Origin of the sequence: Mycobacterium montefiorense, assembly GCF_003112775.1 — a bacterium.
Classification (GTDB): domain Bacteria; phylum Actinomycetota; class Actinomycetes; order Mycobacteriales; family Mycobacteriaceae; genus Mycobacterium; species Mycobacterium montefiorense.
Window position 1 is genome coordinate 668,033 of sequence record NZ_BFCH01000018.1, and the last position, 461,373, is coordinate 1,129,405.

Annotated in this window: 431 protein-coding genes, 15 pseudogenes and 4 riboswitches (2 of these 450 only partly in view); of the genes and pseudogenes, 237 read left to right on the top strand and 209 right to left on the bottom strand. The window is 64.4% G+C overall.

What is annotated here, in order from left to right; translation table 11 throughout:
* Positions 1 to 391, top strand: the 3' portion of a protein-coding gene (locus DB708_RS15570) for an FHA domain-containing protein (protein WP_165839828.1). Its footprint begins 2,321 nt before the window's first position; the window shows 391 of its 2,712 coding nt (coding positions 2,322-2,712); the start codon falls outside the window, past its left edge; the stop codon is at positions 389 to 391.
* A 38-nt stretch (positions 392 to 429) separates the two neighbouring features.
* Here DB708_RS15570 and DB708_RS27290 read toward each other — a convergent pair whose 3' ends face one another.
* From DB708_RS27290 to DB708_RS15580, 3 genes are all read right to left on the bottom strand, one after another.
* Complete coding sequence (locus tag DB708_RS27290; protein ID WP_165839829.1) at positions 430 to 594, bottom strand: hypothetical protein; 165 nt, start codon at positions 592 to 594, stop codon at positions 430 to 432.
* Between the two features lie 129 nt (positions 595 to 723).
* Complete coding sequence (locus tag DB708_RS15575; protein WP_108923219.1) at positions 724 to 1,548, bottom strand: hypothetical protein; 825 nt, start codon at positions 1,546 to 1,548, stop codon at positions 724 to 726.
* Positions 1,545 to 2,165, bottom strand: a complete 621-nt coding sequence (locus DB708_RS15580; protein ID WP_108923221.1) for a TetR/AcrR family transcriptional regulator — start codon at positions 2,163 to 2,165, stop codon at positions 1,545 to 1,547. The genes DB708_RS15575 and DB708_RS15580 overlap by 4 nt, the downstream gene beginning before the upstream one ends.
* Positions 2,166 to 2,361: 196 nt before the next feature.
* Between DB708_RS15580 and DB708_RS15585 the strand changes: the two genes are divergently transcribed.
* Genes DB708_RS15585 through fadD1 form a run of 9 tightly spaced genes read left to right on the top strand, consistent with a single transcriptional unit; the run spans position 2,362 to position 11,450 of the window.
* Positions 2,362 to 3,540 (top strand): acyl-CoA dehydrogenase family protein, encoded by a 1,179-nt coding sequence (locus tag DB708_RS15585; RefSeq protein WP_108923223.1) that lies wholly within the window; start codon positions 2,362 to 2,364, stop codon positions 3,538 to 3,540.
* Between the two features lie 3 nt (positions 3,541 to 3,543).
* On the top strand, positions 3,544 to 4,659 hold the full coding sequence (locus tag DB708_RS15590) for an acyl-CoA dehydrogenase family protein (RefSeq protein ID WP_108923225.1): 1,116 nt from the start codon (positions 3,544 to 3,546) through the stop codon (positions 4,657 to 4,659).
* The gene (locus DB708_RS15595; protein WP_108923227.1) at positions 4,652 to 5,152 is read left to right on the top strand and encodes a MaoC family dehydratase; all 501 of its coding nucleotides are present in this window, start codon (positions 4,652 to 4,654) and stop codon (positions 5,150 to 5,152) included. The genes DB708_RS15590 and DB708_RS15595 overlap by 8 nt, the downstream gene beginning before the upstream one ends.
* 7 nt (positions 5,153 to 5,159) lie before the next feature.
* Complete coding sequence (locus DB708_RS15600; protein ID WP_108923229.1) at positions 5,160 to 5,615, top strand: hotdog family protein; 456 nt, start codon at positions 5,160 to 5,162, stop codon at positions 5,613 to 5,615.
* The gene (locus DB708_RS15605; protein WP_108923231.1) at positions 5,612 to 6,814 is read left to right on the top strand and encodes a thiolase family protein; all 1,203 of its coding nucleotides are present in this window, start codon (positions 5,612 to 5,614) and stop codon (positions 6,812 to 6,814) included. The genes DB708_RS15600 and DB708_RS15605 overlap by 4 nt, the downstream gene beginning before the upstream one ends.
* A gap of 4 nt (positions 6,815 to 6,818) precedes the next feature.
* Positions 6,819 to 7,220 (top strand): Zn-ribbon domain-containing OB-fold protein, encoded by a 402-nt coding sequence (locus DB708_RS15610; RefSeq protein ID WP_108923233.1) that lies wholly within the window; start codon positions 6,819 to 6,821, stop codon positions 7,218 to 7,220.
* A 27-nt stretch (positions 7,221 to 7,247) separates the two neighbouring features.
* On the top strand, positions 7,248 to 8,210 hold the full coding sequence (locus DB708_RS15615; RefSeq protein ID WP_108924310.1) for an alpha/beta hydrolase: 963 nt from the start codon (positions 7,248 to 7,250) through the stop codon (positions 8,208 to 8,210).
* Positions 8,207 to 9,820 carry a flavin-containing monooxygenase gene (locus tag DB708_RS15620; RefSeq protein ID WP_108923235.1) on the top strand — a complete coding sequence of 538 codons (1,614 nt, stop codon included), beginning with the start codon at positions 8,207 to 8,209 and terminating at the stop codon, positions 9,818 to 9,820. The genes DB708_RS15615 and DB708_RS15620 overlap by 4 nt, the downstream gene beginning before the upstream one ends.
* Positions 9,821 to 9,824: 4 nt before the next feature.
* Entirely contained in the window at positions 9,825 to 11,450 is a 1,626-nt protein-coding gene (gene fadD1, locus DB708_RS15625; protein ID WP_108923237.1) for a fatty-acid--CoA ligase FadD1, read from the top strand.
* A 2-nt stretch (positions 11,451 to 11,452) separates the two neighbouring features.
* Here fadD1 and DB708_RS15630 read toward each other — a convergent pair whose 3' ends face one another.
* The 3 genes from DB708_RS15630 to DB708_RS15640 all read right to left on the bottom strand — a co-directional run bounded on the left by DB708_RS15630 (position 11,453) and on the right by DB708_RS15640 (position 13,948).
* The gene (locus tag DB708_RS15630; RefSeq protein ID WP_108924312.1) at positions 11,453 to 12,316 is read right to left on the bottom strand and encodes a DMT family transporter; all 864 of its coding nucleotides are present in this window, start codon (positions 12,314 to 12,316) and stop codon (positions 11,453 to 11,455) included.
* A 101-nt stretch (positions 12,317 to 12,417) separates the two neighbouring features.
* Positions 12,418 to 13,293, bottom strand: a complete 876-nt coding sequence (locus DB708_RS15635) for an alpha/beta fold hydrolase (RefSeq protein WP_108923239.1) — start codon at positions 13,291 to 13,293, stop codon at positions 12,418 to 12,420.
* Positions 13,294 to 13,423: 130 nt separating this feature from the next.
* Positions 13,424 to 13,948, bottom strand: coding sequence for a hypothetical protein (locus DB708_RS15640; protein ID WP_235616782.1), 525 nt, complete (start codon positions 13,946 to 13,948; stop codon positions 13,424 to 13,426).
* 778 nt (positions 13,949 to 14,726) lie between these two features.
* Between DB708_RS15640 and DB708_RS15645 the strand changes: the two are divergent.
* From DB708_RS15645 to DB708_RS15655, 3 genes and pseudogenes are all read left to right on the top strand, one after another.
* A pseudogene (locus DB708_RS15645) lies at positions 14,727 to 16,354 on the top strand (class I adenylate-forming enzyme family protein).
* Entirely contained in the window at positions 16,341 to 17,114 is a 774-nt protein-coding gene (locus DB708_RS15650; RefSeq protein WP_108923241.1) for a class II aldolase/adducin family protein, read from the top strand. Before DB708_RS15645 ends, DB708_RS15650 begins: the two are co-directional and overlap by 14 nt.
* A gap of 58 nt (positions 17,115 to 17,172) precedes the next feature.
* Positions 17,173 to 18,441 carry an amidohydrolase family protein gene (locus tag DB708_RS15655; RefSeq protein ID WP_108923243.1) on the top strand — a complete coding sequence of 423 codons (1,269 nt, stop codon included), beginning with the start codon at positions 17,173 to 17,175 and terminating at the stop codon, positions 18,439 to 18,441.
* Positions 18,442 to 18,460: 19 nt separating this feature from the next.
* Here DB708_RS15655 and DB708_RS15660 read toward each other — a convergent pair whose 3' ends face one another.
* The gene (locus tag DB708_RS15660; RefSeq protein WP_108923245.1) at positions 18,461 to 18,856 is read right to left on the bottom strand and encodes a hypothetical protein; all 396 of its coding nucleotides are present in this window, start codon (positions 18,854 to 18,856) and stop codon (positions 18,461 to 18,463) included.
* A 220-nt stretch (positions 18,857 to 19,076) separates the two neighbouring features.
* Here DB708_RS15660 and DB708_RS15665 point away from each other — a divergent pair, with 220 nt between their 5' ends.
* Both DB708_RS15665 and DB708_RS15670 read left to right on the top strand, forming a co-directional pair.
* Positions 19,077 to 19,895, top strand: coding sequence for a class I SAM-dependent methyltransferase (locus tag DB708_RS15665; protein WP_108923247.1), 819 nt, complete (start codon positions 19,077 to 19,079; stop codon positions 19,893 to 19,895).
* 146 nt (positions 19,896 to 20,041) lie between these two features.
* A complete protein-coding gene (locus DB708_RS15670) occupies positions 20,042 to 20,266 on the top strand; it encodes a hypothetical protein (RefSeq protein ID WP_108923249.1) in 225 nt (74 codons plus the stop codon).
* 24 nt (positions 20,267 to 20,290) lie between these two features.
* Here the strand turns inward: DB708_RS15670 and DB708_RS15675 are convergent, their stop codons facing one another.
* Positions 20,291 to 21,310, bottom strand: coding sequence for an NAD(P)H-dependent flavin oxidoreductase (locus DB708_RS15675; RefSeq protein ID WP_108923251.1), 1,020 nt, complete (start codon positions 21,308 to 21,310; stop codon positions 20,291 to 20,293).
* Between the two features lie 105 nt (positions 21,311 to 21,415).
* Between DB708_RS15675 and DB708_RS15680 the strand changes: the two genes are divergently transcribed.
* Genes DB708_RS15680 through DB708_RS15690 form a run of 3 tightly spaced genes read left to right on the top strand, consistent with a single transcriptional unit; the run spans position 21,416 to position 25,271 of the window.
* Entirely contained in the window at positions 21,416 to 23,026 is a 1,611-nt protein-coding gene (locus tag DB708_RS15680; protein WP_108923253.1) for an arylsulfatase, read from the top strand.
* A 33-nt stretch (positions 23,027 to 23,059) separates the two neighbouring features.
* The gene (locus tag DB708_RS15685) at positions 23,060 to 24,271 is read left to right on the top strand and encodes an FAD-dependent oxidoreductase (protein WP_108923255.1); all 1,212 of its coding nucleotides are present in this window, start codon (positions 23,060 to 23,062) and stop codon (positions 24,269 to 24,271) included.
* A 10-nt stretch (positions 24,272 to 24,281) separates the two neighbouring features.
* The gene (locus DB708_RS15690) at positions 24,282 to 25,271 is read left to right on the top strand and encodes a Gfo/Idh/MocA family protein (protein ID WP_108923257.1); all 990 of its coding nucleotides are present in this window, start codon (positions 24,282 to 24,284) and stop codon (positions 25,269 to 25,271) included.
* A gap of 3 nt (positions 25,272 to 25,274) precedes the next feature.
* Here DB708_RS15690 and DB708_RS15695 read toward each other — a convergent pair whose 3' ends face one another.
* Positions 25,275 to 26,093, bottom strand: a complete 819-nt coding sequence (locus DB708_RS15695; protein ID WP_108923259.1) for a sugar phosphate isomerase/epimerase family protein — start codon at positions 26,091 to 26,093, stop codon at positions 25,275 to 25,277.
* Positions 26,090 to 26,338 (bottom strand): SecDF P1 head subdomain-containing protein, encoded by a 249-nt coding sequence (locus tag DB708_RS27720; RefSeq protein ID WP_235616783.1) that lies wholly within the window; start codon positions 26,336 to 26,338, stop codon positions 26,090 to 26,092. Before DB708_RS27720 ends, DB708_RS15695 begins: the two co-directional genes overlap by 4 nt.
* Before the next feature lie 67 nt (positions 26,339 to 26,405).
* On the opposite strand from DB708_RS27720, the gene DB708_RS27295 reads away from it, so the two are divergent.
* From DB708_RS27295 to DB708_RS15735, 8 genes and pseudogenes are all read left to right on the top strand, one after another.
* Positions 26,406 to 26,732 (top strand): hypothetical protein, encoded by a 327-nt coding sequence (locus tag DB708_RS27295; RefSeq protein WP_165839813.1) that lies wholly within the window; start codon positions 26,406 to 26,408, stop codon positions 26,730 to 26,732.
* Positions 26,733 to 26,850: 118 nt separating this feature from the next.
* Complete coding sequence (locus tag DB708_RS15705) at positions 26,851 to 27,558, top strand: TetR/AcrR family transcriptional regulator (protein ID WP_108923261.1); 708 nt, start codon at positions 26,851 to 26,853, stop codon at positions 27,556 to 27,558.
* A gap of 262 nt (positions 27,559 to 27,820) precedes the next feature.
* A complete protein-coding gene (locus tag DB708_RS15710; RefSeq protein WP_108923263.1) occupies positions 27,821 to 29,023 on the top strand; it encodes a cytochrome P450 in 1,203 nt (400 codons plus the stop codon).
* Positions 29,023 to 29,859, top strand: coding sequence for a mycofactocin-coupled SDR family oxidoreductase (locus DB708_RS15715; protein ID WP_108923265.1), 837 nt, complete (start codon positions 29,023 to 29,025; stop codon positions 29,857 to 29,859). The genes DB708_RS15710 and DB708_RS15715 overlap by 1 nt, the downstream gene beginning before the upstream one ends.
* A gap of 38 nt (positions 29,860 to 29,897) precedes the next feature.
* Complete coding sequence (locus DB708_RS15720; RefSeq protein WP_108923267.1) at positions 29,898 to 30,869, top strand: enoyl-CoA hydratase/isomerase family protein; 972 nt, start codon at positions 29,898 to 29,900, stop codon at positions 30,867 to 30,869.
* Positions 30,866 to 33,231, top strand: a pseudogene (locus DB708_RS15725) (CaiB/BaiF CoA transferase family protein). Before DB708_RS15720 ends, DB708_RS15725 begins: the two are co-directional and overlap by 4 nt.
* Complete coding sequence (locus tag DB708_RS15730; RefSeq protein WP_108923271.1) at positions 33,228 to 33,992, top strand: SDR family NAD(P)-dependent oxidoreductase; 765 nt, start codon at positions 33,228 to 33,230, stop codon at positions 33,990 to 33,992. The pseudogene DB708_RS15725 and the gene DB708_RS15730 overlap by 4 nt, the downstream one beginning before the upstream one ends.
* 4 nt (positions 33,993 to 33,996) lie before the next feature.
* The gene (locus tag DB708_RS15735) at positions 33,997 to 35,286 is read left to right on the top strand and encodes a hypothetical protein (RefSeq protein ID WP_108923273.1); all 1,290 of its coding nucleotides are present in this window, start codon (positions 33,997 to 33,999) and stop codon (positions 35,284 to 35,286) included.
* 1 nt (position 35,287) lies between these two features.
* Here DB708_RS15735 and DB708_RS15740 read toward each other — a convergent pair.
* From DB708_RS15740 to DB708_RS15790, 11 genes and pseudogenes are all read right to left on the bottom strand, one after another.
* Positions 35,288 to 36,646 (bottom strand): annotated as a pseudogene (locus tag DB708_RS15740) (HNH endonuclease signature motif containing protein).
* Positions 36,647 to 36,736: 90 nt separating this feature from the next.
* Positions 36,737 to 37,861 carry a M24 family metallopeptidase gene (locus tag DB708_RS15745; RefSeq protein ID WP_108923274.1) on the bottom strand — a complete coding sequence of 375 codons (1,125 nt, stop codon included), beginning with the start codon at positions 37,859 to 37,861 and terminating at the stop codon, positions 36,737 to 36,739.
* Complete coding sequence (locus DB708_RS15750; protein ID WP_108923276.1) at positions 37,851 to 39,086, bottom strand: M24 family metallopeptidase; 1,236 nt, start codon at positions 39,084 to 39,086, stop codon at positions 37,851 to 37,853. Before DB708_RS15750 ends, DB708_RS15745 begins: the two co-directional genes overlap by 11 nt.
* Position 39,087: 1 nt before the next feature.
* Complete coding sequence (locus DB708_RS15755; protein WP_108924318.1) at positions 39,088 to 40,254, bottom strand: amidohydrolase family protein; 1,167 nt, start codon at positions 40,252 to 40,254, stop codon at positions 39,088 to 39,090.
* 19 nt (positions 40,255 to 40,273) lie between these two features.
* A complete protein-coding gene (car, locus tag DB708_RS15760) occupies positions 40,274 to 43,777 on the bottom strand; it encodes a carboxylic acid reductase (RefSeq protein WP_108923278.1) in 3,504 nt (1,167 codons plus the stop codon).
* Between the two features lie 36 nt (positions 43,778 to 43,813).
* Positions 43,814 to 44,761 carry an SDR family oxidoreductase gene (locus DB708_RS15765; protein WP_108923280.1) on the bottom strand — a complete coding sequence of 316 codons (948 nt, stop codon included), beginning with the start codon at positions 44,759 to 44,761 and terminating at the stop codon, positions 43,814 to 43,816.
* The gene (locus tag DB708_RS15770) at positions 44,755 to 45,984 is read right to left on the bottom strand and encodes a cytochrome P450 (protein ID WP_108923282.1); all 1,230 of its coding nucleotides are present in this window, start codon (positions 45,982 to 45,984) and stop codon (positions 44,755 to 44,757) included. The genes DB708_RS15765 and DB708_RS15770 overlap by 7 nt, the downstream gene beginning before the upstream one ends.
* A 25-nt stretch (positions 45,985 to 46,009) precedes the next feature.
* The gene (locus tag DB708_RS15775; RefSeq protein ID WP_108923284.1) at positions 46,010 to 46,687 is read right to left on the bottom strand and encodes a TetR/AcrR family transcriptional regulator; all 678 of its coding nucleotides are present in this window, start codon (positions 46,685 to 46,687) and stop codon (positions 46,010 to 46,012) included.
* Positions 46,688 to 46,812: 125 nt separating this feature from the next.
* Positions 46,813 to 47,706 (bottom strand): DUF4344 domain-containing metallopeptidase, encoded by an 894-nt coding sequence (locus DB708_RS15780; RefSeq protein ID WP_235616784.1) that lies wholly within the window; start codon positions 47,704 to 47,706, stop codon positions 46,813 to 46,815.
* Between the two features lie 81 nt (positions 47,707 to 47,787).
* Complete coding sequence (locus tag DB708_RS15785; protein ID WP_108923286.1) at positions 47,788 to 48,417, bottom strand: hypothetical protein; 630 nt, start codon at positions 48,415 to 48,417, stop codon at positions 47,788 to 47,790.
* Between the two features lie 105 nt (positions 48,418 to 48,522).
* Complete coding sequence (locus DB708_RS15790) at positions 48,523 to 49,332, bottom strand: SigB/SigF/SigG family RNA polymerase sigma factor (RefSeq protein WP_108923289.1); 810 nt, start codon at positions 49,330 to 49,332, stop codon at positions 48,523 to 48,525.
* A gap of 508 nt (positions 49,333 to 49,840) precedes the next feature.
* Here DB708_RS15790 and DB708_RS15795 point away from each other — a divergent pair.
* Positions 49,841 to 50,722 carry an SDR family NAD(P)-dependent oxidoreductase gene (locus DB708_RS15795; protein WP_108923291.1) on the top strand — a complete coding sequence of 294 codons (882 nt, stop codon included), beginning with the start codon at positions 49,841 to 49,843 and terminating at the stop codon, positions 50,720 to 50,722.
* Here the strand turns inward: DB708_RS15795 and DB708_RS15800 are convergent.
* Positions 50,719 to 51,648 (bottom strand): antibiotic biosynthesis monooxygenase, encoded by a 930-nt coding sequence (locus DB708_RS15800; RefSeq protein ID WP_108923293.1) that lies wholly within the window; start codon positions 51,646 to 51,648, stop codon positions 50,719 to 50,721. The genes DB708_RS15795 and DB708_RS15800 overlap by 4 nt on opposite strands.
* A gap of 39 nt (positions 51,649 to 51,687) precedes the next feature.
* Between DB708_RS15800 and DB708_RS15805 the strand changes: the two genes are divergently transcribed.
* From DB708_RS15805 to DB708_RS15815, 3 genes are read left to right on the top strand one after another with little or no spacing between them, the layout of a single operon-like run.
* The gene (locus DB708_RS15805; protein WP_235616785.1) at positions 51,688 to 52,806 is read left to right on the top strand and encodes an FAD-dependent oxidoreductase; all 1,119 of its coding nucleotides are present in this window, start codon (positions 51,688 to 51,690) and stop codon (positions 52,804 to 52,806) included.
* Between the two features lie 29 nt (positions 52,807 to 52,835).
* Positions 52,836 to 53,432: a DUF4389 domain-containing protein gene (locus DB708_RS15810; protein ID WP_108924322.1), complete on the top strand. Its 597-nt coding sequence runs from the start codon at positions 52,836 to 52,838 to the stop codon at positions 53,430 to 53,432.
* Positions 53,429 to 54,049, top strand: coding sequence for a class I SAM-dependent methyltransferase (locus DB708_RS15815; RefSeq protein ID WP_108923298.1), 621 nt, complete (start codon positions 53,429 to 53,431; stop codon positions 54,047 to 54,049). Before DB708_RS15810 ends, DB708_RS15815 begins: the two co-directional genes overlap by 4 nt.
* A 3-nt stretch (positions 54,050 to 54,052) precedes the next feature.
* Here DB708_RS15815 and DB708_RS15820 read toward each other — a convergent pair whose 3' ends face one another.
* Positions 54,053 to 56,500, bottom strand: a complete 2,448-nt coding sequence (locus DB708_RS15820) for an FtsX-like permease family protein (protein ID WP_108924325.1) — start codon at positions 56,498 to 56,500, stop codon at positions 54,053 to 54,055.
* 65 nt (positions 56,501 to 56,565) lie between these two features.
* Positions 56,566 to 57,264 (bottom strand): ABC transporter ATP-binding protein, encoded by a 699-nt coding sequence (locus tag DB708_RS15825; protein ID WP_108924327.1) that lies wholly within the window; start codon positions 57,262 to 57,264, stop codon positions 56,566 to 56,568.
* A gap of 331 nt (positions 57,265 to 57,595) precedes the next feature.
* On the opposite strand from DB708_RS15825, the gene DB708_RS15830 reads away from it, so the two are divergent.
* From DB708_RS15830 to DB708_RS15840, 3 genes are all read left to right on the top strand, one after another.
* Complete coding sequence (locus DB708_RS15830) at positions 57,596 to 58,999, top strand: WS/DGAT/MGAT family O-acyltransferase (protein ID WP_108923300.1); 1,404 nt, start codon at positions 57,596 to 57,598, stop codon at positions 58,997 to 58,999.
* Positions 59,000 to 59,185: 186 nt separating this feature from the next.
* A complete protein-coding gene (locus DB708_RS15835; RefSeq protein ID WP_108923302.1) occupies positions 59,186 to 59,974 on the top strand; it encodes a heavy metal-binding domain-containing protein in 789 nt (262 codons plus the stop codon).
* The gene (locus tag DB708_RS15840; protein ID WP_108923304.1) at positions 59,971 to 60,348 is read left to right on the top strand and encodes a DUF5073 family protein; all 378 of its coding nucleotides are present in this window, start codon (positions 59,971 to 59,973) and stop codon (positions 60,346 to 60,348) included. The genes DB708_RS15835 and DB708_RS15840 overlap by 4 nt, the downstream gene beginning before the upstream one ends.
* A 26-nt stretch (positions 60,349 to 60,374) precedes the next feature.
* Here DB708_RS15840 and DB708_RS27300 read toward each other — a convergent pair whose 3' ends face one another.
* From DB708_RS27300 to DB708_RS15860, 4 genes and pseudogenes are all read right to left on the bottom strand, one after another.
* On the bottom strand, positions 60,375 to 60,848 hold the full coding sequence (locus DB708_RS27300) for a nuclear transport factor 2 family protein (RefSeq protein WP_165839830.1): 474 nt from the start codon (positions 60,846 to 60,848) through the stop codon (positions 60,375 to 60,377).
* Between the two features lie 152 nt (positions 60,849 to 61,000).
* A pseudogene (locus DB708_RS15850) lies at positions 61,001 to 61,666 on the bottom strand (cutinase family protein); the annotation flags it as partial.
* 85 nt (positions 61,667 to 61,751) lie between these two features.
* Complete coding sequence (locus DB708_RS15855) at positions 61,752 to 62,171, bottom strand: hypothetical protein (RefSeq protein ID WP_201263551.1); 420 nt, start codon at positions 62,169 to 62,171, stop codon at positions 61,752 to 61,754.
* A gap of 85 nt (positions 62,172 to 62,256) precedes the next feature.
* Positions 62,257 to 62,925 (bottom strand): TetR/AcrR family transcriptional regulator, encoded by a 669-nt coding sequence (locus DB708_RS15860; protein ID WP_108923310.1) that lies wholly within the window; start codon positions 62,923 to 62,925, stop codon positions 62,257 to 62,259.
* Between the two features lie 179 nt (positions 62,926 to 63,104).
* Between DB708_RS15860 and DB708_RS15865 the strand changes: the two genes are divergently transcribed.
* Positions 63,105 to 64,871, top strand: a complete 1,767-nt coding sequence (locus DB708_RS15865; protein WP_108924331.1) for an N-acyl-D-amino-acid deacylase family protein — start codon at positions 63,105 to 63,107, stop codon at positions 64,869 to 64,871.
* Here DB708_RS15865 and DB708_RS15870 read toward each other — a convergent pair.
* A complete protein-coding gene (locus DB708_RS15870) occupies positions 64,868 to 66,541 on the bottom strand; it encodes an acyl-CoA synthetase (RefSeq protein WP_108923313.1) in 1,674 nt (557 codons plus the stop codon). The genes DB708_RS15865 and DB708_RS15870 overlap by 4 nt on opposite strands.
* 75 nt (positions 66,542 to 66,616) lie before the next feature.
* Complete coding sequence (locus DB708_RS15875) at positions 66,617 to 67,216, bottom strand: TetR/AcrR family transcriptional regulator (protein WP_108924332.1); 600 nt, start codon at positions 67,214 to 67,216, stop codon at positions 66,617 to 66,619.
* Between the two features lie 207 nt (positions 67,217 to 67,423).
* Here DB708_RS15875 and DB708_RS15880 point away from each other — a divergent pair, with 207 nt between their 5' ends.
* Positions 67,424 to 67,969 (top strand): class I SAM-dependent methyltransferase, encoded by a 546-nt coding sequence (locus tag DB708_RS15880; RefSeq protein WP_108923315.1) that lies wholly within the window; start codon positions 67,424 to 67,426, stop codon positions 67,967 to 67,969.
* An 11-nt stretch (positions 67,970 to 67,980) separates the two neighbouring features.
* Here the strand turns inward: DB708_RS15880 and DB708_RS15885 are convergent, their stop codons facing one another.
* The 4 genes from DB708_RS15885 to DB708_RS15900 form a co-directional block, all read right to left on the bottom strand.
* A complete protein-coding gene (locus tag DB708_RS15885) occupies positions 67,981 to 69,360 on the bottom strand; it encodes a DEAD/DEAH box helicase (RefSeq protein ID WP_108923316.1) in 1,380 nt (459 codons plus the stop codon).
* Positions 69,361 to 69,682: 322 nt separating this feature from the next.
* Positions 69,683 to 69,964, bottom strand: coding sequence for a nitrile hydratase subunit beta (locus DB708_RS15890; protein ID WP_235616831.1), 282 nt, complete (start codon positions 69,962 to 69,964; stop codon positions 69,683 to 69,685).
* Positions 69,965 to 70,052: 88 nt separating this feature from the next.
* On the bottom strand, positions 70,053 to 70,757 hold the full coding sequence (scnC, locus tag DB708_RS15895) for a thiocyanate hydrolase subunit gamma (RefSeq protein ID WP_108923320.1): 705 nt from the start codon (positions 70,755 to 70,757) through the stop codon (positions 70,053 to 70,055).
* Positions 70,754 to 71,614 carry an SH3-like domain-containing protein gene (locus DB708_RS15900; protein ID WP_108923322.1) on the bottom strand — a complete coding sequence of 287 codons (861 nt, stop codon included), beginning with the start codon at positions 71,612 to 71,614 and terminating at the stop codon, positions 70,754 to 70,756. The genes scnC and DB708_RS15900 overlap by 4 nt, the downstream gene beginning before the upstream one ends.
* Before the next feature lie 125 nt (positions 71,615 to 71,739).
* On the opposite strand from DB708_RS15900, the gene DB708_RS15905 reads away from it, so the two are divergent.
* From DB708_RS15905 to DB708_RS27725, 3 genes and pseudogenes are all read left to right on the top strand, one after another.
* Positions 71,740 to 72,588, top strand: a complete 849-nt coding sequence (locus DB708_RS15905; RefSeq protein WP_108923323.1) for an enoyl-CoA hydratase-related protein — start codon at positions 71,740 to 71,742, stop codon at positions 72,586 to 72,588.
* Positions 72,589 to 72,836: 248 nt separating this feature from the next.
* Positions 72,837 to 73,076 (top strand): annotated as a pseudogene (locus tag DB708_RS28220) (hypothetical protein); the annotation flags it as partial.
* 119 nt (positions 73,077 to 73,195) lie between these two features.
* Positions 73,196 to 74,182: a PPE domain-containing protein gene (locus tag DB708_RS27725; protein WP_108923325.1), complete on the top strand. Its 987-nt coding sequence runs from the start codon at positions 73,196 to 73,198 to the stop codon at positions 74,180 to 74,182.
* On the opposite strand, the gene DB708_RS15915 is transcribed toward DB708_RS27725, so the two are convergent.
* The 8 genes from DB708_RS15915 to DB708_RS15950 are packed head-to-tail and all read right to left on the bottom strand — an operon-like array spanning position 74,179 to position 82,881.
* Positions 74,179 to 75,897 carry an FAD-binding protein gene (locus tag DB708_RS15915; RefSeq protein WP_108923328.1) on the bottom strand — a complete coding sequence of 573 codons (1,719 nt, stop codon included), beginning with the start codon at positions 75,895 to 75,897 and terminating at the stop codon, positions 74,179 to 74,181. The genes DB708_RS27725 and DB708_RS15915 overlap by 4 nt on opposite strands.
* Positions 75,894 to 77,300 (bottom strand): aromatic ring-hydroxylating oxygenase subunit alpha, encoded by a 1,407-nt coding sequence (locus DB708_RS15920; protein WP_108923330.1) that lies wholly within the window; start codon positions 77,298 to 77,300, stop codon positions 75,894 to 75,896. Before DB708_RS15920 ends, DB708_RS15915 begins: the two co-directional genes overlap by 4 nt.
* Positions 77,301 to 77,322: 22 nt before the next feature.
* The gene (locus tag DB708_RS15925; RefSeq protein ID WP_108923332.1) at positions 77,323 to 78,855 is read right to left on the bottom strand and encodes an acyl-CoA synthetase; all 1,533 of its coding nucleotides are present in this window, start codon (positions 78,853 to 78,855) and stop codon (positions 77,323 to 77,325) included.
* Positions 78,856 to 78,863: 8 nt separating this feature from the next.
* Positions 78,864 to 79,736: an enoyl-CoA hydratase/isomerase family protein gene (locus DB708_RS15930; protein WP_108923334.1), complete on the bottom strand. Its 873-nt coding sequence runs from the start codon at positions 79,734 to 79,736 to the stop codon at positions 78,864 to 78,866.
* Positions 79,737 to 79,755: 19 nt separating this feature from the next.
* Complete coding sequence (locus DB708_RS15935) at positions 79,756 to 79,992, bottom strand: lipoyl domain-containing protein (RefSeq protein ID WP_108924334.1); 237 nt, start codon at positions 79,990 to 79,992, stop codon at positions 79,756 to 79,758.
* Positions 79,985 to 80,983, bottom strand: coding sequence for an alpha-ketoacid dehydrogenase subunit beta (locus DB708_RS15940; protein WP_108923336.1), 999 nt, complete (start codon positions 80,981 to 80,983; stop codon positions 79,985 to 79,987). Before DB708_RS15940 ends, DB708_RS15935 begins: the two co-directional genes overlap by 8 nt.
* A 4-nt stretch (positions 80,984 to 80,987) precedes the next feature.
* Positions 80,988 to 81,974, bottom strand: coding sequence for a thiamine pyrophosphate-dependent dehydrogenase E1 component subunit alpha (locus DB708_RS15945; protein WP_108923338.1), 987 nt, complete (start codon positions 81,972 to 81,974; stop codon positions 80,988 to 80,990).
* A 43-nt stretch (positions 81,975 to 82,017) separates the two neighbouring features.
* Positions 82,018 to 82,881, bottom strand: coding sequence for a mycofactocin-coupled SDR family oxidoreductase (locus DB708_RS15950; RefSeq protein ID WP_108923340.1), 864 nt, complete (start codon positions 82,879 to 82,881; stop codon positions 82,018 to 82,020).
* A gap of 249 nt (positions 82,882 to 83,130) precedes the next feature.
* On the opposite strand from DB708_RS15950, the gene DB708_RS15955 reads away from it, so the two are divergent.
* Together DB708_RS15955 and DB708_RS27730 are read left to right on the top strand one after the other, a co-directional pair.
* Positions 83,131 to 84,363 carry a CaiB/BaiF CoA transferase family protein gene (locus DB708_RS15955; protein ID WP_108923342.1) on the top strand — a complete coding sequence of 411 codons (1,233 nt, stop codon included), beginning with the start codon at positions 83,131 to 83,133 and terminating at the stop codon, positions 84,361 to 84,363.
* Between the two features lie 304 nt (positions 84,364 to 84,667).
* A complete protein-coding gene (locus DB708_RS27730) occupies positions 84,668 to 84,955 on the top strand; it encodes an ANTAR domain-containing protein (protein WP_108924336.1) in 288 nt (95 codons plus the stop codon).
* Positions 84,956 to 85,200: 245 nt separating this feature from the next.
* Here DB708_RS27730 and DB708_RS15965 read toward each other — a convergent pair whose 3' ends face one another.
* Entirely contained in the window at positions 85,201 to 85,947 is a 747-nt protein-coding gene (locus tag DB708_RS15965) for an IclR family transcriptional regulator (RefSeq protein WP_108923344.1), read from the bottom strand.
* 66 nt (positions 85,948 to 86,013) lie between these two features.
* Between DB708_RS15965 and DB708_RS15970 the strand changes: the two genes are divergently transcribed.
* Together DB708_RS15970 and DB708_RS15975 are read left to right on the top strand one after the other, a co-directional pair.
* Positions 86,014 to 87,354 carry an FAD-binding oxidoreductase gene (locus DB708_RS15970; RefSeq protein WP_108923346.1) on the top strand — a complete coding sequence of 447 codons (1,341 nt, stop codon included), beginning with the start codon at positions 86,014 to 86,016 and terminating at the stop codon, positions 87,352 to 87,354.
* Positions 87,354 to 88,166 carry a DAPG hydrolase family protein gene (locus tag DB708_RS15975; protein WP_108923348.1) on the top strand — a complete coding sequence of 271 codons (813 nt, stop codon included), beginning with the start codon at positions 87,354 to 87,356 and terminating at the stop codon, positions 88,164 to 88,166. The genes DB708_RS15970 and DB708_RS15975 overlap by 1 nt, the downstream gene beginning before the upstream one ends.
* Positions 88,167 to 88,173: 7 nt before the next feature.
* Here the strand turns inward: DB708_RS15975 and DB708_RS15980 are convergent, their stop codons facing one another.
* Positions 88,174 to 88,728 (bottom strand): TetR/AcrR family transcriptional regulator, encoded by a 555-nt coding sequence (locus DB708_RS15980; protein ID WP_108923350.1) that lies wholly within the window; start codon positions 88,726 to 88,728, stop codon positions 88,174 to 88,176.
* 193 nt (positions 88,729 to 88,921) lie between these two features.
* Between DB708_RS15980 and DB708_RS15985 the strand changes: the two genes are divergently transcribed.
* The gene (locus tag DB708_RS15985; protein ID WP_235616786.1) at positions 88,922 to 90,136 is read left to right on the top strand and encodes a cytochrome P450; all 1,215 of its coding nucleotides are present in this window, start codon (positions 88,922 to 88,924) and stop codon (positions 90,134 to 90,136) included.
* Between the two features lie 7 nt (positions 90,137 to 90,143).
* On the opposite strand, the gene DB708_RS15990 is transcribed toward DB708_RS15985, so the two are convergent.
* Positions 90,144 to 91,964: a DUF4407 domain-containing protein gene (locus tag DB708_RS15990; protein ID WP_108923352.1), complete on the bottom strand. Its 1,821-nt coding sequence runs from the start codon at positions 91,962 to 91,964 to the stop codon at positions 90,144 to 90,146.
* A 212-nt stretch (positions 91,965 to 92,176) separates the two neighbouring features.
* Here DB708_RS15990 and DB708_RS15995 point away from each other — a divergent pair, with 212 nt between their 5' ends.
* Positions 92,177 to 92,734: a hypothetical protein gene (locus DB708_RS15995; protein WP_108923354.1), complete on the top strand. Its 558-nt coding sequence runs from the start codon at positions 92,177 to 92,179 to the stop codon at positions 92,732 to 92,734.
* Positions 92,735 to 92,869: 135 nt separating this feature from the next.
* Here DB708_RS15995 and DB708_RS16000 read toward each other — a convergent pair whose 3' ends face one another.
* Positions 92,870 to 93,214 (bottom strand): hypothetical protein, encoded by a 345-nt coding sequence (locus DB708_RS16000; protein WP_108923356.1) that lies wholly within the window; start codon positions 93,212 to 93,214, stop codon positions 92,870 to 92,872.
* A 275-nt stretch (positions 93,215 to 93,489) separates the two neighbouring features.
* On the opposite strand from DB708_RS16000, the gene DB708_RS16005 reads away from it, so the two are divergent.
* Entirely contained in the window at positions 93,490 to 93,918 is a 429-nt protein-coding gene (locus DB708_RS16005) for a type II toxin-antitoxin system Rv0910 family toxin (protein ID WP_108923358.1), read from the top strand.
* An 87-nt stretch (positions 93,919 to 94,005) separates the two neighbouring features.
* Here the strand turns inward: DB708_RS16005 and DB708_RS16010 are convergent, their stop codons facing one another.
* Together DB708_RS16010 and malQ are read right to left on the bottom strand one after the other, a co-directional pair.
* Positions 94,006 to 94,476, bottom strand: a complete 471-nt coding sequence (locus tag DB708_RS16010) for a nuclear transport factor 2 family protein (protein WP_108923362.1) — start codon at positions 94,474 to 94,476, stop codon at positions 94,006 to 94,008.
* Between the two features lie 79 nt (positions 94,477 to 94,555).
* Positions 94,556 to 96,697 carry a 4-alpha-glucanotransferase gene (gene malQ, locus DB708_RS16015; protein WP_108924339.1) on the bottom strand — a complete coding sequence of 714 codons (2,142 nt, stop codon included), beginning with the start codon at positions 96,695 to 96,697 and terminating at the stop codon, positions 94,556 to 94,558.
* A gap of 408 nt (positions 96,698 to 97,105) precedes the next feature.
* On the opposite strand from malQ, the gene eccB reads away from it, so the two are divergent.
* Both eccB and eccCa read left to right on the top strand, forming a co-directional pair.
* A complete protein-coding gene (eccB, locus tag DB708_RS16020; protein ID WP_108923364.1) occupies positions 97,106 to 98,626 on the top strand; it encodes a type VII secretion protein EccB in 1,521 nt (506 codons plus the stop codon).
* Complete coding sequence (gene eccCa / locus DB708_RS16025; protein WP_108923366.1) at positions 98,623 to 102,789, top strand: type VII secretion protein EccCa; 4,167 nt, start codon at positions 98,623 to 98,625, stop codon at positions 102,787 to 102,789. The genes eccB and eccCa overlap by 4 nt, the downstream gene beginning before the upstream one ends.
* A gap of 42 nt (positions 102,790 to 102,831) precedes the next feature.
* Here eccCa and DB708_RS16030 read toward each other — a convergent pair whose 3' ends face one another.
* Complete coding sequence (locus DB708_RS16030) at positions 102,832 to 104,007, bottom strand: cytochrome P450 (RefSeq protein WP_108923368.1); 1,176 nt, start codon at positions 104,005 to 104,007, stop codon at positions 102,832 to 102,834.
* Positions 104,008 to 104,273: 266 nt separating this feature from the next.
* On the opposite strand from DB708_RS16030, the gene DB708_RS16035 reads away from it, so the two are divergent.
* The 19 genes from DB708_RS16035 to DB708_RS16125 all read left to right on the top strand — a co-directional run bounded on the left by DB708_RS16035 (position 104,274) and on the right by DB708_RS16125 (position 125,184).
* The gene (locus DB708_RS16035) at positions 104,274 to 104,468 is read left to right on the top strand and encodes a ferredoxin (protein ID WP_108923370.1); all 195 of its coding nucleotides are present in this window, start codon (positions 104,274 to 104,276) and stop codon (positions 104,466 to 104,468) included.
* A 482-nt stretch (positions 104,469 to 104,950) separates the two neighbouring features.
* Positions 104,951 to 106,174, top strand: a complete 1,224-nt coding sequence (locus DB708_RS16040; RefSeq protein ID WP_108923377.1) for a PPE family protein — start codon at positions 104,951 to 104,953, stop codon at positions 106,172 to 106,174.
* A gap of 89 nt (positions 106,175 to 106,263) precedes the next feature.
* A complete protein-coding gene (locus tag DB708_RS16045) occupies positions 106,264 to 107,487 on the top strand; it encodes a PPE family protein (RefSeq protein ID WP_108923379.1) in 1,224 nt (407 codons plus the stop codon).
* A 414-nt stretch (positions 107,488 to 107,901) separates the two neighbouring features.
* Positions 107,902 to 108,201 (top strand): PE family protein, encoded by a 300-nt coding sequence (locus DB708_RS16050; RefSeq protein WP_108923381.1) that lies wholly within the window; start codon positions 107,902 to 107,904, stop codon positions 108,199 to 108,201.
* Positions 108,202 to 108,439: 238 nt separating this feature from the next.
* A complete protein-coding gene (locus DB708_RS16055; protein WP_108923383.1) occupies positions 108,440 to 108,736 on the top strand; it encodes a WXG100 family type VII secretion target in 297 nt (98 codons plus the stop codon).
* A gap of 48 nt (positions 108,737 to 108,784) precedes the next feature.
* The gene (locus DB708_RS16060; RefSeq protein WP_108923433.1) at positions 108,785 to 109,069 is read left to right on the top strand and encodes a WXG100 family type VII secretion target; all 285 of its coding nucleotides are present in this window, start codon (positions 108,785 to 108,787) and stop codon (positions 109,067 to 109,069) included.
* 91 nt (positions 109,070 to 109,160) lie between these two features.
* Positions 109,161 to 110,063 (top strand): ESX secretion-associated protein EspG, encoded by a 903-nt coding sequence (locus DB708_RS16065; RefSeq protein ID WP_108923434.1) that lies wholly within the window; start codon positions 109,161 to 109,163, stop codon positions 110,061 to 110,063.
* A gap of 257 nt (positions 110,064 to 110,320) precedes the next feature.
* Positions 110,321 to 111,832 carry a type VII secretion integral membrane protein EccD gene (gene eccD, locus DB708_RS16070; protein ID WP_108923435.1) on the top strand — a complete coding sequence of 504 codons (1,512 nt, stop codon included), beginning with the start codon at positions 110,321 to 110,323 and terminating at the stop codon, positions 111,830 to 111,832.
* Complete coding sequence (locus DB708_RS16075; RefSeq protein WP_108923436.1) at positions 111,810 to 113,693, top strand: type VII secretion-associated serine protease mycosin; 1,884 nt, start codon at positions 111,810 to 111,812, stop codon at positions 113,691 to 113,693. The genes eccD and DB708_RS16075 overlap by 23 nt, the downstream gene beginning before the upstream one ends.
* Positions 113,694 to 113,712: 19 nt before the next feature.
* Positions 113,713 to 114,909: a type VII secretion protein EccE gene (gene eccE / locus DB708_RS16080; protein ID WP_108923437.1), complete on the top strand. Its 1,197-nt coding sequence runs from the start codon at positions 113,713 to 113,715 to the stop codon at positions 114,907 to 114,909.
* On the top strand, positions 114,906 to 116,738 hold the full coding sequence (gene eccA, locus DB708_RS16085) for a type VII secretion AAA-ATPase EccA (RefSeq protein WP_108923438.1): 1,833 nt from the start codon (positions 114,906 to 114,908) through the stop codon (positions 116,736 to 116,738). The genes eccE and eccA overlap by 4 nt, the downstream gene beginning before the upstream one ends.
* 120 nt (positions 116,739 to 116,858) lie before the next feature.
* Positions 116,859 to 117,036: riboswitch (M-box (ykoK) riboswitch) on the top strand.
* A 353-nt stretch (positions 117,037 to 117,389) separates the two neighbouring features.
* Positions 117,390 to 118,586 (top strand): PPE family protein, encoded by a 1,197-nt coding sequence (locus tag DB708_RS16090; protein WP_272889502.1) that lies wholly within the window; start codon positions 117,390 to 117,392, stop codon positions 118,584 to 118,586.
* A gap of 21 nt (positions 118,587 to 118,607) precedes the next feature.
* Positions 118,608 to 119,801 carry a PPE family protein gene (locus tag DB708_RS16095; protein ID WP_272889503.1) on the top strand — a complete coding sequence of 398 codons (1,194 nt, stop codon included), beginning with the start codon at positions 118,608 to 118,610 and terminating at the stop codon, positions 119,799 to 119,801.
* A gap of 6 nt (positions 119,802 to 119,807) precedes the next feature.
* Complete coding sequence (locus DB708_RS16100; protein ID WP_108923439.1) at positions 119,808 to 120,134, top strand: DUF732 domain-containing protein; 327 nt, start codon at positions 119,808 to 119,810, stop codon at positions 120,132 to 120,134.
* Between the two features lie 960 nt (positions 120,135 to 121,094).
* Positions 121,095 to 122,342 carry a PPE family protein gene (locus tag DB708_RS16105; RefSeq protein ID WP_108923440.1) on the top strand — a complete coding sequence of 416 codons (1,248 nt, stop codon included), beginning with the start codon at positions 121,095 to 121,097 and terminating at the stop codon, positions 122,340 to 122,342.
* A gap of 58 nt (positions 122,343 to 122,400) precedes the next feature.
* The gene (locus DB708_RS16110; RefSeq protein ID WP_108923441.1) at positions 122,401 to 122,700 is read left to right on the top strand and encodes a PE family protein; all 300 of its coding nucleotides are present in this window, start codon (positions 122,401 to 122,403) and stop codon (positions 122,698 to 122,700) included.
* 22 nt (positions 122,701 to 122,722) lie between these two features.
* Positions 122,723 to 124,120, top strand: a complete 1,398-nt coding sequence (locus tag DB708_RS16115) for a PPE family protein (RefSeq protein ID WP_108923442.1) — start codon at positions 122,723 to 122,725, stop codon at positions 124,118 to 124,120.
* Positions 124,117 to 124,434 carry a DUF732 domain-containing protein gene (locus DB708_RS16120; protein ID WP_108923444.1) on the top strand — a complete coding sequence of 106 codons (318 nt, stop codon included), beginning with the start codon at positions 124,117 to 124,119 and terminating at the stop codon, positions 124,432 to 124,434. The genes DB708_RS16115 and DB708_RS16120 overlap by 4 nt, the downstream gene beginning before the upstream one ends.
* Positions 124,435 to 124,473: 39 nt before the next feature.
* Complete coding sequence (locus DB708_RS16125) at positions 124,474 to 125,184, top strand: MgtC/SapB family protein (protein ID WP_108923446.1); 711 nt, start codon at positions 124,474 to 124,476, stop codon at positions 125,182 to 125,184.
* Between the two features lie 10 nt (positions 125,185 to 125,194).
* On the opposite strand, the gene DB708_RS16130 is transcribed toward DB708_RS16125, so the two are convergent.
* Positions 125,195 to 126,406, bottom strand: coding sequence for an NAD(P)/FAD-dependent oxidoreductase (locus DB708_RS16130; RefSeq protein WP_108923448.1), 1,212 nt, complete (start codon positions 126,404 to 126,406; stop codon positions 125,195 to 125,197).
* A gap of 81 nt (positions 126,407 to 126,487) precedes the next feature.
* On the opposite strand from DB708_RS16130, the gene DB708_RS16135 reads away from it, so the two are divergent.
* Together DB708_RS16135 and DB708_RS16140 are read left to right on the top strand one after the other, a co-directional pair.
* Positions 126,488 to 127,426 (top strand): sterol desaturase family protein, encoded by a 939-nt coding sequence (locus tag DB708_RS16135; RefSeq protein WP_201263533.1) that lies wholly within the window; start codon positions 126,488 to 126,490, stop codon positions 127,424 to 127,426.
* Between the two features lie 107 nt (positions 127,427 to 127,533).
* Positions 127,534 to 128,211 carry an Rv1815 family serine proteinase gene (locus DB708_RS16140; RefSeq protein WP_108923452.1) on the top strand — a complete coding sequence of 226 codons (678 nt, stop codon included), beginning with the start codon at positions 127,534 to 127,536 and terminating at the stop codon, positions 128,209 to 128,211.
* Here the strand turns inward: DB708_RS16140 and DB708_RS16145 are convergent.
* Positions 128,208 to 128,651 (bottom strand): nitroreductase/quinone reductase family protein, encoded by a 444-nt coding sequence (locus DB708_RS16145; RefSeq protein ID WP_108923454.1) that lies wholly within the window; start codon positions 128,649 to 128,651, stop codon positions 128,208 to 128,210. The two genes, DB708_RS16140 and DB708_RS16145, sit on opposite strands and share 4 nt — an antisense overlap.
* Before the next feature lie 121 nt (positions 128,652 to 128,772).
* Here DB708_RS16145 and DB708_RS16150 point away from each other — a divergent pair, with 121 nt between their 5' ends.
* From DB708_RS16150 to DB708_RS16160, 3 genes are all read left to right on the top strand, one after another.
* A complete protein-coding gene (locus tag DB708_RS16150) occupies positions 128,773 to 129,456 on the top strand; it encodes a TetR/AcrR family transcriptional regulator (protein WP_201263534.1) in 684 nt (227 codons plus the stop codon).
* 128 nt (positions 129,457 to 129,584) lie between these two features.
* Positions 129,585 to 130,085, top strand: coding sequence for a VOC family protein (locus tag DB708_RS16155; RefSeq protein ID WP_108923456.1), 501 nt, complete (start codon positions 129,585 to 129,587; stop codon positions 130,083 to 130,085).
* A gap of 76 nt (positions 130,086 to 130,161) precedes the next feature.
* Positions 130,162 to 131,625 carry an FAD-binding protein gene (locus DB708_RS16160; RefSeq protein WP_108923458.1) on the top strand — a complete coding sequence of 488 codons (1,464 nt, stop codon included), beginning with the start codon at positions 130,162 to 130,164 and terminating at the stop codon, positions 131,623 to 131,625.
* A 47-nt stretch (positions 131,626 to 131,672) separates the two neighbouring features.
* On the opposite strand, the gene DB708_RS16165 is transcribed toward DB708_RS16160, so the two are convergent.
* On the bottom strand, positions 131,673 to 133,592 hold the full coding sequence (locus tag DB708_RS16165; RefSeq protein ID WP_108923460.1) for an ABC transporter ATP-binding protein/permease: 1,920 nt from the start codon (positions 133,590 to 133,592) through the stop codon (positions 131,673 to 131,675).
* 94 nt (positions 133,593 to 133,686) lie between these two features.
* Here DB708_RS16165 and DB708_RS16170 point away from each other — a divergent pair, with 94 nt between their 5' ends.
* From DB708_RS16170 to gcvP, 12 genes are all read left to right on the top strand, one after another.
* Entirely contained in the window at positions 133,687 to 135,330 is a 1,644-nt protein-coding gene (locus DB708_RS16170; protein ID WP_108923462.1) for an acetolactate synthase, read from the top strand.
* 34 nt (positions 135,331 to 135,364) lie between these two features.
* Positions 135,365 to 137,695 (top strand): accessory Sec system translocase SecA2, encoded by a 2,331-nt coding sequence (gene secA2, locus DB708_RS16175; RefSeq protein ID WP_108923464.1) that lies wholly within the window; start codon positions 135,365 to 135,367, stop codon positions 137,693 to 137,695.
* Positions 137,696 to 137,748: 53 nt separating this feature from the next.
* Positions 137,749 to 138,366 (top strand): CDP-alcohol phosphatidyltransferase family protein, encoded by a 618-nt coding sequence (locus DB708_RS16180; protein WP_108923466.1) that lies wholly within the window; start codon positions 137,749 to 137,751, stop codon positions 138,364 to 138,366.
* Positions 138,359 to 139,282 carry a DUF881 domain-containing protein gene (locus tag DB708_RS16185; protein WP_108923468.1) on the top strand — a complete coding sequence of 308 codons (924 nt, stop codon included), beginning with the start codon at positions 138,359 to 138,361 and terminating at the stop codon, positions 139,280 to 139,282. The genes DB708_RS16180 and DB708_RS16185 overlap by 8 nt, the downstream gene beginning before the upstream one ends.
* A 49-nt stretch (positions 139,283 to 139,331) precedes the next feature.
* Positions 139,332 to 139,664 (top strand): small basic family protein, encoded by a 333-nt coding sequence (locus tag DB708_RS16190; RefSeq protein ID WP_036469126.1) that lies wholly within the window; start codon positions 139,332 to 139,334, stop codon positions 139,662 to 139,664.
* A 68-nt stretch (positions 139,665 to 139,732) separates the two neighbouring features.
* Positions 139,733 to 140,599: a DUF881 domain-containing protein gene (locus DB708_RS16195; protein WP_108923470.1), complete on the top strand. Its 867-nt coding sequence runs from the start codon at positions 139,733 to 139,735 to the stop codon at positions 140,597 to 140,599.
* Between the two features lie 24 nt (positions 140,600 to 140,623).
* On the top strand, positions 140,624 to 141,022 hold the full coding sequence (gcvH, locus tag DB708_RS16200) for a glycine cleavage system protein GcvH (RefSeq protein WP_108923472.1): 399 nt from the start codon (positions 140,624 to 140,626) through the stop codon (positions 141,020 to 141,022).
* A gap of 262 nt (positions 141,023 to 141,284) precedes the next feature.
* Complete coding sequence (gene garA, locus DB708_RS16205) at positions 141,285 to 141,746, top strand: glycogen accumulation regulator GarA (RefSeq protein WP_276059284.1); 462 nt, start codon at positions 141,285 to 141,287, stop codon at positions 141,744 to 141,746.
* Positions 141,746 to 142,492 carry a transcriptional regulator FtsR gene (gene ftsR, locus DB708_RS16210; protein WP_108923476.1) on the top strand — a complete coding sequence of 249 codons (747 nt, stop codon included), beginning with the start codon at positions 141,746 to 141,748 and terminating at the stop codon, positions 142,490 to 142,492. Before garA ends, ftsR begins: the two co-directional genes overlap by 1 nt.
* Positions 142,493 to 142,609: 117 nt before the next feature.
* The gene (locus tag DB708_RS16215; protein ID WP_108923478.1) at positions 142,610 to 143,104 is read left to right on the top strand and encodes a bifunctional nuclease family protein; all 495 of its coding nucleotides are present in this window, start codon (positions 142,610 to 142,612) and stop codon (positions 143,102 to 143,104) included.
* A gap of 303 nt (positions 143,105 to 143,407) precedes the next feature.
* On the top strand, positions 143,408 to 144,040 hold the full coding sequence (locus DB708_RS16220; RefSeq protein WP_108923480.1) for a MerR family transcriptional regulator: 633 nt from the start codon (positions 143,408 to 143,410) through the stop codon (positions 144,038 to 144,040).
* A 63-nt stretch (positions 144,041 to 144,103) separates the two neighbouring features.
* A riboswitch (glycine riboswitch) is annotated at positions 144,104 to 144,202 on the top strand.
* Positions 144,203 to 144,324: riboswitch (glycine riboswitch) on the top strand.
* Between the two features lie 36 nt (positions 144,325 to 144,360).
* Entirely contained in the window at positions 144,361 to 147,186 is a 2,826-nt protein-coding gene (gcvP, locus tag DB708_RS16225) for an aminomethyl-transferring glycine dehydrogenase (RefSeq protein WP_108923482.1), read from the top strand.
* Here the strand turns inward: gcvP and DB708_RS16230 are convergent.
* The 14 genes from DB708_RS16230 to DB708_RS16295 all read right to left on the bottom strand — a co-directional run bounded on the left by DB708_RS16230 (position 147,132) and on the right by DB708_RS16295 (position 165,178).
* On the bottom strand, positions 147,132 to 148,745 hold the full coding sequence (locus tag DB708_RS16230) for a flavin-containing monooxygenase (RefSeq protein WP_201263535.1): 1,614 nt from the start codon (positions 148,743 to 148,745) through the stop codon (positions 147,132 to 147,134). The genes gcvP and DB708_RS16230 overlap by 55 nt on opposite strands.
* Positions 148,738 to 149,451, bottom strand: a complete 714-nt coding sequence (locus tag DB708_RS16235) for an SDR family oxidoreductase (RefSeq protein ID WP_108923484.1) — start codon at positions 149,449 to 149,451, stop codon at positions 148,738 to 148,740. The genes DB708_RS16230 and DB708_RS16235 overlap by 8 nt, the downstream gene beginning before the upstream one ends.
* 34 nt (positions 149,452 to 149,485) lie before the next feature.
* Complete coding sequence (locus DB708_RS16240) at positions 149,486 to 150,307, bottom strand: mycofactocin-coupled SDR family oxidoreductase (RefSeq protein WP_108923486.1); 822 nt, start codon at positions 150,305 to 150,307, stop codon at positions 149,486 to 149,488.
* Between the two features lie 36 nt (positions 150,308 to 150,343).
* Positions 150,344 to 151,231 carry an alpha/beta fold hydrolase gene (locus tag DB708_RS16245; protein WP_235616787.1) on the bottom strand — a complete coding sequence of 296 codons (888 nt, stop codon included), beginning with the start codon at positions 151,229 to 151,231 and terminating at the stop codon, positions 150,344 to 150,346.
* Positions 151,232 to 151,682: 451 nt separating this feature from the next.
* A complete protein-coding gene (locus DB708_RS16250) occupies positions 151,683 to 152,540 on the bottom strand; it encodes a helix-turn-helix transcriptional regulator (protein ID WP_338103959.1) in 858 nt (285 codons plus the stop codon).
* A 313-nt stretch (positions 152,541 to 152,853) separates the two neighbouring features.
* Complete coding sequence (locus tag DB708_RS16255; protein WP_108923490.1) at positions 152,854 to 153,327, bottom strand: MarR family winged helix-turn-helix transcriptional regulator; 474 nt, start codon at positions 153,325 to 153,327, stop codon at positions 152,854 to 152,856.
* 109 nt (positions 153,328 to 153,436) lie between these two features.
* Positions 153,437 to 155,518 carry a substrate-binding domain-containing protein gene (locus DB708_RS16260; RefSeq protein WP_108923492.1) on the bottom strand — a complete coding sequence of 694 codons (2,082 nt, stop codon included), beginning with the start codon at positions 155,516 to 155,518 and terminating at the stop codon, positions 153,437 to 153,439.
* Between the two features lie 99 nt (positions 155,519 to 155,617).
* A complete protein-coding gene (locus DB708_RS16265) occupies positions 155,618 to 157,813 on the bottom strand; it encodes a malate synthase G (RefSeq protein ID WP_108923494.1) in 2,196 nt (731 codons plus the stop codon).
* Positions 157,814 to 158,104: 291 nt separating this feature from the next.
* Positions 158,105 to 159,145: a hemolysin family protein gene (locus DB708_RS16270; protein ID WP_108923496.1), complete on the bottom strand. Its 1,041-nt coding sequence runs from the start codon at positions 159,143 to 159,145 to the stop codon at positions 158,105 to 158,107.
* Positions 159,142 to 160,512: a hemolysin family protein gene (locus DB708_RS16275; RefSeq protein WP_108923498.1), complete on the bottom strand. Its 1,371-nt coding sequence runs from the start codon at positions 160,510 to 160,512 to the stop codon at positions 159,142 to 159,144. The genes DB708_RS16270 and DB708_RS16275 overlap by 4 nt, the downstream gene beginning before the upstream one ends.
* A 229-nt stretch (positions 160,513 to 160,741) precedes the next feature.
* Positions 160,742 to 162,178 carry a GuaB1 family IMP dehydrogenase-related protein gene (locus tag DB708_RS16280; RefSeq protein WP_108923500.1) on the bottom strand — a complete coding sequence of 479 codons (1,437 nt, stop codon included), beginning with the start codon at positions 162,176 to 162,178 and terminating at the stop codon, positions 160,742 to 160,744.
* Between the two features lie 48 nt (positions 162,179 to 162,226).
* The gene (gene gndA / locus DB708_RS16285) at positions 162,227 to 163,696 is read right to left on the bottom strand and encodes an NADP-dependent phosphogluconate dehydrogenase (protein WP_108923502.1); all 1,470 of its coding nucleotides are present in this window, start codon (positions 163,694 to 163,696) and stop codon (positions 162,227 to 162,229) included.
* Positions 163,697 to 163,796: 100 nt separating this feature from the next.
* Positions 163,797 to 164,747, bottom strand: a complete 951-nt coding sequence (locus DB708_RS16290; protein WP_108923504.1) for a M56 family metallopeptidase — start codon at positions 164,745 to 164,747, stop codon at positions 163,797 to 163,799.
* 14 nt (positions 164,748 to 164,761) lie between these two features.
* Positions 164,762 to 165,178, bottom strand: coding sequence for a BlaI/MecI/CopY family transcriptional regulator (locus DB708_RS16295; RefSeq protein ID WP_108923506.1), 417 nt, complete (start codon positions 165,176 to 165,178; stop codon positions 164,762 to 164,764).
* Positions 165,179 to 165,508: 330 nt separating this feature from the next.
* On the opposite strand from DB708_RS16295, the gene DB708_RS16300 reads away from it, so the two are divergent.
* The 5 genes from DB708_RS16300 to DB708_RS16320 are packed head-to-tail and all read left to right on the top strand — an operon-like array spanning position 165,509 to position 168,961.
* On the top strand, positions 165,509 to 165,928 hold the full coding sequence (locus tag DB708_RS16300; protein WP_108923508.1) for a PaaI family thioesterase: 420 nt from the start codon (positions 165,509 to 165,511) through the stop codon (positions 165,926 to 165,928).
* Positions 165,929 to 165,976: 48 nt separating this feature from the next.
* A complete protein-coding gene (locus DB708_RS16305; protein ID WP_108923510.1) occupies positions 165,977 to 166,279 on the top strand; it encodes an urease subunit gamma in 303 nt (100 codons plus the stop codon).
* Complete coding sequence (locus DB708_RS16310) at positions 166,276 to 166,587, top strand: urease subunit beta (RefSeq protein ID WP_108923512.1); 312 nt, start codon at positions 166,276 to 166,278, stop codon at positions 166,585 to 166,587. The genes DB708_RS16305 and DB708_RS16310 overlap by 4 nt, the downstream gene beginning before the upstream one ends.
* Positions 166,587 to 168,320 (top strand): urease subunit alpha, encoded by a 1,734-nt coding sequence (locus DB708_RS16315; protein ID WP_108923514.1) that lies wholly within the window; start codon positions 166,587 to 166,589, stop codon positions 168,318 to 168,320. Before DB708_RS16310 ends, DB708_RS16315 begins: the two co-directional genes overlap by 1 nt.
* Positions 168,321 to 168,325: 5 nt before the next feature.
* Complete coding sequence (locus tag DB708_RS16320; RefSeq protein ID WP_108923516.1) at positions 168,326 to 168,961, top strand: urease accessory protein UreF; 636 nt, start codon at positions 168,326 to 168,328, stop codon at positions 168,959 to 168,961.
* Positions 168,962 to 168,995: 34 nt separating this feature from the next.
* Here the strand turns inward: DB708_RS16320 and DB708_RS16325 are convergent, their stop codons facing one another.
* From DB708_RS16325 to DB708_RS16340, 4 genes are all read right to left on the bottom strand, one after another.
* On the bottom strand, positions 168,996 to 170,480 hold the full coding sequence (locus DB708_RS16325) for an APC family permease (protein ID WP_165839834.1): 1,485 nt from the start codon (positions 170,478 to 170,480) through the stop codon (positions 168,996 to 168,998).
* Positions 170,481 to 170,670: 190 nt separating this feature from the next.
* Positions 170,671 to 172,065: a PPE family protein gene (locus DB708_RS16330; protein WP_235616789.1), complete on the bottom strand. Its 1,395-nt coding sequence runs from the start codon at positions 172,063 to 172,065 to the stop codon at positions 170,671 to 170,673.
* Positions 172,062 to 173,435, bottom strand: coding sequence for a PPE family protein (locus DB708_RS28090; RefSeq protein WP_108923520.1), 1,374 nt, complete (start codon positions 173,433 to 173,435; stop codon positions 172,062 to 172,064). The genes DB708_RS16330 and DB708_RS28090 overlap by 4 nt, the downstream gene beginning before the upstream one ends.
* Positions 173,436 to 174,111: 676 nt before the next feature.
* Positions 174,112 to 175,275, bottom strand: coding sequence for an agmatinase family protein (locus tag DB708_RS16340; protein ID WP_108923521.1), 1,164 nt, complete (start codon positions 175,273 to 175,275; stop codon positions 174,112 to 174,114).
* A gap of 113 nt (positions 175,276 to 175,388) precedes the next feature.
* A riboswitch (guanidine-III (ykkC-III) riboswitch) is annotated at positions 175,389 to 175,451 on the bottom strand.
* Positions 175,452 to 175,637: 186 nt separating this feature from the next.
* Here DB708_RS16340 and ureG point away from each other — a divergent pair.
* Positions 175,638 to 176,312, top strand: a complete 675-nt coding sequence (gene ureG / locus DB708_RS16345; protein WP_108923523.1) for an urease accessory protein UreG — start codon at positions 175,638 to 175,640, stop codon at positions 176,310 to 176,312.
* Positions 176,302 to 176,943, top strand: a complete 642-nt coding sequence (locus tag DB708_RS16350; protein WP_201263536.1) for an urease accessory protein UreD — start codon at positions 176,302 to 176,304, stop codon at positions 176,941 to 176,943. Before ureG ends, DB708_RS16350 begins: the two co-directional genes overlap by 11 nt.
* Here DB708_RS16350 and DB708_RS16355 read toward each other — a convergent pair.
* The 3 genes from DB708_RS16355 to DB708_RS16365 form a co-directional block, all read right to left on the bottom strand.
* Complete coding sequence (locus DB708_RS16355; protein ID WP_108923525.1) at positions 176,940 to 178,328, bottom strand: NAD(P)/FAD-dependent oxidoreductase; 1,389 nt, start codon at positions 178,326 to 178,328, stop codon at positions 176,940 to 176,942. The genes DB708_RS16350 and DB708_RS16355 overlap by 4 nt on opposite strands.
* Before the next feature lie 176 nt (positions 178,329 to 178,504).
* Positions 178,505 to 179,425: an LLM class F420-dependent oxidoreductase gene (locus DB708_RS16360; RefSeq protein WP_108923527.1), complete on the bottom strand. Its 921-nt coding sequence runs from the start codon at positions 179,423 to 179,425 to the stop codon at positions 178,505 to 178,507.
* A 46-nt stretch (positions 179,426 to 179,471) separates the two neighbouring features.
* Complete coding sequence (locus DB708_RS16365; protein WP_108923529.1) at positions 179,472 to 180,149, bottom strand: SDR family oxidoreductase; 678 nt, start codon at positions 180,147 to 180,149, stop codon at positions 179,472 to 179,474.
* Positions 180,150 to 180,352: 203 nt separating this feature from the next.
* On the opposite strand from DB708_RS16365, the gene modA reads away from it, so the two are divergent.
* The 7 genes from modA (at position 180,353) to DB708_RS16400 (ending at position 185,966) form a co-directional block, all read left to right on the top strand.
* Positions 180,353 to 181,138, top strand: coding sequence for a molybdate ABC transporter substrate-binding protein (modA, locus tag DB708_RS16370; RefSeq protein ID WP_108923531.1), 786 nt, complete (start codon positions 180,353 to 180,355; stop codon positions 181,136 to 181,138).
* A gap of 4 nt (positions 181,139 to 181,142) precedes the next feature.
* On the top strand, positions 181,143 to 181,937 hold the full coding sequence (locus tag DB708_RS16375; protein ID WP_108923533.1) for an ABC transporter permease: 795 nt from the start codon (positions 181,143 to 181,145) through the stop codon (positions 181,935 to 181,937).
* A gap of 7 nt (positions 181,938 to 181,944) precedes the next feature.
* Positions 181,945 to 183,069, top strand: a complete 1,125-nt coding sequence (locus tag DB708_RS16380; RefSeq protein ID WP_108923535.1) for a sulfate/molybdate ABC transporter ATP-binding protein — start codon at positions 181,945 to 181,947, stop codon at positions 183,067 to 183,069.
* Between the two features lie 97 nt (positions 183,070 to 183,166).
* Positions 183,167 to 184,192 (top strand): alanine and proline-rich secreted protein Apa, encoded by a 1,026-nt coding sequence (locus DB708_RS16385; protein WP_108923537.1) that lies wholly within the window; start codon positions 183,167 to 183,169, stop codon positions 184,190 to 184,192.
* 9 nt (positions 184,193 to 184,201) lie between these two features.
* Positions 184,202 to 184,504 (top strand): GlsB/YeaQ/YmgE family stress response membrane protein, encoded by a 303-nt coding sequence (locus DB708_RS16390; RefSeq protein ID WP_108923539.1) that lies wholly within the window; start codon positions 184,202 to 184,204, stop codon positions 184,502 to 184,504.
* 107 nt (positions 184,505 to 184,611) lie between these two features.
* Positions 184,612 to 184,890 (top strand): GlsB/YeaQ/YmgE family stress response membrane protein, encoded by a 279-nt coding sequence (locus DB708_RS16395; protein WP_108923541.1) that lies wholly within the window; start codon positions 184,612 to 184,614, stop codon positions 184,888 to 184,890.
* 44 nt (positions 184,891 to 184,934) lie between these two features.
* The gene (locus tag DB708_RS16400) at positions 184,935 to 185,966 is read left to right on the top strand and encodes a zinc-binding alcohol dehydrogenase family protein (protein WP_409347601.1); all 1,032 of its coding nucleotides are present in this window, start codon (positions 184,935 to 184,937) and stop codon (positions 185,964 to 185,966) included.
* A gap of 6 nt (positions 185,967 to 185,972) precedes the next feature.
* Here DB708_RS16400 and DB708_RS16405 read toward each other — a convergent pair whose 3' ends face one another.
* Genes DB708_RS16405 through DB708_RS16415 form a run of 3 tightly spaced genes read right to left on the bottom strand, consistent with a single transcriptional unit; the run spans position 185,973 to position 190,057 of the window.
* On the bottom strand, positions 185,973 to 186,746 hold the full coding sequence (locus DB708_RS16405) for a CPBP family intramembrane glutamic endopeptidase (RefSeq protein WP_108924347.1): 774 nt from the start codon (positions 186,744 to 186,746) through the stop codon (positions 185,973 to 185,975).
* A 37-nt stretch (positions 186,747 to 186,783) separates the two neighbouring features.
* Positions 186,784 to 189,162, bottom strand: a complete 2,379-nt coding sequence (locus DB708_RS16410; RefSeq protein ID WP_108923545.1) for a phosphoketolase family protein — start codon at positions 189,160 to 189,162, stop codon at positions 186,784 to 186,786.
* Positions 189,163 to 189,208: 46 nt separating this feature from the next.
* Entirely contained in the window at positions 189,209 to 190,057 is an 849-nt protein-coding gene (locus tag DB708_RS16415; RefSeq protein WP_108923547.1) for an SDR family oxidoreductase, read from the bottom strand.
* Positions 190,058 to 190,091: 34 nt separating this feature from the next.
* On the opposite strand from DB708_RS16415, the gene DB708_RS16420 reads away from it, so the two are divergent.
* A complete protein-coding gene (locus DB708_RS16420; RefSeq protein ID WP_235616790.1) occupies positions 190,092 to 190,670 on the top strand; it encodes a GNAT family N-acetyltransferase in 579 nt (192 codons plus the stop codon).
* 4 nt (positions 190,671 to 190,674) lie between these two features.
* On the opposite strand, the gene DB708_RS16425 is transcribed toward DB708_RS16420, so the two are convergent.
* A complete protein-coding gene (locus tag DB708_RS16425; protein ID WP_165839835.1) occupies positions 190,675 to 191,589 on the bottom strand; it encodes an undecaprenyl-diphosphate phosphatase in 915 nt (304 codons plus the stop codon).
* Positions 191,590 to 191,714: 125 nt separating this feature from the next.
* Here DB708_RS16425 and DB708_RS16430 point away from each other — a divergent pair, with 125 nt between their 5' ends.
* From DB708_RS16430 to DB708_RS16440, 3 genes are all read left to right on the top strand, one after another.
* A complete protein-coding gene (locus DB708_RS16430) occupies positions 191,715 to 194,117 on the top strand; it encodes a CaiB/BaiF CoA transferase family protein (protein ID WP_108924349.1) in 2,403 nt (800 codons plus the stop codon).
* A gap of 68 nt (positions 194,118 to 194,185) precedes the next feature.
* Positions 194,186 to 195,670: an acetyl-CoA acetyltransferase gene (locus DB708_RS16435; protein ID WP_108923550.1), complete on the top strand. Its 1,485-nt coding sequence runs from the start codon at positions 194,186 to 194,188 to the stop codon at positions 195,668 to 195,670.
* 109 nt (positions 195,671 to 195,779) lie between these two features.
* On the top strand, positions 195,780 to 197,903 hold the full coding sequence (locus tag DB708_RS16440) for an NAD-dependent epimerase/dehydratase family protein (RefSeq protein ID WP_108923552.1): 2,124 nt from the start codon (positions 195,780 to 195,782) through the stop codon (positions 197,901 to 197,903).
* Here the strand turns inward: DB708_RS16440 and DB708_RS16445 are convergent.
* The 7 genes from DB708_RS16445 to DB708_RS16475 form a co-directional block, all read right to left on the bottom strand.
* Positions 197,877 to 199,109: an NAD(P)/FAD-dependent oxidoreductase gene (locus DB708_RS16445; RefSeq protein WP_108923554.1), complete on the bottom strand. Its 1,233-nt coding sequence runs from the start codon at positions 199,107 to 199,109 to the stop codon at positions 197,877 to 197,879. The two genes, DB708_RS16440 and DB708_RS16445, sit on opposite strands and share 27 nt — an antisense overlap.
* 142 nt (positions 199,110 to 199,251) lie before the next feature.
* Positions 199,252 to 199,584, bottom strand: a complete 333-nt coding sequence (locus tag DB708_RS16450) for a TfoX/Sxy family protein (RefSeq protein WP_108923556.1) — start codon at positions 199,582 to 199,584, stop codon at positions 199,252 to 199,254.
* A 38-nt stretch (positions 199,585 to 199,622) separates the two neighbouring features.
* Positions 199,623 to 200,012, bottom strand: coding sequence for a nitroreductase family deazaflavin-dependent oxidoreductase (locus DB708_RS16455; RefSeq protein ID WP_108923558.1), 390 nt, complete (start codon positions 200,010 to 200,012; stop codon positions 199,623 to 199,625).
* A gap of 42 nt (positions 200,013 to 200,054) precedes the next feature.
* The gene (locus tag DB708_RS16460; RefSeq protein ID WP_108923560.1) at positions 200,055 to 200,543 is read right to left on the bottom strand and encodes a hypothetical protein; all 489 of its coding nucleotides are present in this window, start codon (positions 200,541 to 200,543) and stop codon (positions 200,055 to 200,057) included.
* A gap of 67 nt (positions 200,544 to 200,610) precedes the next feature.
* Complete coding sequence (gene lon, locus DB708_RS16465) at positions 200,611 to 202,935, bottom strand: endopeptidase La (protein ID WP_108923562.1); 2,325 nt, start codon at positions 202,933 to 202,935, stop codon at positions 200,611 to 200,613.
* 101 nt (positions 202,936 to 203,036) lie between these two features.
* Positions 203,037 to 203,585, bottom strand: a complete 549-nt coding sequence (locus DB708_RS16470) for a CGNR zinc finger domain-containing protein (RefSeq protein ID WP_133251019.1) — start codon at positions 203,583 to 203,585, stop codon at positions 203,037 to 203,039.
* Between the two features lie 127 nt (positions 203,586 to 203,712).
* Positions 203,713 to 204,948 carry an alpha-hydroxy acid oxidase gene (locus DB708_RS16475; protein ID WP_108924350.1) on the bottom strand — a complete coding sequence of 412 codons (1,236 nt, stop codon included), beginning with the start codon at positions 204,946 to 204,948 and terminating at the stop codon, positions 203,713 to 203,715.
* Between the two features lie 18 nt (positions 204,949 to 204,966).
* Here DB708_RS16475 and DB708_RS16480 point away from each other — a divergent pair, with 18 nt between their 5' ends.
* Positions 204,967 to 205,401 (top strand): DUF1810 domain-containing protein, encoded by a 435-nt coding sequence (locus DB708_RS16480; protein WP_108923566.1) that lies wholly within the window; start codon positions 204,967 to 204,969, stop codon positions 205,399 to 205,401.
* On the opposite strand, the pseudogene DB708_RS16485 reads toward DB708_RS16480, so the two are convergent.
* The 3 genes and pseudogenes from DB708_RS16485 to DB708_RS16495 form a co-directional block, all read right to left on the bottom strand.
* Positions 205,398 to 206,709: pseudogene (locus tag DB708_RS16485) on the bottom strand (alpha-amylase family glycosyl hydrolase). The gene DB708_RS16480 and the pseudogene DB708_RS16485 sit on opposite strands and share 4 nt — an antisense overlap.
* A 10-nt stretch (positions 206,710 to 206,719) precedes the next feature.
* Positions 206,720 to 207,256, bottom strand: a complete 537-nt coding sequence (locus tag DB708_RS16490) for an alkyl hydroperoxide reductase (RefSeq protein WP_108923568.1) — start codon at positions 207,254 to 207,256, stop codon at positions 206,720 to 206,722.
* 14 nt (positions 207,257 to 207,270) lie between these two features.
* Positions 207,271 to 207,858, bottom strand: coding sequence for a peroxiredoxin (locus DB708_RS16495; protein ID WP_108923570.1), 588 nt, complete (start codon positions 207,856 to 207,858; stop codon positions 207,271 to 207,273).
* A gap of 102 nt (positions 207,859 to 207,960) precedes the next feature.
* Between DB708_RS16495 and DB708_RS16500 the strand changes: the two genes are divergently transcribed.
* Positions 207,961 to 208,896 carry a hydrogen peroxide-inducible genes activator gene (locus tag DB708_RS16500; RefSeq protein ID WP_108923572.1) on the top strand — a complete coding sequence of 312 codons (936 nt, stop codon included), beginning with the start codon at positions 207,961 to 207,963 and terminating at the stop codon, positions 208,894 to 208,896.
* Between the two features lie 3 nt (positions 208,897 to 208,899).
* Here DB708_RS16500 and DB708_RS28095 read toward each other — a convergent pair whose 3' ends face one another.
* Entirely contained in the window at positions 208,900 to 210,108 is a 1,209-nt protein-coding gene (locus DB708_RS28095; RefSeq protein ID WP_108923574.1) for a PPE family protein, read from the bottom strand.
* Positions 210,109 to 210,286: 178 nt separating this feature from the next.
* Here DB708_RS28095 and DB708_RS16510 point away from each other — a divergent pair, with 178 nt between their 5' ends.
* From DB708_RS16510 to DB708_RS16520, 3 genes are read left to right on the top strand one after another with little or no spacing between them, the layout of a single operon-like run.
* Positions 210,287 to 210,988 carry a hypothetical protein gene (locus DB708_RS16510; RefSeq protein WP_108923576.1) on the top strand — a complete coding sequence of 234 codons (702 nt, stop codon included), beginning with the start codon at positions 210,287 to 210,289 and terminating at the stop codon, positions 210,986 to 210,988.
* A 10-nt stretch (positions 210,989 to 210,998) separates the two neighbouring features.
* Positions 210,999 to 211,442: a TIGR03618 family F420-dependent PPOX class oxidoreductase gene (locus DB708_RS16515; RefSeq protein WP_108923578.1), complete on the top strand. Its 444-nt coding sequence runs from the start codon at positions 210,999 to 211,001 to the stop codon at positions 211,440 to 211,442.
* A gap of 37 nt (positions 211,443 to 211,479) precedes the next feature.
* Complete coding sequence (locus DB708_RS16520) at positions 211,480 to 212,238, top strand: enoyl-CoA hydratase/isomerase family protein (RefSeq protein ID WP_108923580.1); 759 nt, start codon at positions 211,480 to 211,482, stop codon at positions 212,236 to 212,238.
* Positions 212,239 to 212,287: 49 nt separating this feature from the next.
* Here the strand turns inward: DB708_RS16520 and DB708_RS16525 are convergent, their stop codons facing one another.
* Positions 212,288 to 212,485 carry a (2Fe-2S)-binding protein gene (locus tag DB708_RS16525; protein WP_108924351.1) on the bottom strand — a complete coding sequence of 66 codons (198 nt, stop codon included), beginning with the start codon at positions 212,483 to 212,485 and terminating at the stop codon, positions 212,288 to 212,290.
* A 244-nt stretch (positions 212,486 to 212,729) separates the two neighbouring features.
* Here DB708_RS16525 and bfr point away from each other — a divergent pair, with 244 nt between their 5' ends.
* The 8 genes and pseudogenes from bfr to DB708_RS16565 all read left to right on the top strand — a co-directional run bounded on the left by bfr (position 212,730) and on the right by DB708_RS16565 (position 221,538).
* Complete coding sequence (bfr, locus tag DB708_RS16530; RefSeq protein ID WP_108924352.1) at positions 212,730 to 213,218, top strand: bacterioferritin; 489 nt, start codon at positions 212,730 to 212,732, stop codon at positions 213,216 to 213,218.
* Positions 213,219 to 213,307: 89 nt separating this feature from the next.
* Positions 213,308 to 215,403: pseudogene (locus tag DB708_RS16535) on the top strand (MDR family MFS transporter).
* A gap of 42 nt (positions 215,404 to 215,445) precedes the next feature.
* A complete protein-coding gene (locus DB708_RS16540) occupies positions 215,446 to 215,940 on the top strand; it encodes a carboxymuconolactone decarboxylase family protein (RefSeq protein WP_108923582.1) in 495 nt (164 codons plus the stop codon).
* A 30-nt stretch (positions 215,941 to 215,970) separates the two neighbouring features.
* Entirely contained in the window at positions 215,971 to 217,323 is a 1,353-nt protein-coding gene (locus tag DB708_RS16545; RefSeq protein ID WP_108923584.1) for a type I glutamate--ammonia ligase, read from the top strand.
* Between the two features lie 2 nt (positions 217,324 to 217,325).
* The gene (locus DB708_RS16550; RefSeq protein ID WP_108923586.1) at positions 217,326 to 218,447 is read left to right on the top strand and encodes an amidohydrolase family protein; all 1,122 of its coding nucleotides are present in this window, start codon (positions 217,326 to 217,328) and stop codon (positions 218,445 to 218,447) included.
* 68 nt (positions 218,448 to 218,515) lie between these two features.
* The gene (locus DB708_RS16555) at positions 218,516 to 218,848 is read left to right on the top strand and encodes an ArsR/SmtB family transcription factor (protein ID WP_108923588.1); all 333 of its coding nucleotides are present in this window, start codon (positions 218,516 to 218,518) and stop codon (positions 218,846 to 218,848) included.
* Between the two features lie 14 nt (positions 218,849 to 218,862).
* Positions 218,863 to 219,279 carry an ArsI/CadI family heavy metal resistance metalloenzyme gene (locus DB708_RS16560; protein WP_108923590.1) on the top strand — a complete coding sequence of 139 codons (417 nt, stop codon included), beginning with the start codon at positions 218,863 to 218,865 and terminating at the stop codon, positions 219,277 to 219,279.
* 327 nt (positions 219,280 to 219,606) lie between these two features.
* Complete coding sequence (locus tag DB708_RS16565) at positions 219,607 to 221,538, top strand: adenylate/guanylate cyclase domain-containing protein (protein WP_201263537.1); 1,932 nt, start codon at positions 219,607 to 219,609, stop codon at positions 221,536 to 221,538.
* 818 nt (positions 221,539 to 222,356) lie between these two features.
* Here the strand turns inward: DB708_RS16565 and DB708_RS27995 are convergent.
* From DB708_RS27995 to DB708_RS16580, 3 genes are all read right to left on the bottom strand, one after another.
* Positions 222,357 to 222,482, bottom strand: coding sequence for a hypothetical protein (locus DB708_RS27995; RefSeq protein ID WP_261861114.1), 126 nt, complete (start codon positions 222,480 to 222,482; stop codon positions 222,357 to 222,359).
* Between the two features lie 421 nt (positions 222,483 to 222,903).
* On the bottom strand, positions 222,904 to 223,077 hold the full coding sequence (locus DB708_RS16575; protein ID WP_235616791.1) for a 5'-phosphate oxidase: 174 nt from the start codon (positions 223,075 to 223,077) through the stop codon (positions 222,904 to 222,906).
* A gap of 1,634 nt (positions 223,078 to 224,711) precedes the next feature.
* Positions 224,712 to 225,155, bottom strand: coding sequence for a limonene-1,2-epoxide hydrolase family protein (locus tag DB708_RS16580; RefSeq protein WP_108923595.1), 444 nt, complete (start codon positions 225,153 to 225,155; stop codon positions 224,712 to 224,714).
* 81 nt (positions 225,156 to 225,236) lie between these two features.
* On the opposite strand from DB708_RS16580, the gene DB708_RS16585 reads away from it, so the two are divergent.
* Positions 225,237 to 226,154, top strand: a complete 918-nt coding sequence (locus DB708_RS16585) for a dienelactone hydrolase family protein (RefSeq protein WP_108923597.1) — start codon at positions 225,237 to 225,239, stop codon at positions 226,152 to 226,154.
* 7 nt (positions 226,155 to 226,161) lie between these two features.
* Here DB708_RS16585 and DB708_RS16590 read toward each other — a convergent pair whose 3' ends face one another.
* From DB708_RS16590 to ag85B, 7 genes are all read right to left on the bottom strand, one after another.
* A complete protein-coding gene (locus tag DB708_RS16590; RefSeq protein WP_108923599.1) occupies positions 226,162 to 227,484 on the bottom strand; it encodes a cytochrome P450 in 1,323 nt (440 codons plus the stop codon).
* Between the two features lie 82 nt (positions 227,485 to 227,566).
* Positions 227,567 to 227,980: a lipoprotein LpqH gene (locus DB708_RS16595; protein WP_108923601.1), complete on the bottom strand. Its 414-nt coding sequence runs from the start codon at positions 227,978 to 227,980 to the stop codon at positions 227,567 to 227,569.
* Between the two features lie 13 nt (positions 227,981 to 227,993).
* The gene (locus tag DB708_RS16600; protein WP_108923603.1) at positions 227,994 to 228,839 is read right to left on the bottom strand and encodes an SDR family oxidoreductase; all 846 of its coding nucleotides are present in this window, start codon (positions 228,837 to 228,839) and stop codon (positions 227,994 to 227,996) included.
* Between the two features lie 14 nt (positions 228,840 to 228,853).
* Positions 228,854 to 229,327: an SRPBCC family protein gene (locus DB708_RS16605; protein ID WP_165839836.1), complete on the bottom strand. Its 474-nt coding sequence runs from the start codon at positions 229,325 to 229,327 to the stop codon at positions 228,854 to 228,856.
* 37 nt (positions 229,328 to 229,364) lie between these two features.
* Positions 229,365 to 229,775, bottom strand: a complete 411-nt coding sequence (gene rpfC / locus DB708_RS16610; protein WP_165839837.1) for a resuscitation-promoting factor RpfC — start codon at positions 229,773 to 229,775, stop codon at positions 229,365 to 229,367.
* Positions 229,776 to 229,907: 132 nt separating this feature from the next.
* Positions 229,908 to 230,447 carry a chorismate mutase gene (locus DB708_RS16615; protein ID WP_261859458.1) on the bottom strand — a complete coding sequence of 180 codons (540 nt, stop codon included), beginning with the start codon at positions 230,445 to 230,447 and terminating at the stop codon, positions 229,908 to 229,910.
* Positions 230,448 to 230,523: 76 nt separating this feature from the next.
* Positions 230,524 to 231,513, bottom strand: coding sequence for a diacylglycerol acyltransferase/mycolyltransferase Ag85B (gene ag85B / locus DB708_RS16620; protein ID WP_108923609.1), 990 nt, complete (start codon positions 231,511 to 231,513; stop codon positions 230,524 to 230,526).
* A 639-nt stretch (positions 231,514 to 232,152) separates the two neighbouring features.
* On the opposite strand from ag85B, the gene DB708_RS16625 reads away from it, so the two are divergent.
* Positions 232,153 to 233,268: a DUF7159 family protein gene (locus DB708_RS16625; protein ID WP_108924355.1), complete on the top strand. Its 1,116-nt coding sequence runs from the start codon at positions 232,153 to 232,155 to the stop codon at positions 233,266 to 233,268.
* A gap of 15 nt (positions 233,269 to 233,283) precedes the next feature.
* Here DB708_RS16625 and DB708_RS16630 read toward each other — a convergent pair whose 3' ends face one another.
* The 3 genes from DB708_RS16630 to DB708_RS16640 all read right to left on the bottom strand — a co-directional run bounded on the left by DB708_RS16630 (position 233,284) and on the right by DB708_RS16640 (position 236,294).
* The gene (locus DB708_RS16630) at positions 233,284 to 234,213 is read right to left on the bottom strand and encodes a class I SAM-dependent methyltransferase (protein ID WP_108923611.1); all 930 of its coding nucleotides are present in this window, start codon (positions 234,211 to 234,213) and stop codon (positions 233,284 to 233,286) included.
* Positions 234,214 to 234,310: 97 nt separating this feature from the next.
* Positions 234,311 to 234,841, bottom strand: coding sequence for a YceI family protein (locus tag DB708_RS16635; protein WP_108923613.1), 531 nt, complete (start codon positions 234,839 to 234,841; stop codon positions 234,311 to 234,313).
* A 178-nt stretch (positions 234,842 to 235,019) separates the two neighbouring features.
* Positions 235,020 to 236,294 (bottom strand): cytochrome P450, encoded by a 1,275-nt coding sequence (locus tag DB708_RS16640; protein WP_108923615.1) that lies wholly within the window; start codon positions 236,292 to 236,294, stop codon positions 235,020 to 235,022.
* Positions 236,295 to 236,627: 333 nt separating this feature from the next.
* Here DB708_RS16640 and DB708_RS16645 point away from each other — a divergent pair, with 333 nt between their 5' ends.
* The 3 genes from DB708_RS16645 to DB708_RS16655 are packed head-to-tail and all read left to right on the top strand — an operon-like array spanning position 236,628 to position 237,601.
* On the top strand, positions 236,628 to 237,026 hold the full coding sequence (locus DB708_RS16645; RefSeq protein ID WP_108923617.1) for a hypothetical protein: 399 nt from the start codon (positions 236,628 to 236,630) through the stop codon (positions 237,024 to 237,026).
* A gap of 5 nt (positions 237,027 to 237,031) precedes the next feature.
* Positions 237,032 to 237,322 carry a hypothetical protein gene (locus tag DB708_RS16650; protein ID WP_108923619.1) on the top strand — a complete coding sequence of 97 codons (291 nt, stop codon included), beginning with the start codon at positions 237,032 to 237,034 and terminating at the stop codon, positions 237,320 to 237,322.
* A gap of 54 nt (positions 237,323 to 237,376) precedes the next feature.
* Positions 237,377 to 237,601, top strand: coding sequence for an Rv1893 family protein (locus tag DB708_RS16655; protein ID WP_108923621.1), 225 nt, complete (start codon positions 237,377 to 237,379; stop codon positions 237,599 to 237,601).
* Between the two features lie 6 nt (positions 237,602 to 237,607).
* Here DB708_RS16655 and DB708_RS16660 read toward each other — a convergent pair whose 3' ends face one another.
* The 5 genes from DB708_RS16660 to DB708_RS16680 form a co-directional block, all read right to left on the bottom strand.
* A complete protein-coding gene (locus tag DB708_RS16660) occupies positions 237,608 to 238,738 on the bottom strand; it encodes a nitronate monooxygenase (protein ID WP_108923623.1) in 1,131 nt (376 codons plus the stop codon).
* Between the two features lie 117 nt (positions 238,739 to 238,855).
* Positions 238,856 to 239,320 carry a hypothetical protein gene (locus DB708_RS16665; RefSeq protein ID WP_108923625.1) on the bottom strand — a complete coding sequence of 155 codons (465 nt, stop codon included), beginning with the start codon at positions 239,318 to 239,320 and terminating at the stop codon, positions 238,856 to 238,858.
* 202 nt (positions 239,321 to 239,522) lie between these two features.
* The gene (locus DB708_RS16670) at positions 239,523 to 240,539 is read right to left on the bottom strand and encodes an agmatine deiminase family protein (protein WP_201263538.1); all 1,017 of its coding nucleotides are present in this window, start codon (positions 240,537 to 240,539) and stop codon (positions 239,523 to 239,525) included.
* 11 nt (positions 240,540 to 240,550) lie between these two features.
* Positions 240,551 to 242,305 (bottom strand): amidase, encoded by a 1,755-nt coding sequence (locus tag DB708_RS16675; RefSeq protein WP_108923629.1) that lies wholly within the window; start codon positions 242,303 to 242,305, stop codon positions 240,551 to 240,553.
* A gap of 117 nt (positions 242,306 to 242,422) precedes the next feature.
* Positions 242,423 to 243,037, bottom strand: coding sequence for a TetR/AcrR family transcriptional regulator (locus DB708_RS16680; protein ID WP_133251020.1), 615 nt, complete (start codon positions 243,035 to 243,037; stop codon positions 242,423 to 242,425).
* Positions 243,038 to 243,120: 83 nt separating this feature from the next.
* Between DB708_RS16680 and DB708_RS16685 the strand changes: the two genes are divergently transcribed.
* The 3 genes from DB708_RS16685 to DB708_RS16695 all read left to right on the top strand — a co-directional run bounded on the left by DB708_RS16685 (position 243,121) and on the right by DB708_RS16695 (position 247,694).
* The gene (locus tag DB708_RS16685; protein ID WP_108923634.1) at positions 243,121 to 244,575 is read left to right on the top strand and encodes a purine-cytosine permease family protein; all 1,455 of its coding nucleotides are present in this window, start codon (positions 243,121 to 243,123) and stop codon (positions 244,573 to 244,575) included.
* A gap of 151 nt (positions 244,576 to 244,726) precedes the next feature.
* On the top strand, positions 244,727 to 246,658 hold the full coding sequence (locus DB708_RS16690; protein WP_108923636.1) for a flavin-containing monooxygenase: 1,932 nt from the start codon (positions 244,727 to 244,729) through the stop codon (positions 246,656 to 246,658).
* Positions 246,659 to 246,668: 10 nt separating this feature from the next.
* Positions 246,669 to 247,694, top strand: coding sequence for an alcohol dehydrogenase catalytic domain-containing protein (locus DB708_RS16695; RefSeq protein WP_108923639.1), 1,026 nt, complete (start codon positions 246,669 to 246,671; stop codon positions 247,692 to 247,694).
* On the opposite strand, the gene DB708_RS16700 is transcribed toward DB708_RS16695, so the two are convergent.
* From DB708_RS16700 to dtd, 3 genes are all read right to left on the bottom strand, one after another.
* Entirely contained in the window at positions 247,691 to 248,482 is a 792-nt protein-coding gene (locus tag DB708_RS16700) for an HAD-IB family hydrolase (protein WP_108924356.1), read from the bottom strand. The two genes, DB708_RS16695 and DB708_RS16700, sit on opposite strands and share 4 nt — an antisense overlap.
* Before the next feature lie 23 nt (positions 248,483 to 248,505).
* Positions 248,506 to 249,429, bottom strand: coding sequence for a class I SAM-dependent methyltransferase (locus DB708_RS16705; protein ID WP_108923641.1), 924 nt, complete (start codon positions 249,427 to 249,429; stop codon positions 248,506 to 248,508).
* Between the two features lie 65 nt (positions 249,430 to 249,494).
* Positions 249,495 to 249,926: a D-aminoacyl-tRNA deacylase gene (dtd, locus tag DB708_RS16710; RefSeq protein WP_108923643.1), complete on the bottom strand. Its 432-nt coding sequence runs from the start codon at positions 249,924 to 249,926 to the stop codon at positions 249,495 to 249,497.
* Positions 249,927 to 249,965: 39 nt separating this feature from the next.
* On the opposite strand from dtd, the gene DB708_RS16715 reads away from it, so the two are divergent.
* Entirely contained in the window at positions 249,966 to 250,271 is a 306-nt protein-coding gene (locus tag DB708_RS16715) for an MTH1187 family thiamine-binding protein (protein ID WP_108924357.1), read from the top strand.
* A gap of 118 nt (positions 250,272 to 250,389) precedes the next feature.
* Positions 250,390 to 251,664, top strand: coding sequence for a competence/damage-inducible protein A (locus tag DB708_RS16720; protein ID WP_108923645.1), 1,275 nt, complete (start codon positions 250,390 to 250,392; stop codon positions 251,662 to 251,664).
* Between the two features lies 1 nt (position 251,665).
* Here the strand turns inward: DB708_RS16720 and DB708_RS16725 are convergent, their stop codons facing one another.
* Positions 251,666 to 252,877: an MFS transporter gene (locus DB708_RS16725; protein WP_409347613.1), complete on the bottom strand. Its 1,212-nt coding sequence runs from the start codon at positions 252,875 to 252,877 to the stop codon at positions 251,666 to 251,668.
* Positions 252,878 to 253,004: 127 nt separating this feature from the next.
* On the opposite strand from DB708_RS16725, the gene DB708_RS16730 reads away from it, so the two are divergent.
* Positions 253,005 to 254,072, top strand: a complete 1,068-nt coding sequence (locus tag DB708_RS16730; protein WP_108923647.1) for an amidohydrolase family protein — start codon at positions 253,005 to 253,007, stop codon at positions 254,070 to 254,072.
* Positions 254,073 to 254,098: 26 nt separating this feature from the next.
* Positions 254,099 to 254,500 carry a phage holin family protein gene (locus tag DB708_RS16735; RefSeq protein WP_165839839.1) on the top strand — a complete coding sequence of 134 codons (402 nt, stop codon included), beginning with the start codon at positions 254,099 to 254,101 and terminating at the stop codon, positions 254,498 to 254,500.
* Positions 254,501 to 254,504: 4 nt separating this feature from the next.
* Here the strand turns inward: DB708_RS16735 and DB708_RS16740 are convergent, their stop codons facing one another.
* The gene (locus tag DB708_RS16740; protein WP_235616792.1) at positions 254,505 to 255,518 is read right to left on the bottom strand and encodes an enoyl-CoA hydratase/isomerase family protein; all 1,014 of its coding nucleotides are present in this window, start codon (positions 255,516 to 255,518) and stop codon (positions 254,505 to 254,507) included.
* 20 nt (positions 255,519 to 255,538) lie between these two features.
* Between DB708_RS16740 and DB708_RS16745 the strand changes: the two genes are divergently transcribed.
* Positions 255,539 to 255,958, top strand: coding sequence for an anti-sigma factor antagonist (locus DB708_RS16745; protein WP_108923653.1), 420 nt, complete (start codon positions 255,539 to 255,541; stop codon positions 255,956 to 255,958).
* On the opposite strand, the gene DB708_RS16750 is transcribed toward DB708_RS16745, so the two are convergent.
* From DB708_RS16750 to DB708_RS16770, 5 genes are all read right to left on the bottom strand, one after another.
* On the bottom strand, positions 255,942 to 256,907 hold the full coding sequence (locus DB708_RS16750) for an FAD-dependent oxidoreductase (protein ID WP_108924359.1): 966 nt from the start codon (positions 256,905 to 256,907) through the stop codon (positions 255,942 to 255,944). The two genes, DB708_RS16745 and DB708_RS16750, sit on opposite strands and share 17 nt — an antisense overlap.
* A 62-nt stretch (positions 256,908 to 256,969) precedes the next feature.
* A complete protein-coding gene (locus DB708_RS16755; protein ID WP_108923654.1) occupies positions 256,970 to 257,527 on the bottom strand; it encodes a hypothetical protein in 558 nt (185 codons plus the stop codon).
* Between the two features lie 73 nt (positions 257,528 to 257,600).
* Positions 257,601 to 258,095, bottom strand: a complete 495-nt coding sequence (locus DB708_RS16760) for an SRPBCC family protein (RefSeq protein ID WP_108923656.1) — start codon at positions 258,093 to 258,095, stop codon at positions 257,601 to 257,603.
* Entirely contained in the window at positions 258,095 to 258,736 is a 642-nt protein-coding gene (locus DB708_RS16765; RefSeq protein WP_108923658.1) for a nitroreductase family protein, read from the bottom strand. Before DB708_RS16765 ends, DB708_RS16760 begins: the two co-directional genes overlap by 1 nt.
* A 21-nt stretch (positions 258,737 to 258,757) precedes the next feature.
* A complete protein-coding gene (locus tag DB708_RS16770) occupies positions 258,758 to 259,240 on the bottom strand; it encodes a carboxymuconolactone decarboxylase family protein (protein ID WP_108923660.1) in 483 nt (160 codons plus the stop codon).
* A gap of 193 nt (positions 259,241 to 259,433) precedes the next feature.
* On the opposite strand from DB708_RS16770, the gene DB708_RS16775 reads away from it, so the two are divergent.
* The 4 genes from DB708_RS16775 to DB708_RS16785 are packed head-to-tail and all read left to right on the top strand — an operon-like array spanning position 259,434 to position 262,323.
* Positions 259,434 to 260,123 carry a hypothetical protein gene (locus tag DB708_RS16775; protein WP_235616834.1) on the top strand — a complete coding sequence of 230 codons (690 nt, stop codon included), beginning with the start codon at positions 259,434 to 259,436 and terminating at the stop codon, positions 260,121 to 260,123.
* A gap of 17 nt (positions 260,124 to 260,140) precedes the next feature.
* Positions 260,141 to 261,436 carry a class I adenylate-forming enzyme family protein gene (locus tag DB708_RS16780; protein ID WP_235616793.1) on the top strand — a complete coding sequence of 432 codons (1,296 nt, stop codon included), beginning with the start codon at positions 260,141 to 260,143 and terminating at the stop codon, positions 261,434 to 261,436.
* A gap of 6 nt (positions 261,437 to 261,442) precedes the next feature.
* On the top strand, positions 261,443 to 261,595 hold the full coding sequence (locus tag DB708_RS27745) for a hypothetical protein (RefSeq protein ID WP_235616794.1): 153 nt from the start codon (positions 261,443 to 261,445) through the stop codon (positions 261,593 to 261,595).
* A gap of 14 nt (positions 261,596 to 261,609) precedes the next feature.
* Positions 261,610 to 262,323: a hypothetical protein gene (locus DB708_RS16785; RefSeq protein WP_108923662.1), complete on the top strand. Its 714-nt coding sequence runs from the start codon at positions 261,610 to 261,612 to the stop codon at positions 262,321 to 262,323.
* Positions 262,324 to 262,326: 3 nt separating this feature from the next.
* Here the strand turns inward: DB708_RS16785 and DB708_RS16790 are convergent, their stop codons facing one another.
* From DB708_RS16790 to DB708_RS16800, 3 genes are all read right to left on the bottom strand, one after another.
* Positions 262,327 to 263,295: an NAD(P)H-dependent flavin oxidoreductase gene (locus tag DB708_RS16790; RefSeq protein ID WP_261859459.1), complete on the bottom strand. Its 969-nt coding sequence runs from the start codon at positions 263,293 to 263,295 to the stop codon at positions 262,327 to 262,329.
* Entirely contained in the window at positions 263,292 to 263,684 is a 393-nt protein-coding gene (locus DB708_RS16795) for a tautomerase family protein (RefSeq protein WP_108923664.1), read from the bottom strand. Before DB708_RS16795 ends, DB708_RS16790 begins: the two co-directional genes overlap by 4 nt.
* Before the next feature lie 211 nt (positions 263,685 to 263,895).
* Positions 263,896 to 264,507 carry a TetR/AcrR family transcriptional regulator gene (locus DB708_RS16800; protein ID WP_108924361.1) on the bottom strand — a complete coding sequence of 204 codons (612 nt, stop codon included), beginning with the start codon at positions 264,505 to 264,507 and terminating at the stop codon, positions 263,896 to 263,898.
* Between the two features lie 112 nt (positions 264,508 to 264,619).
* Between DB708_RS16800 and DB708_RS16805 the strand changes: the two genes are divergently transcribed.
* A complete protein-coding gene (locus DB708_RS16805) occupies positions 264,620 to 266,185 on the top strand; it encodes a phytoene desaturase family protein (RefSeq protein WP_108923666.1) in 1,566 nt (521 codons plus the stop codon).
* 19 nt (positions 266,186 to 266,204) lie between these two features.
* Here the strand turns inward: DB708_RS16805 and DB708_RS16810 are convergent, their stop codons facing one another.
* Genes DB708_RS16810 through DB708_RS16820 form a run of 3 tightly spaced genes read right to left on the bottom strand, consistent with a single transcriptional unit; the run spans position 266,205 to position 267,944 of the window.
* Positions 266,205 to 267,209 (bottom strand): zinc-binding dehydrogenase, encoded by a 1,005-nt coding sequence (locus DB708_RS16810; protein ID WP_108923668.1) that lies wholly within the window; start codon positions 267,207 to 267,209, stop codon positions 266,205 to 266,207.
* Positions 267,210 to 267,222: 13 nt separating this feature from the next.
* Positions 267,223 to 267,633, bottom strand: a complete 411-nt coding sequence (locus DB708_RS16815) for an SRPBCC family protein (RefSeq protein ID WP_108923670.1) — start codon at positions 267,631 to 267,633, stop codon at positions 267,223 to 267,225.
* Positions 267,630 to 267,944, bottom strand: coding sequence for an ArsR/SmtB family transcription factor (locus tag DB708_RS16820; RefSeq protein WP_108923672.1), 315 nt, complete (start codon positions 267,942 to 267,944; stop codon positions 267,630 to 267,632). Before DB708_RS16820 ends, DB708_RS16815 begins: the two co-directional genes overlap by 4 nt.
* 76 nt (positions 267,945 to 268,020) lie before the next feature.
* Here DB708_RS16820 and DB708_RS16825 point away from each other — a divergent pair, with 76 nt between their 5' ends.
* Positions 268,021 to 268,731, top strand: a complete 711-nt coding sequence (locus DB708_RS16825) for an MBL fold metallo-hydrolase (RefSeq protein WP_108923674.1) — start codon at positions 268,021 to 268,023, stop codon at positions 268,729 to 268,731.
* Here DB708_RS16825 and DB708_RS16830 read toward each other — a convergent pair.
* The gene (locus DB708_RS16830; protein WP_108923675.1) at positions 268,728 to 269,102 is read right to left on the bottom strand and encodes a hypothetical protein; all 375 of its coding nucleotides are present in this window, start codon (positions 269,100 to 269,102) and stop codon (positions 268,728 to 268,730) included. The two genes, DB708_RS16825 and DB708_RS16830, sit on opposite strands and share 4 nt — an antisense overlap.
* A 343-nt stretch (positions 269,103 to 269,445) precedes the next feature.
* Between DB708_RS16830 and aceA the strand changes: the two genes are divergently transcribed.
* From aceA to DB708_RS16850, 4 genes are all read left to right on the top strand, one after another.
* Positions 269,446 to 271,746, top strand: a complete 2,301-nt coding sequence (aceA, locus tag DB708_RS16835) for an isocitrate lyase ICL2 (RefSeq protein ID WP_108923677.1) — start codon at positions 269,446 to 269,448, stop codon at positions 271,744 to 271,746.
* 368 nt (positions 271,747 to 272,114) lie between these two features.
* Complete coding sequence (locus tag DB708_RS16840; RefSeq protein ID WP_108923679.1) at positions 272,115 to 272,330, top strand: hypothetical protein; 216 nt, start codon at positions 272,115 to 272,117, stop codon at positions 272,328 to 272,330.
* Positions 272,331 to 272,480: 150 nt separating this feature from the next.
* Positions 272,481 to 272,873, top strand: coding sequence for a hypothetical protein (locus tag DB708_RS27315; RefSeq protein WP_165839840.1), 393 nt, complete (start codon positions 272,481 to 272,483; stop codon positions 272,871 to 272,873).
* 195 nt (positions 272,874 to 273,068) lie between these two features.
* Positions 273,069 to 274,235, top strand: coding sequence for an LLM class flavin-dependent oxidoreductase (locus DB708_RS16850; RefSeq protein WP_108923681.1), 1,167 nt, complete (start codon positions 273,069 to 273,071; stop codon positions 274,233 to 274,235).
* Between the two features lie 3 nt (positions 274,236 to 274,238).
* Here the strand turns inward: DB708_RS16850 and DB708_RS16855 are convergent, their stop codons facing one another.
* Complete coding sequence (locus tag DB708_RS16855) at positions 274,239 to 275,804, bottom strand: FAD-dependent monooxygenase (protein ID WP_108923682.1); 1,566 nt, start codon at positions 275,802 to 275,804, stop codon at positions 274,239 to 274,241.
* A gap of 124 nt (positions 275,805 to 275,928) precedes the next feature.
* Between DB708_RS16855 and DB708_RS16860 the strand changes: the two genes are divergently transcribed.
* Positions 275,929 to 276,285 carry a hypothetical protein gene (locus DB708_RS16860; protein ID WP_108923684.1) on the top strand — a complete coding sequence of 119 codons (357 nt, stop codon included), beginning with the start codon at positions 275,929 to 275,931 and terminating at the stop codon, positions 276,283 to 276,285.
* Positions 276,286 to 276,364: 79 nt separating this feature from the next.
* On the opposite strand, the gene DB708_RS16865 is transcribed toward DB708_RS16860, so the two are convergent.
* Positions 276,365 to 276,832 (bottom strand): SRPBCC family protein, encoded by a 468-nt coding sequence (locus tag DB708_RS16865; protein WP_108923686.1) that lies wholly within the window; start codon positions 276,830 to 276,832, stop codon positions 276,365 to 276,367.
* A 317-nt stretch (positions 276,833 to 277,149) separates the two neighbouring features.
* Here DB708_RS16865 and DB708_RS16870 point away from each other — a divergent pair, with 317 nt between their 5' ends.
* Both DB708_RS16870 and DB708_RS16875 read left to right on the top strand, forming a co-directional pair.
* Positions 277,150 to 278,199, top strand: a complete 1,050-nt coding sequence (locus DB708_RS16870; RefSeq protein ID WP_108924362.1) for a serine hydrolase domain-containing protein — start codon at positions 277,150 to 277,152, stop codon at positions 278,197 to 278,199.
* 33 nt (positions 278,200 to 278,232) lie between these two features.
* The gene (locus DB708_RS16875; RefSeq protein ID WP_235616796.1) at positions 278,233 to 279,327 is read left to right on the top strand and encodes a serine hydrolase domain-containing protein; all 1,095 of its coding nucleotides are present in this window, start codon (positions 278,233 to 278,235) and stop codon (positions 279,325 to 279,327) included.
* A 26-nt stretch (positions 279,328 to 279,353) separates the two neighbouring features.
* On the opposite strand, the gene DB708_RS16880 is transcribed toward DB708_RS16875, so the two are convergent.
* From DB708_RS16880 to DB708_RS16890, 3 genes are all read right to left on the bottom strand, one after another.
* On the bottom strand, positions 279,354 to 280,910 hold the full coding sequence (locus DB708_RS16880; protein ID WP_108923688.1) for an allophanate hydrolase: 1,557 nt from the start codon (positions 280,908 to 280,910) through the stop codon (positions 279,354 to 279,356).
* Entirely contained in the window at positions 280,907 to 282,313 is a 1,407-nt protein-coding gene (locus DB708_RS16885; protein ID WP_235616797.1) for a TIGR00366 family protein, read from the bottom strand. Before DB708_RS16885 ends, DB708_RS16880 begins: the two co-directional genes overlap by 4 nt.
* Before the next feature lie 95 nt (positions 282,314 to 282,408).
* Complete coding sequence (locus tag DB708_RS16890) at positions 282,409 to 282,786, bottom strand: hypothetical protein (RefSeq protein WP_108923690.1); 378 nt, start codon at positions 282,784 to 282,786, stop codon at positions 282,409 to 282,411.
* 94 nt (positions 282,787 to 282,880) lie between these two features.
* Between DB708_RS16890 and DB708_RS16895 the strand changes: the two genes are divergently transcribed.
* The 3 genes from DB708_RS16895 to DB708_RS16905 are packed head-to-tail and all read left to right on the top strand — an operon-like array spanning position 282,881 to position 286,202.
* On the top strand, positions 282,881 to 284,728 hold the full coding sequence (locus DB708_RS16895; protein WP_108923692.1) for a fatty acyl-AMP ligase: 1,848 nt from the start codon (positions 282,881 to 282,883) through the stop codon (positions 284,726 to 284,728).
* A 28-nt stretch (positions 284,729 to 284,756) separates the two neighbouring features.
* On the top strand, positions 284,757 to 285,413 hold the full coding sequence (locus DB708_RS16900; RefSeq protein ID WP_108923694.1) for a hypothetical protein: 657 nt from the start codon (positions 284,757 to 284,759) through the stop codon (positions 285,411 to 285,413).
* Positions 285,414 to 285,440: 27 nt separating this feature from the next.
* On the top strand, positions 285,441 to 286,202 hold the full coding sequence (locus tag DB708_RS16905) for a YqjF family protein (RefSeq protein WP_108923696.1): 762 nt from the start codon (positions 285,441 to 285,443) through the stop codon (positions 286,200 to 286,202).
* 13 nt (positions 286,203 to 286,215) lie between these two features.
* Here DB708_RS16905 and DB708_RS16910 read toward each other — a convergent pair whose 3' ends face one another.
* The gene (locus DB708_RS16910; RefSeq protein ID WP_108923698.1) at positions 286,216 to 286,983 is read right to left on the bottom strand and encodes an SDR family oxidoreductase; all 768 of its coding nucleotides are present in this window, start codon (positions 286,981 to 286,983) and stop codon (positions 286,216 to 286,218) included.
* 59 nt (positions 286,984 to 287,042) lie between these two features.
* Between DB708_RS16910 and DB708_RS16915 the strand changes: the two genes are divergently transcribed.
* On the top strand, positions 287,043 to 287,522 hold the full coding sequence (locus DB708_RS16915; protein ID WP_108923700.1) for a nuclear transport factor 2 family protein: 480 nt from the start codon (positions 287,043 to 287,045) through the stop codon (positions 287,520 to 287,522).
* Here DB708_RS16915 and DB708_RS16920 read toward each other — a convergent pair.
* Together DB708_RS16920 and DB708_RS16925 are read right to left on the bottom strand one after the other, a co-directional pair.
* Complete coding sequence (locus tag DB708_RS16920; protein WP_108923702.1) at positions 287,519 to 288,274, bottom strand: DJ-1/PfpI family protein; 756 nt, start codon at positions 288,272 to 288,274, stop codon at positions 287,519 to 287,521. The two genes, DB708_RS16915 and DB708_RS16920, sit on opposite strands and share 4 nt — an antisense overlap.
* Before the next feature lie 29 nt (positions 288,275 to 288,303).
* Positions 288,304 to 289,254, bottom strand: a complete 951-nt coding sequence (locus DB708_RS16925) for a GlxA family transcriptional regulator (protein ID WP_108923704.1) — start codon at positions 289,252 to 289,254, stop codon at positions 288,304 to 288,306.
* A 110-nt stretch (positions 289,255 to 289,364) separates the two neighbouring features.
* Between DB708_RS16925 and tpx the strand changes: the two genes are divergently transcribed.
* Positions 289,365 to 289,859, top strand: coding sequence for a thiol peroxidase (tpx, locus tag DB708_RS16930; RefSeq protein ID WP_108923706.1), 495 nt, complete (start codon positions 289,365 to 289,367; stop codon positions 289,857 to 289,859).
* Between the two features lie 7 nt (positions 289,860 to 289,866).
* On the opposite strand, the gene DB708_RS28320 is transcribed toward tpx, so the two are convergent.
* The 4 genes from DB708_RS28320 to DB708_RS16950 are packed head-to-tail and all read right to left on the bottom strand — an operon-like array spanning position 289,867 to position 296,298.
* Positions 289,867 to 293,001, bottom strand: coding sequence for a long-chain-fatty-acid--CoA ligase (locus DB708_RS28320; protein ID WP_108923708.1), 3,135 nt, complete (start codon positions 292,999 to 293,001; stop codon positions 289,867 to 289,869).
* Between the two features lie 7 nt (positions 293,002 to 293,008).
* Positions 293,009 to 294,100, bottom strand: coding sequence for an acyl-CoA dehydrogenase family protein (locus DB708_RS16940; RefSeq protein WP_108923710.1), 1,092 nt, complete (start codon positions 294,098 to 294,100; stop codon positions 293,009 to 293,011).
* A gap of 8 nt (positions 294,101 to 294,108) precedes the next feature.
* Entirely contained in the window at positions 294,109 to 295,341 is a 1,233-nt protein-coding gene (locus DB708_RS16945; RefSeq protein WP_108923713.1) for an acyl-CoA dehydrogenase, read from the bottom strand.
* Between the two features lie 15 nt (positions 295,342 to 295,356).
* Entirely contained in the window at positions 295,357 to 296,298 is a 942-nt protein-coding gene (locus tag DB708_RS16950; protein WP_108923715.1) for an enoyl-CoA hydratase, read from the bottom strand.
* A 221-nt stretch (positions 296,299 to 296,519) separates the two neighbouring features.
* Between DB708_RS16950 and DB708_RS16955 the strand changes: the two genes are divergently transcribed.
* The 7 genes and pseudogenes from DB708_RS16955 to DB708_RS16985 all read left to right on the top strand — a co-directional run.
* Positions 296,520 to 297,629 (top strand): LLM class flavin-dependent oxidoreductase, encoded by a 1,110-nt coding sequence (locus DB708_RS16955; protein WP_108923717.1) that lies wholly within the window; start codon positions 296,520 to 296,522, stop codon positions 297,627 to 297,629.
* A gap of 28 nt (positions 297,630 to 297,657) precedes the next feature.
* On the top strand, positions 297,658 to 300,192 hold the full coding sequence (locus DB708_RS16960) for an FAD-binding oxidoreductase (protein WP_108923719.1): 2,535 nt from the start codon (positions 297,658 to 297,660) through the stop codon (positions 300,190 to 300,192).
* A 22-nt stretch (positions 300,193 to 300,214) separates the two neighbouring features.
* Positions 300,215 to 301,270 (top strand): alpha/beta fold hydrolase, encoded by a 1,056-nt coding sequence (locus DB708_RS16965; protein WP_108923721.1) that lies wholly within the window; start codon positions 300,215 to 300,217, stop codon positions 301,268 to 301,270.
* A gap of 19 nt (positions 301,271 to 301,289) precedes the next feature.
* On the top strand, positions 301,290 to 302,363 hold the full coding sequence (locus DB708_RS16970) for a 3,4-dihydroxy-2-butanone-4-phosphate synthase (protein ID WP_108923723.1): 1,074 nt from the start codon (positions 301,290 to 301,292) through the stop codon (positions 302,361 to 302,363).
* Complete coding sequence (locus DB708_RS16975) at positions 302,360 to 303,130, top strand: SDR family oxidoreductase (protein ID WP_108923725.1); 771 nt, start codon at positions 302,360 to 302,362, stop codon at positions 303,128 to 303,130. The genes DB708_RS16970 and DB708_RS16975 overlap by 4 nt, the downstream gene beginning before the upstream one ends.
* 33 nt (positions 303,131 to 303,163) lie before the next feature.
* Complete coding sequence (locus tag DB708_RS16980) at positions 303,164 to 303,655, top strand: pyridoxamine 5'-phosphate oxidase family protein (RefSeq protein WP_108924365.1); 492 nt, start codon at positions 303,164 to 303,166, stop codon at positions 303,653 to 303,655.
* Positions 303,656 to 303,752: 97 nt separating this feature from the next.
* A pseudogene (locus tag DB708_RS16985) lies at positions 303,753 to 304,823 on the top strand (13E12 repeat family protein); the annotation flags it as partial.
* Between the two features lie 340 nt (positions 304,824 to 305,163).
* On the opposite strand, the gene DB708_RS16995 reads toward DB708_RS16985, so the two are convergent.
* Complete coding sequence (locus DB708_RS16995) at positions 305,164 to 305,922, bottom strand: alpha/beta fold hydrolase (RefSeq protein WP_108923727.1); 759 nt, start codon at positions 305,920 to 305,922, stop codon at positions 305,164 to 305,166.
* Positions 305,923 to 306,426: 504 nt separating this feature from the next.
* Here DB708_RS16995 and DB708_RS17000 point away from each other — a divergent pair.
* Complete coding sequence (locus tag DB708_RS17000) at positions 306,427 to 306,606, top strand: hypothetical protein (protein ID WP_108923729.1); 180 nt, start codon at positions 306,427 to 306,429, stop codon at positions 306,604 to 306,606.
* 177 nt (positions 306,607 to 306,783) lie between these two features.
* On the opposite strand, the gene DB708_RS17005 is transcribed toward DB708_RS17000, so the two are convergent.
* Entirely contained in the window at positions 306,784 to 307,998 is a 1,215-nt protein-coding gene (locus DB708_RS17005) for a TetR/AcrR family transcriptional regulator (protein WP_108923731.1), read from the bottom strand.
* 55 nt (positions 307,999 to 308,053) lie between these two features.
* Complete coding sequence (locus tag DB708_RS17010) at positions 308,054 to 308,446, bottom strand: limonene-1,2-epoxide hydrolase family protein (protein ID WP_108923733.1); 393 nt, start codon at positions 308,444 to 308,446, stop codon at positions 308,054 to 308,056.
* Between the two features lie 261 nt (positions 308,447 to 308,707).
* Here DB708_RS17010 and DB708_RS17015 point away from each other — a divergent pair, with 261 nt between their 5' ends.
* The gene (locus DB708_RS17015) at positions 308,708 to 309,109 is read left to right on the top strand and encodes an SCP2 sterol-binding domain-containing protein (RefSeq protein ID WP_108923735.1); all 402 of its coding nucleotides are present in this window, start codon (positions 308,708 to 308,710) and stop codon (positions 309,107 to 309,109) included.
* Between the two features lie 4 nt (positions 309,110 to 309,113).
* On the top strand, positions 309,114 to 310,628 hold the full coding sequence (locus DB708_RS17020; protein ID WP_108923737.1) for an aldehyde dehydrogenase family protein: 1,515 nt from the start codon (positions 309,114 to 309,116) through the stop codon (positions 310,626 to 310,628).
* Between the two features lie 3 nt (positions 310,629 to 310,631).
* Here the strand turns inward: DB708_RS17020 and DB708_RS17025 are convergent, their stop codons facing one another.
* Positions 310,632 to 311,801: a LuxR C-terminal-related transcriptional regulator gene (locus tag DB708_RS17025; protein WP_108924367.1), complete on the bottom strand. Its 1,170-nt coding sequence runs from the start codon at positions 311,799 to 311,801 to the stop codon at positions 310,632 to 310,634.
* Between the two features lie 160 nt (positions 311,802 to 311,961).
* On the opposite strand from DB708_RS17025, the pseudogene DB708_RS17030 reads away from it, so the two are divergent.
* The 15 genes and pseudogenes from DB708_RS17030 to DB708_RS17105 all read left to right on the top strand — a co-directional run bounded on the left by DB708_RS17030 (position 311,962) and on the right by DB708_RS17105 (position 325,693).
* Positions 311,962 to 313,226 (top strand): annotated as a pseudogene (locus DB708_RS17030) (cytochrome P450).
* Between the two features lie 14 nt (positions 313,227 to 313,240).
* Entirely contained in the window at positions 313,241 to 313,648 is a 408-nt protein-coding gene (locus tag DB708_RS17035; RefSeq protein ID WP_108923739.1) for a nuclear transport factor 2 family protein, read from the top strand.
* Positions 313,645 to 313,839, top strand: a complete 195-nt coding sequence (locus DB708_RS17040; RefSeq protein ID WP_108923741.1) for a ferredoxin — start codon at positions 313,645 to 313,647, stop codon at positions 313,837 to 313,839. Before DB708_RS17035 ends, DB708_RS17040 begins: the two co-directional genes overlap by 4 nt.
* 291 nt (positions 313,840 to 314,130) lie before the next feature.
* Positions 314,131 to 314,904: an MlaE family ABC transporter permease gene (locus tag DB708_RS17050; RefSeq protein ID WP_108924368.1), complete on the top strand. Its 774-nt coding sequence runs from the start codon at positions 314,131 to 314,133 to the stop codon at positions 314,902 to 314,904.
* A gap of 9 nt (positions 314,905 to 314,913) precedes the next feature.
* Positions 314,914 to 315,765: an ABC transporter permease gene (locus DB708_RS17055; protein WP_108923743.1), complete on the top strand. Its 852-nt coding sequence runs from the start codon at positions 314,914 to 314,916 to the stop codon at positions 315,763 to 315,765.
* Between the two features lie 4 nt (positions 315,766 to 315,769).
* A complete protein-coding gene (locus DB708_RS17060) occupies positions 315,770 to 317,149 on the top strand; it encodes an MCE family protein (RefSeq protein WP_108923745.1) in 1,380 nt (459 codons plus the stop codon).
* A gap of 40 nt (positions 317,150 to 317,189) precedes the next feature.
* Positions 317,190 to 318,218: a virulence factor Mce family protein gene (locus DB708_RS17065; RefSeq protein ID WP_108923747.1), complete on the top strand. Its 1,029-nt coding sequence runs from the start codon at positions 317,190 to 317,192 to the stop codon at positions 318,216 to 318,218.
* Positions 318,215 to 319,486 carry a virulence factor Mce family protein gene (locus DB708_RS17070; RefSeq protein WP_108924369.1) on the top strand — a complete coding sequence of 424 codons (1,272 nt, stop codon included), beginning with the start codon at positions 318,215 to 318,217 and terminating at the stop codon, positions 319,484 to 319,486. The genes DB708_RS17065 and DB708_RS17070 overlap by 4 nt, the downstream gene beginning before the upstream one ends.
* Positions 319,483 to 320,772: a virulence factor Mce family protein gene (locus DB708_RS17075; protein WP_108923749.1), complete on the top strand. Its 1,290-nt coding sequence runs from the start codon at positions 319,483 to 319,485 to the stop codon at positions 320,770 to 320,772. The genes DB708_RS17070 and DB708_RS17075 overlap by 4 nt, the downstream gene beginning before the upstream one ends.
* Positions 320,773 to 320,804: 32 nt before the next feature.
* Entirely contained in the window at positions 320,805 to 321,926 is a 1,122-nt protein-coding gene (locus DB708_RS17080) for a virulence factor Mce family protein (protein WP_201263555.1), read from the top strand.
* Entirely contained in the window at positions 321,927 to 323,393 is a 1,467-nt protein-coding gene (locus DB708_RS17085) for an MCE family protein (RefSeq protein WP_108923753.1), read from the top strand.
* Between the two features lie 45 nt (positions 323,394 to 323,438).
* Positions 323,439 to 324,038, top strand: a complete 600-nt coding sequence (locus tag DB708_RS17090; protein WP_108923755.1) for a mammalian cell entry protein — start codon at positions 323,439 to 323,441, stop codon at positions 324,036 to 324,038.
* A gap of 113 nt (positions 324,039 to 324,151) precedes the next feature.
* Positions 324,152 to 324,634, top strand: coding sequence for a hypothetical protein (locus tag DB708_RS17095; RefSeq protein WP_108924370.1), 483 nt, complete (start codon positions 324,152 to 324,154; stop codon positions 324,632 to 324,634).
* A gap of 10 nt (positions 324,635 to 324,644) precedes the next feature.
* On the top strand, positions 324,645 to 325,019 hold the full coding sequence (locus DB708_RS17100; protein WP_108923757.1) for a DUF732 domain-containing protein: 375 nt from the start codon (positions 324,645 to 324,647) through the stop codon (positions 325,017 to 325,019).
* A gap of 17 nt (positions 325,020 to 325,036) precedes the next feature.
* Positions 325,037 to 325,693: a CAP domain-containing protein gene (locus DB708_RS17105; protein WP_108924371.1), complete on the top strand. Its 657-nt coding sequence runs from the start codon at positions 325,037 to 325,039 to the stop codon at positions 325,691 to 325,693.
* Positions 325,694 to 325,702: 9 nt separating this feature from the next.
* On the opposite strand, the gene DB708_RS17110 is transcribed toward DB708_RS17105, so the two are convergent.
* Positions 325,703 to 326,200, bottom strand: a complete 498-nt coding sequence (locus DB708_RS17110) for an MBOE_33420 family protein (protein ID WP_108923759.1) — start codon at positions 326,198 to 326,200, stop codon at positions 325,703 to 325,705.
* Positions 326,201 to 326,369: 169 nt separating this feature from the next.
* Between DB708_RS17110 and DB708_RS17115 the strand changes: the two genes are divergently transcribed.
* Positions 326,370 to 326,681: a DUF4333 domain-containing protein gene (locus DB708_RS17115; protein WP_235616799.1), complete on the top strand. Its 312-nt coding sequence runs from the start codon at positions 326,370 to 326,372 to the stop codon at positions 326,679 to 326,681.
* On the opposite strand, the gene DB708_RS17120 is transcribed toward DB708_RS17115, so the two are convergent.
* Positions 326,678 to 327,637, bottom strand: a complete 960-nt coding sequence (locus DB708_RS17120; protein WP_108923761.1) for an NAD(P)H-dependent flavin oxidoreductase — start codon at positions 327,635 to 327,637, stop codon at positions 326,678 to 326,680. The genes DB708_RS17115 and DB708_RS17120 overlap by 4 nt on opposite strands.
* Positions 327,634 to 328,014 carry an NYN domain-containing protein gene (locus DB708_RS17125; RefSeq protein WP_201263539.1) on the bottom strand — a complete coding sequence of 127 codons (381 nt, stop codon included), beginning with the start codon at positions 328,012 to 328,014 and terminating at the stop codon, positions 327,634 to 327,636. The genes DB708_RS17120 and DB708_RS17125 overlap by 4 nt, the downstream gene beginning before the upstream one ends.
* Before the next feature lie 262 nt (positions 328,015 to 328,276).
* On the opposite strand from DB708_RS17125, the gene DB708_RS17130 reads away from it, so the two are divergent.
* Entirely contained in the window at positions 328,277 to 329,461 is a 1,185-nt protein-coding gene (locus DB708_RS17130; protein ID WP_108923763.1) for an acyl-CoA dehydrogenase family protein, read from the top strand.
* Positions 329,462 to 329,482: 21 nt separating this feature from the next.
* Here the strand turns inward: DB708_RS17130 and DB708_RS17135 are convergent, their stop codons facing one another.
* Together DB708_RS17135 and DB708_RS17140 are read right to left on the bottom strand one after the other, a co-directional pair.
* Positions 329,483 to 330,202 carry a PE family protein gene (locus DB708_RS17135; RefSeq protein ID WP_165839841.1) on the bottom strand — a complete coding sequence of 240 codons (720 nt, stop codon included), beginning with the start codon at positions 330,200 to 330,202 and terminating at the stop codon, positions 329,483 to 329,485.
* A gap of 114 nt (positions 330,203 to 330,316) precedes the next feature.
* Positions 330,317 to 331,189, bottom strand: a complete 873-nt coding sequence (locus DB708_RS17140) for an alpha/beta fold hydrolase (RefSeq protein WP_165839842.1) — start codon at positions 331,187 to 331,189, stop codon at positions 330,317 to 330,319.
* Between the two features lie 66 nt (positions 331,190 to 331,255).
* On the opposite strand from DB708_RS17140, the gene DB708_RS17145 reads away from it, so the two are divergent.
* Positions 331,256 to 332,158, top strand: a complete 903-nt coding sequence (locus tag DB708_RS17145) for an NAD-dependent epimerase/dehydratase family protein (protein WP_108923769.1) — start codon at positions 331,256 to 331,258, stop codon at positions 332,156 to 332,158.
* A 5-nt stretch (positions 332,159 to 332,163) separates the two neighbouring features.
* Here DB708_RS17145 and DB708_RS17150 read toward each other — a convergent pair whose 3' ends face one another.
* Positions 332,164 to 333,543: a hydroxyacid-oxoacid transhydrogenase gene (locus DB708_RS17150; protein ID WP_235616800.1), complete on the bottom strand. Its 1,380-nt coding sequence runs from the start codon at positions 333,541 to 333,543 to the stop codon at positions 332,164 to 332,166.
* Between DB708_RS17150 and DB708_RS17155 the strand changes: the two genes are divergently transcribed.
* A complete protein-coding gene (locus DB708_RS17155) occupies positions 333,542 to 334,012 on the top strand; it encodes a hypothetical protein (protein WP_108924374.1) in 471 nt (156 codons plus the stop codon). The genes DB708_RS17150 and DB708_RS17155 overlap by 2 nt on opposite strands.
* A 124-nt stretch (positions 334,013 to 334,136) precedes the next feature.
* Positions 334,137 to 335,591, top strand: a complete 1,455-nt coding sequence (locus DB708_RS17160) for an aldehyde dehydrogenase family protein (RefSeq protein WP_108923773.1) — start codon at positions 334,137 to 334,139, stop codon at positions 335,589 to 335,591.
* Between the two features lie 73 nt (positions 335,592 to 335,664).
* Here the strand turns inward: DB708_RS17160 and DB708_RS17165 are convergent, their stop codons facing one another.
* Both DB708_RS17165 and DB708_RS17170 read right to left on the bottom strand, forming a co-directional pair.
* Positions 335,665 to 335,919 (bottom strand): hypothetical protein, encoded by a 255-nt coding sequence (locus DB708_RS17165; RefSeq protein ID WP_108923775.1) that lies wholly within the window; start codon positions 335,917 to 335,919, stop codon positions 335,665 to 335,667.
* A 131-nt stretch (positions 335,920 to 336,050) separates the two neighbouring features.
* Entirely contained in the window at positions 336,051 to 337,517 is a 1,467-nt protein-coding gene (locus tag DB708_RS17170; RefSeq protein ID WP_108923777.1) for an amino acid permease, read from the bottom strand.
* 130 nt (positions 337,518 to 337,647) lie between these two features.
* On the opposite strand from DB708_RS17170, the gene DB708_RS17175 reads away from it, so the two are divergent.
* Positions 337,648 to 338,016: a hypothetical protein gene (locus DB708_RS17175; RefSeq protein ID WP_108923779.1), complete on the top strand. Its 369-nt coding sequence runs from the start codon at positions 337,648 to 337,650 to the stop codon at positions 338,014 to 338,016.
* 3 nt (positions 338,017 to 338,019) lie between these two features.
* On the opposite strand, the gene DB708_RS17180 is transcribed toward DB708_RS17175, so the two are convergent.
* Entirely contained in the window at positions 338,020 to 339,033 is a 1,014-nt protein-coding gene (locus tag DB708_RS17180; RefSeq protein ID WP_108923781.1) for an NADP-dependent oxidoreductase, read from the bottom strand.
* A gap of 34 nt (positions 339,034 to 339,067) precedes the next feature.
* Between DB708_RS17180 and DB708_RS17185 the strand changes: the two are divergent.
* From DB708_RS17185 to DB708_RS17195, 3 genes and pseudogenes are all read left to right on the top strand, one after another.
* Positions 339,068 to 339,187, top strand: a pseudogene (locus tag DB708_RS17185) (class I SAM-dependent methyltransferase); the annotation flags it as partial.
* 107 nt (positions 339,188 to 339,294) lie between these two features.
* Positions 339,295 to 340,146 (top strand): LLM class flavin-dependent oxidoreductase, encoded by an 852-nt coding sequence (locus DB708_RS17190; RefSeq protein ID WP_108923783.1) that lies wholly within the window; start codon positions 339,295 to 339,297, stop codon positions 340,144 to 340,146.
* A 59-nt stretch (positions 340,147 to 340,205) separates the two neighbouring features.
* Entirely contained in the window at positions 340,206 to 340,862 is a 657-nt protein-coding gene (locus DB708_RS17195; protein ID WP_108923785.1) for a hypothetical protein, read from the top strand.
* Between the two features lie 9 nt (positions 340,863 to 340,871).
* On the opposite strand, the gene DB708_RS17200 is transcribed toward DB708_RS17195, so the two are convergent.
* The 4 genes from DB708_RS17200 to DB708_RS17215 form a co-directional block, all read right to left on the bottom strand.
* On the bottom strand, positions 340,872 to 341,699 hold the full coding sequence (locus DB708_RS17200; protein WP_108923787.1) for a glycoside hydrolase family 16 protein: 828 nt from the start codon (positions 341,697 to 341,699) through the stop codon (positions 340,872 to 340,874).
* A gap of 1,121 nt (positions 341,700 to 342,820) precedes the next feature.
* Positions 342,821 to 343,012: a hypothetical protein gene (locus tag DB708_RS17205; protein WP_108923789.1), complete on the bottom strand. Its 192-nt coding sequence runs from the start codon at positions 343,010 to 343,012 to the stop codon at positions 342,821 to 342,823.
* Entirely contained in the window at positions 342,987 to 343,505 is a 519-nt protein-coding gene (locus DB708_RS17210; protein ID WP_165839843.1) for a GntR family transcriptional regulator, read from the bottom strand. Before DB708_RS17210 ends, DB708_RS17205 begins: the two co-directional genes overlap by 26 nt.
* A gap of 1 nt (position 343,506) precedes the next feature.
* Complete coding sequence (locus DB708_RS17215; RefSeq protein WP_108923793.1) at positions 343,507 to 344,148, bottom strand: carboxymuconolactone decarboxylase family protein; 642 nt, start codon at positions 344,146 to 344,148, stop codon at positions 343,507 to 343,509.
* 288 nt (positions 344,149 to 344,436) lie between these two features.
* Between DB708_RS17215 and DB708_RS17220 the strand changes: the two genes are divergently transcribed.
* On the top strand, positions 344,437 to 345,225 hold the full coding sequence (locus DB708_RS17220) for a glycerophosphodiester phosphodiesterase family protein (RefSeq protein ID WP_108923795.1): 789 nt from the start codon (positions 344,437 to 344,439) through the stop codon (positions 345,223 to 345,225).
* Here the strand turns inward: DB708_RS17220 and DB708_RS17225 are convergent, their stop codons facing one another.
* The gene (locus DB708_RS17225) at positions 345,226 to 345,903 is read right to left on the bottom strand and encodes a cutinase family protein (RefSeq protein WP_108923797.1); all 678 of its coding nucleotides are present in this window, start codon (positions 345,901 to 345,903) and stop codon (positions 345,226 to 345,228) included.
* A gap of 125 nt (positions 345,904 to 346,028) precedes the next feature.
* Between DB708_RS17225 and DB708_RS17230 the strand changes: the two genes are divergently transcribed.
* Positions 346,029 to 346,712: a class I SAM-dependent methyltransferase gene (locus DB708_RS17230; RefSeq protein ID WP_108923799.1), complete on the top strand. Its 684-nt coding sequence runs from the start codon at positions 346,029 to 346,031 to the stop codon at positions 346,710 to 346,712.
* Here DB708_RS17230 and DB708_RS17235 read toward each other — a convergent pair.
* From DB708_RS17235 to DB708_RS17250, 4 genes are all read right to left on the bottom strand, one after another.
* Positions 346,693 to 347,769 (bottom strand): prenyltransferase, encoded by a 1,077-nt coding sequence (locus DB708_RS17235; RefSeq protein WP_108923801.1) that lies wholly within the window; start codon positions 347,767 to 347,769, stop codon positions 346,693 to 346,695. The two genes, DB708_RS17230 and DB708_RS17235, sit on opposite strands and share 20 nt — an antisense overlap.
* Entirely contained in the window at positions 347,756 to 348,514 is a 759-nt protein-coding gene (locus tag DB708_RS17240; RefSeq protein WP_108923803.1) for a class I SAM-dependent methyltransferase, read from the bottom strand. The genes DB708_RS17235 and DB708_RS17240 overlap by 14 nt, the downstream gene beginning before the upstream one ends.
* The gene (locus DB708_RS17245) at positions 348,508 to 349,764 is read right to left on the bottom strand and encodes a glycosyltransferase family 4 protein (RefSeq protein ID WP_108923805.1); all 1,257 of its coding nucleotides are present in this window, start codon (positions 349,762 to 349,764) and stop codon (positions 348,508 to 348,510) included. Before DB708_RS17245 ends, DB708_RS17240 begins: the two co-directional genes overlap by 7 nt.
* Before the next feature lie 328 nt (positions 349,765 to 350,092).
* A complete protein-coding gene (locus DB708_RS17250; protein ID WP_108923807.1) occupies positions 350,093 to 350,716 on the bottom strand; it encodes a TetR/AcrR family transcriptional regulator in 624 nt (207 codons plus the stop codon).
* A gap of 61 nt (positions 350,717 to 350,777) precedes the next feature.
* Here DB708_RS17250 and DB708_RS17255 point away from each other — a divergent pair, with 61 nt between their 5' ends.
* The 4 genes from DB708_RS17255 to DB708_RS17270 all read left to right on the top strand — a co-directional run bounded on the left by DB708_RS17255 (position 350,778) and on the right by DB708_RS17270 (position 355,030).
* A complete protein-coding gene (locus tag DB708_RS17255; protein WP_108924375.1) occupies positions 350,778 to 351,602 on the top strand; it encodes an SDR family NAD(P)-dependent oxidoreductase in 825 nt (274 codons plus the stop codon).
* A gap of 179 nt (positions 351,603 to 351,781) precedes the next feature.
* Positions 351,782 to 353,338 carry a GMC family oxidoreductase gene (locus DB708_RS17260; RefSeq protein ID WP_165839863.1) on the top strand — a complete coding sequence of 519 codons (1,557 nt, stop codon included), beginning with the start codon at positions 351,782 to 351,784 and terminating at the stop codon, positions 353,336 to 353,338.
* A 95-nt stretch (positions 353,339 to 353,433) separates the two neighbouring features.
* Complete coding sequence (locus DB708_RS17265; protein WP_108923811.1) at positions 353,434 to 354,225, top strand: alpha/beta hydrolase; 792 nt, start codon at positions 353,434 to 353,436, stop codon at positions 354,223 to 354,225.
* Positions 354,226 to 354,247: 22 nt separating this feature from the next.
* Positions 354,248 to 355,030 (top strand): DUF1906 domain-containing protein, encoded by a 783-nt coding sequence (locus DB708_RS17270; RefSeq protein WP_108923813.1) that lies wholly within the window; start codon positions 354,248 to 354,250, stop codon positions 355,028 to 355,030.
* 5 nt (positions 355,031 to 355,035) lie between these two features.
* Here DB708_RS17270 and DB708_RS17275 read toward each other — a convergent pair whose 3' ends face one another.
* From DB708_RS17275 to DB708_RS17295, 5 genes are all read right to left on the bottom strand, one after another.
* Complete coding sequence (locus tag DB708_RS17275; RefSeq protein ID WP_108923815.1) at positions 355,036 to 355,911, bottom strand: alpha/beta fold hydrolase; 876 nt, start codon at positions 355,909 to 355,911, stop codon at positions 355,036 to 355,038.
* A 187-nt stretch (positions 355,912 to 356,098) separates the two neighbouring features.
* Entirely contained in the window at positions 356,099 to 358,303 is a 2,205-nt protein-coding gene (katG, locus tag DB708_RS17280; RefSeq protein ID WP_108923817.1) for a catalase/peroxidase HPI, read from the bottom strand.
* Between the two features lie 49 nt (positions 358,304 to 358,352).
* Positions 358,353 to 358,793 carry a Fur family transcriptional regulator gene (locus DB708_RS17285; protein ID WP_108923819.1) on the bottom strand — a complete coding sequence of 147 codons (441 nt, stop codon included), beginning with the start codon at positions 358,791 to 358,793 and terminating at the stop codon, positions 358,353 to 358,355.
* A 75-nt stretch (positions 358,794 to 358,868) separates the two neighbouring features.
* A complete protein-coding gene (locus DB708_RS17290) occupies positions 358,869 to 360,155 on the bottom strand; it encodes a L,D-transpeptidase (RefSeq protein WP_108923821.1) in 1,287 nt (428 codons plus the stop codon).
* A gap of 202 nt (positions 360,156 to 360,357) precedes the next feature.
* A complete protein-coding gene (locus DB708_RS17295; protein ID WP_108923823.1) occupies positions 360,358 to 361,401 on the bottom strand; it encodes a class I SAM-dependent methyltransferase in 1,044 nt (347 codons plus the stop codon).
* Between the two features lie 93 nt (positions 361,402 to 361,494).
* On the opposite strand from DB708_RS17295, the gene DB708_RS17300 reads away from it, so the two are divergent.
* Positions 361,495 to 361,899 (top strand): PPOX class F420-dependent oxidoreductase, encoded by a 405-nt coding sequence (locus DB708_RS17300; protein ID WP_108923825.1) that lies wholly within the window; start codon positions 361,495 to 361,497, stop codon positions 361,897 to 361,899.
* A 45-nt stretch (positions 361,900 to 361,944) separates the two neighbouring features.
* On the top strand, positions 361,945 to 362,751 hold the full coding sequence (locus DB708_RS17305; RefSeq protein WP_108923827.1) for an MOSC domain-containing protein: 807 nt from the start codon (positions 361,945 to 361,947) through the stop codon (positions 362,749 to 362,751).
* A gap of 3 nt (positions 362,752 to 362,754) precedes the next feature.
* Here DB708_RS17305 and DB708_RS17310 read toward each other — a convergent pair whose 3' ends face one another.
* Both DB708_RS17310 and DB708_RS17315 read right to left on the bottom strand, forming a co-directional pair.
* Entirely contained in the window at positions 362,755 to 363,492 is a 738-nt protein-coding gene (locus DB708_RS17310) for a cutinase family protein (RefSeq protein ID WP_108923829.1), read from the bottom strand.
* Positions 363,493 to 363,720: 228 nt separating this feature from the next.
* Entirely contained in the window at positions 363,721 to 364,269 is a 549-nt protein-coding gene (locus DB708_RS17315) for a thioredoxin family protein (RefSeq protein ID WP_108923831.1), read from the bottom strand.
* Here DB708_RS17315 and DB708_RS17320 point away from each other — a divergent pair.
* The gene (locus DB708_RS17320; RefSeq protein ID WP_235616802.1) at positions 364,268 to 365,314 is read left to right on the top strand and encodes a DMT family transporter; all 1,047 of its coding nucleotides are present in this window, start codon (positions 364,268 to 364,270) and stop codon (positions 365,312 to 365,314) included. The two genes, DB708_RS17315 and DB708_RS17320, sit on opposite strands and share 2 nt — an antisense overlap.
* 17 nt (positions 365,315 to 365,331) lie before the next feature.
* On the opposite strand, the gene DB708_RS17325 is transcribed toward DB708_RS17320, so the two are convergent.
* Complete coding sequence (locus DB708_RS17325; RefSeq protein ID WP_108924376.1) at positions 365,332 to 366,507, bottom strand: glycosyltransferase; 1,176 nt, start codon at positions 366,505 to 366,507, stop codon at positions 365,332 to 365,334.
* Between the two features lie 91 nt (positions 366,508 to 366,598).
* Positions 366,599 to 367,240, bottom strand: a complete 642-nt coding sequence (locus DB708_RS17330; protein WP_165839844.1) for a cutinase family protein — start codon at positions 367,238 to 367,240, stop codon at positions 366,599 to 366,601.
* A 194-nt stretch (positions 367,241 to 367,434) separates the two neighbouring features.
* On the opposite strand from DB708_RS17330, the gene DB708_RS17335 reads away from it, so the two are divergent.
* Both DB708_RS17335 and zwf read left to right on the top strand, forming a co-directional pair.
* A complete protein-coding gene (locus tag DB708_RS17335; protein WP_235616803.1) occupies positions 367,435 to 368,292 on the top strand; it encodes an LLM class F420-dependent oxidoreductase in 858 nt (285 codons plus the stop codon).
* 73 nt (positions 368,293 to 368,365) lie between these two features.
* Entirely contained in the window at positions 368,366 to 369,871 is a 1,506-nt protein-coding gene (zwf, locus tag DB708_RS17340) for a glucose-6-phosphate dehydrogenase (RefSeq protein WP_108923835.1), read from the top strand.
* Here the strand turns inward: zwf and DB708_RS17345 are convergent, their stop codons facing one another.
* The gene (locus DB708_RS17345; RefSeq protein WP_108924378.1) at positions 369,872 to 371,506 is read right to left on the bottom strand and encodes an L-lactate permease; all 1,635 of its coding nucleotides are present in this window, start codon (positions 371,504 to 371,506) and stop codon (positions 369,872 to 369,874) included. It abuts the gene before it with no gap.
* 191 nt (positions 371,507 to 371,697) lie between these two features.
* Here DB708_RS17345 and DB708_RS17350 point away from each other — a divergent pair, with 191 nt between their 5' ends.
* Positions 371,698 to 372,141: a limonene-1,2-epoxide hydrolase family protein gene (locus tag DB708_RS17350; RefSeq protein ID WP_108923837.1), complete on the top strand. Its 444-nt coding sequence runs from the start codon at positions 371,698 to 371,700 to the stop codon at positions 372,139 to 372,141.
* A 48-nt stretch (positions 372,142 to 372,189) separates the two neighbouring features.
* Here the strand turns inward: DB708_RS17350 and DB708_RS17355 are convergent, their stop codons facing one another.
* From DB708_RS17355 to DB708_RS17365, 3 genes are all read right to left on the bottom strand, one after another.
* Positions 372,190 to 372,387 (bottom strand): GGDEF domain-containing protein, encoded by a 198-nt coding sequence (locus DB708_RS17355; protein WP_272889496.1) that lies wholly within the window; start codon positions 372,385 to 372,387, stop codon positions 372,190 to 372,192.
* A 62-nt stretch (positions 372,388 to 372,449) separates the two neighbouring features.
* Positions 372,450 to 372,722 (bottom strand): carboxymuconolactone decarboxylase family protein, encoded by a 273-nt coding sequence (locus tag DB708_RS27320; RefSeq protein ID WP_165839845.1) that lies wholly within the window; start codon positions 372,720 to 372,722, stop codon positions 372,450 to 372,452.
* A 323-nt stretch (positions 372,723 to 373,045) separates the two neighbouring features.
* Positions 373,046 to 374,095, bottom strand: coding sequence for an MBL fold metallo-hydrolase (locus DB708_RS17365; RefSeq protein WP_108923843.1), 1,050 nt, complete (start codon positions 374,093 to 374,095; stop codon positions 373,046 to 373,048).
* 186 nt (positions 374,096 to 374,281) lie between these two features.
* Here DB708_RS17365 and DB708_RS17370 point away from each other — a divergent pair, with 186 nt between their 5' ends.
* Entirely contained in the window at positions 374,282 to 375,112 is an 831-nt protein-coding gene (locus DB708_RS17370) for a class I SAM-dependent methyltransferase (protein ID WP_108923845.1), read from the top strand.
* 41 nt (positions 375,113 to 375,153) lie between these two features.
* Here DB708_RS17370 and DB708_RS17375 read toward each other — a convergent pair whose 3' ends face one another.
* Complete coding sequence (locus DB708_RS17375) at positions 375,154 to 376,023, bottom strand: alpha/beta fold hydrolase (RefSeq protein WP_165839846.1); 870 nt, start codon at positions 376,021 to 376,023, stop codon at positions 375,154 to 375,156.
* A gap of 238 nt (positions 376,024 to 376,261) precedes the next feature.
* Between DB708_RS17375 and DB708_RS17380 the strand changes: the two genes are divergently transcribed.
* The 5 genes and pseudogenes from DB708_RS17380 (at position 376,262) to DB708_RS17400 (ending at position 380,489) form a co-directional block, all read left to right on the top strand.
* Positions 376,262 to 376,966, top strand: a complete 705-nt coding sequence (locus DB708_RS17380) for a hypothetical protein (protein WP_108923849.1) — start codon at positions 376,262 to 376,264, stop codon at positions 376,964 to 376,966.
* Positions 376,967 to 377,212: 246 nt separating this feature from the next.
* Entirely contained in the window at positions 377,213 to 377,533 is a 321-nt protein-coding gene (locus DB708_RS17385) for a hypothetical protein (RefSeq protein WP_108923851.1), read from the top strand.
* A gap of 151 nt (positions 377,534 to 377,684) precedes the next feature.
* Positions 377,685 to 378,529, top strand: a pseudogene (locus tag DB708_RS17390) (serine/threonine-protein kinase); the annotation flags it as partial.
* Between the two features lie 293 nt (positions 378,530 to 378,822).
* Positions 378,823 to 379,716: a cytochrome D1 domain-containing protein gene (locus DB708_RS17395; protein WP_133251022.1), complete on the top strand. Its 894-nt coding sequence runs from the start codon at positions 378,823 to 378,825 to the stop codon at positions 379,714 to 379,716.
* Positions 379,717 to 379,880: 164 nt separating this feature from the next.
* A complete protein-coding gene (locus DB708_RS17400; RefSeq protein ID WP_108924379.1) occupies positions 379,881 to 380,489 on the top strand; it encodes an LGFP repeat-containing protein in 609 nt (202 codons plus the stop codon).
* Positions 380,490 to 380,651: 162 nt separating this feature from the next.
* Here DB708_RS17400 and DB708_RS17405 read toward each other — a convergent pair.
* From DB708_RS17405 to DB708_RS17420, 4 genes and pseudogenes are all read right to left on the bottom strand, one after another.
* Positions 380,652 to 384,014 (bottom strand): annotated as a pseudogene (locus DB708_RS17405) (ATP-binding protein).
* Entirely contained in the window at positions 384,007 to 384,717 is a 711-nt protein-coding gene (locus tag DB708_RS17410) for a DUF4194 domain-containing protein (RefSeq protein ID WP_108923855.1), read from the bottom strand. Before DB708_RS17410 ends, DB708_RS17405 begins: the two are co-directional and overlap by 8 nt.
* Positions 384,714 to 386,189 (bottom strand): DUF3375 domain-containing protein, encoded by a 1,476-nt coding sequence (locus tag DB708_RS17415; protein ID WP_235616840.1) that lies wholly within the window; start codon positions 386,187 to 386,189, stop codon positions 384,714 to 384,716. Before DB708_RS17415 ends, DB708_RS17410 begins: the two co-directional genes overlap by 4 nt.
* A gap of 112 nt (positions 386,190 to 386,301) precedes the next feature.
* Complete coding sequence (locus DB708_RS17420; protein WP_108923859.1) at positions 386,302 to 386,940, bottom strand: TetR/AcrR family transcriptional regulator; 639 nt, start codon at positions 386,938 to 386,940, stop codon at positions 386,302 to 386,304.
* Between the two features lie 95 nt (positions 386,941 to 387,035).
* On the opposite strand from DB708_RS17420, the gene DB708_RS17425 reads away from it, so the two are divergent.
* From DB708_RS17425 to DB708_RS17440, 4 genes are all read left to right on the top strand, one after another.
* Positions 387,036 to 387,881, top strand: a complete 846-nt coding sequence (locus DB708_RS17425) for an SDR family oxidoreductase (protein WP_108923861.1) — start codon at positions 387,036 to 387,038, stop codon at positions 387,879 to 387,881.
* A complete protein-coding gene (locus tag DB708_RS17430) occupies positions 387,878 to 388,804 on the top strand; it encodes a patatin-like phospholipase family protein (protein WP_108923863.1) in 927 nt (308 codons plus the stop codon). Before DB708_RS17425 ends, DB708_RS17430 begins: the two co-directional genes overlap by 4 nt.
* Positions 388,804 to 390,252, top strand: coding sequence for a flavin-containing monooxygenase (locus DB708_RS17435; protein WP_108923865.1), 1,449 nt, complete (start codon positions 388,804 to 388,806; stop codon positions 390,250 to 390,252). Before DB708_RS17430 ends, DB708_RS17435 begins: the two co-directional genes overlap by 1 nt.
* Before the next feature lie 211 nt (positions 390,253 to 390,463).
* Complete coding sequence (locus DB708_RS17440) at positions 390,464 to 391,405, top strand: LysR family transcriptional regulator (RefSeq protein ID WP_108923867.1); 942 nt, start codon at positions 390,464 to 390,466, stop codon at positions 391,403 to 391,405.
* 29 nt (positions 391,406 to 391,434) lie between these two features.
* Here the strand turns inward: DB708_RS17440 and DB708_RS17445 are convergent, their stop codons facing one another.
* Positions 391,435 to 392,472, bottom strand: coding sequence for an FAD-dependent oxidoreductase (locus DB708_RS17445; RefSeq protein WP_108923869.1), 1,038 nt, complete (start codon positions 392,470 to 392,472; stop codon positions 391,435 to 391,437).
* Between the two features lie 530 nt (positions 392,473 to 393,002).
* On the opposite strand from DB708_RS17445, the gene DB708_RS17450 reads away from it, so the two are divergent.
* The 3 genes and pseudogenes from DB708_RS17450 to DB708_RS17460 all read left to right on the top strand — a co-directional run bounded on the left by DB708_RS17450 (position 393,003) and on the right by DB708_RS17460 (position 393,876).
* Positions 393,003 to 393,239, top strand: a complete 237-nt coding sequence (locus tag DB708_RS17450; protein WP_108923871.1) for a hypothetical protein — start codon at positions 393,003 to 393,005, stop codon at positions 393,237 to 393,239.
* Positions 393,236 to 393,421 (top strand): annotated as a pseudogene (locus tag DB708_RS27760) (antibiotic biosynthesis monooxygenase); the annotation flags it as partial. The gene DB708_RS17450 and the pseudogene DB708_RS27760, both read left to right, overlap by 4 nt.
* 161 nt (positions 393,422 to 393,582) lie before the next feature.
* Positions 393,583 to 393,876 (top strand): chorismate mutase, encoded by a 294-nt coding sequence (locus DB708_RS17460; protein WP_108923873.1) that lies wholly within the window; start codon positions 393,583 to 393,585, stop codon positions 393,874 to 393,876.
* 589 nt (positions 393,877 to 394,465) lie between these two features.
* Here DB708_RS17460 and DB708_RS17465 read toward each other — a convergent pair.
* Entirely contained in the window at positions 394,466 to 395,119 is a 654-nt protein-coding gene (locus DB708_RS17465; protein WP_108923875.1) for a TetR/AcrR family transcriptional regulator, read from the bottom strand.
* Between the two features lie 152 nt (positions 395,120 to 395,271).
* On the opposite strand from DB708_RS17465, the pseudogene DB708_RS17475 reads away from it, so the two are divergent.
* From DB708_RS17475 to DB708_RS28230, 6 genes and pseudogenes are all read left to right on the top strand, one after another.
* Positions 395,272 to 396,654 (top strand): annotated as a pseudogene (locus tag DB708_RS17475) (flavin-containing monooxygenase).
* 36 nt (positions 396,655 to 396,690) lie between these two features.
* Positions 396,691 to 397,917 (top strand): NADH:flavin oxidoreductase/NADH oxidase family protein, encoded by a 1,227-nt coding sequence (locus tag DB708_RS17480; protein ID WP_108923879.1) that lies wholly within the window; start codon positions 396,691 to 396,693, stop codon positions 397,915 to 397,917.
* A gap of 22 nt (positions 397,918 to 397,939) precedes the next feature.
* Positions 397,940 to 398,740 (top strand): SDR family NAD(P)-dependent oxidoreductase, encoded by an 801-nt coding sequence (locus tag DB708_RS17485; RefSeq protein ID WP_108923881.1) that lies wholly within the window; start codon positions 397,940 to 397,942, stop codon positions 398,738 to 398,740.
* A gap of 2 nt (positions 398,741 to 398,742) precedes the next feature.
* Positions 398,743 to 399,519 carry an acetoacetate decarboxylase family protein gene (locus tag DB708_RS17490; RefSeq protein WP_108923883.1) on the top strand — a complete coding sequence of 259 codons (777 nt, stop codon included), beginning with the start codon at positions 398,743 to 398,745 and terminating at the stop codon, positions 399,517 to 399,519.
* Positions 399,520 to 400,236: 717 nt separating this feature from the next.
* Positions 400,237 to 400,380 (top strand): annotated as a pseudogene (locus DB708_RS17500) (FAD-dependent monooxygenase); the annotation flags it as partial.
* Between the two features lie 477 nt (positions 400,381 to 400,857).
* Positions 400,858 to 402,348, top strand: coding sequence for a tryptophan halogenase family protein (locus tag DB708_RS28230; protein WP_369692932.1), 1,491 nt, complete (start codon positions 400,858 to 400,860; stop codon positions 402,346 to 402,348).
* A 78-nt stretch (positions 402,349 to 402,426) separates the two neighbouring features.
* Here the strand turns inward: DB708_RS28230 and DB708_RS17510 are convergent, their stop codons facing one another.
* Positions 402,427 to 405,027 carry a helix-turn-helix transcriptional regulator gene (locus tag DB708_RS17510; RefSeq protein WP_165839848.1) on the bottom strand — a complete coding sequence of 867 codons (2,601 nt, stop codon included), beginning with the start codon at positions 405,025 to 405,027 and terminating at the stop codon, positions 402,427 to 402,429.
* Positions 405,028 to 406,202: 1,175 nt separating this feature from the next.
* Here DB708_RS17510 and DB708_RS17520 point away from each other — a divergent pair.
* Positions 406,203 to 407,237, top strand: coding sequence for a CobW family GTP-binding protein (locus DB708_RS17520; protein ID WP_108923893.1), 1,035 nt, complete (start codon positions 406,203 to 406,205; stop codon positions 407,235 to 407,237).
* 106 nt (positions 407,238 to 407,343) lie between these two features.
* Here the strand turns inward: DB708_RS17520 and DB708_RS17525 are convergent, their stop codons facing one another.
* Entirely contained in the window at positions 407,344 to 407,922 is a 579-nt protein-coding gene (locus tag DB708_RS17525; protein ID WP_108924381.1) for a carboxymuconolactone decarboxylase family protein, read from the bottom strand.
* A 220-nt stretch (positions 407,923 to 408,142) separates the two neighbouring features.
* Here DB708_RS17525 and DB708_RS17530 point away from each other — a divergent pair, with 220 nt between their 5' ends.
* From DB708_RS17530 to DB708_RS17540, 3 genes are all read left to right on the top strand, one after another.
* Positions 408,143 to 409,090 (top strand): LysR family transcriptional regulator, encoded by a 948-nt coding sequence (locus DB708_RS17530; RefSeq protein WP_108924382.1) that lies wholly within the window; start codon positions 408,143 to 408,145, stop codon positions 409,088 to 409,090.
* A gap of 152 nt (positions 409,091 to 409,242) precedes the next feature.
* Complete coding sequence (locus tag DB708_RS17535; RefSeq protein WP_108923895.1) at positions 409,243 to 409,875, top strand: sigma-70 family RNA polymerase sigma factor; 633 nt, start codon at positions 409,243 to 409,245, stop codon at positions 409,873 to 409,875.
* A gap of 36 nt (positions 409,876 to 409,911) precedes the next feature.
* Positions 409,912 to 410,343: a cupin domain-containing protein gene (locus tag DB708_RS17540; RefSeq protein WP_108924383.1), complete on the top strand. Its 432-nt coding sequence runs from the start codon at positions 409,912 to 409,914 to the stop codon at positions 410,341 to 410,343.
* Between the two features lie 25 nt (positions 410,344 to 410,368).
* Here the strand turns inward: DB708_RS17540 and DB708_RS17545 are convergent, their stop codons facing one another.
* The 4 genes from DB708_RS17545 to DB708_RS17560 form a co-directional block, all read right to left on the bottom strand.
* Positions 410,369 to 411,034: a nitroreductase family protein gene (locus DB708_RS17545; protein WP_108923897.1), complete on the bottom strand. Its 666-nt coding sequence runs from the start codon at positions 411,032 to 411,034 to the stop codon at positions 410,369 to 410,371.
* A gap of 34 nt (positions 411,035 to 411,068) precedes the next feature.
* The gene (locus tag DB708_RS17550; protein ID WP_108923899.1) at positions 411,069 to 411,782 is read right to left on the bottom strand and encodes a 2OG-Fe(II) oxygenase; all 714 of its coding nucleotides are present in this window, start codon (positions 411,780 to 411,782) and stop codon (positions 411,069 to 411,071) included.
* Entirely contained in the window at positions 411,782 to 412,294 is a 513-nt protein-coding gene (locus DB708_RS17555) for a methylated-DNA--[protein]-cysteine S-methyltransferase (protein WP_108923901.1), read from the bottom strand. Before DB708_RS17555 ends, DB708_RS17550 begins: the two co-directional genes overlap by 1 nt.
* A 109-nt stretch (positions 412,295 to 412,403) precedes the next feature.
* Positions 412,404 to 414,026 carry an FAD-binding protein gene (locus tag DB708_RS17560; protein ID WP_108923903.1) on the bottom strand — a complete coding sequence of 541 codons (1,623 nt, stop codon included), beginning with the start codon at positions 414,024 to 414,026 and terminating at the stop codon, positions 412,404 to 412,406.
* Between the two features lie 399 nt (positions 414,027 to 414,425).
* Here DB708_RS17560 and DB708_RS17565 point away from each other — a divergent pair, with 399 nt between their 5' ends.
* The 7 genes from DB708_RS17565 to DB708_RS17595 all read left to right on the top strand — a co-directional run bounded on the left by DB708_RS17565 (position 414,426) and on the right by DB708_RS17595 (position 421,365).
* Positions 414,426 to 414,869 (top strand): RNA polymerase sigma factor, encoded by a 444-nt coding sequence (locus DB708_RS17565; protein ID WP_235616805.1) that lies wholly within the window; start codon positions 414,426 to 414,428, stop codon positions 414,867 to 414,869.
* Positions 414,866 to 415,468 carry a methylated-DNA--[protein]-cysteine S-methyltransferase gene (locus tag DB708_RS17570; RefSeq protein ID WP_108923907.1) on the top strand — a complete coding sequence of 201 codons (603 nt, stop codon included), beginning with the start codon at positions 414,866 to 414,868 and terminating at the stop codon, positions 415,466 to 415,468. The genes DB708_RS17565 and DB708_RS17570 overlap by 4 nt, the downstream gene beginning before the upstream one ends.
* Complete coding sequence (locus DB708_RS17575) at positions 415,465 to 416,085, top strand: hypothetical protein (protein ID WP_108923909.1); 621 nt, start codon at positions 415,465 to 415,467, stop codon at positions 416,083 to 416,085. Before DB708_RS17570 ends, DB708_RS17575 begins: the two co-directional genes overlap by 4 nt.
* A 71-nt stretch (positions 416,086 to 416,156) precedes the next feature.
* Positions 416,157 to 417,098 carry an alpha/beta hydrolase gene (locus tag DB708_RS17580; protein WP_108923911.1) on the top strand — a complete coding sequence of 314 codons (942 nt, stop codon included), beginning with the start codon at positions 416,157 to 416,159 and terminating at the stop codon, positions 417,096 to 417,098.
* A gap of 60 nt (positions 417,099 to 417,158) precedes the next feature.
* Positions 417,159 to 417,767 (top strand): TetR family transcriptional regulator, encoded by a 609-nt coding sequence (locus DB708_RS17585; protein ID WP_108923912.1) that lies wholly within the window; start codon positions 417,159 to 417,161, stop codon positions 417,765 to 417,767.
* A 272-nt stretch (positions 417,768 to 418,039) separates the two neighbouring features.
* Positions 418,040 to 418,456: an MmpS family transport accessory protein gene (locus tag DB708_RS17590; protein ID WP_108924384.1), complete on the top strand. Its 417-nt coding sequence runs from the start codon at positions 418,040 to 418,042 to the stop codon at positions 418,454 to 418,456.
* Positions 418,453 to 421,365, top strand: a complete 2,913-nt coding sequence (locus DB708_RS17595) for an MMPL/RND family transporter (protein WP_108923914.1) — start codon at positions 418,453 to 418,455, stop codon at positions 421,363 to 421,365. Before DB708_RS17590 ends, DB708_RS17595 begins: the two co-directional genes overlap by 4 nt.
* Here the strand turns inward: DB708_RS17595 and DB708_RS17600 are convergent.
* From DB708_RS17600 to DB708_RS17625, 6 genes are all read right to left on the bottom strand, one after another.
* Positions 421,358 to 422,140 (bottom strand): SDR family oxidoreductase, encoded by a 783-nt coding sequence (locus DB708_RS17600; protein WP_108923916.1) that lies wholly within the window; start codon positions 422,138 to 422,140, stop codon positions 421,358 to 421,360. The two genes, DB708_RS17595 and DB708_RS17600, sit on opposite strands and share 8 nt — an antisense overlap.
* An 83-nt stretch (positions 422,141 to 422,223) precedes the next feature.
* Positions 422,224 to 422,568, bottom strand: coding sequence for a ferredoxin (fdxA, locus tag DB708_RS17605; RefSeq protein ID WP_108923918.1), 345 nt, complete (start codon positions 422,566 to 422,568; stop codon positions 422,224 to 422,226).
* Positions 422,569 to 422,669: 101 nt separating this feature from the next.
* Positions 422,670 to 424,319, bottom strand: a complete 1,650-nt coding sequence (locus DB708_RS17610; protein WP_235616842.1) for a sensor histidine kinase — start codon at positions 424,317 to 424,319, stop codon at positions 422,670 to 422,672.
* A 193-nt stretch (positions 424,320 to 424,512) separates the two neighbouring features.
* Entirely contained in the window at positions 424,513 to 425,166 is a 654-nt protein-coding gene (locus tag DB708_RS17615) for a response regulator (RefSeq protein WP_108924386.1), read from the bottom strand.
* A 60-nt stretch (positions 425,167 to 425,226) separates the two neighbouring features.
* A complete protein-coding gene (locus DB708_RS17620) occupies positions 425,227 to 426,066 on the bottom strand; it encodes a universal stress protein (RefSeq protein WP_108923920.1) in 840 nt (279 codons plus the stop codon).
* A 19-nt stretch (positions 426,067 to 426,085) separates the two neighbouring features.
* On the bottom strand, positions 426,086 to 426,850 hold the full coding sequence (locus tag DB708_RS17625) for a universal stress protein (RefSeq protein WP_108923922.1): 765 nt from the start codon (positions 426,848 to 426,850) through the stop codon (positions 426,086 to 426,088).
* A 143-nt stretch (positions 426,851 to 426,993) separates the two neighbouring features.
* On the opposite strand from DB708_RS17625, the gene DB708_RS17630 reads away from it, so the two are divergent.
* On the top strand, positions 426,994 to 427,971 hold the full coding sequence (locus DB708_RS17630; RefSeq protein WP_108923923.1) for an Acg family FMN-binding oxidoreductase: 978 nt from the start codon (positions 426,994 to 426,996) through the stop codon (positions 427,969 to 427,971).
* Here DB708_RS17630 and DB708_RS17635 read toward each other — a convergent pair.
* The 4 genes from DB708_RS17635 to DB708_RS17650 form a co-directional block, all read right to left on the bottom strand.
* Positions 427,968 to 428,963: an Acg family FMN-binding oxidoreductase gene (locus tag DB708_RS17635; protein ID WP_108924387.1), complete on the bottom strand. Its 996-nt coding sequence runs from the start codon at positions 428,961 to 428,963 to the stop codon at positions 427,968 to 427,970. The two genes, DB708_RS17630 and DB708_RS17635, sit on opposite strands and share 4 nt — an antisense overlap.
* A gap of 100 nt (positions 428,964 to 429,063) precedes the next feature.
* Positions 429,064 to 430,203 carry a cation:proton antiporter gene (locus DB708_RS17640; protein WP_108923925.1) on the bottom strand — a complete coding sequence of 380 codons (1,140 nt, stop codon included), beginning with the start codon at positions 430,201 to 430,203 and terminating at the stop codon, positions 429,064 to 429,066.
* 22 nt (positions 430,204 to 430,225) lie between these two features.
* Positions 430,226 to 431,092 carry a hypothetical protein gene (locus tag DB708_RS17645; RefSeq protein ID WP_108923927.1) on the bottom strand — a complete coding sequence of 289 codons (867 nt, stop codon included), beginning with the start codon at positions 431,090 to 431,092 and terminating at the stop codon, positions 430,226 to 430,228.
* Positions 431,093 to 431,119: 27 nt separating this feature from the next.
* Positions 431,120 to 432,436 carry an acyl-CoA dehydrogenase family protein gene (locus DB708_RS17650; protein ID WP_108923929.1) on the bottom strand — a complete coding sequence of 439 codons (1,317 nt, stop codon included), beginning with the start codon at positions 432,434 to 432,436 and terminating at the stop codon, positions 431,120 to 431,122.
* Between the two features lie 243 nt (positions 432,437 to 432,679).
* Here DB708_RS17650 and DB708_RS17655 point away from each other — a divergent pair, with 243 nt between their 5' ends.
* Together DB708_RS17655 and DB708_RS17660 are read left to right on the top strand one after the other, a co-directional pair.
* On the top strand, positions 432,680 to 433,711 hold the full coding sequence (locus DB708_RS17655; protein WP_108923931.1) for a phosphotransferase family protein: 1,032 nt from the start codon (positions 432,680 to 432,682) through the stop codon (positions 433,709 to 433,711).
* Positions 433,708 to 434,472: an SDR family NAD(P)-dependent oxidoreductase gene (locus tag DB708_RS17660; protein ID WP_108923933.1), complete on the top strand. Its 765-nt coding sequence runs from the start codon at positions 433,708 to 433,710 to the stop codon at positions 434,470 to 434,472. Before DB708_RS17655 ends, DB708_RS17660 begins: the two co-directional genes overlap by 4 nt.
* Here the strand turns inward: DB708_RS17660 and DB708_RS17665 are convergent, their stop codons facing one another.
* From DB708_RS17665 to DB708_RS17685, 5 genes are all read right to left on the bottom strand, one after another.
* On the bottom strand, positions 434,473 to 435,066 hold the full coding sequence (locus tag DB708_RS17665; RefSeq protein WP_165839850.1) for a TetR/AcrR family transcriptional regulator: 594 nt from the start codon (positions 435,064 to 435,066) through the stop codon (positions 434,473 to 434,475).
* A 40-nt stretch (positions 435,067 to 435,106) separates the two neighbouring features.
* A complete protein-coding gene (locus tag DB708_RS17670) occupies positions 435,107 to 435,691 on the bottom strand; it encodes a TetR family transcriptional regulator (protein WP_108923937.1) in 585 nt (194 codons plus the stop codon).
* Positions 435,692 to 435,713: 22 nt separating this feature from the next.
* The gene (locus DB708_RS17675; protein ID WP_165839851.1) at positions 435,714 to 436,733 is read right to left on the bottom strand and encodes a zinc-dependent alcohol dehydrogenase family protein; all 1,020 of its coding nucleotides are present in this window, start codon (positions 436,731 to 436,733) and stop codon (positions 435,714 to 435,716) included.
* Positions 436,730 to 438,058: an acyl-CoA dehydrogenase family protein gene (locus tag DB708_RS17680; RefSeq protein WP_338103940.1), complete on the bottom strand. Its 1,329-nt coding sequence runs from the start codon at positions 438,056 to 438,058 to the stop codon at positions 436,730 to 436,732. The genes DB708_RS17675 and DB708_RS17680 overlap by 4 nt, the downstream gene beginning before the upstream one ends.
* Positions 438,059 to 438,180: 122 nt before the next feature.
* Entirely contained in the window at positions 438,181 to 438,579 is a 399-nt protein-coding gene (locus DB708_RS17685; protein ID WP_108923943.1) for a nuclear transport factor 2 family protein, read from the bottom strand.
* A gap of 129 nt (positions 438,580 to 438,708) precedes the next feature.
* On the opposite strand from DB708_RS17685, the gene DB708_RS17690 reads away from it, so the two are divergent.
* The 3 genes from DB708_RS17690 to DB708_RS17700 all read left to right on the top strand — a co-directional run bounded on the left by DB708_RS17690 (position 438,709) and on the right by DB708_RS17700 (position 441,259).
* Entirely contained in the window at positions 438,709 to 439,518 is an 810-nt protein-coding gene (locus tag DB708_RS17690; protein ID WP_108923945.1) for an acyl-CoA thioesterase, read from the top strand.
* Between the two features lie 86 nt (positions 439,519 to 439,604).
* Positions 439,605 to 440,135 (top strand): nuclear transport factor 2 family protein, encoded by a 531-nt coding sequence (locus DB708_RS17695; RefSeq protein WP_108923947.1) that lies wholly within the window; start codon positions 439,605 to 439,607, stop codon positions 440,133 to 440,135.
* 8 nt (positions 440,136 to 440,143) lie between these two features.
* Positions 440,144 to 441,259, top strand: coding sequence for an NAD-dependent epimerase/dehydratase family protein (locus DB708_RS17700; RefSeq protein ID WP_108923949.1), 1,116 nt, complete (start codon positions 440,144 to 440,146; stop codon positions 441,257 to 441,259).
* 103 nt (positions 441,260 to 441,362) lie between these two features.
* Here DB708_RS17700 and DB708_RS17705 read toward each other — a convergent pair whose 3' ends face one another.
* Genes DB708_RS17705 through DB708_RS17715 form a run of 3 tightly spaced genes read right to left on the bottom strand, consistent with a single transcriptional unit; the run spans position 441,363 to position 444,180 of the window.
* Positions 441,363 to 441,953, bottom strand: coding sequence for an NAD-dependent epimerase/dehydratase family protein (locus DB708_RS17705; protein WP_235616844.1), 591 nt, complete (start codon positions 441,951 to 441,953; stop codon positions 441,363 to 441,365).
* 26 nt (positions 441,954 to 441,979) lie between these two features.
* Positions 441,980 to 443,053, bottom strand: a complete 1,074-nt coding sequence (locus tag DB708_RS17710; protein ID WP_108923951.1) for a phosphotransferase family protein — start codon at positions 443,051 to 443,053, stop codon at positions 441,980 to 441,982.
* Complete coding sequence (locus DB708_RS17715) at positions 443,050 to 444,180, bottom strand: DUF7064 domain-containing protein (RefSeq protein ID WP_108923953.1); 1,131 nt, start codon at positions 444,178 to 444,180, stop codon at positions 443,050 to 443,052. Before DB708_RS17715 ends, DB708_RS17710 begins: the two co-directional genes overlap by 4 nt.
* 136 nt (positions 444,181 to 444,316) lie before the next feature.
* Between DB708_RS17715 and DB708_RS17720 the strand changes: the two genes are divergently transcribed.
* Entirely contained in the window at positions 444,317 to 444,937 is a 621-nt protein-coding gene (locus DB708_RS17720) for a TetR/AcrR family transcriptional regulator (RefSeq protein WP_108923955.1), read from the top strand.
* Positions 444,938 to 445,043: 106 nt separating this feature from the next.
* Complete coding sequence (locus DB708_RS17725; RefSeq protein ID WP_108923957.1) at positions 445,044 to 446,177, top strand: phosphotransferase; 1,134 nt, start codon at positions 445,044 to 445,046, stop codon at positions 446,175 to 446,177.
* A gap of 6 nt (positions 446,178 to 446,183) precedes the next feature.
* On the opposite strand, the gene DB708_RS17730 is transcribed toward DB708_RS17725, so the two are convergent.
* Positions 446,184 to 447,155 carry an aldo/keto reductase gene (locus DB708_RS17730; protein WP_108923958.1) on the bottom strand — a complete coding sequence of 324 codons (972 nt, stop codon included), beginning with the start codon at positions 447,153 to 447,155 and terminating at the stop codon, positions 446,184 to 446,186.
* Positions 447,156 to 447,253: 98 nt separating this feature from the next.
* On the opposite strand from DB708_RS17730, the gene DB708_RS17735 reads away from it, so the two are divergent.
* Together DB708_RS17735 and DB708_RS17740 are read left to right on the top strand one after the other, a co-directional pair.
* Positions 447,254 to 448,582, top strand: coding sequence for an acyltransferase family protein (locus tag DB708_RS17735; RefSeq protein WP_108923960.1), 1,329 nt, complete (start codon positions 447,254 to 447,256; stop codon positions 448,580 to 448,582).
* 311 nt (positions 448,583 to 448,893) lie between these two features.
* Positions 448,894 to 449,262, top strand: a complete 369-nt coding sequence (locus tag DB708_RS17740; RefSeq protein WP_108923962.1) for a nuclear transport factor 2 family protein — start codon at positions 448,894 to 448,896, stop codon at positions 449,260 to 449,262.
* A 10-nt stretch (positions 449,263 to 449,272) separates the two neighbouring features.
* Here DB708_RS17740 and DB708_RS17745 read toward each other — a convergent pair whose 3' ends face one another.
* Positions 449,273 to 449,917 carry a TetR/AcrR family transcriptional regulator gene (locus DB708_RS17745; protein ID WP_108924388.1) on the bottom strand — a complete coding sequence of 215 codons (645 nt, stop codon included), beginning with the start codon at positions 449,915 to 449,917 and terminating at the stop codon, positions 449,273 to 449,275.
* A gap of 90 nt (positions 449,918 to 450,007) precedes the next feature.
* On the opposite strand from DB708_RS17745, the gene DB708_RS17750 reads away from it, so the two are divergent.
* The 3 genes from DB708_RS17750 to mhpA are packed head-to-tail and all read left to right on the top strand — an operon-like array spanning position 450,008 to position 453,626.
* Positions 450,008 to 451,138 (top strand): VOC family protein, encoded by a 1,131-nt coding sequence (locus tag DB708_RS17750; RefSeq protein WP_108923963.1) that lies wholly within the window; start codon positions 450,008 to 450,010, stop codon positions 451,136 to 451,138.
* Positions 451,135 to 452,070 (top strand): fumarylacetoacetate hydrolase family protein, encoded by a 936-nt coding sequence (locus DB708_RS17755; protein WP_108923965.1) that lies wholly within the window; start codon positions 451,135 to 451,137, stop codon positions 452,068 to 452,070. Before DB708_RS17750 ends, DB708_RS17755 begins: the two co-directional genes overlap by 4 nt.
* Positions 452,067 to 453,626, top strand: coding sequence for a bifunctional 3-(3-hydroxy-phenyl)propionate/3-hydroxycinnamic acid hydroxylase MhpA (gene mhpA, locus DB708_RS17760; protein WP_108923967.1), 1,560 nt, complete (start codon positions 452,067 to 452,069; stop codon positions 453,624 to 453,626). Before DB708_RS17755 ends, mhpA begins: the two co-directional genes overlap by 4 nt.
* Here the strand turns inward: mhpA and DB708_RS17765 are convergent.
* From DB708_RS17765 to efeU, 4 genes are all read right to left on the bottom strand, one after another.
* Positions 453,604 to 454,491, bottom strand: coding sequence for a universal stress protein (locus tag DB708_RS17765; RefSeq protein WP_108923969.1), 888 nt, complete (start codon positions 454,489 to 454,491; stop codon positions 453,604 to 453,606). The two genes, mhpA and DB708_RS17765, sit on opposite strands and share 23 nt — an antisense overlap.
* Positions 454,492 to 454,645: 154 nt before the next feature.
* Positions 454,646 to 455,947, bottom strand: coding sequence for an iron uptake transporter deferrochelatase/peroxidase subunit (gene efeB, locus DB708_RS17770; protein WP_108923971.1), 1,302 nt, complete (start codon positions 455,945 to 455,947; stop codon positions 454,646 to 454,648).
* 2 nt (positions 455,948 to 455,949) lie between these two features.
* On the bottom strand, positions 455,950 to 457,134 hold the full coding sequence (gene efeO, locus DB708_RS17775; protein ID WP_409347614.1) for an iron uptake system protein EfeO: 1,185 nt from the start codon (positions 457,132 to 457,134) through the stop codon (positions 455,950 to 455,952).
* 37 nt (positions 457,135 to 457,171) lie between these two features.
* Complete coding sequence (gene efeU, locus DB708_RS17780) at positions 457,172 to 458,782, bottom strand: iron uptake transporter permease EfeU (RefSeq protein WP_108924390.1); 1,611 nt, start codon at positions 458,780 to 458,782, stop codon at positions 457,172 to 457,174.
* A 141-nt stretch (positions 458,783 to 458,923) separates the two neighbouring features.
* Here efeU and DB708_RS17785 point away from each other — a divergent pair, with 141 nt between their 5' ends.
* Together DB708_RS17785 and DB708_RS17790 are read left to right on the top strand one after the other, a co-directional pair.
* Positions 458,924 to 459,667 carry an SDR family oxidoreductase gene (locus DB708_RS17785; RefSeq protein ID WP_108924391.1) on the top strand — a complete coding sequence of 248 codons (744 nt, stop codon included), beginning with the start codon at positions 458,924 to 458,926 and terminating at the stop codon, positions 459,665 to 459,667.
* An 89-nt stretch (positions 459,668 to 459,756) separates the two neighbouring features.
* Positions 459,757 to 460,173 carry a hypothetical protein gene (locus DB708_RS17790; RefSeq protein WP_108923973.1) on the top strand — a complete coding sequence of 139 codons (417 nt, stop codon included), beginning with the start codon at positions 459,757 to 459,759 and terminating at the stop codon, positions 460,171 to 460,173.
* A 54-nt stretch (positions 460,174 to 460,227) separates the two neighbouring features.
* Here DB708_RS17790 and DB708_RS17795 read toward each other — a convergent pair whose 3' ends face one another.
* On the bottom strand, positions 460,228 to 461,061 hold the full coding sequence (locus DB708_RS17795; RefSeq protein ID WP_108923975.1) for a DUF3097 domain-containing protein: 834 nt from the start codon (positions 461,059 to 461,061) through the stop codon (positions 460,228 to 460,230).
* 181 nt (positions 461,062 to 461,242) lie between these two features.
* Here DB708_RS17795 and DB708_RS17800 point away from each other — a divergent pair, with 181 nt between their 5' ends.
* Positions 461,243 to 461,373 carry the 5' portion of a DUF3349 domain-containing protein gene (locus DB708_RS17800; protein WP_108923977.1) on the top strand. It continues 157 nt past the right edge of the window, so only the first 131 of its 288 coding nucleotides appear in the window; it begins with the start codon at positions 461,243 to 461,245; the stop codon falls past the right edge of the window.

Below are 461,373 nucleotides of genomic sequence, written 5' to 3' on the forward strand. Positions count from 1 at the left end.
AGAGCTGTTCATCGATGTCGCGGCGACCACCGTCGCCTCGGCGATGCTCGGCTTGTTGTTGTCGTCGATCGCGAAGTCCAACGATCAGATCATGCCGCTGCTGGTGGTTGCCGTCATGTCGCAGCTGGTGTTTTCCGGCGGCATGATTCCGGTCACGGGCCGCATCGGGTTGGACCAAATGTCTTGGGCGACACCGGCACGATGGGGTTTTGCGGCATCGGCGTCCACCATCGACCTGATCAAGTTGGAACCTGGCCCTCAGGTTCCAAAGGACTCACTGTGGCATCACAATGCCGCCACGTGGTGGTTCGACTTCGGCATGCTGATCGCAATCAGCGTTTTCTACCTGGGCTTCGTGCGCTGGAAGATTCGCCTCAAAGGCGGGCGCTGACCACTCGACGATGGGCGTCAGCGATCCTCTTCGAGTGGTCAGGCCCCCTTGCGGACCACCTGCTCGGCCGCGGCGCGCATCCGGTCTGATAGTTGAAGCAGACCATGCTCGCCCACCCCATCGGGCAGGGTGTATGCGAGCCGGCGCAATTCGACGGCATAGTTTTGCAACTCCTGGCGCAGCCGCGTCTCAGTAGTGGGCATGACGTCTCCCGATTTTCGTCGAGTCAATTTCAAGATCATCCCAGCTGTGCCCCGTTGCAGCGATGGGGCGGCTGTGTTTTAACGCGAGTTTGACAGCGTATTTACATAGAGCAGCGCGGCAGCCGGCCATCAAGGATGCGCGGCAATAAACGTGTCGTTCGGGACGCCCGCGGCCAGTCCCGCGGCATCGAACGGTGCGTCGAGACGGGCGTGCAGCCCATCGGAATCGATGAGGAGGCTGATCTCCGCGGTCTGGCGGGCGAACAGGCGCCCGAAACGCGGGTAAAGCCAGCGCATTACCGTTCTTTCCGCACCGCTACAGCGCGCTGCGCAATAGCCGACATGGCCCAGCTCGTCGGTCAGGATTTCGGAGTAGAGGCGGTCGATGCGTGCGGCGACGGCCGGCTCGTCGGCGAACAATTCGACGCCGACGCGGCGTAGCTCGTCGAACATGATGCAGCCCGCCATTTCCGCGGCACCCACGAACGGGTATCCGAACCGCTCGGGGAGAAACACTTCCATCTTGACGAATTGACGCATCACGAACGGCGGCACAACCACCTGGAACGGCAGCCCGAATATGTCGAGCACGTAGGCCAGCAGCCGGGTGTGATAGTGCTCCTCGAGCGCTAGGTAGATGCGTTCGCGAGGCTGGTCCTCACCGCCGATGCGCCCGTAGGTGTCGCCCAGGTCCACATCGAATCGCTCCGCCTGATTCAGCTTGGCGGTGGCCAGCAGGAACAGCATCTCGGGCGACAGCCCTGGCTCGGGACGGCGGCGACGCAGGTTCCGCAGAAACATATTCCGATCCATCGGACGAGCAGACTCCACCGGATCGGTCTGCAACGACGTGAAGAAGTCTTCTCGGTTGGCAAGCCGGCGATGCAGCAGATCGGCGTCGCCGTCGCGCTGCGCCAGGTAGGCCCGGTAGCCGTCGATTCCAGTGCCGGTCATGGAGCCTCCATGCCTTTGATGATGGTTTTGACATATCGGTCCAATAGCGCGGCGCGCGATTTGGATGCTCCGCTGGTAGCGAGCAAGGCGAACAGCCCGGTCATGAAGATCACGCCGAGCTGGCCGGCGTCGGCATCCCGCGATATCCCTTGCGCGGCCTGCGCTTCGCCGATTGCGGCGATAACGAATTCGGCGAGCGGATGTTCGGCGGTCTCGTCCTCAATGGGACGTGTTGGGGAGAAGTGCAATCCCAGCATGTCCCTGAAGACCACTGGGCCCAGCCGCTCCTCGGCGGCGAGCACCTGGCGTACCAGCTGAGTGAGCATCGATGTCAGATCGCGTGGCCGGCTTGCCTTGGCGAGTTTTGCCACGATCCTGGCCTCTTCGGTCCGCTCCAGTTCGGCCAGCACATGCTCTTTGGTCGGGAAGTGGAAATAGAAGGTTCCACGTGCGACCCCGGTGGCCGCGGCGATTGTCGCCACATCTGTGCCCGCCAAGCCGGACCGTCCGATCTCGGCGACCGCAGCGTCGAAAAGGCGTGCACGCGTTAGGAGTCGCTGCGCCTGCCTGGCGTTGACGATCGGCGAAACCTCGGCTTCCGGTGCCGTCGATGGCATGTCGGCAAACCTACACATTTCGTTGTCACCCGTCAATGACGGATGTCAGTGAGAACTGGATGACGTGAAGCTGAGCGGCGAACGGGGCGCGCGGGGTGCGGGGCGGGCCGAGCGTAGCGTCAGGGCGAAATAGCGGGCGAAATCTCGCAGCGGCGTTACGCTGACGCGGCCGGATGGAAGGGCTAGGTGGGCCGTAATGGATTTCGAACTCGACACCGCGCAACGCGCGTGGCTGAACGAGGTTCGCGAATTCCTTTCCGAAAACGTCACCCCGGAATTGCGAGCCGAACTGGCTGAGCACGACCTCGAATTCCCCAACGGCGAGGTGACGCGATTTCGCCGCAGGATCGGCGCGAAGGGCTGGTTCGGACTGAACTGGCCGCGTGAGTACGGCGGTCTTGGACTCGGCGCCGTGTACCAGCATCTGCTGATGAGTGAGTTCGAGTATTGGGGCGTGCCCGGACCCGACCTCACGGTCACTTCGGTAGCGCCGATGATCATGCGACATGGCACCGAGCAGAACAAGAACGAATGGCTCCCACTGATCGCTAAGGGCGAAATGATTTGCGCCGTCGGCTATTCCGAGCCTGATGCTGGAACTGACCTAGCCAGCCTGCGGACCCGTGCGACGCGCGATGGCGAGTATTGGGTGATCAACGGCAGCAAGACCTGGAACAGCGGGGCGCAGCGCGCCACTCATGAGTGGCTGTGCGTGCGCACCGACCCGAATGGGGTGCGCCATCGCGGTATCTCGGTCATCATCGTGCCGGTTGACAGCGCAGGCATCCAGATCCGCCCGCTTTATGCGTGGTCGGGCTACCGCACCAACGAGGTGCACTTCGACGACGTGCGGGTCCCCGTCACGAATCTGGTCGGTGAGGTCAACCGCGGCTGGACCTACATCACTGGAGCGCTCGACCTGGAACGGGGCGCGCTGACCAACGCGGGCGATCTTCGTCGCGCCGTGGAGGAGTTGACCGAGCTTGCCCGCAGCCCGCGACGTGACGGCTCGCTGCCTGCTGACGATGCGGCTCTTCGCCGTCGCCTGGCGCAGGCCGAGGCCGATGTCGAGGTGGCCACGCTGATGGGCTACGAGGCCGCCTCGATCCTGGACAGCGACGCGATCCCCACCGTGGAGGTCAGCGTCGAGAAGGTCTTCACCAGTGAACTTCGCCAGCGCATCGCTGATCTAGCGCTCGACTTGCTCGGCCCGGACGGCCTGCTCGCCCATCGCAGCGAAAGTGCACCGCTGGCAGGCAAATTCGAACGGCTGTACCGGGCAGCTCCCTTGATGCGCTTTGGCGGCGGTACCAACGAAGTGTTGCGTGACGTGATCGCCCAGCGCGGCCATGGAATGCCTTCCTATGGGCGCTGACGGATGAAAGCGATACCGACGGCCGAGCATCGCCAGTTCGCCTCGTCGTTGCGGGCGGTGCTGGCCGCCCAGTGCCCAGTCGGTCTCGTGCGTGAGCTGAGTGAACCCGGCACCGACCGAAGCGCCCCAGCGCTGTGGAAGGCACTGGCCGATGCCGGCGTGTTCGGGCTTGCGGTCGCCGAGGAATATGGCGGTGCGGGCGGCACACTCGACGATCTCGCAGTGTTCTACACCGAGGCCGGTCGCGGGCTGTGTCCGACAACGGTACACAGCTCCATTGCCGCCGCGCTGGCGGTCGACCAGCTCGGCTCACCCAAGGCCAAGACCGCGTGGCTGCAGCCGCTGGTAAGCGGGAATGTTCGCGGCACCACCGCGTTGTGGAACGTCCGGGACGCCGCCGACGTCGCCGCCGTGCTGCGCGCCGATTCCGTCGCGACAGGGTGGCGGCTCAATGGAATTGCGGACTATGTCGCCGACGCCGACGTCGCCGACCTGATCGTGGTATCGGCCTGCGCGGAGCACCGCACACTGTTCTTTGCCGTTGACACCCGGGCGAGGGGGCTGACCATGGCGCCGCTTGCCATGGCGGGCGGGCACCGAGCGTTCGCGCTGCGCTTCGACGATGTGGCCGTCGGCACCGAAGCCCTAATCGACGACCCCGCCGGTGACGCCCGGATGGCGCTGCGCCGCTTGGCCAATGCGACGGTGGCTCTGGGGTCATGCGATCTGGTCGGGGTCGGGCAGGCGGTATTGGATCGCACCGTCGAATACACCAAGCTGCGCCATCAGTTCGGGCGCCCGATCGCATCCTTCCAGGCGGCACAACATCTGATCGCCAACATGCACATCGCCTTGGCCGCCGCGCGGTTGGCCGCGCATTCCGCGGTCTTCTGGATCGCACGAGGACAGACGGCGACCCGGCAGACGGCCATCGCACGCATGCATGCCGGCAAGGCTGCCCGGCTGATCACGCTGGATGCCCATCAATTGCACGGCGGGATCGGTTACGTGACCGAGACCGACCTGCACTTGTGGACCGAGCGGGCAAGGCTTGTTTCAACCCTCGGTGGCGCAGCCGAAGTCGCAGCGGCCTGGCTGGAGGAGGAAATCGGTGAGTGAAGACTCTCTGATCGATGCCGAGTCGGCGTCGCGCGTGGGTACCGTCGCCGCTTCCGCGACCGGCGAGGTGAACCGACGCGACTGGCAGCGCTGGGCGGCAGCGGTCGGCGACCGTAATCCGCTGTATTTCGATCCGGATCATGCCCGCGCCAACGGCTTTCGCGACATCATCTGCCCACCGCTTTTCCTGCAGTATGCGGTGCTCGGCGTCACGCATCTTGACGGGCTGCGGCCTGATGGTTCCTCGGGTGCGGCGTCGGGCAGTCTCGCGTTTCCGCGTGCTCCGAAGCGAATGGCCGGCGGCGAGAGCTTCACCTTTCACCTGCCGGCCTATCACCGCGACGAGATCGAAATGATTCGCACCATCGAGTCCATCGTCGAAAAGCAAGGCCGCTCCGGCAGGTTTGTACTGGTCACGTGGCATACGGTCTATCGGAACCAGCATCGCAAGCTGGTCGCCGAAGCGTCGACGTCGATGATCGCCCGACCCTAGGAATGTCATGACGCGCGAGCAGGTTTTTTACGACGACATCGACGTGGGCGAGCAGATTCCTCCGCTGGTCGTGACCACCGATGAAACCCAGCTGTTCTTTTTCAGCGCCGCGACCTACAACGGTCACCGGATTCACTACGACAAACAGTGGGCGCGCGGCGTCGAAGGCTACGACAACGTTTTGGTGCACGGCCCGCTACAGGCGGCATTACTGGCCCGCGCGATCGGTGACTGGATTGGTGGGCGCGGTCGGCTGGTGTCGTTCTCGGTGCAGAACCGGGCGACGGCATTGCCAGGCGAGTCGCTGACCTTCGGAGGTGTCGTCACCGGCAAGCGTCTGACGGACGGCGCCGGCCTGGTGGATATCGAGATTGCCGGTCGCCGCGACGACACCGTGCTGATGCCCGGAACCGCAACGGTCGAGCTGCCCCTTCGAGAAACCATCAGCGGGACGCCGTCGTGACGGGGCTGCGTGGCGAAGCGGCCATCGTCGGCATCGCGGAGTTGCCCGCGCAGCGCCGTCCGACCGGGCCGCCACAGTTCACCCTCGATCAGTACGCGCTGCTGGCGAAGATGGCCGTCGAGGACGCCGGTGTCGACCCGGCGCACATCAACGGCCTACTCACCCATGGCATTGCCGAATCGGCGATGTTCGCCCCGGCGACGCTGTGCGAATACCTTGGCCTGGCACTGGATTTCGGCGAGCGGGTGGATCTCGGCGGGGCGACGTCGGCCGGAATGATCTGGCGGGCCGCCGCGGCCATCGAACTCGGCATCTGCGACGCCGTGCTCGCGGTGGTGCCCGGATCAGCGGCGGTGCCGCAATCAGAGCGACACCCGCCCGTAGCCCCGAATTGGTATGGGGCGTCCTCGAATAACTACGGGTCGCCGCAGGCCGAGTTCGAGATCCCATACGGCAATTTGGGCCAGAACGCGCCGTACGCTCAGATCGCCCAGCGTTACGCCGCGGAATTCGGCTACGACCCTGCCGCCGTCGCCAAGATCGCGGTCGATCAACGTGTCAACGCCTGTGCGCATCCGGGTGCGGTTTTCCATGGCACTGCGATCACGGTCGATGAGGTGCTGGCCAGTCCGATGATCGCAGACCCGATCCACATGCTCGAAACGGTGATGCGGGTGCACGGGGGAGTAGGTGTTTTACTCGCCAACGCCGACATTGCACGCCGAAGTCGCCATCGCCCGGTGTGGATTAAAGGCTTCGGCGAACACATCGCCTTCAAGACCCCCACCTACGCCGACGACGTGCTGCACACCCCGATCGCGCGGGCCGCCGATAAGGCGTTCGCGATGTCCGGGCTGAACCGCTCCGATGTCGATATCGCGTCGATCTACGACTGCTACACGATCACGGTGCTGATGAGCCTGGAAGACGCCGGCTTCTGCGCGAAAGGCCAAGGCATGTCCTGGATTGTCGACCATGACCTGACGCATCGCGGCGATTTTCCGCTCAACACCGCCGGAGGTCAGCTGTCCTTCGGTCAGGCCGGCATGGCCGGCGGCATGCATCACGTCGTCGATGGGGCACGGCAGGTCATGGGACGAGCCCGCGACACCCAGGTACCGGACTGCCACACCGCGTTCGTCACCGGCAACGGCGGCATCATGAGCGAGCAGGTCGCGCTGCTGATGCAGGGGGACTGACGCCATGAACCTGCCGACCCCCGAGCCCACACCTGTCTCACAGCCCTTCTGGGACGGACTGGCTCAGCGCCGAATCCTGGTGCAGTACTCGCCCTCGTTGCAGCGCTATGTCTTCTATCCGCGCGTCCTGGCCCCCGGCACCCTGGCCGACGACCTGGAATGGCGCGAAATCGACGGCGCGGGAACGCTGTACACCTACACCGTCGCTCGCCGACCGACCGGCCCGCCGTGGGCAAACGCGGTGCCGCAGTTGCTCGCCGTGGTGCAGTGGGACGCCGGGCCGCGGCTCAGTACCGAATTGGTCGACGTCGACCCGAACGATATCCGGATCGGTATGCGGGTGGCACCGGTGTTCTACGATCTGCCCGAAGCAGGCATCACCCTTTTGAAGTACCGGCCGGTATGACCTCAACGGTGAGGTTCGGAGGTGTACATGGACGACCCCGTTAATGGCTCGGTGCAGGCGATGCTCGACCAGTTGAACACCGGATTCCCGCGCGTCGAGAACATGACCGGCTCGCAGGCTCGCGCTGCGGTGGCCGAACGGCGCATGCCGGTCAACAACCTCGACGATGTCCAGAGCGCCGCGGACCGGTCGGTGCCTGGCCCCAACGGCGCCATCCCCATACGCGTCTACCACCCGCACGGTGTGCGCGCGGACGACCGTGCGGCGATCGTGTTCTATCACGGGGGCGGGTTCGTGTTCTGCGGCATCGAATCTCACGACGGATTCTGCCGGGCCCTGGCGCGCGGTAGCCAAGCCGTGGTGGTGTCGGTCGACTACCGACTGGCTCCCGAACATCGCGCGCCGGCGGCCGCCCTGGACGCGTACACGGTGTTTCGCTGGGCGATCGAGCACGCCACCGAACTGGGCACCGATCCCATGCGCACCGCCGTCGCCGGCGACAGTGCCGGCGGCAACCTCGCCGCGGTGACCGCGATCCTGTGCCGCGACCGCGGCGTCACCCAACCTGTCGCACAGTTGCTGTGCTACCCGGCGATCGATCCGTCGTGCGATACGGACAGCTACCAGCGCTATGGCACCGGATACTTCAACACCCGCGCCGCGATGCAGTGGTACTGGCGTCAATACCTCGGCGATGGGCAGGTTTTCGATCCGCCTTATCTGGTGGCCCCTGCTGATGCGGACTCTCATGCGGGCCTGGCGCCCGCAGTGATCGTTACTGCCGGGCTGGACCCCCTGCACAGCGAAGGATGCGACTATGCCCACCGGTTGCGTGATGGGGGAGTGCCGGTGGTGCACCGGGACTTTCCCGGTTTGTTCCATGGCTTCATGACCATCCAATCCTTCGGGCCGGCGGCATCGGCGCTGCAACTGGTCTGCGCGGACCTGGGCCGGCTGCTGCGGCCGGCGTACCCAGACACCTCGACATGACCGAGGTAAGCGACGTCATCGTCATCGGCGCCGGGTTCGGCGGGCTCTACGCGGTGCATCGCGTCGCCTCCTCGGGCCTATCGGTGACCGCTGTCGAGGCGGCCCCCGACGTGGGTGGTACCTGGTACTGGAACCGCTATCCAGGCGCGCGATGCGACGTCGAAAGTGTGGACTATTCCTACTCTTTCGACGAAACGCTGCAGCAGAGCTGGCAGTGGAGCGAACGCTTCGCCGCCCAGCCCGAGATCCTGGCCTATCTGCGCCACGTAGCCGACCGCTTCGATCTGCGCCGTCACTATCGTTTCGGCGTTGACGTGGTCGGTGCCACCTTCGACCAGGGCGATGGTCGTTGGCAGGTCGACACCGCGACCGGGGACAGGTATTCCGCACAGTTTCTGTTGTGCGCGACCGGCTGCCTGTCGGCGTTGAACCGGCCGAATATCCCTGGCGTTGAGGACTTCTCGGGTGAGGTCTATTTCACGGCGGCGTGGCCGCGCGAGGATCCCGATCTACGCGGTAAGCGGGTAGGTCTCATCGGCACGGGATCATCCGGGATCCAGGTGGCACCGATCGTCGCGGCTCAGGCCGAAAAGCTCGTCGTATTCCAGCGATCCGCGAACTACACCATTCCGATGCCTAACCGGCCCTGGTCTACCGACGAACAGCAACAGATCCAGCAGCAGTATCCCGAGCGTCGCCGAGTCTCTGCCTACGCGCAGGCTGGTACGCCGCACGGCACCTACCACAAGAAAGCCCTCGACGCCGAACCCCGGGAGCGGGTCGATGCGCTGTGGAAGACCTGGCGCGAAGGCGGCGTACTGTTCGCCAAGACTTTCCCCGACCAGACCAGCGACCTGTCCGCCAACGACGTCGCCAGGCAGTTCGCCGAGGAGAGAATCCGGGAAATTGTCACCGATCCCGTCGTTGCAACCGACCTGATCCCGGTCGATCACCCGATCGGCACCAAACGGATCTGCACCGACAACGGCTACTATGCCACCTTCAACCGCGACAACGTGCGGCTGGTGAACCTACGCCGCGAACGCATCGACGTGATCACCGCCGACGCGGTACGCACCAGGGAAACGGAGTATCCCTGTGATGTGCTGACCTTTGCGACCGGCTTCGATGCCATGACCGGCGCATTGACCCGGATCAACCCGAGCGGGCCCGGGGCGCAGCGACTGCGGGACATCTGGGCCGACGGCCCGCTGACGTTCCTCGGCCTGATGGTGCCCGGCCTGCCGAACCTGTTCACGATCAGCGGCCCGGGTAGCCCCTCGGTGCTGGCGAATATGGTGCTGCACGCCGAGGTCCAGGTCGACTGGGTCATCGATCTGATCCGGGCGGCGCGACAACTGGGCGTGCACGAGGTCGAGCCCCGCCGCGATGCGGCCGTTGCCTGGACCCACCACGTTGCCCAAGCTGCCGAGCGGACGCTGTTCCCCAAGGCGGCGTCGTCGTGGTACCTGGGCGCCAATATCGAAGGCAAGAAGCGAACCTTCATGCCCTATATCGGCGGGTTCGGCACCTACCGGCGCCACTGCGACGATGTGGCCGCTCATGAGTACGCCGGTTTGGTCTTGACGACGAGATCAAAGGGGAAGTGAGACAGTGCCGGAGACGGTTCAGCAGCTCTTGCGACAGCGCAGGCATGACGACACGCCCGCGATCGCCCACGGTGAGCAGACCTGGACCTGGCGTGAGCACCTGGCCGAAGCCGAGACCGAGGCGGCGGCGCTGATCACCATTGCCGATCCGGCGCGTCCGTTGCATGTCGGTGCCGCGCTGGGCAATTCACCGGCAATGCTGCGCGCGATGGCCGCCGCAGCGTTGGGCGGGTACGTGCTGTGCGGCCTCAACACGACACGCCGCGGACCGGCTCTGCTGTCCGACATCCAGCGCTCCGATTGCCAGATCCTGCTCGTCGACGACGAGCACACGTCGTTGCTGGAGGGCCTGGATCTCAACGGGATTCAAGTTCTCGACGTGGACGGGACGCGTTACCGCGATGCGGTCGCCGCGGCGCCACCGTTGACTCCGCACCGCGAGGTCAGCGCCGCCGACACGTTCATGATGATCTTCACCTCCGGAACCAGCGGCAATCCCAAGGCCGTCCGGTTCGCGCATGGGATGGCGATCATGTGCGGCGCCAGCCTGATCTTTCAATACGACGTCACGGCGGCCGACGTGTGCTATCTGGCGATGCCGCTGTTTCATTCCAACGGTGTTGCCGCCGGCTGGGCCGGCGCTATCGGCAGCGGCGCGCTGATGGTCCCCGCCAAGTTTTCGCCGTCACGCTTCATCGACGACGTGCGCCGCTATCGCGTGACGTACCTGAACTACGTCGGCAAGCCGCTTGCCCTGATCCTTTCCACCCCGGAGCGGCCCGACGACGCCGACACGACCCTGCGCGTGGCGTTCGGCAACGAGGCAACCGATCGCGATATCGGCGAATTCGCACGGCGTTTCGGGTGCCGTGTGATCGACAGCTTCGGATCCAGCGAGTTTGCGGTAATCGTGGTGCGAGAAGACGGCACGCCGCCCGGTTCCATCGGTAAGCCCTATGCCGGGGTCAGCATCTACAACCCGACAACCCTCAAGGAATGCGCCGTCGCACAGTTCGACAAGCACGGCGCGCTGACGAACTTCGACGAGGCGGTCGGCGAACTGGTCAACACCGCGGGGGCGGGCCCGTTCGTCGGCTATTACAACGACCCGGCGGCCACCGCCGAGCGAATGCGACACGGCATGTACTGGGCTGGCGACTTGGCCTACCGCGACACCGACGGCTGGATCTACCTTGCCGGCCGCACGGCCGACTGGATGCGGGTGGACGGCGAAAACCTGGCGGCTGCACCGATTGAGCGGATCCTGGAACGGCTGCCGCAGATCAGCCAGGTCGCGGTGTATGCCGTTCCGGACGAACGGGTCGGCGATCAGGTGATGGCGGCGCTGGTGCTTCGCAGCGGCATGAATTTGCGCCCAACGGATCTAGAGCAGTTCCTGGCCGCACAAAACGACTTGTCCCCGAAGGCGTGGCCACGGTATGTCCGCATCAACGACGACCTTCCGGCGACGGCCACCAACAAGATCCTCAAGCGCGAGTTGATTGCCGCCGGCATCAGCGCCCAGGGCGGCGTGCTGCTGACCCGGGCACCGCGCGGCACGACGTATACCGTTGGTGATCAGGCTATCTCGGTTGCGGCACAAGCGGAGGCTGACGCCGCTCCCTGTTAACCTCAGCCAGTTTCGGCCGGAGTCGGCGCCTCGCCGAAGCGGGCCAAGACCAGGGTCCCGGCCACCGCGACGATGAATCCCGCGATCACCACCCAACCCCAGCCGGGCCGAGCGGTATCGCCGAGCCACACGACGCCGACGAGTGCCGGCGCGATTGTTTCACCGACCACCATCGCGGCGACTGTGGTGGTGACGGATCCGCGCTGTAGTGCGGAGGTGAACAACAGAAATCCCGCGGCACCACCACCGGCCGCGGCGTACAGCGCCGGGTTGGTGTAGAACGCGGCTTTGGTGGGGTCAATCTGATCGAGCAGGCGCACACCGATCTCGACGACACCGAACCCGCTTCCGGCCGCGAGACCCAGCGCAAGCGCGCGTTCGCGGTCGGGCAACCGGCCCGCAACGGCACCGCCCAGGAAGATGGCGACCACCACGACGATCAACGCCCAGCCGAGTCCCGGCGGACCGTGGCGGAAGTGCCCGGGCCCGGCGGCACAAGCGAGTGCGGCGAGGCTTACGCAGACCACGCCCACGGCCGTCCATTCGGCCTTCGAAAGTCGGGCCGAGAGCACCCAGGCGGACACGATCCCGGTCACCGCGATCGAGGCGGCCAATGCCGCCGCCACGACGTAGATCGGTACCAGGCGAAGTGCGGCGACCTGCAGCACAAAACCGAGCCCGTCGAGGCCGACGCCCGCGAGGTAGCGCCACTGCCGCAGGGCGCGCAACAGCAGCCTCGCGTCGACACCGGACTTACCGCCGGATTCCACCGACCGCGTTGCGACGGCCTGCAGCACCGACGCGGTGCCGTAGCACACCGAACAACCCAGAGCGAGTAGGAATCCGATCAGCACAGAGGAGACAATACGAGAATGACCGGGATCGAGGGCAAAGTCGTGGCGATCACTGGAGTCCCCGACCCCGACGTCGCCGGCGTCGATGTCACGATCCGCCCCACCGTTCAGGGCTAGCCCTGGGTAAACCGATACACGGCTTCGGCGATCTCTTGCGGATAGTCCTCTTGCAGAAAATGCTTGGCGGGCAGCTTGATTGCGCCTTGCACACCGGCGGCCCGCTGAGCCTGGACGCCCCAGCGTCGCCACGGCAGCATCCTGTCGTTCGCTCCCCAAACGACTTGCACCGGATATGGCGCGTTGCGGAGAGTGTCGAGGTAGAGCTGCTCCTTTGCCGCGGTCAACTCGAAGCCGCGCATGATCTTCAGGAAGGCCCGCCCGCCGTCGTCGCCGAACAACAACGGAAGCCAGCAAGCGATCTCAGCGGCCGGCACGCGGCGGCTCACCGCGACAAGGCGCATGAGCGACAGGAAGGCGCCCGGCACGCGCAGGGACGCCAGCCACACTTCGCCGATACCGCGATGCGCGAAAGGCGCCATCGGCCAGGGGCGATGGAACGAATGCACTTCTATGATGGTGTTCAGCAACGTCATCGACAGCACCCGCTCGGGAACTGCGTTGGCCACCTCGAATCCGATGGGTCCGCCGATGTCGTGCAGTACGAGGTGGAAGCGGTCGAGTTGCAACTCGACGATCGCCGACATCAACCAGCGGCCCAGACCCGTCCAGGTGTAATCGGCGTAATGGGGCCGTTCGGCAAGCCCAAGCCCGGGCAGGTCGATCGCGATCGCGCGCAATCCCGCTCCGGCCAGTGCGGGAACCACCTTGCGGTACAGGTAGGCCGATGACGGAACACCGTGCACGCACACCACGGCGGGGGCATCTCGCGGACCCTCGTCCAGAACGAAGGACTTGATCCCCCCGACGGTGAAGAAACGCCCAGCCGACCGATACCGTTCGAGCAGGCTATTCGCCTGTGCAGTGACCACGACGACTCTCAACACCGCGGAGCGCGGAAACCTATCGTCTGCACGCTTTGGATTGTCCGAGCGCGGTGCGCGCCAGCCTGCGTCGAGGTTGACCGGCCGCAGCGCGAACAGCAGCGCGCGGCCGCGACCGCTATCCCGACGGGAGTGTCTCGTCCGGACGCTGGCGCAGCGGCGCGAGGTAGTGCAACACCAGGGCAGTGACGATGCCGTAACCGAGATGCGGAATCAGGTCGCTGATCCAGTCGGCGAGGCTCCAGCTGAGCGGATTGGTCACCCCGAGCACCGTCATCGGGCCGTTGGTGCCGACCAGGGCGATCGCTGAGGCGACCAGCGTGGCGGCCAGGAGCCCAGGTCTGTAGCCCAGGGCATAGGCCAATCCGAGAATGATGCCCATCCCGACGCCCGCGGCGTACCCGGTGAGCGCGCCGAGCCCGGAGATTCGGTTGGCGAGCACGTCACCGTTGCCGGGAACCGTGAGACCGAACAACCGCGCCATGGCGTCGACGATCCGCTCCGGGGTGCTGCTCGTCGGGCGGCCCCGCACCGCGATGTCGAGGTAGGTGATCACGTTCAGTGCCGTGGTACCTGCGGCGCCCGCGGCCGCGCCACTGAGCACTCCGGGCCACAGCGGTTTTCCTTGCAGTCCAGACCACACCCCGGCAATGATAGGCGCGCCGCCGCGACGTAATGCCCCGTTGGAGCTCTACACATTCCGCGCCGAGAAAACTAAAATTCGGGACGTGCTTCAACGCACGAGCAGAAGGGCTGCCGCGGCGTGTGGCGGTGCGGCTGTGCTCACCTTTGCGCTCGGCGGGGTCGGCGTTACTTGTGCCCCGCAGACCAACGCGGACCCGGCGCCCTCGCCGGGGCCCTGCTGCTGGGCGAGCGACGCGTCGCAGCCGATGGGTCTATCGGTCCGGCCCGAAGGAAGCGGCGCCAGCTGCATACCCGGCCTGAACTGTGGGCGCATCAATCCGCCCCGCCCGCCGCCCGCGACGAACCCTCCGCGTCGCGGGACTCCGCAATAGTTGCGCCAAGTAACTACAGTGGTCGCCGTGGGGAATCGCAAGGCCAGGACGGTAGCCGCGGCGTGCGGCGGTGCGGCCCTGCTTGCCTTGGCGCTCGGCGATATTGGCTCAGCTGATGAGTCGCCGATCAGCGCAACGGTTGCTTCGTCCAGTGTGGTCCCCGCACCCGGAGCGCCGGGGGATAGCGGCGGCGCCCTTCCGGTCAAACCCGCCGGAGGCGGCGGTGGCTGCATCCTCGGCCTGAACTGTGGGCCGATCAACCCACCGCGACCGCCGCCCGCACGCCGCCATCCGAGTGTCCCGCACGGTCCGCAACCGGGCGCTCCTGCGCCTCAGAATCCATAGCAGGACACGGCAGCGCCAGCCCGACAACCGAATCACGCGCGGTTTTCCTATCATTTCCTAATGAGCGCCGGTGAGCTGGATACCGTAGGCTCGCCGGCTTTCACCGACGAGGACCCGGCCCGGTTTCGTGCGGCCGGATGGTGGTCGGATTCGACGCTGTCGGATGCGGTGCGCTGCAACGCCGAACAGTCAGCCGACCGTCTCGCCTACTCCGACGAGCCCGGAATCTCCCTGACGTGGCGTGAATTCGATGCTGCGGCAACCAGTTTGGCCAATCAGCTGGCCGGTCTCGGCATTGGGCGTGGCGATCGAGTTGCGGTCTGGCACGGCGATTCCACCGCGATCCACGTGTTGTTCGTCGCTATCGAACGCTGCGGCGCCGTTGTCGTCGGCATCGGCGCTCGGGCCGGCACCCGTGAAGTGGGCGCGCTGCTGCGCAATGCGGAGCCAAAGATACTGATCAGCGACCCCATGCACCGTGATGTCGCGGCCCGCGCGGCAGCCGAATCGTCGGTTCGGATGCTGGCGCTGGGGCAGGGCGCGGGTCTGCCGCGCCTGGACTCCGACGTGCCGAGCAAGGCGGTCGCGGCCGAATCTCGACTCGGCGCCGACGACGTTTTTCTGATCAACTCCACCTCAGGGACCACCGGCCTGCCCAAGTGTGTTGTGCATACGCAGAACCGGTGGCACTACTTCCACCAGAAGGCGGTTGCCAACGCGCTGTTGACGTCCGACGACGTGTTCTTGCCGGTCATCCCCACGCCTTTCGGCTTCGGCATATGGACCAGCCACACTACCCCGATCTACCTCGGCGCCAGTTCGGTGATCCTGCAGCGCTTCACCACGCACGCTGCGTGTGAGGCGATAGCGCGCCACAAGGTAACTGTATTGTATTGTGTTGTGTTAGCTCGCAATTGACGATGCTGATGGCCGACCATGAGTCCCGGGATTATGATCTGAGCTCGCTGCGTGTCGTCTTCACCGGGGGCGAGGCGATACCGTACCGGCCCGCCGCCGAATTCGAACAGCTGACCGGCGCGAAGATCCTGCAATTTTACGGTTCGAATGAAACCGGTCTGCTCAGCGCGACGACTCTCGACGACTCCGTGGAACGTCGACTGCGCACTGGCGGCCGGATCGTTCCCGAAATGGCGGTCCGGCTGTTCGATGGGGATCGAGATGTCACCGCGACGGGCCGAGGCCAGCCGGCCTGCCGGGGCCCGGCGACCAGCCTCGGCTATCTCGGCGGTACCGACCACGACAAGCTGTTCACTCGCGACGGGTGGATGCTGATGGGCGATATCTGCGAACTCGACGCCGATGGCTACCTCACGGTCACAGGCCGAACATCCGATTTCATCCTGCGTGCCGGCAAGAACATCAGTGCATCGCAGGTCGAGGACGCGGTGATGACCCATCCGGCGATTGCGCTGGCGGCGGCGGTGGCGATGCCGGACCCGGTATTCGGGGAGAGGGTCTGTCTGTACGCCGAGCTCGCCGACTGCGCAACGATCGACCTGCCCACCCTCGTCGAGCACCTGCTGGCGCTGGGGGTTTCCAAAGAGCTTCTGCCCGAACGGCTCATCGTCGTCGACGAATTACCCCGGTCGTCGGGCGGAAAGGTCGCCAAAGGCGAGCTCCGCGGAGATATTCGAGCAAGGATGGAGGCCGATCATGAACACGCCTAATCCACGACGAGGCGGCCGGCAGGTGTGGGCGCCGTCGGTCGTGCCTGGAATCGGTGTGGACCTGTCCAACGAGCAGGCGCTCGCCGTGGCCTTCCGCCACCTGGCCGGCACCGGATTTTCCGAAAACATGGCCGGACACATCACCTGGCAGCTCGACGGGCAAACCGACATGCTGGTCAATCCGTGGGGCCTGTGGTGGCAGGAACTCACCGCGTCGGATATCTGCCAGGTCGACAGCGACGCCCGGGTGGTCAGTGGTCGTTGGGATGTCACGCCGGCGATCCACATTCACACCGAGCTGCACCAGGTCCGCGAGGACGCCCGGGTAGTCATTCACAATCATCCGTATTACGTCTGCGTGCTCGCCGCATTGGGCAGGCTGCCCGAACTCGTGCATCAGACCGGTTCGCTGTTCCTGGATGACCTGTGCCTCGTCAGCGAGTACAACGGTGAGATCGATAGCCCCAACCGCGCAGCCGATCTCGCGGCGCGCATCGGTGGCGCCAACTTGACGATTCTGGCCAACCATGGCGTCATCGCGACCGGTCGCAACTTGGCCGAGGCGGTATACCGGGCGGCGTCGATCGAGCGGGTATGCAAGCTGGCCTACGACGTCATGCTCACCGGCAAGGAGCCGATCGGGATGGACTGGTCCGACATGGCGGGCATGCAGCGATCGCTCATCGAGCGGGCCGCCGACGTGTATTGGGCTGGGGCAGCGCGTATGACGATCAAGGCGGATCCCGATGTGCTCAGCTGAGTCCGTCGTCGAGCCGTCGCCGCACACCAAATGCTCTGTCCAGCGAGGAGGTTGATTAGTGAAAGCGATTGACGAGCTGGCGACCAATCTGAATTTCACGACAGCTAAAACCGGCGACGAGCGGTCAGTTACGTTCCTGCCGGACCCGCCGCGGGCGCCACGCCGCTACACCGTGATCTCGGTCGACGATCACATCGTCGAACCTCCGGACACGTTCACCGGCCGGCTGCCGAGAAAATTCGCCGACCGGGCGCCTCGGGTCGTCGACACCGACAGTGGCGGACAGACCTGGGTTTACGACAATCGGGAACTGCCCAACGTCGGGTTCAACGCCGTCGTCGGGCGGCCGGTAGCGGAGTACGGCTTCGAACCGGTCCGATTCGACGAAATGCGCAGGGGCGCATGGGACATCCATGAACGCGTCAAGGATATGGACCTCAACGGCATCTACGCGTCGCTGAACTTTCCCTCGTTCCTGCCGGGGTTCGCCGGCCAGCGGCTGCAGCAGGTGACCAAAGATCGCGACCTGGCGCTGGCGTCGGTTCGCGCCTGGAACGACTGGCATCTCGAGGTGTGGGCTGGGTCGTATCCGGAACGGATCATTGCATGCCAGTTGCCCTGGCTGCTGGACCCCGACCTCGGCGCCCAGATGATCCGCGAGAACGCCGAGCGCGGCTTTCACGCCGTCACGTTCAGCGAGAACCCCGCGATGCTCGGACTGCCGACTATTCATTCAGGCCACTGGGATCCGATCATGGCCGCCTGCGCCGAAACCGAAACGGTGGTGAATCTGCATATCGGATCTTCGGGCTCCTCGCCATCGACCACCGAGGACGCACCGCCGGACGTACAGGGTGTGCTGTTCTTTGCTTACGCCATTTCGGCGGCCGTCGACTGGTTGTACTCCGGATTGCCCAGCAGATTCCCGGATCTCAAGATCTGCTTGTCCGAAGGCGGAATCGGCTGGGTGGCAGGGTTACTCGATCGTCTTGACCATATGCTCAGTTATCACGCGATGTACGGCACTTGGCAGGCGCTGGGAGAGAAGCTCACTCCTGCAGAGGTTTTCACCCGAAACTTCTGGTTCTGCGCGGTCGAGGACAAGTCGTCGTTCGTGCAACGCGACCGAATCGGTATGGACAACATCATGCTCGAAGCCGACTATCCGCACTGCGACTCGACCTGGCCACACACTCAACAAACGATCCACGAAGAGATCGGTGATCTGCCGCCGGACGCGATCCGCAAGTTTACCTGGGAGAACGCTTCGCGCCTGTACCGGCATCCGGTTCCGGCGGCCGTGCAGCAGGATCCCGAGGCGTTCTGACTGCGTCGCACCCCGCAGGTCACTTGCCGGTCTTCGGGCAGGGGCAGTCACCGGAGTCGGCCCTGAACCCGGCCACGGTCTCGGTCCGTGCCGCGTTGCGGTATGACGCGGGCCGCTCCGTCCACGTGCTGTTGGTGATACCGGGTTGACCAGGGCTGTTACGGATCTCTTCGGCCTTCATGGCGGTGCTCGATGCGACAGGTGCCGTGCTGACCGGAGTCTCCGTCGACACTGAGCTGGCCGCCAGGCACGACGGTGTCACGACCCAATCCATGAACTGCCACACCGCGGCAACCAGCGTGATCAGCAGCAAGACCGTCGCGACAGCGTGGGCCATCAGGTAGTAGCAGTATCCGGTCGAGGTTGGTGGTGAACCGTCGCCAGCAGCAACCATTTTGAACGTCACCTGTCGCATCGAGAGGCCCCTTTCTAGACCTAGCGGTGTCACCCGCCACAACCGTTGCTCGATAGTTCTTCGGAGCACAGGGGCGGCCGGATGGGCACACTTCGGCTCGGCGCGCCGGTACCGGGCGTGAACTGCGCGTTTGAGTCTCGACTGGACCAGGGGTGGCCATCTTGGCGTTGGATGCGCTTCGCTGTCCGTGTGGAGGGGTCGCACTAAGGCAGGAGGGACAGTGACTACGTCCAAGGTTGATTTCGGCTCGGTCGAGTGGGGTTCGGTGGAGTGGACGAACCTCGTGACGTTGTACTTGCGCGCCCATGAAAGCCGTTCTCGGCATCCGATTCTGGGTGACCACGCGGCCGCGGCGGCTGTCGACCGGATCGACTACGACTTCAAACGCATACATCGGAGCTCGTTGCCGGCGTCCAACCAGTATCTGGTCGCGTTGCGCGCAAAACAGCTCGACGACTGGTGCGCCGATTTCCTGGCCCGCCACTGCGACGCGGTGGTATTACACCTGGGCTGTGGCCTAGATGGCCGCGTCTTCCGCCTCGACGTACCACCGGCGGTGCAATGGTTTGACCTCGACCAGCCAGGCGTCATCGACCTGCGCCGCCAGCTGTATGACGAAACCGAGCGCTATCGGATGATCGGCTCCTCGGTGGCCGAACCGCAGTGGGTCGATCAGATTCCCACCGGCCACCCGACGCTTGTCGTCGCCGAGGGACTGCTGATGTATATCCAGGAGAGTGAAGTTCGCCAGCTGGTGGCACGTCTGATCGATCGATTCGACTGCGGTGAAATGCAATTCGACACGCTCTCAGCTCTGGCGCCGCGCATGTCGAAGGTGTTCACCAGGGGGATCATCAAGTGGGGCATCGGCAACGCGTGTGACATAGAAACGTGGAACCCGAAGCTGCGACTGGTCGAGCAGACGCCGGCACTGGCCGGCTACCAGAAGATCGACAGCACCGTCGTGCGGTGGATCTACCGCTTCTTCAGTGCTTCCCCGTTCGGGCCGTACGACATACTCAACCGCTTTACGTTCTAAAGCTTGCGCCTGGTGGCGCGAATGTTATGTCCGCGCAAATATTTCTCTTTTGCTCTGGGTGATCGGGTGCGGCTCAGCTAGCGTCGATATGCCGGCAACATGCTGGTATATCGGCCTCAAGGGCGGATGTGAACTGGAGGTGACTGGTGAGAAAGATTTTCGCCGCTAGCGTCCTGGCGTTTGCTGGGCTAATAACCACCGGGGTCGGAATTAGCACCGCCGACGAGATTCTGGTCGAGGGCAACTATGCGACTCAGGCAGGCTGCATGGCGGACGGCCCGCACGTCGAGGTCGTCCACCCTGGGACCTGGACGCATTTCTCGTGTGTCCAGCACTCGGATGGCCTGTGGTATCTCTACCTGAGCAACTGAGTCTTTCGGCTGATTGTTAGACGATCACAGACCGGAAGCAAGACGCCGCAGGATGTCCGCGGTGGGTTCCGCGGTGGCGTGCCGGTATCCCGTCCCCGCCCACAGGTGGACGTAGTCCGGTTTTCCTGCCGCGGCGGCGGCTTTGCGCAGCGGGCTGGTCAGGTAGTGAATTGCGGGATAACCGAACGGCGCCTGCGCCTCGTAATTATCGATGAACGTGTTGCGCAGTCCGCGGGCGGGACGTCCGGTGAAGGCATGCGTGCGCACCGTCTCGTTGCGGGCGGGATCGGTCAGGGCTGCCTGGTGTGTTGCCGACGCGCCGCTTTCGGTGGCGCGCAGCAGAACCGTGCCGACAATGGCCGCGGCGGCGCCCGCGCGGATCACGTCGGCCACCGCGTCTGGGGTAGCCAGCCCGCCGGCGGCCAGCACTGGGAGCGGTACGGTCGCCGTTACCTGTTTGACGAGGTCGACGATCGGAACCGGCGGCAACGGACGCTGCGGCGAGAACGTGCCGGAATGCCCGCCGGCGGCCGTGGCCTGCAGTGCCAGCATGTCGACGCCGGCGTCGTGCGCTTGTGCCGCCTCCTGCGGCGTCGTCACCGTTTGGACGACCACGGTGTTGGCTTGCTGCAGCGCGACGATCACGCTGCGCGGCGGGATGCCGAAGGTGAACGACACCATCGGCACCGGGTCGTCGAGCAACAGCGCTACCTTCTCGTCGAACCGGTCGTTGTCCTCGATCGGCTCAGCAGGCAGGGTCAGCCCGAACTGATCGGCATCTTTCTGGATGATCGCGGCATACGCCCGGTAACTGTCCGGATCGACCGGCACCGGGTTAGGCGCAAACAGGTTGATGCCGAACGGGATTCCCTCGGCGCGAACAGTCTTGAGCTCGGCTTCGACAGCCTGGATGGTCTTGTAGCCCGCGGCAAGCATGCCCAGACCGCCCGCCCCGGTCGCGGCTGAGACCATCGCCGGCGTGGTCGGGCCACCCGACATCGGAGCCGCGACCAGCGGGATGGACATCTCGAACGGTGCCAACATGGGGATGCCCCTTCGTCGATGTCCGGGCGCGGTGTTTCGCCGAATCGAGCCTAGTCATTTGTCGGTCGTTCCATTCGGGCGCCGGACCTGACAGGATGCTTCAGCGTGAAGCGGCCCAATTTCTTGGTGATCCTGGCAGACGACCTCGGGTTTTCCGACATAGGTGCCTTCGGGAGTGAGATCGAAACGCCCAACCTCGACCGGCTCGCCCACGCGGGGATCCGGCTCACCGATTTCCATTCCGCGCCGGCCTGTTCGCCCACCCGGGCGATGCTGCTGACCGGAACCGACCACCACGTAGCCGGAATCGGCACCATGCTGGAGGTCGCGGTCCCCGGATTTCAGGGTGCGCCCGGCTACGAGGGATATCTCAACGACCGGGTTGTCGCGCTGCCCGAGCTTCTCCGCGACGCGGGTTACCTGACGCTGATGTCCGGCAAATGGCATCTGGGCCACACGATCGAAAGGTCGCCGTGGGCCCGCGGATTCGAGCGATCGTTCGCGCTGCTACCAGCCGGTGCTAGCCACTACGGTGGTGCCGCGGGACGCGGATTCTCACCCGTGCCAACGCTTTACACCGAGGATGACCAGTTCGTAACGGTGGGCGAAGATTTCTACTCGTCGGATTCCTACACCGACACTCTGCTGGGTTACTTCCGCGACCGCGCCGAGGACGACCGGCCGTTCTTCGCCTACCTGCCGTTTCAGGCACCGCACTGGCCATTGCAGGCACCCGAGGAATCCGTCGCCAAATATCGCGGCCGTTACGACGCCGGCCCGGATGCGTTGCGTGAGGAGCGGCTGGCCGCGCTCAAGCGCCTCGGCCTGTGTGCACCCGATGTCGAGCCGCACCCGGTGGTAGCCGACGGCGCTCCGGAGTGGGCCGACATGACGGACGACGAACGCGCAATTTCGGCGCGCTCCATGGAGGTCTACGCCGGAATGGTGGACCGGATGGACTGGAACATCGGCCGGGTGATCGACTACTTGGCCGAGACCGGCGAACTGGACAACACGGTCGTGATGTTCATGTCCGACAACGGCGCCGAGGGTGCGATCGTCGAGGCGATGCCGCTGCGCGGCCCCCAGATCGTGGCGCAGATCCAGAAGAACTGCGACAACAGCCTCGACAATCTGGGTCGGCCCACCTCGTTCATCTGGTACGGCCCCCGCTGGGCCCAAGCCGCCACGGCACCGTCGCGGCTGCACAAGGCGTTCACCACCGAGGGCGGGATCCGGGTGGTCGGCTTCCTCACCTGGCCCGGGTTCACGCGTCAAAGCGAGATCGGCACCGCATTCGCAACCGTCATGGACATCGCTCCCACCGTGCTGGAGCTCGCCGGCGTGGAGCATCCCGGCACCTCCTACCGTGACCGCGACGTCGAACCGATGCTCGGTCGTTCGCTGGTGCCGTATTTGTCCGCCGACGCCGAGGCGGTGCACCCGGGCGAAACCGGCACCGGCTGGGAACTGTTCGGCCGCCGCGCGATCCGCCAAGGTGATTGGAAGGCCCTCTACCTGCCCCCGCCGTACGGTCCGGGCGCCTGGCAGCTCTACGACCTTTCCGAAGACCGCGGCGAGATCCACGACCTTGCCCAAGCGCATCCCGACAAGCTGGCTGAGCTTCTCCAGTTATGGGATCGCTACGTCGAGGACAACGGGGTGCTCACCGAGCCCGTGTCGGTTTACGACGTCGACCCGCAGCTGTTGAGCTAATCACGTTTTACAGCAACAGAATTCGAGGCAGCCATGGCTGAAAAGACGACCTGCGCGGTGATCGGTGGCGGCCCGGCCGGGATGGTTCTCGGGCTGCTGCTGGCTCGGGCGGGCGTCGAGGTCACGCTGCTGGAAAAGCACGGCGACTTTCTCCGCGACTTTCGCGGTGACACCGTGCATCCGACCACGCTGCGCCTCCTTGACGAGCTGGGCCTGTGGGAGCGTTTCGCGGCCTTACCGCACAGCGAGGTGCGCAGCGCGAAATTCGAATCGGGCGGCCGGTCGGTGACATACGTCGACTTCGGGCGACTGCGCCAGCCCCATCCCTTTGTCGCCATGGTGCCGCAGTGGGATCTGCTCAACCTGCTCGCCGATGCCGCCCAGCAGGAACCGACCTTCACGCTGCGGATGAAGAGCGAGGCCACCGGGCTACTGCGAGAGGGCGGCCGGGTAACCGGCGTGCGCTACCAAAGCCCCGATGGGCCACACGAGTTGGAGGCCGAGTTGACCGTCGCGTGCGACGGCCGGTGGTCGATGGCGCGCGCCGCGGCCGGCCTGCAGAGTCGCGAATTCCCGGTGAATTTCGACGTCTGGTGGTTCACGTTGCCGCGCGACGGCGATCAGGAGTTTTCGTTCCTGCCGCGGGTGGGTCCCGGCAAGGCCATGGGCGTGATCCCGCGTGAGGGTTACAACCAGATCGCCTACCTCGGCGCCAAGGGGACTGACGCCGAACTGCGCGCGAAAGGTATCGAAGCGTTTCGTCGCGACGTCGCCGCCCTGTTGCCGGAATCGGCCGCCGCGGTCGCGTCACTGACGTCGATGGACGACATCAAGCATCTCGATGTCCGTGTCGATCGGCTGCGCCGTTGGCACACAGACGGATTGCTGTGCATCGGAGATGCCGCACATGCGATGTCTCCGCTGGGCGGCGTCGGCATCAACCTGGCCGTCCAAGACGCCGTCGCGACCGCGACCATCTTGGCCGAGCCGCTACGGCAGCACCGGGTCACCGATCGGGATCTGGCGGCGGTGCGGCGGCGCCGGCTGTTTCCGACCGCGGTTACCCAGGGCGTGCAACGGGTGCTCCAGCGCGGACTCGGGCCGTTGCTGCGCGGCGCCGACCCCACTCCGCCGACGGCCTTCCTGGGCGTGATGCAGCGATTGCCGTGGCTGTCCTTCTTGCCGGCATACTTCATCGGTGTCGGGGTCAGGCCCGAGCGCGCCCCCGCATTCGCCCGTCGGTAGCGTCGGGCCCATGGCTGAACACCTGCGTATCGGTATCTTGGGCGCTGCCCGGATCGCGCCGACGGCACTCATCAATCCTGCCCGGGACAACGCTGAGGTGGTAGTTGCCGCGGTGGCCGCCCGCGACGGCTCGCGCGCCCGAGCCTTCGCCGCCAAACACGGCATCGCCCGGGTGCACGATGACTACGCATCGCTGATCGCGGATCCGGATCTCGAGGCGATCTACAACCCGCTGCCAAACGGCCTGCACGGCAAGTGGACCCGAGCCGCATTGGACGCCGGCAAACACGTGCTGTGCGAAAAACCCTTTACCGCCAACGCTGCCGAAGCTCGCGAGATCGCCGAGGTGGCCGCCAAGTCTGATCGAGTGGTGATGGAAGCCTTCCACTATCGCTATCACCCGCTGACATCGCGGGCCCTTGAGATCATCGCCTCGGGGGAGCTAGGCAGGCTCAAGCGGGTGGAAGCCTCGCTGTGCTTTCCACTGCCGAAGTTCTCCGACATCCGCTATAACTACCCGCTGGCCGGCGGCGCGACGATGGATGCGGGGTGCTACGCGGTCCACATGGTCCGCACGTATGGCGGCTCGACTCCGGAAGTCGTTTCGGCACAACCGAAATTGCGTGATTCGAAGGTCGATCGAGCCATGACGGCCGAGCTCCAGTTCGCCGCCGGACATACCGGCCGGGTGCGTTGCTCGATGTGGTCGCGGCGTCTTTTCGATATGAGCGCGAAGGTGGTCGGTGATCGGGGAGAGTTGAACATGCTCAATCCCGTGATGCCCCAGATGTTTCACCGAATCTCTGTGCGAACCGCGGATGAAAATCGGGTGGAAGGCTTTCCCCGCCGCGCCTCCTACGCCTATCAGCTCGACGCGTTTGCTGCGGCGGTGCTGCGCGGCGAGCCGGTGACAACGAACCCGCAGGACGCGATCGAGAACATGACCGTCATCGATGCCATCTATCGCGCGGCGGGCCTACCGCTTCGTGAGCCGAGCTGAAAGTTATTGCTGCCGTTGATTTAATAACTGGCGGGCTGCTTGGACACACGGGCGCAGCCGATCAATCGGGCTGACCCCGGCCAGCGCCAATGACCGCTGCGGCACTTCGATTTCGAGTACGATGTCGTCGGGCAGCGCGGCAAGGATATCGGCGAGCGGGAGTTCACCCTCGCCCGGAACCATGCGCTCGAACATTGCTTCTTCCATGTAGTTGTCCAAGCGCGGCTGCAAGGTCGTGTCGTTGAGTTGGGCGTAGCCGATGTAGGCGGGATCGACGGCGGCCAGCTGGACTGCGCTGGCGCCGGAGCGAATCAGATGCATGGTGTCGATCAGCAATCGAAAGTCATCCCGGCCGACGTGATCTCGTGCGGCCAGTGCTGTCGGCAGGTCGCCCACTGTCAGGCCGGGTACCGGTTCGACGAGGGTCTCGATGCTGCGCTGGGCGGCCAGCTCGGTCAGCGCGGCGAACTGGTCGAATGTGCGGGCCAGATCGGCGTCGAGGCTGACGACGTTGATCCGGGGCACGCCGAGCTCGGCCAACACATCGAGATCCGCGCCGAACGCCATGATTTCGCTGTCCGGCAGCACCAGGAACCCGTCGCCCAGCGAGGCGGACACACCGCGGTGCTGCATCGCGGCGAGCACCTCCTTACGAAGGGAGGGGTCATCCTTGAGTGAAAAGGGCGGATAGCCGAGCGGCACCAGCGGCGCGCCCTGTACCACCGCCGAGAAGTAGCGGCAACCAAGGTCCGCGGCAAGGTCGACGAATTCGACTGGCGGAAGCCCGAATCCGTTGAGGAAGCCGATGGCCAGCTCGGTCATGCCGGGCGGCTCGCCAATTGAGCCAATTGGGCGGCGGCCTGAGCCGTTTGGGTCGTCAGCGCGATCTGGCCGGACGTGACCTTTTCTTCGATCATCGGCGCTTCCACGACCAGATCGTCGCGGATGAAGGCGACATGAGCGTGCAGATGTGCGCCGGTGTAGGTCGCCCACGCGGTCGCCGAGGCCGGATCCATCGTCAGATTCACTTCGTAGAAATCGGACGTCAGCGGCTTGGGCGGGTCCACGTGTGTCAGCTCCAATCGCATCGTCTCAGGGCCCAAGGTATAGCGCGTGGTTCGGGCGAGGTCGCAGGTGACAAGGGGGTTAGCTGGCGGCGCCGGAACGGCCGGATTCGTCGCCGGGCACTTGTCGGGGGTAGTCGGCTGTGACTTCTCCACCGGCCGAACCGGCAGCGGTGCGATCTTCACGACCGGTGCCACCGGTGGTGGCGTCGGTGCCGTGGTGCTGGCCGAGGTGGCTGCAGGGGCCGGGTGCTGGCTTGTTTGGCAGCCACATGCCGCCACGCCGAGCAGAATGGCGCTGGTCAGCCTGGCAGTCGTCGTCGACATCATCGATCTCAAGCAAAGTAGGTCGAACGCCGGTTGTCGCCCAATAGGGCGCAGTCGGCGCCAATCGTGATGACACCGTTGCGCTAGCGACGCGCTAGCGGGTGCTTTACGGACACTACGAATATAGAGTATGGTCTTGCACGTCAGCGAATATTCAGTTGAGAACCTTGCCACGAAAGCCGCTGTTGATGGTTCAATACACGCCCGCCTCGGCGAAAAGGCGAAAGCCAAATCCCGCGGAGCGTCGCCGCGATCTCTGCGATGCGGCGATCGAGCTGTTGGCCGCTGACGGCGCGAAGGGATTGAGCCACCTCAAGGTGGACCGCAAGGCTGCCGTTCCCGACGGCACCACCTCGTTCTATTTCCGCACCCGCTCGGCGCTGCTTCGTGCGGTAGCCGAACGGTTGGCCGAACTGGATCTGGAACGCCTGCAGTCCATCGCCGACAGCGCCGGCAGCCAGAAAGACAACCCGACGCCGTCGCTCCTGTCGCAAGTAGTGATCCAGGCCGGCACCGAGCCGCAGTTGTCCTGGACTAAGGCGCGCTATGAGCTGACGATGCAGGCGGCACGCGATCCCGCGATGGCCGCGATCCTGCAGCAAGCGACGGACGCATTTACCAAGCTGCACCGCGAAATCCTCGTGCAACTGATGCCGCACGGGGCCGAACTGGAATCGGCGGTCGTCGAGGACCTGAGCAATGTCACGCTGACGTTCATCAACGGGCTGTTGATGCGAGCGGCTCATGGCGACCTCGTTGTCGGCAGCCCGGAGCAACTCGACGCCATCCTGACGGCGATCGCCACGGGCATCCTGAAGAGTCCGGACAAGGGCCGGCTGACCGTGGCCGGCGACGTGCATTCGGCGCGCGGCCGTCGGGCCGCGGCATCCGGCTGACCAAAGGGTGACGCGCCGTGTTTCGTGCCTTTGGGTCTTGCCAGAGCACCCGCTATATGGTTCTCTACGAGAATAGAGTAAGTCGACGTTCACGGGCCGTCGGCGAGCCCATTATCAGCCGAGTCTGTGCGTTTGTCAGAGCAAAGCCATTTAAGCGGAGTGTACAAATTGCCCGAACCGGGTCCGGCGCTGAGTCACTGGCAACTGCGGTGATGTCTCGAACGGGTCGGCCAGCGGAATCGGAAGCGCTAGGAGGGATTTCGTGACGGCGAGCACCGAAAGTCATGTCAGTTTCGATCCATACAATGTCGAGCTCATTGCCGACCCGTATCCGATGTTTGCGCGCCTGCGGGACGAGGCACCGCTTTACTACAACTCCGAATACGACTTTTACGCGCTGAGCCGCTTCGCCGATGTCAACAAGGGCATCATCGACCACGGCACCTACAGCTCGGCGCGCGGCGTGATCATGGAGTTGATCAAGGCCAACCTCGAGATCCCATCGGGCATGCTGATCTTCGAAGACCCCCCGATCCACGACGTGCACCGCAAGCTGCTGTCGCGAATGTTCACGCCGCGCAAGATCGCCGCCCTGGAGCCGATGATCCGCGACTTCTGCGCGCAATCGCTGGATCCGTTGGTGGGCTCTGGCCGGTTCGATTTCGTCACCGACCTGGGCGCGATCATGCCGATGAAGGTCATCAGCGCACTGCTTGGGATTCCCGAAGCCGATCAGGAGTACATCCGCGATCGCGGAAACGCCCAGTTGCGCACCGAGCCGGGCAAGCCGATGAGTGCCGCCGAGCATGGCTTGTCTGTGGGCGAGCAGTTCGAGGCTTACATCGACTGGCGTGCCGAGAACCCGTCCGACGACATCATGACCGAGTTGCTCAACGTCGAATTCGTCGACGAGACCGGAACCACGAGACGGCTGACGCGTCAAGAGATTCTCGTCTACCTCAATGTGGTGGCCGGCGCGGGCAACGAAACAACGACGCGGCTGATCGGTTGGGCGGGCAAGGTTCTCGCGGAGCACCCCGACCAGCGCCGCGAACTCGTCGAGAATCCCGCCCTGATCCCGCAGGCGATCGAGGAGCTGCTGCGCTTCGAGCCGCCCGCGCCGCACATGGCGCGGTATGTAACTCGCGATGTCAGTCTGTATGACCAGACGGTGCCGGAAGGCAGCGTGATGCTGATGCTGCTCGGCGCCGCCTGCCGCGACGAGCGGCAGTTCGGTCCTGACGCGGGCGAATTCAATATTCATCGCGCCGCCCGGCCCCACCTCACCTTCAGTGTGGGAGCCCACTTCTGCCTGGGCTCGGCGCTGGCCCGAATGGAAGGCCGTGTCGCCCTGGAAGAAATCCTCAAGCGCTTCCCGGAGTGGGAGCCCGATCTGGCCAACGCCACGCTCAGCCCGACCTCGTCGGTGCGCGGCTGGGAAACCCTGCCGACACTGGTGCCCTGATGACCGGCCGCGTCGAAGGCAAGGTCGCCTTCATCAGCGGGGCCGCTCGCGGCCAGGGCCGCAGTCATGCGGTGCGCCTGGCCCAGGAGGGCGCCGACATCATCGCGATCGATGTGTGCGGACCGATCGACAACTTGGCTTACCCACATGCCACCCCTGAGGATCTCGCCGAAACCACCGACCTGGTCAAGAACCTCGACCGTCGCATCGTGACCGCGCAGGTCGACGTACGCGACTTCGAGGGGCTCAAAGCCGCCGTGGACAGCGGTGTGGAACAACTGGGCCGCCTCGACATCATTGTCGCCAACGCGGGCGTGGGCACCGATGGCAGGAAGCTGCACAAGATTCGGGAGAACGTCTGGCAGGACATGATCGACATCAACCTGAGCGGCGTCTGGCACACGGTCAAAGCCGCTGTACCGCACATCCTTTCGGGTGGGTGCGGCGGATCGATCGTGCTCACCAGCTCGGTCGGCGGGCGGAAGGCCTACCAGAACACCGGCCACTATGTGGCGGCCAAGCACGGCGTCATTGGGCTGATGCGCGCCTTCGCCGTCGAATTGGGCCAGGACATGATCCGGGTCAACTCGGTGTTGCCCTCTCAGGTCAGCACCACGATGGTGATGAACGACAACACCTACCGGCTGTTTCGCCCGGACCTGGCCGAGCCCGGGCCCGAAGACTTCGCCCCGATCTCGCAGATGATGCATACCTTGCCGGTGCCCTGGGTGGAGCCGGTGGATATCAGCAACGCTGTTTTGTTCCTCGCCTCTGATGAATCACGTTATGTCACTGGCGTTTCGCTTCCCGTTGACGCGGGCAGCTTGCTCAAATAGGCACTAACCAATTAAGCACGACGAAGTGGAGACAGCTCATGCCTGAATTCGACTACGAAGAAATGAAGAAAGAAGCCGAGCAGTACATCAAGTTCGAGAAGGACAAGAAGAACCGAATCGCCTACATCACCTTCGATCGCCCCGAAGCGCAGAACGCCACCAGCCTTGGCATGCGGCAGAACTACGCCGATCTGATCCACAAGTGCAATGTCGACGACGACGTCAAGGTCGTCGTAATCCGCGGTGAGGGACAAGATTTCGGTAGTGGCGGGGACCTGCCCGAGCAGCGCCCGATGCTGGAGAACCCCGGCCTTCCGCTGCATCACGAGCTCGCGATCAACGACGACGACGTCAAGTACCCACCGGGTGGCTCGTACCGCTACCTGTCTACCGTCACGGACTTCTACGCCAAGGCGCGTGCGGGTAACCGGCCGCTGCAAGAGCTCCGCAAGATCAGCATCATCGAGGCCAAGGGCTACTGCTACGGCTGGCACTTCTACCAGGCTGGCGACGCCGACTTGGTGATCTCCTCCGATGACGCTCTGTTCGGCCACCCGGCGTTCCGCTACGTGGGCTGGGGACCGCGGCTGTGGTGGTGGGCCGAGACCATGGGTCTGCGGAAATTTTCCGAAATGTTGTTCACCGGACGGCCGTTCAGCGCCAAGGAGATGTACGACTGCGGCTTCGTCAACAGTGTCGTGCCCCGCGACAAGCTGGAAGCAGAGACCGAGAAGTACGCGCTGGCATGCTCTCGGTCTCGCCCCACCGACACGGTCGCGGTGCAGAAGACCTTCCTGGAGCTGTACAAGCAACACAAGGGTGAGTACTTCGGTAGCCTGCTGACCGGCATGGTCGAGGGCATGCTGCCGATGATCCAGAACGACGCGCGCAACGACGTCGACCTCACCGGTGGCACGTTCGAAAAGGGCCTCAACAACGTGGTGAAGGACAACGACCTGAACTTCCCGCCGGAGTGGCGCCTGAGCCGCTCGGGGCGCGCGAAGCCCTGACAGTTTTGAGAGAGTTCACATGTCGGCGCTGATGGGTTTCAGGGTCGTTGAGCTGGCAGGATCGGTCGCAGGGGAGTACTGCGGCAAACTGCTGGCCGACTTCGGCGCCGAGGTGATCAAGGTCGAGGCGGCGGGGCGCGGTAGCCCAACTCGGGCTATGGCGCCCGTCCTCGACGACGGCACCGGGTGTGACGGCAGTGCGCTATTCGCCTACCTCAATACGAATAAGCAGTCCGTCGTTCTCGAGGGTGAGCGGCTACACGAGCTCATCGGCTCCGCCGATGCCGTCATCGACGACGGCGCGACGAGTGGGGCGGACCGGCATCCGGGCGTGGTGTTCTGCTCGATCACGCCGTTCGGGCAGGACGCCCCAGCCGAGTACGCGAATGCGAAGAGCATCAACGTATTCCATGCCAGCGGCTGGGGATATCACACGCCTAGTCATCCCGATCCTGGCAAGCCGCCGCTGCAGGGGCCGGGCCGGTTCATGGCCGATTACGAAGCGGGACTGGATGCGGCCCTGTGCGTGGCCTCGGCGTTGTTCGCGCGTCTGCACACCGGCCGGGGCGAATCCATCGACGTCTCCCAGCATGCCGTGCTGGTATCCCGCGCGGATTGCATTCTGGGGCGGCTGATCACCGGCGAAGTCCCCGCCCTGGGCACCCGCGATGACTACGACCAGCAGGGGCCGGCGTCGTTTTTCGCCTGCGCCGATGGCTACGTCTACCTGTACATGACCAGCCGCGCGCATTGGCTCGGCGTCAAAAAGCTGATGGGTCAACCGGCTTGGCTCGACGAGTTCGACGATGACTGGCTGGAGTTCTCGGTCACGCCGGAAAAAGTCGCCGCGTTCCAGCAGGGCTTCGCGGCGTGGGTTGCCGGCTTGGACAAGGAGACGGCGGCCGACGAAGCCCAACGCCTGGGCGTGCCGCTGGTTCCGGTCAACGATGCCACGGATCTGCATCAGTCGCCGCAGTACCGTCACCGCGGATTCTTTTCCGACGTCAGCCACCCTGTGTTGGGCGACGCGGCATACCCCACGGTGCCGTACCTGCTCAGCGCATCGCCTGCCGAAATCACCGCGGCCGCGCCCACACTCGGTCGGCATACCGCGCCGATCCTGGACAGGCTTGCTACTGCGCATGAACCACCGGCAGTACGAGCGGCACAACTCAAGCCGCCGAAGAACCCACGCGGAGGCCCCCTGGAAGGCGTGCGCGTCGTCGAGTTGACCAAGGTGTGGGCGGGCCCGTATGCCGGCAAGCTGCTGGCACTGTTGGGCGCCGAGGTGATCAAGGTCGAAACGGCGGCCCTGCCCGAAGAGATGCGGGCCTACGGCGGCACCGACATCAATCACGCGCCGTTCTTTCTGAGCATCAATCCCGAGATCCTTAGCGTGGACATCGATATCAAGTCGGCCGAGGGCATGGCGCAACTGCGTGAGCTGATTGCCCGCAGCGACATCGTCATCTACAACCTGCGCCCGGGCGCGATGGAACGCCAGGGTCTGGGGTATCGGGAACTCGCCGAGATCAAATCCGACATCATCTCGGTGTCGATCAAAATGTGGGGCAACGACGGACCGCTCGGTCATCAGACCGGGTATGCCCCCTGCTTCGCCGCGCTGGCCGGACTTGCGCCGCTGGTCGGCTATCCGGGTGGGCCGCCGCTGGGAACCAGCATGCGTTACGGGGATTCCACGGTCGGAGCCGCGGCCGCCTATGCCGCCGTCGTCGCACTGCTGCACCGCGAGCTCAGTGGCACAGGGCAATTCGTCGACATCTCGGCCGTCGAAACGCTGTCCTCGATGATCGGGGACTGCCTGCTGGAACAAAGCCTCACGGGACGGCGCCTCGGGCCCGACGGCAACAACCACGCCGACATGTGCCCACACGGCTGCTACCCCTGCGCGGACGGTTCGTGGGTCAGCGTGGCCGTCGCCAACGACGCCGAATGGCGCCGCCTGTGCGACGTGCTCGATGCCCCCGCACTCGCCGACGATGCTCGCTACGCCGCATCGGCAGACCGACGAACGCACGTCGAAGCGCTCGACGCCGATCTCGCGGTGCTGACCCAGGACCTGGACGCCGAGGATCTCGCAAATCGGCTGCGCGCAGTGGGCGTGCCGGCCACCAAGAGCGCCACCGCGATCGATGTGATTGGCGATCAGCAACTCTGGGACCGCGAGTTGTACCGCTTCGTCTCCGATCACCGCGAAGGCCAGCGTCCGGTATTGGGTCCACCCTGGCGGCTGACGCGCGGGCCGGCCCGGATCGAGAAGGGCGCCCCCGACCTGGGCGAGGACACTGATTACGTTCTGCACGCAATACTGGCCGCATCACCGACGTTGGGCGGGTTATGACGGGAAAACTCACTCAGACCGCGGCCCTGGTGACCGGTGCCAGCAGCGGGATCGGCGCGGCAACAGCGAAAGCTCTCGCCGCCGAGGGCGCGGTGGTGGCCCTGCTGGCACGTCGGGCCGAACGGCTGGCCGAACTGAAAGCCGACATCGAGTCATCCGGCGGCACAGCACTGGTGGTGCCCGCCGACGTCACCGACGCCGAGCAGGTGGCCTCCGCCGTGCGGCAGACGGTCGCGGAGCTGGGTCGCCTGGACGTCCTGGTGAACAACGCCGGTCTGATGCAGTCGGCACCCGCCACCGAGGCACCATTGCAGGACTGGGACCAGATGGTGTCCGTCAATGTGCAGGGCGTCCTCTACGCCACCAAAGCGGCGCTGCCCCATTTGATCGAGGCGGCCGCCGACTCGGCACGCGGGGTGGCCGACCTGGTCACTATCAGTTCCACCGCCGGCTGGGTGGCCCGGCCGAACACCGCGGTCTACTCGTTGACCAAATTCGGTGTGAACGCCTTCAACGAGGGGCTGCGCCAAGAGGTGCTCGGCAAGCGAGTCCGGGTGGGCGTCGTGGGTCCCGGAACCGTCGACACCGAAATCTTCAGCCATCTGGCCGACAACTCGCGGGAGGCGTTCGAACGCCAAACCGCGGGCATGGTCAAGATGCGGCCCGAGGACATCGCCGACGCGGTGCTGTTCATGGTGACCCGCGACCGCCGGGTGGCCGTCAACCACATGCTGGTGCGCGCCGCCGAACAGACCTGGTAACCAGGTGACTTCGCGGTGGGTCACCGGCGACCAGTCCGGGTTGTCGTTTCCCGCTGACCCCGCGGCGCTGCGCGAAGGCGGGGCTGGGTTTCTCACCGACGCATTCCGGGCCTCCGGGGTGCTCACCGACGGCAATGCGGTCAACGGGATCTCGGAATTCGCCGAGATCCGCGGTGGCAGCACGGGGCGCAAGGTGATGCTGTCGGTCGAATACGACACGGCCGCAGCGGGTCTGCACACCGAGTTGTTCGTCAAGTTCTCCCGCGACCTCGACAACCCGATCCGCGATCGGGGCAAGACGCAGATGGAGCCCGAGGTGCGGTTCGCGTCGCTGTCGCGGACACCCGGTTTTCCCATCGCAGTGCCCAGCGCATTCTTCGGCGACTATCACCAGCCGAGCGAAACCGGGATTCTGATCACTGAACGAATCAAGTTCGGCGACAACGGAATCGAACGGCAATATCACAAGTGCCTCGACTACGAAATGCCCGAGCCTCTCGAGCATTACCGCGCCCTGGTCACCGCACTGGCCCGGCTGGCCGGAACGCATCGATCCGGGCGGCTTCCGGCAGAGGAGACCGCGCACTTCCCGCTGGACGTGCAGGCCGCAACGGTCGGAGAGCGGGCACCGCTGTCGGTGGACAAGCTGGAGCGACGGGTCAACCAGCTGGCCGAATTCACCGAAACCCATCCCGGGCTGCTGCCCACGAATGTCGGCTCGCCGGAATTCCTGGCACGGCTGCGCGGTGATGTGCCCCGCCTCGCACACCACGAACACACGGTCACCAACCAACTGGCCGAGGACGCCGACTATGTCGCGCTGTGCCATTGGAACGCCAACATCGACAACGCGTGGTTCTGGCGAGACACCGACGACGTTTTGCACTGCGGCCTGATGGATTGGGGCTGCGTCAGCCAGATGAACCTGGGCATGGCCATCTGGGGCGCCATGTCCGGCGCCGAAACCGAGCTGTGGGACGTCCATCTCGATGATCTGCTGCAGCTGTTCGTCACCGAAGTCCTTCGTCACGGCGGCCCACAGCTCGACCCATTCAGGTTGCGCCGGCACACCCTGCTGTACGCGGCCGCGATGGGAGTCGCCTGCCTGCTGGAAGTGCCGGCCTTGATACGCAAGCGATTCGACACCATCCCCAGTACGCGTAAGGATCCGCGCATCAGGGATGACGAGAGCGTGCGCGCGCCACTGCAGATGCTGTCGAATCTGCTGAACCTGTGGGAGCGGTATCGGGTGGGGGAGTTACTCGACGAGGTGCTGGCGGAAGGGTCCGCGTGAGCTACGGTGCGTCATCGTCTCGGTCTTGGAGCAGCTTTTCGGAGTGGTGGAATGCGTTGATGCGTGGTTGACCACCGTCCAAGTGCGGGGGCGGAAGCCATTCGGTGTCGCCCCTGGCGTTCTCGCGAGTGGTCCAGCCGCCGGGCCGCAGGAGGCGATGATGGGGCCGGCATGCGAAGGTCAACTCGTTGACGTCGGTGGTGTGGCACTCGGCCCAGTCGGTGACGTGATGCACTTCGCAGTAGTAACCAGGCGCAGTGCAGCCCGGAGCCGAACACCCGCGATCCTTGGCGTACAGGACGATTCGCTGTGCCGGTGACGCCAGGCGTTTGGTGCTGTACAGCGCCAGGGCTTTTCCCTTGTCAAAGATGGCCAGATAGTGACGCGCGTGCCGGGCCATCCGGATCACGTCGCTCATCGGCAGGATGGTGCCGCGGCCGGTAAGGCCGCGTCCGGCGGCCGCCTCCATCTCGGCCAGCGTGGTGGTGACGACGATCGAAGCGGGTAACCCGTTGTGGTTGCCCAGTTCGCCCGAGGCGAGCAATCCTCGCAGCGCCGCATTCAGCGCGTCATGATGGCGTTGAGCGCTGCTGCGGGAATCGCGCTCGATCGACTGCTCGGTCGGATTGCCTTCGACACATGGATTTTCGTCATCCGGATTGCATATCCCTGGAGCGCCCAATTTCGCCCAGACCGCTTCCACGGTTGCACGTGCCTCGGGGGTCAACCAGCCTCGCAATTCCGACATCCCGTCGCAGCCCTAATTACCCAGATTCAGTCCGCGACGGCGCGACCGGTCCTCGTCGCTATAGATCCCATCGGGGTTGAGGCAGTCAGCAAGGATAGCGGCCAGGTCGGTGATCTGTTCGGGACGAAACCGGGTGCCTTCGAAAGCCAGTTTGGCTTCGGCCTGCTCGCGGGTGCCGGCATCAATCCAGCCGGGCAATTGGTGGTAGAACTTGCGGATCGCGGCCACTTGTCCCGGCCCCAGTCTGCCCTGGCGTTGCCCAGCGGCGGTCGCCGCCAAGACCGGCGGCACCGGTTCCCCGGTTATTCCGCACCGCGTCCCCAAATCGGCGGCCTCGCGGATACGCCGCGAAGCCTCGGCGCGGCTGATCAGAGTCGATTCGGCAATGGCGTGCGACAGCTTGCCGCCGAGCTCTTCGGCGGTGGCTCGGCGGGCGAGCCCATTGATCAGCGGATGTTCAATGGCCGGCAGCCGACGGCGAACCTTTTCGCAGCGTCTCAACAGCGCCAACGGTTCGCGCGCGACCAACGCGTCGCAGTCTTGCCCGATCAGATCGTCGAAGGCAGCGTCGATGGTGTGGAAAGCCGCCGACCACCTCTCCCGATCTATCACACTTCGAAACTATCGATGCCCACCGACAGAAAACCCTCCTTTGTGACTACTGAAATCATAGTGACACAAGGGATTACGAAAGTGGGTCGCCTAGCTCCCGTCGCCCCACGCCGGGCTCCTGGTGAGCACTTCGGGACCGGCGTCGGTGATGTGAACGGTGTCACGGCGGAATACCGCACCGATGCCCTGCTGCCACACGTAGCCGGTGATCGCCAACACCATCCCGGCCTCAAGCGTATCGTGTTCGCCTGCAGCCAGCAGGGTTTCGGACACCACGGGCGGGTCGAACCCCAGCCCCAGCCCGTGCGCTATCGGCATCGGCGGTACCTGCTCGCCGGCCGCGTCATACGCGGCGAGCAGATCGCGGATAGACGCAGCGGGGCGACATGCGCCAAGCATGTTGTCGTACAGCGTCTTCGACCGTTCGAACAGCTTGCTGACCTCGCCGTCCGCCCCATCGCCGACCGGCCAGGTTCGGCCCACCTCGGCCACATAGCCATTAGCCAGGGCGCCGGCGGCGAAGGCGACCAGGTCGCCCGGCCGAGCCTGCGTGTGGCCGCGACGCCACGGGTGTTCCCGTGAGGTCACCCACGCGGCGTCCTGGGTGGCCGGCGTGCTTACTCCGCCCGCGGCCATCGCCTCCAGCATCACACCGGCCAGCGTCTGCTCCGATACGCCGGGCGCCAATTCGGCTCGGGCAGTAGCGAGTCCGTGTTCGACGATGCGAAGTGCGGCATCCATCGCCGCGATTTCTTCCGGCGTCTTGATCCGGCGCGCGGCGCGCATCGCCGGCTCGGCATCGACGAGTTCGGCATTCGGGAATGCGTCGGGCAGCAACGCGGCGAAAGTCGGTGTGATCGCGTCTGTTCCGACTCGTCGCGCTGCTTCGGCGCCGTCGACCTTCTTTAGGACGTCGATCAGCGTCATCGGGTTCCAGGCCAGTCCATACAGGTGATCGTGGTCGATCTCCTCCGGGACCCCCTCGTCGTCGGTGCTGTTCAGGTAGATGTCACCGGTGGCGCGCACCAGCACACACATCGGGCCGAACGGTCGGGTGCCGGCTATCCACAGCTGTGGCGCGCCGGTGACGTAGCGGATATTGGCTTGCCGGCCCAGCACCAGGATGTCGAGGCCGTGTTTGTCCATTTCGGCCAGCGCGCGTTCGCGCCGTCCGATCCGGAGTGCCCAAGTATCGGGCAGAACCTCAGTCGCCATAAGGCGTGTACGGGTAGTCGGTAATCGGCGCGTAGCCGTCTTCGGTGATCACCACGATCTCCTCACTGCGATAGCCTCCGGTTCCGTCCTCCCACATGACGGGTTCCAGGACCAGGACCATTCCTGGCGGAAAGACGAAGTTGTCGTCGAACTCCTCGCCGAGATCGGTTCCGATCATCGGAGCTTCGGCAGGGTAGGTGCCGATGCCGTGACCCAGATAGAAGTGCGGCAGCCACGGTTTGCGGCCACCGTTGGCGGCGATCGCCGTCCGCGCTAAATCACCTGATGTCACACCGGCTTTGGTCACCGCGAGCACGGCGTCCAGGACAGCTCGCCACTGACGGAATTGATCTTGCTGCGGTGCCGTCGGTTTCTCTCCGACCACCCAGGTCCGGCCGAAGTCGGAGCAGTATCCGTGGTAGGTGATGCTGATGTCGGTCCACAGCACATCTCCGGCGGCCAGTTCGCGATCGGTGGGCAGCAGCGGCAGCGCGAGGTCGCCATGTGTGGTCCACACGCCGGCTTCCCGTGAACACGGCATCACCTGCCAGATGGCCTCCAGCATGTTGGTGGTGGCACCCAACTCGAAGGCACGACGTACAAACGTGGCAGAAAGATCAATCTGCCGTACGCCCGGCACCAGCGCCTGCTGCACGTCGACAATGGCTTGCTCGGTGATGCGGGCCGCCTTGCGCAGGCAAGACAGTTCGTCACGGGTCTTCACCAGTTGTGCGGTGCCCAGCACGATTGCCGCGTCCGTCGGCGGGCCCGCGGGGAAAAGCTTGGGCGCCGCTCGCCGCATCGCCCCGGTGAGTTCGTCGACCGCGATACTGGCACCCGGCGGGATGAGATCGGCGAGCTGCCGCGCGAAATCCTCGACACCGTGGTCGAATTCGAGGTAGGCCGGGCCGTGCAGATGGTCGTCGGGCACCGGTGCTTCCGCGGAGGCTCCGCTGCGGAACGGCATGAACAGATGCGGATGCACGTCATCGGCCAGCACCACGGCGACCGGACGCTCCACGTGCGAGAGACCTGCGTCCAACAGCGGCCAGCTGGCGCCTGTCGCGTATCCGACGTAGCCGTTCATCAGCAGGATCAGCGCGTCGACGCCATGCTCGGTCATCGCGGACCGCAGCCGCGCCCCGACCTCGGTGCGCATGCGGGCCAAGTCCGGCTCATCCGGTGCGTCGAGCAGCGAGGCGCGCGCAGCCATGGTGTTGGTCATGCTAGATCCCCAGGAATTTCTTGATGTTGCCGCCGACCACCCGCACCGCGTCCTCGGGGCCTACGGCCTCGACCACCGCGGCCAGCGACCGCTCCGAATAGCCGAAAGTGCTTTCGTTGTGCGGATAGTCGGATGACCACATCACCCTGTCGATGCCGATCTCGTCGATCTGGCGCAGGCCCAGGCCGTCAACCATGAACGAGGCGCACATGTGCGTGTCCCAGTAGTAGCGGATGTCATGTTCGGGCTGGTGCGCCAGCATGTGTTGATAGGAAGCCAGCACATGCTCGGCGTCCTGCAGCGTCGTTGGTACCCAGGCTATTCCGCCCTCGAACCAGCCGATCCGAAGACATCGATGCCGGTCGAGAATGCCACCGAAGATGTACTTGGAGAACATCTCCCGAAACGAGTCGATGTTGACCATCATGGCGACGGCGACACTGTTGACCTCGCTGGGGAACTTCGGCTGGCTCTCCCCGATGTGGTGAGTGATGGGCAGACCGGCCTCTTCGATCTCGTCCCACACCGCGCTCATCGCCGTGCTGGAGTAATCGATTGGCTGACCGTTCTCATCGTTACCCGGGTTGATCGGCATCAGAAACGTTTTGAGCCCCAACGATTTCAGTTCGGTGAGTGTGCGACGGGCGCCGCGCGGATCCCACCAGTTGATCAATCCCACTCCGTAGCAACGGCTGTCGGATTGTTGCTGAACCGCGGCGATGTGCTCGTTGTAGACCCGGAAGATTCGCTCGCGGATGTTGTGGTCGGGGTGGTGGAATAGCGCGAGGACCGCGTTCGGGAAGGCCAGCTCCTTGTCGACGCCGTCTTCGGCGAGTTCACGGACTCGGGCTTCGACGTTGTTGGTGGCGGCGCCGGCCAGGTCGTCGTATTGCATCAGCACCGCACTGAAATCGCCGACCACCATCGACTGTCCCGGCCGGCCAAGCAAATACGCGCCATCCTCATACCAGATCCGCGGCGCTTGATCTTTGAGGTCGTCGGGAAAACCCTCATAGAAAATGTCGTCAGCCACCGAGATGTGGTTGTCGGCGGAGAACACCTCGGTGCCGGGCGGCAGACCGGTGTTGAACTCCGCCGCGTGACCCCGGCGGTGCTTTGGGGCGCCGATGACGCCGTCGGGATACAGGGTGTGGGCTGGGCTGGACATCATCGTCCCTTCGTTGCGATCACCTGCTGAGCACACCGATCCGTTGCAGGTCGGCGAGGTACTTCTCGATCAACTGCTGCGAGACGTGCGGGATGGCGCGACCGGAGTGTTCGACCGCGGACTGGAACTGCGCGCCAGGTACCGGTGATCCGGCGATAGCGAGCATGGGTTCACGGTAGACGTCCAGCACGGTCAGGACCGATTGGGCGCGCTCCCGCTCCGGCAGAGCGCGCATGGAGGTCTCGAACCTGGCCAGCCAGCTGGGGTAGTCGTCGATCTTCTCGACCGGGTAGCCCGCGGCGATGATCCAGTCGACGAAGGTGTCCATGGAGATGCCGTCGTCGTGCGGGTTGGTGGTGTTGTACGTGTCGAAGGTGCTGCCGTGCCGCGGTCCAATCGCGGCGACGGCTTCGGCGAGGAAGTCGACCGGCAGGCCCTCGTAGTGCGGGCTGGCACCACCGGCGTGGTAGAAGGACCGGGGAGCGACGCCGGTGGCCACCAGGCTGAACAACAGGCGCGTGAAGATGTCCGGTGCGTTGAGCTGTCCCGCATAGCGGCTGTCGGCGAGGATCATGCCCGGCCGGAACACCGCCACGGGCAGGCCACACAGATCATGTGCCTCACGCATCAACACCTCGCCGGCCCACTTGCTGATCCCATAACCGTTGGCGTAGCTGTCGCCGACGACACAGGCGGGAACGGAGCGGCGGATGTCGGTGTCTTCATCCACGAGCTGATGGGCCACGGCACTGACACCCATCGTGGAGATGTAGTGGATAGGTTTGAGCTTGGCCGTGATGGCCAGCCGGATCACTTCGGCGGTCCCAACCACGTTGGGGCCGAACAATTGTTGGTAGGGCAGCACGTGGTTGACGTGGGCCGCCGGGTGCACGATGAGGTCGACCGTCTCGGTCAGCCGCTGCCAGGTGGCGTCTTCGAGCCCGAAGTTGGGCTCGCCGATGTCTCCGGCCACGACCTCGAGATGGTCTTCGGCCAGGGTCCGGAAGCGGTCGAGCAGCTTGGGGTCGGAGTCCAAAGCTGCCTCGATGCGCCCGCGCGCGTGCGCGGCGTCGGCGCCGCGCGTCAGACACACCAGGGTGCCGCCCGAATCCGCCAGCCGTTGCAGCCATTCCAAGCCGAGGAACCGCCCCAGGAAGCCGGTCGAGCCGGTGAGCAGGACGGTGCGGATCTCACAGGTGGGAGCCGGCAACGACATCGCTGTCTTCAGGATGTCGTCGTCGATGAATTTGTCCAGGCGCAGATCCCCGGCCAACACCTCGTGGCTGGCGGTGTCGTGCACGGATGCGTAGCTGGGCCGTAGCGAGTCGGAATTACGATGGCGTTCAATATGATCGGCAATGCGCAGCAGATCCCCGGTCGGATCGATCACCACGCCGACTGGAACCTCGACACCGTAGATGTCGGCCAGCAGCGTCGAAAAGGTCAGCGCGGACAGCGAATCGCCGCCCAGATCGATGAATCTGGCCTCGGGGGAGACGTCGGCCGCCGGCACGCCAAGGGTGGCCTGCACGGCCTTGCTGACGGTGGCCAGCACCGGCTGGTCGGCGCCGCCGGTGCGTAATGAGCGCAACTGCTGCAGTTGGTCGTCGGCCATCTCCGCGTAGAGCTGCTCCAGGCGCTCGCCGTAGCGGGCTTTGAGCTTGGGCCGCAAGAATTTCCCAACGCCGGACAACAGCCCGTTGGCCAAGCTGAACGGGTCCGTCTCGATCAGGAAATCACGCGGGATCTCATATCCGTTGAGCGCGTTGTCGCGTGCGATGTGCCGGAGCGATTCGGCGATCGTCGAGGTGCCCACGCCGCCTTCGGTGGGCACGATCACGGCGAGCAGGAAAGATCGTTCGCTGTTGCCGTAGACATAGATCTGGTGAATCAACGGGCTGGTCGAGTACAACGCCTCCAGCCGTGAGACAGCGACGAACTCGCCCTGCGCAAGCTTGATGACGTTGTTGCGGCGGTCCACGTAGCGCAATCGGTCGGTGCCGACCTCTGCCATGATGTCGCCGGTCTTGTAGTAGCCGTCCTCATCGAACATCGTCGCGGTGAGGTCGGGGCGGTTGTAGTAACCCGCCATGAATCGGGCCGACTTGACCGCCAACTCACCACGGGGATAGGGCTTGTCGGTGTTGAAGTAGCCGAGTTCGGGGACGTCGAGCAGCTTGTAATCGATCACCGGCGGTCGCAGCACATGCTCGTCGGCCACGATCATCCCGCCCGCGATCTCGGTGGACGAATAGCCGATCAGCAGGTGCTGGTCGAGCACGGTCTCCATGAAATCCTTGATTTCCGGGGACAGGGCCGCCGACCCGCAACCCACGGCCAGCACGCGGCCACCCAGAATCTGCTCGCGGATGGCGGTGGTCAGTTCCTCGGCCGCATCAGGCGACCCGCCTCCGCCCGGGGCTCGCCGATCTAACTCGCGCTGATAGTGGTGGTAGAACATCTCGCAGACCCGCGGTACCAGGCTCATCGAAGTCGGTCGTACCAGGGCTAGATCTTCGAACAGCGTCGACAGGTCACTCTTGGCGGCGAAATAGCTAGTACCGCCGTTGGCCAAGGTCAAAATCACGTAGCCGTAGCCGATCAGGTGACTCATCGGCATGTAGCTCAATGTGATGACCGGCTGATCGGACTGTGCGAGCCAGGTCCCGATACACAGACTCTCGGTGAACATCGCGCCCTTGGGCGTGCCGGTGCTGCCGGACGTGTAGAACACCCATGCCAGCGGGTCCTCGTCACCCGGCGCTACGTGCAGCGGCGGAGCAGGGTGTGACATTCCCTGCGCGACAACGTCATCGAGTGTCTCGATGACCAATGCGCTGCCCGCGGCTTCCAACCGGGCGCGCGCCGACAGGTAACTGGCGCGCTGGTCGTCATCACGGGACTCGTAGTCGAAGACGACAAGACGCTGAGGCGCGGTGCCGGCCAGGGCCGCCTCGACGGCAATCTCGAGGTTGTCGATTCCCACCGCGAAAATTCGTGGTTGCGTCTCGACGAGGATCGGTGCGTGCTGAGCGGCCGGTGCGTTGGTTTGTAAGGGCACCACCACGGCGCCGAGGTGAATGCAGGCGCATTCGATCGCCGTGTAGTCGATGCTGGCGAACCCCAGCACGCACACGAAATCCCCGGTCCGGACCGGATACCGCTCGTGATGGTGCCAATCACCGGCCAGCGCTTGGACACGCGCCCACAGGTCCGCATAGCTGACGGTCTCAAAGCGCGGCAGGTATTTCAGCGTCGAACGGCCCGTCGCGGGATCCGTAATCACCTCGCGGACACGCTGTCCCAGCGCCGGCCGGTCGGCGTAGCCGCGCAACACCGTCGCCATGACCTCGCCGATCCGAAGCCTGGGTGCGCGGGCTGCGGCGGCGATTCGTTCGTCCGGCCGGGTAGCGCAAAACTGCATGTCGTCGGCGTAGAGTCGCTCGCGCCGGCGTGCCAGTCGTTCCCATTGGTCCTGCTGGGCGCCCGGATCCTTTACGTCACTGCGGCCGACGAACGCCATAGTTCACCACTTCCCTGTATCGGAGCCATCCGCGTGTCATTCCGGATAGGTGACGCCGGTGAGTTCTTCGGAGAGCTGCCACAGTTGCTGCATATCGATCTCGCTGCGCGCGAGCCGTGGCACGCCGGCGAATGTGACTCCGCCTCCGGCGGTTTCGTAAAAGCCCCGCGGTCCGTAGTAGCGTCCCCCTTCGGCGTCCGCCGAAACCGACGCGTACAGGGTCGGTTTGATGCCCTCGTCGATGTCAAGCCACATGAACGGCAGCAGCCGCCAGGTCAATCGGGTGAGGCGCGCCTGCAGCGTCGGTTTGTCCCGCCCATATGATGCGCCGCTGAGCAGGTTGGTCTTGCTCAGCCCAGGATGCGCGGCGTTGGAGATCACGCCCCAGCCGCTGCGGTTGCTGCGCCGGTCGAGTTCGGCGGCGAACATCAACTGCGCCAGCTTGGCGATGCCGTATGAGACCATCGGTTTGTAGCCGTTCCGGGCGTTGGGGTCGTCGAAGGTCAGCTTCGGTTGGGTCGCCTCGATGCTGCTCACGGTCACTACCCTCGACGCCTTCGCTGCGCGCAGCAGCGGCATCAGGTGCCCCGTCAGAGCAAAGTGGCCCAAATGGTTGGCGCCGAACTGCAACTCGAAGCCGTCGCTGGTCAGCTGGCGCTGTGGCGGAGTCATGACGCCGGCGTTGTTGATCAAGACGTCTATCGGCCGGCCCTCGGCCGCCAGTTCTTCCCCCAGTGCTGCAATGCTTTCCAACGAGGCCAAATCCAGCCGTTTGATGCTGAGCTTCGCGGCGGGCACCTCGCGGCGGATCTCGGCAATGGCGGCCTCACCCTTGGCCTTGCTCCGGATGGCCATCACGACATCGGCGCCGGCGGCCGCCAACCGCTTCGCCAGACCGAATCCCAGACCACTGTTAGCCCCGGTGACGACCGCGCACTTGCCGGACAGATCCGGCACGGCCAATGTGAGATTCGGCTTCACCATGTGACGGGAAGCTCGTAGACGCCGTAGGCCAACGTATCGTGCTTGAACGGAAGTTCCTCGACCGGTACCGCCAGCCGCAATGTCGGCACGCGACGCAGCAAGGTCGGCAGCACAATCTGTAATTCCATGCGGGCCAGCTGTTGTCCCACGCATTGGTGGCGGCCGTAGCCGAACCCGACGTGTGCGCCGTCGTCGCGGGCGAGGTCGAGCTGGTCGGCGTTGGGGAATTGACGGGTATCCCAGTTCGCCGGTGCGACATCGAGAATGATGCCGTCGCCGGCACGGATCGTCTCGCCGCCGACTTCTATGTCCTCGACGGCGATGCGACGCTGACCGGTTTGGATGATGCTCAGATAGCGCATCAGCTCCTCGACGGCATTGGCGATCGCCTTCGGTTCATCGGTGTCGCACAACAACTGCCGCTGATCAGGGTGTTCGAGCAGGGCCGCAATGCTGAGGCTGATCATGTTCGCGGTGGTCTCGTGACCGGCGATCAGCACGCCGAGGGCCAGCTGGGTCGCTTCTCGCACGCTGATCTCTTCGGCGTTGACCCGCTCTGCCAGATCGGATACCAAATCCTCTGAGGGACTCTGCATCCTGGTACGAATCAGCTTGGCGATGTACTTCGCCAACGAGGCGGCACCGGAAGCGGTGTCCTCTTCGGTCGCGTAGCGTCCGGTGCCCCGTTGGGCTTGCTCCTGGAAGAAATCTGCGTCCTCGTACGGCACACCCAACATCTCACTGATGACCAGGGAGGGGACCGGCAGCGCCAGCGTGCTGACGATGTCGCCGGGATTGGGGCCGGCCAACAGGGCGTCGATGCGTTCGTCGGCGATTTTGCGCACCGCCGGGCGCAGCCCTTCGACGCGCTTGAAAGTGAAGGGCTTGGACAACATTCGGCGGTAGCGAGTGTGCTCTTCGGCGTCCGAGGTGAACACCGAGCGCGGCCGCTTGTGCACGGTCGCCAGCATCCCCTCGTTCCAGTGTGGATAGCCCGGCAGCCGGTCGTCGACGCTGGTGCGCGAATCGGTGAACAGCGACCGTATCGCGTCGTAGCCATGGATCAACCACGGAGTGCTGCCATCCCAGATCCGCACTCGGCTCAACTGTTTGGTTATGTTGAGCGCCAGCGATTCCGGGGGAGGAACGAACGGGCAGCCGGCGGCGCGCGTCATCGGGAAATCCGGGATGTCGGTGGCAGCATCCGTTGAGATGTCGGTCATCGTGCTCCTTGCCTTTCGCCGGTGCTCAGTCGCCGGCTGCGCTCACATGAACCGGCGCGCGCCACAATCCGACAATCGCGTCGATCAAGCCCTCACCGGCGACCGGCCAACTCGAACGCGACCGCGCCCCGTGCTCGGCCAGTGCGCCTTCATGCTCGGCACAGGTGTGCATCAGCAGATTTCGGACCATGACGATCCGTTCGGATCGCACCCGCTTGGGCAGATCGGGAAGGCATCGGGTGATGCCCTCGATCGTCTGCACCAGCTTCGGGGACATCAGGGCGTCTTTGGTGACCACGTGGTGATAGGTGGGGTCGGCCATGGCCTGGGCCGCGAAACGCGCATACCAGCTGGGCGTGCCCAGGGCGGCCAGGTGGTCGGTGAGCGGCCGCACCAAAGTGCTGACCCAATCCCGCAACTCGGTCGAATGCCCGATTTCGCTCAACATCTGGGCACGGAGTTCTTCGATCGGCTCGCGGTGCTTGCTTTCAATCGCGCGCAGCAATTCGGTCCGTGTTCCGAAGTGATAGCAAGCGGCTGCGTTGTTGCCCTGCCCGGCGGCTTCACTGATCTGCCGGTTGGACACGGCATACATTCCGCGCTCGGCAAACAACTCTTCGGCGGCCGACAAGATCGCCTCCCGCGTATTCGTCGAGCGGTGGGAGCGTGCCGTCGGCTCAGCTTTCACCGCCTCAGTGAACACTGCTCGACGGATTAAATCAAGCCGTTTATTTAATCCGTCTCACTTGCACGCTAGCGTCGATCTCGGGATTCCAGGACGCGCAATGCTTTGGTGGCAATGCGCCCACGAACTAACGCCTCACGTCACTAACTGGGCTTGCGTAGATGCGGACCCAGCAGTGATTCCCAGCCGCGCTGCATGTTCTGAAACTCTTCCTCGCAGTTGCCGGCTCGATCGTCCGGCAGATCTCCGGAGGAGACGATGCTGGCGTTGGCGGCCGGATTAGAGCCGTAGATCCAGCACTCCCAGTTGTACATCCGGGTGATGTCCATGGAATGCCCATCCCAGAACGGTAATTCATTGGCGTCGCCTGACTCTTTCGCGCTGAGCTTCCATTCCGTCGCCGTGTTGGTTGCGATGCGAACACCGTCGGGATAGGACTTTCCGTCGGCGCCGGGGTTGAGAAGCATGAACGCGGAAAGTTGGTTAGCCACGTCCTCCTCGCGCCCGGTGAATGCCAGCTGGTAGATGGCGAGCGTGGCGTGGCCGAGCTCGTGATACGCCGCGGAGATCGTTTCGTCGACCGCAGGGGTTGCCGGGTCGGGTATGCCGCTGCCCGCCGCGAGCTTTTCGGCGTGTTCTCTGGCCTCGTAGCAGAGGTCTATCTCGTTGGCGTCGGGAAGGTAGAAGTCGTTGTTCGTGTCGCATTGCTTACCGACCACGGTCAAGTCGGACGGCAGCACCAAGGTGTCCTCGATGTGCTGTGCGAGGCCCTCCAGTACCTTCGCGTCCTGCATAAGCTGGCGGCCGCGCTGCGCCTCCGGTGTGGTGGCGTCTTCATAGCGAATTTTCACTGCCCCCAACCCGGGCAGCGTCGGCTCGCCGGGCTGCTTCGACTTCGGGGCCTGCGTCGAAGACTGGGCGGCAGGCGGATTGGAGGCGGCCGGGTGGCCAGTGGGCCCACCACAACCGGCGGCGAAGAGTCCCAGACACGCCCCGAGTACGACAATTGGTGTCGTTATCGCTGTCGTCGTTGTCACTCGCACCGCCTCGTTCGATCCGTGCTTAGCCAGCCGGCATCGTGAAGCTTCGAGGACCGTGCGACGGACGGCCGCACTGGTTCAGCCGCCGAGCCCCTTCTTCACGGCCGCATCCTGCTTCTGGCCGACGTCGTTGACGAAGTCCGGCGGCGGGAGCGTGTCGGGCGGGCCGTCGAATTCGAGCGTGACGAAGGCCTTGCCCTCGGTGAAGAGCACCACCGCGATGCCCTTGGAGTTGTCGGGGGAATTGCCGGACACCACCGTTCCGTCCGTGCCGATCTTGAGCGCCTGCGTCTCGGGATGTTTGATGGCGCCACCCTGTGACGATTTCGCGGCGTTCAATGCGCTGGTCGCCGCATCTGGGTCGGCCAGCACCTGGATGGTGTCTTTGATGACGTGACTCTTGTCTTCGGTGCTGAACGTCGTCGCCGCACCGGGCTGGCCGTTCGGGTTGTTCGTCGGCGGCGTGCCCGTGAAGGGCACCGGCGCGTCGATATCGGTCGCTTGGATCAACCAACCGGTGTAGTCGTTCCCCTGTGTCGGCCCCAACGACGGCGACGAGCTGGGCGCCGCGCTGCTCTTACTGGTCGACGACGTTGCCGATCCCGATGTTGTCGGAGATGGCTTCTCATTGCCGCCGCAGCCGGCCACGGACAGCGCCAGCACAGTTGCTGCGGCGACCCCCGCGAAAACCGGTTGTGAAAGCCTCATCGGCTCGTGCTCCTTCCAGGCTGGATCTGGCGACGGAGTCGATTTCACCCCAAACGCACAGTACAGTGCGCTTGTTCCAAGACGGCCCGGGCACCGATTCGAGGGCTAATCCAGCTGGTCACGCAGGGCTGTCAAGGTGTTGGCCAGAATGCGCGACACCTGCATCTGTGACACCCCGATTCGCTCCGCGATCTGGCTTTGCGTCATCGATTCGAAGAATCGCATGTGCAGAACCTCGCGCTCGCGCTGCGGGAGCGCGGTCACTAGGGAGCGCACCGCTTCACGGTCGGTGATGTGGTCGATCTGGGGGTCGACGGCACCCACCGCGTCGGCGATGCGGCGAGAGTTGCCGGAGTCGTCGGGACCAACCGGGGCATCCAGTGAGTCGAGTTGGTAGGCATCGCCTGCGACGAGGCATTCGACGATCTCGTCGTGCGGGACTCCCAGCTCCGCCGACAGCTCGCGCGCGGTCGGTGCCCTGCCCAGCTTCTGAACTAAATCGCCTGTGGCCCTGCCGATTTGCACATGGAGCTCACGCAGTCGCCGTGGCACCCGCATGCCCCAGCTGTAGTCGCGGAAATGCCGTCGGACCTCGCCCATCATGGTGGGGATCGCGAACCCGATGAAACTAGGTCCTTTGTCGGGGTCGAATCGGTTGATGGCGTTCATCAGTCCCAGGCGCGCCACCTGGGTTAAGTCGTCGAGACCTTCGCCCCGTCGTCCGAAGTGGCGGGCGACGTGGTCGGCGAGCGGGAGACACCGCGTCACGATGCATTCGCGCTGACGCTGGTATTCGTGCGATTCGGCAGGCATCGAGCGCAGCATCATGAACATTGCGATGACGTCGTCGTAGGAATCGTCGTTGCGAGTCTTAGCCGGCCGAGTGGGCCGGGGTGGAGCAAGGGCTTCGGGCATCTTCCTAAGCGCCCCCGCCCGGCTCGACGGTTTTGAAAATATCTGTGCACCAAAGGCTTTGCATTGCAAGCACACTTCCCAAAGTCGCGGGCAGCGAGGCATCGCAGGCGTGCGCACGGCACTCCACTGACCTATCCGTCGACACGGTTCAGCTGTTTTCAGCACGCAGGAACGGAAGGGCGGCCCAGGGAGGTAAATGCCGGAGCCAAGCCCAGCAGCCGTGCGGCTGGCTGACCGCTTTTAGCTAAACGGCGACGTGTCCAGATCGGGCTTAATTTCCGATCCTACGCCCCAAGCACCCGCTTCGGTGATTCTTTGTGTTTACTCGTCCGCCGGGCAACCCCGTCAAGATCGGCAGCCGCGTGTGGTTCCGCAGGTCGCCCCACCAAACGATCTCCCGCAGTCGGTTCCGGTGGAGAGTGGGTACTGTTCGGCAAATGTCGGTGACCAGCGCCGAGGGGCGCGCCTGCGAGCATCATCGCGACCACGATTCCCGAAGGCGGTGGCGATGACCGGTCGGGGACTATTGGCCGGGCGCGCCGCGGTGGTAACAGGGGGAAGCCGCGGTATCGGGCGTGCCGTCGTCGAACTGCTCTGCAACCTGGGCGCAAACGTCGTGGTCAACGGCCGGGACGATGCTGCCGTGTCCGAAACCGTGGCGGCGGTCACCGCATCGGGAGGACGAGCCACCGCGGTGGCCGGAGCCGCGGACGACGAGACAGTTGCCGCAGCGCTCGTCAACACCTGCCGCGACACCTTCGGGCGACTCGACATCCTGATTAACTGCGCCGGGATCGCCGAGCCGCCCGGCTCTTCGATCCTGGACATCACGCCCGACGAATTCAACGGCCTGATTAGCGCTCACGTCGGCACGGTGTTCCACACTTGCCGGGTCGCGGCCCCCGCCATGGTCGAGCAGGGACACGGGACGATCATCAACACCAGTTCCGTGGCCTTTCTGGGCGACTACGGCGGCACCGGCTATCCCGCGGGCAAGGGCGCCGTCAACGGCCTGACCGTTGCCATCGCCGCGGAGCTCAAAGCCAAAGGGATCCGGGCCAACGTGGTGTGTCCCGGCGCGCGAACACGACTGTCCACCGGAGCCGAATACGAGAAGCACATCGCGGATCTGCACGGCCGGGGATTGCTGGATGACGTAACAATGCAGGCCTCGCTGGACAGTGCGCCACCCTCCTTTGTGGCCCCGCTCTACGCATATCTCGCCAGCGACCTGGCACGGGACGTGACGGGTCAGATCCTGGTGGCGGCAGGCGGATTCGTCGGCCGCTTCGATCGGCCAACGCCGTCCCTGTTGGGCTATCGCGACCATCATGACGCGCAGCCGTGGTCGATCGAGCACTTACACAAGATGATTGGCGCTCGCAGCTAACCCCCGAGCAGGAAAGCCACCAGTAGCGCGGCGTAGCCGACCATAATCGCCGCCGCTCCGGCCACGCTGATCCGGACCGGCGCCCCGTCGATCGGGTCCAGCCAGCGCCGAAAGGGCCGCGAAACGGCTGGGACCAATAACCATTGCAGCGCAACGATACTGATGACATTTCCGGCGAATACCGACACCGACTGGCTGACTCCGAGATTGCCCAGAGCCGGGGACAGCGACTTCGACAGCAGCATCACGGTCGGGTAGAGGCAGAGCAGCACCAGCATTGCCGACTTCCACGCCGGCGTGATTCTGGTCTGCCCGTCGGCAACTCGGACCGTGGACCCGAACGGTGCGCTGCGCGCCAACTCGGCAAAGTCACGGGTCAATCCGCCGCGCAAGCCCGGTAGGGCTTCCTGGCGTTCTCGCGAGCGCATCCACTTCGTCAGTTGACCGGGGCTGCGAAATCGCAGCACCGACATCCACTGTTGTCCAGAGGAATCGGCAGGAAACACCGCGGTGCCTTCGTATCCGGGAAAGGCAGAGCTGCTGCGCGTGAGTTCACTTTGGGCGGCGATGAATTCGGCTTCCTTGCCGGGAGTCACGCTGTGCAGGAAGACGCCGACGTCGGCGGCCGGCGACTCGCCCGCGGTCAGAACCAAATCGGAGGCACACTGCCAGCAGCCCTGACTTTTACCATCGCGGAGTACGGCGTCACGGTCCGGGCTGTCCAGCCAGGCGTCGAGTGAATCCGCGTCGTGGAAGGCGACTTCGACCGCCCAATCGAGCGGTCTGCTTCCTTGAACCGATTCGCGCGCGCCTACGTGTCCAGGAGAGTGACGAGCCGAAGCAAGATAGCTGACCACCCACTGGCCGAATCGCGCAGGATCAGAGGGTGGATGGAACAGCGTGATCGCGCAGGCGTCAGCAGTCATATCAGCTGTCTACCACCGGAGGCGAGATCCAGGCGGCCGTTGCGGGTCCTGGTGATCGGTGCCGGGGTAAGCGGCATTTCGGTTGCCCGCGGATTGCTGCGGGACGGACACGACGTCACCGTCTTCGATCAGCGCGCCGATACCCGGGCCGGCGGTGGCGCCGTGACCATCTGGTCCAACGGCGAGACGGTGCTGCGCCAGCTCGGCGTCGACATGGATGGGGCAGGTCAACTGTTGTCCAGCGTCCGGGTGCTGACGTCCAAGGGGCACCGAGTCGCCACGTTGGACGTGACCACGATGGTGAAGCGCCGCTGCGACACCCGCGCGGCCCGGGTCATCACGATGCCCGACGGCGTGGCGGTTGGGTTCGAGGACGGCAGCGTGGTGGAAGGCGACCTTTTGATCGGTGCCGACGGTCTGCATTCGGTGATCCGGGATGTGGTCGGCGCACAGCCCGCCGAGCCGACCGGCTGGTGCAGCTGGCAGGGTCTCGTCAGCCTCCCGGAGATCGTTGACCGGGAGGTCGCTTACATCGTCATCGGCGAGCACGGAAACACCGGTCTTTGGCCGGCCGGTGGTTCACACGTGCAGTGGTGGTTCGACTTGCCGTGGTCGCACGATTTCATTAGGCCTCACCGCCCCGTCGAGGAGATCCGAGCCAACTTCGCGGGCTGGTCGGACTCGGTCGATCTGGTACTGGCGAAATTGACCGACGAAGATCTGGCCTCCTCGCCTTATCCCCACTTCCGTCATCCGATTCCCGCCACGCTGAACGCCGGGCCGGTGACCTTGCTCGGCGACGCCGCGCACACGATGCCACCCACCCTCGCGCAGGGAACCAACCAGGCCCTGCTCGACACGATGGTGTTGTGCGAGGCGATTTCGAGTCTTGGCGGCGATGAAACCCGTGCCGAACTTTCGCGGGCACTGCGCTGGTATGAAAAGACCCGGCGGCGGCAAGTCAGCGCCGTATCCAAAGTGGCGTCGCTGCAAGTCGCCCATGGCGAATCCGTGTTGAGGCCGGCGGCGCTGATGTCAGATCGACTGCACACCTGGACATTGACCAAATTCGTGCGAATGACCAGCCACCCCCGGATCGCCGCCCGAATCGATCGAGGTCTCGCGGCGGCAAGTCCTATTGCGTCGTGCCCACAGTGACCAGGCCCAGAGTCGTCGAGAGCGACGCGATCACCGCGCCAGTCGATACCGTACGCGTACGAGGCGCCGTCGATGCGCCGTCGCGCTGGCTATGGCTGGTCAAATGGTGTGTGCTGGCCGTACCGCACTATCCGATCCTGATCCTTCTATATCTGGTGTATCCGTTCATGACCCTCGCGGCCGGTGTCGCGATCCTGTTCACCGGCAGGTATCCGCGCCCGATCTTCGATTTCAATGTCGGCGTGCTGCGCTGGTCCTGGCGAGTCATGAACTACCGGTTTCCGATGAACAGCACCGACAAGTACCCGCCGTTCACGCTGGCCGCCCGCCCCGACTATCCGGGCGATCTGGAGGTCGAATATCCGGGGCGCCTTAAGAATTGGGCTGTACTGGTGAAGCCGTGGCTGTTGGCGGTGCCGCAGATACTCCTGTGCTGGGCGCTGGAGGCGCCGCTGCAGGTGCTCACGGTGATCGCGGCGGTGGCATTGTTGTGCACCGGAACGATCCCGCAGGGCATGTTCGATCTTCTGATGGGCATCGTGCGATGGCGCTACCGGGTGGCGGTGTATGTATCGTTGATGAGTGATGAATATCCGCCCTTCCGTATGGACCTAGGTAGCAGATAACGCCCGGAAATCCGTTATTTCCCTACATATATCGTCTCGGCCAGCCGTTCTTCGATCGCCTGTTCTACAACCGGTATCGCCGAGACGCCATCGCTCACGCGACCGGCCGGCTACTGATGGTGGGTCTCGGACCGGGAACCGACCTGAAGTTCGTCCCGCCCTCAGTGACTTCGATCTCCGCGGTGGAGCCGGTGCAAACATTCCGGCACATGGCGTCTCGTCTCGCGCTTCGCCACGGCATAGCAGCTGACATAGTCGAAGGAACCGGTGAGTCGATCCCGTTCGGCGACAATAGTTTCGACTCCGTCCACATCGGCCTGGTGCTGTGCTCGGTGGATGACGTCGCCGCGACGCTCGCCGAGATCCGGAGAGTCCTGGTGCCGGGCGGAAGGCTGGTCGTCCTCGAGCATGTACGCGGCGAGGGCGCCACGGGCTGGTTCCAGGATCTAATCGCCAAGCCGTGGTCCTGGTTGGCGGCGGGGTGTAAGCCCAACCGGCGGACGGTCGATTCCATTGCCGCCGCCGGATTCGACACCCGGGGACTGCGCAGCATCCGCACCCCGGTGCCGTTTCCGTGCAAACCCCATCTGCAGGGATTCGCGACCCTGGTGGAATAGCTCTTACTCGACCCCGACGGCTTCGATGATGTTCAGTCGTGCCGCGCGGCGAGCCGGCGGCACTGAGCCGAGCAGGCTGATCGCCAGCGCGCCGAGGGTGAAGGCAAGCGCCATCCAGCTGGGGTGGAAGCTGACGTGGAAATTCATCATGTCACCGCTGACCAGGCTGAACAGCCACTGGTCGACGCATCCGAACGCCAACCCCAAAACTCCGCCCACGAACCCGATTCCGGCCGCCTCGGCCAGCACCATCCGCAGGGTGAACCGGCGGCTGGAGCCCATCGCGCGCAGCACCCCTATTTCGCGACGCCGTTCCAGCACGGACAGTGTCAAGGTGTTGAGCAGCGCGACGGCGGCCACCAGGACGACGATGATCCAGACGGCGTTGGCGATGAACATGCTCTGGTGCATCGGAGCTTCGAGCCCGGCCAGCTCGGCGTTACCGTCATAGACGTAGTTCGGAGTGGGCACCGCCGCACGGACGTCGGTCAGCAACCGACGCGAATCCACGCCCGGGGCCGCGGCGATCTGCAGGGTCGTCGTCACCGGACGGTCGAACCACGCCCGCATCTGATCCAGACCCAGACCCAGCGTGCCGATGACCGTCGAGAAATAGGGCACCAGGGCCAGCACCGTCGCCTGCTGCACGCCGTGCGGTGTTTGCATGCGGAGTTGGTCACCGACCCGAACGTGCAGGGTCTTGCCGAGATTCTGCGAGAGCACGACCCCTCGCCCGGCCAGCACGTCGTCGCGCACCTGTTGGTCAAGGGCTCGGTACAGCGGGTCCGCGGTCCCGGCGGAGAACCCGTCGAGCATCACCCGCGTGCCCCCGACCTCGGCGAACCCGAACGCGCCCTCGGTGACATGCCCAACTCCTGGTACGTCGGCCAGCTTCTCGGAAAGCCTTTGCGGGAGAGCGTCAGTGGGGTAGGTGTCAGGCGGATTCGCGCTCACCCACACGGGGGTATCCACCACCGAAGTGAAGATGCCACGCGCGGATCGGATCATATCGTTGTTCGTGCCGGTAATCGTGACGGTCGTGATGACCGCGATGACCACCGTCATCACCGTCGCCCACACCCGTCGTGGCGCGCGCTCAATCGTCGCCGCGGCAAGGGCGCCGACGGTTCCGAATATTCGCGCGGTGGTGGCCGCGGCGTTGACGATGGGCATGGTGAGTGCGAAACCAAGTGCGATCTCCGCGGAGAAGACGGCCGACATCGCGATGAACGCCAGGACGCCGCGCTGGGTGATGACGACCGCGATCGATACCGCGAAGACCAGAATCGCCCCGAGCCCACACCCGACCCGCAGCCAGCGCGGAACGTGGTCCGCGGCTGACACTCCGACGGGTGCCAACGCCTCGATCGGAGCCACCTTGTATACCTGGCGCGCCGCCATCGCCGAGGCGACCACGCTGGTGAGTGCAGTCGTCACGATGGCGATCGGTATCGCGTAGCTGGGTAGCCAGAATTCGATGCGGGCTTCGAGGCCTTGCGTCATGGCCGGTGGCAATTGGCTAATTGCGCTGCGGCCCAGCAGAATTCCGAGTGCGGACCCGATGCCGCCGCCGATTACCCCGAGGATTGCCGCTTCCGCAAGCATGTCGCGGACAATGACCGCGCGCCGGCCGCCGAGCGCGCGCAGCAGCGAGATGACCGGCCGGCGCTGGGTGATCGCCATGGTCATCGTGGTGTAGATCAGGAAGGCGCCGACCATCAACGCCACCATCGCACCCATCAGGGCCATGTAGTTCATCAGCTTGACACCGTCGCCGGCCCGGGTAGCCCGCATGCTCGGGTCGGCGACGATGGCGCGGCCGTTCACCGCCGCACTGACCGCGGTGCGGACCTGGCTCAGATCCGCACCGGGTTTGATCGTGATCAGGATCGAGTCGAGCTGACCCTGTCGCCCGGTGCTGATCTGCGCCAACGCAAGTGGCGCAAGGACATAGTGCCCGCCGTTGAGAGCCGAAACCTCTTTTCCGGCGAGCACTTCGGTCACCGTGACCGAATCCGAGCCGAGCTGGAACGTCTCACCCTTGGCACGACCGATACCCGGGCCGATCCGGACCCCGTTCGCGGGTCCGGATGGATTCGCCAGTTGTTCTGGCGCACCGCTTTTCAACGCGTCCTTGAGCGCACCGCCGAGCGCCGCGAGGCGTTCGTCGGCGCCGAACAGCAGAACCGGGCCCGACGAGGTGGACACCGGTGTGCGGATCATTGGTGCGGCGGTCGCCACCCCGGGAACCGCGGCGACGTCGGCGGCGATGGTGTCGGGAAATCCTGCGTCGGTGATGCCGGAGACCTCCAGCGAGGCGATGCCGGCGATCCCATCGCTGAGGCGATTGACCGATCCGGTGATCGACCCGAAGATCCCGAATACCGCCACCAAATACATTGCGGAGACCGCCATTACCGCAATGGATGCGATCGTGCGCCGCCGGTGCATGGCGAGCTCACGCAGGCTGAACACACGCAGCCGGCTCGCGGTGGCTCCGATCGCGGAAGCCGGTCTCACACCAGGGCCGCCGATCGTTCGTTGGAAACAATCCGCCCGTCGGCCAGCATGACCACCCGGTCGGTTGCCTCCGCGGCTTCGGGGTTATGGGTCACCATTACCACTAGCCGGCCGCGTCCGGCTTCGTGCGCGACTTCGCCGAGCAGCGTCAATATCGAAGCGCCCGTACTGGAGTCGAGGTTTCCGGTGGGCTCGTCGGCCAGGATCAACGGTGGATCCATCATCAATGCGCGCGCTACGGCCACGCGCTGCATCTGACCGCCCGACAGTTCCGCGGGCCGGTGCTCGGTCCGGTGCCCGAGGCCGACTCGTTCCAGCAGCCGAATCGCATCTGGTTTGGCTTTGCCCAGCCGCACGCCGTCAAGTAGTTTCGGGACCGCGACGTTCTCCCACGCCGACAGGGTTGGCAACAGGTTGAAGAACTGAAAGATGAAGCCGACGCGATGATGGCGAAACTGCGACTGCTGTGCGTCGTTGAGGCGGCCGATTTCGTCGCCGTCGAATTCGATCGATCCGGAATCGGGGGAGTCCAGCGCACCGAGCAAATGCAGCAGGGTGCTCTTTCCCGCGCCGGAAGGCCCGACCATCGACACGAACTGTCCGCCCTCGAGCCGCAGACTGATCTGGTCGAGCGCGCGTACGGTTTGTCCGCCGATCTGGTATTCGCGGACCACATCACACAATTCGATCGTCAGCAGCTTGTGCTTGGGACCATCGGCGATTTCGGCTCGTCTGAACATGATCCTCCTGCGATTCCGCACGTGATCAGCGCTAGCCGGCCGCTTCCCGGATACGGCGGCCAGGATGCTGATATCTCGTAATACGAGACCCGGCAGTGCTCGGTTCAGCCAGCTGAGGCCGACGGTGCGGGGATCGAAGAAACATCCAACGATCGTTCAATACCGCGGCGGTATGTCTTCAAAATTTAACCGAGTTCGCCTTCTCGGGGTGTAGCTGACCATTGGTCAGCTACCTAGACTCCTAGGCGCCGGGGGGTTTAGGAAGTCACTAGTCGAGCGGGCGGCTATGGAACGACTGAGCGGGCTTGATGCGTTTTTCCTCTACTTGGAGACGCCGACGCAACCGTTGAACGTGTGCTGCGTGTTGGAGCTGGACACGTCGACGATGCCGGAGGGCTACACATACGGGGGGTTTCGCGCGGCGTTGGCGCGCAGCGTCGCCGCGGTGCCGGAATTCCGGATGAAGCTCGCCGACAACCAGCTGAACCTGGATCACCCGGTGTGGGTGGACGACGAGAACTTCCAGCTGGAACGTCATCTGCAGCATGTCGGCGTGCCGGCGCCCGGGGGTCGTCGCGAGCTGGCCGAGATCTGTGGATACGTCGCGGGGCTGCCACTCGACCGTGATCGACCGCTGTGGGAGATGTGGGTGCTGCAGGGCGGCGCGGACAGTGACTCGATTGTCGTGATGCTCAAGATCCATCACGCGCTGGTCGATGGCGTTGCGGGCGCCAACCTGCTGGCCCATCTGTGCAGCATGCAGGCCGACGCGCCGGCCCCGCGAGCCGTCGAGGGTGCGGGCGGCGCTAACCCTTTGCAGATCGTGGTGAGCGGACTGCTCGGATTTGCCCGCCGTCCGTTGCGATTGGCGACTGTGGTGCCCACGACGGCGCTGACGCTGGTGCAGACGGTGCTGCGAGCACGCGAGGGCCGCACCATGGCAGCACCGTTTTCGGCGCCATCGTCGGTGTTGAACGGCTCCGTTACCCGGTATCGCAACATCGCCTATACCCAGCTGGATATGCGCGACATCAAGCGAGTCAAGGAACGCTTCGGGGTCACCATCAACGACGTGGTGGTGGCGCTGTGCGCCGGCGTATTGCGGCGATTTCTGCTCGAGCGCGGCGAGCTGCCCGAAAACCCGCTGGTGGCCACCGTGCCGGTGTCGGTGCTCGGTAAGTCCGATCGTCCTGGCCGCAACCAGACGACGTGGATGTTCTGCCGGGTGGAAAGCCAAATCCGCGACCCCGCCGAACGTATCCGCGCGATCGCCGCGGGAAATAGCGCCGCCAAAGAACACACCGCGGCCCTGGGCCCCACGCTGCTGCACGACTGGACGCAGTTCGGTGGGCCGACGACGTTCGGCGCGGCGATGCGACTGCTGCCACGCATTCCGATCAACCGCAGCGCCTACAACCTGATCCTGTCGAACGTCCCGGGGCCGCGGGATCAGTTGTATTTCCTGGGCTGCCGGGTCGACGCGATGTACCCGCTCGGGCCGATCATCGGCGACGCCGGACTCAACATCACCGTGATGTCGCTCAACGGCGAACTCGGGATCGGGTTGATCGCCTGTCCCGACCTGTTGCCTGACCTGTGGAGCGTGGCCGACGCGTTTCCCGATGCCCTCAAGGAGCTGCTGGAATGCAGCAACACTAAGCCGGAAGGCAGCTACCCGCCGGATGCGTGACGGGGCTCGCTGTGGTGAGGTCACGGTTTTCACTATGCACCCAGGGTGGTGACACGCTGAGCCCCGGCGTCCAGAGCACACAGTCACGTACCTGCCGCTAACTTCAGGCCGCTCCTTGCACGTTATGCATGTGTTCCCAGGCCCCGCGGCCTACGCTGGCTGCGAACCGCAGGAGGGTCTTTGACAATGCAACCGAACTCGCTCGATCCCGTCGCCAGCGAACGTCTCTCGCACGCCGGGAAGATATTCACGTCCGACCTTTCGATCAATGAATTCGCACTGCTGCACGGGGCCGGATTCGAGCCGATAGAGCTTGTGATGGGGGTGTCGGTCTATCACGTCGGCTACCAGTTCACCGGGATCCGGCAGCAATCGGAGCTGCCCGTACTGACCGACGCGACCTACCGGGCGCGCTGGAACGCGATGTCGCGGATGCAGGCCGAGGCCGACGCGCTCGGTGCCGACGGAGTGGTCGGCGTCCGACTCGATTGGCGCCATCAGGGCGAAGGCGAGCACCTCGAGTTCATCGCGGTTGGAACCGCCGTGCGCTACACCGAGAAGCCGGGAGCCTTTCGACGCCCGAACGGGCAGGCTTTCTCGAGTCACCTGACCGGCCAGGATTTGACCACGCTGCTGCGCTCCGGGTTCGCCCCGGTCGCCTTCGTGATGGGCAACTGCGTGTTTCACATTGCCGTGCAAGGCTTTCTGCGGACCCTCAGTCAGGTGGGCCGCAACGCCGAGATGCCGCAGTGGACGCAGGGCAGCTACCAATCCCGGGAACTCGCGATGTCCCGCATGCAGGCCGAGGCCGAGCGGGATGGCGCAAACGGCATCGTCGGCGTGCATTTCGCCATCTCGAACTATGCATGGGGACATCACACCGTCGAGTTCTACGTGGCCGGCACCGCCGTGCGCCGCGTCGGCGAACCGCAAACCATCACACCATCGTTCGTGCTTCCGATGAGTGATGGATGACCAGCTTCGACCATCAACGAGCCAGTCTCGCCATCGGTGCTGCCTTGGCCGGGCCCGGGGGGGTTGGGCAAGTCGTCAGAGTGTTCTGCGGGGTCCCGGGCGTCATCCTGACCCCGGCGCGCCGCGGCCTTTTCCGGTCTGCGCCCGAGCGGGTGCAGATCGGCGACTGGCGCTACGAGGTCACTGCCGATGGCCGCTTGAGCACCGGCCACGTGGTCAATGGCATCGTCCTGGCGGAGGAGGTGCTCCCCGCGGGCGCTGTCGGCGCGCATATCGTCCGCGCGCTCGCGCAAGTGGTGGGTAGCTACGGTCCCACGATCATTCCCAACATCGACGCGGCCGTCGAGGTGCTCGAGGCGGCACCCCGCTACTGAGCGAATCATTCAGCGGCCGAGCGTATTTACTTGGCCAGTTGTGCCTGGTCCATCGCCACGACCCAGCGGCTGAATCGCCACACCCCGTGCTGCTTGACCGCGGTGAATTCGTATCGACCGGTGAGGTCGGGGATGGGAGGACCACCTTCCTTGATCGCGAAGACCTGCACATAGCAGTGCCCAGTCGCGTTGGTGGGGCCCTGGCTGGAAAACCAAAACGAGTTCAACGCATGACGGCGCTGGTTGTTCTCGGCCTTGAATTTCGCCTTCCTGACCGCGAGCAGACTAATGACCGTATCGATGTCCTGCGATAGCTCGGTACCCTCGTGCAGCAGGCCGAGCTGCGGCGCCTCGGTGAACAGCGCACGAAACTCGTCCAGCCGGTTTTGGTCGTAGCTGTGAGCGTAGGCGCCCAACAGATTGATGATCGCCAATCGATCTGCGACATCGAAGTCCGCGGACCCGACGTCCTCATCTGGTGAAGGTTGCCGATCTGCCACTCGACCACTTACCCTGCCGGCCCCGGGGGTGGTCCCGGCTGGTGCGACGCGATCGGTGCGGGCGTCGGTGACGGCGAGGGTGAATGCACCGACGCCGGTGGATGAGTCGGTCCCGACGTCGGAGATGTGCCGCCCGGTGGAGTTGTCTCGGCGATGCGATTGGCGGTGAAATCCGCAGCCTGATCGATCATTCCGGCCTGCTGGTACTGCCGATGCGCGGAGAAATCTCCCGAACCCGCACAGATCGGGTCGTTGGGCGCGCACAGCTCGATCGTCTTGGCCGCGTACAGGGGACCGACCGTGACGGAGGGCTGATTGATCAGGTTCATGAACTGGGTCGACGGTTTCCCGAACAGTACGACCGCGGCGACGTGGTTAGCAACGTCGACGGGCATCGGCTGCAGGCCCTGCCCCAGACTCGTCCCGTCCGGCACCTGGTTGGCGGTGACGAAGCCCATCACGGCCGCTCCCTGAGAGTAACCGCCAAGCACCATCATCGATTTGGGGCAGCTCGTTGCCATCTGTTGAATGTGAGCACTCGCGTCGGTGATCCCGTCGACGGCTCTGGGAAAGTCCATACTCGCCGGATAGTTCACCGGATACACCCCGACAGACTTTGCGCCGACATGTGCACGCAGCGAGTCGACGAAACTCGCACCGACATCGCCCACTCCGGGCGCCTCGTCGGTCCCTCGAGCGAACACAACTTCGACGTCGGGGCACGGTTCGGCAGCGCCGGAGGGAGCGGGGACGATCAGCAGCGTCCAGGCGAACGTTGCAGCAGCACAGAATAAAACAGGGAGGGCGTACGCCTTCACGTGTTGAATTTTGTCACATTTTCACCACGCGCGCTTGCTAGATATATCCGCGTTGACCACTACGCGCTATTTCGTTGTGGATCAACTACTTTGGTGCGTCTGGTCCACCAACGTGTCGCCTGCGCAGAAACGCGCTGCCGGCACGTAGCACGCCGCGGAATGCGTAGGCGGCGGTCACAACGCACAACACGACCAGCAAGATGGCCATCGCCAACCAGTTGCCTCTGCTGTGGTCGACGTCCCACCAGACGATCGTGAACAGCACCGCGCACAGCAACACCACCACATCGCGCCAGTTCCCCTGGTACGACAGCGCGGCCCTGCGCCATGCGCGGCTCCGGTCTGCGGAATCGACCAGGTCGTCGACACGGGCATCAATCGAGCGCCGCAGCGCGTCGCGCCGTTCGGTAGCCTCCGGTGGGAGGCGATCCAGCAGGTCCATGTCCTGCTGGATCAATTTCCGATAGTCGGTGCCTCGGAATTGCACGGCCGCAATCGCGAGCATGGCGGCACCGAAAACGGGCGCGCTGTCCAGGGCGATCTGTGCCAGTCCGACCACGTCTGCTCCTCCTTGCGCCGATGGTCCGGGATCAGGACGCCGCCGATGGTCGCCGACGGACCTGTGGCTCGGAAACGCGCAGCGGGTCCATTGCCTGCGCGATTCGGGGGTAGGCAATCGCGGGTCCGATCCAACGGATCAGGTAGCGCCGAAGATCCGTGCCGCTACGCGGGGGCCGGCCGGGGTCTGCCAGGAACGAGTGCAGCAGCCGAAGGGTGAACTCGTTCAACTCGTCCAGGCCCGCATCGTCGAAACCATGTTGTTCCCAATCGATATCGAAGCGGTGCAGCATTGAGCGGCCGAAGGTTAGCGCGGTGTCCGACACGATGGAGATCGTTTGACCGCCGCGGTGGCGCCGATTGAGCACCAACTCGAGCTGATTGTCGGAGGCCAGCTGTTCGAATGCGAACGCGAAGCTTTCGGTCACCGCCAGGACGGGGTCGGTTATGCCTTTGAGATGGGCCGCTAGATGGTCGAGGAAGCCGTCGGCCGACCGCATTGCGCTGGCCACCAGCAAAGCCTGGGTTCCGGGGAAATATCGGTACACGGTCTGCCGGGTCACGCCCAGCGCGCGGGCGACGTCGGCGATTCGCATGGCCGATCCGCGCTCGTCGATGATTTTGTCCGCCGCATCCAGGATCCGCTCGATCGCCTCCTCGTCGGAGGCGGGCGTGTTCCCTGCCCAACCGTGGCTGCGCATGCTTAGTGGGTGGCAGACGTGTCGTCGGTCGTCATCACGGCTAGATCATATCGTCGCAGCTAGACGATCGTTGCTGATGTGCGCGGCTGACCTGGAATCAGCGCCCCGATGTCGGTTCGACTCACGACGAGACACTATCTGACGTGTGTATGATCACTGCAAATCAGGAGGCCCGGGATATGCAGTACGACACCGTGATCATGAACGGACGCTGGTTCGACGGGACGGGCGCGCCATCGGCTGTTCGCAACATCGGGGTGTGCGACGGCCGGGTCGCCACCATCACCGACGGGCCGCTGGATACGACGGGCGCCGATGTCATCGACGCGTCCGGGCACTGGGTGATTCCCGGGATAATCGACATCCACACCCATTACGACATCGAAACACTCTGTGAGCCAGCGCTTTCCGAATTACTGCGACACGGCGTCACGACCGTGATGCTGGGCTCCTGTTCGCTGTCCACGGTGTACCTGGAAAACGTCGACGCAGGCGACATCTTCGGGCGGGTCGAGGCGATTCCGCGGCGCTATGTGATCGAGCAACTCGACGAAGCCCGTTCCTGGAACAACCCGAAGGAATATGTGGCCGCCCTCGAGGAGCTGAACCTGGGTCCCAACATTGCGGCCTTCATCGGGCACTCCGATATGCGGGCCGCCACCATGGGACTGGACCGGGCGACCCGCAAGGACATTCGCCCGTCGCCGACGGAACTCGCGCGGATGGAGTCGATGCTGGAGGAGGCCCTGGACGAGGGTTTCGTCGGGATGTCTTCGCAGCAACTGCTGTTCGACAAACTTGACGGCGAGATCTGCCGGTCGCGCACTCTGCCGTCGACCTACGCCACGCCACGCGAACTGCGCCGCTTGAATGCGATCTTGCGGCGGCGCAAGAAGATTCTGCAGTCCGGCCCCGACATCAAGAATCCGCTCTCCATCGTTTCCCAGCTGGCGGCGTCACTCGGGGTAGGACGTCGTCGCCTCAAGACCAGCCTGCTGTCGGCCGCTGATGTCAAGTCCTTACCGCCGGTCATCTACTTGATGGACGCGCTGGCGCGGATTGTCAACGCCCTCGGTGGTGACTTCCGTTGGCAGCATCTGCCGGTGCCGTTCGAGGTCTACGCCGACGGGATTTCGCTGGTAATCTTCGAGGAGTTCGGTTCCGGCGCCGCGGCCCTGCATCTACAGGATGAGATGGCCCGCAACGAGCTGATGCGCGACGAGGGATATCGGCGGCAGTTCCGCAAGGACTACGACCAGAAATACGGGCCACGGGTGTGGCACCGTGACTTCTTCGACGCCGACATCGTGGCCTGCCCCGATGAATCGGTCGTCGGTAAGTCGTTCGGGCAAGTAGGAGTCGACCGCGGCGGCCTGCACCCGGTCGACGCTTTCCTCGATCTGGTGCTCGAGCATGGCGAGGCGCTGCGGTGGCGGACCACGATCTCCAACCACCGGCCCGAGTTGCTCAAGAAGCTGGCGCAGAGCCCGAATGTTCAGATGGGGTTCTCCGACGCGGGCGCGCACCTGCGCAACATGGCGTTCTACAACTCGGGGCTGCGACTGCTGCGGCATGTGCACGATGCCGAGAAGCGAGGCATGGCGTTCCTGTCCATCGAGCGTGCGGTGCACCGGCTCACCGGCGAGCTCGGTGCCTGGTACGGAATCGATGCGGGCACACTGCGCGAGGGCGACCGCGCCGACATCGTGGTGATCAACCCCGACAAGCTCGACGAATCCCTCGACGCCTATGCCGAGAATCCGGTCGAATCCTATGGCGGGCTCTCGCGGATGGTGAATCGCAACGACGACACCGTCAGCAACGTGCTGGTGTCCGGGCAACTGGTATTCAGTGCGGGCCACGCCTCGCCGGTGCTGGGCAAGCAGAGGTTCGGCCGATTCTTGCGTGCCGACCAGTCGTCCCGGTCGCTGACGCCCGCGGTCTAACCGGGTCCCGTTGTGGTGGATGGATTTTCGGCTGCGACCTGCTTGGCCCACCGATAGTCAGCCTTGCCGGCGGGCGAGCGCTGGACCGTGGACGTGCGGATGATGGCCTTGGGCAATTTGTATCGAGCGATGTGCTGTTGGCACGTATCGAGCAGCTCCTCGTCGGAGGGATCCCGGCCCTCGACGAGTTGAACGATCGCGACTACCTCCTGGCCCCAGCGCTGCGAAGGCCGTCCGGTGACGACGACGTCGTAGATGCCGGGATGCTCGGCCATCGCGGCCTCTACTTCCTCGGCGAAGATCTTCTCGCCGCCGGAGTTGATCGTGACGGCGTCACGCCCGAGCAGCTCGATGCGCCCGTCGGCAAGCAATCGGGCTCGGTCGCCGGGAATCGACCAGCGCACGCCGTCGACGACGGGGAAGGTGCGGGCCGTCTTCTCCGCATCGCCGAGATAGCCGAGCGGGATCATGTTGCGGCGGGCCAGCCATCCTTCGCCACCACCAGGACCCAGCTGTCGGCTGAAATCCGCCGCCACAACCCCGGTCTCGGAGCCTGGTGTGAACGTGGCCACGGCGGCCGGTGCCGCCTGGGCCGGCATAGCGCTCATTTGCAGTCCCGTTTCCGAGGCCCCGGCGGTATCGATGATCAACAGGTTCGGTAGCGCGGTGGTAAAGCGTTTGCGGACACTGGGCGTCAGTGCGGCGCCCCCATTGCTGATCGACACCAGCCCGGACAGGTCGTAGTCGCCGCGCTCGATCTCGTCGATGAGTGGGCGCGCGATCGCGTCACCGACGACCGGGATGCTCATCACCCGTTCACGATCGACCAGTCGCAGAATCTCGTCGGCGCGAATGCTGTGGACGTCGTCGGGAAACGTGACCCAGCCGCCCATCGTCATGATCTGGAATGCACCCCACTGCGCCGCCCCGTGCATCAACGGAGGAATCAGCAGCACGGACGCGAAGCCGGGCGCCCCAGACGCGCGCGCCGCGACTTCATCGTAGGATGCCATCGCCTCGTCGGAGCCGAAAGGGCGTCCGCCCATTGAGGATACGAACACGTCGTTCTGCCGCCACAACACACCCTTGGGCATTCCGGTGGTGCCACCGGTGTAAAGCATGTACAGGTCGTCCCCGCTGGGGGTGGGCATGCCGGCGGGCGGGGCCGGCGTCTCGATAACTGATTCGTAGTCGACCGCGCCGGGTAGCAGCGGCCGGCCGGAATCGTCTGCCACCTGGATCAGAAATTCCAGCTGGGGGAGTTGATCGCGAATCGAAGAGACGCGGGGCGCGAATTCGGCGTTGTACACCAGGGCTCGGGCTTGCGCGTTGGCGAGCAGATAGACGAGCTCGGCATCCACATAGCGGTAGTTGACGTTAAAGGGTGCGACTCGCGCGCGGTAGGCGCCGATCATCGACTCCAGATACTGGTTACCGTTGCGCAGATACAGCCCGATGTGATCCTGACCAGACTCGTGGCCCTGCAGTCGATCCCGTTCCGTGTGACATCCCAGTCCCAGCGATGTCAAGTAGTGTGCGATGCCATCCACTCGTGCGTCCGTCTCCGCGTACGTCCACTGCCGGCCGCGCCAGAACAGCACACGGTGCTCGGGAAGCGCTTGCGCCAGAGTCGAAAACACCGTCGACAGGTTGAATCCGCTATCTCCCATGAATCTCCTCGAGGTTTGCCGTTGTCCGCCGGCGGGGTTGAATGAATGGTCCAATTCACTTGTGCGGTTGGACTATCAGGCAACCGAGGCCCCCAATATAAGGTTGACCGCCTCGTCGAGTTGCCCGGCGATCTCCTCGTAGCTGACGAACCGCGCCGTCATCAGCGCACCGGCGAACGTCATTTGCAGGGTGGACTTGACGGCACGCGGCCATCCCGGACCTAGCGCCGCCGCTATCCGCTTCGACACTTCTTCGCCGATCTGTTCGCGCAGCGGCTGGACGGCCGGATCGTCGGCCATCAACGCTGCTCCGCAGGCAGCGGTGAGCTCGGGCTCTTCGGCCACGGCCACCGCCATGTCCCGCAGCGTCGCGCTCACCCGGGTCTTGGTGGTGTCGTTGACATCGGTGTGCAGCGGCAATGCGCGCAGAAATCGCAGATACACCGCGGCCACCAGGGCACTTTTCGACGGAAAGTACGTGTAGGCGCTCGCGGGCGACACTGCAGCCCGGGCCGCAACCGCACGCATCGTCAGGTTCGCGAACGACGATTCGCGCAGTTCCTCCAGCCCGGCGTCGAGAACCTTGCGGATCGTTTGTCCCGGCCGGCGATCCGATCGGCGGGAACCTCCGGTGCCGGTCACCGCTTCGGCAGCACGAGCCACATCTCTAGACACCCGTCCAGTGTAGGAAACGAAACGCGCGCAGCCAACGACACCACCCGGTCCCCGCCAAACGGCCCGGTGCTGCAGCGACAGCATCCATAGTCAGGTCATCGGCAATGGCGGCGGAACCCGGACGCCAAACCTCTGGCGTCAAATACAGACAGATGTCCAGAAAATCCGGTTGATTATTCGCGTCCCGCGAGTCGTAGAGTGACGGCTGTGACCCGGGAGGACCAGCGCCGTTGGGACGAGCGGTACACAAGCAAGGCACCGGCATCCAGCGGTGCGGTTGGCGCACCCGGCGTCTTTGCCGACTATGCGGATGCCTTCCCGACCGCCGGGCGGGCTCTCGACGTCGCGTGCGGCCGCGGCTTCGCCGCGGTCTGGTTGGCCCAGCGCGGGCTGGACGTCATCGGATTGGACGTCTCCGCGGTGGCCGTCGGTCAAGCACGGGAACTGGCGCGGCACAGCGGCATCGAGCACCGATGCCGGTTTGACGTCGTGGATCTCGACGACGGACTGCCGGACGGGCCCCTCGTTGACGTGATCGTCTGCCACCGGTTCCGCGACCCGCGCCTGGACCACGCCTTCATCGAGCGCTTGGCACCGGGCGGGCTGCTGGCAGCTTCGGCACTCAGCGAAGTCGGCGCCGAACCCGGTCCGTTTCGCGCCGCCCCCGGCGAGCTCGCCGCGGCATTCGCCGGATTAACCGTGATAGCCGCCGGCGAAGGCCGGGGGCAGGCGTGGCTGCTGGCGCGAGCTTGACGCCCGCGAAGTTATCCGCCGCTTCCCTGCGCGCGGCTGGAGCGACGACGATCCAGCCGCCGGGTCGGCGTAGCGGAGCGGTGCGATATCACCGATTCGGTGGGGGCAGCCGAGGCCTTTCTCGGTGACCGATTGTTGTTCCGGCGGCGACGTTGCCCGCCCGCATTCGGTCGGTGCTGCGCGGGCGTGCGCGATGCGCCATTGGCGGGCGCCGGCGCCTGGTAGGGGGCGATCTCACCGACGAGCGCATGCACTGCCTCGGATGCGGCGGTCACCTGCTGAGGAGCGACCTTGATGCCAGCCTTGCGCATCAACGCCTGGGTGTCTTGACGCTGTTCGGGTAGCACGACGGTGACAACGTCACCGGCGCTGCCGGCCCGCGCCGTGCGCCCGGAGCGGTGCAGATAGGACTTGTGCTCGGCGGGCGGGTCGATGTGCACGACAAGTTCGACCTCGTCGACGTGCACGCCCCGCGCGGCGATATCGGTTGCCACCAGTACGCGAGCGCCGCCCGAGGCGAACATCGCCAGGTTGCGTTCGCGGGCGGGCTGAGACAGATTGCCGTGCAAGTCGACCGACGGAACTCCCGATTCGGTGAGCTGTTTAGCGAGTTTGCGCGCTTGATGCTTGGTGCGCATGAACAGAATTCGGCGGCCGGTGCCGGAAGCGAGTCGGTGCACAAGTTCCTTCTTGGCCTCCGCATTGGCGACGTGAAACACATGATGGGTCATCTCGGATACCGGTGAGTCCGCCCCGTCGACCGAGTGCAGCACCTCGTCGCGGAGGAACCGCGTGACGAGCTTGTCGACACCGTTGTCCAGCGTTGCCGAAAACAGTAGTCGCTGGCCACCATTCGGGGTAGCAGCCAGGATTCGGGTGACGCCGGGCAGAAAGCCGAGATCGGCCATGTGATCGGCTTCGTCGATGACAGTGATCTCCACTGCCTCGAGGCTGATCAGCCGTTGCTTCATCAGATCCTCGAGCCGGCCCGGACAAGCGACCACGATGTCGACGCCGGACTTGAGGGCAGCTACCTGCCGGGTTTGCGAAACGCCACCGAAGATCGTGGTAACGCGCAAACCGCAGGCCGCTGCTAACGGTTCGAGCGTCGCGGTGATCTGAGTCGCCAGCTCACGAGTCGGGGCGAGCACCAAACCCGATGGCCGCGAGGGGCGCCGGTTGCCTTCGGCGAGGCGGCTGACCAGTGGAATGGAAAAGGCAAGGGTCTTTCCGCTGCCTGTTTTCCCGCGGCCCAGCACGTCTCGGCCCGCGAGCGTATCCGGAAGCGTCTCGACCTGAATGGGAAACGGATGTGCGATCCCGCGCTCGGCGAGCGCGCTGACAATTGTTCTGCGCACGCCGAGGTCGGCAAAGGATTTGTCGGTAGTCACTTTTCGGTGCCTTTCAGGCATCGTTAGTGCCGGGGCCCAGACGAGACGTCGCGCAGGCATCGGCACAAGGTGGCGAGATTGCCGGTCGGCAATATCGATCGCCGCGAGACAAGCTAGTGCGGGTGCACGGATCATCTGGATTCGGTGTCAAGCGCTGGCTCTGGGCTGGCACCGGGGGATGAGGAAGCGTTCCACGACGTTGTTGGCATTCATGGTGAAGCGGCCAACGTTGGTGCAAGTCTAGCGTACCCAGAACCGAACGGCTAAACAGGCCGGGAAAACCCCTTCCAGCAGGGGAATCGGCGGTGGCCAAGCATCTCGGTCAGGATTGGAGCCTGGCCCTCACCACGGCCAGCCGTTCGGTTAATTCGGCCTCGTCGATGACGCCGCGCGCCACCAGCGAGTGCGCCAATGCCACCAGCCGGTTTTCTGGGTAAGGCAGGTCCGCATAGACCGTGGCGGACAGTTTGTCCTCGTCGTTTCGCCGGTCGACAAAGCCGAGTGCCTCTGGGCCGCAACTGCTTTGATCGAGCGCATCGCACATGCCGTCGAGGCTGGTCTGCCATGGCGGCACCGGATTGGCAACCCCGTACATCTGGGCCATCCGGCTCCAGACCTGATTGCGTTCAACGATTTTCGCCAGCGGCGCGATCGGGGACCATTCGGAGGTGCTCACCAGCCTGCCCCGACGATCAGTCGCCGACCGGATGATTGGCGGGCCGGGTCTCGGTGACAGCGTTCGTCGTCACCCCGACCTTGGGCAGCGCGACGCCGATCAAGCAATCGCGCGTGATGATTTCGACCAGCTGATCCTCGGTCCAGCCGTCAGTTCCTGCGGGACGCACGGGCATCACCATGAAGCGGTGTTTCTGGTTGGAGTCCTCCACCCGGATCTCGACGTCCTCGGGTAGGTAGAGCCCGAACTCGGCGAGCACCTGCCGCGGCCAGCGCACGATGCGTCGGCGGAAATTGGGTGTGCGGTACCACTCGGGCGAATTGCCCAGTATCGGACGCGGATAGCATGAGCAGAGCGTGCACACGATGACGTGATGCAACGTGGGTGTGTCCTCGAGAACGTGAAACGCGGTGAAATCGCTCGGCGTTCCGAACCCTGTCGGCTGCAGCCAATCCACGCCGACTTCCTTGCTGGCCGCGAGCGGATCGGACAGGGCCAATTTCTTGAATTGTGGATCGAGCCAGGCCCGTGCCACCAGCCGCGCAGCCGGTGTCGGGCCGATATGCTCGGCGAATTCGGTGAAATGCCGGTGATCCTCAGCGGTGAAAATTCCTTTCTCTATGCATAATTCGCGAAGTGCGATCTCGAGGACTTCGAAGTCGGTGATCTCATCCACCATTGGTGCGGCGGTGCGATCGTGATCGTGGTCGTGAGCGCTCATGCTGATTTCCCCTCGGAGTAGGCGGCCGCGTCAAGCCAACGCTCGGGGATCTCGGTCTGCAGCGTGTCATTGGCGGGACCGGTGTAGCCATGCCACAGCTGCGCGAGGTTGAAGCGAACGATGTAGAACCATTCGGCTTTTTGGTTAGGGCCGGCCCATGTCTCGTCTTCGGCTGCGGGACTTTCGTACGACACCTTCGCGACTTCGCCTGTCGCGCCGCGTACGTATTCCTGGGTGCGCGTGTAAAGCAGGACGGGAAGTTCGCGCACCACCACCTTGTCGCCTACCTTGAATTTCGGATCTCCGGCCTGCCCGGCGAACATCTGCGGGTCGCCCTTTCCAACCGCATGCAGGTGATGTTCATTGCGCTCGACCCCGGACGGATCGCCTTCGAACTTGGGCTTGGCCTCCAACGGCTTTCCCTGCAGTCCGCCCGCATACCGTGACTTCACCTCGGCCATGCGTTCGGCTAATTCGCTCACGCCGATGTGATGTTTCTCGACCAGCACGCGCACCACCGCCAGCAGCCAGCGCGCGTAATAGGGGAGTCCGAGATAGATCGTGCGGCCGAGATCGACATTGCCCATCCGGCGTCGTTCCTCCGACAACCAGATTCCGCGCATGCCAAGCACCTCGCACATCACGTAGGTGTTCTCTTCCCAGATTTCGTACTGCTTGTTCTCGAATTCAATCGGTGCATCCGGCTCGCCACCGACATCGTGCGGGGTTTTGACGTAGGCGGCAAAGCGCTCGTGATCGATCAGATCGGGGGTGGGCGCGTCTGGGAGTTCGGGGTAGGAGGACTTGAGCCTGGCCACCAGGTCGAGCTGGGTCGCCCGGTCCAGAGGAGTTGCCATATCAGCTCCAGTCGTCGTCGGAATCTAAGCGGTGGCACAGCCCACTGCTCACTCAATACAGCTCACTCCACACCTCAAGATCACGCAACCTCTAAATGAATTGCGGCCAGGGTAAGGTCCCGGTGATGGAGCGTCGCGTCCTCGAAGCGATCATCTATGAACGCGAACCGCCGATTGCGCGGATCATTCTGAATCGGGTCGACAAGGCCAATACCAAGGATTCCGTCCTCGTCACGGAAGTCGACAATTGCCTGCACGAGGCGGACCGCGACAGCGAGATCAAGGTCGTCATCCTCAAGGCGAATGGCAAGGGGTTCTGCGGCGGCCACGTGGCCCGCTGGGGTCCGGAGGAAAACCCTTACCCAGGCTTCGGAAATACCTTTGAGGATCTGTACAAAGGCACCGCCGACCTATTCCTGTGGCCAACGCTGTACTTGTGGGAGTTCCCTAAGCCGACCATCTCCCAGATCCATGGCTATTGCATGGGGGGCGGAATCTATCTCGGCTTGTTGACCGACTTCTGCGTGGCGTCCGACGACGCGTATTTCCAGATGCCGCTTGCCCAAAGTCTCGGAGAACCGGGCGGGCACACCATGATTGAGCCGTGGTTACTGATGAACTGGCATCGCACCATGGACTGGTTGTTGCTGGCGCCGACGCTGTCCGCCCAACAAGCCCTCGACTGGGGTCTGCTGAACAGGGTGGTGCCGCGCGACGATCTCGAGGCCACGGTCGAGGAGATGGCGCACAAGATTGCCCAGATCCCGTTGACCACGCTGATGGCGGTGAAGAACAACGTCAAGCGCGCCTGGGAATTGATGGGCATGCGGGTGCACCTTCAGGTCAGCCACATCCTGACCAACATGGTCGGTGCCGCGTCCGATGTCCAGGCGCGGCGAGCCGAACTCATGCAATCGGGCATGAAGCCGCGTGAATTCCTCGACCGCGACGAAAAAGACACTCCGCCGGCGTGACGCCGCGGTCACGCTGCCCAGGGTGGACGGACAGTTAGCGGCCCCGCACTCTGTGGGATGCGGCTGTCGATCAGGCTTAAGCCCCGGTGAGGGCGTGAAAATTGCCGCGTAACAGCCCCGCTCGATCAATTAGGATTGCGTGAGGTAACGGCGACGTGCCACTGCATTACCCGCGTGACCGGCGCGACGAGAGGGTTAGTTGGACTCGACCGGCGAGGATTGCTTCAGCATAAGGAGAACGAGCCGATATGACGCAGACGCTCAACGTGGAATATGAGGAACTCCTGACGCGGGCGGACGAACTCGAGCAACCGCTGCCGAATATTCCGTCCACCAACCCGCCAGGGCCCTGCAACCTTTCGTTCATCACCGATACCGCCGCACGACTCGTGCTTACCGCTGACACCTTGCGGTTGTACCTCAAAGGGTGCGAACGGGAATGGCGGAATCTCGCGAAATCCTTGCGGAATGCGGCCAAGGCCTATGAAGAGGTCGACACCGGAGCCGCGCAGGACATCGCCAAGATCATGACCGGCGACGCTGCCACGACGGGCGTATCGGCGGCGCCGGTGGTCGCCGATGACGAGCCCTGGACGGCGCCGGAGCCATGGCCGCCGCCGCGCCATTCGAATACCCGTACTACGAAGTCAGACAGGCAGCCGAGGACATTGAATCCGGCGATCAGGGCACGGCGTTCAGGGCCTTTGCGCAGGAATGGCGAGCGTTCCTGCAGGCATTTCAAGAACAGACCTATCGGTTCCGGCTGTTTACTCGCTGGGAGGGCGAGGCGACGGCACAAGTTGAACGCGACTTTCAGGCACACAAGCAGTGGATATATTCGATGGCGAAATTATGCGGTGACCTTGCTCAACAGGCTGACCGGGTTGTCGACGTGCACAAAAAGGCCACCGCCACCACTGGCTACGAACACCAGGACTCCCTGGGCGGCGCACATCCCACGACCTATGAGGTATCGCAATGCGATTATTGGTACAGGCGCTATGTCGAATACGGTAATTACGCATACATCCCCATGGCCATTGAATGGTATGAGAAACTGCAGGCCCAGTCGGAATCGGCGTTGAAGTATTACGTTCAGTACGCCAACATCCCGCTAAAGCCGCTCAATCCAGACGCTCCCCCCAAGTCCACGGTCATCAAACCGCCCGGAGAAACGCCAAAACCGGAGCCCAAGCCGGAGCCGGAGCCGAAGCCGGAGCCCGGTGCGACGCCAACGCCCGGTCCGACACCCGCCCAGCTCGGTCAGCTTGCGGGGAACATGTCGCAGGGTATGCAGGGCATGTCACAGGGTCTGCAGAGCGCGATGCAGGGCATCCAGGGCCTCACGCAGGGCGGCATGGGCGGCGGCTCGGCGCCTGCGCAGCTAGCTTCGGACACCACCAGCACGGATCTGCCGCCCGCTGACGAAGCGAAAAAGGACGACGAGGAAAAAGACGAAGAGCAGAAAAAGGCCGACGAGGAGGCGAGACTCGCCGAAGGTGCCGCGCCGGGAGGTCAGGGATCGGGCAGCGCTCCCACCGAGCCCCCGGTTGCCGGTAAACCCGGCGCGACGCCTTCAGGAGTGGTGCTCTAAGTAAGGTGACCGCGACTGCGGCTCATCTCGCCGGCAATTTTGCGTCCGGCGGCGTGCCGTGCGGCCACGTAGCCGAAGACCATCGAGCTGGCGATGCTCGCTCCGGCGCCGAGATACTTGCGGCCCATCACCGTCGCGGTGATGTTGCCGGTCGCGTAGAGGCCGTCGATCACCTGGTCCTGCTGGTCGAGCACTTGGGCGTACTCGTTGGTGATCACACCGCCGCATGTTCCGACGTCCGCCGGGAGAACCCGGGTCGCGTAATACGGCGCACGGTCCAGCGGGCCGATGGCGGCGTTCGGCCGATAACCCGGATCGCCGAGGCAGTCGTTGTAGGCCGACTGGCCGCGGCCGAAATCGGCATCCAGGCCCCTAGCCGAAAACCGGTTGAACCGTTCGACGGTGCGTGACAATTCGTCGGCGGGCAGATCGATTTGGCCGGCGAGATCCGCGATGGTGACGCCCCGCTTGACCGCCCCGTTTTCGATCAGCTCGGCCGGCAGGCGCTGGTTACGTTTCAGCGGATTGGCGCTGGTGACGTACCGGCGAACGTATCCCTCATCAAAAATCATCCAGCAGGGCACCGCCTTGTTGGCGTACATCGCCTTGCCGACCTCGACGTAGGAGTTCGACTCGTTGCAGAATCGCCGGCCGGTCGAGTCGACGTAGATGGCGCCGGGACGCTGTCGCCCAGAGCCAAGGGATGCGGCGACAGCGCCGCCGTTGGCGATGAAAACCGAAGGCAACCACCATGCTTCGTCCAGCAGATCGGTCTTGGCACCCAGCCGCATCGCCGTCTCGAGTACTTCGCCGGTATCACCGGCGTTGGCGATCGACCACTGGCCCTCATTCGGCTGGTCGCCGCTGAACCGGCGTCGCATCTCCTTGTTGTGACCGAAACCGCCGGCCGCCAGTAAAACTCCCTTGCGCGCTTCGACGTGCACGGGTACGCCGTCCCGATTTATGCGCGCACCCACGACGCGGCCGTCCTCGACGATCAGATCCTCCATCGCGGCACTCGTCCACAGCGGCGGCTGATTGCCGGCGAGGTCGATCAGCGCTTTGAGCATCTGAGCGATCAGTGAGGAGCCGTTTGTGAGGACCTGGGTACGACGCGCCCGAGCCGCCACGGTGCGCAGGAACACTCTTGTCGCCACCGCGAACGCGCGCGGCGCGCGATTGAAGTACTGCACCGAGCGTAGTTCGTTGGTGAGCACCACGTAGCCATAGTTCTTGGCCAGTGGCGGCTGCACTTTGTCGTGCCAACTGCCCAGCTCGGTGGCATCGAAAGGGATTCCCTCGACGGCTCGGCCGGACTCGTTGCCGCCCTTGTGATTCGGGTAGTAATCGCTCCAACCGGCGCAGCGGATTAACCGAACACCCTTGCGGATCAGGAAATTGATCATTTCGTAGCCCGCAGTCAGGAACATCTCGCGTCGGGCCGGCGAGGAAGCCGCACCGATATCGCCGACCACATCGGCAAAATAAGCAAGTCCGTCTTCGTGTGAGTCGGAGATACCATCCGTGCGCATCAACGGATTGTTCGGCAGCCAGACGATACCGCCGGAAAGCCCGGTCGATCCGCCGACGAGCGCCTGCTTCTCGACGATCAGAGGTTCCAGGCCACTGTCCAGTGCGGCCAGTCCCGCCACCATGCCGCCCCCGCCGCTACCCGCGATGAGCAGATCTACCGAACGATCCCACTGAATGGTCATCGGGCCCCCGAGCTGAATCCGAGATCCGCGATCGGAACGTCGATCGTGGTGTTGGTCTTCGTGATCGCGGGAACCAGTGCGTCGTAAGGTAAACCGGCGAGGAACCCGTCGATGACTCGTTCGAAGTTTGAGATCAATCCCTCGATCTGATCTGACAGGCGCATGTATTCGAAACCCTTGGAGTGCAGTCCTTTTTGCTGCCGCGGCAAGTTGGAGAAGTCCTGGGCGGGGATCGGCGGCCAGCGCGGATCGTTGGGCGCCATGGGTTCCGGTGGTGTGGGCCGGCCCGCGGAAAGGTCGGACGGCAAACGGGTAAGCGACCAGATCTCGAACAGGGTCTCCTCGGGACCAAGCGGGCGAATCCGGTACGAAGAGGCGCTGCTGTAGGTCGGCAGGATGAAGTGGTGGGGGAAGCAGAATCCGATCGCGTCGGTAATGCCCCGGCGGATCAGGTCGTTGAGATCGGGCATCACGCTGCCCCGCGCGCGATGCCAACTCACGACGGCATCGTTGAGGGCACTGCGCCATGCGGCCATCGCCGCTCCCGGGTCGGCCGGTAGTTCGATGGTCTGCAGGCCCTCGGCGATGCGGATGTCGTTCTCATGAGTCATGCCGCCCATACCGTCGCCGAGTGTGCGCATGAAGTACAGGCTGCTTTGCACCACCGGATGCACCGCGGCCGACGCACTGCCGCTCTGTGCCGACGGCAGCAGTTGCGGGTGTGTCTGCGGAACGTGGTAGCCCTCCATGAAGGCCGCCGTGGCGAGTTTCCAGTTCACCGGAAGCCGGCACGATTGCCACCACTCGGTGCGCAGCGTTTCCACGTGCCAGGCGTCGTAGATCGACGCGAACGGTTCCATGCAGTCCCGCAGCGGCGGCGCACCGTCGTCGAGGTTGATCCACGCACAACCACCCCAGCTATCACACCTGACCGAAACCAGTTCAAGGTCATCGGGTTGCATGTTGTCCTCGGCAAAGGCTTCGGGCCGCAAGACAAAGGTGTTGCGGCCGTCGATGCCCCAGCACCAGCCGTGGAACGGGCACACGAAGGCACGGCGGGCCCCAAGAAGAGAGCCATTGCCTTCCACCAGCTTTACCCCGCGATGGCGGCATGCGTTGTGATAAGCCCGCACAGTGTCGCTGTCGACCCGCACTACGATGATCGACTCGTCGAGGATCTCGTATTCGACGTAGTCGCCCGGCTTGGGTATCTCCTCGAGCCGGCAGGCCATCTGCCACACTCGCGGCCACAACATCTCGGCCTCGAGCGCGTAGAAGTCCGGGTCGTAGTAACGCTGCTTGGGAATTCGATCGGCGGCTTGGACCGCCCATGGCACCGGCAACGCCGTCCAGTTCGCTCCCGCGTTGTGCGAGGTTTGGACCCCGCCGGTCTCTACAGCCATCTCGTCATCCCTTGCATCTGCGTCACACGATTCGTGATGCCCGCCCCTGCCAGTAACGCTCGCGAATCCGCCTCTTGTAGAGCTTCCCGTTCGGATCGCGAGGCAGCTCCGGGTCGAATTCGACTGTGCGCGGGCACTTGTAGCCGGCCAGGTGGGCTCGGCAATACGCGATGAGCTCGGCTTCGAACTCGGGTCCGGGTGTAAGACCGTCGACGGGCTGTACGACGGCTTTGACCTCTTCACCGAACTCGTCGTTGGGAACGCCGAAGACCGCGGCGTCGACCAGTTGGGGATGCATGACCAAGAGGTTCTCCGCCTCTTGCGGGTAGATGTTGACCCCGCCGGAGACGATCATGAACGTCGACCGATCTGTCAGGTACATATACCCGTCCTTGTCGACGTAGCCCATATCGCCCAAGGAGCGCCAACCGCGTTCGTTGTATACCGACGCGGTCTTGGCGGGATCCTTGAAGTATTCGAAATCGGGCCCACCTTCGAAGTAAAGCTCTCCAGCCTGGCCGTTGGGAAGCTCTTGTCCATCATCGCCGACCACATGCACCGGGGCCATCGGAATCCCCACCGAGCCGGGGTGAGCTAGCCACTCCTGCGGTCCGATCACCGTTCCCGCGAATCCTTCAGTGCCGCCGTAGTATTCGTGAATGATCGGCCCGAACCACTCCATCATCGCGTGCTTGACGTCCACCGGACAGGGCGCGGCCGCGTGGATCACGCAGCGCAGGCTGGAGACGTCGTAGCTTTCCCGCACCGCCTCGGGCAGTTTGAGCATCCGGACGAACATCGTCGGGACGAACTGGGCGTGCGTCACGCGGTGGGTGTCGATCAGCCGCAGCACGGTCTCGGCGTCGAACTTGCGCATCATGATCGACGTGGCGCCGACGCGGTTGACCGCCATCGTGTAGTTCACACCGGCCGCGTGATACAGCGGCGCGGGGGACAAGTACACACTCGACGGGCTCATGCCGTAGCGATGGGTCAGTGCCATCTCCAGCACCGACTGGGCCCACGAGCCGTTACCGTCGGCCGGCAGCGGCCGGCGCACGGCCTTGGGTCGGCCGGTGGTGCCCGACGAGTAGAGCATCTCCGATCCATCCGACACCGGCGGGGCGTCACCCGCAGCCGCCAGCACGTCCTGGTATCCGCGCCATCCGGGCACCCCCCGGCCGACGCTGATATGGACGCGGACCGCGGTGCTGACATCGCGTATGTGGGCGGCGATTTCGGCCATGTCGCCGTCGATGAAGACCGCCTTCGCGTCCGAGTCGCCGATGACGTAGGCCACCTCGTCGGGCATGAAGTGGGTGTTGACGGTGGTGTAGTAGAGACCGGAAAGCTGGCAGCCCCAAGTTATTTCGAAGAATTCCGGTCGGTTCGGCAGCACTAGCGCCACGCCGTCGCCGTGCCGCAGTCCGGCGTCGTGCAGTGCCGCGGCGACCCGTTGACTCCTCTCGTACAGTTCGCCGAAGGAGATCGCGCCACCGTCGGCAATCAGTGCCGGCGCCGCAGCGACTGCGATCGCGTGATCGGCAATGTTCACCAGCAGGCCTAAGTGGCTGCGGCGCCGTCGGTCTGGGCGGCGGCCGCGGCCTGGCGCCGGGCCTGCTCGGACGGCAGCACCTTGTCCTTGAACACCGTCTGAATCAGCTCTTGAACGTCTTTACTGATAGATGCAAGCGCGACCAGATCATTGGAACTCTGCCAGTGCACCCGCATTCCCATCAGCTCCCAGGCTCGTTTCAGGTTGGCCTTGGTCGCCAGCAATGTGGTCATCGGGGCCTGTGCGATGTGGCGGGCGATGGCCTCGACACGGTCGTCGAGTTGGTCACGCGGAACAACCTCGTTGACCAGGCCGACGTCCAGCGCCTTCTTCGCGTCAATCACCTCGGCAAGATAGAGGTAGTACGCGGCGCGCCGCCAGTTCATGAACACCCAAGGCTCGATTGAACATTCGCCCGACGGCATGCCGAACCCCTGCAGGGGCGGGTAGGAGAAGTAAGCATCCTCCGACGCGATGACGATGTCAGTGGTCAGCCCGTAGTGCGTGCCACCGCCCACACAATATCCATGCACCTGCGCGATCGTCGGCTTGGAGAACTCCCAGAGGTTCAGGATCGGCTTGACGAACAGATCGGGCTGCGGTTTCCACGGTGTGCCCATCACCTGGGCGGCCTCGACGAAAGACGGGTAGTCGACCGCGTTGTTGCCGATGGCATGTCCAGAGCAGAAGCCTTTGCCGTTGGCCTTGATGATCAGCACTTTGATGTCGTAGTCGCGATCGGCGTCCAGCAGCGCGGCATCGACTTCTTCGGCCAGCTTCTGATCCTGGGCGTTAGCCTTCTCCGGCCAGTTCAGCGTGACGCGGGCGATCGGGCCCTCTTTTTCGTAGATGATTCTTTCACGGGTCTCGTTGAGATCCATAAGGGCTTACCTTTCTTCTTTATGACGTGATGACGCCGATTTCGGCGCCGATGTCGTAGGTGCTCCCGACCTGGCCCGTCCACTGGACGGTGCCGGATGCCCCGGCTTCGATTTCCTGTTCCACTTTCTCGGTGGCGATCACATAGATCGGCGTGCCCGCCTCGACGTGCTCACCGGCGTCGACGAGCAGCCCGGTGAGTTCGGCCTCGGATACCGCGACCGATACGCGTGGAATGCGAATAACGAAGTCAGCCAAGCGCATTCTCCTTCTTGCAGGTGCGCCGTGCCGCTTCGACAATGCGTGCCGGTGACGGGTACACCTGCGCTTCCAGCGCTGCCGCGGCCGGATTGGGCACGAACCGGGCACCCACCCGCTCGACGGGTGCGGCGAGCTCGCCGAACAGTTCGGATTGCAGGATCGCGGCGATCTCCGCGCCAGGGCCGGCGAATTGGACTGCATCGTGCACGATTACGGCTTTGTGCGTACGCCGGACGGACTCGACGATGGTTTCGACGTCGAGCGGCACCAGGGTGCGCAGATCGACGACTTCGGCGTTGACGCCTTGCTCGGCGAGAGTGCCCGCCGCCGCCAGCGCGTCGTGCACGGCGCGTCCGTAGCTGATCAGCGTCACGTCGGTGCCCGGCCGCTTGATATCAGCCAGCCCGAGTGGAATCGCGAAGCCGGGGTCGACGGGAACCGGCCCCTTCTTACTTTGCAGCCGGATTGTTTCGACGAACATGCACGGGTCTTCGTCAAAGATCGCCGAGGTCAGTAAGCCTTTGCCGTCGCGCGGCGTGGAAGGCACGATCACCTTCATCCCGGGGATGTGCATGAACCACGCCTCCAGGCTCTGCGAATGCGTGGCCCCGGTCGCCAGCCCGGCATATACCTGGGTGCGGATGGTGATCGGGGCCGTTGTCCGTCCGGCGGTCATGAATCGCAGCTTGGCGGCGTTGTTGATCAGCTGGTCGGCGGCGATGCCGATGAAGTCCATGATCATGATCTCGGCCACCGGTAGCAGTCCGTCGATCGCGGCGCCGATCGACGCCCCGACGATCGCGGCTTCCGAGATCGGGGTGTCCAGCACCCTGTCGTGACCGTATTTCGTCGACAGTCCCGCCGTTGGTCCGGAAGCACCGGGATCGGCGATGTCCTCGCCGAGCAGAAACACTCGCTCGTCGGCCTGCAGCGCCTGATCCAGCGCGAGGTTCAGCGCCTCGCGCATCGTCATCTCTTTTTCGTCCATGCCATTACACCGGGAACTTGATCGGGGTTGCGTACACGTCACGGTCGAGTTCGTCGGCCGTGGGGGACTCTGCACTCATCACCATCTGCAGTGCGGATTCCACCGCCGCCTGTGCTTCGTCGTCGATGCGCGCGAGTTCGTCGTCACCGCAGATGCCCGCGTCGCCAAGGTGCTGGCGAAAGCGCGGCACCGGGTCCGCTGCGATCGCCGCTTCGAGTTGCTCCTTGGGGATGTAGGGCATCCGGTCGCCGAAATAATGGCCGCGGAAGCGGAACGTCACGCACTCGATGAAGGTGGGGCCGGCGCCCTCGCGTGCGCGTTGCAGCGCCTGGTCGAGCTCGGCTTTCACCGCCAGCGGGTCGTTGCCGTCGACGCGAACGCCTGGCATGCCGTAGCCGGCTGCCCGATCAGCCACCGCCGCGAGCTTCATGGTGTCGCTGGTCGGCGTCATCTCGGCGTACAGGTTGTTCTGGCAGACGAACACCATCGGCAGATCCCAGAGCGCGGCCATGTTGGCCGCTTCGTGGAAGGAGCCGGTGTTGGTGGCACCATCGCCGAAGCTGACCACAGTGACACGATCGAGCCCCTTGCGCTTGGCGGCCATCGCCAGCCCTACGGCCACCGGCGGTCCGGCGCCGACGATGCCGGTCGAAAGCATCACACCCACATCAGGTTTGGCGATATGCATGGTGCCGCCCTTGCCGCGGCTGGCGCCGACGGTGCGCCCCATCATCTCGCCGTAGATCTCCTCGAGCGGGACGCCCTTGCCGATGAGATCGTGTAGTCCGCGATAGGTGGTCACCAGTTGGTCGTCGAGGCGCAGCGCGACACCCATCGCGGCGGCGATCGCCTCCTGGCCGCGCGACGGCCAATACACGCACATGAACTCGCCGGTGCCGATGCCCTTGGACAGCCGGTCGTCAGCCGCCTTCATCAGCACCATCAGCGCATAGAGGCGCCTTTGGGCTTCGGGGGATTCGATGCGGGTCATTGCGTAGTTCCGTTGTGGTGCAGTCTGGTTGATGCCTCTGCGGTCACGCGCCCGACCATGGCTTCACCTTGAGGAAGCCGCCACCGTCGACGCGCAACTGTTGCCCGGTGATATAGCGCGCGGCGTCGGAGGCGAGAAACAGCACCGCCTCGCTGATGTCCTCGGGTTCGACGTAGGGGATCGGCATCGCCTGCACGAACGGGAAAATCGGCTCGGCGTCCTCGCGGGTGGGCTCCTTCAAGTCGGGCCGGAACGCTCTATACATCGGTGGGCTGTGCAACATGTCGGTGTTGACGTTCGTCGGGTGCACCGCATTCATCCGGATGGAGAACGGCGCCAGTGCTCGAGCGAAGTCGTTAACATAATGCGCCGCAGCGAGTTTCGCGAAAGCATATCCGGCCCCGCCGGGACCTCCGTCGATGCCGGTGGTGTTCATCGAGGACATGAACGCGGCGTTGGATCCGATCACGATGATCGACGCGCCTGCTTGTAGGTGCTTGATGCTCGCATGTACGAGGTTGAGCACGCCGACCAGGTCCACGTCCACGGCGTCGGCGAACGCCTTCGGCGGTAGACCCGCGGTGAGCGGGCAGATGCCCGCATTGGCGATCACGATGTCGAGGCGTCCGAGTTCGGCGACGCCCTGATCGATCGCGGTGGACAGGGCCACCCGGTCGCGGACGTCGGCTATCGCAGTGAAGGCGCGCTGACCTTCCTTCTCGACCAGCCGCGCCATCTCGTCGAGATCCTCCGGCCTGGCCAATGGGTACTCGTTGGTGTCGATGTCCTCGCAGAGATCCACCGCAATGATGTCGGCACCCTCGGCGGCCAGCATCCGTGCGTGCGACCGCCCCTGACCCCGCGCGGCGCCGCTGATCACGGCTACCTTGCCTGTCACCCTTCCCATTGCTGATCCTTTGTCCCGGTGCCTATTGGTTTCGCGGGCCGGCGAAGTGCCTATGCCGCTGGGAGGAATCGCCCGGTTGTCGCAGGCTCCAGTGCCATCGCATCGGGGGTCGGGATCTGACCAACGATCGGCTCCATCGCATCTCTTCCACGAAAACCTTCGCGTGGCTGTAGCCGGGCTATCAATATCCCTTAGAGTAACTAGAATACCTAAAATAGCAAGGACAGAGTCCGGACGAGGGGGTTGGCGATGTCAGGCGCGCGCAGTGGCGTCCTTCAAGGGGTGCGGGTTGTCGAATTGGCGTCGTGGACCTATGTGCCGTCGGCCGGCGCGGCCCTTGCGGACTGGGGCGCTGACGTCATCAAAGTGGAGGGTGTCGCCTTCGGCGACCCGGGGCGAGCCCTGGTGGTCGGCGGGTTCACCCGTGCAGCGGCCCGCCCGGACGCCGACTTCATCCTCGAGTTGGGTAACCGCGGCAAGCGCAGCATCGCGATCGACATCAAGTCCGAGACGGGCCGCGAGTTGTTCGGCCGCCTGTTGGCGACTGCGGATGTCTTCTTGACCAACTGGCTGCCCGGCGCACTGGAACGGGCCCGACTGACCGTCGACGACATTCGCGCCTTCAATCCGAAGATCATCATTGCGCGCGGCACCGGCCTGGGGGTCCGCGGCCCGGATCGCGATCGCGGCGGCTTCGATGCCGCTACCTACCTGGCCCGGGGCGGCGTTGCCTACACACTCACGCCTTTCGGTACCGATACACCCGCAGTCCAGGGCCCCGGGTTCGGCGACCTGCAGGGTGGGGCCACGCTGGCCGGCGGCGTGTGCGCGGCGTTGTTTCACCGGGAACGCACCGGTGAGCCGACGATCGTCGACTCGTCGCTACTGGCGCAAGCGATGTGGTCCATCGCGCCATCGATTTCGGCCGCCGATTTCTTTGACATCGACGGCATTCCGGGGGCACCGCCCGGGTTGGCCATCAATCCGCTGGTGAACCGATACAAAACCAAAGACGGCAGATGGATCCAGCTGGTCTTCTTACAGCCCGACAAATTCTGGGTCGGTTTCTGCGAGCGTATCGGCTTGTCGGAGTTGGCTACCGACGAACGATTCGTACCGTCGAGCAACCTGATCGCGAACGCGGCCGCGGCGACCGAGATTGTGGCGAATGTGTTTGCCAGCCAAGACCTCGCGCACTGGCAGAAAGTGCTCGAGAGCGAGCCCGGAGTGTGGGGGCCGTTGGCGACGCCGCGAGAGACCCTCAATGACCCACAGGTCGAGCCGAATGGCTACGTCGTGACCAACGTCGACGACAATGGTGAGAAATACCGAATCGTCGCTGCGCCGGTCCAATTCAACGAAACTCCGCCACTTCCCGCGCGCGCTCCCGAACATGGTCAGCACACCGAGGAGATTTTGCTCGAACTCGGCGTCGAGTGGGATGACATCGCTAAGGCGAAGGACCTCAATTCCATCCTGTGATGACACCCTCATCGAGGCCCGCCAAATACCCGTTGCTCCCGGCGATTGCATAACCCGACCAATATCCATCGGTATGAATGAGTCTCGCGTTACATCTGACGCCGAATAGTGGCGGGTCCGGTATCGACACGGTCACAAGCAGATATCGATGTCCACGGCGGTATGGCATAACTGCGTCGTTCCACAAATCATGGCACAGTGCGCCTTTGAGAATCCCGATAGTGAGTTATGCGTTCTCGCAAGGATTCTTGTTCGCTATGTCGGGTAGTGGATTTCGTTGGGCGCAACAGGAGGTATGCACAGCATGGCGAACTGGGTTCCCGCACAGACTTCGTGTGGCCCGAACTCCAGCCGCATTCTCGATACCGCGCGGGGGATCATCATCGGACTACGTCGGTGCCGTTCGGAGACCGCCTTCGACGAACTGCACAACGCGGCAGTGCGTCACCGGGTCCCGGTATACGCAATGGCATGGGCGCTCGTACACCTCGCTGGCGAGGGCGAGAAGACGTCCAGCTTCACAGAGGCGCAGTCGGCTGCGCGCTATGAGTGGGGTCAATTGTTCACCGGAGCGGCAGCTCTGAGCTGTTGACAGGTGACCAAGAACTTGGCGCGGCCGGGGTCCCTGGGGGGTACCACGGCCGTGCCAACCATTGCGAAGAGCCCGCCGATCTAAAGCCGGTAGAGCACGCTATTTTTCCGCTCGAACTCCAGTGGCCGGGACGGTCACGGCGCCTACGGCGCCGTCGCAAGACAATCAAACCGGCGATCAAAGCGAGCCGCGACCGGTCATAGCGGCGGTCCGTCAGCGGATCTTCACCGCTCCTTCACGCCTCGTCAACGAGTCCACGCGGGTGAGTCGGCCGCCGTGCGCAATGCTGCGATGATGCGCTGTTCCTTTTCCAGGAAGCGCTCGGTGGGCGCCGGCACCGAGATCGCAACCACGTTCTCGCCCAAGGTTCGTCGCGCGATAGCGGCTGCCGAAATCCCCTGGGTGTGTTCCCCGCGATCGAAAGCAATCCCGGTCCGCCGGATCTCGGCCATCTCGCGGCGCAACCGGTCGGCGACGCCGGAATTGAACCGGGAGATCACTGCCTCCGCCTCGGCGTCGTCGAGGGTCGCCAGCGCCGCCTTGCCATTGGCGGTCACCTCCAGTGGGAACCGCACGCCAACGGCAGAGACCGCGCGGAGCCGGTGCGACGATTCGATCTGGTCGACAAACCACATCCGCTGTCCACGCAAGACGGACAGATCGACGGTTTCACCGTCGGTCGCACCCGCGACCCGTTCGATTGTCGGCCGGAACAGCGCCGAGACGTGCGCTCCGGCCGCGCTACCTAAACCCAGCAAGCGCTCACCCAACGAGAAATGGCCTCGCGCATCGACCTTGGCCAACCCGACTTCCACCAGCCCTACCAGCAGCCGGCGCGCCGTGGATTTGGCCAGCCCAAGTCGCTCACCGAGATCAACCAGCCGGAGCTGTCCGGGCTCGGCGGCGATCTCGTCCAAGGCGGCGGCGGCGCGGCGTAGCACCTGGATGCCTTCGTCGCGATTGGTGGGCGGAGTGGGTTCCGTGGGCGGCACAATTCCACTATAGTGTTCCGCATTCCGAACTACATTGAACCGGAATATGGATCAAAGGAGCTCCAGATGAGTGCGCTACCTGCAGGGCGGCACTTCTTTCGCAGCGACGAGGGATATGAAGCCGCCCGCCGCGGCACCGTGTGGAACCAGCGCGTGCCCGAGCGCTACCCCGACGTGATCGTTGCGGCCGTCGATACCGACGACGTCGTCGGAGCGCTGCGCTACGCAAAGGCCAACGGGCACAAGGTCAGCATCCGTTCCGGCGGCCATAGCTGGGCGGCAAACCACCTGCGCGACGGCGCGTTGCTGATCGACGTCAGCCGGATCGACCATGCGAACATCGACGCCGAAAAGGGCATCGCCGTCGTCGGTCCGGGCAAAGGCGGCAGCATCCTGATGAGTGAGCTGGAAGCCCAGAATCTCTTCTTTCCGGCCGGGCACTGTAAGGGCGTTTGCGTCGGCGGCTACCTCCTTCAGGGTGGCTATGGCTGGAACAGCCGAGTCTGGGGGTTGGCGTGTGAGTCCGTGATCGGCCTGGATGTCGTCACGGCCGAAGGCGAGCAAATTCACTGTGACGCAGACAATCACGCCGATTTGTACTGGGCCGCGCGCGGCGCCGGCCCCGGCTTCTTCGCGGTGGTGACGTCGTATTACCTCAAGTTGTACAAGCGGCCCGGCGCCTGCGGCACCAGCGTCTACGTCTATCCAATCGAGCTCGCCGACGAGATCTACACGTGGGCGCGCAACGTCAGCGCCGAGGTGGACCGTCGCGTCGAAATGCAAATCGTGGCAAGCCGAAGCGTCCCGAGTATGAACCTGGAGAGCCCGGCCATCACGTTCGCGTCACCCGCGTTCGCCGACACCGACAAAGAAGCCGAGGAGGCCCTGGCGATCTTCGGAACCGTGCCGGTGATTGACAAGGCACTGGTCAAGATCCCTTACATGCCAACCGATATGCCGACCTGGTACACCGCCGTAATGAGCAATTACCTCGCCGACCACCGCTACGCCGCCGACAACATGTGGACGTCGGCCCCGGCGGAGGATCTGCTGCCGGGGATTCGCAACATCATCGACACGATTCCGGACCACCCGTCGCACTTCCTGTGGCTGAACTGGGGGCCGTCACCTAATCGCCCGGACATGGCCTACAGCATCGAAGACGAGGTGTACCTGGCGCTCTACGGCGCCTGGAAGAACGAGTCCGACGACGCGAAGTACGGCGACTGGGCGCGCTCCAACATGGCCGCGATGTCGCATCTGGCGACCGGCATTCAGCTGGCCGACGAAAATCTCGGCCAGCGCCCGGCCCGGTTCGCCAGCGACGAGGCCATGGTCCGCCTCGACAAGATCCGAGCCGACTACGACCCAGATGGCCTGTTCAACCCTTGGATGGGGCGACTCTGATGGCCGGCGACCTCTACCTCGGCTACCGCAACGACGATGTGAACACACCGTTCGGCAAATTCTTCAATCCCGAAATGGCCGCGTTACCAAAACATGTCGTCGAAGCGCTGCAGCATGGCCCGCAAGGTGGGATGGCCTTGGTCGCGTTCGACGACGCCGCGACCGTCGCCGCCGCGGGATACCAGCAGACCGAGAACGGCTACGGGGTTCTCGATGATGGCGGCTATCACGTGTCGGTCCGCACCGACATGCCAGGCGTCACGCCGGGGATGTGGTCGTGGTGGTTCGGCTGGCATGGCAGTGACACCCGCCGTTACAAGCTGTGGCACCCGCGGGCACATCTGTCCGCCGCGTGGAAGGACGGCGACGACGACGCCGGCCGCCAAGGCGCCCAGCGCTACATCGGTCGGTGGTCGTTGATCAGCGAGTACATCGGCTCAACAATCCTCAATGGCGCAATTCAATTCGTCGATCCGGCGGCGATGGGCTGTCCACCCGACAGCGCGGATGCGGTGGCGATCTGTGCGCGGCTGGGCGCCAGTGATGCCCCGGTAGATGTCGGATGGTTCATCCACCACGTCCGGTCGACCTCGAGCGGATCCGAAATGCGTTCCCGATTTTGGATGGGCGGGCCTCACATCGCCGTACGCAACGCTCCCGGTGTTGCCTCAAAAGCATTGCGCCCCATCGCGTCTCGCATACTCGGCAACCCGGAGACCAACGCCCGAAATCTGCTGGTGCACTGTGCGCAGGAAATGAACCACCTGGCTGGCTTCCTGCCCGAGCTACACGCGGCTTTCGGTGACGATTAACGCCCGTTCAGCCCGCGCTGGTGAAGGCGGGCGTGACGAAACGCTCTACCAGCGCACGCTCGGTCTCCTCGTCGCCGACCGGCCAGTACATCAGTGACAACACGATGCGTACCACCCACTGAGCGGCCTGCTGGTCGCCGTTGGTGAGCCCGGTGAGATCCGTGGCGAATGCCGCCAACAGCGGCGATCCCGTGAGCCAGGCGATATCGTCGGCCCGGCCCGGACTGGACATCAGCTGATACAGGGGATCGGCCCGGATCAGCTTGAGCGCCACGATGATCGCGGTGACGACTCGCTGCGCGCCGCTCATCGCGTCGACGGTCTGACGCACCGATTCAACGATCCGTGCTGCGGCGCGGGTGGTGACTGCGTCGCGGATTTCCGCCTTGCCGCCGGCATGGCGGTAGATGGTGGCGCGCGAACAATGGACGCGCTTCGCCAATGCATCGATGTCGAAGCCCTCTGGCCCCTCGCGGGTGATCATCTCGGTGGCGGCCGCATAGATGCGTTCTGCGGCAATTGTGCGGCGATCGCCCCCGACCAACCAATCGTCACGCGACACCAGTCACCGCCCCTTTGCTGCGAGAAGTAAGAACGTCTGTATCTCAGGTTGAGACAATAGTAACTATTCATCTCACCATCGTCGCAGGTCGTTGATCCCTGTTGAGACGATCGGACGCGGCGCCCCCGACAGCGGCTTTCAACTTTCCGTACGCCCATTGACGTGGGGATATCCGGGTTCTCACGCTGGGGACGTGACCGTCATAGCCCACCCCGGCACGTTTTTCGGCGCCGAATCTCTGCAGGACCCCTACCCGCTGTACGAGCGCATGCGCGCTGACGGGGCGGTGCACCAAATCGGTGACTCCGAGTTCTATGCCGTGTGTGGCTGGGATGCCGTCAACGACGTGATCGCCCGACCCGACGACTTCTCGTCGAACCTCACCGCCACGATGACCTACACCACCGACGGTGGCGTGAAGGCGTTCGACATGGATGCGCTGGGCGGACCGACGCATGTGCTGGCCACTGCCGACGATCCGGCGCACGCCGTGCACCGCAAGCTGTTGGTGCGCCACCTGGCGGCCAGGCGGATTCGCGCAATCGAGCAATTCGCCGCGGACACCGCGGACCGGTTGTGGCGCCAGGCGCTGCGCGATGGGCGCATCGAATGGATGGATGCGATGGCCAACCGGCTACCCATGATGGTGGTGGCGGAACTGATCGGGGTGCCCGCCGCCGACACCGCGCAACTGATGAAATGGGGATACGCAGCGACCCAGACGGTCGAGGGACTCGTCAGCGAAGAACAGCTGACCGCCGCGGGTATCGCCGTGATGGAGCTCAGCGGCTATATCAACGAGCAGTTCGACCTCGCCGCGGCAGATCCCCAGGACAACCTGTTGGGTGAGCTCGCCGCTGCCTGCGCGTCGGGCGAGGTGGACACCGTCGCCGCCCAGGTGATGATGGTGATTTTGTTCGCCGCCGGGGGAGAGTCGACGGCATCGTTGTTGGGGAGCGCGGCCTGGATACTGGCAAACCGTCCCGATATCCAGCAGCAGCTGCGGGAAAACCCCGCGCTGCTCCCAGCATTCATCGAGGAGACGTTGCGCTACGAGCCCCCGTTCCGGGGCCACTACCGACACGTGCGTAACGGCACCGTGCTGGCCGGGGTCGAGTTGCCCGCCGACTCGCACCTGCTGCTGTTGTGGGGGGCTGCCAACCGCGATCCGGCTCATTTCAAGAAGCCCGGCGAGTTCCTGCTCGATCGCGCTGAGGTCAAGGGGCACATCAGTTTTGGTAAGGGCGCGCACTTTTGTGTCGGCGCTGCGCTGGCGCGCCTGGAAGCCACGATCGTATTGCGGCTCTTGCTCGACCGGACCTCGGCGATCGAGCAGGCCGACGTCGGGCGTTGGATGCCCAGTCTCCTGGTACGTCGTCTCGAACGACTGGAGCTAGCCGTCAGATGACCCGCAGCTATTTCCCGGGCGGAAGTTGGCGTGGGCCTTCGGGGGAACGCAGTTCGCGCGGCCCCTTGCGCTCGGTCAGTTCGCGCGTACGGCCGCTATCGGCCGGCCCCAGCTCCAAGCCGTCGGTGTCTTTGACCGAAAGCCGTAACGGATTGCTCCCTCGGTGCCTGCCTAGCTGCCGGGTGGGGTAATCGCGAGCCTCATGCTGTCCGTGCGACGAGGGGATCCGCCCGGGGTGCGCCGCATCCGTGGAGGACGGCCCCGACGACGGCTGGCCGGCGTCTGAGCTCTCGGAGTCCATCGTCACTTTGCGAGTGCGCCGCAGGGAAAACGTAATCTCCTCGACTTCTTCGAACACCTGACGCGCGGTGCGCAGCGGCGCGGTGCTGTTGTCGATCGCCCGCGCGACGAAGGGCGGCACCAGCGGGCGAATCCAGCGGGCCGCCGCCCGAGTTGCATCGGGAAGGGACGGGATTAGCGGCGTGACGCGCTCGTCCGGCACTTGCACCTCGGCGGCCTGCTCGACCTGTGCCGGTAGGTTCTCCACCTCCTGCGGCGCCTCAGCCTCGGAATCCTTTGCGCTGGCCGGTAATTCGGCGATAGCTCGGCTGGCTGCCTCTGCTTCGGCAGCGATCGGCAGGTAGATGTCTTCCTCCACCGGTTCGAAGGTCCGTTGCGATGACGCGGTCTGCGGCGCCTCGATGGCGTCGGCGACTCGCCGGCGTTGCTGCTCCCGGTCGATTTCGGTCTGCGCCTCGATGGCGAGTCGAGCCTGGGTGAGTTGATGTTCGGCCCACAGGATTTCGGCCTCGCGGCGAATCTCGGCCTGCTTGACCGCGACCGCGGTGTCCGCATTGAGTTCGGCGCGTTCACGGTCCGCGCGTGCTGTCGCATGACGATCCTGGGTCGTCTCGCCGCGCCACATCCGCAGGATCAGGGGCAGCAGGTAGACCAGCACGAAAAAGGCGATCGTCAACAGCCGCAACATCAACGCCCCGGCACTGGCGAAGGTGAGGTCGTTCATCGCCAGCCAGCGTGCGCCGAGTCCGCCCGGGCCCGCATCGGCGAGCAGGCTTTGCCGCGCCTCGGTGACGGCCTGCTCCTGGCGGCTAATTGTCGCGTCCAATTCGGGCGCCTGGCGGTCGCGGGCCGCCAATGCATTGTCGAGCTGACGCTGAGTATCGGCGAGAAGCTGGTTAGCCGTTCGGGTTTCGGGACCGGAGCCGGGAACACCGGTGATCCGAGTCTGTGGGCACGCCGGGCTGGGGTGGTATTCACAGCGCGCGATGACCAAGGCGTTGTCCTGGTTGTCGCGGGCCTGCGCGACAGCGTTGTCGAGCCCGGCGCGCGCATTCCGCGACTGTTCCAGCGTCTCCGAGGCCTGCACGACGGCCGGCGCCGAGTCGGCGGTACGTAGCGCCCGATCGTCGAGGCGGTGATCGATCGAGCGCGAAAACACGGCGAGCGCGGCCAGTTCGCCGACGACAACGCCGACTGCCACGGCAACAACCGCGCGGCCCGCGATGCCGGCCCAGCCACGGTGCGGGCCGCCCGCGATGCCGCGAGTCACCGCGCCAACCAGCAGACCGAAGACAAGCGTCAACGCGACGACCGCAAACAGCGACCAGCGGGCCGACCCGTTCACCGCCAACGCCGCGACCAGCCAGGCCAGCACGGCTCCGAGCAGCACCACCGCGCCCGCCACGGCGTGGGTGGACCTCTCGTGACGCTCACCTAATTCGCGCCAGTGTCCGCCGCCAAACCAGGTCAGAACCCCCTCGAGCCGGGAGACGGCTGAGTGCGGCTCAATCATTTCGTGGGTGCCCATCACACTCCAACACCTCCAGTCGTCAAGCCTCCCAGGCCAGCGGCCGACACACCGAATCGAAGCGCCGACGTGTGGCGTTGTTCACAACTCAATGGAATGGGGGTCGGACCTTCCCGCCGGCCGGTCTCAGCAGGTGGTATCCACCGCGAAATTCCTGCGACGCGGACGGATCAGCGAAGATTCCGGCAAGTACCGTGAGACGGTATAAGCCTATGCAAAACCACGAGTATGTCACCTACGAAGAGTTCGGACGCAGATTCTTCGAGGTCGCCGTCACGCCCGAGCGTGTCGCCGCGGCTTTCGCCGAAATTGCCGGCAGCGAGTTCGCCATGGAGCCGATTGCTCAGGGACCCGGTGGGATTGCCAAGGTCAGCGCAAACGTCAAGATCCAAGAGCCCCGCGTCACACGACGTTTGGGTGACAGCATCACCTTCGTCATTCACATTCCTCTGTCGATCGACCTACTCCTGGACTTGCGCCTCGACAAGCAGCAGTTTGTAGTCTCCGGAGACATTGCATTGCGTGCGACCGCACGTGCCGCCGACCCGTTGGTGCTGATTGTCGACGTCGCGAAGCCACGGCCGTCCGATATCACCGTCAATGTGTCGTCGAAGTCGTTCCGCGGCGAGATATTGCGCATTCTGGCCGGCGTCGACGGCGAGATTCGCCGATTCATCGCTCAGTACGTCGCCGACGAAATCGATGCACCCCAATCGCAAGCAGCCCAAATCATCGATGTCCAAGAGAAGTTGAACGAGGCCTGGCCCTAGGCTTAGCCGAGCCGAAATCCATTGAGCCACATGGTCGCAGCCGGAGCGGGATTCCCTTCTCGCCGCCAGTAAGGGTGGGTTAGTCTACCGCCGTGCGATAGCCGTTTCAGACTGATAGATCCAGCATGTAGAGGCTCACATGACCCATCGCTGGTTGGTCGCGGCAATGCTAGTCGCCGGATTGGCGATATCGGGCTGTTCTTCCGCTAGCAAAGCTACCAATTCGCCCGGATCCACAAGAAAGAGTTCCGCTTCCGCGCCTGTTACGACGGGGTCTCCGTCGAGCGAAACCACCGAGGCAGCACCGTCCACCACGCTAGACATCAGCCAATGCGTCGACGTCACCGGCGCGAACGCGGACCTGCTCACCGCGTCCGATAAAGATGGCGCCCGCAAAGCTGCCGACACCCTTGCGAAATACGACCCGCCGGCGCAGGTCAAGGAGCGATCGAACACTTCGTCACCACCGGCGGTGCTCACTTTGATGACCCGGACTACACGAAATACAACAAACTCGTCAGCGACTGGGTACAAGGCATTTGTCCGACGTAATCGTTGGCAGCAGTCGATCACGGGCAGATTGTTCAGGGTCCGGAGTTAGCTGAGTTGGCCGGGGACCAAGCGCGAAGTCATTGGGCGGGCGCGTTTACCGCCTCCCCATGCGGGGGTATGCGGTCCAAACAGTTTGGGGGCCCTAGGTGGTGTTGCCCGGTCCCCGTAATTTTCCGCCACGGTCTCATAAGGAGCGACAAACCTTGGCACAGGTAGATGTTTCGACGTCGTCGGATCTGGACCCTAGCGCCGCCTGGAAGCTGGCTTCCGATCTGGGTCGATTCGACGAGTGGATGACGATCTTCGGTGGTTGGCGCGGCGAGATCCCGTCGACGATCGAGCAAGGCACCAAGGTCTCGTCATGCATCAGGGTGAAGGGATTCCGCAACATCGTTCACTGGACGGTGACCCGCTACGACGAACCCAAATCGATTGAGCTGCAGGGCCGCGGCCGGGGCGGGATTCGCCTTACCGTGGCGATGAACGTTACTGATATACAGCCGGGTTCGACGTTTCAACTCCACGCAGACATCGGCGGAGGCGTACTCAGTGGGCCGGTGGGCTCGGTCGTGGCGCGAGTTCTGCGATCCGATGTGCGCAAGTCGGTGGAAAACCTCGCCGCTATGCAATAACCACCGGGGGATTACCCCGTCGGGTGACGCTATCCGAAACATGTTCTGGCTAACCGACTTCGAGGCGAAGACGCGCAATTTGCAGGCTCAGCGCGGATCGGGGGGCAACAGCCGGCGTACCGGGTGCGTTTCGATGGCATTGACCGTCAACGACCGTCGACTGATCCGCCATCCCGAGTCCGTCGACTCGTACTCGTCGTCATAGCGCAGATGCCAGGCCACATCGAGGACATCCTCGGCCCGCTGGGTCCAGTGATGTGCAACGCACGCGACCCGGCCTTGCGCCGTCCCGGGCCGCGACCCCGCGTCATACACCTCACCGACGATCGCGTGCTCGGTACGCGCCACCTCAGCAACCGATGCAACCGCGGTTGCGATGGCCTGTTGCCCGCGATGCGAATGAATCGGCTTCAGTTCGGCCGGCGGCGCAGGAACCGTCAACTCGGCCTCCGCTGTGAAAAGTGCTACCACAGCATCAAATTGGCGGTCATCGACTCCGGCCGCATATCGGTGTACCAGGTCGCTCAGCGCTGCTCGGTCGTTCGCTGAAAGAGTCATGACAGCCAAAGGCGTTGCGCGCCGGGGACCGGGGCAGGGGTGGATAACTTCATGGCACCTGAAGCTAACAGGCGATCGGCTAGATGGTTGGCGGCGCGAGTGCGGTACGTACCGCGTCGGCGAGCGCGGCGGCCCGACGATCGGTGAACACGTCTTCGAGCATGACCGGCCGGCCGTCGGGGCCGGTCAACGGGACCCGCCAGTTCGGATATTCGTCGGTGGTACCGGGTTGATTCTGGGTTCGCCGGTCGCCGACCGCGTCGGTCAGCGCCACTCCCAACAATCGGGACGGCGTTCGGCCTAGGTAGCGGTACAGGGCAAGGACGACCTGTTCGGGGTCGTCGTCGCTGCCGCCGAGCAGCCCCACCCGGCGAAGCTCGGCCATCCAGGCCGCCAACTCGGCTCGGTCGGATTCGAGCTCTTCGGAGGCGGGCCGGGTCAGCAATCCCAGCGACTCGCGCAACCGGACGTGCTCACCGGCCAGGTAACCGGCGGTCGGCGGCAGATCGTGGGTGGTGACCGACGACAGGCAGTACTCGCGCCAGCGCTCGGCGGGCAGCGGACCGCCACTGCCGTCCCGGTCCAGTTCGAACCACAGAATCGAGGTGCCCAACAGCCCCCTTAGGAGCAGATAGTCGCGGACCCACGGTTCGACCGTGCCGAGGTCCTCACCGACGATCAGCGCACCGGCGCGGTGTGCCTCCAGCGCAACGATCCCGATCATCGCCTCGTGGTCGTAACGCACGTAGGTGCCTTCGGTGGGCAGTGCGCTCTCGGGGATCCACCACAGCCGAAACAACCCGATGATGTGGTCGATGCGAACACCGCCGGCATTCCGCAGCACCGCCCGGATCAGTGCACGGAATGGCTGATACTCCTGCTCGTCCAGCCGGTCCGGCCGCCAGGGTGGCTGCGACCAGTCCTGGCCGAGTTGATTGAACTCGTCGGGTGGCGCGCCCGCGGTGACGCCCAGTGCCAGCACATCCTGCAGCGCCCAGGCATCGGCACCGTTTGGATGCACGCCGACCGCCAGGTCATGCATGATGCCCAGCGACATGCCGGCCCGTAGCGCCTGTGACTGCGCCGCGGCGAGTTGCTCATCGAGCTGCCATTGCAGCCAACGGTGGAAATCGACCGCATCCGCATGCTTTTCGGCAAATCGCGCCACTCCGATAGCGGAGGGGTGCTGCAAGAAGCCAGGCCAGGAATGCCAGTCGCCACCGTATTTCTCGGCCAGCGCGCACCAGACGGCGAAGGCGTCGAGCGCGCTACCTTCGCGCTCACGAAATGCCGCGTAGGCCAGCTCTCGGCCGGCCGAACGCGGGGCCCGGTAAACCAGCTTCAGCGCCTCCCGCTTGGCTGTCCAGGCGCTGTCGCGGTCGATGGCGTCGATCTGGCCGGCGTGCTGCTGGACGTCGTCCCGCAACCGGCGCAGCCGGCCACGTTTGGTCAGGTCGGCGTACTCGGGAATGGACTCAACGCGAAGATAAAGCGGGTTGAAGAAACGCCGCGACGTCGGAAGATACGGCGACGGTTCCATCGGAATCGTCGGTGTGGCCGCGTGCAGTGGATTGACGAGTAGGTAGTCGGCGCCGTGCCGGGAGGCGGACCACACCGCTAGGTCGGTCAGATCGGTGAGGTCGCCGACACCCCACGACTGCTCGGATCGCACGCTGTACAGCTGAGCGGCCAGGCCCCACGCCCGGCGCGCGCCTAGTTGCTCCGGCAGTCCGAGCCAGTCGGGCGTCACAATGAGCGCGGCGCTGGTTTCGGTGCCCCCAGAGCGCAGATGCAGGCGGTGATAACCCAACGGCAGGTCAGCCGGCAAGACAAAGCTGGCCTCGCCGACCCATCGCCCGTCCAGATTGAACGGGGACGTGAAGTTGTCGACTTGTTGCACGCCGCCGTGCACCGTGCCGTCCTCGAGCCGCAACAACACTTCGGCGGGATCACCGTGGGTCACGTGCACCCAGAACCGCGTCGGCGTGCCAGTGCGCGCGACGATGGTCGCCGGCAATCGACGTGCCCAATATGTGCGCAATTGATTGGTCAGCGCTTCGTTTCGGTCTTGCTCGGTGCCGGCCGCGATGCCGAGAGCCGCGAGCACAGCCACCAGCGTGCTCTCCGATACCTGCACCTGGCGGCGCGTCCAGTCCTCGTACCAAGTGGCAATGCCGAACCTGCCGGCAAGTTCGACCAACGACGGCGCGAGCTCAGTCATGCCGCCCATCTTGCTGCCAAAAGCCGTCCGGCACGATGCGGCCCGGGATCTGACCGCCGCGGCTTTTGCTGGCGGTCGATGACGTAGCAGGTCAGCTAAGTCGCCGAGAGCAGCACTGGTTGACAGGACGTGCTGGCCGTCCGTCGCTACGATCCCTTTGGAGACACGAATTATCCGGCCGGGGGATCCAGTGGGGAACTTGGAAACTGCCAGCTCAGTGGTGGTTGCTACCGCTGAGCCTGTCCCGGCCGCCGCTTTGCGGTCGGCTGCACGGGTGGACGCAGCAAGGCATGGCGGTAAACGCCACATTGCGCGGCGTGACGAGGTCATTGTGGGTGGCTTACGGTTATCGAGTGATTCGCGTGCTGGACGGTGTCCAGACGTTCTAGCAGACCGGATGGTGAATTAGTGGCGGAAGAGAGTCGCGGGCAGCGCGGCTCGGGGTACGGCCTCGGGCTATCGACGCGCACGCAGGTGACGGGTTATCAATTCCTTGCTCGCCGAACCTCGATGGCGCTGACCCGCTGGCGGGTCCGCATGGAGGTCGAGCCGGGGCGCCGCCAGACTTTGGCCATTGTGGCGTCCGTGTCCGCGGCCGTGGTGATCTGCCTGGGTGCGCTGCTGTACTCATTTATCAGCCCGGCCGGCCAGGTGGGTGATTCGGCGATCATCGCCGACCGTGACTCCGGCGCGCTATACGTCCGCGTGGGCGACAGGCTGTACCCGGCGCTGAACCTGGCATCGGCCCGGTTGATCACGGGGCGCCCGGACAACCCGCACCTCGTTCGGTCCAGTCAAATCGCCAACGTGCCGCGTGGTCCGATGGTGGGTATTCCCGGGGCGCCGTCGAACTTCGGAGCGAAGACGCCGACCTCGTCGTCGTGGCTGATCTGCGACACGGTCGCCGGTTCGACCGGGGTCGGCTCGCCGTCCGGCGTGACCGTCACGGTGATCGACGGGACACCCGATCTCAGCGGCCGCCGGCGAGTATTGAACGGCTCGGACGCCGTCGTCTTGAGCTACAGCGGGGATACCTGGGTCATCCGGGACGGGCGCCGGTCGCGGATCGACGCGGCGAACCGCTCCGTGTTGTTGCCACTCGGTCTGACACCGGAACAGATCAGCATGGCAAAGCCGATGAGCCGCGCTTTGTTTGACGCGTTGCCGGTCGGGCCCGAACTGACGGTCCCAGAGGTGCAGAACGCAGGCAGCCCGGCGACCTTCCCCGGCGCCCCCGGCCCGGTGGGGACGATCCTCATCACCCCACAAATCAGTGGGCCACAACAGTATTCACTGGTGCTGGCCGACGGTGTGCAGACCCTGCCGCCCCTGGTCGCGCAGATCATGCAGAACGCCGGCGGCGCGAACAACAGCAAGCCGATGACCGTCGAGCCGTCCGCGCTGGCCAAGATGCCGGTGGTCAACAAGCTCGATCTGTCGTCGTATCCCGACAACCCGTTGAATGTCATGGACCTTCGGGAGAACCCGGCGACCTGCTGGTGGTGGGAGAAGACTAGCGGCGAAAACCGGGCCCGGATCCAGGTGGTCTCCGGGCCAACCATCCCGGTGGCGCAGGCCGAGACGAAAAAGGTTGTATCGCTGGTGAAGTCGGACACCACAGGCCGTACCGCCGACCAGGTCTACTTCGGTCCTAGCTTCGCCAACTTCGTCGCCGTCACCGGCAACGATCCCGGTGCCAAGACGACGGAATCGCTATGGTGGGTAACGGATGCGGGCGCCCGCTTCGGAGTGGATGACACCCGCGACGTGCGCGAGGCGCTGGGTCTGCAGACCACACCGAGCCTTGCGCCGTGGGTGGCGCTTCGACTCCTTCCGCAGGGCCCGACGCTGTCGCGGGCTGATGCGCTGGTGGAGCACGACACCCTCCCGATGGATATGTCCCCTGCAGAGTTGGTGGTACCGAAGTGAAACGTGGATTCGCCCGGCCGACTCCGGAGAAGCCTCCGGTAATCAAGCCGGAAAACATCGTTCTACCAACACCGCTGAGCATTCCGCCACCGGAGGGCAAGCCCTGGTGGATGGTCGTGGTGGGGGTTCTGGTGGTCGGTCTGCTGATCGGCATGATCGCCATGACCTTTGCCAGCGGCTCGCACGTGTTCGGCGGCGCCGGCGCCATCTTCCCGATCTTCATGATCGGTGGTGTCGCGATGATGATGTTCGGCGGCCGGTTCGGTGGCCAGCAGCAGATGAGCCGCCCGAAACTCGACTCGATGCGCGCCCAGTTCATGCTGATGCTGGACATGCTGCGCGAGACCGCCCACGAGTCGGCCGACAGCATGGACGCCAACTACCGGTGGTTCCACCCGGCTCCCGACACCCTGAGCGCTGCGGTGGGATCGCCGCGGATGTGGGAGCGCAAACCCGACGGTAAAGACCTCAACTTCGGTGTCGTCCGCGTCGGTGTCGGTATGACACGTCCCGAAGTGACCTGGGGTGAGCCCCAGAACATGCCCACCGACATCGAGCTGGAGCCGGTCACCGGTAAGGCGCTTCAGGAATTCGGTCGCTATCAGAGCGTCGTCTACAACCTGCCCAAGATGGTTTCCCTGCTCGTGGAACCCTGGTATGCGCTGATCGGCGAGCGCCCACAGGTGCTGGCATTGATGCGGGCGATTGTCTGTCAGCTGGCGTTCTCTCACGGCCCCGACCACGTCCAGATGGTGGTGGTCAGTTCGGACTTGGACGAATGGGACTGGGTGAAGTGGCTGCCGCACTTCGGTGACTCCCGGCGCCACGACGCGGCGGGCAACGCCCGGATGGTCTACAGCTCGGTGCGTGAGTTCGCCGCCGAGCAAGCCGAATTGTTCGCCGGCCGTGGGTCGTTCACACCTCGCCACGCCAGTTCGTCGGCACAGACGCCGACGCCGCACACCGTGATCATCGCCGATGTCGTTGACCCACAATGGGAGTACGTGATCAGCGCCGAAGGTGTCGACGGCGTGACGTTCTTCGACCTGACCGGTTCTTCGATGTGGACCTCGGTCCCCGAGCGGACGTTGCGGTTCGACGACAAGGGCGTGATCGAGGCACTGCCTCGTGACCGCGACACCTGGATGGTGATCGACGACAAGCCGTGGTTCTTCGCTCTCACCGACCAGATCAGCGCCGCCGAGGCCGAGCAATTCGGGCAGAAGCTGGCGCACTGGCGCCTCGCCGAGGCGTACGAGGAAATCGGCCAGCGCGTCGCCCACATCGGTGCCCGAGACATCTTGGCCTACTACGGAGTTGACGATCCTGCCGAGATCGACTTCGACGCGCTGTGGGCTGCCCGCACCGACACGATGGGCCGCTCGAGATTGCGGGTGCCGTTCGGCAATCGCTCCGACAACGGCGAGCTGCTGTTCTTGGACATGAAGTCGCTGGACGAAGGCGGCGACGGCCCGCACGGAGTCATGTCCGGTACCACGGGTTCCGGTAAGTCGACGCTGGTGCGCACCGTGATCGAGTCGCTGATGCTCGCTCACCCACCCGAGGAACTGCAGTTCGTCCTGGCCGACCTCAAGGGTGGGTCAGCGGTCAAGCCGTTCAACGGGGTCCCGCACGTCTCGCGGATCATCACCGACCTCGAGGAAGACCAGGCGCTGATGGAGCGCTTCCTGGACGCGCTGTGGGGCGAAATCGCTCGCCGCAAGGCGGTGTGTGACAACGCCGGCGTCGACGACGCCAAGGAATACAACTCCGTGCGCTTGCGGATGCGCGCCCGCGGCCAGGACATGCCGCCGCTGCCGATGCTCGTGGTGGTCATCGACGAGTTCTACGAATGGTTCCGCATCATGCCGACCGCGGTCGACGTCCTCGACTCGATCGGCCGGCAGGGCCGTGCCTACTGGATCCACCTGATGATGGCCTCGCAGACCATCGAAAGCCGCGCCGAAAAGCTCATGGAGAACATGGGTTACCGCTTGGTGCTGAAGGCGCGTACCGCGGGGGCGGCGCAGGCCGCAGGTGTGCCCAACGCCGTAAACTTACCGGCCCAAGCCGGTCTGGGTTATTTCCGTAGGAGCCTCGAGGACATCGTCCGATTCCAGGCCGAGTTTCTCTGGCGCGACTACTACTCCCGCGGGATCACCATCGACGGTGACAATGCGCCGGTACTCGTGCACAGCATCGACTACATTCGCCCGCAGCTGTTTACCAACTCGTTCACCCCGCTCGAGGTCAGTGTCGGAGGGCCGGACATCGAGCCGCCGCCCTTCCTCGGCAATGGCGACTTGCTCGAGCCGGAGGGTGCCGAGGCCGAGGACGACGAAGGCATCAGGACGCCGAAAGTCGGCACCGAGATCATCAATCAGCTGCGCAAGATCGATTTCGAGCCCTACCGCTTGTGGCAACCGCCGCTGACACAACCGGTCGCCATCGACGATTTGGTCAACCGGTTCCTCGCCCGTCCGTGGAACCAGGACTACGGCACCGCACGGGATCTGGTGTTCCCGATCGGGATTATCGACCGGCCGTTCAAGCACGACCAGCCACCGTGGACGGTTGACACCTCCGGTCCGGGCGCCAACGTCCTGATTCTGGGCGCGGGCGGTGCGGGCAAGACCACGGCACTGCAGACGCTGATCTGCTCGGCCGCGCTGACCCACACGCCCGAGCAGATCCAGTTCTACTGCCTGGCTTACAGCGGTACCGCGTTGACCACGATCGCGCGTCTTCCGCACGTGGGCGAGGTGGCCGGGCCGACGGATCCCTACGGTGTCCGCCGGACGGTTGCCGAACTGCTGGCGCTGGTGCGCGACCGCAAGCGCAGCTTCCTCGAACACTCAATCGCCTCGATGGACGTGTTCCGGCGCCGCAAGTTCGGCGGCGAGCCGGGACCGGTGCCCAACGACGGCTTCGGTGATGTCTACCTGGTGATCGACAACTACCGGGCACTGGCCGAGGAGAACGAGGTGCTGATCGAGCAGGTGAATCAGATCATCAACCAGGGCCCCTCGTTCGGTGTGCACGTGGTGGTCACTGCCGATCGCGAATCGGAGCTGCGACCGCCGGTGCGTAGCGGGTTCGGCTCCCGGATCGAATTGCGCCTCGCCGCGGTGGAAGACGCCAAGCTGGTGCGGTCCCGGTTCGCCAAGGACGTTCCGGTCAAGCCGGGGCGCGGCATGGTTGCTGTCAACTACGTCCGACTCGACAGCGACCCACAGGCAGGCCTGCACACGCTGGTGGGCCGGCCGGCACTGGCCAACACTCCGGAAAAGATCTTCGAGTCCGACAGTGTGGTCGCGGCGGTCAGCCGGCTCGCGAGCGGCCAGGCACCTCCGGTGCGTCGCCTGCCGGCACGGTTCGGCGTGGAGCAGGTCCGGGAACTGGCTGCCCGAGACCACCGCCAAGGTGTTGGCGTAGGCGGAATCACTTGGGCCATTTCGGAATTGGACCTGGCGCCGGTCTACCTTAACTTCAATGAGAATGCGCACTTGATGGTGACGGGCCGACGCGAATGTGGGCGTACCACGACGCTTGCCACGATCATGTCCGAAATCGGCCGGCTGTATGCGCCAGGATCCAGCACCGCACCGCCGCCGCCGGCGGGGCAGCCCTCGGCGCAGGTCTGGCTGGTCGACCCGCGCCGTCAGCTGCTGACCGTCCTGGGCACCGAGTACGTGGAGAAGTTCGCCTACAACCTCGACGGCGTGCAGGCGCTGGTAGGTGAGCTGGCAGCGGTTCTGGCAGGTCGTCAGCCCCCGCCCGGGCTTTCCGCACAGGAGTTGCTGTCGCGGTCGTGGTGGAGCGGTCCGGAGATCTTCCTGATCGTCGACGACGTCCAGCAGCTGCCACCCGGGTTCGATTCGCCGCTGCACCAGATCGCCCCCTGGGTGACCCGGGCCGCGGACGTCGGGTTGCACGTGCTGGTCACCCGCACGTTCGGTGGTTGGTCGTCGTCGGGCAGCGACCCAATCCTGCGGGCATTGCACCAGGCGAACACGCCATTGCTGGTGATGGACGCCGATCCCGACGAGGGCTTCATCCGGGGCAAGATGAAGGGCGGCCCACTGCCCCGCGGTCGAGGCCTGCTGATGGCCGAGGACACCGGCGTGTTCGTCCAGGTGGCGGCGACCGAAGTCAGCAAGTAAGACGGCAGCTGCTGGGTTGGGAGTTCCGCGGGTCGGCCGCGGCTAATCCCAACTCAGCGGCAATGCCCTGAGTGCGAATGTTTTTGACGGAAAGAGGATTTCGGGCTTGTAGTCCGGCGGCACGTCGAAGTCGGGGATCTGCTTGAGCCATTCCATGACGATCACAGTCAGCTCTATCCGCGCCAGATGAGAACCCAGGCACCGGTGCGGGCCGCCGCCGAATCCCCAGTGCCGGTGCACCTTTCCGTCCATCACCAATTCGTCGGTCGACACTGAATCGGTGCCATCGCGATTGATCGCCGCCATGCACAACCGCACCGCAGTGCCTGGGGGCAACGTCATGCCACCGATTTCGACGTACTTGGTGGTCACCCGGGGCGCCACCGGCGCTGACGGTTCTAGTCGGACGATCTCTTCGATGAAAACCCTGGCCTGCCTGGGGTTGTCGCGAAGCATTGCGCGCAGTTGCGGCCTACGCGCCAATTCGAAGAGGGAGAACCCGATCGCCGCGGTCACGGTGTCCAACCCAGCCAGGATTAACAGGTGACTCATGCCCAGCAACTCGAGATCGGAAAAGTCGCCCTCGCCAGTCATCACTTTCGACAACATGTCATCGCCAGGGCATTCCCGACGCTCTTGGATTGCGGCGTTGAGGTATTCGTACAGCGCCTGCGCCTTCTCGATGTCGGACTGGTCGAAATGAGGGCCTTCCGCGTTCAGTGCGTTCTTCCAGTCGATCAGCCGGTCACGGTCCTCTAGCGGCAGACCATAAAGGTCTAGGAACACCTGAAACGGGTACAAGTTGGCGAAATCCGCTACCGCGTCGCACTCACCGTGAGCGGCAAGCTCAGCGATCATCTGGGCGGCATGGTGTTCAAGCACCGGCCGGGACCTGCTCAGCGCGTGCGGGCTGAAGTATGGCTGCAGTATCTTGCGGTAGCGGGTGTGCTCCGGCGGGTCGAACGCCAGTGGTACCACCGGCAGTGGGTAGCCGGGGGGCTGCAGCGCCAGTCGCGACGAGAAAACCTCGGTATTGCGCAGCGCGGCCAGCACGTCCTCGCGACGTGTCAGGTAGTACGCGCCGTTCATGAACACGACCGGGCCGGCGTCTCGAAGCACCTTCCATCCAACGCCGCGGTCGGCGCCCATCGGCATGGTCGAATATTCCAGCCGCGGTAGGTAGAAGTCGCCTGGCTTGTATTCGCCAGAGATGCTCATGCGCTCTATCTCCGCTTGTCGTCTGACATTTCGTTCCTAGTCCCCGACTCAGCCAGGCCCGCTTGGAACTGTGCTGTCACCGATTTTTTCAGGCACACCAATATCGCATGTGTTTCGCACACGCTCCAATCCGGCTGGTGGACCGTCGAACTGACCGCCCGCGATCGTTGGCTGATCTTCTAGAATTTAGCGGCCGACCGATTTACCCATCGATTGTCACGTCCGATCCGGCGCGATTCCGCGAAGGCGCCGGGGGAGGGAACCTTGTGAGGGTTCGTCTCGAGAAGTCGAAATGCGTGGGCCATGCCCAGTGCTACGCCGTCGATCCAGAGCTGTTCCCGATCGACGAGTCGGGGTATTCGATCCTCGAAGAACACGAAGTGCCACCCGAGGATGCGGAGTCGACTCGCGACGGTGTGGCCTCCTGTCCGGAGATGGCGCTCGTCCTCGAAGAGGACTAACAGCGCCGACGGCGACAGAACCGAAACACCGGTAAGCAAATCAAAGGTGAACAATCGGCCGCCGTAAATGAACACGAGTTAGCCGGGAATGAACAATGGTTGGCCTGGTGTGAATAATTGGCATTGCTGGTCGGCGGCGCCGGTATAAACCATTAATGTCTTCCACGAGCGGCAGTTCAGCCCAAGTGAGCTGTCGCTCGGTTGCTGACAGCGGGGGTAATCGAGGCAGGATGGGCATGTCGTTCCTGACCAGATACCGGGAAATATGGTGGTAGAGCACCAGACCGGGGATGGCGAACGGGTGCACCGGATCCTCCTGGATTGCCTACTTACTGGGTTTGCTGACCGACGGACGTTCGGCTCCCAGGAGTCAGCGGTCCGCGGGTAGCAATCGCTGCTGCGGCGGCCACCAATGGTTTGTAAAGGTTCTTACGCGATAGCCGAGATTGCCACCGCAATCCCGGCCAATTGAGGAGGACACGGTGTTTGACTTCGGAGCGCTACCGCCCGAAATCAATTCCGGACGCATGTACGCGGGTCCGGGATCGGGGCCGATGATGGCCGCGGCCGCGGGCTGGGACGGGCTGTCGACGGAATTGGCCACGGCGGCGAGTGGCTACAGCTCAGTGATTTCCGAGCTCACCGGTGCACCATGGATCGGGCCCGCATCACAGAAGATGCTTGCCGCGGTCGTGCCGTACGTGGGCTGGCTCTGGGCGGCGGCCGCTCAGACCGAGGAGACCGCCAGCCAGGCGCGGGCGGCAGCGGCCGCTTTCGAGGCGGCGTTCATGATGACGGTGCCCCCGCCAGAGATCGCAGCCAACCGCGTGCTGTTGATGAACCTGATCTTTACCAACTTCTTCGGGCAGAACTCCGCGGCGATCGCGGTCACCGAGGCCCAATACATGGACATGTGGGCCGAGGATACCGTCGCCATGATCGGCTACGCCGCGTCCTCGGCGGTAGCCACCGACGTGGACCCGTTCGAGTCACCACCCAACACCACCACCCCGGACGGCACCGCCGACCAGGCCGCCGCAGTGACCCAAGCGGCGTCGCAGCCCGCGTCCAATTCCGCGCAGGCCGTGACGTCAGGGACAACGCAGCTGGCCTCCAGTTCGGCTGCGCCGCAAGCGCTGCAGCAAGTCGCCGCGGCCGCGGCCGCCGATCCCGCTGCCGCAGATCCGCCGCCGTGGTGGGTCGGGTGGTTGACCATCCCGACTCCGACCAACCCGATGGGGCTCAACCCCGGCTTCTTCACGTTCTTCAAGAACATGGCCGGCTTCCCTTACTTCGGGGTGGGGCAGGGAAGCTTCGGCTACTCGATCCAGCAGCAGACGACGTTCGGTATCGGTAGCACCGCCGGCGCCCAAGGTGCGTGGTTCCCGACACCACAGTTCGCCGGCCTGGCAGCACTGGGCGGCGGCCACCCCGGCGGCGCCATAGCAGCCCACGCCGCCTCGTCAATCAAGGTCGGCGGACTGTCCGTCCCGTCAACCTGGAGCAGCGCCGCACCCGCACTCGAGGAACAGGCCCTACAAGCCACCACCGTCAACTACCTCGCCCAATCCGGCACCGGACCCGCCAACAACGGCGTCCTGCAAGGCATGCCAATGACCGGCGCAGGACGACGCGGCGCCGCAGGCTTCACCCACAAGTACGGCTTCAAACGAAACGTGCTCGTCCGACCACCATCCGCCGGATGAACCGCGATATGAATGCCTGGTCCACCGACGGGACCGTGCGAGCTCATTCCAGGATTATTCTGTTCTTCCAGCATTAAGGAGGCCACGGCATGTCGTTGGTTGATTTTGGGGCGTTGCCGCCAGAGGTTAACTCGGCACGTCTATACGCGGGCGCCGGCTCGACGTCATTGACGACAGCGGCCTCGGCATGGCGACACCTTGGCGCGGAACTGAATTCGGCCGCGTTGGGCTACGACAACGTGATCACTCAGTTGTCCAGCGAGGAGTGGCTGGGGCCTGCCTCGGCCGCGGCGGTCCAGGCGCTCACACCGTATGTGACGTGGATGAAGACCACCGCGGCTCAGGCCGAGCAGACCGCCCAGCAGCTGGCCTCGGCGGCGGCGGCGTTTGAGTCCGCGTTCGCCTCAGTGGTGCCCCCACCGCTGATCGCGCAAAATCGGGCCCTGTTGACCCAAGCGTTGCAAACCAACGTCTTGGGCCAGAACACCAACGTGATCGCCCAGCTGGAGTCGCAATACGGGCAGATGTGGGCCCAGGATGCGAGCACGTTGTACAACTACGCGGCCCAGTCCTCGACCGCGACCAAGCTGACCCCGTTCCAGTCGGCACCGGAGGTGTCTACCCAGGACGCTCAGGCCAAGCAGGACGCCGCGGTCTCGTCGGCGTCGGGGACTGCGGCGGGCAACGCCGGCAACACGACGGCGAGTGCGATCGAGCAGACGCCCAAGACGCTGGCGGCCGCGGCTACCCCTGCGGCGGCTACCGCCACGTCTGCCACCGACCCGTTCACCGAGCTGTGGTTCCTGTTGACTGGGCAGACCGTTTTGCCCAGCAGCTTCGCGACATTCGTCAACGGTCTGAGTCCGTTCGCCGGCTTCGCCTACAACGTCGAGGGTCTGCCGTACTTCAGCGTGGGTATGGGTAACAGCGGTGTGCAGATCGCCAAAAGTACCGGGCAACTCGGGGGTGCGGTGGCCAGTGCGGCTTCTGCTGCGCCGAAGGGTCTGGCCGGTTTGGGCGGAATGCTGGGCGGCGGCGCCCACGCGGCGTCGGTGGCAGCCGGTCTGGGCAACGCCGCCTCGGTCGGCCGGCTCTCGGTGCCGGCCGTCTGGTCCGGTGCGGCACCGGCGATCAGCCACGCCGCAGCCGTGCCCGTCAGCGCCATCAGCGCGGTCCCCGAAGCCGCCGGCTCGGGCAACCTGCTCGGCGGTATGCCACTGGCCGGCATGGGCGGCTCCCAGGGCTTCGGCGCCTCGGGTCCCCGCTACGGCTTCAAACCCACCGTCATGGCCCGCCCCCCCTTCGCCGGCTAACCACCCCCGATCGTCTGCACAGCACTTGAGCGGCGGCACTGTCTTCGCCCTGTCGAGCGGCTTGCCGGCCAGTAATCGCTGGCCAGCAGGCGCGGCGACGTTGGTCGCATCGCGGGGACCCGGGCAACTTATCGGCGGCGAGATTTTTACCGGCCAGCTACCGCCCCAACCCCCTGGCACCGCGCCTGCCAGCAGGCTTTCGACAACCACAGAGGTCAGACCTTGTCAGTACTATGATTTCGCTGCTCAGAGCCCCCAAAAGGGCCAAAACGCTGTTACTGTGTCGTTACTAAAAGTGAATTCGCCGTACCGTTCCGTGAACAATTGCGAACGGGCGGTCTTCGGAACAGGCTTTACGGAACACGGTCATCTACTCTCAGGCAGAGAGTTTGGGGATTATGGAGGAGGAACAATATGTCGTTCGTGACGACACAGCCGGAGGCTTTGGCCGCGGCAGCCGGAACCCTGACGGGAATCGGATCTGCTCTTAGCGCCCAAAACGCGGCTGCGGCGGCCCCGACGACCGGGGTGGTACCGGCCGCTGCCGACGAGGTCTCGGCGCTCACCGCAGCTCAGTTCGCTGCGCACGCGCACATGTACCAGGCCGTCAGCGCTCAGGCTACGGCGATTCACGAGCAGTTCGTGAACACGTTGTCGACCAGTTCCGGCTCGTACGCCGCGACTGAGGCCGCCAACGCCGCCGCCGCCGGCTAACCGGTTGGGTCATTTAAGGCTAGGGACGTCCCACACCGAAGTGGGCTCAACGCCAGTCACTCGGTGATCGGGCTAGCCGTCTGGAGCGGCTAGACGGTCCGGTGGGGGCGGGTTATGGGGAGGCAAACATCCTTAGGTATCCGGTCCGGCAGTCGCGTCAGCACTCGCAACTGGCCTGACCATCACTGTCCATCAGAACAAAAACTCGAGTAGCAAGTAATCGAAGGAGAAAGGCAATATGGCAACACGTTTTATGACCGACCCGCACGCGATGCGTGCGATGGCCGGCCGCTTTGAGATGCACGCGCAGACGGTGTCGGATGAGGCTCGCAGGATGTGGTCGTCGTCGATGAACATCGCCGGCGCGGGCTGGAGCGGTCAGGCTCAGGCCACTTCTTACGACACCATGGGTCAGATGAACCAGGCGTTCAACAACATTGTCAACATGCTGCACGGCGTGCGTGACGGGCTGATCCGTGACGCCAACAACTACGAGACGCAAGAGCAGGCCTCGCAGCAGGCCCTCGGCCACTAGCCGCGAAACTCGCTGCTACCCAAACACTTTCAAGGGAGGACGTAGATAATGTCGATCAATTATCAGTTCGGAGATGTGGACGCCCACGGCGCCCTGATCCGCGCGCAGGCTGCTTCGCTGGAAGCCGAGCACCAGGCCATCGTTCGCGATGTGCTGGCCGCCGGTGACTTTTGGGGTGGCGCCGGTTCGGTGTCTTGCCAGGAGTTCATCACCCAGTTGGGTCGCAACTTCCAGGTGATCTACGAGCAGGCCAACCAGCACGGCCAGAAGGTGCAGTCCGCGGGCAACAACATGGCCAGCACCGACAGCGCCGTCGGGTCCAGCTGGGCCTGACGCCCAAGACTTCAGGCGCGGCAGCACACCGGCAGTTCGGTGTGCTGCCGCGTCCTGCGGTTACCGTGCACTACGACCTTCTGAGGTACTGATGGACCAGCAGACCACCCGCACCGACATCACCGTGAACGTCGACGGCTTCTGGATGCTCCAGGCGTTACTGGACATTCGACACGTCGCTCCGGAGCTGCGGTGCCGGCCCTACGTATCTACCGACAGCAGTGACTGGCTGAACGAACACCCCGGCATGGCGGTGATGCGTGAGCAGGGCATTGTCGTCGGCGACGAGGTCAATGAAGAAGTTGCGGCGCGGATGCGGGTGCTCTCCGCGCCAGACCTGGAAGTCATCGCGCTGCTGTCGCGGGGCAAGCTCCTTTACGGCGTCGTCGATGACGAAAGCCAGCCCCCGGGTTCGCGGGATATCCCCGACAATGAGTTCCGGGTGGTGCTGGCCCGACGCGGTCAGCATTGGGTATCCGCGGTTCGGGTCGGCGCCGACATCACCGTCGACGACGTCGCCGTCGCGGACAGCGCGTCGATCGCGGCGCTCGTGCTCGATGGTCTCGAGTCGATCCACCACGCAGAGCCCGCGGCCATCAACGCGGTGAACGTGCCGCTCGACGACATGCTGGAAGCCACCAAGTCGTGGCAAGAGTCCGGCTTCAACGTGTTCTCCGGCGGAGACTTGCGACGGATGGGCATCAGCGCCGCAACGGTAGCCGCACTGGGACAGGCACTTTCGGACCCGGCCGCAGAGGTTGCTGTGTACGCGCGCCAGTACCGGGACGACGCGAAGGGCCCTAGCGCGTCGGTGCTTTCGCTAAAAGATGGCTCCGGTGGCCGGATTGCGCTTTACCAACAGGCACGGACGGCGGGTTCGGGGGAGGCCTGGTTGGCGATCTGTCCGGCGACCCCGCAGTTGGTGCAAGTCGGCGTCAAGACGGTGCTGGACACATTGCCTTATGGCGAGTGGAAGACCCACAGCAGGGTGTAACGAGAGTTCCAAACGTTAAGGCTTGTAAAGGTTTTGAACTCGGCGTGCGGCTAGGCCACGAAGGCGTCATACTTCTCTAATAAACAGTAAAAAATGAAACTAAGTGTCATCGGAATCATCTATCGCGAGGCAGGGTAAATGAAATTCGAAAACGTCGGACTGCCACTTTCCGGCGCACCGGAGACTAGATCGACCGAGCCCTCCACGCGACTGACGACCCGGAATGACACATTCACCATGACAGGGGGTGCGGCCCGATGACTGCGGTAGCTGACGCGCCACAGGCTGATCTTGAGGGAATTTCACAGCCGCGGGCAGTCGTAGTTGGCATCATGGCCGGCGAGGGTGTCCAGATTGGCGTTCTGTTGGACGCCAACGCCCCGGTGTCGGTGATGACCGACCCGCTACTGAAGGTGGTCAACAGCCGGCTGCGTGAGCTCGGCGAGACTCCGCTGGAGGCGACGGGTCGCGGTAAGTGGGCGTTGTGCCTGGTCGACGGGTCGCCGTTGCGGGCTACCCAATCGCTGACCGAGCAGGACGTCCTCGACGGTGACCGCTTATGGATCCGGTTCGTTGCCGACACCGAAAAGCGTTCGCAGGTGGTCGAGCACATTTCCACCGCGGTGTCGCAGAACCTCAGCAAGCGCTTCGCCGCGATCGACCCCGTCGTCGCAGTGCAGGTCGGCGCCTCGATGGTGGCCGCCGGCGTGGTCGTCGCATCGGTGTTGCTGGGCTGGTGGCGCTGGCATCACAACTCGTGGCTGACATCGATCTACGCGGCGGTCATCGCCACGATCGTGCTGGGCATTTCGACGATGCTGCTGATGCGTGCTCAAACGCAGGCCGATCGGCGCGTCGCCGATCTGATGCTGGTGAGCAGCCTTGCGCCGTTGGCGATCGCCGCCGCCGGGGCACCGCCCGGCGGTGTCGGGTCACCCCAAGCGGTGCTGGGCTTCGGTGTCCTCACCATTTCCTCGATACTTGCCCTTCGATTCACTGGACGCAGGTTAGCCCTGTACACCGCGCTGATCACTGTCGGTTCGGCGGCGACGATTGCGGCCCTGGCGCGGATGGTCGCGTTGACCAGCGCGGTGACGATGCTGACGACCGTCGTACTGGTCTGCGTGATGGGTTACCAGTGCGCGCCGGCCATGTCGCGTCGCTTGTCCGGCATCCGGTTGCCGGTCTTCCCGTCAGCCACCAGCCGCTGGGTGTTTGAGGCCCGGCCCGATCTGCCCACCACCGTGGTGCGCGGTGCCGGCGGGCCGCCGGTGCTGGAAGGCCCCGCTTCGGTGCGCGACGTGCTGTTGCAGGCCGAACGTGCCCGGTCGTTCCTATCGGGCCTGCTGGTCGGTTTCGGCGTGTTGATGGTGGTCTCGTTGGCGGGACTGTCAGATCCGCACACCGGGCAACGTTGGCTGCCGCTGCTACTGGCCGGCTTCAGCGCTGGGTTCCTGATGCTTCGCGGCCGCTCATACGTGGATCGCTTGCAAGCGATCACGTTGGCCGGCACGTCCGTGTTGATCGTCGGGACGGTAGTGGTGCGGTATGCGCTCGAGTTGCAGTCGCCACTCTCGGTGTCTGTCTGCGTGGGAATCTTGGTGCTGCTGCCGGCGGCGGGCCTGGTGTCCGCGGCCGTCGTGCCGAACAGCATCTACAGCCCGCTGTTCCGCAAGTTTGTGGAATGGATTGAGTACGTCTGCCTGATGCCCATCTTCCCGCTGGCATTGTGGTTGATGAATGTCTATGCAGCGATCCGGTACCGGTAACGGCAAGGTGTGGCGTAATCGCGCATCGAGTGCGGCTATCGCCGCACTCTTGCTGACGTCGGGTTCACTAGCCGGCTTACCGCCCGCCTACGCGATATCGCCGCCGACGATCGATCCGGCGGCGGTACCGCCGGACGGTCCGCCGGGGCCACCGGCACCGATGAAGCAGAACTCGTACTGCACCGAAGTCGGGGTGCTGCCCGGCACCGATTTCAAGCTGCAGCCGAAGTACATGGAAATGCTGAATCTGCAGGAGGCATGGCAGTTCGGCCGCGGCGCCGGGATCAAGGTCGCCGTCATCGACACCGGTGTGAGTCCGCACCCCAGGTTTCCGCATCTGATTCCCGGCGGGGACTACATCATGGGCGGCGACGGGCTGTCCGACTGCGACGCCCACGGCACCATCGTGGCATCGATGATCGGCGCGGCACCGGCGAACGGCGCGCCACCGCCACCGGTGGCGGGACCGCGCAAGCCGGTGACTATTCCCACCACCGAGCCACCGCCGAAAGCGCCGCCGCCCCAGACCGTGACCCTGTCACCGTTACCCCAGACCGTGACGATGGTTCCGGCCACGCCGCCATCCGAGGAAGGCCCGCCGCCGCCATGGGCACCGCAGCCACCACCACCGCCGCCACCGGCCGCACCGGCGCCGGCATCACCCTCACAGGCTCCGCCGGCTCAGGGACCACCACCGCCACCCGCGCCAGCTGCGCCGCCGGCCCCCGGAGCCGCTAACCACGGCGGCGGCACCGTGACGATCCCGAGCTACTCCGGTGGCGCACAGACGGTACAGGTCGGCAATCCGCGCCCGCTGGCGCCGACGCCGACACCCGCACCGCCTCCTGCACCACCAGCGCCGCCTGGGCGCACAGGGCCCGATGCCTACAGCGGCATTGCCCCCGACGTCGACATCATCGCGATTCGCCAGTCCAGCCAGGCCTTCGGCCTCAAGGACGCCTACACCGGCGATGAGGACCCGCAGACCTCGGCCAAGATCTCCGGCGTCGAGACGATGGCACGCGCAATCGTGCACGCCGCCAACATGGGCGCCTCGGTGATCAACATCTCCGACGTGACCTGCATGAGTGCACGCAACGTCATCGACCAGCGTGCACTGGGAGCGGCAGTCCGGTATGCGGCGGTCGACAGGAACGCCGTGATCGTGGCTGCGGCCGGCGACACCAGCAAGAAGGACTGCAAGCAGAACCCGATCTTCGATCCGTTGAAGCCCAAAGACCCGCGCGATTGGAACGCCGTCACCACGGTGGTGACGCCCTCCTGGTTCAGCGACTACGTCTTGACCGTCGGTGCGGTGGATTCGGAGGGGCACGCGCAGACCCAGGGCAGTCAAGGGCAGGGTCCGTCGAGCGTCGCCGGTCCGTGGGTCGGGATCGCCGCTCCTGGAAGCGACGTCATTGGGCTGTCGCCCCGCGACGACGGCCTGATCAACGCGATTGACGGGCCGGACAACTCGTTGCTGGTCCCCAGCGGCACCAGCTTCTCGGCCGCGATCGTGTCCGGGGTGGCGGCACTCGTTCGTGCCAAGTACCCACAGCTGTCCGCATACCAAGTGATCAACCGGTTGGAGCGCTCCGCACGGGCACCTGCCCGCGGCATCGACAACCAGCTCGGTTACGGCGTCGTCGACCCGGTAGCAGCACTGACCTGGGACATTCCCGACGGGCCGCTGAAGCCGCCACAGCAACTGTCGATACCGTTGAACGTGCCCAAACCGCCCGCGCACCGCGACATGCTGCCGGTGTGGGTGGCGGCCGGGGGATTGACCGGGGCACTCCTGATAGGCGGCGCAGTATTTGGTATCGCGACGTTGATGAAGCGCCGCAAGCAGCAACAATAAGGGCGGAGCAGCAAAAGCAATGAAGGCTCAGCGCAGGTTCGGATTGTCTTTGTCGTGGGCGCGAGTCACGGTGGTGTTCCTGGTCGTCGTCGCGATCCTGTTGGTCGCCAGTCACTGCCCCGACTCTTGGCAGGGCACCCACCACATCGCTTGGTGGGTGGGGGTCGGCATCTCGGCCATCATCACGCTGCTGTCGCTGGTCACCCATCACGGCCTCACCGTGACTTCCGGTTTGGCCGGATGGCTGTGGGACTGGTCCGCCGACCCAGGCACCACGCTGGCCGCAGGGTGCACCCCCGCGCTTGACTACCAGCGCCGATTCGGGCGCGACAAGGTCGGTGTGCGCGAGTATGACGGTCGCCTGGTCACCGTGATCGCGCTGGATGGCGATGACGACGCAGCAGCGCGGCACCGCCAGCGCAGTGCACCGCCGGCCAGCATCCTGGTCCGCTCAGTCGCCACCGGGCTACGCCAGTTCGACGTCCATCTCGACGGCATCGACATCGTTTCGGTGCAGATGCGCCGCGGCGGCAATGCCGCCGAGTTGTCCAAGCTCGACAAGTTGGGTCCCGAAGAGTGGGGGCTGGTCAGCGAGCAGCCCGCCTCCTACGTACGCCGCACCTGGCTGGTGCTGCGGATGAACCCGCAGTCCAACGTCGCCGCGGTCGCGGCTCGCGATTCGCTGGCTTCCACGCTGGTCGCGGCCACCGAGCGGCTGGTCCAGGATCTCGAAGCACCGGGGTGTGCGCCCCGGCCGTTGACCTCCGAGGAAATCGCCGAGGTGGACAGCGCTGTGCTCGCAGACCTGGAGCCGACCTGGAGCCGGCCGGGCTGGCGCTATCTCAAGCACTTCAACGGTTTCGCGACCAGCTTCTGGTTGACGCCGTCGGACATCACCACCGAGACGCTCGAGGAGCTGTGGCTGCCCGACGCCGAGGCGACGGTGGTGACTATCCAGCTCACCGCTGACGACGGTCGACCCGAGGTGTCAGGCTGGGTTCGCTATCACAGCGACAGCCGGTTGCCCAGGGGAGTGTCGTCCGGACTCAACCGGCTTACCGGCCGCCAGCTGGCCGCGGTGCGTGCCAGCCTGCCTGCTCCGACGACGCGTCCGTTGCTGGTCGTACCCACCCGGGGGCTGCTCGAGGACGATGATCTAGTGCTTCAGGTAGGCCAGGTGCGGGAGGACGCTGAGCGCTTGCTCGCGGATCAATGAGCCGCCCGCAATCAGTGGCGGAGGACGCCCGTAACGCGATGATCGCCGGTCTGTTGGCGTCGGGGATCTCCGTCAATGGACTGCAGCCCAGCCACAACCCGCAGGTGGCGCTGCGAATGTTCACCACGGCCAGCGCGCTCGACCCGGCGATGTGCGACGCGTGGCTGGCGCGATTGCTGGCGGGCGACCAAAGCGTCGAGGTGCTGGCCGGAGCCTGGACGGCGGTCGCCACGTTTGGGTGGGAAATCCGTCGGCTCGGCGTCACGGAATTGCAGTTTCACCCCGACGTCTCTGATGGTTTGTTTCTGAAGCTGGCAGTCATCAGCGTCGAGTCGCTCACGTGTGCCTACGCCGCGGTACTCGCCGAGGCGAAGCGCTACGAAGAAGCCGCCAAATTGCTCGATCGAGTCGAACCTCGCCAACCCATCGATGAAGAGCTCATCGCTTACGTGCGAGGCATTGTCTACTTTCGCACCGGACGATGGCCGGACGTGCTCACCCAATTCCCCGAGGGGAAGATCTGGCGCAACCCGGAGCTGAAGGCCGCCGGTGCGGCCATGGCAACCACGGCGCTGGCGTCGCTCGGGGTCTTCGAAGAGGCGGTACGGCGCAGCCAGGACGCGATCGAAGCAGATCGGGTGCCGGGCGCGGCCAATGTCGCCTTGTATACCCAGGGCATGTGCCTGCGGCACCTCGGTCGCGAAGAAGAGGCCATTGAGGTTCTGCGCCGGGTCTATTCGCGAGATCCGAAGTTCACTCCAGCTCGCGAAGCCCTGGACAATCCCAACTACCAGTTGGTGCTGACCGACCCGGAAACCATCGAGGCGCGAACGGACCCGTGGGATCCGAACAGCGCTCCGACTCGGGCCGAGACGGAGGCCGCTCGCCACGCTGAGGAGGCCGCAAGATACCTGGCCGAGGGCGATGCGGAGCTCAACGCGATGTTGGGCATGGAAAAGGCCAAACGGGAAATCAAACTCATCAAGTCCACGACAAAGGTGAATCTGGCCCGCGCCAAGATGGGATTGCCCGTGCCGGTGACCTCCCGTCACACCTTGCTGCTGGGCCCGCCTGGAACCGGAAAGACCTCGGTGGCACGCGCTTTCAGCAAGCAGCTGTGCGGACTAACGGTGCTGCGCAAGCCGCTCGTGGTGGAGACCAGCCGCACCAAGCTGCTGGGCCGCTACATGGCCGACGCGGAGAAGAACACCGAGGAGATGCTCGAGGGCGCCCTGGGTGCGGCGGTGTTCTTCGACGAGATGCACACCTTGCACGAAAAGGGATATCAAACGGGCGACCCGTACGGGAACGCGATCATCAACACCTTGCTGTTGTACATGGAGAATCATCGCGACGAGCTGGTGGTTTTCGGTGCCGGTTACGCCAAAGCCATGGATAAGATGCTCGAGGTGAATCAGGGTCTGCGACGGCGCTTTTCGACCGTGATCGAGTTCTTCAGCTACACGCCCGATGAGCTGGTCGCGCTGACCCGATTGATGGGCCAGGAGAACGAAGACGTCATCACCGAAGAATGCGCTCACGCCCTCTTGCCGTCTTACACCAAGTTCTACCTCGACGAGAACTATTCGGACGACGGGGATCTGATTCGCGGCATCGATACGCTCGGCAATGCCGGCTTCGTGCGAAATGTGGTGGAGAAAGCCCGCGACCATCGGAGTTTCCGTCTCGACGATGAGGACCTCGACGCGGTACTGGCCAGCGACATTACCGAATTCAGCGAGCTTCAACTGCTCCGATTCAAGGAGCTGAGCGGTGAAGACTTGCTTGAGGGTCTCAGTGCGGCAGTCGCCGAGAAGAAGTCGGACTAGCGTTCTCCCGCTCAGCAGTCGTAGTGCGGCCGACGGCATGCGCGTGGCTGCGGAGTGAATTGTTGCAAACGCCTCGCAGCTAACTTGACTCGTCCTGTGTTGAATACCACGATGGCCTGTGCAGCACCTCGTTAGGTGAGGCTTCCATTACGGATATAGGCCACTGACCTCAAACGTCGAAAGACGCCCAGGGTCAGGACAGCTCTTCCCGGATTAAGGGTTGAGCCCAAGTGGCTTCTGGCTTTGGGTCGGCCAGATACGCAGTGTGGTGCCGAAGCTCTGATGAGAGGGGTGCCGGATCCGGCGATTCAGCCGGATGTCCTCACCTCTTCGTGCAGAATGAAGGCATCTTGGTGTGCCCTGGCGTTGAGGAGGTGAGAGCGAAATTAGTCCCGGTGATAGTCCCAATTCTCGATCGATGATGTTTCGTTCGAGCCGATGCTGGCGCCGCTTTTGCCTAGCGGCCGCACCGAGCCAACCATACCCACGTTGCGGAATCGGTGTATGTCCTAGCTAATGTCGCGCCGCCGGCTCACCCTTTCCAAAAGGAGAACTCCGATGACCTTTGTCAACGTGGTGACCAATGCCGGTTCGCATGTGGCCACCGAGGCAGCCGACGCAGCCGTGACCTGTTAGCGCCGAGGGGGAATCATGCTGGATTTTGCGGCGTTACCGCCGGAAGTTAACTCGACCAGAATGTATTCTGGTCCGGGGTCTGCGCCGCTGTTGGCGGCGGCCACTGCGTGGAGCACGTTGGGCGCTGAAATGCGTTCTGCGGCAACTGCTTACGACGCGGTGCTGAGGGAGTTGATCAGTGCGGGCTGGTATGGTCCGTCGTCGGCGTCGATGCTGGCGGCGGCGGCTCCGTATCTTACGTGGCTGAATACCACTGCGGGGCAGGCCGAGCAGACCGGCATGCAGGCCAGTGCGGCGGCGACGGCTTTTGAAGCCGCATATGCGATGACGGTGCCCCCGCCGGTTGTTGCGGCCAACCGCACGCTGTTGCTGAATTTGGTGGCCTCCAACATTGTTGGGCAGAACTCCCCGGCGATCGCGGCGACTGACGCCGAGTACGCCGAGATGTGGGCTCAGGATGCTTCGGCGATGACCGGCTATAGCAGTGCCTCGAGCTCTGCGGCGCAGATAACGCCGTTCACCTCGCCGCAGTCCAACACCACACCTGACGGGGTAGCCGGACAAAACGAGGCAGTCAATCAGGCGGTGAATTCGGCGGCCGGCAACGCGCAGTCGCTGATGTCCGGTGACACGTTCTCTGCCCTCGATGTGGATCCTGCTGCCGCGCCCCAGGGGTCGATTATTGATTACTGGACGGGCTTCTTCGATGGGACCAACAACACGGCCTTGGGAAACTTCCTCAACAGTAACTTCTTCGCCAACTCGATCCTCAACGGCACGATTGCCGGCGGACCGTTCAACCCGCAAACCATCATTGGAACGGCAATCGGCGCTATGGGCACGCGTGCCACGGTGCTATCGGGCCTGGGGGACTTCGCCCTGAACGCGGACGGTCCCGGGTTCGCCGCCCTGGCATCCAGCACGGTCCCGTCGGCGGGTCTGACGTCGGCAACTGCTGGGGTGGGCAATGCGCATTTGGTGGGTTCGATGTCGGTGCCGCAGAGCTGGAGTAACGCGGCCAACATCAGTGCCGGTCAGGGGCCGGCCCCAGTCACTGGCCTCAGTGATATCGGGTCCTCCGGGGCACCGGCGGCGGGCGGGCCTGGCGGTGTGGCAGGGCCACTGGGTGGGACCGGTAAGAGGCTGCGCCGCGCGATTCCCCGGTATGGGTTTCGGCCGGTCGTTATGCCACGTCCGCCGGCTGCTGGATAACAGACTTCAGGAGGAGATGTCATGCTGAATTTTGGGGCGTTACCGCCAGAAGTCAACTCGGCCAAGATGTATATCGGTGCGGGATCGGGGTCGATGCTGGCCGCGGCTGCTGCCTGGAATGCGATAGCTACTGAGATGCGTTCGGCGGCAACTACTTACGAGTCAGTGATCAAGTCCTTGGTCAGTGAGGGCTGGCTGGGCCCGGCGTCGGCGAGGATGGCGGCCGCGCTCGAACCGTATCTGGCGTGGATGAGCACCACCGCCGCCCAGGCGGAGCAGGCCGGTGCTGGGGCTAACGCCGCCGCGGCCGCGTACGAGGCCGCGTTTGCTGCGACGGTGCCTCCGCCGCTCGTCACGGCCAATCGCACCCTGCTGGCGAATCTGGTGTCGAGCAACATCATTGGCCAAAATTCCGGCGCGATCGCGGCCACCGAGGCCCAATACGGCGAGATGTGGGCTCAAGATGCCTCGGCGATGACCACCTACACCGCCTCCTCGCGCGCAGCGACCCAAATGACGCCGTTTAGCCAACCGCAATCCGACACCACCCCGGACGGAGCGGAGCAGCAAGCCGACGCAGTTGCCCAGGCATTTGGCGGCGATCCGACCTCGCTTGCCGCCGCGGCAGGGGACAACATATTTACGCCCGGCTCGGGTTCCGACACCACCGGCCTCTCCGGGTTTCTGAACATGTTGAGCAATTCCAACCAGAATCTGCTGGGGGCCTTCCTCAACAACAACAGCGTGTCCGGCCTGTCAAACGCCTTCACCACCAACGGCATTCTGAACCCGACGACCTTCGTCGATTCACAGGTGGCGCTCAACGGCCTCAGTGCCATAGGTGCGACCACGTCAGGATTGGAGGATCTGGCTGCCGGCCTGGGTAGTGCCGGGCTGGCCTCATCGACGAGCCTGACCGGCGCGGCAGCCACCGCGGCAGTCGGACAGGCCAGCCTGGTGGGGGCCTTGTCGGTGCCGCCGACCTGGGCCGGTACCGGAGCAACCGTGTCCACCGTTGCGGCGACGACTCAGGTCGGCGCTGGGGCGTACCACAGCTTTGGTGCGGCCACCCCGATGGTGATGGAAGAGGCCGGAGCAGTGGGCATGCCCGGAGTGCCGCTGGCGGGCATTCCCGGTTCGCACGAGGACGAGTTCGCCGACCCGATCTACGGGTTCCGCCCCCGCGTCATCGGACGCCCGCCCGCCGCCGGTTAATCACAGATGAGAGTCCTATCGCTACTGACCGGCACCGTCGTCATGGTCGGCTTGGCCGCTCCTGCTCACGCCGATCCGGGTGACGACGCGTTCCTCGCTGCGCTTACGCAGGCAGGGATCAGCTATCAAAACCCGGACCGCGCGATCAAGGCGGGCCAAAAAGTGTGCGACCTGGCCAACTCCGGGACGTCACAGCTCGACATCATCCGGGACATTCGAGACCTCAACCCGGCATTCTCGATGGCCAAGGCCGCCAAGTTCGCCCAAGCCGCCGCCAACGCCTACTGCCCCGAACTCCTCGACACCAGTAGCGATACCGGGGGCGGCAACTAACAGCGGATGCCAGCCGATGGATGGTCGCTATAACCGGATAGCTAGCGGCGTTTGTTTCTCGATGTCACCGTACGGACAACGGGGCGGTCACACTACTCGACATGAGGGCGGCAGACTTACTTGACGACGCCATCTCACAGCAAACCTCAATAAACCTCGTAGCAGTTTTATATGTTTACGCTAGGTGAAATTTAGGGGAGCTCAGTGTGACCATTGACGATCAATTGGGTACCTGCGTTGTCGCGCCCGGGCGCCTCCGCGGCGGCCACGCACCCTCCCGATACCGGCGATGCGCTTGCCGCAGCGACCTTTTGGAGCGGCGGCAAGTCACGGCGGACGGGCCGAGAATTCGAACCGTGGGCCACGCGATTGCGTGGTAAATCGCGCCAACGCGGCGGCGGCGATGAACGAAAAATCCGTACTGGAAAATGCGGAAAATAATGGAAACATCGCCAATCATTGAGCCGAACAGTTTATGTCGTCGGGTGAAATTTGCACCCTTGCAATTCGATAGCAGGAAAAGTTGCAGATGCAATTGTGGATATTCGCCTGCATTGGCGGTTAACGCAATCAAGGCCCCGCGCTATAATACCGCGACATTCGTCAGTTGATAAATTCATCAGGAACTCTTAGAAGCGTCGCTGTGCTCCAGGATAATACCGATTCAACAGGTAGTATCGCCCCTATGATGTTAGCTGCAACGCCGTTCTGTGTCACACCCGGGCGTCGCATTAATACGAAATTATCCCACAATTATTGCCATATACATGATCCGATCTGAAACCCGGGGCCGGGTGGGAACCCTGAGAAATTCTTAACCCCGAGAGCCCGTGCTGACCGTCGTTAAACACGTGCCAAGCGGCCCGATTCGATGTATTTCATTAGAGCTGCGGCGAGTTTGCGGCCAGGGGTGCGAAACCGCGCCTACCATGGCGCCCAAAGGAGGGATCGGAGGTAGAAATGTTGGACTTCGGGGCGCTACCACCAGAGATCAACTCCGGTCGAATGTACGTCGGTGCGGGATCGGGGCCTTTGCTGGCCGCCGCTGCGGCCTGGGATTCGCTGGGAGCCGAACTGCATTCCTATGCGTCGGCCTACCTCTCGAGGATCCAGGGCCTGACCGTCGGATCATGGTCAGGTCCGGCGTCCATCTCGATGAGCGCCGCGGTCGCGCCGTTTGTGGCGTGGGCGACGGCATCCGGAGTGCAGGCGGAGCAGGCGGCCATGCAGGCCAGGCTCGCTGGGGCCGCCTACGAGACCGCGTTCGCTGCGACGGTGCCCCCGCCGGTGATCGCGGCCAACCGCAGCCTGGTGATGACGCTGATCGCCACCAACATTCTCGGACAGAACACCGCGGCGATCGCGGCCGCCGAAGCGGACTACGCCGAGATGTGGGCCCAGGACGCCGTAGCGATGTATGCGTACGCCGGCTCGTCGGCAGCAGCCACCGAGCTGACGCCGTTCACCGAGCCGCCGCAGACCACCGACCCGTCGGGGGTGGCCAGACAGGCCGCAACTGTTGCGGAAGCCGCTGCGACGTCAGATATCCAATCGGAGCTGTCTACGCTGATCAACGAGACGCCCGCATTGCTGCAATCCCTGGCAGCCGCGCCTTCGGCGACGGCAACACCGGCGTCGATCATCGACGATATCTACCCCCTCACGGTTAATCTCCGGTCCATTTTCAGCGCTATCACGGGCGCTTACAGCCCCATCGGGGCGATCATCCTGCCCGGTGGTTGGTGGCTGTTGTCCCTTCAGGCGCTTGGTCTGGCACAAAACGGGCCGGGCGTTGCGGAATTGCTCGGCGGCGGAAAGGACATCGTCGGAGGGCTGTCGCCGCTGGCGCCGCTGCGCGGCGGCTACATCTCCTGGGTGACACCGGACGTCGGCGGGGCGGTGTCGGGGTCGATGGGCCGCTCGACCCTGGTCGGATCGTTGTCGGTCCCGCAGGGCTGGGCGTCGGCCGCCCCCGTGATGAAGACGGTCGCATCGCTGCTGCCGGGAACAAGTTCGGTGGCGCTGCCGGCGATTCCCGCAACGACACAAGGCTCGTTGTTCGGCGAAATGGCCATGGCGAGTCTGGCCGGTCGCGCCCTGGCGGGCGCCGGTGTGCGCACGATCAGCAATGGCACCACGGGGGCCTCCGCCGCGGCGGCCGAGGGCGTCGCCACCACGGCCACCATCATCGTGGTCCCGGCGGATTGAGGGGTTTCGACGTGGCACCTGAGACGGGATTAATCCAACGGAACGCGGGGGACAAGCTATGTCTTTTGTGACTGCACAGCCGGAGATGTTGGCGGCTGTGGCCGGCGACTTGCAGGGCATCGGCGGGTCGATGAGCGCGGAGAACGCCGCCGCGGCCGCCCCGACGACGGGCGTAATCCCGGCCGCCGCGGATGAGGTTTCGGCCTTGACCGCTGCGCAGTTCGCGGCGCACGCCCAGATGTACCAAGCGGTCAGCGCCCAGGCGGCGGTGATTCACCAGATGTTCGTCAGCACTTTGGCGAGCAGTGCCGGGTCGTACGCGGCCACTGAAGCAGCCAACGCGGCAGCCACCGGCTAAGCCTGTATTGAGAGGTACGGCAATGAGTTTCGCGTTCCAACCACCAGAAATCACCTCGGGTGAGATGTACATGGGTCCGGGGGCAGGGCCGCTGCTGGCCGCCGCGGCCGCGTGGGATGCGTTGGCAGCTGAACTGCAGTCCACGGCGTCCTCCTACGGTGCGATCGTCGACGGGCTGGTCAACGATGCGTGGACCGGCCCGTCGTCAGTGGCCATGGCCGCCGCGGCCGCGCCCTTCGTGACGTGGATGACGGCTACCTCGGCGCAGGCCAAGACAGCGGCCGTTCAAGCCATGGCCGCGGTGAGCGCGTATGAGACCACTTTCGCGGCGGTGGTGCCACCGACGGAGATCGCGACCAACCGCGCCGAGCTCGCAATGTTGTTGGTAACCAATACTTTCGGGCAGAACACGGCCGCGATCGCGGCCACCGAGGGCGAGTACGGCGAGATGTGGGCGCAGGACGCCGCCGCGATGTTCAGCTACGCGAGCGCGTCGGCGGCCGCCACCCGACTGACGCCATTCACCGAGCCGCCGCAGACCACGGATGCCACTGGGCTGGCCCGCCAGGCAGCCGCGGCAGGCGAGGCCGACGCTGCCGCTGTGGCCGCGGACGCATTGCCGAGTGCTGCGGCGGCCAGCTCCCCGTACGACTTCATCTCGCAGCTACTGGAGGCGCTCGGCAACGGTGCCCGCAATTACATGAACTTCTGGGACCAGGTGCTCAATGGCCTGACCGGTTCACCAGTCGCCGGGGCAACATGGCAGAACACTTTCGGGATTCTTGCCGACATCGGCCGGTTCAGCACGGTCGCCAACGACAGCATGAGCCCAATCAACCTCGGCATGACCGAGTTCAAGCTGTTCTGGAAGCCTCCGGTTGAGGGGCTCGACATCCCGAAGTCTGCCTTGGGCGCCGGGCTCGGCATGCGGCCGGCCGCCGCCGTCGGATTCACCAGTCCGGTATCGGCGGGCGTCGGCGAGGCAAACGTGGTGGGCAGACTATCGGTGCCACCGACCTGGGCGTCGGCGACCCCGGCAATCCGGATGGTCAGCACGGCGCTGCCGGCCACCAGCCTGGCCGCGGCCCCCGCGTCCGGGATCCCGGGAAGCCTCCTTGGTCCGATGGCACTGGGCAGCCTGACCGGCGGGGCGCTAGGTGCGGCGTCGCCGCCAATCTTCGGCGGCGGCGCCCGCGTCAGAGCCAGCGGCGGGAAGTGTGGTGAGCCTGTCAAACTCGACGATGTCATCGCGAAGCTGCAGAAGGAACCGGAAGCCGTGCAGCACTGGAACGTCGACAAGGCGGGGCTCGACGCGCTGCTCGACCAATTGACCAAAAAACCCGGTATTCATACAGTGCACGTCTCCCGGGGAGAAACGCCGAAGGTGACCTTGCCCGACGTCCAGCTTCCCAGCACATGAAACTGCTGCCGACGCTGGTAGTCGTAATTGGCGCGATCGGTCTCGCGACGCCCGCGCACGCCGAGCCGGAGGGCGACGATTCGCTATTTCTGGCCAGGCTCGGCGATGCCGGCATCACCTACAGCAGTCCCAGCCAAGTCATCGCGTCCGCCAAAGCGGTGTGCGGGATGATGGGCAGGGGCGAGACGGGTCTGCAGGTTGTCAGTGACATCAAGGACCAGAACCCGGGGATGACGTTGGATGCCGCGGCCAAATTCGCGGCGCTCGCATCGGATGCGTACTGCCCCCACCACCTGACACCCAAAGCCGGTTAACCTGAGTCTCGCCAAACGTCCCCGGGGAAGGAGCGCGGTGTGACGCAGACGTTGAGCGTCGCCGATTTCGGGCTCCGGCTCGGCGTCGGGGTGGGGTGTGGCGCCCTGGTCGGCATAGAGCGGCAATGGCGAGCCCGCAGGGCCGGGCTACGGACGAACGCTCTGGTCGCCGCAGGTGCAACCCTGTTCGTGTTGTACGCGGTTGCCACCGCGGACAGCAGCCCCACCCGAGTCGCGTCCTATGTGGTGTCCGGTATCGGGTTTCTCGGTGGTGGCGTGATCCTGCGCGAGGGCGTCAACGTCCGGGGCCTCAACACCGCCGCCACCCTGTGGTGCTCGGCGGCGATCGGCGTCCTGGCCGCCTCCGGGCACCTGGTATTCACGTTGATCGCCACCCTGTCCGTCCTCACCATCCACTTGATCGGCCGCCCGCTGGGGCGGGTGATCGACCACGACAACGACGCTGAAGAGGACGAGGGCCGTCAACCCTTCCTGGTGCAGGCCATCTGTCGTCCGAAGTCCGAGAAATACGCCCGCGCCCAACTGATCCAGCACGCCAGCAGCAACGACATGACGCTGCGCGGCATCCATACCGGGCGGGTGACAGACGACGAGATCACCTTGACCGCACACCTTCTCGTGGACGGACATACCCCGGCCAAACTGGAGCGATTGGTCGCCGAGCTGTCCTTGCAATCCGGCGTTCGCGCGGTGCAGTGGTACGCCGGCGACGAGCGACAGCCGGAATGATCGCGCCCGGCTACGGGCGGTCCTGTAGCTCCGGCGCGGCCGACGCCAGCAGGTCGGCGCGGACGCCGGTCAGCGGGGGATAGATTCGCCTGCGATTGATGGTCTGCTTGGTGGCCTTGGCGTGCGCTCCCGTCGAGACCACTGCGCGATCCCATCCCTCGGTGTAAACCGCACCGGCCGGCCCGAGATCGAGAACCGTGACATACCAAGGGATTCGAAGGGCCAGCAGGGGCGCGTCAAACAAGTCGCTAATCACGTTGTAGCCAGCATAACGGCCCATCGGCCGCCCGTGCTGACACGACATCACCGACAGGTGTTCGTCATCCATGCGCGCCGCGGCCACGTCACCCGCGGCGAATATCGACTCGACTCCGATCACCCGCAGGTAGTCATCGACGAGCACCCGGCCCGACCGGTCGCGGGCCACCGGCAGCTGTTCGGCGAGCGAGCTCGCCCGCATGCCCGCGCACCACACCACGGTTGCCGCCGCCAGCTGCTCACCCGAGGACAAAGACACCGCGGTGGGGCCGACCTCGGTGACACTGGCTCCTGTTCTGGTCTCAATGCCATTGTCCGACAATGCCTTTTCGATCACCGGTCGTGCCGAGGGGCCCATATCGGAGCCGACCACCGGATTGTGGTCGACGAGAACCACCCGGGGAGTGATTCCGGAGAACAACGCGCGCAACCGGTTCGGCAGCTCGCATGCCGTCTCGATACCCGTCAGCCCGGCACCGACCACGACGACCGTCGCCGCTTCGGGCGCCGGCGGACCGCCGGCAAGTCCCTGCAGATGCCGCTGCAACGCGACGGCGCCGTCATAGGTGTCGACGTCGAAACCGAACTCCCGCAGCCCCGGTATGACCGGTTTGAGGACTCGGCTACCCGACGCCAGCACCAGCCGGTCGTAGCCGAATGTCTCACCGGCTGCGGTTCCGACGGTTCGGGTGTCCGCGTCGACGGTCGTCACCTCGGCGGCGATGTGCGCCACCCCGGCGGGATCGAGCAGCTCGGAGAGCGGAATCCGGCAGGCGCGCAGATCGGCCTCGTAGTTGCGGACCCGGATGTCGTGGCACCCCGTCGCGCTGAGCACGGTGATATCGACCGTTCCCGGCGGCACAGCAAGCTCGTCGAGTCGCCGGGCGGCGCCGAGCGCCGCCCATAACCCCGCGAACCCGGAGCCGACCACCAGCACAGCCGTCCCGCGATTGATCGCTGTCATCAGCCACAGTCTGGACCGTCGAGGCGCCCGAGCGACAGATCGGATTGATGACTGCCGCACCGCAGGCCTTACCCTGTCTGTGTGGGTGCCATCACAGGGTTCTTAGCCGTACTACCTCCGCAAATGCGGGACCCGGTGCTGCTCGCCATTCCGTTTTTCCTGCTGCTGCTGATTCTCGAGTGGACCGCGGCCCGCAAGCTGGAGCATCTGGAGGCGGCCGAGGATCCCCGCCCGGCGTCGGGTGCGTATCTGACCCGCGATTCCTGGGCGAGTATCTCGATGGGGCTGGTCTCGATTGCCACCACCGCCGGCTGGAAGACCCTGGCCCTGCTGGGTTACGCCGCGATCTATGCCTACCTGGCGCCGTGGCACCTGCGGGTGGACCAGTGGTACACCTGGGTCATCGCGATCGTCGGCGTCGACCTGCTGTACTACGCCTACCACCGCATCGCCCACCGGGTGCGACTGATCTGGGCCACGCACCAGGCTCACCACTCCAGCCAGTACTTCAACTTCGCCACCGCGCTTCGCCAGAAGTGGAACAACAGCGGCGAGATCTTGATGTGGGTTCCGTTGCCGCTGCTGGGAATTCCGCCCTGGATGGTGTTCTTCGCCTTCTCGCTGAACTTGATCTACCAGTACTGGGTGCACACCGAACGGATCGACAAGCTCCCGCGGCCGTTCGAATTCATCTTCAACACGCCGTCGCACCACCGGGTGCACCACGGCATGGACAAGGTGTACCTCGACAAGAACTACGGCGGCATCTTCATCATCTGGGATCGCTTGTTCGGCAGTTTCCAGGCCGAGCTGTTCCGTCCGCATTACGGCCTCACCAAGCAAGTGGACACCTTCAACATCTGGAACCTGCAGACCCGTGAATACGTCGCTATCGTGCGCGACTGTCGGTCGGCGAGCCGGTTTCGTGACCGGTTGGGCTATGTTTTCGGACCGCCGGGCTGGACTCCGCGCCTGGCCGGTCAACCCGATGACTCCGTTCGGCTGGCGACGTCGATGTAACGCCGGCCCCGGCTATCGCGATTAGGTCGATGTCGAAACAGTAACGACGTAATCTCGAGTTGTGGTCGGTGCCCGCGCCGGCCTTGACGGAACGGAGTCCGTCCGTGATGTATCGCATGGCACTTCGCGTATTGGCCGCAGGCGTTGCCGCCCTGGCATTCATTCCCGGTCTGCCGGCCGCAAAGGCCCACGCAGACCCGGTCGCGGTGTTCCCGGGCATGGAGATCCTGCAGGACAACCGTCTTTGCACGCTGGGCTATGTCGATCAGGCCGCCCGAATCGGATACACCGCGGGACACTGCCGCAGCACCGGAAACGTCGTGACCGACAAGAACCGCAACGTCATCGGCCATCTCGCAACCTTCCGAGACGACACGCCCAGCGGCTCGACGGTGGCAGTCGACCAGGCGATCAGCGACTACGAGGCGATCGTGCTCGACGGCAACGTGTCGATGAACGACGTGCTGCCGGGCGGACGGCCGCTGGTATCGAGCCCGAACATCGCGCTCGCGCCGGGGCAGCCGATCTGCCACTTCGGCGTGTCCACCGGAGAAACGTGCGGCACCGTCGAAGCCGTCAACAACGGCTGGTTCACCATGTCCCACGGTGTCCAGAGCCATCCGGGCGACTCCGGCGGTCCGGTATACCTGGCCCCTCCGGGAGGTCCCGGACAGGTCGTCGGGATCTTCAACAGCATGTGGGGCGACTTCCCCGCAGCGGTGTCGTGGCGGTCCACCTTCGAGCAGGTCCACCAGGACATGGCAGGGCAAGTTAACGCCGGCTAGGGCGACCCGAGCACAAACACCGGTATCGATGGGGCTGCAGCCCGCAATTGCTCGTCGGTGGATTCCGGCGTCAACCCGGCCACGTGACCCTTGACCTCCCAGTACCACCTGTCGAGGTAGCGCTTCACCAGTTCCGGTTTGCCCGCATCGTCGACCTCGGTCGCCACCACGCTTTGCCGGCGCCAGCGTGGCCCCAGTTCGACGACACCCGCGGCCCTGACGTTGCGTGCCCACTGGGTGTTGCCTCGGGGCGAAATGAGATAGTCGACGCCGTCGCTGGTCAAGACGTTGATCACCACCGCTCGCAGCTTCCCGGTCTTGCGCCCGCGGACGCGCAGCGCGCGGGTCCCGGCGATGCTGACCCCAAGATCGGCGAGCCAGCGGATGACGACATTGCTGGCCCGAGCGGTCCGGTTGGGTTGTTCATAGCGGGTGGACATCGTGGATCCTCTCGGCCGGCCCTGCGAAATTGTGAGAGCAGTGCTCTCTTGCTTGGTCACAATGGCACAACACTCAACGAAAAGCAAGAGCGGTGATCTCGAATTGTGTCAGACTGCCTACGTGGGCAAACGCCAGGAATCGCGCGAACAGATCGAGACGCGCATCGTGGAGCTGGGACGTCGCCACCTGGTCGATCGCGGCGCGTCCGGGTTGTCGCTACGTGCGATTGCGCGTGATCTGGGCATGGTCTCCTCAGCCGTGTACCGATACGTGTCCAGCCGCAACGAATTGCTCACCTTGCTGCTGGTCGACGCGTATTCCGACCTGGCCGAGTCAGTGGACCGGGCCCGCGAGACCGTGGGCGAACTGTGGAGTGACGATCTCGTCGCCATTGCGCAGGCGTCGCGACGCTGGGCCGTGCAGCATCCTGCGCAGTGGGCCCTGCTGTACGGCAGCCCGGTGCCGGGATACCACGCCCCTGCGGAGCGCACCGTCGGAGTCGGCACCCGCGTGGTTGGAGCCATCTTCGACGCCATTGCTGCGGGAATCACCACCGGTGATATCCGGCTAACGAGTACCGTTGTCCCACAACCGATGTCATCAGACTTCGATCGAATTCGGCAGGAATTCAGCTTCCCCGGTGATGACGCCGTCATCACCAAGTGCTTTTTGTTCTGGGCGGGGGTGCTCGGTGCCATCAGCCTCGAGGTGTTCGGGCAGTACGGCACCGACACCCTGACTGACCCGGAGACGGTCTTCAACACTCAGCTCGAGCTGCTGGTGGACGTGCTCGCTCGGCATTGACCGCCGGCGGCCGGAGACCCGGAATTAGAACGTGTTCACCTAACGATTCCGGGCACCGAACCCCGGATTACGGCAAAGATTTTCTAGGTCTTTCTGGCGGCCCTCGGACTGGGCTATCCTGCCAGACGATGACGCTTGAAGTTCGATCACCGACACAGATCGCCTGGGTTACCCAGAGTCTTGATGCCACCGAAACAGCTCTCACCGGCTTGTTAGGTGTCCGGAAGTGGGTTCGGATACCCGAGGTGCACTTTGCTCCGGACAGCTGCAGTTACCGCAGTAACCCCGCCGATTTCGTCGCCAGCATCTCGCTGAGCTATCTCGGCGACATGCAGCTGGAACTGATCAAACCGGTCAGTGGTGAGAACATCTATAGTGAGTTTTTGCGTGACTGCGGGCCGGGTTTGCACCATATCTGCGCGGAGGCCGACAGCCCCGAGCAATTCGCTGCGACGCTGGCCGACGTCGCGAACCATGGCGCCGCGGTAGTACAACAGGGCGTGATGCCCGGGGGAATCCAATTCGCTTACCTGGCAGCACCACAGGCGGGTGTGCCGTTTCTGGAGATCGCCTACGTCTCGCCCGAGATGAGGGCGTTTTACGACTACATCAAACAGGAGCAACGGTGAGCCGCGCCAGCAACGATGCAGCACAAGAAAGCAATGTGGGGGCAACTCCCGCTTGCGGGGGAGAGGAGTGGCGCCAATGAGCACCGAGATTCCAGCAACGGTCAACGAGAGCACAGTGACGTCCTGGTCGGACGAAGTCGACGTGCTCGTGATCGGTTTCGGCATCGGCGGTGGATGCGCGGCGGTGAGTGCGGCGGCGGCCGGCGCGCGGGTGCTCGTCCTCGAGCGAGCCGCCGTGGCGGGCGGGACCACATCGCTTGCCGGCGGCCACTTCTACTTGGGTGGCGGCACCGCGGTCCAGGAGGCGACCGGTCATTCCGACTCGTCTGAGGAGATGTACAAGTACTTGGTCGCGGTGTCCCGTGAGCCCGACCACGATAAAATTCGCGCGTACTGCGACGGCAGCGTCGAACATTTCGATTGGCTCGAAGAGTTGGGTTTTCAGTTCGAGCGCAGTTACTTTCCGGGCAAAGCGGTGATCCAGCCCAACACCGAGGGGCTGATGTTCACCGGCAACGAGAAGGTATGGCCATTCCTGGAGCAGGCGGCGCCGGCACCGCGCGGCCACAAGGTGCCGGTACCCGGCGACACCGGCGGAGCCAGCATGGTGATCGAGCTGCTGCTCAAGCGGGCCGCGAGCCTCGGCGTGCAGATCCGCTACGAGACCGGCGCCAGCGAACTGATCGTGGATGATTCAGGCGCGGTGACCGGGGTGGTGTGGAAGCAATTCACCGAAACCGGTGCGATCAAAGCAAAGTCGGTCATCATTGCCGCCGGCGGATTCGTGATGAACCCGGAGATGGTTGCCAAGTACACGCCGAAACTGGCCGAGAAGCCGTTCGTGCTCGGTAACACCTACGACGACGGCCTCGGCATCCGGATGGGTGTGTCGGCCGGCGGCGCCACCCAGCACATGGATCAGATCTTCATCACCGCTCCGCCGTACCCGCCCTCGATCCTGTTGACCGGGATCATCGTGAACAAGCTCGGGCAGCGGTTCGTCACCGAGGACTGCTACCACTCCCGGACGTCCGGGTTCATCATGGACCAGCCGGACAGCTCGGCGTTCCTGATCGTCGACGAGGCGCACCTCGAGCACCCATCGATGCCGTTGGTGCCACTCATCGACGGCTGGGAGACCGTCGCCGATATGGAAGCGGCCCTTGGCATTCCGGAGGGCAACCTGGTCGCAACGCTGGACCGCTACAACACCTACGCGGCCCGCGGCGAGGACCCCGACTTCCACAAGCAACCGGAATTCCTTGCGGCACAAGACAAGGGCCCCTGGGGCGCGTTCGACATGTCATTGGGCAAGGCGATGTACGCGGGCTTCACCGTCGGCGGACTGGCCACCTCCGTGGACGGTCAGGTGTTGCACGAAGACGGCACGGTGGTGCCCGGCCTGTACGCGGCGGGGGCGTGTGCGTCCAACATCGCGCAGGACGGCAAGGGCTATGCCAGCGGCACGCAACTCGGCGAGGGCTCGTTCTTCGGCCGCCGCGCCGGAACGCATGCGGCCCAGGAAGCCGGCGGCGCTTAGCCCCGTTAAGACGCAGCGCCGGAACGCACGTGGGCGGGAAAGCAGCGCTAGACCCTCGCGGGCTCCGGACCGACCGGGCCGAGCCGCCACTGGCCGCCACCAAGCAGCTGCAGCTGTTGTTCATGGTGCTGCTCCACGGTACGGCGATGGCTGACACTGACCACGACACAATCCGGCAGTTCACTGCGAAGCAGTTGATAGAGCGCGAATTCCAGACCCTCATCAAGGGCAGAGGTGGACTCGTCGAGGAACACGGCCCGTGGCTTGGTGAGCAGAATCCGGGCGAACGCAACACGCTGCTGCTCGCCGGGAGAGAGCACCTTGGCCCAGTCGTGTTCTTCGTCGAGCCGTTCGATCAGCGGGGCCAGCGCCACCTTGTTCAGCACGTCGTGCAGTTCGCCGTCGGTGATGGAGTCCGGCGAATTCGGGTAGCACACCACGCCGCGCAGATTGCCCAGCGGCACATACGGCAACTGCGACAAGAACATCGTCGCGTTGTCACCCTCGGGGCGGCACAGGGTTCCCGACGCATACGGCCACAATTCGGCCAAGCTGCGCAGCAGCGTGGTCTTGCCGGCGCCGGAACGTCCGGTGATCACCAGCGTGTCGCCCGTGTCGAGCTCTATGTTGAGCGCGTCGATCAGCTGGTCCCCGTCCGGCGTGCGGACCTCGATACCGGCCAACTCCACCGCCTTTTCCTGGCTCGGTTTCACCAGCACCGCGGGTAGCGCACGGCCCTGGGCGTTGGCGTCGACCAGCCCGTGCAACCGGATGATGGCGGCACGGAATGAGGCGAACGCGTCATAGTTGTTCCGGAAGAACGACAGCGAGTCATGAATATTGCTGAAAGCCGTTGCCGTCTGGCCGACATCGCCGAAGTTGATCTTGCCGGCGAACAAGCGCGGTGCCTGGATGATCCACGGCAACGGGACGATCGCCTGTGACACCAACCAATTCCAGCCGTTGAAGATGATGGTCCGCCGGACGAACTTGCGGTAGTTACCGATGATCGGCGTGAAGCGCCGCCACAGTTGCGCCCGCTCAACCCGCTCGCCGCGGTAGAAGCCGACCGCCTCCGCGGCGTCGCGCAGCCGCACCAGGGCATAGCGGAATGCAGCGTTGAGCTTCTCGTTGTTGAAGCTCAACCAAATCAGTGGGCGCCCAAGCCAAATCGCGACGACCGTCGCGATCAGCACATAGACCACAACCGTCCAGAACATGGCTCTTGGCAGCGTGATGCCAAAGAGGGTCAAGTCGCCGGACAGATTCCACAGAATGGCGGCGAACGAGATCACCGAAGCGACGGCGTTGACGGCCCCGAACAGCAACGTGCTGCCCGTACCGTTGGCTGGGTTGTTCGGCGTTCCGCCGGCGTTCGCGGTGAAGATGTCGACATCCTGCTGGATACGCTGGTCGGGGTTGTCAATGGTGTTGTCGATGAAAAGATCTCGGTAGTAAGCCTTGCCATCCAGCCAGTCGTCGCTGAGGTGGGCGGTCAACCAGACGCGCCAGGCGATGATGAACCGCTGGGTGATGTAGATGTCGAGCATGAATCGGACGACGTAGAGCGTCGCCAGCAGGCTGAAAATCAACAGCGACATGTAAAAGCCGTGAATACCAGACTGTTTGACGGCATCATCGCCGGCGGCCGTCCCCTGGACCGCGATCTGCACCGACGTGTACAAGTCGTTGCCCTGGTAACTGAGCAGCACGACGAGCCGCACTGCAAGCAGCACCGACAGCAGCAGCACCCCAAGTAACAGCCACACCTTGACACTGGCCGGGCCGACGAAATACCCGCGGGTGATCCGCCAGAACTGCCGCCCCCAGGGCGTGAAATATCTGAATGCGACCAACACGACGATCAGCGAAACCGCGCCGATCGCCCAGGCAATGGCGACCCACTGCAACGAGTCCGCTAGTGCCGACGACCAGTCGATGGATGGCTTGAATAGCGTGGGACCCAACTTCGACGTCTCCTTGCTATCGAGGCCTCTTGAGGAGCCTCGTGGCGAATGCTTCCCAGCGAAGGTACCCGAGACCGGCGGATAGGCTGCCAGGATGAGCATCGACGCTCCGTCCAGCCAGATCGTCCACGCCGGCCGACTCATCGCCCGACGCCTGCGAGCCAGCGGTGTCGACACCCTGTTCACGTTGTCCGGTGGCCATCTGTTCTCCATCTACGACGGCTGCCGCGACGAGGGCATTCGTCTCATCGATACCCGCCACGAGCAGACGGCGGCGTTCGCCGCGGAGGGCTGGTCGAAGGTGACCAGGGTGCCGGGCGTGGCCGCACTCACCGCGGGCCCCGGCGTCACCAACGGAATGAGCGCGATGGCGGCCGCGCAGCAAAACCAGTCACCGCTGGTCGTGCTGGGTGGCCGGGCACCCGCACAGCGATGGGGGATGGGATCGCTGCAGGAGATCGACCACGTGCCGTTTGTGGCGCCGCTGACTCGCTTCGCGGCCACCGCGCAGTCCGCCGAGGATGCGGGCCGCCTCGTCGACGAGGCATTGCGTGCCGCGGTAGGCGCCCCGTCGGGCGTGGGATTCGTCGACTTTCCGATGGATCACGTGTTCGCCGTCTCCGAGGACGACAGCCGTCCGGGCGCGCTGGACGAGCAGCCACCGACACTGGCTGCCGACGGCAACGCCCTGGACCGTGCCGCCAGCCTGCTAGCGACCGCACAGCGGCCGGTGATCATGGCCGGCACCAACGTGTGGTGGGGACACGCCGAGGCGGCGCTGCTGCGGCTCGCCGAGGAGCGGCGAATCCCGGTGCTGATGAACGGGATGGCCCGCGGCGTCGTACCCGCCGATCATCCGTTGGCGTTCTCGCGGGCGCGGGCCAAAGCGCTGGGCGAGGCGGATGTCGCCCTCGTCGTCGGCGTGCCGATGGATTTTCGGCTCGGCTTCGGCAAGGTGTTCGGGCCCCAGACTGAGCTCGTCGTGGCGGACCGGGCCGAACCAGACCGGGAGCACCCCCGGCCGATCGCGGCGGGCCTCTACGGCGACCTCACCGCCATTCTCTCGGCGCTGTCCGGGCCGAGCACGGCCGACCATCAGGACTGGATTGCTGCGCTGCGGACAGCTGAGACGGCCGCGCGAGATCAGGAAGCAGCCGATCTGGGTGACGACCGAATCCCGCTGCACCCGATGCGGGTCTACGCCGAACTGGCGCCGCTGCTGGACCGCGACGCGATCGTGGTGATCGACGCCGGCGATTTCGGTTCGTACGCGGGCCGGGTGATCGACAGCTACCAGCCGGGCTGCTGGCTGGACAGCGGCCCCTTCGGCTGCCTTGGCTCAGGTCCTGGCTACGCGCTGGCCGCCAAACTGGCCCACCCGAACCGTCAGGTCGTCCTGCTGCAGGGCGACGGCGCGTTCGGTTTCAGCGGCATGGAATGGGACACCCTGGTGCGCCATCAAGTACCGGTCGTGTCGGTGGTCGGTAATAACGGAATCTGGGCGCTGGAGAAGCATCCGATGGAGGCGATCTACGGCTATTCGGTGGTCGCGGAGCTGCGTCCGGGCACCCGCTACGACGAGGTAGTTCGCGCGCTGGGCGGCCACGGCGAACTGGTTTCGGCACCCGCCGAGCTTCGCCCCGCACTGGAGCGTTCCTTCGCCAGCGGCCTGCCCGCCGTCGTCAACGTGCTCACCGACCCGAGCATCGCCTATCCCCGCCGATCGAACCTGGCCTAACGGGTCGGCGCAGCTCACCGCGTACGGTTGACCTGTGTCAAAGACCACCCGCACTCAGCCGGGCCGCCTGAGCAGCAGATTTTGGCGACTGCTCGGCGCCAGTACGGAAAAGAACCGCACCCGCTCCCTCTCGCAGGTCACCGACTCGTCCGAGTACGACGAGAAAGCCGCCGATCTGTCCGACGAGCAGTTGCGCAAGGCCACCGGGTTGCTCAACCTCGACGACCTCGCGGACTCCGAGGACATCTCGCAGTTCCTGGCGATCGCCCGGGAAGCCGCGGAGAGGTCAACGGGGTTGCGACCGTTCGACGTTCAGTTGTTGGGCGCGCTGCGCATGCTCGACGGCGATGTGATCGAGATGGCGACCGGCGAGGGCAAAACCCTGGCCGGCGCGATCGCGGCGGCTGGGTACGCCATCGCCGGCCGGCACGTGCACGTGGTCACCATCAACGACTACCTGGCTCGCCGCGACGCGGAATGGATGGGCCCGCTGCTGGAAGCGATGGGGTTGACGGTCGGCTGGATCACCGGGGAGTCGACAAGCGCGGAGCGCCGCACGGCCTACGACTGCGACGTCACGTACGCCTCGGTCAACGAGATCGGCTTCGACGTGTTGCGGGACCAGCTGGTGACCAACGTCGACGACCTGGTATCGCCGAATCCCGATGTGGCCCTTATCGATGAGGCCGACTCGGTGCTGGTCGACGAGGCGCTGGTGCCGCTGGTGCTGGCCGGCACCACACACCGGGAGACGCCACGGCTGGAGATCATCAAACTCGTCGGCGAACTCGACGCCGACGCCGACTACGACACCGACTCCGACAGCCGCAACGTGCATCTCACCGATGCCGGCGCCCGCAAAGTCGAGAAGAGACTCGGAGGCATCGACCTGTACTCCGAGGAACACGTCGTCACCACGCTCACCGAGGTCAACGTCGCGTTGCATGCGCACGTGCTGCTGCAACGCGACGTGCACTACATCGTCCGCGACGATGCCGTGCACCTGATCAACTCCTCCCGCGGCCGCATCGCGCAACTGCAGCGCTGGCCGGATGGCCTGCAGGCCGCTGTCGAGGCTAAGGAAGGCATCGAGACCACCGAGACAGGCGAGGTGCTGGACACCATCACGGTGCAGGCGCTGATCAACCGCTACACGACGGTGTGCGGAATGACCGGCACCGCGCTGGCCGCCGGCGAGCAGCTACGCCAGTTCTACAAGCTCGGCGTCTCACCAATTCCACCGAATACTCCTAACATTCGCGAGGACGAGTCCGACCGGGTCTATATCACCGCCGCGGCCAAGAACGACGCGATCGTCGAGCACATCGCCGACGTGCACGAGACGGGACAGCCGGTGCTGGTGGGCACCCGGGACGTGGCCGAATCCGAGGAGCTGCACGAACGGCTGGTGCGCCGCGGGGTGGCCGCAGTCGTGCTGAATGCCAAGAACGACGCCGAGGAAGCCCAAGTGATTGCCGAGGCCGGCAAATACGGCATCGTCACGGTGTCCACCCAAATGGCGGGGCGAGGCACCGATATCCGCCTTGGCGGATCCGACGAAGCCGACCACGACAGGGTCGCCGAGCAAGGCGGGCTGCACGTGGTCGGCACCGGCCGCCATCACACTGAGCGGCTGGACAACCAGTTGCGTGGGCGGGCCGGCCGTCAGGGCGATCCCGGCTCGTCGGTCTTCTTTTCGAGCTGGGAGGACGACGTCGTCGCGGCCAACCTCGATCGCAACAAGCTGCCGGAGCAGACCGACGAGGACGGCAAGATCGTCAGCGGCAAGACCACCGAATTGCTCGATCACGCGCAGCGCGTCGCCGAGGGCCGGCTGTTGGATGTGCACGCAAACACCTGGCGCTACAACCAGTTGATCGCCCAGCAGCGCGCCATTATCGTTGATCGACGAAACACGTTGCTGCGCACAGTAACTGCGCGTGAGGAGCTTGCCGAGCTGGCGCCGAAACGTTACGAGGAACTGGCCGAAACTGAGGGCATCTCCGAGAAACGCCTCGAGACGATCTGCCGGCAGATCATGCTCTTTCACCTCGACCGCGGCTGGGCCGATCACCTGGCCTATCTCGCCGACATCCGCGAAAGCATCCACCTGCGCGCGCTGGGCCGGCAGAACCCGCTGGACGAGTTCCACCGGATGGCGGTCGACGCGTTCGCGTCGCTCGCCGCGGATGCGATCGAGGCGGCTCAGCAGACGTTCGAAACGGCCAACGTCCTCGAAGAGGAGCCGGGCCTGGATCTGTCCAAGCTGGCGCGGCCGACGTCGACGTGGACATACATGGTCAACGACAACCCGCTGTCCGACGACACGTTGTCCACCCTGAGCCTGCCCGGAGTGTTCCGCTAGCCTGCTCGTCCCGCGGTGCGCACCGCAACGTCACCGGGCTAGTGTCACGGCTCATGGAGCCGGATCCGCCAGACCGGGTACTGACAGTGCCCAATCTCTTGAGCGTCGTCCGCCTGCTGCTCATCCCGGTATTCATCTACGTTCTGATCTTCGCGCACGCCAACGGCTGGGCCGTGGCGATCTTGATGTTAAGCGGGGCCTCCGACTGGGCCGACGGCAAGATCGCCCGCACGCTGAACCAGTCATCGCGGCTGGGCGTCCTGCTGGACCCCGCGGTTGATCGCCTCTACATGGTGACCGTGCCCCTGGTGCTGGCGCTGAGCGGGATCGTGCCGTGGTGGTTCGTCATCACGCTGGTGGGCCGCGACATGCTGCTGGCCGCCACACTGCCGCTGCTGCGGAGCCGCGGCTTGTCGGCGTTGCCGGTGACCTACGTCGGCAAGGCCGCGACGTTCGCCTTGATGTCCGGGTTTCCACTCGTTCTGCTGGGCACCTGGGACGCGTTGTGGAGCCGGGTGATCGGCGCGTGCGGTTGGGGTTTTCTGATCTGGGGTATGTACGCCTACCTGTGGTCATTCGTCCTCTACGCGGTGCAGATGGTCCTGGTGCTGCGCCGGATGCCCAAGGTCACCCAGCATCCGCTCGCCCCCAAGGTGGGTGAGCATGGCTGAACTGGACCGCATGCTCGGCGGCTACGACCCCAACTCGGGCCGCAGCGCGCATACCGCGGTACGCCCAACGCTCATCCCGGTGCCGTCCCTGCTGCGTGCGCTGCTGTCGGAGCATCTGGATCCCGGTTACGCCGCGGCAGCGCAGCGACGCGGCGACACAACCGCCGCACCGACCGGGCGAACGCGCGTTTTCGGCTGGCTGTGGCAAGGTTTGGCGGCCATGCTGGTCGCCACCGTGTTCGCCGCCGCGGTCGCGCAGGCCCGCTCGGTCGAGCCCGGTGTGCGCACCGCCCAGCAGCTACTGGTGCGCAGCGTGCGGTCAACGGAAAACGCTGCCACCAAATTGGCTCAGCAGCGCAGCAAGCTGTCGAGCCAGGTCGACGACGTACAGCGACTCGCGCTGGCCGACGATGCGGAGGGTCAACGGTTGCTGACCCGTCTGGACGGACTCAGCCTGGCGGCGGCCAGCACAGCGATCATCGGCCCGGGCCTGACCGTGCAAGTGACCGATCCCGGTGCTAGCCCGAACCTGTCCGACGTGTCCAAGCAACGGGTGAACGGCAGCCGGCAAATCATCCTCGACCGCGATCTGCAGCTCGTGGTCAACTCGTTGTGGGCCAGCGGCGCCGAGGCCATTTCGGTGGGCGGAGTGCGGATAGGGCCGAACGTGACGATCCGTCAGGCCGGAGGAGCGATCCTGGTCGACAACAACCCCACCAGCAGCCCCTACACGGTCCTCGCGGTCGGGCCGCCGCGCGCGATGCGCGACGTTTTCGAGAACAGCCCCGGGTTGCAACGTCTTAGGCTGCTGGAGGTCTCCTACGGTGTCGGTATCGCGGTGAACGTCTCCGACGGTCTCTCGCTGCCGGCCGGATCGGTCCGGGAAGTCAAGTTCGCCAAACAGATTGGGCCCTAGTGAGAAAAGTCCTCGTGAGGCTGGGGGAAATGCGGACGGGAAACCGCCCATGATCGGTATCGCGGCGCTGGTGGTCGGCATCGTGCTGGGCCTGGTCTTCCACCCAGCGGTGCCCGAGGTCGTTCAGCCCTATCTGCCCATCGCGGTGGTCGCCGCACTTGACGCCGTCTTCGGCGGGCTGCGTGCCTATCTCGAGCGGATTTTCGACCCGAAGGTCTTTGTGATTTCGTTCGTGTTCAACGTGTTTGTGGCGGCACTGATCGTCTACGTCGGCGACCAGTTGGGCGTCGGCACGCAGCTGTCCACGGCCATCATCGTCGTGTTGGGTATCCGGATCTTCGGCAACGCCGCGGCACTGCGGCGCAGGCTCTTCGGGGCATAGCGCGCGCCGGCGACGATGCAGAGCGAAGCGATGAGGAGGAGCGGCGCCATGATCCGGATGGGGGCAGCGTGAGCCAGGACCAGCCACCGGGCGCGGCCGACGAAAGTCGTGACACGCCAACCGGGCACGGGGCTGACGCCGACGACGCTGCGCAGCATGGTCGCCATGAATTGCCCGCGAAGACTCCGCGCCCCGAGATCGGAGCGGTGCGCCGGACCGGCATATCCGGAATGCTGCGTGGCGGCCGGTCCCGGTTGATGTTCGGAACGCTTGCGGTGCTGCTCTGTCTGGTCCTCGGCGTCGCCATCGTCACCCAGGTACGCCAGACCCGGTCGGGGGACTCGTTGGACACGGCGCGCCCCGCGGATCTGCTGGTGCTGCTGGATTCGTTGCGACAGCGCGAGGGCACACTGAACGGCGAAGTCAACGAATTACAGAACACCCTGAATTCGTTGCAGGCGTCCGGCAACACCGATCAGGCTGCGATCCAAAGTGCACAGGCCAGACTGGCAGCGCTGTCCATCCTGGTTGGCGCGGTGGGTGCCACTGGGCCCGGCGTCACCATCACCATCGACGACCCCGGCCCCGGGGTTTCACCAGAGGTAATGCTCGACGTGATCAATGAACTGCGGGCCGCCGGAGCCGAGGCGATCGAGGTCGATGGCGCACATCAGTCCGTGCGGGTGGGTGTCGACACCTGGGTGGTCGGCACGCCCGGTTCGCTCACCGTCGACAACAAGGCGCTGTCGCCGCCGTATTCGATTCTGGCGATTGGCGATCCGCCCACACTGGCTGCCGCGATGAACATTCCCGGTGGTGCCGAGGACAGCATCAAGCGGGTCGGCGGAAAGATGTCCGTGCAGCAGAGCGACCGCATCGACGTGACCGCCTTGCGACAACCAAAACCACACCAATACGCTCAGCCCGTCAAGTGAGACACCAACCAGAACAGGATTACCGTGAGCGATATCCCACCCGATCTGCACTACACCGCCGAACATGAGTGGGTTCGCCGGAGCGGTGACGACACCGTGCGGATCGGAATCACCGACTTCGCGCAGTCAGCGCTGGGCGACGTTGTTTTCGTCCAGCTGCCCGACGTAGGCACCGACTTGACCGCGGGCGAATCTTTCGGCGAAGTGGAATCGACGAAATCCGTGTCGGATTTGTACGCACCGTTATCCGGCAAAGTGACTGCCGTCAACGGCGACCTGGAAGGCGACCCGCAGCTGGTCAACTCGGATCCGTATGGCGCTGGCTGGCTGCTGGATATCCAGGTCTCGGAAGCATCCGAGTTGGAGTCCGCCATTTCGGGGCTGCTTGAGGCCGAGGCCTACCGCGGCACACTCACCGAGTGAGGTGTTGCTAATGTCCCTGCCAGCCCAGCGCATGACAACGCCTGCAGTTGGGAGCGCGCCGGGGAGAGGGGGCCAGCCGGACGATCGCCTTGCGATCCTGCCGGTGGCTAGCACATTCCGAACCACCGCGCGGTACGGTCAACACAACAGCATTACAAGGCAAGTGATCGGCAATACAGGGTTAAGAACCTAGTGGGAAGCCGGCCGAACGGCCCGGTCAGACAACGCCACAGCGGCCAGTGAGGAGCAGCGGGTGACGGACATGGACAACGACCAGACTTCGGATGAAGTCACCGTGGAGACGACTTCGGTATTCCGCGCCGACTTCCTGAATGAACTGGACGCGCCCGCGCAGTCGGGTGCCGAGAGCACGGTGTCCGGGGTTGAAGGACTTCCGGCGGGCTCGGCGTTGCTCGTCGTCAAGCGCGGGCCCAACGCCGGATCGCGCTTCCTGCTCGACCAGGCCATTACCTCGGCCGGCCGGCACCCCGACAGCGACATCTTCCTCGATGACGTCACCGTGAGCCGCCGGCACGCCGAATTCAGGTTGGAAAACAACGAATTCCACGTGGTCGATGTGGGTAGCCTCAACGGGACGTACGTCAATCGCGAGCCGGTGGACTCGGCCGTGTTGGCAAACGGCGACGAAGTGCAGATCGGCAAGTTCCGTTTGGTGTTCCTCACGGGGCCCAAAGGTGACGACGATGGAGGATCTGGAGGCTAGTGAGCGCACCCGATAGCTCGGCCCTGGCCGGGATGTCGATTGGGGCGGTCTTGGACTTGCTGAGGCCGGATTTCCCCGATGTCACGATTTCCAAGATTCGCTTCCTGGAAGCCGAGGGACTGGTGACGCCGCAGCGCGCCGCGTCGGGATATCGCAGATTCACCGCTTACGACTGCGCGCGATTGCGCTTCATTCTCACCGCGCAGCGCGATCACTACTTGCCGCTGAAGGTGATCCGGGCGCAACTGGATGCCCAACCCGACGGTGAGCTACCAGCGTTCGGATCGCCTTACGGCGTACCGCGATTGGTTTCGGTGACCGACGACGATGCCGCCTCCGATAACGGATCCGACGCCGCCGCGGTGGCACCCACCCGGGTCCGGTTGAGTCGAGAAGACCTCCTGGAACGCGCGGGCGTGGGCGAAGATCTGCTTACCGCACTACTCAAAGCCGGGGTCATCGCGAGTGGCCCCGGCGGATTCTTCGACGAGCACACCGTCGTGATCTTGCAGTGTGCGCGAGCCCTGTCTGACTACGGCGTCGAGCCACGGCATCTGCGCGCCTTCCGCTCGGCCGCCGACCGGCAGTCCGACCTGATCGCCCAGATCGCCGGACCGCTAGTCAAGGCCGACAAGGCCGGTGCGCGCGACCGCGCCGACGACCTGGCGCGCGAGGTTGCCGCACTCGCAATTACTTTGCACACGTCGCTGATCAAGTCCGCCGTTCGCGACGTTCTGCGACGCTGAGGACTAGACTTCCCTCAACAGCTTGGTGTTGAGCGGTATGGAGAGAAATGGTGTTCCAGCGGGTCGTCGCGCCGAGCGTAAGTCGGACACGGCGGCATGTGCGGAGGGCAGACGCAAATGGGTGAAGTTCGTGTTGTCGGCATTCGCGTCGAGCAGCCGCAGAACCAGCCGGTGCTGTTGTTGCGCGAGGCCAACGGCGACCGCTACCTGCCGATTTGGATCGGCCAATCGGAGGCGGCAGCCATTGCGCTCGAACAGCAGGGCGTCGAGCCGCCCCGCCCGCTCACACACGACCTGATCCGGGATCTCATTGCAGCCCTTGGTCATTCACTAAAAGAAGTGCGGATCGTCGATCTGCAAGAAGGCACTTTCTACGCCGACCTGGTCTTCGACCGCAACATCACCGTGTCGGCGCGCCCCTCGGATTCGGTGGCGATCGCACTGCGGGTCGGCGTTCCGATCTATGTCGAAGAGGCCGTTCTCGCCCAAGCCGGTCTGCTGATCCCTGACGAGAGCGACGAGGAATCCAGCACCGTCGTTCGCGAGGACGAGGTGGAGAAATTCAAGGAGTTTCTCGACAGCGTGTCGCCCGATGACTTCAAGGCCACCTAAACCCGTGTCGCCGCGGCCCGGCCGCAATGAGTGTGACGAAACAGCGGGTTAGTAGGGGTGCCGGCGCCGGTTAAGCTTGGACGTCGATATCACGGATCCGTCTCAACTGACACTGTGATCTCGACACGCCTAATGGCTAGCACGCTCGTTGCCCTTACGGCAGCCATACTTTGCAAGACGAGTTAAGGCACGGCAGCGATCGAACAGCGTAAGCTCACTAGCACTCGGGCCTTAGCCAACGTGGCTGTCAAGGCAGCCAATGGACGCAGCTAGTGACGAGCGCGATCGGCGAGAGGAACCACTGTGAGCGACCAGCCACGTCAAGAACAGCTGGAACTTGCTGAACACGCGGATGCCGCAACCAATGGTGAACCGAGCGTCACCGTGGCCAGCGGGCCCGTCCAGCCTGGCCTGTTTCCTGACGATTCGGTGCCTGACGAGCTGGTCGGCTACCGCGGCCCGAGTGCCTGCCAGATCGCCGGAATCACCTACCGCCAGCTGGACTACTGGGCACGCACGTCGTTGGTAGTGCCATCGATTCGCAGTGCGGCGGGATCCGGCAGCCAGCGGCTGTACTCATTCAAGGACATCCTGGTTCTCAAGATCGTCAAGCGGCTGCTGGACACCGGCATTTCGCTGCACAACATCCGTGTCGCGGTCGACCATCTGCGCCAGCGCGGCGTTGAGGATCTGGCCAACATCACGTTGTTCTCGGACGGCACCACCGTCTACGAGTGCACGTCCGCCGAAGAGGTCGTCGACCTGCTGCAGGGTGGCCAAGGCGTGTTCGGCATCGCTGTATCGGGTGCGATGCGGGAGCTGACCGGCGTTATTGCCGACTTCCCAGGTGAGCGCGCTGACGGCGGCGAGTCGATTGCGGCACCGGAGGACGAGCTGGCCTCGCGGCGCAAGCACCGGGACCGCAAGATCGGCTAGTCGCCGACACTTTGGCAATTTCGTTCACCACGCTGCCACTCGCAGGTAAACTAGACTTCGTATCACGCCCGCGCGGGAGAGTTCTGTGGCAGCCAGCCATGGACGCCGAAGGAGCAATACCTCTCCGTCAACCTCTCAGGCACCAGGGACCGCGCGAAGGTGACGATACCTCTGGAAAGCGGTGCCACGTTGAGTGGTACACCCGCCGATGGGGAAAGGCGCTCGGGGGGACGTGCGCTGAATCTCTCAGGCGCCCGTGAATGGGTGAGGACAGAGGGGGAGGGCCGTTAGAAGTCCCTCCGTCTATGTCAGGGGTGCACGTGTCCGACCACTCAACTTTCGCCGACCGCCATATCGGACCCGATAGCCAGGCCGTCGCGGCCATGCTCGACGTGATCGGCGTCAGCTCGCTCGACCAGCTGGCGTCCAAGGCCGTCCCGGCCGGAATTCTCGACAAACTCTCTGACAGCGGCGTCGCGCCGGGTCTGAGCACACTGCCGCCGGCCGCTAGCGAGGCCGAGGCGTTGGCCGAACTGCGGACGCTGGCCGACACCAACACGGTCGCGGTGTCGATGATCGGACAGGGCTATTACGACACGCTCACCCCGCCGGTGTTGCTGCGCAACATCATGGAGAACCCCGCCTGGTACACCGCCTACACGCCGTACCAGCCGGAGATCAGCCAGGGCCGACTGGAAGCGCTGCTGAACTTCCAGACCATGGTCACCGGCCTGACCGGCCTCGAAATCGCCAATGCCTCGATGCTCGACGAGGGTACCGCGGCAGCGGAGGCCATGACGCTGATGCGACGCGCTGCCCGCGGCACTGCCAACCTGCTAGCGGTCGACACCGACGTGTTCACGCAGACCGCTGCCGTGCTGGCCACCCGCGCCCGGCCGTTGGGCATCGAGATCGTGACCGCTGATCTGCGGGACGGCCTTCCGGATGGCGACTTCTTCGGTGCCATCGTCCAACTGCCCGGTGCCAGCGGCCGGATCACGGATTGGTCCGCGTTGATCGCGCAAGCTCACGACCGGGGCGCCTTGGTCGCAATCGGCGCCGACCTGCTGGCCTGTACGTTGATCACCCCGCCCGGTGAGATCGGCGCCGACGCTGCCTTCGGCAGCACCCAAAGATTCGGTGTACCAATGGGATTCGGTGGCCCACACGCCGGGTATCTGGCCGTGCCGGCCAAGCACGCCCGTCAGCTGCCGGGTCGGCTGGTCGGCGTCTCGGTCGACAGCGACGGCTCACCGGCCTATCGCTTGGCGTTGCAGACCCGCGAGCAGCACATCCGCCGCGACAAGGCGACCAGCAACATCTGTACCGCGCAGGTTCTGCTGGCGGTGATGGCCGCGATGTACGCCAGCTATCACGGCGCCGACGGGCTGACCGCCATCGCCCGCCGGGTGCATGGCCGCGCCGACGCTATCGCCGCCGCACTGGGCGATGTGGCAGTGCATGACACGTACTTCGACACGGTGTTGGCGCGCGTGCCGGGGCGCGCGGATGAAGTGGTTGCCAAGGCCAAGGCCAGGGGTGTCAACCTCTGGCGCGTTGACACCGACCATGTTTCGGTCGCGTGCGACGAGGCCACCACCGACGCCCACGTGGCCTTGGTCCTGGACGCTTTCGGGGTGTCGCCTGCCGAATCTTCGCCGACCGATATCGCCACGCGCACATCGGAATTCCTGACCCACCCCGCCTTCACGCAGTATCACACCGAGACGGCAATGATGCGCTACCTACGCGCGCTGGCGGACAAGGATATCGCCTTGGACCGCAGCATGATTCCACTCGGCTCGTGCACGATGAAGCTCAATGCCGCCGCCGAGATGGAGTCCATCACCTGGCCGGAGTTTTCCCGGCTGCATCCGTTCGCTCCGGCGGCTGACACCCCGGGGCTGCGCCGCCTGATCAACGATCTGGAGACCTGGCTGGTGCAGATCACCGGCTATGACGCGGTATCGCTGCAACCGAACGCTGGATCGCAAGGCGAGTACGCCGGCCTGTTGGCGATTCACGAATATCACGCCAGCCGCGGCGAGCCGGACCGTGACGTCTGCCTGATTCCGTCCAGCGCACACGGCACCAACGCGGCGTCGGCCGCCCTGGCCGGGATGCGGGTCGTCGTGGTGGGCTGCCACCAGAACGGCGATGTCAATCTCGATGATCTGCGCGCCAAGATCGGCGAGCACGCCGATCGGCTTTCGGCGCTGATGATCACCTACCCGTCCACGCACGGGGTGTACGAACACGACATCGCCGATATTTGCGCGGCCGTGCACGACGCCGGCGGCCAGGTGTACGTCGACGGCGCCAACCTCAACGCGCTGGTGGGCCTGGCCCGGCCCGGCAAGTTCGGCGGCGATGTGAGTCACCTGAACCTGCACAAGACGTTCTGCATCCCGCACGGTGGCGGCGGCCCGGGTGTCGGTCCGGTCGCGGCGCGTTCGCATCTGGCGCCGTTCCTGCCGGGTCACCCGTACGCCCCCGAGCTGCCGGGGGGGCACCCGGTGTCCTCGGCGCCCTACGGCTCGGCGTCGATCCTGCCGATCAGCTGGGCCTACATCAGGATGATGGGCGCCGATGGGCTGCGGGCGGCATCGCTGACCGCGATCGCCTCGGCCAACTACATCGCCCGCCGGCTCGACGAGTACTTCCCCGTGCTGTACACCGGCGAGAACGGCATGGTCGCCCATGAATGCATCCTGGACCTGCGCGGCATCACCAAAACGACCGGCGTAACCGTCGACGATGTCGCGAAACGCTTGGCGGACTATGGCTTTCATGCGCCAACCATGAGCTTCCCGGTAGCCGGGACATTGATGGTGGAGCCTACTGAGAGCGAGGACCGCGGCGAGATCGATGCGTTCTGTGAAGCAATGATCGCCATCCGCGGCGAGATCGATCGCGTCGGCGCGGGCCAGTGGCCCGCCGACGACAACCCGCTGCGGGGCGCACCCCACACGGCCGAGTGTCTGCTGGTCGCCGACTGGGATCACCCGTACACGCGGGAAGAGGCCGCTTATCCGCTCGGCAAGGCTTTCCGGCCCAAGGCGTGGCCGCCGGTGCGTCGCATCGACGGCGCCTACGGCGACCGCAACCTCATGTGCTCATGCCCACCCGTGGAGGCGTTCGCATAGAGCGCCCTTTGGCCTGGTAGATCAACCACAGCGCTCGACGATCGCCGCGGCGATTCGATGCGGCGCCGGGTGTGATAATCCGATAACCGGACTCGATGTGTTTTGCGCCAGAACGCAATTGCTGAAGAAGGCCAGAGCGCGGTGTTCTTGCCGGTGGCGGGATGCTGGTACCAACTGCGGCATCCTCCCGCCTGCCAGACGGAATGCACGAGACGTCCCTGCAACCAGTCGTTGAACGCCCGCTCAATCGGCGGCCGAACCACTAACACACCGAGCTTTCGGCGCCGAGCCGCCTTCAGGCAACTCAGGATGTACCGCGTCTGGGCTTCGATCATGAAGATCTGCGAGTTGTGGCCGAGCCCCGAATTGGGACCGAGCATGACGAAGTAGTTGGGGAATCCCGACACGGTGGTGCCCAAGTAGGCCGAGGGGCCCTGCTGCCAGCGATCGGCCAGCCTTTCACCGTCGTGTCCCACGATCTCGATGTCGGAGAATGCGAACTGGGTGTCGAACCCGGTCGCGTAGATGACGACATCGGCACCGTGTGACTGTCCGTCCGCGGTGATCACCTGATCGGCGGTCATCTCGGCGACCGGCGATGTGACCACGGTGACGTTGTCGCGGGTCAACGCCGGATAGAAATCGCTCGATATCAGCAGACGCTTGCACCCGAGGGCGTAGTCGGGCGTCAGCGCTGCCCGCAACTCCGGGTCAGCCACCTTGCGCTGCAACATCGTTCGCGCCAGACGTTCGGCGTCCGCCATCGGGGCTGAAGGGTCGATGAAGCCTTTGACACGTTGCTCGTGAATCCAGAACAGCCGCGCTCTGGTGTACCAGCGGTAAGGTGCGAATCTCCGCAACTGTTGTTGACGAGGTGAGAACGTTCGATCCGCCTTCGGCACGATCCAACCCGGCGTGCGCTGAATGACGGTGAGCTGCTTGACATCCGCAGCAATCCGGGGCACGAATTGGATTGCGCTGGCACCGCTGCCGATCACCGCGACGCGCTTGCCTTGCAGCGTGACCGAATGGTCCCATCGCGCCGAGTGAAACGCATTGCCGGCGAAGATCGAGCGCCCGACGATGTCAGGATACAGAGGGCGACGAAGCAGCCCCGTCGCCGAAACCAAATAGCGGCAGTCCAATACGGTTCCCGACGAGGTCTGCACCGTCCAGCATTGCCGGGATTCCTGCCAGCGTGCCGAAATCACCGCGGTGGCGAACTCGATGTGCTGTGTTACGCCTTCCCGCGCGGCGACATCGCGCAGGTACCCCAAAATCTCGGGCTGGCTTGCGAACAACCGCGACCAGTCCGCCCGCTGGGCGAATGAGAAGGAGTACAGCGGTGCGGGGATGTCGCACCCGCATCCGGGATAGGTGTTGTCGCGCCAGGTTCCGCCGAGGTCGTGGGCCTGTTCGAGGACGCGGTAGGAAAACCCGGCACGCTGCAGATGGTGCGCGATGCAAAGCCCACTGACACCGGCACCGATCACCACCACGTCAAGCGTCGCAGGACGAACCTCCCGCAGCGGTGCCTGGCTGCCAGTTCCCCTACTCACCGGCGCGTCCAGCCCGGCTGGGACCGACGTAGAGCGGATTCAGCTGCAACCCGCCGTCAATGCCGATCTCCTGCGCGGTGATGTAGCCGGACGCGTCGCGCACCAGGAAGGCGACCAGATCGGCCACTTCTTCCGGACGCCCGAAGCGGCCGCTGGCCACCGCGGCCCTGATGCGCTCTTGATCGGCCTCGGGCAGTGCCAGCACCGGCGGGGTGGCGATCATGCCGGGCAGTACGCAGTTGGCGGTGATCCCGAGTGCGCAGTTCTCGATCGCGATGGTTCGCACCATCCCGTACAGGCCAGCCTTCGATGCCGCGTAGGCAACCTTGCCCGGCGAACCGAGTTGAGCGGCCATGCTCGAGATCGCGACGATGCGTCCGAAGCGCCGTTCCCGCATCCCCGGTAGGCAGGCCTGGATGGCGCGAAACGATCCGGTGAGATTGACGTCGATATCGCGCGACCACTTCTCCGCCGACATCGAATGCGCCGGGGCGTAGGTGTCGACGACGCCGGCAACGGACACGCATATGTCGACGTCGCGTACCGCGTCTGCCGGAATCGGGTCGGCGGACAAATCCATCACCACGTCGGCTGGGCCTGCCACATCCATCGTTCGCACCGTCACATCGGCCGCACGCAATTGATCGCAAACAGCCGACCCGATCCCTCCGTTGGCACCTGTCACCAGCGCCGTCCGCTTCGTCACATCATCTCCTCACCCAATATGCAGGCGCCTCAGGCTATTTCGCACTGAAGCCCGCGTCGACCGGAAGGGCCACCCCGGCGACATACTTGGCGTGGTCGCTCACCAACCACAGCACCGCGTCGCTTACATCTTCGGGCGCGATCATGGAAACCGGAAGAAGGTTCGTGACCGCCACGGTCACTTCCGGGTTGTCGGCCACCCAAGCGCCCACTGCGTCGTTCATGATCATGGGTGTCTCGACGCCGGTGGGGTGGATCGTGTTAACGCGAATGTTGTCGTTCGCCAACCAATGCGTGAAATTCCGCATCAACCCGACGACACCGTGTTTGGTAGCGGTGTACGCGCAGCTTCCCGCGGTCCCGTCGGCACCGACGCCCTTGAGACCCTGGGTGGAGCTGACCAGGACGATCGAGCCGCCCTTGCCTGCTGCCCGCATGCTGGGCACGGCAGCCATGACCGTGTTCCATACGCCGACTAGGTTGACATCGACGATGTCGCGGAATATCTGGTTGGGATCGAATACCTTTTCACCGGGTGCGGCGATTCCCGCATTCGCCACGATGATGTCGATCGGGCCGAGCAGCTCCGTGGCGTCGGCGACAACCCGGTTCAATTGGGCCGCATCGCGGACGTCCGCCGTTCGGGCGACGATCCGGCGACCCTGCGCTTCGACCTCCTTGACCGTCTGATCGAGATCCTCAGAAGTCGCCAACGGGTAAGGAACCGAATCGATCTGGTCGCACAGATCGACGGCGACGATGTCCGCGCCCTCCTCGGCTAAACGAATGGCGTGGCTTCGCCCCTGTCCGCGTGCGGCGCCGGTGATGAAGGCAACCTTGCCGTCGAGCATGCCCATTGGTCTTCCCTTCTCGTTGCTATCCGGTGATCGAAATCAGCTGCCGGTCGCATTGCGCGGCACCGCAGCCGTTGCTGCAGGCTGCGACCGCAGGAAATCGAGGGTCAACTCTGCGAACCTCTCGGCAGCTTCCACTTGTGGCGCGTGGCCTACCGCCCGCAAGAGGTGAACCCGGGCGTGTGGAAACAACCGCCGTGACGCGTCGATCTGCCTCCCGGGCAGGAAGCGGTCGTGATCACCCCAGATGATCAACGTCGGACGACGGTGTTTGGACACCACCGAGATCAATTCGGCTCGCCACTGCGGTCTGACGCCCCGGATGGTGGCAACGGATCGCGCGGTCTCGTGCATAACCGCGCCGGTGTCGGGTCGCCGCGCGAGCGTCACAGCGCGGTCTATGCGCTCATCGGTCGCAAAGGACCGGTCGACATAAATCTGTCGTTCCGTCATCCGCGCAGTTGCGCGGTTGGTGTGACGGGTCGCGACAGCGCCAATCAACGGTGTGGCCGCCAACCGCAGTATCGGATGTAATGCGGAACCGAATCCGCCACTGCTGACCAGATTCAGCGTGGCCACCCGGTCGGGATGCAAGGCCAACAACTGCAGCGCGACCGCACCGCCCAACGAGTGACCTATCACGTGCAGGCGCCGGGTCTCACCAATCGCATCAACGGTTTCAAGCACGCCCTGGGCAAGCCCGGGCAGCGTGGTGTAGGTGGGAAGGCGGTCGGAGAATCCGGAGCCCGGCAGGTCAGGAGCAATGACCCGATAGCCCGCCTGTCGCAACGGCACAAACTGCGTCTCCCAATCCTCAATGCTGCGGCCAATCCCGTGCAGCAACAGAATTGGAGGATGGTCTACATCGCCTGCGACGAAGACACGGGTATGTCTACCTTTGACATTGATCGACTTGATTGATTCCACGCGTGTACTCCCTGAAGTGACAACGCTATTCGCGATCGCGTTTGACTCGGATCCGACAACATATCTGTCTCGCAACAGGATTCGAGATCCTATTGTGTTGTGTGCCGTGACATAATTCGACGAGCAGGTTGATGGTCCGGATAGGCAGCTGTTAGCACGCAAGGCCGTATTCCTCGGCGTAACAGCCGGATTCCTCCCCACAGATTCGACGATACGGGGCATCAACTCCAGCAAAGGGGAGTTGGCAAGACGAATTGAATATGACTTGCGCCGTTGTCATTGCTCCTCCTTCGTCTCAGAGGCCTCCGATTCGGTTGGCGTGGGCGCACATTGCGCCGCGTTCGGCCTTGGCTGCTGTTCGCATCCACCAGCCAATCGTCGAACAGCCGCTCCCGCTGTAACAGGTCGCGAGATTCCTGGGTGGCGTGCACCCACCACATTTCGTCCGCGGTTACCCTCCGGACAGCTGTCGCAGAGCACGTTCGGAAGGCGATCCCGGTTGAGCCCAAAAGGCAACCAGCAGATGCCCGGTGTGATCGAGCCGCATATGTTGGAAGTGCAGCGTCATTGGCCCGACCTCGGGATGCATGAGTTTCGCTCTCCCGCTGTTGTCGTTCGTGACATCGTGGCGGGACCAAAGCATCCGAAACAGCCTGCTTCGATGCAGGAGTTCCTCGATCACGTCGGTTAGACCCGGGTCCGGATTGCGCGCCGCGTAAGCCCGAAGCCAGCACGCCCCCCACCTGGTCAGCTTTTCCCAGTTCCGATAGAACTTCGGCATCTCCGGGTCTAAAAACAGCGACAATGCCGGGTTGTCTCCGGGGGCAAAGTGCGGAAAGACCGCGCGAGCAAGGGGATTGGTAGCCACGATGGTCAGCGAAGAATCATGAATGTACACCGGCGTGAGCGGCCAGCTATCGATCAACGAAGAAATCGCCGGGTTGAGCTCTTTCGCAGGACACCGTTGCCCAGATCGTGGCCCTCGCACCAGGTCCCGCAGGTATGCGGCGCTGTCGTCATCGAGCTTCAATGCCCGTGCGATGCCGTCCAAGACTTGATCCGAGGGACTTCTTTCGCGGCCCTGCTCAATGCGCAGGTAGTAGTCGACACTCACGCCCGCCAGTGCCGCAACTTCCTCGCGGCGCAGTCCGGCGACCCGCCGCCGGCCTCCGCTGGGTAGTCCCACGTCACACGGCTGAAGTTCCGCGCGACGGTTGCGGAGAAACTGTGCTAACGCTGAGCCTTTTGACGCACACCTGCCCTTGGATGTAGTGCCCGACCGAATGCCTGTTGAGCCCGTTGTCGAGATCCGGTCGTGCGCCGAGCTGCCAGCTACGTCGACGAGTTCTAATCGGCGGCCTAACGCCTCGGTATCGCTCACTGGACCAAAGCCAAGGCGACGGGGCCCATCAGGGTGGCGAACGGCACGTCCAGCGCGGGGTTGTCAGCAATGAATCTGGTCCGGCTCATGTCGTCTCCTTTGCTTTCCGACGCCCACACCCCTGCGCCACGCAACACACAACACTGGGGTATTTAGTAACTATTCCTGACTATCTTCAGCAGCTAGTTTGGCTCGAGCGGCGCCGCCAGGTGGCAGCTGGTTCCCACGGGTTCGACCAGTTCTACGGCGTGGGGCGCTCGTGCGCGTCGGTCATTGCGGCGCGCTGGTGATCGATGACGGCCCGAAAATCGGCGAGAAAGCCGCGGAACTCGGCGGCACCGAGGTTGCTCGCGTGCCGATCCATCATGTCGGCCATGATCGAGTCGGCGGCATCCATCTGCCGTCGGCCGCGGGCGGTGGGTACGACGAGCTTGGCGCGACGGTCAGCCGGGTCCGGCTTGCGTTGCACATAGCCCATCGCTTCCAGGTCGTCGATGATCAGGCCGATCACCTGTTTGACCTGACCGGACAGCCGCGCCAGATCAGTTGCTCGAACGCCCTCGGGACACATGTACGCAAGCACCGCGCCATGCCGCGGGACGATATCGTCGAATCCTTCGTCGCGCAGCCGGCGGAAGAGCTCGCCTTGCACCGCGAAAAGTAGGCCACCGGCCAGCGCGCCCAGATCGTTGCCTCGACCAGCCTCGCCGTTCATTGCCGCCCTCCACCATCAAGTCATCGGGCCAGCGAGCCGGTTACGGCTACCGAGCCGCATCAATCAGCTTGATGCGGCCGGTGCTGTAAAGCCGGACAGTCTCGCTGCTTCAGCCCAAATATGTGCTGAGTGCCGTGGCGAGATCGGGGGAGGCCGACGTCGCAAGGTTCTGGTAGCTGCCGCCGCTGAGCTGGGCGACCGCTTCCCATGTTGCCCGGTCCGGATCGGCGCCGAAGTCGATGATGTTGACGGCGATCGGTTTGGCCGGGTCCGCACTGGCCCGGATGAAATTCTGCAGCCCCGGTCCGTCGAGGGATTGGTCGGTGTGTGGCCCCGCCGTGATCAGAAGAATCGAATTCGTTTGTCCGGCATGGTAATTAGTTTGCATCTCCTGATAGATCATCCGCAGCGTGGTAAATGACACCGCACCGCCGGCCGACGAATATTGCTTGTCGAGGTCGGCGGCCAGGGCGGCCGGGCGAGGCTGGCCGTTGACCTGGTCCGCCAGGGGACCGGTCGCGACCTCCGAGCGGCCCTCGTGACCGTCGAACGTCCACAACCCCAGAATCGCATTCGGAGGTAGTGCTTTGATCCGGTCTTCCAGCGCAGCGACCACGTTGGCCAGCCGGGATTTTCCGCCTTCATCGCCGGGCATCGACTGGTCCAGCATGATCGTGGCAGCCAGTCCGCTGGACGGGGCGGCCATGGCGTCCGCCAGCGTGGCACGCATGGAGTCGTCACCGACCGACAGCGTGGAACCCAGGGCCGCGAAGCCCGTGACCGGGCTGCTCGGCGGTTTCACGCCGTTGACGCGGAAACCGGCTTTGGCAAGTTTCGCGAGTTGTTCGGGCTTGCGGATGAAGTGGGCGAACTCGCTTGCCGCTGAGGTCTGTTCGCGTGTCAACCAGGATCCGCTGAGCAACACCGTGGGATAGTCGGCGACCGGTGTCGGGCCCTGCGGTAGCCAGGAAGCCAACGTGCTCTTGGCGTCCGACAGCGATTCGCCGCGCGCGAACACCTGCTGCTCGGTAGTGATCACCGCGTGCACCGGCGCGGTTGCCACATCACCGGGCTTCAGCAGCGTGTTCATTGCCTCGGTTAGCGAATTGTCGGCCAGTTTGGGCGCTGCGCCCGTTAAGGAGCGCAGCGCGGCGGTGCCCTGGGTGGCCGGCGCACCGGACGGCACGGACGCGGCCGCCACCGCTTCGCCCGCCAAATAGGAGGCATCGCTGTTGCCGCTCGTCGGCAATGCCAGTCGCAGCGATCCCCACGCCGGTAACTTCAACCCCGCCAATGCATTCGGATTGTTTTGCAGGCCCGGCAGCGCGCCCCAGTTTTGGTTGGAAAGCACCTGCTGCAGTTCGGGCCGAACGGCAAGCAACACCGGCGACGTCACCAGTGAGCGACTGTCGCTGATCGTTTTCTGGCCCGTTGCCGCGGTCAGCCGCGCGGCCGACACCGAACTGCCCGGGATCCACAACGCGGGCTGCGCACCCAATTCCGCAGGCCACTTGCCGATGAAGCCGGCGATGACGGCATCGGAGCCGGCCGGTTTGACGTCAAGAACCATGCAGTGGTCAGCGACGGGGCCGGCCGAAGAGTTGTAGCCCTCCGCGAACTGCTGGACGTGTTCGGCGATCGACGGATCGACGACGATGGCGACGGTCTCCTTGCCTCCGACACAGCGTGCGGCGGCGGTGTGTGAGCGATCAGACAGCGCGTCGCCGAAGAAGCTCCACAGGATGACGGTGCCGACCACCAAGATGACCGCGACCAGAGCCACGATCACGCCGATGCTGACTCCTCGTCGCCCGCCGGCGCTGCGGTGACCACCCCGCCAGTCGCCGAGCACTCGGTGGCCGGACCCGAAGAGACCCGACCGTGCGTCCTCGGGCGGCCCGGAGCTCTCCGGCCGAGGCGGAAAGTCGGGGTATTCGTCATCGATGCCTTCCGCCGCATACCTATCCTCGGCGGCGGCGAAGTCCTCGTCGGCATAGCCGCCGGCCTCGTCCGGGTAATCGTCGTAATCGGCGTCGTCATCCTCGTCGAGGTCATCCCAGTGCGGCTCGACGTGGGGATGATCCTGTTCCTCCTCGAAACGGGAAACAAGATCGCGGGCGGTAAACCTGTTCGTCTCGGACTCGTCGGCAGGCTCATCGGACGACTTCCCGGGCATGCTGTGCCTACCCATCCCGGCGCCCGCCACCTTTCCGCCGACCCATCAACTTCGCCATCGCGAAATTGGCACCGAGTCTAGTCATCAGAAGCATCGCCGCAGCTTGAGCCCGAATCAGGCACCGTTGCGGGCCTTGAGCTCACGCCGTCGCCTATGCAGGATCGGCTCGGTGTAGCCGCTGGGCTGCTGCGCGCCGGACAAGATCAGCTCTTGGGCCGCCAAGAACGCGATGCTGTCGTCGAAGTTGGGCGCCATGGCGTGGTAGTCCGCATCGCCGGCGTTCTGCTGGTCCACCATCGGGGCCATCCGCTCCAGACTGGCGCGGACGTCCTCACTGGTGATAATGCCGTGACGCAGCCAGTTCGCCAGCAATTGGCTGGAGATCCGCAGCGTGGCGCGGTCCTCCATCAGGGCCACGTTATGGATGTCGGGCACCTTCGAGCAGCCGACACCATGGTCGATCCAGCGCACCACGTACCCCAGGATGGACTGGCAGTTGTTGTCGACCTCCTCGCGGATCTCCTCGGGAGCCCAGGCCAGCTCCTTGGCCAGCGGGATGGTCAGCAATTCCTCGATGGTCGTGCGCTTCTTGCCCTCGAGCTCCTTCTGCACGGCGAAGACATCCACCTGGTGGTAGTGCATCGCGTGCAGGGTGGCCGCGGTCGGGGACGGCACCCACGCGGTGGTGGCGCCGGCCTTCGGCTGGCCGATCTTCTGCTCGACCATGTCGGCCATCAGCTCCGTCATCGCCCACATGCCCTTACCGATCTGGGCCTTGCCGGACAATCCGGCGGCCAGGCCGATGTCGACGTTGGCGTCCTCGTAGGCCTTGATCCACGCAGTGCTCTTCATCGCACCCTTACGGATCATCGGACCGGCTTCCATCGAGGTGTGGATCTCGTCGCCGGTGCGGTCCAGGAAGCCGGTGTTGATGAACACAACCCGGTCGGCGGCCGCCTTGATACACGCCTTGAGGTTGACGGTGGTGCGCCGCTCCTCGTCCATGATGCCGACCTTCATGGTGCCCTGCGGCAACCCCAGCACATCCTCGACACGGCTGAACAGCTCGCAGGTGTACGCCACCTCCGCGGGACCGTGCATCTTCGGCTTCACGATGTAGATGGAACCGGTGCGGCTGTTGGTCAGCGGCCCGTTACCGTTGCCGGTCTTGAGGCCGTGAATCGCGGACAGACCGGTGAACAGCGCGTCCTGGATGCCCTCGAACACCTCTTTTTCGCCGTCACCATCGGTTATGACGATCGCATCGTTGGTCATCAGGTGCCCGACATTGCGGACGAACAGCAGGCTGCGCCCGGGCAGCGTGAGTTCGCCGCCGTCGGGGGTGTGGTAGCTGCGGTCCTGGTTGAGTACGCGGGTGAAGCTCTTGCCGTCCTTGCTGACCTCTTCGATCAGGTCGCCCTTGTTCAGACCGAGCCAGTTGCGGTAGCCCAGCACCTTGTCGTCAGCGTCGACGGCGGCCACCGAGTCCTCGAAGTCCATGATCGTGGTGATCGCGGATTCCAGGATCACGTCCTTGATGCCGGCCGGGTCGGTCTTGCCGATCGGCGAGGACGGGTCGATCAGGATCTCGATGTGAAGTCCGTGATTGACCAGCAGCACCGACCAGCTGGGGGCGCCCAGCTCACCGCTGTACCCCACGAATTTCTCCGGGCTGGCCAACTCGGCGGAGTCCGCACCGATGGCGATCTTCAGCTGGCCGTCCTCGATGCTCACGCCCGTCGCGTCTGCCCACGAGCCCGACGCCAGCGGTGCCGCCTGGTCGAGGAACTTGCGCGCGTAGGCGACCACCTTATCGCCGCGAATCCTGTTGTAGCTGTTGCCCTTTTGAGCACCGTCATCTTCCGGGATCACGTCGGTGCCGTACAACGCGTCGTACAGCGAACCCCAGCGGGCGTTGGCCGCGTTCAGCGCGAACCGGGCATTGAGCACCGGCACCACCAGCTGCGGCCCGGCGGTCGTCGTGATCTCATCGTCCACGCCGGAAGTCGTGATCGTGAAGTCGTCCGGCTCGGGCAGCAGGTACCCGATGTCGGTGAGGAACTGGCGGTAGGCCTCGACGTCCAGCGGCTCGATGACACGGTGGCGGTGCCACTTGTCGATCTGGGCTTGCAGCTCGTCACGGGTGTTGAGCAAACCCTGGTTCTGCGGAGTGAGATCGGTGACGACCTTGTCGACGCCGGCCCAGAAGCTGTCCGGGTCGATACCGGTGCCGGGTAGCGCCTCGTTATTCACGAAGTCGTAGAGCACTCGGGCGACGCGCAAGTTCCCCGCCGACACGCGGTCAGTCATTTTTCTCCTCCACATATTTGCCTCATTGGTCCCATTCGGCCCCCGATTGGCCCCAACTAGCTACGCCATCAGCCTACCGGCCAACAGCGCCAACGCTGGTATTGGACCAACCCGCAACAGCAGGTCACGGTGCACCTGACGGACTTCGCCGTGGGGTTCCCGGCGGGCCCCGCGGAGCGCCTTTGGCAACACGTGTGCTGCGGTAAGCACCCAGGCCCCGTCTTGCGTCGGCGCCGTTCAATCATACGGGCTGTACGCGGCCCTCTTCGGGGGGCGGCCCGGCGGCTGGTTTCATTGCGCATCGCGCATGCTGCCGACCAGATCTTCCACCAGGTCCTCCATCGCCACCATGGCGACGCCGCCGCCGCCATCGATCACGAGTGCCAGATGGCTGTTTGTGCGGCGCATTCGCGACAGGGCATCGGCCAGCGGCAAGGTGAGGGGCACCCGTGGCAGCGGGCGCACCAACGCGAGATCGATGACGGTCTGGGGATCGTCGCCGAGCGGCAACATGTCCTTGATGTGCAGGTAGCCGATGAACCGCCCGTCGGCGGCCGCGACGGGGAAGCGCGAGTAGCCGGTCTCGGCCAGGGCACTCTCGACGGCGCCGATCGTCGGCCCGGAACCCGCCGCCGCCACTGGTACCGCCCGGACGTCGTCAAGCGAAACCGCCACATCGCCGACCACCCGGCTGCCGATCTGCAGCGCCCGGGTCAACCGGGTGTGCTCCTCGGGATCCAGCAGGCCTTCGGACACCGATTCGGCGATCATCGCGCTCAGCTCCGCCGGTGAGACCGTGATGTCGATCTCGTCTTTAGGTTCCACCCGCAGCAGGCGCAGGATCGCGTTGGCGCATTTGTTGTAGAAGACGATGAACGGCCGGGCGACCCGGACGTAGGCCAGGTAAGGGGGCACCAGCAGCATCGCCGTGCGCTCCGGCCCCGCCAGCGCGATGTTCTTCGGCACCATCTCGCCCAGCAGCACGTGCAGCGTCACCACCACCGCCAGCGCGATCACGAACGACAAGGTGTGCAGCAACGCCGGGGGCATACTGGTCAGCCCAAACGCCGACTGCAGCAGGCTGGCGACCGCAGACTCTCCGATTCGCCCGAGCAGCAGCGAGGCCACCGTGACGCCCAGCTGCGAGCCGGCCAGCATGGAGGCCAGCTGTTCGCCGGCGCGGATCACGGTGACCGCTCGCTTCTTGCCCTGCTCGGCCAGCGCCTCGAGGCGGTCGCGACGGGCCGAGATCAGCGAGAATTCCGCGCCGACAAAAAAGGCGTTGGTCCCGATCAGCAGGATCGCCAGCAGCACTCCCAGCGTGTTGTTCATCGTCGGCCGTGCTCCACGGGTGTGTCGCTACGACGGCTCAGTTCGGTCAGCTCGAGCAGATCGATCCGCCGGCCATCCATCCGAACCACCGCGGCTTTCCAGCGAATTTCACTGTCCAACAAGCCATCTCCGTCGAGCGCGGTCAGCTCGACCGTTTCACCAACCGTCGGGATGTGACCGATCTCCCGCAGCACCAGCCCGCCGATCGTCTCGTACGGCCCTTCGGGGGCTCGATAACCGGTGGCGGCGGCAACCTCGTCGATGCGCAGCAAGCCCGACACCTGCCAGCCGCTGCCCGCCGCCACGACATCCGGTGTGGCGTCGTCGTGTTCGTCGCGGACGTCGCCGACGATCTCTTCGATTAGGTCCTCGACGGTGACAATCCCTGCGGTGCCGCCGTATTCGTCGACGACCATCGCGGTCTGCAGCGGGTTGGCTCGGATCTCGGCCATCACCGCGTCACCGTCCAGCGTCGACGGCACCACCGGCACCGGCTGCACGAGCGTGGTCAGCAGCGTGCCGGCGCGCTGCGCCCGCGGCACCTTGAATACCTGTTTCACGTGCACGATGCCGACGGTCTCGTCCAGGTCGCCGTCGACCAGGGGGAAGCGGGAGAATCCCGATTCGGCGGCCGTGGCGATCAGGTCGCGGACCGTGTCGTCGGTTTGCAGCGCCACGATCTTCGACCGCGGTGTCATCAGTTCCTCAGCGGTACGGGCGCCGAACTGCAGCGAGCGCCGTACCAGTGCGGCGGTGGCGGGGTCCAGAGTGCCGCTGCGCGCCGAGCTACGCACCAGCGAGAGCAACTCCTGCGGTGAGCGGGCAGACCGCAGCTCCTCGGCCGGCTCGATTCCCATTTTCCGAACGATCCAGTTCGCCGCACCGTTCGTCAGCCGGATCACCGGCGTGAGCAACAGCGAGAACATCAGCTGAAAACCGGCGACGGCACGACCGGTCGACAGCGGCCGAGCGACTGCCAGGTACTTCGGGACCAGCTCGCCGAACACCATCGACACCGACGTCACGATCACCATCACCATGAACGCGGTGATCCCGTCGGCCACCGGATCTGACACGCCGAGGGCGTCTAGCCACGGGTGCGGCAGGTCGGCCACCATGGGTTCGGTCAGGTAGCCGGTCACCAGCGCGGTGATTGAAATGCCTAACTGAGCCCCCGACAGCTGGAAGGACAGCCGGTCCTGCGCGCGCTGGATGTAGCGGTCGCGCCGGCCACCCTTGCGGGCGTTGGCCTCGACGGTGCTGCGGTCGAGCGCGGTCAGCGAGAACTCGGCCGCGACGAATACGGAGTTGCCGAAGATCAGCACCGTAATGGCGAGCACGCTGATGACGGTGACGGTGAGGTTCATGGTGGGCTGGGCTATCGCGATGGCCCGGGGGCCAGACGTCGAGCCGGGGGAGCTGTGGGTAGCCGCTTCGCCCGGAAACCGACGGGCTCGACGGGTGCCTGCGGCACGTCATCCCTTTCGCTTGATGCCACGCAGCGCGTTGCTGCGGGCGGGAAGGTCGATAAATTCACATGGTAGCGAAGAGATCTGGCCGGACCGGGTACGACGTGCCCTCACCGCGCCGCCGGCGTCACCAGCCCAGGGGCAACGGGTGGCCCTCGGCGAACCCCGCCGCCGATTGGACACCGACGACCGCTCGCTCGTGCAACTCGGCCAGCGTCGAAGCGCCCACGTAGGTACAGGTGCTGCGCAGGCCGGAGGTGATGTGGTCGATCAGGTCCTCGACACCGCCACGGTCGGGGTCCAGGCCCATCCTCGACTTCGAAATGCCCTCCTCGAACAACGCCTTGCGCGCGCGGTCGAACGCGCTGTCCGCGGCGGTACGGGCGACGACCGCCCGCTTGGACGCCATGCCGTAGCTCTCCTTGTACGGCTGGTCCTCGCGGTCGCGCATCAGGTCACCGGGTGACTCATAGGTGCCGGCGAACCAGGACCCGATCATGACGTTCGACGCCCCGGCGGCCAGCGCCAACGCGACGTCCCGAGGATGACGGATTCCACCGTCGGCCCATACGTGCCCGCCGAGATTCCTTGCAGCAGCTGAACATTCAAGTACTGCGGAGAATTGGGGGCGCCCGACACCGGTCATCATCCGGGTGGTGCACATCGCGCCGGGCCCGACACCGACCTTGACGATGTTGGCGCCGGCATTCAGCAGGTCGCGGGTGCCCTCCGCCGAGACCACGTTGCCCGCCGCCAACGGCAGGCCCAGCCCCAGCGACGCCACCGTTTTGATCGCGTCCAGCATCCGGCGTTGGTGCCCGTGCGCGGTATCGATCACGAGCACGTCGACGCCGGCCTCGGCCAGCGAACGGGCTTTGGCTCCCGCATCGCCGCTGATGCCGACGGCCGCGCCGACGCGTAGCCGGCCCACGGCGTCGGTGGCCGGGGTGTACAGACCGGCGCGCACCGCCCCGGTACGGGTCAGCACACCGGCGAGCTTTCCGTCCGCGGTGGTCACGACGGCGACCCCGATCGGGGCGTTGTCGAGCAGGTCGAAAACCTTGCGTGGTTCGGTGCCCAGCGGCGCGCTTACGAAGTCGGACACGGCAATATCGCGAACCCTGGTGAAACGGTCCACACCCGCACAGGACGCCTCGGTCACCAGGCCGATCGGGCGGCCCTCGAAGAGCACCACCGCGGCGCCGTGCGCCCGTTTGTGGATCAGCGCGATCGCATCCGACACCGAATCGTCGGGGGCCAGCGTGACCGGCGTGTCGAGCACCAGGTCTCGGCTCTTGACGAACTCCACCGTCTGTTGCACCGCGGTAATCGGAAGATCCTGAGGCAGCATCACGATGCCGCCGCGCCGCGCGACCGTCTCGGCCATCCGGCGCCCGGCCACCGCCGTCATGTTGGCGACGACCACCGGGATCGTGGTGCCGGAGCCGTCGTTGGTGGACAGATCGACGTCGAACCGCGACGAGATATCAGACCGGTTCGGCACGATGAAGACGTCGTTATAGGTCAGGTCGTAGCCGGGCCGGTGTCCGTTGAGAAACTTCATCGCAATCGCCCCACCCTTTGCAGCCCCTGCGTCAGCCTAGTTGGCCCGCTAAGCCGGCACTTCGCTGCGGTCTCCGCTCCACAGCGTGTGGAAGCGTTTGTCCGGCTCGCTGTCGATGCGCCCATAGGTGTGTGCGCCGAAGAAGTCGCGCAGACCCTGGGTCAGCGCCGCGGGCAGCCGTTCAGTGCGCAGACCGTCGTAGTAGGACAGCGCGGAGGAGAAGCCGGGGATCGGGATGCCGAGCTCGGTCGCCGTCACCACGACGCGGCGCCAGCTGTCGATCGATTCCTCGATGGCCGACCGGAAATACGGCGCGACGATCAGCGACGGCAGGTCGGCGTTCTCGTCGAATGCGTCTTTGATCCGGTTGAGGAACTTCGCACGAATGATGCAACCGCCGCGCCAGATGGTCGCCATGTCGCCGGGCGTGATGCCCCAGTCGTACTCCGTGCTACCCGCCTGGATCTGATTGAAGCCCTGCGCGTAGGCGATGATCTTCGACGCGTACAGCGCCTTGCTCACGTCGTCGATGAACTGCGTCGCATCCGTTGGCTTCTGGCCCAGCTCTCCAGAAGCCAGCCCCGTGGTGGCCTTGCGCTGGGCCACCGACCCGGACAGGGCGCGCGCGAACACCGCCTCGGCGATACCGGTGACCGGCACACCGAGGTCGAGCGCGGACTTCACCGTCCAGCGGCCGGTGCCCTTCTGCTCGGCCTCGTCGAGGATGAGATCCACCAACGGCTTGCCGGTCTTGGCGTCGGTCTGGCGCAGCACCTCCGCGGTGATCTCGATGAGGAAGCTGTCCAGGTCGCCCTTGTTCCACTCGGCGAAGACGTCAGCGATCTCGGGCGCGGTCTTGCCCAAGCCGTCGCGCAACAGCTGGTAAGCCTCCCCGATCAGCTGCATGTCGGAGTACTCGATGCCGTTGTGCACCATCTTGACGAAGTGGCCGGCGCCGTCGGGGCCGATGTGGGTGCAGCAGGGCACACCGTCAACGTGTGCGGATATCTCCTCGAGCAGGGGGCCCAGCGACTTGTACGACTCGGCCGGGCCGCCCGGCATGATCGACGGGCCCTTCAGCGCGCCCTCCTCGCCGCCCGAGATGCCGGCGCCGACGAAGTGCAGGCCGCGCTCACGTATTGCCTTCTCGCGCCGGATGGTGTCGGTGTAGAGCGCGTTGCCGCCGTCGATGATGATGTCGCCTTCTTCCATGGCGTCGGCGAGCTCGTTGATGACGGCGTCGGTGGGGTCGCCGGCCTTGACCATGATGATCACCCGCCGCGGCTTTTCCAGCGCGTCCAGGAATTCTTCGATCGTCTCGGAGCGGACGAACTTGCCCTCGTCACCGTGCTCTTTGAGCAGCGCGTCCGTCTTGGCGATCGACCGGTTGTGCAGCGCCACGGTGTAGCCGTGGTGGGCGAAGTTGCGGGCGAGGTTCGAGCCCATCACGGCCAGGCCGGTGACACCGATTTGTGCGGTGCCAGTCCTCGATTTGGGCTCGGTATCCGACGAACTCATGTCTTCGCCTCTCAGGTTGGAGAACTTTTGCTACACGGTTTCCGTCACACTGTGGCACAGCGGAGTTCCGGTCTTCCAAAGAGATTCGCGGTGGGCTGCGTCAGAGGTTGAACAGCCGCTTGAGCTCGGTGAGCCACGGCACCGCCAGCGCTACCGTTGGCACCACCAAAACGGCCGCCGCGGTCAGGTAGGCGGCCGTGGAAAGCATCATGCTGTTGCCCCGTCCGGACAGCCGCCGGACCCGGACCACCGTGCTGGCACCGCCCGCGGCCAGCGCACCCGACGGGGCCCGCCCGGCGGCACAGGCGACCAGCGCCCGGGCCAGGGGAGTGCGTCCGGCGGTGCGCACCGCGGCGTCGTCGGCGAGCAGCTCGACCAGCAGTTGCACCGCGCCCAATGCATTGGAGCTGCGGACGAGGCGCGGGAAGGCGGCGTGCACCGCGGTGAAAGCTTCCAGGACCAGGTCGTGGCGGGCGCGCAGATGGGCCCGCTCATGGGTGAGGATCGCCGAGACTTCGTCGTTGGTGAGCTGGGTCAGCGTTCCCTCGCTGACGACCACGCGACTGCGGACTCCCGGCAGGCAGTAGGCGAGCGGCTCCGCCACCTCCAAAACGCGCAGGTCCCTGCCGCGGGCGCAAGGCTGAGCAAGGACGGCGTCGTGTCCGACCCCGACGAGATCGACCACCATTCGGTGGTGAGCCCGCCGGCGCCGGTTGGCGATGACCACCCGCAGGACTGCGACCACCAGTCGCACACCCACCAACACGGTCAGCGTGAAGGCAGCGATGTAAGCCGTCCACAGCGGCCAACCAAGCCGCCCGGCCGCACCGCCGACGCTAGCTGTGGGCCGCCCATCGGGGCCGGGCATCAAAATCCGAGTGGCGATCGCAATACCTGCGCTGAATGCCGACAGCACAGCGGCCACGGCGATGGCTTGCCACAGCACCATCGCCGCACGCGGGGCACGCAGTGGCCAGGACGCTCGCGCCAATACAGCCGGCGCGGGGCCAATCAGCAGTACCGCGAGGAAGGTAAAAGCCAGCGCGGACACATAGGTAGTGTCCCTCAGCCCTCCGGTGAAATGCCAGCGGATGGCGTATTACGTTGATTCGCTTCCAGTTCAGCCAGCGCGCGCCGCAGCGCCTCGGCCTCGTCAGCACCGACACGCTCGACAAAGTGCACCAACGCGGCTTGTATGCCCCCGGAGTCCTCAGCCTGGGACAGCGCGTCGACCATTAACCCGGCGACCAGTTCGTCACGGCCGTGCACAGGTGCATAGCGGTGGGCACGGTCATCGCGGATCTGGGACACCAAATTCTTCTTGGCCAGCCGCTGCAGCACGGTCATCACGGTCGTATAAGCGAGGTCGCGGCGCGCCGACAAGGCCTCGTGCACCTGGCGGACGGTCTGCGGTTCTTGGGTGGACCACAAGTGGTCCATCACTGCGCGTTCCAGGTCCCCCAGCCGTGTCAGCTTGGCCATAGTTCGTTCATCTCCTGAGAGTCGAAATAAGCGTACTCCGGCTTACTACCGGCGGTCGTATATACCGCCGGCCGATTCGGTGTCCGACCATCGGTACGCATGCGCCCGGTCGGTGTGATCACAGACTACCCCTTGCAAAGTTAGGGCAGCCTTGCCATACTCATGGAGGTCGAGCGCAACAGACCGCCGGAGTGTCCAGAGGGCTGCTGTGACCCCCGGTCTACTCGATCGGCGAGCCCCGTGCCTTAGTGCACGGGGCTCGCCTGTTCTTTATGGCCACTTGCGGCCAGCCGTGATCACCGGCTTGCGCGATGGTGTAGACAACAGAGGGTGTCAACGTCACCAGATGCAGTGATCCCGCTCGGTTTCAACGCACCATTCGATGACCAGCTGGGCCTGCAATTCACCGAACTCAGCCCCGATGGCGTCCGCGCCCAGCTCGAAGTCACGCCCAAATTGCTACAGCCGATGGGCCTGGTACACGGCGGCGTCTACTGCTCGATGATCGAGAGCATGGCCAGCGTGTCCGCCTATATCTGGCTTTCCGCGCACGGTGGCGGCGAGGTTGTCGGTGTGAACAACAACACAGACTTCCTGCGTTCGATCCGCTCTGGGACGGCATTCGGCGCCTCCGAGCCACTTCACCGCGGCCGGCGCCAGCAGTTGTGGTTAGTCACGATCACCGATGACAAGGAGAAGGTCATCGCCCGAGGGCAAGTGCGGCTACAGAATCTCGAGCCCCAGGGCTGAGCAGCCGGCACAGGATTCCCCCAGGCCGGGGTGGCAGGATCACAGACCATGCGCCTGACGCCGCACGAGCAGGAGCGACTGCTGTTGTCCTATGCCGCCGAATTGGCTCGCCGTCGCCGTGCCCGCGGCTTACGCTTGAACCATCCCGAAGCGATCGCGATCATCAGTGACCACATCCTTGAAGGCGCGCGCGACGGCCACACCGTTGCCGAACTGATGGCCAGCGGCTGCGACGTGCTCGGTCGCGACGACGTGATGGAGGGAGTGCCGGAAATGCTGGCCGACGTGCAGGTCGAAGCGACCTTCCCGGACGGCACGAAGCTGGTCACCGTGCACCACCCGATCGCATGATTCCCGGCGAGATCCTCTACGGCAGCGGCGATATTGAGATCAACGCGAGGGCTCAACGCCTCGATATGCTGATCGTCAACACCGGCGACCGCCCGGTTCAGGTGGGTAGCCATGTCCACCTTCCACAAGCCAACTCGGCGCTGTCGTTCGATCGCGCCGCGGCTCACGGCTACCGGCTAGATGTTCCTGCTGCCACCGCAATTCGCTTCGAACCCGGTGTTCCCCAACATGTTCAGCTAGTGCCATTGTGCGGTAGCCGCGAGGTGTACGGCCTTAGCCTGAATCCACCTGGACGGCTGGACATCTGATGGCATACCTGTCTCGGGAGCGTTACGCCCAACTCTACGGCCCAACCACCGGCGATCGAATCAGGCTGGCGGACACCAACTTACTGGTCGAGATCACCGAAGACCGCAGCGGGGGACCGGGACTGGCCGGCAACGAAGCGGTGTTCGGCGGCGGCAAGGTGCTGCGCGAGTCGATGGGCCAGGGTCGTGCTTCCCGCGCCGAGGGCGCACCCGACACAGTGATCACCGGCGCGGTGGTAATCGATCATTGGGGAATCATCAAGGCCGACATTGGCATTCGCGACGGGCGGATCATCGCGATCGGCAAGGCCGGCAACCCCGACACCATGACGGGTGTGCACCCGGACCTGGTGGTCGGGCCCGGCACCGAAGTCATCGGTGGCAACGGCAAGATCGTCACCGCGGGTGCGGTCGACTGCCATGTGCATCTGATCTGCCCGCAGCTCATGGCCGAGGCGCTCGGATCCGGGGTCACGACGATCCTGGGCGGCGGGACCGGCCCCGCAGAGGGCAGCAAAGCCACCACCGTGACCCCCGGTTCGTGGCACCTGGCCCGGATGCTCGAGGCGCTCGACGGCTGGCCGGTCAACTTCGGGCTGCTGGGCAAGGGGAACACCGTCAACAGCGAGGCCCTTTGGGAGCAATTGCGCGGTGGCGCTTCGGGTTTCAAGCTGCATGAGGACTGGGGTTCCACCCCGGCGGCGATCGACGCCTGCCTGACCGTCGCCGACGCCGCGGGAGTACAGGTGGCGTTGCATACCGACACGCTCAACGAGATGGGCTTCGTCGAAGACACGCTGGCCGCAATCGCGGGCCGCTCGATCCACGCCTATCACACCGAGGGCGCCGGCGGCGGCCACGCTCCCGACATCATCCGGGTTGCCGGGCAGCCGAATGTGCTGCCCAGTTCCACCAATCCGACCCGCCCGCACACGGTGAACACCCTCGATGAGCATCTGGACATGCTGATGGTCTGCCATCACCTCAACCCTCAGGTGCCCGAGGATTTGGCCTTCGCCGAGAGCCGGATTCGGCCGTCGACCATGGCGGCCGAAGATCTGCTGCACGACATCGGCGCGATCTCGATGATCGGAAGCGACTCCCAGGCAATGGGCCGCATCGGCGAAGTGGTGCTGCGTACCTGGCAGACCGCACACGTAATGAAGCACCGGCGCGGAGCGCTGCCCGGCGACGTCTCCGGTGCTCGGGGTGCCGACAACATGCGGGTGCGGCGCTACGTCGCCAAATACACGGTCTGCCCGGCCATCGCTCACGGACTCGACGGTGAGATCGGCTCGGTGGAGGTGGGCAAACTGGCCGACCTGGTGCTGTGGGAGCCGGAGTTCTTCGGGGTTCGCCCGCACGCGGTGCTCAAGGGCGGCATGATCGCCTGGGCGGCGATGGGCGACGCGAATGCGTCGATCCCGACACCTCAGCCGGTGCTGCCGCGTCCGATGTTCGGCGCTGCGCCCGCAGCGGCCGCGGCCACTTCGGTGCATTTCGTTTCGCCGCAGGCGCTCGAGGCAGGCCTGGCCGAAAAGCTAGCGGTCAACCGGCAATTGGTCGCTGTGCGGAATACCACCGGCGTCGGCAAAGAGTCGTTGCCGCTCAACGACGCGCTGCCCGACATCGAAGTGGACCCGGACACCTTCACAGTGCGTATCGACGGCGAGGTCTGGGAAGAGCAGCCAGCAACCGAACTGCCCATGGCGCAACGGTATTTCCTGTTCTGAGACATATGTCTGCATTGGCGACGCTGCTCAACCTGGCCGATTCACGACTGCCGGCCGGCGCCCACGTGCATTCCGGCGGCGTGGAGGAAGCCGTCGCCAGCGGCCTGGTGACGAATCTGGAAACGTTAGAAGCGTTCTTGCGCCGGAGAATTCGCAGCCACGGCTTGGTCACGGCGTCGGTCACGGCGGCGGTTCACCGCGGTGAACTCGACCCCGAGCGGGCTGATCAAGAGACCGATGCCCGAACACCGGCACCGGCGGCGCGGCACGCATCGCGCAGCCAGGGGCGTGGGTTGGCGAGGCTGGCACGACGGGTCTGGCCGAATGCCTGCTGGGACGATCTGGGTTCCCAGCCGCATCTTGCCGTCGTGGCCGGGCGGGTCGGCACCGTCAGCGGCCTGACTCCCGAGCAAAGCGCGCTTGCGATCGTGTACACCACGATGACGGGCTCAGCGACCGCGGCTCAGCGGCTGCTCGCGCTGGATCCGGCCGACGTGGCGGTGCTGACGTTTCGGCTCGCAGATTTGTGCGAGCGCACTGCGGCGCAAGCATCCGTCGAACTGGCCGACTTGTCGGACCCGTTGCTCGATACCTTGGCCCAGCGCCACGCTCAGCGCGATCGACCGCTGTTTTCATCATGAGATATGTTGCAGCGCCGCTCTTCTCAGAGCGGCGTCACCGCTTCGGAATGGCGTCGGCGTGCGGCGCTTCGCTCTTGGCGTGAGCTCCCGTGAAGATGAGGTACAGAATTCCAAAACCGATAACGGTCACCGACATCAACAGAATGATGTAGTCGTCGTACCAGGGCTGGTGGGAGTCCCGCGGCCAGCACAGATTGACGATCGCCGCGACGCCGTAGATCAGCGCGCCGATATTGACGGGCACTCCCCACCTTCCAAGCCGGTACTTGCCGCTCGGCACCCACCCCTTGATCCTGGCGCGCAGGGCGGCCAGCACCACCATCTGGAACGCGATGTAAACGCCGACCGAACCGAAGCTGACGAGCTTGGTCAGCGCGTCGGTGGAGATGAGCGAGCCGACGATCAGGAACGCCGGGATGATGACCGCGATCAGCAACGAGAAAGGCGGCACGTGGCGTTTGTGGTCGAAGCGTGCCAGCAGCTTCGATCCGACGATCATGTCGTCACGACCATAGGAGTAGATCAGCCGGCTGGCGGCTGCCTGCAGGCTCAACGCACACGACACGAACGAGATCAACACGATACAGAGGACGACCTTGGAGCCGACGCCACCGAACGCCGTTTTCAGAATGGTGTCGATCGGATCGGCGTCTTTGCCACTGATCACCGCGCCGAAATCGGTGACCGACAGGATCAGGCTCAGGCAGACGAAAGTGGCTGCCGAACCGCCGATGTAGATAGTACGGCGCATCGCCTTCGGGATTTGCACGCCGGGATTACGGACCTCCTCGGCGACATCGCCACAAGCCTCGAAACCAAAAAACTGGTAAAGGGCGATCAGGCTGGCGGCCAGGAAGGCGTAGGTGTAGCTGTGGTTGCCTTCGGCGCCGAAGCTGTGGAAAAGCACCCCAAGGTTGTGGTGACGTTGGGTGCACAGCAGCCAGATACCCACTGCCAGAGCGCCGATCAGTTCGGCGCTAAAACCGAAGATGGCGAAGTAGCCCAGCATCTTGGTGCCGGTCAAATTGATGGCTGTGGCAATCGCCAACATGACGAGCGCACACAGAACCGTGGCATGTTGGGACGGCCTGAAGCCGAACACGTCAGCCACATACGGGCCCGCACCGTAGGCCGCGTCGGCCAGCAGAGCCAACAGTGTGAACATGTATACCCAGCCGGTCATCCACGCCCATTTGCGTCCCCACAACCGTCGCGCCCAGGGATAGACGCCGCCGGCCACCGGGAACTGTGCCACCACTTCGCTGAACACCAATGCAACCAACAGCTGCCCGACGCCAGCGATCAGCAGGCTCCAAATCATCGGCGGGCCGGCCGCGGACAAAGCGAACGCGAACACCGTGTAGATGCCGACGACCGGTGACAGGTAAGTGAAACCCAGCGAGAAGTTCGCCCAGGGGCTCATGTCTCGCTTGAAGTCGGACTGGAAGCCAAGGGCCTTGAGCTGCGCCTGGTCCTCGTCGTCGAGCGTCGCCCCGCTGGCAGCATCCGGCAATGACATTGCGGACTCTATATCCTCCTGGACTCCAAGGGGTTCCGAGTCGACAGCCATGTCGCTTTCCCAACGTCCCGCAGCCCGTGTGACCGGTTTTGTGAAGAACATCTGTGCTGAGTTCCAATCGTCGATGCGTCAAAACGAGGTGTGCATCTGAAGTTCCGTCAGTCGGTCAGTGATCAAATGACGGCCGTCACTACTTCTGTGTTGCCTCCTTAATCAAGGTCGCTGCCGTGCGCTTGAGGACATCGCGCTGTCTGGTGACATCGGCCATCGCCCTGCGCAGCGCGATGAGTTCGTCGCGCTCGCTGACCGCGCCGTCGCCGTCCGCGGGCGCCGTCGGCTCGACCCACCGGGCCGCGGGGTCGGAGTGCATGCCCGATTCCGCGGCCGGAATCACCTTGTGGCGCGCGCCGGCCCGGAGTCGGCCCTGGTCGCCTCGCGGTGCATTGACCACACTGGCCACCGGCCCCATCGGCGGCATGCCACCGTAGAAACCCGGCCCGATCGGCCCGGTCTGCGGCGGCGCGGCCAGCCCAGCGGTGGGAAATTGGGCGGCGGCCAACCGGATCGCGGGGGAGCTGCCCCACGACTGTGGTACCGATAATTGGCCCACCGAAGACGCCTCGCCCAAGCCGGCCGACACCCCGCCGTTGCCCAGGCCGGCCGATGCTCCATACGAGTTCGCCAGGGTTGAACCAGAACCCGACACCGATGACGCCGCAGTCGCCGGCGCCGACAGCGAACTGACTAACGGATTCCAGGCCGTGGCCACCGGCGGCGCCAGGGTCAGCAAGGCACCGGACGCGTCGAAGTTCAAACCCTCGGAGAGGATTTGGTAGCCGATGGTGTTTGCGCTGAAGTTGTTGAACAAGTCCAACAGCGAACCCCCCGAAGACGCTGCGGACGTCGTGGAAGGCGTGGTGGAAGGCGATCCCGATCCGACGGACTGCAGCAGGTTGGGTACCTGGGAGAGGGTTGATTGGACGCCCTGATTGGTCCCTGACATCGCGGCCCTGGCGACCGTATTGTTCTGGTTCGTCGATCCGCTCGAATCGGTGGTCTGCGGCGCAGAGTCGAATGCCGGCAACCTCGTCGCCGCTGACGAGGCGCCGGCGTAGCCGTACATCGCCTCGGCATCCTGGGCCCACATCTCGGAGTACTGCGCCTCGGTGGCCGCGATCGCCGAAGTGTTGTGCCCCAGAGCGTTGGTGGACACCAGCGATGCCAACAACGCCCGATTGACCTCGATCACCGGCGGTGGCACTGTGGCGGCAAACGCCGCCTCGTAAGCGGCCACCGCGGACTCCAGCTGGCCGGCGGTCTGCTGTGCTTGTGCCGCAGTGGTATTCATCCACGACACGTACGGAGCCACCGCGGCGGCCATCGCCCCCGACGAAGGACCCACCCAGGGCTGACCCGTCAGTTCGGATACCACCGCCCGGTAGGACGCTGCCGTCGAACTCAATTCGGAGGCCAATTTCTCCCAGGCCGCCGCGGCAGTCACCAATGACGCTGCCCCGGCACCCGCGTACATCCGCGCGGAGGTGACCTCGGGGGGCATCCCCGCAAAGTCCATCGGTGCGGTCACAGCATCGCCTCCTTGATCAGGCGGGCTGCCGCGTCACGCTCGGTCGCCGCTTCAGCGATGTCCTTGCGCAGCTTCTCGAGTTCGTCGCGTTCGGCTTCGGTCAGGGCACTGGCGACATGGCGGCGAGCCGGTTGCTGCCGAGCGGCCTGGCCCGAAGCCTGCTCTGCAGCGCCGGACTCGCCGGGCATTGTCGGGACGACTTTCTGATCCGGGCCACTGCGAGCACGCGGCTGCTCACCCCTGGGGGCGTTGACCAGGCTGCCGATCGGGGGTATGCCTCCGAAAAACCCTCCGGGCCCGGCCATCTCGGCCTGTGGCAAGCCGCCTAGTCCAGCGGTCGGCAGCGGCGATGCGCTGGCGGCCATCCGGACAGCGGGGGAGGTGCCCCAGGATTGCGGCACGGACAACTGGCCGACCGTCGCCGACTTGCCCAGGCCCGCCGATACGGTGCTCGCTCCGGCGCCGTGCGAATCGACCAGAGTGCCCAGTCCGGCGTCCGCCGGAGTCACATCGCTGGCCGCCGCCGCGGCCGTCGCCGGCAGCGCGAGGGTGTACAAACTCCCCATCAGCGGCGTGATACCCGAAGCAGTGAACAACGGCCCACTGATGACAAGGGCCCAGTTCCCGACGTTTTGGGTGAACAGGTTGAGACCGGTGGGGCCGCCGCTGGGGGCATCGAGCAGGCTGCCCAGCCCCGGATCGAGGTCCGCTGGGGTGGCAATCGACCCGGTCGAAAGACTCTGCAGCGCGTTCGGCACATTCGCCAGTGCCGATTGGGTACTCGGCCCGGCCGAGGACGCCGCGGCTTGGTTGACGGCGGCTGCTTGCAGCTGCGTCCCGGATGAATTGGTGGTCTGCGGCGCAGAGGTGAACGGCGTCAACCTCGTTGCCGCCGACGAGGCGCCGGCATAGCCGTACATCGCCTCGGCATCCTGGGCCCACATCTCGGAGTACTGCGCCTCGGTGGCCGCGATCGCCGAAGTGTTCTGCCCCAGAGCGTTGGTGGACACCAGCGATGCCAACAACGCCCGATTGACCTCGATCACCGGCGGTGGCACCGTGGCGGCAAACGCCGTTTCATAGGCGGCCACCGCCAACCCGAGCTGGCCGGCGGTCTGCTCGGCCTGCGCCGCAGTGGTATTCATCCACGACACATATGGAGCCACCGCCGTGACCATCACCCCCGACGAAGGACCCACCCACGGCCCGCCGGTGAGCTCCGACATCACCGCCCGATATGACGCTGCGGCTGAGCTCAGCTCCGCCGCCAACGCATCCCAAGCCGCCTCGGCCGCCACCAAAGGCCCGACCCCCGCGCCCGCATACATCCGCCCGGAGTTGAACTCGGGCGGGAGCGCCGCATAATCCACTAGCTGACCCCCGTAATAAGCCGTCCAGGCGCCAAATCAAACGCACCCGATCCGAATAGGGCGATGGCTTGACGCTCAGGTTCGTGCACGATGAGTCGCTCACGAATGGTGCGATACCTCCCCAGGACCGTCGACGCGCGCGCGGATAGAACCGCGCTCTGACGTCGACAATGTCGCACAAATAGGAATATTCACCGATATATCTGTAATTGCCATGGTTAACGACTGGCAATTAGCTGAGAGGCATTTTCTAGCTACGACACCTGCCGCTGGCTGATCGGTGTTGCGACCCGCTGGCGGCGCGTCACCGGTGGCGTAATGGCTATTAAGCTCCAGCTTTGACCGGGAGCAACGCGCCCGTTCGACCGGGGACGGAGCACATCGCGGAGAATTTGCGCAGCCCGAACGGCTATTTTAATAGTTTGCTAGACAGCCACTGAGTTATTCACTCACTGGCGCGTATCCCGAAGCCTCTGGAACCACGGGCCCGAAGTAGCCGGGTTAGGCGAAAACAGGCAATTCAGTCACCATGATTCCGGTCGGCAGCATAATCACTGCTCATAGCTCAGCCGATTGCCGGGAGGTGAACGCAAATGGGCGCGCACCCCCTCGCACCCACAAAGCTGCGGCCATCGTTGATCCGGCAGCGGATCTTCATACGCAATCGAGGGGATCACTAGTCGGCGTAGGGTCCCCACGCCTGGCGCTTCAGCGCGGCCGGTTTTTTGCCGAGTTTGCCCGCCCGCACCATCACGGCCAAGCTATCCAGGATGACCCGGCTGCTCAGCAGCGCGGTCTGCTCCGCCCAGTCGTAGGGTGGCGAGCACTCCACCACCTCGATGCCGTTGAGCCCGGGTTCGGAGATCAGCCGAATCAGGTTGAGCGCTTCGCGCGGCAGCAAACCGCCCGGCTCGGGCCAACCGGTGCCAGGCACGAATCCGGCGTCGATCACGTCAATGTCGAACGACAGATAGACCGCCTTGGCGTCTTTCCACGCGATTTCCAAGGCGGTTTCGGCGATCTTCTCAATCCCGACGCGCTCGACATCCCCGACGGTGATGACGGTGCTGCCACGCTGCCGGCCTACCTGGACGCCCGCGCGCGGCGCCTGCCATCCGCCGATGCCGATCTGTACCAGGTTGGTGGCCGGTGCGTTCTTGATGTTGGTGGCGTGGAACCACGGCGTGGTGTGCATCCGCTCGTCCAGGTCGGTTTCCTGCGTATCGACGTGGCGGTCGAAGTGGATGATGCCGACGTTGCCGTCCATGTGCGGAGCCAGACCGCGCACCGTCGGGAAGCCAATGGAGTGATCGCCACCCAGGATCACCGGGAACACACCCTGGGAGACCACATGCGACATCGCCGTGCTGATCTGGTCGAACGACTTCTCGATGTTGGCGGGAATGGTGACTACGTCGCCGATGTCGACGATGTTGAGCTGCTCTCGGAGGTCGACACCAAGCTCGTAGCAATAGGTGCCAAACAGGTTGGTGGAGCGACGGATTCCCATCGGCCCGAACCGAGTACCCGGTCGGTAGGTGGTCCCCGCGTCCAGCGGCGCGCCGAAGACGGCCACCTCGGCGTCCCCCACGTCGTGCACGTCCTCCAGGAACGGGCACTTCAGAAATGTTCCGCGTTCCCCGGCGAAATGCGGTAGCTCGCCGCGGGAAAAAGTAGACAGCGTGCGGTCGTTGATGGTGGGGGCCGCTTCCAGCCCATGGGAAAGGCAGCGCTCGATCTCTTCCTGGTGGCGCCGGGTCGACAGCTCGGCTTCGGCCTGCTGTGCCCAGGCACCTTCACGATTAGGAATATCGGCGTGGCCGGCGAACGGATTGATCATCGTTTTCCTCTCGTCGAGTACCAACTCACGGTGGAGGATGCCCCGACGACCAGGATCAAACGAAAGAAGAGTTCAACGATGGTATTCGGTTGACCGGCGCGCTAGGCATCCCGCGGTCACCGTCTTGTCGCTCTCCGGGTACGGCGAACTCGTCCGGGCGGCCGTCTCGGCGCGCCACGATTCAAGCTACCTGCTTTGCCTCGGACTTACGCTTTTGCTAGCCGTCAGACGGCTGTGACTTTCCTGGGGAATGACTGCCGATGTATGCCTACCTGAACAAAACGAGCCATCTTTTGGCCTATACGCTGGCATAACACCATGCCGAACGCGAGCGACTGTTAATTGCCTTCGAAAGACACGACATGCCAACACATTCCCACAGCCATCCGCATCCACAGGTCGATCGGCCAAAGCGCGTCCGCCAGCCGGGGGAGCCGCTGCGCATCGGCGTCGGCGGCCCGGTCGGCTCCGGAAAGACCGCGCTGGTCGCCGCGCTGTGCCGCCAGCTGCGCGACGAGCTTTCGGTGGCGGTGCTGACCAACGGCATCTACACCACCGAGGACGCCGACTTCCTGCGCAAGCACGCGGTACTGCCGATCGATCGGATCGCGGCCGTGCAGACCGGTGGCTGCCCGCACACCGCGATTCGCGATGACATCACCGCGAACCTCGACGCGATCGACGACTTGATCGCCGCCCACGAAGCGCTGGACCTGATCTTGGTCGAGTCCGGCGGCGACAACCTCACCGCGACATTCTCGTCCGGCTTGGTGGACGTCCAGATTTTCGTCATCGACGTGGCCGGCGGCGACAAGGTGCCGCGCAAGGGCGGCCCAGGTGTGACCTACTCGGATCTGTTGGTCGTCAACAAGACTGACCTCGCCCCGCTGGTGGGTGCCGACCTGGATGTGATGGCGCGCGATGCCGACACGGTGCGTGATGGCCGCCCCACGGTACTGCAGTCCCTGACCAGGGATCCGGCCGCCACCGAAGTGCTGGCGTGGGTGCACTCGCAGCTCGCCGCCTATGCACTCTGAGGTTTTACTGATCGCATCCAGCGATCGCTTGCCGCGCATCCAGTGCAGCGGCGGTATCCAGGCCCGCTGCACCGGGCCCGACACCGTGCATCTGGTGTCGGCGGCCGCCACCCCGTTGGGCGGGGACACCATCACCATCCGGGTCATCGTCGAAACCGGTGGCGTGTTGAAGCTGCGCAGCGCGGCCGCCACCCTGGCCCTGCCCGGCGCGAAAACCCCTACGTCGCATGCGTGTTGGGACATCCAAGTGAGCGGAACTCTCGACCTCGATCTCGAACCGACCGTGGTGGCTGCCGATGCCCGACATGTGTCGGCGGCGACGTTGGTCCTGCGCGACGACGGCCGCATCCGCTTCCGCGAGCGTGTACAGATCGGCCGATGCAACGAGCGCGAAGGCTTCTGGTCCGGATCGCTGCGAGCCGACCGGAACGATCACCCGCTGTTGCGGCACCGGATGGAATTGGGCGCCGGGTCGGTCGCCGACGACAGCATTGCGGCTCCACGGGCAACGATCAGCGAATTACGCTACCCAGCAACAGAATTCACTGACATGCCCGGCGCATCCACCGTACTCGAGTTGGCGGGCGGCGGGACGCTCAGCACGTGGCAGGCCGACCGGCTGGTCGGCTAACTGGCGGCTCGGGCGGTCTCTGACTCGCGGGCTTCGGCAGCCATTTCGGCCAGCTGTTCGAGCCGTGTCCGGGCAAAAGCCTGCTGATCAGTGATCGTCAGCTGGCCACGCCGTGTACTCAGGAACGTCACCGTCCACGAAAGCAGCGTGGTGATCTTGGTCTTGAACCCGATCAGATACACCAGGTGCAGGACCAACCACATCAGCCAGGCGATAAAGCCGCTGAATTCCAGCGGTCCGATCTTGGCCACCGCCGAGAATCGCGACACCGTGGCCATCGAGCCCTTGTCGAAGTATTGGAACGGCTCGCGCTGCGTGGGGTCGGCCCCGTCGAGCTCTGCCTTAATCGCGCCGGCCACGTACTTGGCGCCCTGAATCGCGCCCTGCGCGACTCCTGGCACTCCGTCGACCGCGGCCATGTCGCCGACAACGAACACGTTGGGGTATCCGGGTACCGACAGGTCGGGCAGCACCTTGACCCGTCCGGCCCGATCGAGTTCGGCGGGCGACTGTTCAGCGATGTCACGACCCAATCGGCTGGCCTGCACACCGGCGGACCAGACCTTGCAAGCGGATTCGATGCGCCGGACGGTGCCGTCGGAATCCTTGACCGTAATGCCGTTGCGGTCCACGTCGGTGACCATGGCGCCCAGTTGGATCTCGACGCCCATCTTCTCCAGCCGTGTTTTTGCTCGCTCACCGAGCTTTTCGCCCATCGGCGGCAACACCGCCGGCGCGGCGTCGAGCAGAATCACCCGCGCCTTGGTCGAATCGATGTGGCGGAAAGCGCCTTTCAAGGTGTATTCCGCCAATTCTGCAATCTGCCCGGCCATTTCGACGCCGGTGGGGCCGGCCCCGACGACGGTGAAGGTCAGCAGCTTCTTACGGCGCTCGGGATCGCTCGACCGCTCGGCCTGCTCGAAGGCGCTCAGAATGCGGCCGCGCAGCTCGAGCGCGTCGTCGATCGACTTCATACCGGGCGCGAATTCGGCGAAGTGGTCGTTCCCGAAGTACGACTGGCCGGCGCCGGCGGCGACGATCAGGCTGTCGTAGGGAGTGTCGTAGCTGTGGCCCAGCAACTCCGAGACGACGCACTGATTGGCCAGGTCGATGTGGGTGACGTTGCCGAGCAGCACCTGGACGTTGCGTTGATTGCGCAGGACAACCCGGGTCGGGGGAGCGATCTCACCCTCGGAGATGATTCCGGTGGCGACTTGGTAGAGCAACGGCTGAAACAAGTGATGCGTGGTGCGGGCGATCAACTTGATGTCGACGTCGGCCCGTTTGAGTTTCTTTGCCGCATTGAGCCCGCCGAATCCCGACCCGATGATGACAACTCGGTGCCGTCGCTTCGGTTCAGCTGTGGCTTCCTGCTGAGGGCTCATTACTCTGGATGCTCCTGGTGGGGCTTCATGTCGCACGGATTCAGTTAGCTACTACGGTAGTCAACGCGCTGCCGCGATACCCAGGTCGTAAGCCTGTGCAATCAACCACATCATCCCGTCGGCCCTGGTCACGCCAACGTGATTCGCGTCATGTCCGGCGCCGAATGCGACCCCGATTACATACCGAGCAGTGGCCGCAGCGCCTCGGCGGCAGTCGTGATGACACCTGGGGTATACCCATGCCCGGCGAGGCTAATGACCACACCGTCGATGCCGGCGTCGATCACCTTAGTCTTGATCTGCTCGGCGACGCTCTGCGGGTTGCCCACCACCAGAAACCCTGGCGCGTTGGGAATGTGGTCCAGCTTGATGTCCTCGCTGAAGATGATCGTCAGATACGCGGTGGTCTCGAGTGTCGAACGGTCGCGGCCCGCCTCGTCACACCTGTCAGCCAGCGCCTTCAACTTGCCGGGCAGTTCGTCGAGGCCCGCGATGATGTTGAGGTGGTCGGCGTTGCGCGCCGCGATCGCGAAGGTCTTCTTCTCGCCACCGCCGCCGACCATGACCGGGATGCTGTCCCGGTAGCGCGGGTTGGCTAGTGCGGATTCGGTGTTGTACCACTTTCCCGAGAACGTGGGGCGCTCACCCTTGAGCATCGGAAGGATGATTTGCAGCGCCTCGTCGAGCCGGTCGAACCGCTCGCTGAAAGTGCCGTACTCGAAACCGAGCTGCTGGTGCTCGAGCTCAAACCAGCCGGCGCCGATGCCCAGAATCGCCCGGCCGGCGCTGACCACATCCAGCGTGGTGAGGATTTTGGCCAGCAGCGCGGGGTTCCGGTACGTGTTTCCGGTGACCAGGGTCCCCAGCTGAATCCGTTCGGTAGCGGTGGCCAGCGCACCCAGGGCGGTGTAGGCCTCCAGCATTGGCTGGTCGGGCGACCCCAACGACGGCAATTGGTAGAAGTGGTCCATCAGATACAGCGAGTCGTAGCCCGCCGCTTCGGCCTCGCGCGCCTGAGCGATCACCGCCGGGAAGAGTTCGTCCACCCCGGTGCCGTAGGAGAAGCTCGCTATCTGCAGACCAAGCCGAATAGCCACGGCTCCTACCGTAGCGAGCGGCTATGGAAATGAAACGAAATACGCTCTAGGCGAAACGCGCGAGCGCGCCGTGGCTGACGTGCAGCGTCTGGCCGGTGATGTGGCGGGCCGCCGGAGTGGAGAGGAACATCGCCAACCGGGCAACCTCGTCGGCGACGGAAGGCGATGTGCGCGAAAGGCCTTCGTATCCGGCCTGGGTGCTGCGGCCGCTCGCCACGGCGTTCACGGTGATGCCGCGGGTGCCGAAAACACCGGCCTGCCCAACAATCCAGCCCGACAGCGTCGCTTTGATCGCGGCCTCGACGCTGGCGGCGGGCGGGTTTTCCGGCACGACGCTGATGATGGACCCACCGGAGCGTATGTGGTCACCGACTGCTTGCACCGTCAGCACCGCTGACAGCACGGTCGCGTCGAGGGTGTTGCGCCACGCGTTGGCAGTGTCAGCCATTGAGTAAGTGCGGGGGTCGCCGGCATCCCAGCTGGGGGCCGGCACGTTGACAATGGTGTCGAGGTGATGGGGGAACAACCCACGGGCCTCTTCGAGGCTGGCCGCGTCGGTGGTGTCGCAGACGATCGCGTCGACGTCCAGCTCTTTGGCGGCGACCTCGAGATCGCTGCGCCGTGCACCCACGAGGGTCACCTTGTGACCGTCATCGCGGAAGCCCTCGGCTATTGTCCGCCCCAGATCCGTGTCGCCGCCGGTGACCAGCACCTCCACTGCCATGACCTCCTCGTGTTCAACGTTGAACCCAGACCCTGCACACGGCAGGAGCGATGTCCGGGATCTCAGCGTGCGATGGCGTCGATCTACGTCGATGTTACTGGACAGTAGCTCTAAGGGGAAACTAAGGACGCCGCGACGCGCGGACAAATTTCGATAACTCTTTGGCCATCACTGCTTAACCATCTGCAAGCTAGGGTCTGACCATGCATCGGATCGGGATCCTGGCCGGGTTGGTATCGACGATGCTCATCGCGGGATTGGTGGCCTGCGGCCCGAAAGCCCCATCGTCGTCACCGGGCCAAACGCCGCCGGCCGCCGGCTCGATCGTCGTCTTCGCCGCGGCTTCGCTCAAGCCCGCGTTTACCCAGATCAGTCAGCAGTTCAAGACCGACAACCCCGGTAGCGGTGTGGAATTCGAGTTCGCGGGTTCCTCCGAACTCGCCACCCAGCTGACCCAGGGTGCGACCGCCGACGTCTTCGCGTCGGCGGACACCGCGCAGATGGACATCGTCGTCAAGGCCGGGTTGCTGGCCGGGAATCCGGCCAACTTCGCCGCCAACACATTGGTCATCGTGACCACGGCGGGCAACCCGAAGAAGATCGGTTCCTTCGCCGACCTGGCCAAGCCGGGAATCAGCGTGGTGACCTGCCAGCAGCCGGTGCCTTGCGGAGCCGCGACCCAGCGCATTGAAAACAGCACCGGAGTGCATCTCAACCCGGTCAGTGAGGAACCCAGCGTGAGCGATGTCCTCAACAAGGTCACCACCGGACAAGCCGATGCCGCACTGGTCTACGTCACGGACGCGAAAAATGCCAAAGACAAGGTGGCAACCGTCAACTTCCCCGAGGCCTCCGGTGCAGTCAACGTCTATCCCATCGGGGTGTTGAAGAAGGCACCCCAGGCGACGACAGCGCAAAAATTCGTCGCCCTGGTGACGTCGGATGCGGGTCAGAAAACCCTGGCTCAAGCGGGCTTCGCAAAGCCCTGACCTCGTGCGTCAGCCCACGAATCTGCCCCGATGGGTGTTTGTCCCTGCCGCCGTGGGGGCCACTTTCGTGGTGTTGCCACTACTGGCGATCGCGATCAAGGTCGATTGGCCGAATTTCTGGTCGCTGATCACCAGCTCATCGTCGCAGACGGCATTGCTGCTGAGCCTGAAGACCGCGACCGCCAGCACCGTGCTGTGCGTGCTGCTGGGCGTGCCGATGGCGCTGGTGCTGGCCCGCAGCACCGCACGGCTGGTCCGGCTGATGCGGCCGCTGATCCTGCTGCCGCTGGTGCTGCCGCCGGTGGTGGGCGGGATCGCGCTGCTCTACGCGTTCGGCCGGCTCGGATTGATCGGGCAGTACCTGGAGGCCGCCGGGATCAACATCGCCTTCAGCACGACCGCCGTGGTGCTGGCGCAGACCTTCGTCTCGTTGCCGTTTCTGGTGATCTCGCTCGAGGGCGCGGCCCGCACCGCGGGATCCGATTTCGAGGTGGTCGCGTCCACGCTCGGCGCGCGGCCCAGCACGGTGTGGTGGCGGGTCACGCTGCCGCTGCTGCTGCCGGGGTTGATGTCCGGCGCGGTGCTGGCGTTCGCCCGGTCATTGGGGGAGTTCGGCGCGACGCTGACCTTCGCGGGTTCGCGGGAAGGCGTCACCCGCACCCTGCCGCTGGAGATCTATCTGCAGCGGGTGACCGACGCCAATGCCGCTGTGGCGCTGTCGATTCTGCTTGTCGCGGTGGCTGCGCTGGTGGTGCTCGGTTTGGGCGCTCGACGGTTGACCGGAACAGACGCGAGGTAGTGGGGAAGTGAGCGAGTTAGGGCTCCGCGCGGTCGTGGCAGACCGCCAGTTGGATGTCGAGTTCTCGGTGTCCGCCGGCGAGGTACTCGCGGTGCTCGGACCCAACGGCGCGGGTAAATCGACCGCACTGCATGTCATCGCCGGGCTGATTCACCCCGATGCGGGCGTGGTGCGGCTGGGGGATCGGGTGTTGACCGACACCACAGCCGGGGTGCACGTGGCGACGCACGACCGCCGGGTGGGGCTGCTACTGCAGGACCCGTTGTTGTTCCCGCACCTGAGCGTCGCGGCCAATGTGGCGTTCGGACCGCACAGCCGCCGCGGCGTCTTTCGCTCCGCGCGCGCTAAGGAGAAGCAGACGGCGCTGCGCTGGCTGCGCGAAGTGGATGCCGAGCAGTTTACCGACCGGAAACCGCGGCAACTGTCCGGCGGTCAGGCGCAGCGGGTGGCGATCGCGCGGGCGCTGGCCGCCGAGCCCGAGGTGCTGCTGCTCGACGAGCCGCTGACCGGCCTGGACGTCGGTGCGGCCGCGGCCATCCGCGCGGTACTGCGCAGCGTGGTCGCGCGCAGCGGCTGCGCGGTCATCCTGATAACCCACGACCTGCTTGACGTGTTCACCCTGGCCGATCGGGCGCTGGTGCTCGAGTCCGGGAAGATCGCCGAAGTCGGGCCGGTGCCCGAGGTGTTGACCACGCCGCGCAGCCATTTCGGGGCCCGCATCGCGGGCGTCAACCTGATCAACGGGACCATCGGGCCGGGCGGCGCGCTGCTGGCCCGCTCCGGCGAGCATTGGTACGGGACCGCGGCCCAGCAGCTGGGCGCCGAGCTGACCAACGGGCAGGACGCGATCGCGGTATTCCCGCCGACGGCGGTCGCCGTCTATCGCGAACAGCCGCACGGCAGTCCTCGCAACAGCGTCGAAGTCACCCTGGCGGAGCTGGACATCCGCGGGCCCGCGGTCATGCTGCGTGGCCAGGAGCAGCCCGGTGGGGCCCCCGGGCTAGCCGCCGAGATCACCGTCGACGCTGCCGCCGAACTGCAGCTGACACCGGGGGACCGGGTCTGGTTTTCCGTCAAAGCTCTCGAAGTGACGTTGTATCCGGCGGGGCCGCGACGCACCCACCCGGGATGAACTGCACAGACTTGGAAAAGTTGCGCTCCGGCAACATCGGGAAAACCCTCAGCAAGGCATCCTTGCGTCGCCGCGCTAACACGGTAGGTTCGTCGCCATGGATCAGGTGGACTCAAACTCGACACGTCGCAAAGGTCTGTGGGCGACGCTGGCGATCGCCACGGTGACCACTGCCAGTGCCGTCACCTTCGCGTTGCCGGCCCCCGCGAAGGCCGACCCCGAAGTGCCGACTCCGGTTCCGGCAACGACGACCGCGCCCGCCCCGGCCGCCGCTCCGGCACCCACGACGGCGCCTCCCGCGGCGGGTGCCCCGGCGCCTGCCGGGCAGCCCGCAGTGGGCGACCCGAACGCGCCCGTGCCGCCGCCCCCACCGGTCGACCCCAACGCGCCGGTACCGCCGCCAGTCGACCCGAACGCGCCCCCGCCCGTGGACCCGAACGCTGCCCGCATCCCCAACGCCGTCGGCGGGTTCACCTATCTGCTTCCCGGCGGCTGGGCCGAATCGGACGCGTCCCACCTCGACTACGGCTCGGCGCTGCTCAGCAAGATGACCGGCCCGCCGCCGGCGCCCAATCAGCCGGCACCGGTCGCGAACGACACGCGCATCGTGATGGGGCGACTGGACCAAAAGCTTTACGCCAGTGCCGAAGCCAACGACGGCAAGGCGGCGGTCCGGCTGGGCTCGGACATGGGTGAGTTCTTCATGCCGTATCCGGGCACCCGGATCAACCAGGAATCCACTCCGCTCACCGGCGCCAACGGAATCACCGGAAGCGCGTCGTTCTACGAGGTGAAATTCAGCGACCCGAGCAAGCCGAACGGGCAGATCTGGACTGGGGTTGTCAGCGCGCCCAATGCGGCCAGTGCCGGTGGACCACCCCAGCGCTGGTTTGTGGTGTGGCTCGGGACCGGCAACAACCCGGTAGACAAGGTCGGGGCCAAAGCACTGGCCGAGTCGATCCTGCCGTTCACCGCACCGGCCGCACCGCCGCCCGCGCCGGGTGCACCGGCGCCGGGAGCTCCCGGCGCCCCCGCGCCGGCTCCGGCACCAGGCCAGGCACCCGCCGGCGAGGTCACTCCTACGCCGAGCCCGTTGCCGCAGCGGACGTCGTTTACCGCCTGATCGACAAACATGGCCGTCCTGGCAGCTTCCCAGTACCTGGCCCTTTCACCGCCGACTGCGGTGAGTTGGCTCGCCTACCTCGTCATCGGCGGAATCGCCGGCTGGGTCGCGGGCAAGATCGTCAAAGGCGGCGGCGTCGGCATCTTGCTGAACATCGTCGTCGGCGTCATCGGCGGCTTCATCGGCGGGATGCTGCTCACCTGGCTGGACTTCGACGTGGAACATGGCCGCAAATGGTTTACCTTCTTCACCGCGCTGCTGGGGTCGGTGATCCTGCTCTGGATCGTGGGCAAGGTGCGAAAGCCCCGCTAAGCGCCGCCCCGCCAAGGCAAGTCGCGAATCGGCGATGCGGTTGACCCGACCTCTTTCGGGTATACCTTCCAGGTCCCTCCAGCGGTCAATACTCGAAGGAGCCGATCGTGGTTATGCACATCATCTGGCTAATTGTCTTGGGCCTCATCGTCGGCCTGATTGCCCGTCTCCTGGTGCCGGGCAAGCAACCGATGGGGTGGGTCGCAACCGTGCTGCTCGGCATCGTCGGCTCGTATGTCGGCGGCACACTGGGCAGCGTCGTCTTCCCACCGCATCAGTTCACCATCACCCCACCGATCGAGCATTCGTTCCTCGGCGCACTGGTCGGGGCGGTGATCCTGTTGTTGATCTTCAAGTTCGCCACCTCGCGCACCAAGACGTTGTAGGCACAACGCCTTTGCGGTCATGCCAATAGGGGCATGATTGGGTGATGGCTTCAGCGGCGACCACCACGATGAATGCGTGGCGGGTGCGCCGGCCCGGCCCGATGGATACCGACCCGCTGGAGCGAGTCACTGACGACGTACCGCGGCCCGCACCCGGGGAGTTGCTGGTGGCCGTGCGCGCCTGCGGCGTATGCCGCACCGACCTGCACGTCACCGAGGGCGACCTCCCGGTGCACCGCGAGCACGTCACCCCCGGCCACGAAGTCGTGGGGGAGGTCGTCGAGGTCGGCTCAGAGGTCAACGCCGATGCCGGCTTCCGGGTGGGCGATCGGGTGGGCATCGCCTGGCTGCGCGACACCTGCGGTGTGTGCACATACTGCCGGCGCGGCGACGAGAACCTGTGTCCGCAGTCCCGCTACACCGGCTGGGATGCCGACGGCGGTTACGCTGAATTCGCTACTGTTCCAGCGGCTTTCGCGCATCAACTGCCGGACGGCTACACCGACAGCGTACTCGCCCCGCTGTTGTGCGCCGGCATCATCGGATACCGCTCGCTGCTGCGCGCCGAGCTGCCGCCGGGTGGCCGGCTGGGCATCTACGGTTTTGGCGGTAGCGCGCACATCACCGCACAGGTCGCGTTGGCGCAGGGCGCCGAAGTACACGTGATGACCCGCGGCGAGCGGGCGCGCGAGCTCGCACTCGAGCTTGGCGCCGCGTCCGCTCAGGGTGCCGCGGATCCACCGCCGGCACCACTGGATGCCGCAATCCTGTTCGCCCCGGTCGGCGAACTGGTGCTGCCCGCCTGCGAAGCGCTGGATCGCGGCGGCACCTTGGCGATCGCCGGGATACATCTGTCGGATATCCCGCCCCTGAACTATCAGCGTCACCTGTTCCAGGAGCGCCAGATTCGTTCGGTCGCGTCGAACACCCGGGCCGACGCGCGGGAGTTTCTCGCCTTCGCGGCGCGCCATCGCATCGAGGTAACGACGCCGGAATATCCACTCGGGCAAGCCGATCGGGCGCTGGCCGATCTCAGTGCCGGCCGCATCTCCGGGGCTGCGGTGCTGCTGGTGTAGCCAGACTCAGTTCGACAGATGCCAGACCAGGGCCGCCGCCAGCGCGCCCAGTCCATTCAATGACCAGTGCAGTGCGATCGGAGCGATCAGACTGCCGCTGCGCCGACGCAACCAGCTGAAGACGAAACCCGCACTGCCCGTGGCCAGCACCGCCAAGGCCACCCCGGCCGCCATTCCGAAGAAGCCGCCGCCGAACAGCCGGGTAAAGCCGACGTTGCTGCTGGTCAGCCCGAGTGACGTGGCGACGTGCCACAGACCGAACAGCAACGAGCCAACGAGTGCGACCCCGCGAAATCCCCAAGCCCGATGCAGCGCGCCGTGCAGCACACCCCGGAAAGCCAGCTCCTCGGGGATCACGGTTTGCAGCGGAATGATGACCATCGAGGCGATCAGCGCACCGGAGACCGTCGCGTAGTGGTTGTTCAGGAACATCGGCCGCGTCGTGGGCAGCAGCACGCCGACCGCGATGACCGACGCCACGACGGCTACGGCGGCCAGCGCATAGCCCAGGCCAGACTTCCAGTGCTCGCGGCCCAGGCCCAGGTCGACCCAGTCCAGACCGGTGGTGCGCATCAATGCCACCAGCCCGACGGCAGCCACCGGCACGGTCGCGACACTCGCCCATGGCGTGGTGAAGTGCGCGATCAGGTTCGTCAGCACCAGCACCGCGACCACGACGGCGATGTCGAAGTACAGCCTCAGCCGGTGCAGTGCCGACAATTGCGACACCACCGGGTGGAGGTCAACGGCGTCGAAGGCTGTTGCAGCGTGCTCAGACATCGTCGCCGAGTTTACCTGCGCGTCCTCGTCGCGCAGGTCACCTGGAATCCCAGGTCCAGTGCGCGATGCGCGGGTCGTCTTCGCCGTGCTCACGCGTGTAGCGGCGGGCGTCCAGCCGCGCGTCGACCATTCGCTGCCGCAGCAACGCGGCCCGGCCCGCCAATCCGCCGACCCTGTCGATGACGTCCATGACCAGGTGAAATCGGTCGAGGTCGTTGAGCATCACCATGTCGAACGGCGTCGTCGTAGTGCCCCGCTCTTTGAACCCGCGCACGTGGATGTTCGCGTGATTGGTGCGGCGATAGCTCAGGCGGTGGATCAGCCACGGATAGCCGTGGTAGGCGAAGATGACCGGTTTGTCGCGGCTGAACAATGCGTCGAATTCTTTGTCGGGCAAGCCATGTGGATGCTCAGAATCCGGCTGCAGGCGCATCAGGTCGACGACGTTGACCACCCGCACCGCCAGGTCGGGCAATTCACGGCGCAAGATGTCGGCGGCGGCCAGCGTCTCCTGGGTGGGGATATCCCCGGCGCAGGCCAGCACCACGTCGGGTTCGCCGGTCGCGGTGCTGGCCCACTCCCAGATTCCCAGGCCGCGGGTGCAGTGCGCGATCGCGGAGTCCATGTCGAGGTAGGCCAGCGCGGGCTGCTTTCCGGCGACGATGACGTTGATGTAGTCGCGGCTGCGCAGGCAGTGGTCGGCCACCGACAGCAGCGTGTTGCCATCCGGCGGCAGGTACACCCGCACGATCTCGGCGCGCTTGTTGGCGACCAGGTCGATGAATCCGGGGTCCTGATGCGAGGCGCCGTTATGGTCCTGGCGCCACACGTGCGAGCTCAACAGGTAGTTGAGCGACGCGATCGGCTGCCGCCAGGGCAGTTCGCGGCTGGTGGACAGCCATTTCGCGTGCTGGTTGAGCATCGAGTCGACGATGTGCACGAACGCCTCGTAGCAGTTGAACAGCCCGTGCCGCCCAGTCAGCAGGTAACCCTCCAGCCAGCCCTGGCACAGGTGTTCGGAGAGCACCTCCATCACGCGGCCATCCGGCGCAAGGCCTTCGTCATCGGGCTCGGTCCGCGAAAGCCACACCTTGCCGGTGGACTCGAACACGGGCGAGAGCCGGTTGGACGCGGTTTCGTCGGGCCCCATCAGCCGGAAGCGGTCCGGGTTGCCCATAATGACGTCGCGCAGGAAGGTCCCCAGCACCCGGGTGGCCTCATGAGTAGACGAGGCCGGCTTTTCGACCGGCACCGCGTAGTCGCGGAAGTCCGGCAGGTCCAGCTCGCGCAGCAGCAGGCCGCCGTTCGCGTGCGGGTTGGCGCTCATCCGTCGCCGGCCCTTCGGCGCCAGCTCGCGCAGCTCCGAACGCAGCACACCGTGGGAGTCGAACAACTCCTCGGGCCGATAGCTGCGCAGCCACTCTTCCAGCTGCGCGCGGTGCGCGGGGTTGTCCTTCGTCTCGGAGAGAGGCACCTGGTGTGCGCGCCAGGTCCCCTCGACGTGCTTGCCGTCGACCTCCTTGGGCCCCGTCCAGCCTTTCGGCGTGCGCAGCACGATCATCGGCCATACCGGACGGTTGGTCGTGGTGCCGCCCCGCGCCGCGCTCTGAATGCCGGCAATGTCGTCGAAGGCGTCGTCGAGCGCGGCGGCCAGCTCGCGGTGCACGGCGGCCGGATCGTCGCCGGCGACCGTGATCGGCCGGTATCCGTAGCCGCGCAACAGCGATTCGAGTTCGGCGTGCGGGATGCGGGCCAGCACGGTCGGGTTCGCGATCTTGTAGCCGTTGAGGTGCAGGATCGGCAGCACCGCCCCGTCGACGGCGGGGTTGAGGAATTTGTTCGAGTGCCAGCCGGCCGCCAGCGGCCCGGTCTCGGCCTCGCCGTCACCGATCACGCACGCGACCACCAGATCGGGGTTGTCGAACGCCGCCCCGAAGGCGTGCACCAGCGCATAGCCGAGTTCGCCGCCTTCGTGGATGGATCCCGGAGTCTGGGCGGCCACTTGGCTGGGGATGCCGCCGGGGAAGGAGAACTGGCGGAACAGCCTGCGCATGCCCTCGGTGTCCTCGCCGATACCGCTATACACCTCGGTGTAGGTGCCTTCGAGATAGGCGTTGGCCACCAGGCCGGGGCCGCCGTGGCCCGGCCCGGTGACGTAGATGACGCTGGCGTCGCGGTTGCGGATGATCCGGTTCAGGTGCGCATAGACGAGGTTGAGCCCCGGGGTGGTGCCCCAGTGCCCGAGCAGCCGGGGCTTGACGTGTTCGGCCGCCAGCGGCTCGGCGAGCAGCGGGTTGTCCAGCAGATAGATCTGCCCGACCGACAGATAGTTGGCGGCGCGCCAATACTTGTCGATCAGGGTGAGTTCGTCGTCGGAGAGTACCTCTGGCGCGGTTGTCGGGGTCTGCAGGCTCACTTGCCCGATTGTCCGCGCCGCCGATGGACGCCGCTAGGAGCGAAAGTCACTCCTCGCCGCGAGCACGGGACTCGTAGGCCTGGCGCTTTTCGACGTCGATGTCATCGGTGAAGACATGCTCGCCACCCATGACGCGGTTCAGCCCTTCGGAGACCACGCGGGGCAGGAACTTCTGCGAGGCGATCAGCGCGCCGGCCGCCTTGGTGACGCGCACCCGGGGCTTAGGGCGGGCGACGAGCCCGACGATCGCGTCGGCGATGTCGGACGGCTCGGCGTTTCTGAATCCCTTCATGCCCGCGGTACCCGCGACGAGTTCGGTGTTCACGAACGTCGGCAACACCATCGAGAACTTCACTCCGGCCGGGCGGTACTCCAGCCTGGCGGCGTCGGTGAAGCCGATCACGGCGTGCTTGCTGGCGCCGTAGGTCGCCAGTCCGACGGAGTAGATCTCGCCGGCCAGGGAGGCGACGTTGATGACGTGTCCGGATCCGCGGGGGACCATGCGCTGCGCCGCCAGCTTGCTGCCCAGGATCACGCCGTAGACGTTGATGTCCAGAATCCGCCGGGTCACGGCGTCCGGTTCGTCGATGACGCGGCCGATCGGCATGATGCCGGCGTTGTTGACCAGCACGTCGATCGGGCCGAGCTGGCGCTCGACCTCGTCGAGGAATTCCGAGAACGAGTGCGGATCGGTGACATCGAGTTTCCCGTAAACGTCGAGGCCGAGCGCGGCGCCGGACTCCTTGACCCTGACCTCATCGATGTCCCCGATCGCGACCTTGGCGCCCAGGTTGTGCAGGGCGGTCGCGGTGGCCAGGCCGATTCCCCGTGCACCGCCGGTGATCACGACGACCTTGCCCTGAACTTTGAGGCCGATGGATGCCGTGTCTGCCATCCGCTAAGCACAACACTCGGCTTCGGGTGGCGCAATGACGGCCCGCCGAGCGCGCAACATCAACGGCGGCTGCCGGGTCCCGCGCAGCGGAGTCGATACTGCAAATATGCCCAGCGTGCGACGAGCCGTCCCGGCCGATGCGCATGACGTGGCTGGCGTACACATCCGGTCTTGGCAATGGGCCTACCAAGGGCTGCTCGCGCAGGAGTACCTCGACGGCCTCGAGCCGGAAGCCTGGGCCACCAGATACACCTTTGGCCGGATGGGGTTTGCGCTACCGTCCACCCAGGTCGCGGTCGAGGGCTCGACGGTGTGCGGCCTAGTCACCACCGGTCTTTGCCGCGACGGCGACTTGTCGAATTTCGGTGAGCTGATGGCGATCTACGTCGATCCGCCATATCTGCGCAGCGGCGTCGGCCGCTTGTTGATGACCGCCGCGCGGCTTCGGCTGCGCCGGGTTGGCGTTTCGAACGCCGCGCTGTGGGTGCTGGACGGCAATGCCCGCGCGCGCCGGTTCTACGAACGCGACGGTTGGGGGTGCGACGGGACACACCGCACCTCGGTCTACGGCGACGAGCCGGTCGACGAAGTGCGGTATCGATGCACGCTTTAGCGGACTAGCGCAGGGTCAACCAGGCGAGGCTCCCGGCCCCGAACAGCGCGCAGTAGATGGCGAACGGGATGAGGGTGCGGGTTTCGAAGTACCGGGTGAGGTAGCGGACAGCCAGGTAGGCGGAGATGAACGAGGCGAGGCTGCCGGCCAGGACCTGGCCGCCGATCCCGGCGCCCAGCGGCCCGAACAGATCGGGGATCTTGTACACCCCGGCGGCCAGGATGATCGGCGTCGCCAGCAGGAACGAGAAGCGGGCGGCGTCTTCGTGCGACAGGCCGCGCCACAGGCCCGCCACGATCGTGATGCCGGAGCGGCTGATGCCGGGTAGCAGCGCCAGGATCTGAGCGCTGCCGATCAAAAGGCCACGGCGCAGCGGCACCTCGGCAAGCCGGTGGTCGACGGCTTCGCCGGTGTGCACGGCTCGGTCGTCGGCAACATCGGGATCTGGCGCGGCCGCGCGGCGGCGGCGCAGCAGCTCGCCCGCGTACAGGGCAATTCCATTGAGCAGCAGGAAGGCCGCTGCGGGAATCGGTTTGCCCAGCGTGGTCCGAAACAGCTTTTCCAGGAACAGACCAGCCAGGCCCACCGGGATGGTGGCGACCACGATGAGCCAGGCCAACCGCTCGTTGATGGTCTGGATTCGGCGATGTCGCACCGAGGATACGAATCCGTCCAGCACGCGCAGCCAGTCTCGCCAGAAGAACACCAGCAGCGCGGCGGCGGTGGCAACGTGCAAGCCCACGATGAACGCCAGGTACGGCGACTGGGGTGCGGCGACGTCCAAGTCGCGGGCCCATTGGCCACCGACCAGCGCCGGCACCAAAATCGAGTGCCCGAGGCTGGAGACCGGGAACAGCTCGGTCACACCCTGGGCGGCGCCGACCAAAAGAGCTTCGACGTAACTCAAGTGCGCACTCACGAGCCCGGTCTCTCCATTCCTGCGCGTCGGACAACAAACTACGGAGCGTAGCCGGTCGGCAATCCCCATCCGAACCAGGTTGAGCGGCTGTGCATTTGGTCACGGCCGACCGGTACGGTGGGCGGATGGCCGACAGGTTGCTCGCCGGGGTGCGCGTCCTCGACTTGTCGGGCGGGGTCACCGATGCGGTGACCCGCCTGCTCGCAGACCTGGGGGCCGACGTCGTCAAGGTAGAGCCCCCGGGCGGCAGCCCGGCTCGCGACGACCGCCCGACACTGGCCGGCGCCGGCATCCCATTCGCCGTGCACAACGCCAACAAGCGAAGCGTGGTGTGCAACCCGCTCGACGACGACGACCGCCGCACGTTCTTCGAGCTCGTCGGGGACGCCGACATCGTGGTAGACGCCGGCCCGGCAAGTCAGGCCGCGGCGTTCGGGACCACGTGTGCCCAGCTGGCGGATCGCTACCCGCACCTGGTCGCGCTGTCGATCAGCGACTTCGGCACGACCGGTCCGCGCAGTTCGTGGCGCGCGACCGACCCCGTGCTGTTCGCGATGTCGGGTTCGCTGTCGCGGTCCGGACCGACGACCGGCACCCCGGTGTTGCCGCCCGACGGCATCGCCTCGGCTACCGCCGCCGTGCAAGCGACCTGGGCCGCACTCGTCGCATACTACGACAGACTACGTTGCGGCACAGGCGATTACATTGATTTCTCGCGCTTCGACGCGGTCGTCATGGCGCTCGACCCGGCCTTCGGCGCGCACGGTCAGGCCACCGCCGGACAGCGCAGCAGCGCGTGGCGGGGCCGCCCGAAGAATCAGGACCCCTACCCGATCTGCCCGTGCCAGGACGGCTACGTCAGGCTCTGCGTGATGGCGCCCCGGCAGTGGCGCGGTCTGCGCCGCTGGCTGGGGGAGCCGGAGGAATTCCAGGACGCCGAGTACGACACGCTCGGTGCCCGATTCGCCGCGTGGCCGCAGATCAGCGTGCTTGTCGATGCGCTGTTCGCCGACAAGACGATGAAGCAGCTGGTCGCGCAGGGGCAGGCACACGGAGTCCCCATCTCGGCGGTGCTAACGCCGTCGCGGATCCTGGCCTCCGAACACTTCCAGGCCGTCGGCGCGATCATCAATGCCGAGCTGGTCGCCGGGGTGCACACCGACGTGCCGACCGGATACTTCGTCGTCGACGACGAGCGCTCCGGCTTCCGGACCCGGGCCCCGGCCGCCGGGGCGGACGAGCCGCGCTGGCTAGCCGACCCAGTGGCAGCATCTCCGACGGGCCAGCCCGGCGAATACCCGTTCAAAGACCTGCGGATCCTCGATCTGGGCGTCATCGTCGCCGGCGGCGAGCTCAGCCGGCTCTTCGGGGACCTGGGTGCGCAGGTCATCAAGGTCGAAAGCGCGAACTACCCCGACGGGTTGCGCCAGTCACGCGTCGGCGCCGTGATGAGCGAGTCGTTCGCCTGGACCCACCGAAACCACTTGGCGCTGGGCCTCGACCTGCGCAGCGAGCAGGGCAAGGAGATCTTCGCGCGTCTGGTCGCCGAGGCCGACGCGGTATTCGCCAATTTCAAGCCGGGAACCCTTACCTCGCTTGGGTTTTCCTTCGACAAACTGCGCGAGTGCAACCCCCGGATCGTGCTGGCGGGCAGCAGTGCGTTCGGAAACCGGGGGCCGTGGAGCAGACGCATGGGTTACGGCCCGTTGGTCCGCGCCACCACCGGCGTTACCAGTCTCTGGACGTCCGAGGAAGCTTCCGCGGAAGCGCGTGCCGCCGGCGCGCGGCATGCGTTCTACGACGCGACGACGATTTTCCCCGACCACGTCGTGGGGCGGGTTACCGCCATCGCCGCACTTGCCGCACTGATACGGCGCGACCGGACCGGCGACCCTGCGCACGTGCACATCTCGCAGGCAGAGGTCGTCGTCAACCAGCTGGACACCCTGTACGTCACCCAGGCCGCGTTACGCGCCGGCGTCGCCGAAGTCAGCGATGACACCAGCGTGCACGCGGTCTACCCGTGCGCCGGTGATGACGAGTGGTGCGCCATCTCGATCCGTTCAGACAACGAATGGCGTTGTGCCACTGCGATATTTCAGCAGCCGCAATTGGCCGACGATCCGCGCTTCGCGACGGGGGAGTCGCGGGCCACACATCGTGCGGAGTTGGTGGAGCTCGTCTCCTGCTGGACCCGCACCCACACCCCGGTGCACGCCGCCGAAGCGCTGCAGGCGGCCGGGATTGCGGCCGGCCCGATGAACCGTCCGCCGGACGTTCTGCAGGACCCGCAGCTGATCGAGCGAAAATTGCTCAGCGACATGGCGCATCCCCTGGTAGAGCGGCCGCTGCCGGCCGAGACCGGCCCGGCGCTGTTCCGCCACATCCCGCCGGCCCCACAACGTCCCGCGCCTCTGCCCGGTCAGGACACCCGCGAACTCTGCGGGAAACTACTGGGAATGAGCGCAGCGGAGATCGACCGGCTGATCTCCGATCAGGTGCTGTTCGCGCCGGCCACGACGGCCTGAGCCGGCCCTCGCGCCTGGGCACCGAGCCGCCAGCAGGGCCCGCGTCTTCGCCAGGATAAATTCGTGCTATGCCCGTCGACCCCAGAACACCGGTGCTGATCGGTTGCGGCCAGGTCAATCACCGTGACGAGATCGACCCCGAAACGCATTCGGTCGAACCTGTCGACCTGATGGTCGCCGCCGCCGCCGAAGCCGCCGATACCCGGGTGCTCGAGGCCGTGGACTCCATTCGGGTGGTGAACGTCTTGTCGGCGACCTACCGCGACGCCGGGCTGCTGGTCGGCGAGCGAATCGGCGCATCGAAGTTCACGACGCTGTACAGCCCGGTCGGCGGCAACGTGCCACAGACGCTGCTCAACCAGGCGTGCCTGGACATCCAGCAGGGCCGCGCCGGGGTGGTGCTTCTTACCGGCGCCGAAACCTGGCGCACCCGGCGTGGACTGAAGGCCAAAGGCAGCAGGCTCGAGTGGACGCCGCAGGACGAATCCGTGCCGATGGCGCGGGTCAGCGGCGAGGACGTGCCGATGGCCGGCGACGCCGAGATCCGGATCAAGTTGGACCGGCCGGCCTACGTCTATCCACTGTTCGAGCAGTCGCTTCGCATCGCCAACGGCGAGTCGGTTTCCGACCACCGCAATCGCGTCGGCGAGCTGTGGGCGCGTTTCAACGCCGTCGCCCTCGGCAATCCGCACGCGTGGATCCGCAAACCGGCGACCGCAGCGCAGATCTGCGAGCCCGGCCCGCAGAACCGGATGATCAGTTGGCCGTACCCGAAGCTGATGAATTCCAACAACATGGTCGATCAGGGCGCCGCGCTGATCCTGACGTCCGTCGAGCAGGCCAAGCGGCTACAGATCCCCGCCGAGCAGTGGATTTACCCGCACGCCGGCACCGACGCCTACGACACGCCTTCGATCGCCGAGCGTTACGAGCTGCACCGCTCTACGGCCATCCGGATCGCCGGTGCGCGGGCACTGGAGCTCGCCGGCCTCGACATCGACGACGTCGACTACGTCGACCTGTATTCGTGCTTCCCGTCCGCCGTTCAGGTGGCGGCGGCCGAACTGGGATTGAGCACCGACGACCCCGCCCGGCCGCTGACCGTCACCGGCGGGTTGACGTTCGCCGGCGGCCCGTGGAGCAACTACGTGATGCACTCGATCGCCACGGTCGCCGAACTGCTGGTGGCCAATCCCGGCCGGCGCGCCCTGATCACCGCCAATGGCGGCTACCTGACCAAGCACAGCTTCGGCGTCTACGGCACCGAACCACCGAACGAATTCCGTTGGGAGAACACTCAATCCGCGGTGGAGCGGGAGCCAACCCGGGAGGCGTTGGTGCAGTGGGAAGGTGTCGGCACCGTCGAAGCGTGGACGACGCCGTTTGACCGCGACGGGCGGCCGGAGAAAGCCTTCGTTGCTGTGCGCACGCCCGGCGGGTCCCGGGCGCTGGCGGTCATCGCCGACCCCGACTCGGCGCAAACGACTACTCGTGAAGACATCGGTGGCGCAAAGGTTGCCGTCACCGCGGACGGCAGCGCCACGCTGCAGTAGGCCGGCGGGAAATAAATCTCGAGGCTAGAGCACTGTTACCGGCGTTACAGTCGCGCAGTGATAGTGGCGCGCATATTGTCGAATCAGACGTTGGGGGAGGTGAGCCCAGGTGCACATCCTGGTTACCGACGCCACCGGCACAGTCGGGAGGCTCGTCGCACGGCAGCTGATTGCTGCCGGGCATTCGGTCACGGGCATTTCTGAGCGCCCCGACGCCCGGTTGGACCCAGCGGTCGAATTCGTCTGCGCACCGCTGAGCGACCCCGTCCTGCAAGAACTGGCCAACGAGGCCGACGCGGTGATCCATCTGGCCCCGGTCGATCCCAGCGCACCGGGCAGCGCGGACATCACCGGGGTGGCCCATGTCACGCACACGGCCGGCCGCGCCGGTGCCCGCTTACTGTTCGTCTCCCAAGCCGCAGGCGCCCGCGAGATTTACCAACCGGCCGAGGATCTGGTATCCAGCAGCCTTGGCCCGAGTCTGATCGTCCGAATCGCGCCGCCGGTGGGCCGCCAGCTCGACTGGATGGTGTGCCGCACCGTGGCCACACTGCTGCGCGCCAAAGTCTCGTCGCAGCCGATGAGGGTGCTGCACCTGGACGACCTGGTGCGCTTCCTGGTGTTGGCGCTGAACAGCGACCGCACCGGTGTGGTCGATCTAGCCACCCCGGACACCACCAACGTGGTGACCGCGTGGCGGCTGCTGCGGTCGGTCGACCCCCGGTCCCGAAATCATCGGATTCGCGGTTGGTCAGCACTGATTCCACCAATGGATATCGTTGCTGCACAGGAAGGTTGGATGTTCGAGTTCGGCTGGCCAGCGTTCGATGCGGTCGCCGACACCGCGCGGGGACTCGTCGGCCGCCGACTCACCGCCGACGGCGCGATCAGCCACGGCGTACAGATGGCGCTTCCCGTGGAGGTCGTCCCGCGCCCCGCGCCGTCTGACGAGTTGCGCAGCGCCGCTCCCGAGGGCGTGGAGGGCGAGTTCGACGACCGCATCGATCCGCGGTTCCCGGTCTTCGCCACCAACGGCCTCACCGAAGCGCTGCCCGGCCCGCTGACCCCGATAACGCTGGATATCCAGTTGAGCGGGCTGCGCACCGCCAGCCGGGTGATGGGTCAGGCGCTGGCGCTGGGCGGCGTGGTGGATGACGAATGGGGGAGTAGGGCCATCGCGGTGTTCGGTCATCGGCCCTATGTCGGGGTGTCGGCCAACGCCGTCGCCGCCAACCAGCTACTCGGCTGGGATGACAAGGCCCTGGTCCGCAATGCGTTGGTCGATCAGCCGCAGGTTGGGGACGTGCTGCCGTTCGGTCGGCCCCGGCTGGCCGGCGGAGCGCTCGGTTCGGTCGCCAAGGCGGTGGCCACGACACGATCGCTGGCTCTGCTGCGCCATCTCAAGGCCAACACGCGCTCCTACAGCGCCGTCTCGAACGTCGAACATGCCGACGCCACGCAGTTGGGCTTGTTGCCCGACGCAGGCCTCGGAGTTCGGGTGCGGCTGCTGCGGGACCGGATTCACCAAGGCTGGATTCTGACGGCGCTGTGGTTGATCGACGCCGGTGTCACCGCGGCGGCGCTCGAGCACACCGCTGCGAGATCCCGCGTGCCCGGGGTGGGCGCGATCATGGAAAGCGACCGCGTCGCCGACGAGATCGCCGAGCTGACGGCCGCGTTACGTGCAGACCCGCCACTGCGTGCGATGGCACAGGAAGGCAACCTCGCCAGCATCCGTGCGTTGTCTTCGTCCACCGCCGGTCTGCTGGACGTCGCGATCGGCCGGATCGGGCACCGTGGTCCCGGGGACGCCGAGCTGGCCAGCCAGGTCTTCAGCGACAACCCGGCGATGCTGCTGGCCGCGGCCGCCGAGACGGCAGCCGCACCGACCGAGCCAGACCCGCCGGCGACGTTGGTCCAGCGGATCGCCACCCACGCGCGTGTTTCACGCGAGCTCGCCCACGACACCACCCTGCGTTTTACACATGAGCTTCGAATGACGTTGCGCGAGCTAGGCTCTCGTCGGGTCGACGCCGACCTGATCGATATCGTCGACGACGTGCATTACCTGACCTGCGATGAACTGGTCACGATGCCGTCCGATGCCCGGTTGCGGATCAAACGCCGCCGCGCCGAGCGGGAACGCCTGCAGGCCCAGCACCCGCCCGAAGTCATCGACCACGACTGGATACCGGTCGACCGACCGTCAGGCCAGCAGATCAGCCAGGGGTGAGGACGGGTCGGCCAGTTTGTCAGGGTCGACGCGCACCTTGGACCGGATCAGGGCTTTGACGTCGTCGAGCACATCCCAGATGTTGACGTTCATCCCGGCCAGCACCCGGTTGCCAGCGCCGAGCCAGAATGCGACGAACTCACGACCGGCGACGTCGCCGCGGAAGACCACCCGCTCGAAGTCGGGTGCGTGCCCGGCGTACTCCATCCCGAGGTCGTACTGGTCGGTGAAGAAATAGGGCAGCTCCGCGTATTCGCCTGGCTTGCCGAGCATTCCGGCCGCCGCCACCGCGGGTTGCTTGAGGGCATTGGCCCAGTGTTCGGTGCGGATGCGGGTGCCGAACACTGGATGCTCGGCGGCCGCGATGTCACCGACCGCGTAGATGTCGGGGTCGCTGGTGCGCAGCGACGCATCGACGAGCACGCCGCCATCACCCATAGACAGCCCGGCCTGCTCGGCGAGTTCGACGTTCGGCTTGGCACCGACGGCCACCAATACGGCATCGGCGGCGACGGTCGAACCATCGCGCATCCGCAGCCCGGTGGCCGTCCCGTCCGCCACGGAGATCTCTTCGACCTGTGCCTGCAGGCGCAAATCCACCCCGTGGTCGCGATGCAGGTTGGCGAACACTTCGCCGACGGTTTCACCGAGCGCAGCCGCCAACGGTTGTTTGGCGGCCTCGACGACGGTCACCGCGACGCCCCGCTGGCGGGCAGCAGCGGCCACCTCGAGGCCGATCCATCCTGCGCCAACCACGGCCAGCGAAGATCCTTCGGTCAGCACAGAATTCAGTAGCTCCGCATCGTCGTAGCTCCGCAGGTAGTGAACTCCGTCGGCATCCGATCCGGGGATCGGTGGGCGCCGCGATGCGGACCCGGTCGCCAGCAGCAGCTCGTCGTAGCTCGCCGTGGTGCCGTCGTGAAGTTCGACGGTGTGCGCGGCGGGGTCCAAGCTGGACACCCGCGATCCCAGCCTCAAGTCGACCTTCTGGCCGAAGTACCAGTCGGAGTTGCGCACCGTGAAATCAGTCAGCGACTTCTTCCCGGCGAGATACTCCTTGGAGAGCGGTGGTCGCTCGTAGGGCAGATGTGTCTCGTCGGCGAATAGAAGGATTTGCCCATCAAAGTCGTTGTCGCGCAATGCTTCTAGAGCTTTTGCTCCGGCAAGTCCACCGCCGACGATGACGAATGTATTCGAGCTGGCCATATTCGCTGCTCCGTTCGTGTCGCATTTCCACCCTACTCGCGCCGGGCAAACTCACCAGATCCCGCGGCAACACCCGCGGGATCTGGGCGACTTGCTCATAGATCGGCGCGTACCCGCCACGCACACCGGCAAACAGGTTCGCTTACTTCGGCGGCAGGCCGCGCGCGTACCCGACACCGCGGGTAACCCAACTCGCAAGCTGGCGTTTGGTTTTCACGCCCTCGGCGTCGACACGCAACCAGCCCCGGGTTTCGCGGCCGGCCATCACCATCGGGCTGACGTGGGCGCGAGCCACCAGCTTGGCGGTGTCCTGGGGCGGCACCCGCACCATCAATCCGCCCTTGCCGCTGGCCGCTACCGCCAGGTGTCCGCCGACCAGGAAGGCGAGTCCACCGAACATCCACTTCTCGTCGACACCGCGCTGCGCCGCCAGCAACTCGCGGATCCGGTTAGCGAGTTCGAGGTCGTATGCCATGCGTCGACGCTAATCGCCCGCACCGACACGCTGACCGGTCAGTCCAGATCGACCCGGATGGTCAGCAGCTCGCTGCCCATCATGCGGACCACCGCGCTGTTGAGCCGCGGCAGATTGCCCAGCCGCTGCACCGCGTCGTCGTCGGGCAGCAGGTGAGCGGTTCCGTTGCGCCATTGACCGCCGAGACGCACTCGTACGCCCGGGTTGGCCTTGATGTTGCGCACGTAGTCCGAGTGGTCGCCGTGTTCGGAGACCATCCAGAACTTGTTGTCCACCACGCGTCCGCCGACGGGGGTGTGTCGTGGCTGGCCACTCTTGCGGCCAGTTGTTTCGAGCATGGTCACCGGCAATTGCCGGCCTACTGGATTGACCACCAGTCGTTGAACGCGGTGCACTACTTGCCGTTTGAGATCGCCGAGGTCGGTCATAACGCCCATTGTGCATCGGTCGTCAAATACGCTGCACTTGGCCTAGGCCGACCGCGGGGCGGGGACACCGACGGCACGCAAGACCCACTCGCGCGGAACAGCGAACGCCACCGACCGGCGCGGGATAGTGGTCAGCACCGGCTCGGGAATCGTGGTCTTGTAGCGCAGGGACAGCTGACCGGAGAACGCCGGGTCGATTTGGCCGACGTCCAGCTGCAGCACCAGCCCGTCCTGGGAGAACTCGGCTGTCACCGGTCCGTCCTGGGGCGCATCCCAGCGCTGGTCGATGGCCCGGCCAGCGAGTTTGGGAACCGTCGACAAGGTGCCGAGGACCCGCTGGGAAGTTAATACCAGCGCCCCGGCGTAGCTGCGGATATTTCCTTTGGAGACGAATCCCGGTACCGAGCCACTGAAGCGGAAGGTGACGGGCACGAACTCGGCGAGGTGGATGATTCCCTCCGGTTCGACTTCGCTCCGCATATCGGCGGGAAGCTTGCCAATTCGAAGGATTCTCCGCAGCATCAGGGCCATCCGCGCACTTTAGCGGCTTTGGCCGGGATCGCGAAGCGTTTGCTGTGCGATCCCGGCCAAACTCACGTCAGGCAGCCACCGTGGCGGTCTGCGCCGCCGGTTCCAATGCCTGCACAACGATCTCCGCCACGTCGGTCATCGGTTTGACGGTCAACGCCTCGAGCACCTCGGCCGGCACGTCATCCAGGTCCGGCTCGTTTCGCTGCGGGATGAAAACCGTTGATAAACCAGCACGTTGGGCGGCCAGCAGCTTCTGCTTGACGCCACCGATCGGCAGCACCCGACCGTTCAGCGTGACCTCACCGGTCATGCCGACGTCCGAGCGGACCTGACGTCCGGTGGCCATCGACACCAGCGCGGAGACCATCGTGACACCGGCCGACGGGCCATCCTTGGGCACGGCGCCGGCGGGCACGTGCACGTGGATGCGCCGGTCCAGCGCCGTGGGGTCGACGCCCAATTCGGCGGCATGGGAGCGGACGTAGGACAGCGCGATCTGCGCGGATTCCTTCATCACCTCGCCCAGCTGACCGGTCAATTGCAACCCGGGCTCGCCGTCGGTGGCCCCGGCTTCGATGTAGAGCACATCGCCGCCCAGGCCGGTGACCGCCAGTCCGGTAGCGACGCCGGGCACCGCGGTACGTTCCGCCGATTCGGGGGTAAACCGCGGCCTGCCAAGGTAATCCACCAGTTCAGGCTCGTCGATCGTCTTGGGGTTCGGGTCCTCGGCCAGCTTGGTCGTCACCTTGCGCAGTGCCTTGGCCAGCAGCCGCTCGAACTGCCGAACCCCCGGCTCGCGGGTGTAGTCGGCGGCTATCTTGCGTAGCGCGGCGTCCGTAACGGCGACCTCGTCGGCGGTCAGTGCCGCCCGCTCCCGCTGCCGGGGCAGCAGATACTCGCGGGCGATGGCGACCTTGTCGTCCTCTGTGTAGCCGTCGATCGTCACCAGCTCCATACGGTCCAGCAGGGCCGAAGGAATGTTCTCAATCACGTTGGCGGTCGCCAAAAACACGACGTCGGACAAGTCGAGGTCCAGATCCAGATAGTGGTCACGGAACGTGTGGTTCTGCGCCGGGTCCAGCACCTCGAGCAGGGCCGCGCTCGGGTCGCCACGATAGTCGGAACCGACTTTGTCGATTTCGTCTAGCAGCACAACGGGATTCATCGATCCCGCCTCGCCGATCGCACGCACGATGCGGCCGGGTAACGCGCCGACGTAGGTACGCCGGTGCCCGCGGATCTCGGCCTCATCGCGCACACCGCCCAGTGCGACACGCACGAACTTGCGGCCCAGCGCCCTGGCCACACTCTCGCCCAGTGAGGTTTTACCGACCCCGGGCGGACCGGCCAGCACCATCACCGCGCCGGAGCCTCGGCCGCCGACGACTTGCAGGCCACGCTGGGCACGTCGGGAACGCACCGCCAGATATTCGACGATGCGATCCTTGACGTCGTCCAGTCCGTGGTGGTCTGCGTCCAGGATGCCCCGCGCCGCAACAAGATCCGTCGAATCCTCGGTGCGGACGCTCCAGGGCAGGTCTAAAACGGTGTCCAGCCAGGTACGAATCCAGCCGCTTTCCGGGCTTTGGTCACTCGAGCGTTCCAGCTTTCCGACCTCCCGCAGCGCGGCCTCGCGGACGTTGTCCGGCAGTTCGGCGGCCTCCACCCGGGCCCGGTAGTCATCGGATCCGTCGGGTTCACCCTCGCCGAGTTCCTTGCGGATCGCGGCGAGCTGTTGGCGCAGCAGGAACTCCTTCTGCGTCTTCTCCATGCCGTCGCGCACATCGTCGGCGATCTTGTCGTTGACTTCGACTTCGGCCAAGTGGTCGCCGGTCCAGTCGATCAGCACCCGCAGCCGCTCTGCGACGTCCACGGTCTCCAGCAGCTGCCGCTTCTGCACATCGGTCAGGTACGACGCGTAGCCCGACGTATCAGCCAGCGCCGACGGGTCGGTCAGGCTGTTGACGTAGTCGATGATCTGCCAGGCTTCGCGCCGTTGCAGCATTGCCAGCAGCAGCTTCTTGTACTCCGCCGCGAGCGTCTTGACCTCATCGCCGGCATCGGCGTCGTCGATCTCGGTCACCTCGACCCACAAGGCGGCGCCGGGGCCCGACGCGCCCGCCCCGATCTGCGCCCTGCGTTCGCCACGCACCACGGCGGCGGTGCCACCGCCGCCGGGGATCCGCCCGACTTGGAGAATCTTCGCGATCACTCCGTGGGACGGGTAGCGGTCCTCCAGCCGGGGGGCGATCAACAGTTCACCTGATTCACTGGCCTGGGCCGCGTCGATGGCCGTGCGCGCGGTATCGTCCAGGGCGATCGGCACCACCATTCCGGGTAACACGATCGTCTCGGTAACGAAGAGCACCGGCACTGATTTAGGTTCAGACATCTTTTCTCCAAAGGTTTAGTCTGTTGCGCTAAACCTTTGCCGGATGGCTTTTGTTCCCGGCCGATCCCGGGCGTGCGGTGTGACCTAGCTCAATGGGCAGTTCAATTGGCAGAGGCGCGCTGGCGGGCGCGGAATGCCTGAACCTTCACTTTGTTGCCGCAGGTGGCCATGCCGCACCAGTGGCGATTCTTGGCCCGCGAGGAATCGACGTACAGCAGCGAGCAGTTCGGGTGGTCACACCGCTTGACGTTGTCGATGTCGGACCCGGCGAGCAGCTCGAGCAGATCCGCGGCCACGCTGGCGAACAGTTGCGACGCGGTGCCCTCGCTGCTCGTCCCGCCGTCGAGCAGCAGCCGTGGTGTCAGCTGGGGTTGCGATGCCTGGGCGTTCAGCAGTTCTACGTCGGCCGGCTTTGGCTCGCGGTCGTCCAGCCGCGCGACAGCGGTCCGGTAGATCGCTTCGCGCACTTCGATCGCGGTGACGAGATCGTCGTCGGTGACCTCGATTCCGGTGTCCACCAGCCCCGCCTGGCGGGCCCATTCCGAGAGCACCGCAGGCTCGGTCAACTGCTCGTCGCGAGAGGTGTTGCGGTGCTTCAGCGTGCCCGCGAAGTTGAGGCACATCCGGCCGCATACGAACCCGAATTTCACGTAACCACCTTGGCAGGTTTCAGGCTGACCCGCAACCGGAACCGGCAGCCGTTCAGCGCCGGCTTGAGCGCATTCCCGTGCCGAGCGTGCGGCCAGCTTCACGTTCGGCGGGCCCGGCTTGCCACGGTTACTCGACCGGCGCCAGCCGCCGTAGCTGCGTCACATGGGCGGGTGACAGCTCCTCGAGGCAGGTCACGCCCAGCAGACGCATGGTGCGCAGCACCCCGGTCTGAAGAATCTCGATGGCGCGGTTCACACCTGCCTCGCCGCCGGCCATCAGCCCGTACAGATACGCCCGCCCCACCAGCGTGCACCGCGCCCCCAGCGCGATCGCGGCCACGATGTCGGCACCCGACATGATGCCGGTGTCCACCAGGATCTCGGTGTCCTTGCCGACCTCGCGCGCCACCGCCGGCAACAGGTGGAACGGCACCGGGGCCCGATCCAGCTGGCGGCCACCATGATTGGACAACACGATGCCGTCGGCGCCGCGGTCGACCACGGCACGTGCATCGTCGAGCGTCTGGATGCCCTTGACCACGAGCTTGCCGGGCCATTGCTCCTTGATCCAGGCCAGGTCGTCGAAGGTCAGACTGGGGTCGAACATCGTGCTCAGATATTCGCCGACGGTTCCCGGCCAGCGATCCAGCGACACGAATGCCAGCGGTTCGGTGGTCAACAGGTCGAACCACCACTTCGGGTGCGGCACCGCGTCGAGCACGGTGCGCAGCGTCAACGACGGCGGGATTGTCATCCCGTTGCGGTTATCACGGAAGCGTGCGCCGGAGACCGGAACGTCGACGGTGGCCAGCAAGGTGTCGAATCCCGCGGCGGCGGCGCGCTTGACCAGCGCCATCGAACGCTCGCGGTCCTTCCACATGTACAGCTGAAACCATTTGCGGCCCTGCGGGACGGCAGTGACCAGGTCTTCGATCGCGCAGGTCCCGAGCGTGGACAGCGAGAACGGGATGCCGGCCTGGGCCGCCGCCGCCGCGCCGGCGATCTCACCCTCGGTGTGCATCAACCGGGTGAATCCGGTCGGCGCGATCCCGAACGGCAGGGCGACCGGCTGTCCCAGCACGTTCCACCCCGCGGTCACCTTGCTGACGTCGCGCAGGATTGTCGGATGAAACTCGATGTCGCGGAAGGCTTGTCGGGCGCGCACGATCGATAGCTCGTCCTCGGCCGCGCCGTCGGTGTAGTCGAAGGCCGCCCTGGGGGTGCGTCGTTTGGCGATGCGTCGCAGGTCGTCGATCGTGAATGCGGCGTCGAGCCGGCGCTTGGTGGCATCGAACTGGGGCCGCTTGAACTGCATCAGTGGCGCGATGTCGCGGGCCTTGGGCATGCGTCGTTTGACCACCATGTATGCCACCGTAGTCATATGGACTCGACAGACGACCCCTTCAATCTGACACGTTTCGTTGTCGCCCAGGCTCCCGTCTACCGCAGTGTCGTCGAAGAGTTGCGCGACGGACGAAAACGCGGTCACTGGATGTGGTTCGTCTTCCCGCAGTTGCGCGGCTTGGGCCGCAGCCCGACGGCGGTCCGGTACGGCATCTCGTCATTGCAGGAGGCCCGCGCCTATCTCGGGCATGAGCTGCTGGGGCCGCGATTGCGTGAGTGCACCCAACTGGTCAACCTGGTGCAAGGCCGTACCAGCACGGAGATTTTCGGTTCACCCGACGATCTCAAGCTGCACTCGTCGATGACGCTGTTCGCCCTCGCCACCGACGACCGCGAGGACTTCACCACACTGCTGGACAACTACTACCGCGGCCAGCAGGACTCCCTGACGCTGGCCCAGTTGCACGACTAAGCGGGGCGCAGGATTCGCCAGCCGTGCGCCTCGACGGTCACTTCATCGACGACCTCGCTGGGTGGGGCAGCGGAGCCGGCGACCACCTCGACACGCGCCGGGCCCAGCTCCGAGGGCATCAGCCGCAACGGCTGGTCCTCGATGTTGAGCGCAACCAACAGCGATTCGTCTCCGCTGCGCGTCTCGTAGACGTAATGCTGGTTAGCCAGCCGTAGCGATGTGGTGGTGGCCGCATGCAGCCAGGGGTGCCGTCGCCGCAGCCCGACGAGGAATTGGTGTAGTCGCCACGTCTCGGCGCCGAAGTCATCCAATGGCATTGGGGGAGAGAAGAACTCCGGGCGCACCGCGTCATCGCCACCGTAGCGCTCCTCTTTGACAGCGCGGAATCCGAACTCGTCGCCCGCGTACATGCTCGGCACACCGCCGATCGTCAACAGCAGCACCAGCGCGTGCGGCAGATGATCGACGTTTTCCAGTTGGCTGGCGATGCGGGTGACGTCGTGATTGCCGATGAAGGTCAACGGCGCGAAGCGGGCCAAGAACTCACTGTGCCGCTGCAGGGCCCAGTCCAGCTCGAAGAAGTTGCCGTCGTTGAGGCTGCTCCAGATCGCCTTCCACAACTCGTACTGCGTGGCCGAGTCGAACGTGGTTCCCTCGACGATCGCCGCGTAGTCGCCATGGATGAGTTCGCCGACGAACCAGCCGTCCGGGTGCCGCTCGCGCACCTTCGGCAACACCATCGCCCAGAATTGTTGTGGCACAGCATAAGCCGCGTCCAGCCGCCAGCCGTCCGCGCCCCGCTGCAACCAGTGCGCCATCACGTCGACGACGTAGTCGACGACCTCGGGGTTGTCGTGGTTGAGGGTAATGAGCTCGGAATGCCCCTCGAAGGTATGAAAGCGACCGGGGCGCCCACGAAACCAGCGTGCCGCCGCGTCGTCGTGTGGCGCTTGGGAGTATCGCGAGAAGTCCGCAACGACATGGTTGAACACGCCGTCCAGCAGCACCCGCAAGCCGCGGCTACGTGCTTGCGCGATCAGATAGTCGAAGTCCGCGTCGTCACCGAGCCGGGGGTCAATTCGGTAGTGGTCGGTCGTGTCGTAACCGTGTGCGCGAGGCGAATATCGGCCCCAGCGCAATTCCGGATGCCCCCAGCTCGATGGCGTGATCGAACCACTCGGCGAGTCGTCGCAACCGGTGTTCGCCCGCGTCCGGCGGGGCCGATCCCTCGGGTGTGGGAAACGCTCCCACGAAGCCCAAGGGATAGACCTGCCACCAGATCGCATGTGAGACCCAGGTCGGCGTCACGAAGTGACGATCAGCCGACGCTTGCCAGTGTCTCGGCGGTGGTGATCGCCTGGCCCACACCGGAAACGATCGCGGCGGCCTTCAGCGCTTCCAAGATCACTTCGCGATCCACACCGGCCTCACGAAGTGTGTGCTCGTGGGCGACGACGCAGTGCGAGCAGCCGTTGATCGACGACACCGCGAACGACCACAGCTCGAAGTTGGCCTTGTCCACGCCCGGGTTGCCGATGATGTTCATCCGCAATCCGGCGCGCAGGTCGTCGTACTTGCCCTCCAGGAACCCGCGGCCACGGTAGAACACGTTGTTCATGCCCATGATGGACGCGGCCCCAAGCGCCGCTTGGTACGCCTCTGCAGACAGATTGTCTGCTGCTTCGGCCCCAATCTCGGCTAGCACCTGGGTGTTTCGCGTTGCCGCGGCACTGGCCAGCAGGGTGCCCCATAACTGCTCGTCGTTCAGCACGGTAGTACGGGTGATCGAGCCGAGGTTGAGCTTGAGATCCTTGGCGTACTCCGGCAGCGCTTCCTTCAGATTCTCGATGCTCATCACAACCTCCAGATCTACGCCGAAGCCTTGAGCAGTTCGCCGGCATCCAGGGTCGGGTCGCCCTTACGCCAATTGCAGGCACACAGCTCGTCAGATTGCAGAGCATCCAGGACCCGCAGCACCTCGTCCACGTTACGCCCCACGGATCCTGCGGTCGCCGAGACGAATTGGACCTCGTTGTTGGGGTCGACGATGAAGGTGACGCGGTCAGCCACGCCGTCGCCGTTGAGCACTCCGGTGGCCAGGGCAAGTTCGCGCTTGATGTCCGAAAGCATCGGGAACGGCAGCTTCTTGAGGTCGTCGTGCTGGGCACGCCACTGGAAGTGCACGAATTCACTGTCAACCGAAACGCCGAGCACCTGTGCGTCGCGATCCTCGAACTCGTCGTTCAGCTTGCCGAACGCGGCGATCTCGGTCGGGCAGACGAAGGTGAAGTCCTTCGGCCAGAAGAAGACAATCCGCCACTTGCCCTCGTAGTCGTCGCTGGAGATGGTTTTGAAGTAGTCCTCGGGCTGCTGAGCGTCGACCTTCGACAGGTCGCCACCGATCAGCCCGGTGAGCTCGTAGGCGGGGAACTGGTCGCCGATCGTAAGCAGTGTCATGTCCGCTCCTTATCTGGATTAATTCAAAATTAAGTATCTGTCACCATATTGCCGGGAGCGATGTCTGAAGTAAAGGTGATATATCGCACTATACTTATAGGCATGACCGATAAGAGTTTTCAGCCGACCCTGGCCGGGCTGCGGGCGTTTGCCGCGGTAGCCGAAAGACATCATTTCGGCGGTGCCGCAACGGATCTCGGCGTCAGCCAGTCGACGCTCTCGCAATCGCTGGCGGCACTGGAGACGGGCCTGGGCACCCGCCTCGTCGAGCGCTCGACGCGGCGTGTCCGCTTGACGCGGGAAGGCACGCAACTCCTGCCGCTCGCTCAGTCCGTGGTCGAGGCGGCCGAGGCGTTCACGGCCGCGGCGGCGGGGACATCGGATCCGCTGCAGGGCACCTTGCGCCTCGGCATGATCCCCACGGTGGCGCCCTACGTGCTGCCCACCGTGCTGGCCGGCCTCTCCGATCGCCTGCCCGCGCTGACCCTGCGGGTGATCGAAGACCAAACCGAACGGCTCCTCGCGGCACTGCGCGGCGGGGCGCTGGACGCGGCACTGATCGCGCTGCCAGCCGATACCAGCGGGATCACCGAGGTCGGAATCTACGAGGAGGATTTCCTACTCGCGGTCCCGCCCGGACACCCATTGTCCGGCAAGCGCCGGGTGCCGGCATCGGTGTTGGCGGACCTGCCGTTGCTACTGCTGGACGAGGGCCACTGCCTCCGCGATCAAGCCCTGGACGTCTGCCAAAAGGCGGGCGTGCGAGCCGAACTCGCCGACACCCGGGCCGCATCGCTGGCGACCGCGGTGCAGTGCGTGACCGGCGGGCTGGGGGTCACCCTGATCCCGCAGAGCGCCGCGCCCGTGGAGGCCGCGCGCAGCCAGCTCGGGCTCGCACAGTTTGCGAATCCACGCCCGGGCCGGCGAATCGGCCTGGTATTCCGGTCTTCGAGCGGCCGCGACGAATCCTATCGGCGCCTGGCCGGCATCATCGGAGAGTCGATCGGCAGTGAACAGCAGGTGAGGCTGGTCAAATAGCGTCTATTCGGCCGCGGCCGAGAGCGCGTCCATGAGTGCGTCGACGTTGAGTTGGGGTTGGATTCCGGCGGTTCCCGCGAGGCCAGATGCGGGGGCCGCCGCTGGTGCCGCGGCCAATGCGCTGGACGAGCCGGAGACGACCGGGGCGACGGGGAAGACGTAAGGGGTGGCCGTGACGGGGCCGGTGATCACGGTGCCGGCGTTGATCGCGGCGACAAGGCCGGTGCTGGTGTTGATCGTGACCTCGACCCCGGTGCCGGCAGCGGTGACGGCGCCGCCGGGGACGGTGACAGTGGTGTTGCCGACAGCGGTTTGGACGGCGGTGCCGGCACTGAGGATGTACGTTCCGGCGCCCAAACTGATGTTGCTAATTGGAGGAAAAGTATTGGTTACCCCATTCACGGTGACAGTCCAGCTGGTGGAGAAAGTGAAAGTGCCGGCAAACCCGGGGACCTGATTGATCACGATGGGGTTGCCAGCGGTGGCGGTGAAGGTCACGCCGGGGTCGATGGTGGCGCCGCCGGGGGCGATGTTTGCGGTGGCGCCATTGGGCAGGGGCGGGTCGACGAGGTTGCCCTGCTGAGTGGCGAGGTTTTGCGTCATCTGAACCACCGATTGGGTGCGGGCGGCGGTGTTGTTAGCGGTGGTTTGGGCCACCGACTGCGCTTGGGCGTCTTGGCCGGACGGGTTGGTGGTCTGCGGCAGTTCGTCGAACGGGGTCATGGTGCTGGCTGCCTCGGCCTCGGTCGCGTAGCCGTACATCGCGGCGGCGTCCTGGACCCACATCTGCAGGTATTCGGCTTCGGTGGCCGCGATCGCGGCGGTGTTCTGGCCGAAGAAATTCGTCGCGACCAACGCCATCAGCAGCGCCCGATTCGCCGCGATCACCGGCGGCGGCACCGTCATCGCGAACGCGGTTTCATAGGCAGCGGCCGCCGCATACGCCTGCGTGGCCGTGACCCCCGCCTGAGCCGCTGCAGCCTGCAACCACGCCACATAGGGTGCTGCCGCACCCGACATCGCCAGCGACGACGGCCCCAACCAGGCCAGTCCCGTCAGGTCAGACACCGACGCGGAGTAACCCGCGGCACCGGATTCCAGCTCGGCGGCCACCGCATCCCAAGCCGCCGCGGCAGCCAACAGCGGCCCCGACCCCGGCCCCGCATACATCAACCCCGAGTTGACCTCTGGGGGCAACAACCCGAAATCCATTCCGATCTTGCTTTCGTCACGACATATGGCCTGCGCGTTCGCCGATCATCGTTTACCGCAACGACAACGAAACGTTCCGGGACGGACTACTGCACTTTTCGCCCGCAACAGCGAACGACTACTGCAATCATCGTTCGGCGGTGCCGGAGCGCGGCCGAGCCGACTGTAGGTTCTGCCTATGGAAAAGGTGATCGCGGTGCTCAGGCGCGCCGACTCGAACGACGAATGGTGTGCCCGCCAACGGGGTCCGGTCGCGGACGCGCTGTTGGGTCTCGGCCTGCCCGGCCTGGCCATCAACGTCCGGGACGACGCGGTGCGCAACTCGCTGATGACGATGACGGTGCTGGACCCGCCCGTCGCCGCGGTGGTGAGCATGTGGACCCAGCAGTGCTATGGCGAACAGATAACCGCCGCGTTGGAGCTGCTCGCCGCGGAATGTGAGCAGCTGGCCGCCTACCTGGTCACCGAATCGACTCCGCTACCCGGTCCGGATATCAAACCTGGTTGTCGCACAATCGGTTTCGCTAATGTCGTATTGTTGCGTCGGCCGGCTCAGATGGAGCAGGCGTTCTGGCTGGACCGGTGGCAGTTGCACCAGACATCCGTGGCGATCGAAACCCAGTCGACGTTCGGCTACACCCAGAACTGGGTGGTGCGGGCACTGACTCCGGGCGCCCCGGGAATCTCGGGCATCGTCGAGGAGTTGTTCCCCGTGGAGGCGATAGGCGACTTGCACGCGTTTTTCGGCGCCGCCGACGATGACGACCTGAAGGACCGCCTGGGCCGGATGGTGGCCAGCACCAGTGCGTTCGGCGCCAACGAGAACATCGACTCGGCGGCAACGAGCCGCTACGTGTTCAGGACGCCGTTTCACACGTAAGGGGAACGAGATGACCACACTCAAGGACGCTGTGGCGCTGGCCGCGGGGGAAAGCGGACTGGCGGTGATCTCGACGGTTCGCGCCGACACAACCGTGCAGGCATCGCTGGTCAACGTCGGTGAGTTAACCCACCCGCAAACCGGTGAAGCCGTCCTCGGTTTCACCACCTACGGCAAAGTCAAACTCGCGAATCTCCGGGAGCGTCCGCAACTGGCCGTCACGTTCCGCAATGGCTGGCAGTGGGCGACCGTCGAGGGACGCGCGGAACTTGCCGGCCCCGACGACACGCAGCCGTGGCTTGCCGACGCAGAGCAGTTGCGGCTGCTGCTTCGCGAGGTCTTCACCGCCGCCGGCGGAACCCACGACGACTGGGACGAATACGACCGGGTGATGGCCAAGGAACGGCGCGCCGTGGTGCTGATCCCGCCAACCCGCGTCTATAGCAACGGGTGAACCCAGGCAGGCCCCGGCGCGAGGTTAGGCTGCAGCGGTGACGCTGCTGATCGATGACACCAACCGGGTACGCACCCTGACGCTGAACCGGCCCGAGGCGCTTAACGCGTTCAACGAAGCGCTTTACGACGCCACCGCCGAGGCGCTGTTGGCCGCCGCCGACGACCCGGAGATCGCGGTCGTGGTGCTGACCGGGACCGGACGCGGCTTTTCCGCCGGCACCGATCTCGCCGAGATGCAGGCACGCATCACCGACCCCGACTTCACTGCTGGCAAACACGGATTCCCCGGAATGATCGACGCGCTGAGCGCGTTCCCCAAGCCGCTGATTTGCGCCGTGAACGGCGTCGGGGTCGGCATCGGCGCCACCATCCTGGGCTACGCCGATCTGGCGTTCATGTCGTCGACGGCCCGGCTGAAGTGTCCTTTCACCAGCCTGGGCGTGGCCCCCGAGGCGGCCTCGTCCTATCTGCTGCCGCAACTGGTGGGGCGGCAGAATGCTGCGTGGCTGTTGATGTCCTCGGAGTGGGTTGACGCGCAAGAAGCCTTGCGAATGGGCTTGGTCTGGCGGGTCTGCGATCCAGAGGCGCTGCTGCCCGAAACTCGTCGGCATGCCGAGATCCTTGCCGCCCGGCCGGTTTCGAGCCTAATGGCGGTCAAACACACGATGACAGAACCGATTCGGCCGGAAATCGTGGCCGCCACCGCGCGGGAAAACGCACACTTCGCCGAGCTGATGGGCACCTCGGCCAACGCCGCGGCGCTGGCCGACTTCGCGGATCGAAAAAACAGTTAAGGCACTGAGCGCAAAAGCAATTGACGAAACGCGGCGCGATCTTTCGCCGCTAGAGCGACACCGCGGGCTCGAGCTCGGCATCGGCTTGCTTGGACGCCTCGATAATCGCCCGCAAGGTGCGCCGGCACCGACCGCAGTCACCACCGGCACCACACGCCGCAGCCACCTCCTTGGAGGTGGCTGCGCCCCGGGCCACGCATTCGGCCACGGTGTGATTGGTGACGCCGACGCACAGGCACACGTACATCAGCGCACCTCCCATACACCAGCGGTCACCCGGACGAGCCTCATCTTAAGAGAGTCTAACCTAAGTAGGTTAGACGAACCTAACCTTGCGCCGTAACACTATTTCAGCTAGTGAGCGCAGCCATACCTTGCTGGAACAATTCAAATTTGCGTGGCAAAGTGCTGCTCAGGCCGGCACGGTGAGCTCCAGCCCAGCCCACCTGCCGCGCCCATCCCACGACAGCCCCGACACCTGAGGAGTGATCATGCAAGGGGATCCGGACGTTCTGCGTCTGCTCAACGAGCAATTGACAAGTGAGCTGACCGCGATCAACCAGTACTTTTTGCATTCCAAAATGCAGGAGAACTGGGGCTTTACCGAGATAGCCGAGCACACCCGTGCGGAGTCCTTCGACGAGATGCGCCACGCCGAGGCCATCACCGACCGCATTCTGCTGCTGGATGGACTGCCGAACTACCAGCGCCTCTTCTCGTTGCGTATCGGCCAGACACTGCGCGAGCAGTTCGAGGCCGACCTGACGATTGAGTACGAGGTGTTGAGCCGGCTCAAGCCGGGCGTGATCATGTGCCGAGAGAAAGAGGACAGCACCGGCGCCTTCCTTCTCGAGAAGATCATCGCCGACGAGGAAAACCACGTCGACTATCTGGAGACTCAGCTCCAGCTGATGGAGAAGCTGGGCGAGCCGCTGTACTTGGCGCAGTGCGTTTCCCGGCCGCCGGGCTCAATCGCGTAATCCCGGCTCGCGGCAACTAACCCGCGGCGAGATTGCCGCGGGTTAGCCCTGGGCACCCGTTAGCATCGAACGCCGACGGGAAGGCAGGCATGACGAGCCCGAGAGCAGCATCCACCGCGTCAACCCAGGCCAACCCTGCAGTGGATCCCGCAACCAGCGGCGCGCTCATCACCCCGCAACGGCGAAACCTGATCTTCGTTGCGATCGTGCTCGGCATGCTGCTCGCGGCGCTGGACCAGACCATCGTCGCGACCGCGTTGCCGACCATCGTTGCCGACCTGGGCGACGCCGGACATCAGTCCTGGGTTGTCACCAGTTACCTGCTGGCGTCGACGATCGTCACCGCGCTGGTCGGAAAACTCGGTGACCTGTTCGGCCGCAAGCGCGTATTCCAGGCGGCCATCGTGTTCTTCGTGATCGGGTCGGTGTCCTGCGGGCTGGCCCAGTCGATGGGCATGCTGGTGGCAGCGCGGGCCTTGCAGGGAATCGGCGGCGGCGGGATCACCGTCACGGCCAGCGCGTTGATCGGTGAGGTTGTCCCGCTCCGCGAACGCGGTCGTTACCAGGGCATCCTGGGTGCGGTCTTCGGGGTCACGACGGTGGTCGGGCCGCTGCTGGGGGGCTACTTCACCGACTACCTGACCTGGCGGTGGGCGTTCTGGGTGAACGTTCCGATCTCGGTGCTGGTGATCTTCGTTGCCGCCGCGGCCATTCCGGCGCTGGCGTCGTCCACCAAGCCCGTCATCGATTACGGCGGAATCGTGTTGGTCGCCCTGGGCGCCGCGGGTTTGACCCTGGCAACCAGCTGGGGCGGCAGCCTCTATCCGTGGGGTTCGCCGACGATCATCGGCCTGTTCGTCGGCGCCGCCGTGGCACTGGCCGCGTTCGTCTGGGTCGAAAGCCGTGTCCCGCAGCCGATCCTGCCGACCCGGCTGTTCGCCAGCCCGGTGTTCACGGTCTGCTGCGTGTTGTCGTTCGTGGTCGGATTCGCGATGTTGGGCGCGATGACGTTCTTGCCGACCTATATGCAGTACGTCAACGGCGTCTCGGGGCGACGACGTCGGGGCTGCGCACGCTGCCGATGGTGATCGGGATGCTGGTCACCTCGACCGGCAGCGGCACCCTGGTCGGCAAGACCGGACGCTACAAGGTGTTTCCGGTGACGGGCACCGCGCTGATGGCGCTGGCGTTTCTGCTCATGTCGCGGATGACCCCGTCCACCTCGGCTCTCGTTCAGTCCCTCTACTTGGTCATCCTGGGCGCGGGGATCGGATTGTCGATGCAGGTGCTGGTGCTCATCGTGCAAAACACCTCGAGCTTCGAGGATCTCGGTGTCGCGACGTCGGGGGTGACGTTCTTCCGCACCATCGGCAGTTCGTTCGGCGCCGCGATCTTCGGTTCGCTGTTTTCGAACTTCCTCGACGGCCGGATGCCCGCGGCGCTGGCGGCCAGTGGCGCGCCGCCCGAGGCGGTGAGCTCACCGGGCGCGCTGCATCGCCAGCCCCATAACGTGGCCGCCCCCATCGTGCAGGCTTATTCCGAGTCACTGAGCGAGGTGTTTTTCTGGGCGGCCCCGGTCGCCATGCTCGGGTTTGTCGTCGCATTGTTCCTGCGTGAGATCCCGCTGCGCGACATCCACAACAGCGCAGTCGATCTCGGCGACGGATTCGGGATGCCGACCACCGATACTCCGGAACGGCTGCTGGAGAACGCGATTGCCCGCATGCTGCGCGGCGACCCCGGTGTGCGGTTGCGCAGTATCTCGATGCGGCCCGACTGTCGTCTCGATGTGGCCGGGCTGTGGGGCGTGATGCGCATCTACCGCTTCGGGCAGATGTACGGAGCAGCCCGGCTCAGCGATATCGGGGAGTCGATGCGGATTCCGTTCGAGGTCATCGAACCCACCTTCGCGCGCTTGGTCGCCGGCGGCTACGCGCAGCGCGCCGGCGATCAGATGTGGCTGACCCCGGCCGGGGCTCAGCAGGTCGACTACGTCTATTCATTGCTGCTCGCGTGGATCGTCGACAAGCTGTCCCGTTCACCCAGCTATCAGGGCCGCCCGGACCGCCGCGAAGTGGAAAACGCGCTGCAGCACATCGCCCACCGCGTTCTGGCCCAACGCGATTGGCACGACGACGCGCCCAGCACCGGCGGGCTACAGGCGGGCGCCGGCAGCAGATATTAGAACGTGTTCCAAAAATTGCGGGCGCGGGCGTACCATCACGCCATGAGCCGAATCGGAACATTCGCTGACGACGACATTTACAGCTGGACCACGAAGTCTCCGGACCTCGGCGGCGCGATCGCGAACTTCAGCCAGGCCGTCTACACCAAGAACCGGCTGCCGATGCGCACCCGCGAAATCGCCCGGGCCGTGATCGCCCACGACAACGAATGCACCGTGTGCATGAACACCCGCGACGCCGACGGACCGGCTGCAGGTGTCGACGAAGAGCTTTACCAGCACGCGCTGGATTGGCGGACCTGGCCGGGGTTCAGCGAGCAGGAACGGCTGGCAGCCGAATTTGCGCACCGGTTCGGCACCGAACACACGAAGTTGCGCGATGACGAAGACTTTTGGAGTCGATGCAACGAGCACTTCTCCGAAGAGCTGCTCGCCGACCTCGCCATGTCGTGCGCATTGTGGGTCGGCATGGGACGCATGCTGCGGACCCTCGATATCGGCCAGACCTGCATGCTCACCCTGCCCAGCCGGGCATAGTCGTCAACGGCGTCCGCCGGTAAGGCCACGATGACCGGCCCGCCGCTGGCGGCCGCGGCGGTCGCCCAGCTGGAAGCCGAGGGCGTCGACACCATCATCGGCACCGTCGTGAACCCCGCCGGGCTCACGCAAGCCAAAACCGTGCCGATCCGCCGGACCGGCACCTTCGCCGAACCCGGCCTCGGTGCCAGCCCGTCGTGGCATGCGTTCGCCATCGACCAGACCGGCATCGCCTTCAGCGACAACGTCGGGGTGATCGGTGATCAACGCGTGCGCATCGACTTATCGGCGTTGCGACTCATCGGCGACGGGTTGGCTTGGGGGCCCGCCGGATTCTTCGAGCAGGACGGCACGCCGGTTTCCAGCTGCAGCCGGGGAACGCTGCACCGGGTCGAGGCCGCCCTCGGCGCCGCCGGCATCGAGGCTGCCGTCGGCCATGAGATCGAGTTCGTACTGGTCGAACCCGACGGTGGCAGGTTGCCGTCCGCACTGTGGGCGCAGTACGGCCTCGCCGGCGTGCTCGAGCACGAGGCATTCGTCCGTGATGTGATTGCAGCGGCAGCGACCTCCGGCGTGGGAATCGAGCAGTTGCATCCTGAGTACGGGGCCAACCAGTTCGAGATCTCATTGTCGCCACTGTCGCCGGTGGCCGCGGCCGACCAGTTGGTGCTGACCCGGATCATCATCGGCCGCGCCGCCCGACGCCATGGGATGCGTGTCAGCCTGTCGCCGGCGCCATTCGCCGGCAGCGTCGGATCCGGTGCACACCAGCACTTCTCGCTGACCACGGCGCAAGGGCCGCTATTCTCGGGCGGCCCCGGCGCCGGTGGCATGACGCCGGCGGGGGAGAGCGCGGCAGCCGGGGTGATTCGCGGGCTGCCCGAGGCCCAAGGTGTGCTGTGCGGATCGATCGTGTCCGGCTTACGCATCCAGCCGGGCAACTGGGCGGGGGCTTATGCCTGCTGGGGCATCGAGAATAGGGAAGCCGCAGTGCGATTCGTCAGCGGCGGCCCCGGCAGCACCTACGGGGGAAACGTCGAAGTGAAGATCGTCGATCCGTCGGCAAATCCTTACCTCGCATCGGCGGCTATCCTCGGGCTGGCACAGGAAGGAATCCGGTGCGACGCCGCATTACCACCGGAAACAACGGTAGACCCGGCACAGCTGTCCGAATCCGATCGTGAGCGCTCCGGTATCACCAGCCTGGCCCGATCGCAGGCGGATATAATTGCCGCGCTGGATAATTCAACGTTGCTGCGAAGCATCCTGGGGGAGTCCGCCGTTGACATGGTTGTCGCAGTCCGTTGTCTGGAACATGAAAAGTATGGTTGCCTGAGCTCCGGGCAACTGGCGGATAGATTCCGGATGGCGTGGAGCCTGTAGCGGTGGCTGACCCATCGGCGCTCGCGCAGCACATCGGTGAAGTGGCGTTGATCGATCAACACGTCCACGGATGCTGGTTAGAGCCCGGCGATCGGCAACGATTCGAGAACGCCCTCAACGAGGCCAACACCGAGCCACTCTCGGACTCGGGTTTCGACTCACAGCTCGGCTTCGCGGTGCGTACTCACTGCGCGCCCATCCTGGACTTGCCTAAACACGTTTCCCCACAGACCTATTGGCAGCATCGCAGCAAATTCACCGAAATCGAGCTGGCCCGCCTGTTTCTGCCGGCCGCCGGAGTCAGCGACTGGCTGGTGGACACCGGAATCGGCGCCGGCACAACAGATATCGCGGAGCTCAGTGCACTGTCGGAAAACCGTGCGCACGAAGTCGTTCGTCTTGAGCAGGTGGCCGAACAGGCCGCGCAGGCGCCCGGCGATTACGCGTCGGCATTCGAAGAGATCCTGCACGACCGTGCGGCCGGCGCTGTCGGCACCAAGTCCATCCTGGCCTACCGCGGCGGTTTCGACGGCGACCTAACCGACCCGACCACGTCGCAAGTCGCCGAGGCCGCAAGCCGGTGGCGGGAGCAAGGCGCGACCCGGTTGCAGGATCGAGTGCTGCTGCGTTTCGGGCTGCACCACGCCTTGCGGTTGGGCAAGCCGCTGCAGTTTCACGTCGGCTTCGGTGACCGGGACTGCGATCTACACAAAGCCAACCCGCTGTTTCTACTCGACTTCCTGCGTCAATCCGGCGACACCCCGATCGTGCTGTTGCACTGCTATCCCTACGAGCGCGAGGCGGGCTATCTAGCGCAGGCGTTCAACAACGTCTATCTCGACGGCGGATTAAGCATCAACTACCTGGGCGCCCGGGCACCCGCATTCATCGCTCGGCTGCTCGAGATGGCGCCGTTGCGAAAGATCCTGTACTCGTCGGACGGCTTCGGACCGGCCGAACTGCACTACTTGGGTGCTGCTTTGTGGCGCAGGGGGATTCACCGAGTACTGCAAAGCTTTGTCGATGCCGGCGACTGGAGCGAGGCCGATGCGACCCGGGTGGCCGATCTCATTGGGCACCAGAATGCCGCCCGCATCTATCGCCTCGACGGCGCCGGTCACTGAGGCCAGACCTGACCCAACACCGGGCAACGGCCATTGCGCCTTGATTCGATAGATGTTTATATAGATAAATGTCGATTCAGTCGGGGTGTTGTCCGGTGCTGGGCGTGGCCGCCCTGGGTGCGTCGCAGGCAGCCGACCTGGCGGCCATGTTCAAGGCACTAGGCGACCCAGTTCGACTGCGGCTGTTGAGCCTGATCGCCAGCCATCCGGGCGGTGAGGCCTGCGTGTGTGAGATCTCGGCAACCTTCGACGTGTCCCAGCCGACGATTTCTCACCACCTCAAGTTGCTGCGCTCGGCAGGGCTGTTGGACTGCGAACGCCGCGGCACCTGGGTGTACTACTGGGTGATTCCCGCTGCCCTGCAGCAGCTTTCGTCGGTCCTGGGCGTCGCCGGCCCATAGTTTGGAGAATCGATATGTCCTGCCTGCAACTCGCCCTCAATGTCGACGACCTCGACGAGGCAATCAAGTTCTACTCCAAGCTGTTTGGCGCCCAGCCCGCGAAGGTCAAACCCGGGTACGCCAATTTCGCGATTGCCGAACCCCCACTCAAACTCGTACTGCTGGAAAACCCCGGGCACGGCGGCACCTTGAACCATCTCGGTGTGGAGGTCGAATCCAGCGAGCGGGTGCACCGCGAGATTAACCGGCTCGCAACGGAGGGCATGTTCACCGAAGAGGAGATCGGGACCACCTGCTGCTTCGCCACCCAGGACAAGGTGTGGGTGACTGGACCCGGCGGTGAGAAGTGGGAGATTTACACCGTTGTTGCCGATTCCGACACGTTCGGGCCTCAAAGCGAGCACCCGGACCAATCTTGCTGCACCACATAGCCGCGTGAAAGCGGCGCAATCCGGGTCACACACCCTGAAGTCCCAGCAGCAATGCACCGAGTCTTAGTCAGCTCGAACAGGATTCGTCTCGGCGACATCGCGCGTTGTCAACGCCATCTCCGCTAACTAGGAATTTCCCATTGCACCCGGCCGTTTGCTGGAATCGAACCAGTATGCAGGGCGGGCTGGTGATGGGGATTCACCTAGGGGGTTGTTTCTTTGATGCGGGCCATGAGCCGGCGGGTTGGCTGGCATCGCCGGCCACCGATGAGTAGCGCCACCCCCCGCCCGGGATCTCGGGTACGGACCGCGAATTGGCTAACGCACATGGCTCTTCCGATGGTCGCGTTGTGGCTGTTGCTTGACATACCCAAAGTCGACCTGGAATGGGACAACCGGGTGGCACATTTCGTGTTGGTCCTGTCGACGGCCATAGTCTGTGTGGTGCTGGGCGCGTTGATTGGCCGCGAAGCGCGGGCACGGGACGACGCCCGTCTCTGGTTGGTGTCCCTGGTATTTACAACGACCGCAGGATTTTTCGGGGTACACGCACTCTTCACGCCCGGGGTGCTGATGGATACCTCCGACGCGGAGTTCATGTTGCCGACGCGAATGGGGCTGGTGCTGGCCGGTGTGATCGCGCTGACCTCTTCGATTACCTTCACGCCGGCAAGAAATGCCTGCCTGTGGTCATTGCGCCGACGGTTGTCGGTGCTCGTTTGGGTCCTGATGGCGGTCTGCGCGGTGTTGATCCTGTGCGGCATGCTGGACCGGCTGCCGAATCAGGCGCTGTTGGAAAGCATGGAGCAGGTCGGGGCGCTGGCCGGCGGCGTGCTGTTCGGGGCGGCGGCTCTTGCCTACTTTCCGATCTACCGGCGGCGCCCCGCAGTGGTCGCGATGTCGGTGCTCACCGCCTTCGTGCTGCTGGCGGAGGCCTCAGTGGCGTTGGCGCTCGGAATGAGCTGGCACGCCTCGTGGTGGCTGTGGCACCTGCTCATGACGATGGCCTTCTGCTTCATCGCCTACAGCGCGCGGGTCCAATTCCGCAAGGAGGGCACGGTCCGAGGAGTGTTCGATTCACTGGCCACCCAGCAGACCATCGCGGATCTGCGCCGCGATTACTCCGTGGCGCTCGAAGAGATGGTCGACGTGCTGCAGCGCCGCGAGCGAGGCGATCAGGTGGCGCCGGGCGCCGTTGCCGCACGGCTCGCCGACCGATTCGAACTGTCCGAGCAACAGGTCGCCGTGCTCAAGCGCGGCGCGGAGGCGCTCGGCACCGAGCGCGAACGCGTGCGCAAGCTGGGTGCGCTGATCGCTTTGGGCCAGGAGTCCAGCGTCATCCAGGACGAGGACGCGTTGCTCAGTCGGGTCATGGCGGCCATCGCAGACGCGTTTCCCGACGACCGATTTCGGCTGGGCATCCTGCGCGACGGCAAGCTCAGCTTTTCCGACGGAGCAACCGAGGACGGTGCTCTCGAGCTGCCTTTGATGGTCAAGGGGCAGGTCGCCGGTGTAATCGAGGCGTATCGATCCGGCGTCTTCGCCGACGCCGACGTCGCGCTGCTGCGTTCCTTCGCTATGCAATCCTCGATCGCTTTGGAGAACGCCCGGCTTTACCACCACCTGGATGGCTTGTTCCGTAGCTACATGTCGCCCGCCGTCGCGACCGCACTGCTTGCCGACCCAGATCAGGCTGGGCTGGGTGGTGCCATTGCCGATGTGACGGTGTTGATGGCCGACTTGCATGGCTTCACCCCGTTCGCCGAAGCCACTTCCCCCGATCAGGTGGTCACCATGCTGAATACCTATTACGGCGCGGTCGTCCCGGTCATCCTTGACGCGGGCGGAACCGTTCTGCAGTTCGTCGGCGACGCGGTGATGGCGATCTGGGGCGCTCCGGCGCGCCAGGCCGATCACGCGTTGCGGGCCGCCGGCGCCGCGCTTGCGCTGCACACCGTGGTGGAACAGGCGGCGTGCGGGCACGTGGACTGGCCGCGGTTTCGGGTCGGGATCAACACTGGGCCGGCGCTGGTGGGCAACATCGGTGCCGAACAGATGCGTAGCTTCACCGCGATCGGGGACACCATGAATCTGGCCGCGCGGCTACAGAACTTGGCCAAGCCCGGTCAGGTGGTTGTCGGCCCCAGCACCTCCACCGCGCTCGGTACGACCGCGCGGGTCAGCAGGCACGGCTGGGTGAAGGTCAAGGGCAAGCGTGATCCGGTCCGGCTTTGTGTTTTGCACGAGTTGGCTTCATAGCAATAGCGTTTCGTTTTTTGCGCTGCCTTTCGCGCACCGAACCGAATGCAGCCACGGCACGAAACTCGTTGACGTACTGGGAACCCCAGCTCCATTGGGGGTCGACGTGTCACCGGGGAGAATCATCCGCACAACGAAACACCCTTTGGTTAAGCAGACTTAACGGCGTACACTCAACGTTCTCGGGGTACTCGGAGTTCACAAGTCCATATATCTGGCAACAGATCGTTCAAGACGAACGGGGGAAACTGCCATGTCACGTCGTACGAGCAAGATCATTGTCGCCTTAATGCTTTCCTTTACCGCTGTCACAGCGTCGGGGTGCACAGTCCCTCTCACCATCGATTGCTCCCCATTCACCTGCACGCCCTAATAGCGACTGGCCGGTTATCTCGGTCGCAAGCAAGCTGATCGCGTCGCTCTGGGCGCACTCTCATCGGGCACGCCCGGAGCTACGATACATCCGAAAGCTGTTGTACCGCAACAATATAAATTTTCCTGGTCGCATAGACCTTTTTAGGTCGCAGACGTTGCCGGAAAGGCCGCGCGGGCGATCGCGCGGCGGAGTTCGCATCGCCAGCCGATGGCCTGCTGACCGGACCGTGACTACCTCGCAGGGAATGCGCCAAATCATCCATGCAGCACAATGGATTTCGGCGACTCGAAAGGTATGGCCCCCGCCCGCAGTGCAGCCGGTCCGTGATATGCGTCCCCGATCCAGACGCACCCGGTGGTCGGGCTATAGCGAGGAGATCCGCGATAATCCCTGCTCTCACAGGGATTATCGCGGACTCACCCCACGTCTGGTGACTGCCTTCCTAAAGCGAAAAGGTCAAGCCTGAGGTGCCTGGGTCGAAGGTGAGCGGCAGCGTGCACCCCGATGCCGTAAGCGCGGTGAAGCCGAGGATCACGGCGACGGCGATCTTGCTACTAAGACGTGACATGAAAAGCCCCCGTTCGTCTAAAGGACATTCTGTTGCCAGAGAGCCGTTCTGTTGCCCGAGACACACGTACAATACGATGCCAAAGTCCATGATCACGAGGGTTTTCGCGAAAACTCCCGAAAGTTTTTTCGACTTTCCATTCAACCAGTACGGTTCTGGCCGGTTCGTCATAGCCCCGGTATGTCACAACGTAAATTGTTGGCCCGCAGCGACTTTCGAATGCTGCAAAATCAAGATCAGTTGTCGCACAAGGGGATGCGAATCGGACGCACGATAAATGAGGACAAATCTGACGCGCGGGGCGCCCCGTCTTGTGTCCGCGACTGCCGATTCCACGTCCGGTGCACGGCCAATCAACCCGAGATGCTTGGCGGTATGCGGCGCGAGCGGTGACCCACCGGCGTCACGATGCGCATGTTGGCTAGGCCCAATGCGGGGGTACTTCGCTACCTGGGCAGTCGGTGTATTGGCAGCTGATGTCGCGCACCACCCTCCGGACCACATTGCCGTCGTCGTCGCGGATGTACTCGACTGTGGCCTCGGCTGGCCGGCGACAGTGGGGACAGACGTCCATTTCAGTTTCGAAACGCGGCATCAGGTCATCCTCCCCGTCACGATGTGATTGAGGCGTCGCAGAGGCACGCCCTGTTCATGATCCTGTATGTCCGGCAAGGAATGGCTCGGGATTCGCCGAACCGGCGACGTTCATCGGTGTATGGCTACACCTGAGACTAGAGCAGTGCATAGTGCGCCGCCGACCGCTCTCTCGCCAGCACGCGAAATCCGTCGATGCCCGGGCCGCGAAGTACTCGCTGGCCCGGGCGGACGACAAACAGCCCGCCGCATTGCAAGGGGCGTCGGTGAACTCCCACACTGTGGCGAACCAACATGATGCCTACCCGAGGGCATCAGGTCGTGGTCAGGGGCTCCGAAGGGGCAACCCACTCAACTGGCGGCTACGCCCGGGCGCCTGGCACACAGTGCGACAAGTCGCCCGGGCTTACATAGATACGGTGATGAGCGAGAAGACCGGCGTACATCCCGTCGCCGACAACGCGGTAACTCCGAGGATTACAGCGACGGTGATCTTGCTGGTGATGCCCGACATAACGCACTCCATTCGTCCCGATTGCGCCCGACTCAATTTGGAGCCAGGTCCATGGCGTCAGGAGGCACAAGAAAGACCGCTCCCGACTCCGAACAACAAATAGTCGGCATGAAGGCGCCCACCACCGCATTCAGACCCGATTCGGTCGGTCCAGATACTAACCCGAGATCTGCTTCATATGCCAGTTTTACCGACAAATAATCTGGTCATGTTGATTTGCCAGGTGATACTCACGGCGGTGCGCATTACCCAAACATGGACGACGCCTGCTGCCCGCCGCGCGGCCGGACCGCGTTCGAAATACCATGCCAGACAGTCTGTTTGTCACAGATTCAGAAAACTCACATCAGAAACATCGGCTAGCATCCTGACGCTGTCACTGCCGTCAGGCTGAGTATCAAAAAAACACTTAATTTGCTGATAATACGCAGCATTTACACTCCATTCGTTCAGTAATTACCCAGCTCAAGCCACACTGGGACGGGCGTCAGCAGGCGCAACGAATGGCCGATTATGACTCCGGACAACAAATAGGCGACATCAAGACGCCCACTGCTGCATTTACACGAATACCGCACAGAACCCGAGGCTCTCGCGGCGGGAGTGAATCACTGTCACAGATACACCAGCGCCACCCGCCGCGCACATGGGCTCAGCCCGCTTTTCGAGCTTTCGCCAACCGTTGACGGCCCCAACCACCGGGCACGCCAACCAGCGAAGAAACGACGTCTCAGATCAGACCCGAAGCGCCGAAATTTGCCCCACGCGTCAAGGCATTAAAACGAGAAGAGCGACAGGATCGGCGAACATCCTGACGCCGTCACAGCGGTGAAGCCGAGGACCACAGCGACACTGAATTTGGTGGTTACGCGCGACATTCGCACTCCGTTCGTCCAGGTAGGCGCCCGGCTCAAGACAAGCCACGGGCGTGGCATCAGGAGGCACGAAAAATGGCCGCTCCCGACTCCAAATAACAAATAGCTGGCATGACTGCGCCCACCACCGCATTCAGACCCGATTCGGCCGGTGCAGATCATAACCGAGATCTGCTGGACCACGCTAGATGATACCCACGGGTAACTACTGCCTTTAGTCGCAGCCGTAAGTGAACGAAATCGGTCCTAGATCAGACCCGTAGCATCGAAAATCCATGATGTGTCGGCAGTTGCCAGCGCCTCGAAGTGGTTCGGGGGCGCGAAGCTGACCAGGCTGTTCATGTCCCAGTAGTCTTTCCAGACCGTGATCTTGCCGTCCACGACTTTATGTACCGTGACGAATCTGAGCACGCCTCGTTCACCCGAGGTGAAGGTCCAGGTTTCGGAGTGCTCGTACATCACATCGGCGCCATTCGATAACAGCACACCGTCGTGGTTCTGGTAGCCCGCGAGCGGCTCGAGCCCCATCTTGAGTCGCTTCACGGTGTCTTCCGGACCACGCGCCGCCAACGCGGGCACCGGCATGTCGACGTAGAGGCAGTCTTCGGCGAGGAACGACTGGACTGCATCCCAGTCCCGGCGTGAAAGCGCCCGCCACAGCCCTAGTACGACATCCTCGACCGCGATCATAGAAACGTCTGTCATAGCGGCAAATAAACTCGATCGCTGCACGGGTGTCAACCGCCGCGGCGCAGGCGGATACTCGCCAAGGTGAACCCGCTGCAGCGTTACATCGCCGACGAGATCGCCACCGACCACGTCGAAGGCTTGCTGACCAGACGCGAGGCCATGCGGCGGCTATCGCTGCTAGGCCTGGGTGGCGCGGCCGCGGCCGCACTGCTCGCGGCGTGCTCCGTGCCGCACGAACAGTCCGAAACTTCCAAAGCCACGTCGGCCCCCGAAACATCAACTGGCCCAATGCAACCGCCCGGTATGGCGAACGCGCTAACCCCATCGTCGATCTCGTGGAGTGGGTCGACGGGGCAACTGCAAGGGGCGTGGGCGCAGGCGGCAGATCCCAAGGGCGCCGTGCTGGTCATCCACGAGAACAAGGGACTCACCGACTGGGTGCGATCGGTCGCCGGCCGGCTGGCCGGGGCCGGGTATTCGACGCTCGCCATAGACCTGCTCTCCGCCAAGGGCGGAACCGCTGCGTTCCGGGATCCGGCGGAGGCCACCGCGGCGCTCAGCTCTATCGCGCCGGAGCAGTTCACCCACGACATAAACTCCGGCGTCGCCGAATTGAAGCTCCGCGCGCCGGCGCAAAAGGTTGGGGTGGTGGGTTTTTGCTTCGGCGGGGGACTGGTGTGGCAACTGCTGGCCGCCGGCGCTCCGGGAGTCTCGGCTGCCGTTGCGTTCTACGGGCCGTTGCCACCCAATCCCGACTTCACCGGAGCCAAAGCAGCAGTGCTGGGTATCTACGGCGCCCTGGACACCAGGGTCACCGGTTCTCGAGCAATGGCTAAGGCTGCTCTCGACCAGTATGGGCTGGTCAACGGCCTGGTGGTCGAACCCGACGCCGACCATGCCTTCTTCAACGACACCGGCCCTCGCTACAACGCCGTGGCCGCGACTGACGCCTGGCAGCGCCTGTTGGACTGGCTGAGCCGCTACCTGGCCCAGCAATGATCGGCACCTAGGCGTCTAGCGGTGCCATCGCTCGCGCCCGCCCGAGCGCTACCGGCAGGCTCGACCAACCCCGCAGCACTCGGGTGGCGCGCCTGGTCCCGGCACCGGCCGGACGCACCTCGGGGAAGCGGTCGAAGAAGGCCCGCAACCCCACCTCGCCCTCAGCGCGGGCAAGCGCGGCGCCCAGGCAGAAGTGGCGGCCCCCGGAAAACGCGAGATGCCTTCCCGCATTGGGGCGTTCGATGTCGAAGCGATGCGGGTCGGGGAACACCGACGGATCCCGGTTGGCGGCGGCCAGGTAGAGCAGCACCATGTCTCCGCTGCTGACCTGCCTGCCGGCCAGCTCGACGTCGTTGAGGGCCTTGCGCACCGTGAGTTGCACCGGCGAGTCCAACCGCAGGATCTCTTCAACAGCGTTGGGCCACAATTCAGGACGTTCGCGCAACGTGTCGAGATGCTCGGGCGCGTCGAGCAACATACGAATCCCGTTGCCCAACAGGTTTACCGTGGTTTCGAACCCTGCGGCCAACACCAAGGCGGCAATCGCGGTGAGTTCGGTTTCGTTGAGATGTGTTTCTTCCACGCCACTTTCGGCGGTCTGAATCAGCTGACTCATCAAATCGTCACCAGGCGAGCGGCGCAATTGCTGCAGGTGACCGACGAGCCATGCGTTGAATCCGGCGATCCCTTGTTGCACCATGCGGTATTGGCGCCACGGCAATCCGATGTCCAGACTGGGAGCTGCCAATTCGCCGAACTGCAGGACGCGCGGCCGGTCGTGCTCGGGCACACCCAAGATATCGCTGATGATGGCGACCGGAAGCAGCGAGCAATACCGTCCGACGATATCCACGACACCGGACTCATCGGCCAACTCGTCGAGGAGGTTGGCCGCGGTTTCCTCCACCCGATCGCGCAACGCGGCGACCGCCCGCGACGTGAACACGGCCGACACCGTCTTGCGGTAGCGCGTGTGATCCGGCGGCTCGGTCGCCAGCAGCGAGGGCTCGCGCAACGGATGCAGCAGATCATCGCGCGCCCGGCGCTCCAGCCATCGCACCGGCCCCGGCAGATTCGATCCCAGCACCACCACCCGGAAGTCGTCGGAGCGCAGCAGACCATGGATCACTGCATGGTCGACGGCCAAATAGCCGACGCGGCCTCGCACCATCGGGCCCAGCGCATGCAGTTCGTCGCAGAATGTCATCGGGTCGGCGGGCACCGTCGGGTCGGCGATCAGCCTGGCCTGCATGTCACCGCGCCGGAGCCCGATCGTCGCGACGCCCCGAATGAACCCGTGCATCGCAAGCCAGTGCAATCGCTCCTTCACTGCGCCTCCCTCAGCCAGGCGGGTGTATCGCAAAAGCGTATGCCGGGGGCGGCCCGGAATCCCCGTCGCTAACCGGTCAATTTCAGCAGTCCGCGGTGATCTTGAAGTCCGTGGTGATGACCTTGTTGGGATTGCTGTTGTTGATGCCGTAGGCGCTGCCGGAGATCGTGTACGCACTGTTGGTTGCGTCGGCGTGCGCTTCGCCCACCCCGCCTTGCCAGAAGCTTCCGGTGAACCCGTCGATGTTGCGGATCTTCACCCACTGGGGGATGACCCGAGATGCGCTGAACAACACCACCGCTTCCACCTGGCCGTCACGGTCGCGGATGTCGATGGTCCGGTAGGACTGCAACTGGCTGCACGCGGCCGGACGTGCCGCGTGACTGGTGCCGTCGATGGTCAGATGCGCGGCAGCACGCGGCGTCGTCTGGGGCTCGGCACAGCCGGCGACACAGGCGACAAGGGCAAACCCGACCGCGACCAACCTGTACTGCATCACTTCGGCTCCTTTACTGCCGCTTCGGCATCAACCCGGGCAGCGATTTGGCGATGCGGCCGCGGACAAACTCCGGGCTCAGGCCTTTCAGCAGGTCGATCATGCGAATGCTCTTCGGCACGTACCAATGCAACCGCTTCGGGCTGTGGTAAGCCTGCCATGCGGCTTCGGCCACGCTGGCCGCCGGCATCAGCCGCAGCATGCCCTTCTTAGGCGCGGTGGCGCGCAGCTCGTCTGCGGTCATCGGCGCGCCACCATCAGCGGAGTGGTTGGGCGTCGTGGTCAGAATGGCGGTGTCGATCAGACCCGGCAATACGTCGGCGACGCGAACCCCGTGCCGCTCCCATTCAACGCTAAGCGCCTCGGTCAGCCCTTTGACCGCGTGCTTGGTCGACGAGTAGACCGCGATGCGCGGCATGCCATAGGTCGCCGACGACGATGACGTCGAGAACATCAGGCTGCCGGGGGCTCTCTTGAGGTAGGGCAGCGCGCCGTAGGCCCCGGTCAGCACGGCTTTGTAATTGACCTCGACGACCCGCATGGTGGCCTCATAGGGCACGTCCTCGAACCAGCCGGATTCGCCGACCCCGGCGTTGTTCCACATCATGTCCAGGCCGCCGCCGGCATTGTCGGCGCAAAAGTCGGCCAAGGCGCCGCCCAGATCCGCCTTGACCGTCACGTCGACGGCGCGAGTCCACAGGCGCTCGTCGCCAAGCTCGCCGACCAGGGCCGCCAGACCGTCAGCGTTACGGTCCACCGCTGCCACCCGCCAGCCGTTGGCGTGGAAAAGCCTGACCCCTTCTCGGCCCATGCCACTGCCCGCACCAGTGATGAAGACCGATTTGACGACGCCTGGCATACCACCCTTCCTTGTCAGCCCGCCTCAACCACATCTTTGATGCGGTTCAGCGTCTTGGTCATATCACGGACGTTCCGGCGCTTGCGCAGAAAGCCGCCAAACAACCAGTAGACGCCGAGCCACGGTGCCGGGCTGAGCCGGAATGACTCAGTCACGTCCGTGCCGGCGCCCGATGGAGCCAACCGGTAGTGCCAGTTGTTGACCGGTCTGTCGTTGAGACAGACCGCGAATCCGAATTCACGGCCGGGTTCGCATGCGGTGACTTCGCAGGTCGTCCAATAAACCGGCCCGATCTCGTTTCTCTTCACGTGGCCGCGGAATTTGGCGCCCAGGGCCGGGCCGGTCGCATCACCCAGCCACTCGGCTTCAAAGACCTCCGGTGAGAACTTTCCGGTGTTGCGGACGTCAGAAATCACGTTCCAAATCGTGTCCGCAGGTGCCGCCATATGTACGGTTGCCGAACCTTCCATCGCCCGATCCAAACACATGCTCGGCCGTGAACCTAGGCCGCGCCCGATTTGATCATCAGTGCGGCATGGCGGCCTGGATCAGCCCGTTGATGAGCTCCTTGATGCCCTGCGCAGGGTGCGAGTACCACCCGATCGGGAGGCCGGACTGAGCACCGCACTTGGGCCAGGGCTCCACACCCTGGTCAGCGAAAAGCCGGTTGGCAACCGCGATTTGTTGCTCGCGGGATGCCGCGGCAGGGTTGCCGACACCGCCGTATCGGGCCCAGGTGGTCGGCTTGAATTGCAGTCCGCCGTAGACTCCGTTTCCGGTGTTGGCGTGCCAGTTGCCGCCGGATTCACACTGCGCGATCGCGTCCCAGTTGGGAGTCGGCGCCGCGCCAGCCTCGGCGGTCGCCGGGCCTAGGGTCGCTGCAATGAACCCGCCCACAATCGCGTACTTGACGAGAGGCTTCCCCAAGTTTCTCATGTCAAGCAATTCGGCGTGTGTGTAGAAAGCGTTACCGATTCGATTGGTTCGCGAGATAAGAAGTTTATGGCATTTCTATGGCAATGAAATCGGCACGTCACAAGCTATTTACGGCACCCGTGCAGCCGATAGTTAAGCGCAATAAGCCTGCGTCGCCAGCGATAAGGCCTGCTGGTAGAGGGTGTCGAGCTGCCGAATTCTTATAACGACAGCCCGCGCGGCGTCGAGCTGCGAGCCACACGCCGGCGCGTGCAGAAGGTCCCAGTGGGCGACGATCTGACTCATCATCGTCTGGTTGAGCCCGTCGATCTCCGACCGTGACGCCGACAGGTCGGGCGAACCAGCAGGCGCATTCGACGGATTGAGCTTCCACCCCGCGAAGCGGGTGTACTCGATCGCTTCGGTGGCGTTGATCTGGTCACCGAACACCCGGGTGGCATAGGACGGGTCGATGTGTTCACTGGCGGCATCGGCACTCAACTTCGCGAGTTCTTCTTGAACGCGGCCCGGGTCCTCGATGGTGCCGTGCGAATTCCATTTGAATGCGGCGACCGGCTCGGCAATTTGCAGCCGGTGCGCGGCGGCATCGACCAGCTCGGTCAATGCGCTGGTGTCGGCTCGTGCCGATGTTGGCAGCAAAGTGGCGGCCGACAGCGTTAGCGCCATGGCCAAAAGGGCCCTTGACGCGCTACTGCGCCTGACGATTTCCGTCAAGCGCAGTAGCGAAATCCCTTGCGGCACAGGCCGATTATCCGCCGCCTCCGGGGGAAGCACCCAAGCTGCTCTGCAGGTCACCCTTCATCGCATTGAGCTGAGCACCCCAGTACTCCCAGCTATGGGTTCCGTAAGGCGGAAAGTTGAACACGGCGTTGTGGCCGCCCGCGGCGTTGTAGGCGTCTTGGAACTTCTTGTTGACGCCGATCATGAAATTGCTCTCGAGGAACGTGGCCGGCAAATTTGCACCGCCCAGTTCGTTCGGCGTCCCATTACCGCAATACACCCAGAGCCGGGTGTTGTTGGCGACGAGTCGGCCGACGTTGACCAAGGGGTCGTTGCGTTGCCACGCGGGGTCGTTATCGGGCCCCCACATGTCTTCCTTCTTGTAGCCGCCGGCATCGCCCATCGCCAGGCCTATCCAGCCCTGGCCAGTGGACGGACTCAGGTAGCCGGACAGCGAACCGGCGTAGACGAACTGTGCCGGGTGGTAGATCGCCAGATTCATTGCCGATGCACCCGCCATTGAGATCCCGATCGCGGCACTGCCGTTCGCCTTGACGCCCTTCTGCGACGACAGGTATCCCGGCAGCTCGCTGGTCAGGAACGTCTCCCACTTGTAGGTCGAGCAGCCAGACTTCCCGCACGCGGGGCGGTACCAGTCGGTGTAGAAGCTGGACTGTCCACCGACCGGCATGACGACCGACAGGCCGGACTTGTAGTACCACTCAAAGGCGGGAGTGTTGATGTCCCAGCCGTTGTAGTCGTCCTGGGCCCGCAATCCGTCGAGCAGGTACACGGCAGGCGAGCCTTCGCCGCCGCTCTGGAACTGGATCTTGATATCGCGGCCCATCCCGGCGGACGGCACCTGCAAATATTCAACGGGCAAGCCTGGGCGGGAGAAAGCTCCCGCGGTGGCCGCTCCGCCGGCAAGACTGATCAGGCCCGGCAGGGTGACAGCCACTGCCGCACCGACTAAAAGCCGGCGCCCCCAGGCCCGGATCTTCTCGCTCACGTCTGTCATACCTGCGCCCCTTGTCGGTCGTCTGTAGTCGCGTGGTGCCCTCGCAGAATTTACCGTGCGAATAGGTCAAATGTCGATTGGGACGCGTTGTCATCTCGGTTTTGTATCGGGAACTGCAAAAAATTGACCGACACCGATAGCTGATCGGCAAAGCTGGAGCCCGCTTCCGCGGCCTAATTTGGCGCCATCGCTTGGCAAACCACCAGGTAGAGGAGGCAACGCCAAAACCACGGCGCCAGGGGAGTGGTGTGCGACAACAAAGGCTACAAATGTTGTCTAATCAAGATCAGCTGCCGATTTCGACGCGCCTACGGCGACCGCCAATCGGCCCAACGGTTAGCTGCATTGACAGTTGGTACGGCGGCGGACCACCGCCCGCGAGGCGGCGCCGATGCGGCTGACGCGTTCGATAATTAGTTCGATTCCGCCGTCAGCTGGGCCTGCGCGTGGGATTTCCCGGGAACTGATATCGGTGCAGCCGAACCCGCCACGACCGCGTAGGCTCTCTCGAAGCAAGCCGATGGAGACCGAACGCAAACCCGGTCCGTTCCGGCCCTCTCGAATCACCGCACCAGCGGACTTTATGGTGCGCGATGGTTAGGCAGGGCCTCGGAGTCCGGGACGATTGAGGTGCAAACTTTGGACACGGTACTAGGGCTATCACTGACGCCGACCACCTTCGGGTGGGTCCTCGCTGAAGGGCACGGCGCAGACGGCACCATCCTGGACCACCAGGAATCGGCGCTGCACGCCGATCACGGCGTGCCCGCTGTGAGTACCGCAGAACAGGTGGCACAAGAGGTCTTGCGGGTAGACGCGCAGGCCAACGCGAGCGATCACCATTTGCGCGTCATCGGGGTGACGTGGAACGACGATGCGGCCGCGCAAGCCGCACTGCTGCTAGAGGCGCTGACCGACGCCGGCTTCGACAATGTGGTGCCGATTCGGTTGCTGGAGGCCGTCGAGACCCTCGCGCGGGCTATCGCTCCGGTCATCGGGTACGAGCAGACCGCGGTCTGCCTTCTCGAACACGAGCGGGCGACCGTCGTCATGGTCGACACCCACGACGGCGAGACTCAAACAGCCGTCAAACACGTCAGTGGCGGCTTCGACGGGCTGCGATCCTGGCTGACCGGAATGTTCGAACGCAGCGGATGGCGCCCGGGAGGCGTGGTTGTGGTCGGCGCTGACAGCGACATCGATGGATTCTCCTGGCAGCTCGAAAAGGCCCTGCCGGTCCCGGTCTTCGCGCAGACCATGGCGCAGGTGACAGTCGCACGCGGCGCGGCGCTCGGGGCGGCTCGAAGCACCGAGTTCACCGACGAGCAACTCGTCGCGCATACCAGCGAACCCGCGCCCGCCGCGCCGCCACGGCGACCCGGACACTTGTCCTACGCGGGGGCTGTGACCGCATTGGCCGCCGGCGCGGTCACCTTCGTCTCTTCGCTAGCAGTTGCCGTGGGTATTCAGCTCGCTCCCGACGCAGGGCACGCATCGGCGAAGCATTCGGTGCACGCGCCGACACCAGAAGTTGCCGAGGCCGCGAAGCACCCGGTCGCACCACCGGCAGCCGCGACACTGGCGCCGGGCCAGGCTGAACCGGTTTCGAGACCCGGGGCGCCGGACGAGCAAGGCACTCTCGCCGAGCAGCAGCCCGACCCGAATGGCCCGCAACCGTATTTGACGCGGGTGCTCGAACACATACCGGGCGACACCGGCGATCCGACCACGCCGGCCGAGCCGACCCAGCCCTAGGTCCGTGCCGGGCGCCTAGGGCTGCCGAATCGCAGTGCAGTAGTAAGCGTCTGCGGCAGGATCGCCTGCGACCGAAGGCATTTCGGCTAGACCGTTGTCCGCGAACAATTGATTCAGCGTCCTAACTTCCGTCTGCCAGCCGTGGCCTTCCAGATATGCGCCAACATCGCTGCGCTCAACGTCATAGCGCAAGTCGGCGAGTACCACGTCGAACCCGTACTCACGCCAGCGCTCGCCGGCGACAGCAACCATGTCCGGCGCCTGATCACCGTTTTCATCCGGCCGGCTGCCGAAAATCTCAGCAGCCAAACGACTTCCGGGCGTGGCGAGATCGGTGATGTTGTCCAACAAGCGATCTTGGGCATCGGGTGGCAAGAATGCCAACAGCCCTTCGGCGATCCACGCACTGGGCTGGGTGGCGTCAAAGCCCTTTTCGCGCAATGCCGTTGGCCAATCGTCTCGCAGATCGATCGGCACTACCCGCAACGCCGTCGCCGGTTGCACATCCAGATCGGCAAGCGTGGAGTTCTTGAACTGCAATACTTCGGGCTGGTCGATCTCGAAAACCGTGGCACCGGCCGGCCAAGACAACCGATAGGCCCGTGCATCCAGTCCGGACGCCAGGATCACGGCCTGGCGGATGCCCGCGTCCATCGCATCGCGGAAGAACGCATCGAAATACGGCGTGCGGACACCCATCAGGTCGGCCATCCGCTGCAAACCCCATGCCTCGTCGGCAACGTCGATATCGGCCGCATCGATTTCGCCATTGGCCCAGCGTGCGAGGAATTCGATTCCGACAGCTCGCACCAGCGGTTCGGCGAAGGGATCGTTGATCAGCGGCTTATCGGCCTTGGTAGCGACCGCCCGAGCAGCTGCCACCATGGTGGCGGTCGCTCCGACACTGGTCGCCAGATCCCACGAATCGTTGTCCGTACGAGGCATTCCGACCCCTTTCGACGAGGCAAAACAATAGATACTTAGCTGAATTAATGAATCTCCTGCCGAGGATACACTCGGCAGCCGGTACCGCCAGTGGGACTCAATCGTCCTTGGCGTGCAGCGCGGTGAAAGACAACGCGACGTCGTCGGCGACCTGCACCGAGCCCATCAGCAGCGAGTACGGCTTGATGCGGTAAGCGGACTGACGAACTGTGGATCCGGCGGACATTCTCCATGAGTCTCCGAGATCCTCTGTGTGCAAATCGATTACGTGGTCGCGCTGGATGCCGCGGATCGCCAGCGTACCGGTCAGCCGGTAGCCCTTTTCGGTCTCTTCGATGACGGCGGCGGCGAAGCGGATTTCGGGGAAGTGGCTGGCGTCCAGTGAGCTGAGCGCGTTGGAACGCACCAAGGCCTTCTCGGGACCCGAGAGCCCCTTGACGCCGCCCTGACTGCTGATCACCTCGAACGAGCCCGCCTCGATTACGAGTTCGGCCGCAACGGGATTGGCATCAGCCCATCGCACCGTTGCCTGCCAGCGTGTCATCGCGATCGTGAGGCGGTGGCCCATCCGCGCGGCCCGGCCCTTGACGCCGGTACGAAGAAGCAGTTCGCCGTCGGCAGCGTCCATTGTCCACAAGTCAGTCACAGACCGACTGTATTCACCTGGTCAACACGGTGCGGTAGTGCGTCCTGTCACGGCCCGGTTGCCTGGCTAAAATCTTCGCCAGATCCAAAGACTCACCGGGGAAACGTATTTCGACAGCTTAATGCGTGGGCATCGGAATACCCCCGGTCGAATCAGTGCCTTAATGCGCGACGGGACACTTTCCATCCCCATTGGTGTGGTAGTCGACCTGCCAATGTTTGATTCCATTGAGCCAACCCGACCGCAGCCGTTCGGGTTGGCCAACCGATTCCAGATCGGGCATCGCGTCGGCAATCGCGTTGAACATCAAGTCGATCGTCATGCGCGCCAAGTTGGCCCCGATGCAGTAATGGGCACCGGTACCGCCAAATCCCACGTGCGGGTTGGGGTTACGCAGGATGTTGAAGGTGAACGGGTCGTCGAAGACCTCCTCGTCGAAGTTCGCTGAGCGGTACACCATCACCACCCGCTGCCCCTTGTTGATCTGCACCCCGGACAGCTCGTAGTCCTCGAGCGCGGTGCGCTGGAACGACGTCACCGGGGTAGCCCAGCGGACGATCTCGTCGGCGGTGGTGGCCGGACGCTCCCGCTTGTACAGCTCCCATTGATCCGGGAAATCGGTGAACGCCATCATGCCCTGGGTGATGGAGTTGCGGGTCGTTTCATTTCCGGCCACGGCCAACAGGATGACGAAGAAGCCGAACTCGTCGTCGGACAGCTTGTGGCCGTCGACATCGGCCTGAACCAACTTGGTGACGATGTCGTCGCCCGGGTTCTGCGCCCGGTCTGCCGCCATCTGCATCGCGTAGGTGATCAGTTCCACCGAAGCGCCCATCGCATCGTTGCGGGCGAACTCGGGATCCTGGTCACCCACCATCTGGTTGGACCAATGGAACAGCTTCATACGTTCCTCTTGGGGCACCCCCATCAGCCCGGCGATGGCCTGCAGCGGAAGCTCACACGACACCTGCTCGACGAAATCGCCGGAGCCTTCGGCGGCAGCCGTCGCGACGATCTGCCGGGCGCGCTCGTTGAGGTCGTCGCGCAACCGCTCGACGGCGCGGGGCGTGAAGCCGCGCGAGATGATCTTGCGGAGGTGAGTGTGCTGAGGGGCGTCCATGTTGAGCAACACGAACTTGCCCGTCTCGCGCTGCTCGCGGACCGTGCCCTCGCGGTAGCGAGGCAGGGCGGTGTTCTCCAGGCTGGAGAACACGTCGCTGCGTATCGAAACCTCTTTGACGTCCTTGTGCTTGGACACCACCCAAAAGCCGCCGTCGTCGAACCCGCCGGAACCATCGGGCTGTTCGTTCCACCAGATCGGCTCGGTACGTCGCAGCTCGGCCAGTTCTTCCACTGGCAGTCGCTTGGCGTGAATGTCTGGATCGGTGAAATCGAACCCCGGAGGGAGGTTGGGGATCGGCTTGGTGGTCGTCATTGGCCCACTCCTCGATACGAAGTCTTCTAGTCGTGTGTCTTGTGCCAAATAAACCACTGCAGCACCGCTGTTGGGAAGCATTGACACAACTTCGACCGACCAAATTGCAACATGTTCACCGGTGATGAGTTCCGGGCATCGCCGTCAGCGACTTCGTGAGTCTTGGCGGGGTCGTCCAAGCACCGGGCGGCCCGGGGCAGGACACCGGCGGCGGTGGGCCGGCGAAGACGGCGCACGAACGGCCTTGTGGCGCGCGGCGCAATCGATATGCTTTGGTCCAGGTCACCGCCACACCGACGGACCAGGTGACGCTCACGCGAAGGGGTGTAGCGAATGATTCGCGAACTAATCGGCGTCGCTGCGATCACGGCTAGTGCCGTCGCAGTGGCACCGTCTGCAGCAGCCGGTTACGAGGGCGACGTGCCAGGGATGAACTATCAGGCTTCGTTGGGTGCGCCGTGCGATAACTACGAAAGCTTCATCTTCGGACGCGGCCCCAGCGGTCAGGCCGAAGCGTGTCATTTCCCGCCGCCTAACCAGTTCCCCGCGGCGACCACCGGGTACTGGGTGATCTCGTATCCGCTGTTTGGAGTCCAGCAGGCTGGCGCGAAGTGCCCCGGCCCGCAGACCGCGGCACAGTCGGACCGCGGACTTCCAATGCTCTGCCTGGGAGCTCAAGGGTGGCAGGAAGGTTGGTTCACCGGCGCAGGTTTCTTCCCGCCTGCCGGATAACGACCATGCGCGAACGCCGGCCGGCTCAAAGCCCGATTCCACGATGGCTGCGCTTCGTGCTGACGTTCGACCGCGCCGGCTCTGCCTGGTACATCGGGACCGGGTTCTTCTTCGCTCCGGTGCTCGCGGTGCTATCGCCGTGGCCCAGCGTCACCGCCGCGCTGTGGGCGGTTATCGGATTGGCGGGCCTGTGGCTCGGTCTGCTCGGCATCGCGATGGCTGTGGGGTTGGCGCAGGTGCTGCGTTCCGGCGCCGAAATCCCCGAGGACTACTGGCGCACCCTGGTCGATTACTGACCCTCTAGAGTCGTAGCCAAGTTCTTTTCAAGTCCGCAACGATAGGAGACTCCGGTGGCGATCAACCCCAAAGACGCCGTGGACGCGGTCAAGGACATCGCGACCAACGCAGTCGAAAAGGCTTCAGACATCGTCGAAAACGCCAGCGATATCATCCGAGGCGACCTCAAGGGCGGGGTCAGCGGCATCGTCGAGAATTCGATCGATATCGCGACTCACGCCGTCGAGAAAACCAAGGAAGTCTTCTCCGGCGGTAAGTACGACGTAGACGAGGACTAGCCGCCGTTAGACGGCGGCAGCCTCGTTGAGTTCGTCGAGCCGGTTCGTCGCCTCCAGGTACTCCTGCACCCAGCGTTCGATCACGGTCGACGTCTTCTCCACCTTGTTGAACTGCCCGACAACCTGACCGACCGGGTTGAACGCCACGTCGACGGACTCGTTGGGGTACCTGTTCGTCGCCCGCACGGCCATGCCGGAAACCATGTACTGCAACGGCATACCGAGTGGCTTCGGGTTGTCCGGGTTCTCCCACGCCTCGGTCCAGTCGTTGCGCAGCATGCGTGCCGGCTTGCCGGTGAACGAACGGCTACGCACGGTGTCGCGGCTACCGGCCTTCACGTACGCGGCCTGTTGAACCGGGGTGTTCGAGGATTCCTCAACCATCAGCCACTGCGAGCCGGTCCACGCGCCCTGGCAGCCCAGCGCCAGCGCCGCGGCGATTTGCTGGCCGCTACCGATGCCACCGGCACCAAGGACGGGGACCGGAGCCACCTCCTTGACGACCTGCGGCCACAGCACCACTGAGCCCACCTCGCCGCAGTGTCCGCCGGCCTCGCCACCCTGGGCGATGATGATGTCGACGCCCGCGTCGGCGTGTTTGCGTGCCTGCGAGGGGGAGCCACACAGCGCGGCAACCTTGAGTCCGGCGTCGTGGATGTGTTTGATCATGTCCGCCGGCGGAGTGCCGAGCGCGTTGGCGATCATCTTCACCTTCGGGTGCTTGAGCGCCATCTCGACCTGGGGCGTGGCTGTCGCCTCGGTCCACCCGAGCAGCTGCAGAGTGTCGCCGTCGCTGTCCTCGACCGGCACGCCATGATCGGCGAGGATCTTCTTTCCAAAGTCCAGGTACTCCTGCGGAACCATCTTGCGCAGCGTCTCGGCAAGCTCTTCGGCGGACTGGTTCGAGTCCATCCCCTCGTACTTGTTTGGGATGACGATGTCGACGCCATACGGGTGGTCGCCGATGTTCTCGTCAATCCAGTTGAGCTCGATCTCGAGCTGCTCAGGCGTGAAGCCGACCGCTCCGAGCACGCCGAACCCCCCGGCCTTGCTGACCGCCACCACGACATCGCGACAGTGCGTGAAGGCGAAGATCGGGAACTCGATGCCGAGTTCGTCGCAAATAGGGGTGTGCATTACAACTCCTGGGATGCTGGCCGAATTGGAACGTGTTCTAGTTTAGTACGCGCGCCCATGACGTGGCCAGCGGCCCCTGACTAACGCCCTGCAACTACGACGTGTCGCTGCCACGTGTCACAGAGTCAGCGTGCGGGCCACCCACAGCACCAGGAACGCGAACATGCACCCGACACAGACCAGGTGATCGCGGCAGACCGACCGCGCCAGACGGCTTTGTTCGGGCACGCTATCGCTGCGATGGCCGAGCCGAACCGCGTCGGGAACCGTCTGCGTCAATGCCAGCATCGCCGGGATACCGCCAAGCCCGGCCGACAACACCAGCAGCCAGGCCGGGTCTCGTCCCAGGGTTGCCTGAAAACCTAACGCGCCCAATAAAATCAACATAACCAGGGCTATCAGGCGGCTCATCGGTCGCGACGTCGTGGTCGCGCGGTGGTAGTAGCCCGCGATGGAAGCCAGCACCGGTTCGGGCAATTCGTCGCCGGAGGTTCGGTGCCCGAAAACCTGGACGTCGAAAATCAAATCCATCCACAGGACAGCGAAAAGGAACCCGCTGCAAGCCGTCAGTAAGACCGCCATGGCGCCTATCACCTCCCGTCGACCGCTTGGCGTCGTTCCATTGTTTCCCAGCAGCCGAAACACGGCATGCGTACGCTGAAACCACTTGCACCACTTGCATTTCAGCGGTGTCAACGCGAGCGCTTCGGTCGGTGGGCGGTCGCACTATCCGAACATAGGTTCGATGGGTTGCGCTGTGATCCAGGAGGACTACGAGGCCCAGTCAGGCTTGCTGGGCCGATGGCTGGTGCTGGGTGATGCAGTGAATCCCGCCGCCTCGTTCGAATAATGGCCGTGCGTCTACTGGCACCACTTTCCGGCCAGGGTATTGCTCCGCCAGGACGGCCAGCGCGGAGGCGTCCGTAACGTCGCCAAAGCTGCAGGCAATGACCCCGCCGTTGACCACCAGGTGGTTGATATAGCTGTAGTCGACGAATCCGTCAGCGTCGGCGAGAGTTGCGGGGGCGGGCATCTCAGTGATCTCCCACGATCTCCCCGCAGCGTCGTGGCTGGCCTCCAGCACAGCACGAATCTCTTGGCAGACAAGATAATCCGGATGTGCAGCGTCGCGCTGGGTGTGCAGCAAGAGTCGGCCCGGCGAGGTGATAGCGGCGACGATGTCGACGTGCCCACGGGTGCCGAAACGTTCAGCGTCCCGAGCCAGCCCCCGGGGCAGCCAGACCGCGTGGGTTGCCCCGATCGCGCCGGCTAGCTCGGCTTCTACGTCCGCACGCGTCATGCCTGGGTTGCGGCGCGGGTCACGCTGCACGGTCTCGGTGACCAGGACGGTGCCCTCGCCATCGACTTGAATGCCGCCACCCTCGTTGACCAGGGGCGAATCGACGGTCGGAGTGCCGGCAAGCCCTGCCACGAATCGGCCGATGTTCGCGTCGCGGTCCCATCGAGCCCAGTCCTGAGCGCCCCAGCCGTTGAACGACCAGTCGACTGCGACCACGGATCCGTCGTCAGCATGCACGAACGTCGGACCGATGTCACGCATCCAGGCATCGTCCAACGGCGCCTCGACGATGCTGAGATCTGCCGAAAGGTAGTGCCTGGCCACCGCGCGCTCGCCCGGATCAATGACCACCGTCACCGGTTCGAACTCGGCAACAGCATGAGCCACCGCCGCCCATGTCGCGCGCGCCTCATGTCTTGCCTGCCTGTTGTTCCCCAGTGAATAACCTTCGCAAGGGAACGCCATCCAGACCCGATCCTGCGGCGCCGATTCTGCCGGCATGCGATAACCGTTCAATTGTCCGCCATCTTTTCGTTGGAAGATCGAGGTCCCAGTGCCGGTGTCCGCGGGGGCGCGGTACGCCGCGCGCCGGTGGCCTCGAACGCCGCGGCGATCGCCAGTAGGGCCGTGTCGTCGTATGCGCGACCGGCGAAGGTCAGTCCGGCCGGCATAGCGATGTCGGCCATGATGCCCATCGGCACAGTGACAGTGGGGATTCCCAGGTGTCGTGGCACCAGATTCCCATTCGCGACCCACACGCCGTTACGCCAGCCAAGATCGGCGGCCACAACGTTGACGTCCATGTCGGCGCGGCCAACATCGGCGACGGCGGGAAAGACCACAGCATCAAGACCTTGTTGGTCCATCCACTCTTCGAGATCTACCCGGCGAGTCTCCTCCAAACCCCGCAACCCTTCCGCCAGGTGTGGGATATCGCGGAAAGACTCGATGGGATGGTCCTTCAAGAAGGCAGGGTAAGTAGTGATGTCATCACCGAACCCCTCTGCACGATCCGGCAATGCCTCTGGCGGATGAACCCAGATCAAGCTGCCGTCCACGTCGACGAGCCGGTTCAGGTTTGGATCACCATTGGCACAAAGGAAGTCGTCCCACGCCCACGCTGACAGATCCCGGGTTTCGTGATCGAGAAATCCGCTGCTGACTAGACCTCGGTTTCTGATCGTCGGGGCACCTGCGCGGTCGCCCTCGTAGTTGGATACCACCGGGAAATCAACCCGCACTACGTCCGCTCCAGCGCTCACGAGGTCTGCCTCGGCGACACGAAAAAGATCCATCACCGATGCGCGGGTCTCGATACGCCGCCCGGTCGAACCGCCGATACCCGGCTGCTCGCCCGTTCCGGCATCCGGATCGGCATTCACATACATCCGTGGCACGCCGAACCTCTTGCCTGCCAAAAACTTCTGAGCCGTCCCGCGGTCGACTGGCCTCAGGGCCGGATAAGAGGCGGGCCGTACCGTCGACGCCCTTGGGATCGCGACCCAGGGCTGCATACGCCACAGATCCCCACGAGCATCCGGGTCGTCGGCGACAATGACATCGAGAACCTCGAGGAGGTCGGCCATCGTCCGGGTGTGCGGAACGACGACATCCATCGTGGGGACTAGGGGCCAGTTGCCCCGCACGGAAATCACCCCGCGCGACGGGGTATAGGCGCAGAGGGCGTTGTTCGTCGCCGGCGCCCGTCCGCTTGACCAGGTTTCCTCTCCGAGCCCGAACGCCGCAAAACTTGCCGCGGTCGCCGTTCCCGACCCATTCGATGAGCCAGACCCGAACGCGGAAGTCAAGTAGTCACCGTTGTACGGGCTCTCGGCCCTGCCATAGAGACCGCGCTGCATGCCGCCATTGGCCATCGGAGGCATATTGGTAAGCCCGATCAAGACCGCACCGCCGGCCCGCAGCCGCTCAATCGCGAAGGCATCGCGCTGCGCGACCAAGTGCTCGAAAGCATGAGAGCCCGCCGCCGCGGTAAGACCTTTCACAAGGTAGCTGTCTTTAACGGTGTACGGGATCCCGTCGAGCGGGCCCAGCGTCTCGCCCTTGGACCGCCGCCCGTCCGAGGCCCGAGCTTCTTGCTGCGCATCCGGGTTGATCACCACCAACGCATTGAGCCGGGGGCCATTGCGGTCGTAAGCATCGATTCGTGCCAGGTAGCTCTCGACGAGGTCCTGGCTCGTCAGCCGGCCCTCTTCCAGGGCACGCCGCAGCTGCGCAATGTCTGCCTCGACCACATCGAACGCATTCACCCGCACGCACTCCTGTCTCGATGGTCTCTACGAAGAGGCGACAGCCGCAGCGCCGCGTCCGCACTTCGGCAAATCGGCCGGCAAAACCGCTCAACGCCGTGAGTACGGCGGTTTCATCTACTTGGCCGATCCGAGGCCGAGTTCAGATGCGCAATAGGTGCGGCCGATTTGCTTGATTTCGTCGGAGGACACGGCACGAGTCACCTTCTGCGCAGCCAGTCCATCGATCATGGTCAGCAATCGCCACGCTGCCATTTTTGGGCGGGCGACCCGGAATTCCCCCGTCCCGCGGCCCACCCGCACGATCTCGGCGATCAACTCCAACCACTCGACCGTCAGTGCATCCGCCTCGGCGGCCAGTGCTGGGTTTCGCCGGCCAAGGCTCCATGCCTCCAGCCACAGCGCGTTTGCGCCCATACTGCAGTCATCAAGCACGTAGTCGATCAACACATCGATCTTGTCTGCGGCCCCGCTGGCCGCGGCAACCCGCAGTCGAGCCTCATCCAGATCCGCCACTGCGGTGGCCCGGAACGCAGCGGCGACCAGCTGCTCGGCCGAGGAAAAGTAGTGGCTGACTAAGCCCGGTGTGACGCCAAGATCGCTGGCAACCTTGCGCAGCGTGACCATGAAAAGCCCTTCGTCCCGACTAATCGCTACCGCCCTGGCCAGCAGCTCGCTGTGGCGTTCGGCGGGCATCTTCCGACGGGCGTCCGTCGTGGCAGTCCAAGTCAATTTCGCTGATCCTCTTGAAGCAGGCGGTGCTCTATTGAACACTGCATCAACCCTATTGAATCATCTGTCAACAACGGAGGTCAATGACCATTGTGCCGAGCGCAGCCGATCCCACGCCCTCCGAAGATCGCTTCGGCCACGTCGAGGCAAAAGGTGTCGAATACCTGCCGGAGTCTGAGCGCGATTCCCGGCCGCGGAATATGCTTGCCGTTTTCTTCGGCGGTAATCTGGCCTTTTCTGTAATCGTGTTCGGCTGGCTGCCAATAACATTCGGCCTCAGCTGGATCGGTGCTGTCACTGCTAGCGCTGCCGGGATAACCCTCGGCACCCTGCTCATTGCGCCGATGGCGCTGATGGGCCCACGCACAGGCACGAACAACACGGTGTCCAGCGGCGCCCACTTCGGGGTGACCGGCCGACTGATCGGGTCAACACTGACCCTGATGTTCGCCCTGGCATACGCCGCGATCGCCGTCTGGACTTCGGGGGATGCGCTCATTGTGGCGTCTCATCGGCTGTTCGGAACGCCCGTCAACCACGGCATGCTCGCAATCGGCTATGGCATCATCGCCGCAGAGATCGTCGTGGTCGCCCTCTTCGGCCACGGCACGGTGGTGGCGTTGCAGAAGTTCGTCCTGCCTATCGTCGGGATACTGCTGTTGCTTGGCTTCATGGCTTTCGGCGGCAAGTTTGAATCGAACGCTGGCGGCGACGGCCACTACCTTCTTGTCGGGTTCTGGCAAACCTGGGCCCTTGCCGTCGCCATGGCCGCTGGCGGCCCCCTCTCGTATGCCCCGACGCTCGGTGACTACAGCCGCCGGATTTCCCGTAGCAAGTTCAGCGATCGCTCGGTGGTCATCGCCACAATGGGCGGCATCTTCTTCGGACTCTTGCTCACCGCCGCGTTCGGATCGTTTACCGCTTCGACCTTCACCACGCTTGGCGACTCATACGTCGCCGACCTGGTCGCTGAATCGCCCGACTGGTACGTGGTGCCCATCGTGCTCATCGCTCTGGCCGGCGGCTTGGGACAAGGGGTGTTGAACGTCTTCGATCTAGAAGCGCTCATCCCGAGGCTGAAGCGGGTACAGACCACGTTGATAACGTCGGGGCTGGCCGTGGTGCTGCTGTACATCGGCGTGTTCGTGGTCAAGGCCGTCGACTCCATCACCGCGATGACGTTGGTGCTCAACGGATTGGCCGCACCGTGGGTGGCAATCAACGTCGTCGGCTTTCTCGTCGCGCGGCGCGGCGAATACCACCCCGCTGATCTTCAGGTGTTCAACCAAGGACGCCGCGGTGGCCGATACTGGTTCACCGGCGGCTGGAACCTGCGCGCCGTGATTCCGTGGCTCGCTGGGTCGCTATTCGGCATCCTTACGGTTGACACCTCGCTGTACCCCGGCCCCCTGGCATACCTCGCCAACGGCATCGATATCAGCCTCGTTGGATCGGCGGCCATCGCAGCAATCGGTTATCTCGCCGCATTGCGGATATGGCCCGAACGCGTGGCCCCGGTCGACGCCGACTCCTGCTAACGCATCCTGGGGGACGCCGAAATCGAGATTGCGGTTGCTATGCGATGACGACTCTTGATCGGCTCCGTCGGCACCGGGTAGCGTAGTGCTGCCAATTACGAAACGGTGAGTAGCGTAATCGGAATCCCCGTCCACCGAAAGGATCGGCTCGATGCGCAGCCCCTACTCCGGCCGCCCTTTCACCACCTCGACGGAGGACATCGCCAACGCCCTACAGGACGTCAGCATCCCGACGCTGCTGCTGTCGCTCGTCCACATCACCGGCGACCCGCGATTCATTCGCGACTACAAGCAGATGGGCATCTTCCTCAATGAGGTGCAGGGGTTCATGTCGGAGGACGACAAGGCTCGAGCCCGGGCCGAGGCGCTGACGGTGATCGGCGAGTATCGCGACCGGGGCTGTCCCGAGCCTGAGCCGCTTAGCCCGGAGCTGATCAGGGAAATGATGGACTGGGCGGCCTGCGAGCATGTTCCCGACGACTACCTGCCCCTGGTCGCCGAAGAACTGGACCTCGACGGGACCGACCCGCGCCGGCCGGCAGCCATCCCCGCCGGGCGCGCAGCCGACATCCCGGTCCTCGTCGTCGGGTGCGGGGAATCCGGGCTGTTGGCCGGCGTTCGGCTCAAACAAGCCAACATCCCGTTCACGATCGTGGAGAAGAACGCCGGCCCAGGCGGAACATGGTGGGAGAACAGCTATCCCGGAGCCCGCGTCGATGTGGCTAACCATTTCTATTGCTACAGCTTCGAACCCAACAACGACTGGACACACTTCTTCGCCGAACAGGACGAGCTGCAGGACTACTTCAACCAGGTGATGAAAAAGCACGACCTGGCCGAGCACATCCGCTGGAACACCGAGGTTCTCGCTGCCGAATGGAATGACGACGAGGGGATCTGGACCGTTTCGCTGCGCGACATCGACGGGCAGACCAGCACGCTTCGGGTACGCGTGCTGCTCACCGCGGTCGGCCAGCTCAATCGGCCGCAGATCCCTGAATTCGACGGTGCCGAAAGCTTCGAGGGCCCGTCGTTTCACTCAGCTGCCTGGGATCACTCGGTCGACGTCAGCGGCAAGCGGGTCGCCCTGATCGGTGCCGGCGCCAGCGGCTTCCAGATCGCACCCGCGATTGCCGGAGATGTCGAGCACCTCACGGTGTTCCAGCGAACCGCCCAATGGATGTTCCCGAATGCGATGTACCACGACGAAGTCGGTGACGGTGTGCGCTGGGCAATGCGCAACCTGCCGTTCTACGGACGCTGGTACCGGCTCCTCGTGCTGTGGCCCGGCTCGGACAAGGGCCTTGACGCGGCCGAGGCCGATCCGAACTATGCGGACCCGGACGCCGCGGTCAGCGACATCAACGCCGCCGCGGCAATGATGTTCTCCCAGTGGATCACCAGTCAGGTCGGCGATGACCACGAGCTGTTGGCCAAGGTGATGCCCGACTATCCCGCCTGCGGCAAACGGACCCTGCAGGACAACGGCAGCTGGTTGCAGACACTGCAGCGCGACAACGTCGAACTGGTCCGCACGCCGATTCAGCAGATCACCCCCAGCGGGGTCGTCACCGAAGACGGCGCGACGCACCAGGTCGACATCATCGTCTACGCCACCGGGTTTCGGCACACCGACGTGTTGTGGCCGCTAAAGGTGACCGGCCGCAACGGAATCGACCTGCACCAGATGTGGGGGAGTCGACCGTACGCATACCTGGGCATCACGGTTCCGGATTTCCCGAACTTCTTCATCATCTACGGGCCCGGCACCCACCTCGCCCACGGCGGCAGCCTGATCTTCCAGTCCGAGCTGCAGATGCGCTACATCGACCAGTGCCTTCAGCGGCTGGCCGACACCGACGTGCATTCGATGGAGCCCAAGACCGACGCCGCGACCGACTGGCATCAGCGGACGCAGACCCAGATCAAGAAAATGGTCTGGTCCCATCCAGCGGTCAAGCACTCCTATTTCAAGAACGCCGACGGCGAGATCCATACCGTGAGCCCGTGGCGCCTCAACGAGTACTGGGCCGCGGTGCGCGAGCCTGATTGGTCTCAATTTATTGTGCGACAAGGAAAGTGAGCACACCATCATGCGCACGGTAGTCGTCGACGGACCCCGCAACATCCGGGTCGAGACCCGCCCCGATCCCGCGCTTTCCGGCCCCGACGCAGCGATCGTCGAGGTCACCGCCGCCGGCATCTGCGGATCCGACTTGCATTTCTACGAAGCCGATTTCCCGATGCCCGACCCGATCGCGCTGGGCCACGAAGCAGTCGGCACCGTGGTGGAAGTCGGCCCGGACGTGCGCACCGTCAAGGCCGGAGATCAGGTCATGGTGTCGTCGGTGACCGGCTGTGGCAGCTGCCCGGGTTGTGCCACCCGCGACCCGGTCATGTGCTACGCCGGTTTTCAGATCTTCGGCGGGGGCCTGCTCGGCGGTGCACAAGCCGATCTGCTCGCCGTGCCGGCCGCCGATTTCCAGCTGCTGAAGATGCCCGAGGGGATCAGCACCGAACAGGCTCTGCTTCTTACCGACAATCTCGCCACCGGCTGGGCGGCGGCGCAGCGTGCTGACATTCCATTCGGCGGCACGGTAGCGGTCATCGGGCTGGGCGCGGTGGGCTTGTGCTCGCTACGCAGCGCATTTTTCCAGGGCGCCGCAACGGTTTTCGCAGTCGATAGGGTCGACGGCCGTTTGGACCGTGCGGCTCGGTGGGGCGCAACCCCGGTTAAAGCACCGGCCCTGGAGGCGATCATGGCCGCGACCGGCGGGCGCGGCGCCGACGCCGTGATCGACGCCGTCGCCACGGATTCGTCCCTGACTGATGCGATCAACACGGTGCGGCCGGGCGGGACCGTATCCGTTGTCGGAGTGCACGATATGAATCCGTTTCCGCTCAACGCCCTGGGCTGTCTGATTCGCAGCACAAGCTTGCGATTCACCACGGCGCCGGTGCAGCGCACCTGGCCGGAGCTCGTCCCGCTGCTGCAGTCCGGCCGGCTCGACGTCGATGGCATCTTCACCACGTCACTACCGTTGGATGAAGCCGCCAAGGGGTATGCGACGGCGGAGTCGCGGTCGGGTGACGACGTGAAAGTCCTGCTGAAGCCTTAGGCCCCGTCACGTTGCGCGTCGCGGCGAACGTGGTTCGCCAGATAGCGCAGGGTCCGCATCGGCCGGCGTCGCACCGAGGCGAGGCACATCACCGGCCAGCCGTATGCCGCGGCCGCTGCGGCCAGACCCGAACGCGGGTTCACCGGTCGGGGATAACCGACCACCGACATCGACGCCGTATCCTCGTCGCCGTCGGCGTAGAAGTAACTGTGTTGCACCGCAACGTTGTTTTCGGTGCAGAACTGTTGCACCGCGGCCGCCTTCGTGGTTCCCCACACAATAGGTTTGAGGATTTCGCCGGTCAGGCGCCCCAGGTCGTCGAGCTCGAAGCGATTGCACTGCACGTTGGAGATCCCGAGAAAGCGGGCGACTGGCAATGCCTGAATCGACAGCGCCGATGAACTCAGCACGACGGTGTGCCCGCGCTCCTGATGCGCTTGCACGATTTCACGCATGTGCGAATACAGCCGCGAGGCAACACGTTCGACGAACAGCCGCTCGCCCAGCTCGTCGAGTTCGACCAACAACTCGCCTTGCAGATAGCCCGCGGCCCGGACGATGAGGTTCTCGAATTCCAGGCGGCCGAATCGATATCGCAACGCGGCTTCGAACACGCCGAGGAGCTCGCCGATCCCGACTTGCCGGCGCCGGATCCGATCGCCGACGTGAACCGCGGCCGTGAAGCCGTCGACCAACGTACCGTCGAGATCGAAGAACGCACCGACCTGCGGTCCCGGCGAACTGGCGGCGATCTCGGCAATGGCATCGCCGGGGGAGAGCATCGTCATCGCCACCATGCCGACTCCGTCCGTTACCGGGTTGCCGTTATGTATTGCGAACGCATGAAACCGTCGATCTTCACGTCGACGTCCGGCGGCGTCATGCCGTAGCCGGCCTGCAGATCGAGGGTGTTGCGAACGGGCTCAACGCTCCAGCCATGCGCCGCCAGCCATTCGGCGGGGTCGCCCTTGGGCTCGTAGGTAAGGGCGGAGAAATCCACGTCGCCGGACACGTTGACGCCGGGGTGGTTGGTTTCCAGCGCTTCGAGCTGATCGTGGTCCAGCCGCGATCCCAGTGCACCGATGGCGATTCGGCTGCCGGGCACACTAAGCCCGCTGATCCGGGTGAACAGCGTGTTCTGGGCTTCATCGGTGAGGTAGGGCAATATCCCCTCCACCGACCAGGCGCTAGGCCTTTCGGTGTCGAAACCGGCCGCTTCCAACGGCCGGGACCAGTCGGTACGGAGATCGGCGGCGACCTCGACCCTGCTCGCGGTGGGCACCGCGCCATGCTCGCCCAGCACGCGCGCTTTGAATTCCAGGACTTTCGGCAGGTCGATTTCGAAAACGCTTGTTCCGTGCGGCCATTCAAGGCGATACGCACGAGAGTCCAATCCCGCGGCCACGATCACTGCTTGTCGTATCCCCGCATCACCGGCAGCGGTAAAGAAATCGTCGAAGAAGCGCGTTTGCACGCCGTACAGACGCGGGAAAGCGGTCTCGTCGTCGTTGCTGCCCGGATTGGCGAGCACACCGGCCAAATACGGGTCCCGGGATGCCGCGATGAACACCTTCGCATATTCGTCGCGGACCAGCGGTCGCGCGCTAACCGCGTGCAGTGCGCGCCATCCGGCCACCAGAAGGGCGGTATAGCCGACGCTGCTGACGATGTCCCACTGATCGTCATCGGAACGGAGCGAGCCGAATTCAGGCCCGGACTCGGGCGCAGCGCCCATGGTCGCCCCTCCTAGTTCAATCGGCCACAACGCGCCGACATATCCAAGGTACCTGCGGGGCGTGTTCAGAGCTCGAGAAACACCGTTACCGGTCCGTCGTTTACCAATTCGACATGCATATTCGCACCGAAGACGCCGGTCTCGACGTGAGCACCCAACCCGCGCAACGCCTCCGCGAATGCCGCGACCATAGGTTCGGCGACCGTTGCGGGGGCCGCCATGTTCCAGGATGGCCGGCGGCCCTTGGTGGTGTCGGCATAGAGCGTGAACTGGCTGACCACCAGGATCGGCGCACCGACGTCGGCCGCTGATCGTTCGTCGGCGAGAATGCGTAGGTTCCACAGCTTTTCGGCAAGGCGGCGCGCTATGTCGAAGTCATCGCTGTGGGTAACGCCAACAAGTGCCAGCAGCCCCTGGCCGTCGGGCCGAATGGCACCCACCACCTCGCCGTCGATGGACACCGCAGCCGACGAGACCCGTTGCACCAGAACCCGCATGCTTCGATGCTGCCAGGCCGGATGGGTACGCTCGTCAGCGTGTCTGTCCTAGTCGCGTTTTCCGTCACCCCGCTCGGCGTCGGCGAAGGTGTTGGCGAGATCGTTGCCGAAGCGGTTCGGGTGGTGCGTGAATCCGGCTTGCCCAACAAGACGGATTCGATGTTCACCGTGATCGAAGGCGATACCTGGGAGGAAGTCATGACGGTGGTGCAGCGCGCGGTCGAGGCCGTGGCCGCTCGGGCACCGCGCGTCAGCACCGTAATCAAGGCGGATTGGCGGGCCGGTGTCCAGGATGCGATGACGCAGAAAGTCGAGACGGTCGAGCGCCACCTCACCAGCGGATAGCACCGCCCGGCGTTTTCAGCGCACCTGCTCGGCCGCGTCGACTGTGCACTCGACGCCAAAAGCGCACACTCGATGCCGACCGGCTGACCGGGCAGCGCAGGTGCGTAGGCTCAAGCCGGTGAGCGCACGCGCAGGCATCGTCGTCACCGGAACCGAAGTCCTCACCGGACGCGTCCAAGACAGAAACGGCCCGTGGATCGCCGACCGGCTGCTGGAACTGGGCGTCGAGCTGGCCCACATCACCATCTGCGGAGATCGCCCTTCCGACATCGAGGCGCAGCTGCACTTCATGGCCGCCCAAGGTGTGGACCTGATCGTCACCAGCGGCGGACTGGGACCAACGGCCGATGACATGACCGTCGCAGTGGTCTCGCGCTTTTGCGGGCGCAAGCTGGTGCTCGACGAAGAAGTCGAAAGCAAGATCGCCAATATCCTCAAAAGGCTTATGGCGCATTTTGATTCGGAAAGTTTTGACGCGGTCCGCACCGCCAACCGCAAGCAGGCCATGGTTCCCGCCGGCGCCCAGGTGCTCGATCCGGTGGGCACCGCCCCGGGCGTCGTGGTGCCCGGTAAACCCACGGTGATCGTGCTTCCGGGACCCCCGCGCGAACTTCAGCCGATGTGGCACACGGCTATCGAGACTCCCGCGGCGCAGCAAGCGATCGCCGGCCGGACGATCTACCGCCAGGAGACCGTCCGGATGTTCGGGCTGCCCGAGTCCGGGCTGGCTGAAACGCTGCGCGACGCCCAGAATTCCGTCCCCGGATTCGAATCGCTGGAGATCACCACGTGCCTTCGGCGAGGCGAGATTGAGATGGTCACCCGCTACGAGCCGGACGCGGCGGACGTCTACGCTCGACTGACTCAGCTGCTGCGTGAGCGGCACGAACAGCAGCTCTACTCCGAAGACGGATCCCAGGTCGACGATCTGGTCGCCCGACTACTGTCCGGGCGCCGGATAGCCACCGCGGAGTCCTGCACCGCGGGCCTGGTGGCCGCACGACTTACCGACCGGCCGGGGTCGTCGGACTACGTGATGGGCGGCGTGGTGAGCTACTCCAACGACGCGAAGATCCAGCTGCTCGGCGTGGACGCCACACTGATCGACGTGCACGGCGCCGTGTCGGAGCCGGTGGCCGAGGCGATGGCGGCCGGGGCCTTGCAGCGCTTCGACGCCGATACCGTGGTCGCGATCACCGGTATCGCCGGTCCCGGCGGGGGAACTCCGGAAAAGCCGGTTGGAACGGTCTGCTTCACCGTGCGACTTGCCGGGGGCCGCACCGACACCCGGACACTACGTCTTCCGGGCAACCGCTCCGACATCCGGGAACGCTCGACGACGGTCGCGATGCACATGCTGCGACGCGCGTTGAGCGAGCAGGCGCCCCTCTAAGTCACTTCACTTCCGTTGGGAGAAAAGCGCTTTCGGCAGTGCCAAAGCGGATTCCGGTTGCATCCTTGCCGATCAGCGTCAGGAACGCCACCGCGCATAGCACCGGAACGATCGTGACAGCTAGCGCGAACGGATAGCCGTGCGTCTCCGCAAGGCGTTCCTGGATGGGCAGATTGAAGGCGGCGAGCAGATTGCCGAGCTGGTAGGTCACCCCGGGATAGAGGCCGCGGATCGCGTCCGGCGACAACTCGGTCAGGTGTGCGGGAATCACACCCCAGGCCCCCTGCACGCAGACCTGCATCAAAAACGAGCCCAGGCACAACATCGCGGCGGTCCGGGAGAAGGCGAACAGCGGGACGATCGGCAGTCCCAAAATCGCGCAGAAGACCACCGTGTAGCGGCGACTGAATCGTTGCGACATGGAGCCGAAGAACAGCCCGCCGAGAATGGCACCGATGTTATAGACCACCACGATCCACTTGACCGTCACACTGTCCAGACCGGCGCCGTGGTTGGCCGTCGAGCCCAGGAACGTCGGGTAGACGTCCTGCGTGCCGTGGCTCATCCAGTTGAAGGCGGTCATCAGCAGCACCAGGTAGAAGAACCGGCGAACGATCTTGCCGTCGCGCAGCACGTCGGTGACTTTGGTGTTGGTGAGCTTCATCTGATCCTGGGCGGCTTCCCACACCTCGGACTCCTGCACCCGGTAGCGGATGATCAGGCTGATCAGCGCGGGAATGATCGACAGACCGAACAACCAGCGCCAGGACAATCCCAGCCAGTCCATCACCACCAGCGATCCGATACTGGCCAGCAGATAGCCGAAGGCGTAGCCCTCCTGCAGCAGTCCGGAGAAAAAGCCGCGCCGCTCGACGGGGACCTTCTCCATGGCAAGCGCGGCGCCCAGCCCCCATTCCCCGCCCATGCCAAGGCCATACAGCAGCCGCAGGAGCACCAGGACCGTGAAGTTGGGCGCGAATGCGCACAGAAAGCCGACGACCGAGTAGAAGATCACGTCCACCATTAGTGGCGTTCGTCGACCGACCCGATCAGCCCACAGCCCGAAAATCAAGGCGCCCACGGGGCGCATCGCCAGGGTCGCCGTCGTAATGAAGGCGACTTCGGCCTTGCTGTGGTGGAAGGTCTTCGCGATGTCGGCATAGACGAACACGACGATGAAGTAGTCGAAGGCGTCCATCGTCCAGCCGAGCATTGCCGCAATGAACGAATTTCTCTGATCGGCGCTGATCTTTTCTCGTGTCACGAAAGCATCCTGGCGTACGTAGCGTGTTGGCGCGAGCCTGTTCCGCTCTGAAAACGGCAAGAGTAAGTTCCCGACAATGCGAATCATCGATGCCGATGGACACGTCGCCGAAAACTCCTCGCTGGCGATCGAAGCGATCAAACGCTGGCCCGATCGCGTTAAGCCCAGCACCGACAGACGCCTGCGGTTAATGATCGAAGGCCGCAACTACCCGGAGGATCGCGGCCCGGGCGCCGGTTGTCCACCCGAGCACGGAATCAGCAAGTCGCCCAACATCAACTGCTCGTCACCCGATGGCGTGCTCGGTGACGCCGACCGCGATCACATCGACACGATGGTGCTGTACCCGAGTCTTGGGCTGTGCGCACCCAGCCTCGAAGACCCGGAATTCGCCGCGGGATTCGCCCGGCTCTACAACCAATGGATCGCGGATTACTGCGCCTCGTCGGGCGGCAGGTTACGTGGTGTGGCCGTGACGCCGATCGAACACGGGCAGCTGGCCATCGACGTGATGACCGAGGCCAAAGACCTAGGCCTGGTCGCGACTCTGGTCCCGCCGGCGCTGAAGACCCGCAATCTGGACCACCCCGATCTCGACCCGTTCTACGCCGCCGCCGTCGAGCTTGCGATGCCGCTCGGCATTCACGGCGCCCCCGGAATCCATCTGCCGAAGATCGGCGTGGACCGTTTCACCAACTACATCCAGGTGCACTGCATCAGCTTTCCGTTCGACCAGATGACGGCGATGACTGCGATGGTCTCCGGCGGCGTCTTCGAACGCCATCCGCAGTTGCGGGTCGCGTTCCTCGAAGCGGGCGCGGGCTGGGTTCCGTTCTTCATGGACCGCCTGCACGAGCACTACGAGAAGCGGGGGGACTGGGTCGAGCGCGGCTGGCGGCGCGATCCACACGAATACCTGTCCGCAGGCAACATCTGGGTGACCTGCGAACCCGAAGAACCGATCCTGCCCGGCGTGATCGACGTCCTAGGCGCGGACTTCATCATGTTCGCCAGTGACTACCCGCATTGGGACGGCGAATGGCCGGAGAGCACTAAGCACCTGCGAACGCGCGCGGACATCAGCGAAGAGGCGCGCGAAAAGATCGGCGGCCGCAACGCTCAGCGGTTCTACGCCTTGAACTGAGCCTTCCGGTGGCAGGATCGTGCAGCATGGGTCCTTTTCTGCTTCGCGCCACCTTGACGGGCTTTGCCTTATGGATCGTCACCCACTTCGTTCACGGGCTGAGCTTCGTCGGCGGCAAGACACCGCTGGAGAGAGTCGGCATCATCTTCGTCGTCGCCGTGATCTTCGGTCTGGTCAACGCGTTCATCAAACCGATCGTTCAGTTCTTGTCGATCCCGCTGTACATCGTGACCCTCGGTCTCTTCCATGTCGTCGTCAACGCGTTGATGCTCTGGATCACCGCACGGTTCACCGAAAACACCACGCACTGGGGACTGGCGATCAACCACTTCTGGTGGACGGCAATCTGGGCCGCAATCCTGTTGTCCATCGTGAGCTGGCTGCTGTCCCTGGTGATCCGCGACGTCGACCGCCACGCTCGCCGCTGATCCCTCAGCGCGCCAGCCATCGGGGCGGTCGCTTCTCGGCGAAGGCGCGCGGACCTTCCTTGGCGTCCTCCGTCTCGAAAACCCGGTCGCTGTGCCGAGTCTCGTTGTCGTAAGCCGCCTCGAGGTCAAGCGTCAGCCCTTCCACCGCAGACTGTTTGGTCGCGAACACCGCGAGCGGAGCGTTAACCGCGATGCGCTCGGCGTAGTCATAGGCCGTATCGATCAGTCGGTCTGCCGGGACCACCCGATTGAGCAGCCCCATGGCCAGGGCCCGTTGCGCGTCCACCATGTCGGCAGTCAGTAACAGCTCCATCGCCAGGGCATAGGGAATCTGGCGCGGCAGCCGCACGGTGCTGCCGCCACCGGCGAAAAGCCCACGCTTGGGCTCCATCACCGCGAATCGCGCTTCGGGCACGGCGATGCGGATGTCGGTGCAGCCCAACATCTCAAAGCCTCCCGCCACGCAGGTGCCGTTCACCGCCGCGATGATCGGTTTGTACACCGGGAACCGATGGAGCACGGCGTGGATGGCGTCAAGGGCGTCCCACCCGTCGGGTTTGGGAAGGTCGCCGGTCAGTTCCGGAATGAATTTCTTCAGATCCGCCCCGGTGCAGAAATCTCGCCCGACACCGGTGACGACCGCGACCCACGCACCGTCGTCGTCGCGGAAGTCGGCCCATGCGTGCGCCAAATCGCGGAAATGTTCCATATCCAGCGAGTTGCGTGTCTCGGGGCGGTTGATCGTAATAGTGGCAATGTGAGCGTTAAGCGCGTAATCGATGCTCACCGGTGTGCCGCCGTTTCGGTTCGTTGTTGCTACCGTTACTGAAATAGTAAGGGTTTCAGTGTCCTTCGGCCGCGAGCCGGCGCGGGGAAACTGGGCGATTTGTGCAATTTCACGTCGATAAATCTCAATTGCACATATGCTTAGCAACGACGTAAAACCGACGGGGGTCGCTTTGCCGACAACCCTGCCGTCCTTTTCGGGAAAGGGACGGCGTCGCCCGATACTGCCCACGACGACGGGATGTCGCAGAGATGGACACTGCCGCAATTGGATTCTCACGGCCCCACAACGGGTCGTATCTTGGCAATGCGCCAAGCGGTCTGCGCACGGTTACCGAGCGCACCGGTTCCTCGGTGGTCGTCCACGTCGGCGGTGACATCGACGCCAGCAACGAGAGGGCGTGGCAGGACGTGCTGAGTCGCGGTGCCGCGGAAACCGTCGCGCCCGGACCGTTCGTAATCGACGTCTGCGACCTCGATTTCATGGGGTCGTGCGGGTACGCAGCGCTGGCGCACGAGGCGACGCAGTGTCGCCATCGCGGCGTCACGCTGCGGCTGGTCACCTGCCAGCCCATCGTGGCCAGAACCATTGCCGCCTGCGGACTGCGTCCGCTGCTGCCGACATACACAACCGTTGAGACGGCACTGTCTCCGGTCAACGATCAGGGCTGACCAGGCGCATTACCTCGCGCGCACAACCCCAGGACAGCGTCACGCCGTTGCCACCGTGGCCGTAGTTGTGGATGCAACGGGCCCGCCCGAGCGACTCGGCTTCCAGTCGCACCGAAGGCCGATCGGGCCGCAGCCCGGTGATCGTCTCGAGCACCTCGGCCTCGCCAAGCCTCGGTTCGATCCCACGACAACGCGCCAGGATGCGATCGGTGATGTCGGGGTCTGCAGTGGTGTCCCAGCGATCGGGGATGCTGATCCCGCCGCACACCACGCGCTGCGGGTGCGGAAAATAGCAGACCCACTCCGGACCGTTGTTGATCTCTAGAAACGGTTGCCGCAGACCAGGATTGGCGAGGACAACATGCTGGCCGAACAGCGGCCGCACCGTGTCGTCGCCCACCAGCGCCCTTGCGCCGAGGCCGGAACAGTTGATCACGATCGGTGCGGCGTCGGCCGCTTCCGCCAACGACTGGACGGGATGTTCTTCGATCTCGCAGCCGGCCGCGGCAAGTCGCTGCCTCAGATAGTCGAGGTAGTGCGGCATGTCGATCATCGGCAGGGTCGCACGGAACCCGACCTCGAAGCCCGCCGGCAGCTCGGCAGGCTCAGCCGGCCGCAGCTCGGGGATCGATTGCGCGGCAGACGACATCGCCTCGGTCGCGGTCAACTCGCTGACGCTGAGCGCCGGCGACATCTGCACGCCGCTGTCGGGATCGGTGGCCAGTTCGCGAAACACCCCGAGCGAATATTCGGTCCACACCAGGGTTTCCGTAGCGCGTTCGGCTGGCTGCGGCGGAAGCCACACCGCACCGGCAATCACCGAGGTCGTCTGCTTTGGCATTGCCGCGGTCCATACCCGAACCGGCCAGCCCGCCTCGGCCAGACACAGCGCCGAGGTCAGTCCACTGACTCCGGCACCGACGACGACGATCTGTTGCGTACTGAGCACGGACGCCACGCTATCCAAAACGCGGCGATCGGGGACTGCGGCTAGCGGCCGCCGTCCGGCGATCAGGTACCGGGTACCCGCTGTCCGTTCGGCGCGAGCAGCCCGTTGAGAGTGCCGATGATGCCCTGTACCTGGGCGCCTGCGACCGGCCCGGGGACGTCTGGGGGCGGGCTGGCGTCCGGGGTCAGCTGCCAGGGCTGGCAGCCGTCCGTCTTGAACGCCTTGTCCGCCGGGTCGATCCTGACGACCTGCGGCTTTTTGCTGAGCGAGTTATCGATCAGGGCGCCGTCAGGGTTGGACGTGCGTTTCCAGTAACAGGTGCCGTTGCCGATGGGGCCGCCACTGCTGTAAATGCCCGGCACGATGTCGGTACCCACCGCGTAGAGGCCGTCTTTGTCCATGACGGTCTTCGGCTCGCCGGGCGGCGCCGATGACGGTGATGCCGAGGGCGACGCTGCCGGTGCCGGTGACGCCGCCGGCGATGGCGGTGCCGATGACGGCCCCGGTGCCGGTCCCCGTGTGTCGTCCGGATCGGCGCTGGCAACGACTGTGGACGCGGCCCAGCCCGTGACCATCAGACTCGCAGCAGCCAACCTTGCCGCAATAGCTACTCCACCCATAGAAATCGAGGATACCGGGGTCGAGAACCTAATTCACGTCGTTGTGAAATCAGCCGAGCAGCTTCGCCAACGCCTAGGCCAGCCGCCGCACTGTGCCGGCATAGCCGAGCGCATGCTCATACGTGTCGAGGTTGTCCCGCGAAATTTTCGCGTGCACCGCCCGTTCGAGGAAGAAGCGCAGCACCGGGTTGTAGGCGTGATACGTCTCGTGGAACGTCAGCACGGTGGTGCCGTCGGGTTGCTCTTCAAGTTGGTGATAACCCTCGGCACGCGACCACAGCGGGGCACCCACAGCCACATATCGCGACAACTTGTTGAGCTGCGCTTCGGTCACGGTCTCCCAGGAACGCGCCCTACCTCTGGTCAGCAGATATTTGGGCACTTCGAAAATGCAGGTGCGGACCAGGCCCTCGCCGGCTTCGTTGCCCTCGTTCAGGATTTCCATGCTGCCGGTCGGCCACTTGAGCACCCGCGGGCGCGGGGCGTTCGGCGGCGCCGGCGGATGCAGCACTCGCCAGACTTTTTTCGGCGGCGCGTCGACGTGGAATCGCACGGTGTAGGACTGCATCAGCCTTCTCCATCAGCCGGTATCCAACTATTCCAATAGGTGATGGTCTCCGCGGGCGGCCGCGTGGCCGGCCGGAAGTCGGTACCGATCGTGTAAGCGACGGGGAACAGCGCGGCCTGGGTAACGGTGGGTGGGATGCCGAGCAGCTCGGCCACCTCCCGCTCCTTGAACAGATGCATCGTCGTCCACACCGATCCCAGGCCACGGGAGCGAAGCGCCAGCAGAAAGCTCCAACCCGCCGGGATGATCGACGCCCAGGCCGCCGCTGCGATACCGGGTTCCGCGGTCTCGATGCGCTGGGTGAGGCAGGGAATGACGTGCACCGGCACCTGCCCCAACGTTTCGGTCAGGCTCATCGCGCTCTGGTACACCCGCTGTGTCTGCGGGTCCGTCGCGTTGTCAGCCGCGTACGCCAGGTACTGGGAGCCGATGCTTCGGTAGATCTCGGCGATGGCCGCGCGCTTGTCCGCGTCGGTGATCACCAGCCAACGCCAGTCCTGTGTGTTGCTCGCCGTGGGCGCTTGCATCGCCAGCTGGATGCACTCCAGAATCACGTCGCGGCTGACCGGCCGGCTCAGGTCGAGGCGTTTGCGCACCGACCGTGTGGTGCTCAGCAGTTCGTCGACGGTAGCGATGTCCATGGGTTCCCTTCAGATGCTTGGTTAGAGGTCGATGGCGCAGGACTGGTCGACGCCCAGCACCGTCAGGGAGCGTCCCAGGCCGAGGAATACCGCGACGCACAGCGTGAGATCCAGGATCTCCTCGTCGGAGAATGATTCTCGAAGTCGTTGGAAGAATGCGTCATCCATGGACGCATGATCGTTGGCGAAACGCTCGGCGTACTCGATGGCAAGACGCTGGCGCCGCGTGTAGCCCGGGTAGGTGGCATATGCGGCGACGTTGTCGTAAAGCTCGGGTGCCACGCCGGCCTCCAGCACCGACTGGGCGCGGAAGCCCGAGCAGGCGACGCAGTCGTTGATCTGCGCGATCCGCATTCTGGCCAGCTCGCGCTCGTCGGCCGGCAGAATGCTCTCCTGATAGGCGCCGCGGATCATGCGTTCGACCATGCCGCCGAGTTGCGGACGCAGCGACCAGATCATGGCGGCTTCACCACCGGGGCCGTCCGGCACCTCGAGCCTTGCCATGGGAAATCTCCTGCCCGGTAACGACGGTGCCGACTTGAGCAAACCAGATTCTCAACTCGGCTGTCTAGGCCACCGACCGGGCCTAATTGTGCATATGACTAACCCGGTCTGGACGTGCCATACGGCCGGGGTTTACCGTCCGTGAAGCGGCTTGCAGCCCAACGCCGCGAACGGAGGTCTGTGCGTGCTGTTCATGCACGAGCTACACACGGTGCGCGGCCGCAAGGAAGACGACTTCGAGGCGGCGTTCCGCGACGGCTGGATGCCGATACTCGGCAGCGGTGACGACGCTCGATTGCTGTGGTACGCCAACCAGGCGCATGGCAGCGGACCCGCGTACACCGTCGTCACTGTGACGGCCGTCCGCGACGGAGCGGCGTGGGAGCGGCTGACCTTGCGGGTGCAGCAGGGCGACCTTCAGGAGTGGATGCGCGGTCTCGACGAGCTCCGCCACGAGGTGGACGCCAAGCTGCTGATGCCGCTGCCGTGGTCACCACTTGGTGAAGTGCAGTTCGACGAGGTGCCGGTCGACGGGCGAGAGCACGAGATGACCCTCTACATGGAAGACACCATGTGGCCCTACGAGGACAAGTTCGAGGAATACATCGTCCGCTGCGGTGAGGTGTACGCCAGAAGTCTCGAGGAACCGTCCTCGATGCTGACGATGCACGCCGCATTCCAGCCCGCACTCGGCAGCCACGTGCGGCGCGAGGTGATCCTGATGCAGCGCATCAGCAGGCCGGACGCGCTGCTCGACCTGCTTCGCAGCCATATCCCCGCCGAGTACCGCGCGCCGGGCACCTGGATGTACGACGCCCTCGACCTGCGCGATCAGTGGAGTAGCCGGTTGCTGCGCACCTCCGAGTGGTCGCCTCTTTTCTAAGGGGTACTGCGGCCGCGATGAACACCGGGACGATCCATGACGCCGCCGCCAGCGGCGATCCCGCCCGGCCTGCGCTCGTCGTCGGCGAGCGCACCGTCAGCTACGGCGACCTGGCGACGGCAGTGCGGCAGTGCGCGACGGGTCTGGCCGCACACGGTGTCACACCCGGACAGCGCATCGCCGTCGTCGATGGTGGCAGTCTGCTGGCGATTGCCGCCTTGCTCGGCGCGGCGCGCGTCGGCGCAGCGCCGGCGCTGATGAATCCCGCACTGACGCCGCCCGAGTTGCAAGGTCTGCGCACGAATGCCGGCTGCGCCGAGGTGACTGTCGCGGGGGAGCAGTCCGTCGATCGGGTCCGGGAATCGGGTGCCCGCACGGTATTGACGCTCACCGATCTCACGGGTGGCCCCGGGTCGAACTCACCCGCCGTCGACCCCGATCTCGATGCCGCTGACGACCGCGATGCGTTGATTCTATTCACCAGTGGCACAACGGGACTCCCGAAGACCGTCAGTATCACCGAACGTCAGCTCACCAGACGCATCACCGGAATGTCGCGACCCTTCCGGGTGGGCGCGAAACCCTCGGTGAGCATGCTGACCGTTCCGTTGTTCCATGTCGGTGGCGCGCTGGGCGTCCTCGGCAGCTTGTATTCGGGCAACACCGCGGTGATACAGCAGCGATTCGACGCCGGCGAGTGGCTGCGTCTGGTGTCGGAGCACCGCGTCAGCACCACATTCATGGTGCCGACGATGCTGCAGCGGATCCTCGATCATCCCGACTTCGCCGGCACCGATCTGTCGTCCCTGATCGCCATTGCGTACGGGGCCGCGGCCGCGCCGCTGACTCTGGTGCGCAGGGCCATGACTGCACTGCCGCACGTGGGGTTCGCCAACGTATTCGGCCAGACCGAAACCCTGGGCGCTTACACGACTTTGATGCCACAGGATCACCTCGATCCGGCGCGCGCCGCTTCCGTCGGCCGGCCACTACCCGGAGTCGAAGTGCGCGTCGTAGACCCCGACACCGGCAACGACGTCAACGCCGGAGCGGTCGGCGAGTTGTGGGTGAACACGACCCAGAACGTCACCGAAGGCTGGCTGCATACCGGTGACCTCGCCCGCCAAGATGCCGACGGCTATATCTTTCCTAGCGGCCGGCTGAAGGACACAATCAATCGTGGGGGAGAGAAATTCGGACCGATCGAGGTCGAGGAAGCATTGCGTTCACATCCGGCAGTCAGTGATGTTGCGGTCGCCGGGATCGCCGACGACGAGTTGGGCCAACGAGTCGGTGCCGCCGTGGTGGTTTGAAGCCCGGTGACCCTCGACGAGTTGCGGGCCCACTGTCGCGAGTTGATCGCGTACTTCAAGCTCCCCGAGCGATTGACGATCATCGACAGCATCCCCTATAGCGCAACCGGGAAGGTCAACCGCGATCAGCTCGCCACGCTGATCGCGGATGGCGCCTGAACTTAGGAGTCCAAGTGCTGTTTCTGCACGAGACCCACAAAGTGGTGGGTACACGGCAAGACGAGTTCGAGGCTGCCTACCGCGAGGGATGGATGCCCACGCTGGCCACCGAAGACAATGCTCGGCTGCTCTGGTACACCAACCACACGCATGGCACCGGGCCTTCCTACACCGTGGTCACGATCACGGGCATCGCCGATGGCGCATCCTGGGAGAGTCTTGCGCGGCGTACCCAGCGGGGCGATCTGCGGCCGTGGATGCGTGAACTCGACAACCTGCGCCACGAGGTGACGGGCAAGCTGCTGCTGCCGGTGGCGTGGTCCCCGTTGCAGTCGGTCGACCTGGCGACCGTACCTACCGACGCGGGAACACACCCGCTGAGCCTCTTCATGGAAGACACCGGCTGGCCTTCGGCGCCGCTCGACGACTACATCCGCTCCTGGAACGACATCTACTATCGGCCGCTGTCCCAGGCGCCGGCACAAATGCGAATACTGGACATCCAGGCCTGTTTCCAAATCGCACATGGAAGCTATCAACGACGAGAAGCCATGCTGTGGCAGAAGATTGATGACTCCAACAACTACGCGGCACTCGTCCATCTGCTGACCAAAGAGGTGCCGCCCGAGTACCGGGCGCCGGGCAGCTACATGTTCGAAGCCCTTAGGTATCGCGATCAGTGGGAAAGTCGGTTGCTGCGGACGTCGGACTGGTCGCCCCTGTACTGAACGTCACTCCCGACCCAAGATCCGGGCGGCGTCAGCCGCCATCTCGCGCACGATGTCGGCAGCCGGGCGAATGTCGCGAACGAGTCCTATCGCCTCGCCGACGAGCATGGGCGCTGCGTCGAAATCCTGTTCGGCCACCGCCTTTTCGAAGGTGGCCACCGCATCGGGCAAGACCGCCGATAGCTGGTTCTCGTTGCCATGCCAGGTATCGAGGAAGGCGTTCCCCAGCGCTCGCGCGTTGTAGTTGGCGGGCCAATCAAGCTGTCGCACAAGGTCATACACGCGCGTCCGGAAGGTCTGGTCACCGCCGGCCGGGATGGCCCGCTGGTGAGCCCGCGGCGAGACCAACGCCTCCGCGCTGGCCCAGAGCCGAGTGCCGACCAGCGCACCATCGGCACCGAGTGCCAATGCCGCCGCCAGCCCACGGCCATCGGCGACGCCTCCGGCGGCCACGACCAACGTTTCGGGGGAGCCGGCGACGACCAGATCGACGACTTCGGGAACCAGCGTGAAGGTAGACCGGACGGTCATTCCGTGGCCGCCGGCCTCACCGCCCTGCGCCACAATAATTTCGGCGCCGACGTCCAGCGCCTGGCGCGCCTGGTCCAGCTTCTGCACCTGGGCGATCAGCGGAACACCCGCCGCGTGGATTCGCTCGGCGAACGGCCGAATATCGCCGAACGACAACATGATCGCGGCGGGTTGCCGGTCGAGGACCTGTTCGAGTAGCTCAGGCTCTCGAGCCAGGCTCCAAGTGATGAACCCGCAGCCGACCTTCGCGCCGCCGGCTTCGCCGAATTCACTCCGGAGCCAGTCGGCGTTGCCGTACCCACCGCCGATCAGACCAAGGCCGCCACCGGATGCCACCGCGGCCGCGAGCCGACCGCCGGAAGCCATCGCCATCGGCGCGAGCAGGATCGGATGTTCGATACCGAAGAACTCGGTGAGGCGGGTGGACAGCGCGCTGTTCACTGGAGCTGCCCAGTCAGAAACTGAGCCCGGCCATGGCCGAAAGACCAATCTTCGTCGCCATTTTCGGTGATCGACACGATCAGATCGGCCGGATCGAGCCCACACCGTTCGGACAGATTCGACGCCAGCAGCTCGTAGAACCGCTCTTTCATTGCGCGAGCGCGCCGCCTACTCACCACGTGGACCACCACCAGCCGTGCCGAGCGATCGATGCCAAGACCGGTGTCCCAGGCTACGATCTCGTGGTCGGGATGGGTATGCACCACCTGGTAGCGGTCGCGCGGCGGCACCCCGAACGATCCGACAACGGCGTCATGAACGGCGTCCAGCAGCGCCCGAACCTCCGACGGTGTGCGCCCCTCGATCAGGTCGATGTACACAAGCGGCATTTGTTCTCCTCCTCGGTGCGCCTCGGTTACGACATTAGGTCCGTCGGCAGCGGCTGTGAAATTCCTGTCGTCAAGCATCTTTGCTTGTCAGGCATGGGCATGCTGGACGGCGGCCGAGTCGAGTTGCGGCACCTGATAGCGGTTGGGTACTTACGGCTTTCGGTGTGCGTGAACGACGGCACGCGCCGGCGTATCGGACGCCTACGGCGGATTACGCCAGCGGCGCCAAGCCGGAGCGAACCAATTCCAGACTCGCGATCACCAGCTCGCCAAGATCGTCGACGCAACCGTTTCGGCCCCAATGCTCCACTGCCACGACGAGAGCCGCAGCCATGGCAGACCCCGCGACCTCGGCACTCAGATCTAGATTCGGTGCTTTGGGATTACGGTTCCTGATGAAATCGGTCAGCACCGCGGCGAACGAGGATTGCACGACCCGCAAGTGGCCGGCGATGCGTTCCGCACTGATCAACTCGGTGCGGGCCGTCGCGGCCTGGCGGACCACTTCCAGGTCGTGCGGGAAAGCCGCGACGCTCGCCAGCACCGCATCGAATAGCGACTCGGCGGCCGGCCGTTGCGCAAGGGCCTCGGCCAGCCATTCCAGCTGCGTCTCGTAGTCCTGGAACAGCACCGACTCCTTGGTCGGGAAGTGCCGGAAGAAGGTACGTTCCGTAACGCCGGCCTCGCGCGCCAGTTCGGTGACGGTGACGTTCGCAAATCCTTTGTGGGCGAAGCTTTTCAATGCGGCTTGGCGCAACGCCTCATGCGTCGATCGCCGGCGCAGTTCGTGGCGATTGGTCGGCTTACCCGCGAGCACAGTCATTTCGAGCCGATCGTATCGCACCGGGCGTGTCATAACTGACATCTTCCTATTATGTCAGTACTGACATATTCTTGTCACGCACAGACCATCGACGGAGGGCAGGACCAGCACCATGAGCAAGACGGAGTACGACGCGATCGTGGTGGGTGCCGGGCACAACGGGCTGACCGCCGCCGCGATTCTGCAGCGCGCAGGCCTGCGGACGGTGTGTCTGGAAGCCAACACGTACGCGGGAGGCATGGCGGCAACAGTCGAATTGATCGACGGTTTCCGTTATGAGATCGCCGGTTCGGTGCAGTTTCCGACGTGTTCCCAACTCACCAAGGACCTCGGGCTGGACACACTGCCCGCGATAGAGCCCGAAGTCATGTCGATCAACATCGGCGAAAACGGCGAAGAGCCGATGGTCTTCTACCGCGACCCGATGCAGCTGATGACCCACCTGAACGAGAAGCACGGCGTCCAAGCCGTGATGGGTATGGCTGAGCTGATCGGGTGGAGCCAGGCGCCCGCGCGGGCGCTCGGCCGCTTCGACGTGCGCCAGCCACCCAAGACGCTTGACCAGATGTATGCGTGCGCAACCAATGACGCCGAACGCCGAGCGATCCACGAGATGCTGTTCGGGTCGGCAATGGACGTGATCGACCGCTACCTGCCGGACAAGGGCAAGCACGCCGTAATGCGCGGAATGCTGGCATTTTTGGCGGTCAACTCCACCTATCGCGGCCCCTACACACCGGGCAGCGCCGCATGTTTGGCGTTCGCGCTCGCGGTGCCCGACGACAGCACCCCGATGATGACCAAGCTCAAGGGCGGCATCGGCGCACTCACCGAACACCTGCGCGAGCTGTTCGAATCCCACGGCGGCGAGATCCGTTTCCGCACCAAGGCTGAACAGATCCTCGTCGAGAATCAGAAGGTATCCGGCGTGCGACTGCGGGACGGCTCGACGATCTCGGCGCCGATCGTGGTCTCCAACCTGTCGCCCGACATCACGCTCACCGAGCTCATTGCATCCGAACACGTTCCCGCGGAACTAGTCTCACGTGTCTGTGACCGTGACCACCGGGCCTCGTTCGTGCAGCTTCATTTCGCGCTGGACGGGCTGCCCGAATTCGCGCCGCCGTATGAGTTCCTCAACGAAGAGGGCATGCAGCAGTCGGTGGGTATCTTCGGGACACCTGAAGAGCAGCAGCGGCAATGGGAGATATGCCGGCAGGGCATCGTTCCAGACAACCCGTCAATGGGCATGCAGATCCCCTCGGTGCATGACCCCAGCATGGCGCCGCACGGCAAGCATGCCGCGAGTGCGTTCGCCTACGCGTTCCCCGTCGAAGTCGACCGTGACCAGCATGGGCATCTGAAAAACGAGATGGCACAGCGCGTTATCGACAAGATCTCCAAATTCGCACCCAACTTCAAAGACATTGTGATCCGCCATATCACGTTCGCGCCCTACCACATGAACACGATGTTCGGCGCACCCGCCGGCGACTTCTGCCACGGGCTGTTGCACCCGGATTTGATGGGCCCTAACCGTCCCGGCCCGAAAGGCTTCCTCGACATGCCGATTCCGATCGATGGTCTCTACCTGGGCGGCGCGGGATGCCATGGCGGCCCAGGTATTACGTTTACTCCCGGCTACAACGCGGCCTACCAGATTCTGGACGACCGATAGCAGATCAGCCGCCGAAGTTCTAGGGAACCAGGACGACCTTCCCGATATTCTCCCGCGCCGCCAGGATCCGGTGTGCCCTCGGCGCCTCGTCGAACGGGACGGCCGCATGCACGATGGGCGAGATGGTGCCGTCGTGCAGGGCTTCGGTCAGCGGCGCGATCCAGGGCTCCAGCGTGCCGCGGTCGTCCCACAGACGCAGCATGTTCAGGCCGATCACGGCCTTTGACGCCGAGAGCTGGTCCATCAAATTGAAACCACGCAGCATCGACAACACCTGCGGAGCCGCCCTGCGCAGCGAGCGTTTCTCGCCTTCCTGCAGCGACGAAACCCCGTAGCCGACAAGCCTTCCGCCGGGGCGCAGCAATGCATATGAGCGCCGCAGTGAGGTCCCGCCGAGGGCGTCGAGGATCAGATCGTACGGGCCGACGTCCTTCCACCAGCCGTCGCGGCGGTAGTCGATCGCGCGGTCCACGCCGAATTCGCCGAGCTTCTGATGCTTGCCCGGCGAGGCGGTACCGTGCACTTCGGCGCCGGCCGCCTTCGCGAACTGGATGGCCGCCGTGCCAACGCCGCCGGCCGCGGCGTGAATCAACACCCGCTCGCCGCGGCGCAGCGAGCCATAGCCGTGCAGCGCCGCCCAGGCCGTCGCATAGTTGACCGGGACGGCGGCACCCTGCTCGAAGCTCAGCGCGTCGGGTAGGGCCACGGAATCGGTGGCGGCGACGTTGACGATTTCGGCGTAGCCGCCGAATCGCGTTCCGGCCAAGACCCGTTCGCCAACGCGGTTGGCGTCGACGCCTTCGCCGACGGCCGCGATGGTCCCGGCGACCTCGTAGCCGACGATCGCCGGAAGTTTCGGCGCGTCGGGATAGAGCCCGACGCGAGCCAGGTGGTCGGCGAAGTTCACCCCCGCGGCCCGGACCACAACCTGTAGCTGGCCCGGCCCCGGCCCGGGTGGGTCGGGGCGCTGCTGCACCTGCAAGACCGATGGGTCCCCGTGCTTGGTGATGACGACTGCGCGCATCGCGATCCTTTCCTTAAGCTTGTGCCGCCGCCTGGGCGAGGCGGGGGAGTACGACATCACGCCACCCGGGACCCATTCGGTCGAAGGCCTGAGCCATCCTGGTGTCGTCAAGGTCAAAGCCGCTGTGCTCCAAGAATACTCGGGTGTCGGAACCGTCGGGTTCCAAGCGCCAGGTGAGTGTCCAAGCGGGGGTGAAGGTGTAGACGAAGCGGTGCGGCGGATCGACCTCGAGCACCTTACAGGGTTGCTTGCCGTAGCCGGGCATGTCGAGGACAAACTGGTGGCCGACGACCGCGGCTACTTGGCCTTCGGCCCACCAGATCCGCATCAGGTCGGGTTCGGTGAGCAGCCGCCACACCTTCTCCGGGGGCGCGGCCACGAATTGGTCGACAGTGATCGTCGCAGGTGATGGCGTCTGGTTCATTCCAGCTCCGCTGCTACATCGGCCAGCGCGGCCAGCCGTCCGCGCCAGAACTTTTCGAACGGGTGCAGCCACTCGCCGAGTTCGGCAAGTGGCTCCGCGGTCAACCGATAGATACGGCGGCGGCCCTGCGGCTCGTCGGCAACCAGGCCGGCGTCGCGCAGCACCTTGAGGTGCTCGGCGACGGCCGGCCGACTGAGCTCGAACCGGTCACTGAGTTCCCCCGCGGACAGTTGCTGGCGCGTCAGAATCTGCAATAACTCCCGCCGCACCGGATTCGCCAGGGCGAGAAAAACGCGGTCCGAGGTCGCCACGTCGGCACTATATGTCGGGAATTCCCGACACGTCAAGCGCCTGCAACGTAATACCGGCGCGCGCTACGTTTCTCCTATGCGATTCACCTGGGAGCGGCTGACCCCCAGCGTTTATCGCTGCCGGCTTCCGTTCTGCGACGTCACAATTGGCCTGGTGCGCGGACATACTCGAGCATTACTTGTCGATACCGGCAGCACCCTGACCGAGGCGGCCGCGATCGACGAGGACGTCCGGCAGCTCACCGGCGGCCCGGTCACCCATATTGTGTTGACGCACAAGCATTTCGACCATGTACTGGGCTCCTCGCTATTCGCAGAAGCCGACGTCTACTGCGCGCCGGAGGTTGTCGACTACCTGTCGTCGGCGCACGACCAGATTCGCGCCGACGCGCTCAGTTGTGGTGCGGACGCCGCCGAGATCGACCGGGCTATTGCCGCGTTGCGGCCGCCGCAGTGCGGGGTCTACGACGCCATCATCGACCTGGGCGACCGCGTAGTAAGGATCACCCACCCCGGCCGCGGGCACACCACATCGGACTTGATCGTCATTGCGCCGGGGCCGGACGATCACGACGACCGGGTCGTGATATTCACCGGTGACCTCGTCGAAGAGTCCGCCGACCCAGCCATCGATGCCGACTCTGATGTGGCAGCGTGGCCCGCAACGCTGGATCGGGTGCGGGCGATCGGTGGTCGCGCAGCGATCTACGTCCCAGGTCACGGGAAGATCGTCGACGCGGAGTTCATCCGCCGCCAGCGGGCTTGGCTACAACGACGTTCGGGCTAGCCGGCCGCAACCGTGCACGCTGCGATCAGCGCGTCCGGATCGGTCACGCTGAGTACCAACGAGCGCAGCGTCGCCGACCTGAACGGAACTTTCGCCTGGACACCAGGCTCGATCGTCAATGCCACCAGCCCTTTTCCCGAACCGTTGACCAGCCAGCGACCGTTTGAATAGTGCACGCCCGCGGTGAAGGCCCGCTCGTCGGTCGCTTCGGCGCGAGTGATTGACGCGATCGGGATACGGGCGTCAAACGCCCAGCCCATCTTTACGCGCAGAGCCCCGTCTTCGACCCGCACCTCGCTGCTTTTGGGCCCGAGACCCAGCGGCGTGGATAACAGCACATACCAACGCTCGTACCGCAATTCCGTCTGCACCCGACCGACCTTACTCGTAGTTTGCTGGCTGGGATGGATTTATTTTCATCTACCCATCTATGTAGTTTGCTACCTGGGTCACGGACCGCGGCCCGAACCGGCCCGGCGGCGACAGCCTCATCGAAATGTGTTGCTCTGCAATACCTTAGGAGGACGGCAATAGCGGGAATCCGCGCCTCGCCGGGCCCGACCTGCCGCATCGGTGTTCTTTGACCCCGGAGTACGGGGTGTGGCAACAGGTTTGGCCCGGCTCGGTAACCGGTCAATTAACCATGATTGAAATATCGGGTCCGGGGATAGACTCACGTGCAGCGAAATCGTGCTGACAGAGGAGCCTAAGGCCATGGCAATCATCGACGCGGACACCGAGGTCCCCGCACCCTTCGAGCAAGACCTGGAACAACAGACAGCCGCCACGCAGCAATACTTCGATGACCCACGGTTTGCCGGGATCATTCGCCTCTATACGGCCCGCCAAGTAGTAGAGCAACGCGGCACGATACCGACCGACTACACCGTGGCCCGGGAAGCGGCAAAAGCGTTCTATCCGCACCTGCGCGCGCTTTTCGCGGCGAAGAAAAGCATCACCACCTTCGGGCCGTACTCACCCGGACAGGCGGTGAGCATGAAACGGATGGGCATCGAAGGGATCTATCTGGGCGGTTGGGCAACCTCCGCCAAAGGGTCCACCACTGAGGATCCCGGGCCCGACCTCGCCAGTTACCCGCTGAGCCAGGTGCCCGAAGATGCCGCGGTGCTGGTGCGTGCGCTTCTCACCGCGGACCGCAACCAGCGTTACCAGCGGCTGCAGATGAGCGAACAGCAGCGCGCCACAGCCAAGCAGTATGACTTCCGGCCGTTCATCATCGCCGACGCGGACACTGGTCACGGCGGTGATCCGCACGTGCGCAACCTGATCCGCCGCTTCGTCGAAGTCGGCGTGCCCGGCTACCACATCGAAGACCAGCGCCCGGGTACCAAGAAGTGTGGTCATCAGGGCGGCAAGGTTCTGGTTCCGTCCGACGAACAGATCAAGCGCCTCAACGCCGCGCGCTTCCAGCTTGACGTCATGGGTGTGCCGGGCATCATCGTCGCGCGCACCGACGCCGAGGCGGCCAACCTGATCGACAGCAATTCCGACGAGCGCGACCAGGCGTTCCTGCTCGGAGCCACCAACCTGGACATTCCGTCCTACAAGAGCTGTTTCCTGGCGCTGATGCGGCGATTCCACGAGCTGGGCGTCAAGGGGCTCAACGGACATCTTCTGTATGCCCTCGCCGATAGCGAGTACGGCATCGCGACGGCGTGGCTGGAGCGGCAAGGCATCCTGGGCCTGGTCTCCGAAGCCGTCAACCAGTGGCGCGAGAACGGACAAGGCTCGATCGACGACCTGTTCGACCAGGCCGAATCGCGGTTCGTGGCCGCCTGGGAGGACGACGCCGGGCTGATGACCTATAGCGACGCCGTGGCGGACGTGCTGGCGTTCGGCGAAAGCGAAGGCGAGCCGGCGAGCATGAGTCCCGATGAGTGGCGCCAATTCGCCGTGCGCACGTCGCACTACGCCGCCCGCGGCAAGGCGCGAGAGTTGGGCGCCGCCCCACAATGGAGCCCGGAGCTGGCAAGGACCCCGGAAGGTTACTACCAGGTCCGCGGCGGCATTCCGTACGCGATCGCAAAGTCACTCGCGGCGGCGCCGTTCGCCGACATCCTCTGGATGGAGACCAAGACCGCGGATCTGGCCGATGCCAAGGAGTTCGCCGACGCGATCCACGCCGAGTTCCCCGACCAGATGCTGGCCTACAACCTGTCACCGTCATTCAACTGGGACACCACCGGGATGACCGACGAGGAAATGAAGCAGTTCCCCGTGGAACTCGGCAAGATGGGCTTCGTCTTCAACTTCATCACCTACGGCGGACATCAGATCGACGGTGTGGCCGCCGAGGAGTTCGCCACCAACCTCAGACAGGACGGCATGCTCGCGCTGGCCCGCTTGCAGCGCAAGATGCGCCTGGTCGAGTCGCCCTACCGGACGCCGCAGACTCTGGTCGGTGGTCCCCGCAGCGACGCCGCGTTGGCCGCCTCCTCGGGCCGCACCGCGACCACGAAGGCGATGGGCAAAGGCTCGACCCAGCACCAGCACTTGGTGCAGACCGAGGTGCCCAAAAAGCTGCTGGAGGAGTGGCTGGCGCTGTGGAGCGAGCACTACCAGCTCGGCGAGAGACTCCGTGTGACGCTGCGGCCCCGCCGCGCCGGCTCGGACGTGCTCGAACTCGGCATCTACGGCAGCGACGACGACCCGCTGGCCAACGTCGTGGTCGATCCGATCAAGGACCGGCACGGCCGCAGCATCCTGCAGGTGCGCGACCAGAACACGTTCGCCGAGAAGCTGCGCCAGAAGCGGCTGATGACTTTGATCCACCTGTGGCTGGTACACCGCTTCAAGGCCGACGCCGTCTACTACGTGACGCCCACCGAGGACAACCTGTATCAGACCGAGAAGATGAAGTCCCACGGCATCTTCACCGAGGTCTACCCGGAGGTCGGCGAGATCATCGTCGCCGAGGTGAACAAGCCACGCATCGCCGAGCTGCTGACAGCCGACCGGGTAGCGCTGCGGAAGCTGATCACCAAGGACGGCTAGTCTTCGCAGCCATCCAGTCCATGAAACTGGTTGGCTGCCCTAGTCTTTCGTTGCGTCGTGGCTATGAGCACCGCGATGTGGCCACTTTGTGGCGCCGCCGTGCGGCGGGTTTGCTGATCGCGGTACTCAACAAGCCGCCGGATGCCCACCACTCGTGCAGGCCAATGACGTATACCCGTCGGGTTGGGTTCCCTGGGCCTGTTAGACATCCCAGGTAAACCTCATAAACCCTGGCGCCCAGCTCTCGAAAGCCATCACATTTTAGATCCCTAGGCGAATTATTCTTCCAGCAACTATTGCACAAGTGTATGATTTAGCCATCGGCGAAGTTAGCGCCCAATGGACACCCCGACAGAGAGGACAGACCGATGAAGTCTCAGACCAAAATGACCATCACCACCTTCGGCGCAGCTGCGGCACTGGCTTTCGCCGTCGGCTTCGGCGGTCTCGGTGCCAGCCCGGCCGCGGCGGCACCGGCACCGGCAACTCACGCGCCCTCGAGCGTCACGCCAGCGAACGCGTCGGCGCCCGGCAGTATCCACCAGGCCGTCCTCATCGCCTGCATCTCTGGACTCAACTGCTAGACCGCCGCACGCACACACGTGCTTATCGATGGCCCATCTCCACCCCGAGATGGGCCATCGTCATGTCCAGGCCGATGCGCGGTTTGCGGACGACGCGAGTGGGTACGAACCAAGGAGTTTGCAGGAGAGTCGGAGAGAGTGGGGAGTCTGATGAGATCGGAAGCTCGGACGGCGGCTGCGGTTTTCGGCGGTGCAGCCATGCTCGTGCTGGCGGTTGGGTGCGGCGGCAGCAGCAATAAGGCACCCAGCAGCACGACAACGACAACCACCACAACCACCTCGACGTCCAGCGTCGCGCCCTCCACTGCCCCGGACACCGGCGGTCCGAGCGGCAGCGGCGGGCCCGGCGGCGGCGGTGGCACGGTCCCCGGCGGCCCCACTGGCGGCGGCGGACCCGGTGGCGGCGGCGGCAGCATTCCCGGCGGCCCGACCGGCGGCGGCGGACCCGGCGGCGGCAGCGGCAACATCCCGGGCGTCGGTGGCGGTGGTGGCGGACCCGGCGGCGGCGGTGGCTGCGTCGGCAACATCTGCGGCCACAGCTGATCGCGCCCTCGCGACAAATATGTGCTCGCGGTAGCCGAGGGGCCGGATAGATCTGGTCCCTCGGCTACCCAGCAGCGCGGTCGAGACGAATAACGACGCGGTCGAGACGATCGGCGAGGTCAAGGCCGCTGACCCTCCCTGAGCCTTGCCAGCTTGAGTTATGGTTCTCCGCAACTCGACTGGAAGGTCTGCCCGATGGCCAAGCTCAGGTTCGGATACTTCATCGCCCCCTTCCATCGCGCGGGCACCAACCCGACACTGGCGTTGCAGCGGGACCTCGAGTTCGTCCAACACCTCGACGCTCTCGGCTTCGACGAAGCATGGATCGGCGAGCATCACTCAGCCGGCAGCGAACTCATCGCCTCGCCGGAGATCTTCATCGCCGCGGCCGCCGAGCGGACCAAGCGGATCAAGCTCTGCACCGGCGTCATCTCGCTGAGCTACCACAACCCGCTCTGGGTCGCCGATCGGTTGATGATGCTGGATCACCTCACCCACGGCCGCGTGATCGGCGGGGTGGGACCCGGCTCACTGCCCAGCGATTCGTCGATGATCGGGCTGAACCCGACCGACACCCGCGAGCTGTTGGAGACCAACCTGGACATCGTGGTCCGGCTGCTGGCGGGGGAGACCGTGAGCGCCAAGACCCCGACGCACGAGCTGCATAACGCCAAGCTGCAGCTGGCCCCGTACTCCGACGGCGGGGTTCCGCTGGCCGTGGCCGCGGTCGCCTCCCCAACCGGTGCGCGGCTGGCCGGCAAGCACGGCATCGGCCTGCTCTCCATCGGGGCAACCTTGACCGTCGAGGGCTTCACCGCGCTCCAATATCACTGGGACATCGTCGAAGAACGCGCCGCGGCGTTCGGCACCACGGTCGACCGCAAGAACTGGAGCCTGGTCGGGCCGTTCCACATCGCCGAAACCGACACGCAAGCGCGCGAGGACGTGAAATTCGGCCTGGAGCCCTGGTTCCGGTACTTCCAGAAGGTGGCCGCGTTCCCGCAGATGACGATGCCGGGCGAGCAGATCGACGAGATGATCGACGTCATCAACGAGAACGGCGCGGGCGTGATCGGCACTCCGGAGCGAGCGCGGGCGCAGGTGCAGCGGATGTGGGATCAGTCGGGTGGGTTCGGCTGCATGCTGCAGATGGGTCACGAGTGGGCCAACCCGGCAGCCACCAAACGGTCGGCAGAATTGTTTGCCGCCGAGGTGATGCCGCACTTCCAGGGGCAGTCTCAGCCGACAGTGGATGCGGCCGCACGCGCCAGCGAAGCGCGAGAAGGGCTCGCCGAATCGCAGAATCAGGCCGTCGAGCACATGACCAAGAAGTACCAGGACGAACTCAACGCGAAGAAGTAGCGCTCACAGTCCGAACCATCGCGCGAGCGCACCGCGCAGTTCACCCACGTCGTCCGCGCCGGGAGCGGCAGCCGACGACGCCCACGCCACATAGCCGTCGGGGCGCACCAGCAGCGCGGTGGCCGCCACGTCGCCAACCGCATGTCCGGCGGCGACGGTGAGCTGGTCCGCGACGTCCGCCACCGCGGCAGCCACGTCGCCGGAGTCGGTCAGATCGAGAAGCAGCGGCCGTCCGGTGCGGGCCAGCTCCGCGACACGGCTCGTTGCGCCGCCGCTAGCCACGCCGAAGTCGGGCACCCAGTGCCCAGTCAGCGGGTGCGCCTCGGGGTCGGTGCCGTACCGATTTTCAGCGCCGGATATCAGGTCGCTGAGACGACGGGCGATATCGGAATCGGTGAGCAGCTCGGAAAAGAGCTGCCGCAGCGCGGTGACCTCGGGCCCGGGCCGGACGAGCGCTAATTGCGCGCGGCTGTGCATGATGACCCGCTCCGCAGCGGGACGGCGCTCTGCTTCATAGGTGTCGAGCAAGGCGGTCTCGACGCGCCCGTGCAACACCGCGGCGAGCTTCCAGCCAAGGTTCACTGCATCCTGCAGCCCCAGGTTGAGTCCCGGTCCACCCAGTGGGGAATGGACGTGCGCGGCGTCGCCTACCAAGATCACCCGTCCCACCTGGTACCGCGATGCGATTCGGGAGTTGATACCGCAAAATCTGCGCAGATCCAGCGGCGCGTCCGGCGACGCGGGTCGCAGCGGGACGTCGGTGCCGAGCACACGCTTGACGCTGGCCTCCAGTTCAGGCAGGCCCATCGGCGGTTGGTCGTCGTCGTCGTCGTCAACGCGTTCCTCGCGAGCCGATTTGTCCAGCTCGAAAACGAGCATCGCCGCGCGGCCGCCGAGCGCGCCGTATGCGAAGACCCCCTGATCTGCTCGATGAAACTGCAGGGGTGGCACTCGGCCAAACCCGGGGATGTCCAGCCCGCCGCGGACTGGGTCGACCCAGTCCGCCGGCGGCAGTACGTCGAAACCCATCCGGGCGATCACGTCGTACGACGACATCCCGGGAAAATCGATGCCGGCCAATTTGCGGGTCACGCTGGTACCGCCGTCGGCGCCGATGAGGTACTTGGCTCGCAGCTGATAGGCGCCGTCCGGCCCGTCGACTTCCACCGTGACGCCGGCTGCGTCCTGATCAAAACCGGTCAGTGCGTGACCCCAACGAAGATCCACGTCGTATTCGTTGGCCCGGTCCGCAAGCGCCTGAACAAGCTTGGGTTGTTGAACGGGCAGCAGAAACGCCTGCGAGTCGGGCATCAGCGCGAGATCCAGTGCGAAGGCGGCGAACATCGGCCGAGGATTGAGTCGCGGTGGGTCCGCGGTTCCCGCGAGTGTGCTGTACAGGCCGCGATGGTCCAGGATCCGAACCCCTTGGCCGATGACACCGTTTGCCCGCCGTAGGGGATTAGGGCCGGGCATCGGCTCCAGCACCACCGGCCGGATCCCGTTCAAGGCGAGTTCACCGGCCAGCATCAGCCCGTTGGGACCGCCACCCGCAATGACGACGTCAATCACTTAGCCAAGCTTAGTAGTTGGCGACTGAACCGGCAAACGCCGACTCAACTGACAACGCCTGCTTTCATAACTCGGCGCTAGCCGCTTCCCAGCTGACGGCTAGTGACGAGCGCAAATCTGACGTATGACGACCGCGCCCCGCCACCAGCCGCGAATCGTCCAAGTCCTCTTCGCCGGGATCGCGAGCATCGCGATGTTGGCGTTTGCCGACGCGGCCCAGCCCGCCGCCGCGGCGGCCATGTTCGGACAGATACGCCTAACGGCCATTGAGACGCCACCGCCGCAGGCCCCACCGAACGTCGTCGGCGGCGGTTTGGCCGCCGACGACAACGACGACCAGGCGCAGCTTCAACAGCAACTGGCCGAGCAGCAGCTGCAACAGTCCGAGCAGCAGGCCGAACAACAAAACGAGGCAGCCCAACAGCAGGCCCAGCAAGCTGAACAACAGGGTCAATGGGTCGAGCAAAACCCCGGGCCGTAGTCCGGCTACCAGCGTGACGGCCGCATGGCGCGGCCGTCACGCGCTATTCCGCGAAAACCCTTGCCCGCCGAGGGGCAGGTTAGCGTCCGCCGCCCGATTGCCGGTCGGCCGCTTTCACCAGGCGATCCGCGAGAAGCTTGACCGCCCCACCCAGCGCGGCCCGGGTCGCCGCGCCGGTGCCGCGAACTCCCTCGACGAACGAGCCCGACCAGCGAATGTCGGTACCGCCGGCCGCATTCGGGGTCAGCACCACCTCGCCGAGGTAGTCCTTTGCCGGCGATGGTGGTGCAACCAACTTGTAGACCTGCCGGCGATCCTGCTCGTACTCGACGATCTCTTCCTGCGCCAGGATCGGCCACACCCCGATCTTGCGAATCGCCCCGACACCGCCGGGCGCCGGATCACCTTGGCGGGTCCAACTCGAACGAACGACCACCGGCTTGGCCCAGCTAGACCAGTCGGCGCCGTCGGCCAGCAGCCGGAACACCGTCGCAGCGGGCGCACTAGTGGTCCGGTTGACCTCGAAGGAAAACTTACGACCAGACATAGCCGCGTACCCTACCGCGAAGGCAATGGCTGCCGAGACCGGGCGGTGAGGATTCCGCAGCCAGGCCGGTGAAATCCAGCACGCGGCGGCGCGCCCACGTGCATACTCACCGTGTGAGTCCGGGGGGCCAACGCGGACCCGCGACTGACACATTGGGGGAATTCTCAAGCGTGATGAAAAGCTCTGACGGACAGGCTATTTCGAATCTGTCCGATGGCTTCGAAGGGCATGGTGAGGTGCGGCGATTCCATCGGTACACGCGCGCGCCGCTGGCGGTGTGCGCCGCCCTGCTATTGCTCTGCGGCTGCGGCAAGCCAATGGATCCAGCTGCGTCAAAACCCGGCGCGACCGGCAACGCCGTCACCACGACCGGTGGCAACAATGCACTGATCAAGGTGAAAAGCCAGCGCGTGCTGGAAGACGCCGTCAACGCCAACGCCCCCGGCTGCTCGGCCGCGGTGGGATCCAAGGGAAACATCGTCTGGGCTGGAGTACGCGGCCTTGCTGACACAGCGACCGGCGACAGGATCACCCCCGACACCTTGTTCGACATCGGCTCGGTGTCCAAGCAGTTCACCGCCGCCGCGATCCTGTTGCTCAACGACGCAGGAAAGCTCACGCTCGACGATCCGCTCGCGCAACACATGCCCGAATTTCCGAAATGGGCCTCCACCGTCACGATCGCCGAGCTGATCCACCAGACCAGCGGTATCGCCGAGTACGAGGGACTACTCGCAAAGCAGGGGTTCGGAGCCAATGACCGCACCACCCAGGATCAAGCGGTGCAGGCGCTGGCAGCAGTGCCGCAGCTGAATTTCAAGCCGGGCAGCCAATTCGGATATTCGGACTCCAACTATCTGCTGCTCGGGGAGATCGCCCATCGAGTGTCGGGGGAGCCGCTGCCCCAACTCCTGCGCGCAGAGATCTTTGGTCCGCTCGGTCTGGGGATGGTGGTGGATCCGGTCGGACAGATTCCGCATAAAGCCGTCTCATATACGGGCGGCAGCGACGGATATCGAGTGACCACATCGGCATGGGAGCAGATCGGCGACGGCGCGATCCAAGCGACGTCCGGCCAGCTGGTTAAGTGGGCGGACAACTACCGAACCGGCCGCGTGGGCGGACCGCGGCTGCTCGATGAGCAACTGTCCGGGGCGGTGGAGATCGGACCCGGCATCCCGGTGCATTACGGCGCGGGCATCTATATCAAGGCTGACGGCTCGCTCGACCACGACGGCGCCTCAACCGGTTTCGTCACAGCGTTTCGCGTCAGCAAGGATCGGCTGACGTCCGTCGCCGTCAGCTGCAACACCGACGACCAGATCCCGGAAGCCCTGGCCGACTCGATAGCGAAGCTCTGGACGTAGTGGATGGCGACCGGAAGCGCCATCATTCACGGTATGGCGAAACGGCCGATGCTCCTTCTCGCGATCGTGGTGTTGCTCAGTGCCTGCAGCGGTGGTCAGCAGTCGGCGCCGAAAACGACCACCTCCGCGGCCACCGCGGTCAACGAAGCCGCCAAGGTCGCTAGCCAGAAAGTGCTGAACGACGCCATCGACGAGGGGGCTCCGGGATGCTCGGCTGCGGTGGGCGTCGAGGGAAAGGTGGTCTGGACAGGTGTGCGCGGCCTGGCTGACCTGTCGACTGACGCCGCGATCACCACAGACACGGTGTTCGACATTGCATCGGTGTCCAAGCAGTTCACTGCCACCGCACTGCTGTTGCTCGTCGATGCCGGAAAGCTGACCCTCGACGACCCGGTGTCCCGGCAGCTGCCCGAGCTACCGCCGTGGGCGGCCACCGTGAACGTCGGTCAGCTGATGCACCAGACCAGCGGCATCCCCGACTACATCGGTCTGCTCGAGGCACAGGGATTTCAATTCAGCGACCACACGACCGAAGAACAAGCATTGCGTGCAGTGGCCGTTTTGCCGAAGCTGAGGTTCGCGCCCGGCTCCCAGTTCGAGTACTCGAACTCGAACTATCTGCTGCTCGGCGAGATCGTCCATCGGGTTTCGCAGGAACCATTGCCACTATTCCTGGCCCAGCAGATTTTTCATCCGCTCGACCTCGCGATGGTCTTGGATCCAACCGGACAGATTCCCGGCAAGGCCGTCGGCTATGAATCGGACAGCGACGATTACCACGCCGTATCGTCGGGCTGGGAACAGGTCGGTGACGGTGGAATCCAGACCACACCAACCCAACTGGTCAGATGGGCCGATAATTACCGAACCGGCCGGGTGGGCGGCCCCGAACTGCTACACGCACAATTGAGCGGTGCCGTTCTCACCGATTCAGGCGGCGGCGACAGGTACGGAGCAGGAATCTTCCTGCTTGCCAACGGAACACTCGATCACGACGGCGATTGGCCCGGATTCGTCACAGCCTTTCGGGTGAGCAAGGACCGAACGACGTCCGTCGCGATCAGCTGCAACACCGATGAGCAAGACCCGGAAACCCTAGCCGTGTCGATAGCAAAACTTTGGATGTAGTTCGACACCAAAGCTTTTCGAGGCAATTAGTCGTCCGCGGTCACACCGATGACAGTGCGGCCGTCCTCGAGTTCGACGTTGGTCAACGCCGACAGGAAGCGCCCCAGGCCGGCTTCGGAGATTTGGAACAATTCACCCGGACGACCTTCGACCGTCGAGATCTGCCCGGCGAACCGGGCGCCGAGTTGCTCGAGTTGCCAGTGCAGCGGGTGTCCCCGTAGGTGGGCGCCGAATACAGCCAGATCGACGCCGGTTCGGGTCAACAGTGTGGCCGCCGTACCGGTGAGTCGTGCGCCGATGTCGACAGCGATTTGGTCGTGAAAAGCCGGGACGACGATCGTCACTCCGAATGGAGTGCCCGCTTGTGTCGGCGCACTGGGAACGGTGACCGCGGCCATGTCGAGCAGATTGCAGAAGTTGGTGTAGGTCCCCATCCGGCGGTTTATCCCGACGGGATCGGCACCGACCTCGCTGAGCGTCGGATGTTCGGTGGTGGTGGGCAACAGCAACGCATCGAAGCCGTCGAGTAGGGACGCGGCGTCGACCCGCGCGTGTGCCAATGCGTCCAGGTCGGCGGCGAACGCCGGACCGGTGACCGCACGGGCCGCGGTGATGATCGACGAAACTACGGGATCAGCGCTTGCCGGTGCGCCGCCAAGGAATTCGCCGACCGCCGCGTATCGTTCGGCGACCAGTGCGCCGTCGTAGAGCAGCAAGGCCGCATCCAGCAACACCGAGATATCGAGCGGTTTGACACTCAGCCCGGCATCGACGGCAAGGCGCACCGAGTGCTCGAACGCGTCGCGGTAGCCGGGACGCAGCGCGGTGAGGTTCGCAGGCTCCGGAATTGCCAGCCGGGGAGCGGCGGGAGCGGCCAGCCGAACGTCGGCGGGCCAGGGGCGGCTGCGGGGGTCGCGCGCATCAGGGCCGGCCATCACGGCGACGGCGGCGGCAGCCAGCTCGAGGTCGGCGGCGAGGACACCGACGGCGTCGTAGCTGGCGCAGGCGGGGACGACCCCTTGCGTGGGGACAATGCCGAGCGTGGGTTTGATGCCGACCAGATCGTTGAGTGCGGCGGGAACCCGAATCGATCCCGCGGTGTCGGTGCCGATGCCGATATCGGCGATGCCCAGCGCGACGGCGACTGCGGGACCGGAACTGGAACCTCCCGAGACCAAACCCGGATGGCGCGAATTGCGCACGGCCCCATACGGACTGCGGGTGCCGGCCAGCCCACAACCGAATTGGTCGAGGTTCGTCTTGCCGAGGACGACGGCTCCCGCATTCCGGAGTCGTTCGATCGCGACCGCGGTGGTTGCCGGCTGGTAGGCGAACTCTCGGCACGCCGCGGTGGTCGGTAGACCCGCGACGTCAATGTTGTCCTTGACGGCAACCAACAGTCCCGCCAGGGGCAAACGCAGTCCCGCGCCGACTTGTTGTTCGACCGCTGCGGCGTCTCCGAGCACATCGTCTCGATCGCGCAGCGTGATCCAGACCTCCGGCCGGTCGGCCTCGGCGATTCGCCGGTACGCGGCGATCACCCGGCCGGTGGGCGAGAGATGCGTTGCCACCGAAGTCTTCACAGCACGTGGGGTGCGATGAGGACCGCGGCGCCCGACACCGCGAAACCGATCAGGAACGCGATAACCGTAAAGCCCATCACCTGACGCACATTGAGCTTTGCGATCGCCAGCACCGGCAACAACCAGAACGGCTGAACCATGTTCGCGACCCCCTCACCGACCGCCACCGACATCGACATCAGCCCCAGGTATGCCGGCGAGTGTTGGCCGATGGCCAGCGCCGAGCCCACCGCGATCGGCCCCTGCACCGCCCAGTGCCCGCCACCGGACGGTACGAACAGCGAGATGATGACCGAGCCAACGAACGTCAGGAACGGGAGCGTGAACTGATCCGCACCTCGCACCAGGGCTTCGGCGAGCACCGTCTGCAACGCTCTGCCCGACCCCGGCGGCAAGTAGCCCAGCAGACCGGCGATCCCGCCATACAACGGATATTGCAGTAGCAGTGGGCCGGACACCTTCGCCGCACCAGAGAACGCGCGGATAAACCGAATCGGCGTACCGTGCAGCAACGCGCTGGTGACGGTGAACAACATGATCATCGACGAAATGTTCAGCGAAAAGCCGCTCAGCACGAAATACGTTATGCCCGCGGCGAACACAAGCACATTGAGAATCCACAGATTCTCCAGCCGCTCGGCGAACGTCTGTGCGCGCTGCGGCGCATCAGGCGTGGGCTCTTCGTCGAACACCGCGGGATCGGGTTCCAGAGTTTCATCGGGCGCCATCCGCCAGATCGTGACCGCGACCAGTGCCACCACAGCGACGACGGCGATCCAGCTGTAGGGCTCAAAGATCGTCAACCTCAGCGGCACGATCGTTCCGGTCATCTTGTGAATCACGTTGATGGGGCTGGTCGTATCGGTGTTGGCCAGCGCGATCGATGAGGACAGACCCTGCGTCCACACGAGGTAGCCCATGAACCCCGACGCGATCAGGTAGCCGAAATGCACGCCGGGAAGCCGTTTTGCGACCTGCCGCGCAATCAGCGCGCCGGACACCAGACCCAATCCCCAGTTCAACAACGAGAAGACGCTGCTGACGCCGAAGCACAGCAAGGCTCCCTGAGCCTGGTTCGTCGGCTTACTCGCCAGGGCAATGATGGCCCGTTTCACGATGGGCGCCTCGGCCAGTGTGTAGCCGGTCACCAATACGAGCACCATCTGGAACGCGAAGGTGAAGATGTTCTGCGAACCCCACACTCCGCCGTACCACGCTTTCAGCGCGCCGGCGGGCGTGGCGTCCCGGACGAATACCGCAACCAGTGCGACCACGATGAGTGTCAGGATCACCGCGAACAAATACGGGTCTGGCATCAAGCGTTCGACATACCGGACGCAGAGCATCGTGAAGCGCTGCATGAGGCCGCGACGGCCGACATGCTCGCTCTTTGTGGTCGTCATTGCCCGCCTTTACCGCGATACCTGCGCCCGCGTACTAGTCGCGTCGAATAGTTGAATCGCTCAGGTAACTCTAGATTGGTGGCCGGCAGATGGCTTTAGACGAACTCGTAGACAAAGACAACGACGATTGCCACTGCCAGCAGGATCAAACCGGCGACGATAACCATTCGGACAACGCGGGATTGGCGATGGAACCAGTGTTGCATTTGGGTGAAGCGCCAATCGGTCCACGCGTAAGCCCGCGCCGCCCACATGGCTTCGACCGCCAGCAGCCGGAAGGCGATCAGTAGCGCCGGGATACCGAACTCGGGAAGCAACACGGTGAGCGGAATGGAAGCGACGAGCAGCACGCCGCCCAGGACGGCGAGGCCCGCCCGGATCGGCATCGCTCTGGCCTGCCCGCGGGTGCGGTTGGCGAGCACCCGGGCCAGTGCGTCGTCACGGGTCTGGGGGTGCTGATCGCGTGTGTCCACGTTGCTCCTCTGGGCTTCCGCGGCGGTTTCGGCTGGGACTATATCCGAAGCTCGGATTCGCGGGGCAGGCCCTGGGCACACCTAGACTGCGAACATGGATGACGGTTCCCGACAGGACTCCGTGGCTCCAAAAGGCCTGCTACGAATAGAGGATTGCCTGGACGCCGATGGCAACATCTCTTTGCCGCCGGGAACCACACTGATTTCTCTGATCGAGCGCAACATCACAAACGTCGGTGATGCCGTGGCGTATCGCTACCTGGACTACGGACGCTCGGAAGGCCACACCCTCGAAGTGACCTGGGCCCAACTCGGTGTCCGATTGCTGGCCATCGCCGCGCGCATCCAGCGGCTGGCGAGCGAGGGTGATCGCGTGGCGATCCTTGCGCCGCAAGGCATCGACTACGTCGCCGGCTTCTACGCGGCGGTCAAGGCGGGAACCATCGCGGTGCCGCTGTTCGCCCCCGAATTGCCAGGTCATGCCGAGCGGCTTGCGACGGCGCTTCGCGATTGCGAGCCGACCGTGGTGCTGACGACCGCGGCCGCGAAAGACGCGGTGCAAGACTTTCTGATCCATGGCACGCACCTGCAAAAACCGGCTGTCCTGGTCATCGATCGAATCCCCGATTCGGCGGGGGAGTCGTTCGTCCCCGTGGAGTTGGGTGTCGACCGGGTTTCCCACTTGCAGTACACCTCGGGCTCGACCCGGCCGCCGGTCGGCGTGGAGATTACGCACCGGGCCGTGGGCACCAACCTGACGCAGATGATCCTGTCGATCGACCTGCTGAACCGGAACACGCACGGAGTGAGTTGGTTGCCGCTCTACCACGACATGGGGCTGTCGATGATCGGCTTTCCCGCAGTGTACGGCGGCCATTCCACCCTGATGTCGCCGACGGCGTTTGTGCGTCGGCCGCAGCGGTGGATTCAGGCGTTGTCGGCAGGGTCGCGCGAAGGCAATGTCGTCACCGCCGCGCCCAACTTCGCCTACGAGTGGGCCGCGCAACGCGGCCTGCCCGCGGCGGGCGACGACATCGACCTGAGCAATGTCGTATTGATCATCGGCTCCGAGCCGGTCAGCATCGAGGCGATTGCGACGTTCAACAAAGCGTTCGCACCCTACGGGTTGCCGGGCACGGCATTCAAGCCCTCGTACGGCATCGCGGAGGCGACGCTGTTGATCGCGACAATCGAACCCGCTGCAGAAGCAAAAGTTGTCTACCTGGACCGGGATCGGCTGGGCGCGGGCCGCGCGGTGCGCGTCGGCGCCGATGCCCCCAATGCCGTTGCCCAAGTCTCGTGCGGCCGGATCGCTCGCAGTCTGCGGGCTGTGATCGTGAACCCGAATACCGCTGCCGAGCTACCCGACGGCGCGGTCGGCGAAGTCTGGCTGCAGGGCGCCAACGTTGGCCGGGGCTATTGGGGACGCCCGGAAGAAACCGAGCGGACATTCCACGCGCTGCTGCAATCGCAGCTGCCCGACGCCAGTCGCGCCGAAGGATCGGCGGTCGGAAGCTGGTGGCTGCGCACCGGTGACTTGGGCGTCTATCTCGACGGGGAGATCTACATCGCCGGCCGTATCGCGGATCTGGTGACCATCGACGGCCGCAACCACTACCCGCAGGACATCGAGGCCACCGCCGCCGAGGCGTCGCCGATGGTGCGGCGCGGCTATGCGACGGCATTCGCTGTGCCGCACAACGAGGTGCCGGAGACCGACGGCAGCGTGGTGATCATCGCCGAACGCGCGGCGGGCACCAGCCGCGATGACCCGCAGCCGGCAATCGAGGGGATCAAGGCCGCGGTCCTACACCAGCACGGTGTCACCGTCTCCGACGTGCGCCTGTTGCCGGCCGGCGCCATTCCCCGCACCACCAGTGGGAAACTGGCTCGCCTCGCCACCCGTACGCAGTACCTCAATGGCACGCTGGGCGCTCACTAGCGACCCGGTCGAGTGGCATTCTGACGCTATGGGTCTACTCATCCGGCTGGCGGAATTCCTGATTCTGCTGCTGCCGCTGGTGGGTCTGGTTATCGGCGCGGTACGCGCGTTCGGTGCCAACAAGCGCCGAGCGCCCGAAGCGACGGAGTCTGCGGCGGTGCCGCCCGAACCGACCGCCAACAGCCAGGCCGCCCAGTGGCAATCGGTGCGACGGATCGTGGAGGAGCACAGCCGCACCGACACACGCTGGCTGTCCTACGAACTCGACCTCGCCAAACTGCTCGACTTCCCGGCGATGACGGATCTGCGTGATCCGCGCACCGCTGCCTTTCACAAAGCCAAGCTACGGGCAGACCTGCTGCGACCTATTAAGGCCGAAGATCTCCTCGACGACCGGGACGCCGCCACGAAATATCAAGTCGCCGTGGAGGACTACGCGACCGCGTTCAACCTCGCCGAGGCGGAGGCGATACGCAGGCGGCGCAACGACTTCTCGCGCGACGAACAACAGCGGATTGCTCGCGCCCAGAGTCTGTTGAGGATGGCGTCGGACTCGGCCGCCGCGCCGCAGGAGCGTCGCACTGCCTACGAGTCGGCACGTAGAGAACTCGATGGCTTGATCGTGTTGCCGACAAGCGCTCAGGCCAGCATCGAACGCGGGATCTCCGGTGAGATCGAGGGATAAGTCGCGCGGGCGTGTCACGATGACGAGATGACGATGCCCGGCCAGCCGGCCCAGCCCGATGGGGTGCTCACCGGCTATCCCGTCACTCCGCCACCGCTGCCTGGCCCGGTCACCTTCGACCAGCAGTGGAGCGACCTGACGTTCGTCCACTGGCCGGTGCAACCCGACAGCGTCGCGCATCTGTACCCACCCGGGACGCGACCCGACGTTTTCGCCGACGGGCTGACCTATGTGGCATTGGTCCCGTTCATGATGATAGGCACCAAAGTCGGTACCGCACTGCCGCTTCCGTACTTCGGCGGCTTCGCGGAAACGAATGTCCGGCTGTATTCGCTGGACGACGCCGGACGGCACGGCGTCCTGTTCCGGTCGCTGGAAACGGCTCGCCTGGCCGTCGTACCCGTCACCCGGATCGGCCTTGGCGTCCCCTACACCTGGGCGAAGATGCGGATCACGCGCGACGGCGACAATATCTCGTATAACAGTGTGCGGCGGTGGCCGCGCCGCGGCCTGTGCAGCCGGCTGACCGTCGCGATCGGCGACGCGGTGGAACCGACGCCGCTGGAGGTCTGGCTGACCGCCCGCTGGGGCGCGCACACGCACAAGGCCGGCCGAACCTGGTGGGTGCCCAACGAGCACGGGCCGTGGCCGTTGCGTGCGGCCGAAATAGTTGAGCTCAGCGACGAACTGATCGACGCGAGTGGGGTGCGGCCGGCCGGCGATCGCCTGCGCGGTCTTTTCTCGCCGGGTGTACGAACCCGCTTCGGCCGCCCCTGCCTGGTTCGGTGACGCGGCCGCGATCTCACGGGATGGTGTAACCGCCGTCAATGACGATGTCGGAACCGGTCATGTAGCTGGACGCGTCGCTGGCCAGGTAGACGTAGAGGCCGGTGAGTTCGTCGGGCCGACCGATGCGGCCGAGCGGAATCTTCGGCTCCCACAGCCGGTGATACTCCGCCATCGGTTCGACGAGTTCGGTGAGAATGTAGCCCGGGCTGACGCTGTTCACCCGGATGTTGTGCGGCGCGAGCTCGATGGCCATCGCCTTGGTCAGTTGGATGACTGCGGCCTTGGAGGTGCAGTAATGGCCCGCCGGTTGCGGGATGTTGATGATGTGGCCCGACATCGAGGCGGTGTTGATGATGGCGCCGCCGCGGCCTTGGGCGACCATTGCCCGGGCGGCCGCCTGCGCGGTCAGGAATACGCCGGTCACATTGGTGTCCTGGATGGCCCGGAATTCCTCTGGCGACATGTCCAGCATTGCCTTCAGATTGATGATCCCCGCGTTGCAGACGGCGATGTCGATGCCACCCAACTCCGCGATCACCTGATCAACCATTCGCGTCACCTGATCCGGCTGGGTCACGTCGCAAGGGATCGGGATGACCCTGCCGCCGGCCGAGGCGAGCTCGGCAGCGACCTTGTCCAGCACCTCGGAATGCCGCGCCGCGATGGCTACTTGGGCACCCGCTTGCAGGTATGCCTGCGCCACCTTTTTGCCGATGCCACTGGACGCCCCGGTCACCAAAGCCGACCTGCCGCGCAGCTCAAACAAGTCCAGCACGCTCATTCAATATCCCTATCCAGACGAGGCTTCAAAAAACCAGAACACGTTCTAGTGTGTCCGCTATGGGCAACTTCAGCAGGGCCGAAATCGAGCAAGCCGTCGAGCACTACACCACTGTGGCGGAAGGGTGCAGCGCTTCTGGCGACTGGGCGCCTTTTGCGGATCTGTTCACTGAGGACGTTGTCTACATCGAACACCATTACGGTGTCTTCCACGGACGCGAGGCGGTCAGGGAATGGATCGTTGCCGTCATGGCCCCGTTCCCGCACATGCGTTTTCCCAGTGACTGGATCGCCTATGACGACGACAATGACGCCGTTGTCATCATGATCAAGAATCTGCTCGATCACCCGACCGACCCGAACGAGGAACCGTTCTGGTTCCCGAACTGGACTCGCCTGGTGTACGCCGGAAATGGCCTGTTCTCCAGCGAGGAGGACATCTACAACCCGAACCGCGATGCGCCGGGCGCTGTCGCGGCCTGGATGCAGGCCGGCGGGCAGTTTGCGTCAACCGAGTTCCTGCAACCCAACCCCAGCTAGGCCTTCGGAGAAACCACGGAGAGGTCCGGCTGTCGTTTCCGGCGCCGGGACCGTACCGCCGACAGCGCCTGCTCCCAGGCGATCAACGTCGTCGCCTTGAGGTTTGCCGGCTTGGCACTGTCTCGGGAGAGCAGCGCGGCGGCAGCGGCTTTCGTGCTTGCCGACGCCTTCGACAGGTGGCCGGAGTCGAATGGTGGCTGCGGGTCGTATTCGATCGCGAGCTGGATCGCCTTGGCTCTGCCTTCGCCGCCGATCTCACCGGCCAGCCAGAACGCGAGGTCGAGTCCCGCGGACACCCCCGCGCTGGTGACGACGTTGTCCTGGCGCACGACCCGCTCGTCGCCGACCGGGGTGACGCCGAATCCCTTCAGCAGGGGGAGCGCCATCCAATGCGACGTGGCCCGCCGGCCCTCGAGCAGACCGGCCGCGGCCAGAATCACCGACCCCGAGCACACCGACGCCGTCCAGCGAGCGGTTCGATGCGCCCCGCGCAGCCAGTCCAGCAACACCTCGTCGCGCGCGTGCACCGTGCTCGACGCGCCACCGGGGACGAGAATGATGTCGGGCGAAGGGGTTTCGGCCAGCGAGTGCGTGGCGCCGATGACCAGCACGCCGGAGTCGGCGGTGATCGGCCCGGATTCGCGCCAGACGAACCGCACCTCGGCGCCCGGCAGGTTGCGCAGCACCTCATACGGGCCGATCATGTCCAGCGCGGTGAATCCGGGGTAGGCCACGAATGCGATTTGGGTCATCGTGGGTGTCCTTTCTGACTGAGCCTCAACTAAGCAAAGGTCTTGCGGTATTGGTCTGGCGAAATGCCAACACGGCGAATGAAGTTGCGCCGCATCGTTTCCGCGGTGCCGAAGCCGCACCGCACCGCGATGACAACGACGGTGTCGTCGGTCTCTTCCAACTGCCGGCGCGCGGCCTCGGTGCGGACACGTTCGACGTAGTGGCCGGGAGCCTCGCCCACCTCGTCGGTGAACACCCGGGTGAAATGACGAGGGCTCATCGTCGCCCGGCGGGCCAAATCTCCGATGCTGTGCGCGGCGCCCGGCTGCGCCTCGATGGCTTCCTGCACCTCGCGGATGCAGGCGCGTTTGGCCCGCGGTACCCACACCGGCGCAGCGAACTGGGTCTGTCCGCCGGGGCGACGCAGATAGAGCACCATCCAGCGGGCGACCGTCTGTGCGATTTCGGTTCCGTGGTCGTCCTCGACCAGCGACAGTGCGAGGTCGATGCCCGCGGCCACCCCCGCGGCGGTCCACACCACCTCGGAGCTTCTGATGAAGATCGGATCGGGGTCGACATCCACGGCGGGGAACTGCTTGGCAAGACGCTCGGCGAACGCCCAGTGGGTGGTCGCGCGGCAGCCGTCCAGCAGTCCAGCCTCGGCTGCGAGAAACGCGCCGGTGCAGACGGTGACGATGCGGTGGGCGGTGCCGGCGACGGCCTTGATCCAGGCCACCAGCTCCGCGTTCGACCGCGCGGCGTCGACCCCGCCGCCGCCGGGCAGCACGACGGTGTCGATCTGCTCATGCGGGTCTGGCAGCGGGCTGCCCACGAACGCGAGACCGGTTCCGGTGTGGATCGGCTGGCCGTCGACCGAGACAAGGCTGACGTCGTATCCACCGTTGGTCAGCACTGATGCGCCGGTGAACACGTCGTGCGGCCCCACCACATCGAGTGCCTGGACACCCGGGAAGCCGACGATGACCACCTTGCGAACCATGGATTCAGTGTTGGCCCGAGCGGGGCGTGTCGTCTAGGCCTGGTACCCCACGAATTAGGACATCTGGACCTGACCCCAGGCAGTTCGATCGGCCTTGGCAGACTGTTGCCATGGCACAGATAACCCTGCGTGGAAATGCGATCAACACCGTCGGCGAGCTTCCCGCCGTCGGATCTAAAGCCCCAGCCTTTAATTTGACCGGCTCCGACCTCGGCGCGGTCACCAGCGACCAGTTCAGCGGTAAGTCCGTGTTGCTGAACATCTTTCCGTCCGTCGACACCCCGGTGTGCGCGACGAGCGTGCGGAAATTCAACGAGCGCGCCGCTTCAGGCGGTGCGACCGTGGTGAACGTGTCGAAGGATCTGCCGTTCGCGCAGAAGCGCTTCTGCGGCGCGGAGGGAATCGAGAACGTCACCACTGCGTCGGCATTCCGCGACAGCTTCGGCGAGGACTATGGCATCACGATCACCGACGGCCCGATGGCCGGGCTGCTGGGCCGCGCCGTCGTGGTGATCGGCGCCGACGGCAACGTTGCCTACGCGCAACTGGTCCCCGAGATCGCCGAGGAGCCCGACTACGACGCGGCGCTGGCAGCGCTGGGCTGACCTTCGGTCATAACCCGAGCAGTCGGACCGTTTCGGCTCGCATGTCGACTTTGCGCACTTTTCCGGTGACGGTCATCGGGAACTCGTCGACGATGTGGACGTAGCGGGGAATCTTGTAGTGCGCGAGCTTCCCCGCACAGAAGGCCCGGACGGCTTCGGCGTCTAACGGCCGACGGTCTGGCCGCATTTTGATCCAGGCACAGACTTCCTCGCCGTACTTGGCGTCGGGAACGCCGACGACCTGCACGTCATCGATATCGGGGTGGCTGTGCAGAAAGTCCTCGATCTCGCGCGGATAGAGGTTTTCGCCGCCCCGGATCACCACGTCCTTGATGCGCCCGACAATCGCGCAATAGCCGTCGTCCCGCATCACCGCGAGATCGCCGGTGTGCATCCAGCCGTCGTGATCGATGACCTCGCGGGTTTTGTCATCGTCGTGCCAGTAACCCAGCATCACCGAGTAGCCGCGAGTGCAGAGTTCGCCCGGGCGTCCGCGCTTGACGATATCGCCGGTCCCGGCGTCGACCACCTTGATCTCGACATGCGGATGAGCCCGGCCCACGGTGGCGGTCCGGTGCGCCAGGTCGTCGTCGATCAGGGTCTGGCAGGACACCGGGGACGTCTCCGTCATGCCGTAGGCGATGGACAGCTCCGACAAGTTCAGTTCGTCGACGCAGCGCCGCATCACCTCCACCGGGCATGACGCACCTGCCATGATCCCGGTCCGCAATGACGACACGTCGCGGCCGGCGAGGTCGGGATGGCCGAGCATCGCGATGAACATCGTGGGCACACCGTAGAGGCCGGTGCAGCGCTCGGATGCGATCGCTTGTAGCGTCGCGGCGGCATCGAACCCGGCCGCCGGAATCACCATGGTCGCTCCATGGGTGGTGCAGCCCAAGTTGCCCATCACCATGCCGAAGCAGTGATAGAAGGGCACGGGGATGCACAGGCGGTCCCCGGGTCTGAGCCTGATGCATTCGGTGACGAAGAACCCGTTGTTGAGGATGTTGCGGTGCGACAGGACTGCCCCTTTGGGGGAACCCGTTGTACCCGAGGTGTATTGGATGTTAATCGGGTCCGATGGCGTCAATGCCGCCAGCCGGCAGCGCAATTCGTCATCGGATACGTCATCGGCGTGCTGCCGCAGCTGGTCCCAATCATCGGTACCCAGGAACACCACGTCGACCAATCCCGGCACCCCGGAACGCACGTCGGAAATCATCCGGCGGTAGTCGGAGGTCTTGAAGGTCGTTGCCGACACCAACAGTCGAGTATCAGAATCTCGCAGCACATGCGACAACTCGTGCGTGCGATACGCGGGATTGACTGAGACGAGAATTGCGCCGATCTTGGCGGTGGCGTACTGAAGGATGACCCATTCCGGGCAGTTCGGAGACCAGATCCCGACTCTGTCTCCGCGCTGGATGCCGATAGCCATCAATGCGCGGGCCAGGCAGTCGATTTCGGTGTTGAGTTCGGTGTAGGTCCACCGCCTGCCGCCGGACACATCGACAAGCGCCTCGGTGTTCGGGTACGTCAGCGCGGTGCGCTCGAAGTTCGCCCCGATCGTCTCGTCCAGCAGGGGAGTATCGACGGGCCCCGCATCGTAGGAATCGGCGGCTGCGTACCGACGCCGCAGCTCGGTTTTGAGCACCTTGCCATTGGCATTGCGCGGCAATGCTTCCACCACCACGACACGGCGGGGACGCTTGTAGGCAGCCAGATATACGCGGCAGTGCGTCTCGATCTCGGCGTCGGTCGGCGGATCCGCGGGATCGCGCGGGACGACCACCGCCATCGGGATCTCGCCCCATTTCGGGTCGGGCACCCCGATGACCGCGACCTCGGCGACCTTGACGTGCGCTGCCACGACGTTCTCCACCTCGGCGCTGTAGATGTTCTCTCCGCCCGAGATGATCATGTCTTTCCTGCGGTCGACGACATAAATGTAACCGTCACCGTCGCGCCGGACCAGATCGCCGGAATGAAACCAGCCGCCACGAAATGCCTCGGCGGTTTCGATGGGCCTGTTCCAGTATTCCTTCATCACCAACGGTCCGAGATAGACGATCTCGCCGATTTCGCCCGGCGCGACGTCATTCATCTCGTCATCGACAATGCGGACCTCGACGCCCAGCATCGGGGTGCCCACCGATCCAATCTTGCGGATCGCGTCCTCTCCACTCAGCAGGCAGGTGATCGGGCTGCACTCGGTCTGCCCGAAGGCGGCGATGACCTCGGCGTCCGGAAAAGCGTCGAACATATTGCGCAGTAACGTGGTTGACGCGGGCGCCGCGCCCCACCAAACGCGTCGCAGCCGGCTGAGATCGAACGACCGCAGGTCCGGCAGTGCACAAACCCGCTGCCACTGCGCCGGCGTCATCCAGCACGACGTGACCCGCTCGTCGGCGATCGTCCGCATGGTCGCCTCGGGGTCGAAGCCGCCCGAGGGCGCAACGACGACCGTACCCCCGGTGAGGAACGTCGGGAACATCCCCGACACACCGGCGACGTGGAACAGCGGCGCATGCGCCATCCAGCAGTTGTCGTCCCCGCGAAGACCGAGCGTCGCGATCACGCTGACGGCATGCAGGTACAGGTTGCGATGGGTGATCACCGCGCCCTTCGGAAAGCCCGTGGTACCCGACGTGTACATGATGAACGCGGGCGCCTCGTCCGCAACCGTGACGTCGGGGGCGAGACCCGCTGCCGCGGCGATAAGCTCATCGAGGCCGTCGCCGATCGTGAGGACGGTGTGGACCGACGGTGCTTTGCCGCGCGCCTGCGTGACGACCGGTGCGCACGCCCGATCGGTGACCACGGCGACTGTGCCACTGTCCGCCAGCACGTAGGCGATCTCGTCGGCGACCAGACGGAAGTTGACGGGCACCGCAACGGCACCCAGACGCAGTGTGGCGAGCCAGGCTTCGATCAGCTCGAGGCAATTGAGGCCGACCACTGCGACTCTGTCGCCCCGGCGAACTCCGCTCGCGGACAGCACATTCGCCAGACGTGTCACTCGCTCGTCGAGTTCCGCGAAAGTACACCGTCGGCGTGGGTCGACGAAGGCGAGGCTGTCGGACCGCACGCTGGCATTCCGGGCCAGGACGTCGCTGAACGTGATGCCGGTATCGGCCACGAAATTCCTACAGGCCCGCGCGGTCGGCGAGCAGCGCGCGGTGGCGGGCGCTGCTGCCGAAGAGCGCCTCGCAGCTCTTTGCCCGGCGGAAGTACAGGTGCAGATCGTGTTCCCAGGTGAAGGCGATGCCGCCGTGCACTTGGATCGCGTTGCCGGCGCACAACGCGTAGGTTTCCGCGGCCTGCGCCTTGACCAACGGAGCCGCGATCTGCAGCTCTTTGCCGGTGGCAGCGCTCATCGCGGCGAACATCACCGCCGCGCGAGTCGCATCGATCTCGATCAGCATCTCGGCGCAGGCGTGCTTGATCGCCTGAAACGAACCGATTGGACGGTCGAATTGCTCTCGGCTGCAAGCATATTCGACCGAAAGATCCAGACAGGCCTGCGCGCCACCGAGCATCTCGGCAGCCAGCAGTACCCGCGCCACGTCGAGCACCCGATGGACATCGTCCGGCGTGCCCGCCGACAAGGCATCGGCGGGGGCCTGCGCCAGCTGTAGCTTCGCGACGGGGCGGGTGATGTCGAACGAGGGCAGCGGCACAACCGTGACGCCAGGAGAGTCGGCGGCCACCACGTGCAGGCTGACCGCGCTGTCGTCGATCACGGCCGGGACGACGAAAAGATCGGCGATGCGGCCGTGTAATACGGCGGTGCACTCGCCGGTGAGCACCGGGCCGTCGCCGTGCCGCTGCGCCCGAACGGTAGCCGCGGACGCGTCCGTCGCCTGGTAACCGGTGGCGGCGAACGCGCCGATCTGCTCGCCGGAAAGCAACCGCGGCAGCAGGCTCTTGCGCTGCTCGTCATCGCCCAGCCGCAGAATCGCTTCGATGGCGAACGTCGTCGCGGCGAACGGAACAGGGGCCAGTGTTCGGCCCAGTTCGCCGAACGCGATCGCGGTCTCGACGAGCGTGGCGCCTACTCCGCCATACTCCGGTGGCGTGTGTAGCCCCGGTAGCTCCATCTCGCCGCACAGCCGTTGCCAGAGCCGGCCGTCGTAGCCGTCGGCTTCTCTGATGCGCGCGCCACCGGCATGGTCGCGCAGGAAGCCCCGCAACGATGCGCAGAAGTCGTCTTGTTCGGTGCTGTAACGGAAGTCCATTGAGTGTTTCAGCCCTGCCTGGCTTCCCGACGTGGTTCCTTGGGGAGCCCGAGTAGTTGCTCGCCGATCAGATTGCGTTGGATTTGCGAACTGCCGGCGTAGATCGTGGCTGCCCGGGAGTAGAGCAGCTCGTCCATCCAGCAAGCGGGGGAGTTAGGCGTACCCGCTTCCGGGACCAGACGCGCCCCGCCGTTCCCGGGCCCCAGCGGGCCAAGCGCATCCAGCTCCAAGATTTCGGCCGCCAGATCGGTGTAACGGCGGAAGTATTCGCTCCAAATGACTTTGGTGATCGCGGCCTCGGCACCTGGCAGTCGCCCGTTCAGCGACAAGGTGAGGCCACGGTAGCCCCGGTACCGCATGATCTGTATCCGGGAAACGCACCACGCCAACCCATCTCGGATATGCGGGTCGGTGTTCATGCCGCGTTCGCGCGCGAGTTCGCACAGCCGGTCGAAGTCGCGACCGAAATCGATGGCCGCGGTGGTGAGTTGCGAACTGCGTTCGAAACCGAGCGCAGTCATCGCGGTGGGCCATCCGTTTCCCACCCCGCCCACGACGTTGGCAGATCCGGTGCGGGCATCGGTGAAGAACACCTCGCTGAATGACGAGTGCCCGGCCGCGTTGACGATCGGGCGCACCGCGACGCCGGGTTGCTCCAGCGGCACCAGCAAGAAGGACAGCCCCTTGTGCTTGGGCACATCGGGATTCGTGCGCACCAGAACGAAGATCCAGTTGGCGGTGAGACCGGCCGACGTCCAGATCTTCTGCCCGTTGATCACCCACTCATCGCCGTCGAGCACCGCCCGGGTTCGCACCGACGCCAGATCCGAACCGGCCTCGGGCTCCGAGAACCCCTGGCACCAACGATCTTCACCGCCCAGGATGCGTGGCAGAAAATGCTTCTTCTGCGCCTCGGATCCCAACGCGATCAGCGTATTGCCCAATAAATCGATCCCCAGCAGGTCGTTTTCCGCCCGCTCGGGCGCGCCGGCCCGGGCGAATTCCTCGGCCAGCACCACCTGTTCGATAGGTGACAGACCGCCCCCGCCGTATTCCGTCGGCCAGGACACGGCAACCAGGCCGCTGGCCGAAAGCGCACGCCGCCAACGCAACTCGAACGCTTCCCGCTCGGCCGGCGCCAATGCTCCGGGTCCCGACCAGCCGGCCGGCAGGTGTTGCGCCAGAAATGCGCGAATCCGGTACCGGAACGCTTCCGCCTCGGGCGGGTAGGTGATGTCCATTGATGGCGTCCGGCCTCACGGGCGCTGTTTGTGCGCGGGCAGGATCTCCGGCGCGGCACGCCAGTCGTCGAGTCCGTACTCGACCGTTCCGTACGAGAGCTTCCCGCCGGTGACCTCACCCCAGTGCGCGTGATTGAGCTGGTGGATCTTGAAGCAGCCGTCGAGTGCTGTGGTGAACCCCATGGCATCGACGGTCTGATTCACCGATTCCTTGATGAGCAGCGCAGCCACGGTGGGCAACTTGGCGATTCGACGGGCGAATTCGATGGTGCTGGCACCTAATTCGCTTGTCGCGAACACCTTGCTGACCATCCCCAGCGAGTGGGCTTCGTCGGCACCGATGCAGTCCCCGGTGAGCAGCAGCTCCTTTGCTTTGCGGGGGCCGAACTCCCACGGATGCCCGAAATACTCGACCCCACACATGCCCAGGCGGGTACCAACGACATCGGCGAACACGGCGTCCTCGCTTGCGACAATCAGGTCGCAGCACCAGGCCAGCATCAGGCCCGCTGACAGCACAGTGCCGTGTACCTGCGCGATGGTGATCTTGCGGAGATTGCGCCACCGCTTCGTATTTTCGAAGTAGTAATGCCACTCCTGACGATTGCGCGACTCCACCCCACCGAACGTGCCTCCGTTGCACTGATAGGTGGGGTGTTGGTCCGGCCCGGGTGAGCGTTCCCGGACATCGTCCGCCGATCCCAGGTCGTGGCCCGCGGAGAAGGCGGCTCCCGCTCCCCGCAGGATCACCACCCTGACCGTGTCGTCGGCTTCGGCAAGCTCGAAGGCGGCACCCAACTCGACCAGCATTCCGCGGGTCTGCGCGTTGCGCTGTTTGGGGCGATCCAGGGTGATCGCCGCGATACGACCGTCGTCGAATGTCTCGTATCCGATGAAGTCGAATTGCGGCGCGGAACTCTCCCGGCGATCGACCGGATGGAGTCCGGTGACATTCATGGCGGCTCCTTTTACTGCTTACTTCCCCCTGAACGGGTGACCTGTGCGAGGTTACGCGGCATTCCGTCAAGATGTCCATAGCCAATACGCGCGTATTTGGAGATTGCTCCGGTAAAACCCAAGCAAATTGGCTCTTGTGTGTAGCGAAGTATCTTGCTAGTACTGTGGTATACCTAGAGCAGCAGCCTCGAGGACGACGAGAAATTCAGAAGGGTTGACCCATGGAGATCGGAATGTTCCTGATGCCGGCCCATCCACCGGAGCGCTCGCTCTACGACGCCACCCAATGGGACCTGGACATGATCGAGCTGGCCGATCAGCTCGGGTACGTCGAAGCGTGGGTCGGCGAACATTTCACTGTGCCCTGGGAGCCGATCTGCGCGCCCGATCTTCTGTTGGCGCAGGCACTGCTGCGGACGAAGAACATCAAGCTCGCGCCCGGCGCGCATCTGCTGCCGTACCACCACCCGGTCGAATTAGCCCATCGGGTGGCCTATTTCGACCACCTCGCGCAGGGCCGATTCATGTTGGGTGTTGGGGCCAGTGGAATTCCGGGCGACTGGGCACTGTACGACGTCGACGGAAAGAACGGCGAGCATCGCGAGATGACTCGTGAAGCGCTCGAGATCATGTTGCGCATCTGGACCGAAGACGAGCCCTGGGAGCATCGCGGAAAGTACTGGAACGCCAACGGCATCGCGCCGATGTTCGAGGGCCTGATGAAGCGTCATATCAAGCCCTTCCAGAAGCCGCATCCGCCTATCGGGGTTACCGGGTTCAGTGCGGGCTCCGAGACTCTCAAACTTGCCGGCGAGCGCGGCTACCTGCCGATGAGTCTTGACCTCAACGCCGAATACGTCGCGACGCACTGGGACGCGGTGCTGGAAGGTGCGGCGCGCAGCGGTCGGACTCCGGATCGGCGTGATTGGCGACTAGTCCGTGAGGTTTTCGTCGCGGAGACCGATGAGCAGGCCTTCCGCTATGCCGTGGACGGCACGATGGGGCGCAACATGCGCGAATATGTACTGCCGACGTTCCGCATGTTCGGCATGACCAAGTTCTATAAGCACAATCCGTCGGTGCCCGATGAGTACGTGACGCCGGAATACCTCGCCGAGAACACCTTCGTGGTCGGCTCGGTCGAGACGGTGGTCGACAAACTCGAGGCCACCTATGACCAGGTGGGCGGATTCGGCCACCTCCTGGTGCTGGGATTCGACTACGTCGAAAACCCGGGGCCCTGGAAGGAGTCGCTACGGCTGCTGGCGGAAGAAGTCATGCCCAGACTCAACGCCCGCATCGCCAAGAAACCCCTCGCCGCGATCGTCTAGCGGTTTACCGGCCGGGAAGGGACACGCAATGGCGGATTGTCAGGTAACCGTTGACTATTCGGACGGAACGCACAAGACGATGCCGGTGCGAGGCGACCAGACCGTGCTGGATGCCGCCGAAGAACACGGCGTTGCCATCGTCAGCGAATGCCAAAGCGGGATTTGTGGTACCTGTGTCGCCAGCTGCACCGCCGGCCAGTACGAGATGGGTCGCACCGAGGGCCTGTCCGACGTAGAGCGGGCAGCGCGCAAGATCCTCACTTGCCAGACGTTCACCACCTCAGATTGCCGGATCGAACTGCAGTATCCGGCCGACGACAACGCGGCGCGCCTCGTTGCTTGTGACGGCGTGGTGACCGGCATCGACTTGTTGTCGCCCAGCACCGCAGTGCTGCGGGTGGATGTCTCATCGAAGATCGGGGCACTGAACTACCAGGCCGGGCAGTTCGCCCAGCTGCAGGTACCCGGCACCAACACGTGGCGCAACTACTCCTACGCGCATCCCGCTGACGGCAGCAGCCAACTGGAATTCATCATCCGGTTGCTGCCGGACGGGATGATGTCGAACTACCTGCGCGAGCGCGCCAGGCCGGGGGACCATATCGCGTTGCGGTGCAGCAAGGGCGCCTTCGTTCTGCGCCCCCTCGTTCGGCCGGTGATCCTGGTCGCCGGCGGCACAGGCTTGTCGGCGATCCTGGCGATGGCCCAGAGCCTGAGCTCGGATACCGCTCACCCCGTCTACCTGCTGTACGGAGTGACCTGCAATGAAGACCTGTGCAAGGTCGACGAGCTCAAGGCGTTGCGAGATCGCGTGACGGCCGTGCAGGTGCACATCATCGTCGCGCATCCGAACGCGCAATGGCATGGACCGACCGGGCTGGTCACGGATCTGCTGGACGAGCGAATGCTGTCCGGCGGCGACGCCGACGTCTATCTGTGCGGTCCGGCCCCGATGGTCGAAGCGACCCGAACCTGGTTGGACAACAACAGCTTTCACCGTGTTGGCCTCTATTACGAGAAATTCGTTCCCAGCGGGGTAGCGCGGCGCCGCGATCCGGCTCGACTCGACCACGCAAGTATCGACCTCGCCGAGGTACGCAGGCGCGGTCGCGGGACCGCGGTGGTCATCGGCGGCAGCATTGCCGGTATTGCCGCGGCGAAGGTGCTCACCGAGACCTTCGATCGGGTCATCGTTCTGGAAAAGGACGATCCACACCGCCGGCGCGAGGGCAGGCCGGGCGCGGCACAGGGCTGGCACCTGCACCACCTGCTGACCGCGGGGCAGATCGAGTTGGAGCGATTCTTTCCCGGCATCGTCGACGACATGGTGCGCGAGGGCGCATTCAAGGTCGACATGGCAGCGCAATACCGAATCCGGCTGGGAGGAAGCTGGAAGAAGCCTGGCACCAGCGACATTGAGATCATCTGTGCCGGCAGGCCGTTGCTCGAGTGGTGCGTGCGGCGCCGCCTCGACGGCGAGCCGCGGATCGACTTCCGGTACGAGTCGGAAGTGGACGACCTCGTGTTCGACCGGGCGAACAATGCCATCATCGGGGTTGCTGTCAGCAAGGACGGCGAATTCGAAGTGGTGCCGGCCGAATTCGTCGTCGACGCATCGGGCAAGAACACCCGCGTGCCGGAGTTCCTGGACCGCATCGGCGTCGGAGCCCCCGAGGTCGAGCAGGACATCATCAACTGCTTCTACTCGACGATGCAGCACCGGGTTCCGCCGGAACGACAGTGGCAGGACAAGGTCATGGTGATCTGCTACGCGTATCGCCCCTTCGAGGACACCTACGCGGCGCAGTACTACACGGACAGCTCGCGCACTATTCTTTCGACATCGCTGGTGGCATACAACTGTTACTCGCCGCCGCGTACCGCTCGGGAGTTCCGCGAGTTCGCCGAACTGATGCCCTCGCCGGTGGTGGGCGAGAACATCGACGGATTGGAGCCGGCGTCGGCGATCTACAACTTCCGCTATCTGAACATGCTCCGGCTGCACTACGAGAAGAAGCGCCAGCTGCCGCGCGCGCTGTTGGCCGTCGGCGACGCGTTCACCAGCGCCGACCCGGTGTCGGGCTTGGGTATGAGCCTGGCGCTCAAGGAAGTTCGAGAGATGCAGGTGTTGCTGGCCAAATACGGCCCGGGGCACCGAGATCTGCCACGCCGCTACTACAAGTCGATCTCCAAGCTGGCTGACACGGCGTGGTTCGTGATCCGCGAACAAAACCTGCGCTTCGACTGGATGAAGGATGTGGACAAGAAGCGCCCGTTCTATTTCCGGGTGCTCACCTGGTATATGGATCGTCTGACGGAACTGGTGCACGACGATCTCGACGCCTATCGCGAATTCTTGGCCGTCCTGCACCTCGTCAAGCCACCAATGGCACTGATGACGCCACGGATCGCGAGCCGCGTCATCGGTAAGTGGGCGCGCACCCGCTTGTCGGGACAGAAGACGCTTATCGCCCGCAACTACGAAAACCGCACGGTGCCGGCCGCCGATGCCACAGACTCACTTGTGGCCGTTAGTAGTTCGGCACCCAGCTCAATCCAATAGATCCTCGACGAGAAAGGCAAAGATGTCGCAGGTTCACCGCTTCTTGGACTGCCGGGGCACCCGGATTCATGCCGTCGAAGACGGTGAGGGACCACTGGTTGTGCTGCTGCACGGGTTTCCAGAGTCCTGGTACTCGTGGCGTCATCAGATTCCCGCCCTGGCCGCCGCGGGCTACCGCGTGGTGGCGATCGACCAGCGCGGCTACGGGAGTTCGTCCAAGTACCGTGTGCAATCGGCTTACCGCATCAAGGAATTGGTCGGCGACGTCGTCGGCGTCATCGACGCTTATGGTGCCGACAGGGCCATCGTGATAGGTCATGACTGGGGTGCGCCCGTCGCGTGGACCTTCGCGTGGCTGCATCCGGACAGGTGTGCCGGCGTGGTCGGGATCAGTGTTCCGTTCGCGGGTCGCGGCGTTATCGGATTACCGGGCAGTCCCTTCGGCGAGCATCGTCCCAACGACTACCACGTGGAGCTCGCGGGCGATGGCCGTGTTTGGTACCAGGACTACTTCTCCGCACAGGACGGGATCATCGCCGAAATCGAGGAGGACGTGCGCGGGTGGCTGCTCGGGCTGACCTACACGGTCTCCGGCGAGGGGATGATCGCGGCCACCAAGGCAGCGGTCGACGCGGGCGTCGACCTCGCATCCATGGATCCCATCGACGTGATCCGCGCCGGCCCGCTCTGTATGGCGCAAGGTGCAAAGCTGAAGGACGCCTTCGTCTATCCGGAGACGATGCCGGCGTGGCTCACCGATGTCGATGTCGATTTCTACGCCGGCGAGTTCGAACGTTCGGGCTTTGGCGGGCCGTTGAGCTTCTATCACAACATCGACAACGACTGGCACGACCTGGCCAATCACGAAGGTAAACCACTCACGCCACCCGCATTGTTCATCGGTGGCCAGTACGACGTCGGCACCACCTGGGGCGCCGAGGCCGTCGAGCGCGCACACGAGGTGATGCCGAATTACCGCGGCACCCACATGATTGCCGATGTCGGGCACTGGATTCAGCAGGAAGCTCCCGAGGAAACCAACCGGCTGTTGCTCGATTTCCTTGGCGGACTGAGTTAGTAGGTTAGGTGGACTGTCGATGAAAACCACCGATGTGCGGGTGCTACGGGCGATCACCGCGACTGCGGCGGGCCAACCCGTTGTCGTCAACGATGATTCGGGCGGCGACGGGTATCTCGTCTGCGCGGGCGACGCCGCGACCCCTGCGCTGCTGGCCTTCATGATTCGCCATACCTCCGGCTATGTGCGGGCCGCGCTGCCGGGTTCGGAATGCGAGCGGCTGAACCTCCCGCCGATGTGCCACCGGAACCCACAGCTCTGCGTATCGGTCGACGTTCGCGGTACGGGCACGGGAATCTCGGCAAGCGATCGCGCCCGCACCATCGCCGCATTGGCGTCCGGCGCATCGCAGGCTTCGGATTTCCTACGCCCGGGACACGTGGTCCCAGTGCAGGCCAGCAGGGATGGGGTGCTTGACCGGCCCGGCGCTGCCGAGGCGGCTGTCGACCTCGCAAGCCTTGCAGGACGGCGGCGTGCTGCCGCGCTGTGCGAGATCGTCTCGCGGCGCAATCCCGCGCAGCTGGCCCATGGTGTTGAGCTGACCGAATTCGCCGTCGAACACGGGCTGGCCGTCGTCTCGATCGCCGAGCTGGTGGCGTATCGGCGCCGGACCGAGCCGCAAGTGGTGCGGCTGACCGAGACCGTCCTGCCGACCTGGGCCGGCGCCTCGTGCGTCATCGGTTTTCGGGACGTCCACAATGGTGGCGAGCATCTGGCGATGATCATCGGCTCGGCAGACGCCGGAGTGCCTGTGCCGCTTCATGTTCACGTCGAGTGCCTGACCGGGGATGTGTTCGGCTCGAAGGCGTGCGCGTGCGGCGGCGAACTCAACAGCGCGCTGACGCGGATGTCGGCCCAGGGCAGCGGCGTGGTTGTCTACCTACGTCCATCCGGACGGCCGCGGGCCTGTGGCTTGTTCGCCCGGCGCGATGCGGCCGGCGACCCGATGCCGGAGACCGTGGCATGGATCCTGCGCGATCTCGGCTTGTACGCCCTCAAACTCTCCGATGACATGCCAGGATTTGGCCTGGTGATGTTTGGGGCCATTCGCGAGCACGGCATAGGAACTGAAACGTTGGCGGTCGCGGGGTGAGCCATCCAGACCTGGCCGGTAAAGCGGCGATCGTCACCGGGGCAGGGGCCGGGATCGGCCTCGCGGTGGCGCAGCGGCTTGCCACCGAGGGTTGCAGCGTACTGTGCGCGGACATCGACGGCGCTGCCGCCGAAACCGCCGCAACCAAGATCGGTTCTGGTGCAATCGGTTATCAGGTCGATGTCAGCACCGAAGAGCAGGTCATCGGTATGGTCGACGCCTGCGTCGAGTCGTTCGGCGGTGTGGACAAATTGGTCGCCAATGCCGGCGTCGTTCATTTCGCTTCCCTGATCGAGACGCGGGTCGAAGACTTCGACCGGGTCATCGCGGTCAACTTGCGCGGCGCATGGCTGTGCACCAAACATGCCGCGCCAAAGATGGTCGAGCGGGGCGGGGGAGCCATCGTCAACATGTCATCGTTGGCCGGCCATATCGGGGTGGGCGGCAGTGCGGCCTACGGCGTGTCCAAGGCCGCGATCAGCCACCTCAGCCGCGTCACCGCCGCCGAGCTGCGCTCGTCCAACATCCGGTCGAACGCGCTATTGCCCGCATTCGTCGACACCCCGATGCAGCAGACCGCGATGACGATGTTCGACGAAGCGCTCGGAGAAGGCGGCGCGCGCGAGCTCATTGCCCGCCTGCAGGGCCGCATGGCCGCACCCGAGGAGATGGCCAGTATCGTGGCCTTCCTGTTGTCCGACGATGCGTCGATGATCACCGGAACCACGCAGATCGCCGACGGCGGAACCATCGCCGCACTGTGGTGAGCGGCCGCGGTGTTTCGCCGTAGGTTGGTGATCGTGACTGGTTGGAAAGAGTTCACCGAAGCCGCCCCGCACATCGCCGCCATCTTCGCGCGCCGCCACGCTGATGCGGGCAACCTGTGCATGCTCGGCACCCTGCGCTCCGACGGATTCCCGCGGATAAGCCCAATCGAGCCGCGGTTCTTCGAAGATCAGCTGTGGATTTCTGGCATGCCGGGCACCACGAAGTTCAGGGACCTCGCGCGCGATCCGCGCTTCTGCCTCCACACCGCGACCGTCGACACCGAGGTCAAAGACGGCGATGCGAAATTGTGGGGCATCGTCGACGATGTCCAAGACAAGGCCATGCATCAACGGTTCGCCGAGGACCTGTTCCGCCAAAGCGGCTTTGACATCAGGGGTCAACACTTCGATCACTGTTATCGTGCCGATTTGATTGGCGGCTCTGCGGTGCAGGTCGCTGATGGCCACCTGGACATCACAATCTGGAAGCCCGGCGAGTCGGAGCGCGTCGTACGGAAGCACTAGGGGACCGACACCAAACTCTGTAATCGCTTGTGTCACTTTGATTTCAGTGGTCACATCGGGCGGATTCTTGTCGGTGGCCCTTTCTACGATTTGAGGTATGGGTTCGAGCAGTCGTGAGGAGATCGTCGAGGTTTTCGACGCGCTCGACGCGGACCTGAAACGCTTGCGCGATTTGTCCTTTGACGTGTTGACCACCCCGGAACGGTTGCGGGCCCTCGAGCACCTGGAATCCGCGGCGCGACGGCTGCGCGCCCCGCAGCACGAGCTGATCAATCAGGTTGGCGCGCAGGCCAGCCCAGCAGAACTCGGCGGCACGCTGCGCGGCGCGCTGGCCGACCGGTTGCGCATCACCAAAGCCGAAGCCAGTCGGCGCATCGATAAAGCCGAGGATCTCGGGGAACGCCGGGCACTCACGGGTGAGTCGCTGGCGCCGCAGTTGGCCGCGACTGCCGCCGCGCAGCGCGAGGGGTTGATCGGTGATGCGCACATCCGGGTGATCCGCAACTTCTTCGCCCACCTGCCAACCGACGTGGACGGGTGCACCCGAGAGGCCGCCGAGGCCGACCTGGCCCGCACGGCCAGCCACTACCGCCCCGACGAGTTGGCCAAATACGCCCGGCGGATCATGGACTGGCTCAACCCGGACGGCGAGTTCAGCGACCAACAACGGGCGCGCAAGCGCGGTCTGATCCTCGGGGAGCAGGAATTCGACGGCATGTCGAAAATCAGCGGGCTGGTGACCCCGGAGTTGCGGGCCGCGATCGAGGCGATGCTGGCCAAGCTTGCCGTTCCCGGCGCGTGCAACCCCGACGACGAGATCCCCGTGGTGGATGCGATACCGGAGGAGGAGACGGTGCGCCGCGACAGCCGCTCTCCAGCGCAGCGCAATCATGACGGACTGCTGGCCGGGTTGCGCGCCCTGTTCGTCTCCGGAAAGCTGGGCAGCCACAACGGCTTACCCGTGTCAATCGTCGTCACCACGACCCTGCGGGATTTGGAGGCGGCCACCGGCAAGGCCCTGACCGGCGGCAGAAGTTTGGTGCCGATGTCCGACGTGATCCACTGGGCCGGCCACGCCCACCACTACCTCGCGATTTTCGACCAGGCCAAGCCGCTGGCACTGCACCACACCAAACGGCTGGCCTCACCCGCACAACGAATCATGCTTCCCGGAGCTGCGGGCCACACAGCCATCGCTGTTGGGCAAGCCCGTCCACGAACTGTCCAACATGGATGGGGTGATCAACGCGGGGCAGGCCAACGCAATCGGCCTGTATGGCGATTTCAGCAATTTCGTGATCAGCCAGCGGATCGGCAGCGCGGTGGAGTTGATTCCCCACCTGTTCTCACCGGCCAATTTGCGGCCCACAGGCCAGCGCGGCCTGTACCAATATGGCCGCTGGGGCAGCGATTCCGACAACGACGCCGCGTTCCGGATGCTGGTGGCCTAAGGTCGCAGGACGGTGGCCGTAGCGGAATCCTTCAAGTAGGTGCAGTGAGTCTCGACATCACTCGTAGAGCCGACACCGCTCGATGAGGATTTCGGCTAGCCGTTGAGGTTCGCTGACCATCAGCATGTGGCAGGTGTCGATCTCGATGAGCGTCTGCACTCCGCCAAGCGCGGCGATGCACTCACGTTGAATCTGCATCGAGACGGAGCGATCGCGCCGGGTGAGTATCCACGTTCGTGGCACCTCGTCGGGCATGCCACTGCGGTCAACGTTTTCTATCATCATGGAGGGTGATTCCTGACAAGACCGAGCCAGCGTGAACTTGCGCTGTTCGGGAGTCATTCCGTTGCAGAATACAAACCCCGCCAACGCAGTAGGCAAACCTCCCGCCCGAACCGAACGGCCTTTCTGCACATAACGTTTCGCGGTGCGACGTGCGTACCAGCTCTGCGCCCCGGGAAGCGTGTCCACCAGGGCGCTGCCGTTGGCTGGTACCTGCGCGGTGGCCAAGATCATCTCCCGCACCCGCGCCGGGCCGAGCTTGGTGACAACACCGGGGACGATCACGCCCGCCAGCGAATGGCCGACGATCACGAAGTCGTCGAGCGCAGCATTCTCGATGTCCGACAGCACCGAATCGACCCACCCATCGACACAAGCGGTGATCAGGTCACCGGGCTTCCCTCGCCGCCCCGGCAGATCAACAGCGAGCACCTTTAGTCGCGGCTCCAGGATGCGGATCACGTCGATGGTGGGCTCCCAACAATCAGCGGCGAACCCGCCACCATGCACGAGAACCAATGCAGGCATTGCCATGGCGGCCTCCTCTAGCTCGGTGCAAGAGGCGTCACGAAACCCACCTGACAACCGCTCGCACTACGGCTATTGATCAGCTGAGACACAGCAAACTCTACGTATTGATCTCGGGCATTTTCACGGTTTGCGGTTAAGCAAGCGCCCCCGCGACCCAAGTGTCCGATTCAAACCCGAGCGCGTAGGGGGGTGGGGTGGCCGCGCGAACCGGGTCCCCGAGGCCACTCCCCACCAGCTGGCGATGTACCCCCCGAACGAAAACCGAAAATTTCTCGGGTTGGAAGTTGTGGTGCAGCCGCAAGTTTCCCGAGGCCAAGGGGTGTTTCCGGATGTTGGGGCAGCCGACCGGGTCGGCTAAAACCGAACGCGGAAGGAGCGTGGTGTAACCGTCTCAAGCAGCTCACTACACGCCAAGAAAATTGAGTTTGCGTACGTACGCCCTGACCTTCAATTATGTTTCCGGCATGACGTGTGACGCATCAACTCGCGCGGAGGTGGATCGTCGGAATGCCTGTTGTTCCTGACGGACGTACCGATTACGACAAGCTGATCGAGCTACTCGGCGAGACCGAGGGAAACCATCTCGACTTCAAAGCCAGCGTCGATCTCGATGACAAACTTGACAAGCTGAAGCTGGTTAAGGACATGGTCGCAATGTCGAACCGCCCACCGCGCCACGGGCGGTGATCCGGCAGCCATCCGTCAAATCCTCTGTGATTTAGATTTCAGCCTGCTTGATCAGTAGTAAGGCCGGACCAGGCATCTGAAGAGTATTTGCCAGTTTCGCGGCCAACCCCGAACCAACCCCTTCCACCACCCCGAACGATTCCTCCGCGACACCGACGACGACGAACCCGTTTGACGTCAAGACGGCAGCGGCGACCGGCTGGTCAGAATGGACAGCGCGATCGCGGTGAGTTCGTCCGCGACACCGACGTATCGCGTGAGATGCCATGTGCGAGCGACGTCTTCGATGAAACTGATCGCCGCCGCAACCAGCAGGCGACCCTCGACGACGGTGGTCTCCGGGACCAGCTCTGCGATCAGCTCGATCCACACGGTTTCGCGATCGGCCTGATTTCTCAGATACCCGTCGCGCACCTCGCTTGAGGCATGGGAGAGCTCGGTGATCGAAACGGCAACGAGGTCGGGCGCATCCAAGCTGATCCGGACGTGGCCTCGCACCAATCCCTGAAGACGTTGTGCCGCTTCGGAATCCGCATGGATCGCGCGGATGCATTCGAGGCTCCACCACTCATCGAGGCGGCGGATGAGCGCGTCCAGGATGGCCTGCTTGGAGGAGAAGGACCGATACAAGCCGGGGCCCGCGATCCCCGCTCCCTTGCCGATTTCGCTGGTGCTGACGGCCGGATAGCCCTGCGCACGGAACAATCGCGCACCCGCGGCCAGCAAGGTCTCGTAGCGGGAGAACAGCACGGCGTCCTCGTCGCGCGCGGCATCCAGCGGAGCCAGCCCCGCGACGGGAGGCGTCCGCGCCGCGGCCATACACGCTTGGTACAGACGCTCTTTGAGTTCGTCGGCCGGAAGGGTCAGGTTATGCCTGCCCAGACCCGTCAGCGTGCTGGCCACCGCCCACGCGCGCAGCTCCGCGTGCGGCGGGCTCAGACCGGGCACCTCCAGCACGACGTTGTCGCGCATCCCGGCCACGATCGTATTGATGCGGCGCCGGACCTCGGCGCGGTCGGCTTCGTTGAGGTAACGAGCCTCGCGCTGCCACAACACGGCCAGGGATCGCGATGCGACGGCCGCGGCGATGTGGTCCGGTAGATCCTCACTCAGCGGCCGGTGGGCCGGCTCGGCCTCGCCTTCGCTGAGGCGTCGCGCGATTTGATACTGATCCTGGCCGGTTCGGATCGCTTCGGCGAGCAGCGCCTGCTTGCTGTCGTAGTGGCGATACAACGCGCGCGCGGTGACTCCTGCCGCCTCGGCGATGTCCTCCAACTTGACCGAATGGAAGCCGCGGTCGATAAACAGCCCGACGGCCTGCTCCAGGATCTGCTGCTTTCGGTCCTTCGGGCGCCGCCTAACGGGTTGAGCCGGGACCTTCGTGGTCTCCATGGACTCGAACCCCCTTCGTGCGCGCGCGAATTACCAATCCTGCCAGAAGCATCGGCTACAGCTTCATCCCGCTCTGGCTCTCGAAGTCCGCGAGATCAAAGTAGTCGCTGAAGCGGGCGATCTTGCCGTTCTTGACCTCGAACACGCCGGTCACCGGGAGGACGATCTTCCGGCCGTCGTTCATCGTGAAGTAGTCGATGCGTTCGGCGAGCACCAGGCCCGGTTCAGCGGCCAGCGCGAGGATGTCGAGCTTGGCATCGGCGAACGCGTCCAGAAACGCCTGGAAAATTCCGCGAATGCCGACCATGCCCTCGATCGGCTCGACCGGCACGTTGTGGTAGACCGCGTCGTCGGCGAAATAACTGCAGACGCTTTCCAGATTGCGCGCCTGCCAAGACCCGAGAAAGTCCCGGACGAGCTTCTCGCTGGCTTCCTTGGTATCAGTCATCCGACTGCCCCTCCTCGGGACACGAGCGCGCTGGTGTGTTATGGATCGGATTATCAAGATACATCATTTGGCATACATGCGCGATAACGCCGATATTCGTCACTCCTTGCGGCATCACAGGCCATACTGCTGATGGACATATCGCCGCATCGGCGCCCGCGGTTAAGTGTCGCGGGCGGCGCCGCTTCCCCCGTTCGGGGCACCAAGACTTCCCCTTTGGGGTCTGACCCTCGCATCGCCACGGTGATTGCATTGCCAATCATGAGTTTCTTCACGGATTCCAGCGAGATCGACAAATACATCGGGGGAGTCTTTCGCGACGCGGGAGACCACCCGCAATCCGGGCCCAAGTTCCGCGCCGCCAACATCGTGCTGCGGGTCATCTACACCGATCCCGCTTACGAGCTCACCGTCGCGCTGCGAGGCGACTTCCAAGTCATCTGCGGCCCAAGCGATCTGAAGCCCGATATCACGATGACGATGCCCGCCGATGTGGCGGACCGATTCTGGCGCGGTGATTACAACCTGACCGTCGGCCTCGCCAAGGGCCAGGTTAAGGCCAAGGGCCCGATCAGCAAGCTGCTGCGGCTCATCCCGCTGACCAAGCCGCTGTTCCCGATGTATCGGGCCAAGATCGCCGAAAAAGATCGCGGGGTGGCGTGAGGCCATGACCACTGTGACTGTCCCACACCACCCGATGCTGATCGGCGGCCAGCCGGTCGATTCCGACCGGCGCATGCACATCGTCGACCCCGGCGACGAGGGGCTGGTCGCGACCGTCGCGCAAGGCGATGCGTCGCACGTCGATGGGGCGGTCGCGACGGCCAAGGCCGCCTTCGAGGGCGGCACCTGGTCGCGCGCGACCCCGCAGGATCGGGCCGAGGTGATGCGCCGGATCGCGACCGCGGCCAACCAGGCCAGCGATGAACTGATCGAACTGGAGATGGCGTGCAACGGCGCCACCATCCGGTTGGCCACCGGATTCCACATCGGCTACGCGCTGAGTCACTTCAGCTATTTCGCCGACCTCGCCGAAAACTATGCCTGGCACCGGCCGGCCCCGATCGAGACATTTCCGGTGCTCAGCCAGAGCGTCGTGCACCGCGAGCCGATCGGCGTCGTGGGCGCGATCACGCCCTGGAATTTCCCTCTGCTGCTGACCATTTGGAAGATCGGCCCGGCACTGGCCGCCGGCAACAGCGTCGTCGTCAAGCCCGACGAACACACCCCGCTGTCGATACTCGAGTTCGCCCGCATCGCCGAACGCAACGGCCTGCCGCCGGGCGTACTCAACGTCGTACCGGGAGAAGGTCATGTTGCCGGGGCCCGACTCGCGTCGCATCCCGACGTCGGCAAGATCGCGTTCACCGGCTCCACGGCGGTCGGCCGCGAAATCATGCGCCTGGCGTCGGGCACGGTCAAACAGGTGACGCTCGAGCTGGGCGGCAAGGGTCCATCGATTGTCCTCGACGACGCCGACCTCGACCTGGCCGTCGACGGAGTGCTCTACGGCTGCTTCGCGTACTCGGGTCAGATCTGCGAATCCGGCACTCGCGCTCTGGTTCCCGCTGAACTGCACGATGAGTTCGTCGACCGGCTGGTCACGCGAGCGAAAACCATCGTGGTGGGACCGACCCGCGACTGGGACACCGATCTGGGTCCGGTGATCGACGCGGCGCAGCACACCCGGATCCTGAACTACATCGACGAGGCACGAGCGGCCGGTGCCGCCGTCGCACTCGGTGGCGAAGCGATCACGGGTGGATCATTCGACAAGGGGTTCTGGCTTGCGCCAACGATTCTCACCAGTGTTTCCAATGACATGACGATCGCGCGCGAGGAAGTCTTCGGCCCGGTGCTCGTGGTCATCCCGTATGACGACGACGAACAAGCGATCGACATCGCCAACGACAGCGACTACGGCCTGGCAGCCAGCATCTGGACCTCCGACAACGCCAGGGGATTGGCGATGGCCGAGCGGATTCGGGCCGGGAGCGTGTGGATCAACGACGCTCACCAGATCAATTGCCGGCTACCGTTCGGCGGCTACAAACAAAGCGGGGTCGGACGTGAACTGGGCCCCGATGCTCTCGATGCCTACACGGAGATCAAGACGGTGCACCTGGATCTGTCCGGCGGACGCGAGGCCAAGCCGTACGACGTCTTACTCGGAAACGTCTGAGCGTCAGCTCACTTCGGGCACGCTGGCAAGCCGCACATACGCCGACGCCGCCTCGGCACGGTTGGTCGCGTTCAGCTTGCGCAGCACTCTTTTGACGTGAGACTTGACTGTGCCCGCCGAGATCACCAGCTCATCGGCGATCTGCTGATTGGTGCGGCCGGCCGCCATCAGCCGAAGAACTTCCACCTCGCGGCGGGTCAGCATCGTCATCACCCGCGTCTGCACCTCGGCCAATGATCTTGCGGCGGGACTGCGCTCGACCGGCTCGATCTTGCGCAGATCCAGATCTGCGTCCTGCAGTGCGCGTGCCGCCTCGTCCGCGGACGCCAGCGCACGCTGGACCTCCGTATGCTGGCGGCGCATACGCTCCAACAAAACGGTGCGTTCGTAGGCGTATCCGAAACCCTCGGCGAACGCCCACACGGTGTCGCGGTCGATCTCGTCGACAATGCGCCCCGAGTACAGCCGGTCGGCGTGCAGGAACCCAATCACCTTGCCCGTCGGCATGATCGGTGCCGCACAGTAAGAGTGCGTCAACGAGAAATCGATGATCGGCCGGTTGACCCGCGGATCGTTGCGGGCATCACGCACGATCGCGGGCGCGTGGCGACGAATCATCTGCGTTTCGATCAGCATGTGATCCAGCAAGGGCGCCACGGATTGTGCGAAGGCGACCATCTTCTCCGCGCCGTCAGTGTCGTCACCGAAATACGCTGATTCCATCACCATTCGGCCCTCGTGCACGCGAAAGAGCACCGCGCGGTCGAATCCACACGACTCGACCATCTCGCGCGGCGCCCGGTCGACGATCGTCGCGACATCGTCGACCGCGCGCAGCTTGCTCAAACCTTCCTGTACGGCCAGCAACGCGAAGGTGCGCCGCTTGGCACCGTCCTCGATCAGCTCCCGTTCCAGCGAGCATAGGTCCAGCATTCCTTCCAGCGCATTCAGTGCGTGCTCATCCCCGCGGGCCTCCAACGCATTACGCACGATGGCCGCCTTGGTATCGATGGCCTCGGCCACGACCGCCAGCGGGTCGTCGGTGGGATCTACCTCGCACTCCTGAAATGCCTCGCGGTAGCGGCGTGCGGCGTCGGTTTCCCTGGCCGGACGTGACGCCCAACCAGGGTGGTTACCTTCGGCCAGCGTGCTGAGCGCGTCCGGATCGGGCATGCCGGGAACGACATCGTCAACGTTGACACCAATCACGATGCTCACTTTCCTCCGGGAAGCGCCGTGGCAGGACCGAAACCACAAATTCCCCTCGTACGGGGGCAGGAGTCCCCTCCAACGGGGGATCGATTTGCCGCCGCGAGTGACAGAGGCTGATCTCATGTCCTCAGCGCCCGTTTCGGAATCGGTTTCAGCCATCGAATTACTCCCCACACCAGTTGGCGTCGCCAGTCCGTATCCGCTGTATGAACAATTGAGAAAGCTCTCACCCGTTGCGGGGTATCGGGATTGGCCGCCCGGAACGATTCCCGGCGCCGACGAACCCGTCACCGCGTGGGCGTTGTTCCGTTATGGCCAGGTCTTCGAGGCCGCCAAGGACAGCACGACCTTCTCGTCGCGCGATCCCTTGCAAGAGGCCTCGTCGGCACCGAGCCTGATGCTGGTCAACACCGACCCGCCCAAGCACGAAGTGGAACGAAAGCTGGTCAGCCAGGCGTTTTCCCCCCGCCGCGTCAAGAAGCTGGAGGGGTGGCTGAGCGAGCTGATCCCGCAGCTACTCGAGTCGCTCGACGAGGACTGGGCCCGACCGTGGAGGTGATGGAATTCGCCGCCGAGGTTCCGACCCGGGCCATGGTCCGACTGCTCGGATTGCCCGACGGCGACCATGTGCGGTTTCGGCGGTGGGCCAACGCCTTCATGCTGTCGTCGTCGCTCACCCCCGAAGAGCGCATCGCCAGCAACGAGGAAATGGTGACGACGTTCGCCACTCGACTCGCCGAGCACACCGCCCGGCTGGCGGAGCGGGAGAACGGCGACGACATCGAAGGAGTGGAGGACGCCGAGGACCTGATTTCGGCGTTGTTGCGTGCCGAGGTGGACGGGCAGCGCCTCACCCCAGAGGAAATCGTGCGGTTCTGCGTCACGCTGGTAGTCGCCGGTAGCGAGACCACGACCTTTCTGATCGGTAACCTGCTACACGCGCTGGCTCGAGAGCCAGAGCTGCAAGCGCGACTTCGTGCCGACCGAACGCTGCTGAACCTCTTTGTCGAAGAGACGCTTCGGCTCGACGGGCCGCCACAACGCCTGTTTCGCATCGCGACCCGTGATGTCGAGATCGACGGCAAGCTGATCCGCCAAGGGGAGTGGGTCGCGTTGTTCTTCGGTTCGGCCAACCGCGATCCCGCGGTGTTTCCCAATCCCGATCGGCTCGACATCGATCGGCCGAACATTCGCCAGCAGCTCTCGCTGGGTCATGGTCTGCACTTCTGCCTCGGCGCTTCGCTGGCGCGATTGGAGGTGATGGCGGTGCTCAATGCCGTGCTCGATCGTTATCAGACGATCGCCCTGACCGACGACCCCGGCACCAAGCAGACGGCCAGCCTGCTGACGCACGCCTATGTCCGTCTACCCCTTCACCTTTCGTAGCCGAAGGCGCAGTCATGACCAACACGACCGAGACGCGCAATATCGCTGCCACCAAGACCATCTACGCCGCGGTTCCCGCCGGCGACCTGCACACCGCGCTGAGTTATCTCGATCCCGAGGTGCGAATTACCTACTACGGCACCGAGATGATCCCTTACGCAGGCGACTACCGAGGAATAGACGAAGCGACGATGTTCTTCACCAAGGTCGGGCAGAACATCGAGATCGTCGAGATGCAGGCGTGGAAGTTCATCGCTCAAGGCGACGACCTCGCCACCTGGGGCCGGCAACGCTTCCGGCGGCCCGCCACCGGACACGAGTGGGAATCCGAGTTCGCGCACATCATTACGCTTCGCGATGGCCGCTGGTTGCACTTCCGTGACTTCATGAATTCGGCCCTCACCCTGCAGGCCTTCTCATGAAAGTCGCGGTGGATCGCGAAATCTGCATGTCCGCCGGAATGTGCGTGATGACCGCCGATGAGTTCTTCGACCAGGACGATGACGGCATCGTGCGCCTTGCCTCCGATGAGGTACCGGACACTGCGGCGCGCAGGGTGCGTAACGCCGTCAAATTGTGCCCTTCGGGGGCACTGCAGTTGGTTCCGGAGTGAGCTGTCCGGCCACCGTGACACGGCCCGAAGCCGGGCCGCAAGACAGCCGCGGACGCGGCTGGCCGCTAAGCCTTATGGCAGTACTAGCAAGATACATCATCACACATAAGTGCCTATTTGCTTCGTTATTTACGAATCTGTCAGTGGTACACATGCGTATTGGCTATGGACATGAAGGTGGCGTGCCGCGTACCCTCGCGGATGTCGCTAGTCCACTTCGAACTGTCCGGGGGACACCGTGAGCAGCTCCACCCGACGACACGGCATCGAATCCAGGCGGTGCCCGGCGCGATGGTGATGGTGGTCGGTCAAGCCGCAAAGCCGGTCCGCGCGATGGGCGACTTTTTCGTGATGTCGGCGGAGACGTTCGTGTCGATCTTCAGGCCGCCGTTCGCGTGGCGTGAATACCTAATTCAGTGCTGGTTCGTGGCGCGGGTGTCGACACTGCCGGGGGTGTTGATGACGATCCCGTGGGCGGTGATTTCGGGATTCCTCTTCAATGTCCTGCTGACCGATATCGGTGCGGCCGACTTTTCCGGCACCGGCTGCGCGATCTTCACCGTCGACCAAAGCGCCCCGATCGTCACAGTGTTGGTGGTGGCGGGCGCGGGCTCTACCGCAATGTGCGCCGATCTTGGTGCCCGCACCATCCGTGAGGAGCTTGACGCCCTGAAGGTAATGGGTATCAATCCGATCCAAGCGCTGGCGGTTCCCCGGGTGCTGGCGGCGACGACGGTCTCGCTGGCGCTCAGCACGGTGGTCACCGCGACCGGTCTTCTCGGCGCGTTCTTCTGTTCGGTATTTCTCATGCACGTCTCGGCGGGCGCGTGGGTCGCGGGTCTGACCACCCTCACCCACACCATCGACGTCATCATTTCGATGATCAAGGCAACGCTGTTCGGGCTGATGGCCGGGCTGATCGCCTGCTACAAGGGCATGTCGGTCGGCGGGGGCCCAGCGGGCGTCGGCAGGGCGGTGAACGAGACGGTGGTGTTCGCCTTCATCGTCTTGTTCGTCATCAACATCATCGTCACGGCCGTCGGCATGCCGTTCATGGTGTCGTGAGGTGAACCGATGACGGTCAGCGTTCCGAGCCCCCCTACGCAGGTGCAGCGCCTCACGAAAAGCATTGTGGGCGAATGGACCCGGATGGGGTCGCAGGTACGGTTCTATGCCAGCGCCGTCGCGGGGATTCCCGACGCCGTGATGCACTACCGGGGCGAGCTGCTGCGGGTGATCGCGCAAATGGGTTTGGGTGTTGGAACTCTCGCGGTGATCGGTGGCACCGTAGTCATCGTCGGGTTCTTGGCGATGACTACGGGCGCGATCGTCGCGGTACAGGGCTACAACCAGTTCGCGTCCGTGGGTGTCGAAGCCTTGACCGGCTTCGCGTCTGCCTTCTTCAACACCCGGGAGATCCAGCCAGGAACGGTCATGGTCGCGCTGGCCGCCACCGTCGGCGCCGGCGCCACCGCACAACTGGGCGCGATGCGGATCAACGAGGAAATCGATGCGCTCGAAGTGATCGGTATCCGCAGCGTCAGTTACCTGGCCAGCACGAGAGTGCTGGCGGGAGTAGTCGTGGCGATCCCGCTGTTTTGCGTGGGGCTGATGACGGCATATCTGGCCGCTCGCATCGGCACCACGGCCGTCTACGGCCAGGGGTCCGGTGTCTACGACCACTACTTCAACACGTTCCTACGCCCGACCGATGTGCTCTGGTCGTCGTTCGAGGTCGTCGTGGTCTCTCTGATGATCATGCTGGTGTGTACCTACTACGGGTACACCGCGCACGGTGGCCCCGCCGGGGTCGGCGAAGCCGTCGGCAGGGCCGTGCGCGCCTCGATGGTCCTCGCCTCGATCGCGATCGTCATCATGACGCTCGCCATCTACGGCCAATCCCCGAACTTCCACCTGGCGAGCTAGCGGCATGAATCGCGGCCCAGGTAAACATCGTCTGCACGACGCATGGTGGACGCTGATGCTGTTCGCGGCGATCGGTGTGGTTGTCCTCGTGACGGCAATGTCCTTCAGCGGCACGCTGCGGTCCTACGTGCCGGTGACGCTTACCTCGGACCGCTCCGGGCTGGTGATGGACACCGGCGCCAAGGTCATGATGCGCGGTGTGCAGGTGGGTCGCGTCAATCAGATCGATCAGACCAATCAGGACAAGGCGGGCTCCAGCATCAAACTGGAGATCGAGCCCGATCAAATCCGTTACATCCCCGCCAATGTCGAGGCACGGATCAGCGCCACCACTGCATTCGGAGCTAAGTTCGTCGACCTGGTGATACCGCAAAACCCCAGTCGTGCGCGGCTGTCCGCCGGAACTGTATTGCATTCGAAGAATGTCAGTACGGAGATCAACACCGTGTTCGAGAACGTCGTCGACCTGCTCAACATGATCGATCCGCTGAAGCTGAACGCGGTGCTGACCGCCGTCGCCGATGCCGTGCGCGGGCAAGGCGAACGAATAGGCACCGCCACCACCGACCTCAACCAGGTGCTGGCGGCACTCAACGCGCGCAGCGAAACCATCCGCCAAGACTGGCGATCACTGAAAGACTTCGGCGACACCTATAATGTTGCCGCCCAAGATATCCTGACGATCCTGAATGCCGCCAGCACGACGAGCACGACCGTCGTGAACCATTCCGGTCAACTGGATACTCTGCTGCTCAATGTAATTGGCTTGTCGAGCAGCGGGGCCAACCTGCTCGGATACAGCAGAGACAATCTCGTCGCATCGGTCAATAATCTCGAGCCGACCACCAACCTGCTACTCAAATACAACCCCGAGTACACCTGCTTCCTGGAGGGCACCGAGTGGTTTCTCGACAATGGTGGCTACTCGGCGTGGGGTGGCGCCGATGGCCGGACGTTGCAACTCGATGTCGCGCTGCTGCTGGGTAACGACCCGTATGCCTTTCCCGACAACCTGCCGCTTGTCGCCGCCAGGGGCGGCCCCGGCGGAAAGCCGGGGTGTGGATCCCTGCCGGATGCCACCAAGAACTTCCCGGTGCGCGAACTCGTCACCAACACCGGATGGGGGACCGGCCTCGATATCAGGCCCAACGTCGGCCTCGGGCATCCCTGCTGGGCCGACTACTTCCCAGTGACCCGCGCCCAGCCCAAACCGCCGTCGATCCGCCAGTGCATTCCCGGACCGGCAATCGGACCGAACCCCGGGGGCCCGCCATACGGCGCGGCGCTGTATGGACCGGGCGGAGTGCCGCTGTGGCCAGGGGTGCCGCCGGCCCCACCACCGGCCCCACCGCCGGCCGAGCCCGGCCCGGCACCGCCTCCGTAAGCCCGAACGAGACCACCAAAGACATAGCAGGAGAAGAACTATGCAGGAAAACCTGAGGGGCGTCGTACTGCGCCTCGGCATTTTCCTGTCGGTTTGTCTGCTGACCGGGGCCTTGCTGGTTGCCGTCTTCGGGGAAGCCCGTTTCACCGACGGCAACACGTACTACGCCGAGTTCACCAACGTGTCCAACCTCAGGGAGGGCAAGCTGGTCCGCATTGCCGGCGTTGAGGTCGGCAAAGTCGAAAAGATCACCATCAACCCGGACGCGACGGTGGCCGTTGAGTTCACCGCCGACAATTCGGTCACCCTCACGCAGGGAACCCAAGCCGTGATTCGATACGACAACCTGTTCGGCGACCGTTACCTGGCACTGGAAGAAGGAGCCGGCGGGCTGGGCATACTCAAACCGCGCCAAACGATTCCGCTGGCCCGCACCAAACCGGCGCTGGATCTCGACGCCCTGATCGGCGGTTTCAAGCCACTGTTTCGTGCGCTGAATCCCGAGCAGGTCAACGCGCTCAGCGAACAGCTGCTGCAGACATTCCAGGGGCAAGGCCCCACGATCGCGTCATTTCTGGATCAGGCAGCGGCCGTGACCAACACACTGGCCGACCGCGACCAGCTCATCGGACAAGTAGTCAATAACCTCAACGTGGTGCTTGGTTCGCTTGGCGGCCAAAGTGATCGGCTGGATAAAGCGGTGGCGTCGCTGTCGCAGCTGGTGCACGGGCTCGCCGAACGCAAGGCTGACATCTCCAACGCGGTGGCGTACACGAACGCGGCCGCCGCCTCGATTACCGACCTGCTGTCGCAAGCCCGAGCACCGCTGTCGAAAGTGGTCCACGAAACCGACCGGGTCGCCGACGTCGCACTCACCGACCACGACTATCTCGACAATCTGCTCAATACGCTGCCGGACAAGTATCAGGCGCTGGTCCGCCAGGGGATGTATGGCGACTTCTTCGCCTTCTACCTTTGCGATGTCGTGCTCAAGGTCAACGGCAAAGGCGGGCAGCCCGTGTACGTCAAGGTGGCGGGTCAGGCCACCGGGCGGTGCGCACCGAAATGAAATCGCTCGCTGAACGCAACCGCCTGGTCATCGGCTCGGTCGGCATCGTGACCATCGCAGGAGCCGTAGTGGGCGCCCTGCAATACCAGAAGCTGCCCTTCCTCGATCAGGGCAACAGTGTCTCAGCGTATTTCGCCGACGCGGGCGGGCTGCGAACCGACAACACCGTAGAAGTCTCGGGCTACCCGGTGGGAAAAGTGTCCAGCATCGAACTCGACGGGCCTGGCGTATTGGTCAAGTTCAAGGTTGACAACGACGTTCGACTCGGAAACCGCACCGAGGTGGCGATCAAAACCAAAGGCCTGCTGGGCAGCAAGTTCCTCGACGTCATACCGCGGGGCGAGGGCCGTCTCGACGGAGCCATCCCGATGGAGCGGACAACGTCGCCCTACCAGTTGCCAGATGCATTGGGTGACTTGGCCACCACGATCAGCGGACTGAACACCAACCGGCTGTCCGAATCGCTGGACACCATGGCGCAAACCTTTGCCAATACGCCGGCGGATGTCAGGACCGCGCTCAAAGGGGTTGCCCGCCTGGCCCAAACGCTCGACGAGCGCGACACCCAACTGCGAAACCTGCTGGACAACGCGGCCAAGGCGACGGGTGTGCTCGCCAAGCGCACCGACCAGATCGTCACGCTGGTGCGCGACACCAACGCGGTGCTGGCACAACTGCGGACGCAAAGTGCTGCCCTGGAACAGATCTGGACGAATATCTCGGCAGTGTCGCGGCAATTACAGGGCTTCATCGCCGAGAACCGCCAGCAGCTCCGGCCCGCGCTGGAAAAACTCAACGGGGTGTTGGCGATCGTCGAAAAGCGCAAGGAACGAGTGCAGCAGGCCATCCCAATGATCAACTCCTATGTCATGTCGCTCGGCGAGTCGCTTTCGTCCGGTCCCTTCTTCAAGGCGTACGTAGTGAATCTGCTGCCGGGACAGTTCGTTCAGCCGTTCATCAGCGCCGCATTCTCCGACCTGGGACTGGACCCAGCGACCTTGCTCCCGTCACAGCTGACCGACCCACCCACCGGCCAACCCGGCACTCCCGCGTTGCCGGTCCCATACCCGCGGACCGGACAGGGCGGTGAGCCGCGGTTGAATCTGCCCGACGCCATCACCGGCAATCCAGGCGACCATCCGTGCGGTCTGCCCGGCGTGCCGCTACCGGGCCCTGGCTGCTACCCCTACCGGGAGCCACCCCCGGCCCCACCACCCGGCGGTCCGCCGCCCGGGCCCCCGGCTCTGGCGCCGGGAGGCCAACCGTGACAACGAAACTCCGGCGGGTTCGATCCGTCTTGGCGTGCACCTTGATCTTGGCGCTCGTCGCGGGAGTGATCGTCGCGATGCGAACCGCGGGCGAGGCTGCCAGCACGGTTGTGGTCGCCTACTTCGACAACAGCAACGGCGTGTTCGCCGGTGACGATGTCCGCATCCGGGGTGTACCGGTGGGCAAGATACTCAACATCGAACCGCAGCCGCTGCGGTCCAAGATCACGTTCTCATTCGACCGCACACACAAGGTTCCGGCCGATGCGAAAGCCGCGATCCTGTCGCCGCAACTGGTAACGGGCCGGGCTATCCAGCTGACGCCACCGTATACCGGCGGGCCCGTCCTGGCCGACGGCGCGGTCATCGGCCAGGACCGCACCGCAGTACCGGTCGAGTGGGATGACTTGCGTACCCAACTTCAACGGCTGACCGAATTGTTGAAACCCACCCAGCCCGGCGGCGTGAGCACGCTGGGTGCTCTCATCAATACCGCTGCCAACAACTTGCGCGGCCAAGGCCCCACCATCCGTGACACCATTATCAAACTGTCGCAGGCTGTTTCGGCGCTGGGCGACCACAGCAAAGACATCTTCTCCACCCTGAAAAATCTCTCGACGCTGGTGACCGCGCTGCACGACAGTGCGGATCTGCTCGAGCAGCTGAACCACAACTTGGCGGCGGTGTCCTCGGTGCTGGCCGACGACCCTAACAAAGTCGCTCAAGCGGCCGAGGACCTGAATGCGGTGGTCGGCGATGTGCAGAGCTTCGCCGCCGAGAACCGCGAGACACTCGGCACCACATCGGACAAGCTGACGTCAATCAGCAAGGTGCTGGTCGGCAGCCTCGACGACATCAAGCAGACATTGCACATCAGCCCGACGGTGTTGCAGAACTTCAACAACATCTTTGAACCGGCCAACGGTTCGCTGACCGGCGCGCTAGCGGGCAACAACATGGCGAACCCCATCGCCTTCCTGTGCGGCGCAATCCAGGCGGCCTCCCGGTTAGGTGGCGAGCAAGCCGCGAAACTCTGTGCGCAATACATGGCGCCGATTGTGAAGAACCGTCAGTACAACTACCCACCGATCGGGGAGAACCTCTTCGTAGGTGCGCAGGCGAGGCCCAACGAAGTTACCTACAGCGAGGATTCGATGCGCCCCGACTTCGTCCCGCCGGCCACGAATGCGCCGCCGGCGGCCCCGGGCCCGCCGGTGATCCAGACGTTGCCGACCGACCCCGCCGCCGGTCTGCGCGGCATCATGATGCCGGGGAGCGGCTCGTGAGAATCCGCCACTTGCGCCGCGCAGCGGTAAGCATCTTGACGAGCGTGCTTGTGACCGGGGTGTCCGGATGTGGTTGGCACGGCTTGAATTCGCTGCCGCTGCCCGGCACGCAGGGCGACGGGCCGGGGTCCTTTGTGATCCAGGCACAGATGCCGGATGTCAACAACATTCAGCCGAACTCCCGAGTCCGCGTTGCCGACGTGACGGTCGGCCACGTGACGAAAATCGAACGACAGGGCTGGCACGCATTGGTGACCATGCAACTCAATGGCAACGTCAGCCTGCCCGGCAACGCAACAGCCAGAATTGGCACGACCAGCCTGCTGGGCTCGTACCACATCGAGCTGAGCTCTCCGAAAAACGAAGCGCTGCAAGGTAAGTTGCGCGACCGATCTGTCATTCCGCTGGCCCGGGGTGGCGCCTACCCGAGCACCGAGCAGACGTTGGCGGCGTTGTCCTTGGTGCTCAACGGTGGCGGACTAGGTCAGGTACAAGACGTCACCGAGGCGTTGAGCACCGCATTTCGCGGCCGCGAGCACGACGTGCGCAGCCTGATCGGGCAGCTGGACAAATTCTCCGCATACCTCAACGACCAGTCCGGCGACATCATCGCGGCCACCGAGAGCCTGAACCGCGTGGCCGGGAAGTTCGCTGCGCAGCAACCAGTCCTGGATCGGGCCCTGGCGACCGTGCCCGATGCGCTCGCAGTCCTCAACGACGAGCGGGACAAGCTCGTCGAGGCGGCAGATCAGTTGAGTAAATTCAGTGCGCTGACCGTGGATTCGGTCAACAAAACCAAAGCGAACCTAGTCAAGGAACTACAGCAAGTCGGCCCGGTACTGGAGTCGCTCGCCAACGCCGGGCCCAGCCTGACCCGGTCGCTTTCGTTGTTGGCCACCTTCCCGTTTCCGAACGAGACATTCCAGAATTTCCAGCGCGGCGACTACGCCAACCTGACGGCAATCGTCGACCTCACGCTCAGCCGAATCGACCAGGGCCTGTTCACCAGCACTAGATGGGAGTGCCATTTGACCCAGCTCGAGCTGCAGTGGGGCCGCACCATCGGCCAGTTCCCCAGCCCGTGCACCGCGGGCTATCGGGGCACCCCCGGCAATCCGTTGACGACGGCGTACCGCTGGGATCAGGGGCCCTAGATGCTGCATCTACCTCGACGAGTGATCGTTCAGCTGGCCGTCTTTACCGTGATTGCGCTGGCCGTGCTGGCAATCACGTTCCTGCATTTCGTCAAGCTGCCGGCCATGTTGTTCGGCGTCGGCCGCTACACGGTGACGATGGAACTGCCGGAGTCCGGCGGGCTATACGGCACCGGCAACGTCACTTATCGCGGCTTCGAAGTCGGCCGGGTGGAATCGGTGCGGCTCACCGATACGGGCGTCCAAGCGGTGTTGTCACTGAAATCCGGCATTGATATTCCGTCGGACCTCAAAGCCGAGGTGCACAGCCAGACGGCGATCGGCGAATCCTATGTCGAGTTGTTGCCGCGCAACGCCACCGCGCCGCCGCTGAAGGACGGTGACGTGATCCCGCTGGCCGATACCTCGGTGCCACCGGACATCAACGCCCTTCTCAGCGCGACGAACACCGCTTTGGGAGCAATACCTCACGACAATTTGAAAACCGTCGTCGACGAGTCGTATGCCGCGGTAGGCGGACTGGGTCCGGAGCTCTCCCGGCTGATCATCGGAACATCGGAGCTTGCGTCGGATGCCCGCAAGAATCTCGACCCGATGGTGGCGCTGATCGACCAAGCTCAACCGGTGCTCGATTCGCAGAGCCATACATCCGACGCGATCGCGGGGTGGGCATCACACCTGGCCACGGTCACCACCGAATTGCAAACGCACGAACCAACTGTCGCCCGGGTGATCGACCAGGGCGGTCCCGCCTTGGGGGAGATGCGTCAACTGATCGAGCGCGTGCAACCGACCTTGCCGATCCTGCTGGCCAACCTCGTCAGCGTCAGCCAGGTTGCGCTCACTTACCAAAACGACATCGAACAGTTGTTGGTGGTGTTCCCGATGGCCATCAGCGCCGAGCAGGCCGGCATCCTTGCCAACCTGAACACCAAGCAGGCGTATCGGGGTCAGTATTTGAGCTTCAACCTCAACCTCAACCTGCCGCCACCGTGTTCTACAGGGTTCCTGCCGGCCCAGCAGCAGCGCGTCGCCTCGTCCGAGGACTACCCGGGCCGCCCGGCCGGCGATCTGTACTGCAGAGTGCCGCAGGACTCGCAGCTCAACGTCCGCGGGGCGCGCAACATCCCGTGTGAAACCGTGCCCGGCAAGCGCGCGCCCACCGTGAAGTTGTGCGAGAGCAACGAACAGTACGTGCCACTCAACGATGGCTACAACTGGAAAGGCGATCCCAACGCAACGTTGTCCGGCCAGGACATCCCACAGCTGCCACCTGGACCACCACCGCGCGCGACGGGTCCCGTTGAACCCGCGCCGGCGCCGCCGCCCATCGCCGCCGCCCAGTACGACCCGGCCACCGGCACCTATACGGGACCCGACGGCCGTCAATACACGCGATCCGACCTGGCCGCGACCGCGCCGAAAGACAAGACATGGCAGGCGATGTTGCTGCCACCGGGGAACTGACGACGATGACACAACTCACCAAGCACGACGTCGATGGAGGACGGTATGTCGGTAATAGCTGATTCCGAACCGGCCGTGGCGGTCGACCTTCCCACGGCCGACCTCGAGCACCGGATCGCTGAATCCGATGCGGCCGAACCGGATAGCGCGCCGCAGACCAGAGCGAGCAAGACAGGGCCGGCGATAGTGTTCGGCGTCGTGGTCACCGTTGCACTCGCGATACTGCTGTGCTGGCTGGGATTCCGCGTCCACCAGTCACAGCAGGCGCAAGCCCAACGTAGTCAGTTACTGCAAGTGGCCAGGCAGGGCGCGTTGAATCTGACGACCATCGACTGGCGGCATGCCGATGCTGATGTGCGTCGCATTCTGGACAGTGCGACTGGCGAGTTCTACAACGACTTCTCGAAGCGCTCACAGCCTTTCATCGAAGTACTTCAGCAAGCCAAGGCCACCACCGTCGGCACCATCACCGAGGCGGGGCTGGAATCGCAGACCGCCGACACCGCCCAGGCACTGGTGGCCGTGTCGGTCCAGACGTCGAATGCCGGTGAAAACGACCCGGTTCCGCGGGTCTGGCGAATGCGGATCACCGTCCAGAAGGCCGGGGATCAGGTCAAAATCGCTAACGTCGGATTCGTGCCATGAGCACGATCGAATCGCCACTTGTCGGCGAGCATGATGAAGCCGACTCGCAGCAGGCAGCGGCCGGACTCGACACGCTCGATTCCGATCCAAGCCCAGCGCCGGGGCGGCGTCGCATCCGCTGGTCGAGGGTGATCGCCTACGGGCTGCTGCCGGCACTGGCGTTGTCGCTGGCTTCTGTTGCAGGCCTTCTGAAATGGCGGGATGCCTGCGTCCGCGACGCCGCAGTCGCCCGCGCGGAATCCGTGCAAGCCGCCACCGACGGCACCGTCGCGCTGCTGTCCTACCGGCCCGACACCGTGCAGAAGGACCTCGAAGCCGCGCGGGGGAGGCTGACCGGTACCTTCCTGAACGCCTACACACAACTGACCCACGACGTGGTAATCCCCGGATCAAAGCAGAAGCAGATCTCCGCGGCGGCCACCGTTGCGGGCGCGGCATCGGTAGCTGCCGCCGCTAACCACGCCGTCGTCCTGCTCTTCGTGAATCAAGCCATCATCGTCGGCAAGGACGCGCCCACCAACACCGCATCCAGTGTTCGCGTTACCCTCGATAAGATCGACGGGCGTTGGCTGATCTCACAATTCGACCCGGTGTGAGCTGACCACGATGCAGCGCCACCGCACTCTCGAAAAGCTGTTCGCAGCTTTAGCTTTGGCGGCCGCGTTGTTATCGGCGACGGCGGTGGCACCCAGTGCACACGCCGATGTGGTGGCCTATCTGGTCAACGTGACGATGCGTCCCGGCTACCACTTCGCCAATGCTGACGCCGCCTTGAGCTACGGACATGGCATCTGCGACAGGGTATCTCAGGGCCGCGGCTACGCAGATGTCATGGGCGATGTTAAGGCCGACTTCAACACCACTGACGAATACCAGGCCTCGTACCTGATCAGTCAGGCGGTCAACGAGCTGTGCCCGGCACAGATCTGGCAGTTGCGAAACTCGGCGGCACACTATCGGCCGCCGGCCGCGACCAGCTGATGGAAAGGAACAACGATATGCGGTATCGATCACTGACCCTGTTTGCATTGATTCCGATGGCAACCGGGGCGGTCTGCGGCGCGCCCGCGGCGCGCGCCGACAACAAGCGACTCAACGACAGCGTGGTGGCCAACGTATTTACCGTTCAGCACCAAGCCGGCTGCACCAACGACGTCAGGATCAACCCGCAGCTACAACTGGCCGCCCAACGGCATACCCTCGATGTGCTGAACAACCGAAACCTCAACGACGACATCGGCTCTGACGGATCCACGCCACAAGACCGCGCCAACGCCGCCGGCTTCCACGGGCGGGTGGCCGAGACCGTGGCGATCAATCCCGCCGTGGCCATCAGCGGCGTCGAGCTGATCAACCAGTGGTATTACAACCCCGGGTATTTCGCGATCATGTCCAACTGCGCCAACAGCCAGGTCGGAGTGTGGTCGGAGAACGCCCCGGACCGCACCGTCGTGGTGGCCGTGTACGGACAATCGGAACGGCCTGCCGCCGCCGCACCGAGGGAAACACCGCCGCCCGCGGTGGCGCTACAGCAGAACGTGCCGCTCGATCCCAGCCCCGACTACGACGCCAGCGATGAGGTCGAATACGCCATCAACTGGCTGCCGTGGATCCTGCGCGGCGTGTATCCACCGCCCGCCATGCCGCCGCAGTAGCGTTGACGCTCAGCTGGGCGTCAACGTAAACGGCAGCCAGTAGATACCCGGGCCGTCTCCGGGGCATCCGGGGGCGTCGACGGTGAAAGTTCGCTCCCCATGGAAACTTCCATCTCCGTTGGGCATCAGGAAATCGGACCGCCGGGTGTGGACCAAGCTGGCGTCGTCGCAGTGGAACGGATAGTCCGAGCTCGATACCCACCTGTCGTTGGCCCACTGGTAGTCGAACAAGCTTGGCGCATTGGGGTTGTCCGCCAACCTGTCCATCAACAGCCAGTGCGCGACGCAGCCGGACGCATCGCATGTGGTGGTGAAGCTGGCGCCCTGCGCCGACGGGTCCGAAGCCCGCGGTTGGCCATTGAACGTCTGCTTCGAGTGATCGAGGAAGGTGTTGTACGCCCCATACAACGGCACCGGTTGCGGCCGGTCGGCGCCGGCTGCCGGTGCGGCGACGACGGCGATGAGCAGGGCGAGGCACGCAGCTCGCGCCGGGTACGCAATTGTCATCGGCGGTACCTTATCCCGATCTTGCGCGGAGTTGCCCGCAATAGCGAGAATCCGTTTGCAGCGCCGGACTTTCGCCACTTGTGAGCTGTGGTGTCGGTGCAAACGCGTGTTAGCCTGACGGTTCCCGTCGCGTTAGCCTCGGGCTCGGCATACAAAGGAGTATCGCGCAATGATGCGTAGCACCAACCTTGCGGCGGCAGCCGTGGCCGTGGGCCTGATGAGCGTCCTGGCAACCGGGTGTAGCAGCAAATCGACCGTGAAACCCGACGGGGCAGCACAGTCGGTGGTTGACGTCGTCTCCAAGCAGACCGGTTTCCATCCCGGCGATGTGCACTGCCCGGACGGGGTAGAGGCCAAAGTCGGTGTGCAGTTCGACTGCCACTTCACCGGCCCGGAGGGCAAGGAGTACACCGCGAACATGAAGATCACCAAAGTCAACGGCGCCGAGGTCGATTTCGCCGTCAACAGTCATCCAAGCTAGGCCTGGGCTGGCCGGAATCGATTCGCGGTCGCGGCCAGCACCTCGCGGCAACCCGTCCACATTTGGTTGATGATCTCGGCGGCCGGTGGGAGGTCGTCGATCCTGCCGGCGACCTGACCGGTGTTGGCGACGCTGGCGTCCATATCGCCCTCGAAGTAGAGTCGCTGCACGCGTTGCAGTGCCGCGCCACCCTCCTCGAAAGAGGCTGACTTATCCAGCTTTTCGGCGGCCGGGGTCCGGATGACACGCATCATCCGCTTGCCGTCGAGCGGGAGAAGCACGGTCGCGGTTTCGTCGGCGCGCACGACCGCTTGCTTGAGGTTGCCGTGCACCGGCGAATCCGCCGAGGCCAGCAACCGCGTGCCCATCTGCACGGCTTCGGCGCCGAGCACGAACGCGGCCGCCATTGATCGGGCGTCGCAGATCCCTCCGGCGGCCACGATCGGGACGTCGACGTGAGCGGCCACCAATGGCAGCAGCACCATGGTCGAAGCCCCGAATCGGTTCTTGAATCCGCCCCCCTCCACCCCCTCGACGACCAGCCCGTCGACCCCGGCATCGATGGCCTTTTTCGCCGCGGCCAGCGTGCCCACGACGTGGAACACGGTGATCCCGGCATCGTGGAGCCGATCGGTGAATAGCGAGGGGCTCCCGGCCGAGGTCGTCACAAAGCGAATGCCGTTGGCGACGAGCAGGTCTACCACCGTCAGGTCACGGTTGAACAGCAGCGCGATGTTCGCACCCACCGAACCGCTGGTGAGACCGCGCACGCGTTTCACGTCGGCGCGGCCCCGATCGGAGGTGGTCTCGATGATGCCCAACGCCCCGGCATTGGACACCGCGGCGGCCAGCTGGGCGCCGGCGATGTAAGTCATCGGCGCCTGAATGATCGGAATATCGATCTGCGCGAGTTCGCAAACCCGATTGGTTGCGGGTTCGCCCCGGCGGGCGGTCATCGGTCCCGCGGATCGACGAGTTCGCGGAAACGCTCCGCCGCAAACACCGAGGCGCCCAGGCTCCGCACCCGGTCGCTCAGCACCCGATCGGACGTCACGACCTGGATATCGTCCGGTCTGGTGGCGGCGTGAACCAGTCGGACGATCTCGTCGTCGGCCGAGTTCGCTCCTGCTTTAGGCGCATGCGCGACCTCGATCACCGTCGAAGTGACGGCGGTCGAAGGCGGCCGCTCGAATACCACCGTCACCGTGTCTCCTTGCGTGCAGGCCCATCTGTCCAACTTGTCTACCAAAGCGACCATGGCGCGGTAGCGATCCCTCCACCAACCGTCCGGGCGACTGCCGATCACGTTCATACCGTCGACGATCCACCGCACCAACCCACAGTAAGACCGGACTGCCGGCACAAATCCACCGCCGCCCCATTGCCCCGGCCGCACACCGCCGGATCAGGTCGAGATTCTGCGCGGCAATGGTTTTCATCACGACGGCATCGGAACGCCACATCGTGGTCTGGCCGGCCGGCAGAACTGGGGGAGATACACCTGAATCGGGTGCCGATTTCGATGGCTAGACACTTTGAGTAATTGGTACGGTCACCGGTATCAGTGTCCCGGGTTTGACAAGGAGAGAGCGCCAATGACGTCGTTAGCCGATACGAGCGACCGTGTGGTCTCGCTGGCGCGCGGCATGCGCGACCTCGTGGGAGCGCAGGCCGCGGAGTCCGAACGGATCCGGACCCTGTCCGCGCCAATCGTGGCTGAGATGTGGGCCAGCGGGCTGATGTCCTCGTTCAACCCCGCGGTGGCCGGCGGTGTGGAGCCGTCCTTCACCGAGATGATCGAGACATGGATCGAAATGGCTTGGCAGGATGGCTCATTCGGATGGGTCGGCATCGCCAACCTGCCGTCGTCGTTCGCCGCGGCAGCCTATCTGCCCGACGAAGGTTTCGCCGAGGTGTTCACCGCTCACGGCAACCGCGTGACCATGGGCGGCCAGTTCTTTCCCAACGGACAGGGCACAGTCGTCGACGGCGGATTTCTGCTGAACGGAGCGTGGAGCTTCGGTTCCGGCATCGGCCACTCCGAATACGTCGCGGCCGGATTTCTGCCGTTGGATAACGGTGAGATGCGCTGGATCAGTGAGGGCCTGCCCGAGATGCACGTAGCCGTGCTGCCCCGAGACCAGGTCAGCTTCAACGACGGATGGCACGTACAGGGGCTCAAAGCAACCGGTTCCTACGACTACAGCGTCACCGACGTGTTCGTCCCGGCCAGCCGCACCTTCGAACTGTTCAGCCGCCAGCCACGCCGTGGGACCTCGCCGGCCACCCGGATGGGGCTGATGCCCGTCACCGCCGCTGGTCACGCGTCGTGGGCACTGGGCGTGGCCAAGAGCATGCTCGACGACGTCCAGGAACTGGCCGCCACCAAATTCCGGATGAGCGACATGGCATCACTGGCTAGTCGCCCCACCTTCCAAAAGGGGCTCGCACACCACCGGGCGGCCTGGCGAGCCGCCCGGCTTCTGGTGCTCGACGCCTTCACCACAGCCGAAGCGGCCGTGGCCGCCGGCGAAGATCTCACCCCAGCCCTGCGTGCGGACATGCGAGTGGCCGCCGTCTACGCCACCGACACCGCCCGAAACTGCGCCGAATGGGCGCACCTGGTCGCCGGGACCAGCGCGATCCGCGAGGGCACTCGCCTCGAACGCGCCTTCCGTGACATCTACACCGGAACCCAGCACGCCTTCATCAGCGAGAAAGTGGCCATCGACGCCGCACAAATATGGCTCGGCATTATCGAAGATCAACCAGGGCTGTAAACCGCTGTCGCGCAGGTTCTCTCAGAGCAGCCGCTCACCAGCAGCATCGGAAATCTCGCGGTCCGGGTCATTCTCGTCGCCGGTCAACGAGGATGCCAGTGCCGGTCCGGCGCCGCCCGCGGCCGCTCCGCCCGCCGTAGCGCCGCCGACGCCGCCCTGACCAGCCGAGCCGAGGGAACTCAGCGTGCTCAACGGGGCGCTGCCGGCACCGAGCAGCGTTGACGCGGCGTTCGCTACCGCGGGCATCGAAGCTCCGCCGGTCGACGGGGTCGGCGACACGGCACCTGCGATCAAATTGGCCATCGCCGGGGTGCGGGCCGGCGTTCCTGCCACGCCGGGCACCGCTTCGGCACGTAGCAGCCGCGCACCCGTACTCGGGCCCAGCGGGTTCGCCCACGGGCCGCCCACGCTGCCGAATTCGATGGCGCCACTGCGTGCCGCATTGGCCTCCAGGTGGCCGGCGGCCGTCGCGTCGACCTGCGCGTACATCCGGGTGATGTTCACCAGCGCCGCACCCATGCGTGAAATCTCCTCGTGTGCCGCGGCGTGGGCGGTCAGCGTCATGCTGGCCTCGACGCCAAACGCCATCGCGGCCTGCATCGAGATCTCCTCGGCACCCGCGGGCACCAGCGCGGTGATCGACGGCGCAGCGGCCGCACCTGCGGTGATGGCACGAACACCCATGTCCGTCAATTGCCCACCGATGACGGCAACAGCCGGATCGTGGGACATGGATGTCATGTACGTCCTGCTCCTAGGTATTGGTGCGCACACCTTGGCGGAATGCATTCATTCTACTGAGGCGCCCGGCCGCCAGGTGCACAAATCTCGGCCGCACTGCGACCGGGGATCCGGTCACAGGTAAGTCAACAATCGATCGGTGAATTCCTCGGGATGTTCTCGGTGCATGAAATGCCCACCGGGGACCTCCTCGACGATGTACTCGCCCTCGAACATCCGCGCAGCGCCGCGATAATCCGAGGGCTCGGCGACCGGATCATCCAGTCCGGCAAAGGCGACCGTCGGCACCTTGATCCGGGTTTTCAATGACGCACTCGGCAAGGGGGAGAGCTTTCGGTAGTAGCCGAAGGCGGCGTGCAGGCTCGCCGGATTCGCAAAGCTCGCGCGCACGGCATCGAACTCGCCCGGATCAGGGTTCCACAGCGGCGACCATCGCCGGTAGATCGCGGGCAGCGCCGCGAAGTCGTTGCGCGCGAAGCGTTTCGCCGCACCCGGCAGCTTGTACGCCACGAAATGGCGGACGCCCCAAGCCTTGCGCAGCGTTGGCTTGAGCGCCGCCGGATGTGGAATGCCGATGACGAAAAGCCTTGTCACCCGATCCGGGGCGAGTGCGGCCGCGCCGTAGGCAGCCGATGCCCCCCAATCGTGTCCGATCACGATGGCGTCGCGCGCCCCGAGCGCTTCGATCAACGCCAGCGGATCACGGGCCAAGGTTTCTTGATCGGGGTCGCGATCCGGGATCCCGCTGGGGTCATATCCCCGCATATAGGGGCTCACCACGCGATAGCCCTTCGCGGCGATTCGCGGGCGCAGCTGGTCCCAGGAATGGGCGGTGTCGGGGAACCCGTGCAACATCAGCACGAGAGGCCCCGAACCCTCGTCAAGACAGGCGAATCTGACCCCGTTCGCCTCGACGAAAAGCATCGAATCAGCCATGACTTGGGCGACGTTACGCCGATCGTCGCGGTCCGGCGAGCTCAGGCTCACGCCGGTTCCACAGCATCGCCGACGCCCCCCGGCAGATGTCCCCCGAGCGTCGCCTAACATCAGCAGATGCACGGCTCAAAGATCCTGATCACCGGCCCAACCGGGCAAGTTGCCACCCCCGTCGCCAAGGCGCTGGCAGCCGACAACGAGGTGTGGGGCATCGCCCGGTTCACCAATCCCGCGGTTCGAGAGGACCTCGAGAAATCGGGCGTGCGGTGTCAGACGGTCAACCTGGCCGCCGGCGACTTCACCGGTCTCCCAAACGACTTCGACTACGTCCTCAACCTTGCGGTGGCCAAGAGTGGCCACTGGGACAAGGATATGGGGGCTAACGCCGAATCCGTCGGGCTCCTGATGGCTCACTGTCGCAACGCAAAAGCCTTCCTGCACTGCTCATCTGGGGCAGTCTACAACCCGCCGGACGACGAAGTCCGGACCGAGGACGCCGCCTTGGGCGACAACCACAAGCCGTTGTTCCCCACCTACTCAATCTCCAAGATCGCCGGCGAGGTCGTCGCCCGCACGATGGCGCGCGCGCTGGGCGTACCGACGACGATCGCCCGCCTCAACGTCCCCTACGGCGACAACGGCGGGTGGCCGTTCTATCACATGGAGATGTTGCTGGCAGGAATCCCGATTCCCGTCCCGGCCGGCGGCCCGGCCCGCTACACCCCGATCCACGAGGACGACATCATCGCCACCATCCCGAAGCTGTTCGAGGTGGCGTCGGTCCCGGCCACCACCCTCAACTGGTGCGGCGAGCAGACCGTCAGCCTGCAGGATTGGTGCACCTATCTCGGGTCATTGGTCGGCAAGGCGCCGGTGTTCGAGGAGAGCGGGCAGGCGCTACGCGGCAATCCCACCGACGCAAGCCGGATGCGCGAGCTGGTCGGCGCCGCGGCGGTGGACTGGCACGACGGGATGCGCCGCATGGCAGCCAAGTTCCACCCCGACCTCGTCGGCGCCTAGCGCGGCTACCAGTAGCGCATGGCGTGGCCGAACAAATCGGCCAGGGCCGGCTTGCTCATCTCTCGCGGGGCGTTCTGCAACAGACGCTGCTGGGGGAAAGCGCCCTCAGTGAGAGCCGCGATGTCGTCGTCGGTGTAGCCCACCCCGCTCAGCCCGTTCGGCATACCCACCGCACGCATGATGCGGATGATTTCCGTTGCGAGTACCTCGCCCGCATCGTCGGGACCGGCGTCGCGGGTGTCGGCGCCGAGCAATCGGGCCGCTTCGATATGCCGCTGCGGACTGGCCTGCGCCGTGTAACGGAATACCGCGGGCGCGTTGACGATCACGGACATGCCGTGCGGCACCAGCGACTCGTGGGGCGGGTAGCCGGCGGGGTGGAAGTCCCGCACCAGCCCGGCAACCGCGTAGGCCATGCCATGCGGCGCGTGGACGCCCGCGTTGCCGAAGGCGATGCCCGCAAGCGTTGCAGCCCACATCATCTGCTCGCGCGCATCGCCGTCGGAGGCATCGCGCACGGCTGGCTCCAAGTTGCGGCCCAGTACCCGCAGCGCCTCGCTGCAGCCCAAGTCGCTCCACGGGTTGGCGCCCTGACTCATCGGGCGCAGACTGGGCCGCGCGGGAGCGGGCCGGTGCACGTAGGGGCGTGCGGTGTACGACTCGAGGGCGTGCGACAGCACGTCCAGGCCCGCGGCGGCGACGACTCCACCGGGCAGGCTAGCCGTGCAATCGGGGTCGACGAGCGCCTCGGTGGGCCGCAACGCGGGCGACGCGATTCCGGTCTTCACCGTCAGCGAAAGCAGGTCGAAGATCGCGATGCCGGTGACCTCGCTACCGGTGCCGGCGGTGGTGGGGCAGGCGATGTGCGGCCTGAGCGGTCCGGGTACCGGTTTGCCTTCGCCGATGGGCGCATTGACGTACGCCAGAAAGTCAGCTGGATAGGTGGCGTAGAGATTGGCGGCCTTGCACGTGTCGATTGCCGAACCGCCACCCAGCGAAACGTAGCCATCGGGCTTCGCCTCTTGGGCGAAGCGGGTCGCTTCGGCGAATGACGCGTCCGTCGGTTCGACGTGCACGTCGGTGTAGGCGACGACGTCCACACCGGCCCCGGCCAGCGAGTCGCACGCCCTGGCGAAGATGGGCAGGGCCGCCACGCTGGCGTCGGAGAACAGGGCCACTCGCCGAAGGCCCAGCGCGCCGGCCCGCTCGCCCAACTCGGCGATACAGCCGCGCCCGAACGTTATCCGGGAAGAGTCGACGGTGAAGGCTCCATCGCAGCCCTGAGCCACAGCCGGGAATTCGCAGCACGCCATGCTGCTATCCAACAACTCCACACTCGGCCGGCCAATGGCGGCCGGGTTGGTCCGCGGGCAAGATGCACCCATGCCGCTCTACATTCGTCACACCCGGTCGGCCCGGATCGTTGAGCTGTCGCGCCGGATCTGCGGCAAGTTGGCCGAACACGCCGCGTCGCGCCAAATCGACCTCAACGATGTCCGGGTGTGGCTGACGCATAGCGAAAACCCGCCGGCCAATTCGGCATTCGGCAGGCTACTGCGCCGGCGCGCCAATCCGGTCGATCCCGACGAAGAGCACTGGACCGCGGTGGTGCTGCATCCCACGCAACTACTCGTGGCGACCGACGGCGCAAAGCGCGGGACCGCGGTGCTGTCAGTGCCATTGCTGCAGGCGTCGATAACGGCGGACACCGGCTCCGGCGATCCTGCCGGATTCACGATCACGGGTTTCCCGGGCGAGCAAACCGGCAGCTACTACGTCGGACTCGGGCCCGAACCCGATGCCGCTGGATGCATTTCGGCCGTGCAGGCGGCGATCGGCGCGGCCAAGCAATAGGACATCGCGCAACCGGAGCCGGCCACCGCCTTGACCGCACTATGCTGACAATGCTAAGCAGGTGCTCAGCATTCATGGGCACGGCAGCCCCGGGCTCGATCAAAGTTGATCGGGAAGGAAGCAGATGACGCTGCAGGCAGTACTGGACGAGCTGAGTAAGCGCCCCGGCTCGGGCGAGACCATTCCGATCATCAACCCGGCGACTGAAGAGACGATCACCGAGTTCACCGACTGCGGTCCGGAGGCGGTGAGCGAGGCCGCGGCGCGGGCGAAGGCGTCCTTCGAGTCGGGCGTCTGGTCGGAGCTGCCGGGCCGCGAGCGGGCCAAGGTCTTGTGGCGGATCGGGGACTTGATCGACGAGCACGCCGAAGAGTTCGCCCAACTCGACTCGCTCAACACCGGCATGCCGCTAATGCAGGCCCAGTTGCAGATGTCCACCGTTTCGGAGTTCTTCCGCTACTACGCCGGCTGGTGTTCGAAGATCAACGGCGTCGCGTACGACGTGAAGACCGACGGCATCGCGACCGACACCTACGTCAACATGCACGCCTACACGCTCAAAGAGCCGTACAGCGTGGTGGGCCTGATCTTCCCGTGGAACGGCCCCATCTTCAACGCGAGCACAAAGCTGGCGCCGGCCCTGGCCGCCGGCAGCAGCCTGCTCGTCAAGCCCGCCGAGGAGACGCCGCTGTCGGCAGTGCTGTTGGACAGGCTCATCCACGAGGCCGGCGTTCCTGAGGGTGTCGTCAACCTGCTGACCGGTTACGGGCACACCGCGGGTGCGGCAATCACCGCCCATCGCGACGTCCAAAAGGTCGCCTTCACCGGTTCGACGGAGGTCGGCAAGGAGATCGTGCGGGCATCGGCCGACAACCTGAAGAAGGTCACGCTCGAACTCGGCGGCAAGTCGCCGGTGCTGATCTTCGACGACGCAGACTTGAGCAAGGCCATCATGATGGCGTCACTGGGTATCTTCGTGCATTCCGGTCAGGGCTGCGTGTGTGGGTCGCGGATCTTCGCACAGCGCGCAGTGTTCGACCAGGTCGTGGAGGGCATTGCCGCGATGGCGAACACGTTCAAGCTGGGCGCCCCGAGCGAGGAGGGTTGCGTCAGCGGCCCGCTGATCAGCCAGAAGCAGCTAACCCGTGTGATGGGCTTCATCGACGAAGGCCGCGATGACGGCGTCGATGTGGTCACCGGCGGTCACCGGCTGGACCGCAAGGGCTACTTCGTGCACCCAACGGTGCTCACCAACGTCGACACCAGCATGCGGCTGTACCAGCAGGAGATCTTCGGGCCGGTGGTCAGCATCCTGCCGTTCGACGACGAAGACGAGGCCGTGGCCCTGGCCAACGACACCACCTACGGCCTAGCGGCCACCGCCTGGACCGAGAACCTCGGGCGGGCCCACCGGATCATGAAGCGACTGCAGGCCGGCAGTGTGCAGGTGAACTGCCAACTGGTCTTCGATCACGACGTGCCGTTCGGCGGACACAAGCAATCCGGCTGGGGTCACGAGTTCGGCAAAGAGGGCCTCGACATTTACCTGAAGACGAAGTCGGTCTGGGCCCAGCTTTAAAGCGCGGCCCCGCGACGCGGAAAGTCCCGGACCCCAACCAGGTCCGGGACTTTCCGGTGACCGCCCGACGGCGTCAGGATCCTTTGTTGTAGCGAGTCAGGAACCCGACGGACGCGACCCCCGCGGCGGTGCCGATCACACCCCACAGCACCAGCTGGAAAGCCATCGCAGAAATGAACCAGCCAAACGTCATTCCGATGTAGAGCATCCAGATCAGCCGGAAAAAGCTCCAGACCGCAAGCAGGCCGGTGCTGATCCCGATGTACAGGCTCGGTTGGCGATCGACGCGGTTGATCTGCTCCTGGACGCTGGTCGGCACGATGTTCATTTGCTGTCTTCCCTTCATGAGGCGCCGCCTCGTTGGCGGTGTCGTTGCGACAAGTACAGACGGCCGGATCGGCTACCGATCCCAACAACGTCCCAGCCCCATCGCTGACCTGCGGTGGTAAAGACGCGAACTCAGGATGCCGGTGCTGTTGTCCCGGCTCGCTCGCCGACCGCGTGATTCATTTCGGTCAGGAACTGTCGGTAACGCTCGGCGTGGTTAGGGCGGCGTCGCACGATCAGCCAGCCGACACCGAGGACTACAAACCACCCGGGGAACCACGCCAACGCGATCGCGGTGTCTTTTTCCGCACCGAGTGTCCAGATGACGAACACGAAGAAGACAAGGACGGCCCCGCACATCACCCGGCCACCTGGCATTTTGAAGGTCGACTCCGCATGACGCTGTGCGTGTCGGCGGCGATAGACGAGGTAGCTGACGATGATCATCGCCCAGACGAACATGAACAGCAGCGCCGAAATTGCTGTCACGAGCGTGAAAGCGCCCATCACCGAACCGCGGAAGTGCTGCAGCGGGATGGACGTCAGCAGCAGTGCGGCCGTCAGAAACAGCGCCGACGCGGGCACGCCGCCGCGGTTCAGCCGGCGGAAAACCGCTGGCGCGCTACCTTCGTCGGCCAGACCGTAAAGCATGCGGCCGGTGGAGTACATCCCGGAGTTGGCCGCCGACGCGGCCGCGGTGGTCACGACGAAGTTGACGATCGACGCCGCACCGGCAAGGCCGGCCAGGGAGAACATCGTGACGAACGGTGACTCGTTTCCGGCGAAGCGCCGCCAGGGGATGACTGTGAGGATCACCAGAAGCGCACCGATGTAGAAGATCGCCACCCGCAGCGGCACGGCATTGATTGCGCGGGGGAGGGTGCACCGCGGGTTCGCCGTCTCGGCCGCCGCAGCGCCGACCAGTTCCACACCGACGAACGCGAAGAACGCGATCTGGAATCCACCGACCATGCCCATGAAACCCGTGGCGAAAAATCCGCCATCGTTCCAAAGATTTTCGATCGTCGCGGGATAGCCTTGCGGGGAAACGAAATTGGTGCTCAGCAGGATTGCGCCGACGATCATCAAGCCGATGATCGCAGCGACTTTGATCAAGGCGAACCAGAATTCGATCTCCCCGAAATTGCGGACGCTGAACAAATTGAACAGCAGGATCAGTCCGCATGCGGCGAGCGCGGGCACCCACCCCGGTAAGCCAGGCCACCAGAACTGTAAGTAACCCGAGATCGCAACGAGTTCGGCGATCCCGGTGACGATCCAGGCAAACCAGTACGACCACCCGACGAAAAAGCCTGCGGCAGGCCCTAATAGGTCGGCCGCGAAGTCGACGAACGACTTGTAGTTCAGGTTCGACAGCAGCAGTTCGCCCATCGCCCGGAGTACGAAAAACAAGAAGAACCCGATGATTCCGTAAACCACCACGACCGACGGACCGGCGCGGGAGATCGTTCGCCCGGCGCCCATGAACAGACCCGTCCCGATCGTGCCGCCGATGGCGATCAGCTGAACGTGGCGGTTGGACAGACCCCGGTGAAGCTGCGAGACAGCAGGATTGAACTCGCCGACGTCCTCGCTCATGTGTCACGTCCTCGTGGGTTCCGAGTTGTTGGCAACCACAGCTAACTCCTGTTGTAGCCAAACACAATAATTCTTACCTCCGCCTTCGGCCCTGACCACGCCGATTGTCAATTCACGTACGCTCACCCGCATGAGCTGGTTCGGACGAGCAAAGAAAGCCAGTGTGGGCCAGCGGGTCACGCGGTCCGACAAGCAACAGGCGATCGACACGGTCGCCGAACTCAACGCGCTCAATGCAGAACGGGAGCGGCTGATGCGCGAAGACCTGCCGGGTGTTGCGACGATCGTGGCCATCCACGATAACGTCGCGGCGACGCCGCTGGGTTGTTGGCACGAGCTGGAGCTGGAAGTGCAGTTGCCCGACCAGGACCCCTACCGCGCCAGGCGGCGCGTCTCACTGCAGCTGTCGACGTCCCCGCACATCGCGGTTGGTGCCCAGGTGCCGGTTCGAGTCGATCGCGGGGACCTGTCGACGGTCCTCGTCGTCGCGACGCCATGACCGCTAGCTCGACGTCTTGACCATCAGCTTGCCGACGTTTTTACCGTCAAACAGCATGTTGATTGCGGTCGGCAGCTGTTCGAAGCCCTCGACGACGGTCTCCAGCGGCGTCAGCTTGCCCGCGGCGATCAGGCCGGCGATCTCGCCTGCCGCCTCGGCTGCACGGCCCAAGTGGTCCAGAACGATGAAGCCCTGCAGGGTCGCGCGCTGGATCAACAGATTCCCGAAGGCGCGCGGCCCGGGAGGCGGGTCGGCCTCGTTGTAGCCCGAGATCAGGCCGCACAGCGCGACGCGCGCCCCGATGTTGAGGCGGGCGAACACCGCATCCATGATGACGCCACCGACGTTCTCGAAGTCGACGTCGATGCCTTTGGGCGTCGCCGCCCGCAGTTGGGCGGCCCAGTCGTCGGCGCGGTAGTCGACGGCGGCGTCGAAGCCGAGTTCCTCGGTGAGCAGCCGGCATTTGTCCGGGCCGCCGGCGATTCCGACAACGCGCGCGCCGTCGGCCTTGGCGAGCTGGCCGGCGATCGAGCCCACCGCGCCCGCCGCGGCCGAGACGACGACGGTCTCACCTGGCTGCGGCTTGCCGATGTCGCGGATCCCGAGCCACGCGGTCAGCCCTGTGGTCCCGAGCGCGCCCATGTAGGCACTTGGGGAGACCCCGTCGGCGACGTCGACCCCGAACAACGGAGCGGTGTCGGAGACCACCAGGTACTCCTGCCAACCGACGAGGCCCTGGACGATCTGGCCGACCGAATAATTGGGATTCTTCGATTCGACGACGTGGCCGAGTCCGCCCGCCCGCATCACCTCGCCGATACCGACCGGAGGAAGGTAGGTGGGAGTGTCGTTGATCCACGTCCGGTTGGTCGGATCGAGCGAGATCCAGTCGACGCGCACCAACGCCTCGCCATCCGTGATCTCGGGAACCGCCTCCTCACTCAGCTCGAACGTGTTGGGGCCGATACGTCCGGTGGGACGCTCACGCAAAAGGAAGCGGCGATTTCGATCAGGCATGAGCGCACGTTACGCCGGTGCAATAACCCAACCTATGGCGGAGCACACCATTACCCATGTTTCGGATACCGCACGTTGGACCGCATTGCATCGGGCAACCGAGTCGGCACGCCCCGGTGGGTGGCTCGTCGCGCGCACTAAGCTCATCGACGACTGACTGACCAGCAACCTGCACAACCGATTTCGTTGCCTTGCGCGCAGAAAAATCGGCCTGCGGACGATTCGCCTGCGAAAGCGCGCCGCCGATCGTAGTATCGCGACATGCGCATCTCGGTCAAGTTCGACCTGAGCTTCCAGTACTCCGAGCTTGAGCGGCTGTGGCGCACCGCGGATCGTATTGGCTTCGAAGCGGTGTGGGATTACGACCATTTCTACGGACCAACGGAAAGCACTGACCCGACCTACGAGGGCTGGACCACCCTGGCCGCGATGGCTGCGGTCACCAAGCGGGCTCGGATCGGCTGCCTGGTGTCCAGCGTGACGTTCCGAAATCTCGCGGTCATGGCCAATATGGCGGTCACCGTCGACCACATTTCGGGTGGACGCCTCAACTTTGGGATCGGCGCCGGCTGGCATGAGGCCGAACATTGCGGGTACGGAATCGACTTTCCCAGCCCCGGCACCCGAGTCGCGATGGTCGATGAGGCTCTCACCGTGATTCGCCGGCTCTGGTCGGAGGAATCGGTCACGTTCAGAGGGCAGTACTTCACCCTCGAGGAGGCCCTGTGCGAGCCCAAGCCTCTTCAGCACCCACACCCGCCGATCGTGATCGGCGGGAGCGAGCCAAAGATGCTGCGCGTCATTGCGCGTCACGCCAGCATGTGGAACATGCCCGGACACGAGGGGCCGCAACGATGGGGCGCTGTCAACGCCCAGCTCGACGAAGCATGCGCCGAGGTGAAGCGCGCGCCGGCCGAGATCCTGCGTTCGGCACAGATTTCGCTGCATCCCGCGGAAGCCGGTCAGGTGGACGAGCAGCTGGCGTTGTTGCCGGAGTTCGAGCAGCAGGGCTGCGAGCAGATGGTGCTGGCGTTCCGCCAGCCACCCACGAAAGCATTGCTCGAACGTTGCCTCGCCCTGGATTCCGCCTCTCGGCCGGTCGCAGCCGTCTGAGCCGCAAAGTTTGCCACCGGCTCTTTAAAAGAAGGCTGTCGCGGAGGATTGTTACCTGGATGGACGCGTCGCGAGTTGCCGTGCTGCCGGTCGCCGCCGCCGCGCTGTTCTGGGTGACCGAACCGGCAACTGCCGATCCACCACCTACTCAACAGATCACGACGGTTGCCGTCGGCTCCAAGGGGCAGGCGGTCAACGGCTATCAAGAGACGCGTCCCGAGGGCAACGTCCCGTTCGTCAGCGGCTGCACACCATCGCCGTCCGCGGTGGCCGACGACGTCTACTCGTGCTCTCCCAGCGCGGCCGGCGCCGCTACCTGCTGGCCGTCGACGCCGGGATCGCTGTTGTGCGTGGACAATCCATGGGATCAACGTCTGCACCGGGTCGCTTACCGCGGTCAACTCCCGCCAGTGCAACCCACGAGTTCCCCAGAACCGTTTGCGCTCGCGCTCGACGACGGCACCCACTGTCTGCTGCGCAACGGCGGAGCATGGGGCAGCCGCGATGACGGGTACGTCGGCGGCTACTGGTGCGGGAAGTCCAGCGCCAATCCCTCGGTGCTGTGCCTCCCGAGTGATCAGTCGTGCATCGACCGCTCGGGGCCCGTGTGGAGCGTCAAAGTCGGTCAACTGGGCGCGCCGGACGCCCACTTTCCGCCGCCCCAGGTGCACGCGGTAGCCAGCGCGTGGTTCGCCGGAGATCGCATACCGGGCTGACGCGGCCGGCTACCAGACCCGGATCCAGTCGACCAGCATGTCCGCGGGATAGCTACCCGACCCGGGATCCCTACCGCCGGAGCCGGCGACAGCGAGGTTGAACACCGGATACACGGTGTAGCCAGGGCCGTTGAACGGCCAATCCGGTAGCGAGCTGGCCGGCACATCGAAGTACGGCTGGGCGCCGTCGGAATAGTCTTTCCAGAACCTGATGCCGGCCTCGTCCCACTGGCAGCGCCAGGTGTGCCAGGCGCTGTCGACCGCGATGTTGTGCGTCTTCCACTCACCGCCGTTCGCTTTGGCGTGCACGGTGGTCGCCGAGGGCCAGCTGCCGTTGCCGTACCACTCCATGACATCGATCTCGCCCTGCTCCTCGTTGCCGAGCCAATAGGCGGGCCAGGCGCCGGGGGTCAGGCAGCTCATTTTGATTCGGGCTTCCCAAGTGTGACCCACGCCACCCCGCCACAGGCTTTGCACCTTGCCGCTGAAGTAGGTGGGGCCATCTTTCGCCGCCCGAAGGACGAGGTTGGAATTGCCGTCAACGAACACGTTGCGGCGATCGTCGCGGTACTGGCCGATGTGCTCGGGCAGCTCCCAGTACGTCGGGTCCTTGATCGTCTCGCGGGCTTTCGCGATTGCCCACTTCGACGCGTCGGGTGACGAGCCTGCCGGCCCATCGAATTCGTCCTGAAAAATGTAGCTTCCGGCCTGGCCACTGGGTGCGCCGGGCGGTGGGACCCGCCCTGGGAAGGCCTGGGCCGCAGGGATGGGGAGCGCGGCCGCCAACACACCGACCCCTGTCGTCAGCATCATGCGGCGACGGTCCATCTCTGGCATAAGCAAGCGACGATAGCAGCCCCCGCCGTACGGGGTCGAAACAGAAATTGTGTCGGTGGGCGTCGTTAACATTTGGATCGCCGCTCGGCCCAAAACCGACGGCAGCACGGTACAAGCTCGGAATTTGTCATTAATTCACGGCCAATTCTCATGATCACGCTGGGTTTGGTCTCAGGATTGCCTGGGCATCCTGGACACGAACAGATAACACGTCCGTGATTTTGCGGCTGAGTCGGATGCTCTGAGAGGAGTTGACAATCATGGCGAATGCATCAGGGTCGACGGTTATTTTCCTTCAGTCCCATCCGGCTTGGGTCGCCGCCCAGCGTCGTGAGCGTGAACGCGCCGAATCTATGCATCGTCACCCGTCATCTCGGGGGCGGCGCGCCGCTGCAGCGGTTGACCACGCAGTCGCCGCTGCTGGCCGTCACTTCAAGGTCTACTCGGGCTCCGACACACCCGCTTAAGCTGTTTCCGGACCCGCCATCAGAGAATCGGTCCGCGCCGCAGTCCTATCACCAACCAATAACCGGCACTCAAGCGAAATCCTGACCTTTTCGAAACTGCCTGACCGGCCTGTGCGCACCGACCTGCACCCGCGGTTCAATTAAAGTTTGCTAAGCGGTACTTCCCGCACGCGTTAGCCCGACTACGCGGTTGCCTTCATTCAGCCAAGCCGTTCGCGTCCCCTGCCCGAATTACTACAATTTGTCGTAGCCGACGGCGGGGCTCCCGATGCCGCATTTGGGCCCTCGGTCGTAGTTGGGGGAATGATCCAGAGCCTTTTCGTGGTTGTGGCCTTGGCGCTAGCGCTCCGACAACACCGCTGTGCCGCCCAAGCCGCGCGGAAATGTCACATGGTTCTGGCGACTCACCGGCGCCGGCCTAGTTCAAGCCGACAAAGCCGCAACCCGGTCCGGCACTGGTACCACGGTCACTTACGAAGCGCTAGCTAGCTCAGCGAGGCCCGGTAATCATGGGCAACAGATACTGGCGCACATAGGCGCGGGATTGCCCGCATGCCCGCACACCTGGGTACCAGGAGCGCCACGCCGCTGCGCGCGTGACACCGCGACGGCGACCCAATCATCCGGCCGCAATCCTCTCGGTGACCGAAACGGTCACGAGGCATGGGTTTCGGATTCGGCACGCGTGTGCGATCCTAACGCCAGCACACCGTCACGGCCCTGCATGATGTGCTCGGCCATCAGGGAACCGGCGCGCTGGGCCTCGCCGTCGGCGATCGCGTCGCGGAGCATCCGATGGAACAGGTTGGAGCGCTCACTTTCAGCCCGGGTCTGATGCCGGAACACTTGATACACCAACGGAATATCGACCGCGTGCACCAGCAGTGCGGACAATCGCCGATGCGCTGACCCCTTGATGAAAGGCGCTGTTGGCGGCCGTGATTCGGCACAATCCGGCATTCAGTGAGCCATTTGTCACGAGCTCGATCCCCGCGTCGAAGTCGGCGATCGCCGCGTTGAGTGCCGCGATGCCCTCGGCGTCCATCCGGGTTGCGGCGCGCTCGGCGGCCAGCGATTCGAGTCGGGCGCGCAGCTCGTACTGGTCGCGAACATCGGTCGCGGACATCGTCGCGACGACCGCGCCCCGGTTGCGCTCGATGACGACCAGGCCATCGGCGGCCAAGGCCCGCAATGCCTCTCGCACCGGGGTGCGAGACAGGTCGAACATCTCGCCGATGCGCTGTTCAACGCGTCGCGAACCCGGCTCGAAATCACCCTCGGCGATCGCGCGCCGGATCAGCCGGTAAGCCAGGTCTGATCGGCCGTCGATCTCGGTCATCTCAGTCATCCCCCGCGGTAGCGGCGCCGATGTCCAGCACACCGCCACCCTCGGGGTCGTCGACCTCCACGATCGGATCGTCGACGTCGTCGAACTCCAGGCGCAGCGCCCGCGACATGATCGCGTGCATGACGTACATGGTGGTGGTGTAGGTGAATTCGAGGATCTCGGTGTCAGTGAACACTTCCCGCAGTTGGGTGAACAACTGCTCGGGCACCCGGCCATGTTGGCCCGCAAGGCAATCCGCGTAGGCCAGCAGCAACCGTTCGGTGTGATCGAAACAATCGGCGGTCTCCCACGACGGTATCGCCGCGATCTTCCCCTCGGACAACCCCGCGGACCGGCACGCCTTGCAATGCTGGGAGTAGACGAACTGGCTGCCGACCACCCAGCCCGCCCGGATCTGACCGAGCTCACGGTGATCGGGCCGGATGCTCACTTCTTGGCGGTACAGGCGAAAGCCACGAACAGCATGGCGCAGGGCGGCGGGGGACTGGGCCATCACCGTCCACCAGTTCCCAGGTGTTCCACCGACGGTGCCCGGTTCGGTCACCGGATCACGATCGCCGAACATGAAGTCGTACATCTTCAACGTGAATTCGTCGTTGACCTCACTCCTGGGAACAGGATTCAGGCGTGGCATTGCGGATCCTCTCGAGAAGAATGCAGATTGCATTCAATCCCAGCCCTATCCACGACGTCAATGCAGTTCGAGGTCCAACTATGGCGTGCATTGCGCACAGTCCGGTGAAACCATGTGCTGTGGAAATCGAGTGTGCGCCGCGGGCGTAATTTGAGCCCCGACTCCCGCCGTAGCCCGCACACTCAAAGCTGAAACGGCACAATCAAACGCGCCGCCGAGGTCCCCGGGTTCCGCGTAGCCTTTTGCCAAAGCTGGCAAGAGCGCGACAACGGATCGGCGGTTGACCCCATGAACGATGGCGGTGCGGAAACCCTCGAGTATCTCCGCAGCACTGGACGGATTGCCATGGCGCACAGGGGATTCACCTCGTTCAGGTTTCCCATGAACAGCATGGGCGCATTTCACGAGGCGGCAAAGCTGGGATTTCGCTACATCGAGACGGACGTACGCGCCACCCGCGACGGAGTGGCGGTGATCCTGCACGACCGTCAGCTGCCCGCCCAGTCGGAGCTGCCGGGCACGATCGACCAACTTGCTTGGCCGGATGTCCGCACGGCGGATCTGGGTGCGGGGGAGTCTATCCCGACGCTGGAGGAACTCCTGGTCGAACTGCCGACGATGCGGATCAACATCGATATCAAGGCCGAGTCGGCCGTCGAACCGACCGTCGAGGTGATCGAGCGGTTGAACGCGCATGACCGGGTGTTGGTGACAGCCTTCTCCGACCGGCGTCGCCGCCGCGCACTGCGCTTGCTGTCCAAACGCGTCGCCACTTCGGCGGGCACCGTCGTGTTCCTGGCGCTGGTAGCGGCGAAAACGCCGGCCAGCCGGGCATACGCCTGGCGGATGTTGCACGACAGTGACTGCCTGCAACTACCGCCGCGGCTCGGACGCCTACCGGTGATCACGCCCGCGCTGGTGCGGGCTGCCCACGCCTCGGGGCGCCAGGTGCACGCGTGGACGGTCGACGACCCGACCGCGATGCGGACGCTGCTCGACATCGGCGTGGACGGGATCATTACCGATCGCGCCGACCTACTACGCGACGTGCTCGTCGCCCGTGACGAATGGCTCTAGCTAGAGCTTGCTCGCCGCGAAGTCGGCGGCCTGATTGGCCATGCCCGCGTCGATGTAGGCACCGGCGAGATGCGCAGGCCAGTTTTCCTTCCAGGTGTTCGGGTCGGCCGGATTGCAGATCGGGTCCGCGCCGTGACACAAGTCGATGGTCCGGTCGTTGTAGGTCGGATTGAAGTTCGTAATCGGACCCACCCATTGGCTCCCGTTGCCGAACAACGCGACGGCGGCGATGTGCTGATCCATGCCCGGCGGCAGGGGGCTGTCGAAGCCGAACGCGCCGATGGGCGCGGCAAGCACCACGTCGGTGACGGCGGCGCCAAGTGAGTAACCGCCCAACACCAGCCGGGTGTCCGGGCAGTTGTTGGCCATGTCCTGGATGTGATGGCTCATGTCGTTGGCACCGACGTCGACCTGGGTGTCGGCGGGGTACTTCACGGCGTACGAGCTGAAACTCTTATTGCCGACCTTGGATTGCAGATTATTGATGAATGCGTTGCCGAGTTGCCCCGGGCCCGGCGATTCATTTCGGCCACGGGCGAAAACCACCTGGACCTGAGGACAGCTAGCCGCCGCCGATGGCGCCGACCATTGCGACCCAAACGGCAGTGCCGCGGGCGCCAACATCAGTGCACCCGCGATCACGACCGCAGCCAGGCACACACCAACCGATTTACACATGAGTAGAACGCGCACAGCACGATGTTAAATCGAATCCGTCTCCGCCGCTGGGCTGGGTGAACTCCGATCCCGACGGACCCCGACCACGATGTCGGCCACAGCACGCCGACCGATAGGTTCAGCCCATGAGCCACACCGACGCGAGTGCACCCGAGCGCCTATTCGCGCTGGCCGAACGGGTGACGGGTTTCATGCCGGACGACGAGGGGCGCGCGCTGTACGACGCGGCGCTGCGATACCTCAACGGCGGTGTCGGTGTCGAGATCGGTACCTATTGCGGCAAGTCGACCCTGCTGCTCGGCGCAGCGGCGCAACAGACGGCCGGAGTGCTGTTCACGATCGACCACCACCATGGCTCCGAGGAACATCAGGCCGGCTGGGACTACCACGACGCCTCGATGGTCGACGAGGTGACCGGATTGTTCGACACGCTGCCGACGTTTCGACGCACCCTGGACGCCGCCGGGCTGGACGACCACGTGGTGGCGGTCGTGGGTAAGTCACCGATCGTGGCCCGCGGTTGGGGGTCACCGCTGCAGTTCTTGTTCATCGACGGCGGCCACTCCGAGGCCGCGGCCACCGAGGACTTCAACGGCTGGGCGAAATGGGTGAACGTCGGCGGGGCACTGGTCATCCATGACGTATTCCCCGACCCGAAGGACGGCGGGCGTCCGCCGTATTACATCTATTGCCGCGCACTAGATTCCGGTCAGTTCCGGGAGATCTCCGCACTTGGGTCGCTGCGGGTGCTCGAACGCACCAACGGTCGGGTCGGCGAGCCGATCGAGGTCATCGACCGGGCCCGGTAACCACACACTCACAATCGAAGTCGGTCTGCAGACCCAGCGGCAGACCATGGGCGCGGAAGATCCCCGCGCCCGCGGTGGTGTCCGACAGCGCGTCGGCCGCCAGGATCACCGCCGCACCGGTCCACGCGGTGCGCTCTTCGGGCCACCGCTTGCCGTCGGCGAATACCAGACCGGTCCAATACGAACCGTCTTCTTCGCGCAAGTGCTGCATCGCCGTGAATTGCTTGTGCGCCGCGGAGCGTTGCCCGATGGCTTCGAGCGCCATGACCAGCTCGCAGGTTTCGGCGCCGGTCACCCAAGGCCGGTCGGCCACGCAGCGAATGCCGAGACCGTCGACTACAAAGTCGTCCCAGCGCTGCTTGATTCGTGCTACAGCGGCCGGGCCCCGCAGCGCACTACCGAGGATGGGGTAGTACCAATCCATCGAGTAGCGGTCCTTTTCGGTGAACGCCTCCGGATGCGCGACCAGCGCATGCCCCAACCGCCCCAATGCCAGCTCCCACTCAGGCTGCGGGTCGTCCAGCAGGGCAGCCAGCGCAAGCGCACACCGGATGCTGTGGTACACACTGGCGCAACCTGTGAGCAGGGCTTCGCGTACTGGCCCGGATCCGCTTCGAGCCCAACAGATCTCACCGTAGCCAATCTGCAGATCGATGACGAAGTCGATCGCCTTGTGGACCGTCGGCCACATGGATGCGGCGAATGATTCGTCACGGGTGACCGACACGTAATGCCAGACACCCGTGGCGATGTAGGCGCAGAAATTGCTGTCGCTGTTGGCGTCTTCGATTGTCCCTGCCCGGAACTGAAGGGGCCAGGAGCCGTCGGACCGCTGAGTGCGACGGCTCCACTCATATGCAGCCCGGGCCGGTTCCAGCAGTCCGGCAGCGGTGAGCGCCATTGCCGATTCCACGTGATCCCACGGGTCGGTGTGTCCGCCGTGAAACCAGGGGATGGCACCCGATGATTCCTGCTCGGCGGCGATGGACAGGGCTGTCTGGCGACACTGCTCCGGACTGAAGACACCCGGGACTGCCGGCGCGTTAAATCGACGCAACTGAATACCCCGGGGTGGCTTCGACTTCCGCTGGCTGCGGCTTGGTGAAATACATCGCCACGCTCTTGCCCACGAGAGGATTGAGCACCGACTCCGCGATCCGGGTGAGGTTCGGCCGCTGCATGAGATCCCACACCAGGAGTTTATGGTAGGCCGTGACCGCGGGGTGCTCGGTATTCTCAACCCCGACAGCGCACTTCAGCCACCAGAACGGCGAATGCAGTGCATGCGCATGATGGGAATGCGTCAAGTCCATGCCGCTATCGGCGATCTTGTCCCGCAGTTCGCTGGCCCGGTAGATGCGGATGTGGCCGCCCAGGTTGGCGTGATACTCGTCGGACAGTAGCCAACAGACTTGTTCGGGAAGCCACCGCGGCACACTGACCGCCAGCATGCCACCGACTTTGAGTACCCGGATCAGCTCCACGATCGCCTCGTCGTCTTGCGTGATGTGTTCCAGGATTTCGGATGCGATGACACAGTCGAATGTCTGGTCCGGGTAGGGCAATTTCAACGCATCACCGACGACCGTCTGCGCTGATGCCGCGGCGGGCGCCTCGCCGCCTTCGGCCATCGCTTTCAGAATGGCGTCCACAGACTGCAATTCGTCTTCGTCGCGGTCGAACGCGATGACGTCGGCACCGCGGCGGTATGCCTCGAATGCATGCCGGCCGGCTCCGCAACCCACGTCGATGACCTTGCTGGTGGGCCCGATCCCCAGCCGATCGAAATCGACTGTCAGCATTGCAGTTCGCCTTCGGTCGCGGCCTTTCGTGCGATTGCCCGCTGATAAACCTGCACGGTTTGCGCAGCGACGGCTTCCCAGCTGAACACGCTGACGGCGCGCGCTCGTCCCGCCTTTCCCAGGCTGCGGCGCTTTTCCGGCGAATCGAGGAGCTCACCGAGGGCGCGGGTCAACGCGTCGACGTCGGCGGGCGGCACCAATTCGGCGCACGCGCCATCGGTCCCGAGAACCTCGGGCAATGCTCCCACCCGACTCGCGACGATCGGGGTACCGCTCGACATCGCTTCCACGGCAGGAAGCGAAAAGCCTTCGTAGAGCGACGGAATACAGGCGACCTCTGCCGAGGCGAACAAGGCTGCCAACTCGGCATCGGAGAGCCCGCTGGTGATGTGCACGATGTCGGAGATGCCCAGTTCGGCGATCAGCTTGTGCGTGGGGCCGTTGGGCTCCACTTTGGCGACGAGCCGCAACTCGACATCCCGATTCATCCGAGTCTTGGCGACCGCGTGCAGCAGAGTACTGACGCCCTTCAGCGGGGTGTCGGCGCTGGCGATCGCGATGATGCGTCCCGGTTGCCGTGGGCCCGAACCCGGTTGGAACAGTTCGGTGTTCACACCCAACGGCACAACGTGCAGCTGATCCGCCGACACCCCGAAGTCGGAGACGATGTCCGCGGCCGACGACGACGAGACCGTCAACAAGTCCGGAATCTGGCGCGCAACCTGTTCTTGCATCGTGGAAAACCCATACCAGCGGTGCACCAACGGCTTTCGCCACCACTTTGCGGCAGCCACATCGAGCACCCGGTCACGGGTGATGGGGTGGTGCACGGTCGCGACCACCGGCATCCCGGTGCCCGAAATCGTGAGCAGTCCGGTGCCCAGGCTCTGGTTGTCGTGGACGACGTCGAAATCTCCGGCACGCTCAGCCAACAGCCGCGCAACACGCATCGTGAAAGTCCGCGGCTCGGGGAACCCCGCGGTCCACACGGTGAGGAGTTCCAACAGGTCGATCGAGTCGCGGATCTCGCTCGGGCGCGGCACCCGGAACGGGTCGGGCTCGCGGTACAGGTCAAGGCTCGGCACCTTGGTCAACCGCACCCGGGGATCGAGCAGTTCCGGATACGGCTGTCCGGAGAAGATTTCGACATCGTGACCGAGTTCGACGAGACCGTGGCTGAGATGGCGTATGTAGACGCCCTGCCCACCGCAATGGGTCTTACTACGGTAGGACAACAAGGCAATACGCATACTCAACTCTTCTTTGCTGGTTAACGAACGCGGAAGGGCGCCGAATCCATTGCGATCAACGAGCTCCCGAACCCCGTGACAGCAAACTGGACATGTGTCCAGACTATAGTTCGATCAGCTAATCGACGCAACGCGCCATCGGTGCCCTTCAATCCTAGGTTTCGGCGACTTTCGTCCATCCGTGCGGCCGCCAGATCACTGTTCCAGGCCGTGCTGAAACGCTTGCCGCATGGATCGTGTTGTGAGCCAATGGGCTCATCATCGATCGATGCCGGGGAGCAATTGTTTGCTGGCGTAAGCGCCGGCGTGGCACAGACGAAGTCCCGGTTCAGCGGTCGAACAGATCGGACAGGGCGTCGGAGACCATGATTTCGGGGCTTTGGTCGATCCCGACATTGCGCAGCTCACCGTCGATGGCCAGAGATGCGATGCCGTGCACGAGGGACCACAGCGGTCCGGCGGCCTCGCGCGGTTCTTGGCCGCGCAGCGACCCGGCGGCCTGACACGCGGCTATCCCGTCGAGCAAAACTCCAAAGGCTTGACCTGCAGCGACCGCCAGGCTCGGGTACTGGGTTTTGTGGGTATCCGCGCCGAACATGACGCGGTACTGGTCCGGATGACCAAGGGCAAAACGCACATATGCGCGACCTATTTCAATCAGCTTCTCCGTCGGCTCCGACACGGCATCAACGGCGGCCGTCAATGCCGTGTGGAGCTCAAGAAATCCCTGTTCAGCGACTGTAGCGAGTAGGTGGGCCTTGTCGGTGAAGTGACGGTACGGAGCCGCGGCGCTGACGCCCGCCCGTCGCGCCGCTTCGGTCAACGTGAAACCCTTTGGCCCCCGCTCGGCCACGAGCGAGAGCGCGGCGCTGGTCAGCGCTCGTTTGAGATCGCCGTGGTGGTAGCTGTGACGCGGCTTCGCCGTCGCAGCAGGTGCCTTCTTCGCAGACATGTTGACGACATTAACATGCTGACTTATGTTTATGGCATTCACATTTTTGGAAGGAGCCGAAATGTCAACTCAACGACACGGGGGAGCCGGCGGCTGGGCGGTGATCACGGGTGCCAGCTCTGGTCTCGGCGCGATCTTCGCCGACATGCTGGCCAAGCGGAGTTTGTCATTGCTACTGGCCGGACGCGACGAAGTTCGGCTAAACGCGGTGGCGCAGCGAGTTCGCCATGGCACTGCCGGGATTGACGTCGAAGTGGTCGTCGGGGACCTGGGCACCCGGTCGGGCGTCGATGCCCTCGCGGTGCGGCTCGAGGGACGTGCGGTCGAGGTGCTGGTCAATAATGCCGGGTTCGGCACGTACGGGCGGTTTTCGGAACTGGATGCCGACCGCGAGCATGAGCTGGTCGCGGTCAACGTCGATGCGCTGGTTCGTCTCACGCATGCGGTGCTTCCCGGAATGCTGGCCCGCGGTCGCGGCGGCATCCTCAACGTCGCCTCCACGATCGCGTTTACGCCCGGGACCTATCAGGCCACCTACGGCGCCTCGAAGGCTTTCGTACTTTCGCTAAGCCGGGCGTTGTGGGCAGAGACCCGGGGCTCGGGCGTAACGGTGACTGCGCTGTGCCCAGGACCCACCCGCACCGGATTCGTCGATGCACTGGGATCGGATGTCTCGCACACCGCGATCTACCGACGCCTGGCGGCACCGGAGCCGGTGGTGTCAGCGGGACTGCGCGCACTCGACCGAGGCCGAGGCGTCGCGGTCCCCGGGTGGCGCAATCGGATCATGTCTACCGCCAGCAGCTTCTCACCCGGTTGGCTTTCGGCCTTGATCAGCGCCCGGTTGCTGCGGCCCGCGGCCGCGACGACACATGCAGGCCGCTGAAATGTCCGGCAAGCTCGTCGGCTTTCTCGCCAGTCGCCTCATGAAAGCCGCCGAACGCCTGTAATCCACATCACATCTGACAACCCGTGCTCCACTTGCTCCGAATTGAGGCTATCCACACGGGAATTCGTGGGTCCGGGTAACCATCCGGCCCGTCCCAGCGTGGCTAGGACGGGGTCATCGTGAAGGCGGCAGTACGAACAAGCTACGACGTGATCGTGTGTGGCGCCGGTTCGTCGGGATCGGTCATCGCCGGACGGTTGGCGGAAAATCCCGACGTCTCGGTCTTGCTGGTGGAGGCCGGCGGGAGCGACGAAGTTCCCAGCGTCACCGAGGCGAGCCAGTGGCCACTGAATCTGGGCAGTGAACGCGATTGGGGATTCGTGTCCGACCCCGACCCCAGGCTGCACGGGCGCTCGATCGGATTCTCGATGGGCAAGGTGTTGGGTGGCGGATCCAGCATCAACGTAATGATCTGGGCACGCGGGCACCGCAGTGACTGGGACCTGTTCGCGGCCGAGTCCGGTGAACCGGCCTGGGGCTATGAGGCGGTCCTGGATCTGTACAAACAGATCGAGGACTGGCACGGCGTAGGCGAGCCGGACCATCGAGGCAGGGGAGGCCCGGTGTTTGTTCAGCCGGCTCCAGGCGCACATCCGGCCGCCGCCGCGACGGTGAAAGCGGCTAGGACACTGGGGATCCCGACGTACCAAAGCCCCAACGGTCGCCTGATGGAAGATATGCGCGGTGCCGCGATCACCGACCTGCGTAGCCGCGGTGGAAAACGCCAGTCGATATTTCGCACCTATGCCGCCCCATATCTCGACAAGCCGAACCTGACCGTGGTCTCGAACGCGTTGGTGACACGGGTCGAATTCGAGGGGAATCGGGCCACCGGCGTCGACATCCTCCATCAGGGCACGATCCATCACGCGACCGCCAACGTCGAGGTTGTGTTGTCGCTCGGAGCGATTCACACGCCCAAGGTGCTGATGCAGTCTGGCATCGGCGACGCGGACGAACTGTCCCGGCTCGGTATCGCGGTCCGAGAACACTTGCCCGGGGTCGGACGTAACCTTCAAGACCACTTCGGGTTTGACTGTGTCTGGGAGCTGCCCGAGGACGTGCAGGGCAGCACCGAGTCGGGGGCGACGCTGTTCTGGGACTCCGGCCTCGGCGACCATGACGGACCGGACCTGTTCGCCTGTTTCGCTCCCTTTGGCAAGTCCACGCCCGAAAACGTCGCCAAATATGGGTTACCGCAGAACGCATGGGTCCTGTTCGGCTCCCCGACGCACCCCAAGAGCCGCGGGCAGTTGCGATTGACCGGTCCCGATCCGAGCGACCCGCTTCGGATCGAGGCGAACGCACTGTCTGATCCCTACGATGTCAAGACGGGCATCGCCTGCATCGACACCCTCAGGGAATTAGGCAATTCCGCTGCGATGAGCCCTTATGTCACGCGCGAAGTCATGCCGGGCAACCTGACGGGTGACGAGTTGGAAACCTACTTGCGCAACGCAGTCACCACCTATTGGCACGAATCGGGAACGGCGAAGATGGGCCGTGACCAAATGTCGGTGGTCGATGGACACCTCAACGTCTACGGCGTCGAGAAGCTGCGCGTCGCCGACGCGTCGATCATGCCGCGCATCACCAGTGGCAACACCATGGCGCCCTGCGTAGTAATCGGCGAACATGCCGCACAGTTCATCAAGGCCGACCACCGGCTCTGACAACAAGCAATGTCGGGCCTCGGATCAGGCCGCCGTGCATCCGGCAACGAATCCATAATGACCAAACATCAAAACCCCGATAGGAATTGACAATCATGATTGAAGTCATCGACAAGGGTGAGACGAGTGAGGAGCACCCGCACCCATTGCTTTTTGTGCACGGCGGCTTCCAAGGCGCATGGTGCTGGGACGTGAATTTTCTCGACTACTTCGCGGGGCGTGGGTTTCGTGTCGTAGCGCCCAGCTATCGCGGCCACGGCGCTAGCCCCGTGGACAAATCGATGCGGCTGTGCTCGATATCGGACTTCGTCGAAGACGTCGCCTCCATCGCTAATACCCTTGTACCACAGCCTATTCCGATCGGGCATTCGATGGGTGGTTTCATCGTGCAGAAGTACCTGGAAAGCAACGACGCGCCGGCCGGAGTCCTGCTGGCCTCCGCACCGCCGCGCGGACATCTGCGGAGCATGTTGCGGGCAATGCGCAAGTATCCGTTGAGCAGCAACAAGTTCGCGCTGACAGGTCGGCCGGCCGACATGTGCGGGGGGACGCTGGCGGGCGCACGAGATACGTTCTTCGGCCCGTCGACGCCCGAGTCCGTGGTGATCGAAGGCATGGGGCGGCTGCGGCCGGACAGCACGCGGGCAATCCTCGGCGACATGGTCGCACTCAAACTCGTGAAGACAACCCGAGTTACCACGCCCCTGCTGGTGCTCGGCAGTGAGCACGACGGGATTTACCCACCCGCCGACGTGCGCAGGACGGCAAAGGCCTACGGCACCGAGGCAAGTATCTTCCCGAGCATGGGACACGAGATGATGCTGGAATCCGACTGGGTGACCGTGGCCGACCACATCGTTTCCTGGCTGAACGAGCGAGGACTCTAGCTGGTTTTGCTACCATCGCGCGATGCCCGATTCGGCTGCGCCACGATCTGTTTCACGACGCAAAATCTTCAAATATGCCGTCGCTCCGGCGCTACTGAGCCTGACCGCAACGTGCGGTGCACCCCGGGCCGCCGCCGACAACATCCAGCTAATCGACTTTGCGGAGAAACGAATCTCGCCGGATGAGATCAAAGCCGCCGGTTACGCCGGGGTGATCAACTACGTCTCGGCGGAGCGGCCGGGGGCGCATTTCGAAGCGAAGCCCATCACTCGCCAGTACGCGGACGCATTGCGCGCAGCAGGACTTCAGATCGTCAGCAACTTTCAGTACGGCAAGCCGGGATGGCCCGCTACCCCGTCTGATCTCACCCGCGGACACGACGGTGGCGTGGCGGACGCTCAAACGGCCCTGCAACTCCATACCGCTGCGGGAGGCCCGAATTCGGCACCAATCTTCTTCAGTGTCGACGACGATATAGACCAGAGCACTTGGAATACCGTTGCCGTCGACTGGTTTCGGGGAATCAACTCGGTACTCGGCGTAGGACGCACCGGCATCTACGGCCACAACAACGCGTGCGGGTGGGCGATCAGGGACGGCGTGATCGGCAACTCGACGAGTGCCGGACACCGCTGGGCATGGCAAACACGGTCGTGGTCACATGGCCAGCGCGAGCCCATGGCGGTGCTGTACCAAGCGATCGTCAACAGCCCATCCAATCCCGGCCCCATTCTTGGCGGCATCAACGTGGATGTGGACGACGTCCTCGCGGCCGATTACGGACAGTGGGATCTCAACCGCTGAGCCCGCTACATGCCCAGCGGCACCGAGCTGCCCGTCGCCTGGGGTGTCGTCGAGGCGATGAAGTCCTCCAGGATGTCGGCCACCGCCGCCGGCGCTTCCACGTGGGGGAAGTGCCCGACACCCTCGATCACCTCGAGGCGACTGCCGTCGAGCGCATCGTGGGCAGCGTAGGCGTGCGCGACCGGAATGATCCGATCCTGATCACCCCAGATCAGCACGGTAGGCAAGCCGGCCGCGACGTGCAGCTTGTTGAGCGCGCTGACCGCCTGACCGCGATAGTCCACGACTGAGCGCAACGTCCGCAAAAACGCCTGACGGGTCCGCGCGTCCGACAGCGAGCAATACGCCTGCCACATCTCACCTGCTCGCGGTGCGCGAACCCCCGCGGTCGCCAACCATGAACCCACCTTGTTGCCGACGTTCAGCACGGGCTGCGGCGCGACCACGGGCAACACCAACTCGGCACCGGGTGCCGACAGCATCCGCAGCACCGGGCTGAGCTCTGGGCCGAGGCCGCCGCTGCCGATCAGGGCCAGCCGCTCGCAGTAATCCCGGTGCTGATGGGTGAATTGCATCGCGATGCCGCCGCCCAGCGACTGCCCGACCACGGTTGCGCGCGTCACGCCGAGTTCGTCGAGCAGATCACGCAGAGAAACCGCGAATGCTCCCAGCGAGTAATCGCCGCGGGGCTTAGCGGACTCGCCGTGGCCGAGCAGGTCCGGCGCGATGACGCGGTACTTCTTGGCCAGCTGCGGGATGATCTCACGCCAGGTGGCCGAGCTGCCTGCCATCCCGTGTATCAGCAGAAGGGCTTGACCGTGGCCGGCTTCCCGGTAGGCGATCCGGTCGCCGTGCAGTTCGATGTACCTCAAGTCGCTCATCTCAACCGTTTACCCAGCTTTACTCGTTGGACGCATCGGCGCTTCAACAAAGCGTACGCAACTTACGCTGTCGTAGGTTACTCGTGGGTAGTAGTGTGGCGGGCCTCACGGGCTCGCCGAGACGAACGACACCCCGCGAACCGGGGCGCCCGCGGGGTGTCGTCTGGTAGCAGCGATCAGGCCGGTATCACTTGAGGTCGTACCGGTCGTTGTTCATCACCTTGACCCACGCCGCAACGAAGTCCTCGACGAACTTGCCTGCGTTGTCATCCTGCGCGTAGACCTCGACGAGAGCCCGCAGGATCGAGTTCGAGCCGAACACGAGGTCGTTCGCGGTTGCGGTCCACTTGGGAGCGCCAGAGGCCCGGTCGCGGCCCTCGTAGACGTTCTCCTGGGTCTCCGACGCCTTCCACTCCGTGCCCATGTCGAGCAGGTTGACGAAGAAGTCGTTGGTCAAGGCGCCCGGCTTGTCGGTGAACACGCCGTGCTTGCTCCCGCCGTGGTTGGCACCAAGGGCACGTAAGCCACCGATGAGCACCGTCAGCTCCGGACCAGTCACACCGAGCAGGTAAGCCCGCTCCAGCAGGAGCTGCTCCAGCGGGGCCTTCTCCCCGGGCCGCGCGTAGTTGCGGAACCCGTCGGCTCGCGGCTCGAGCACCGCGAACGACTCCACATCGGTGTTCTCCTGGGAAGCATCAGTACGGCCGGGGGCGAAATGCACCGCGATGTCGTACCCGGCCTCCTTGGCCGCCTTCTCGACCGCCGCCGAACCGGCCAACACGATCACATCAGCCAGCGAGATCTTCTTGCCGCCCGACGCCGAGGCGTTGAAGTCCTGCTGGATCTTTTCCAGCACGGGCAACACCTTGTCCAGCTCGGATGGCTCGTTGACCTCCCAATTCCGTTGCGGCTCAAGACGAATCCGCGCCCCATTCGCACCACCGCGCTTGTCGGTGTTGCGGTAGCTGCCCGCCGCCGACCATGCGGTCTTAACCAGCTGGGGAACGGTCAGGCCGGACTCAAGCACCTTCTTTTTCAGAGCCGTCACGTCCTTGTCGTTGACCAACGGGTGGTCGACGACCGGAACCGGATCCTGCCACAGCTGCGGTTCGGGAACCCACGGACCGAGGTAACGCGAAATCGGTCCCAGATCACGGTGCAGCAGCTTGTACCACGCCTTGGCGAACGCCACCGCCAGCTCGTCGGGGTTCTTCAGCCAGCGCTGGGTGATCTCGCGGTAGATCGGGTCCTCTCGCAGGGAGACGTCGGTGACCAACATCGTCGGAGCACGGCCCGGTCCGCCGAACGGATCGGGAATGGTGCCCGCGCCGGCGCCGTCCTTGGCCGTGAACTGCCAGGCTCCGCCCGGGCTCTTGACCAGCTCCCATTCGTAGCCGTACAGCGTCTCCAGGAAGGTGTTGTCCCACTTGGTCGGGGTAGGCGTCCATACCACCTCGAGGCCGCTGGTGATGGCGTCCTCGCCCGAGCCGCTGCCATAGGAGCTCTTCCAGCCGAGCCCCTGCTGTTCGATCGGGGCGGCCTCGGGCTCGGGGCCGACCAGATCACCGTTGCCGGCGCCGTGGGTCTTGCCGAAGCTGTGGCCGCCGACGATCAGCGCAGCGGTCTCCTCGTCGTTCATCGCCATCCTGCCGAAGGTCTCGCGGATGTCGATCGCCGCGGCAACCGGGTCCGGTTTACCTTCGGGGCCTTCGGGATTCACGTAGATCAGACCCATGGTGGTCGCACCGTAGGGTTCCGCAAGATCGCGCTTGCCGGAGTAACGCTTGTTGGTGCCCAACCATTCGCCCTCTTCACCGAAGAGGATCTCCTCAGGCTCCCACACGTCGGGGCGACCGAAAGCGAACCCAAAGGTTTCGAATCCCATCGACTCCAGCGCAACGTTGCCGGCCAGCAGCAGCAAGTCCGCCCAGGAGATCTTGTTGCCGTGCTTCTTCTTGACCGGCCACAGCAGTCTGCGTGCCTTGTCCAGGCTGGCGTTGTCGGGCCAGCTGTTCAGCGGCGCGAAGCGCTGCAAGCCCTGACCGCCACCGCCGCGGCCGTCGTAAATGCGGTAGGTGCCGGCGGCGTGCCAGCTCATCCGAATGAAGAAGCCACCGTAGTGGCCGTAGTCGGCGGGCCACCAGTCCTGGGAGGTGGTCAGCACCGACACCAGGTCGGCCTTGACGGCCTCGACGTCGAGCTTGGCGAACTCTTCGGCGTAGTCGAAGTCGTCGCCGAGCGGGTTGGCCTGGGGTGAGTGCGGGTGCAGCCTCGATACGTCGATCTGGTTGGGCCACCAGTCCTGGTTGGTCCGGGGCGCATCACCCTTGGGCTCGGGGGCCGCGATGCCCGGGTTCTCACTCTCGCTCTTGTGGGATGTATCTGATGACACAGCATTCCTTCCGGTGGTGGGTGAATCGGGCTGTGATCACGGGCTGTGATCAGGAATCTGCACTCGAGCAGTTGGGGCAAGTGCCCCAGTAGATGACTCCCGCCTCATCGAGGACGAAGCCATCGAGAACGTTGTTGTCGTCCGACGGGGTCAGGCAGGGGGCGTCGCCGACCGCGCAGTCAACGTCGCCGATGATGCCGCAGGACCGGCATACGACGTGATGGTGGTTGTCGCCGACCCGAGATTCGTATCGCGCGACCATCCCCAATGGCTGGATGCGCCGGACCAGGCCCACCGCCGTGAGGGCATTGAGCACGTCGTACACCGCCTGACGCGAAACGTCGGGGAGACCGGCTCGCACCGAGGAGAAGATCGTCTCGGTGTCGGCATGTGGATGGGCGTGCACTGCCTCCAGGACCGCAATCCTGGGCCGGGTCACACGCAGATCGGCAAGCCTCAACCGCTCTGCGTAGTCCGACGTTGACGACACAAGGCCAATATGGCCCACTTATCTGGAATCAGTCAAGACTTTATCGGTGCAACACCCCGTAAAAATTTGGTGTCGCTAAGCGGGCTTCAACGCGCTGCCGCCGCGCCACTGGTCCCAGCGCAGCGTCCAGTCGCCGTTTTCGGCCAGTTTCAACGATGGCCCACCGGTGTTGCGGATCTCGACCACGTCACCGGGAACCGAGAAGCCGTAGAACCATTTCGCGTTGTCGGCGTTGAGGTTCAGGCACCCGTGCGAGGTGTCGGTGTGTCCCTGCGCCCACACCGTCGCGTCGAGCTGGTGCAGATAGATGCCGTCGATGCTGATTCGGGTCGCGTAATTGATGGTCTCCCGGTATCCGAGGCGGGAGTTTTTCGGCAGCCCAAATGTCGAGGAGTCCATCACCACGGGATTGCCCTTGTCCAGCACGGTGTAGATGCCGGAGGGGGTCCACAGCGATATGGTCTGCGCGCCGACCGTCTCGGTGCCACCCATTCCCATGGAGGTGGGCATGGTGCGGACCAGAGCTCCGTTGCTGTAAACGCTGACCGTCTTGGTGGCATCATCGGCGATCGAGACGTGAGCGTCGCCGATCCGGAACGACACCCGGGTGTCCTCTTGCCCGAAGAGGCCGTCGCCCAGCGCAATTCCGTAGATTTTCGCTTCGGCGGTGACGGTGGTACCGGATGCGTAGTAGCTCTCTGGTCGCCAATGCGCGTTCTGCTCGTCGACCCAGAACCAGGAACCTTGCACCACGGGATCGGTCGTCACTTTCAGCTGTCGCTCGGCGGCGGCGCGATCGGCGATCTTCTCGTCGAAGTGGGCAACGACCACGGTGCCGACCCCGTAGCTGCCGCCGTTTCGCAGCGAGGCCTGCGATGTGGTGGTGAACGAGACTTTGGTCTGGTTCGACGGCTGCAGTGTGGAGAATGACGACACCTGAGTGGACACAACGCCGCCTGTGCCGCGACTGCTGACGTTCAGCGTGTAGGTACGTCCATAGCCCAGGGGAGTGGTGGGCTTCCAGACGGTGTTGTCCGGCGTCATCACGCCGTCGATCGACTTGCCGCCATCATTGACCATACGAACATCGGTGATCGTCCCGTTGTCAGCCTTCACCTCTACCTGCGCGACCGGGTCGACGTCGCGTGCATTGACAGCGGGAGTGATCGAAACCTTTGCCGCCCCAGACCCGTTCGCCGAGTCTGCCCGATGTGAGCACCTACCGTTCGGGCAGTCGGGGAGCAACACGACCTGCGCTGCACCGGCCACCGCGATGAAAACGAACACCACGAACAGGAAACGGCGTGGCCAGCTGATGCCAAGTATTCGGTGGACATACCCGGCGCTGCTCTTGGACGTCATTGAAACGGGGGATCCTCATGGGTCTCGTGATTGCTGCCCATCAAGTAGCCCGGCAGAAGCTCTCTGAAACCGATCCGTGTTGGTTCGCCCAGAGCATCGTCACCGTGAGGGGCGCTTCAGGTAGCCAGCGGAGCCGCGGCCCAGGGTTGAAAGTCGTTCCCGTTATTGATAACCCAGACGTCGGGCAAGGATCGTCGCCGAATCAACCCTGCTTGCGGTACACGAGCCAGCGCAACTCGATGGGGGATTCTTCACGCGCGACATCGAAAACGTCGAGACCATTAGCCCATCCGTCGAACCAGTCCGTGGGCGGCCAGGCGCCGTCGGGCAAATTTGCTTTCTCGTACTCGTAAGCCGAATCGTCGGAGACGAGCAAGAACGGCAATCCGGCCGCCGCCGTGGTGACCTCGTCACGGGTGAAGAACGTGGTGTTGCATTGCTGCCCAAGTTCTCGTGCGGCGTCGTCAGGGGTGTAGCCGTCGCGCGCCAAAAATGTGTTGAACACCAAACGACCGCCGGCGGCAAGACACTGCTCAGCGAGTTCGAACATGCCGCGCAGCTCGTGTGCGGTGCGGAAGTCGGGCACCACTTCGGCGAGCACGATCAGCTGATAGTCCTCGCGAACACCTTCCATCGCGACGAAAACGTCGCTTTGGATAACCCGGACATCGAGTGAATCCCGGTTGGCTTCCGCGCGAATGATGTCGGCGAACTTGGCAGCCAACTCCACCGCGTCGACCGGGTGACCACGGCGGGCCAAGGCGAGGGCATTTCGTCCGGTGCCGGCACCGACGTCCAGTACCCGACACGTGCTCGGGTCGGTGGCTTCGTTGGCGAGCGCCCAGACGCGCGCGTCAGGTGCGGTGCCGAACAACGGGCCCTCGCGGGTGGTGACCCAGTTGTCGTATTCGATGCCGACCGTGGACACTTGGGGTTTGACGCGGTAGTTCAGCATCGTGCCGAACGGTGCGCTGAACTGTATGACGATGTCCGAACGCGAAGAGCCCTTAAAGGCTTTCGCCAGTTCCCCTTGCAACACCTCCCTGAGCTGAGCGCGTTCCTCGTCTGTGTGCAGAATGCCCAGGCCGCCGAAGATGGTTTCGCACATCTTGACGTACTCGTCGAGCATGCCCGGAACGGCTGGCAGCTGAATCTGCCCCTCGGCATTCGACCGTCGATACAGCCGCCGGGCCATCGCTTCGCGCAGCGTGGACGGGTCGAAAGATCTGCGGGCCCGATCCTCCATCAGACTCTTGTACACGACCCGGCCGCTGACTGCACGATGGGGCGGGATACCCGATGCAAAGCGCGGCGTTATCCGTCGCCGAGAGGGGAGCTGATGAGCAAGGACGCGACCGCCCGGTTAGGCGATGAGAAGTTCGTATCTTTGACGACGTTCAAGCGCAACGGCGATGCGGTCGCCGCGCCGATGTGGATCGTCGGTGACGGTGCACACCTGTCAGTGTGGACACCGGCCGACTCGTGGAAGGTCAAGCGGATTCGACACGATCCCCGGGTCACGCTTACGGCATGCGGTCGAACCGGCAAGGTGCGGGCCGGCCAACCCGTCGTTGCGGGGACCGCCGAGGTGATCACCGACCCCGGGGAGGTCGCGCGCGTCGAATCACTTGTCAAGCGCAAATACGGATTCGGGTTTCGGGTCGTCACCCTTCTCGAAACCATCGCCGCCCGCGGTCGCAAACCGCGGTTCGCCCTGCGCGTCACGTTGCCAGCTGGTGGATGATGGTCGGCAACTGATTGTGCGGTGTCGCTTGATGGGAATGTTCAGATGAGGGTCGAGAGCTTGCGCCGGTACCCGGTGAAATCGATGCTCGGAGAAGCCGTCGATCACTTGTTCGTCGACGAACGTGGCGCGGATGGAGACCGGCGGCTGGCACTCCTCGACACCGCAACCGGGCATGTAGCGAGCGCTAAACAGGCGCGGCTATGGCGGGGGCTGTTGAAATGCACTGCCAGCGGAGACACCGGGGGCGTAAGCATTGGGCTGCCCGACGGTACGCGGGTCGCGGCCGACGACCCCGACGTCAATGAGCTGCTCTCGCGCCTGTTGGGACGTGCGGTCCAACTGGTCAGCAAGCGGCCGGATGGTGCGACGGTGGAACGTCCGGACCCCGAAAAGCTGCTTGACCTCGGGTTGGACGCCGAAATCGCGGGTCGCATCTTGGAGATTGGCCTGGGAACGCCGGGAGATTCGTTTACCGACGATGCTCCACTGCACGCGATCACCACCGCCACCCTGGAACACATCGGCGCCGAAGCCCTGCGCTACCGGCCCAATATCGTGATCGCGACACCGCCCGATTGCCCTCCTTACGTCGAAAATGACTGGGTTCAAAAGGAGTTCGACATCGGCGAACTTCGGCTACACGGCCTGGAACTTACCCCACGCTGCGTGGTACCGACGTTGGAGCACGGGCCGCTACCAAGAGCTCCGCAGGCGCTCCGCACACCCGCCGCCGAGAATCGTCTGGAAGCAGGCAGTTGCGGACTGGCAGCCTGCGCCGGCATCTACTTCAAGGCAACAACGAAAGGTGTTATCCGCGTTGGTGATCGGGTGGTCCTGGTAGACGCCTAGCGCCTAGTTGCCGAAACCATTGGGCGCGTGCGTCACTGGTGCCGGTGGGCCGGGGGCGGCATCGAGACGGCTGGCCGCAAAGGACGCGCCCTTGTCGATCATGGTGCCGTCGTCGGCGTAGGTGTTGTGCGCGGCGAAGTTCATACCATCCGAGCACACCGGGTCTTCTTCAGCGCAGACCTTGATGGTCTTGTCGGCATAGGTCGGCCCGATGACCACGGGCGGCTCGCCTAGGAAGTTCATCGCCCGCACGTTGGGCATACCGAAGAGCACCACCGCGGCGACATGGTCGGCGACGCCAGGCGCCAGCGGCTTGGGAACCGTCGCGGGATCAACGCCAGCGGGTACCGCGTCCGACGTCACGAAGCCCATCACGGCCGCGCCCTGGGAGAACCCGCCGAGCACCATCTTGGTCTTGGGGCAGCTGCCCGCCATCGACACGACATGAGCGCCGGCGTCCCTAATGCCGTCGATCCCGGTCTCCCACTCATTGCTGGCGGGGTAGTTGACCGCGTAGACGTCGACGGACTTTCCGCCCTCACGCCCACGCAGGTTGTCGACGAAGGCTTGCCCGGTCGGACCGATTCCCTCTGGCTCACCAGTACCGCGAGCGAACACCACTTGCGTGTCCGGGCACGGCTCGGCCGATGCTGGGGCAGGGGAGAAAAGGACAGAGGTGCCAAGGCTCAAACCTGCTGCAGCCGCAGGACCCACAAAACGCACGACGTAACCGGCAATCATGTTCAATTAAGTGCCCATCCAGGCCGATCACCAAACGGCGGATAATCCGCCCGCGTTCGTAGCGAACGCACTGGCCACCGGCGTGGACCCAGCGATTTGGGGCTGCGGCCGACGAACGCACCAGCGGGGGCGGGCACGCAGGGTCGTGGCCGAGGCGCGGCGACCCCCGATTTCACGTTGTGACAACGCGCGTTACCAGCTGTGGTCGGTCCTACCGCCTGCGGCGGATCAACGCCACTTGATGCCGCAGCCTATTGACGGCCGCTGGTTGGGGTCTACCGGCTGCCCGGCCAGCACGGCGTCGACCGCCGCCCGGATGTCGGCGCCCGTTACCGGTAGCTCGTTTTTGGGCCGGGAGTCGTCGAGCTGTCCGCGATAGACGAGTCGGCGTTCGCCGTCGAACACAAACGTATCGGGCGTGCACGCCGCGGAGAAGGACCGCGCGATGTCTTGCGTCTCGTCGTACAGGTACGGAAACGTCCAGCCGTGGCGGCGGCCCTCGGCGACCATCTGGTCCGGGCCGTCCTGCGGGTAGGTGGCCACGTCATTGCTGGAGATCCCCACCATTGCGACACCTTGGTCGGCCAGGTCGCGGCCCAGCGCGGCCAGCCCGGCGGCGACATGCTGGACATACGGGCAGTGGTTGCAGATGAAGGTGACGACCAGTGCGGGACCCGCCAGCTCGTCGAGGCTGACCACCGCTCCGGTTGCTGGGTCGGGCAACGCGAAGGGCGGCGCGGACGTTCCGAGGGCGAGCATCGTGGACTCGATAGCCATGCCCGCCAGACTAGTCCGCGGCGACCCCGGCGCCATCGCCGAGCGCGGGTGCGCAACGCTGTATCCGGTGGGGCCAGAGTTAGCCGCGTTGCAATCCGGGGTACCAGTCCGAAACATGGGGTGGGTGATATCGCACGCCGTCGCGATCTGCTCAGGGCTGCTCGCCGCGTTCTGGGCAGCAGTCGGCATCGTCGTTCGACAGCGCGCCGCCCAAAACGTTGCGGCTGGTGACGATCTGACCGGGCCGACGGTGACGAACGTGGTTCGCCAGCCGCTGTGGTGGGCAGGTCTGCTCGCCGCCATCGCCGGTTTTGTGTTCCAGGCCCTGGCTCTGGCGCACGGATCCCTGATGCTGGTGCAGCCGCTGCTGGTTTCGTCGCTGCTGTTTGCGTTGCCGTTGAGCGCGAGGCTTTGCCATCAACGCATCACCCGGGCCGAGTGGAGTTGGGCGATCGTGTTGACTGTCGCCCTGGCGGCGTTCTTGCTCGTCGGCCAGCCGCGCGAGGGTTACAACCGTCCGCCGATACCGTCGTGGACCCTGGCGGTGCTGCTCACCGCACCGCTGGTAATCGCCTGCCTCGTCGTCGCACGGCGCACTATTGGGCGTCCGCGCGCCATGCTGCTGGCGGTCGCCGTGGCGGTGCTGCTCGGCGTGGTCGCGGTTCTGACGAAGATCTGCACGCACCGCTACGCGGTCGGGGGATGGCACGCACTGCTGACCGTCCCCGCGCCATACCTACTGGTCGTGCTGGCGGTCGCGGTGACCATGGTGCAAAGCTCCGCTTTTCACGCCGGCGCATTGCAGGCGTCGGTGCCGATCATGCTGGTCGGCGAACCTGTCGTCGCGGTAGTGCTCGGAGTTGTCGTGCTCGGCGAACACCTTGAGGTGCGGGGATCGGCAACGCTGGGCCTGCTCGTCGCCGTCGTCGCGATGGTGGCCTCCACAATCGCACTCGCCCGCGACCAGGCACCCGGCGCAGACGGCACGACCGCGAAAGCTGTTGGTGCACAAGGCGCTAACGAAGACGGTGTGGTTTGCACCTAGGCAACGCCGGCTCGCGCTCATCGCGGCTGCTTGAGAGCGGCCTCTTCCAGGAGATCGACGGTGCGCGCGATGCTTTCGGCGGGCTTGGTCATCAATGCGGCAACCTCACGAGCCCGCGCGGCCAATTCCGGAGCGAGGAGGCCCCGCAGGTCCGCGATCACTGAGTCCAGGGTGCTTTCCATAAAGCCGCGTCCAGAGCCAACTTTCAGTTTTGCAACCCCGGCTGCCCAGACCGGCTGATCAAGCCAGAACCACAAAATCAGTGTGGGGACTCCGGCCCGCATGCCTGCCGCCGTCGCGCCGGCGCCGCCGTGATGGACGACCGCGCGACACAACGGAAACACGGCCGCGTGGTTCACCCCGGTCACAATCTTTACGTGATCGGGGTGCGGGACGCCGGTGACTTCATTCGGGCCGGTGCAAATCAACGCCCGCTCGCCGACGCGCGCGCTGGCCTCGCTGATCACCGCGATGGTCTCGACAGGCGATGTCAGCGGTGTGCTGCCGAAGCCGAAGTAGATCGGCGGCGCGCCAGCGGCAATCCAGGACAACACCTCGTCGTCAGCATCGCTTGGCAACCCCAGTGTCAGCGCACCGACGAACAACGGCGCAGTTTCCGGTTCCAGCCATTCGTCCACCCGCCCCGGCAAGCAGATCGCGTCATAGGCCTGGATTTCTAACCCCGGTCGCGGATCTCCGGTGAGCTCCGGCAAGCCGAGCGCGCGGCGGTGCGCGTCGTCGGCTTCCTTCATTATCTGCGGACCGAATGCACCGGAGCCCAAGATCCGCGACGGGAAGTAGTGCAACGCCCCGAGGGGAATGCCGTGATACTCCGCGATGTTGGCGGCCAGGCCCTGCTCGTTGAAGGCTGCGACCAACAGGTCGGATCCGTTTGCCAACGGTGTCAGCACGGCGCTCTTCTCCGACTTGACCTGGTTGACATGCCGGGCGACCTCGGCCCACATAGTGACGGGGTTCTGGACCTTGCCGACGAAGGCCGCGGCGAAGTCCATCTGTTCCCGCGAGTCGGGACCGTACGGGACCGCGGCCAACCCTGCCGATTCGACGAAGCCCACCATGTTGGGCGCGACCGCTATCTGCACGTCGTGGCCGCGTCGCATCAGCTCGCGGCCGACGGCGGCCAGGGGCTCGACATCGCCGCGACTTCCGTAGCCCGCCAGCACGCACTTCATCGACGGAACCTCACTCGCGGTGCTGCCTGTCCCGTGCACCAAATCTGTTCTGTAGGTTGCGATCCGTCGCGCGGCGCTGCGCGGGGGGCCGTTAGCGGACCCGGTCGGCCGCGTAGTTGGCTGCTTGGTCCGTCATCCCATCCTGAATGTAGGAGACATGCGCCATAATATTCCCGCCGCCGGAGCAGATCGGATCGTCGGGAGCGCACAAGCTGATGGTCTTGCCGCTGTAAACCGGGTTAATCGTGGGCAGCGGCTGGCCGCCCCACAACATGCTCGAGAATTGACTGGTCGGCTCGCCGAACAAGGCAACCGCGGCGACATGGTCAGCCACCGCAGCCGGCATCGCCTGGGTGGCCAGGTCGATCACCGTCGAACCCTGGGAGTACCCGCCGAGCACGATCTTTGTGTTGGGACAGTTGGCGACGGTGCCCTGGATGTGACCGCTCGCGTCGTTAGACCCGGCCGGCGCACTGTTGTGGTAATCGTCGTTGGCCGGGTAGTTGACCGCGTAGACCCCGACGGACTTCCCGCCGACTTTCGAAGTAAACGAGTCGGTGAACGCTTGACCGATGTTGCCCAGCCCCGGGTCCTGATGGGTACCGCGAGCGAAAACCACCTCGACGTCCGAGCAGGGATCAGCGGAGGCGGTAGGGGAGATTGGCGCGGCAACCAGCGCCCACATCATCACTGCAGCGACGCCAACGATACGAATAAGTCTGAGTGCACTCATTCCCAAATGCTGACACACCGACCGAGACGGCTCTACCGGCGGCTCGCTTTACCCGGATGCGGACCAGATATGCCGGCACTATCAAAATGAGGTTCCTGCCGACGGGAAGGAACTGGATGTTCGCGCAGTTTGAGCTTGGTAACCCGGCGACGCCGTAAAGATCCGTCCCGGGGGGTTCTGAAAGGCTGGGAAACGTGACCGACTCAACGACCGGGTCGAAGACCGGTGCGGTGTCCGCAGACCGGTCACGTCCGGTGCGGATAGGCGTTCAGCTGTGGGCGGGTGGAACACCGGACTACCGGACATGGCGCCAGGCGGTGTTGCACGCCGAAGAGCTAGGCGTTGACGCCATATTCGGCTACGACCACTTCCACAAACCCTTCCTCGACATGGTCGACGGCACCCCGCAACTGCAGGATGAGCAGCCCGAAGTCAACAACTTCGAGGCATGGACCGCGCTTGCATCGTGGGCCGAGATCACCAGTCGAGCCGAGATCGGACTGCTCGTCAGCGGCATGCCGTATCGCAACCCCGACCTGGTTGCGGATATGGCACGCACCGTCGATCACATCAGTGGCGGCCGATTGATCCTCGGCCTCGGGGCCGGCTGGTATCCGCAAGACTTCATTGGCTACGGCTACGAATACGGCACTGTCAGATCGAGGATGGACCAGTTCGACGAGGGCTTGCAGCGCATCGAATACCGGCTCAACCATTTGACGCCCAGCCCGCTGCGTCAGATCCCGATCCTGATCGGCGGAGGCGGGGAGCGGCGCACCATTCCCGCAGCGGCCCGGCACGCCCACATCTGGCACAGCTTTGCACCCATTGACGAGTTTCGGCGCAAGAACGAGCTCCTCAAACGGCTCGCAACGGACGCCGGACGCGACGAGGCCGGCATCGAACGCGCGATGGCGTGGACCGACGCCAAGTCGGCGGATGCTTTCGTCGACGCGGGCGTCACGCTGTTCACCACCGAAATCCACCCAGACGACAACGGGTATGACTTCTGTCGGCTCGAGGCGATGCTGGCCTGGCGCGGTCGCAGATGAACATCTGATTCCGGGGCAAGCCGATGCGAGCCCACCGCTGCGGAGATGTCGCGACAGTGGAAGTATCTCGGGAGTGGCCGCTAAGAAACCGCAGACGATCTCTTACCCGGCGCCTGACTCACGTCCGCGCCGCCACGACTACGACCCGCTCGACCCCCATGTCATCGTGTTGTTCGGCGCGACGGGGGACTTGGCCAAACGCAAGCTGATTTCCGGCTTGGCCTATCTGGATCAATCCGAGCTCGCGCCCGATATCCAAATCGTCGCGACGTCACTCGAAGAACTCAGCGATGACGAGTTCCGCGATATCGCGAAGAACTCGATCGACTCGTACGGCACTCACAAGCTCACACCCGAGCAGTGGGCCGACTTCGCGAAGATCGTGCACTACGTCCCGCAGGGCACCGGGCCCGAGGCCCTGGCCGCCGCGGTCGCCGAAGCCGAAAGCAATCTGGGGCCGAACGTGCGGCGACTGCACTATCTGTCGGTTCCGCCGAAAGCGGCCCGCGCCGTCATCACCACGCTACGCGACGCGAATCTCGTCGAGCGATCCCGAGTGGTGATGGAAAAGCCGTTCGGCACCGACCTGGCCAGTGCGGTGGCCCTCAACGACTTCCTGCACGAGACATTCGACGAATCCCAGATTTTCCGGATCGACCACTTCCTGGGGAAGGAGGCGGCCCAGAACATCTTGGCGTTCCGCTTTGCCAACGGTCTGTTCGAGCCGATCTGGAACCGGAACTTCATCGACCACATCCAGATCGACATTCCCGAAACGCTCGGTCTGGACCAGCGAGCCAACTTCTACGAAAGCACCGGCGCCTACAAGGACATGGTCGTCACCCACCTGTTGCAGGTGATGGCGTTCGTGGTGATGGAACCGCCGACGGCCCTTGAGCCGTATGCGATCAGCGAAGAGAAGAACAAAGTGTTCCGCTCGATGCTGCCCGTCAAGTGTTCAGATGTGGTGCGCGGCCAGTACAGCGGGTATCGCGAAGAGAACGGTGTGGCAAGGGATTCCGATACCGAGACGTTCATCGCGCTTAAGGTCGGCGTCGACAACTGGCGGTGGGCCGGCGTGCCGATCTACCTGCGCACCGGCAAGAAGATGGCCGAAGGCATCCGCATTATCTCGATTGCGTTCAAAGAGGCTCCGCGCAGCATGTTCCCGGCAGGGTCAGGCGTGGGGACTCAGGGTCCCGACCACCTCACGTTCGATCTGGCCGACAACTCAAAGGTGTCACTGTCCTTCTACGGCAAGCGGCCCGGCCCCGGGATGAGGCTCGACAAGTTGTCGATGCAATTCTCTTCGCAGGAAATCGACACCGCGGACCAAACGCTCGAGGCATACGAGCGGCTCATTCTCGATGCGATGCGCGGCGATCACACACTATTCACCACCGCGGAGGGCATCGAATCCCTTTGGGAGCGTTCGGCAGATCTGCTCACCGACCCGCCGCCCGCCAAGGTATATCCGACCGGAACCTGGGGCCCCAACGCCATTCACCAACTGATTGCGCCCAACGCGTGGCGGTTGCCGTTCGAGCGCGGATGGCGCGAAAAATCGCACGGGCAATAGTCAGAACACCATCCACGACAGCACCGAGGCTTGCAGCCCCGACAGGGCGCAGATAAACACCAGGAACACCACGCTCCACAGGACCACGCGGCGGAAAACGTCACCCTCTTTTCCGTGCATGTCGACCGCCGCCGCGGCGATGGCCAGGTTCTGCGGGGAGATCATCTTGCCCAGCACACCGCCGCTGCTGTTGCCGGCGGCCATCAGCAGCGGTGACAGACCCGCCTTGGCAGCCGCGGTCACCTGCAGGGCGCCGAACAGAGAATTCGACGAGGTATCGGATCCGGTGACCGCTACACCGAGCCACCCTAGAATGGGGGAGAGCAGTGCGAAAGCACCGCCCGCCCCCGCCATCCACGCGCCAAGGGTAATGGTCTGTCCGGAGGCGTTCATCACGAAAGCCAGTGCCAGCACTGCCATTACAGTGAGGATGGCCCATCGGAGCTGATACAGCGTTGCCCCATAGGCCTTGACGGCCCCGACCACCGACAGTCGCAGCACCACCATGGCGACGACGCCCGCTAGCAGCATCTGCGTGCCCGGAGTGGTCAGCAGATTGAAGGTGAAGTTCGGCAGCGTCGACGGGCTGCCCTTGGCCGTGTACAAGTGCAGTCCCGGCCAGTGCACGGTATCGGTCGCGTGTTCGAGAAATTTCTTCACCGCCGGTACCTGGCAGACGACGAAAATGGCGATGATGATCGCGTAGGGCGAGTACGCGCGGGCCACCTCGATGCGCGAGTCCGGACGCCCGAGATTCGCAGCGAATTCGGGGGACAGCGTGTCAGAAGCGCCGCCCGCGACCACGGTAGCCCGCGGTGCGGATTGCTGACGCTGGACGCGCAGCAGCAACACCACGGCACCGGCGGACAGCAACGAAGCCACCACATCGGCCAGCGGCACCGACACGAAATTCGAAGTGGCGTATTGGCCGATGCCGAAAACCACGCCGGCCACCAGCGCCGCGGGCCAGGTTTCCCGAACTCCGCGCCGACCGTCGGCGATGGCCACCAGAACCAGCGGAACGAAGATGGCCAGGATGGGGGTTTGACGCCCGACCATCGCGCCGAGCGCTTCGCTGGATAATCCGGAAACCTTGCCGAGCGTGATAATCGGTGTGGCCATCGCCCCGTAGGCGACCGGTGCGGTATTGGCAACCAGCGCGAGGACAGCCGCCTTGAGCGGTTTGAATCCCAGGGCGAGCAGCATCACCGAGGTGACCGCCACGGGCGCACCGAATCCGGCCAAGGCTTCCAGTAGAGCGCCGAACGAAAACGCGATGATGATCGCTTGGATGCGGTGGTCGTCGCTGACACTCGCGAAACTGCGCCGCAGCACATCGAAATGCCCTGTCTGCACAGTCATCTGGTAGACCCAGATCGCGTTGATCACGATCCAGAGAATCGGGAAGAATCCGAACACGGCACCCTCGCCGCCCGCCAGCAGCGTCTGGCCAATCGGCATGCGATACACGGCAACCGCGATGGCGATCGCGACGGCCAGCGATAGCAGTGAGGCCCGCCACGCCCGCACACGCAAAACCCCAAGCATCAGGAAGAGCATCGCCAGCGGCAGGGCGGCCACCAGGGAACTCCAGCCCAGCGAGTGGGCGACAGGGTCGAGGATCTGACGATACATATTGGGCACCTTATGGACCACGAACGGCGCATTGTTTCTGATCCGTCGGCTGACAACCACGAATGTCTGAACGAGATTTGGAGAACCATTAAATCAATCAGTTTATTTAGGCGTAGAGTCACCACCAGCTCGCGCTCACGCAGCCGACGGGCTGCGTTCGAAGAGACCGGTGACCAGCGAAGGAAGAGAACATGCCACCAGGCGTTGCCGCAAAAAATGCCACCGAGCGACTCGTGCTCGATTTCATCCACGCCTTCTACGGGCAGAGCATCGACATCGGTGCGGCAACAGCCCTGATGACAGATGACTTCATTTGGCAGCTGCATGTGCCGCTGTCACCGGTGATCGTCGGACGCGACGCGGCGCGCGCGGAACTCGAGAAACACAACAGTCTTTCCACCGGCATGATCGACGGCAGCGAAATCCGCACGATTGTGTCGACCGGCGATACCGTCGTGGTCGAACGTGTTGACGTGAATTCCCTTGGTGGCGTGCCGGTAACGTTCCACGTGATCGCGGTCTTCGAAGTGCGCGACGGGGCGGTCAGCCACTGGCGTGAGTATTGGGACACCAGCCATGTTGCTCAGCAGATCGGCATCGACCCGGCGCACATGTTCGAACCGCTCTCCGGTTAGTCGGCACGCGAATCGCGGGCGCGCTCGGCCCAGCGACGACGGAGCCTTTCAAGCACTTTTTCGGCCTCGGGGCTGGGCGCCGACGAGCAGGAACAGGAACTCGTCGGCACCGATACGGAAGGCCTTGTCTTCGCTACGGACTGACCAACGGATCGCATTGGCGAAGGTGACCAAGAGGGCATCGCCGGCCTCGTGGCCGTGACCGTCGTTGTATCGCTTGAAGTGATCGAGGTCGATCAGCGCCAACGTGATCGTGATCGTGCCAGGGAAATCCCGGGTGACGGACGGCTCGATCGCCTTTCCTGCGATCAGCTACCGGGGAAGGCGTTGACTCCCATGACAAGCGCGGCGGTGCCACCGTAGAGATAGGCGACCTCGACCGCTTCGGTGACCTCGGCCTCCGAGGCCCCCGCGGCGCGGGCGTTGTCGGCGAGCGACCTCACCCCGTCAGGATGCGCGGCGATCGTGTCCGTGATCATCCCCATCAGCAGCTTGTACTTGGCCGGAATGACACCTTCATCGAGGATTCGTTCACGCATCCCCTGATAAGAGCCGGCGAATTGCGGGTCGCGCTGTTCCATCGCCGCAAGCCATGGCGGGCGACCGGACGGCGCTTGCGAGGCAGGCACGGGATCGGTACAGCCACTTGGCGAAACGTGGGCCGGTCCGCCATCGCCGCACCAGTCGGCGCGGCTAAGTGGTGCGGCCTCGACGGCCAGACTCCCGCCGATTATCAACACAGCCGCCGATAGTGCCGTGAAATTACCGACTAGAACCCGGGCACGCTCAAGCACTCTGAGTTGGGGGTGAGATGTATTCGTCATGCCGGAACGGTACGCTCGCGCCGTCAGCCGCGGCAACCGAAAGCTATTGCGGCACCTAGTATAACGTCGCAGTTCCAGGCTCAGGCGGCGGCCAGGGCGAACGACGTACCTACAGCGCTGGGGACGAAAGCGTCGGGCAGTGCCGTCGCGAGCCGGACCTGGGCGCGCCATCCCGTGCAATGCGCCGGGACGACGAGGCCGGGGGACAAGGCCACGAGCGCATCGACGGTGGGTTCGATAATCGGCTCGAATCCTGGCCCGGTCAGGTGAAATCCCCCGAGCAGGCCGTGCAACCGATCGACGCCGGTGAGCCGCATCGCGTGCCGCGCAATGTTGATGGCCCCACCGTGCCCACATCCGGTCAGCACGACAAGCCCGAGTCCGCGGACATGGACGACGAGCGCTTGGTCGTCGACGATCAGGGGATCCGGCTCCCAGGCACCGTCGCGCGACACCTCGTGGAATTTCATTCCGATCTCGAAATCGGTTGTGCGGTCGATCTCACCGGTGATCAGCACGCTCCCGTCAAGCAGGATCGAGGGCTGGCGTCGCTCGATGACCTCGAAACCCTCGCACTGCAGCGAAGACTTGCTGAGCACGGGGAGTTCCCAGCCCGGACGCCCCGGCAGGGCGATCCTGCGCCGGCTCCACACGAGCGGATGCACAGTCAACGGCAGCCCGGTGCGGCCGCGCAGGCGAGCCAGACCGGCGAAGCCGCCGGCATGGTCGAAGTGGCCGTGACTCAGCACGACGGCTTCGATGTCGGCGACGTCGACACCCAATCGCTCCATGTTGGTCGCCATGCCGTCGGGTGAGACACCGGTATCGAACAGCAGCGTGTGTGAGCGGTTGCCCCTCCGCACTGTGACCAGCGCCGAGAACCCGTGCTCGGCGAGCATTCCCGGGACGGTGGTGCCGCCGTCGAATTGCGCCGCTTCCACCGCCGGCGTACGGCTCATCGGCATTCGCCGCGCCGGGCCCATGTCCGTCATCAAGCCGTCGTAGCTGTTGTCGACCAGAGTCGTGATCACCAACTCGTCGACCGGTTCAAGCGCAATCGGATCGACCGCCTCGCCCTCGACGACGCGGGGCGCCACCCCGCGAACATCGTTCCCACTACCGCCACACATAGTCCAGAGCATATGCACCAAGCGAACCGCAAAGCCAGCATCTAACCTGGTCCATCCTGCAATGTCCTAAGAACTGCGTTCTTAGGCTTGAAGATGAGTCGTTCGAAACGTGCTGCACTGCAACGGAACAGCCCGGCACAATTGCACATTGCGGTAGGTGCCCGAATCGATTTAGTCTCGGGAGCGATGACCTCCGGCACTCCTCACGACGCGCAGACCGGAGCCGCCGCGACTTACAACGCGGCGGCTGATGCGTTCGACGATCCGGCGAATACGTTCTGGGCTCGCTTCGGTCGCGAGACCGTCGAGCGGCTTGCCCTCGCACCCGGCCACCGGGTCTTGGACGTTTGTTGCGGCAGCGGCGCTTCGGCGATACCCGCAGCGCAGATCGTCGGGCCTCGCGGGGCGGTGGTCGGTGTCGATCTCGCTGAGCGGCTGCTCGCGCTGGGACGCGCAAAGGCCGAGACATTGGGCTTACGCAACATCGAGTTTCGCTCCGGCGACATGCTCGATCTCCGGCTGACGCCCGAGGAATTCGACGCGGTCGTGTGTGTGTTCGGTGTCTTTTTTGTGCCCGATATCGGCGCCGCGGTGCGGGCGTTGTGGCACCTCGTTCGCCCGGGCGGCAAGCTCGCGATCACCACCTGGGGACCACGCTTTCTCGAGCCCGCCAATACCACTTTCTGGGATTCGATCCGCGAGGTCCGACCCGATCTCTACAAGGGCTTCAATCCGTGGGATCGCATCTGCGATCCGGCATCGTTGCGTGAAGTGATGCGTGCGGGCGGAGTGGAGCAGGCCGAGGTCGTAGCCGAATTCGGCGCACATCCGATCACGTCGCCCGAAGCCTGGTGGGCGGCGATACTGGGCTCAGGCTATCGCGGCACCGTCGAGCAGCTCTCGCCGCACGATCGCGATCGCGTGCACACGACGAACCTTAATTACGTTCGCAGTTCTGGTATCACCAGCGCCGAAACCAATGTCGTGTATGCGGTGGCCACCAAAGACGGTGGATAGGGTAGTCGAACCTGCTGGGCTGCAGATGATTTAGGACGTCGTCAGGTCTTCGAGTCAAGCAGCTCACGCAGGATCTCTTCGAAATGGTCGACGAACATGAGGTGGCCTTCACCCGGCACGACGTGCAGGGTGGCGCCCGGGATCGCTGCGGCCTGACGCAGTGCGTGGGCCACAGGGACGTTCACGTCGACGTCGCCCTGCCACACCTGCACGGGTACGTTGATGTCCTCGAGCCGAAAGCCCCAGTCACGAGCGAAGAGTCGGAAATCTTGCGCCGCAGCGCGGCCTGCAGTAGGGGATGCGTCTGCCAGCATGCTAATGAACATGCTCAGCACCTCGGGCCGCGACAGCACCCCGATGTCGACTGCCGGCATGCTGTTCATCAACAACGGCAATACCCGGTGAGGAGCTCGGCGCCCGAATAGAAAGATGAGCCCGAAAATTACGGCATTGGCCGCGGGCACTCTCCGCCCAAGCCGGGCGAACAACCTGTTGGCTGCCATCATTCCCGACTCCGACCCGGGCTCAGCGAGCGAACCGACCCCGCTGACGAGTGCGGCGGCACTGACCCGGTCGGGTAGGAAGCGGGCGCAGACCGCCGCGTACGGCCCGCCTCCGGAGATTCCGAGGACGGCGAACCGCCGGATGCCCAAGTGGTCAGCGAGTTCGGCCACGTCGTCCGCCCACCCCGCGAACGCGCGCCGCCGTTGCCGGGTGCTAGCCCCACAGCCAGGCCGGTCGGGGACGATCATCCGGACGCCCGCAGCGTGCAGGGACGCCGAGTCGACGAGGATTTGGTGACGGGAACCGGGCGTGCCGTGGAATGCGAACACCGGATAGTCACTGGGGTCACCCAGCTCCGCCCAGGCCAGCTCTCGTCCGTCGATCAGCTGCGTGAACCGTGCATCCACAGCAACGACCCTATGCGCTGAATGTGTATTCGACTGAGCGACATGTATTTACGGTGTAGTGACATCCCGTATTTTCAGCGGATCTTCCACAAGTTGCAGCCTTTGAACTGATAGATGACGCGTCGCAGTGGCAATTCCACCGCGGCAACCTCATTGAGTATCGTCACTGCACGGTTACCGCGGTATGGATCTGATCGGCATGCAGTTGAACTGATGTTCGCCACGGGGGAAGGCAAGGATGAACAAGCAGGACAAGCCATTGCTGGTCGAATTAACGCGCGGGCCCATCCTTCCCTCCGAATTGAAACATATGCTGGCGTTGGGAGCCCAGGATGCGAATTGCCTCATCATGACGGTGGTTTGGTCGGACAACAGTCAGGCATCAACTACCGATGTCGACCAGATCGAGCCGATCGAGGATGCCGAGGGCATCAGATCGGTGTTCGCCAAATTCCACTACAGCGACGGTTCGAACTTGACCATCTGGCTACGCCGGTACTACTGCAACATCGTCGAGGCAGTCGGAAAAATGTCGCTTCAGCGCCAATCATCGATAGCTCAATATTGGGCCAGCCTGCCTGACCGCAGCTCACTGACCTATCGCGCGGCCAACTGGCTTCGTTCCCTGCCGATTGCACTGCTCGGCGGCGCATGTACATTTTTCGCCGCCGGCTTCGTCTTTCACGGGCATCGACATTCCATGGCGCCCTGGGCGCTGCGGATAGGATTCTTGTTAATCGCTCTGTGCTCGTACCTGTTTGTGCGATCCACGCATGCCACCCGCGGGTTTTCCAAATTGGTCGTCCTGGCGCGCCGCCCCCGCAGGGATACCTCGAGATCAACGCTAGCGTGCAGCTCACTGGCGTTTCTTCGCGCCAGCGTCGATCTCGAGGAAAAGTCGCTGTGGCACACAAGGTGCTCAGCGGCGCTTGTCCGGTACTGATCGGGCTCGACGGCATCGAAATCCGTTGATGTGGACTGTATTACACGCCGCACTCCACACTAGGGCATAGCCGGATTCTCGGAAGCTGTTGTTGCACAGTCGGTTAGGGGGCAAGCAAGGTGTACCACACGCCGCGACATGCACGCCCGACGTGGCGAGGCCAACCCCGCGGTCGATCGAGCAGGGGCCTTGACCTCTGTGTCCGGGCCCGGTTCGATAATGCATACGCGCGAAAGGAGGCCTGCAGTGAGGACATCCGTTCGTCATCTTGTTGCCGTCGTCATGATGGCGTTGGCGTCGATGGCAGCCGTGACTATCGCGACACCGGCCGTGAGTTCGGCCGCCTGCGCGGACGGCGAGTGGTGGGACCCGACGGGCAAGGTCTGCCGACCACTCGGTGTCGGGCCACAACCGTTGGCATGTGAGCCGGGCCAGTGGTGGGATCCGACGGCGAATGTATGCCGGCCACTCGGCGTCGGGCCACAACCGCTGGCATGCGATAACGGCTGGTGGTGGGATCCGGCCGCCAACGTATGTCGTCCGCCAGCGGTGCCACCGGCCGGCTGATTTCGGCCTGGCCGCGGTCGATATGTGCTCCGCGCGATCAATTCGAGACGTATCGCTCTAACGTCGCTAGCGACGCAGTATCAGTTGCTAAGTCTGCCGCACCCGGCGGTGGACTATGGTGTTGCTGAATTGCAGCCGTCGGGAGGTTTCCATGGAAGGGACCCCATTCGGCCGGTACCGACTAATCAATTTGCTCGGCCGAGGCGGCATGGGCGAGGTCTGGCGCGCCTATGACACCGTCACCGATCGCATAGTCGCGCTGAAAGTACTCCCAGCGCATTTTGCTGCGGACACGACGTTTCAACAGCGATTCCGTCGCGAGGCCCACTCGGCAGCACGGTTAAACGACCCTCACGTCGTGCCAATTCACACTTACGGCGAGATCGACGGGCGGTTATTCGTCGACATGCGGCTGATCGAGGGCCGCGATCTGGCAACCGTGCTGGCCTCGGGTCCGATGCTCCCTCACGTGCGGTGCACATCGTCGAGCAGGTGGCTCACGCCGTGTATGCGGCGCACAAGATTGGATTGGTGCATCGGGATATCAAGCCCTCCAACATCTTGCTCGGTGAAAACGACTTCGCGTATCTGATCGATTTCGCGATCGCGCGCGTTCTGGGCGAGACCGGTCTGACGGGGACGGACGCGGTGGTCGGCACGCTGCGTTAAATGGCCCCGGAGCGCTTCAGAGTCGGTCAGGCCGATGCACGCTCGGACATCTATGCGCTGGCCTGCGTGCTCTATGAGTGCTTGACGGGAGGCGCCCCCTTTCCGGGTGACAGCATCGAACAACAAGTGGCAGGGCATCTGTCGGCGCCGCCGCCGCGACCATCTGACTCCGGCGCGCCGCCGGCATTCGATGCGGTCATCGCCACTGGCATGGCCAAGGATCCTGAGCAGCGTTACGCCACCCCTGTGGAGATGGCACGGGCCGCGCGTGATGCGATCACGGTGCCGCTGCGCCGACCAGACCCAAATGCGCAGTCACACAACGCCGGTGCAAGTGCCCACACACAAGCGGACTCATTTCCAAGTGAGCGACGCAGCGGGCGCAGAAACCACTGCACGGTGACCCATTGCAGCACGTGGTGCAAAACCCCAAGCGCGCCAAGCGGTATTGGGTGGTCGCCGCCGCAGTGATTGGCGTGGTCGTGGTGTTGGGGGGCGCAAGCGTATACCTTCTGCGCACACACACATCCACGACTGCAGCTACGCGGCCGACAGCGGCCACCCCGCCGCCACCGGTGCCTAGTAGCGGGGGAGTCACGCCCAGTGCGGGAGTGACGGCGGTGCCCAGTGGTCCACCCACGATCGCCGCCTCAATTCGGGTGGGCAATGGCGCCTTCGGCGTCGCGGTCGACTCCGCCGGACACAGCGTCTATGTCGCGAATACCGGTTCCAACTCCGTCTCGGTGGTCGATACCACCAGCCGCACGGTCACCGCCACGATTGCTGTGGGACGCCACCCCGTCGGTGTTGCCGTGGATTCGTCGACCCGAACCGTCTACGTCACCAACTTCGACGACGCCTCGGTGTCGGTCATCGACATCACCAGCAGCAAGGTCATCGCCAGAGTGGAGGTCGGTACCCATCCGGGCGGATTAGCGGTCGACCCGGATGCCCGCATCGCCTATGTCACTAACGGTGATAACGCATCGGTGTCGGTCATCGACACGACGACGCATGCCGTGACGGCGACGGTGCCCACCGGAAAAGGCCCAAGCCGGGTGGCCATCGATCGGACCGCCCACCGCTTGTTTGTCACCACCGCCGATCCAACGGTGACGGTTATCGATACCGCGAACCGAACCGTCGTCGGTTCCGTCGCGCTTCGCGTCCACCCGGCCGGTATCGCCGTCGACTCCGCATCGCACACCGCCTATATCGCCAGCGGCGATGATGCATCGGTGTCCTTGGTCGACACCATCAGCCTGGACGTCACCGCTAGTGTGCCCGTCGGGCAACGCCCCGCGGGGGTGGCAGTGGACCCGCCGACGAACACCGCGTACGTGGCCAACTACAGCGGTGCGTCCGTGTCGGTAATCGATACCGCTAGGCGCATCGTCACCGGAATCCTTGCCGTCGGCAACAATCCGCTCGCCATCGCCATCGACCCAACCACACATTTCGGATACGTCACCAGCGACCTCAACCACGGCTCGTTGACCGTGATCCAACGCTGAAGTTGGGGGGCGCGCTCGCGTCAATGACCGCGTTGTAAGTTCGGTCGGGGGCTACGAAGACCGCCGATCGCCTATGCAATCAAATGGCTCGGTTATGGTCCGGGCGGGGCGAGGCGGTCAACCGCAACTTGATCCACACCACAGGACAACGCGAGAGGAAGCTCATGAAAACGATCGCAAACCGTCACGCGGCAGTCGTCAGCCTGGCCGCCGTCGCGCTGATCACGGTGGGCTGCAGCAATGGCAAAAGCGTCGACGCGTCGGCGCCACCTAAAGTCGGGGCGAACGCCACCTCCACATCGAAAACCCCAGCGCAGCCCACCGAGGTGAAGCTCATCGGGGAGAGCAACGTCGAGGTGACCCTGACCGGCCCGATCGCTGCTAAATACTCGTCGGCAAACCAGAGTCAGAGGGAGGCTCTCGGCAAGCCGCTGACAGGTGACCGCAATGCGGGAAAACGGGACAGCGGCGTGGTGTTCCAGCAGTTTCAGGGCGGCGTGATCACCGCCAAGAATGACGAGGCCGGCACGCCTGCATATGTCACCCTGGGCAAGATCCGGGAGGCCTGGAATATCCCACGCGACCCGGACGGCGCGCCTGCGGTCACCGGCAACAACGGTTCGGCAGGTCCGCTGGGCTTACCCACCAACGACGCGAACACCGTCGGCGATCTACTCGGGGAGACGTTCGAGCACGGCAGGATCGAGTACAACACGAAGACCGGCCAGGTCGAGGTGACGGTCAACGGCAAGGTCGTACCATCCGGGCTGTAGTGATCGTCTAGTTGTTGCGGATTCTGACTCGTTCGCCATTCGACGCATGGTCGCCAATAGCACGCAACGCACTTGAGTACACGGCTAGTAATTCGGAAACACTTGCCCCGCAATTGATCTAGGCGTCCAATCGAATCGCTCCGATGCTCACGCCCGATGGCATCACACCCCGGCAGGCATCAGTGTCGCCGACGTCCGCATCTCGTGGCGCAGAGCGGAGAAATCCGCGATCGTCTTTGTGGTCACGGTCGCGACCGGGCGAGCGTTGCGGCCGGTGGCTTCACGCTTGGACACCATCACCACGCTGTCGATGTAAGGCTGGATGGTCGTGGCGTTCTGCACGGTGGCCACGATGACGAGCTGGAAGCCGAACTTGCGGAACGCCTGCAAAGCCTGCTGAGCGAATTGCGGGTCAGACTTTGAGAACGCCTCATCGAGCATCAACTGGGCGAAAATCGGTTTGTTGTCTGCACTTTCGGGGCTGGCTAGGTTGAAGCTCAAAGCTCCGGCCAGGCAGAAAGCCATCAGCTTTTCCTGCTCGCCGCCGGAGTTGTCGCCAGCGTTGCTGTGCGTGCGGATCAGCTCATCGCTGCTGACATCCCATTCGGCACAATCGAAGGCGAACCGGTTGCGGACATCCAGAGCGTCGCGGGTCCAGGCCTTGTCTTCCGGTGCCGTCGAGGCCAATCGGTTCCGCAGCCGCAAGATATCGGCGTACTGGTCCAGGATGGCCTGCTTGTCGCCAAGACCGACTTCAGCGATACGCCGCGAGATAGCCCGAACGATCTCGGTGAATTCGGCCGCGCCGGCCAAGCTGCGCGAGATCGCGCGCAGGGTGAGCCGGGTGCCGCGGTTGAACTCCACCGCGCCCAGGCCGGTGTTGACCCGTTCGATCTGCTCGCTGATGCGCCGGGCTTCCTGCTCGGCGACTCGATGCAGGGTGAGGATCGCATCAGGCGCCTGTTCGGTGACCAGTCGCAGCATCCGCTCGTAGGCCTCGGGGAGTTCCCGCTCGTCGATATGGCGACACAACGCGACGTAATCGTGAACGCTTTCGTCGAACACATCGCTGTCGTTGGGGATCGCGTCGGGAAACGCGGTGTCGAACGTGTTGAGAATGCGCGCAAGCTCATCGTATGAGCGCCTACGGCTTTCGCGCAGTTGCTCGCGTTCGCGCCGGATCGCAGTGAACACCGCATCGCGGTGCGGTTCGGGGTCGAGCATGTCTAGTGAAACCGGCACATCGGCGGCATACCGATTCAGCAGGTCGATCAGCGGCTCGGACACAAACGCCGGAGCGAGCCGTTCCTGTAGCTCAAGCAGCCGGGTGCGGCGACCGTCGAGGTCGTCACGGCGAGTCTGGATGGCTCCGCGACGGGTCATCAGGGCCTGGATCTGTTCCCAGCACTCCTCGGCCCGCGCGGTAAGTGCCTCGATATCGGGATTGTCGGCTAGCAGCAGCTCGAACTGCTCGCGTAACCGGTCTGCATGTCTATCAGCGGTCTCGGTGTCGACGTGGGTCCATTGTTCGAACTGATCGCAGATCGCCTTGAATGCTGCAGCCTGGTTGCGCCACTGCTGACGCTCGGCGGCGATATCGTCAGCGACGCCGCGAGCTCGGCGGAACGCCTCTTCGGCGTTGGCCAAATCGACGGTCAGCGCGTCGATCTTGGCGGCGACATCACCCTGGTAGATGTAGTCGGCCTGCTTGAGCGGTCGGCGGTCATCCTTGATGGCCAAGCGCTCGGAGTCCTTGTACAGGCCGGTGTCGGTGACGGCGCGCCGGAACCGGGGAAACAGGTCGGGTGTGTCGACGCAGACGTGATCACCGGCGGCGGCGATGACGTCGGCGGCCTCGGCGGCACAGTCATGGGTTGGATCGACCACACACAACTTGCCGGCCAACGTGTTCGGATCGGCCTCGGTGACCTCGGCGCCGACGAACCTGGCGCGGACGTGATGCAGCTGTAATCGCCCACCCATGTTGGTCTCGTTGACCAACCGCAGCACTGCTGCGTAGTGGCTGTCAGGGACCAGCAGCCGTAGACCCACGCCGCGCAGCACCTTCTCGACGGCGATGCGCCAGCGACTCTGCTCCGGCCGCAGATCCATCAGCTCGGCGATGTAGGGCAACTCGTCCGGGTTGATACCCATGACGGCACAGATATGTTCGCGCATGGCGAGGGCGAACTCCGGAAGTGCCGAGCCGACGTGCTCGACACGTTTGAGTTCCTTGGCGGCGTCGTCGCGCGCGATGCGGGCGACCTTCTGCGAGTACTCGGCATCGGTCGAGACTTCCCGGCCGCGATCCAGTTTGGCCAACAACTCGGTGGCGCGGGTGCTGAGTTCCTCGCGTAGGTTCCAGAATTCGTCGGCGGTGTCCGGGATGTCGAGATCGTGTGTACTGAGCATGGATTCATAGGCGGTGGCCCGACGTGACACCTGCTCGGCATGCGCCTCGGCACCGGCCACCTGCGACTGCAGCGGGCCCAGGCTGGTGCTGGATCCGCTGATCTGCGCGTTCAGCGAATCACCTTCGGCCTTAGCGAGATTGAGCTGGCGGGTCACGTCCTCGTATTCGTTGCCGAGCTGATCGATGGTGGCGTCGAGCGATTCGATCTGCGCCGGACACTGCGCAAGCCGGACGTGATCTGTCTAAGCCCGCACCATCGACTGGTCGACCAGGTCGATGATGCCCAGGTCGGAAGACTCTGAGGCGTAGCGTTGCTGCAGCTTCTCGATGTCGCCGAGGATTTTGCGTTTGCGTTGCGCGACGGCCAGCAGTTCACGGGCATCGACGAGCGGGTCGATCTGCTTGAGCGCATCGGGCAGCCGGGTCAGGCTATCGGGCTCGTCGAGCATGAACTCCCGGACAAATTGTTCAAGTCCACCAACGCTTTTCAGTGATTTGGCTTTGCCAAGCAGCTGCTGCGCGGCGTCGGACGCACGGATTCCGATGGTGGCGTATAGCTGGGCGAGGTACTGCGATTCCACCTTGGTGGAGAAACGCCAGTCGTCTTTGAACACGACGGCGTCGAAGCGGCCTGCGGCCCAACGGTTGCAGACCTTTTCGATGTCACGATCGCCGTCGGCCAGTACGAATCGGCTCGAGGAGTCGGATCGGGATTCGCCGGTTAGCCATTTGAGTACCAGGCCGGTGACGGTGCGGCCGGTATTGCTGGTGTAGGTGACCGCGATCGCCGACCAAGTGGTGCCGTCACCGCGCAGGTACATGACCTTGCTAGTGCCGGCGTCGCTGCGCTGACCCCAAGCACCGCGGACGTATTTGTCGACGGTCCGCCGACCTGCGTTGGACCCCGCGGCGGTGCTGTCCCCAGAAGCGTTGAAGTTGCGCCGATTGAATGGTAAGAAGCCAAGCGAAATAGCTTCCAGCAGTGAGGATTTACCGCTGCCGGATGCGCCGGCGATCAATGCGCCACCGTCACTGAACGGGATCGAGTGGTATCCGTCGAAGACACCCCAGTTGATGACCTGCAAGCGCGACAAGTGGAACTGTTCAGTCATCCTCGCGTTCGCCCTCCTCGTCACGGTCCTGCGACTGGCTGATGCCGCCGTTGAGGAGAACCTCGAACTGCTGCTGTAGCTCGGTAATGACCGAGGCCGTCATGACGGCGTTGATAACCGGACTGACGGTGTAGCTGTCCTCGTCGTCGCGGGTTTTGCGCAGGATCTCCAGCGAAGCAAGCCGAGTGATTGCGCCGTCGATGCGTGCGGTGAACGTGACAGCGTCGCGGTCGGCATCGTTGAGGACGCCGGAAAACAGCTCGTGCATTTCCTCGCGGCTGATGACCACGGCCTGGTCGCCCGAGGCGCGCATCATCTGTGCTAGGTGCAGCGCCAGGATCGAGTCGTAGGTCCCGAGCGGTTCCCGGCGTAAAAGCTTTGCACCCCGCGCTGATTCGTAGCGAGCCTGTTCGACGAACGCAACGTCGGCGCCCTCGACGACACGTAGCAGCAGATCCAGTTCCGACAGCCTGGTCGATAGCTGGGCGCGATAATCCAGCACCCAGGCGTAGACATCGCGGTCGGCTTCGGCACTGATGTAGCGACGCGTCAGCAGCTGCTGTAGCGCCCAGCAGGCTCGGTCAGGTAACTCGGACACATCGCCGTCGAACCGGGGTCGGCGCTGGTGCGGGGTGCGCGCAGTCTGATCGACCTGGGGGAGTGCGGAAAATCCGCTGTAGTCGACGGTTTCTTCGACGGTCATGCGGTCGCTGTCAACAGGGTGGAAACCGGTTCGGTGAACATCAAGTGCGGCACCTCCATTTCGCGGTCACGCCCGTCCAAGGACCGAAAGCGGACCGTAACCGACTCAGAACCCCGGGTGGATTCCGGTTGCTTGAGCGCCCAGGACCACAGCACGATGACATGCCCGAGATATGCCGAGTCGAGCATGGCGACCGCATCCGCGAGTGACAGTTTCGTCGCGGAGCTGATCGCCGTGTTGATCATCTCGGACATCGCAGGTGCATCGACCTGGGTGGTAAGCGCGGCGAAGCTGGCCAGATCGACGTCGCCCTCCGCGATTTCGGCAGGCTTGGGATTGGACAAGTCGCCGATCCGAAAGCTCAGCGCGCCAACAGAACTGAATGCGTGCCGGGCTAGGGGGAGTTCGATGTCCAACCGAGAGTCGGTCAGCGACGCTTTGAGCAGGCTGCGCGCCGCGCCGATGGCTTCGTTGAGCTGACGAGCAACACCGCGGCTCTGTTCAAGAGTGCCGAACGCGGTGAATCGTTTGACTCGCTGCGCGCAGCGTTGTTGGACGCGTTCCACTTCGTCGATCTGGTGGCCGACCAGTTCGAAGAAGCCGGCCATCACTTTGCGCAGTGCCGGGTCGAGGGCTGGGAGCGCTCCAGCGACCGCAGCGACGTCGGCTTCGAACCCGGCGCGTTGGTCGGGGTCGTTGATCATCCGCAGGAAGGCGCGATGCGAGTCGCGGCCCTGGGAGTCCCAGGCAACCTCATAGTCGGTGTACATGCGACGCTGCCGGTCGCGATATTCGGCGTTGCTGTCAATCGGCTCGTCGAGGGCTAGCGTTGCCCGTTCGATCATGGTCCCGTACTGGCCGATGTCGGTGATCAGGCGTTCCATCTGCAGGGCGATGGCGTGGGCTTCATCGTAGGCGTCAGTCAGATCGACGTCTTCTTGGTGGTCACCTGAGATGACATCCTCGTCCAACCCGTCGAGCTCAGCTTGAAGTGCGGCAATCTCGGCTTCGATGCTGGCGCGGATGCGATCGGGGTCATTGCCGATCCGCAACGCGACCTGCTTGAGCCGGGACGCGATGCCGTTGATCGAGCCCCCGGTGGCGATGGTGTCCTGCCGGCGCATGCCCCGCAGAAAGTCAAGCGCGCGGCACGCCTCCTGGGTGAGATAGCACAGGTTGCGTTCAACGCCAGATCGCTGGTCGGCGACCCGGTGCAGCCAGCCCTGACTGGCCCAGGATTTGATTAGGGCCAGGCCGGACTGCTCGCCCGCCTGATCGAGCTCAGCGAGATCGCGCTCGAGGCGAACAACGAGGTCGGTCTCGGGGACCACGCCTCCGCTGAGCTGGCGCTCCATCAGGGTCGCGTACAGGTTGAGGTTCAACGTGGCCAGCAGGCGGATCGTCGGCGAACCCTGCAGGCCGCGATTGAACTCGAGCAGGCTGGCGGGCGACAGCGTTGCGTCGTCGTCCAGCACGTGCCCTCCGTGTCGATTCATCAAGTCTCGGACGGTCCAAGATATGCCACAGACGGGATAACCGGCGTCCAGTGAGCGGGGTGTCGCGGGCCGGAATCCTTATCGCGATTCAGTTGGCGCCGCTACCCACGGCGACAAGCAAATTGATGATCCTGGTAATGGTGCCGGTGACCGGTCTGGCCGGCAGCGACGGGTCGATTGCCCGCTGAATACCCAGCCCGATGCCGGCGCTGAGAAATAGGTTGCCGAGATCGTCGAGGCTATCCGCAGCGCCGGTTCCCATCAGCTGCTGCTCGGTCAGCCCTTGGTCGGCGAGCATGGACCGCAATGCGCCGACGACCATCTGCGCGGCTTCGTTGCGTAGTGCGCTGATCATTTGGGTGAGTTCCGAATTGTGGCGGGAGAGTACGGCGAACTCCAGTTCCAGCATGGTCCATCCCACGTCGCCGGCGGTGCGTTCCAGCCATGCGTTGACCGCATCAACCCGTTCGGATAGGTCTGTGTCCGACTTCGCGAGATCGGACATTTCGGTGAACTTCGTCTGGTGGATCGACTCCAGCACTTCCCGGCATAAGTTGGGCTTGCCCCCGAAGTTGGAGTACACCGCTCCCTTGGAGTAGCCGGCGTCATCGGCGATGTCCTCGAGGCTGGTGGCCGCGTAACCATGGGCCAGGAACCGCTGTTTGGCAGCCTCCAGCAACTCCGCGCGGGTCTGTTCCTGGCGCTTCGCCCTGGTCAGCCGTGGCATGCGCCGATGATAGTTCGTGGGTGTACCCGAGGTATTGATTCAACTCATGGTATTCAAATACCATGGGTATTTCAATTTGAACGCAGGGAGGCGTCATGGGTAGATCACGACCATCAGGCTCGGTCGACGGGGCGGTCGTCATCGTTACCGGCGGGGCACGCGGTATCGGCGCCATGACGGCCGAACTCTTCGCCGCGCACGGCGCAACGGTGTGGATCGGGGATATCGACACCCCCGATTCCCACCTCGACGTCACTGATCGGTCGTCGTGGAAGCGTCTGGTCGCGCGGGTACTGGATGCCTCAGGGCGCATCGACATTCTGGTCAACAATGCCGGGGTGATGCCGTTGGGTGCCTTCGAGGCCGAACCCGAAGCCACTACCGATCTCGTGCTCGACGTCAATGTGCGAGGCATCCTCAACGGCATGCAAGCAGCGATCCCCGCGATGATTGATCAGGGCGCCGGACACGTGGTCAATGTTGCCTCGATGGCGGGAATGATTCCGATTCCTGGAATGGTGACCTACAACGCCAGCAAGTTCGCCGCACTGGGCGCGTCGTTGGCCGCGCGGCGGGAGTACGCCGGGACCGGCGTGACCGTGTCTGCGGTACTGCCGTCGGCGGTGCGCACTGAACTGACTTCGGGCGTCCGCCTTGGAAGAGGAATGCCGACAGTCGATCCCGATGACGTCGCGCGCGCAATCCTGCGCACGGTGCGAACCCGCGCCGCCCGCACCTCGGTACCGGGCTGGGTGGCTCCGATGTGGTCGGTTGTCGACGCATTTGTGCCCGAGTTTGTCGAGCAGGCGGTCCGATCCCGCATCTCCGACCGTCGCGCCCTAACCGAACTCGACGCCGGTGGGCGCTCGGCGTATCTGCAACGCCTGGACCGCCAGACCAAAGACCATGCGGAACAATCGCATTCGGGGTCTCAGTCGTGAGAACAGCTGTGGTGATCGGTTGCGGTGGAACGATCGGCGGTGCGTGGGCCATCGCCGCGCTGCATGCGCTGGCCGAGCAAACCGGAATCGATCCGCGCGACGCCGACCTTATGCAGGGCACCTCAGCAGGTGCCGAGATCATTACCATGCTCGGCGGGGGTGCCTCGATCAGCGACTTGGTCGAGATGCAGCGCGGCGTCAGCGGCGACGAGCGTCTTCAGCGTCATATCGCGGGGACACCGGCGAGCCTGCCGCCAATTCCAATCCCTAGACCGCTCAATTGGCGTCTACTGCGCACGCATCGCGGGCTGGCCGCGGCGACCGGTATCGCCCCGACCGGCCGCGGGGATGCCAGCTGGCTGCAACAGCTCGCCGATGACTTCGCCGGGCCGTCGGGCTGGCTACCACATCCCGACAGTCGGATGGTGGCATTCGATTACCAACGCGGCGAACGGGTTTCGTTCGGAACTTCGAGCTCGCCGCAAGTCACTGCCGGCCAGGCGCTACGCGCGTCGTGGGCTGTCCCGGGCTGGATGCCGCCGGTGACGATCGACGGGCGGCACTTCGTGGACGGCGGGGCGGCGTCGACCGCGTCCGTCGATCTAATCGAGCCCGATGCTGTCGACGTAATTTATGTGATCGTGCCGATGGCGTCCCAGAATGGTTGCCGGGCTTACGGTATCGGTGGATTTCTCGAGCACCATCTGCTCCGTCGAGCCATGTCGGCCGGGCTGCAGCGCGAGGTTGACATAGTACGGGGCCGCGGCACCCAGGTCGTGGTCATCAGTCCCGACCACACCGATCTCGCGGGTCTGGGCGCGCACTTCATGCGACGTAGCCGGCGTCGCGCAGCGTTCGAATCCGCCATGCGCACCGCACCGCTTGCTGTCCGACGCGCGCTGGCCAAGAGCGAGGACAGGTGATGACCAGAGATCCCAGGATCGTCATCATCGGTGCCGGGATGGCCGGTATCGCCGTCGCGTACACCTTCAAACAAGCCGGGTTCACCAACTTCACCATCCTGGAGAAGGGTTCCGACGTGGGCGGGGTCTGGCATTGGAACCGTTACCCCGGACTCACCTGCGATGTGCCGTCCCAGATCTACCAGTACGGTTTCGCTCCCAAACCGGACTGGAGTCACGTGTGGGCCGCGGGCGCGGACATCCAGCAATATCACCGTGACGTCGTCGACCGATTCGGGCTGGACGCGCATCTGCGACTGAACACCGAAGTCGTCACTGCTCGCTACGACGGTGGCACGTGGACGGTGGCCACCGCCGGCGGGGACGACCTGGAGGCAGACTTCGTCGTGTGCGCGACTGGTGTCCTGCACCATCCGAACATTCCCGACATCCCGGGTCGCGACTCGTTTACCGGACCGGTGGTCCACACCGCACGATGGGATCCCGACCTGCCGACCGCTGGCCGGCGGATCGCGGTCATTGGCACCGGATCGACTGGGGTACAAGTAGTTTCGGCATTGCAGCCCACGGCCCAATCGCTCACCCACTTTGCTCGCTCCGCTCAGTGGATCTTGTGGGCGCCGATGGGGCTGCGGCAACCTCGGTCGCTGGCCCGGGCGTTGCGCCGCTGGCCACGGTTGCTGGACCTCACGTTTGCCCGGTTGCAGTGGGCGTCGGGAATCCTCGCCGACATCGTGACCAAGCCATCGTGGCGGCGCAGCCTGGCGCAAGCCTATGCGCGCGCGAGTCTTCATATCCAGATCCGCGATCCGCGACTACGCGCACAGCTCACCCCAGACTACGAACCATTGTGCAAGCGGCAAGTCGTATCGGGCACCTACTACCGCGCCATCGCGGCACGCAATGCACGCTTGGTCACCGAACCGATCACCGAGATCACACCTACCGGTGTCCGCACCTGCGACGGCGAGCACCACGACGTCGATATGATCTTGCTGGCCACCGGCTTTCACCCGCACAACTACATGCGGCCGATGTCGATCGTCGGCCGCGACGGGATCACCCTCGACGACGCGTGGCTGAAGGGTCCTCGTGCCTACCGGATGACCGCGATTCCCGGATTCCCGAATCTGTTCACCGTGCTGGGGCCGAACTCGCCGACCGGGTCCATTCCGCTGCAGTACGCCGCGGAATTGACCGTGCGCTATATCATCAAGTGGCTCAACAAGTTCCGCGACGACGACGTCAGCGAAGTCGAAGTCACCCAGCAAGCCACCGACGAATTCAACGCCGCGGTTGCGGACGCCATGGGTCCGACGGTGTGGAACACCGGTTGCAATTCCTGGTATTTCACGGACGACGGGGCCATCGATCTGTGGCCATTTAACCGCACCACCCTCACCCAGATGTTGACAGAGCCCGAGCCGGCACACTACTGGATCACCTGACACCGGCAACGGCGGCAGATCGCAAAGCCATGGAGCTATAATCGATTCCGCCGCGCTCCTCTGCCAATGCGGTCGGCGCCAAACCATGAACAACACCGACGGGGGAGTACCGCGCCCGACTCGGCCGTCTGACTTGTACTGTCGCCCAAGTGAATCACAGCTAACAGGCTTTTTTGTGGAGCCACAAAGCTGCTTTGTGGTTGGATGAGCAATGACATTGAGCTCGCGCATGCCCGAACTGTCCGCCCTCGAAGTCTTCTTGATGGTGGCTAACACTGGCAGCCTGGGTGCCGCGGGACGAGAACTCGGGCTGACCCAGCAAGCAGTGTCAGCCCGACTTACCTCGATGGAGGCGCAGACCGGTGTGCGGCTGACGATCCGCACTGTGCGGGGGACGCGGCTGACCCCAGCGGGAGTCGTGGTAGCGCAGTGGGCAGACCGATTGCTCGAGGTCGCCGGCCAGATCGATGCCGGGCTGGCTTCGCTGCGCAGCGAGAGCCGGAGCAAGTTGAAAGTGGCTGCGAGCCTGACGATCGCCGAACAGTTGATGCCGCGCTGGCTGGTGTCGATGCAAGCAGCTGCCAACCGACGTGGCCGCACTGCACCGGACATCATCCTTAATGCCACCAATAGCGAGCAAGTGATAGCGACGGTGCGCGACGGTAGCGCGGATCTCGGATTCATCGAACGCCCCGGTGCGTTGTCGGGGTTGCGTAGTCGGATCGTTGCGCACGACGAGCTCGTGGTGGTTGTGGCTGCCGATCATAAATGGTCCCGTCGGTCTAAAGGTGTGAGCGCATCCGAGCTTGGCCGGACAGCACTGGTTGCTCGCGAGCCGGGATCAGGAACACGTGATTCGCTGACTGTTGCGCTGCGCAGTGCGCTGGGAACCGATTTCGTGCAAGCCTCTCCGACACTGGAACTGTCTTCAGCAGCGGCGGTACGCGCGGCGGTGCTCGCTGGTGCAGGGCCCGCGGTGACCAGCAGGCTGGCGGTGGCTGACGATCTGGCCGGGGGACGTCTTCGTGCGGTACATGTGCCGGATTTGAACCTTCGCCGCGCATTGCGCGCCATCTGGATAGGCGGACAAACACCGCCAGCCGGCGCAGTCCGAGACCTGCTAAGTCATATCGGTAGCAGCGGCTCGGCGTGATTCGTCCGATCATCGCGATATGGGCGTTGCTATGTTCCGTAGCGAAGCCACAGCGGCAATCCCGTCTCGAGTCGCTGCATGAACTTATGCAGCCCCACCCGGTATTGGCGACCTCCCAACGGATCAATCGAACACTCAGGGAACGCAATACCGATCCCAAATAGCCCGGGCGCCAGTATCCCGTTGGTTGGGTCATATTGCAGTGGTCCCCACTGGGGCGTCAGCGGGAGATGTCTGCGTTCAAACCCGACGGTGTAGACGACGTGGTCGCACGTCTGAAGGATCTCGTCGAATTCCAGATGATTGACCGAATATGTCTCGAGCCGTTGCGGGCAGGTTCCGTCGATATTGTCCCGCGCCCATTGCGCGGCTTGGCCCTTCAGCCCAGTGTCGTCATACATGGTCCACTCATCGAGGCACACCGCATATTTCAGCGGGTTGAGGTAGAAGTTGATGACTTTTTTCGCTGGGGTGTTGAGCAGATTCGGCAGGGCAGTCATCGCCGAGTGTGAGGAGCCGAATACCGCGACCGTGGCACCCTCTAGCGGCAGCTGCGCGAGCTTCGCCGGGTCGAGTGCTGTCTCGAACGAAATCTCATTGAGTCCATCGTAAGGCAGCTTTTTGGGGACCGAGCCGACCGCAAGAACGACATTTTTCGACATAGTCACCTCGCGTTGTGTGGTTACGGTCCACTGCCTTTCGGTTAGTGCCAGCTCGGCCGCGATCGTGCGGAATGTGTGCACTCGTTGACCTAGGTGCCGCGTGATCCACCGCAGGGGTTCGGCGACAACCCCGAGCGGGCACGTCTGCTGCGGGTCGAATCTGTTCAGTTCGAAAGACGCTGATTTCGTGAAGCGAAACGACTCTGAGGCCGTGAGGAATTCGTGGAATAGCCCGACGCAGGTGTTACTCGGGACAGCGCCCCACTTGGCGCCGAAGTCTCCCACCGCGAATTCGGGGTCAATCCATGCGATTTCCTCACCGGCGATGCCGTGATCAAGTAGCCGGCCTACCGTCGCGATACCGGCCGGCCCTGCTCCGATCACCGTCCAGCTGTACTGAGTCATTTTCTACCTTCCAGGTGTGGGTCTCTCGGCGAGCTAACGCCTGTGCGGACGACGCAGTAGTGATTGCCGGCCGTTGGATTCGATACTTGACCAAGCCGGGCGGTCCGCTGTAGAGCCGCTGTCCTTGTCAGCTCACGAACACACCTTGTGACCACGGATGCGTTAGTCCCTTACAGTTCGAAGACTGCTCCCATGCGGGCCGGTCGCTCAGTGAGCTCGCGGAAAGCCTTGGGGCAGTTGAGTGAACGTGGCGATGCTTACTGGTAACCCGCCATATTCGACCTCGACGTATTCCTCCCGACACGAGCTGTCGCATCGGCCGAGATGCGGCAGGGGAGTGGTGCTGGTTGCCTGCGTGACTATGACAGGTCGGCCGGGCGCCCTGGCACCGCTCCGCGACATGATCCGTTTGCTGTCGCGTGACTTCGCCGCGATCGCCTAGACGTACATCATTGGGAAAGGCCCGTCGCCTCGTGTCATCCTTCAGAAGTGGAGCAGACGTTCTATGTGTTTCTGCGGGCACCCCGGGGATGGAGCAGGCGTTAATCGCCTACGAAGATGCGGTCCTCACACTGGTAAACGAGCACGACGGGAAGGTCGTTCATCGAGCCTGGACCGACGGCGCCGACGGCAGGCCGCTGGAGATTCAACTGTTCGAGTGGGCCTCCGAAGAAGCGATGGACGGTTACATGTCTGACCCGCGTCGCATCGCACTGGCCGCGGACCGCGAGCAAGCGATCGCGCGGACCGAGATCACTCGGTGCTGACCATGTCTCGGTGCATCGAGCGACCGAATGTGTTCCTGCTGTTGGTCGAATGGGAGCGCCTTGAAGACCGCACCATCGGCTTCCGAGGCTCATCTGACTATCAGCGATGGCGGGAGCTGCTCCATTGCTTTTACGAACCCTTTCCTGTCGTCGAGCATTTCGAGCAGATAGAGCACCTGTGAAGTGAACGCTCACATCGAGAGGCTTCTCCGATGATTCATCAACCGTTTTAGGCAGCGCGCGAACCCTCCGGCCGCTGTGATCACAGCGCGCCTCTCGTGACCCAGGTGCCTGAGATGGCCTGGCCGCCTCGGATGGGGGTCGCTGCGGCTACGGTTGTCTGATGTCGATCGTTGAAGTCCGCTCGCAAATCGACCTAATCGATGAGCAAATCGTCAAGCTCCTGGCGGCCCGCCAAAAGCTCGTCAAAGAAGCCGCGCGCTACAAGAGTGACGAACACGCGGTGCGAGCACCTGATCGCCGTGCCACCATGATGGCGCGCCGGCGCGAATGGGCGATCACGGAAGGCGTGTCCCCAGACGTAGTGGGTCGCGTATACGAAGCGATGATCGACTCTTTCATCGATCTCGAACTTCAAGAACACGCGAGAATCACCGAAACGAGTCCGGACGGCTGATTGTGGCCGCCAGCACAGGAATCGCGTGACCGCCAGATCCGGAAGTCAACCGTCGGGGACAGGAAAACGGCGAGCTTAAGTTGACATAATGTCGCTTATCGGTACAAAACCAATGCGAAACCAAGCGACGAGTTTGCGTTTAGGTGCAAGGATTCGCACCTCTTGAGCGATGACGACGTTTAGGTGCGCTGACATGCGCCCCCACCTGCCATCGGCCGACAGGCATGGCCAGACGAGGGATGCTTGATGCCGTGGTTTGCTCAGGCCCGCCTGTCGAGTCCGAGACGGCCAATACCCCGCCCATCCCGGACAGCCCCCCGGAAACGTCACAGTGACGAATCGCTCTGTTCCGCTGGGTCATTGACCATTCGCCATGCGACATCCAGTTCAACGCTTTCGCTGCCGCTCGACTTCTGAACGACTGGTACTGACGACACGCTCCAAATTTATGGATAGCCACACACGGCAGGTTCGCCCCGATCCGACCGTGCAGCACTATCTGAGCGCCCGGATCTCGGCGGTGCGTTTAGTGGCGGTCGGCAGCGAGATCTGCGGGCCCCGCGTTGACAGCGCGGGCCGCGTCTCGAAGCTAGCTGAATGAGTCTTGCTCGACAATGTCTGAATTGCACGCCGATCTCGGCGGGAGGGCTTGGTCTGGCCCGCGGAGCGCGGGCATGGCCCGAAACGTGGCATCGGCGAACTTGGCGATGCGAGCGGGTGGGTAATTGGCTGGATCGTCGAGTACGAGACGCCCAGCGTCCCACGTCAGCGCGAAGAGGGCCCGGGCCGTCATCTCAATATCAACTGATTCGAGCCGATCGTCGGGGACCGCGGATCGCACGAACGCTGCAAGCGCGGCGATGTAGGCGCGCCTGCCGGCTTCGACGCGGTGACGGAATGCTGGCGTACTGCTGTCCACGAGCATGAAGACGGCGCGCCAGCGTTCTGGAGTCGATTGCACGGCGTCGAGGAACTTTGTCAGACTCTCGACTACCGCCGCCGCGGCACCGTCTGACCCGATCCGCGGGAAGGCGTCGGCCATCTGCAGGAGGGCGCCGGCCTCCTCCCGGTCGAGCAGTGCGCGCAACATCTGGCCGGAGTCCTCGAAGAGGCCATAGACGACTGGGCGGCTGACGCCCGCCTCACGCGCCACCGCGTCGATCGACACCTTGTGTACACCGTGTTCGACGATGATGCGCAGCCCGGCGTCGAGCAGTTGCTCACGCCGTTCGCCGGGTGCCATGCGCGGCGCATACGCGCGGTTTCGAGACGTTGTCACAAGATCGACGAACCTTTCGAAGCGAGGGGCCCTGCTTGACAACGGCCCACCTACCCACAAATACTACAGTCAGTGTAGTTACAGTGACTGTAGATTCAACCGGGAGGACCACCGGCGTGGCGCAGCGTTACTGCATTATCGGAGCCGGATACACCGGCCTCGCGGTTGCGAAGGCCTACTCGGATCTGGGGTTGGCCTATGACCACATCGAGGCGACCGACGCCATCGGCGGTAACTGGTCCCACGGCGTGTATGACTCGACCTACCTAATCAGCTCGAAGGCGGTGACCGAGTACCCCGACTATCCCATGCCTGCCGATTACCCAGACTTCCCGAGTGCTGCTCAGATGCGCGACTACCTGCGCTCGTTTGCGCACACGTTCGGGCTTGAGCGCAACATCGAATTCGAGACTCTGGTCAGAGACGTCACGCCGCTCGACGACAGCGGTCTCGCCGGCTGGCGCGTCGAGTTCGCCAATGGACAGGTCCGCGAGTACAACGGCGTCGTAGTGGCCAACGGCCACTACTGAGACGTCAACGTGCCGACCTATCCGGGCGAATTCACCGGCAAGCAAATCCATTCCAAGGACTACAAGCGGCCGACCGATCTCGACGGATCGCGCGTGCTGGTGGTCGGTGCGGGCAACTCCGGATGCGATCTGGCGGTGGAGGCCGCGCTGACCTTCGGTAGGTCGGAGCTGTCACTGCGACGCAGCTACTGGTTCATACCGAAATATGTGCTCGGAATACCGAGCAGCGCGTTCGACATCGGGTCGGTTCCGCTACCGAAGCTGTTGCAGGAGAAGATGTTCCGTTCGATCGTGTTTCTGGGCATGGGTAGCTTCAGGCACTTCGGACTGCGTAAGCCCACGCACAAGATCTTCGACCAGGATTTGGTAGTCAACCAGCAATTGCCCTACTTTCTCAAGCACGGCCGTGTCACGATCCGCCCGGAAATCGACCGATTCGTCAGGCGCACAGTACATTTCATAGACGGGACGCAGAGTGCGTACGACACCATCGTGTGGGCGACCGGATTCAAGACCAGCTTCCCGTTCCTGCGCGACGGACTGCTCGATTGGGAGAACGGACAGCCCAAGCTCGTCGCGCATACCTTCGCGCCCGGCCTGGCCAATCTGCATTTCGCCGGCCTGGTCGCTCCGCGTTCGGGCGCTGGGATGCTGCTGATGAACAGTGCGCGTTTGCTCGCCGAGGTCGCCATGCTGCAACAGCGACTGCCAACACCGATCGGCGACCTGTACGCCATCGTGTCCAAGCCGTCTGCGCAGATCCTCGCCGGCGGCCCGGAACTGCGCTGGGAGGTGCTGCGTGGGCGGCTGTTGGTGCGCGCCATGACAGGGCTTGTCACCGTCGCAGGGATGCTGAGCGGTCCGGCCGGGACGACGGCCAGCGTGCCCGATCTCCCACTGCCAACGCAAGGCGGCGTTGCCCGAAGGTTGCTCCGTCCTTTACTGGCCGCCGGGCGCGCGAACGCCTGACATTTTCCCGACTCACCCACAACCAAGGAGTTGCCGATGTCTTCCACTTCCACTGTGACTGCCGCGAGCCCGTTGACGCTGCCGTGCGGCGTCGTATTGCCGAACAGGATCGCGAAGGCGGCGATGAGCGAACAACTTGGGCAGATCGACGGCGCACCGAGCCAGACCCTGACCAAGCTCTACCACGCTTGGGGCCGCGGTGGCGCGGGCCTGCTCGTTACTGGCAACGTGATGATCGACCGCCGCGCCTACGTCGAGCCCCGCAACGTCACCCTCGAAGACGACCGGCACCTCGGCGCCATCGGCAGCTGGGCCCGTGCCGGTGCCCACGCAGGTTCGGTGATGGTCATGCAGATCAATCACCCCGGGCGGGTGGCGGTCGGACCGCTGTACCGGCGACCCGTCGGGCCGTCCGCGTTGCGCCCGCAGGCGCTCGGATTCAACCTGCGCAAACCCCGGGCGCTGACCATCGATGACATCGCCGATTTGCGCCGAAGGTACACTCGCACCGCGCAACTCGCTGTGTCCGCGGGGTTCGCGGGCGTGCAGGTACATGCCGCACACGGCTATCTGCTGTCCCAATTCCTGTCACCGGTGGCTAACCGGCGCGACGACCGCTACGGCGGCAACGCCGAGAACCGGCGTCGCCTGCTGCTCGAGATCATCGCCGACGTCCGCGCCGCGATCGGTCCGGCGGCAGTGCTGTCGGTTAAGTTGAATTCGGCCGACGTCCAGCAGGGTGGTCTCGAGGAAGCCGATTCCCTTGACATCGCGCTCGCCCTCGAGCGGGCCGACGTCGACCTGCTTGAAATCTCTGGCGGCAACTACGAGGCGCCCGCGATGACCGGCATCGCGGCGGACAACACCCGCCGTCGGGAAGCGTACTTCCTGCGCTACGCCGAAGCATTGCGCGCACAGAGCGCCCTACCGCTCATGCTGACCGGCGGGATCCGCACCCTCGACTTCATCAACGACGTAATCGCGGCCGGATCGGTGGACGTGATCGGGCTCGGCCGCCCCTTCGCCCTACAGCCCGACATCGCGGCCCGCCTGCTCGCCGGCGAACGGGCCACGCTGCCCTGCGCACCGCGGCTCCCACTGCCCGGCCTCGACCCCGTCAACTCCTACCTGCAATTGGCCTGGCACGCCGCGAACTTCCGCGACATCGTAGGCGGCGCAGCGCAATCGCGCGGACCCGGCGCAATTCGAACCTTGCTCGCCGCAGGCACGACAGTCACCGTCCGAGCCCTGACGCAGCCCTGACCCAAGCCGAACAAGGAAATCCATGAGTCTGCCCGACCCCACCATCACAACGCGCGCGATCGTCACCGGCGCCTCATCCGGCATCGGCACCGCGCTCGCCGAAGGCCTTGCGCGCCGTGGATATTCGCTGATCCTCATGGCCCGCCGCGATGACCGTCTACGAGAGCTGGCCGACCGGCTAACAGCGGCACACAACATCGCCGTGGAGATCCGCGCCGTCGACCTATCAGATGGCGCTGCACGTGACACGTTATGCACCGAAATTGCCGCACGCGAGATCGCCGTGCTGTGCAACAACGCCGGGTTTGCCACCTACGGGGAGCTGGCGAAGGCTGATCCTGCCCGCGAACGCCAACAAGTCGAGCTAAATGCTGTCGCGGTGCACGACCTCACGCTCGCCGTGCTGCCAGGGATGCTCGACCGTCGCGCAGGTGCCGTGCTGATTACCGGCTCCACAGCAGGCAACCAGCCCGGCCCCAACAATGCCACCTATGCCGCGACGAAGGCGTTCGCCAACACGCTCTCGGAGTCGTTGCACAGCGAACTGTCCGGTACCGGTGTGCAGTGCACACTGCTCGCGCCCGGCCCGGTACGCACCGAATACGCCGAGGTCGCCGAGGCCGCGAACCTCGACCGCCTGCTACCGGGACCCCTGTGGGTCTCCGCGGAGGAGGCCGCCGAGGCCGCCATCGACGGTATGGCGGCCGGCCGCCGCCGAGTCGTCCCCGGCGTGTTCGCCAAAGTACAGACACTCAGCGGTCAATACGCGCCACGCGCCCTGATCGGACCAATCTTGCGGACCGTCTATCAAAAGGTGAAATGAGCATGGATTGGGAACCTGGCACACGATCGCAGGGACGTAGCCTCGGCGCCGATCTGCGCCGAACACTGCGCATCGCCGATCCGCGCCGCAGTCTCTACCGAGACGCGCACTATTTCACCGCCACCGTCGAGATCGACCCGCACGCGATGCGGCAATGGCTGCCCGCAGGCGTTCGGCTCGCCGAACCGGCTACCGCGGACGTGTTCACCGCATGGTTACCCGACTGCAACTACGGATCGACCTATCACGAGGCGGGCTTGTTCGTCCACATCAGGACGCTGCAAGGCATCGGAATCCATTGCCCCTGGATGATTCTCGACGACGACGTCGCCCTAATCCTCGGCCGCGAACTCCTCGGCTATCCGAAAAAGCTCGGTGAGATCGACTGGTCGCTATCCGATACCGCAATCCGCGCTACCACAAGCCGCCGCGGCCACAAGCTCCTGCACATGAGCGGCCGCCTCGGCGCCCTGATCTCTGATCCGCCGCCGATCCTCGCCCGTCCACACCGCAACGTCGTCGGACTGTCCGGACTATTCCCGTCCTGGCTGGTCGGCTTCACCCCACGCGAGGAGGTCGTCAACGTTCGGCACGTGGACGACCTCACCCTCGAAATCGACGGTTCCGAGCGAGACCCCATCGACCAGATGGGTATCGGACGGGTGCTCGACGCTCGCGTGCACCGGGTCAATCTGCTCGGCGTCTGGGTGCCGCCGATCCCCTTGCGCCCTTTGACCCCGTTGTTCGGCATGTCGCACATGCGACCCCGAATCCTGTGAAAGGACAACATCGATGAATATCGCCGGCCGCATCACGACCGAATCGGTCGCCATCCCGCGTCCCGTCACCTCGGCACCCTCACCCGGGTCGCGACACACTGGACCAGGCGCTGGGTGCGCCCGGTGGCTACGACGCCCGGCTTGCTGACTAGCACGAGCTGTCCCTACGCGTTTCGACCCCCACGTGTCGAGCAGGTGATTTCTGAGGCCGGCAGGATCGACGTGCTTATCAACAACGCTGGCATGGGTGTTTACGGCGCCGTAGAAGACATTGCTGGGGCAACACGTGCCGATCTGAACGACCACAGATTGCGGCGCAGAATCCATGGAACGCCTGCACGATTTCGTCACAGTGACGCTGCGCCCGTCCCTTGGCCGGCACAACCGGAAGCCACTCCCCTGCGCGTTCCGACTCCCCCACGACCACGGAAAGACTCACCCATGCACTTGATCCGAACAGCACGCGGATTTGCACATCGAAACGAGCGTGACGCAGGGCTGGGACGCAGCGGTGGGACGTCTGCCTTTAGATCGCCTGCCCATTCGGAGGTAACCCGCGGCTACCACCGGAACGCGTGGGTTCGTCTACCTGTCTCGCATTCGAAGAGACCAAAAAACCACCTGCCGGCATTGGTAGTTGGTGATGTGTGGCCATCGGCCTTCGGTGAAGGATCGTGACGTAGGAGCTCTCGACTGAGAGAGGTGGGGTGACGAACTATGACCGATTTAGCGGCGACGGCTTGCATCGTCGGGGGCGGACCTGCGGGGATTGTGCTGCGTTTCCTGCTCGCCCGCGCCGGAGTTGATGTCGTCGTCTCGGAGTCACACTCAGACTTCAACCGTGATTTTCGTGGCGACACGCCGCAGCTTCGAGGAAATTCCCCGTCTCCTCGAATGTCGCATTGATCGGCTTCGGCAGTGGCATGCGGAAGATTGCTATTTATAGGAGCGGCGCACGCAATGTTGCCGGTAGCCGGGTTGGCATCGATTTAGCTAATCAGGATGCCGCCGCCGCGAATAGAGATGGCTCCCACTATGCATGGCACAGCATTTTAGTATCGAATTCTACTATACCGCTAGCGGCGGATTGCCGTAACCGCTGGGCGCCTAGAGCTAAAGCACAGGGCATTCGACGTTTGGTGCAGCGGTTCGGTATTGACAGTGCCCTAAGAGGTAAAGAGAGTCCTCGTGCGATGGAAGCTTTGACCATTTGGAAATCTTTGCAGAAGGCGATGTCCCGGTAGTTGCCTCAATCGGCTGCACGAATGCGTTGCATTGTTAAGGAGAAGTAGTGTGTTGCAAGGAATAGTAATTGTAGGTGGCGGCACTGCGGGATGGATGACAGCGTCGTATCTGAAGGTTGCGTTTGGGGACCGAATTGCGATAACGCTGGTCGAATCCGAGCAAGTAGGCACGATCGATGTCGGCGAAGCTACATTCAGCACTATCCGGCACTTTTTTGAATACCTCGGCCTCGAAGAGCATGAATGGATGCCTTCGTGTCACGCTACCCATAAACTTGGCATTCGCTTTGAGAATTGGCGCGAGCCCGGCCATCACTTCTATCATTCTTTCGAACGTCCACGAGTCGTCGACGGGTTCAATCTCACAGATTGGTGGCTTCACAACCCAAGGTCCGATCGATTCGATCGTGACTGCTTCCTGGTGGCCAATTTAAGTGATCACGATAGATCCCCAAGGCACCTCGATGGTTCCCTATTTACGGGGGCATCAGAAGGAGTGCACCGCCGATCAACACTGTCTGAGCAAAGCACACAGTTTCCCTACGCGTACCACTTCGACGCGACGCTGCTCGCGGACTTCCTACGAGACTTCGCAGTGCAGCGTGGGGTCCGACACCTTCGCGACGATGTTGTGGCTGTACTTCAGGACGATCGCGGTTGGATCAGCCACCTACGCACACGAGCAAGCGGGGATGTAGCGGGCGACCTATTTGTCGACTGCACGGGCTTCCGCGGTCTCCTGCTGGGCAGGACGCTCGAGGAGCCATTTATTTCATACCCCGACCTCCCAAATGATCGTTCGGTCGCATTGCGCGTCCCGACTGATACGCATTGCGCGCAACTGCATCCGTATACAACCGCCACAGCCCAAGATGCTGGCTGGATCTGGACGATCCCGCTTTTAGGGTGGATCGGGACCGGCTACGTCTACGCCGAGACATACTGCAGCCCTGACGAAGCAGAACGCACCCTCCGAGAGTTCGTCGGCTCTGCTGCAGAGGAACTTGAGGCAAACCATCTTCGAACGCGAGTCGGGCGCAGCCGACGATCCTGGGTTCGGAACTGCGTCGCGATAGGACCGTCCAGTGGCTTCGTCGAACCACTCGAGTCGACTGGAATATTTTTCATACAACACGGTGTAGAGCAGTTGGTGAAGCACTTTCCAGATGAGCGTTGGGATAAGACCTTAGCGGATGCATACAATCGGAGGGTCGAGCAATGCATGGAAGGTGTACGAGAGTTCTTGGTCCTGCACTATCGTGGGGCAGCGCGTGTAGATACAAAGTACTGGCGTGACACTAAGACTCGTGAGATACCCGCCGCGCTCACCGAACGACTCTCACGTTGGCGAACCAAGTTGCCCGATGCCGAATCAATTTTTCCGTCTTACCATGGATTTGAGGCTTACTCATACGTCTGCATGCTCATTGGGCTAGGCGGCATTTCGCTGCGGGCGTCCTCGGCTCTATCGCTGCTCGACTCAAGCACCGCCCAGCGGGAGTTCGCGTTGCTTTCTGACGAGGCGTCGGAGCTATGTCAGCTACTTCCTACAGATTACGAGTACTTAATGCAATTAGCATGGTGAGCTGCGGACCGACGATCCAGTCGCGCAGCGCTTTTCGACGACGCCCTGTCGCTAGCCCCTAGGGTCTCTCGCGAAACATTAAGTATCTCTCATGTTTTCGGGAAGCTGTGCGATCCTTGCCAGATCGACCCGTGATCGGATTTCCAGCTTGCGATAGATCTGGCGTAGGTGAAATCCGACTGTATGGGGCGAGATGAACAGCTCTCGAGCCGCTTGTCGGTTGGTGAGGCCTCGCGCCGCAAGCCGCGCCACCTTCTCCTCCATATCAGTGAGGCTCGCCCACCCTGATGTCGGGCGCGTTCTGTGAATCCAGTGCCGACGCCGAACACCAAGGTCACGCAGCCGATGACGGAGCCGAGCGACATCCCAGTTCGCGTCCAGAATCGCGAATCCGGTCATCGCCGTACTTAACTCGGACACTGCGCCCACCCGGTCAACCGTGCTGAGTAGCACACCGGCATCCTCGCGCGCCGAAGCTTGAGCCCACGGATCGGAGTATTGCGCGGCAGCCATTTTCACCGCCTCAGGGTCCCGATCCAGCAGGCCGCGGCCATGGGCGGCGATATTCGCGAATAGCGATATATTTGGGTTCTGCGCGCTGATCATCTCGGTCGTCTCCACCAATCTTCCGGCAAACGAACGATCTCCCGCGTTGCAAGCTAACCGAACACACCACACAGCGGAGATGGGGTCTGCCAGCGTCAGTTGCAGACCGTCATCCGCATCGAGCAAAGCCTCCAGCGCAAGTTTGGTGTCATCGCAGGCAGCTTTCACTTGAGCAAGCACCAGACATCGCACTCCCCACAGCGGATTCAACGGGTCGCGCGGGAGGGACTCATCCAGGAGGCGCGCGCGCTCAGAAGCATTCGCCAACTCGCCGCGGCGCAACGCGGTCAACGCACGCAATGCGTGCAGGAAAGGAAATGGCAGCACGGCGTGATAACCCCGACACCGCTCCAACGCTTCGGACGCATCCAGTTCTGCGCCGGCAAGATCGCCTTTTGCGAATCGGTACCAACCTCGGAGCGACACAGGGACCGCTGCTAGCACGTCACTGTTGCCTGATTCGATGACGCAGGTAATCGACTCCATCACTGTCTGGGCGGCTTCCAACTCCTGCAACCGCAGCAGCATCCATGCTTGTTGCCATAGCGGGTATGAGGTGAAGGCATAGCCAGACCAGCGCCGCCACAGGCCAGCCGCCTCTTCGATCGCGCACAATGCATCATGGATATTGCCCCTGCGCCAGGCGCCCGTTGCGCGCACTGAAAGCGCAGCCATCGTCATGTCGGCGGGCCGTCGGGATGCACCGGTGAGTATCGATTCGGCGACCGCGCCGGCGGTCTCGACATGCGAGAAAGATGAGATCGCAAGCCGCACCATGTCAGTACTGCGGGAAACCCCGTTTCGTGCAGCCCCATCTGAGGCTGAGGTTAGGGCGAGAGCTCGGTTAGTTTCGCCTTGCAACGCCATAACGATAGCCATGCTTGCTTTGACGCGGTCTGCCATCAGGCCGGTGTCCTCGGTGGCCTGGCCAATGAATTCTTCGGCAATCTGAGCCGATTGCTCTAGGCACCCGGATCGTAGGAACCCAATCATCGCAGTGCCCGCCATCGCGAAGTGTTCGCGACTACCGCGCGGCGTTATCTCCATGCCACGCAATGCCAATGCGGCCGCAGTGGCAGGTGCGCCGATCAACAGCCGCTCTGCCGTACGCGCAATTGTACCGACACCCTCGACATTGTCGGGCCGCGGGGACTGCAACAAATGCAGAGCTGATTCCTTGGTGTGTCTGCCTTTTCGCTGAACGAGCATGGTGGCCGCCTCGCGATGCAGCAGAGAGACTAGCGGTATTGGTACGGTGGCCAAGACAGCCCGCCAAATCAAGTCGTGCGAAAAGGCGAATTCTTCTGCCTCGCTGGTGATCAGGCCTGACGCGACCGCATCAGACATCGGCACCAGCAATTCTGCGGGAGAGCACCCGAGCATCTCCAGCAGGTCCTGCGGTGAAAACATGCGCCCGAGCACGGCAGCGACTTGTAAGCAACGTCGACTTGGCTCTGACAGTCCCGCAAGCCGATCCAGAACTCGCGATAGGAGTTGTGCAGGGACAGCAGTAGTTTGTCCTTCCGGCCGGGTTAGCAGTGGCCTAGCCGCGGATTCATCGGTTCGTAACTGCGCGATACCATCGTTGATGTCGATTGCGCCGTCTTGTTCGAGGCTAAGCACCAACTCGACCACGGTCTTGGGGTTGGAATCAAAACATTGGCACAATACGACCAGATCGTGGCTGGGCTCAGCCCCCAACAGGTCGTGAACGACCTCGGTGACCGCTGACTTTGATAGCAGTCCCAGGGGTTCTAGATGCTGGACTCGCTCATCCTGACTGAGAGCAGTAAAGAATTGAGCACCTGGCGTCTCCACGCCGCCTGAGCTTAAGGCGAATTCCCATACCAGCGGAACGCCGGAGAACTTACTTACCAGACCAGACAGGGCCCTGATGTTGGCTGCATCTAACGCTTGCAGATCATCGATGGCGACAAGTACCGGTTGATGGCGGATCAGCTGACTAATGCGGGATTCCAGATGGGCGGCTCGCGTGGCAGGCGGCGTCAGAGACTGAAATCTCTCCGCGAGTCCATCCACAACGGCGAAGCCGCGCCGCTCGGCCTGCACCATCGACTCAATCAGAAGCCGACTCTTTCCACTGCCAGTCGGCGACGCCAGCAGGAGGATCCTGCACTGTCGGCTTTCCGCCGAAGTGTCAAGTGTGTTAAGGATGCACCTCAGCTGACTCTTACGACCGCGCAACGCGCGCAACGATTTCGGATCCCATCTGCATCTCTGCACCGGAAATCTCCTGTCGTGAGTAGGAGGAGCTGACGGGAACAGTTGCATCGACAGTGGCGGGGCCATACCTCGTCGCTCCGCAAAAACTAAGGCCGACGTCGTCGACGTACCAGGAACGCCCTGCGAGCGAATTCCTCACTTCTTCAGGACTGCCTACTTGCGGCAAGCCGTCTGGGCGCTTCGATATGCCAGCCCGGTATGTGTGTGACGCGAGTTGCTTTGATGGCAGCCAACACTCGTTCATATTCAATACGCATTTGGTACCGTCTGTTTGGCCCCATCCCCGAGTCCGAGAACCGCGTGAGAACCCATCTGGCTAAGCGCACTTGAACCTCGCATGCGCCCGACTGGGAACACTCGTGATACCCCCGACGCGGCGCCCAGACAGGCCGGCGGGATAGGGACACCCACAAGCGCCAACCGGGTGCCAATCAGCGAGATTGCCTGTCGCCCTGGGAGACCCGTTTCGATTGGGACTTCCTTGGCTCTGATTGCTTGATTAGTCAACGCGCGGAACAGAATTCACGATGTCGGCTTCTGTAGTTTTCACGTCATAGGCTATAGTTGCATATGACAATCATTTCATATATGAATATATCACCGGCTCTCGCGCCGAGGTCAATGTTACGTGAATCACAACCTCGCTGCTGAAGCCAGTCACTAAATACTTTGCTGGCCAATTGATTTATTCGGATCATCGTCATTCCTGGCTCCTGTTCGTGGAACGGGCGAGCGCATTGCTGCGAGCCCTGATCCGCACTGACTATGCTGCCCTCGACCGGGCGAGGTTCGTGAGGACTTCATGGTCGCGAAGTTTCGATTTCGGCGCCGCGCCAGCGTCACACGCCGATGTACTCATCGTTGACCTCGAGAGAGCGATGATGACCGCGGGCAGGCCGGTGACGGGAGGTGGTGAGATTAATCATTAGCATTACACTTGGCGCGCCGATTTGGTCAGCACTCTGCCCGGATCTGCGGGAGCCGGTGAGACGGGAAGGACATGTGTGCGAGCGATCCCCGTGATTAGCTTGACGGGCTATCTTGGCGCCGGCAAGACAACTCTCCTCAACCACGTGCTTCGTAGTCCGGGAGCGCGAATTGGCGTAATTATCAATGACTTCGGCGAGCTCAATGTCGACGCCATGCTGGTAACCGGGCAAGTCGACGAGCCTGCATCTATCGCCGGCGGCTGCATCTGCTGCCTGCCCGATGACGGCGGGATCGACGACGCATTGGCCAAGCTCGCCGATCCTCGGCTCGATCTGGATGCCGTCATCGTCGAGGCTAGCGGGCTGGCCGAACCTGTTGCCGTCGCCCGGATCATCGGCTTCAGCGAGGTCCCCGGCATCCGGTTCGGCGGACTTGTCGATGTCGTCGATGCCACGACACACTTCGACACCGTCGATGTCGGCGCTATGTCACCGGCCCGCTACGGCGTAGCCTCCCTCGTCGTCGTCAACAAACTTGACCAACTCCCCCAGCACGATCGCACTGCCATGGTCGAGCGGGTGGAACGGCAAGTGCGAGAACGCAATCCACGCGCGACCGTCGTCGGATCGGTCGCCGGTCAGATCGACCCTGCACTGCTTTACGACGTAGCCGGAACGCGCGACGAGCCGGGCCAGCTCTCGTTGCGCGAACTGCTCGTTGATACATCGACCGACCCCCCGATCCACAATCACGACCACGACAATTCGCACGCCGACGCGGTCACGGCGACGAGCACGGGCGAAATCGACCCGGGCGCGCTAATCGACTTGCTCGAGAACCCGCCGCCAGGCGCATACCGACTCAAGGGCGCCGTGGCGGTGCGATACGGCGCAGCTACGCACACCTACGCGGTCAATCTGGTCGGCGCGGCGATTCATATTGCAATCGCGCCACCTGGGATGCCGGCCAACTGCCTCGTTGCGATTGGGATTGGCCTCGACACCCATGCCGTCCGTGCCCGCCTTGATGCTGCTCTGCGTCCATTCACCGGCTCGGCAACGCTGGCCAATATCCACCGTCTCCGACGCTATCGCCGACGCAACCTCTGACTGCTACCGATATGGCGCAATGGCGGCTGAGCGCCAAGAGGCAACGACCCCAACATATTCCGTCACAGTGACGCTTTCCCTCTTCGGGCTGCCCGTGTGCGGCTGGCTAGCCGGTCGCGACGACCGACCCGGAGTTCCAAGGAGCCAAGCGCTCAGATGAGCCATTCGACTCGGGTAGATCGTCACTAACATCCCAAGTCGCCGAGAGTCGCCCGACCCCGAGAGCGATTGCGCAGTGCAAGCCGAGTTCCACCAACTGGTCCTCGCTGAAGTGCGCACGTAGTCCGTCGTAGACCGCATCGTCGATCGCCAAGTGGTTGGTCGCGAACAACTCGGCGAAGTGAAGAGCCGAACGCTCGGCGTCCGAAAGATTTTCCGCGTCAGCCGGTCGTTCCAGCGAGCAGACCGCATCCTCGTCGAGGCCGTCGTCGATGGCGCTTTGGTAGCGGACTGCGATGCAGCTGCGGCATTGGTTGAAAAAAGCGATGCGCAGGCGCACCAGCTCTAGCAGCCGCGGCGACAGACTCCCGTTGGCGCGAAGCGCGGCGGTCAAAGCGCCCAATGCCTCAGCCGCCGCGGGAAGGCGACTGACGATGGAGGCAACGCCGAGGTTGATCCGATCCCCTTGACCGAGACCTTCAGTCGGCACCGCGGCGACCGCCGCGGAAGGCGCGATTCGTGTCACTTCATCGTCTCCTATGTACACCTGTCCGAGCCCCTGGAGTATCACCATTCCGGCAGTGAGTAGCAACGATCGCGATGCAGCTGATGACGAAAAGTCGTACCCGCGCGGAGGCCACACAACGCGATTGGACGGTGTTACACCTCATAGCAGCATCCAGGAATCATCGATTCTGACGATGATCTGGACGTATTCCTTCAACTATATCGATGGGATTTCAGGGATGGAGCTTCGGCAACTTGAGTACTTCATCGCTGTTGCAAGCGAGATGAGCTTTTCGCGCGCGGCGCAACGAGTTCGCGTCGTTCAGTCCGCCCTCTCCACATCGGTCGGCAAGCTGGAGAAAGAACTCGGCGTAGAACTGTTCGATCGATCCAAGCAGCAGATCAAGCTGACCCCGGCGGGTGAGTTGTTTCGGGATCATGCCCGCCGCATCATCCACGGCGCTCAACTGGCCAAGGATTCGATCAGCGACTACCTCGGCGAGCTCTCCGGCACCGTGGAGGTGGGGTCCCTCATATCCTTTCGTGCGCTGGACATCCCAAAGATGTTGGGCGAGTTCCACCGCACCTATCCGTTCGTACAAATCATGCTGCGGCTGAGTCAGTGGGGTTCGACGCCACATCTCACAGCCATCGCGAACGGGTCGCTCGACCTGGCCTTCGTGTCGGCGCCGGATCGCTTCCCCACGGGTATCCAGATGCGGCTGCTGACTGAAGAGCCGATGCTTTTTGTCTGCAGGCACGATCATCCGCTGGCGCAACGCGACCGCATCGGCATGGCAGAAGTTGCCGAGGAGAACCTGATCGGCTTCCCCGCCGAATTCGGATTGCGCCGACTAGTCGAGAACGCCTTCGCGGCGGCCGGCGTCACACCACACACTCCGTATGAAGCCGCGGTCAATTACGGGGTCGCGTCCAGTCTGGTCCGACACGGATTGGGCACCATATTCATGCCCGCCAGCGACGCTAGCCGCTTTCCGGACCTCCGTGCGGTGCCGTTGCAGCCAGAGATCGTGTGGCCAATCTTCCTCGCTATGGGAGCGCCAGCACGCATCGCCCCTGCCGCCGCGAGGCTCGCCGAGTTGATCCTCTCGTTGGCGCCGCCCGCGACCGCAACCTCGGTCGACAAACTAATCACCCCAGCCGACAGCACCTTTCGCGATCCGTAACCGGCGTCGCCTACTCGCCTGGTAAACCCCACCGCACAGCCGTTATCTCCAAATTTGATGACCCAAATCAGAACCATTCATTGGACACGATCAAGTTTGGTTGCTCTGATGGAGGGGCACAATCGCGCTCAAAGATTACGAGGTTGACGATCATGCCGGTGTCCCCGCCTAATCCGGAACTGCAGGAGTCCACGAGCCCGAGTCCCGACGAGCTCGCAGCACGATTCGAACGCGACGTCATGCCGTTGCGGGACCAGCTGTACCGTGCGGCACGCAGGTATAGCCAAAGCCACGCAGACACCGAAGACCTCGTCCAGGAAACCATAGTCAAGGCTTACGTCGGATTTGCCTCCTTCAGGGAAGGGACAAACCTACGCGCATGGCTTTTCACGATCATGAACCACACGCGGATCAACCACTACCGCACCGCACAACGTCGCCCAACGGAGTGGTTGGCCGGCGACGTGAGCGACTATCTGATTCCCACTGGCCCCCCACAGCCGGGCGCAGGGCGATTGTCGGCTGAGGCCGAAGCTCTCAACTCGATCGTCCACCCCGAGGTTCGCCAGGCACTGCAGAAACTCCCCGAGGGGCAGCAGCTGGCTGTTTACTACGCCGACGTTGAAGGCTTCCGATACAAGGAGATCGGCGAAATCCTCAACATACCGCTGGGTTCGGTCATGTCTCGCATTCATCGAGGTCGTCGGAACATGCGAAAGCTGCTGATGGACTTCGCTATTGAGCAACGATATATCCGCGAACCCGAGGTGGTAGTCGCCGCGTAATGACAAAGTAGGCGACCCCTGGTTAGGATGAGGTCGATGCGTTCACGTCGCGCGGTACTTGTATTGGTTCTCCTTTTGCTATCGCTCGTTACCCCCCCGACGCGTAGCGCTGCGACTCCCGGGAGCGGAGTGCATTCGGCTCAACTAGCCCAATCATCGCAAGAGGGAAGAGATTTCATCGTCCGGGAGATCACTATCGACCCGGGCGGCAGTACCGGCTGGCACTGGCATGATGGCACTCTAGTCGGAGCGGTCAAGCGCGGCACCCTCACCCATTATTCGGCTGACTGCTCAATTGACGGCGTGTACCACCCGGGTGATCCGGTTACCGAACCCGCGGGGCCCGAACACGTGCATCTGGGCCGCAACCTCGGCGCCACGCCCCTGGTCCTCGAAGTCATCTACATCATGCCGACGGGAAAGCCACTTGCCGAAGATGCCCCAAATCCCGGTTGCCCCTTTCCCTGACAGAGGGACCCGAGGGAGAACCCGATCAGCCGGGAAACGGCGTCCCGTCGAATCGCTCCGAGGTGACGAACTCAGAGATCGGGCGCCGTCGTAACTTCGTCACTTGGCGCACGGGTCTGCCCAACGGCACCAGCGCCGCGATCGCGTAAGAGACGGGTATGCCGAGAAGATCTTTCGCCCGCTTCTCCTCGGCGACAATCATCGTGGTCAGTACTCCGCCGTAGCCTTCATTGCGCGCGGCCAGCAAGACGTTCCACACAAATGGGTACACGGATGCGCCGGGTACCACCGCGATACGGTCCAGGTCCTGGTCGGTAGCGGCAACGACGGCGAGGTTCAGACAGATCGCCAGCACCACCGGCGCATCACGAAACGGGGCCGACATCTGCTTGGGAACCTGCGCAGCCTCGATCGCGGATGCGTCTACGCTGGTTGGCTGCAACGGATTCCACGGCGATTCGCCGTTGGCGAGCTGTGCCGTGTAGCGGCGGGCAGCGGTTAGCCCAAGATCCGCCAAGGCCGAACGGGTCTGCTGATCGCGTAGCACGATGGCACGCACGCCCTGCCGGTTACCGCCGGTAGGTGCGAAGCGGGCGCTGTCGAGGATGCGCCCGAGAACGTCATCGGGAAGCGGATCGTCGGTGAATTCGCGTACTGCGGAGGTGGATCGCATGACGTCGTACAGCTCCATACCACCATGGTGCCCTAGCCGGCCGTCATGATGTTCAGGCCGCGTCGTGAAAAATCAATCCCAGCGTGTAGCGCTGGCCGGAACGGACCGCGGAAACGCCGTGCCGGACTGGGGCTGCCGACCAGGCCCGCGTCGATCGGACCGGCCGTTCTCTGGTGGTGAAGACGTAGCCGTGTCCTTGCGGCAACGTCATGACCGTCCCACGTGACTGAGCTCGGGCTCGCTGCTCGACGAGCAGGAATTCGCCTCCGGTATGCGCCACTCCGGGCTCATTGAGATTGATGACGACCTGCAGCGGAAAGATCAGGTCTCCGTACAGGTCTCGGTGCAGGGCGTTCCAATCCCCGGGCCCGTACTTGAGCATCAGGGCGGTGGGCTTGGTTTGCGCCGCGCCGTGGCACATTTCGAGCCATTCATCGAGGGAGTCGGGCCAAGGGGTGTCGCGGCCAAGCTTGGTCCACCAGTCGCGGGCAATCGGCAGCAGCCGAGGATAGAGTGCCTGCTTCAGGTCTTCGATCGGACGCGGATAAGGCCGTTTGAAGTATCGATACTCGCCTTGCCCATAGCGGTGCCGGCCCATGTCGACGATGGTGCGGAACAAACTGTCGTCGGGATATAAATCGATCACCGAAGCACACTCCGCGGGGGTGATCAGCTCCGGCAGCAGCGCACCGCCGACATCGTTCATGTCGGCGGTGACCGCGTCCCAATCCGCGGCATCGACCCGCTTACGCCATGTCGATGGCATCAGAACAGTCTGCCAGCCACCGCGGGTGCCGGCTCTTCGAGTTCCAGCAGGAATCGTTTGCGCTTCAGCCCGCCCGCGTAACCGGTCAGCGCGCCGTCCTTTCCGACCACCCGATGGCACGGAACGACGATGCTGAGCGAATTGCGCCCGACGGCCTGGCCCACTTCGTAGGCGGTGGTGCCGTCAGCCAATTCGGCGGCCAACTCACCGTATGTCTTCGTCCGTCCGTAGCCGATGTCGGTGAGCAGATCCCAAACTCGGTGCCGACGCGGGTCACCCATCAGTGCCATTGGCAGATCGAATTGGGTGCGCTCTCCCGCCAGGTATTCGCGCAGCTGCTCGCCGGTGCGGCCGAATAATTCATCGGCGGCCGGCTCGACGAACTCGCCGAGCGTGTCTGCGGTGGGCGGGTGCCAATGATGCCGGAAATACACACCCGTCAACAAGGCGCCGTCGGCGACCAGGGTCAGCTCGCCCAGCGGGCTCTCGATCATCGTGTGTCGTGCTGTCATCGTTCAACCTCCTCTATAGGTAGACGACGACCGGTCGACAAGCGTGAGGTCGCGACCTTAGATAGTGGTTGCGGGTTACCAGTTGTTGAGGAGCAACGCGTTTGGCGGTTCAGGCGCTCGCCGGATCGAACGGAGGTAACGCAGGTTGTTCCTGGACAGCATGTTCGGCGGCCCGCCGGCCAGAGAAAATGCAATCGGCCAATGACAGGCCGCTGACATAAGAGTTGGCACAGATTCCGACCGCGGTGCGTCCGGCAGCGTAGAGGCCGGGGATCGGTTCGCCAGCGACCGTTTTCACCGCGCCGGTGAGTTCATCGACGAGCAGTCCGCCGAGGGTGAACATCGGGCATGGATTGATCAAGCTTCGTTTGACCGAGATCGCGATCAACGAAAACGGTCCCTGCCCGACAGGGCGGACGAATTCGGCGGGCTTTCCCATCGGATCGGGCTGTCCTGCGCCCGCGGCCTCGTTGTGAGCGGCCACTGTACGACGTAGTCCCGCAGGGTCGATTCCGGCCTTTATCGCGACTTCCTCGAGGGTGTCTGCCCGGGTGCGGTCGGTGCGCAGCATGGCTTCCATCTGTAGCCGTTGAAACCAGATTGCCTGCTGTGGTAGCTCAGTTCGGGCTTGTCTGAGCAGCGCTTGATCGACAAGGATCCAGCCTTGGCCGTTATGGTCTTGGATCATCGCATGACCGACGGCAGCGCCGTAGCGGGTTTCGTCGATGATGCGCTGGCCGCGCGAGTCGACAATCAGTGCGCCCAGGAATGCGCTGGGCGGCGTGATGAACCGCCAGGCCGAGACATTGTCGAGTCGATCGACGGCAGCGCCGATGGTGGCCGCCAATTGCATTCCGCTGCCGTCGTCTGCGGTAGTGCCAAGCTGCAGCCCATCGCGGTAGGCCGGCGCATGCGTGGCGATAAGTTCACGGTTCGCGATATAGCCGCCCGCACAAAGGATGACGGCCTTACGAGCACGAATGTCGACGGTACGCGCATAGCGCCGCTCCAGGTGGTTCAGCCGTCTTTCCATCGCCGCGCGCAGCGGCGGGTAATAGATGCCCGGTTTGACGGCAAGTGATGCATACGTGCGGTAGCGCTGCCGAACCCACGCCGGTGCGCCGGCAAGAGTACTGGTTCGCACTGCGACGACCCGGCCGGACGGATCGGTCAACAACGACATTGCCCGGGTGTGGAATTGGGTGCGCACTCCCAGGCGCGCTGCTGCAGCGGCCAGCGGTTGATAGATCTTCTTGCCGGACGCCCCTGCCCCCTTGGCCCGGTGGCCGCGCTGCACCGGCGGAGTGATGCCGCGAAAGCGCCCGGAGTTCTCGCTTCCCGAGTAGTAGAGGTAGTACTTGTTGTTCGGATAGGAAGTCTTGTACGGACATACCGATGCCTCGAACGGCACGCCGTGGGCGGTGAGCCAGTCGATCATCTCCGGGCTGGAATCGACAAAACGGCGCAGTGTTTCGGGTCGCACTGCATCGCCGATCTCGGCCTGCAAATACGCGAACATCCCTTCGGCGCTGTCGGCGATACCGCCTGCCCGTTGAACCCACGTTCCGCCACCGGCGTAGATGATGCCGCCGGATACCTGTGTCGCGCCCCCACCGTTGAACCGGTCGATCGCCATGACATCGGCCCCGCGAGATCGGCCTTCCAGTGCCGCGCACACACCCGCGGCCCCGTATCCCACCACGACTACATCCGCTGAGTGGTTGTCGATCATCACTACCCCTTGTCGCCTGGCACCGGCCCCCGGTCGGGCGCCATTAACGCATCGTGTTGCCTACCTTAGAACGTGTTCTAGTTCGTGGCTACTCCGGTGGCAAGTGTGGATATCCGAGGCCCAATCAGCTATATCCGCAATTATCCCGGCATGAGCGGGCTGATCCCACGAACATAGATACTAGAGGCATTCGTATTAACGAATGCCTCGTCCACTGTGCCGGTGCTGGCAGCAGTGGGTGGACGACTTCCAACCCGCATCGCGGACGACAAGACTCTTTCTCACATTCCACGATGCGCCGACGTCTTCAAATCAGGAGCAGGAGGACATCGCCAAGGTGAATGCCGAGCAGGACGTCAAACCGCCCTTCGCAGCACCGTGGCACACCACGGTGCCACGGTGCTGCGAGTCGTGCGTGCCGTGGTCGGTCACAACGATGCCGACGACGCGTGGTCGGACACCTTCCTGGCGGCATTGAGGGCTTATCCCCAATTGCCAGCCGGCGCCAACGTCGAGGCGTGGCTAGTCACGATCGCGCACCGCAAAGCCATCGACATCACACGCGCGGCGTCACGGCGGGCCGTCCCGGTCGCCGACACCCCCGACTCCCCCGCCAGGGAACGGGCTGATGGCCACGATCTCGATCTGGACGCGGCCGTGGGCGCGCTGCCACCCAAGCAGCGCCAGGCCGTGGCGTACCACTACTTGGCGGGACTGCCCTACTCCGAGATCGCGACGATCCTCGACAGCAACGCTGCCGCTGCCCGACGAGCCGCAGCCGACGGCATCGCCACCCTGCGGCGCACATATCCCCTTCTCGACATCGCAAAGGAACGACCATGACCTCGACCGACCTCGACCGCTACTACCCCGTCGACCCGGATCATCTGCAGCGCCTACACGCCCGTCTGGAAATCGACGCCCAGGCCGCCGATCTGCTCGACATCGCCTATCGCATAGTGGACTCCGCAGTCGGGCCGCTGCTGCTGGCTGCCACCCCTCGCGGACTTCTCCGGGTGGCGTTCGAGAACGAGGATCGTGACTGCGTGCTGCTGGCTCTGTCCGAGCGGATCAGTCCGCGGATGCTCGAGGCCCCCACGCGGCTGGACCCGATCGCACGACAGCTCGACGAATACTTCGCCGGCGTCCGGCGCCACTTCGACATTGCCCTGGACTGGTCGCTGTCGCACGGGTTTCGGCGCGCGGTGCTGGAACACCTCAACACCGACATCAGTTACGGCGCGACGACCAGCTATGCGGCGATGGCGCAACTGGCCGGCTCCCCCAAGGCGGTACGCGCCGTCGGCACCGCGTGCGCAACGAACCCGATTCCCATCGTCGTGCCGTGTCATCGGGTGATCCGATCCGATGGAGCCGTCGGCGCCTACCGCGGCGGGTCCGTGGCGAAGGGATTGCTGCTCGACCTCGAGCGGGCGGGATGACGACGGAAGGGCCGGCCCGCAACCGGGTCTCACCGCTCGGAGAGATCGTTGCCGTGTCGGGTCGTGGCGCCTGGATGGGCAACCGCGGGCGTCTGCACCAGGGCCGCGGTCAACGCGACGTTTTTCGCAACCATCAGCACAAGACCTGGATCACGTGTGTGTTGTCGTTCCGGGGCCGCCGGGTGGCGCAGTGGGAACCCAATCGGTACACGCCACTGTTCTTCCTCGACGAGGCCGTGGCGCTGGCTGCCGGTCATCGCCCATGCGGTGAATGTCGACACCGCGCCTATCAGACCTACCGGTCGCTATGGTCTGAAACACATTATGGGACAGACGTTTACGCGACGCATATGGATGCACAGCTACACGGTGAGCGGATCGACGGGGCCGGCCATCGTGCCCCTTGGAACGGTCTGCCCGACGGAGTATTTGTCGCTACCGACTTCGGTGCGGCCGTCGTCGTCAGCGACCACCTCACGGTTTGGGATCGGGACAACTCCTATCGGCGAAAGCTGCCACGCCCTAGGGCCGGCGCGGCCACGGTGCTGACCCCGCCGTCCACAGTGCGGATCTTGCGCGCTGGATACCCCGTCCACATCGATGATTGCGCGCGGTAACCGGCCGTTGACATCGTGCCCGCTGTGTATGGTCAAAGTGGCCTGTCGGCGCGAGGGAACAGAGAACACCCATGGCAAATCGGTTGCCCGCGAATGCCTTCACCACGCCACAGGCCGTGGATCCCGATCTGCGTAAGGTGGCCCGCTTTCTGCCCCGGGGATACGCCCTGCACCGCGGCTACAAGGTTCAGCGAGCCATCATGCTGGCCCTCGGCAACGCCGGCCGGCTCCGCGACGTACCGGTGGTCGCGGTCGACGAACACGTCAAGGTTCGCATGCATCGTCCGGCCGGCCTCCCCGACCGGGCTCCCGCGCTGTTGTGGATCCATGGCGGCGGCACCATCATGGGAACCGCCGTCCAGGACGACAAGTTCTGCCGCAAGCTATCTCGCCTGACCGGCGTCGCGATCGCAGCCGTCGAACACCGCCTGGCTCCAGAGCACCCCTACCCGATACCGCTCGAAGACTGCTACGCGGCGCTGCTCTGGCTAGCTCGCCAGCCATGGGTCGACCCCGAGCGAATCGCCGTCGGCGGGGCAAGTGCCGGTGGACATTTCGCGGCAGCGGTCGCACAACGGGCGCACGATCGCGGCGAAGTCAAGCTCGCCTATCAGATGCTGGTGTACCCCATGCTGGACGATCGCACGGGAGCAAACGGCGACGGCCGCAAGCGCATCATGTGGACCGACGACGATAACCAACTGGCCTGGCAGTGGTACCTCGACGGAGCAGACCCCGCCGAGGCCGCACCGGGACGTCGGCCCGATTTGGCCGGACTGCCAGCAGCATGGATCGGGGTCGGGACGTTGGACCTGTACTACCAGGAGTGCCTCGACTACGCCCGGCGTCTACGCGAGGCGGGCGTGCCTGTGCACGAGGAGATTGCGCCCGGCGCGTTCCACGCGTTCGACCACATCGTGGACAAAGCAGCGATCTCGGTGAAGTTCTTCGCCAGCCAGCGCGACCACTTATGGGCCGCCCTGTCCGCGCCCGCGGACGACCCCCTAGCCTAAGCCACGCGGTTAACGAGCTATTTGACTGCAAAGTGTGCAGTTCGTGCAACTATGGGTGGTATGGCCAACCCATTGGGGCTGCGCGAGCGGCGCCGCCGCGAGACCAGCGCAGACATCCGCGACGCCGCGGTGCGCCTGACACTCGAACGCGGCTTCGACAAGGTGACCATCGACGAAATCTGTGCCGAAGCCGGAATCTCGACACGCACCTTCTTCAACTACTTCCCGAACAAAGAGTCCGCGCTCGCCTACGGCCCCTCGGACATCCCTCCTGAGCTGGTTGCGGATTTCGTCGCGGACGGGCCCGCGCCTTACTCGGTCGTGCTGGCCGAGCTGATCACTCTGGCCGCGCATCACCTGCGCGACGTGCCCCCGCCGCGAGAGTATGCCGCCCACATGCTCGAACTCGCCAAGACCTCGCCCGCGGTGCTGGCCGCGTTTCTCGCCGATCTGGAACGTTTTCAACTCCAGCTAACCGACATCATCGTTCGCCGTCAGGACATGAAGCCGGACGACGAGATGGCCCCCTTGATCTCCGCGCTGGCGTTGACCGCCGTGCGCTCGGGCATCGAGAGGTGGGCAAGTGACGAGCCCAAGGACGCCGAAGACACGCCGATGCCCTACGTCGAGCGCGCCGCCGCGCTGGTCAACAGCATCTTCACAAAGTGATCTGAAACACCGCGGGCGAATCTTGCATGATGTGCAAGATATGCACATCATGTACTATGCGCTGGTGGCGGTGTTCGGGGACGCTTCCGCAACGCGGGGCATGTATCGGCACCGAGAGCGGCCATCGGCGCGCGCACTCAGCTATCTCCGCAGGCATGAATTGGGCGCGCAAGTCCGAGCAGCGGCCGCGAGTCGCTGCTGAGTCGTGCGGCTCGTACCGGCAATTCACGGCGATCAGAAAAGGACTCAGGTAGTTGCTGCTATCGAAGATCGTGCGGAACGCATGGCTGCCGCTCTTGATCGTGGCGGTTGTGATGGTCGGCGGCTTTGCCGTTGTCCGGGTCAAGTCCTTCTTCGGCGCCAACGACACCGGCGTCATGACCAGCCCGCGCCTCGAAGACTCCAAGCCGTTCAAGCCGAAGGTCGTCAAGTACGAGGTATTCGGCTCGGCTAGCCATGCGAATGTGAACTACCTGAATCTGTCCGCCGACCCGACCCGGATCGACGGTGCGCCGTTGCCATGGACGCTGGTGCTCAGTACGACGGCGCCGTCGGTCTTTCCCAATCTCTCGGCGCAAAGCGATGGTGACTACCTCGGTTGCCGCATAACGATCGATGACGAAGTCAAGGCCGAGAAAATTAGCACCGGCGTGCACGCCCTGACATTCTGCCTGGTGAAATCCGCATGAGCACAACGTTCAACGACGCCCGCACCGACGCGCTCCCGACTGCTGCAGAGCCGGTGCGGGAAAGAATCCCGCGCTTTGTCCGCAAGTTCGCCGTCCCCATCATCCTCGGCTGGATCGCAATCATCGCGGTGCTCAGCACGATCGTCCCCGACTTGGACACGGTCGGGAAGATGCGCTCGGTGTCGATGGCTCCCGACGATGCGCAATCGGTGGTCGCCACGAAGCGCATGGGTACGGTATTCAACGAGTACAAGTCCAACAGCTCGGCGATGATCGTGCTGGAGGGCCAAAATCCCCTGGGCGCCGATGCGCACGCCTACTACGACCAGATCGTCAAGAAACTCGACGCCGACACCAAACACGTTGAGCACGTTCAGGATATGTGGAGCGATCCCTTGACCGGGGCCGGCGCACAAAGCAACGACGGTAAGGCCGCCTACGTACAGGTCTATCTGGCCGGCAACCAGGGCGAAGCCTTGGCCAACGAATCGGTCGAGTCCGTCCAGAGCATCGTCAAGAGTGTGCCCCCGCTCAAGGGGGTGAAGGCCTACGTCACCGGACCCGCGGCGCTCGCAGCCGATCAGCACATGGCCGGTGACCGCAGCGTGCAGGTCATCACGATGTGCACCTTCACCGTGATCATCGCGATGTTGTTGTTGGTCTATCGATCGGTCGTCACGCTGTTGCTGACGATGGTGATGGTGGTGTTGGAGCTATCGGCGGCACGCGGAACGGTCGCATTTCTGGGCTACCACAAGATCATTGGGCTTTCGACGTTCGCGACCAACCTGATCGTCACGTTGGCCATCGCGGCCGCCACCGACTATGCGATCTTTTTGATCGGCCGATATCAGGAAGCCCGGTCTGTCGGCGAGTCTCGAGAAGACGCTTATTACACAATGTATCGGGGCACCGCGCACGTGGTGCTCGGGTCCGGTATGACGATCGCCGGCGCGACGTTCTGCCTGCACTTCACGAACCTGCCCTATTTCCAGACGCTGGGTATCCCGTTGGCCATCGGCATGGTGGTCGTGGTGTTTGCGGCTTTGACGCTCGGCGCTGCGGTCATCTCGGTGGCTACGCGTTTCGGCAAGACCCTCGAGCCCAAGCGGACACAGCGTATTCGCTTCTGGCGCAAGGTTGGCGCCCTCGTGGTGAGGTGGCCGGGCCCGATCCTGGTCATGACGATCGGAGTGGCACTGGTCGGCTTGCTCACGCTGCCCGGGTACCGCACCAACTACAACGACCGCAATTATCTGCCCACAGATCTGCCCGCGAACGAGGGTTACGCCGCCGCGGACCGGCACTTCTCACAGGCTCGGATGAATCCCGAAGTGCTGATGATCGAGAGCGACCACGATCTGCGCAACTCCGCGGACTTCTTGGTCATCGACAAAATCGCCAAGACGATCTTCCGGGTGCCGGGAATCTCACGCGTGCAGGCGATCACCCGGCCCGAGGGGAAGCCGATCGAGCACACCTCGATCCCGTTCCAGATCAGCATGCAAGGCGTCAGCCAGCAGATGAATCAGAAGTACCAAGAAGACCAGATGGCCGACATGCTCAAGCAGGCGGACATGATGCAAACGACCATCGACAGCATGGAAAAGATGTCGAGCATCACCGCCCAGATGGCCAACGACATGCATCAGATGGTCAAAAAGATGCACGACATGACCATCGACATCAATGAATTGCGCAACCACATGGCCGATTTCGAGGACTTCTTCCGGCCCTTCCGCAGCTACCTCTACTGGGAGAAGCACTGCTTCGACATCCCGGTGTGCTGGTCGATTCGCTCCGTCTTCGACGGCCTGGACGGCGTCGACACAATGACCGATGACATCGAGAGTCTGCTGCCGATCATGGATCATCTCGACACCCTGATGCCTCAGATGGTGGCACTGATGCCCAGCATGATCGAAAACATGAAGGCTATGAAAACCACTATGCTGACCATGTATTCGACCCAAAAGGGTTTGCAGGATCAGCAGACTGAGGCGCAGAAGAACTCGAACGCCATGGGTAAGGCATTCGACGCTTCCAAGAACGACGACTCGTTCTACCTACCGCCGGAGATCTTCAACAACGCCGAGTTCAAGAAGGGGATGAAGAACTTCATCTCCCCCGATGGCCATGCGGTGCGCTTCATCATCAGCCATGACGGCGATCCGATGTCGGCAGAAGGCATTTCGCACATCGCCGCCATCAAGAAGGCCGCCTACGAATCATTGAAGGGCACTCCGCTGGAGGGCTCGAAGATCTACCTCGGTGGCACCGCGGCAATCTTCAAAGACCTCAGCGAGGGCAATACCTACGACCTGTTGATCGCCGGAATCGCTTCGCTGTGCCTGATTTTCATCATCATGTTGATCATCACCCGAGGTGTGGTGGCCTCGGCGGTCATCGTCGGAACGGTGTTGATTTCGCTGGGTGCGTCCTTTGGACTGTCGGTGCTGATCTGGCAGCACATCATCGGCATCGAGCTGCACTGGATGGTGCTCGCGATGTCGGTCATCATCCTGCTCGCCGTGGGCGCCGACTACAACTTGCTACTGGTAGCGCGGTTCAAGGAGGAGATCCACGCGGGCTTGAACACCGGCATCATCCGGTCGATGGGCGGCACCGGCTCGGTGGTCACGTCGGCGGGATTGGTCTTCGCGTTCACGATGATGACCATGGCGGTCAGCGAGCTGACCGTCATCGGTCAGGTGGGTACCACCATCGGCCTGGGCCTGCTGTTTGACACCCTGATCGTGCGGTCCCTGATGACGCCGTCCATTGCCGCGCTGTTGGGCAAGTGGTTCTGGTGGCCGCAGCGAGTGCGGCAGCGCCCGGTGCCTTCGCCGTGGCCTGACCCAAAAGAGAAGCAGGCCAACGAGCCCGAATCCGTATCTGCCGCTAGGTAACCCACTCCGGCTGCGCGTCCGTCTCTACCGCGGAAAAGTCTTTGTGCCCCAAGCCGGCGGTGGTGCCACCGTCGACCACGAACTCCGAACCGGTGGAATAACTAGACTCGTCACTGGCCAGATAGACCACCAGGCTGGAGACCTCCTTGGGGTCGGCGGCCCGGCCCAACGCGGTCTGGAAGATGTCGTCGGGAACCCAGTCGGTCATCGGCGTCTTGATCAGCCCAGGATGGATGGAGTTCACCCGAATACCGCTGGGCCCCAGCTCCAGTGCCGCCGACTTGGTCAGACCCCGGACAGCGAATTTGCTTGCGGTGTAACCGTGGCAGGCGATAGTGCCGGCGATACCTTCGATCGAGGAGATGTTGATTATCGAGCCTCGGCCGGCTTCCTTCATGGGTTTCACCACGGCGCGGATACCGAGGAACACGCCAGTTAAGTTGATGTCGAGGATCCGCTGCCACTCCGAGAGCGCGTAGTCCTCGAAGGTGCCGATGTTGATGATGCCAGCGTTGTTCACCAGCACGTCGATGCCGCCGAACTCGCTGACGGCGGTTGCCACCGCCGCATCCCAGTCGTCTGGCTTCGTCACATCGAGGTGCAGGTAACGAGCCGAGTCGCCGACTTCAGCCGCTACCGCCTTACCTTCGTCGTCGAGGATATCGCCGAACACGACCCTGGCTCCCTCGGCGACCAGCATTCGCACGTGCGAGGCGCCCATCCCCCGCGCACCCCCACTAATCAGCGCGACTTTCCCCGCCAACCGTTCTGCCACTGCATGTCTCCCGTCGTGTCGGTGCGCCAGGCGTAGACGCTGGCGATCACCATACAGATGCGCGGGGATGTATGACCAGAGTTTCAGACGTTAGCTGCCGGCATCGCCGCGATCAGCTGGGTGTCCGCACCCACTCGCCCCACTCCGGTGGCGCCGCCCGGGGAACCCAGCGGGCCGGAGCGCCCGGGAAGCGGCAGCGCGAAGAATGCGGCGTTGTCGTCCAGGTGTGCTTGCTCGTCGTCGGGCAGGTCGCCCTCCCAGTAAATCGCGCCGGCGTGGCAAGCCGGCCTGCAGGCGCCACAGTCCACGCACTCATCGGGGTTGATGTACATCGTTCGAGCACCCTCGTAAATGCAGTCCACCGGGCACTCCTGAACGCAGGACTTCTCCATCACGTCGACGCACGCCTTGCCGATTACATAGGTCATGACGATGACGCTACGGACCAGAGCTCGACCGCCGCGCCTGTCGAAAGCCCTCAGTGCACGGGACCAAAGTCCATGCCGCACAGTGCTACTGCGCCACGTCGTCAGCGATCGGCCAACGGAGCTGTCCAGCGCACCCTGGTGCCGCCCCCATCCGGGGTGGTGACTTCGCAGGATCCGCCGAACTGCTCGGCGCGGTAGCACAAATTGGCCAATCCGCTGCGACGCGGGTTGTCGGCGGGAATGCCGCAACCGTTGTCGGCGATGTCGACGGTCAGCATGTCGGCGACGCTGACATCGACGGTCAGCCGTGTCGCGCAGGAGTGCCGGATGGCGTTGCTGACGGCTTCGGCGGTGACCGCCTCGGCATGTTCGGCGAGTTCGCCGCCGACGGCGGCCATCGGGCCGTGCAGGCGCACCGTGGTGACGAGGTCACGGTTCCCGGTCAGGTCGGCGACGACCCGCTGGATCCGATTCCGGAAGCCGCCGTCGCTGCCCAGGGGGGATTTCAGCTGGAAGATGGTGGTGCGGATCTCCTCGATGATGGTTTGCAGATCGTCGAGTGTGCGGTTGAGCCGCTCGGAGATCTCGGCTGAACGCACCCGCGCGACGGTGCCCTGAAGATCCATGCCCGCGGCGAACAACCGTTGGATGACGTGGTCATGCAGGTCGTGCGCAATGCGCTCCCGTTCGGCCACGATGGTGAGCTGGCGCGCGTGTTCGCGGCCTTCCGCGAGCATCAGCGCTATCGCGGCGTGCGTGGCGAAATCACTGACCAAGTTGAGGTAACTGTTGTCGAAGGGGGGTTCGTTCGCGTTGCGCGCGACCGCGATCACTCCGGCGACTTTGTCGTGAGCCCGCAGCGGCATCACAATCGCCGAGCGTTCTCCGACGTCGGTGAAGGCCTGAATCGGATAGCTCATCGATTCGGTGATCAACGGGATACCCGAGCGGAAAACCCCGCCGCTGGTGGATCTATCGACCGGAACCCGTTGACCAACAACCTCATTGGCGTTGAGTCCGACCGCGGCAGAGACGACCAGCGTGTCGTTTTCGTCCGCGGGCAGATCGGCGTCAACCGGGACGAGCACGATCGCCTGTTCGGCCTCGGTGAGGGCACAGGCCCGTTCGGCGATCAAGTGCAACGGCGTCGTTCGCGAGTCGACACTGGAAAGCAGCGCGGTGGTGATCTCACGACTGGCATCCATCCACTTCACCGACGTACGCTCGCGCTCGAATACTCGCGCATTGTCGATCGCGACCGCCGCCGCGAAAGCCAGCGCGCGGGCGGCGACTTCGTCGGATTCGGAGAAGACCCGCGTCGGCTCGTCGTGGGCCAGATACAGATTGCCGAACACCGTTCCTCGAATGGTGATCGGCACTGCGAGGAACGCGCGCATTGGTGGGTGGTGCTCGGGAAACCCGACTGCGGCCGGGTGCGTGGTCAGATCGTCCAATCGCAACGCGGGGGTATCCAGCAGCGACACACTCAGAATTCCCTTGCCGACGGGCAACGGACCGATTTGTTCCACCAAATCGGGATCGATTCCGTCGTGGACAAACGAGATCAATCCGCCCTCGGGATCACGTATCGCCAACGCGCCGTATGGGGCTGAGGTCAAATCCCTGGCCGACATGACAATTCGACGCAGCGTCGCATCCAGGTCAAGATCCGACCCGATCTCGACGATGACGCGCAGCAGTTGCTCCATTTGATCGCGCCCTGCCAGCAACTCGTCGAGTTGCTCATGCATCCGGTCAACCAGGCCGCGCCGGCCGAGTCCGGCGAAAGCCGAGCCGCTCTCATCGGTGGCCACTCGACCCAATACCTCCATGAGACCTTCGGCGGTGAGCAACCCGCGTCGACGGAGCCGGCAACGCCACGGTGCCTTGACTCAGCTTAAGCGGATCGCTGCGGCGCGGGCTACGGCGACGAGGGTGCAGCACCTACGGCGAACTGGGCTTGGCGGACCGCTGATCCAACTTTGAGGCGAACACTGCTGCCTGGGTCCGCCGCTCCATGCCAAGTTTGGCCAGCAACCGCGACACGTAGTTCTTCACCGTCTTCTCGGCGAGAAACATCCGCGCGGCGATCTGCTTGTTGGTCAATCCCTCACTGAGCAGTCCAAGCAGGGTTCGCTCCCGATCAGTCAACCCGGACAGCGGATCGGGAGGCTCGGTGGTGTCGCGCAGTTTTGCCATCAATGCGGCCGCGGCACGGTTATCCAGCAACGATTTGCCGGCGCCGACATCCTTGATCGCCTGAGCCAGCTCCATGCCGCGAATGTCCTTGACGACGTAGCCGCTGGCACCGGCCAGAATCGCCTCCAGCATCGCCTCATCGGAGGTGAACGACGTCAACATCAGGCAACGCAGGTCGGGAAGCTCAGACAGCAGCTCCCGGCACAATTCGATCCCATTGCCGTCGGGAAGACGGACGTCGAGCACCGCCACGTCCGGCTTCAACGCGGGTATGCGCACCATCGCTTCCGACACCGAGCCGGCGTCACCGATGATTTCGAGGTCAGAATCCGAAGCCAGCAAGTCGGCGAGGCCTCGACGAACGACTTCATGGTCGTCGACCAGGAAAACCGTGACCATTGCGAGTCCTTTCTGCCGGCTCGGCGGAGCGATTTGCACCATCTTCATCATCGTCCCATTTCACAGATATTGACGATTGACGATCAGCAACGAGCAGGCGGCGCCATTCAGGACCGCGTTACCCGCGGGCCCGACCAGCTCGCCCAGATGCTGGCGGTCGTGAGACCCGACGATCGCCAGCTGCACCGATCGCTGCCGCCTTGCCAGATACTCCATCAGGGTGCCGCGTACCGCGACCGACTCCACCCGCAGCTGCGGATACTGCCGCTTCCACCGGGCAAGCCGGCGATCCAGGTCGGCGAGCGCCCGGCGAGCACCAACCCCATCCGCGGCCGCATCATCGACGTGTCGGCAGACGATGGCCTGGATCGGTGCGTCGCGCAGCAATGCTTCCGCCATCGCGGCGCCCAGCACCAGACCGTTGTCGGGAGCCCCGTCGATTTCGACGACGATGTCATGTGCGGGCTGTCGGTAATGGTCATCGCGGTCGCGAACAATCGCCACCGGGCAGTGCGCCGATGCCGCCAGCGCAGCGATGGTCGACCCCGTGCGGCCGGCCTGAAAGTGCTGCAATCCGACGGCGCCCACGCATACCATGGCCGCCGACGCCGAAGCGCGAATCAAAGACTTGGTCGGCGGCTGGTTGACAATCTCGGTCTCGATTTTCACCTGTCGATTCGTCTCCTCGATCGCCGATTGTGCTCGGCGAAGGGCAGATTCGGCGATGGCGAGCTGGCCCGCGACGTCGGCCCGGGCACCGTCCTGGATGTTCGCGTACAGCAGCCGCAGCGGTACGTCACGCCGTACCGCCTCGTCGACCGCCCAGTGTGCCGCGCGCAGTGCCGCTTTCGAGCCGTCGATACCGACGACGATCGACCGGGGGGTCGCGAAATCCTGCATCGGAGGCACCTTCGGCGGCTCAGTGGCGGACCAGCAGGACCGAGCAGTCGGGATAGCCCGGAATCGGATGGCAGTTCAGTGCGCCGAGCCCGGCGATCTCGTCCGCATCAGCCTGGCCCACGACGGCGAGGTCGATTGCGTTGCCGTGGTTCTCAGTCAGTCTCGCGCCGGTGCCAGCGGCGACGACCTCGACGCGAACATCCGGGTAGCGCCGGACCCAGCTGTTCAATCGCCGATCTATTTGCCGCACAGTGGCTTTGCGCAGCCGTCCTTCCTCCATCGCCTGGTGCACAACTTCGTCATTACCGGGTTCATCGTTGAGCACCACAGCGATCACCCCACCGTGGGTCTGCGGTACGCCGGAGTCGCTTCGGATGATGGCCACCGGGCAATGCGCCCGCGTGGCCAACGCGGCGGCGGTGGACCCCAACGACTCGTCGCTCCCCCATTCATGCTTCCCGACCCCCAGGCACACCAGCGCCGCGTCCTGTGATTCCTGCATCAATACTTGTTCGGGATCTCCTGAGAGGAGCGCTGTTTCGATCTCAACCGACTTTCCCGCACCTTGCACGGCGCCGTCGGCCTGGCAGAGTGCCATTTCGCCGCATTCCACCGCCCGGGCGAGGGGCTGGGTGCCCCGCACCTCGTCGCGCGGGATGACATGGACGAGGCGCAGGGGCAGTTCGCGGCTGATCGCTTCGTCAATCGCCCACTTGGCAGCGCTGATCGCGGCTTTCGAACCGTCGATACCGACGACCACCGACTTGCAATGCAGCCGCTTCATGTTGGCTCCTGACTATTCGATTCGCCCAATTTCAGGCTATTGAGCTGTGGCCGGCCGCGATGGGGCCAAAAGGCCCTTCATGCGCCGCCGTTCGTCCCCTAGGTTGATTGGCAGAACAACAAGCGCGGCGAGGAGTTGACGGCATGCCCACGACACCGGGCAGCGAGGTCTTGAAGGAGGCAGTTCGACTAGCTTGCCGCGCTCCATCGGTGCACAACAGCCAGCCGTGGCACTGGGTGGCCGACGGCGGCGTGCTGCGCTTATTCCTTGACCGGCGCCGCCTGGTACCGGGCACGGATCATTCGGGGCGCCAAGCGATCATCAGTTGTGGTTGCGCCCTCGATCATCTACGTGTCGTGATGCTGGCCGCGGGGTGGGACGCGGTCATCGAACGGTTTCCGAACCCGAACAACCCCGACCACCTGGCATCGATCGAGTTCCGCCCCGTCGAGCACATCACCGGGACGCAGGACGACCGCGCCGAGGCGATCCTGGTGCGCCGGACGGATCGGCTGCCGTTGGCAGAGCCGACGTTCTGGCATCTCTTCGAACCCGTATTGCTCGGCGTGCTCGACGACAGCTTGGTGGCGATCGATGTGCTCTGCGACGATGTGCGACCACAGTTGGCCGCCGCTTCCCAGCTCAGCGCCGCGCTTCGGGGCGACGATTCCGCCTATCACGAAGAACTCGCTTGGTGGACTTCACGATTCATGTTGACCAAAGGCATGCCGCCGAGCGCACTGCTTTCTGACGAAGAACGTCCACGGGTCGATGTGGGGCGTGACTTCCCGGGCCGGAGCCATCAGAATCGGCGTCCCGAGGTCGATGTCGACTGGTCGAAAATTCTTGTGCTGTCCACCCCGGAAGACACGCGACCGGACGCATTGAGTTGCGGTGAAATGTTGTCAGCCGTCTTGCTGGAATGCACGATGGCAGGCCTGGGGACCTGCCCACTGACTCACCTGATCGAAGTCGACGAGAGTCGCGACATCGTGCGCGGCCTGGTCGACCGGCTCAGCCAGCCGCAGGTACTCATCCGCGTCGGAGTGGCGCCGCCGATGGAAGTTCTGCCCCCACCGACGCCGCGGCACCCGTTGGACGAGGTCCTGCAGATCGTCTAGCTAGACGCTTTCGGGGCATCCCCGCACCACTGGACGAAAGCGGGGAGTTCACGTCGTGGTGTGGCCGGCAATGGGTCGGCGTTGATCGCCGCCCACCCCACCCGAAGCAGCATCTGCGGAAAGTGACTGCTGCCGAAGATATCCGCGTGCACCGCCTCGCGCGTTTCGGCCACCTCCAGCGGCTCGGTAACCGGGCAGCACGCCAGGCCCATGGACGTCGCGGTCAGCAGTACGACACTGGTGGCTTCACCGGCGCGCAGCTGCGCTAGCCGGTCATCCGTCCTGGTCCCGAGTGCCAGCACCACGGCGTTGTCCTCGGCCGCCGACGTGCCCGGTGACATGGCCAAGGCGGGACCGGCGAACAAACGGCCCGGGATCTTGGCTCTCGGATCCGGCACCGGCACGTTGCGGGCGGGAACCCCCGCCACCGACGCATAGCGCCCGCTCCATTCGGTGAGCTCGGCAAGATAGTCGTGATTGAGATGGTCCGAAATCGATTGGGACACAATCTTGTGCAGCCGGTCGATGTCTTCGACTTGGCATAGCGTGACGCCGATTCGTGCCGCCCGTGCCGCCATCAGAGCAATATCGCTGACCGGAACCGACCAGGAACTGTAGTGACGGCGATCGGTCCGCCGCCGCGGTATCGACGCCGCGAGCGCTATATCGAGAAAATCGGCGCTGCAGGGCAACAACGTGATCGCGGCGAGATAGCTGGGGTCGGCGGGGTCCGGAAGCCGAGCTACCTTAGCCCGCCACCCAATCGCGGCCAACGCGATGACGCAATGATTCAGGGCCGCACCGCAACTCAGCGTCAAATCCCGACCATCAGGGTCCGTGTTGGGTAGCCGCCGGCTCGCATCGGAGTACAGATGCAGGCTCTGTTCCTCCACTCGCCAGCGCCACGGCTGTGTGTTGTGGACCGAGGGAGCGCGAGAAGCCAGACTCAGAACAGTCCGGATTGTGGCGACATCGGGAAAGCTCGCGTTCATCGACATTGCTCCCTTCGGTGAAGCGTCAGGTCAACGATCGCGCGAGCGCCGCCGGCCACGCGAGGGCAAGACGGCCCCAGTCAGTGAGGACTTTGTGCCACTACCCGGGTTGGCTACGCACTGCCAATGCGCCGGCGATCGAGGTGGAAGCGATCGTCAGCAACGCGCCGAACATCAGCGCCGACCCTTCACCCGCGGCGAGCAGGTTTTCCTCGTTCCCAATCGTGGCCGCGGCCACCGGGACACCGAGCTGCGCGGCCGAGAGCACAGCAAGCGTCAACGGCTGGCCGAACAGCCGGCCCACGCAGTGCGCCAGCACAGCGCCCAGTCCCAGCCCCGCGCCCAACAAAATCAACTTCGGGTGCGCACCCAGCTCGCGCACATGCAGCGAAGCGCCTAGCCAGATGAAGAACAACGGACCGAAGAATCCCTCGGTGATCCCGAACAGCTGGCGCGCCAGCCGTCGCGGTTCCCCGACCGCCGCGACCACCAGGCCCAGCGCGAATCCGGCCAACATGATCGACACGTGCGTGCACAGCGCCAGCGCCGCCAGCGCAAACAGAATGAGCAGATTGGTCCGCAGTTCCAGCGCGAATTTGTGCTCCTCGGAATAGTCGTGCATGCGCTGGCGCCAGCCCCGACGATCGGCCGCAAGCAGAAGCACGAACAGCAGCACGGCACACGCCGCGATCGCCAGCCCGCCCAGCGCTGCAGTAGGCGCCTTGCGGAGGTCGATCACCAAGGGCAGCAAGACAATACACGCGGTGTCGGAGATGGCGATCTGTGCGGTCAGTGAGAGCACCGGTGGACCGTGCAGGCGCAGCGAACCAATCACCGGCAGTGCCAACGCCGCCGACGATGACGTCATCAGCACCGCGTACAGCGCCGCATGGCCGGTGCCGAACTGCCACGCCAGCCCGACACCGAGGGCAACCGCGACCACACCGCACAGCGCGGCTCGTGCCAGCGCCCGCGGCACCGCCGCGCGCACCTCGCGACTGCGTATCGGCACATGCGTGCCCGCGACGAACATGATCAGCGCGAAGCCGATGTTTGCGAACAGCTGGAACGTCGAGTTCGCCGGTTCGATGACATCGAAGCCGGTCTTGCCCAGAATGAGTCCCGCGACCAGCTCGCCGATGATCAGCGGAATCCGCAGGTGCGGCAGTGACGCCACCAGCGGGCCCGCGAAACCTACCGCGGTCAGCAGCGCCAGTGTGTCGAACCCGAACCCGGACATCTCAGCAGCCCTGGCGCCGCGGTCAGCGGACCACCTCGAAGATCGCCGCGGCAGAGGTTACGGCCTTGTCGGCGTCGCCTTCGTCGTGCAGCAGCATCCGGACGCCGATGCGTCCGGGGCCTCCGGCGTGTGCGGTGCCCTCCACTCGGAACGGCCCGACTTTCCCGCGGGACATGAACATGACGTGCCAGCTCACAACCTGCACCTTGCGCGTCCCGGCGAGATCGGCCGCAAGGTCGGTCGCCGCGGTTTCCAGCACCACATGTTGGGGCCCAATGTGCAATGCCGCATCCGGCGAAGCGAGTTCGGCGCTGAGCGCTGGCAGCACCCAGTGACCGTCGTCGCGCTTGGCGGCGCCGAAAGCGGCCCATAGCGGCGGCAGGTCGGGCGAGTCCTCGATAACCAACTCGGTGCCCGAAACATCCATCCTGTCAAGGCCTTCCGGCGGAATTCCGATGATCGCGCCTTGCCCCTCGTTGAAGGCGATCACCCGGTCCGGGTTGTCGGCATCGACGATCATGCACCGCCCGTAACCCATGGTCCGACCTTGGTGCACGACGCCGGAGCCGACGATCTCGACGTGAGAGACGTCGTAGCCGGGATCGATGATCTGCACCGACGCGATGACCGGGTTGGGCACCGCGACCATGTCGGTCTGGCACCCCTCGGGTGACGAAATCGCCAGCGGCGCAACCATGATTCCGCCTGCCTCGTTTCGCATGTCCCGGCGGATCACGACGGTGTCATCGACTTCGCCGATGTCCATGGCCGAGTGCCTACGGCCGATGTAGCGGTAACTGAGCAGACCTGTCCAGCGGCGGTACAGCTCATCGCGGTACGCGTCGGTGTCGCCGGCAAACTCTCGGATGTCTCGTAGTTGGTCGCTCAATTTCGGCCACCTTTCTCCGACATGGTTTCAGGACAGTCTGTTTCGCCGCACTTGGTTAAACGGCACGCCGCGGTCGGCGGCGTACTCGCGGGGGAAGTTCAACACCCGCTCGCCGATCACGTTGCGCGCCATTTCGGTGGTACCGCCGCCGATGCTGGCGATCTGACGGCCCAGGTATCGGATGCCGATATCGAGCAGGTGTGCCTCGTCGTCGACGACGGCCGAGGTACCCGTGACGGCAATCGCGGTGTCGGTTTCGATGTCGTGGGTCGCAGCCATCGACAACCGGATGATGGATCCCGCGGTTGGGGGCATAGCCCCGCCGGCCACCGCATGGAAGACATGCTCGCTGAGCTGACGCTGGACCGTGCGGTGCACCAGAGCTCGCCCGATCATCTCCCGGACGCGTTCGCGGTCCTGCTTGTTGGTCTTCTCGACCAACGCCAGCAGGTCGATCGAAACATCCTCGGCCTCAGAGATTCCGGGCCCGCTGGTGTATTCCGAGCCGTCACCCATGCTGCGGCGTTCGTGGTAGAGCTGTCGCGAGGCGACCTCCCATCCTTTGCCCGGTTCGCCGACGACGGCGTCATCCCCCACCTCGACGTCGTCGAAGAACTCTTCGCAGAATTCGATGGAGCCGTTGATCTGCTGGATGCGGTTGATCGTTATTCCAGGCTGCGCAAGCGGCACCAGGAACATGGTCAGTCCCTCGTGTTTCGGTGCATCCCAATCGGTCCGGGCCAGGCATAGCCCATAGTCCGCGGCGAATGCCCAGGTGCTCCACGTCTTGGCGCCATTGATGATCCAGCGCCCGTCCCGGCGGTCGGCTCGGGTGATGACACCCGCGAGGTCCGACCCCCCGCTGGGTTCGGACAGCAGCTGTACCAGAACTTCGTCGCCGCGTAGCGCCGCTCGGATGTGGGTGCGTTTCTGTTCCTCGCTGCCCATGTCGAGGATGGTCGCGCAGCAGATGGCGAAGCACGGAACATTGAGCAGTATCGGCGTCTCGTAGCCGAGTGCCTCGGTGTCGAAGGCCTTCTTGTACTCGTAGCCCAGCCCGAGGCCCCCGTACTCCCGCGGAAAACAGATGCCGGCAAATCCGCCGTCATACAACTTCTTCTGCAGTTCGCGTGCCCGATGCCAGGACAGTTCCGCGTCGCGTTCCAGGAGTGCGGCTTCGGCGGGATCCTGGCGCGGCATGTTGGCGGCCAACCAGGCCCTGGCCCGGCTGCGAAACTCCGCCACGGTTTCAGCGGTCTCGGCAGTCACCAGCGGTGCCGAATTCGTCTGTGCGTCATCGCCGATGACCTCCCGACGCCATTGTCGTGTCCGAACGTTGAGCATGTGCTGGGCGACTGTACAGCACAGGGTGATGACTGTATCAGGGCGTTGGCTCAGGATGCGTTGAGCTGCGCCGCGGCGCAACCAGGGCCATCGCACGGCGTCGAGTGTGCGTCGCCGGCTTTGAGTGTGCCGCCAGAGCGAAAAATCCCTGAAATTTGCGCCGTACGCTCACACTCGAGGCAGTCCGGGGTTGCTATGTTTAGGGAATCCACGTTATTTTAACGGCAATCGAAGGATCGGCGCATGAGTGCTGCCGCAACGGGTTTCGACGTCACGCGGTTTCGCGACTGGTTGGCCGAGCAGACGGGACAGGCAGCCGACGTGTCGGTCACCCCAATTCGAGGGGGCGGCAGCTGCGAGATGTTCCGCATCGACCGGCTGGAGCAAGCCTGGGTGGTGCGCCGGGCCCCGCTGACGACTGTCTCCGACACCGCTCATCAGGTCATCCGCGAGGCGCGGATCATGGAGGCGCTGGGCACAGCCGGAATACCGGTGCCCACAGTGCTGGCCCGCAGCGAGGACCCCGCGATCCTGGGTGCGCCGTTCTTCGTGATGTCCTACGTCGACGGCGGCGTGATCCGTCGCGACGGACTCCCCGAAGCACTGCTTGGCGATCCGTCCTCACACGGCCTGATCGGCGAGCAGCTGATCGACACCCTGGTTGCGTTGCACTCAGTCGACTGGACGGGCACCGCGCTGGCCGAACTGTCCCACCCGCAGGGGTTTCTGCCTCGGCAGGTCGATCGTTGGCTGACTCAACTGGCGGGCTACCGGGCCCGCGACCTGGACGGCGTGGACGAGCTCGCCGGTTGGCTACGCGACAATCTGCCCACCGATGGCGACCTCACTGTCATGCACGGGGACTACAAGCTGGACAACGTCATCTGGGCGCCGGCGCCGCCGCCCCGGATCGCCTGCGTCGTCGATTTCGAGATGACGACCGTCGGCGATCCCCTGATCGACCTGGCCTGGGCGATGATCTTCTGGCCCGAGGCTGAAAACCCCATCGCGCTGGGATCGCCGGACGCCCCGCATGGCATCGCCCGCGATCACTGCCAGACACCGGGTGAACTGATCGCGCGCTACGCCGAGGCCACCTGCCGTGATCTGTCACAATTCGACTGGTATCAGGTGTTCAGCGCGTGGAAGCTGGCGATCGTCTTGGAGGCGTCCTACGCCAAGTTTCTGCGCGGCGAGTCACGCAACCCGATCCACGAGTTCTTCGGACCGATCATCGATGAACTACTCAGGCGCGCAAGGAGGTTCGCGCAATGACCGATGAATTGTTCGACGTATCGGGCAGGGTCGTTCTCGTCACCGGCGGCAGTCGCGGACTGGGCGCCGCGATGAGCGTCGGCCTTGCCGAGCGCGGCGCCCGAGTGGTGATCGCGAGCCGAAAGCTTGACTCGTGCCAGGCGCTGGCCACCATGATCACCGAATCCGGCGGGCAGGCCCATCCGCTGGCCTGCCATGTCGGCGATTGGGAATCGTTACCCGGCGTCGTCGAGGCCGCTGTCTCCCGATGGGGCCGGCTGGACGGGTTGGTCAACAATGCCGGGATGAGCCCGCTGGCCCCTTCGCTGCTGGACACCTCAGAGGTGTTGTTCGACAAGGTGATCGGCGTCAACCTGAAAGGCCCGACCAGATTGACGGCGCTGGCAGCCACGGCGATGGCCTCGACCGGGGGTGGGTCGATCGTCAACATCAGTTCGCTGGCTTCGGTGAAACCCACACCCGTCACCACGGTCTACGCGGCGGCCAAAGCCGGCCTGAACGCGTTGACCACCGCCTCGGCCATCGAATACGCCGGTGCCGGCGTGCGTGTCAACGCGATCATCTGCGGCACCTTCGATACCGACGCGGCGTCGGGGTTCGTTCGCAACCCCGATCTCCTGCCGGAGCTCGTGCGTAGCATCGCGCTTGGCCGGGTTGGCCGACCCGACGAGATCGTCGGAGCTGTCGTCTATCTGCTGTCCGACGCGTCGAGTTACACCACCGGTTCGCTCATGACCATCGACGGTGGCGTCTCCGACTGATCAGCGAGCCCACCGCCGCCGGGTCGGTTTGGCATCGGCGCCGCCTGCCTCCGCTCGCACCCCGGATATCACCCATTCGACCAATCGGGGAAAATTCTGCTCGATCTTGGCCGTCTCCGGTTCGGAGCGGCCCGGTTCACGCAGCCCGCGCACCTCGACAATAGAATGATTGATCGTCATGTGCGCCAGTCCGCGGCAGCACTCGGTAGCCAACGAGCGTGGAATCCCTTCCTGCAGAGTAGCTTTGAGCAATGCATTGACATAATCGGTGACAGCGTTGCGGTCGTCGATGGTCATCAGCTCGGTCAGAAACGGATGTGCACGAAGAGCGTTGTTCAATGCCTGGCACCAGTGCAGCGCCGTCGACTCCCAGGTGTCGTATTCCTTGAAGTCGAGTTTGAGCTGCGCAAAGTGGCGAGCGACCAGCGCCCTGATCAGTGCTTCCCGATTGCCGACCTGTTGATACAGCGTCCGCGGTGAGATCTTGAGAGCGGCCGATAGTCGACGGACGCTCAGCGCCTCGATACCTTCGGAATCCAGCAGGTCCAGGGCGTGCGTGAGGATATCGTCGGCCGGGATCAGCGGCTTGGCCATCGCTGCATCGTACAAGCCCCGAGGTCGCCAATCCCGCAGGCTAACCGCTGTCGCGGCGGATACCTTCGATGAGGTAGTCGATCTGTATGGCGAACAGCTCATCGATTTCTTCGGCAGTCACCCCGGCGGGGTCGCTGCCGGCCAGTCGGCCTCGCCGGCGCGTCGAGTTCGCGCTCGGCGGATGATCCATGGCGACGAAACCCACCGTCGCATAGATCAACAGCCGACAGGCCCGTACCGACATGTCAGTCGACATGCCGTCACGGCGCATGCTTTTCAGCAGTGGTCGTGAGGCTTTCAGATAAGCCGGACGCTTCACCTGCAAGAAAAGCCGGCTGTCGGCGGCGTCGGTCAGCCGCGCGCGAAGCTGCCGGGTCCAGCGGCGCGCATAGTCCGGCCAGGTTTCGTCGCGCGCCAAGGTGGGCGCGAGATCGTCGAGCACATGCTCGGCAACCGCATCGATCAGCGCGTCCTTGTTACCGATACGGGAGTAGACGGGTGGCGGCGTGACACCCAGGCGGCTCGCCACGCTGCGCATGCTGATCGCGTCCAAGCCGCCTTCGCGCATGATTTCCACTGCGGCAGCAATGATCTGCTCCGCATCGAGTTCCAGTTCGCTGGGCACTGCTACTACCCTTCTCGCGACGTCATGGGATGGTCAGGGCGATTTCGCCAACATGTTCGCCGGCCCGCATCACCGCGAGCGCCTCGTCCAGCTGCTCCCAATCGAGGACGTGACTGATTTGCGGCTTGATACCGGCCTTGGACACCACCCTGCACATCTCGCGGTGCGCGCGCACACTGCCCACCGTGATTCCGATGACGCGCAGGTTGTTCAGCATCACCTCGGCTACCGCGATGGAGGCCATGTCGAATCCACTCAGTACTCCGATCACCGCGATAGTGCCGCCCATGGCCGCCGCATGCAGCGAATGCGGCAGCGTCGCGGGGCCGCCGAGATCGACGACCAGCTTGGCGCCCCGCCCGTCGGTCAGTCGCTTGACCTCGGTCTCCCAATCCGCTGTGGTCTGGTAGTTAATGAGATGTGTTGCACCCAAACCCGATCCGACTTTGAGTTTGTCGTCGGACGAAGAGGTCAGGATCACGGTGGCCCCCCGGGTCCGGGCAAGTTGCACGGCGAGCAGCGACACCCCGCCGGTGCCCTGGGTAACCACCACGTCACCCTCACCGATGTTGGCTTCCTCCAAGGCACTCCACGCTGTCACGCCCGCGCACGGGATCGTCGCGGCTTCGACATCGCTAAGGTGCTCGGGACTTCGGACCAGGCCGGAAACGTCGGCAACGCGGTATTGCTGCAGCCAACCGTCGCAGTTATCGCCGGGTACCGCACGCTTGGCTTCCGGGTTGGGCGGACCGTCGTGCCAATCCGGGTGAAACGCCCCCATCACGCGATCATCCAGCCGCAGCTCGTCGACGCCCGGCCCGACAGCCACGACTTCCCCTGCACCATCAGTCATCGGGACCCGCGGCCACGGCCCAGGCAGCAGGCCCATCAGATTGACGTTGTCGTGAAAGTTGAGGCTCGAGGCGTTGACCTTGACCAATACCTGCCCGGGGCCGGGCTGGTCCACCGGCCTCTCCACGGTCTGTACGGGCTCGCCGGGCCCGGTCATCACGATGGCCCGCTGACGGTCCGGAATGCTCATGCGATACCTGCCTGTTGACGTAGGGCTTGCCATTTCTGTTCCGCCGCCGGCCGCCGCGACGGAAGGTGATCGGTCGGCCAGCCCTGCACCGGCCGGTACTTTTTGAGTACCTGGCGCGCCAGTACCGACTTGTGCAGCTCATCGGGCCCGTCGCCGATCGATCCAAATCGCGTCATCCGATACCAGGATTCGACGGGCAGGTCCCCGGAATAGCCCAACGCGCCACACACCTGAATAGTGCGGTCGAGCACGGCCAGCACCACCTTCGATACATGCGCCTTGATCATCCCCAGCTCGGCCCGGATCTCTCCCGCACCCAAGCGGTCCATTTTCCACGCGGTCTGAAACGTCAGTAGCCGAGCTGCCTGAATCTCGGTGTGCGACAGCGCGATGTAGTCCTGCACCATTTGATGCTCACCCAGCATCCGACCGTGCGAACGGCGCGAGACCGCGCGCTCACCCATGATGTCCAGGGCCCGCTGCGCCTGTCCCAGCCAGCGCATCGAGTGATGGATGCGACCGCCGCCAAGACGCTGTTGCGCCAGCATAAAACCGCCGCCGCGCGGGCCGACCAGATGATCCGCCGGCACGCGACAGTCGGTGAACACGACCTCCGCGTGGTTGCCCCGCCGACCGAACTCCGGGTCTGGATGAGCCATGGTCGGGATGTCGCGGACGATGGCGCACCCAGGTGTTCCCGCCGGAACGACGAATATCGAAGCATGCCGGTGCGGGCGACCGGCCGGGTCGGTCTCCGCGACCACCAAAATGATGTCGGCGCACGATGCGTTGGTGGTAAACCATTTGTGGCCGTTGATGATCCAGTCGTCGCCGTCGAGCACTGCGGTGGTGGCGATGACGGTCGGGTCGGCGCCGGCCAGGAATGGTTCTGTCAGCGCGAACGCGCTGGATATCTCCCCATTGAGGTTGGGATATAGCCAGCGCTGCTTCTGCGCGTCGGTCGCGCCGTGCGCGAGCAGCTCCATGTTGCCGCTGTCGGGCGCCTGCACCCCGAAGAGCTCCATCGACACCATGCAGCGGCCGATGATCTCCGACATCAGCGCAAGCTTGAGCTGACCCAGCCCTTCGCCACCCAGGCTCGGATCGAGGAACAAACCCCATAACCCCTGCGCCTTGACTCTGGCCTGCAGGTGGCGCTTGACCTGCTGCCACTCGTCGGCCGGGATCTCCGAAAGGATGGGTTCCAGCGGGATGACCTCGGAGTCGATGAAATCACGCATCCACGAGAGCTTTTCGGCGAAATCCGGATCGGTTTCGAAATCCCAGGCCATCACATTCCTCATCGTCGGTCGCGGCAGCGTCACACCGACACTCCCTTACACTGCGATCACAGTGTAATCATGATGTTATGTAGGCACGCAACACTCCAGCTCCGGGGGCAGAATCGCCAACCTAACCGCGCAGACTCGTCTTCACCGTCGAGTGATCAGGAGCTGAATTGCCCTGTTGCATGGGCAACATCGAGGTACTCCCAGATCCGCACGATCAATCCGTCCTGCGTCTGAACCCAGACGCTGTACTCGTTCTCGTACGGTTGCCCACCGGCGAACAATGCGGTTGCCCGCATCGTGAAGCGCGCGGCACCCATGTCGGCCTCACAGACCATGTGGTGCACCGTCGTCCGCACGTCGGCGTACAGCTGACCGAAGATGATGCGCATGCCGGCACGGATCGCGTCGCGCCCCACTGTCGGGCTGCCGAGCACGCCGACAGTGGGGGTAATCCACCATTGCGCCTTGGGCGCCAGCAATTCGGTGACGCGCTCGGCATCACCGAACGCGGCCACCAGCGCCGTGAGCAACTCGCGCGTCGACGACTCTGTCATACCGGCCCTCCCAGGCACCCGCAGCGAGCTCTTAAAATATCATCGATTTCGCCCTGGCCAGCAGCGTTGGGCGAACGTGATCACCCCGCGTCCGGCGGCCGACTCGACGGGCAGTAATCTGCGGTGAGCATGACGCCCACCCATCCTTTCGACAGGGGCCTCGAACTCGATGCCCTCGACGCTGGTACCAGGCGCGGCCGAACTCATCCGGAGTGGGCCAATATGGTCGGTCCATTCGGCGGCATCACCACCGCTGTTCTGCTGCATGCCATCCAGACGCACCCCGACCGGATCGGCGAGCCGCTGGCGGTGACCGTCAACTTCGCCGGCCCCGTCGCCGACGGTGACTTCGACATCTCACTTCGAGCGCCGCGGACCAACCGCTCCAGTCAGCACTGGATTGCCGAACTCAGTCAGGACGATGACGTCAAGACCACCGCGACGGCGGTCTTCGGCATCCGCCGCGACACCTGGGACGACACCGAAGCCCGTCCCCCGAGCGCGCCTGCCCCGGAAGAACTCGCCTCCGGCGGCCCGGAAGCCGTCGTCACGTGGGCACACCTCTACGACATGCGCTTCGTCCATGGTGCATTTCCCGGCCCCGGCGCCCAACCCAGTTCGGCATCGGAGACAGCACTCTGGGTGCGCGACCGCGAGCAGCGCCCGGTCGACTACCCGGCGCTGGCCGCGCTGTGTGACGTGTTCTATCCCAGGCTGTTTCAGCGCCGCGGCGCCGTCGTGCCGGCCGGGACCATCTCTATGACGACCTACTTCCATGCCGATCAACAGGAGCTGGACGCCCTCGGCGGCGACTACGTCCTGGCGTGCGCTCACGCCAACCGCTTCTCCCGCGGACATTTCGATCAGAGCGCGCAAGTGTGGAGTCGCGACGGCACGCTGCTGGCCACCACGCATCAGATCGTCTACTTCAAGGCCTGACCCGCCCCGCCGATGTTCGGCTCGTGTGTGAATGTCAGGCTGGGCGTGACTTCAGGAAACGCCGGTACACCAGAATCGAGCCCGCAATGACAGAGCGTGCGAGCGATGTGACCGCTGACGACAGCGCCGCCACGCTGCTGGCGATCGAGTCCATCAAGGGGCTCAAAGCCCGTTATTGCCGGTACCTGGACACCAAGGACTGGGCCGCGTGGCGCTCGATCTTCACCGACGACTTCGTCAGCGACACCTCCGAGGCGGGGGGCAAGCTGATCGCCGGCGCCGACGACTTCGTCGCGTTCACCCGCAAGAGCATCGGACGCCCGTCGCAGGCCACGGCACACCAGGTGCACGCCCCCGAGATCGAGCTCACCTCCGCGACGACGGCGCGCGGGGTGTGGGCGCTGCAAGATGTGGTGCGATTCGGACCAGGCGTGAGTTTGGTGGGCTACGGGCACTACCACGAGACCTACGAAAATGTAGGCGGGCACTGGCTTATCAAGAGCTCCAAGCTAACTCGGCTACGCGAGGACATCGTTACGCCGATCTTCTCGTTCTACATCTCCAACCGGATTCGCAACACTGCCGCCAGGTTCGCCAATCGGCTGCTGGAGAAATAGGAGACCCCATGACAGTCGGCACCATCCTGGTCACCGGTGCATTCGGACAGGTCGGTAAGCGCTGCACGCGGATTCTGCTCGATCGAGGCCGAACGGTCATCGCCACCGACCTATGCAGCGACAAAACCGTTGCGGTGCAGAAAGAATTGTCGGCCGGTGCGCCGCCCGAGGCATTGATTCCCGCCTACGTCGATCTGCTGGATGCCGACGCCGTACGCGAGCTGATCGACGCCCATCAGCCGCAAGCCATCGTTCACCTTGCGGCGGTCGTCTCACCTGTGTCGTACCGGAATCCAGCCCTGGCCAGACGGGTGAACGTCGGCGGCACCGAGAATCTCTTGGCGGCCGCAGCCGCACTGTCGCGCCCGCCACTGTTTCTGATGGCGTCCAGCGCCGCGGTCTACGGGTCGCGTAATCCGCACCGGTATCCGGAGCGGATCACCCCCGATACCCCGGTGAACCCGATTGACCAGTACGGCCAGGACAAGGTGCTGGCGGAGGCGGCGATCCGGGCCAGCGGTGTCCCGCATGCGCTGTACCGACTGGCCGGGGTGATCTCACCGGACACCCAATCGGGTGGCGTCGACGGTGACAACCTGGTGATCATGCGGTCGATGCCCGTTGATAACCGACTACACACGGTGGACGCCCGGGATGCGGCGCTGGCATTTGCCAATGGTGTCGATCGCGAAGCCACGATTTCCGGCAAGGCGCTGCTGATCGGCGGGAATGAGACGTGCGTGATGCTCGAGCACGAACTCGAGGGCGATCTGATGACCGCCGTGGGCCTGGGTCGGCTCGGTCCGTCGGTGGGTCTGCCGGGCGATCCGGACGATGATCGGGGCTGGAGTTTCACCGGCTGGTATGACACCTCCGAAGCGCAGGCATTGCTCGATTATCAAGAACACGACTGGCAGCAGACCATGGCGTGGATTGGTGAGTCGCAGGCAAAGATGCGCGGCGTTTTGCGCGTCCTGGGACCGATACTGCGGCCAGTGCTGCGCATCGCGATCAAGCTGCAGAACCGCATCGAGGGTCGCGGCCCCTATGCCGACCCGTGGAAAATGATCGAAAATAAGTACGGTTCAGGGGCGCTGGCGCACGCCGGTCAGGAAGCGGACTAGTTGCGCGAAGCGAAAAAGACCGCGGCCTTACGGATCGAGTCTTCGACGGGCTCGGGCGTCCATCCGAGTTCACGTTCGGCCTTGCTGTGGTCAAGCGGCGACATCAGTTCGGCCATCCGCATTCCGGCGTAGGCGAAGGGAAGGTCGCGGCCCAGCAGCCGCGCAACACGTCGTTGACCCGCGCACCGACGTGCAGCGCCGGCATGGGAATGCCGATGCGCGGCGGCCGCCTGCCGACGGCGGTGGCGGCGATCTCGTGCAGCTCCCGGACGCTCATATATCTATCGGAGACGATGTAGCGTTCCCCGCCTCCCCCGTGTTCCGCGGCCAGAAGCATTGCCTTGGCGGCGTCTTCGATGCCTACCACCTCGGACGAATAGCCGAGATAGAACGGAAACCGGCCGTTGGCGACCAGGGAAAGCATCGAGCCGTGTGGGGTGGGCGCCCAATCGCCGGGGCCGTAGGTGGTGGATATGCACATCGCGACGGCGGGCAGCCCGTTGTCCTGCGCGTACGACAGCAGCATGTTCTCGGCGGCGACCCGGGCTTCGATGTATGCCCCGCCCTGGTCCCAATTGTGCGGATCGTCCTCAGTGACCGCTCGGCTGCTATTGATCGCCAAAGCACCTGCGGTGCTGGTGAATACAAACTTCTTCAGGTTGGCGTGCAGGGCCGCATCCAATACGTGGCGCAGACCCTCCGGGCCGGCGACCGCCCCTCCTAGCGGGCGTTTGGCTGAACTTGCTGGATGCGTTCCTCGCGCGGGAGGACCGGGCCATCGTCGAGGAGCTCGTCGATGGCAAGCTCGGACAGCCCGACCTGGGTCAGCATAGAGATGCCGTACGCGGCGAGCATCAGCTTTTGGTCGTCGCTGTGCCCACCGTCAACGAGCATCGCGCCGATCAGGCAGATGACCGCCATCTTGTACGCGTTGAACGCGCGATACCAGGAGCGATTCTGCAGCGTAATGCCACTGGCCGCTTGGTAGTGCCTTAACAGCGCTTCGATATTCAATGCGTCAGCGTGGCTGGTGATGCCGACGGGTTGCATCCAGAGCAGCTCCAGCCAGCCGATGTCGGTGAGCGGATCCCCGACCGTGGTCATCTCCCAGTCGAAGACCGCGCTGACCTCGCCTCCGGTGAACGCGAAGTTGCCCGGCTTCGCGTCGCCGTGCACCAACGTGATTTTCGGACACGGCGCGGGTGTGCTGGCACGCAGCGCCGCGAGGAGTCGTTCCAGCGCCGGCAGTGAATCCCGCTTGACCCCGTCCATTTCGGTTGCCCAATGGTCGAGTTCGCGATGCAGGTGGTTGCTGCCGTCGTCGAGCGCGTCGAGCCCGGTCTGCTTCAGGTCGATGCAGTGGATTGCCGCGAGTTGTTCGGCCAGGCTTTGACACATCCGCACCACCGTGGCGCCGGTCGCGTCGGCAGGGGCTTCCATTTCGTAGACGTCACCGCCGACCCGCTCCATCACGAAGAACGGCCGTCCCAGAACATCACCGCTGTCCTCCAGCCACAGCACCGGCGGAACACGAACCGCGCTGTCCTGCAACGCCCGCAGGATGTTGAATTGGCGCGCCAGGTCGTAGGGTTCGAGCAGCGCCGGCGGTTTGGGACTCAGCCGCAACACCACATCGCGACGGATGTCCCCGGTGACGACCGTGAGCACCATCATCTCCGCGGAATGCCCGAAGTTCACCCGGTCGAGGCCCTCGACACGGACATCGCCGGCATCGGGCAGTTGGGTGCGCAGCCAGGCGGTCAAGCGCTCTGCGACGTTAGCGTCCAGCGTCATTGGCGTACTCCATCGTCGGGCAGCCGTTCGACCGGGGTCTTGTCCTGGGTGAACGCCGACATGTCCATGGTCGCCCAGTTCGGGTAGCGGGAGTAGCCTTGGCCGCCCATCAACAACTCGAAGATGCCCCACCCGGTGTCGCCGTCGAGTTCAAAACGCATCAACTGATCCAGCGCCATCGATTTGCCCTCGGTCTCGGCCAGTTGCGCGGAATCATTGCTGTCCCATTGGAAGTGGATGAAGTACGCGCCTTCGCCCAGATCGTGATACCGGCAGTGCGCCATCGGCAGTCCGTAATACGCGTTGACGTCCTGGTGTGGCGTGTCGGCGTTGACCCGGTAGGTCGCGCCGTCCTCGTCGGTGAAGACGAGCACCGCGCGGGCGGGTCGTTTGCGGTCGCCGTCGAATTCGACGTCGTGCTCGATTTTCACGAACCGCTTCGACAGCGTGCCGTCACTGTGAGTGATCCCGCCGTCTACGTAATTGACCGTGCCATCCGATGATTCGATGATCCACGCTTCGATCGCGCGGTCATCGAAACCGGCGTCCAGCCACAACCAGAAATCGATCTTGTCCGAGATACGCACACCGAAGGTGCGATCCCGGCCGCCGTGGAATCCATCGACACTGATCCGCTCGCCATCGATCTGCACCCAACCGGTCCATTTGCCCGGCTCTTTCATGTGATACATGTCGGCCAGCATCCGGCCATCGCGGTCGCGCACTTTCATGGGTAACAGCTCCCACATCGGCGCGGTCGGCTCGTATTGGAGCTCCCAGGCGATGCCGGAATCGTTGGGCTCCACATCAAGGCGCCACCTCTTCAGGGGTTCGACGCAGGTCCAGCGCAGCGGCCCGGCGCTCAGCTCGCCGCGATCGGAACCGCCAATCGGGCGGCCGGAAAGCAGATCCCAATGCCGGCCATCGGCCAGGCTGACCTTGACATATCCCAAACCGGTGCCGGTGTTCGGGTTGTTGCCGTAGCCGCTGGCCAGCAGCAGGGTGCCGTCCGGCGAAGCCGCGAAAAAGTAGCAGCGATCCGACCATGTCGGATCGGGATCGTGCACTTGATCGAATGTCGTTGGCAGCTGATGGGTGAATGCCTCGTCGGCGGCGCTGTAACCCATGAATGCCTTTCTGTCGGATAGCGAAATCTATTGCCATCGAATGGTTTCGGATAGCGCACACTATCGATGGAAATTTTTTTGGCGAAGCTTGCACATCAGATACTCAATGGCACAACGCATCCCCTAATATCGCTGCATGGAACCGAGTCGGTGGTGGGGCGACGACCGCGCGATCCTCGACGACGAGGAGGCGCGCAGGCGCCTGCTGGATGCCGCGGGCCGCTGCATCGTGCGTCGCGGGAACGCCCAGATCCGGATGGCCGAAGTGGCCGACGAGGCCGGGGTATCCCGCTCGACTGTGTACCGGTACTTCCCGAATCGCGACGAGGTGTTGCTGGGCCTGATGTTGGCGCGGGTCGATTCGGCGCTGGGCGAGCTGGTCGGTGCGCTGGGCCACCCCGACGATCCGGCGCGCTCATTGCCCGAGATGGTGCTGGCGCGGGTGGAGTCGGTGGCGGGCAACGCATTGAACGAGGCGCTGTTCGCCGCCGAGAGCACCGCGGTGCCCGCGGCTCTACAGCTCGGGTCGGAGCCGATGGTGGAACTGCTGTTGGCGCACTACGGGCCACTGCTGCAACGCTGGAAAGAGGCCGGCAAGCTCTACGCCGACCTCGATCCTCGCTCGATCGTCCAGTGGCTGAGTAGCACCACGTTGTTCCTGCTGGCGCCGGCATGGCGGCACCGCCCCGTGGCTGACAAACGCGAATTTGTCGAGCAGTTCTTGGTGCGGGCCCTGGTGCCACAAATCAGACATTAGTCTCGCTTTGTCTGATGTCCAGACATTAAGCTATTTTCGTCCTGACAACGCTTTCGTGCCCGCCGCTTTTTGGATTCGGTACCGGCGCACACAGGATGGATAGTGCATGACAAACACTGTTGAACAGGCCCTTTCCGCCGTCGGTCTGGCCGCACATCTCGGCCGGGGAGTCGGCCGGGTGACCGCCGACGCCATCGTCGGCAGCCGGGCGGGACTACCCCGCACGGTCGGCGATCTCAACACCGGCGCGCTCTCGAACGTGATGGGTCGCAACGTAAGGTCGATCCGCGTGCTCACTAGCGATGCAGGCACATCATCGCGGGCACGCCTCGTGCTGACCGGGGACGACGTCCCAGACTCGGTATTCGTCAAGATTGCGGCACGGACTGCCGCCACCCGGTTGATGGGTGAGTTGGGCCGGCTGGGCAGCACCGAGGTGCGCTTCTACAGCCAGCTCGCCCCCGAACTGTCGGGAGTCCCGGTCGCCTACGGCGCGGCGTTCGACACATGGACAGGTCGTTACCTGCTGGTCCTAGAAGACCTCCCCGAGTCGTGCGTATTTCCCGATACGTTGCACCCGCTCTCCACCGACCAGGCCGGCCTGGTCGTCGAGCTGCTGGCAACCGTGCACGGAACCTTCTGGGATCGCATGCGCCAGAACGGGCGCGGGCACCTGGACTGGCTCTACACGCCGTCTGGCGACGTCACTTCGCTGCTGACCGGCTCACTGACGACCACCTCGATGAAGCGACTCAGCGAGCGGACCTCGATACCGGTGGAGAACGGCCGATTCATCGCCGAGAATTACCGCACGGTCGCCGCGGTGATCGACACTCCCCCGCATACGGTCATGCACGGCGATGCTCATCCGGGCAACATGTACTTCCGCGACGGCGAGGCGGGGCTATTGGATTGGCAGGCGGTACGACGTGGACATCCTTCCCGCGAACTGGCCTACACCCTGATCACCAGCCTGACGCCACAAGACCGCCGGACCGCTCAGCGCGAACTGCTCGACGTCTATCGACAGGCGCTGGCGGCGGCCGGTGGGCCCGACCTGGACCGCGAAAACCTGTGGCTGCGCTACCGGCAAGGCGCGCTGTATGCGTATGTCGCCCCGCTGATCACCGCAGGAGTGGGCGGAATGCAGGTCGAAGACATCGCTGTGGAAGGCTTGCGACGCGGTGTGGCCGCTCTTGATGACCTGGAAACCATTGCCGCGCTGAAGGGTTCGCTGTAAGAACGGTTAACGGTCGATCCATCCCATTTGCGCTTCGGCGTGATGGCCCCCGACGGCCGGAGTGAGTTCATCGAGCCGAGCCAGCTGCTCGGCTGTGAGTTCGACGCTATCGGCGCCGACGTTCTCCTCAAGGCGTGCAACCTTTTTAGTTCCCGGGATCGGCACGATATCAGGCCCCTTGGCCAGCAACCAGGCCAGTGCGACCTGAGCCGGGCTGGCGCCGGCGTCGGCGCTGATCTCACGCACCTCGTCCGCACTGTTGAGGTTGTGCTGGAAGTTCTCGTCGAAGAAGCGCGGATTGGTCTTGCGGTAGTCGCTGTCGGGAAGCTCCGCGGTGGATCGTATTGCGCCGGTGAGGAACCCACGGCCCAGCGGCGAGTAAGGGACGAACCCGATTTCCAGTTCGCGCAAGACCGCCAGTATTCCGTCTTCGGGGTCACGGGTCCACAACGAGTACTCCGATTGCACGGCCGCAATCGGGTGCACGGCCTGCGCACGGCGAATGGTGTTCACGCCGACTTCGGAAAGGCCGATGTGCGCAATCTTGCCCGCAGCGACCAGCTCTGCCAACGCCCCGATCGTCTCCTCGATCGGCGTACCACGATCGAGGCGGTGTTGGTAGTAGAGGTCAATGTGGTCGGTCGCCAGCCTTTTCAGCGAACCGTCGACCGCGATGCGGATGCTGGCGGGGCTGCTGTCGAGGCCGTCGCGTCCGGTATGCGAGATCAGGCCGAACTTGGTGGCCAACACCACCTGATCTCGCCGGCCCTGCAGAGCCCGGGCGAGCAGTTCCTCATTGACGTAGGGGCCGTAGACCTCGGCGGTGTCGATCAACGTGACGCCCAGATCGATCGCGCGATGAATCGTGCGGATGGACTCGGCGTCGTCGAAGCCGCCCATGGCGTAGGCGGCAGACATGCCCATCGCGCCCAAGCCGATACGGCCGACCTGAAGGTCGCCGAGGTGAGCCTGTTTCATTCCCATGTTCTCCTGTCAGAGGCGCGGTTTCGCTCCGGTCGCAGCGGGGGCACCGGGTACCGTGGCGCTGTGCACCGCGTCGAGCTTCCCGCGATCTGATGGACCACGCAAACACCGCACGCCCGGCCCGCAATCTGGCGGTGGACTACTACCGCGCATCCGGCGTGATCCTGATCGTGCTGGGGCATTGGCTGGCCGGATCGGTGACCTACGACGACGGGCATTTCGGCCGGCAGAACCCGCTCGTCGACATGCCCTGGACTCAGTGGTTGACCTGGCCACTTCAGGCTGTTCCGACGTTCTTCCTCGCGGCAGGCTATGCAAGCGCAGTGTCGTGGGCGCATAGACGCGACACCAACGCTGAGTCACGCCAGAGCTGGTTACGGCATCGACTGGCCCGAGTCCTCGGCCCGACCGCGGCCTATGCAGTGGTGGTGTCGGCCGGCGTGCTGGTGCTGGGTGCGTTGCACGTGGGCAGTTCCACGATGGAATACGCGGGCTGGGCGGTAGCGATGCACCTGTGGTTCCTCGTTGTATACGTATTGGTGGTGTCGTTGACCCCGATTGCGATTGCCACACAACGCCGTTGGGGACTCTGGGTGCCCGCGGCACTAGCCTTCGGGGTCGTGGTGGTAGACGTTGCCACGCAAGGGGCCCACGTGCCTTACCTGGGCTGGGTGAACTACCTGCTGTGTTGGGGTGTGCTGTATCAGCTCGGAATAGCTTGGCAAGAAGGGCTATTGGCTGGCCGCAGACCTGCACTGCTCGCTGCCGCATCCGCGCTCACGCTGGCAGTGCTGATCTGGTTGAAGATCTATCCGATCAGCATGATCGGTGTCCCCGGCCAAACGGTGGACAACACCACACCGCCTGACGTGGCGTTGTTGGCGTTCGGAGGCGCACAGACCGGATTGGCAATGACGCTCGCGCCCGCACTCAACCGCGCATTGCGCTCCGGCCCGCTGCAGCGAATGCTGTCGGTGGCCAACAACAACGTGATGGCCCTATACCTTTGGCACATGATCCCGGTCGTGTTGGTTGCGATAATCGGCTACCCCGCTGGTTGGTTGCCGCAGCCGGCCGAGGGCACAATCGACTGGTGGCTGGCCCGGCTGGAGTGGGTGGCCATCCTCAGCCTCGTCACCGTGATCGAGCTCGCGCTGCTGTGGTGGGGCCGGCGCATTTTCGCCTCCCCACTGCCCATGCTTGGTACTCCGCTGGCAGAGCGCTGGACCGAACCGATCATGCTGCTGGGCGTCGTGATGGCGGCCTACGGCTTGGGATTCGTCGCCGCCGGTGGTTTCGCCCCGGACGGGCGCTTTCCGTGGGTGACGGCTGTCGTTTTCGTCGCCGGAGTGGTGCTGGTGGCACTTCGCCCCACACAGGTCAGCGCCCGGTCGGCAGATCCCGCGCCTACGACCGGGTGAGGTCCGGCTCTATTGCGTCAAATCCCGTTTAAGGCAATCACTTTCGTGCCACTCGGGCGGACCCCGGTGGTGACAGAACGTCGGCATGCCCGCCCGTTTTGCATTATTAGCATGGGTATCCCCCGGATGGGATAAGAAGCTTTGTCCGTGACACCTGCATTGCCGAACCTGTTGAGCAACCACGCGACTCCTGGGCTGGGCGATACTGTGGTCCATCGACACCCGTAATCGCTGAAGGCTCGCCGCACATCGCCCGTTGTCAACCAGGTTGATCGAGCCGGCAGTCACTCGATAACAACTAGCGTTGTTGCATGACCGAGCCGAACCACCCGCAACCACACCATGTTTTCGAGATCGTCGACACGATGGATCTCGATAAGCTCGCCGCCCTCTTCGCCGACGATGCGCGGGTGTCGTTTGGCAACGAACCCGCCTATGTCGGCCCGAGCGCGATCAGAAACGGCGTCAAAGGTTTCTTCGACACCATCGCGGGAATTCACCACACTCTGGTTCGGGTCTGGCGAATCGGCGATGACACGATCGCCCACGTCGACGCGACGTATCAAAGAAAAGACGGCACCGAGGTAACCCTGCCCGCCGCCACCGTCTACCACGCGGACGCTGACGGAAAAATTGATGACTACCGCGTATTCCTGGACGTGACACCGATTTACGCGTGACGCGCCGGGCTTAGGTCTCGGCGAACGTGTCGTCGGGCAGCGGATGCCTGCAGACCGCACGCGCCTCGTCGGCGCTGAGCCCGAACAGGCGCAGCACGCTTTCGGTGACGGTGTCGGCGGCGTGTGCGTCGTCGCGGCCCGGGTCGTCGCGCAGCAGCTTGCCGAGCCCTAGCAGCGCACCGCCCGCCATCGCCAGCGCGAGTTCCGGGTCATCGACGTCGAACCTGCCTGCGTCGACGCCGGCCTTGATATCGCGCAGCGCACGGGGTGCCAGACCGCGTTCGGACGACAGCAACGCCGGCCCGTGCGCCAACAGAATCTCACTCTCCTGCGGGCGCCGACGAAATAGCCGACCGGTCAGCCGGAAGCTCGCGGCGAAGGTTTCGGCCGGATCCGCGATCGATTCGGTGAGACGGTCCAGCATCGCCCCGTGGGTGTCGAGCACGTCGGCGACCGCGGCCTCGAACAGCTGCTCCTTGCTGTCGAAGTGGTTATAGAACGACCCCATCCCGACATCGGCGGCCTGGGTGATCTCCAGAACCGGCACGTTGACCTTGCCCTCGGCGATCAACCGCTGCGCGGCCTTGATCAGCGCCGCCCGGGTGCGCTGCTTGCGCCGCTCCAGGCGACTGGGCGGCTCGGCTTTGTCGGGCATCACGCTCACCCAAAGAGTATGCATCACTGTTGAGGATTTCGTCAGAAACCTTGACGAAGCCTTAGCCTCTATGTGACGATTTCGTCAGTTATGTTGAACTCCGAAGATCCACACCGCGACCTGCACAGCGAGCAGGGCGCACTCCCCGGCGAACACGCCGGACGGTCACCGAATCCGGTGATCAAGGTCGTCGACATCGCGTGGCTGGAGTTCGAGAAGCCCGACCTGACGCGCGCCGAGGCGTTCGCACGGGCCTTCGGGTTTGCGTCGTCACAACACGGTCCTGAGGAGATTGCGCTGCGTGGCACGCAGCCGGGCGCACCGTGCGTGATCGTGCGGCGGGGGCAGCGAACCCGATTCACCCGAGCGGCCTTTCGGGCCGGTGACGAGGCCGACCTGCTGCGACTCGCCGACAAGTTCGGTACCCGAGCGCTGCCGCTGCCAGAGACCATCGGCGGCCTGTCCGTCGACCTGACCGACCCCGGCGGGATGCCGGTGCGGGTGGTCGCGGGTATGCACGAACTGCCGAAACTGCCGGACCAGCAGCCCCACACGTTCAACTTCGGCGACAACGCGCGGCGCATCAACATCGGCCAGCGTCCCGCGCGCGTCCCCGCTCGAGTGCAGCGCCTGGGCCACCTGGTGGTGCAGACAACGAAGTACCTCGAAACCCTGAACTGGTATCTGGACAACCTGGGGATGGTCGTCAGCGACTTCTTGTTTTTCCCGGGGCAGCGCGACCGCGGACCGACCATGAGTTTCATCCGCTGCGATCGAGGATCAATGCCCGCGGATCACCACACGCTCGCGGTGGCCCTGGGGCCGGCCAACCGTTACATCCACTCGGCTTATCAGGTCAGCGATCTCGATGCCCTGGCCGCCGGTGGCGAATACCTGCAGGAGCTTGGCTACTTCCGGTCCTGGGGAATCGGCAGGCATATCCAAGGAAGCCAGATCTTTGACTACTGGCGCGATCCCGACGGCTTTTTGGTCGAACACTTCGCCGACGGGGACCGATTCGACAACACCGTCGAACCCGGCTGGGCGCCGTTTAGCGCATCCGGCCTAGCTCAATGGGGCCCACCGGCAACCAAAGACTTCCTGGGAACCGACCTGAAATCGGCCGGCCACGAACTAGTTTCGATGATCGCTGCGCTTCGCGCCCGCAACGAGTTTGATATCAGCCGCCTCGTCGGCCTACTGAAAGTACCCACATCATGACCGTTTCCGTACTGCGCACTGCTGAGGCCTGGTGGCTCAAAACCGAAACCGGCGCCGCGAAGATCCACACCAGCGCGACCACCACTGGGGCGCTGTTGTCCGATCGGGCAGCAATCGAAGCCGCCGCAACCGCAGATACCGTCGCCGTGGAAGGCCTCGCGTTACTCTCCCCCGTGACCCGACCCTGCCGAGTGGTCGCTCAGATGACCAACTTTGAATCGCACGTCAGGGATGCCGGCATGGACCCGGCGTCGATTCCCCTGACGTTCTTCCGCAAAGCGTCGGCATCGATCAACGGCCCGTTCGACGACATCGTCAAGCCCCCGCACGTCCAGCTGCTCGACTACGAGGTGGAGATCGGATTGGTGATTGGACGGGCCATTCCGGTCGGCACAACGATTTCCGAGACGAACTTGGCGGAGTTCATCGCCGGACTGGTCGTCACCAACGATGTGTCCGCCCGCGATGTCCAGCTTCCGCAAACCCAGTTCTACGAGGCCAAGTCGTATCCGACATTCACCCCGGTGGGGCCGGAGCTGGTGTTGTTGACGGCCGAAGAACTCGCCCGCTTCGGCGATCTGCGGCTGCGTCTGAGCGTCGGCGGCGTCGAGCGGCAGAACGCGCTCGTCGACGGCGACATGTTGTATCGGCCGCTGCAGGCGCTGCAGGCGCTTACCGGATTCCAGGAACTCGCCCCAGGCGACCTGGTGCTGACCGGCACACCGGCCGGCACCGCGTTGCGCGCGCCGTCGAAGCCGGTGGCGATGATTGGAAACCTGTTGCCGACGACTCTCAAGTGGAGGATGTTCTTCAGTCGTCAGGCCGGCAACCCGAAGTATCTGCAGCACGGTGACATCGTGGCGGCCTCCGTTGCCACCGACGACGGCGCCATCGACCTCGGAGCACAGCGCAACGCCATCCGATTCGCATGAGCGTTAACGCTATTCGGCACATTCCCGTCGTTGTCGTCGGCGCCGGGCCAACCGGCATCACCGCCGCCACACTGTTGGCACAGTACGGCGTGGACAGTGTGGTTCTCGATCGCTGGCCCGGCGTGTACGCACAACCCCGCGCCGTGCATCTGGACGACGAAATCTACCGTGTGCTTGCCCGGCTCGGTATCGCCGACACCTTCGCCGCGATTTCGCGGCCGACGCTGGGTTTGCGATTGCTCGACAATCGATTCCGCGTCCTTGCCGAGTTCACCCGCGACACCTCCCTCGGCCGAAATGGCTTCCCGCAAGCCAACATGTTCGACCAGCCGGAGTTGGAGGCGGTGCTGCGGACAAACCTCCTGCGCCACCCGCATGCCGAGCTTCGCGGCGACGTCGAAGTTACCGATGTCGCCGAGGTCGGGACACGTGTGCGCGTCACCTTCACCGACCGCACCGACGGCACGGTGCACCAGGTCGACGCCGACTACCTACTGGGCTGCGATGGCGCTAACAGCTTGGTGCGCACCCAAATAGGCTCAACCGTAAAAGATTTGAACTTCCAGCAGCGGTGGCTGGTGGTCGACGTCGCCACCGATGCCGACCTGCGCCAGTGGGAAGGCGTGCACCAGGTATGCGACCCGGCCCGAGCAGGAACCTACATGCGCATCGGAGCGTCCCGCTACCGCTGGGAGTTTCAGTTGCGCACAGGCGAATCTGCCGACGACTTCGCCACGCTGGCCGCCTTGCGGCCACTGATCAGGCCCTGGACTACCGGCGTCGCGGAGGGCGATCTCACGCTACTGCGCGTCACGGAGTACACGTTTCGCGCTCAGATCGCGCAGCGGTGGCGCCGAGGCAACATTTTCATCCTCGGCGACGCGGCGCACCTCACTCCCCCGTTTATCGGCCAGGGTATGGGGGCGGGCGTGCGCGACGCGATGAATCTGGCTTGGAAGATTGCCGGGGTTTACCACGGAGCGCTCGCCCCGGACGTTCTGGATAGCTATGAGCAGGAACGCAAACCGCACACACGGCACATGATTCGCTTGGCACTCAACGTCGCTCGCGCGATGACCGGCGGCGCCCGGGTGGGCAACGTGCTACGCCGCCTGGTGCTGCCGCGACTGCGGCTGATTCCCGGCTTGCGCGACAAGGTCGTCGACTCCACCACGCCGGCACTGCCATCGTCCGCGTTGGTGTACGCATCGTGCCGGCTCGGCTGCCTGGCCGGCACGCTGTGTCCGAACCCGCTGCTGCACGATGGTCAGCGGCTCGACGATGTGCTGGGAGCCGGTTTCGCACTAATCACTACCCGCAGCCCTGGTGTCGCCGCAGCAGCCGCGATGCGGCAGTGCGGCGTTGTCCTGCTCGTTACGCGGCCAGGCGACGCGCTCGCGCAGTGGCTGCACGGTGGTCGCGCCACGGCTGCGCTGGTTCGCCCCGATCGGACGGTCATGCGCGCCGGACGCGACGTCGCCGCGCTGTGCGTATGGGCGTCCCGCGTCGTCGACGGCCGATTCGGCCAGACCCTTACGTCGGCCGGGCGACGATGACCGGCACTCGCACCGAGTGCAGCACCGTGTTACTGACCGAGCCCAGGATCAGGCCGGTGAGACCGCCCCGGCCGTGACTGCCCACCACCACCAGCTGCGCCTCCGTGGATTTCGCCTGCTGGATCAGCTGTTGGGCCGGCAGATCGCGGACGAGCAGCCGGCGCACCGTGACATCGGGATAACGTTCACACCAGCCCGCCAGGGTCTCGGCAAGACTACGTTCCGCTTCGCCCTCCACCGCCGCCCAGTCCAATCCCGGAAGCTCGAGCACGGCAACGTCGCTCCAGGCGTGCAAAGCCACCAGATCGACGCCGCGGCGCGACGCTTGGCCGAACGCGATCGCGATTGCGAGTTCGGAGGCCGGTGAACCATCGATCCCCACCAAGACGGGGCCGTGCAGCGGGTCCGGCAGATCTTCATCACGGATGACCGCCACCGGGCAGCTGGCATGCCGCACCACAGTCGAACTCACCGACCCGAGCAATCCGCGCGCCAACAATCCACGACCGGAGCTGCCCACGACAACCATCTCGGCCTCCGCGGACAACTTGATCAGGGCAAGCGCCGGAGTCGAATACACCGACTCCGTCCTGATGGTGACCTTCCGATGCTCCGGCATCGCATCCTCGGCCAGCTTGAGCGCATGAGCGATATTCCTGCGTGCCTCGTCTTCTAGCTTGACCAACAGCGAATCCGGGTAGGGAACCGGTGGATAGGTCGCGGTGGGAGTCACCACCGCGTGGAACAGGGTCAGCGGAATGCTGCGCATCGCCGCATTACGCGCCGCCCACACAACGGCAGCATTTGACGCCGGCGAGCCGTCGACCGCGACGACGATACCGAGTTGCTGGACAGGTGCCGACATTTCGTACTCCTTTCGTCAGGAGTAACGCTATTGACCCGCCCCCTGGCCGGTCGTGAGACTTTAGTCCCCAACCCGCGGGACTTCAGGGCCTTCGTGCGGGTGCCGGCGTTGGCGAGCAGTTCTCGCTGATGTTGGTCTCCACGCCGAGACTTGCTCAGCTGAACAGACTTTGCCCGATGTAGTGGCCCTCAGCGGGCGCGGGTGGCACCGCGAAGATAGCTGACCCGATGTGACGGATGTACTCGTTGAGCAGATCGTTGGCGCCGAGCCGATTCTGCAGACGTACAAAGTCTTGCGGATCTTTTTGATACGAGATGAACAGCAATCCGGCGTTCAGTTGGCCATTCGGGTCAAGGCCGTCGGTGTAGTTGTACGGCCGTCGACGGATCATGATGCCGTCGTTGTTTTCCCGGGCGGCCAAGCCGACGTGTGACAACGGATCGATGAGCGGGTCACCGTCGGCACCTTTGGCGGTAAAATTCGGTGTATCGAATTCGGACTTGCCGCTTAGCGGCGCCCCTTCTTCCTTGGTACGGCCGAAGATCTTCTGCTGGTTGCCGATTCGATCGACATCCCACGTCTCCAGCAGCATCCGAATCTTGCGGACGACCTGATAGGTCCCGCCATTCATCCAGGGTTGATCGCTGTTGTCGACCCAGACGAAACGTTCATACTCGGCGTCCGTGCTGACGTTGCGGGTACCGTCTTTGAACCCCAACAGGTTTCGCGGCGTCTGCTGACCGGGGCCGGCCGACGCTCGCCCGAAGCCCAGCACAGCCCAGAATGGCGAGACGATATTGCGGCCAAGGCGGGCCAGGTTACGGACGGCGTGGTAGCAGACTTGCGGGTCGTCTGCGCAGGCTTGTACCGACAAATCCCCGCCGTGCAGACGCGGATCCAGATTGTCTCCGTTGAGCGGCGGCAGATCGGTGAACACCGCTGGACGCCGCGCGGCTAGCCCGAACCGATCGCCGAACAACGACGGCCCCAACCCGATCGTGGCGGTGAGACTGGCGGGACTCAGCCCATAGGCCTCCCCGGTATCGGTGGGCGGCTGCACTTCGACCTGCGGCTGGACGTTTCCGATGGGCTTGCCCCGCTGCAGTACAGCGACGGCGGCAGACCAGCGTGCCAACAGCGCTTGTAGATCGGCGCGACCGGCGCCCGCGGCCAGCGAGAACGACATGAATACGGCGTAACGCTGTGGGAGCGTGGCGATTCCACCCTGGTGGGCCTGGCCGTAAAAGGGGTAGCTGCGACGTAGGTCGACGGTGTCGTCATCGCCATCCCGATGCCCGGTCGCCCAGGCATGGCCCGCGAACCCACCGCCGACGGCACCGACGGCGGTCCCGGTGAGCCCGGCCACCATCGCGCCGCCGAGCATCCGCCGGCGCGATACCGATGCAGCGTCGGCCGGCGTGGTGTCGGCGGAGTCGACCAGCTCGTCGTCGGCCATCGTCAGTTGGCTGAGACCACTTTTTGAGCGACCATCGAAAGGCTCTGGTGCAGCGGCTGAATCACCGCGGTCAGCTTCGATGCGTCGCTGCCCTGCAGCACGGGCGTGTAGGTTCGATAACCGCCCAGTGCCGACGGGTCGCGGTAGCCGTCCAGGACATTGAGCACCGCGCGGAACTGTTGGTCGATCTGATTGACCAGATTGGCATCGATCTTCTCCAGCCCCGGCCGCAGCGAAGCGTACGCTTGTTGAGCCCCTTCGACATTGCCAGAGAAGTCGACCAGGTCGATGTGGCTGAAGGCTTCCTCCTCGCCGGTGATCTTGGTGTTCTGCACCTCTTCGATCAAATCGCTTGCGCCGTTGGCCAAGTCCTCTGGCTTGTACTGTAGGCCAGCGACCACATCCTTCAATTTCCCTACGTTAGCCACCAATTCGGTACTCAGTGCCTTGGTGCCGGGAGTGATCGCCCCGCCCTGCCAGAGGTCGCGCTCGATGGCGTGGAAACCCTTCCACCCGACCTTCGCATCGACAGGAGTGGAGGTACGCATGTCGATCAGATAGTCCAGGCTGCCCGCGTTGTCGCCAACTGCGAAGCCCGGCAGCACAAAACCCTCGACGGTGGATTCCGCACGCTCGTAAAACAGTCGGGCTTTGGCGTAGGCGGCCTTTGAGGCGTCCAGGTTGCCGGATTGGATCGCCGCATCTAGCGCCTTCACGCCGTCACCGAGCTGACCGATCTGATTGACGATATATGTCGCATAGTCCTTGGTGCCCTGGCTCAGGATGCTCGCCACCGTGCCCGTCGGTCCTGGCGGTGCCTGACCCGTCACCGTCAGCGTTTGATATTCGGAGCTCGCACCCGGGCAGTACAGCTGATACGAGCCGCCATCCAGGGTGATTGTGAACGACACCGGGTTCAGGCCGGGAGCGAGGTTCTCCTTCTCCCCGACGATGCGCTGGTCCCTGAGCAACTCCATTTCGGTGATGCCCGGCGCACTGGTGTTGACCACGGTGAAGGTCACCGGCCCGGCCGGCACGCTGGTGGTGTCCAGTGCACAGCCGTCTTGTCCTCCGGAGTTCGCCATCGTCACCTTGATGGCGTTCGTCCCGCCGGGTTGATCGGCCTGCCTGGATTTCGAAGGGCTGGACTGCCCGTTCGAGTGGCTGCATGCGGCCACCGGCAGCACCGTCGCCGCAACAAGAACTGTTGCGGTCAGCCAGAATTCACGAGACCGGCACGTTGCCAGGACGGTGCGATTCGCTATCACTGGTTTTCCTCTCCTGTTCAGCTCGCGCGATGCCGCGCATCGAGATTATGGCGCCAACGGCACAAGCCAGCGCAAAGCACGCTAGTACCAACGGAAGCCAGACATTCCATAGCTGGCGCTCGGCGTGTTTCTGGGCGCTCGCGACGATCTCGGCCGCAGTCGAGCGGTCTTCGGCACCGGACGTCGACCAGTCCGTCGGTAGCCCGCCGAGGCTGACGGTCTTGGCCCCGGTCAGCCCGCCGCCGGTCAGAATCGCTGTGCGGTTGCTCGTCGCTTGCGCATTTATCACGGAATCGCCTTGCGCGAGCACGGTATACACCGTGGTCGTTGACCATTGGCCCCGAAACGGTCCTGGAGTGCGGCCAACCGCGAGTCCGACCGGTAGCCGGCCCCCCGTCATGCTCAGTAACTGATCCAGCGTGACCGCCTCCGCGCCATCGGCGCCGGCGGCCTCCGAGCCTTGCCACAGCTGTACCGGCAAGCCGTCCACGGTCTGGTCGCCTACCGGGGCAAGCGGAATGCTGCGGACGGTCGCGGTGCCCTGCGGGGTGACGGACAGCGCGGGTCCGGGCGATCCGGTCAGCAGCGACACCCGGGCGGTGTGGCCGGTCCGGTCAGCCACCGTGCGAGCGCGCACGCTCGGCGACGAGCTACCGGCCGGCACCGCGATCGCCAGCACCGCCGCAACGACGACCAGCGCCGCCGAGGCGGCCGCCAGCAACCGGCACCGAGTTCGCGGCGTCACCGCAAGGCGCGCGGGCCACAGGAAGGCGACAAGCACTGGCGCCGCATACAGCAGCCAGCCCAGCACCTCGATCAGGCGCGGGTCGGTGGGTATGCCGAACACGCCTGCGAGCAGCGCGCCCAAAACCGACTGGCTCGGTATCCAGGCCGAGAAGTCGAGCATCTGTCGCTGGCCAATGGTCACCCACCCGGCCTCGTGTGCGGTGCGCAACGCGCCCAGCACCAGTCCGGCGGCGATCAACACCAAGAACACTCCAGTGATCCGGAAAAAGCGGCCGAGATTGAGCTTCAGGCCACCGAAGTAGAGACCGATGCCCAGCACGATCGCGACCCCGATCCCCACCGCGCCGCCCAGCACGGCGAACCACCGGTTGCCGTGCGACGTTTCCGCGGCCGCCAACAGAAACACCGACGTCTCAAACCCCTCCTTGAGGACGGCGAGGAACGCCATCACAACGAGCGCGAGCGCACCGCCACGGTTCAGCGCCTGTTGAGCTTCGCGTTCGAGTTCTCCCTTGAGCCGCATGGCATTGCGGTTCATCCAGATGATCATCGACGTCACGAACACCACGGCTATGGCGTTGATGACGGTCTCCATCATTTCTTGCTGGGCTTGCGGCAGCGTGGCCGAGAACAGATCCAGGCCGACGCCCACCGCAATGCTGATCAGCACCGCCAAGCCGACGCCGACAAACATCGGACGGGTCGATTGCCCGTTCCGCTTGAGGAAGGCGGCAACGATGCTCACAATGAGCGTCGCCTCCAGGCCTTCTCGTAGGCCGATGAGGAATGTGCCGAGGAAAACGACGAATACGCCCTGCATGCGTCCGATTCCGGTCCCGCGCATCGGAACCTTCGACTTAGCCTAACCTAACTTTCGGTCGTAATTAAGGCATCGCTTCTGCCCGATCGTTCTGCCAATGTCGTAGGCAATGGACGTTTCACCGGCATAGGAGTGCACACGATGAAGATCGCCGTAGCCGGCGGGACCGGGAAAACGGGACGCCTCGTGGTCAAGCGCCTCACCCGCGACGGTCACCAGCCCGTCGTGCTTGCCCGTGGGCAGGGAGTCGATCTGGTGCAGGGGCACGGGCTCGACGACGCGCTGCGCGGAGTCGACGTCGTCATCGATGTTTCCGACCTCAAAACGACCAGCGCGAAGAAGTCGATTCACTTTTTCCGGACCGCAACGGCCAACTTGCTCAAATCCGCCGCACGCAACGATGTGAGGCATCACATCGTGTTGTCTATCATCGGAATCGACCGAGTGCGCAGCGCCTACTACCTGGGCAAGCTCGCGCAGGAGCAGGAAGTCATGGCGGGCCCAGTGCCATGGACCATTTTGCGCACCACCCAATTTCACGAATTTGCGCAGCAGATTCTCGATCAAGTGCCCGGGCCTATCGCATTGATTCCGCAGATGCAGAGCCAGCCAATAGCGATGCGCGAAGTATCGGACCGACTCTGTGAACTGGCGGCGGGCAGCCCACAACAGCAGATAGTCGAGCTCGCGGGACCAAAGGTGGAGTCCATGATCGACATGACCCGAAGGCTGATCGCGCGCCGAGGACAGCATCGCCCGGTGGTTCCACTGCGGCTACCCGGGCGTGCGTTCAGAGCAATGGCGAATGGGGCGCTGTTACCGCAGGCACCGGGACCCCGCGGCACTGAAACCTACGAGCAATGGCTCGCCGGCATCGGCAGCTAGTCCGCTTCGCCGGGAGGACAACAGATGTCAAAGACGAACCTGGGCAGGCGCAATGTCACATCTACCGACGTTGCGCCGTCATAGATGTCATGAACTCCTTCCTCTACCGCACGTGTCTGTTTGTGCTAACGCTGTCGGGCGTCTTTGTGGGCTGCTGGGCCTACTTCGCTCCGCTGAATTGGTACAACACTTTCCCCGGTATGGGCCTGCGATGGTTGCCTGTCCTCGGCCCGTACAACGAGCATCTCGTCAAAGACGTCGGCTCGATGTATCTGGCCTTGACCGTCCTGAGTGCCCTGACGCTCGTCTATCTCTCGAATCGGACGCTACGGATTGTCACAGCGGTGAGCTGGACGACGTTCAATCTGTTGCATCTGATCTACCACCTGACGATGCTGCACATGTATGGAACCCGCGACGCCGTCCTCAACGTGATCGCTCTGGGCGGGGTTCTGCTTTGCTCGATGGCGCTGGGTCTCCCAGCGCGGCCGAATCGGCCGAAATGAGTTCCCCCGAAACGCATTTGGCGCAAGACGTGTCCGGCAATTGGGCCGAGCCGATCAGCGGCCAGGCTCCGTCACGAAATCGATGAGTTCTTCGACTTTGCTGATCAGCGCGGGTTCCAGATCATTCCAGTCGCGCACCCGCGACCGGATGCGCCGCCATGCCCTGGCGACGTCGGCCTGGTCGGCGTGCGGCAAACGGAGCGCCTGGCACGCGCCGTGCTTCCATTCGATGTGACGCGGCACGTCGGGCCAGGCCGTCAGGCCGAGTCGCTGCGGCTTCACCGCCTGCCAGATGTCTACATAGGGATGGCCGACGACCAGGGTGTCGGGGCCGCCCGGCCCCCGGCGCACAGCCTCGGCGATCCTGGCCTCTTTCGAACCCGTGACAAGGTGGTCGACCAGAACGCCGAGCCGGCGGCCCGGGCCGGGGGCAAACTCCGCGACGATGCCGACGAGATCATCCACGCCGCCGAGGTGCTCGACGACGACACCTTCGATGCGCAGGTCCTCGCCCCAGACCTGGGCGATGAGTTCCGCGTCGTGGCGGCCTTCGACATAGATACGACTGGCTCTCGCGACACGAGCGCGAGAGCCGGGTACCGCGACGGAGCCCGATGCCGTCCGGCTCGTGGCTGCGGGCGCCGCGCGGCGCGGTTCGGTGAGGATCACCGGACGGCCCTCCAGCAGGTAGCCGGGCCCCAGCGGGAAGCCACGGACGTGGCCATGGCGGTCTTCCAAGTCGATGCGTCCGTACTCGACCCTGACCACCGCACCGACATAACCGGTCTCGACATCCTCGACGACAAGACCCAGATCAGCGGGGTGTTCGGTAGAGCGCGGCTTGCGCCGACCGGCAGCCAGCACGTCGGTTCCGTAGCGATCCATCACGCGGCAATACTAGGAACGCCCACGACCGAAACTCGTGACCGGCGCGCCCATGGATGGGCGCAAAGGAATCGGAAAGATTGACGCACTGGCTGTAAGGACCGCGTTGCTTTACCGAAAAAACGACGTGGCCGCTGCTAACTTACTTGGAGCGCTTGACGGCGCGAGGTAATGAGGTGGAAGCATGGGGATGCCCGATCTGGTGTCGAGGGCTGTCGCGTTTCTGCGCGCCGGCTACCCGGCTGAAATGCCGCTGAGCGGCTACCTGCCGATGGCGGCGCTGTTGCCCCGGCGCGTGACCGATGACGAGATCGT

Coding starts and splice junctions, on each gene's coding strand:
- DB708_RS27290 (WP_165839829.1), bottom strand. CDS start 594: ATGCCCACTACTGAGACGCGGCTGCGCCAGGAGTTGCAAAACTATGCC.
- DB708_RS15575 (WP_108923219.1), bottom strand. CDS start 1,548: ATGACCGGCACTGGAATCGACGGCTACCGGGCCTACCTGGCGCAGCGC.
- DB708_RS15580 (WP_108923221.1), bottom strand. CDS start 2,165: ATGCCATCGACGGCACCGGAAGCCGAGGTTTCGCCGATCGTCAACGCC.
- DB708_RS15585 (WP_108923223.1), top strand. CDS start 2,362: ATGGATTTCGAACTCGACACCGCGCAACGCGCGTGGCTGAACGAGGTT.
- DB708_RS15590 (WP_108923225.1), top strand. CDS start 3,544: ATGAAAGCGATACCGACGGCCGAGCATCGCCAGTTCGCCTCGTCGTTG.
- DB708_RS15600 (WP_108923229.1), top strand. CDS start 5,160: ATGACGCGCGAGCAGGTTTTTTACGACGACATCGACGTGGGCGAGCAG.
- DB708_RS15610 (WP_108923233.1), top strand. CDS start 6,819: ATGAACCTGCCGACCCCCGAGCCCACACCTGTCTCACAGCCCTTCTGG.
- DB708_RS15615 (WP_108924310.1), top strand. CDS start 7,248: ATGGACGACCCCGTTAATGGCTCGGTGCAGGCGATGCTCGACCAGTTG.
- DB708_RS15620 (WP_108923235.1), top strand. CDS start 8,207: ATGACCGAGGTAAGCGACGTCATCGTCATCGGCGCCGGGTTCGGCGGG.
- DB708_RS15650 (WP_108923241.1), top strand. CDS start 16,341: ATGAACACGCCTAATCCACGACGAGGCGGCCGGCAGGTGTGGGCGCCG.
- DB708_RS15660 (WP_108923245.1), bottom strand. CDS start 18,856: ATGCGACAGGTGACGTTCAAAATGGTTGCTGCTGGCGACGGTTCACCA.
- DB708_RS15675 (WP_108923251.1), bottom strand. CDS start 21,310: ATGTTGGCACCGTTCGAGATGTCCATCCCGCTGGTCGCGGCTCCGATG.
- DB708_RS15685 (WP_108923255.1), top strand. CDS start 23,060: ATGGCTGAAAAGACGACCTGCGCGGTGATCGGTGGCGGCCCGGCCGGG.
- DB708_RS15690 (WP_108923257.1), top strand. CDS start 24,282: ATGGCTGAACACCTGCGTATCGGTATCTTGGGCGCTGCCCGGATCGCG.
- DB708_RS15695 (WP_108923259.1), bottom strand. CDS start 26,093: ATGACCGAGCTGGCCATCGGCTTCCTCAACGGATTCGGGCTTCCGCCA.
- DB708_RS15705 (WP_108923261.1), top strand. CDS start 26,851: ATGGTTCAATACACGCCCGCCTCGGCGAAAAGGCGAAAGCCAAATCCC.
- DB708_RS15715 (WP_108923265.1), top strand. CDS start 29,023: ATGACCGGCCGCGTCGAAGGCAAGGTCGCCTTCATCAGCGGGGCCGCT.
- DB708_RS15720 (WP_108923267.1), top strand. CDS start 29,898: ATGCCTGAATTCGACTACGAAGAAATGAAGAAAGAAGCCGAGCAGTAC.
- DB708_RS15730 (WP_108923271.1), top strand. CDS start 33,228: ATGACGGGAAAACTCACTCAGACCGCGGCCCTGGTGACCGGTGCCAGC.
- DB708_RS15745 (WP_108923274.1), bottom strand. CDS start 37,861: ATGGCGACTGAGGTTCTGCCCGATACTTGGGCACTCCGGATCGGACGG.
- DB708_RS15750 (WP_108923276.1), bottom strand. CDS start 39,086: ATGACCAACACCATGGCTGCGCGCGCCTCGCTGCTCGACGCACCGGAT.
- DB708_RS15755 (WP_108924318.1), bottom strand. CDS start 40,254: ATGTCCAGCCCAGCCCACACCCTGTATCCCGACGGCGTCATCGGCGCC.
- car (WP_108923278.1), bottom strand. CDS start 43,777: ATGGCGTTCGTCGGCCGCAGTGACGTAAAGGATCCGGGCGCCCAGCAG.
- DB708_RS15765 (WP_108923280.1), bottom strand. CDS start 44,761: ATGGTGAAGCCGAATCTCACATTGGCCGTGCCGGATCTGTCCGGCAAG.
- DB708_RS15770 (WP_108923282.1), bottom strand. CDS start 45,984: ATGACCGACATCTCAACGGATGCTGCCACCGACATCCCGGATTTCCCG.
- DB708_RS15785 (WP_108923286.1), bottom strand. CDS start 48,417: ATGAGGCTTTCACAACCGGTTTTCGCGGGGGTCGCCGCAGCAACTGTG.
- DB708_RS15790 (WP_108923289.1), bottom strand. CDS start 49,332: ATGCCCGAAGCCCTTGCTCCACCCCGGCCCACTCGGCCGGCTAAGACT.
- DB708_RS15795 (WP_108923291.1), top strand. CDS start 49,841: ATGACCGGTCGGGGACTATTGGCCGGGCGCGCCGCGGTGGTAACAGGG.
- DB708_RS15800 (WP_108923293.1), bottom strand. CDS start 51,648: ATGACTGCTGACGCCTGCGCGATCACGCTGTTCCATCCACCCTCTGAT.
- DB708_RS15820 (WP_108924325.1), bottom strand. CDS start 56,500: ATGCACCGGCGGCGCACGATCGCATCCATTGCGGTAATGGCGGTCTCC.
- DB708_RS15830 (WP_108923300.1), top strand. CDS start 57,596: ATGGAACGACTGAGCGGGCTTGATGCGTTTTTCCTCTACTTGGAGACG.
- DB708_RS15835 (WP_108923302.1), top strand. CDS start 59,186: ATGCAACCGAACTCGCTCGATCCCGTCGCCAGCGAACGTCTCTCGCAC.
- DB708_RS15840 (WP_108923304.1), top strand. CDS start 59,971: ATGACCAGCTTCGACCATCAACGAGCCAGTCTCGCCATCGGTGCTGCC.
- DB708_RS15855 (WP_201263551.1), bottom strand. CDS start 62,171: ATGCTCGCGATTGCGGCCGTGCAATTCCGAGGCACCGACTATCGGAAA.
- DB708_RS15860 (WP_108923310.1), bottom strand. CDS start 62,925: ATGCGCAGCCACGGTTGGGCAGGGAACACGCCCGCCTCCGACGAGGAG.
- DB708_RS15865 (WP_108924331.1), top strand. CDS start 63,105: ATGCAGTACGACACCGTGATCATGAACGGACGCTGGTTCGACGGGACG.
- DB708_RS15870 (WP_108923313.1), bottom strand. CDS start 66,541: ATGGGAGATAGCGGATTCAACCTGTCGACGGTGTTTTCGACTCTGGCG.
- DB708_RS15890 (WP_235616831.1), bottom strand. CDS start 69,964: ATGGCCCAGATGTACGGGGTTGCCAATCCGGTGCCGCCATGGCAGACC.
- scnC (WP_108923320.1), bottom strand. CDS start 70,757: ATGAGCGCTCACGACCACGATCACGATCGCACCGCCGCACCAATGGTG.
- DB708_RS15900 (WP_108923322.1), bottom strand. CDS start 71,614: ATGGCAACTCCTCTGGACCGGGCGACCCAGCTCGACCTGGTGGCCAGG.
- DB708_RS15905 (WP_108923323.1), top strand. CDS start 71,740: ATGGAGCGTCGCGTCCTCGAAGCGATCATCTATGAACGCGAACCGCCG.
- DB708_RS27725 (WP_108923325.1), top strand. CDS start 73,196: ATGGCCGCCGCCGCGCCATTCGAATACCCGTACTACGAAGTCAGACAG.
- DB708_RS15915 (WP_108923328.1), bottom strand. CDS start 75,897: ATGACCATTCAGTGGGATCGTTCGGTAGATCTGCTCATCGCGGGTAGC.
- DB708_RS15920 (WP_108923330.1), bottom strand. CDS start 77,300: ATGGCTGTAGAGACCGGCGGGGTCCAAACCTCGCACAACGCGGGAGCG.
- DB708_RS15930 (WP_108923334.1), bottom strand. CDS start 79,736: ATGGATCTCAACGAGACCCGTGAAAGAATCATCTACGAAAAAGAGGGC.
- DB708_RS15940 (WP_108923336.1), bottom strand. CDS start 80,983: ATGGACGAAAAAGAGATGACGATGCGCGAGGCGCTGAACCTCGCGCTG.
- DB708_RS15945 (WP_108923338.1), bottom strand. CDS start 81,974: ATGACCCGCATCGAATCCCCCGAAGCCCAAAGGCGCCTCTATGCGCTG.
- DB708_RS15950 (WP_108923340.1), bottom strand. CDS start 82,881: ATGGGAAGGGTGACAGGCAAGGTAGCCGTGATCAGCGGCGCCGCGCGG.
- DB708_RS15955 (WP_108923342.1), top strand. CDS start 83,131: ATGTCAGGCGCGCGCAGTGGCGTCCTTCAAGGGGTGCGGGTTGTCGAA.
- DB708_RS27730 (WP_108924336.1), top strand. CDS start 84,668: ATGGCGAACTGGGTTCCCGCACAGACTTCGTGTGGCCCGAACTCCAGC.
- DB708_RS15970 (WP_108923346.1), top strand. CDS start 86,014: ATGAGTGCGCTACCTGCAGGGCGGCACTTCTTTCGCAGCGACGAGGGA.
- DB708_RS15975 (WP_108923348.1), top strand. CDS start 87,354: ATGGCCGGCGACCTCTACCTCGGCTACCGCAACGACGATGTGAACACA.
- DB708_RS15990 (WP_108923352.1), bottom strand. CDS start 91,964: ATGGGCACCCACGAAATGATTGAGCCGCACTCAGCCGTCTCCCGGCTC.
- DB708_RS15995 (WP_108923354.1), top strand. CDS start 92,177: ATGCAAAACCACGAGTATGTCACCTACGAAGAGTTCGGACGCAGATTC.
- DB708_RS16010 (WP_108923362.1), bottom strand. CDS start 94,476: ATGACTCTTTCAGCGAACGACCGAGCAGCGCTGAGCGACCTGGTACAC.
- malQ (WP_108924339.1), bottom strand. CDS start 96,697: ATGACTGAGCTCGCGCCGTCGTTGGTCGAACTTGCCGGCAGGTTCGGC.
- DB708_RS16030 (WP_108923368.1), bottom strand. CDS start 104,007: ATGAGCATCTCTGGCGAATACAAGCCAGGCGACTTCTACCTACCGCGG.
- DB708_RS16045 (WP_108923379.1), top strand. CDS start 106,264: ATGTCGTTGGTTGATTTTGGGGCGTTGCCGCCAGAGGTTAACTCGGCA.
- DB708_RS16050 (WP_108923381.1), top strand. CDS start 107,902: ATGTCGTTCGTGACGACACAGCCGGAGGCTTTGGCCGCGGCAGCCGGA.
- DB708_RS16055 (WP_108923383.1), top strand. CDS start 108,440: ATGGCAACACGTTTTATGACCGACCCGCACGCGATGCGTGCGATGGCC.
- DB708_RS16060 (WP_108923433.1), top strand. CDS start 108,785: ATGTCGATCAATTATCAGTTCGGAGATGTGGACGCCCACGGCGCCCTG.
- DB708_RS16065 (WP_108923434.1), top strand. CDS start 109,161: ATGGACCAGCAGACCACCCGCACCGACATCACCGTGAACGTCGACGGC.
- eccD (WP_108923435.1), top strand. CDS start 110,321: ATGACTGCGGTAGCTGACGCGCCACAGGCTGATCTTGAGGGAATTTCA.
- DB708_RS16075 (WP_108923436.1), top strand. CDS start 111,810: ATGCAGCGATCCGGTACCGGTAACGGCAAGGTGTGGCGTAATCGCGCA.
- eccE (WP_108923437.1), top strand. CDS start 113,713: ATGAAGGCTCAGCGCAGGTTCGGATTGTCTTTGTCGTGGGCGCGAGTC.
- eccA (WP_108923438.1), top strand. CDS start 114,906: ATGAGCCGCCCGCAATCAGTGGCGGAGGACGCCCGTAACGCGATGATC.
- DB708_RS16090 (WP_272889502.1), top strand. CDS start 117,390: ATGCTGGATTTTGCGGCGTTACCGCCGGAAGTTAACTCGACCAGAATG.
- DB708_RS16095 (WP_272889503.1), top strand. CDS start 118,608: ATGCTGAATTTTGGGGCGTTACCGCCAGAAGTCAACTCGGCCAAGATG.
- DB708_RS16100 (WP_108923439.1), top strand. CDS start 119,808: ATGAGAGTCCTATCGCTACTGACCGGCACCGTCGTCATGGTCGGCTTG.
- DB708_RS16105 (WP_108923440.1), top strand. CDS start 121,095: ATGTTGGACTTCGGGGCGCTACCACCAGAGATCAACTCCGGTCGAATG.
- DB708_RS16110 (WP_108923441.1), top strand. CDS start 122,401: ATGTCTTTTGTGACTGCACAGCCGGAGATGTTGGCGGCTGTGGCCGGC.
- DB708_RS16115 (WP_108923442.1), top strand. CDS start 122,723: ATGAGTTTCGCGTTCCAACCACCAGAAATCACCTCGGGTGAGATGTAC.
- DB708_RS16120 (WP_108923444.1), top strand. CDS start 124,117: ATGAAACTGCTGCCGACGCTGGTAGTCGTAATTGGCGCGATCGGTCTC.
- DB708_RS16130 (WP_108923448.1), bottom strand. CDS start 126,406: ATGACAGCGATCAATCGCGGGACGGCTGTGCTGGTGGTCGGCTCCGGG.
- DB708_RS16140 (WP_108923452.1), top strand. CDS start 127,534: ATGTATCGCATGGCACTTCGCGTATTGGCCGCAGGCGTTGCCGCCCTG.
- DB708_RS16145 (WP_108923454.1), bottom strand. CDS start 128,651: ATGTCCACCCGCTATGAACAACCCAACCGGACCGCTCGGGCCAGCAAT.
- DB708_RS16155 (WP_108923456.1), top strand. CDS start 129,585: ATGACGCTTGAAGTTCGATCACCGACACAGATCGCCTGGGTTACCCAG.
- DB708_RS16160 (WP_108923458.1), top strand. CDS start 130,162: ATGAGCACCGAGATTCCAGCAACGGTCAACGAGAGCACAGTGACGTCC.
- DB708_RS16170 (WP_108923462.1), top strand. CDS start 133,687: ATGAGCATCGACGCTCCGTCCAGCCAGATCGTCCACGCCGGCCGACTC.
- DB708_RS16180 (WP_108923466.1), top strand. CDS start 137,749: ATGGAGCCGGATCCGCCAGACCGGGTACTGACAGTGCCCAATCTCTTG.
- DB708_RS16185 (WP_108923468.1), top strand. CDS start 138,359: ATGGCTGAACTGGACCGCATGCTCGGCGGCTACGACCCCAACTCGGGC.
- DB708_RS16190 (WP_036469126.1), top strand. CDS start 139,332: ATGATCGGTATCGCGGCGCTGGTGGTCGGCATCGTGCTGGGCCTGGTC.
- garA (WP_276059284.1), top strand. CDS start 141,285: ATGGACAACGACCAGACTTCGGATGAAGTCACCGTGGAGACGACTTCG.
- DB708_RS16215 (WP_108923478.1), top strand. CDS start 142,610: ATGGGTGAAGTTCGTGTTGTCGGCATTCGCGTCGAGCAGCCGCAGAAC.
- DB708_RS16240 (WP_108923486.1), bottom strand. CDS start 150,307: ATGGGCATGCTCGACGGCAAGGTTGCCTTCATCACCGGCGCCGCACGC.
- DB708_RS16255 (WP_108923490.1), bottom strand. CDS start 153,327: ATGAACGGCGAGGCTGGTCGAGGCAACGATCTGGGCGCGCTGGCCGGT.
- DB708_RS16260 (WP_108923492.1), bottom strand. CDS start 155,518: ATGGGTAGGCACAGCATGCCCGGGAAGTCGTCCGATGAGCCTGCCGAC.
- DB708_RS16265 (WP_108923494.1), bottom strand. CDS start 157,813: ATGACTGACCGCGTGTCGGCGGGGAACTTGCGCGTCGCCCGAGTGCTC.
- DB708_RS16270 (WP_108923496.1), bottom strand. CDS start 159,145: ATGAACAACACGCTGGGAGTGCTGCTGGCGATCCTGCTGATCGGGACC.
- DB708_RS16275 (WP_108923498.1), bottom strand. CDS start 160,512: ATGAACCTCACCGTCACCGTCATCAGCGTGCTCGCCATTACGGTGCTG.
- DB708_RS16280 (WP_108923500.1), bottom strand. CDS start 162,178: ATGAAGTTTCTCAACGGACACCGGCCCGGCTACGACCTGACCTATAAC.
- gndA (WP_108923502.1), bottom strand. CDS start 163,696: ATGAGTTCGTCGGATACCGAGCCCAAATCGAGGACTGGCACCGCACAA.
- DB708_RS16295 (WP_108923506.1), bottom strand. CDS start 165,178: ATGGCCAAGCTGACACGGCTGGGGGACCTGGAACGCGCAGTGATGGAC.
- DB708_RS16305 (WP_108923510.1), top strand. CDS start 165,977: ATGCGCCTGACGCCGCACGAGCAGGAGCGACTGCTGTTGTCCTATGCC.
- DB708_RS16310 (WP_108923512.1), top strand. CDS start 166,276: ATGATTCCCGGCGAGATCCTCTACGGCAGCGGCGATATTGAGATCAAC.
- DB708_RS16315 (WP_108923514.1), top strand. CDS start 166,587: ATGGCATACCTGTCTCGGGAGCGTTACGCCCAACTCTACGGCCCAACC.
- DB708_RS16320 (WP_108923516.1), top strand. CDS start 168,326: ATGTCTGCATTGGCGACGCTGCTCAACCTGGCCGATTCACGACTGCCG.
- DB708_RS16325 (WP_165839834.1), bottom strand. CDS start 170,480: ATGTCATTGCCGGATGCTGCCAGCGGGGCGACGCTCGACGACGAGGAC.
- DB708_RS16340 (WP_108923521.1), bottom strand. CDS start 175,275: ATGATCAATCCGTTCGCCGGCCACGCCGATATTCCTAATCGTGAAGGT.
- ureG (WP_108923523.1), top strand. CDS start 175,638: ATGCCAACACATTCCCACAGCCATCCGCATCCACAGGTCGATCGGCCA.
- DB708_RS16350 (WP_201263536.1), top strand. CDS start 176,302: ATGCACTCTGAGGTTTTACTGATCGCATCCAGCGATCGCTTGCCGCGC.
- DB708_RS16355 (WP_108923525.1), bottom strand. CDS start 178,328: ATGAGCCCTCAGCAGGAAGCCACAGCTGAACCGAAGCGACGGCACCGA.
- DB708_RS16365 (WP_108923529.1), bottom strand. CDS start 180,149: ATGGCAGTGGAGGTGCTGGTCACCGGCGGCGACACGGATCTGGGGCGG.
- modA (WP_108923531.1), top strand. CDS start 180,353: ATGCATCGGATCGGGATCCTGGCCGGGTTGGTATCGACGATGCTCATC.
- DB708_RS16385 (WP_108923537.1), top strand. CDS start 183,167: ATGGATCAGGTGGACTCAAACTCGACACGTCGCAAAGGTCTGTGGGCG.
- DB708_RS16390 (WP_108923539.1), top strand. CDS start 184,202: ATGGCCGTCCTGGCAGCTTCCCAGTACCTGGCCCTTTCACCGCCGACT.
- DB708_RS16400 (WP_409347601.1), top strand. CDS start 184,935: ATGGCTTCAGCGGCGACCACCACGATGAATGCGTGGCGGGTGCGCCGG.
- DB708_RS16405 (WP_108924347.1), bottom strand. CDS start 186,746: ATGTCTGAGCACGCTGCAACAGCCTTCGACGCCGTTGACCTCCACCCG.
- DB708_RS16415 (WP_108923547.1), bottom strand. CDS start 190,057: ATGGCAGACACGGCATCCATCGGCCTCAAAGTTCAGGGCAAGGTCGTC.
- DB708_RS16420 (WP_235616790.1), top strand. CDS start 190,092: ATGACGGCCCGCCGAGCGCGCAACATCAACGGCGGCTGCCGGGTCCCG.
- DB708_RS16430 (WP_108924349.1), top strand. CDS start 191,715: ATGGCCGACAGGTTGCTCGCCGGGGTGCGCGTCCTCGACTTGTCGGGC.
- DB708_RS16435 (WP_108923550.1), top strand. CDS start 194,186: ATGCCCGTCGACCCCAGAACACCGGTGCTGATCGGTTGCGGCCAGGTC.
- DB708_RS16445 (WP_108923554.1), bottom strand. CDS start 199,109: ATGGCCAGCTCGAATACATTCGTCATCGTCGGCGGTGGACTTGCCGGA.
- DB708_RS16450 (WP_108923556.1), bottom strand. CDS start 199,584: ATGGCATACGACCTCGAACTCGCTAACCGGATCCGCGAGTTGCTGGCG.
- DB708_RS16455 (WP_108923558.1), bottom strand. CDS start 200,012: ATGACCGACCTCGGCGATCTCAAACGGCAAGTAGTGCACCGCGTTCAA.
- DB708_RS16460 (WP_108923560.1), bottom strand. CDS start 200,543: ATGGCCCTGATGCTGCGGAGAATCCTTCGAATTGGCAAGCTTCCCGCC.
- lon (WP_108923562.1), bottom strand. CDS start 202,935: ATGTCTGAACCTAAATCAGTGCCGGTGCTCTTCGTTACCGAGACGATC.
- DB708_RS16475 (WP_108924350.1), bottom strand. CDS start 204,948: ATGGTGGTCAAACGACGCATGCCCAAGGCCCGCGACATCGCGCCACTG.
- DB708_RS16480 (WP_108923566.1), top strand. CDS start 204,967: ATGGACTCGACAGACGACCCCTTCAATCTGACACGTTTCGTTGTCGCC.
- DB708_RS16490 (WP_108923568.1), bottom strand. CDS start 207,256: ATGAGCATCGAGAATCTGAAGGAAGCGCTGCCGGAGTACGCCAAGGAT.
- DB708_RS16495 (WP_108923570.1), bottom strand. CDS start 207,858: ATGACACTGCTTACGATCGGCGACCAGTTCCCCGCCTACGAGCTCACC.
- DB708_RS16500 (WP_108923572.1), top strand. CDS start 207,961: ATGACCGATAAGAGTTTTCAGCCGACCCTGGCCGGGCTGCGGGCGTTT.
- DB708_RS28095 (WP_108923574.1), bottom strand. CDS start 210,108: ATGGATTTCGGGTTGTTGCCCCCAGAGGTCAACTCGGGGTTGATGTAT.
- DB708_RS16510 (WP_108923576.1), top strand. CDS start 210,287: ATGGAAAAGGTGATCGCGGTGCTCAGGCGCGCCGACTCGAACGACGAA.
- DB708_RS16515 (WP_108923578.1), top strand. CDS start 210,999: ATGACCACACTCAAGGACGCTGTGGCGCTGGCCGCGGGGGAAAGCGGA.
- DB708_RS16525 (WP_108924351.1), bottom strand. CDS start 212,485: ATGTACGTGTGCCTGTGCGTCGGCGTCACCAATCACACCGTGGCCGAA.
- bfr (WP_108924352.1), top strand. CDS start 212,730: ATGCAAGGGGATCCGGACGTTCTGCGTCTGCTCAACGAGCAATTGACA.
- DB708_RS16540 (WP_108923582.1), top strand. CDS start 215,446: ATGAGCCGAATCGGAACATTCGCTGACGACGACATTTACAGCTGGACC.
- DB708_RS16545 (WP_108923584.1), top strand. CDS start 215,971: ATGACCGGCCCGCCGCTGGCGGCCGCGGCGGTCGCCCAGCTGGAAGCC.
- DB708_RS16555 (WP_108923588.1), top strand. CDS start 218,516: ATGTCGATTCAGTCGGGGTGTTGTCCGGTGCTGGGCGTGGCCGCCCTG.
- DB708_RS16560 (WP_108923590.1), top strand. CDS start 218,863: ATGTCCTGCCTGCAACTCGCCCTCAATGTCGACGACCTCGACGAGGCA.
- DB708_RS16565 (WP_201263537.1), top strand. CDS start 219,607: ATGGCTCTTCCGATGGTCGCGTTGTGGCTGTTGCTTGACATACCCAAA.
- DB708_RS27995 (WP_261861114.1), bottom strand. CDS start 222,482: ATGTCACGTCTTAGTAGCAAGATCGCCGTCGCCGTGATCCTCGGCTTC.
- DB708_RS16575 (WP_235616791.1), bottom strand. CDS start 223,077: ATGCCGCGTTTCGAAACTGAAATGGACGTCTGTCCCCACTGTCGCCGG.
- DB708_RS16580 (WP_108923595.1), bottom strand. CDS start 225,155: ATGATCGCGGTCGAGGATGTCGTACTAGGGCTGTGGCGGGCGCTTTCA.
- DB708_RS16595 (WP_108923601.1), bottom strand. CDS start 227,980: ATGCAGTACAGGTTGGTCGCGGTCGGGTTTGCCCTTGTCGCCTGTGTC.
- DB708_RS16600 (WP_108923603.1), bottom strand. CDS start 228,839: ATGCCAGGCGTCGTCAAATCGGTCTTCATCACTGGTGCGGGCAGTGGC.
- DB708_RS16605 (WP_165839836.1), bottom strand. CDS start 229,327: ATGTGTTTGGATCGGGCGATGGAAGGTTCGGCAACCGTACATATGGCG.
- rpfC (WP_165839837.1), bottom strand. CDS start 229,775: ATGAGAAACTTGGGGAAGCCTCTCGTCAAGTACGCGATTGTGGGCGGG.
- ag85B (WP_108923609.1), bottom strand. CDS start 231,513: ATGACAGACGTGAGCGAGAAGATCCGGGCCTGGGGGCGCCGGCTTTTA.
- DB708_RS16630 (WP_108923611.1), bottom strand. CDS start 234,213: ATGCCTCGTACGGACAACGATTCGTGGGATCTGGCGACCAGTGTCGGA.
- DB708_RS16635 (WP_108923613.1), bottom strand. CDS start 234,841: ATGGACGCTGCCGACGGCGAACTGCTTCTTCGTACCGGCGTCAAGGGC.
- DB708_RS16640 (WP_108923615.1), bottom strand. CDS start 236,294: ATGACGACCACCAAGCCGATCCCCAACCTCCCTCCGGGGTTCGATTTC.
- DB708_RS16645 (WP_108923617.1), top strand. CDS start 236,628: ATGATTCGCGAACTAATCGGCGTCGCTGCGATCACGGCTAGTGCCGTC.
- DB708_RS16650 (WP_108923619.1), top strand. CDS start 237,032: ATGCGCGAACGCCGGCCGGCTCAAAGCCCGATTCCACGATGGCTGCGC.
- DB708_RS16660 (WP_108923623.1), bottom strand. CDS start 238,738: ATGCACACCCCTATTTGCGACGAACTCGGCATCGAGTTCCCGATCTTC.
- DB708_RS16665 (WP_108923625.1), bottom strand. CDS start 239,320: ATGGCGGTCTTACTGACGGCTTGCAGCGGGTTCCTTTTCGCTGTCCTG.
- DB708_RS16670 (WP_201263538.1), bottom strand. CDS start 240,539: ATGCCGGCAGAATCGGCGCCGCAGGATCGGGTCTGGATGGCGTTCCCT.
- DB708_RS16685 (WP_108923634.1), top strand. CDS start 243,121: ATGACCATTGTGCCGAGCGCAGCCGATCCCACGCCCTCCGAAGATCGC.
- DB708_RS16690 (WP_108923636.1), top strand. CDS start 244,727: ATGCGCAGCCCCTACTCCGGCCGCCCTTTCACCACCTCGACGGAGGAC.
- DB708_RS16695 (WP_108923639.1), top strand. CDS start 246,669: ATGCGCACGGTAGTCGTCGACGGACCCCGCAACATCCGGGTCGAGACC.
- DB708_RS16700 (WP_108924356.1), bottom strand. CDS start 248,482: ATGACGATGCTCTCCCCCGGCGATGCCATTGCCGAGATCGCCGCCAGT.
- DB708_RS16705 (WP_108923641.1), bottom strand. CDS start 249,429: ATGGGCGCTGCGCCCGAGTCCGGGCCTGAATTCGGCTCGCTCCGTTCC.
- dtd (WP_108923643.1), bottom strand. CDS start 249,926: ATGCGGGTTCTGGTGCAACGGGTCTCGTCGGCTGCGGTGTCCATCGAC.
- DB708_RS16725 (WP_409347613.1), bottom strand. CDS start 252,877: ATGCTCGGCTGGACGATGGACGCCTTCGACTACTTCATCGTCGTGTTC.
- DB708_RS16730 (WP_108923647.1), top strand. CDS start 253,005: ATGCGAATCATCGATGCCGATGGACACGTCGCCGAAAACTCCTCGCTG.
- DB708_RS16735 (WP_165839839.1), top strand. CDS start 254,099: ATGGGTCCTTTTCTGCTTCGCGCCACCTTGACGGGCTTTGCCTTATGG.
- DB708_RS16745 (WP_108923653.1), top strand. CDS start 255,539: ATGGACACTGCCGCAATTGGATTCTCACGGCCCCACAACGGGTCGTAT.
- DB708_RS16755 (WP_108923654.1), bottom strand. CDS start 257,527: ATGGGTGGAGTAGCTATTGCGGCAAGGTTGGCTGCTGCGAGTCTGATG.
- DB708_RS16760 (WP_108923656.1), bottom strand. CDS start 258,095: ATGCAGTCCTACACCGTGCGATTCCACGTCGACGCGCCGCCGAAAAAA.
- DB708_RS16765 (WP_108923658.1), bottom strand. CDS start 258,736: ATGGACATCGCTACCGTCGACGAACTGCTGAGCACCACACGGTCGGTG.
- DB708_RS16770 (WP_108923660.1), bottom strand. CDS start 259,240: ATGGCAAGGCTCGAGGTGCCGGACGGCCCCGGTGGTGAAGCCGCCATG.
- DB708_RS16775 (WP_235616834.1), top strand. CDS start 259,434: ATGCACGAGCTACACACGGTGCGCGGCCGCAAGGAAGACGACTTCGAG.
- DB708_RS16780 (WP_235616793.1), top strand. CDS start 260,141: ATGAACACCGGGACGATCCATGACGCCGCCGCCAGCGGCGATCCCGCC.
- DB708_RS16795 (WP_108923664.1), bottom strand. CDS start 263,684: ATGCCGCTTGTGTACATCGACCTGATCGAGGGGCGCACACCGTCGGAG.
- DB708_RS16800 (WP_108924361.1), bottom strand. CDS start 264,507: ATGACTGTGCTCGCGGGTAAGCCGACCAATCGCCACGAACTGCGCCGG.
- DB708_RS16805 (WP_108923666.1), top strand. CDS start 264,620: ATGAGCAAGACGGAGTACGACGCGATCGTGGTGGGTGCCGGGCACAAC.
- DB708_RS16810 (WP_108923668.1), bottom strand. CDS start 267,209: ATGCGCGCAGTCGTCATCACCAAGCACGGGGACCCATCGGTCTTGCAG.
- DB708_RS16815 (WP_108923670.1), bottom strand. CDS start 267,633: ATGAACCAGACGCCATCACCTGCGACGATCACTGTCGACCAATTCGTG.
- DB708_RS16825 (WP_108923674.1), top strand. CDS start 268,021: ATGCGATTCACCTGGGAGCGGCTGACCCCCAGCGTTTATCGCTGCCGG.
- aceA (WP_108923677.1), top strand. CDS start 269,446: ATGGCAATCATCGACGCGGACACCGAGGTCCCCGCACCCTTCGAGCAA.
- DB708_RS16840 (WP_108923679.1), top strand. CDS start 272,115: ATGAAGTCTCAGACCAAAATGACCATCACCACCTTCGGCGCAGCTGCG.
- DB708_RS27315 (WP_165839840.1), top strand. CDS start 272,481: ATGAGATCGGAAGCTCGGACGGCGGCTGCGGTTTTCGGCGGTGCAGCC.
- DB708_RS16850 (WP_108923681.1), top strand. CDS start 273,069: ATGGCCAAGCTCAGGTTCGGATACTTCATCGCCCCCTTCCATCGCGCG.
- DB708_RS16860 (WP_108923684.1), top strand. CDS start 275,929: ATGACGACCGCGCCCCGCCACCAGCCGCGAATCGTCCAAGTCCTCTTC.
- DB708_RS16865 (WP_108923686.1), bottom strand. CDS start 276,832: ATGTCTGGTCGTAAGTTTTCCTTCGAGGTCAACCGGACCACTAGTGCG.
- DB708_RS16870 (WP_108924362.1), top strand. CDS start 277,150: ATGGATCCAGCTGCGTCAAAACCCGGCGCGACCGGCAACGCCGTCACC.
- DB708_RS16875 (WP_235616796.1), top strand. CDS start 278,233: ATGGCGAAACGGCCGATGCTCCTTCTCGCGATCGTGGTGTTGCTCAGT.
- DB708_RS16885 (WP_235616797.1), bottom strand. CDS start 282,313: ATGACGACCACAAAGAGCGAGCATGTCGGCCGTCGCGGCCTCATGCAG.
- DB708_RS16895 (WP_108923692.1), top strand. CDS start 282,881: ATGGATGACGGTTCCCGACAGGACTCCGTGGCTCCAAAAGGCCTGCTA.
- DB708_RS16900 (WP_108923694.1), top strand. CDS start 284,757: ATGGGTCTACTCATCCGGCTGGCGGAATTCCTGATTCTGCTGCTGCCG.
- DB708_RS16905 (WP_108923696.1), top strand. CDS start 285,441: ATGACGATGCCCGGCCAGCCGGCCCAGCCCGATGGGGTGCTCACCGGC.
- DB708_RS16910 (WP_108923698.1), bottom strand. CDS start 286,983: ATGAGCGTGCTGGACTTGTTTGAGCTGCGCGGCAGGTCGGCTTTGGTG.
- DB708_RS16915 (WP_108923700.1), top strand. CDS start 287,043: ATGGGCAACTTCAGCAGGGCCGAAATCGAGCAAGCCGTCGAGCACTAC.
- DB708_RS16920 (WP_108923702.1), bottom strand. CDS start 288,274: ATGACCCAAATCGCATTCGTGGCCTACCCCGGATTCACCGCGCTGGAC.
- DB708_RS16925 (WP_108923704.1), bottom strand. CDS start 289,254: ATGGTTCGCAAGGTGGTCATCGTCGGCTTCCCGGGTGTCCAGGCACTC.
- tpx (WP_108923706.1), top strand. CDS start 289,365: ATGGCACAGATAACCCTGCGTGGAAATGCGATCAACACCGTCGGCGAG.
- DB708_RS16940 (WP_108923710.1), bottom strand. CDS start 294,100: ATGGACTTCCGTTACAGCACCGAACAAGACGACTTCTGCGCATCGTTG.
- DB708_RS16945 (WP_108923713.1), bottom strand. CDS start 295,341: ATGGACATCACCTACCCGCCCGAGGCGGAAGCGTTCCGGTACCGGATT.
- DB708_RS16950 (WP_108923715.1), bottom strand. CDS start 296,298: ATGAATGTCACCGGACTCCATCCGGTCGATCGCCGGGAGAGTTCCGCG.
- DB708_RS16955 (WP_108923717.1), top strand. CDS start 296,520: ATGGAGATCGGAATGTTCCTGATGCCGGCCCATCCACCGGAGCGCTCG.
- DB708_RS16960 (WP_108923719.1), top strand. CDS start 297,658: ATGGCGGATTGTCAGGTAACCGTTGACTATTCGGACGGAACGCACAAG.
- DB708_RS16965 (WP_108923721.1), top strand. CDS start 300,215: ATGTCGCAGGTTCACCGCTTCTTGGACTGCCGGGGCACCCGGATTCAT.
- DB708_RS16970 (WP_108923723.1), top strand. CDS start 301,290: ATGAAAACCACCGATGTGCGGGTGCTACGGGCGATCACCGCGACTGCG.
- DB708_RS16995 (WP_108923727.1), bottom strand. CDS start 305,922: ATGGCAATGCCTGCATTGGTTCTCGTGCATGGTGGCGGGTTCGCCGCT.
- DB708_RS17000 (WP_108923729.1), top strand. CDS start 306,427: ATGCCTGTTGTTCCTGACGGACGTACCGATTACGACAAGCTGATCGAG.
- DB708_RS17005 (WP_108923731.1), bottom strand. CDS start 307,998: ATGGAGACCACGAAGGTCCCGGCTCAACCCGTTAGGCGGCGCCCGAAG.
- DB708_RS17010 (WP_108923733.1), bottom strand. CDS start 308,446: ATGACTGATACCAAGGAAGCCAGCGAGAAGCTCGTCCGGGACTTTCTC.
- DB708_RS17015 (WP_108923735.1), top strand. CDS start 308,708: ATGAGTTTCTTCACGGATTCCAGCGAGATCGACAAATACATCGGGGGA.
- DB708_RS17020 (WP_108923737.1), top strand. CDS start 309,114: ATGACCACTGTGACTGTCCCACACCACCCGATGCTGATCGGCGGCCAG.
- DB708_RS17025 (WP_108924367.1), bottom strand. CDS start 311,801: ATGCCCGATCCGGACGCGCTCAGCACGCTGGCCGAAGGTAACCACCCT.
- DB708_RS17035 (WP_108923739.1), top strand. CDS start 313,241: ATGACCAACACGACCGAGACGCGCAATATCGCTGCCACCAAGACCATC.
- DB708_RS17040 (WP_108923741.1), top strand. CDS start 313,645: ATGAAAGTCGCGGTGGATCGCGAAATCTGCATGTCCGCCGGAATGTGC.
- DB708_RS17050 (WP_108924368.1), top strand. CDS start 314,131: ATGGTGATGGTGGTCGGTCAAGCCGCAAAGCCGGTCCGCGCGATGGGC.
- DB708_RS17055 (WP_108923743.1), top strand. CDS start 314,914: ATGACGGTCAGCGTTCCGAGCCCCCCTACGCAGGTGCAGCGCCTCACG.
- DB708_RS17060 (WP_108923745.1), top strand. CDS start 315,770: ATGAATCGCGGCCCAGGTAAACATCGTCTGCACGACGCATGGTGGACG.
- DB708_RS17065 (WP_108923747.1), top strand. CDS start 317,190: ATGCAGGAAAACCTGAGGGGCGTCGTACTGCGCCTCGGCATTTTCCTG.
- DB708_RS17070 (WP_108924369.1), top strand. CDS start 318,215: ATGAAATCGCTCGCTGAACGCAACCGCCTGGTCATCGGCTCGGTCGGC.
- DB708_RS17085 (WP_108923753.1), top strand. CDS start 321,927: ATGCTGCATCTACCTCGACGAGTGATCGTTCAGCTGGCCGTCTTTACC.
- DB708_RS17090 (WP_108923755.1), top strand. CDS start 323,439: ATGTCGGTAATAGCTGATTCCGAACCGGCCGTGGCGGTCGACCTTCCC.
- DB708_RS17100 (WP_108923757.1), top strand. CDS start 324,645: ATGCAGCGCCACCGCACTCTCGAAAAGCTGTTCGCAGCTTTAGCTTTG.
- DB708_RS17105 (WP_108924371.1), top strand. CDS start 325,037: ATGCGGTATCGATCACTGACCCTGTTTGCATTGATTCCGATGGCAACC.
- DB708_RS17110 (WP_108923759.1), bottom strand. CDS start 326,200: ATGACAATTGCGTACCCGGCGCGAGCTGCGTGCCTCGCCCTGCTCATC.
- DB708_RS17115 (WP_235616799.1), top strand. CDS start 326,370: ATGATGCGTAGCACCAACCTTGCGGCGGCAGCCGTGGCCGTGGGCCTG.
- DB708_RS17120 (WP_108923761.1), bottom strand. CDS start 327,637: ATGACCGCCCGCCGGGGCGAACCCGCAACCAATCGGGTTTGCGAACTC.
- DB708_RS17130 (WP_108923763.1), top strand. CDS start 328,277: ATGACGTCGTTAGCCGATACGAGCGACCGTGTGGTCTCGCTGGCGCGC.
- DB708_RS17135 (WP_165839841.1), bottom strand. CDS start 330,202: ATGACATCCATGTCCCACGATCCGGCTGTTGCCGTCATCGGTGGGCAA.
- DB708_RS17145 (WP_108923769.1), top strand. CDS start 331,256: ATGCACGGCTCAAAGATCCTGATCACCGGCCCAACCGGGCAAGTTGCC.
- DB708_RS17155 (WP_108924374.1), top strand. CDS start 333,542: ATGCCGCTCTACATTCGTCACACCCGGTCGGCCCGGATCGTTGAGCTG.
- DB708_RS17150 (WP_235616800.1), bottom strand. CDS start 333,543: ATGGGTGCATCTTGCCCGCGGACCAACCCGGCCGCCATTGGCCGGCCG.
- DB708_RS17160 (WP_108923773.1), top strand. CDS start 334,137: ATGACGCTGCAGGCAGTACTGGACGAGCTGAGTAAGCGCCCCGGCTCG.
- DB708_RS17165 (WP_108923775.1), bottom strand. CDS start 335,919: ATGAACATCGTGCCGACCAGCGTCCAGGAGCAGATCAACCGCGTCGAT.
- DB708_RS17170 (WP_108923777.1), bottom strand. CDS start 337,517: ATGAGCGAGGACGTCGGCGAGTTCAATCCTGCTGTCTCGCAGCTTCAC.
- DB708_RS17175 (WP_108923779.1), top strand. CDS start 337,648: ATGAGCTGGTTCGGACGAGCAAAGAAAGCCAGTGTGGGCCAGCGGGTC.
- DB708_RS17180 (WP_108923781.1), bottom strand. CDS start 339,033: ATGCCTGATCGAAATCGCCGCTTCCTTTTGCGTGAGCGTCCCACCGGA.
- DB708_RS17190 (WP_108923783.1), top strand. CDS start 339,295: ATGCGCATCTCGGTCAAGTTCGACCTGAGCTTCCAGTACTCCGAGCTT.
- DB708_RS17195 (WP_108923785.1), top strand. CDS start 340,206: ATGGACGCGTCGCGAGTTGCCGTGCTGCCGGTCGCCGCCGCCGCGCTG.
- DB708_RS17200 (WP_108923787.1), bottom strand. CDS start 341,699: ATGCCAGAGATGGACCGTCGCCGCATGATGCTGACGACAGGGGTCGGT.
- DB708_RS17210 (WP_165839843.1), bottom strand. CDS start 343,505: ATGACCGAGATCGACGGCCGATCAGACCTGGCTTACCGGCTGATCCGG.
- DB708_RS17215 (WP_108923793.1), bottom strand. CDS start 344,148: ATGCCACGCCTGAATCCTGTTCCCAGGAGTGAGGTCAACGACGAATTC.
- DB708_RS17220 (WP_108923795.1), top strand. CDS start 344,437: ATGAACGATGGCGGTGCGGAAACCCTCGAGTATCTCCGCAGCACTGGA.
- DB708_RS17225 (WP_108923797.1), bottom strand. CDS start 345,903: ATGTGTAAATCGGTTGGTGTGTGCCTGGCTGCGGTCGTGATCGCGGGT.
- DB708_RS17230 (WP_108923799.1), top strand. CDS start 346,029: ATGAGCCACACCGACGCGAGTGCACCCGAGCGCCTATTCGCGCTGGCC.
- DB708_RS17240 (WP_108923803.1), bottom strand. CDS start 348,514: ATGCTGACAGTCGATTTCGATCGGCTGGGGATCGGGCCCACCAGCAAG.
- DB708_RS17245 (WP_108923805.1), bottom strand. CDS start 349,764: ATGCGTATTGCCTTGTTGTCCTACCGTAGTAAGACCCATTGCGGTGGG.
- DB708_RS17250 (WP_108923807.1), bottom strand. CDS start 350,716: ATGTCTGCGAAGAAGGCACCTGCTGCGACGGCGAAGCCGCGTCACAGC.
- DB708_RS17255 (WP_108924375.1), top strand. CDS start 350,778: ATGTCAACTCAACGACACGGGGGAGCCGGCGGCTGGGCGGTGATCACG.
- DB708_RS17265 (WP_108923811.1), top strand. CDS start 353,434: ATGATTGAAGTCATCGACAAGGGTGAGACGAGTGAGGAGCACCCGCAC.
- DB708_RS17270 (WP_108923813.1), top strand. CDS start 354,248: ATGCCCGATTCGGCTGCGCCACGATCTGTTTCACGACGCAAAATCTTC.
- DB708_RS17275 (WP_108923815.1), bottom strand. CDS start 355,911: ATGAGCGACTTGAGGTACATCGAACTGCACGGCGACCGGATCGCCTAC.
- DB708_RS17290 (WP_108923821.1), bottom strand. CDS start 360,155: ATGACGTCCAAGAGCAGCGCCGGGTATGTCCACCGAATACTTGGCATC.
- DB708_RS17295 (WP_108923823.1), bottom strand. CDS start 361,401: ATGGAGGATCGGGCCCGCAGATCTTTCGACCCGTCCACGCTGCGCGAA.
- DB708_RS17300 (WP_108923825.1), top strand. CDS start 361,495: ATGAGCAAGGACGCGACCGCCCGGTTAGGCGATGAGAAGTTCGTATCT.
- DB708_RS17305 (WP_108923827.1), top strand. CDS start 361,945: ATGAGGGTCGAGAGCTTGCGCCGGTACCCGGTGAAATCGATGCTCGGA.
- DB708_RS17310 (WP_108923829.1), bottom strand. CDS start 363,492: ATGATTGCCGGTTACGTCGTGCGTTTTGTGGGTCCTGCGGCTGCAGCA.
- DB708_RS17320 (WP_235616802.1), top strand. CDS start 364,268: ATGCCCGCCAGACTAGTCCGCGGCGACCCCGGCGCCATCGCCGAGCGC.
- DB708_RS17315 (WP_108923831.1), bottom strand. CDS start 364,269: ATGGCTATCGAGTCCACGATGCTCGCCCTCGGAACGTCCGCGCCGCCC.
- DB708_RS17325 (WP_108924376.1), bottom strand. CDS start 366,507: ATGAAGTGCGTGCTGGCGGGCTACGGAAGTCGCGGCGATGTCGAGCCC.
- DB708_RS17330 (WP_165839844.1), bottom strand. CDS start 367,240: ATGAGTGCACTCAGACTTATTCGTATCGTTGGCGTCGCTGCAGTGATG.
- DB708_RS17345 (WP_108924378.1), bottom strand. CDS start 371,506: ATGTATCGTCAGATCCTCGACCCTGTCGCCCACTCGCTGGGCTGGAGT.
- DB708_RS17350 (WP_108923837.1), top strand. CDS start 371,698: ATGCCACCAGGCGTTGCCGCAAAAAATGCCACCGAGCGACTCGTGCTC.
- DB708_RS27320 (WP_165839845.1), bottom strand. CDS start 372,722: ATGGAACAGCGCGACCCGCAATTCGCCGGCTCTTATCAGGGGATGCGT.
- DB708_RS17365 (WP_108923843.1), bottom strand. CDS start 374,095: ATGTGTGGCGGTAGTGGGAACGATGTTCGCGGGGTGGCGCCCCGCGTC.
- DB708_RS17370 (WP_108923845.1), top strand. CDS start 374,282: ATGACCTCCGGCACTCCTCACGACGCGCAGACCGGAGCCGCCGCGACT.
- DB708_RS17380 (WP_108923849.1), top strand. CDS start 376,262: ATGAACAAGCAGGACAAGCCATTGCTGGTCGAATTAACGCGCGGGCCC.
- DB708_RS17400 (WP_108924379.1), top strand. CDS start 379,881: ATGAAAACGATCGCAAACCGTCACGCGGCAGTCGTCAGCCTGGCCGCC.
- DB708_RS17410 (WP_108923855.1), bottom strand. CDS start 384,717: ATGACCGTCGAAGAAACCGTCGACTACAGCGGATTTTCCGCACTCCCC.
- DB708_RS17420 (WP_108923859.1), bottom strand. CDS start 386,940: ATGCCACGGCTGACCAGGGCGAAGCGCCAGGAACAGACCCGCGCGGAG.
- DB708_RS17425 (WP_108923861.1), top strand. CDS start 387,036: ATGGGTAGATCACGACCATCAGGCTCGGTCGACGGGGCGGTCGTCATC.
- DB708_RS17435 (WP_108923865.1), top strand. CDS start 388,804: ATGACCAGAGATCCCAGGATCGTCATCATCGGTGCCGGGATGGCCGGT.
- DB708_RS17440 (WP_108923867.1), top strand. CDS start 390,464: ATGACATTGAGCTCGCGCATGCCCGAACTGTCCGCCCTCGAAGTCTTC.
- DB708_RS17445 (WP_108923869.1), bottom strand. CDS start 392,472: ATGACTCAGTACAGCTGGACGGTGATCGGAGCAGGGCCGGCCGGTATC.
- DB708_RS17450 (WP_108923871.1), top strand. CDS start 393,003: ATGGAGCAGGCGTTAATCGCCTACGAAGATGCGGTCCTCACACTGGTA.
- DB708_RS17460 (WP_108923873.1), top strand. CDS start 393,583: ATGTCGATCGTTGAAGTCCGCTCGCAAATCGACCTAATCGATGAGCAA.
- DB708_RS17465 (WP_108923875.1), bottom strand. CDS start 395,119: ATGGCACCCGGCGAACGGCGTGAGCAACTGCTCGACGCCGGGCTGCGC.
- DB708_RS17480 (WP_108923879.1), top strand. CDS start 396,691: ATGTCTTCCACTTCCACTGTGACTGCCGCGAGCCCGTTGACGCTGCCG.
- DB708_RS17485 (WP_108923881.1), top strand. CDS start 397,940: ATGAGTCTGCCCGACCCCACCATCACAACGCGCGCGATCGTCACCGGC.
- DB708_RS17490 (WP_108923883.1), top strand. CDS start 398,743: ATGGATTGGGAACCTGGCACACGATCGCAGGGACGTAGCCTCGGCGCC.
- DB708_RS28230 (WP_369692932.1), top strand. CDS start 400,858: ATGACAGCGTCGTATCTGAAGGTTGCGTTTGGGGACCGAATTGCGATA.
- DB708_RS17510 (WP_165839848.1), bottom strand. CDS start 405,027: ATGGTGCAGGCCGAGCGGCGCGGCTTCGCCGTTGTGGATGGACTCGCG.
- DB708_RS17530 (WP_108924382.1), top strand. CDS start 408,143: ATGGAGCTTCGGCAACTTGAGTACTTCATCGCTGTTGCAAGCGAGATG.
- DB708_RS17535 (WP_108923895.1), top strand. CDS start 409,243: ATGCCGGTGTCCCCGCCTAATCCGGAACTGCAGGAGTCCACGAGCCCG.
- DB708_RS17540 (WP_108924383.1), top strand. CDS start 409,912: ATGCGTTCACGTCGCGCGGTACTTGTATTGGTTCTCCTTTTGCTATCG.
- DB708_RS17545 (WP_108923897.1), bottom strand. CDS start 411,034: ATGGAGCTGTACGACGTCATGCGATCCACCTCCGCAGTACGCGAATTC.
- DB708_RS17550 (WP_108923899.1), bottom strand. CDS start 411,782: ATGCCATCGACATGGCGTAAGCGGGTCGATGCCGCGGATTGGGACGCG.
- DB708_RS17555 (WP_108923901.1), bottom strand. CDS start 412,294: ATGACAGCACGACACACGATGATCGAGAGCCCGCTGGGCGAGCTGACC.
- DB708_RS17560 (WP_108923903.1), bottom strand. CDS start 414,026: ATGATCGACAACCACTCAGCGGATGTAGTCGTGGTGGGATACGGGGCC.
- DB708_RS17570 (WP_108923907.1), top strand. CDS start 414,866: ATGACCTCGACCGACCTCGACCGCTACTACCCCGTCGACCCGGATCAT.
- DB708_RS17575 (WP_108923909.1), top strand. CDS start 415,465: ATGACGACGGAAGGGCCGGCCCGCAACCGGGTCTCACCGCTCGGAGAG.
- DB708_RS17580 (WP_108923911.1), top strand. CDS start 416,157: ATGGCAAATCGGTTGCCCGCGAATGCCTTCACCACGCCACAGGCCGTG.
- DB708_RS17585 (WP_108923912.1), top strand. CDS start 417,159: ATGGCCAACCCATTGGGGCTGCGCGAGCGGCGCCGCCGCGAGACCAGC.
- DB708_RS17595 (WP_108923914.1), top strand. CDS start 418,453: ATGAGCACAACGTTCAACGACGCCCGCACCGACGCGCTCCCGACTGCT.
- fdxA (WP_108923918.1), bottom strand. CDS start 422,568: ATGACCTATGTAATCGGCAAGGCGTGCGTCGACGTGATGGAGAAGTCC.
- DB708_RS17610 (WP_235616842.1), bottom strand. CDS start 424,319: ATGCATGAGCAACTCGACGAGTTGCTGGCAGGGCGCGATCAAATGGAG.
- DB708_RS17615 (WP_108924386.1), bottom strand. CDS start 425,166: ATGGTCACGGTTTTCCTGGTCGACGACCATGAAGTCGTTCGTCGAGGC.
- DB708_RS17620 (WP_108923920.1), bottom strand. CDS start 426,066: ATGCAGGATTTCGCGACCCCCCGGTCGATCGTCGTCGGTATCGACGGC.
- DB708_RS17625 (WP_108923922.1), bottom strand. CDS start 426,850: ATGAAGCGGCTGCATTGCAAGTCGGTGGTCGTCGGTATCGACGGTTCG.
- DB708_RS17630 (WP_108923923.1), top strand. CDS start 426,994: ATGCCCACGACACCGGGCAGCGAGGTCTTGAAGGAGGCAGTTCGACTA.
- DB708_RS17635 (WP_108924387.1), bottom strand. CDS start 428,963: ATGAACGCGAGCTTTCCCGATGTCGCCACAATCCGGACTGTTCTGAGT.
- DB708_RS17640 (WP_108923925.1), bottom strand. CDS start 430,203: ATGTCCGGGTTCGGGTTCGACACACTGGCGCTGCTGACCGCGGTAGGT.
- DB708_RS17650 (WP_108923929.1), bottom strand. CDS start 432,436: ATGCTCAACGTTCGGACACGACAATGGCGTCGGGAGGTCATCGGCGAT.
- DB708_RS17655 (WP_108923931.1), top strand. CDS start 432,680: ATGAGTGCTGCCGCAACGGGTTTCGACGTCACGCGGTTTCGCGACTGG.
- DB708_RS17660 (WP_108923933.1), top strand. CDS start 433,708: ATGACCGATGAATTGTTCGACGTATCGGGCAGGGTCGTTCTCGTCACC.
- DB708_RS17665 (WP_165839850.1), bottom strand. CDS start 435,066: ATGGCCAAGCCGCTGATCCCGGCCGACGATATCCTCACGCACGCCCTG.
- DB708_RS17675 (WP_165839851.1), bottom strand. CDS start 436,733: ATGAGCATTCCGGACCGTCAGCGGGCCATCGTGATGACCGGGCCCGGC.
- DB708_RS17685 (WP_108923943.1), bottom strand. CDS start 438,579: ATGACAGAGTCGTCGACGCGCGAGTTGCTCACGGCGCTGGTGGCCGCG.
- DB708_RS17690 (WP_108923945.1), top strand. CDS start 438,709: ATGACGCCCACCCATCCTTTCGACAGGGGCCTCGAACTCGATGCCCTC.
- DB708_RS17695 (WP_108923947.1), top strand. CDS start 439,605: ATGACAGAGCGTGCGAGCGATGTGACCGCTGACGACAGCGCCGCCACG.
- DB708_RS17700 (WP_108923949.1), top strand. CDS start 440,144: ATGACAGTCGGCACCATCCTGGTCACCGGTGCATTCGGACAGGTCGGT.
- DB708_RS17710 (WP_108923951.1), bottom strand. CDS start 443,053: ATGACGCTGGACGCTAACGTCGCAGAGCGCTTGACCGCCTGGCTGCGC.
- DB708_RS17715 (WP_108923953.1), bottom strand. CDS start 444,180: ATGGGTTACAGCGCCGCCGACGAGGCATTCACCCATCAGCTGCCAACG.
- DB708_RS17720 (WP_108923955.1), top strand. CDS start 444,317: ATGGAACCGAGTCGGTGGTGGGGCGACGACCGCGCGATCCTCGACGAC.
- DB708_RS17725 (WP_108923957.1), top strand. CDS start 445,044: ATGACAAACACTGTTGAACAGGCCCTTTCCGCCGTCGGTCTGGCCGCA.
- DB708_RS17730 (WP_108923958.1), bottom strand. CDS start 447,155: ATGAAACAGGCTCACCTCGGCGACCTTCAGGTCGGCCGTATCGGCTTG.
- DB708_RS17735 (WP_108923960.1), top strand. CDS start 447,254: ATGGACCACGCAAACACCGCACGCCCGGCCCGCAATCTGGCGGTGGAC.
- DB708_RS17740 (WP_108923962.1), top strand. CDS start 448,894: ATGACCGAGCCGAACCACCCGCAACCACACCATGTTTTCGAGATCGTC.
- DB708_RS17745 (WP_108924388.1), bottom strand. CDS start 449,917: ATGCCCGACAAAGCCGAGCCGCCCAGTCGCCTGGAGCGGCGCAAGCAG.
- DB708_RS17750 (WP_108923963.1), top strand. CDS start 450,008: ATGTTGAACTCCGAAGATCCACACCGCGACCTGCACAGCGAGCAGGGC.
- DB708_RS17755 (WP_108923965.1), top strand. CDS start 451,135: ATGACCGTTTCCGTACTGCGCACTGCTGAGGCCTGGTGGCTCAAAACC.
- mhpA (WP_108923967.1), top strand. CDS start 452,067: ATGAGCGTTAACGCTATTCGGCACATTCCCGTCGTTGTCGTCGGCGCC.
- DB708_RS17765 (WP_108923969.1), bottom strand. CDS start 454,491: ATGTCGGCACCTGTCCAGCAACTCGGTATCGTCGTCGCGGTCGACGGC.
- efeB (WP_108923971.1), bottom strand. CDS start 455,947: ATGGCCGACGACGAGCTGGTCGACTCCGCCGACACCACGCCGGCCGAC.
- efeU (WP_108924390.1), bottom strand. CDS start 458,782: ATGCAGGGCGTATTCGTCGTTTTCCTCGGCACATTCCTCATCGGCCTA.
- DB708_RS17785 (WP_108924391.1), top strand. CDS start 458,924: ATGAAGATCGCCGTAGCCGGCGGGACCGGGAAAACGGGACGCCTCGTG.
- DB708_RS17790 (WP_108923973.1), top strand. CDS start 459,757: ATGAACTCCTTCCTCTACCGCACGTGTCTGTTTGTGCTAACGCTGTCG.